We start from the raw sequence: 461,373 nt of genomic DNA, 5'->3' as shown, positions 1-461,373 counted from the left end.
TGCAGCTCCAAGGGTTTTGATTTTAGATGAGCCAACTTTTGGCCAAGATCGAAAAACGTGGATGCAAATTATAAAGCTGATTGCAAGTCTTAGGGCAGACGGCGTTAGTGTTATTGTTGTTACTCACGATAAAGAGCTAGTAGACGCTCTTGGCGCGCGTTTGGTTGAACTTTTGCCAGTTAGCAATGCTAAGAATAGTGATTCTGGAGATTTATCAGATTTACAAGAATCGCAAGTAAAAGAAGCTTTAGAATCATCGCAAAGCTTGTCTTCTACAACTAATTCAACGAATATTTCTCGAATAAAAGTTAGCGCTGTAAATAAGCGTGATGAGAAAGAAAGAGTTGCAAGTTGCTCGCCATTTTTGGCATCACTAAATCCTGTTTACCGCATGCTTGGAGCTTTTATGCTTTCCATTCCTTTGCTGTTTACTCTTGATTGGCTTTCTTCGACTATTGCACTTGTTTTAGAGTTTATAATTTTATGGATTGTTGGAATGAATCCTTGGCGCGTTGTTAAGCTTTCTTGGCCTGTTTGGGTTGGTGCGCCTGGATCTGCTCTAGCAGTGTGGTTATACGGTAAATCTGGCGGAGCAACATTGTTTGATTGGGGAATTATTCACGTAAGCGAGCACTCAACAACTCTTGCAATTGCAACGTTTATTCGTATTTTAGCGATTGGTGTTCCTGCAATTGTTACTGTTATTGGTATTGATGCTACAGATTTAGCAGATGCTTTTAGTCAAGTTATGCACTTGCCAGATAAGTTTGTTTATGGTGGATTAGCGGGAATGAGGCTTTTTAGCGTTTTGCAAGACGATTGGGCAGCTCTTACTGCTTCTAGAAGATCTCGCGGTCTTGGAGACGATAGTAAGATTCGCGCATTTATGCCTCAAGCTTTTGCGCTTCTTGTTCTTTCGATTCGTAGGTCTAGTACTTTGGCAACAGCAATGCAAGCGCGCGGTTTTGGAGGAGAAAATCCAAGATCTCATGCACGCATAAGTTACGTAAATAAGCGCGATTATGTGTTTATGGTTGTGTGCTTAATTATTCCTGCAATTGCATTAATCGCAGCTGTTTACTACGGTACGTTTGCGCTTCTTGGCGGAAATTAATTTTTGTGGAAGTTAATTAACGCAAAACGTGGGCTTAATGGGATTCGAACCCACGACCTTCTGCTCCGGAGGCAGACGCTCTATCCACTGAGCTACAAGCCCGCAACTTGTGAAAGTATACACGTTGCTAGGGATTGAGATTGTTTTATATAAGCTTAGACATGCGTTTTATGTGCTTACGGCGTTTTGCCTGGAATTGCGCCGATTTAAGTGTTGATATTTTTACGTGTTTTGTGTGATTTTTTGCTAATTTTATCTTTTTGTTTGCATTTGTACTTTTATAGTGTTAGCATCGAACACAACACAAACGCATATCGTAAATTTTACGGTGTTAGGTTTGTGATTGACCACATAGGCATTTAGCTTTGCAGCTAAAGTATTTAAGGAGGCGGCTATCATGCGTAACATGAATGCTCAAGCTCGCGATACTTTTGATGCTGCTCGTATGTGGTGGTGGCAGACTTCTCTTTGGCGTAGTTTACTCTAAAGTTTTAGAAGCTGCTTGTTTAGGCTTATAAAAGACCTCTAGGGTAAACCTAGGGGTCTTTTTTATATCCTAAAACGCAAGAATCCATTTGGATTTAATCCAAATCGAAAATAATCTAAACAATCTAAACAATCTAAAACCAATAACAATTTACAAACTAACAACAATTTAAACCAAAATTGTTGAAAACAAACAACGTAAAAATTTACGTAAAGGAGAAAATCATGAATCAAGAGTCAACTAACGTAGAAGCTACCAACACAGAGCAAGCATCTGCACAGTCCGAAATTAATCAAGCAGCTACTTTGCTAAAAGGCGTAAATGTTAAAAAGCACGCTTTAGATATTACGTCTTTAGTCTTGGTTGCTGTTCTTTTTGCAGCAGGATGCATTCTTGACTTTACAGTTGCAAAGTCGCTTTCGATTGGAAACATTCAGCCAGAGTTTGTTATTGCATCGTTCTGCTTGTCTATTTTGCTTGTTCGACCAAATGTTATTCAAGGTGCGATTATTGGCGCATTAGCTGCTACTTTGATTCAATTTAACACTTCGATTCCTGGTCTTGAATACGCTTGCGATATTCCAGCAGCAATTATTATGACGTTAGCGCTTATGGGATATCTAAAAGCTTTCCCTAAGGATGCTGCTAGAAAGTTCAGCGTGTTCCCGTTTATATCTACGTTTGTTGCAACTGTTATTTCTGGAATGATTTTTGCAACAATCGCATCCTTATTTATTCTTCACTCTCCAAACACGATTCTTGTTATGCTTCCAATTATTTTGGGAACTGCTGTGTTTAATGCTGTTGTTGTGGAAGTTCTTTACACTCCAATTCGACTCGTTTTGCACAAGTAAGCACAAATAAATCGCCATTGAAAAGAGAAATAAATTAACTTGAATCAACGTAAGCAAATATAAACAAACGTAAATGAATGTAAGTAAACGTAAATAAATATAAAAAGTCGATAATTAAAACTTGGTTATCGCAACATAAAGGAGAAGATTATGAATCAGGGAATTAACGAACATGCAGGTAGCATGATCAATGCTGTAAGTGTTAAAAAGCACGCTTTAGATGTTACGTCTTTAGTGCTGGTTGCTGTTCTTTTTGCAGCAGGATGTATTCTTGACTTTACAGTTTCAAAAGCACTTTCAATTGGAAACATTAAACCAAACTTCTTAATCGCATCGTTCTGTCTTGCGATTTTGCTGGTTCGTCCAAATGTTATTCAAGGTGCGATTATTGGTGCTTTGGCTGCTACTTTAATGCAATTTAACGCATCTATTCCTGGTCTTAATTATGTTTGCGATATTCCAGCAGCAATTGTTATGACTTTGATGATTATGGCTTATGTTCACGTTTTCCCTAAGGATGCTGCTAGAAAGTTCAGTATTTTCCCACTTATAGCAACTTTTATAACTACAGTTGTTTCTGGTTTAATATTTGCCTCTACTGCATCTTTCTTTGTTCTTCATTCTCCTAAGACGATTCTTGTTATGCTTCCAATCATTTTTGGAACTGCTGTGTTTAATGCTGTTGTTGTTGAAGTTCTTTACACTCCAATTCGACTCGTTTTGCACAAGTAGCGCAGTTTGTGTTTGCAATATGTACTACGCAATATGTGTTAGGAATGTTTGGTAAATTATATAATCGTTAGATAATAATCAATAATTAGTAATCGATTTATTGGTTTTAAGAGTTAGGAATTATTGTGCCTTTGCTTGAGTTAAAAGATGTGTCTTTTAAGTATGTGAATCGGAATAAAGATGATTCTTTAGACTCTTCAAAGGCACAAGATTCCACTTTTGCGCTAAAAGATGTGAGTCTTAGCATAGAGTCTGGCGAATTCGTTGGTATTATTGGCCCTTCTGGGTCTGGAAAAACAACGCTTGCTTCGCTTTTTTCTGGCGCGATTCCGCATCATTATTCTGGCGAACTCTTAGGAAGTGTTAAGATTGCTGGTCAAGACACTAAAAATCTTGCTTTAACTAACATTGCTTGCTTAATTGGATCTGTTATTCAAGATATTGATGCGCAAATGGTTGCTGCAAATGTGGAAGATGAGATTCTTTTTGGCTTAGAAAATTTTGGTGTTGCGCATAGCGAAATACCAGGTCGAATAGATGAAGCTTTGCAAATTGTTGGAATTAGTGACTTGCGTAACCGCGATTTAGACACTCTTTCTGGAGGTCAAAAGCAGAAAGTTGCGATTGCTGCTATTCTTGCGCTAAAGCCTAAAGTTATGGTGTTAGATGAGCCTACGTGCGCTTTAGACCCTGTTTCTTCTAAAATGATTTTTTCGATTCTTAAAGATTTGAACAAGAATTTTGGAATAACGGTTGTTGTAATTGAGCAAAAAGTGGCACTTTTAAGCGAGTATTGCAAGCGTTTAGTTGTGCTTTCTAATGGCACTTTGTCGCTTGATTTGCCTGTTAGCAAAGCGCTAAAAAACATGGATTTGCTTTATTCTATTGGAATAAATTATCCGCGCACTACGCATTTGGTTAATGATTTGCAGCGTGAGAATGTTTGCTCTAAAAGCGATTTGCCTGTGTCTGTAGAAGATACAGTAAATACTATTGTTAATACGATTAATAGTAGAAAATCTTTGACTTCTAATAGTAATTCTCATGGTGATTCTCATGGTGAATTTGATAATAGCGAATGCGATTCAAACACATCGGCGGTTGCTGGCGATTTTTCCAACGAATCGCAAGTATCCGAACAATCTTCTGCACAATCTTCCGCGCAAAATCAATCAAAAAACACTTCTCCATGTCTTTCGCTTAAAAACGTTAGTTTTTCGTACCCAAGTGGCGTTAGTGCGCTAAAAAATGTGTCTTTTGAAGCTTATGCTGGAGAACTGGTAACTCTTGTTGGAAGAAATGGCGCTGGAAAAACAACCGTTACTAAGCTAATCAATGGTTTGCTTAAGGCGAGCGGCGGCAATATTTTTATTGATGGCAAAGACACTAGCAATATGAAGATTAGTCAGATTGCGCATTATGTTTCTACGCTTTTCCAAAATCCAGATCGTCAGCTTTGCAAAGATACTGTTTTAGAAGAAGTAGCGTTTAGTTGCATTCTTTTAGGTGAGTCGGTTAAAGATGCTAATGATCATGCTATGCAAGTTATTGAAAAGCTAAATCTAGACCCTAAAGCAAGCCCATTTATGCTTTCTAGAGGCCAGCGTCAAATGGTTGCTTTGGCTGCAACTGTTGTAACTAAACCTAAGATTCTTGTTTTAGACGAGCCAACGTGTGGCTTAGACTACATGGAATGCTTGCGTATTATGCAAGTTGTAGAAGACCTTAGAGACCACGGTTGCTGTGTGATAATGGTTTGCCACGATATGGAAGTGGTTCTTGACTTTGCAACGCGCTTAATCGTAGTAAACGATGGAAAAATTCTAGAAGACGGAAGCATAAGTTGCGTTTTTGAAAACAATGCGATTTGCAAAGAAGCTGCATTATGCGCTCCACTTTTGTGTGCTGTATCTCAAGGCTTAGTCGAAAATGGTTTTGACGCTTGTAAGGGCTTGTATAAAAGGGATATGTTGGTTAATGCTCTTAAAAAGAGTTGCAATTTGTAAAGCAAGGTGTAATTATGCAAACTAAAATCTTAACGTATAATGAAGGCTCAACTTTTCTTCACAAAGCAAATCCTATTGCAAAACTCATATTAGCTATAAGCGTTGTTGTATCGGCTTTTATAGCTCAACAATTTAGCATTCTTGTATTTATTGCAGTTCTTATTCTTGCTGGCATGGCTATGGCTGGGATTCTTAAAGCGCTGTTTCCTCTTGTGCGCGCAATGCTTATTCTTGGCGTTGTAATGTTCTTTTTGCAAACAGTTATTGCTCAAGGTGGAAACTACATGTTCTTATGGTTTAGCACAAAGGGAATTTCTGTTGCATTGCGAGCATCTTTAAGACTTTTTTGCTTTGCATTGCCTCTTGTAAGCGTGCTTAGCATTACAAAGCTAAACGATTTAGCTAATGCTGTTGTTCAATACTTACACATTCCATATTGCTATGCTTTTACAATCACTACAGCTGTGCGATTTGTTCCTATTTTTGCGTACGAGATGTCTCAAATTACAGAAGCTCAAATGGCAAGAGGAGTGGAGTTCGATACTAAGAATCCTTTTAAAAAGATTAAGCTTATGATGCCTTTGATTGTGCCTCTTTTAGTTTTGTCTGTTCGTAAAGCAGATAGCTGTGCGCTGGCAGCAGAAGAGCGAGGATTCTATTTGCGAACGCGTAAGTCTTCTTTTAGAAAGTATCCTTTTGGTTGGCGTGGATTTGTTCTTATTATTGTGTCTGCATTAATGATTGCTTTGCCAATACTTGTGTCTATATTTGCTCCACAAATAATCTAAAATAGTCTAAACTAATCTAGAATCAATTAAAAAATTCTAGAATTTAGGCGATTTTAATGACTAATATTAAGTTTTGGCTTAAAGGTGCAAGACTTTATACTCTTCCAATTGGAATCGTGCCAGTTGTTATGGCAATTTCGATTTTTGCAAGGTATTTATTTAGCGGTCAAATACTTGTAAAGACTTACAATGTTGAAAATTTTGCTTTGCAAGCGTTTTTGTGTTTGTGTGTTGCTGTTTTTATGCAAATTTCAGTAAACTATGCAAACGATTATTGTGACGGTTTGCGCGGATTAGATAATCAAAGGTCTAAGCGAGATGTAAGCGCAGAAAACAAAGCGTTGTGCGATGTGTCTTGGAGGCTTGCAGACGCTGGTATTAAGCCAAAATCAGTGTTGTATGCTGCTTGCATATCTGCTCTAATATCGTGTGTTTTTGGATTAGTTATTACTATTAGAAGCGGAATTTGGATGTTTATTCCTCTTGGATTAATTTGCGTTATAGCAGCTTGGTTTTATGCAGGAGGATTGCATCCTTACGGATATAGGGGTTGGGGAGAATTTAGTGCGTTTTTGTTCTTTGGGCCAGTAGCGTTTTTAGGAACATTGTGTGCTCTTTTTTATGCAAGTGGTTTTTCTAAAGACTCAATAACTGCAGCAAGCATTGAGCAAATTGTTTTTTGCGTATTATTATCTTTTATTCCAGGCGGATTTTCTGCTTGCCTTATGATGATTAATAATTTAAGAGATATAGAAAGCGATACGCAACATAAAAAGATTACTGCAATGGCTTTGCTTGGCAAATACAAGGGCAGTGTTGTATTTACTTGTGTTGCTGTTTTAGTGGCTATTTTACAATTTGCATACGTGCTCTTATATGTGTTCGATTCTCGATTTATAGGTGTATTTTTAAGTATTAATAATCCAAATAAAACTGTTTTCGCATTAAGCAATATCTTATTTAATAAAGGTGTGTTTATTGTTTCTTGCATTCTGTTACTATTGGTTATTTGCATGTTTATTAAAAAAGCGTGCTCGCTAATATACGCAGTTATTAATGGGAATTATGCTAGTGCTTTTCCGTTGTGCGTACAGTTAGCAATGCTCGGTGCTTTGACTTTTGTATTGTCGTTATTTGCATGTGCTTTACCGCATTAAAAAGCGGTTTAGAGCGTATTTTTATACACGCATGCGAGTAAAATCATTGGCAACGCGCACAGTGTGCTTTTAGTGTTTGTGCATAAAACTTGCATGATGCTAGCCTAAAAAATAAACGCAAAGATGGCGAGTATGAGTATTAAGTGTGCGAATGTATGTGTTAGTTAATGCATAGCGCTGTTGCCTTGTGTTTTGGTAAGGAAATGAGGTTAGAATGTCGGCTGAAAACAGCGATGAAGAGATGGGGAAGGCGTCTGTTGTGCTTACGGATGATGAATTGCGTAATGCATATGAATCGTCGAATGGCGTAGAAAGCAATAATAAAAATAGTGAGCAAAAAGAAAACGGCGTTAAAACTGTTGTTGTTGCAGAAGATGAAGCAGTAAACCGTATGGATCTTGTAGCAATGCTGGAAGATAACGGATATAAGGTTGTTGGTCAAGCTGCTAATGGGCAAGAGGCTATTGATCTTACTCGTGAAAATCGTCCAGACGTTGTTTGCATGGATGTTAAAATGCCTGGCGTGGATGGAATTCAAGCAGCTGCTACTATTTGCGATGAAAATATTGCGCCTGTTGTTATGCTAACAGCTTTTTCGCAAACAGATCTTGTTAAGCGCGCTACTGGCGCTGGAGCAATGGCGTATGTTACAAAGCCTTACGAAGAGTCAAAGCTTTTGCCAGCTCTAGAAGTTGCAATGGGCAGATTTAGCGAGATTAACGATTTGCTTGATAGTGTTGAGCGCACAGAAAACAAGCTTCAAGATGCTCAAGATCAGCTTCGTAAAGCAGAAGAAAAGCTTAAGAAAGCAGAAGATACTCTCGAAGAGCGCAAGCTTGTAGATAGAGCAAAAGGCTTGCTTATGGATAAAGCTGGCTTCTCGGAGCAGGGTGCTTTCCGTTGGATTCAAAAAACTTCTATGGATCAGCGTATTCCAAAGAAGCGTCTTGCGTTGGCTATTATCGCTAAGTATGGCGAAGAAAAGCCATCTGACGAAGCGTAGTAAAGTCAAAATAATTTTGGTAATCGCGGTTTCTTGCGCGAGCTATGCATAAATAATTTCAAAAGTTTATTTTACAAAAACGCAGGTGGGTGTTAAGTGAATACCAGCATCGTTGCAAACGAGGATTCTTTGAATAATGAGGATTATAAGGGAACGTTGTTGGTGGTAGATGGCCACTCACTTGCGTTTCGTGCTTTTTACGCAATATCGGCAGATAATTTTTCCACAAAATCTGGTTTTGCAACTAATGCAATATGGGGTTTTGCTACTATGCTTTCGCAAGTCATAGAAAAAGAGAAACCAGATAAGCTTGCGGTTGCTTTCGACGTTAAAGGTGGAACTTTTAGAAACAAGCTTTTGCCGCAATATAAGGGTACTCGTGAAGCTGCTCCAGAAGAACTTATAGCTCAGCTGCCCGTTATTCAAAAAATGCTTAGTGCGTTAGGTGTTAAGTACATTACAAAGCAGGGCTACGAAGGCGACGATATTATTGCTACTTTGGCAACTATGGGCGCTAATGCTGGGTATAAAACGCTTGTGCTCTCTGGAGATCGCGATGCTTTTCAGCTAATTAATAACACTATTAACGTGCTGTACCCAGGCAGGCATTTTAAGGATCTAAAGCAAATGGATCCTAATGCGATTGTTGAAAAATACAATGTTACGCCTAGTCAGTATTCAGATTTAGCAGCATTGCGTGGAGAAACGTCTGATAATATTCCAGGAGTTCCAGGAGTTGGAGATGGTTATGCTGCTAAGTGGATTAATCAATTTGGCAGCCTAGAAGGCATTATTGAAAACGCAAGTAAAATCACAGGTAAAAAAGGCGAGTCTTTACGAGAAAGCATTGATCAGATTCGATTAAACAAAAAAGTTAATACTCTTGTTAAAGATTTAGACCTTGGAGTTAGCGTTAACGATCTTGATTTTGGCAATGTAAACGCTGCGTCTGTTGGAGAGCTGTTTGAAAGTCTTGAGTTTGGTACGCGTACTAGAAGAAAGATTCTAAAAGAATTTACTCGCGGAACCAAAGAGCTTTTAGATGAGAATATTAAAACAATGATTTCTGCTGGAAGCGCGCATGCAGAAAATGGTGGTTCTACGGAATCAAATGATTCAGATGATATAGAAGACGTTAAAACTCTGTTAGATAAAATAGACGTGCATAATATTAATTCCGAGTCTGATGCAGATAATTGGATTAGTATTGCAAAATCTTGTGTTGCGGATTCTTGCGACTTTTCCGACTCGTATATAAATAGCGCAAATCTTATAAGAAACGACTTAGAATGCGCAAAAACAATAAAAGAGCATAAAGAATTAGTAGTGTTTGCTGTAGAAGAAAAAAACAACACTAATCAGTTTGGTATTTTTGCAAAAGCATTAATAATCCTAGCTGGTAACGACGCTGCAATTGTGTATGCAAATGTTCTTAAATCCAATAGCGCAATAGCTTATAAACTAAGAGATTTTATAAAAAAGCATGAGTCTTCAGTAGTTTTGCATGATTATAAAAAGCATATTGCTCTTTTAAAGTCTTTAAAAATTGTAGAAGATAATTACTCTTTTAGCCCGCTAGTCGATACTCGCTTAGCATCTTACTTAGTTGATCCAGATTTTAAGAACGAAAATCTTTGCGATATGGCTGAGCATGTTTTGAATATTCATATAGGCTCTTCGCAGTTAAACGATGAACCGACGCAAGGCAAACTTGATTTTGATATTGATAGCAGCCAAGATTCTAAAGAGCAAGATTCTAAAGAGCAAGATTCGCAAAGTCAAGATAACAAAGAATTAGAAAAAAGCATGCTAGAAACAGCTCTGGTTATACGTTTGCTTTCTAAACAATATGCGAAAGAGTTAGATGAGCGCAAGCAAACTGGCTTAATGGTAGACGTTGAAATGCCTGTTTCTAGAGTTTTAAGGAAGATGGAAGATACGGGCGCTGCTGTAGATATGCTACGACTTACGTCTATGAGAGATAATTTTGCAAGCGAAGCTAACTTTGCTCAAAAAATGGCGCTAGACGTTGCGGCTAAGCCAATAAATTTGCAAAGTCCTAAGCAAATTCAGAAATTACTTTTTGAAGACATGGGTCTAAAGCCTACTCGTAGAACAAAAAGTGGCTCGTATACTACTAATGCCGAGGCTTTACAAGAGTTGTATTCAAAAATTGATCCAGATGAAAAGCCAAGTCAATTTTTAGGCGCTTTGCTTAAGTATCGTGAAACTAATAAGTTAAAGCAAATCGTTCAAAGCCTTATTGATGCTGCAAGATATAAAGATGGTAGGATTCACACGACTTTTGAGCAAACGATTGCTGCTACTGGCCGACTAAGTTCTTCGGATCCAAACTTGCAAAACATTCCTAATAGAAATGCTGCAGGAAGAGAGATTAGAGCGGCGTTTGTTCCAGGAAGTGGCTATGAGCAGCTTATGAGTTGTGATTATTCGCAAGTGGAACTTAGAATTATGGCTCATGCTTCTGCAGATAAAACGCTTATTGATGCTTTCCAGTCTGGAGTTGATTTTCATAAGTTTGTAGCGAGCTTAGTTTATAGGATTCCAGTAGAGCAAGTTAGCGCAGATCAGCGTAGTCATGTTAAAGCAATGAGCTACGGGTTAGCGTACGGACTTAGCACATACGGTCTTGCAAAGCAACTAGGCATTAGTCCTGCGGCTGCCGAGATGCTTAAAGAAAAGTATTTCAATACTTTTGGTGCAGTACACGACTATTTGGAGTCTTTAGTAGATAAAGCTAGAAAGCTTGGATACACTCAAACAATGTTTGGTAGAAGAAGATATTTCCCAAAGTTAAATTCTACGAACAGAGCATCTAGAGAAGCTGCAGAACGAGCTGCTCTAAACGCTCCTATTCAAGGAAGCGCTGCAGACATTATGAAGCTTGCAATGATTAGAGTAGATGATGATTTGCGAAAAGCTAATGTTAAGAGTCGCGTGATTTTGCAAATCCACGATGAACTTGTTCTTGAGATTGCTCATGGTGAGTCGGATGTTGTAGAAAACATTGTTAAAAATGCTATGGAACATACTGTTGAGCTTTCTGTTCCGCTTAGTGTTTCTACTGGAGTTGGTGCTGATTGGCAGCTTGCTGCGCATTGATGTGTTTGCGAGAATTATTGTAAAGACCACTGTAGGCTTGTTGTAAAGGATAGGAATAATGGCAACTTTAGGTGAGATTGTTAATGTTTTAGAAGACTTATATCCTTTAAGTCTTGCTGAGTCTTGGGATAACCCAGGATTAATCGTTGGGAATCCTTCGCATAAAGTTAATAAAATTATTTGCTTATCGGATCCAACTTTAGAAGCTGTTGAAGAATCGTGCAAAATGGGAGCGGATTTGATTGTTTCGCACCATCCTTTGTTTTTTAAGTCGGTTCACGAAGTTTCTGGTTTTTCTGTTCGCGGAAAAATAGTTCAAACTCTTATTGAAAATCGTTGTGGATTATGGGTTGGTCACACTAATGCGGACGCGGCTTTTAGGGGAGTGGCGCATGCTGCAGCTAATGCTTTTGGTCTTAAGGATTTGCATCCTCTTGTTCCAGTAAGCAATAATGATACTTCTCTTGGTCTTGGCAGAGTTGGATTGCTTGAGCAAAAAATTACGCTTAAAGAGTTTGCTACGCGCGTTTTTAACGCTTTACCTGCTACTAAGCTAGGCGTTCAAGTGTGCGGAGATGTTGATGCAATGGTTAGTAAAATAGCTGTTCTTCCAGGTTCGGGCGATTCCTTATTCGATGAAGTTCGCGCTTGCGGAGCAGATGTGTATGTAACAAGTGATTTAAGGCATCATCCTGCAACGGACGCGTATGAGCAAGCTATTTATGAATCGCAACTAACGCACTCTAATATTATTAAGCCTATGCTTATAAACACTCCTCATAGCGCTATTGAGTCTTTGTGGTTTAAGTATGCTGTTAAAGATATTCACGATTCTATATATAAGAATTTTGGTGAATCATTAGACGTTTCTTGGATTGGTAGAGCTTTTGACCCTTGGAATTACGTGATTAACTAGCGTGATTAGATACGTGATTAGTGTTTGCGAATACGAAACAAAAAAGTCTTGCTGATTTCTCAACAAGACTTTATTTTGTGTCCGGAGCGGGACTTGAACCCGCACGCCTGTACAAATAGGCACTAGCACCTCAAGCTAGCGCGTCTACCATTCCGCCACCCGGACGGGTGTTTTAGACAACAGATAGAACTATAACATTTTTTTCAACTCTTTGCTTCGGCGTGTTGCAAATTAATTGATTTTTGTAATAATTTCTTTAATTTCGCTAGCATTTTGCGCGTTAATTGGATGATTTGGGTCAAAATCCACTACTGCAACTGGAATATTTTGCACTTTTCCGCTTAAATCCACTATAGAATGTTGCGGATTTTGGCTGTTGTTATGTTGCGGATAATCTAATCTTGTAAAAGATCCTCTAGATTCATGCCTTGCTAATGATGCTTGCAAAACTGCTTTTGCAAATGTAATCAAGTTTTTCAATTCCAAAATAGCTGTTAGTTCTTGATTAAAAACAAGATTTTTAGAATGCAAAATAAGCATATTGGCTTTTGGAATAATAAGCGTATCTATTTTTTGCAAAGCTTCTTTAATGCTCTTTTCGCTGCATCTTACTGCAATAGCTGTTTCCATAATCTCTTCTAGAGCATCTAAAAGCATGTATGGATTTTGCTCATCTTTTGCATCGTTCTCGCTTTGCATAAGAGCGAGTATTTTTTGGATTCGCTTTTTAGCTAATTCGTCTATTTTTTGGATTTTGTTTTGCAAATTATTTTGATTTTTAGTCTCTTCTTGATTTTGCAAGTTTTTTGCAATAGATTTTCCTGCGATTTTTCCAAATAAGCAAGCGTCAAGAAGCGAGTTTCCGCCAAGGCGATTAGCGCCATGCACTCCAGAGCAAGCGCATTCTCCAGCAGCGTATAATCCCGTTATACTTTGTTTTTTCCCTCTATCTAACTTATAGACTTGGCTGTTAAGAGTGATTGGTAGTCCGCCCATTGTGTAGTGTGCAGTAGGCTTAATAGGTACAAGATCTTTTGAAGGATCTAAATGCGCATATTTTTCAATCGTCTCAACAACTTGCGGAAGAGCCTCCAACATATGCTCTTTTTCTATATGAGTCATGTCTAGCCAAACGCAATCTTTTTTATCAACGTTGCTAGTTGTGTCTTCTACGCCTCGAGCAGCATCAACTTCTGCTATAATCGCCCTGCTAACTACGTCTCTTGGTGCTAAATCCGCGTGCGTATTATCGTAGTTTTTCATAAAAGCTTCGTTTTTGCAATTCCTAAGCACTCCGCCTTCTCCGCGCGCAGCTTCCGAAAGTAATATTCCAGTGTGTGCTAATCCAGTTGGGTGGAATTGTATAAACTCTATGTCTTCTAATTGCAATCCAGCATTTAGCGCTAAAGCCATTCCGTCTCCAGTTAAATCCCAGGAGTTAGAAGTTGTTGCAAATAGTCTGCCAGCGCCTCCAGTTGCAATAAGAACATTGTTTGCGCTTATTTTTTCTACGTTTCCTGTTTTTTCGTTTAGCGCTATAACTCCTTCTACGCTGTTTGTTTCGCTATTTATTGCAATGTCTGTAACGTAAATTTCTTCGCTAATTTCAATGTTTTCTTCTAAGCATTTTTGCCACAAGCTGTATAGAATTTGGTGGCCGATTCTATCTGCAGCGTACGCAGCTCGCCTAACTGGCTGTTTTCCAAAGTTTGCAGTATGGCCTCCAAAGAATCTTTGATTAATGTGACCGTCTTTTGTTCTAGAAAAAGCAACTCCAAAGTGCTCAAGTTCAATAACTGTGTCTCTAGCTTCTTTTGCCAGCATTTTTGCTGCGTCTTGATCGCTTAGCCAGTCGCCTCCGTGAACAGTGTCGTAATAGTGCCATTGCCAGCAATCTTTTTCTACGTTTCCTAATGATGCTGCAATTCCGCCTTCGGCAGAGCCTGTATGAGATCTTAACGCTTGAAGTTTGCAAATCACTAATATTTTAGGCTGTTTTCCGTGCGTTTTTAGCGTTTGGTACTCTTTAGACTTTACTAAGCCTAATGCGGCTGAAAGTCCTGCGGCTCCAGCTCCAATAATTAAAACGTTGTAAAACGAGTTATTTATTTTTATTTGCTCGCTTTTTTCTTGACTTTTTGCGTTTGATTCGCTTTGCTCAAAGTTTGGTTGCATAACACTTATTTTCTCATATTTTTCGCATTTTATTTAAGACTTTAAGACTTTTATTTAAGACTTTAAGACTTAAGTCTTTTTTCGATTTATGCTAAAAACGCCATTTTGACTTTTGATTAATCCATCTAGCTCAAGAATCGCAAGCTCTCCTGATATTTGCGATATTGAAAAATCGTCATTTGTTTCTGATTTTGCAATAACTTCATGAATATTGTCTATATTTGCACATACTTTGTTGTGCTTGCACTTGTGAATCGCTTTTAATATAAGCTTTTGTAAATCATTGCAAGTGTCTGGAATGCTTTCGTTGTTACTTAGTGAATGTGGTAAATAATGATGTGAATTAGGGTAGATGTCTTCTATATCTCGGTGTGAGCATATCATCATAGCTTTTCCGTCATGAATAAGCATGTTGCATCCAGCATTATTTGGCAAAGTTACATCTCCAGGAACTGCATACAATTCTCGGTTTAGTTCCAATGCCCAATTTGCTGTGTTTAACGCTCCCGACCTTAATCTAGCTTGAGAAACTATGACTTTGCTTGCAAGTGCTGCAATAAGGCGGTTTCTTAACAAGAATCTGCGTGCTTCTGGAATAGTTTCTGGGCAAAGTTCGCTTATGCATGCGCCTCCGCTTGCAAGTATTGCGTTAAAAAGTTGAGCATTGCTGCTTGGTCCCATATTGTTTAGTCCTCCAGCAAAAACGACTATTGTTTTGCCTACAGGGCTTGCGTTTATTGCATGGCAATCCAATGCATCTAGTGTTCCCCAATGTGCTGCAGCGTCAATTCCGTAAGCTCCGCCAGAAACAATTGTGTGCCCTTTTTTAGCGCACGATTTTGCGAAAGTAAAGCTAAGCTCGTACCCGTAGTCATTGCATCCTCTAGATCCAACGATTGCAAGTGGTTGTTTGCATTGAATAAGAGCGTTTGGGTCTCCAATTCCCCATAAGCAAAGTGGGGGAGCGACCTTGCATTTTGTTGCTAAATCTTGTAATTGTTTAGGCCAATACTTGCTTTTTGGAGATATAATCCATTGCGATCCACTTGAGCTAAACCATTTTTTGAGTTTGTTTGCATCCCAAAAAGGTAGTTTTTTCATTCGTAGGCACCATTTTTTAACAGATTTATGCAATACAGCAAAATTATTTACTTCGTTTTTATTGTTTGCACTTTTACCGCCCCAAATTTTAAGACCTTCCAAAAAGCATTTTTCTAAAACTTTGATTTGTGGGTGATTTTTTATAATGTTTGTAAGCACATTGTCTAAATCGTTTGTGCTTGAATCGGTGTTGCCTTCTTGCTGTTTATTTTCGCTAGAATCTTTTTGATGACTATTTGCTGTAAAGTCAAGCTCTAATTGTTTATTGCTTATTTTGCTTGCGTTTTTAGTGATTGATTCGCAAATAGAATATAGCGCATCTACAATGCTTGCAGCATTAACAGTTCCTATAGTAAGCGTGTACATTATTGCGTCTGCTCCATCTACACAAAACGTTAGTATTGCTCGCGCTAAAGTATCGTCATTTATTGCATAAATATCACTTGTTTGCGTTGTCAAACTGTTTGTGCTGTTTGCATTATTTACATCATTTGTGTTAATCATATTCTTGTCCTTAAGCTAATTGCTTGAGCCATATCGGTTAAATCTGGGCAAGTGTGACCACAAAGATCTGCCAAAGTCCAAGCAAGTCTAAGTGCTCTATCTGCGCCGCGTAAACTCAACTTGTGGTTTTCAAGAGACTTATTTATAAGCTCAATCGCTTTTTGAGATGTGTATTTTCTAAGCCACGTTCCAGAAGCTTGAGCGTTGCAACTCCAACCAAGTTTCTTAAAACGATCTTGTGCAACAAGTCTTGCGTTCTTTACGTTTTCACGCATCATTGCGCTAGTCAAAATCTTTTCCGACATTTGACTTGATCCGTTTTCCAACATGGCTTTTCTGGTTATGATTTTTTCTACTGGCGGAACATCCATTTGAATATCAATCCTGTCTAAAATTGGGCCAGAAAGTCTAGAAAAATAGCGTATGCGTTCCTTCTCTTTGCAAGTGCATCGCTCTCCGTTTCCGTACGCATATCCGCATGGGCACGGGTTTGCTGCTATAACGAGTTGGAATTTAGCAGGATACAGCGTTGTTCCTTTAGATCTAGAAACAGCAATATGCCCAGATTCCAATGGTTCTCTAAGTGTTTGCAAAACTCGTGGCGAAAATTCTGGAGCTTCGTCCATAAATAAAACTCCACAATGCGCGCGAGTTATGATTCCAGGCTTGGCTAAACCTGCGCCGCCTCCTATAAGAGATGCTGCAGAAGAAGTGTGATGAGGTGCTTCAAAAGGCGGAACGTCCGTTATTCCGTAGTAGGGAAGTGTTCCGCAAAGCGACCTAATAGATGCCACTTCTAGCTGCTCTCGCTCGTTAAGAGGGCACATTATGCTCGGCATTCTAGAAGCTAGCATTGTTTTTCCAGACCCAGGAGGGCCTATCATCATAACATGGTGTCCTCCAGCTGCCGCCACTTGCAAAGCCCACTTTGTGTGCTCTTGGCCTAATACTTCCGACATATCACCAATTTCGTTTAATGGTTTATCGTTATTTACAGGCTCAACGCTATCTGCCATATTTTTGCTCGAGTATTTAATGCCGTTACTATTAGAATTGTGCAAATCGCCAGCTTTTTCTCTTTCTTCTACTCTAATGTGGTCGTACGTGTTAATCGCATTTAGTGCGCGTTCTCTGTTCTTTTCGGCAATCGGCCTAGCTTCGTCTTCTAATTTTCCATTTAGCTCGTCTACTAAATCCAAAATATGCTTAATACCAATTGCTTCAATCCCATTTACTAGCTTTGCTTCTTCAAGATTTCCGTATGGAATAATCATTTTTGTAATATTTTTCTGCTTAGCGTATAGTGCGATTGGCAGCATTCCTTGAATTGGTAAAACGGATCCGTCTAAATTAAGCTCGCCTAAAATAATAGTGTTTTCTAGCTCGCTAAGTGGAATAATTCCTCTGGCGCTTAGTATGCTTGCTGCGATTGCAAGGTCGTAAGATGCTCCACTTTTTGGCATAGAAGCAGGAGAAAGATTTACTGTTAGCCTTGTGTCTGGCCATTCGCATCGCAAAGACATGTATGCCGATTTAACTCGTTCTCTTGCTTCGCTTAAAGAAGTATCGGGAAGGCCAATAATTGAGAATCCAGGCAGGCCGCTAGATATAAATGCTTGCAATTGTATTGTAAAGGCCTTTAACCCAAGTAGTCCTACAGATAATGCGTTTCCAATAATCATTAGAATGCTCCTAAAATGTGGTGTATTTGAATGTTTTTGTTTTTGGAAATAAGTATTGATACAACGTCGAATCGTATTCTTCTATGCTTAAACATTTTGTGATTTTCTAGCCAATTAAATGCAGCTTTATGCGTTTTTATGCGTTTTTCTTCTGTTACTGCTTCTAGAGGAGTGCCAAAACGTATGCTTCTACGCGTTTTTACTTCAATAAATACGATTATTCCTTCTGTGTTCATCATTACAACATCAAGTTCTCCAAAACGGCTATGCCAATTTCTATCTAGCAAAATCCAATTTTTAAGCATTAGTTTTAGTGACGTGTATTCTTCGCCAAGGCTGCCTATTGTTTTATTTGGTATTGAAAAGTCGCATAGTTGTTCTTCGACTTTTGCTACGCGGCTTAGCAGCTCTTCTTGTTGTATATCTTCTTGTTGTATATCTAATATCATGTCTTCTTCGTTTATCATGATGCAATTTCATCAAGCTCAAAATCTTTTTTCTAGCTTTTTAGAGCAATGTGGTTAAAGGCTATACTTCGGCGTGTTGCCTTTAATCTAGGGAAAAATCATACTGTTTAATAAAGGATTTTTTTATTTTCTAAAAAAGCTTGCATTATGCAAAAGTTTAATCTTTTTTAAGAATCGCCTTATGTATTGATGAAAACTATATAAATATATGCAATACTTGAATTATGCAAATTAGACCAGGTTCTATGTATCCGCTTGGAGCTACCTACGATGGCGCGGGCGTAAACTTCGCATTGTTTTCCGAAGTAGCAAAGCATGTTGAGTTGTGCTTGTTTGATGAGCAAGACAACGAAACGCGCATCGATATGACTGAGCAGAATTCTTACGTTTGGCATACTTACATATCTGGAATACAGCCAGGCCAAAGATACGGCTATAGAGTTCACGGTCCGTATGATCCAAATCATGGATTGTGGTGTAATCCAAACAAGTTGCTTTTAGACCCATATGCTAAAGCGATTGAGGGCAATATTGACGGCGACGAGAGCCTGTTTTCTTATTGGTTTGCAAATCCAGATGATTTAGCAGCAATGAACACTTTGGATTCTGCAGATCACACTATGAAAGCTGCTGTTATAAACCCATATTTTGATTGGGGGAACGACCAGCACCCAATGATTCCGTATCACGATAGCGTGATTTACGAAGCTCATGTTAGAGGAATGACGAATCTAAATCGTAATGTTCCTCCAGAAATACGCGGAACGTATGCTGGATTAGCTCATCCAAGCGTAATATCTTACTTAAAAAAGCTTGGAATTACTGCCATTGAGCTTATGCCTATTCATCAATTTGTAAACGATTCTTTCTTGCAAAATAAAGGCTTAAGCAACTATTGGGGATATAACACGATTGGCTTCTTTGCTCCTCAAAACTCGTATTCAAGCTCTGGTCAGCGCGGTGAGCAAGTAAACGAGTTTAAGGCAATGGTTAAGGCATATCATGCTGCAGGAATGGAAGTTATTCTAGACGTTGTTTACAATCACACTGCAGAAGGAAACGATAGAGGTCCAACCTTAAGCTTTAGGGGAATTGACAATCGTGCTTACTATCGCTTAGTAGACAACGATCAGCGTCATTATTTTGACACTACTGGCACAGGAAACTCGCTTCTTATGCGATCTCCTAAAGCCTTGCGATTAATCACAGATAGCTTGCGATATTGGGTAACCGAAATGCATGTAGACGGATTTAGATTCGACTTAGCTGCAACGCTTGCTCGTCAATTCCAAGAAGTAGATAAGCTCTCTGCATTCTTCGACATTATTGAGCAAGACCCTATTATCTCTAGCGTAAAGCTTATTGCAGAGCCTTGGGATATTGGTGTTGGCGGATACCAAGTTGGCGGATTCCCTCCAAGCTGGTCCGAGTGGAATGGCCGCTACCGCGATTGTGTACGCGATTTTTGGCGCTCGCAGCCTTCGACTTTGCCTGAGTTTGCAAGCCGACTTATGGGAAGCTCCGATTTATATGAGCAAAATGGTCGTAAGCCTGTAGCTTCCGTAAACTTTATTACTGCTCACGATGGTTTTACTATGAACGATTTGGTGAGCTACAACGAAAAGCATAATGAAGCAAATAAGGAAGGCAATAACGACGGTGCTAACGACAATCGTTCGTGGAATTGCGGGGTAGAAGGCCCTACAAATATTCACGATGTTAACGAACTTCGTCAGCGTCAAATGCGAAATCTTTTCTCCACTTTGTTAATGAGCCAGGGCATTCCTATGATTTGCGCTGGAGACGAGATTATGCGTACTCAAAATGGAAACAACAACGCATATTGCCAAGATAATGCTATTTCTTGGATTAATTGGGACTTTGATTCCACTCAAAAAGGTATGTTTGACTTTGTTTCTAAGCTTATTCATTTAAGGTTGGATCACCCTGTTTTGCATAGGCGTAGGTTCTTTATTGGTCGTATGCCTTCGGATGATGCTTCAGAGATTCCGCAAGTAGAGTGGTTTGATCACACAGGTTCCGTAATGGATATGGAAGCTTGGAGTAATACTCATGCGCTTTCGGTGATGATTTATTTGAACGGTTCAGATATTCCAGAAACCGATTGGTACGGAAGTAGAATGGTCGATAATGACTTTATTCTTATTTTCAACGCGCATTACGAGCCTATAACTTTCACTTTGCCAGATAAGCGTTATGGCGAAAAGTGGACTCTTGTTGTAGACACTCATAATCCAAAAGGTCCGCAATTGCATTACGAATCTGGTTTTAATATTGTTGCTCAATCTAGAAGTTTCCTTCTTCTTATGAGTGAGAAGCAAGAATAATAAGCAAGAAATAAGCAATTAAATTGATTGTGACCTATGGCTTTGCTGATTTTAGCTGGTTGTAGGTCACATTTTTAATATCTTGATTTAATACTTTGATTTAATATCTTGATTTAATGCATTATTTAAGATTTGACTTAAGACCTTAAACGGTCGCTTTGCATAGCTGCGACTTGTCTTGAAAACACTATTATCCACCCTAAAAATAGTAAACAAGACAAAGCTTCTACATTTGTTAAAGTGTTATTACCATGAACCCATTGGTTTCCAACCCAAGCAGTAAGAATAACAGCTAAATCCGAAGCAACGTAGAATGTTTTAGAAAGCCTAGGAGCAAGCCATGGAAGGCATATAAGCATTGTGCAAATAAGACCAGTAACGCCTCTAGCGCATAAATCGTGTATAACTGGGTGAGGAGTGTAGCGGAACGTTCCAATCCCAATAAACGCTATTCCTCCAAGAATTAGCAAAGCTGCCATAATAGTTGTTCGAGTTTTAAAATGCTTTGTAGTGTTAGTGCCCTTATTTTGCAAGATTTCGTGCTGTGTTGCAACAAACTCGGTTATAGCAAAGTAGCTTGTAATAATAATGCATATTCCAGCTAGAATTAGCGTTGCATTAAACATGCTTGCTGCAAACGTTGTTCTGTCTCCTAGTTGAGAGAAGTTATTGTTGTACCAATACGGGTCGTCGGAAGTTAATCCAGCAGTTGCAGCTCCAGAAATCACAAATAGTGGAAGAAGTGAAGCAACGGTTTTTGCTTCTAAAAGTTCTGCTTGTACAAGAGTTGCATATCCAACAATTCCGCTTAATGCGCAACAAAGAACAGGAAGATAATTGTTTACGGCACTTCTTCCAATAATGCTGTTGATTATAGAAAGAAGAGCAAAAGACATAAGTAGCATTGTTGCGCCATAAATCGTAGAAAGAGCGATTATTTCAAAAGCGTGTTTTGCAATTTGCAACCAATTCTTTTTAAGTATTCCTTTGTGCGTTCTTAAATATCCGACTACAAAAGTGCACATGCTGCAAGCGGCCACCACTCCAGATGCCATTGTAAACAAGCGTTGTGTAACTTGCCATATTGCTGGCATTGTGTTTATGTATATAGACATTACAATCATGCCAAATAATGCGCACGCTAGAAAAGCGATTAATCCAGCTGCTTCTGCACGTTGAAAACGCCCCATATGAACCTCTAAAATCCGTTTCCTATTTTTCAATGCTTGTTCTATTCTATCGCGCGTGTTGCAAATTTGCGTTTGTCTGCAATGTGCGCTATTGTATTTGATTGTGCTTGGAGCTGGTAATCAGCTAGAAAGCATCGGGGTGTAGCGCAGTTTGGTAGCGCGCCTGCTTTGGGAGCAGGATGTCGCAGGTTCGAATCCTGTCACCCCGACTTTTTTATATCTGCTTGTTTTTTGAACATCTACTATACAAAAAAGCACTCTATGTGTATTCTTGTATAGGTGAGTTTTTGGTGCATTATTTGTGTTAGATTCTTACACTGTGATTATAAATATTTGACTCGGGAGCCGTTTTGGCTGAGAGGAAGCGAAAGCTTCGACCGATTGAACGTGTGCTAAGTAATGTTAGCAACGGATGTCGCTCTTTTCCCGTGCCCAAATCTTTCAATATTGAAGAAAGGCACTTATTATGACTAATGTTTCAATGGAACATTCTAATCGCTGGCGTATTCTTGATATCGTCATAGCTGCTATTATCGCTGTTGCATCTGGCGTATTATTCTGGGCTTGGGATATTGTGTGCGCAGCTCCTACTAATCTTTTTGCAAGCTTATTGCCTGGTGCTGAAGGTTTATCTAATGGTTTTTGGCTTTTTGCTGGACCTTTAGCTGCAATAATCGTGCGTAAGCCTGGTGCTGCATTGTTTGCCGAAACGCTTGCTGCTTTTGTGGAACTTATGTTAGGAAATCAATGGGGTGTTGGCGGATCGTTAATCGTCGGTATTATTCAAGGCGTTGGCGCTGAACTTGCATTCATTTTCTTTATGTACAAAACATGGAATCTGCTTTCCACTGCAATATCTGGATCGTTAGCAGGCGTAGCTTGCTTTATCTACAATTGGGTTAGTGGCGGTCAAGGCTGGAGCGCTCAATATATTGTTGCAAATCTCATTACTTCTATTATTTCTGGTCTTATTGTTGCAGGCGTTGTAGTGTGGTTTGTTCAAAAGGCATTAGCTGCAACGGGTGTGCTTGATCGTTTTGAATCAGGCCGTCCTCAAGCATTAGTGTGAGTTATATCTAAGTACTAATTGCAACTTGTAAACTATCGTGTTTAATGCGCAAAATGCAAAAACACGGTAGTTTACTCGTATGATGCTTATATTTCGTATTTGTTTTACTTTATATTTTTTGAAATTGTGTTATGCAATTTTTATATTTTAGATTTTGCTATGCAATGAAAATTTTGCTATGCAATGAAAGTTTGTTTGTATGCAATTTGTGAATAAGACTGAATGGACTCCAGCGAGCGTAGTTGCTAAAGACTGGGGTTGGAGACACGCTACTCGCAAAGATTTTGTGTTGAGGAATGTAAATATTGATATTAAGCCTGGTGAGCATGTGTTGCTTTTAGGCGCTTCTGGCGCTGGGAAAAGCACATTTATGGCTGGTTTAGCAGGTGTTTTAGGTGACGAAACAGAAGGTATGGAAGAAGGTAGCCTTCTAGTCGGTGGTGTTCATGCTAGAGATGCTCGCGGAAAAGTTGGACTTGTTATGCAAGACCCAGATTCTCAAATCATTCTTGAAAGAGTAGGCGACGATGTAGCTTTTGGAAGTGAGAATCTTGGAGTTAACAGCGAAGAGACTTGGAATCGCGTAAAGCTTTCAATAAAAGCTGTTGGCTTAGACAATATTACTCAAGGAAGTCAGGGTCTTAGACGCTCAACACAATCTTTATCGGGAGGTCAAAGGCAACGTCTTGCTTTAGCAGGAGTGCTTGCAATGCATCCTGGATTGCTTCTTTTAGATGAGCCTACAGCTAATCTAGATCCTAAAGGTGTTCAGCAAGTTCATGATGCTGTAGCGAATATTCTTAAAAAAACAGGCTCTACAATGATTGTAGTTGAACATCATATTGACGTGTGGCTGGATTTGATTGATAGAGTTATTGTTATTGGAAAAGATGAAAATAATAATGATTCAAATGTAGGATGCGTTATTGCAGACGGTAAGCCTGAGGATGTTTTTGAAAAGTATGGCGATATGCTTGCAAAAGGTGGTGCTTGGGTTCCAGGAAGAACAGTTAAATCTTTTGCTCCTAAACATTGCTATGACGAGATCAAAGACGAAATAAAAGACGAGATCAAAGATACGGAAGAATCTGTTGCGCTCTATACGAATGATTGCTCTTTTGGAAGAACTCTGACACTATCGGAACATGTTAATGTAGCTTTTCGTTTTGGCGAAGTAACGGCTTTAATGGGACCTAATGGTGCTGGTAAAACCACATTAGCGTTAACGCTTGCAGGCTTATTAAAGCCGATTGCTGGCAGCGTGTGCATGATGGAAAAGTATGTGCCAAAACGACGTAAAAATGATCTTTTTACTTGGAAAAGTCAAGAATTACTAGGGCGAGTTGGCATGGTGTTTCAGGAGCCAGAACATCAATTCATAACATCGTCTGTAAGAGACGAAGTTGCTGTAGGGCCTAAAAAGCAAGGAAAAAGCGAAAAGGAATCTTACGATATTGCCGATAGCATGCTTGAACGTATGGATTTGAAGCGTTTTGCTCTTGCTAATCCTTATACATTATCTGGAGGAGAAAAACGTAGACTTTCTGTAGCTACGCTTTTAGCTGCTGCTCCACGCGTTGTTATTATGGATGAGCCTACTTTTGGACAAGATTTTAAAACTTGGACAGCAATGGTGAAACTTATTGCGCAAATACGCGATAGTGGCTCAGCGGTGATTGTTGTTACTCACGATGATGAGCTTGTAAAGTCTTTAGATGCCAGAGTAATAAGAGTTGAGTCACGAAAAATCGCAGGATCCGCTCATAACTATAGTGAAGGGAATGAGTAGAAGTGAATAAAACTAGTAGTGTAGAAGAATCGTCTAGTATTCAAGTTAAAGACTTTGAAAATTTATTAAAAGTTTCGCATATTGATGTAACTGCATCTTCTAAACGTTTAGAAAGTGAACGACTAGTTTCGCCTTCTTGGTTTATTCGTAGGCTCAATCCAATAAGCCGTTTTATTGGAGCGCTGCTACTTTGCTTACCTATGTTTGTTACATTAGATATTGTTTCAGCTTCTATTGCATTCGGTTTAGATATACTGTTATTTGCAATTGCTGGAGTAACTCCTTGGTATGTTTTACGCCATACTTGGCCAGTTTGGATTGCTGCTTCGGGTAGTTTTATATCGGTTCTTTTATATGGTCAAAGTTCTGGAGATGATATATTTAAGTTTGGCTGGATGCATATAAGCCAAGGATCATTGTATTTGGCAATTTGTACGTTTGTTCGTGTTGCATCTGTAGCAGTTCCAGGCGTTATATTAGCCATTGGATTAGATCCAACTGATTTAGCAGACGGATTAGTGCAGATTTTGCATTTTTCTCCACGATTTGTGTACGGAGCATTAGCTGGATTGAGAATGTTTAGTCTATTGCAAAATGATTGGCGTGCTTTTGGTTTAGCTCGAAGGTCTCGTGGTATATCGGATGGTAAAGCGTTGCAGCGTATGCTTTCGCAATCTTTTGGTTTGCTCGTGTTATCTATTCGCAGAGGCACTAAACTTGCTACAGCTATGGAAGCTAGGGCTTTTGGAAGTAATATTAAACGTGTTCCAGCACGAAAATCGAAGTTAACAGCATACGATTGGATATTTTATGCAATTTGCATTGCTGTTCCTACTATTGCTTTATATGCTTCAATACAAACAGGATATTGGCATAATGCGTTTATTCATATGTAAAGCATTGTGAAAATTACAATGCGTACATATTTATAGATAGTATTCATAATATGAGCGGAATAATGAATTCTTATAATCATGATGATGTTTGGCAAGCTCCATCATGCAATACTCCTTTGAATGCAACAGTGAATATTCCTGGAAGCAAATCATTATCTAATCGATACTTGATTTTGGCAGCTCTTGGTAAAAAGCCAGTTGTTCTAAAGGGATTGCTGAGATCAAGAGATACGGAACTTATGATTAACGCGCTAAGCGTATTTGGAGTTAAATGCGATTCGCTAAGCCGCGACGGCACAGCAGTTTGTGTTATTCCGCCCAAAAATGGCGTTTTTAGCGTAGATGATAATGCGGTTGTTAATTGTGGCTTGGCTGGAACAGTTATGCGTTTTGTAACAGCTTTAGCGCTGTTTGCAAATAATTGTGTGAAATTTGATGGAGATGAGCAAGCGTATGCTCGTCCAATGAAGCCTGTTCTAGATGGATTGGAACAGCTAGGCGCAAAAATCGTATATCACGGAAAAGTCGGATTCTTACCATTTAGCGTTATTCCGCCCAAAAATCTTGAATCATATGGTGTAAATAGTGCGCAAAATTCTTGCAATAATCGCGTTATTCGCATTGACTCTTCTTCATCGTCTCAATTTATATCTGCGCTTCTGCTAATTGCATCTCGAATTCCAGGAGGATTACAAATCGAGCATATTGGAAGCAAATTGCCTAGTATGCCTCATATTCAAATGACAATGGAAGATGTGCGCAAAGCTGGCGGAGTAGTAGATATGCCAGAAAGCGGAGTATGGCGTATTAAAGAGCATGATTTGACTTTGCCAGATGAAGTTGTTGTAGAGCCAGATCTTTCTAATGCAGCGCCTTTTATTGGAGCAGCGTTGATTGCTGGCGGATGCGTTAAAATCCCTAATTGGCCGCTTAAAACAACTCAGCCTGGGGGATTGTTGCCTGGGATTCTAGAGCAAATGGGCGCAGAAATTGTTTTTGAGCATTCGGCTGCGGATTCTTCAACATTGTGCGTAACTGGTAGTGGCAAAATTCACGCAATTAAGTCGCTTGATTTGGCTGCTGCTGGCGAGGTTGCGCCGAGTATTGCTGCGATTCTTGCGCTTGCAGATGGTGTAAGCGAGTTGCACGGTATTGCGCATTTAAGAGGCCACGAAACGAATCGCTTGAGTGCAATAGTTACGGAACTAAATCGCGTTGGAATAGGCGCTGATGAGCTAGATGATGGAATTCGTATTATTCCTAGCAAAAATATGCATGGGGAAGTGATGGAGACTTATGCGGATCACAGAATGGCAACTTTTGCATCAATGTTAGGTCTTCGTATATCTAATATAAGAGTAAAAAATATTGCCACTACGCGCAAAACAATCCCTGATTTTCCTGGTATGTGGAATAAGATGCTTGAATAGTGAGCTTAAATAGTGAGACTAAATAGTGAGCTTAAATAACAAATAATCCCGAGTTTTTTTAACTCGGGATTATTTATGTGTTACGTTTTTACGTTACGTTGTTTTACACTACGATTTAGCGCTCAAACTTGTTGCCGTAAGAATCGACTCCAGCTTCTGCGATTTGTGCAGACTTTCGAGCGATTGCCAACTCTTCGTTAGTTGGGATTACAGCAATAATCACAGAGCTATCTGGAGTGGAAATAATGCGTGGCTCCTTAGAACGAACCAAGTTCTTCTCTTTATCGAGCTTAACGCCGAATGGAGCAAGCTTTTCGCATACGCGAGCGCGAACAATCTCGTCGTTTTCGCCAACGCCAGCGGTGAATGTGATTACGTCCACGCCGCCCATTTGAGCTGTGTAGTTGCCAATGTAGCCAACAATGCGGTGAACGTACACGCCAAGAGCAAGCTTAGCGTCTTCGTCGCCCTCTGCGATGAGCTTATGAATATCGCGCAAATCGCCGTGGCCAGTCATGCCCATCATGCCAGAACGCTTGTTAAAGAGCGTATCAAGCTCGTCTACGTTCATGTGAGCGTTGCGAATAAGGTGGAAGACTACAGCTGGGTCAATATCTCCAGTGCGGCCGCCCATCATCAAACCTTCGAGAGGCGTTAAGCCCATAGAAGTTTCAACTGGCTTGCCAGAAATCTGAGCGGAAGCAGAAGCGCCATTACCAATGTGCAAAACAATCTGCTTCAAGCCTTCTGCAGGCTTTCCAACAACGCTTGGAACTACAGAGCCAATGTACTCGTGGGAAGTGCCGTGAGCGCCATAGCGACGAATGTGGTACTGGTTTGCAATATCTTTGTTCAATGCGTAAGTCGCAGCAACCTGTGGCAAATCGTGGAAGAACGAAGAGTCAAACACCATAATCTGTGGAACATCTGGCAAAAGTTCAGTCATAACTTCAGCGCCAACAGCCTCAGGGCCGTTGTGAAGTGGAGCCAAAACAGCCAAATCCTTCACCTTATTAATGGTCTTTTTGTTTACTAATGCAGGCTTAGGGAATGTTAAGCCACCCTGAACAACGCGGTGTCCAACAGCTACGATTCCAGACTTGGAAAGATTTGGACCATACTCCTCGAAGAAGCCGAGTACGCGCTTTAAGCCTTGCTCGTGATCGTGCACTGGCTCGTCAAACTCATGCTTTTCGCCATTGAATACGTGCTTGTAGTGTCCGTCAACTGGTTCGCCAATTTTTTCTACGATACCAGACGCAATACCTTCGCCGCTTTCCAAATCGACGAGCTGGTACTTAATAGAACTAGAACCAGAATTGATAACAAGAACGGTTTTTGCCATGAGGGCATCCTCCATAAAGTGTTGATAAGGCTAGTAAATTGCCATGTTTAAGTTTACATGCAAGTTCCTACAATGAGTGCTTTTGTATTTACTTATTATTACATTTGCAAATCATTGTAAGAACTTGCAATTATTAAATTATTGCTTGATATTATTGCTTGCGATTATTAGAACTGCGCTTCCAATGCTGTAAGAGCAACAGTGTTGATAATATCTTGAACCAATGCTCCTCTAGACAAGTCGTTAACAGGCTTGTTTAAGCCTTGCAGGATTGGTCCAACAGCTAAAGCGCCGCTGGAGCGCTGAACGGCCTTGTATCCAATGTTTCCAGCGCATAAGTCTGGGAACACAAACACATTTACGTGGCCCGCTACATCATTGCCTTTAGCTTTGGACGCAGCAACAGTTTCCGACCATGCAGCGTCAAACTGAATAGATCCAACAACTTTCAAATCTGGGTCTTTTTCTTTTACAATCTTTGTTGCTTCTTCTACAAGATCAACGTCTGGGCCTTTTCCAGATCCAAGAGTGGAGTAAGATAGCATTCCAACCTTAGGATCTAAGCCAAAAGCTTTAGCAGTTTGTGCGGATTGAAGAGCAATGTCAGCCAATTGTTCAGCGTCTGGGTTCAGATTAATAGCACAATCAGCAAATACTGCTACATGATCCTTAAAGCACATAATGAATGCGCCAGAAACAAGCTTAGATCCAGGCTTAGTTTTAATAACTTGAAGAGCAGGGCGCACAGTATTTGCTGTTGAGTTAACAGAGCCAGAAACAAGTCCGTCTGCTAATCCAAGTACTACTAGCATTGTGCCAAAATAGCTTGCGTCTTTAAGCTGTTCTCTAGCTTGCTCTTCGGTCATGCCTTTCTTTGCGCGCAATTCGCAAAGCTTGCTAATCATTTTGCTAAGAATCTCTTCGTCGCTCATAGATTGGAAGCTTGCTTTGCTAAGAGACTTTAATCCAAGCTCTTGTGCTCTTGCAAGAATAGATTCGCGTTCTCCAACAATAACGAGGTTTACAATGTCCCGCTCTAGCAAGTAATCGGCTGCTTTTAGAATGCGATCTTCTTCGCCTTCTGGAAGTACTATTGTTTTCTTATTTGCTTTAGCTTTTCCAAGCAAGCTGTATTGGAAGGCATATGGGGTAGTAGGAGCGGCAAATGGCTGCTGCAAAGCGTTGATGATTTCTTCATCTGCAACATAATCGTTGAATTTATCTGATTCTGATTCGCTTATAGAAGGCAAAGTCCAAAGTGGAGTGCCATTATTGCTTTGAGTATAGTCTTCTTTTAGTTCTTTTGCTAAGTCTTCTTTGCAATCAGTTACAAACACACCGAATACTTTTGTGTATTCTTTGCTGACGCTTGCGCATTGCGCTTCGATTGTTTGCAAGATTTGCTTGCTATCTCTGCCTTCTGCGCAAATGCTTAGGAACACAGGAGAAGCTAAATCAGCTGCCACACTTGCATCGAATCGGAATAAATCTGGATCAAATACAGAAGTAGAATCACTTGCTACAATAACGCATCCTTGAGCGTTTGTTGCGCTAATCAGCTCGTTGTAATGAGCTACAATGTCTCCTCTTAGTGTGTCTTTGTTTTTACGAACTGCGCATGGGCATGCTGCGATTACTTGTTCCAGCGTTGGTTTTGTGTTGCTTGCAGCTATCAATTCGCTTGTAAACGCGTCATCATGCTTTGCGGATGGTCTAAAAACAGTTGTTGAATAATGATTAGAGAGAGCTTTTGCAACTCCTAGTGCTACAACATTGCGACTTTGCGCGCAATCTGCGCTAATAATAGTTACGTTAACTAACGACACGACTTTTCTCCTTTGATGCGTCTGTGTTTATTCTATTTTGCGTTGCATTTTATTTTGCTTTGCATTTTCGTTTTTGCTATTCTTCGTGTTTCAACGTTGAAAATTGCATGTCGAACGAAGAATCCTTAGCTATTTTAAGACTATTTGCAAAACAACAAGCGGAAATTTTGATTTTTATGTGTTTTATTATTAATTTTTTTGTGCGACTAATTTTTTAGGGAGCCAACCTTTCGATTGACTCCCTAAAAATCAGCTAAGCAATTTTAGCGTTGATAGCTTAAAACTACTCGTTATCGCCAGCGGTTGCAGCGGTAGCGGTGACAGCGCCTGGCTTGTCGGTTTTAACGCCTGGCCATACCCAATCGGTGTAGTCTGGGTGATCAAGACCCTTGTCGACTGCATACTGGAAGGCTTCGAGGCGGAAGTCCTCGAGCTTCTTGATTTCGTCGGCATACTTAGCGGCGTCAACCATGCGCAATGCTTCAGCAGTAAGCTCGTAACGATCCATGTCGTTCACGCGAACCATATCGTATGGCGTGGTGGTGGAGCCCTGCTCCTTGTAGCCATGAACGTTGAAGTTGTCGTGGTTTGGACGATCGTAAATCAAGCCGCGAACGTCATGTGCATAGGAGTGATAAGCGAAGAGGACTGGCTTGTCTGCAGTGAAGAGATCAGTGAACTCTTCGTCAGTCAAAGCTTCGTTGTTTTCCTTGGCGGACTGCAACTTGAGCAAGTCAACAACGTTAACAACCTTGAACTTAACGCCAAGCTTGTTCAACTTGTCGGCAGCGGCCATCAATTCCTGCTGTGGAACATCGCCAACACCAGCAAGAACAACCTGAACTTCGTCATTGTTCTTAGCGTTGGAAGCCCACTTCCACTCAGCAGCACCCTTCTCGAGCTCTTCACGAGCTTCGTCGAGAGTCAACCAAGTAGCAGCTGGCTGCTTACCAGCGAAGATGGCGTTAATCATGTTGGTGGACTTGTAAGCCTTCTCTGCAACAGCAAGCAACATGTTGGAATCCACTGGGAAGTAGATGCCGATTACGTGATCGTTGTTGAAGGTCTTGTTCAAGAGCACGGAGGTTACGCCTGGATCCTGGTGCGAGAAGCCGTTGTGATCCTGACGCCATACGTGGGAGGATACAAGCAAGTTCACAGAGGAGATTGGCTTACGCCATGGGATCTCGCGAACTGTAGCCTCAAGCCACTTTGCGTGCTGGTTCAACATGGAGTCAATAACGTGTACGAAGGACTCGTAAGAGCTCCAAATGCCGTGACGACCAGTGAGCAAGTAGCCCTCGAGGAAGCCTTCCATCTGGTGCTCGGAAAGCTGCTCGGTAACCTGGCCGGTAACAGCCATGTGCTCGTCAACTAAGCCAGAAAGGTAGCCTGCGTCCCACTGCTTGTTGGTTACTTCGTAAGCAGCCTGCAAACGGTTGGAAGCGGTCTCATCTGGGCCGAAGATACGGAAGGAATCTGGGTTGTTCTTGATGATGTCACGAGTGTAAACACCAAGACGACGGGTAGCTTCGAGCTGACCCCAGCCGTGACCGAATTCCTTAACTTCCTTGACTTCGTAATCCTCAAGCTTTGGAAGCTTAAGATCTTCGCGAATACGACCACCATTGGCGTTTGGATTTTCGCCAATACGGAGTTCGCCCTTTGGCATGAAGGAAAGAACGTCTTCCTTAACAGCACCCTTTTCGTCGAAGAGCTCTTCAGGCTTGTAGGACTTCATCCAGTTCTTCAAAACCTCGAAGTGAGCTTCGGTATCGCGAGCGGAAGCCAGTGGAACTTGGTGTGCACGCCAAGAACCTTCGGTCTTCTTGCCGTCGATGAACTTCGGGCAAGTCCAACCCTTTGGAGTGCGGAAGATAATCATTGGGTAGTAAGGGCGAGTTACATCGTTAGTCTGAGCCTCGGCCTTAATATCGCAAATCTCATCGAAGATGGTTTCAAACATATCGGCAAAGCGACGGTGAATGGAAAGGTGATCCTCATCATCGAAGCCAGCAACGAACTCATATGGTTCGTAACCCATGCCGTGGAAGAACTCGTGAAGCTCTTCGTCGGAAATACGGGAAAGAATGGTTGGGTTAGCAATCTTGTAGCCGTTCAAATGCAAGATTGGAAGCACAATACCATCGGTACGTGGGTTCACAAGCTTGTTGGACTGCCAACCAGTAGCCAAAGGACCAGTTTCAGCTTCGCCATCACCAACGATTGCTGGAACGAACAAGCTTGGGTTGTTCATAACAGCGCCATAAGCGTGGGAGAGAGCGTAACCAAGCTCGCCACCTTCGTGGATGGAGCCTGGGGTCTCTGGAGCGAAGTGAGAAGGAATACCGCCTGGGTAAGAGAACTGGCGGAAGAACTTCTGCAAACCAGCTTCGTCCTTGGTGATCTTTGGATAGTACTCAGTGTAGGTACCGTCAAGATAAGACTGAGCAGTACCAGCTGGGCCGCCGTGGCCTGGACCCATGATAATCACGGTGTTCTGCTGGTGATCAGCAATAAAGCGGTTGATGTGTCCAATAAGGAAGTTAAGGCCTGGAGTTGTACCCCAGTGGCCGACTAGACGATGCTTAACATCTTCGCGAGTGAATGGCTCCTTCATTAGAGGATTGCTGCGAAGATAAATCTGACCGATAGCGAGGTAATTAGCAACGCGCCAATACTTGTCTACGCCTTCGATGGCCGCCTCGGAAACTGGAGCGTTAAGCTTCTTCCAAGGGGTGCCAATAACAGGACTCGTCATGTGTACTCCTGTACTCAAGCACTTTTCAGTGCGATTTTAATCATTACCATTTGGTTATAGAGGCCAAAAAACAAATGTATTCGCCTCTTTTTCCATCTTTTTCAGTATAGTAACAGCTTTTGACTTTTGTGCGTTTGATTAGTTACTACGTGCGAATTTGTTGAAAAAATGTGTTAAAGTGTTAACAAAAATCACCTTAAAAGTATCAATTATGTTATGTTTGATGTTCACTTTCTTGTTATGTCAAGGTTGTTTATTTTTACAATTTTTATAATTTGTTAAGTTACGGCGTTTCGCACAACGCAACGTCTAAAAGCGCCATTAGTATAAATTGAATCACCTATAAATGTGTTTCTTATATATAAGGAGAATCATGGCAAACGGTCCGGTACTTGTAGTTGACTTCGGTGCCCAATATGCCCAGCTAATCGCTAGAAGAGTGAGGGAAGCAAACGTTTATTCGGAGCTTGTTCCACACTCCATGCCAGTAGAGGAGATGCTGGCAAAAGATCCAAAAGCCATAATTCTTTCTGGCGGACCTGCCTCTGTTTATGAGCCAGGAGCGCCAAAAATTGACACAAAGATTTTTGAAGCAGGCGTTCCAGTGCTTGGAATTTGCTACGGATTCCAAGTTATGGCTCACGAGCTTGGCGGCGTTGTAGACAAAGCTGCATTGGGTGAATATGGAAAAACGCATGCAACTGTTGATGAAGCAGAAGGATTGCTTGCAAATTCTCCATTAGAGCAAAACACTTGGATGAGCCACGGAGTGGCAGTTAAGAGTGCGCCAGAAGGATTTGAGGTGCTTGCGCACACTCAAGGCGCTCCAGTTGCAGCTATGCAAGATAAAAGTCGCAAGCTTTACGGAGTGCAATGGCATCCAGAAGTCAAGCATACGCCTTTAGGCCAAAAGCTTATTTCTACATTCTTGCATGAATGTGCAGGATTGGAAAATGATTGGAATCCTTCGAGCATTATAGAAGATCAGGTTGCAAAGATTCGCGCCGAAGTTGGAGATGCACAAGTTATTTGCGGACTTTCTGGAGGAGTTGATTCCGCTGTTGCTGCGGCTCTTGTGCACAAAGCAATCGGAGATCAGCTTACTTGCGTTTTTGTTGATCATGGTCTTCTTCGTAAAGGCGAAGTCGAACAAGTTAAGCATGATTTCGTTGAGGCAACTGGAATCAAGCTTATTGCAGTAGATGCAGACGATGACTTTTTAGATGCGCTTAAAGGTGTGAGTGAGCCAGAGCGTAAGCGCAAGATTATTGGAGAAAAGTTTATTCGCACATTTGAAAAAGCTCAGCGTCAAGTTATTGAAGAAGCTGATAAAACTGGAGCAGAAGTTAAGTTCCTTGTACAAGGCACGCTTTACCCAGATGTTGTTGAGTCTGGCGGCGGAGACGGTGCTGCAAATATTAAGTCGCATCACAATGTTGGTGGCTTACCAAAGGACTTAAAGTTTAAGCTTATTGAGCCTTTGCGCACGCTGTTTAAGGATGAGGTTCGCGCAATTGGTACGGAGCTTGGACTTCCAGATGCTATTGTGTGGCGTCAGCCGTTCCCAGGTCCTGGTTTGGGAATTCGCATTGTTGGCGAGATTACTCGCGAGCGTTTAGCTGTGCTTAGAGAGGCAGACGCTATTGCGCGCGAAGAGCTTTCTGCAGCTGGATTAGATCGCGATATTTGGCAATGCCCAGTTGTTCTTTTGGCAGATGTTCACTCTGTTGGAGTTCAAGGAGACGAGCGCACATACGGTTCTCCGATTGTGCTTCGACCAGTAAGCTCTGAGGATGCTATGACCGCTGATTGGTCGCGAGTTCCTTACGATGTATTGGCAAAGATTTCTACTCGAATCACAAACGAATGCCGTCAGATTAATCGCGTTGTGTTAGACGTTACATCTAAACCACCAGCAACAATCGAGTGGGAATAATCGCAAAATTTTCTGAAATGGCTTAATTACAAGCTATAAAGAGAATGAAAAATGGCTACTGGTACTCAAATGGTACTGGAAGTAAAAAAGAATAAACTAAATAATAGTTCCAAGTGGTTTAGATTTGAACAAAAAATTAGACCGTAGTCTTTAGGCTGCGGTCTTTTTGCGTACATATTATGAGGATTAATTTATTTAGAAATCTCCAATGGCTACTTTCAAATGTAACAAATAACATAAACCAGATTGCAAAAGTAACCAATACAACGGGAGTAATTTATAAGAAAGATATTGATTATATTAGAGAAAAAATAGAAAAATTATCAAAAGAAATATGGCAGATTCATTCCATACTTCTTAATAGATCAAAAGAAAGATCTAGTGATTAGTACAGCAATTACAAAAATACATCCTATAAAATCAACTCTAAATTTGGCAATAGACTATACAACTAAAAGTGAAAAAATTGATTAAAAAATTTTGGTATCTTCATTCAAATGCTACCCATCTACTGCCCAAATTCAATTTATGAAAACACGAGAGGATAATGATACTAAAGTTGCAGTTTTGTCTGGAAATCTAGTACAATATTTTATTTTATGAAAGTTTAATTTCATAAAAGCTTATTTATTATTTTTTAAAGGATGAAAATGGACTTTGTAATAGTCCTATCATAAAAAAGACTAGTAATTAAACTAAGGTTTAGTAGAGATACAACACTTTTTAAATGAAATAAAGATTTTATCTGATATAATAATATGTAATAACTTGAGGTTAATGTTTGATAAAAATGATGGAAAATAATGAAAATAAAAAGAATTTATTCAGAACAACCAGAAGTTGAAATTTGGGAGAATTTATTAAAATATACTTACCCAGAAAATATAAAAAAATATTTCAGTAAAAATCATAATAGCCAGCCATCAGATGATTTAATAAATATAATCTCTGGATCTTTATCACAAGCTTATGAATATTTTAGTCTTTCAAGAAAGTCTAGTTTACAAGTTTCTCCTTTATTAATATATTATGGTTCTACTAATCTGATTCATGGAACTCTGTGTCTAGTATATGGTAAATTATTAAAAATTACAAATCATGGAATGAAGTTAAGAAAACTTTCAGGAATAGATAAAATTGGAGACGTAACATTAAATATCAATGATAATAAAACTGGTGGATTATCAATATTTATAAATGAGTATAATCCTTATAAACAAGAATTCTCATCTAATATCGAATGGTCTTTTGAAGAAATTGCTGGTTCGATTGTTGAGTTATCAAATGACTTTTCAGATCTTTATGGACAAGAGAATATTCATGCGATACCAATAAAAGAAATTATATTAGATAATGAAGTTCAGTATAGAGTTAATCTAGATATTTTTAATGAGACACAAGTAACGACCCTATTAAAATCAATTCCAGACTTTAGTAAAAGTTATTTTCCTTTCGAAAAAAATAGAAATAATGAATTGATTATTAGAAAGAAAATTCATGGTCAGAAGCTACATGAAGTAACAACCATGGGAGAAAGTTTTTTCTTGCTGGTTATACGAAAGATGGTAAACAAATTTCTTTTCCATATTTTTCATTATTCTTAATGTTGTTATTTATGCTGGGAATGTTATGTAGATATAACCCAGAATTTTGGAATCCATTTGTAGAAAGAGATAATAGTGGAGAAAGAAATTTTGTAGAGAAGCTTATTAGAGTATCTAGACGACAGCTTCCAAATTTAATGCTAGATTTATTAACAGGTGAAAAAAATATGTATAACATGCACTTCGACTTAAATGAGGACAAGTGTAAAAATTTAAGTGAAGAAGATATAAGAGAACTAATTGAAGCGGAATTAAATTTGAGGAGGTTACATTGATGAGTACTTATCTAGAATATATGTTTAAACTATGTCAAGATATTACAAGTCTAAATCTCTCTAAAGATCTTCAAGAACAAATTTCAAAAATGAAGGAGACTGGGGAATATTTTTCGAATCAATCTTTGCTTCTCCAAGGGATACGAAATGAATCTGATTTTTATATTGTATTAATAATGAATGAATTAAGTAAACAAACTGATTCGAAAGATAATTTTCTACGATCTGTTACCCCGTTAAATCAAAAAGAGCTTGAAATATTCAAACAGTTACATAATGTTATGAAATACTTTTATGAGCAAAGTTTAAAATCGATAGGAAATTTACCTGAAAACTTAAAAGTAGCACTAAGTCCAACATCTAAATACAACTTTAAACTTCCATACTCGACTGATTTAGATGTTTCGACCATCATAGACACAGAAATTTTTAAGGACGTCTTCAATTATTGGAAGAGAAGTAATCTTAGACGAATTTATGAGAAAGAAATAATTAAATATGAATCTCTATTAAATGAGATAGGGGTTGAGCAAATAATCCAATTATTATATGCAGTAGGTAACGATATTGATAAATCTGGATATAAAAATGTCCCTAACAGTTTAAAAGATTTACGAGGTTATAATGAACCATATTCTCAGCGAGATAGCAGAGGGGTGTTGAGGTTTTTCTATCTTTTATATTCTATTAAAACTATAATCGATATTAGCACGGACTTTTTAGCTATGGCATTTAAAGGGATAAAGATTGGAGTAGTAGGGGAAGAAAATGTTATCTCTATTAAATCTAATTTTTCTAATATGCTTAGAGAAGGAAGGGAATTTATTATTTACCCAGGTTTGAAGAAAGATCCTGCTGTGAGTAATTTAGTTGTAATTGAGGAAAATTTATATAATAAAAAAGAATTTGGTTATTGTACAGCGGTTCGACATAGTTATATGAATGAAAATGGATCAACTCTAGAGTGTAAAATTAGTGTGATTGATGAAGAAATGAATCCCTATAATTATATAGAATCATTGTATGATAGACAAATATGGTAGGTAAGAAAGAATTTATACTATGACATTTGATTGAAGAAAAACTTGGAAGCTACTTGAGAAAAAGAGTGTGGAAAGAAGATGTAGGATTAGCGTAGGAATTACCTTATTTAATTTGCAAAGCTATGTAGTATTAAAGTTGTAAGTACGGATGTTATATAAGAATTTTTGAAAATCTTAATTGTTATATTGGGGATTTGGTTAGTTATTTAAATATAAGGATTTTAAGATTTTTACTAAAGAAACAGATTTTAAACATAGGAGGAAATTTATGATTATAGCAATTGGAGGAGGAGAAGTATATCAAAATCAAACGTACGATATAGATAAATTTATTGTTGAGTCATCAAATAAAGAAAACCCGCATTTTTTATTTATTCCTACAGCGAGTAAAGATGCTGATGCTTATATAGAAACCATAAGTAATTTATATGAGAGCTTGGGATGTAAAACTGATACATTGTATTTATCTAACGCAAAAGTAAACAAGGAAGAGGTTAATCAAAAGATAGAAAATGCAGACATAATTTATGTTGGTGGTGGAAATACTGCTTATATGATGCAAGTTTGGAGAAAATATTCTGTAGATAAGGCACTAATTAAAGCTTATAAAAGCGGAAAGATACTCTCAGGCTTAAGTGCAGGCTCTATATGTTGGTTTATTGCAGGTCATAGTGATAGTGAATTTATAGAAGATGTAGAAAACCCAAAACATAAATGGGTTAAAGGCTTAGGCATTATTCCTTATTTACATTGTCCTCATTATGATGAGCCAGAAAGAGTAGGTTTTGATGAATTCTATTCTGGACAGATAGCAGATGCTATAGCAATAGAGAATCAAGTAGCAGTTATTTGGGATAATTACGAGATCAATGTTATTAAATCTAACCATAATAAGAACGCATATAAACTTTCTTGGAGTGATAAAGGTTTGAGTAAAGAAGTTTTATTTTAAAAAAATTCTCCGATACTGGGACTGAGACGGGACTAAAAATTTGAAAACGTCCTATAATTAGATGGATTTAGTGAGATTAGAAAAAATAGAACATAGTATTTTGAATGGTTTGGGATATATCGTACGTTTGGAAAAGAAGAATGGGAATAGATGAGCCTAATATAGTCCTAATATAGTCCTATATATAAGGAGTGAAGTAAGAACAAAGCAAAGCCGCAATTCTTGCAGAAAGGAACAACGATGATCCACGGCATAGAAGTATTTACGAGCTTCAATAAAAAGGCGCTTGTAAAGTTAAAGTTTGTGTTGGCAAGAGTTGCGGCTATAACATCTTGTGCTGCTACTATTTTGGCGGGAGCAGTAGTCGCAAGCAGCCCAGCGATTGCAAGTGCTGGCGTAAAATCATCTCAAAAAATTACAGAAAAAGGCGTAATCGTAACAGCATTCCAGCAAAATTGGAAAAGCATAGCCAAGGAATGCAAAAAAACGTACGGCCCAGAGGGCGTAAAATACGTGCAAGTTTCACCTCCGCAAGATCATATTAAGGGCGATCAATGGTGGACAAGTTATCAACCTGTAAGCTATAAGCTAAATTCAAAACTCGGCACAGAAGACGAGTTTAAAAAGATGATTACAACTTGCAAAGCTTCGGGTGTTGGAATTATTGCAGATGCAGTAATAAACCACACAACTGGTTTTGCAAACAAAGACACACTTGGCGTTGGTGGAAGCAAATATGATGCTGCAAATCAATCGTTCCCAGATGCAGGGTACACAAAAGATGATTTTCACAAGTCAACAGAAGATATAAACACGTATAGAAAAGCAGAAATCGTTTGGACGCATCGACTTGTTGGTCTGTTGGATTTAGACACTTCTAATCCTCATGTGCAAAAAACTTTGGGAGAGTACTTTACGCATATGCTAAAGCTTGGAGTTGCTGGGTTTAGAGTTGATGCAGCAAAACACATGTCTCCGCAAGATGTAAAAGGCATAAAAGCTGCGGCTGCAGAGGCTGCTGGCACAACGCAAGATAAGATTTGGTGGATGCAAGAAACAATAGGGTTCCCAGAGCAAGACCCTAGAATTCAGCCAGACCAGTATCTGCAAACTGGTGAAGTGAACGAATTTGAGTACTCCTATAGGCTTAGAAACTATTTTTATGGGTCTATTGAGAATCTTAAACATATTACAGATAAGCTGATTCCAAGCAAAAAAGCTGCGATTTTCGTTACGAATTGGGATACTGAGCGAGATAATGCAAGCAGAGTTTTGACGTATAAAGATGGCAAAAAATATGAGCTTGCAAACGCGTTTATGTTGGCATACCCGTACGGAACTCCAAATGTGTTTTCGGGTTATGAGTTTACAAAACGAGATGAGGGAGCGCCTGGATCTACGCAGACTTCGATTCCTGACGTGAGTTGTGCAAAGGATTCTAAGTGGCAATGCACGCAAAGGCTAACTTCGATTCGCGGAATGATTGGGTTCTACAACGCCGTTAGGGGCACTAAGGTTGCTAATTGGCAAGATGATGACGATAATAACGTTGCGTTTAGCCGAGGAAACAAGGGTTTTCTTGCGATTAACAACACGGAAAAGCCTCAAAAAGTGAGTTATAAAACCGACTTGCCAGATGGCGAATATTGCAATGTTTATGAGTCTAAATATTGCAATAAAACTGTGAGCGTTAGTGGCGGCAAAGTAGAGACCACTATTGATGCGGAATCTGCTGTTGCTCTTCATGTTAATGCTGTAAAAAGCCTTGGAAACGCTAGAGTTAGAAACGTTACAATATTTATTTGCGTGTTTTCTGTGTCAATTTGTGCGTTTGTTGTTAATAGAAGATTTGTTGAAAAATCGAAGAAGCTTGCTAAAGGCAATAGTGATGGTGTTAAAACAGGTGAGACTGAAGGTAAGTGATTCTGGAATAAATCTTTAGGTGAGCTTTAGTTGAGCTTTAAGTGATTCTGAAATAAATCAATATTCTAAAACAGGTTGACTCTGTTAAAACGTTTATTTATAATGATTATTCTGGCTTTATGCCAGTATTTAAATGATAGTTTGATAAATCAAAAGGGGTCGATCGGTTTCGACGGTGATCTGTTCGCCGCGGGGAAGCGTGCCGAGAATGCGAAAGTCCACTCGTAAACGTCCTTTCGCAAAAGAATAAGTGCTAAATCTAATCGCACTGAGTTCGCTCTCGCTGCCTGAGCTTCGCGCCAGAATTAACCAGTGAGCAGCTGCTCCGTTTACCCACTCACGTCTTCGGAGTGGTGCTAAACGTCATTAGAAGACTTGCTTGAATTGCCGAGCTGCAGGGTAGTTCAGGGACTTTTACTGTAGATATGCTCGCCATGAATTGTCTGCGATAACATGGGGGCAGAAAAACTGCCGAATGGCCAGCAGACTACGCACGTAGAAGACCGAGGGTACGGTTTCCGGACCGGGGTTCAATTCCCCGCGACTCCACAAACGCAATAACGCCACTGCTCAAACAGTGGCGTTTTTTTTGTTGTTGTTCTATTGTTTAACATATCATGAATTGCTGTAAAGTCGCGCAAAATGCGTTAACTAGCTTCGTTTTTTGCGGACTTTTCCGCTAGCTTCGTCTTTTCTGTTGGCTTCACTCTTTCCGTTAGTATTGGTTTTTCCACCAGTCTTGGATTTTTCACCAGTTTTGGATTTTTTGCTGGCTGCAGCTTTTTCGCCAGTCATAGTGTTTGTGCTGGTTTTAGCTTTTTTACCAGTCTTATCTACGTTTGCGTTAGTTGCAGTGTTTTTGCTGGCTGCATTAGTGCTGCTAGAGCCAGTCGTAGTGTTTGTGTTGTTTGCAGTGTTTGCACTGTTTGTACTCGTGTTTTGAGTCGTGTTTTGTTGTTTTACTGCTTCTAGGTTATGTTGACAGTTTTGGCGTTTAATCTCGTTCTTCTCGTATTCGCATAATTGTTTTCCTAGGCTTCTAGCTATCATGCGTGCTCGAGTTTTAATATTATTATCCGACATGTTTTTGAACTCGTTTAGCATGCTGATTTTACGCATGACCATGTTTTCAGCGTCTATGAGTTCTTTACAATGATTATTAACCGCGTGAGCTTGATTTTGTGCTTCTAGTTTTTCTTTTTCTGCTTGCTTGCATTTTTTAAGATGCGCGTCTCTTAGACGGCGTATAGCGTTTTCAACGCTTCTACTTCTTGTGTTCGCGCGCCCCTCGGCAATTACAGGGTTTTTCGCGTAATAGTCGTGGATGATTTTATGTGATAGTTCAGTATCGCATGCGTTGTTAGTGTCAACGCCTCTTCTAGCGTCAACCCATGGTAGTTCACTGCGCGCTCTGGCGGCTAAGTCTTGTGTAGCGTAGTTTTTTAACGCTTCGCAAACAGCGTATACTACGCGTAGTTGGGAGCGGTTAAATGTTTTGTATAGTTCGATTGGGCTGAAGATAATATTGTTTTCGCTTACTTCGTCTTGTGTTAGGTAGCATATGTTAAATAGTTCTAGGCATACTGGCCCGTTTTTCCATGCTTGGAATGAGTTGGGGAATAATTGTATGCTTGTTGTGGATAAGTATTGTGCTTGACAGTAGTATGTGAGTAGTTCTAGTCTTTCGTGGCTCATTTTTCCGTAATTGTGTAGTATTGCGTATGCTACGCGTTTGATTGTAGACATTTTAGTATTCCTTTCACCGTTGAAAAGATATGACTATTGGTGGGGTAATGGTTTTTATTTTGCGAAAACGTTACCATACGAGTTGCGTATGGTACAAACTGGCGGCGTGTCGCGAATCGACTTGCATGGGCGTTTTGACTGAACTTGAAATTGCATAACGCATTTCAAGCTCATTCAAAGCGTGATTTGGCTCAAATGTAAAGTCCAGTGGACTTTACATGCGGCGAAGACGTTCGCGCGCTGTAACGCGAGAACGACATGACCTGCCTGAGCGCTTAGGCCTCGCAAGCGACGCGACACACCCGAAAATCCTTTTCTTAAAAAAACCTGGGAAAATTCTTCAAAAACCTTGAAATGCGTATTTTTACGGTTTAAGTGTTGTTTATCATCAAATTTTACGGCAATAGTGGCCTTAATTGTGGATTAGTTTGTGTATAACATCATTTTTTTCGGTTTGGCATGTGTGGCTGAGGCTTGACTTTTTCAAACGGGGGGGGGGTATGTTAATAGCAACATCACACGGTGGATAACCGTTGGTGGAAATGCGCGAACGCGTGTTTTAGATTTTCCCCGATCTATCGCGGGTTTTCTGCGATGTGAATGGGGGAGAAGAAGAAAGGAAATAAAATGATGAATAAGAAGGCTATCGCCGCTTTCGCTGCTGGCGCAACTTTGCTTGCCGGCTTCGCAATGGCAACCCCAGCATTCGCTGCTGTTCCACGTACTGTCAGTACTGATGAAGCTAAGGATGATTCGTTTGCTCTTAAGACTTTGAAGGCAGCTTTGAAGAAGGCTTATGATGATGCTGATACTGCCGAAAATGAAAAGACGAACGCCAAGGCTGCTGCAACTATTGTAGATGAAAATGGTGATCTTTTGAACAAGGCTGACTACAAGCTCAATGATAAAGGTGAGGTTGTCAAGAAGGCTGATGATTCTAAAGATGATGCAGCTACTAAGGCAAATACCTATCGTGAAAAGCTTGCCACATACAAGGCTGCACTTGAGGCTGTAAAGACTGCTGAGGATGCTGTAAACGCTGCAACTCCAAAAGTTGAGCCTTCTAAGGATGCAAAGCGTGTTGCTCTTGCTAAGTTGGATGAAGCTAAGGAAAACTTGGGTAAGGCTCAGGAAGCTAAGGATAAGGCTTTTGCTGAGGCTGATGCTGCTTTCAACGCTAAGCATGAGGCTGAGAATAACTTAAAGGCTGCTCAGCGTGCTCTTAAGGATTACCAGGATGAGAATGCTAAGGATAAGGGTTCTCGTGCTTACAATGCTGAAGTTGAGAGCTTGAAGAAGGTAATCAATGAGGCTAAGGAAGCTTTGGCTGCTGCAAAGACCAAGTTTGCTGATGCAGATAAGGCTTTCAATGAGGCTGCTACTAAGTTCAATAAGGCTTTGAGCGAATATGCTGGTGCTTACAAGAATGCTCAGGCTTCTAAGGCTGATGTTTCTACGTATCCAACTCCAGCTTCTTTGGCTCCTCTTTCTACTGACTACAAGTATGGCACCAACTTTGTTCCATCTACAACAGTTCAGCCAGGTAAGCCAGGTGCTGCAAAGCCAGGCAAGCCAGGTCAGGATGCTGGCCAGGCTGGCGCTAATGCTGCTGCTGGTGCTAAGACCACTGTGGTTGAGAAGAAGAAGGATGGCGGTAAGAAGTTGCCTGGTACTGGTGTTGGCGTAACTTTGACCGCTTTGGCTGCCACCATGCTTGCTGGCATGGGTGCTGCTGTTCGCAAGGCTCGTCACTAAGCATTGCGCGCGCACTTATGCTAAGTGTGTGAGTGCGCGCTTATGCTCTTTTAGAGTTTGCACTTAACGACTGGTGTGGTGTTTTGTAGGGAAATGCCACACTGGTTTTGCTCTTGATTCTTGCACTTTTGTTTTAATTCTGGTTTGCTATTATTTTCTTTTCTTCCCAGAGTTAGGGCGTCTGCTGCGGGGTTTTGAGTGTTGAGTGTGTTGCTTTCGGTTTTGTTTGCTACTAGGGGCATTTAAAATCGAAAGCTTTTTTGTTTTTCACTTTTTGTTTTTTACTTTTGGTCTATAACCCTCACTTTTTGTCTAAACTGTTTTTTGGTCTATAGCTAACCACTGTTTTTTGTAGCGTTTTTGTTATTTTGTATTATTATTTGTTGTTTTTTCTTGAACAAGAGTATAGTGTTACTAAATTTGTAGAATAAGCTATTGGATTTGTGTAGTTTGTAGTGAATTATTTAAGTTTGATAGTGATTTGCGAGTAGTTATGCATTTGCAGAAGCTTGCATTATGATTTGCGATTTTACAAGAGCTTTAAGGGAGAGTTGGTTGCTGTGAAGTCAATTTTTAGTAAGAATAATATTTTTATTCGTATGAGATCTATTAGTCCAGCATTGCGATGGTCTTTGGTTGGCTTCTGTTTTTCTATGCTTGGCAATCAAGCGTATGAAGGCTCGGTTTTGCCTTCGATTATTATTGTGGGCTTGCCGGCTTGGGTGATTGGTTTTCGTAAGACTTTTATGACGGTTGCCGATTTTCTTTCGCCATGCTCTGGTTGGATTGTTGATAAGCTTGGCGGTTTTCGCGCTCTTGCAATGACTGAAGGCGTAGAAGGCGTGCTTAGTTTACTACCGCTTCTTATGCTTGGCTCTCCTGCGTGGAAGTGGTCGCTGGTGGCTCTTTCTTGCGCATTGCTGATTACTGGTCAAGTGATTGATATTGCTAGCGAAGTTTTCGAGGTTGATGCTGCAGGCGGCGATGACAGCATGATTGTAAACTACAGCGGCATTGTGAGCGTTTTGGCAAGTATTACAGGAACCTTGCTCGGCTCTCCGCTTGGTTCGTGGATTGCAAGCTGGTCGATTCCTGCTGTTTTGATTTTCTCGTCCGTCACTTCTTTTGCGGCTTGTGCTACGCGATTTATTATGAAACAAGACATTGCGCAAGCATCTAACGAAGTAGAGGGAGAGTTGCAAGAAGTAGAGAATGAATCGCAAGCGATTAGTGAAGAAGGAGAAGTATCGCAAGTATCGCAAGAAAATGACGTTGACAACAAATCCACAGTTAAGCAATCTGCGAATCCATTACTAAAGAGTAAAATCATGCTTCTTGCTGGATCTCTTTTGGTTGCTTTTATTCCTGCATGCTCTGTCTCTTATATTCTTCTAGGTCTTGGTAAGCAATATGGCTCTCAATCTTTAACAATATTGTATATTTTCACTGGTGTAGGAAACGTGCTTGCATCCGTTTTGTATGCGCACTCGTCTCAAAAACTCGGTTTAAGAAAAGTTGCAATTTTAGGCATTATTGTGAGCTTAGCTGCTTATTGCTTTATGTTTACTAATCTTTTGCCAATAATGTGCTTTGCATTCTTACTTGAAGCGATTGGCGGAATGCTATTAGTAGAGCCGATTATTGTTGCGCGTCAGATTCTGTTTAAGGGAAGTGCTCTCGCTAAGTTTTCTGGTTGGGCGCGCCTTGCGTTTGCGATTGGTGCTACTACTGGTTCTTGGATTGGATTTGCATTCTCGTCTACGTTCCAATGGCAGCTTTTGCCTATACTCGCGCTGATTTTCACAGCAGGATTGCTTGTTGTTTTGCCTCAATTACCAAATACTAGCTATGCTGCGCTCGAATGATTATTTGTAATATTTAATATTCAATATAGTTGTGACTTTAATCATATAGTAGTTTTTATCTATAATACTTGAATTTCCGCATGGGGGGGGGGTATCATCTGCTTTGTTAACAAGCTCTTTTACAATATGTGAATTTATGCATATAGAGCGAGTGGAAGAGAAAATCTATCAGTGAGGATTGCTAATGGTTAAGAAAACGCAAACTGCTAAAAATGCTTTACATGTGTCTAAGAATTACGCGTATTTGAAGCCGAGTGTACTTCGTTCAATGGCGAATGATATAAGTGGAACTCGTTTAGAAGCATGTAAGTCGTATGCTGTTTCGCGTTTACCGAAGATTGCTGTGACTGCAACGTTAGCAAGCTTGCTTGCTTGTGGTGCTGGTTTGCCAACTCATCAAGCTTGGGCTAATGGTTTTAATCTTCCTGATGGTAGCTATAGGTATGCGAATCGCGATTCTTCTACAAAGGCGCAGAGGTATGTGGATATTAAACTAGTGCCATGCGATGATAAACAAAACGATAATAAGGAGACGGCAGACAGAAAAACTTACGGACAATATTATAAGGTTGAATACCAGTTTAATTCTAATGGCGATTGGTGGGGTGGTAGACCATTCTGGTGGGCGAGCGTGCCTAAGGACGTCACAATTGTAGACGATAGCATTACTTTGTACAAACATGAACAGTTGACTGGTGGTTTGTCTTCTCAACAGACAGGTGCAACATATACAAAGGATTCTTGGAATCAGTCCGCAAGCCGTTTCTGGTTTGATAATAATAAAGCGCAAGGTGCTGAATTTAAGAGTAACTGGGAAAGAATGACCGGTGAAGCTGGCGGTTATGACGAATCTGGTGATACTCTCGATACTTCTAAGAAGTATAAGGAAGCTACTAGCGCTTTGATTATTAACTGGGAGAGTAGAGGTAATAGAAAGTCTAAGATTAGCTTCGTTATTAAACTGAACGATAAAAAGACACCTTTGAAGTTTGCTGGTGGCGTGTATCAGGTACTGGGTAACTGGCATTACACCGTTGGCAAGGTTGAGCTTGCACCGACTTTGCCAGATTATTCCAAGGAATTAGAGCTTAATTATCCTCAGGCTACAGAAATTGCTACATTTGGACAGCCAACAAAGTCTGAGCGAGATAAAATACTCAGCAAGCTATGGGATGCTAATAAGAGTAATACCGATGTGCTGAACAAGCTTAAAGGTATGGAACAGACTCAAACTGAAGAGGCTTTCAAAAAGGCTGTAACTATTAATGCTGATGGCAGTGCAAAGGTAACGTATAAAGATAACTCTACGGATACTATTTCTAAGGAGAATCTGACTAAGCGCTATATTCCTTTTGCTGATAAGGTGAAAATTAACTATCCTACCAATTTAACTCCTGTTAAAAATACTTCTCAATTAAGCAAGGAAGAGAAACAAGCTGTAAAGGATGCTATTCTAGCAGCTAATACTGGTAAGCATATTAAAGATTTGACTGTTGATGCTAATGGCAATGCGACTATTACTTTCACTGATAAGATTGGTACTCCTTCAACTAAAAAGCTTGAAGGCAAGTATCTTGTAAAGAAGCAGCGTTCGCTTGCGGATAAGTTTACGCCATACTATCCAGTTCCAATGGCTGTTGGAAATCCAGCTCAATTGACTCAAGGTGAGCAAACAGAACTTGTGAATAAAGTTTATGAAGCGAATAAAACTAAAGCTGACTTCATGAATGCTATTGGTAACCCTAGTAGTGCTGCTGATGCTAAAACTAAAAACATTATTACTGTTGATACTCAAGGCAACGTGACTATCACTTATACTGATAAGTCTACTGATAAGCTCGATGGCAGCAAGATGGTGTATCAAGCGAAGAAGCTTAATGAGACCACTTACATTACGCTTCCAGCTCGTACAGCAGTTGATAATGCTAAGAGTTTAAAAGATGAAGACCAGAAGAAAGTTAGACAAGCTATATTAGAAGCCAATAGTGGTCTTAAAAGCAAGTTAAAAGATAATAATGAAAGCGCTATCACATTTGATGATAATACGCATACTATGACTGTTAAGTTTAATGACGGTTCAACGTCTACTTTCGACTATTCTGAGTTGGTGTATACAAAGGGTAATCCAGAAAAGCCAACGATGCAAAACGCTAGCAGGAATGGTTACAAATATAATATCACTAAGATTGCTGTTAAAGATAAAAGTAAGCTTACTCCAGATGATTGGCATAAGTTTGTTCGCAAGTTCGTACAAGATAACTGGGAAGCTAATCAAGGACAAACCGCAATAACTGATGAATTTATTAATGGCACTAGCGGTTTATTAGATAAGCTGAATGCTACTGGCGATAATAAGGGTAATGGTATGCAACTTTACAACTATAAAGATAAGTGGCATACCAAGAGTGATTCAAATCTAACGTTATCCAATGGAAATTTTGGTCAGAATGGTATTGTTTCAATATATCAAGGTAGTTCTATAGAGATTAAGAAGAATGGCAACTTTGGTCAGGAAACTGCTTTTATGCTTTCTGCAGATGATTGCTTCGTTTCAGATTCTGCCGCTCCTAAGCCTGAAGAACTTAAGAATGAAGCTAATGATCTTATTGACAAGATTCTTAAGAAAAATGGCTTGAATGATCAAGAGATTAAGAAGTTTAAGGAAGATCATAAGAACGATATCAACAATATTGCTAAGCCAGGAGATGTAGACAATATTATTAAGTCTGCTGATGAGCATGGTAAAGATGAGAAGAAAAAGAAAGATGCTCAGAAGCAGATTGAGAATGCTACTAGTAGCTTAGATGAGAAAACTAAGCAAGAACTGAAGAACAAGCTTAAGGGTAAGACTGATCCTGATGAGATTAACCGCATAGTTAATGAAGCTAAAAATAAGAAGTCTGATGAGGATCAGAAGCAGAAGAATGATCAGCAGACTAAGGAAGAAGAGCAGCAAAAGCAGGCTGTTCAAACTCAACAAGCTACTGATAATAGTACTGTCGACAAAAAGCAGCAGCAAGCTACTCAAGAGGAGAATACTTCTAATCAGCAAGCTGAAAAAGACAAGAAGGATGCTGAGCTTGAGAAGAAAAAGCAGGCTGCTATTGATGAAATTCGCAATGGTGAAGATTATAAAAATCTTACGCCTGGTGATAAGAAGCAGTTTATTGAGAATATTCAGAATGCAGCTGATGAGAATGATATAAATACTATAAAGCAACAGGCTGCGGAAAAGGCTACTCAGAATCAGAATGCTGCTGATAACAGTAATAAAGAAGGTCTTGATAAGGCTAAGACTGATGCTAAGAAGAAGATTGGTGAGTTGACTAATCTCAACGCACGAGATAAGCAGAAGTATCAGGGTGACATTGATAGCGCTAAAGATCTTGATAGTGTTGAAACCATATTAGATAATGCCAATACCGCTGATGCTAAAGCTGCTGCTAAGAAGAAGATTGCTGAGCTGAAGCAGAAAGGTGATCTTACTGAAGATGAAGCTAATGGTTTAATCGGTCGCATTGACAGTGCTAAAGATCTGCGAGAAGTTGAGGGTATTCTTGAGGAAGCCGAGCTAAAGAAAGCTAAGAAGGATGCTAAATCTGAAGTAGATAATCTCACCAATCTTAACAAAGCTCAAAAGGAAGCGCTTAAAGCAGAGATTGATGATATTGAAACTGACCCGACCAATGAGAATATGAAGACTGTTGATCAGGCTAAGACTGCTATCACTGATGTTGTTACCAAGGCTAAAGAGCTTAACAAAAAGATGGGAGATCTTAAGGCTCTTGTTGATTTGGTCAAGAAGCAGGAAGAAGACCTTAAAAAGTCTGAGAAGTACAATGATACATCTAAGAAGACTGCTTTTGACAGTGCGTTAAAGGCTGCGGAAGATCTTGTTAAGACTGATTCTGCTGATAATAAGACTGCTGATGAAGTTGACAAGATTAGTAAAGCTCTTGAAAAAGCTGTTAATGATCTCGGTGGTAATACTGTTGACAAGTCAAAGCTTCAGGATGAAATCGAGATAGCTTATGAATGGCAAGGCAAGAATAAGCAGGGCCAGGATGATTCTTCTAAGAAGAAGAATCCAAAGTATGAGAATGCTTCTAATGATAAGAAGAATGATTTTGATACTGCTCTGTCTAATGCAAAGAGAGTTTATGACCAAAAAGATGCTTCACAGCAGTCTATTAATGATGCTAAAGATAATTTAAGCAAAGCGATTGATGCTCTTGATGGTCATGATAAGTCTCAATTGGTAGCAAAACTCACAGAAGCAAAAGGTAAGAAGAATGATGCTTCTTATAATAATGCTTCTAAGGAGAAGCAAGATGCTCTTGACAATGCTATAACCTCTGCAGAAGGTATCGTAGAGAAAGCTGGTGCAACAGCAGGTGATATTACTAACGCTATCACTGCTCTTACAAATGCTGTTACTGGTTTGGACGGTCAGGATACCTCTGCTTTGCAGAAGGCTGTTAATTATGCCAATATTAATAAGTCTAAAGTAGCTTATAAGAACGCCGATAAAGATAAGCGAGATAATTTTGATAAGGCTTTGCAAGCTGCTCAAAACATCTTGAATAATCCTCAGGGCAAGACTAAGGAAGCAATCAACGATGCTAAGACTAAGCTTGAAACTGCTTCTAGAGCTCTTAATGGAACTGTAGATACTTCTAAGTTGCAAGCTGAAGTTAACAAAGCTAATTCTTTGAAGAAGTCCGTACAGTATACGAATGCTGTTCAGGATAAGAAGTCTGCGTTTGGTGCAGCTCTGCAGCAGGCTGAGTCTGCTCTTGCTGATGCGAATAATGCTCAATCAATGAAGACTCCTGATCAGAAGCAGACTGCTGTTGATACTGCGCTTCAACATCTTCAAACCGCAGCAGCTGCATTGAATGGTGTTGATATTGCTGATTTGCAAGCTGAGATTGCTCTTGAGAATAGGGTGAAAGAGTCTGTAAAGTATGTGTATGATACTGCTGAAAAGCAGCAAAAATATAATAAGGCTTTGCAAGATGCGAAGGAGCTTGTTTCTAAACTGGCTGGATCTGGTGACGAGAGTAAAGATCTTGCTGGTAAGTCTCAATCAGAGCGTCAGGCTCTTGTTGATTCTTCGTTAAAGAATCTGAAGAATGCTAAAGATGCTTTGAATGGTGTTAATAAGACGGTATTGCAAGCTGAAGTTGATGATGATTCTCGCTTTAGCAAGTCGTTAGAATACTCGCTTGGTGAGCCTAATGATTTGGATGTGTATAAGAAGGCGTTGGCGGAAGCTAATCGTGTGCTTGCGGATCCTAATGCTACCCAGGCTCAAGTTGATTCTGCGTTGAAGGATCTTCAGGCTGCGAAGAACAGTATTGCGAATAAGTATAGCGGCTCTGGTACTGGTTCTGAATCTGGTGTTGGTGTGAATGATAATGCGCCTACTACTGCAGATAAGGGCGAGTTGAATATTCAGATTCAGAATGCTGAGTCTGATTCACAGACTGGTAACGTTGGTTCTAATAATGCCGATAATGCTGGCGCAAACTCTGGTAACGCTTCTAGCAACAACGCTGATAACACTTCTAATGGCACAAATTCTATTGATGTGAATGCTTCTGTTGAGAATAACCAGGCTGTTAAGCAGGCAGATGTTCAAGTTTCTAAGGCTCAGGCGACTGTGAATACTGCTTTGGCGGAAGCTAAGCGTGTGCTTGCGGATCCTAATGCAACTCAGGCTCAGGTTGATGCTGCTGTTCGCAACCTTTCTATGGCTCGTAAAGCTTTGGCTGATGCTAAGTCTAATGCTGCCAAGGTTCGTGCTTCTGTGCGTTCTAAGGTTTTGAAGAGTGGTCGTGCTGATCAACTTAGTAATACTGGTAGTAATGTGTCTGTGTTTGGCTTGCTTGCTGCAACTATTAGTGCTGCTGGTGCTGCGCTTTTAGGCAGCAGGCGTCGCGGTGCTTATCGTCACAGCAATAAGTAGAATACTTGCTAGCTGGTCTGGGTATTGCAGATCGGCTAGCTTTAGAGCCTCTTAATGTTGGCTTAAATGCATTCAGTATGTTTGCTCAGTATTAAATAATAGAATAATTAAATTAATTAAAAACGTGCCTCACTTTGCATTTTTCTTTACTTTGCGAAGTGAGGCATTTTGTCATTTTATTTGCGATTAAATGGGAACTTGTAGATGTTTACTATATCTTAAGTTATATTAATCATAAACACTTATTGAAGCCTTTATTTACTGAGTTGCTAAGTCATTTAATTATTGAATTATTGAATAACTAAAACCTAACGATTTGCATATATATGCATACATGTGTATAATATGTAAAAATAGAAAATCTTGCGAGTATGAATACAAATAAAAGAGTATAAAATATTCTGCACAAACTAAATTACAGGAGACTCTCATGCACAAGATTCTTCAAAAGTGGAATAGCATTGACCTTATTCTTCGTATTGTTATTGGTCTTTTTCTAGGCGCTGCACTTGGTCTTTTTGTGCCATCTCACGTTTACGTGCTAGATCTTATGGGAAAGCTGTTTGTGAGCGCACTTAAATCCGTTGCGCCGATTTTGGTATTTTGCCTTGTGATTGGCGCGCTTGCAAAAGCAAAAAGTGTTGGAAACATGAAGCTTGTAATCGTGTTGTATGCGCTCTCTACGTTTATTGCAAGCCTTATAGCTGTTTGCGCAGCTATGATTTTCCCTGTTGACTTCACTTTTGCGCATGTTGAAGCAGCATCTTCGCCATCTCCTCAAGGAATCGGCGAAGTTCTTAATTCTCTTGTGTTAAATATTGTTGTAAACCCTGTAGATGCTCTTGCAAAGGGAAACTTTATTGGTATTTTATTCTGGGCAATCGCATTTGGCGTAGCACTTCGCTTGGCTGAGCCTTCCACTAAAGCATTCTTTGACAACGTTTCTTCTGCTATTGGAAAAATTGTTCACTGGATTATTAACGCAGCACCTTTTGGCATTATGGGTCTTGTTTATACAACAGTTTCAAGCAATGGTCTTCGTATTTTTAGTGAATACGGTTCCGTTATTGCCTTGTTAGTATGCACTATGGCTGTTGTTGCTTTGATTGTAAATCCTATTTTGGTTTTTGTTCTTACTGGCAAGAATCCGTATCCTCTTGTATTGCGTACGTTGCGCGATTCGGGAGTTACAGCGTTCTTTATGCGTTCTTCTGCTGCAAATATTCCTGTAAACATGAATTTGTGCGAAAAACTCGGTTTTAATAAAGACAATTACTCTGTTTCTATACCACTTGGATCAACCATTAATATGAGTGGTGCTGCTATAACGATTTCGATTATGGCTTTGTGCGCTGCTCACACGCTTGGGATTTACGTTGATATTCCAACAGCTGTGATTTTGTCTGCGCTTTCTGCAGTTAGCGCTGCAGGTGCATCTGGTGTAGCTGGTGGCTCGCTTTTGCTTATACCTCTTGCGTGCTCGTCGTTTGGTATTTCAAACGATATTGCTATGCAAGTAGTTGCTATTGGCCTTATTATTGGCGTGATTCAAGATTCGTGCGAAACTGCGCTTAACTCTTCCACAGATGTTCTCTTTACGGCAGTTGGCGAATATCGCATGTGGCAGCGTGCAGGTCTTAAGTTTAAGATGGGCAAAGACCACGAGCCAGTGCAACTTAAAAAGTAGCTGTTGTTAAGTATTATTATTAGTGCGCGTTCTTCCGTTTTTACGTTTTAGATCGCGCACTTTTGCTATATTTTGCGAGGTGTTATTGTAAATGAATTTAACAGACGTGCAAATAAAAGAGTATAAAAAATATAATAGCAAAGATATTTTAAAACTATATGATTCTGTTGGTTGGTCTTCGTATACAGATGATTTACCCGCCTTAGAAAATGGCTTTAATAATTCGCTCAAGGTTTTAGCTGCCTATAAAAATGATGAGCTAGTTGGAATTGCTAGAGCTGTTGGTGACGGATATACGGTTGTTCTTATTCAAGATATTCTTGTTTTGCCAGAGTATCAAAGGCAGGGAATAGGCTCTGCTTTGTTAAATGCGATTGTGGATTTTTATCCTAATGTTCGTCAAATTCAATTAACCACGGATTGTACTGAAAAAACTATTGCTTTTTATAAATCTGCTGGTTTTATTGAGTTATCAGAAATCGAGTGCTGCGGTTTTATAAAAGACAGAGCATAATAGCGTATTAGGCTTTAGGGAAGTGGTAGGTTGTGTTTGCGGGAATGCTGCGGTTTATCCACGCGTTTGCTGCGATTGTACTTCCGCTGCCGATTGTGGTTTCTCCGCCTAAGATTGTTGCGTTTGCGTAAATTACAACATTATTTCCAATATTTGGATGCCGCTTTCCGTCTTTTACAGGATTTCCATTCTCGTCTAGCGCAAAACTTTTTGCACCCAGAGTTACGCCTTGGTAAAGCTTAACATGCTCGCCAATCACAGTTGTTTCGCCAATTACAATGCCAGTTCCGTGATCAATGCAAAAATATGCGCCAATTTTTGCTCCTGGATGAATGTCGATTCCAGTTTTTCTGTGTGCATATTCGCTCATAAGTCTAGGAATTAGCGGTACGTTAAGTTCGTAGAGTGCGTGAGCTGTGCGGTGAATAAGCATTGCATAAAAACCAGGGTATGCGAGCGTTACTTCTACTTTGCTTGTGCAAGCAGGATCGCCTTCATACATGGCTTGAATATCTGTTAAAAGTAACTTTTTAATTGTAGGAAGAGTATTTATAAATTTATTGCAAGTTTCTCGAATTTTAATTGTGTTGCTTGTGTAGCATTGAAGTTCGTGAAATATAATGCGTTCTATAGTGTCTAATGCGTTTGAAGTAACAGTATTCAAACTAGCGTTGAGTTGCGTAGTCTCGTTGCTTTCATTGCGCACATGCAACTCAGGCAAAAGTAGAGCCTGAGTCGCATGTATGAGCGCAATAATATTTCGGTAATTAGGTATGAATGTAGCTTGCCTTATGTCTGAATCGTTAATTGAGTTTAGTTGATTTATAAGGTCAAGGCGATCACTCATACATTTCTCCCGTTATTTTTATTATTTTCCTTTATTCTACAGTTTTGATCATTATCTAATAATGTTATTTATTATCCATATATTATTTAATCAAAACTTGCGTATTTACAGTAGCGCTCCTAAATGTAGTTAGTCTTCAAATAATGCGGTAGACAAGTATCGATCTCCTGAATCGGGAAGTATTGCAACGATGGTTTTGCCAGCGTTTTCTTCTCTTTTTGCTTCTTGGATTGCTGCCCAGATTGCAGCTCCAGAAGAAATACCCACTAGCACACCTTCTTTTTTGCTTATAAGCTTGCCGCTTTCGATTGCGTCTTCATTTGTTACGTGAACAATGCGATTATAAATGTTTTGGTTAAGCACATCTGGCACGAATCCTGCGCCGATTCCTTGAATCTTGTGCGCTCCTGGCTTGCCGCCTGCGAGCACAGGGGAGTCGGCTGGTTCTACTGCGATTACTTCCAGATTCGGATTTTGTTCCTTTAAATATGTGCCAGTACCTGTGATTGTGCCGCCTGTTCCAACGCCAGCAATGAGCATATCCACGTTTCCATCAGTGTCTTGCCAAATTTCTGGACCTGTTGTTTTGTAGTGTGCGTGCACATTTGCTTGATTGGTAAACTGTCCTGGAGTCCACGCGTTTGGCGTGTTTTCAACGATTTCCTTTGCTTTGGCAATTGCGCCTTTCATTCCATCTTTAGCTGGTGTGAGCACGAGCTCGGCGCCGTATGCTTTCATAAGTTTTCGGCGTTCAATAGACATGCTTTCTGGCATTACAATAATGCTTTTGTATCCTTTTGTCTGCGCAATCATTGAAAGACCAATGCCAGTATTTCCAGAAGTTGGCTCAACGATTACTGAGCCTGGTTTAAGCGTGCCTTCGGCTTCTGCTTCTTCAATCATCTGCTTTGCAATTCGGTCTTTTACGGAGCCTGCTGGGTTAAAGTATTCGAGTTTTACAAGGATTTTTGCTGCTAGATTGTACTCTTTTTCAATGTGTGTAAGCTCCATAAGTGGAGTGTTTCCTACGAGTTCTTGCACGGACTTGTAAATATTAGACATAATATTTCCCCTTACTTGTTTGTTTTGTTTAATTTGTTTCTGTTTTGTTTTTAATTTTTAAAAAACAATTTTTATTAATAAAGTGATTATTTATTAGTTGTTTCTAAAGATGCCATTATTCGTTTAATATTTATTCGTTTTAACATTAACACGTATTAAATTGTTATTTTTTAACGTTATATTCGATTTTTGGCATAAAAAAAGAAACAGCGCGCTGTTTCTTGAATCGTAATTTGCTGTGTTTTAACGTAGATGCTTTTAACACAGGCTAGATGATGCATACTTAGTGCTTGCAAACATCATTTCGATTAAGAAATGCGCAACAGCATACGTTACAACAACAATTTGTCATCATATTTGTATGATACATGTGCACTCCTTTACTCGTCGAAATGGTGATAAGTGAAGACTATAGCGAATGGATTTGTGTTTGTCAAATTTGATTTGCGTCTGCTGATACTAATGTTTATTAACAAATGCTAATTTTAAGAAACTACGCGATTTGTGCATTTGCTTTCTTTGCTGCTTCATTTGATAGTCGGTAGTTTTATTGTTCGTAATAGTCGTTCACAAATTCTTCAACAGATAGGAACGTATTTTCATAACCCAACTTTTCGCACAGCTTCACAACATCTGGCTTATCTAGTTGTGCGCTAGAAAGTATGTTATCTTGCATAAATGCGTCTCGCGTAGTGCCGTCAAAAAGAACCTTGCCATTGGAAAGCACAACAACTCGATTAAATACTCTAGCCACAAAATTCATATCGTGAAGAACAGCTATAACAGTTTTTCCTTGCAAAACAAGGTGTTTAATAATTGATTCAATACAATTTTTGCCGCGATCGTCTTGGGCGATTGTAGGCTCGTCTAAAATAACAACTTGCGTATCCATTGCTAAAATCGACGCAATAGAAACCATTTTCCTTTCGCAAAGACTTAAATCGTAAGGATTTACCTCGCTTTTATCTAAAAGTCCTACGAGTTTTAGACTTTCTTTTGCTTGAATCAGTGCTTGACTCTTATCAATTCCAATTTTTAAAAGTCCAAACATTACTTCGCGTATAACAGTTGATTCAAAAATTTGGTCATCTGGATTCTGGAATACAAATCCAATATCTTTAGCAAGAGAGGGAACAGTACATTCTGCAATATCTTTACCATTTAATAAAACGCTTCCAGATTTTGGAGTAAGAAGTCCTCTAAGGATTTTAAGTAAAGTTGTTTTTCCAGTGCCATTTTGACCAACAATAGCGCATGCTCCAGTAGCAAAAGACAAATTCAGATTATTGAATATTTGTGATGTTGGAGTATGAGAAAAAGACACATTTCGTATTTCAATAGTAGGAGTCATTGTAAGCGATTCCCTTCGTGCGAGCTTAAAATTTGTGACGTTTGCTCAAGAGTTATTGGATACAAGCCATTATTGTTTTTTAATGAAAGTTTTTTGCAAATTTGAGTATAAACAGGAGGATTTACGCCATATTCTTCCAAGTCTTCGCGAGAAAAGATTTTTTGCGGAGTATCAAAATCAATAAGTTTTCCTTCGCTTAAAAGCATTACGCGGTCGCTATATTGCGCGATTTTTTCCATTTTGTGCTCAACCATAATAATAGTTTGACCCTGATTTTTTAAGGATTCTACCGACTTAAAAACCTCTTCAGAACCTTTAGGATCAAGCTGCGAAGTTGGCTCGTCTAAAATTATTACTTCTGGTTGCATAACTAAAATAGCGGCAATAGACATTCGTTGCATTTGGCCGCCAGATAAATCGTATGGAGAGCAATCTTTAAGATGCGCAATGTTAAGCATCTCCATGATTTTCTCTACGCGATTTTGCATCTCGTTTTGCTCAATGCCAAGATTTTCAAGCCCAAACGCAATTTCTTCGTACACAGTAAGCTTCGAGCCTGTAATTTGATTAAAAGGATTTTGAAAAACCAGTCCAACTTTTTTGCAAAGACTGTCTATTGGAGTAGTTTTTGCGTTAAGACCGTCTACCTCTACTTTGCCGCCGTACGCTCCGTGGTAAAGATTAGGAACAAGACCTAAAATAGCTTGAGATAATGTTGATTTTCCAGCTCCATTAGCACCTATTATTCCAATAAATTCGCCTTTATGAATATCGCAAGAAATGTCATTAAGTGCAAGAGTTTTACTATACGGGTAGCGATATTTTAAGTGCTCTATATGAATAGCTGCCATGCTATATATCCTAAATTATTAAGTAACGCATAAATAATAGATGCGATTATTACGATTAAACAAGCGCATAAAAATAACGTATTGTATTTACTAGGCTTAAACGGTTTTATGAATGTTTTTTGATTATTGCACGAAAATCCGCGAACTTCTAAAGCTATAGTTCTTTCTTTAGAACTCATAAACGAAGACATTATAATCGGGGATATTAGAGGCAAAAAAGCTTTGAAACGCGTTATTGGGGAACCTTTTGTTTTCAATCCTCTGCTTCTTTGTGCATCAACTATAGTCGAAGTTTGCTGTGTTATTTGAGGAATGATTTGAAATAGCGAGACAAAAACATAGCCCATTTTAGGTGGTAAACCAGCTTGTATCATCTCTTGCATCATATTAGAAGGTTTAGTTGTAAGCGTTAAAACACAAAATGCAAACGAAATATTTAATATATTTAGCACAATCTTCATTGCTACTTCAAAACCTTCCTTGCGAGCAATCAAAGGTCCTAGTTTGAATAAAATCGTGTAGTTTCCCGATCTAAAAAAAGTTTGAACTATAAAAATAGTTACAATAATAAAACCAGTAACTTGTATTACGATTTTTATTTTTGCTAGGACCCTTGATGTTGCAAGTAATATTAGGCTCAAAATAATAAAGATAGCAAAAGAAGTATAGCCTCCAAGCAAACTCGGTGTGCTTGGAGCGCATATTACGTATGCAAGCTTGGTTTTTGCAGATAGTCCGTTTAGAAACGAATGCTTATCTTCAAATAGGCTGATGCTTTTCATAGTATCTCGTCTTATTGTGCTTATAAAAACTTGTAGAACTTAGAGTTTATGTGATTTATTTGCTTGCGATAAACGTTTATTTATCAAGATCTTCGTCATCGGATTGATAAATAGCTATTAAACTCTTAGGAAGAACTTTATAAATTCCAGCTGCAAGGAACAAAACAACAATCTTGTCTGGTATATCTACAACAAGCTCATCTACGAATGATGCAAAGAAGCCTTTGGATCCCATTGCTGCAAAAACAGCGTCACCCCAAACGTTTCCAGTGGTTCCGCCCCAATAAATCATGTTTAGAGGTGTAGAAATGATTATTGCGATTGCTGCAACAATAAGACTTGTTATAAGAATGTGATACCACTTGCTCATATATTTTAATCGTGCAGCGATTCCAACGCTTACTCCAATTGCTGCAGCTGTAATGCTATAGACTGTAGAAATTGGATCAATTGTTAAGCCGTAAACAATATTAGTTAAAAATCCAGCAATTCCGCCTACAACTGGTCCTGCTAAGCAAGCTGAAATGCAAGTGCCTAGTGTGCCAAGCCAAAGTGGTAGTTTTAGCATGCTTGCAAATAGTTTTGCAACATAATTTATGCCGATTGCGGCTGGTATTAGTACGAGTGAAGCGGTAGTTAATTTAACGCTCCAAATAGTTTTTAGTTTCTTTACCATTTTTGAACTTCCTATCAGTTAAGGAATAAATTCAAGTTCATTATACGCTTTGAGAAATGTTATTAAAGTAGTTGAAAATTAATGTGTTATAAATTGTTATATTGTTTATTTTGTGTTATTTTGTTCTTTGTTATTTGTTTTTGTATTAAGTCTTTATTGAAAATAGTCACATTTAAGATACTTTGCTAGCAGAATCAAAGTGGTTCAAAATCAAAGTTGTTATTATTTCGTTATTTGACTATTTCACTATTCCAAATTTAACTATTCACAAATCTTACTATTCCAAATAATGATTATTTATGATAAAAAAATATAAGAGCCTTTTATGACTTTTATAAAGATGTTGTTATAAAAATATTGGCGATTATAAGAGGGAGATGACGATGAATGTAAAACATAGTAGCGTGTTTACAAATCCCGAAGTTTTAGAAAGACTTAATAAATTAGAAAAATCTCCCCAAATGCAAGGGAAACTAAATGAGTTAAAAGAAGGCATAAAAAATAACGCTTTTGACCCAATGCGTTTGATTCCATTAATACCAGTAGTGCTAATTATTGGTGCTGTTGGCAATTATCTTCCTTCGTTTGACTACTCTACTTATAAATATCCTTTACTCATAATAGTTGCCTTTGTTGTTTGCTTTGCTGGCAAGTTTTTTGTAACAAATAAGGTTGATGTAAATACTCTATATGCGAATAATGTTTTAACGCCGATTTTAAATGAGATTCTGCCTGGAACGGTATTAGAAAATTCTGAAGGAATTGACAACAGTATTTTTAATAATCTTCTGCCAATATCTAGTAGGTATTATTCAAACAAACACATAATTTTTGGCGATGAATCTAAAACTGAATTTTCAAATATGCAAGCAATGCACTTTTCTAGAACTGAAAGTGGAAAAACTGTCAAAAAAACTGATTTTATTGGTCAAGTCTTATTAATAAACGCAAAAACCAATATAAATGGTCACATTAGAATCGTTCCCGTTACTGGAAAGAACTTTATGGGGCAAAAACTAAATGGATACTATGGTAAAAAAACAAAAGAGGAGAGTGAAGTTCAAACAGAATCCATTGAGTTTAATAACTCGTATTCAATCTTTTCTACAGACGATTTTTATACAAAGCTTGTATTAGATCCAAGTTTTATAGAAGCATTGAATAATTTGCAAAAAAGAATGAGAGTTTGCATATATCTAGATAGTGAGCATATTATTGCAGCTTTTGACTCTGGTCGGTACATATTAGGAAATCCTGGAAAATCTGGAATAGAAGACCTATCTTTAACAAGAGAATATGCAAGATTTAGGGATGTTTTGGCTGAGTATTACGAAATAATCAGCGTAATTAGAGAGAAATTGCAAAATTAGAAGCTATAAAATTGAAAAAGTAGAGATTGCACACTAGTGAATTGCAAAAACAGAGATAATTAAGACTAGAAAAAGGCTAAAAATAAAGGAGACATTATGGATTATGAAACTATTTTAATAGTTATTGCAGCAGTGCTTGTAGTGGCTATTGGCTGGTTTATTGGTACGTTAAATAGACTAAGAAAATATAGAGTGATTATAGAAGAGTCGCAAAAAAACGTTGACATTGCGCTCGCTAAAAGGTACGACACTATTTGCCAAATGCTTAAAGTTGCGCAGTCGTTTGCAAAGTACGAAAAAACAACATTAGTGGATTTAGTGAGTTTAAGAGAAGGATTAAACTCTGCGGATTCTAGCGAAGCAATGAAAAATCAGAATCATGCAATAGGGAAGATTTTTGCTTTGGCAGAAGCTTACCCAGAATTAAAGTCTTCTGAGCAGTTTTTGAATTTGCAAGAAGAAGTGAACGACGAAAACGAGCAGCTGGCTGCAGCAAAAAGAATCGTAAATAGTAACATTAGTACTCTTAATCAAAATATTGTTACTTTCCCAGTTTCGCTTATTGCAAAATTAAGCGGAATAAAGCAGATGGCTTTTCTTGATGAAGATGATTTAAGCAATAAGAAGAATATCGATAGCATACTGGGCTAGTGAAGATGTTTAGCTAGCGAAAATGTTTAGCCAGACGGTATATCTAATGTAGCCAATCGCCCGCGAATTTGCAGCGATTGGCTATTTTTTATAATCTTTGAGTACTAATGCGTGTATTTGTATATAGGATTGAGTGCTTGTAGGATGGAGCTGATTGTATGAAGGAGCTGATTGTATGGCAGAATATGATTTACCGATTTTAGAGTATGATTCCGATAAAAGTGCAGTTTTAATGCCAAATCACGATAATATTTCCGTTCAGCTTCCATCTAAAGCGGTTTTTGCTTTCTTAGGCGATGAAATCGATCAGTATGCTTTAAGCAGGAAAGCTACGATTGTAGCAAATTTTGAATCTGCAACTAAAGTATATCCAATATATGTTTTGGAAGAGAAAGTAGAGAAAAAAGTAAGAGAAAATACAAACAGCGAAGTAGAAGAAGAAACGCAAAAAATCTGCTTAGTGCAGGCTCCAGTTGGTGCTCCTGCCGCTGTTCAGATCTTAGACTGGCTGATTTCTTACGGTGTTAGCGAAGTTGTTAGTGCTGGTTCTTGCGGATCGCTAGTTGATTATGCGGAAAACGTTTTTCTGGTTCCGTATAAAGCTTTAAGGGATGAGGGGACTTCTTATCATTATTTGCCTCCAAGTCGTTATGTTGATGTTTCAGAGCGTTCGAGACGTGCTATTTTACAAACCTTGCAAGCGCACAATTTGCCTTATCATGAAGTTAAAACGTGGACTACTGATGGGTTTTTCCGTGAGACTAAGACGAAAGTTGCTAGTCGTAAGCAGGAGGGATGCGCGGTTGTTGAGATGGAGTGTTCTGCTTTAGCGGCTTGTGCACAAATGCGTGGGATTGTTTGGGGTGAGATTCTTTACACTGCAGATACTTTGCACGATGTTGAAAATTATGATGAGCGCAATTGGGGTGGAGACTCTAAAGCGTATGCTCTTGAGCTTTGTATTGAAGCAGCGTTGCGCATTTGACACGTTTACACTGATATTACATACGGAATCAGCATTTTAATTTGATTTTTTTTTTTAACTCTATGCTTATTATTTCTAGCAAGCATTACGTATAAATGCGTTTAAGTATTACGTTAATGGTTAATAATCGTGATAAGTATGATAGTGTAGCTTTCAATGCTTTGTAGCGAGTGAATAAGCAAATCGCTTATGAAAATGCTGCTTGCGAAAATGATATTAGAGAAGAGATAGTAGAAATAGTAGAAATAGAAGAGATATATAAAGGAAGTGAGAGGTAGCGAGAATGAGTAAAACTGACAATGTGGCAAATCAGCAATCATCGGCAAATAAGAAATCATCCGCACTGCATCCCGACGTAAAAAATTACGTAAAACTATTTTTCAAAGAAAACAAACTTGTAGCTTTTCTTTCGATGATAGTTTTTATTGCCTTGTCTATGATTTACACTGCTATTTCTTGGATTTTGCAAATTATTTTCGACTATATGTCTGGCAAAGGAGACTTCTCTCTAACTACTATTTTGCTGCTTGTCGCTTCCTTTATGCTGGTAATCTCACTGATTTTTGCGTTGAAGCGCAGCGCGTATCCTCGCTTTCTTGAAAAAGCAATGAATCAGTATAAAGAGTCTGTTATTAAGAAGCTTTTAAAAAAGAGTTATAGTGATTTTTCGCTTGCAAATTCCGGCATGTATCTTTCTGTACTTACTAATGATTGCGAGCGTATTCAAGAAAAGTATTTGAAGAAGATTTTTGATTTTGTTCAAGACGTTCTTATGCTTGTAAGCTCGCTAGCTCTTATGATTTACTACAGTCCGCTGCTCACTGTTATTGCTCTTGTTATTTCTGTGCTTCCAATGGCGTGCTCGATTCTTACAGCTAACGAAATCGCCACTAGAGAGGAGCAGGTTTCTAAGTCGAATGAGTCTTATACGGCACTGACGAAGGATGTTTTGAACGGAGTTTCTGTTATTAAGAGTTTTAAGGCGGAGCAGGAGGTTATTGATCGATACAAAAATCAGTCGATGGAGCTTGAGCATACGAAGAATCTTCGCGAGAAAACAATGACTACCGTTTCTGCTCTTGGCACAATTTCAAGTCTTGGAACTCAGCTTGGAGTGATGCTTGTTGGCGCTTGGATGGTTAACGCTCACGTTGGCGTTATTACTGCTGGAATGGTTTTAGCTTTTACTAATTTGATGAATGGCGTACTTCAGCCTATTTCTAGTCTTCCGCAAATGCTTGGCGAGATGAAGGGCGCCAAGAAGCTTATTAGCAAGATGGCTGATTATATGAGTAACGCTAAGGAAGATTCTGGCGAGATTATTGACGATTCTATTAAAAACGTTGTTTTGCGAGATGTTTCGTATTCTTATGATGCGGATCATAAAGTCTTGAAAAATGTAAGTCTTAGTTTGCAAGCTGGAAAATCTTACGCGATAGTGGGGCCTTCTGGCGCTGGTAAAAGTAGTTTGATTAATCTGCTTATGGGCTACTACAAGGATTATAAGGGTAGCGTGCAGCTGAATAATCACGAACTTAGCAATGTGAGCAAGAGTTCGCTTTACGATAAGACGACTCTTATGCAGCAGTCTGTGTTTATGTTTGATGCTTCGATTTTAGATAATATTACGCTGTTTAAGCCGTTCCCGGACGCAGAGGTAGATCGCGTGATTCACTTGGCTGGTTTGAATGATTTGATTGCTGCTAAAGGCAAGGATTATCAGTGCGGTGAGAATGGTAGTCATCTTTCTGGCGGCGAAAAGCAGCGTATTGCTATTGCGCGAAGCTTGCTTAAAAAGTCCGAGATCCTGCTGGTTGATGAGGCAACGAGTGCGCTAGATAACGAGACGAGCGCGAACGTAACGCAGTCTATTTTGGATTTGCAAGGAATTCTTCGACTTGTTATAACTCACCGCTTGGATGCTAATTCGCTTAAACAATATGATGAGATTCTTGTGATGAAAAGTGGCGAGCTTATTGAGCGCGGAAGCTTTGAGGGCCTTATGAATCAGAAAGCTTACTTCTACTCGCTTTATACTGTGTCTATGTGAGGATGTTGTCTGGCTTGTTGAAATGTGCTGAGCAATTTTAAGCTCGGTAAAAATATTAACGCAGTACGCTTTCTGCAATAGTAGCCAATCGCCCGCGAATTTGCATTGATTGGCTACTTTGCGGGTGGCTGTATGTTAGGTTCGCCTACTTGGCGCGGTGAAGAAAATTGCCGTAAATGGCAAAAATCTTCACCAGCGTTTATTAGATGTGTATTGTTTGTGACTTTCAGCTAACTGCTAAATAAACTGAGATATTACAATGCCTGCAGTCATAAGTGGAATGTTGAAGATAAGGAATGTTGGAATGCAAGTATCCCAAATGTGACTGTGTTGACCATCTGCATTTAAGCCAGAAGTAGGACCAAGCGTTGTATCGGAAGCAGGGGAGCCTGCGTCACCAAGAGCTGCAGCGGAAGACATAAGAAGAATTGTTGCAGGAGTGCTAAAACCAATGCTTTGGCAAAGCGGCACGAACAAAACTGCAAGAATAGGAACCGTGCCAAACGATGTGCCGATGCCCATAGTAACAAGCAAGCCAATAATCGTAATAACGAATGCAGCGATTAGCTTGTTTTGACCCATACAAGCAACGCCAAGGTGTACAAGCTCATTAACTCCGCCCGTAGCTTGAATCACGTTAGCGTAGCCGCCAGCAATGAGCATAATAAATGCAATAAGACCCATAAGCTTAACGCCGCCCATAAGCTGCTTGTCGATGTCTTTCCACTTTATTGCGCCAAAAATAATCATGGTTGCAAGACCTGCAAGAGAAGAAAGTGAAAGATCCTTACTAATAACTTGCACTACTACAACAACAATAATCGCAAGAATAGTTACGTAGTGTGCTTTAGTAAGCGGGCCAACAACAGCGTCCGCAGCGCGAGTATCTGCTTCGGTTGTTTTATATTCGCGAGGCTTTCTGTATAGAACAAAAACTGCAAACAGTAAAGCTGCAAGCATTGCAGCACCCAAATACCAGTTCACAGCGCTAACGTCTGAAACGCTAACTTTCATACCATTTTTAGAAAGATTAGTTGCAATAACTGTTTGGAAAATTAAGCCAAAGCCAAATGGAATAGCAATGTACGGCACTTCTAGTCCGAACGCAGTACAGCATGCGGCAGCGCGGCGATCTAGCTTAAGCTTGTTCATAATGGAAAGAATTGGTGGAATAAGAATAGGAATGTAAGCAATGTGAACAGGCACAATATTTTGAGACATACACGCAATAATTGTTAGAACTGCAAGAAGAATGAATTTGTTAGTGCCAATAATTTTGCTAATTTTTTTAGAAATGATTTGAGCTAGGCCAGTTGCTGTAATTGCCTCTGCAAAAGTACCAAGAAGAATGTAGGCGAGCGCAGTTTGCGCGTTTGTGGAAAAACCATCGCAAAGCAGCGCCATAATAGTGTGGCTGCCATCTCCAAAAAGAGGGAGATGGCCAGCAATGCCACCTGCAACGCATGCAACAATCATTGCGAGTAAAACATTGAGTTTAGCGAGACTTAACGCGCATAACACTACAACCGATACAATTACTGGGTTGCATAGAATGTTTAAAATTTGCATACTCTTTCACCTCTTTTTAAAGTTATCTTCATTTTGATGTTTGTAATAATATGTTTTTTTAATTTTGATGATTTTTAAATTTTAATATTTAAAGACAATATCATAAAGACGTACGTAATATTTTTATTGGCGGAATAAAAATATTACGTATGCTTGAAATTTACATGATTAAATCAAAAATGTGAGATTTTGTTATATATAGCGTGTTTTTAGAGCTAAAATATAGACAAATGAACAAAATGTTCAAAAATAAGTTAGTATTTGTTCACCTTGAAGAGTACTATGAAGGTGTTCGCAAGGAATTAACAAAATAATTAATTCCTTGTTTTACACAATTTTGTTGCAATAACGCAATATAAGTGGCTGCAAAAATCGAGTTTAAGCAGCATCAAATTGAAGATTGAGTCGAAAATCAAAAATAAAAAATCAATAAAAATTAAAAATTGAAACAAAATTAAAAATTGAAAAATATTAGTTAAACACAAAGGAGGAATGCATAGCAATTTCGATAGCAACATTAAAAATGTATACCATTTAAAAATGTATGACATCGCTACTTTGCAGCAAACAAATTATGCAAGAGGAACAAACGCTTATAGAAGCGAAAGAATTAGGATTAAAAAGATTTACAAGAACTCCATTCTGGGATGTGTCATTAAAAGTTGAGCCTCATCAAATCGTTGCAATCTCGGGAGAACATGGCTCTGGAAAGTCTGCTCTACTACTAGCATTGTCTGGCTATATGAAGTTTACGAATGGAACGTTAAAAATCGCAGATTTAAGCCTTCCAGCAGATACAAAAGAATCACGTCAATACGTTGGGCTGGGACTGTTCAATGGAATCAATGAATTCTACAACACTCAAACAATAGAAGAAGCGCTTATGAGCGAGCTAAAACTTGCTAGCGCATCGCCGCTTTTCCGCGAACAATACAAGAATAATGTTAAAAATCGCGAAGCACTGCATCAATACGCGTATAACGTTCTAGCGTATTGGAAAGTGTTATCTCCTAGAGAAACTGCTATTGGTGATTTAACTCCATGTGAGCGCATGAGATTAGGGATTGCGCTTGCGCTACTAAAAAAGCCGTGGATTCTTTTTGTAGACGGCGTAGAAACTGAGCTTACAAGTGAGCAAAGTGAATGCTTGCTTGCAGACATTCGCGCATACGTTAGCAAAAACTACTGCTCCTGCCTTGTTGGAGTTTTGCAAAGCGAGTTAGAAAAGCAAGCGGATCAATTATTAAGGCTAAATCGCGTAAGTTACAGCGAAGATTATGAGCTTAACAAAAATGGAGATGGTAAGAATGCGCGTTAATACTATTGTTCTTGCGTTTCGTGAATTAAATAATGCTATAAAAGGTAAAGCTCGAAAGCTTGTTATTGGAACAGTAGCCTTAATACCACTTTTATATGGGTCTTTGTATTTATGGGCATTTACTAATCCATACAAAACTCTAGATACGGTTCCAGTTGCAGTTGTTGTGGAAGATAGCGGTGCAATTATAAATGGCAAAATGCGTAACATTGGAAACGAGATTAAAACTCGCTTGAAGAGTCAAAAAGATGGAAGTGAAGGTTTCCAGTGGAACTTTGTAGATAGCGCTAAAGCAAACAAAGGTCTTAAAAATGGCGATTATTTTATGGTAGCAACTATTCCATCGTCTTTTAGCAAGTGCATTGCTTCTGCTGAATATGATAGTCCAACTAAAGCAAAGCTACACGTAAAATACGATCAAGCTAGTAACATGCTTGCTTCTCAAATAGGAAAAACAGCGTTTCACACTTTAAGGAGCGAAATTAGCGAAGCGATTGCACAAGAATATTGGGAGAATATGTTTAAAAAAGTAAACTCTGCTTCTGATTCTTTTAATGCTGCTGTGAGCGGTTCTGGCGATTTAAGCGCGGGAATACAATCGCTTAATGGTGGAGTAGATAAGCTTGCTGATGGATCGAGCAAGCTTACTCAATCTTTGCAAAAACTACAAAACGGATTGGGAGAGCTTCAAAAAGGAGCGCAATCGCTTAAAAATGCAAATGCGCAAAGCAAAGATGGAGCGCAAACATTAGCGCAAAAAACTAACGATTTGGCAAATGGCGCAAATCAGCTAAATAGTGGAGCACAAACGTTATATAACGCTACAGACGAACTATATAATGGTGCGCAAAAGCTTTCGGATTCTAGTGCTCAACTTGAAGAGCGTGTTAAAGCAGGAAACGAGGCTACAAAAAATCAGCTTGCTCAATTGCTTGTTGAAGCGCAAAATCCGCTTGTAACTAAAGAGATTGTGTTAGAAAAATTGCAAGGTCTTGCAGGAGGCTTAAGTGAAAATTCTAAGCTCTTAGAGACGAATCTTTCGGCATTGAGCCAAGGTGCTGGAGCACTTTCTTCTGGGAGCTTGAAGATAAAAGCTGGAGTTGACGCCGTTTCTAAAGGAATATCAAGCGTTCACAATGGCTCGTCGCAGCTTTCCGCTGGAGCAAATAAGCTGGCGGAAGGTCTTAATAAAGTAAGCAATGGCAGTGAAAAGCTCAATAATGGTATTAATTCTGCTGCACTTGGGTCTGCAAAAATAGTAGATGGCTCGAGCAAGCTTAATTCTGGAGTTAAAAATCTTTCTGAAAATACGCCAAAGCTTGCTGAAGGAGCTAAAAAGTTGCATGAAGGCCTTAAAAGCGCACAAAGCTCTAGCAAAATCAACAATATTAAGCAAAAAAGTAAGATGATGAGTGCTCCAGTTGCGCTTAAAGAGCATAATTATTCGCATGTTGAAAACTACGGAACTGGCTTTGCGCCTTACTTTATTTCGATAGGCCTTTGGGTTGGCGCGCTTATGGCAACTTTTGTTTTAAGGGTTATGGATAGGCGAGCAATACTTAATGGCATGAATCCGCTTAAAAGTGCGCTTATTAGTTTTACGCCGTTTGTGATTATGGGCGTTGTGCAAGCTGTAATTCTTATGGGCGTTGTTCACGGAGCGTTGAAGTTGCAAATCGACAATGTTGCTGCATTCTACGCGCTGGGGATTATAGCGTCAATAGTCTTTATGGCCATAATGCAAATGATTATGGCAGTGTTTAAGATTCCAGGAAGAATTGTTGCGATTGTGCTGCTTATGCTGCAAATCACTAGCTCTGCAGGAACATTCCCGGTGCAAATGACGCCATCGTTCTTTAGAGCGGTTCACCCATACTTGCCTATGACGTACTCGATTATGGGGTTGCGTCAAGCAATGTCTGGAAAGAACAGTGGTGAAATAGTCTCTGGCGTTGGAATGCTTGTGCTTTTCGGCGTTATTGCGATTGCTATAACAAGCATTGCCTTCCGCATGAAGCGTACTGTAAAAATGTTTGATTTGCATCCTGTAATTACATTGGATGCATGAGAATACGACAATGAGTAGGGAGTAATTACTGTGATTGCTGAAGTTACTGAAGTTACCATAATATAAAAATTGCAACCGAGTGCTGCTCAAATTTGTACCCAAGTTAAGTATGACTACTTATGATATTGTTCATACTAGCGTAGTTGTTCAGCTGGGTGTACGAGCAGTGCTCGGTTGTGCATAACTATACGACTATATGTGAACCGTATATGACGTAACTTGTATGGCTAACGCAACTATGCGCAATTATATTAAGCTACCTAAGGGCTTATATGAGTTACAGAGGGAAAGGACATGTCAATGACTGCACGATTTACCGACGAATTAAAAAATGAGAATATCGAAACATGGGATGCTGCTATTCATCATCGTTTTGTTAACGAGTTAGTTGAGGGCACTATTCATGATGCTGTATTAGCTGGATATTTAATTCAAGACTACCGATTTTTAGATAGTTTCTTGGCTTTGCTTGGTGCTGCAGTTACGACAGCAGACACACTTGATTCTCGTCTCGTGTTTTCGAAATATATTGGTGAGGTAGCTGGAGATGAGAATACGTATTTTGTGGATGCGTTTAACGAATTTAATACTCCTGAATCTTTCCGCAATAAAATTCCAGACACTGAAGCAACTCGCGAATTTAAAAAGATGTTTTTAGACGCGGCTCACAGTGGACATTATGCTGCCGTGCTAGCCGTGTTAAACGTTACGGAATGGATATATCTTACGTGGGCATCAAACGCTGAAGGTAAGCGTCCTGAACGCAAGGTTCATTACCAGTGGATCGACCTGCATGATTATGAAGGATTCCACAAGTTTGTAGGGTTCTTGCGTGATGAGTTGGATCGTATTGGTCCTAAGGATGCTGATATTGCTCGAGAATATTTTGCGCGTGCAGTAAAGCTGGAGCGCATGTTCTTCGATAATTCGTATGAAACTCCTGCGGCAATCTAACGAACAGCATTCTAACGAATGGACGGAAATCTAACGGACGGAAATCTAACGAAGTAAGCAAGCTGTGAGAATAAAAATAGACCCTACAAGATTTGTAGGGTCTACCTTTAAGAAGATGAGAAATTTTCGTTAATAATTGAAAATCTCACTGTTAACTATATATTAGAAAGTAGATGCGTAAACTTCGGCAATAGCATCTTCGCTCATATTTATGTACGAATTCTTCAAAAGTCGCTGCTGCTCTTTAACAACGCTTGCAGCCCAGCTTTGAATCATATCCTCGGTCATTCCATACTCGTGAAGCTTGTGCTTAGTTAAAATCGTGTTAAGAACTTCGTCAAGCTTATTTAATACATCTGCTTTTTTGCATTCAAGAATATTTGCAATAAAGTCAAAAAGCTTAGAAAGCTCAGTGTTTTCGGCGCTAGTACTGTTTTCTGCATCATGCTTAGCATAGTAGCGCAAAACGCTTGTAAGAAGAGCAGCATTTGTTTCGCCATGAGCCACGTGGAAAGTGCCGCCAAGTGGATAAGCCATAGCGTGCACGCAACCGCAGCCAGCGTTACCAAAAGCAATGCCAGCGTAAAGACTTGCAGAAACCAAGTCGCTTACAACTTGACTTTTTGCGCTGCTGCCTTCTTTAACAACTCGCATATAGCTTTGCAAAATAAGTCCGCAAGCCTTGTAACTAAACATTTTTGTAAGCTCTGTTGCAATAGGGGAGAGCACAGACTCAATCGAATGAGTAAGAGCGTCAATAGAGCTGGTTGCAAAAACGTAATCTGGAAGGCTCTTTAATAATTCTGGAATAAGAACTGCGTCTGTAGCGTAGCAAGCATCGTTTGCCAAACCCTTTTTAGTGTTGCGTTTTGTAAGAGAGAACACGGCAACGTTGGTAACTTCGGATCCAGTGCCGCAAGTAGTTGGAACAAGAATAAGATCCGCGCCTTTTTGCGCAGGAATCTTGCCATCAATCAAGTCTTCGAGTGGGCTTGTTTGCTTTAACGCGCAAACTTTAGAAATATCCAAAACGGTGCCGCCGCCAATGCCAATCACGCGCTTTGGGGTAGTGTGAATATCGCGAACAATTGCATCAACCATTTCGTCGCTTGGCTCGCCCTTGCCGTAGTTCTCTTGGAAAATCACATTGCAATCAAGGTTCAAGCTGCCAAAATAAGGCTCCCAAATGTATTTGTTTGTAATAACCAAATCGTCTTTGCCAAGCTTAAATTCTTGCGCAAAATCGCGCGTATTTTCAAATTTGTGAATAGTTGGCTTAATAGATAGCTGCTTCATACTAGACTCCTTTGTTTTAATTTGTACGTCTTACGCTAATATGCGCGTTTTGGTTCGCGATTTGTGCGCGGATGATTAAAAAACCAAGCAACCGCTCCATTATAGAACAAATTGCTTGGTTTAATAAACGCGATTTAAGCTAATTAGCAGAAACTTAATTAGCAGAGATTAATCAGAAACTAATCATCCCTTCAACAAAGCAGTGTAAGCTGCCATCGTAATGTAATTGTATGGCTGGTTGAAGTGAGGCATAAAGAAGATATCGCACAAAGCAAGCTCTTTAATCGTAACTTTCTTTTGAATAGCAAGCGAGAACAGGTGGATTGCTGCAGACATATCGTAGTTAGACGCCAGTTGGCATCCAACAATCACCTTGGTGTCTTTCTTATAAACAATGCGAATCTTCACCTTTGGATTCTCAACTTCCATAAACGCAGGCTTTTGAGTATCCTCAAAATCAACGTAATCAACATCCATGCCCTCTTTTTGAGCTGCCGTTAAGCTTAAACCAGTGCAAACAAGCTTGTAATCGTAGATCATCATTGCGCTGGAGCCTTGCACGCCCTCAGTTTCTACAGGAGTTCCGCAAACGTTGTGGCCTGCAATCAAGCCGCTTCGAACGGCATTAGTGGCGAGAGCAATGTAGTTTACGCGGCTTCGAGCGTTGTCGTAGATTGTAGCGCAATCGCCAATAGCGTACACGTCTGGGTCGGAAGTTTGCTGCTTTTTATCAACTAGGAAAGCGCCATTTTCGTATTGCTTCAAATGATCTTTTCCAAGAGCAACATTTGGGTGGAATCCAATAGCGCAAATCACCATGTCGGCATCGTAAGTGCCCTTGCTTGTTTTAACAGCCTTAACTTCAGTATCTCCAACAATCTCTTCAACAGCTTGACCAAGCTCAAACTTAATGCCCTTATCTTCCATAATTCTCTTCAAATTATCGGAAAACTCTGGGTCAAAGTAGCCGTTAAGAATATGGTCTTCCATATCAATAAGAGTCACGTTTTTATTCAAACGCTTAAAAGCTTCCGCAAGCTCCACGCCAATGTAGCCGCCGCCAAGAACCACAACATTATGGAAATTGCGCTCTTGAAGTTTAGCAATAACAGTTTGTGCATTCTGGAAAAGCTTTACCATTTGCACGTTTTCCAAGTCAATGCCTTTAATGCGCGGCTTGTTTGGAAGGCTGCCAGTAGCTAGAACGAGTTTATCGTAAGAATCGTGAATAACAGTGCCGTCTTTAAGCTCTACAGTAACTTCTTTCTTTGCATAATCAATGTCGAGAACTTTGCTTTCCAGATTTACTTTTGCGCCTTTTTTAACGAAATCTTCTGGCTTCTGGTAGAAAAGGCCATCGCTGCTTTGAATCTGCTTGCCAATCCACAAAGCCATACCGCAGCCAAGGAAGGAAATGTTGCTATTTTGATCGTAGATTGTAAGATCGTTTCCTGGGTAGCTCAAAATGGTGTTAGCGCAGGCAGTGCCAGCATGATTTGCGCCAATTTGAATAATCTTGGTCATCGGTAATCTCTTTTCGTCATTGATTTTTTATTTATGTGTATTTATATGGTTTATTTATATTGTTTTATATGCGCGCTGTTAACAACATTGTTCGTTAAGCACGCGCCAGTAGACAATCATATTACACTAAGACGAGTCTTGCTAATTTTGAGTCTAGGTGTGTTGTTTTTGATTATTGTATAAGTTGTAATTACAATTTAAACTTTGCTATGAAAGTGAAGTAAGTAATAGAATCATGAATGTTTTATACAAGTACATTCGTGTATATACAGTTTTTGCAATGCATTTTTATAAAGTTTTATAAAGTTTTATAAGTAAGAGTTGTATGAGGGGGTATTTTAATGCGTATTTTGATTACTGGTTTTACGCCGTTTGATAATGAGTCTATAAATCCTTCGTGGGAGATTGCGCAATCAGTGCATGCGCCTGAGGGTGTGGAACTTGTTCGTTTGCAGATAAATGTGGAGTTAATAAAGAAACGATCAGATATTACGAGCGAAAAAATTTATTACAAGAACCTCACCGAACGGAAGCTGGTTATCGGATATATTCATATGATGACGTTAAGCGTGTTGGGTTTATTAAACGAATACAGGAATTTGGTTTCTCTTTAAGCGAGATTTATAAATTACTTGGTGTTGTAGATAAAGATGAAGTTCGTTGTCAAGATATGTTCGAATTTGTTTCTAAAAAACAAAAGGAAGTGCAAAAACAAATAGAGGATTTAAAACGAATTGAAACTATGTTAGACGACTTAAAACAACGATGTCCAGATGAAAAGAAATTACATTCGTGTCCAATAATAGAAACATTAACATGAGAGATTAATTAACGAAAGGAGCTTTTTTATGAATAAATTTAAGGTAAACATTTCAGGAATGACTTGTACGGGTTGTGAAAAACACGTAGAATCAGCACTTGAAAAGATAGGTGCTAAAAATATTGAGTCTAGTTATCGTCGTGGTGAAGCAGTATTTGAACTGCCCGATGATATTGAGGTTGAAAGTGCAATAAAGGCGATTGATGAAGCAAATTACCAAGCCGGAGAAATTGAAGAAGTATCATCACTAGAAAACGTGGCGTTAATTAATGAAGACAATTATGACCTTCTTATTATTGGTTCTGGTGCTGCTGCCTTTTCTTCGGCAATTAAAGCTATAGAATACGGTGCAAAAGTTGGAATGATTGAGCGTGGAACGGTTGGGGGAACCTGTGTGAATATTGGCTGTGTTCCGTCAAAAACTCTTCTTAGGGCAGGGGAAATCAATCATTTATCAAAAGACAATCCGTTTATAGGTTTACAAACATCCGCTGGAGAAGTGGATTTAGCTAGTTTAATCACGCAAAAGGATAAATTGGTGAGCGAACTTCGGAATCAAAAATATATGGATTTAATTGATGAATATAATTTTGATTTAATTAAAGGTGAAGCAAAATTCGTTGATGCTAGTACTGTTGAGGTCAATGGGACAAAGTTATCTGCAAAACGCTTTTTAATTGCAACAGGTGCATCGCCTTCGTTGCCCCAAATTTCAGGACTTGAAAAAATGGACTATTTAACTAGTACAACACTTCTTGAGTTAAAGAAAATACCAAAACGATTAACTGTAATTGGTTCAGGATACATTGGAATGGAGCTTGGACAACTATTTCATCATTTAGGTTCAGAAATAACGCTTATGCAAAGAAGTGAGCGACTTTTAAAGGAGTATGATCCTGAGATTTCAGAGTCAGTTGAAAAAGCGTTAATTGAACAGGGTATAAACCTTGTCAAAGGGGCAACTTTTGAGCGTGTTGAACAAAGTGGAGAGATAAAAAGGGTTTACGTAACAGTAAATGGCAGTAGAGAAGTCATTGAATCAGATCAGTTACTTGTTGCCACTGGAAGAAAACCAAATACGGATTCTTTAAATTTAAGTGCAGCAGGTGTTGAAACTGGAAAAAATAATGAAATCCTGATCAATGATTTTGGTCAAACAAGTAATGAAAAGATTTATGCAGCAGGAGATGTGACTTTAGGACCACAATTTGTATATGTAGCAGCCTATGAAGGTGGAATTATTACTGATAATGCTATTGGTGGATTAAACAAAAAAATAGATTTATCGGTAGTTCCTGCTGTTACGTTTACGAATCCGACGGTTGCAACGGTTGGTTTAACAGAAGAACAAGCAAAAGAGAAAGGGTATGATGTGAAGACATCTGTATTACCTTTAGATGCTGTTCCAAGAGCAATTGTAAACCGTGAAACAACCGGTGTATTTAAACTAGTAGCAGATGCAGAAACACTAAAAGTATTAGGGGTTCATATTGTATCTGAAAATGCAGGAGATGTCATCTATGCAGCATCATTAGCTGTTAAATTTGGCTTAACGATAGAAGATTTAACAGAAACCCTAGCACCATATTTAACAATGGCTGAAGGGCTAAAATTAGTTGCACTTACGTTCGATAAAGATATTTCGAAATTATCTTGTTGTGCAGGCTAAGGGAACTTTTTTACAACTCCCTATTCAAGTGAACCAGCTAATGCTTTAAGGGATTTTCTAAGTGCATTTGTGGTCACAAAAATAATTTAACACTGATGATTTCGACATCAAATCTATAATTGATACCTTAACACCGCAGAGTAATAAAGGATGAATAATATGTCAGACTTATTATCCCTACCAGACATTAAAACAATAGAACCGCCACAAGAAAATGAAACCGATATGATGTTTAAAGTTGAAGCAGTCGGACCACCTGAACGTTGTCCTGAATGTGGTTTTGACAAGTTGTACAAACACAGTTCAAGAAATCAACTAATTATGGATTTGCCCATTCGTTTAAAGCGAGTGGGCTTACATTTGAACCGTAGACGATACAAGTGTCGTGAATGCGGATCTACCTTCTGGGAACGCCTAATATCTGTAGATGAAAAGCGTAGTATGACCGAAAGGCTTTTAAAGTCCATTCAAGAGCAATCCATGTCTAAGACCTTTGTAGAAGTCGCAGAAAGCGTTGGTGTTGACGAGAAAACCATTAGGAACGTTTTTAAGGACTATGTGGCACTCAAAGAACGTGAATACCAGTTTGAAACTCCTAAGTGGCTTGGGATAGACGAGATACATATTATCCGTAGACCTCGGCTTGTATTGACTAATATTGAACGCAGGACTATTTATGACATCAAGCCTAACCGTAACAAGGAAACAGTCATCCAACGTCTTTCAGAAATCAGTGACAGGACTTACATTGAGTACGTAACAATGGATATGTGGAAGCCCTACAAAGACGCAGTGAACACTATCCTTCCACAAGCTAAAGTTGTCGTAGATAAGTTTCATGTAGTTAGAATGGCTAATCAAGCCTTAGATAACGTCAGAAAGTCTTTGAAAGCCCATATGGGCCAAAAAGAAAGACGTACCCTTATGCGTGAAAGGTTTATCCTTCTAAAGCGTAAACACGATCTAAATGAACGTGAATCATTCCTCTTAGATACTTGGTTAGGTAATCTTCCTGCTTTAAAAGAAGCCTATGAACTCAAAGAAGAGTTTTACTGGATATGGGATACTCCTGATCCAGATGAAGGTCATCTTCGTTATAGTCAATGGAGACACCGTTGTATGTCCAGCAACTCTAAAGACGCATATAAAGACCTCGTGAGAGCCGTAGACAAAAATATTCAACTACTTTGATAAAAGGCTCACTAATGCTTATACGGAGTCAATTAACAGCATTATTAGGCAGGTAGAGCGAATGGGTAGAGGTTACTCGTTTGATGCCTTACGAGCCAAAATCCTTTTCAATGAGAAGCTCCATAAAAAGCGTAAGCCACGATTTAATTCAAGTGCTTTCAATAAAGCTATGTTATACGATACTTTCAATTGGTATGAAGTGAATGATCACGACATTACAGACAACTTAGGTGTCGATTTTTCCACACTTATTAAGAATTTGGAGAAGGGTGATTTATAAGCCCTTTTCCACCATAAAATCCGAATACCCGTTTTATGCAAGTACATTCGTGTATATATAGTTTTTGCAATGTATTTTGATAAAGTTTGATAAAGTTTTATAAAGTTTGATAAGTGAGAGTTGTATGAGGGGGTATTTTAATGCGTATTTTGATTACTGGTTTTACGCCGTTTGATAATGAGTCTATAAATCCTTCGTGGGAGATTGCGCAATCAGTGCATGCGCCTGAAGGTGTGGAACTTGTTCGTTTGCAGATTCCTACGGAATTTAACAAGGGTGCGCAAAAAGTTATTGAGAAAATAGAGGAAGTTCACCCTAATGCTGTGCTTTCGCTAGGGCAATTTGGCGGTTCTGCTTGTTTTAACGTTGAATATGTTGGCATTAACTGTAGAGCTGCGCGCATACCAGATAATAGTGGATATAAGCCTTGGTATGAGTCTGTTGTGCAGGATGGTGATGTGGCTTATAAAGCGACTTTGCCAGTTGTGAACATAGTTGACGCTTTAAATAAAGCGAAATTGCCTGCGGCTGTGTCTTTTTCTGCGGGTGCATACGTATGCAATGACGTGCTTTACAGTGTTTGTAATTATTGCCAGACTAAAAAATTGCCAATTAAGAGCGGTTTTATTCACGTTCCGTATTTGCCTGAGCAGGTTCTCAATAAGCCGAGCACGAGTTCTATGAGTTTAGCTGATATGCTTCGAGGCATTGAAATTGCACTGCGAGTGATTGCAGATGATTGCAAGTGATTGCAGATAAATCGCCAGCAAATCGTTAATTTGTAAGTAATTGCTAATAAATAGTATGAAGTATTTATTGTCTATACTTGCTCAAGCACGTGCCTATTTACCAGGATCTTGCTGGCCTTCGTTAGACCTGTTTGGATCTGGCTGAGAAACAGTAGGCTTTTCGGTAATAGGCTTCTTTTGATCAGCTTCTTGCCTTGCTAAATCTTTGCGCATATCGGTCGTAGTTTTGCTTGCGTTATCAATGTCTTCGCAAATCTTCATAACCCATTTTCTTAAATCTGTTGCATACGTTGGAATAAGTTCATTAACCCACATTACAGATGTGTAGCTTCTTCCAGCAGTTCCCGTCAAAATGCTAATATCGTCGCCTTTACGCTGACTATTGCTTATAAGTACGTCGAATTTTCGTTCTTCAATAAGCTTTTGGAATTCATCTATATTAGCCTTGTCTACTTCGTCGCCTTGCGCTACTTGCTGAGCATATGCTTTAGGTGCAGAATCGCTAATGCCCATATCAGACATAAGCCAGAAAAGAACAGGATTTATTGAAGCGTACTTAAACTTTTTGTGACTTTTAGCAAAGTTTGCAAGATATTCGTCAAGCTTATTTTCTTGCGATTTAACTGCGTCAAGTCTTTTAGCAAAAACCTTCTTTTTTGAAGGAAGGACTTTAGAAAAAGCGTTGCAAATGCTAGAAGCCATCTCGTTTCTAGCATCTTTTGAGAACCAAAGATAAGGATTGTCGCCATTTAGCGCGCCGACTGTAGAAGCTGCGTTTACAATCTCGCTGCTTTTAGACGTATGCTTTGCAACCCAACTATCGTAGCCAGCGCCATTTGACACAACAACTTGCGCAGAATACAGCTTTTGCAAATCTTTACTAGACGGCTTAAAAGTAGACATGTCTGTATCTGGATTGCTGATTATAGATTGCACTTCAACATCATTTCCGCCGATTTCTCTAGCTAAACTTGCCCAAGATTCAAGAGTGGAAACAACCTTAATTTGCTTAACCTCTTTTTTGGGTTGCGTTGGAGTTTTAGAAGATTGCGAGCTTTCACCGCACCCAGCTATGCCAAGCAACATTGATGGAACAATTATGCACGCTAAAACAGCTTTGCATATTTTCTTTGCGCGAGTTAAATGAAAAATATTTTCGCACATCTTTGCGCCCCTTCCGTCAGTGTTATTAGCATTAGCACTTGTTAAAACTCGTTCTAGTTTGCTGCAAGGCTTGTCTGTTGCAAGGCTTGTTTTTCAAAGGCTCGCAGTAGCTTGCTTATGCAATATAAATACCATTCTATTATAATATTCAGTTATTAACAGTTGTGTCGCGATGCTTTGTGTCGCGCACTTCGATACCTCACGATAGCCTATCCATACGAATATCCTACGCGTACGAATTGTGTTAGAAGATTTGTAAGTTGAACATAAGAATTAACATGCGAGTTGGGAGTGAATCATGGTTGTTGTGTTAGATGGAAAAGCGCTAGCTGCAAGTATTAAAAGCGACTTAAAAAATAGAGTAGAAAAGCTTAAAGAAAAAGGCATTAATCCAGGGCTTGGAACGCTTTTAGTTGGAAGCGACCCTGGCTCTCTGAAGTATGTTGCTGGAAAACACAAGGATTGCGAAGAAGTGGGGATTCGCTCAATCCGCTGCGATTTGCCAGAAGACGCTAGCGAAGACGAAATTCTTAAAGCCGTAAATCAGCTTAATAATGACCCTTCTTGCACAGGTTTTATTGTGCAATTGCCTTTGCCAAAGGGAGTTGATTCCCAAAAAATTATTGAGGCAGTAGACCCTGCAAAAGATTGCGATGGAATGCATCCATATAATTTGGGCGAGCTGGTTATGCATATTTCGGGAGATATTGTTACGACTCTTCCATGCACGCCGCGAGGAATTTTGGCGCTTTTAGATGCTTATAACATTGATCTTGAAGGCAAAAATGTGTGCGTACTTGGACGAGGAATCACGGTTGGCCGAACAATCGGGCTCCTTCTTACGCGCAGGGGAGTAGACGCAACTGTAACATTGTGCCACACTCGCACTCGTGATTTGCACGATATTATGATGCGCTCCGACGTTATTATTGCAGCAATGGGCAGCGCGGGATTTGTAAAGCCGTGTGATGTTAAGCCTGGAGCCGTGTTGGTTGACGTTGGTGTTTCGCGCGTTTTTGATGAAGAAGTGGGAAGGTATCGCGTAAAAGGCGATGTTGATGTTGCTTGTAGAGAAGTCGCAGGAGCGTATTCACCAAATCCTGGTGGAGTGGGACCAATGACTCGCGCAATGCTATTGGCTAATGTTGTTGATATGGCTGAGCGAGCAGCGAGTGGCAAGTAAGTTGCAAGTAGTAAATATCAAACACTGCGACACGCCCGAAGTAAAACGGCGATTTTGGCTATGCCTATATATAACATTGACAGAGCGCGTGCATAGTGCGCGTGCATAAATCATAATTTAATATCGAGTAATATCCACCCCAAGAAGAAACCACTAATAAGTAATGGCAGAGAATAATAACGAAGTCGCCAAGGTTGCGATTAATGATATTGGCACCGAAGAAGACTTCATCAAGGCAGTCGATTCAACCATCAAGAATTTTGATGATGGTGATTTAGTTGAAGGTACCGTCGTAAAGATTGATCACGACGAAGTATTATTGGATATCGGCTACAAAACTGAAGGTGTAATCCCTTCCCGTGAACTTTCCATCAAGAAAGACGTTGATCCAGATGATGTTGTTGAAGTTGGCGACACCATCGAAGCCCTTGTTGTAACTAAGGAAGACAAGGAAGGACGTCTTATTCTCTCCAAGAAGCGTGCACAGTACGAGCGTGCTTGGGGTGATATTGAGAAAATCAAGGATGCAGACGGCATTGTTGAAGGTACCGTTATTGAGGCTGTTAAGGGCGGCTTGATTGTAGACATCGGTTTGCGCGGCTTCTTGCCAGCTTCCCTCGTTGAAATGCGTCGCGTTCGCGATCTTTCCCCATACATTGGTCAGAAGATTAAGGCTAAGATTCTTGAGCTCGATAAGAACCGCAACAATGTTGTGCTTTCTCGTCGTCAGTTCCTCGAGGAAACCCAGTCCGAAGTTCGCGAGACCTTCCTCTCGCAGCTTAAGAAGGGTCAGATTCGCGAAGGCGTTGTGTCTTCTATCGTAAACTTCGGCGCGTTTGTTGACCTCGGCGGTGTTGACGGCCTCATTCACGTTTCCGAGCTTTCCTGGAAGCACATCGATCACCCATCTGAGGTTGTTAAGGTTGGCGATAAGGTTACCGTTGAGGTTCTCGACGTTGATCTCGATCGCGAACGCATCTCCCTCTCCCTTAAGGCAACTCAGGAAGATCCATGGCAGCGCTTCGCTCGCACCCATGTTCCTGGACAGGTTGTTAAGGGCAAGGTTACCAAGATTGTTCAGTTCGGTGTGTTCATCTCCGTTGAAGACGGCATCGAAGGCTTGGTTCACATTTCCGAGCTTGCTAACCGTCATGTAGAGAACCCAGAAACTGTTGTTAAGGGTGGCGAAGAAGTATTCGTTAAGGTTATTGACGTAGACCTCGATCGTCGCAGGATCTCGCTCTCCTTGAAGCAGGCTAACGAGGCTGTTGATCCAAATTCTGAAGATTTCGATCCAGCTCTCTACGGCATGCCAGCTGAGTATGACGAAGAAGGAAACTACAAGTACCCAGAAGGCTTCGATCCAAACACCAACGAGTGGATTGCTGGTTACGAGCAGCAGCGCGAAGAGTGGGAAGCACAGTATGCAGCAGCTCACGAATTGTGGGAGCAGCACAAGGTGTTCGCCGCTAAGGAACTCGCAGCTGCAGCAGAATCCGCAGCCGCTGATGGCCAGAGCGAAGAAGCTGAAGAAAAGAAGCCAGCTAAGGAAGAAAAGAAGGAAGAAGTTGCTTCCAACTATTCTTCTGAGGCTGCTAACGAAGGTGCTTTAGCTGATTCCGATCAGCTCGCAGCTTTGCGCGAACAGCTTTTGAGCGAAAAGAAGTAGTTTCTACTTTCTACTAGAAGCTTGTAAATAAAAACTAAGATGCCCTCGGTGAGTAATCATCGGGGGCATCTTGCGTATTGTTGTTCATAATGTTTTACGAGTATCTTGATTATGTTTGACGTCTATTTTGAGTACATTTGACAAGTATTTTATAACTCAAGTTTTGTAATTAAATATAGGTACAATCAATTTTCTTTTAAGAATCGTGATTATATGATGTAAAACGTCAATCATATTTACTAATCGTATTTACTAAAAGGATGGTGAAAATATGAGCACTTTAGAAAACAATCAGAAAAATCCTCAGTTCCCTTCGTATGATGGTAATAATGAGGAAAACGCTAAAGGAACTTTAGAAAGCTCGCGCAGTAAAATTGTTGCAGGTTTGCTAGCGATTTTCTTAGGATTTTTAGGTATTCACAATTTTTATCTTGGTTTTAAAGGAAAGGCGATTGCGCAGCTGCTTATTTCTGTTCTTTCTTTTGGTTTCCTGTTGATTATTACGGGAATATGGGCATTGGTTGAGGGTATTTTGATTCTTTGCTCAAAGCCTGGAAGTAAGTGGCACAAAGATGCTGATGGTGCTGAGTTAAAAGACTAAAAATAAATATTTAGTATTAAGATTTATAAGTAATTTTACAAATAAAAGATGCGTTTTAGAATTCAATTTCCAAAACGCATCTTTTATTTTTTATGCCTAAAACATTAGAACAAATGAATAATATAGCAAATACACTTATTCTTTAATATTGCATATTTTTTAATTTCATTAATGCTGCAGAGATAGCTATTAATAGAATCATTAAAGCATAAGGAATAGTTGTGTTGATTCCAGTTTTTTGCATCATTCCTCTATTCTTTGCTAAAGCATTGCCAGATTTACTATAATGCTTATCATTATTTTCATTATCAATGCTGCTATTATCCACATTGTAATTATCATGTTTTGCTTTTGAAGAGTAATTATAATTCGTTCTGGAATTGTCTGTATTGGAATAATCCTTTCTGTAATTTTGAGAATATTCTTTATCTGTGCTAAATGTACTGCTGTTCTGTTTATTGTTATTCTTATTTGGAATTATATTTGGACTAATATTCTTATTTATCTCCTTTTCAGATTGTGTTGTTTCAGAATCTTTGCTGATTTGTATATCAGTATGTGATTGATCGTTAGATAGAGGATCTGTTTGAGTACTAGAATTTTTAGTTTCACTTACAACATTTAAGGTTATAGTCGTTTCAAATGATAATTCTGTGTTTGAACGATCTTGATTTTTATTTGCAGACGCAATACGAATTTTTGCAGTAAGTTTATCTCCAACTTTTGCTGTTTTAGGCACTTCAATTTTCAAAGGAATATATGTAGTTTTATTCGCTTCGATTGTTACAGAATCGCTTGATGCAGTAAAATCACTTGTGTTTATAGACGTAACTTTAATATTTTCATATTTAGTACTCGTAGGATTTACCACAGGAAGACTTATCTCTTTGGTGGATAGATTGATTTTAGTTGTAGAACCTAAGGTTATGTTAGGACGTATACTTAACCATTCAGCAGAAATTCTCGTATACATTATGTCATTATTATCGCCCTCATATAGAAGACCATAGCCGCCTCCTGCTTTTTGACTTAAAGCTTGAATAGTGGAGTAAGCCATTGCGCCATTCTTGAATCCCTTTTCTTCTGTCCAATTTTCTCCATCATTGTATGAGACACGTATCAAACCATTTGCTCTTCCAGAACCAGAAGAAGATGAATATAAGAGGATTCTCGCTGCATCAGAACCAATTGGAGCATCTGGGAATGCTCTTGTTATTTGAGCGTTATTACCTGGATCTGGCAGTGTCTCATCTTTGTATGCTTTACCATACGTTTCTCCGCCATCATTAGAAAGAGCAATGATTCTATGATTATTTGCACCACCTTCATGCGGTCTAGAGTTTAACATAATTCTTCCATCAGAAAGCTCTACAACCTTATTTTCATCCATATGGCTTTGTTCTTTACCTAGTCCAACTGGATTTCCAGCTTTCCAAGTTACTCCATGGTCATCAGAGTATACAGATACGGCTTGCCACTTCTCATTGTTTCTTTGCACACTTCCATTGGAACTGTTTACTATTGCGTATTGTTGTATTAAACGACCTTTATATTTTCCGTATTTTAGTTGAATGCCATGTCCAGAAGTAGCAAATCTAGCTCGTTCATTTTTTGGATATTTAGTTATGTCTTTAGTTATAACTTTTGGTTCGCTCCAAGTTAAACCGTTATCTTTTGAGCAAGTAACAGCAGCATCTAAAATATGTCTATCACTTTGATTAGTGCTAGCTGTAGAATCCCATACTCCACCATCGTATGATTTGACGAAGAATAAGAAAATATTGCCTGTTTCTTGGTCTACAACATATGAAGGGTCAGAGAATCCATATTTATTTGGGTTTTCTTTTCCTTTTGCTACAATTTGTATTTTTTCAAAAGTTTTTCCACCATCTTTAGATATTCTTTGAACAATAGAATTTGGATTAGGAGCATCATATGCACTATTTGGTCGATAATCCCAAGCTGTAAGAATCCAACCATTGTTAGCTTCAGCTATTGCAGGTATTCTATAATAAGGTTTTCCAGTTAGTCCTTCTACAGTTTGACCTATTGTTGCTAATCTAATAGGATCTCCGTCTTTTCTAGGCCTTGGAACTGGATTAATATTTGTAACTTTGTCTCCAATTAATTTTGGAGTAGATATAACTTCATTACCATTTGCATCTTTGCTAATTTTCCAATCGGTTGATGGAGTGAAACCTTTTTCTTTAATATCAGAATCCTCTGTTATATGGAATCCTTGCGTGCATGATACAGTTTTTCCTGGTTGTAGATTTCTCCACCTACAGTTACCGTTATTCCCTTCAACAGCCACAGCAGTGAGATTACTGTTAGTTGGCCAAACAGTCACATTGTGATTAGTATTATTTGTGTAAGTCAGCTTATATCTTAGCGTATCCCCAACTCGAACATCATTTTTTAAATCATCCGTACGTGTAATCGTAAATGTTACTGGTTCAGTTTGTTCATGGGGGGGGGGTAGTTGCTGATGCTACACCTATGCTAAGTGACACAATTGTTGCAGATGTAAGAATTGCTGAGAAAATATTTTTGCAAACTTTATGCGCTGTTCCAATCATTATATTCCTTTCTTCATTGAAGGCGTATAAGTAATTACCTATAAATTACATCTTTGTCTTTATAGTTTGCGAGAACAATTACCTCGTATCTGTAGATTCTAAATCATTCATATGACATGTGACGTATGTTGAATTTTATGATAAAAAGAAGAAATTATATTGATTAAGTGAATATAAGCGAAAATATTTCGAAAATAATAATTAGTACTTATATAACGATGGTTATGTAAAATCAAATATGCATATGTCGATTAAATATGTTGTGTTGTAATACGGATAGTAGCTTGTATAAAGGATTTTTATGAAGAATATTGAAATTAAAAAATTAGATTATTTAGAAGCCAAAGATAATATGAATATAATTTTAGATTTATATCTAAAAGCATTCCCTAAAGAACTGGATCGTATAGATAATGTTCGTGAGCGCATATTAGATAGTTTGAAAGATAACAATAGTGCGCTTTTACTTGTTGCTACAATGAATAATCGTATTATCGGTGTTTTATATGGCATAGAATTATTACAAGATAATTGGTATGCGAATCAAATTAAGCCATTTTTATCAGAAAATTATGATTGGTACAATCAAAGCTTAGAGCTAAATGAGTTGTTTGTAGATCCTGAGTTTCAGCATATAGGCGTTGGCAGTGCGCTTATGAAGAAAGTCGAAAATCTTAAATTATATAAAACAATAATTTTATCTACAGAAAAAGATAATAATGTTGTTGCTTTAGATTTTTATAATAAGCTTGGATACAGTTTATTAACCGATAATTGGAAATCTTATTACGGGTCTATTTACTGCGTGCTATATAAGAAGTTTTAGTTGTGTCAATTAAAACTTACGTTATTGTGAGAAATGTATCGTTTATAATCAAAATATGACAATGATGCGTATTGCTGTAACGGGCGGAATTGCGGCTGGAAAATCTACAGTAGTAAACCATTTGCGTTCGCTTGGCGCGTTTGTTATAGATTACGATGTTTTAGCGCGTAAATGAGGCTGCTAACGAAGGTGCTTTAGCTGATTCCGATCAGCTCGCAGCTTTGCGCGAACAGTTTTTGAGCGAAAAGAAGTAGTTTTCTACTAAAAGCTTATAAACAAGATGCCCTCGGTGAGTAATCATCGGGGCATCTTTTAATATCTTTAGTAATAACGCTTTGATTTATTAATTTTTTATTATATAGTTTTTAAGAAAATAAATTTCTTACGAGAGAAAGTGTAATTATTGTGAGTGATTTGGATAATCAAACTGGAGATTACTCAGGCTCTGACAATCAGACTCAGTACGGACAGCCACAGTACAATGATCAGTCTCAGCAGTACAACCAGGCTCAGCCACAATATAACGACCAATCCCAGTATGGTGCTCAGCCTCAGTACAATGCTCAGCCACAGTATGGTCAGCCTCAGTATGGCCAGAATTCGTATTCTCAGCCTCAGCATGGTCAGTACTCTCAGTCTGCTCCTCAGTACAATCAAGCGTCTTCCTACTCTAACTATGGGTCTAATAATTATTCATCAAACACATACAGAAGCTCTCGTAACAAGATTGCTGCAGGCCTGTTAGCGATTTTCTTGGGCGCTTTGGGTGTGCACAATTTCTATCTTGGTTTTAAAGGCAAGGCTATTGCCCAGCTTCTTATTTCTATTCTTTCTTTCGGCTTGCTGGCTTTTGTTTCTGGAATTTGGGCATTTATTGAAGGAATTTGCATTCTTTGCTCTCAGCCTGGTTCTAAGTGGCATAAGGATGCCGATGGTGCTGAACTTCAAGACTAATTTTACAATTACTATTTAGCATATAATGCCCCGGTAATTAGTTACTGGGGCATTAATTATAATCAAAATATGACAATGATGCGGATTGCGGTAACGGGCGGAATCGCGGCTGGAAAATCTACTGTAGTAAACCATTTACGTTCGCTTGGCGCGTTTGTTATAGATTACGACGTTTTAGCGCGTAAAGTAGTGGAACCAGGAAGCGTAGTCTTGCGGAAAATCGTAGGCATTTTTGGAGAAGATGCCGTTTTGAATGATGGCTCTTTGAATCGCGAGTTTATTGCGGAGCATATTTTTGGTGATGATGTAAATCATAAGCAAGCATTAAGCAGGATTGAGTCGCTTATTCATCCTGCTATTTATGATTTAGCGAAGACTTTAGAAGGTGAGTATATAAGCGAGTATGAGAGCAAGCATGATAGTCAGCTCAAAGAAAACCGTTGCAAAGTCGGCGCTTTGAGCTCGATTATTGTGCACGATATTCCGCTTCTCGCGCAAGTAATTGACAGCATTCCATTTAGTTTTGACCATATTATTACAGTTGAAGCGCCTAAAGATGTTCGCATTGCGCGAATGATAATCGAGCGCAAAATGAGTCAGAATCAGGCGCAGCAGCGCATAAATAATCAAGTTGAAGAGATTGAGCGCAAAAAAATCGCGGATTTTGTGGTTGATTCTACAAAGCCTATGGAAGTTATGCTTAAAAGCGTTGATTCAAAAATTAAAACGTGGATGGGTGAGGATTAGTAAGGAGCATTAGAGACCCAAAGGAAAAGTCGCCAGCAACCGCGCGATTGTTGGGTTTTAGTAAAATAAATAAAATGCTCTTGATGCTCTTGGAGAAAAATAATGTCGAATAAAATTCAGCGCACAAACAAGCCTTTTGTTGTAAAAGCGCCATACAAGCCTTCGGGCGACCAGCCGCAAGCAATCGAAGAGTTAGCAAATCGCATTGAAAACGGCGAAAACGACGTTGTTTTAATGGGCGCAACTGGCACTGGTAAAACTGCTACAACCGCTTGGCTGATTGAGCGTTTGCAAAGGCCTACACTTATTATTGAGCCGAATAAAACTTTGGCAGCTCAGCTTTGCGCGGAGTTTCGCGAGCTTATGCCAGATAATGCTGTGAGCTATTTTGTGTCTTACTACGATTACTATCAGCCAGAAGCGTACATTCCGCAAACAGACACGTATATTGAAAAAGACTCGAATATTAACGACGATGTTGAGCGTCTTCGTCACGCAGCTACAGCGAATTTGCTTACGCGTAGGGATTGTGTTGTTGTAGCTACTGTTTCGTGCATTTATGGACTCGGTACCCCAGAGGAGTATGCCGAGCGAATGCTTATGCTGAGTGTTGGCCAGCAACTTGAGCGAGACGATTTATTACGTCAATTTGTTAGTATGCAATACAAGCGTAACGACATTGCGTTTACGCGCGGAACTTTTAGAGTGCGCGGAGATACGGTTGAGATTATTCCAGTTTACGGAGAATTAGCTGTGCGAATTGAGTTTTTTGGTGACGAAATCGACAGAATTACAATGTTGCATCCGCTTACTGGGGAAGTGATTCGCCAAGAGAGTAGCGTTCATATTTTCCCAGCGTCTCACTATATTGCAGGTCCGGAGCGCATGGAGCGTGCGCTTGAGGCGATTGAGAAAGAGCGTGACGAACGCGTTGCGCAGCTTAAAAAGCAAAATAAATTGCTGGAAGCTCAGCGTTTGGAAATGCGAACTACGTACGATTTAGAGATGCTTCGCCAAGTGGGTGTGTGCACAGGAGTGGAGAATTATTCGAGGCATTTTGACGGTCGCGCGGCAGGTACGCCTCCGCATACGCTTCTTGACTTTTTCCCAGACGACTTTTTGCTTGTTTTAGATGAGTCGCATGTAACCGTGCCACAAATCGGAGCTATGTATGAGGGAGATGCTTCGCGCAAAAGAACGCTTGTAGAGCATGGCTTTAGGCTGCCATCGGCAATGGATAATCGCCCGTTAAAGTGGAACGAATTTTTGGAGCATGTTGGTCAAACTGTGTATCTTTCTGCAACGCCTGGAGACTATGAGCTTGGGCTTTCGGATGGCGTAGTTGAGCAGATTATTCGCCCAACTGGCTTGCTGGACCCTAAGATTGAGGTTCGACCTGTGGAAGGGCAGGTTGACGATTTGCTTGCGGAAATCAAGGCGCGTGTGGCAAAAGATGAGCGCGTGCTTGTTACTACGCTTACAAAGAAAATGGCGGAAGACTTAACTGATTACTTTTTGGAGCTTGGTATTAAAGTTGAGTACTTGCATTCGGATGTTGATACTTTGCGCAGAGTGGAGCTTTTGCGCGAGCTTCGCGAAGGCAAAATTGATGTGATTGTTGGCATTAATTTGCTTCGTGAGGGCCTGGATTTGCCAGAAGTTTCGCTTGTTGCGATTTTGGATGCAGATAAGGAAGGCTTCTTAAGATCTTACCGTTCGCTTATTCAGACGATTGGCCGCGCTGCTCGTAACGTTTCGGGAACTGTGCTTATGTATGCAGATAGCGTTACGGATGCTATGAGCAAGGCGATTAGCGAGACGGAGAGGCGTCGCGAAAAGCAAATCGCGTATAACAAGGCGCATGGAATTGACCCTAAGCCTTTGCGAAAGAAGATTAGTGACGTTAACGACATGCTTGCTAAAGAGGATGTTGATACTCAAACTTTGCTAGCAGGCGGTTACAGGAATGCTAATAAGGCTGGGAATTCGCATTATGGAGTGCCAAAAGAGCCAAATCTTGGGCAGCAAAGTAAAGAAAAGCGTATGGCGAATATATCCGCCTTGCCGCAAAGCGATATTATGTCTTTGATTAAGAATTTGAGCGAGCAAATGCATGTTGCTGCAGAACAGTTGCAGTTTGAGCTTGCTGCTCGTTTGCGCGACGAGATACGCGATCTTAAAAAAGAGTTGCGTCAAATGGATGCGGCTAATAAGTGAGCGTAATGAGTGAGCTTGTAAGTTATCTTGTAAGTTAGCGTTGATAATAAATAAGCTAATGTATGCGTCAAATATTGAGTATTCTAGTTAGATGTGGTGAGTGCTGGATTTGAATATGTTAATAAAAGATTATTTATTGTCTATGATTCACGCGATGTCTTTGCATTGATAGAGAATCAGCCATGGAATATTCTAAATTTTGTTAATGTGAAAAAATAAATTTATTTTATTTTTTTGAAAAAATACTTGACAAAAGGATTGAGAGAGAGCATGCTCAGACAGACAGACAGACAGACAGACAGACAGACAGACAGACAGCGTGATTTTGTCTTTTTTGTAACATAATTTTTTACAATTTTCACCACTCTATACACTATTTATTTTGAATTCGCACATAATTTTTGGCCTATAAACCTATATTTGCGCTATATAAATTTTTGAATTTAATAAAAAATTATTATTACTATAATCATTAATTTGGTTGGGAATAAAATGAATAATAAAATAATAAATAAAGTTATTAGTTTAATAGTTGCTTTTATAACTGCGATTGGACTTTTTGCAGGGGTTGTGAATGCACAAGCTGATAGCAAAACAACTACAGAAGTTAAGAAATATCCGCTTTCACTTGATATGGATATTGTTTTAAAATCTGGAGATGGTTACATACATCCAGGTGCTAAAAATCAAGTCGCCAAGAACATTGAAAATATGTGGGAAAATCTTCCGATAACTGTCGAAGATGAAAATGGAAATAAAATTGATGTCAAGAAAGAGCTGCAATCTAACTTTCAGCGTTTTGTTGGCAATTTTGCGATAGGACAAAAATTAACAATAACGATTGATACTAATAGCATTCTTGACGGTTATAATCTTTCTTATAATGCGGATCATGAATATATTTCTCAAGCAAGCGGTTATTCTAAATTCACAGTCAAATATCACCTCGACAAAGATAATGACCCTATGGTTGTTAGAATTTCGTTTGGAAAAATGAATGTGAAATTCGATCCTAAGGGCGGAAATATTGGCAGTGAGTCGGGCACAATCATAAAAACTGTAAAAAAAGATAATACGGTTGATTTCCCAGCTAACCCAACAAAAAAAGATTTGGAATTTGGGGGATGGTATACCGAGCTTCCTGATATTGAAGCTTACCGACAGCGTAACATTGTAGGCAAACGCTACTATTGGGATAATAATTCGCTATTTTCGGATTGTAACCGTGATTGGCAGACATACAATGATACTACTTTAGACCCATTATATGATGGTGTATTTTTACTTCGCGCACAATGGAATGCAAGATATACATTTAATGCTAATGGCGGCACCTTTAGTGATGGTACAGCCAAGAAAAGTGAAGCAGTACAGCAAGGCAAGAATATTAATATATTGCCTGCGCCTACGCGCGAAGATTATCAGTTCTTAAACTGGGCGGATGCTGCTGGTAACACTTACAATCCAGGTGATACTTATACTTTGAATGCTAATACCGTGTTTACTGCCGAGTGGAAGCAGATTCGCAATACAGTTACTTTCAAGAACGGCGATAAGACTCAAACGGTAAAGGTGGAAACTGGTAAGGCTATTGATACGGATGCCTTGACTGGCCAGTCTATGCCTAAGAATCCAACGAAGGATGGTTATACTTTCAAAGAGTGGAATACAAGCTCGGATGGTAAAGGTAAAGCATTTACTGGCACAACGACTGTTGATAGTGATTTGACTGTGTATGCCATCTTTACGAAGAATACAGGCAGCGATGATGGTGGCGATAATGACGACAACAATGACAGCGGAAGTGTTGAACCAGATTCAAGCGATAATCCTGAATTGAATGTTGGAGGCGGCAGCGTAAATAACAATAGAACGTTAGACGGTGCTGCGAACGGCTCGGCAGATGGTGCTGCAAATGGTGCAGCTGCCAATGGCTCGTCAAACGGTCTCGCAAACAGAAGCGGTTCTGCTAAGTCGCGGACTGCTGGCACGCGCTCTTCTGGAGTGCTGCCAAATAGTGGTGCGGATGCCTCTGGAGTAACTCTTGCATCCTTCGTCTCTATTGTGTTTGGTTTATTTGTGGCTTCTTGCGCTGTCATAAATCTCAATAGTGCTAAGCATTTGCGCTAGTTTGCATTATTGTGTAAGTCATAAATAAATTAAGGCGGGCACTGGTTAAACGGTGCTCGCCTTGTTCTTTTAGATTGCCTTATTGTTTCTTGCGCTTTGTTGTTTGCGTTTGCAATTCCTATTCAGTTATATTACTTTAGTTGGTCTGAATTATATACAATGTAATGATAATATGTTGAATATAAACGAATATTTGCGTATAGTAAAAGAAGATGGAGGTATTGTTGTGACTACTACGAATTTAAATATCAGAACAGATAAGGGAATTAAGGAACAAGCTGATAAGATTTTTTCAGAACTCGGTCTCAATATGACAACAGCAATTAACATGTTTTTGCGAACAACTATTCGTGAGAACGGGATTCCATTTTCTCTTAAATTAGAGGTTCCAAATGATACAACGATTGCTGCTATTGAGGAGGGTAGACGAATTGCATCTGATCCTAGTGTAAAGGGTTATAGGAATATGGAAGATCTTAAGGCGGCTCTTGATTTATGAAATACGAAGTAAAATTCACGAATCAATTCAAAAAAGATCTTAAATTAGCTAAGAAACAAAATAAAAATACGGATAATCTTTCAGAAGTAATTAATGTTTTAGCCAATGGTGGCGTGCAGAAGCTAAATATTGCGATCATTCTCTGACTGGAAAATATAGCGGAACAAGAGAATGTCATATTGAACCAGATTGGCTTTTAGTATATGAAATTAAGAATGAAGTTCTTGTTTTGATGTTATATAGGCTTGGTACGCATTCAGAATTGTTTAAGAAATAAAATAACACATTTTTAAATCTACAGCTTTTTTATTGATAAAAGGTTTAATGTGCAAGCGTAAGTGCGATGTTTCATAGTTTTCCTTGCGAATTGGTGGGATATTAGTACGACGATTGGCGAGTTTTTGTTCCGACGATTGGCGAGATATTGATATGACGATTGGCTATGTTTAGAAATGTGGTTGTAAGTGCTAAACGTTAAAAGGTTTAATTAGTGGCGGCTCATCAATGCGATGGACTCTAAAGGTGATGTGTTGCTTATGATTATGGCCTCTCTTGCATGGCAGGAATCGGAGTAGCTTTCAAAGAATGTTAAGATGTGTATTCAGTTCAGATATCAGAACTGCGAGATTCATGTCAATCACAACTGGTTCTTGGGATACACCAAAGATGAGAACGGACACCTTGCAGCAATACATGGTGTTTTTGTCATTTATAGAAAATTTATATGGTGGAATTATGCCAGGATTGAATTTATCAACCAAATAGTTTATAGCGTAATAAGTTTAGGTGTGTTTTAGACATAGAGGATAACGATGAAGACATTTGATATGATTAAAGAATTATGTAATAAAAAAATATAAGCGTTTCGGAACTTGCCAGACGGATAGGGCAGACTTCGCAGAACTTTGGTAAGAAACTGAAACGAGATACAGTTACTCTTGAGGAGTTGAAACAGATAGATGATGTTATGAAGGTTACCTTTGAGCAATCATTTATCTTCCCGGGTGGAGAAATGATAAAAACAAGTAATGAGTGAGAGAAATCATGGCATACGAAAAGAAAAGTATTAGAGCAATAATAGATGATGTAAATAGTAGAAGATTCTATCTTCCTGCTATTCAAAGAAAATATGTGTGGGGAGATTCACAGATCACAAGATTAATGGATTCTATCATGCTTGGATATCCTATTGGAACTTTTCTTTTTTGGAAAGTTAAGAAAACTATTGTGAACCAAAAAGAGTATTCAATGTATGAATTTATAAAAGATTACCATGAGCGAGATATGTGTAAGAATCCGGCTGCACCGCAGCCGTTCCCGTTTGGTAGTGGAGATGAAACGATCTGGGCTGTTTTGGATGGCCAGCAGAGATTGACTTCTCTATACATAGCTTTGCAAGGAAGTATGAGCAGAAAACTTCCAAACAAAAGATGGAAGAATGATGATGCATTTCCGAAGAAAGAACTGTACTTTGATTTGCACAGTGAAAAAACTGATGATGAGGACATTTCTTACGATTTCAGATTTTTAACAGCAGAAGAAGCCGCAAAGAATAAGGACAATAAGATATGGTATTTAGTAAAAGATATTCTTAAGTATTCAGCTGAAGATTTATTAACAGAAGTTATCATTCCAAATGGCTGGGCAACAGATAAAGTTGCAACAAAGAACATTTCGCTTTTACATACAAGACTTGTTACTGATGAAATTATCAACTACTTTGAGGTAGAAAAAGATTCGATTGACAGCGTATTAGATATTTTCGTTAGAGTAAATTCTGGTGGAACCGTTCTTTCAAAGAGTGACTTGTTATTCTCTACTATTGTTTCTCATTGGGATAAGGCAAGGGATGAAATTGATAAGTTGCTTTCTGAAATAAATAAGAAAGGCGAAGGATTCAAATTCTCTAATGACTTTATAATGCGAACTTGTTTGTATCTTTTAGATATGTCCGTAGCATTAAAAGTAGAAACATTCAAAAAAGACAGTGTATTAAAAATAAAACAAAACTGGGCTGCAATCCGAAAAGCCATCAAGGATACAGTTGATTTGTTAAATGAGTTCGGATTTAATTCAGAAAACATGATTTCTTATGTGGCTGTTTCTCCTATGGTTTACTACAGATACAAAGGTGGTGATTTCGATTCAAGCAGTAAAGCTGAATTAAGAAAATATATTGTAATCGCACAGGTAAGACAGATTTTTGGCACCGCATCAAATTCTGCACTGACAAGCATAAGAGAGGCATTGAAGGCTGCGCCATCTAATTCATTTAGTATGAAAACTCTAAATGGGATTAGATTCACAGGTGACAGAACTCTTAGATATACTGCGGATGAGATTGATTCAATGTTTGATACATACGAGATTGGAGCCTATACATTTATGTTGTTATCTCTTCTGTATCCAAATTTGAAATATAGTCAGAAGGGATTCCACCAAGACCATATGCATCCGTATACGGGATTTGAAGAAAGCAAAATTGATGGTTTGATATTGCCGGACGGAACAGTGATTGATGATGATACTAAAGAAGATTGGCGTAGAAGAAGGAACACATTAGCAAACCTTCAGTTGCTCGAAGGCAGAGAGAATGAATCTAAGAATGCCACACCACTCGTTGATTGGTTGAAGATTACTGAAAATAGTGAAAATGCTAAGTACCTTCCAGGAAATATTTCTTATGAACTTTCAAATTTTGAAGAGTTTATGGAGAAACGTCAGGAATTGATGAGCAATGCATTAAAGGATATTCTTTTATAGTATTTTCCTATACAAGCAATAAGGCTACCCAACACTTGTGTCGGCTCGACATACCGATTTTCAGGGGGATGACTGTTCTATGATTGCCCTATACAGCAGGTGGATTATAGGTTACTCGTTGAACAATCAATCCACGTGGAGAGTGTCGTATTAATGTTGAGGGGTTAAAGCTGGGTGTGCATTCCGTAACGTTCAAAATTACGCTACTTCTTTCGCTACTTAGTTCGTTTCAATTCTCGCTCAAAAAATCGTGTATTAGTTGTTTGTGTCGTTAACAATATTTTCTATATTTCTGCCTGAGTAGAAGATACGGATAACAGTAACTGTAGTTTTATTTTCGTCTACTTGGTAAAAAACTGTGTAGTTATCTATGGGAACTCTGTGTATTCCTTTAGAACACCACGGCTCCCACTTAACAAGTGTATATCGCATAGGCATAGTCTCAAGAGAACGTATAGCATGCTTAATGCGGTTGACTTGTTTTTCAGCTATTCTTAGAACTTATAATGTAAAACGAATGTATTCGTATAGCTCTGTAAGATCAAGGAACGCTTGTGGAGAATAAATGATTCTGTATGATTTGCTCATACTCCGTATTCTTTAGCGAAGAATTGGTCTACTTCATCTGCACTGTATTGTTTGCCAGTTGAAATAGAGTCGATGCCTTTTTGTAATTCTTTATCCAACTCGGCTCTTGTTAAGCTGCCTAAAGCAGTAGGCTTATTAGTTGGCAAGCGGAGTTCAAATGGCATGCCTTTTTGTAAAACAATCTGGCTGTAAAGCATTTGGATTGCTGAAGATGGTGTTATTCCAAGTTGGTTCAAGATGTTTTCAGCGTTTTCTTTAAGATTTGTGTCGATTCTTGCATATACAGCGTTCGTGTTTGTCATTGTGTTCGCGTCCTTTCTGACCTTATTTTACAAAATTCTTGCAAGCATATGCAAGCGAATGAAAGCAAAAGTTTAACTACTATTCAGATTATAGATTCCCGTTGTTGGTTTAGGTATTTTTTGTTGGATGGAAATTAGGCGTATTGGTAAACCTGAAGGAGTGTGAAGATGGCTGCAAAATATTAAGATGTGCAAGAATTGCTAGAAAAAGCTGATTTTAATGCTAGCTTGAGTTTGCTTTAGTGAGGACGATTGGAAAGCGCGGTGTGTGAAATACATGTCGTCAAGTCATAAAGGCCAAAATATTTAGTGTGTGCAGCAATTCTTTTGTTGCGTGTATTTTCATGTTTTATGCGAGCGCTACTTAATGCGTAATGCGTATCAATGCGTATAATCGTATAATAATGTGATAAAAAACACCAAAATATGTATAATAATGTGATTAAATGCATTAAATTATGTATAATAATGTGATACACGATAAAAGATAACGCAAAATATAACAGAATAACCGCAGAATTGTTGCAACATAATAACGTAGCAGAACAATCACGCGTAAAAACAGCAACGCACTAATACGGCTGCAATATCTAATAGCGTAATGCAAGATGAAAGGTGAGTAATCATGAAAAGGCTGATTATGAGCAAACTTTTAGCATGGAAGAACTCGCCGTATCGTAAACCATTGATATTAAAAGGCGTGCGTCAAGTTGGTAAAACTTGGATACTAAAAGAATTTGGTAAGCTTTACTACAAAAATATTGCTTATTTTAACTTCGATGAAAACAAAGAATATAAGCAATTCTTTGAAACCACTAAAAATGTGGAGCGAATTTTACAAAACCTCACGCTTGCAAGCGGCCAAAAAATCGAACCAGAAAACACGCTGATCATATTTGACGAGGTTCAAGACTGCCCAGAAGTAATAAACTCTATGAAATATTTTTGCGAAAACGCTCCGCAATATCATGTTGCTTGCGCTGGATCATTACTTGGAATAACGCTTGCAAAACCATCTTCATTCCCAGTTGGAAAAGTTAATTTTATGCAAATAACCCCAATGAATTTCACAGAGTTTTTACTTGCTAATGGAGATGAAAATCTAGCGAAGTATATTGAACAAATCGATAAAATAGAGCCGATTCCAGACGCATTTTTTAATCCTCTATACGAGAAATTAAAAATGTATTATGTTACAGGGGGAATGCCTGAGTCAGTTTTAATGTGGGCTAAAGCGCGAGATGTAAACGCAATGCAAGAAACATTGTTTGAAATTATAACAGCTTATGAACGAGATTTTGCGAAACATCCTAATGTTAGTGAGTTTCCTAAAATATCAATGATTTGGAATTCTATTCCATCTCAACTGGCGCGTGAAAACAAAAAATTCTTGTATAAAGTTGTTAAAAATGGTGCTCGGGCAAGAGAATATGAAGACGCTTTGCAATGGTTGGTGTCGGCACAATTGGTGTATAAAATCTATAGAAATACTGCGCCGAATTTACCTATTGCTGCTTATGATGATCTATCTGCTTTTAAGATTTATCTGGCAGATGTTGGTTTGTTAAGGCGATTAGCACAACTTGCTCCTACTGCATTTGCGGAAGGCAATAGGCTGTTTACTGAGTTTAAGGGTGCTTTAACAGAAAATTATGTTTTGCAGGCGTTACTTACTCAATTTGAAGTTATGCCTAGATACTGGTCTCAAACGAATCCGCCTTATGAAGTGGATTTTCTTATTCAACGAGAAAATGATATTTTCCCTGTTGAGGTTAAATCTGAAGCAAATATTAACAGTAGAAGTTTGAAAAAGTTTAAAGAACTATTCCCTAATCAAACGAAATTACGTATACGATTCTCGCTGAATAATCTAAAACTAGACGATGATATGTTGAATATTCCGTTATTTATGGCTGATTACACGGATAAGCTTATAGAACTTGCGCTGAAAGATTGCACTGAAAGAAAATGATTGATAAGTTAGCGTGACTAATCGCAAGTTAAGAGTGATTAATAAGTGAGCGCAGCTAGTCGCATGTTAGTCGCGGGTTGATTGTGGGTTAGTCGCAAGTTAGTCATGTTTAATCGTAGTAAATAAATAGTTGCGAGTTTTGCGCATAGGTCACAATTTGCTGGTACACTATTACTCGGAAAGTGGGTATTTTCCCATTTAAAAATAAACAAAGGAAACAGGCAGGCATTATGAGAAAAGCCAAAATTGTTGATACTATTGGACCAGCTACCGAATCGTTAGAGGGCATTACCAAGCTTGTTGAAGCTGGCATGGATGTTGCTCGCTTAAACCGTTCGCATGGCACTCCTGAAGATCATTTGCGCGTTTACAACAATGTGCGCGAAGCTTCAAAGACTACTGGTCGTAATGTTGCTGCTCTTGTTGATTTGCAGGGTCCAAAGATTCGTTGTGGTTGGTTCAAGAAGAACGCTGACGGCGAAGATAAGGTTTATTTGGAAGAGGGCCAAGAGTTCGTTATTACTACAGACGATATTGAGGGTGATGAGCATCGCACTTCCACAACCTTCAAGGGTTTGCCAGGAGATTGCCACGCAGGCGATCCAATTTTGATTGATGATGGCAAGGTTCGTCTTGAAGTTACCAAGGTAGAAGGCAACGACGTACACACTAAGGTTGTTGTTGCTGGCCCAGTTTCTAGCCACAAGGGCATTAACCTTCCAGGCGTTGCCGTTTCTCTTCCAGCATTGACTGAAAAGGATGAGTCTGATCTTCGTTGGGCTATTCGCACTGGTGCAGACATTATTGCTATGTCGTTCGTGCGTTTTGCTACCGATATTGATCGCGCTCACGAAATCATGGACGAAGAAGGCCGTCGCATTCCAATCGTTGCAAAGATTGAGAAGCCGCAGGCTGTTGCAAACTTGGAAGAGATTGTTAAGACCTTCGACGGCATTATGGTTGCTCGTGGAGATATGGCAGTGGAGATGCCACTTGAGCAGGTTCCACTCGTTACCAAGCGCTGCATTGAGCTTTCTCGCCAATACGCAAAGCCAGTAATCGTTGCTACCGAAGTTCTTGGATCAATGGTTAACTCTCCAGTTCCAACTCGTGCAGAGGCTTCTGATTGCGCTAACGCTGTTCTTGACGGTGCCGATGCAACTATGACCTCTAACGAGACCGCAGTCGGCAAGTATCCAGCAGTTACCGTTCAGACCATGTCTCGTATTTCTCAATACGCTACTGAAAATGGTTATGATCGCATTCCATCTGTGGAGCTTGACATGTCTAGCACGGGTGCAGTTTCTTCTGCAGCTGTAGACTTGGCAGACAAGCTTAACGCTAAGGCAATTGTTGCTTACACGCAAACTGGTCGTACCGTTCATCGTATTTCTCGCGAGCGCCCAGCTGCTCCAATCTATGGCTTGACCAACAATGAGCACACTTATCACTGGTTGGCTTTGAGCTGGGGCACTGAAGGCTTCTTGATTAACGAGGACTACCACGATATGAACCGTCACGATCTTATGATCTTCACCGACAAGGTTCTTCGTGAAGCTGGCAAGGTTGAAGACGGCGACAAGATTGTTGTTTTGAGCACTGCTCAGGGTGAGCGCCAAGCTGGTCGTACAGACTCCATTTACGTTCACACCGTTGGTGCTTGCGATTAATCGCTAGTTGATTGCTAGTTAATCGTTAGTTTTCTAAACGCGCATCCTTTTGGGTGCGCGTTTTTGTTTAGTGCGAATCTTGTGATTTCTTACGTTACGATTTAAGTTCGAAGTTGTCGATTCCCGCGTTTGTTTACCATTTGAGCCAAAAAGGGAACAAACGCAGGAATGAAAAACGCTACGAGAATTAGGTGTGTCGTTTGGTGTGTTGTTTGTGTGTTGTGCAAAATCGCATGAGAGAGAGGATAACAAAAACGCCGCTTAGAATGTAAGCGGCGTTGTGCACGTGCCCCCGGTGAGACTCGAACTCACACTGCACAGATTTTGAGGCTGTTTCCTCTACCAATTGGGATACAGGGGCATCTTAAATTATCCGCGTTTTAACGCGACTTGATGACTATACCACATTTTGCAGAGTAATCAAATATACCGCGTGTTGCGTGTAAGAAAGCTAGTTGCGTGCGCGCGGAAAAATCGCCAGCAACCGCGCGCCGAAAACCCAAAGTAAAATAAAAATAAATAAATATAAATCAAAACAGAAATATTAATTTGCAAATTCTTTAATACTGGGTGTGTTGATGTAAGAATTTTGGTATAATTGCAACTTGCGCCTCTGTAGCTCAATGGATAGAGCAACGGCCTTCTAATCCGTTGGTTGCGCGTTCGAATCGCGTCGGGGGCACTTTGCTTTGCTCTTGTGTTATGTGAAAAATGTTTGTCACGTATTATGCAAAATAAGGAGCACTTGTGGAAAATCATAGTGTAATGGAAAATGCTAGTGTAGCAGCATCAATAATTCTGGCAGCAGGTGATGGGACGCGCATGCGTTCAACAACGCCGAAAGTGTTGCACGAGTTCGCTGGAAAAACGTTCTTAAATCGCGTAATGGACGCAATGGCAGGCGTAAACCCAGGGGAGCTTGCTGTTGTAGTGCATGCTCAAGCTCAACGAGTATCAGAAGCTGCACAAAGTTACAACAACGCTGTTCGGATTATAAATCAAGACGATAAGCCTGGAACGGGTAGAGCTGTGCAATGCGCAATGCGAGATCTTAATGAAGCTTCAAAACAAGAATGCGGTAATGCGCTTAAAGGGGCTGTGTTAATCGCAGCAAGCGATATGCCACTTTTAGACACGCAAACATTGCAATCATTAATCGATTTTCACAATAATCAAGGAAACGCGGCAACTGTTTTAACCGCTGTTTTAGACGACGCCACTGGCTACGGGCGAATTGTGCGCGGAAAAAATGGCGATGTTCTGCGAATTGTAGAACACAAAGATGCCAATGCAGGAGAGCTTGCGATTAAGGAAGTTAATACGTCTGTGTACGTGTTCGATGCGGAAGTGCTTACAGACGCAATATCCAACCTTAACTCCAAGAACGCTCAAGGCGAGTTTTACTTAACGGATGCGCTAGAGCACGCTCGCACAATGGGACGAGTTGGAGCAATGGCGGCAGCAGATTCGTTGAGTGTAGAAGGCGTGAATACGCGCGTTCAGTTAGCTGCGCTTGCAAAAGCATACAACAAGCGCGTTTGCGAAAAGTGGATGCTTGAAGGCGTAACGATTCTAGACCCAGAAAACACGTGGATTGAAGACGATGTTGTTTTGCAAGAAGATGTTACGGTTCTTCCAGGGTGCTTCTTGCAAGGTCACACGATTGTTAAAAGCGGTGCGGTTGTAGGACCGTACACTACGCTTATTGATGCGCAAGTAGACGAAGATGCGGTTGTGGAGCGCTCGCGTGTGCAAGAATCGCATATTTGCCGCGCTGCAAACATTGGTCCGTGGACGTACTTGCGACCAGGTAATGTGCTTGGCGAGGAGAGTAAAGCTGGCGCGTTTGTGGAGATGAAGAAAGCGCATATTGGAAACGGCACTAAGGTTCCGCATTTGAGCTATATGGGCGACGCTGATTTGGGAGAGCACACGAATATTGGCGGTGGCACGATTACAGCAAACTACGATGGCGTGCATAAAAACCATACGACTATTGGCTCTAACGCGCATGTTGGTGCAGGAAACCTGTTTGTAGCTCCAGTTACTGTTGGAGATGGAGTTACAACGGGTGCAGGCTCTGTTGTGCGTCACGATGTTCTAGCGGATTCCATGGTGTATTCGGAAAATACGCAGCACGTTGTAGAAGGCTGGAAGCCAGCTTGGGAGCGAAATTAGACGATTCGTTGGTTGACGGTAAGTACGGTAAGTTAGGAGAAACATATGGCGGCTTTAGAAAGCTCTGTTAACGCGATTAGGATTGCTGCGGCTGCAGCCGATAGGTTAAAAGCCACTAATTGCCAAGCTTTTGACGTTAGCAATCTGCTTGGAATTACAGACGCCATGCTGATTGTTTCTGCATCTAACGAGCGTCAAGTCTTAGCTGTTAGTGAAGAAATCGAAAAAGACTTGTACTTAAAAGACAACAAACGCAAGCCAATATCTAGAGAAGGCTTAGAACTAGCACAGTGGGTTTTGCTTGATTTTGGCGACTTTGTGATTCATATTATGCACGAGGAAGCGCGCGAGTTTTATCGCCTTGAGCGTTTGTGGAATGATTGCCCTGTAATTGATTTGCAACTTCCAGAGCATAGCGAGAGCGATGCGGATGGCAATGATGGCGATGATTCAGATGATGGCGATTATGTCGATGATGCGCAAAATGGCGATAATCAAGAGTCTGAAAGGTAGCGCAAGATAATGGTGGATTTTGTTGAAAGCGCAACGCAAATTGCGCATAATGTCAATAAAAACAGCGCTCACGAGGGCATTGCGCGTTCCGTAATGCTTGTTCGTCATGGTCAGACGCCTTATAATGCACAATTTAGACTTCAAGGCATGATTGATATTGCTTTAGATGAGTCGGGGATAGACCAGGTGACTCGCTCTGGCAAGGCTTTGCGAGTGCTTTTTGGAGCTTCCGACTTAGAAGACCCAAAGAATCCAAATAGCCAGGAGCACGTGCGCATTACTCCAGAAGAAGCCGATGCTAGTTTTGTTGCCATTGTTTCGCCTCTTATTCGCGCACAACAGACGGCTCACGCTTTTGCAGATAAGATTGGGCTTAATGTGCATGTTGAAGATGGCGTGCGCGAGCGATTTTTTGGCGAGTGGGAAGGTCTTAATCGCCAGCAAATTAGCGAAAGATGGCCAGAAGATTTTAATGCTTGGGTAAAAGGCGAAGGCGGCGAGCTTAATCACGGTGCAGAAACCAAGCAAGAAGTTGGCGAGCGCGCTGCGAAAGCTGTAGAAGATTGGGCGCGCAAAACTGGCTCAGACCGCGATTTACTAGTGTTCTCGCACGGATCTTGCCTTTCTCAAACTGTTCATAAGCTTCTTGGATTAGACAAGGTAGATCCTTCTTATAAGACGATTGGCGGAATGGGAAACGGCCGTTGGGCGAGATTAATTCCAAGCCTTAATGCGGATGGCTCAATTCATTGGCGTTTGGATGCTTACGATCAAGGTCCTGCAGCCGACCCTACAAGCCAGCGTCTTATTCGCATTTGGGGAGCTGCTTAAGCGGCATAATTTCTCTTTTTTGCCGCTTATATTCCTAAAACTACCGTTTAGCGGTTTTGTAAAGACAGATTATTTACAGTGCCGTATAGTCAAAATTACAAAACAGAAAGCTAGCAAAAGCTAGCAAACTCTAACGGTAGTATACGGAAGGGAGGCTTGATGAAAGTAACGATTGCTATTGTGTCGCCAGAAGAAGAGCAGCGCGCTCAATTGTCAGTTCACAATATTGACGATAATCTTAAACGCATTATAGCCAATTTGCAAAGCATTGATTCTAAAGATGCAAAATCAAGCAATACTGAAAATAATACTGAGATTGCCGAAAATAATACTGCGAATGCGGCAAATAGCAATAATAATTCATTCATATATGGTTATATTAATGATTCGATTATTGTTATGCACGAGCCAGATGTGATTATGATTTGCGTAGAAAATTCGCGCGTAATTATTCACAGCGATAAAGGCGAGTGCGTTTCTTACAAGCGCCTAATGGATTTCGACAATCCGCAATTCGCGTCGTTTGTGCGCATATCTAAATCCGCAATCGTGAACTTAAATCGCATTGTTCGAGTTGATCCAGGATTCGGCGGAAGTATGAGCGTAAAAATGGACGATGGAAGCGTTGAGTGGATTAGTCGCAGATGCTTAGCAGGATTCAAAAAGCGCTTAGGAATGTAGTTTTAAGCGTAGTCGAATATAAAACTATCAAAATTTTTAATACTAATTTTTTAATACTTAAAAAGGAAACGATTATTATGGAAAAGCAAGTTACAACAATAGGCAAAACAATGGTAAAAAACATTGTTAAAGGCATTGGCATAGCGTGCACTATTTTTACTGCAATTAGTTTTGTGTCAAGCTTGTTAGCAAATACCGCAGTTGGAAACAGAATTGCATCTTATGCTGTAGCGTCGTTTGTTATTGGCATAGGATATGGAGTATTCGCTATTTTTTGGTCGAATGAACGCATGTCAAATCTCGCAAAATTCGTTTTTGCACTAGTGCCGCCAATTGCTATTCAATTTATTGTGTCTGTGATTGTTGGATGGATTTCATTCAAAGATGAGCCAGCTGTGATTTGCGGATGGATTGCGTTCACTGTTATTTTCCCGATTGCAATTGCTGCAATAATTTATTACTTCGAGAAGAAGAAAGCGGAAGAAATGAACGCTAGATTGCGCGAATTGCGTAAAGAAAACAAGTAAATTAGTGACAATTAAATAATTTAAGTAAAAATTTAAGTAAATAAAATAATCAAATAGAAATTGAGTGGTGTTCATCTTCGCCTTTGAAGAAGAACGCCACTCGCTATTCTAAAACGCATCATAGAATGGTCATAATTTATTCGGCGTTTGTTAGATTTTTGCAAAAAATTAGTATTTTGACTAATCTTTAGCAGTTCACTAATCGGCTAATTGACTAATCTTTAGCAATCGTCTTTCCAGCATTAGCTCCAGAAGTCAAATCCTGAATTTCATTAATCTCCATAACAGGAACAGCAGCAGGCTTCTTTGTGCCTTTTTCTTCTGCAACGCGCACTTGCTCATTGTAAATCGCGTCATCTGTGTGAAGTGTAACTGTTCCGCGGAAGCGATAGCCCTTCTTTTCTGCCAAATTTGCAACTGCAACAACAAGCTGGCTGCCGTCTTGCAAGTTCTTAAAATGCTGACCTGCAGTGCGCTCGTGGTAAGCAAGGTGATTATCGTCTAGAACAAACATCGACATCTTTGGGCCAAGATCAAGCTCGCCATCTTTGCTAATCGTTGCAATCCAAGCCAAATTGTTTTCAATAAAAGTCTTCATATCTTCACTAAGAGTTGCCATGTTGAGTCCTTTCTTCAACTGATTATTGTGCAATCGCGCAATCATATGATTATGATTCAATCACTTTTAAGATTACGCGCAATCGTGCATATAAAGGCTTAAAAATCGATGAGTTTTTGTAAAAATGCGTAAACTTGTGACATAAATCACTAATTGCACAAAGTGCGCGCTATATTCCTCGCGGCTGTTAGTAGCCGCTCGGCTGATTTGGCATGTAAAGTCCACTGGACTTTACATTTGAGCCAAATCACGCTTTGACTGAGCTTGAAATGCGTTATGCAATTTCAAGCTCAGTCAAAGCGCCTCTCGCTTAAAGCGTAGCGCGAAGGCAGGTCGGAGCGACTACAAAGTCATGTGTTGTAAATCATGAATCGTAAATATTAAGGCAATAGCGTGCTATCAAGTGCTGATTTCGCAATAAAGTAGTAAATTTTCCGAAGGAACGCCAATGGGTTGTACTTTTCTTGTTTTTGTGGCTATTCTATAAAGTTTATAAGGCAATTTAGCTAACTTAAAGAAAAATTTAATGCTATAGACTTGTTGTTTGCAATAATGAGGGGAGTGACATGAGTGAAATAAATAGCGCGGTTCAACCAAGGCAGAATAATCGAATTAACGTAAACATCGCGCGAATCATGTTGCTCTTATGTGCCGCGATTTGGGGCGGAAGCTACGTCTCGTCTAAATACGCTCTAGAGGTATTCCCACCGCAATGGCTTATGGGAGTTCGCATGCTTGGAGCGTGCATAATAATGGGCGTAGTCTTCTTTAAGACGATTCGCAAAAATTTTACTAAAAAGCTAATAATTCCTTCTCTTTTAACGGGCGTTACGTACTACGCATCTTTAGTTACGCAAACAGAAGGATTAAGGTGGATTGATCCAGGCAGAAGCGCTTTTCTTACAGCAGCCTACTGCGTTATAGCGCCATTTTCCGCGTGGATGATTATTAGAAAAAAGCCAACGCTTTTAGGAATTATTGCTGCTTTAACATGCGTTGTTGGCGTTGGATTCGTTGCATTAAAGCCAGGCTCTCTTGTTCTTACGCTTTCTCACGGAGATATTTTAACTCTTATTTGTGCTGCTGTTTTTGCGTTTAACTTAACATACTTAGCGTATTACTCTAGGCAGTACAATCCCGTTGCTTTAACATTCGGCCAGTTTAGTGTTTCTGGAGTTCTATTTTTGTTTGGAGCTGCAATAAGCGAGCCTTTGCCTAACTTTAGTGCAGAAGATAATTGGATTACGTTTACAAACATGTTCTATCTTATAGTGATAGTAACTGTTGTTGCTCAAGTTATTCAAAACTACACGTTGATTTATCTTTCTACAGCTAATGCTTCTGTGATTATGTGCACAGAATGCTTGTTTACATTGCTATTTTCTAGCATTCTTTACAATGAGCGCGTAACAAATATGGCTTTTGTTGGATTCGCTTTGATTTTTGTTGCGATTTTGCTTGCAAGTTTGGCAGAGCATATTGAGCTAATGCGCGCGAGGAAAAAGCAAGGTTCTTATAAATCTAAAGCAAAAGTGGCATCTGTGCCAGCATCTACAATCTAAGTAGTACTCAATTTGAACACTAATTAGTGAATATTTTTGGCGATTACTAATTGGTGCATATTGCTTAGTGAATAGTGGTAGATAACGATTTTTAAGGTGTGCTTGTGAAGAACTTCTTTAAGGGAATATCATTTACGCAAGTTCTAGCTGGCTCTCTTGCAGCTGTGACGGCGTTTTTGCTTTCGTCAAAAATTGGTATTGCGGGGTCTGTTATTGGCGTTGCAATAGGTTCGATTGTCTCTGCTGTAGCATCTCAACTTTATCAAAATGTTATTCACGCGTCTTCAAAAAAGATACAGTCTTCTTCTGCGTTAAAGTCAGGTTCAAGCCGCTATGAAGAAGATGACACTAAAGTGGTAAATAATGCGCGTTTTATTGCATTAGAGGATGATATGCCTAAAGAATACGAAGTTTACAATAATATGATTGATTCGAGCAAAGAAAAGCAAGCTAGAAGAGTTGTTGCAATGGCTTCTAATGCAAATAATGCAAATTTTGCTGGCGATTCTTCACGCGATGTCGATTCTTCAAGCTCGCAAAACGCAAAATCGGGGGAATCGCAAGCACTTAATGCCGAAAGCACGAGTGTTATGGAATTGTCTTCCTTAAGAAAACTAAAAGAAGAAGATAATGCGCTTTCGGAAGGAGACGAAGACTCGATTCTTACTCTTAACGACGCTAAACGCGAATTAGGAGGCAGAAGTGATTACGCAAATAGTGAAGCTAAGTATAAGAAGCTTACGATTGTTATTGCTATTTTGAGCGCGCTCGCGGCTGTTCTTCTTACTGCTGGCATTGTGTTGCTGTTTACTCAAGGAAAGGGTACAGATAATTTAGTGCCTTCTGGCCAGAATACCGAGCAGAATAATGGCCAGAATCCAAATAATCAAATGCGGCAAAATGGCCAAAATAATGGCGTTCAAAATCAAGATAAGAACTCTAAAGATGTGCAAAAAGACTCTCAAGATGCGCAAGATGAGAAAGATAGTAAAGACAGCAAAGATAGTAAAGACGGCAAAGACGGCAAGGAAGGCAAAGATTCTTCGAGCAAGAATCCTAGCGAAAAGCAAGATAAAAAGACTCACGAAAGGTCTTCCTCTTCTTCTTTAGATTCAAATGGGTCTAAGGCAGATTCTGGCGATCAAAGCTCTGAGGATTCTGGCGTTTCTGGAGCGGATTCTGGCGCGCGCGGGTCTAAAGGCGATTCCTCGGTTTCTGGCGATTCTTCGCCGTCTTCGCCTTCGACTTCGACTAACGGCTCGGGTGGTGGATCTTCTGCGCAACAAGGCGAATCTGGCTCGCAGCAATCTGGCAGTTGAGAATAGGCGGCGTGAGTAGTCGGCAGCGAATAGGAATAGCGCTAAAAACCGCTGCATACGACACGCCGAGTTTGGTTGGTAGCAAAATCTGTTGTATTCTATCAAAGGTTCGTTTGAGCTATACAACTAAAACGGGGCTATGGCGCAGCTGGTAGCGCATCTCCATGGCATGGAGGGGGTCGGGGGTTCGAATCCCCCTAGCTCCACAATTTGAAACGTCACTTTTAATCGGAGTGGCGTTTTTGTTATATTTCGATACGTATCTTATATACTTGTAAGTCCTAGTGCATGTAAATCATATTTTGCACAATCATTCTAAACTGAAAACTTAACTTAAAACTTAGAGGAGAAATTCCGCATGGTAAAGCGCGCGTGGAAAGTGGCATGCAAAATAGCCAATAATGAGCGTACGTCTGGGTTGATTATGCTCGGATTCGCTTTAGCTGGATTAATGCTTGCAAATTTGCCATTTACGTCTGCGATTTTTGAAGCTGTTTCCCACACGCAAATCGGAATTCCATACACCAACATTCACATGTCGATTAGCCACTGGGTTCAAGACGGCGTGCTAACTATTTTCTTCCTTACAGTTGGTTTAGACTTAAAACACGAGCTTATTGCAGGATCTCTTAGAGACCCGCGCGCTGCAGCAATGCCAATGATTTGCGCGGTTGGCGGCATGATTGTTCCGCCGATTCTTTTTGTTGGAACTGTTACAATATTCTCGGAGTTGCACGCTGGTCAAGAGATTATGCGACTTACTTCTGGAGCGCTTCCGTCTTTAGATATGGTTCGCTCTGGTTGGGCTATTCCTACAGCAACAGATATAGCGTTCTCGCTAGCGGTTCTTGCTCTTTTTGCTAAAACGCTTCCTAAAGCATTGCGCGCATTTTTAATGACTTTGGCTACAGTCGACGATCTTCTTGGAATTGCATTAATCGCATTATTCTTCTCTTCGCTTAACGCGTGGTATTGGTTTGTAGGCGTTGTTTTATGCGGATTAGTGTGGACTATGCTTGTGCGATTAAAGCGCGTTCCATGGCCTGTTGTGGCGCTTGTTGGCTTGCTTGCGTGGGTTATGATGTATCAAGCTGGCGTTCACCCTACTCTTGCAGGCGTAATGGTTGGTTTGCTAACTCCTGCGCATCTTGTTCACGGCGAAAAGTCGCTTAGAGCTGAAAGGTATCGTCAAAAAATTCAGCCTTTGTCTTCTTTGTTTGCGCTTCCAGTTTTTGCACTTTTTGCAACTGGAGTTCATTTTGAAACTTTGACTTGGCAGCTATTCTTGTCTCCAATATTAATTGCGATTACGATTGCGCTAGTTGTTGGAAAGCCTCTTGGAATTATGATTACTGCTTGGATTGCTAAGAAAGTTATGGGCTTGCGCGTTCCAGACGATTTGCGCGTTCGCGATCTTTTTCCTACAGCATGCGCGTGCGGAATTGGTTTTACTGTGTCTTTGTTAATAGCTTCGCTTTCTTATAGCGACGCGGATCTTTCGGGCGAGGCACGATTCGGCGTACTAGTGGCGTCTATTATTGCGGCTGCTGTTTCTGGATTCTTGCTTGCAAAGCAATCGAATCATATGGAAGAAGAATTAGACGATATTGAAGAGTGATTAATGGCAATTAAAAGTGATTAAGAGTGACTTTAATGCGTTTTTTAATCGCGATTATAAGATGACTAGAAAGTGACTAGAAAGTTTTAGAAGGTGACTTATGGTTTCTAATAATAATTTAGGTAATTTAGATAATTCTGGTAAATCTGATAATCCAGATAATTCTTGCGATTCGCGCGCGCAAAGCGAACAGAACTCACCTTGGAAAGACACTTATTACAGCGGTGCCGTAATGATGCGCGGGCCAATGATTCCTAAGGAAAGCACAACGGAAACGCTGTTGCAACACGATTTGCCTAATAGCGATTCGCATGATAATCATGCGTGGCAAGGCCTTGACCCTTGGCGAGTTCTTAGAATACAAGCCGAATTTATTGATGGTTTCGACGCTTTAGCAAAACTTGGATTAGCTGTTAGCGTGTTTGGTTCTGCTCGCATAAAGCCAGACGAGCCAGAATACAATAGCGCTCGCATAATGGGCAAAGAGCTTGTAAAACGCGGTTTTGCGGTGATTACGGGAGGCGGGCCTGGAATTATGGAAGCAGCAAATCGCGGAGCGGCAGAAGCTGGCGGAACAAGCGTGGGGCTAGGAATCGAATTGCCTCACGAGCAGGGCTTAAACAAATGGGTAAATCTTGGAATGCAATTCCGCTACTTTTTTGTTCGCAAAACAATGTTCCTAAAGTATTCTTCGGGAATTATTGTGTGCCCAGGCGGTTTTGGCACAATGGACGAGCTTTTTGAGTCGCTTACGCTTGTTCAAACGCATAAGGTTTCTAAAATTCCTGTTGTTCTTTTTGGCAGCGAATATTGGAAAGGCCTTATGAATTGGATTGAAACTACGGTTAAAGAAAGAGGACTTATATCGTCTTTTGACCCTAGTTTGCTTGCGATTACAGACGATCCTCTAGAAGCTGTGCGAATTGCTAGCGGAGATAAGTTTATTAATTAGTTTTGGCTAGTTTTGGCTAATTTTCCTTCATTTTTCGCTCATTTATAAGCGTTGTAAGCTGCCAAATCTCTTCTCCAACGTCGATTCCGCGTGGGCATTGCCTAGAGCATGCGCGCACGGATTGGCACGCGCTTATGCCGTCGCTAGAATCCGCCAACTCTAATCTTCGATTAGTGGCGTTATCTCTAGAATCGTTAATAAATCGCGCAGCATTTATAAGCGCTGCAGGTCCAATAAACGCTTCTCCGCCTGCATAGACTGGGCAAATTCCTTCGCACACGCCGCACATTATGCAATTGCTTAAAAGCTCAAACTTTGCAAGCTGCTCTGGGTGTTGCAAAAACTCAATAATCGCAAGCTTTCCGCTGCTGTTTCTTGTTTGAACATTTTGCGCTTGCAAGTATGGCTCAAGTCTTTTAAGCTGCGCAATCATTGGGGAAAGATCGCAAATAAGGTCTCTTTGAACAGCAAAGCCAGAAAGTGGCGCAATCTCAATAATGCCAAAGCTTCCATTTTGGATTAGTGAAGATATTTCTTTAGATTGTGACTGCAGATTGTGATTTTCGGCGACTGATGTTGTGGTTGCTTGCGACTTTAGGCTACCAGTTTTTCTAAAACCGCTTGATCGAACGCCTTGAGTTTGCGTATTTTGCCTAGCGTTTTGAGCGATTGTAGCTGTGCAAAGTAAAGTTGGCATGCCGTTTACGTTTGCAGCATCCGATCCGCAAACGCCGTGACCGCAAGAGTATCTAAATGCCAAAGTGGGGTCTAGTGTGCGCTTAATTTTAAGCAAGCAGTCTAAAATCGTGTCGTTTTTGCGCGCGCGAATCGTATAATCTTGAAGCCAATGTTTTCCGCTTAATGGTTTAGCTTGTAAATCGCCAGAATTTTGCGTCTGAAATGGGCTACTTTTGCGCTTTTTTGCAAAAGGGCTTTCTCGGTGCCTTCTAACTAAACCAGGGGAGTTAGTGGAGGAGGTTTGTGTTGAGTTAGTGGTTGGGGCAGTGCTTGAGTCGCCAGCAACCGCTGAATCACCAGTAACAGCGGAATCGCAAGAACCGTCATCTGGCGTAAAACGAGATATGCGAAAAGTCACAAAAGCTTCATCTTGTAAAGTGCAATCTTGATTAATGGGATGCACAAAGTTGCGTCTAAAATCGTCAACCATTTGCGCATACCTCCAATTCATACAATTCTAGTTTGCCATAATACTTGCACAGAAATACTTGAGCGAAAATGCAGAAGTAGAAATACTTGCACAAAATCACAGAAGTAGCAAAAATGTTGGCTGCGCCTAACGTTAGGCTTAAATTATGACAGATGCTTTGTTTTTGCTGGATACAAATAAAGACGATGCGCCCGTTCTTGCAAATGGGATTGAAGAGGGCTGGACTCTTAGCTTGCCTCAACACGTTAAAAGGCACGCAATAAGCGCAATGCGACTTTCTGATGGCGATTCGCTAGACCTTTCGGACGGCAAAGGAGTGCGAATTCACGCAACGATTACAGACAGCGAAAACGGCTTAGTTAAAGTAGATTCGTTTATAAAAGAGCCAGCGCCAACAACCAGATTAGCGTTAATTCAGGCGCTTGCAAAAACGGGTCACGACGAGCAAGCAATAGATATGGCTACGCAAATCGGAGTAGACGAAGTAATTCCTTGGTGCGCAAATAGGTCAATCTCAAAATGGAAGCCAGGGCGCACAGATAAGCGTTGGAATCAGGTGCTTGAGGCTGCTACGGAGCAATCGCGCAGAGCGTGGATGCCGCAGCTTTTAGAGCCAGTTACAAGTAAACAGATTCTAGCGATTTGTAGGCGTGCATGCGTTTATGGAAGTCTTGTAGTTGTTTTGCATCAAGATGCAACGGATTCTTTTAGTCAAATCGAAAACTATGTAAACGACTTAACAGAAAAATGCTTAAAAGACGGCAAAACGCGCACTGTTTACGTAATTGTAGGGCCAGAAGGTGGAATTAGCGAAGAAGAAGTGCAAAGTTTTATAGATGCTGGAGCTAAAAGTTGCGTTTTAGGAAGCAATATTTTACGAGCGTCTACAGCAGGGCCAGTATGCTTATCATTGCTTTCTAGAGCGCTTGGCAGGTACGAATAGTAAGCAATTTTGCAATTAATTCTTGCAAGCTTTGTGCGTGTTTTGTGTAAAATGGTAAATGGTATTTTGCAATAAGAATTGTAATAAGAATTGCGATAAGAATTATTGAAAAGTGGGCAAAATAATGGATAAAGCATGCAATACATACATAACTGACAAAGATTGCATTTTTTGCAAGATAATTGATGGGCAAATCCCAAGCAGCAAAGTGTATGAAGACGATGCAGTAGTGGCTTTTAACGATATTAATCCGCAAGCCAAGGTGCATGTTTTGATTGTTCCGCGCAATCATTACAAGAATGTTGCTGAGCTTGCGCAAAATGATTGTGATGTTTTGGCTCATATTGCATGCGTTGCGCAAAAAATTGCAAACGACTTTTATAATGGCGATTATCGCCTTGTTTTCAACACTGGTTTGGGAGCTGGTCAAACCGTGTTCCATGTTCACGCTCATGTTTTAACAGGCGAAAAACTTGAAGAAGGTAGTTTATAAATCGTGGCAAATAGTACAACGCGTATTGTTCAAATTCCAAGCGAATTAAGCCCAGTCGCTGTTTTGGGAGCAGCAGATTCAAACTTAAGAGAGTTGGAGAAGGCTTTTCCAAGCGTAGATATTTCCGTTCACGCGGATTGTGTGAAAATCGTATCTAGAAGCGCAAGAAGTGAAGAAGACGCTTGCAAAGCTGAACACGCGTTGCGCAAAATAGTTGATTGCGCTTACGATGCTCCTGTTGATTCATATGCTGTAAAACGCATGTTAGAAAGAGATGTGCTTAAAGGTAGCGAGCATAATGTGCGAATCGATAGGATTGGGCACAATGGCGGAGTTTTTGGCGGATTAAAGTCTTTTGGTGCTGGAGCTGGAGATGGTGCTGGCTTTGGTGCTGGCTTTGGTGCTGGTGCAATGGAAAGCGATTTTGCTCGAGATTCTGCCGATTTAATGCCATCTAGTGAAGATGCTAAAAGGCGCGCAATGAGCCGGAAAGCGCGAATGGCTAAAGGCGTTATAACTTTTGCAGGCGGAAATCCTGTTCGCGCAAAAACCGCGGGTCAAACGGCTTATGTGCAAGCAATGGAATCAAATACCGTAACGTTTGGTATTGGGCCTGCTGGTACTGGAAAAACGTATTTAGCGGTTGCTAAAGCGGTTAGAGCTTTAGAAGATGGTCGCGTGCGAAGAATAGTGTTGACGCGCCCTGCTGTAGAAGCTGGTGAAAATCTTGGATTCTTGCCAGGAACTCTAAACGACAAAGTAGACCCATATTTAAGGCCGCTTTACGATGCGCTTTCCGACATGTTGGGCGCTCCGCAACTTAAGAGGTATATGGACGAAAACGTTGTGGAAGTGGCTCCGCTTGCATACATGAGAGGGCGCACGCTTAATGACGCTTTTGTTATTTTAGACGAAGCGCAAAATGCTACTGTTCAGCAGCTTAAGATGTTTTTGACGCGTCTTGGATTTAACACAACAATGGTGATTACAGGAGATAGAACGCAAGTCGATTTAGCGGTTCCAAAATCTGGATTAGCTTCGATTGAGAACGTGCTAAAAGGCGTTAAAAGTATTGCGTTTGTTCACTTAAATGCGCAAGACGTTGTTAGGGCCGAGCTTGTTGGGCGAATCGTAGAAGCGTACGAAGCGTGGGAAAAGCGCGAGGCTGATTTTAGGCGCGAGAAGAATGGTTCAAAGCGCGAGGCTGGGGATGCGCGTGGAAAGTCGCAAGAAACCGCGCAATCGCAAAATCTTGAATCGCAAAATCTTGAGAGGAATATCAAGTAATCATGAGTGTTGAAGTGATGAACGAAACCGTTTGGCAAATCGACCCAAAAATATTCTCCGACCTTGGAATGTGGGTTTTGCAACAAATGCGAGTAAGCGTTCAATCCGATTTGTCGATTACTTTTGTGGACCCCGAGCCAATTGCTAGTCTTCACGAAAAGTGGATGAACTTAGAAGGCCCTACAGACGTTATGAGCTTTCCAATGGACGAGCTGACTCCTGGAAGTGACGACAAAGTGAGTGAAGGAATGCTTGGAGACCTTGTGATTTGCCCGTGGGTGGCGGCTCAACAGGCAGCAGCGGCAGGGCATAGCACAATGGAAGAGATGCTATTGCTTACGATTCACGGAATGGTGCATTTGCTTGGCTACGACCACACTACGCCTCAAGAAGAAAAGCAAATGTTTGGCTTGCAAAGGCAGCTTTTGCTAACGTTCTTTGCGGCTAGATCTGGTGAGCTTTACGACGCAACTTTGCCATCGGGCGCAGTAAATGAGCTGGAAGAATACGAGAAAAATCATGCTAAATAACATTACAATTCCGCCGATTCCCGATTTGCCTGCGCATATGTGGGCTTGCTTGGGTGTGATTGCAATAGTCGCAGTTTTGCTTGTGTGGCTTTCGCTTGCAATGGCGGCGGCGGAAGGGGCTGTGCCAAGAGTTACAAGGTCTAGTCTTAATAATCTTATGATTGAAGAACAAACGAACGATAACGAAAGTCAAGTCGTTCGCTTGAGGAAGCTTGCTAGAATTCGCAGAGCAAAGAGGCTTATAGCAGATAGGTACGCAACGAGCGGAGCGTGCGCGTTTGTGCGAATCGTGTGTAATGTGCTGGACGGCGTGGCTTTTGCTGCAATCGCGGCAGCTCTTGGTGCGTCTTTTTGGCTAACGCTATTAATCGGACTAATAGTGGCAATGATTGTTGCAATTGTTTCTATTCTTGTGCGGCCAAGGTCTGTGGGCGCGGCTCAGCCAGTGTTTAAGCTAATGCGCTTGTCTAGAATAGTTTCGATTGCTGTTTTTGTGAATCCGTTTGCAAAAATCGCAAGCCGTGGAGATTCGCAAAGTCAAAGCCAAAATCATAAGAAAAATGCTGCTCTTTCCGACGACGAAGAGTTGGAGAATATTCAATTAGATCAAGCTAAAGCGAGTATTGACAGGCTTGTAGAGGCAAATGATTTTGACCCAGAAGTTTCGGAGATGATGCGCAATGTGCTTACGCTTTCCGACACGTTAACGCGCGAAATCATGGTTCCTCGAACCGATATGATTTGCGTTAAAAACGACGAAACACTGGAAAATTTCCTAAAATTATGCTCAAGATCTGGATTTTCTCGCGTGCCTATAATTGGCGAGTCGGTTGACGATTTGGAAGGAATCGCGTATTTAAAGGATGCTGTGCGCGCAACCGTGTTTAATCCTGCGGCATCTGAGCGCGCGGTTTCTACGATTGGCCGAAGCCCAATGCTTGTTCCAGAATCCAAGCCAGTGGATGATTTGTTCCACGAAATGCAACGAATCCGCCAGCACGTTGCCGTTGTTGTAGACGAATATGGCGGAATTGCAGGGCTCGTGACGATTGAAGACGCGATTGAGCAAATTGTTGGAGAGCTAGAAGATGAGCACGACCGCACTCAGCATGCGGATCCGCAAGAGGTGAGTAAGGGTGTGTGGAAAATGCCTGCGCGCACGCCGATTGCCGATTTGGAAGATATTTTTGAAGTGCATATAGACGAAGACGATGTGGACACTGTGTTTGGGTTGCTTACTAAGTTGCTTGGAAACGTGCCGATTGTTGGGTCGAGTGCTGTGACTCGCGGCCTTAAGCTAACTGCGGTTGATTCTGCTGGGCGGCGCAAGAAAGTCTCCACGATTCTTGTTGAGCGAGATATTCAGGGTCTTAAAGATATTCAGGGTCTTAAAGAAGAAGACGATAGCGCTGGAAAGAGTGACAGCAGGAGCGAGGGCAAGAATAATGCCAAGAATGGCGATAAAGATAGTGGCAAAGACAGCAAATCGTTGCAAGATGATAGCAATAAATAGTGTTGAATTATGAATGATATGAAAGATGTTGATGATATGAGTGGCGATATGGACGAAATGGACGACGAAATGAATGACGAAATGTTTGCTAATTTAGATCCTTCTCTAAAAGCGAGCGTAGAAGTGCCTGATTTTAACGGCTATAAATCGGGATTTGTTGCTGTAGTAGGCAGACCAAACGTTGGAAAATCAACGCTTATGAACGCGCTAATCGGAACGCAAATCGCAATTGCGTCTTCTCGCCCAGAAACAACGCGCAAGGCGATTCGCGGAATCTTAACAACTCCAAACGCGCAAATGGTGTTAGTTGATACGCCAGGAATTCACAGGCCGCGCACTTTGCTAGGCCAGCGATTGAATGACATTGTAGACGAGTCGCTTGCAGATGTTGATGCTATTGCTTTCTTGCTTCCAGCAGATCAAGAGATTGGGCCTGGAGATCGCAGAATTCTAAGCCGACTTCGCTCCGACTTTGCTAAAAAAGATGCGGCTGGAAACTGGGCGTGGAAGGTTCCGCTTATTGGAATCGTAACAAAAATTGATACGCTAAGCCGAGATGAGTTGGTGTCTCATTTGATCGAGATTCAACAGTTTGCTGATTTTACGGATATTGTGCCAGTTAGCGCTTTGGAACGCGACAATGTTGACGAAGTTAAGAAGGTTTTGATTGACAATCTTCCAGAAGGTCCGAAGATGTATCCAGACGATCAGCTCAGCGAGGAGAGTCCTTCTAGCATGATTGCGGAGCTGATTCGTGGGGCTTTTCTTGAGGAGCTTGATGACGAGTTGCCACATTCGCTGGCGGTTGTTGTAGATAGCATTGTGCGCCCAGTAGATGGGGACTATGTGCAATATAGCGATAATAAAGCGCATGTGATTGTGTCGGTGTATGTTGAGCGCGATTCGCAAAAGCCGATTATTATTGGGCGCGGTGCGGAGCATCTTGTGCGCGTTAAGAAGCGTTTGCGTATTGCGGTGAATCGTATTACGGGCGCTAAAGCTGTGCTCGATTTGCACGTAAAGGTTGCAAAGGGGTGGCAGAGCGACCCTAAGAAGCTTGAGCGCTTGGGTTTCTAATTCGTCGCGCCCGAGAATGTAGCCCTCATTAGTGTGTTGAGCTACAAAGTGCGGAGTTGTTTGACGGATTTTGTACGTGATTTAGGTCGAATTTGGTACAAAATGCGCGGGCGCGACGACCTGCCTTCGAGCTTAGAGCGTAGCGCGAGAAGGCAATTTGGAGCGCTGAGCAGCTCAAGGCAGAAGCACTGCTTCTGCGCTGCAAAGCGCTTTGACTGAGCTTGAAATTGCATAATGCATTTCAAGCTCAGTCAAAGCGTGATTTGGCTCAAATGTAAAGTCCAGTGGACTTTACATGCCAAATCAGCCGAGCGGCTACTAATAGCCGCGAGGAATAGCGCGCTGTAACGCGCGAGCGATTTGACGGGTTTTGTTGTTGATAGATACAAAACCCGCGGCAGACGAGTCGCTATAAGACCAGTCAACCGCGGTTTTTGTTTTCTTTAGTTTTGATTACGCACGACGATGGCGAGCAAAGTAAGTGCCGCCTCCGATTGCTGCGATTCCTGCAACAACAGCCGCTATAGCTGCAACAACCTTAAACGTAGTGCTGTTGGATGCGCTTTGTGCTGCGTTTTGTGCGCCGCCAGAAGCTTGAGCGTTCTTAGATTCGCTCTTAGATTCGCTCTTAGATTCGCTTTTTGCAGAATCCTTTGCATCGTTCTTTGCATTATCCTGCTTAGACTCGTTCTTAGCAGCAGAATCCTTAGCAGCATCTTGTGCTTTAGCAAGATCCTTGGCTGCAGCTTTAGCGCCAGCGGCTGCAAGCGCTGCTGCGATGCGGTTAGCGTGCGCAGCTCCTGCAACATTATTCGCCGCAACGCCATTAGCGTTCTGAGCATTAGTTCCGTTTGCACTCTGCGATTGTGCAGCTGGAATAGCAGCGTTGAATCCAAGTTGCTCGTTTCCGAACAAGTTGTTTGCGTATCCTGCAAGATACTGGTTGTAGTAGTTGGAGTTGCTACTAGAAGCATCACTACTGGAGCTGGAGTCAGAATCAGAATCAGAACCAGAACCAGAACCAGGCGTTGTGTCGCTATCTCCGCTTGGAGCAGGAGCAGGAGATGGAGCGGGCGGTGTTGGCACTGGCAAAGGAGCTGGAGCAGGGGCTTGTGGAATTGGCACATCGTTTAGATTTTTAGCAGACAATTTCAGTGCTTCAACCGACTCATCAAGCGTAGCTACATACTGTAGCAGTTCATTTTGCATTCGAGTGAATTTCCCAGCTACAGCAGCATACATAGTGGTGTATTGTTGCTTAGCAGCTGGTGGCAACTTATCAATTGCAGCATCAAACGCGCTCTTAGACGCATCAGCCTTTTGCTTAACTTCATTAAACTTAGACTGTGCAGCAGCAAGAGTTTGTTTTGCTTGCTCAACCTTAGTTTGAGCTTCTGCAACAGTCTTTTTAGCTGCAACAACCTTGTCTATAGCAGTCTTAACAGCGTTAGCAGCTTGAGCTAATTCAGTAGCCTTTGCAGATGCTGTTTGCTTAGCTGTGTCAAGAGCACTTTTAGATTGATTCTGCTTTTGGGTTGCCTCGTTAAGCTTACCTTGAGCAGCGGTAATCTTAGTCTGAGCATCTTTAGACTTTTGAGTTTCAGACTCTATTGTTGCATCGAATCCAGCAATCTTAGTACCAAGATCTTCAACCTTCTTCTGCGCAGCTGCAAGTGCTTCATTCGCACTATTCTTGGCGGCTTCTGCAGCTTGAACCGCCTGCTGTGCAGCAGTCACCTTGCTTTGAGCAGTATTAACGGCAGTAGTAAAATCGCCATCAATCTTGGCTTTCTTAGCATCAGCATCCTTGCGAGCTTGCTTAGCATCAGCATCCTTCTGTTGTGCAGTAGTTTGAAGATTTTGTAACTCATTTTTAAGTCCATTAAGAGCGGTTGTAAGCTCTTGAATCTTTGCTTGCTTTTGTGTATCAGAAAGCTGCTGAGCTTCTCGAGCAGCAGTCTCTGCTGCAGTGGCGTCTTTATCAGCTTTTGTATAAGCTTCTTGCAATTTAGCAGCATGAGTTGCAGCCTCGGTCGCAGCTTTTTGATCTTGAGTTGCCTTAGTTGTAGCAGCAGTAACACCGTTTTCAGCAGTGTCTATAGCATTTAACAAACCTTCGTAAGCTTTACGCTTATTATCTGCTTCCTTCTTATTGGCTTCGGCTGAGCTAACAGCACTGTTGGCATTTGCTAACTCCGCATTCAAGCCAGGAAGAGTCTCATCTGCATAAGCTATGTACTTTATTGCATTTTGATAATCTGCTTTAGCTTTTTCCTTATTATTCCAGTTACCGTTTTCTCCGCCAGCCTCTTCATACTTCTTCTTGAAGTCTTCGGCCTTCTGTTTTCCATTAGTGACTAAATTAACGTTATCTTGTGCTTTTTGCGCATCCTTTTTAAGAGGTACAAGATCTTGGTCTTGTAGGCCATTAGTCTCACCATCGGGAGTCATGTTAAAGTTGTACTGAACTTTGCGAAGCTCGTACTTTGCTTCAAACATTTTGTAATTTGCGCTATTTGCTTTAGCGTTAAGCGTTTTGAGTGCATCTGCGTTAGTCGGCTCTAAAACTGTACTGCTTGTAACTCCAAGGCTAGTCTTATATGCGTTAAGCAGAGATTTGAACTCGTCTACACTAATAGAAGACTCGCTGCTTCCGTGCCACACGGCAACATCTTGCGAGTTTTTGCCTGTTTTTGTAAGATACAAGTCGCTTTCGGCAAATCCGCCAGCACTAATGTTCTTATTAGCAAAATTAGTGTAATGTCCAACAGACTCTATGAATATGCCTTGCAAATTTTCAGTAGTGTCACTCGATTCAAACAGTTGAACATTGTGATTCTGCATAAAGTCACCCAAGTCGTAGCGATGCTCTTTTAGAATCTTTTGACCTTCTGCTGTAAGCTTGTGCTCAATCTTCTCGTCTGTTGGTTCGTTATTAGAGTCCATTTTATAAGTTACGAATTTGCCTTCATTTACAGCCTTATCGTAACGAGTCTTTTCAATCGTATACCAGCCATGCAAAGCGTTAAACTTCTTGTCAGCTTTACTTGTATCGCTTGAGCTGCATGTTCCCATTCCAGAATTTGTGATTTTGCATTCGCCATAATCAAAATGCGTGTGCGTTGCATCATCGTTTCCGTCATAATTACCCCACGCAAGATTCTCTGTAGAATTATATGGATGAGTGTCCATTGAGTGGTGATTTCCGTATATTTCGTGATTAATTGCGTGATTTCTGTTTGCGCCAGAATAGAAGGAGTTTACAATAGCTTCTGCAATCAAGCTAAGGCGCACATTAACTTTGCCTAAAGTGCCAGCTCCTGAGTCTTTGTTTGCTTTGCTGTCTTCTTCGCGAAGCTTGTTAAGTGCTTCGTAATATGTTGCTGCCTCTTCCATGTTTTGCAACGAATCAGCGCCACCAACGCGGTGCAACTTTACTAAGTCCTTATACCACATTGGTGCTTCAATAACTCTGTCTACAACGGTTTTTGTTGTATTTCCTTCAGTCACTTGCTTTGTGATTTCAACTCTTTCACCGTTTAAAATCTTCTTAGCCTGCTGCGCATCTTCAAGAAGATTCTTGTTTCCACTTTCTCCAGAGTTTTGAGTAATCACATAGTCAAGGAATCCATTAAAGCCCTTCTCAACATTTGCGTCTAGTTTGTTTGTGTAGGCATCTGTGTAGGCTTTATCTGCTGTTGATGCTGATTTTTTTGCGTTCTTTATTGCTAGTTGAGCTGCATCAACCTTCTTATGAACTTCGTTGCTGGATAGGCTGTTTTCTGCTTCTTTAACCTTAGATTTAGCAGTTTCAATGCCTGCTTGAGCATCTTGCGCTTTTTTAGCTTTTGTTTCTGATTCAGTTTTGGCTTGCTCTGCTTTCTTCTTAGCTTCATTTGCCTTTTGGCGAGCCTGTGTTGCATCCTGCTGCGCGACCGCTGTAGTTGTGTTATTCTTAGCGTTTTCAAGCTCTTTAGACTTTGCATCTACTGCAGCTTGCTTCTCGTCTGCCAGCTTTTGCGCGTTAGACGCTTCGCTTTCTTTTTCTTTAGCTGTTTTATCTAATTCTTTATATTGATCTTCAGCATCTTTTTTGGTTTGCTCATCCTGAGTTAGCTGTTGATCCGCATTAGTCTTTGCTTGTGTCTTATCTTTTAATTCTTGAGTTTTAGTAGTTAAGTCTTTATTCTTTGCTGTAACGTCACCTTCTGCAGTTGTTTTATCTTGCTCAGCCTGAGTCTTATCTTTTTCGGCCTGTGCTTTAGCGTCTTCTGCAGCTTGCTTCTCGGCTTGCGCTTTATTTAGAGTTTGAGTCTTTTCTTCAACATCTTTGTTGGCTTTTTCTAGTTCGCCTTGCTTGGTAACAACGTCTTTATCTGCATTATCCTTGTCTGTTTGTGCCTGCTTTTCTTTATTGATAGCGTCAGTGTACTCATCATTTGCTTTTTTAGCATCTTTGCCAGCTTGATCAGCATCAGCTTGAGCTGCTCCAACAGCATTGTTTGCGTCTTTTACAGTTTTTTCTGCATTATCTGCCTGCGTGTCTGCGTCTTCAAGTGCTTGCTTAGCGCTAGCATTTGCTTTCTTTTGCTCATCGGTGAAGTGAGTGTCGTCAATCTTATCGACTGTTGGATTCTGCTGAGGCGCTCCGCCTTGGCCGCTCTGGCCGCCCTGATTACCTTGGTTGCCAGCAGATCCTCCTTGTCCAGCAGCTGGCTGAACAACAGGCTGTGGCTGTGTTGGTGTTGATGGTGTAGTTTCTTGCGCGTTTGCAACGCCAGTCATTGCGAATAATGCAAGGGAACTTGCGCCTAAAGATATAGCGGCTGCGATTTTAGCGTTCATAATTAGCCTCTCCTCTTATATGAATTTGCAGTTTTATGCTCTGCAAGAATCGGTGAATACCGCAATGTTTTGCAATTAAATCTTTCGCCAACATTGCGATTTTCTCTTCAGCATTGCTTCTTAAAGAGCATTATAATCTGTTACGGGGGGGGGGGTATCAAGTTTTCAACGCGATTTTATCAAATACCTATGGATTAAATTTGTGCGAGTGACGTTCTCTGTTTGCTGTTGCGAGATGGCTGGATTCGTTATATATGTCTCGGAGGTGAGACATATATAACGTTTTTTGCCCTAATTTCGTTAGATTTGCATCATTGATGAGACATTTGTAACACTTTTTGGATGATTTTCGTTACATTTGTCTCATCAATGAGGCATTTGTAACGTTTTTCGGCTTAAATTCGTTAGATTTGCATTATCGGTGAGGCATTTGTAACATTCGTTGTAAGTCAATCCAGTCTAGTCTCATACTTACCAACTAGCCTTTAACCACATTGATTAAAATATATTGCACATTCATTGCTTATCTCATAATCTCATGTTTATGAAAAACCCTAATACTAAAAGCTTGCTCGAAAAAGCTGAATTTGAGCATCGCTGTTTTCATCCAACCAGTAATTCGCAAAGGCAGTTTGCGTATAGGTGCACTAAGGTAGGAACACTTGTGAGAGTATTCCCAGGTCTTTACGCAAGAACAGAATATTGGCAGAATTTATATACAGCTGAGCAAATTCGACATATAGCGTTTTCTTTGATCGATATTCATCCAGACTGGAAATTTACAGGGGTTACTGCTGCTGCGCTAATCGGATACGATGTTGTGAATGATTATAATCACATAACATATGATTATAAAACCGATTATAAAAGTGATAAAAATCACGACCGCGCAAAAAAGTTGCAGTCTAATTTAACTCCAATCTACGTTCGTACTGTAACCAGAAAGTCCGCAAATGATAATCCGCTGTTGCGTAGAATTAATGCAACAGGAAGAGAGATGGATTGTACAAGTGATGATGTTCGAATTGTGCGTGAAAGCGAAGGAAGTGTCGGTCGTTTCGATATGCTTCCACATTTAAGTGACAAAGTAGACTACGAAGTTCGAAAACATATTGTTGATAAAAGCACAATGCTTTTTGATGTTGCAAATAGCATGGATTTTAGATCGGCATTGTCGATTTTTGATTCTGCTGCTCGAGATAATGTTGATTTTGCTAAAGTCATTGCTATTTGTGAAAGTCGATATTCGACTTCGTATATTAATAATGGGAAAAATGTTGCTGCTTCAACAACCTCTGATTTATTGGAAAGCGCATTTTTTGGAAATGGTTTTGAATCCAGGGTAGATAAGTTTCTCTCACTTAGGCGTCTTTGCTATTTTGCAAGTAGATTAAGTGAAAACGGTGGGGAATCGTTTGCGCGAGGAACGATGATTTCGCTCGGATTTATGGTGCCACAATTACAGCACGAGTTTATATTGCCGCGCTCAGGTGGTAAGTATAGGTGTGATTTTTTGTGGCGGCTTTCTGATGATAAGTTAATTGTTGGAGAATTTGATGGTCGTTCAAAGTATTACGTTGATTCGGATAATCCTAGTCATACTAACGTCGATTTTAATTCGTCATGCGATAATAGAATGTTGCGTAAATCGTACGACACGAATGTTATTAATCGCAATATTGATAGGCAGGCGGAGCGTGAAGTGTTGCTTATGAAGGAGTGTGGAGTAAGCAGGATTGTGCGTTTTACCATTGCGGATATTATTAATCCTAAAAGGGTTGAGAGTAAGTTGATTGATGCAGGCGTTCCTCGGATTATTAAGATGCTGTGATTTATGCGAGCGATGGTGGATTTGTGTGGGCTTTGGGGTGTTAGATTTGTATCATCAATGAGACATTTGTAACGTTTTGGGCTGGATTTTGTTAGATTTGCATCATTGATGAGACATTTGTAACACTTTTTGGATGATTTTCGTTACATTTGTCTCGCGAGTGAGGCATTTGTAACGTTTTTCGGCTTAAATTCGTTAGATTTGCATTATCGGTGAGGCATTTGTAACACTAGGGTATAAGTAGATACTAAAAAACCGCGGTAGACGAGTAGGTATAAGACTAGCCTTCCGCGGTTTTGGGCGATTCGCGCGTTACGCTTTAATCAGCGCTACTTCTTGCGAATCGTGTACATTTGCGTGTTGAGCAATGCAGAATACTTCTTAATAACGCGAGGGCGAATAATCTTCATAGAAGCCGTCATTAAGCCGTTTTCTTGAGTAAACTCTTCTGGCAAAATAATGAACTTTCGCACAGATTCCGCGCGAGATACGCCCTCATTTGCAAGATCCACAAACTTCTGAACTTCCGCACGCACAACCGCGTTATTTGCGGCATCTTCCATGCTCATAGTCTCGTCCAAGCCCTTGGATTTAAGCCAATTGCGCAAAATCTCCTCGTCTAAAGTAACAAGAGAAGATATAAATGGCCTCTTATCTCCAAGAACAAGAGCTTGAGATACAAGCTCGCAACGCTTAATCACTTCTTCAATAGGGCCAGGAGCCACATTCTTGCCGCCAGCGGTAATGATCAAGTCCTTCTTGCGACCAGTAATGTAAAGCATGCCGTCATCGTCAATTCTGCCCAAATCGCCAGTAGCATACCATCCGTCTTCTGTAAACGAAGTTTCGGTCGCCTCTTCGTTCTTGTGATATCTCTTAAACACGCAAGTGCCCTTAATTTGAACTTCGCCATCTTTAGCAATTCGCAAAGTGAAAGCTGGGAAAGCAATGCCAACGGAGCCTTCGTGGAATGGAACGCCAATAGGTGTGAACGCGCATGGGGCAGTGGTTTCCGTAAGACCGTAGCCCTCGTAAACTGGCACGCCTGCGCCGCGGAAGAACGCTAGCAGCTCTGGGTCAAGCGGCGCACCGCCAGCAACAATCCAGCGCGCGCGTCCACCAAGCGCTTGGCGAATCGGGCGGTAAACCAGTGGATCGTAAGCAGCGCGGCGAGCCTTTGTTAGCGCCTTAGCGTCTCCAGAATCCTGTACTTCCTTCATGTATTGCTGAGCTGTAACAACAGCACCCTGGAAAGCAAGTCCCTTAGCGCCGTGACCTGCCTTTTGCGAAGCCGCGTTATACACTTTTTCGAGCACACGCGGAACAACAATCATAACGGTTGGCTTTGCAACTTGAAGATCGGATATAAGCGTTGTAATGCCTTGCGCAATGTAGATTCTAAGCGTGCTAGCAACAACAATATAGTTGATTGCGCGCGCAAACGAATGTGCTTGAGGCAAGAACAACAGCACAGATCCATCAGGCTCGCTAAGCAAGTCTGGCAAATAAATCGGCAAGTTTAATGCCGTTGTGCAATAATGCTCATGCGTCATTTCCACGCCTTTTGGCGCAGCCGTAGAGCCAGAAGTGTACACGATTGAGCACAAGTCGGTTTTTTTAACCGAGTCAATGCGCTCGTCTAGCTCTTCATCGCTAACAGCGTATCCAAAAGCCTGAAGTTCCGCCAATCCGCCAGTTTCTATGCAAATAATGCGCTCAAGGCTTGGGCATTCTTCGATTGCGCCGTCTGCCTTTTCCTTCATGTCGGTTGTTCCAACAATCAAAAAGCGCGAATCGGAGTTGTTTACAATGTTGCGAATTTGCTCGGCAGAATCAGTGTCGTAAATCGTAGCAAGCACGCCTCCGCATGCCATAACTGCAGCGTCAGCAATATCCCACTCGTAGGATGTTTTGCACATTAACGCAACAGCATCGCCCTTGCGCAAACCGTAGTGCATTAAGCCTTTTGCGGCATCTCGCACTTCTTTAAGGAACTGATTTGCTGTTTTTGTAACCCATTCGTCGTTTTCTTTGTACGTGTAAAGCGGATCGTCTCCCATTCGAGCGGCCCTATCTGCATACAAGTCGTAGATGCTTGTGCCTTCATCTAGCGGAGCGCTTCCCTCGGTTTTTGTAGTCAACAAGCCAGTTTGTGGGTCTAAGAACGTTGTTGTTGGCATTTCTGCGCCCCACTCTTCTACGCGAGGCAGACGCGATTTTTGCGCAAGTAGCGTGTTTGCTGCTTCTTGTTTTTCTTCGACTTGCGGGTAGTCTTGGCTTCCCGAGCGATCGTCGCTAACTGGATGCGCGAAGTTGCTGCCGATTTGCAAGGCCTTGCGGGCAAGGTTGAAAGCTTGCTTCTGGAGTGTGTTTAGCACGGACACGTCTGCTCCTTAATTGCGCTAATCTTGAGTCATAAATTTGTGTTGCAACATGTAATTTGTGTTGCAACTCGGGTCACAAAATCAGCTTGTTTTTAATCGCACAATTTAATGCGCGCTTACTTCTTTTATATATGATAATAGCTTGTGTAGCTCAAGTCACTTTTTGCCTTGATATTGCCTTGATTTTGTGTTGATATTTTTGGGATAAGCGCATGTCTAAGTGTTTTTGTAGACTAGACAAGTTGCTTTGGCGAGGGAATAACACTGCGATTGCGCTTGCGATTGTTGTGTAAGTTCCGTTATCGACTGGGCTGATGCCAACTTATGGTGGTTTTCGGCGCGTCGGTGCGCCTGAAGCTGGATTTAAATAAGATTATCCGCATAATCCAGACCATAAGGAGACCGATATGGCTACAAAGATTACACTTGAAGGCAATGTGCGCAATGAATTCGGTAAGGGCGTTGCTCGCCGTTTGCGTGTTGCCAATTTGATTCCAGCAAGCATTTACGCTGGCGGTGCTGAACCTGTGCACGTTACTCTTCCAATGAGGGAGACCACTCTTTCGCTTCGTCACGCAAACGCTTTGTTTACCATTAAGTTTGGCAAGGAATCGCGAATCGCAGTTGTTAAGGATGTTCAGCGCAACCCTGTTAAGCGCATTGTTGAGCACATTGACTTCTACGAAGTTAAGGCTGGCGAGAAGATTGACGTTGAGGTGCCAGTGTTTGTTGAAGGCACTCCAAAGGGTGCTGCTGTTGCATTCGTAGACGTTCAGGAGCTTAAGGTTCGTGCAGACGTTGCCAACTTGCCAGAGCGCTTGGTTGTTAACGTTGACGGCTTAACCGATGGCACCAAGGTGTTTGCTAAAGATGTTAAGCTTCCTGAGGGCGTTGTGCTCGACATGGATGGCGAAGAGTCTGTTGTTAGCGTCACCGTTCCAGAAGATGCTGCTACAGAAGAGCCAGCTGCTCCTGCTGCTGATGCTGCTGCTCCTGCTGCTGCAGAAGCTCCTGCTGCCGAGTAAGGTTTTGCTTAGGAATTTTTCTTAAAAGTTTCTAAGCTTTTCTAAGCTTTATAAGCCGCGCAAGTCAAGATTTTATTGACTTGCGCGGTTTTTGTTATTTTTGCACACAAAACTGTAGTGCGTTTGTACCGAATTTCCGTGTTTTTAATACAAACGCACTACATAACTCCGCGCTTTGTACCATATTTGACTTAAATCACGTACAAAAAGCGGAAAAGCAGGTCGTGTCGTTCGCGCGGTCTAAGCGCGCGAACGTCTTCGCCGCGCAGAAGCAGTGCTTCTGCCTTAAGCGGCTCAGCGAATCGAAGTGCATTCGCGCGCTACGCTCTAAGCGCTCATGCAAGTCGATTCGAGCAAAAACCCTTGAAACAAAAATACTTATGGGGGGGGGGGTATCCGTGCTATCTGATAAAATACAAAGGTTAAGTATTACGAGTTGGGAGTTTCAGTGGATAAAGCAAAAGACGTTGCTAGCAAGGTTAATTCGAGCAGCAAGCAAATTAAGCATAAAAGCGCTAAAAATAAAGGCGCTAGTAGCTTAAAGAATGTTTCTTCGCAGAATGCGAATAATGCTTCTGGTCGCATCGGCGTTGCTGCTGTAGCTTTAGCATCTACGCTGTCTATGTTGCTTCCTGGTGCAACTGCTTTAGCTAAGACTCCTCTTAACGCTGATTCTTTTGACTCGTCTTATGTAAAGAGTGCTGCTAAGACTTCTGGCAAGGGTGCTGGCAAGGGCAATGGCGACCCAAACGGCTTATATAACAATGGTTTGCTTAACACAGGTGCTACTTCTGAGCGCGCTATGCGTCAGATGGTTGGTTCTGCTAAAGAATATTTAGTTAAGCATGCTGATTCTAATGCTAGTGCGGAAGGCGTTGATAATCAGGAAGCGGCTGCTGGCGATTCTTCTGTGGGCGTTAAGGATTCTGGCGAACGTTCTGGGGCTGGTTCTGAGGCTAGTAATGATGCTGCTTCTGAGACTGGCAATGGCGATAATGATGTCGATGGTGATGGCGCGGTTGCTAGTACCAATAGTAGCGATGATGTTAGCGTGGAATCCAGCAGCAAGCAAATCAAGCCTACAACTGAAGATCAGTCTGCTACTAAAGATGGTTCTAAGGTTGCAACTGACGATGCTACTAAGAGTGAGACTAAGGATGCTACTAAGGGTGAGCAAAATAATTCAGATTTAGCAAAGCCAAAGAGTAAAGCTGTTGAGAAAGAGCAGCCTGCAGAAGCAAAACCAGCTGAGACTACTGCTTCGAATGCAGAGCCAGCAGATGCAGAGCCTGCCAAGACTGAGCCTTCAAAAACAGAAGTTGTGAATCCAACGCCTGCAGCGAAGACAGCTGATGCATCGAAGTCAGAACCTGCAAATTCTGAGCCTGCTGCAAAGACGAGTTCGGCAACAAAGGCGGCTTCGGAAATAAAGACGAATTCTTCTGCCAAGACTGAGCCAGATCAAAAGTCAGCGAAGCCTGCAAGCGCAGAAAACTCGCAGTCTGGAAGTGAACAGAATGCAAGTGCACAGAAGGCAAGCTCCGAAGAGACAAATCCTGAAAACACAGAAAACACAAATCCTGTTGCAAAGGTAGAGAACGATTCCACTAAGCCAAAAGTTCGTAATCGTAGAGATGTTAATCAAAGTGCCAAAGATTCCAACAAGGGGAGTAGTGTAACTGCTGAAGGTGCAGATGCAGGTGCATCAAGCACAGATAGAAGCGGTGAAGGCGCGAATGGCTCTAATAATAATTCGAATGCCAACAGTCAGGTAATTACGCCGAATACTGGTAACCAAGAGGCTGGCAGCACAGAGAAGGCCAACGAGCAGGTACAAACTGACAAAAAGCCAAGAGCCACGTACAATTTGCAAATTCGCTATACGATTGGCGGCGCTCCAAATAAGCAGCTTGTGCAGCCATATGAGCTTACGATTGACGAAAATCAGCTAAATAATCTTAGTCAACCTGAAAATTATGTGTATGTTAAGCTTCCAAAGTCTGCAGGATATAACCCAGCTGTATATCATAGTGGCAATTACCAGTACTACATTGAAAAAAGTAAAGGCAAGTATGTTATTGATGATGGCATGAATGCGGATGCTGATCGCTACTTGCGTCTAAACAAAGATCTTATTAAAGAATACGCTGTAAAGAAAAGGCAGGTTGTTGGAGGTAACAACAGCGACCAAACTTCGCAGAATTCATCGTCTTCGCAAGCATCAGCAGAAGATGGAATTCAGTATTATGGCGAGTTGAACATAAACTATGCTCCTAAAACAGCTAAATATTACATTCGCCACATGCTGCAAGATGCTGACGATAGAAATACATTCAACGAAGATAAAAATGTATCAGGCGTTAAGACCATTACGGTAGGTGGCAAGCAAATTCACGTTACCGAAGTTACTGGCACAGTCGGCTCTAATGTAAGCGCTGTTTCTGTGTATATTCCAGGCTACGAGCCAGAGCACAATTTGATTAGCTCGCCACTTTCGGATTCCGAAGACGAAAAAGACAAGCTTGTTTTGAACCTTCGCTACTACCGTAAGGCTTACGACGTTACTTACGATTCTGCTGGCGGCACAGATATTACTGCTCAAAAAGTGTATTATGATCAGAAAATAATAACAGGTACGGACCCAACTAAGCGCGGCTACACGTTTAAGGGTTGGCAGATTGTTGACCCTGCTTCTGGGGATTCTGCTGCAGGCACGACTTCTGAATCATCTTCTACTGGCTCCGCGAGTACAAAAACAGTTGATTTTGATAAATTCAAGATGCCAGATCACGATGTGAAGCTTCGTGCAGTTTGGGTGGCGAACAATACTACTAGCTACCGCGTGAATGTGTGGGTGCAGAAAGCGGATTTGGTAGACAAAGAGAATCCGGATTCGCGTGCAAACTACGACTTTGTTGGTCTTGTTGAGCGCAAAAACGTTAAGACTGGCAGCAGCGTTGTTCTTAATAGCATGAACGATGCTGGCGTTGCTAAGGATACTAGTAAATTAAACGGCACTGATAAAGATAATCCTATTTCGGACTCTGAGCTTGGCTTAACTAAAGAAGAGTTGCAAGGCAAAAATTCTGACCACAAAGATGGCTTAATTGCAAAGTTCAACTGGATGAACGATACGCCTGTAACAAGCTTGGATGGGTACAATACTGATAATCCTGATGATCCGAGCAATTATACTGTATCTGGCAGCAAAAGAGTTTATAAAGATAAATTCACGCGCTACTTCTATGTGAATAAAAAGCTTACTAAAAGATACACAAAAGATCCTAATAATACAAGCACTAAGCTTTCTGCTAACGACTTAGATAATACTTTTGACTTAGTCTACGATCGCAAAGAGTACGAGCTTATTTTTGCTGCTCCTAAGAACAGTAATAATGGTATGGGCGGCAATAATGCTGTTATAAATAAAAAGAACAGCAAAGGTGAGATAATTAGCTACTGCTACGCTGGCGGCGGTGATTGTTCAGATAAATTAGACAATAAGTCTACTTACACGTATGGTAATAGTTTTAATAAAGTAACTAACAAAGTTGATCATAATGGTTACCGTGTAAAGGTTCGTTACGGTCAGAGTCTTACTGATTTTTGGCCTAATTCAGATGAAGTAGACTTTATGGATGATGGTAACACTTCTTCATTAGGTTTTGTGATTGGTGGAAATGCTGATAGAGGTACTTATGGTACATATCGTGATACTCCTCCATTCCGTTTAACGAAAGAAGAATTTGTTGATCCAAAATTCCATTGGATGTATGGCAAGGGCACAGCTCCGCAGATTAGTGACGACCCTGCAGATAAAAATGCGTCAAAGTATACTGTAAAAGATGATCAGCGCCTACTTATTCTTGATTCCTATGATAATTCTAAACAACTTCAAGCTGCTCCTATACAGGTAATCATTAAAAAACAGAGCATTGCATCTGCAAAAAATGGCGATACTGGCAAAAATATTAAGTATGAGCTTTCTACAGATTCCTATAGTAAGGATGATACTAACAATAATGATTATGTGTTTCCTCCGTCTTCTATTGCAGGCTTTGAGTCAAAAATAACTAATCTTAAACCTGCAAACAGTAATCGTGAAGATGGTGTTAAGATTGGGGAAGGTCTCGATGCTGATGGCTTCTATGAAAAAGTACGTGAGCTTTATGAAGAAGTAACAGGTGAAGATGCTCCATACGATGCTCCAGAAGAAGGAGGTGATGGCGATTTTCCTGCCCCTGATTATACTTCTGGCGAAGACGATGAGGATGGAGGACTTGCTCTTAAAAAGTTAAATGATGAGATTGCTAGAAGACTTAAAACTGATCCAGAATATAAGAAATATTACGAGTTTAAAAAGAAATATCATCTTGAGTTCCGTCGCTACTTCGCTGGCATTGAAAAAAAGCTTAATTTTGGTGATGAGGTTAAGTGTAGAGAATTTGAAACTTATAATATAGTAACTCTCGAGTACAACCGCCAGAAGTACGCTGTGCAGTTTTATAATGCGGACGGCAAGGCTATAACAAAAGATAATGTCGCTGCTAAAGAAAAACTGCCGTTCGAGTATAGCTTGACTAAGCGCGGCAAAAAAGATTTGACGGGCGAAGACAAAGATCTATACGGAAAAGATACGTCTTACGATGCTTCTGTAACTAAAGACGGTGGTACCAACACCGCAACTCAGTTAGATGGCAAGTACACTTTTACGCTTAACGGTACTAAGTACTCCATCGTTCGCCCTGCTGATTTGCCAAAAGACTACGTTTTTAAAGGCTGGGCTGTTGATCAAGCTGGTATTCATCTTATAAATGGCACGATAAACGACAATAGTGAAGGTGCTGAAGGCGGCAGCGAATCTGGGAGCAAAGATAAAGGCGAAGTTAAAGATTATACAATGCCAGTTAACGGCATTAAGCTTTACGCTGCGTGGGGTAAGCCAAAAGGTGTTAAGCACACTGTAACGCTTGATTACAATATGCCGCAAATTGACGATCAAGGAAACGTAATTACAGATAGTGATGTAACAGAACAGTTTACAGTCAAGCACCGCACTGAAGTTAATGAGCAGGATCTTAAGGTACCAACGCGCAAGGGCTACGACTTCTACGGCTGGGAGCTTGCTAAAAAGGGCGATGAAGAATTAAATGTTCACACTCCGTACGCTTTTAGTAACCAAGTAGTAGAAGATATAACGCTTAAAGCTGTGTGGATTGAAGATACGCGCTACAACGGCACTTTTAATCACATATTCTTAAAGCCTGGGTACACGATTAAGCAGTATAAGACTCTACTGATGCCGTAGCCAAGGCCGCGATGGTAGATCACGTTTCTACTCAAACGGTTTCTGGCTTGCGCGAGCATTTGCGCTACAATGCGGAAGCAGTCTACAGTGACGAAACGCACTTCCCAGATAAGCATTTCACTAGCTTTGAAGCTTCGAAGTACGAGGAACAGAATACTGGCGAGTTTATTTACCAAACGTACAATACGCGCAAGTATAAGGTTCGCTATGTAACTATTGGTGAGGATGGCAAAGAAAAGGATCTTCTTCCTGAAAGCGAAGTCAGCTCTGTAAATAGAAAGTACGACGTAGCATTCTACAAGCCGATTGAAGGCTTTAAGCCTAGAGAATTGCAGCAGACTATTACGTATGCTACCAATGATGACGGCAAGCAGATTGGGGATATTCCTCCTTACAAGTTTATATATGACGACGTTCGCGTGCTTAAGCGCCAGGATGATGCTCAAGCACGCCCAGATCACTACACGCGCTACGTGTTCAAAGTGGCCGATGGTCAGTCGAATATGGGCAGCATTGTTGGATACGATAGTAGGCCTGCTGGAGAAGGCGGTTTAGTCTACGATGTTATTGGCGGAACGAAGGCCTACCAAATGCCTTTGCCTCAAGATCCAGCAGTTGCAAAGCAAGGCTATGAGTTTGAAAAATGGACTTCTGAGATTTATATAGATGATGGACATGGTGGGAAAACAGTTACTGGTGGTTTCGACCGTCTGCCAATTCTTTCTGAGTCTCAACCTAATCCGAAGGTTGTTTACACTGTTCACTTCAAGCTAAAAGCTCCTGTTGCTGCAGCTCCGCAAGTGCTTACGCCAAATGAGAAGATTAGTACTGAAAGTGGCGAGTCTGCTAAGAAGCTCATAACCAATGCTAATGAGTATCCAGATGGTGCTACGTTCAGCTTTGCTGACGGCGCAACATTCGACAACACTCCAGGCTTGCACAAGATTAAGGTGCAAGTGCATCTTGATGGAAATACTTCTGAAACTGAAGTGCTATACCGCGTGCTTCCAGATTTGGTGTACGAAAGCGAGTGGGATAAGTTTAAGACTAGCGACTACGGCAAGAGTCATGTAGATAAAAACGAATATGTTAAAGTCACTTTTACTGGTGATTCAACGCAGGGTAGAATTCTTGGCCATGATGGCGAGACTAGCGCTAGTAAACCTTCGCTTTTTGCATATGTGTATAAGGGTAAGAAGGATATTTCTGTTCGCGTGCCGCAAGCTTTCGGCAAAGATTACAGCGACCAGCATTATCACTACGTGTTTAAGGGTTGGACTATTGGCACTGAAACCGACCCTGCAAATATAACTAATTACGATGTTAAGTCTGAAGATCGCTACAAAACAGACACGTTTAATAATGATGTTACTTACACTGCTGTTTATAAGAAGATTGAATACTTCTCTAGTTCGTCTGACGGTGGTGAAGTTCCTAAGGATGCTGTAGTTGCAATCTTCAAGCCTGCTCCAGGGCGATTGTGGAATGACGGCACAAGCGGCCCTAAAGTGTTCTACGTAAAGAAGGGCACGGATATTTCCCAAATTCCTTACAGTTCTACCGACCCTACTAATGCTTTGGAGAGGCTTAAAGAAAACCTAACCAATGCTACTGGCATTTGGAAACGAAGTAGCATGCTTAATGACGGTAAGAAAGTTACTGAAGTTAAAGATGTTGCTAAAACTGATGATAAATGGAAAGACGGCTGGAAAGTCAATGAATCATTCCAAGAGTTCGTGGCAGATCAAAAAGCTTGGACAGAGCCAGATGTTAAGAAAGACTACTTTGTTGCTGTTCAAGGAGACGCTTCAACTCTTCCAAAGCTTAAAGATTATGTAATTAATCTTAAAGCTCTTTGTGATGAAGCTAAAATTGATGCTAATAATGTAGCAGACGTAAAAGTCGAATACGATTTGCCACAAGAAGAGCAAGAGAAATTTAAGCAGAAGATGCTTGATAAGCCTGCTACGTACACTGTGCCTCTAAAGATTACAGTCAATTACAAGGACGGCGTGGAACCTAAACCGTATAAGAGCGTTGGCTTACTTAAAGTAATACATAAGCTTATGTACCCAGAAAGCTTGCCGAAGCTTGCAAATGGAGAAATTGACACTAATTCTCCAGAAGCGAAGCAGGTATTGAATAATAATAATTTTGCTAAAGTGAACTTTATTAATGCAAGCCCTGACACAAGTGCACCAGAAGGCAAAGGAAGCTTTGGCGAAAAGGATCGCACGTTGTATTACGCGCTTAAAAATTCTGCTACTGGAGTAAAAGCGCCGCAGGTTACTGGCAAGGATTACGACGCAAATGGATACCATTACGTGTTCAAAGGCTGGAGAAAGCTCGACCATTTTGTTGATCCTGCTGCGAATAGCACTGTGCATACGCGTGCAAGGCGTAGCTTGCCTGATTATTCATCAATTCCTTTAACAACTTTATTTGTAAATCAGCCAACATCTGCAACAAGCGTTAATGTGTCAGATACAAAGAAGGATCTTCTAACAGACGAGCAGATTCGTAATGAAAGGCATGATGAGAATACAACGTATCAAGCAGAGTACGATAAAATACCGAACGTAATCGACGCTTCACAGCAAGACGAGATTCCAGACGGTTACGTTGCAACCATCTTTATGCCAGGATATGGAAGAAAGTGGTCTGATGGTTCACATAGGCCAAAGATTATGTATATTCGACATGGCAAAGATAGGGAAGCAAATATTAAGTTTGCGCAAGAAGTTGCTAATCGTATGAGTAAAGACCTTTCTGGTTTTACTAATTGGCAAATTTATGATGCTAAGAATAATAAGTCAAGTATTTTCCTAAGTGATAGTTGGAATATATCTACTCCTAGAATACTTGTTGCGGAACAAACTGGTACTTCAGATATAAAGATTCCAGAAACAGTTATTGGCGTGGGTGAGAGTATTGCAAACGTTAATAAGCTAGTGCATAACACTGACCCTAAAGTGAGTGTATCTATAGATAGTAGCTCTACGGTTGATGTTTCAAAGCCTGGAATTTCAACAATTATGGTGAATGTAACTAAGCCTACTGATGAAATTGATAATAGTGGTAAACCAAAAACTGTTACGACTAAGTTGCCTGTGCGCGTGTACGTTTTGCCTAAAGTTATTGCAGATAACGATTTGCCAGCTGAAGGCACTGCTGCAGCCAAGTTTGTAGAAAAGAACTACACGAAGGTGACGTATGTAGCTGGTGATGGCGGAAGTTTGCAAAAATCGCCTCTTGAGAATGCTGGAGACAAGCCAGTTTCAGTATATTGGGTGCGAAACGACGCTAATGGTTTCCAAATGCCAATTCCAGACGTGCTTGCAGATAATGGCTACGTGTTTAAGAATTGGACTGTTAATAAGAGTGATGTTACAGACAATAATTATGCTACAGCAGAGGAACGCGAAGCTTTGGCTCGTTTGGCTAAGATTGACGGAATGCACGATGTTGCAAAGCAGATTAGTGATTCGCGTAACTTTACGCTTGCTTATTTGCAAAATCTGCTGAACGAAGCGCGAAAGAGTCGTGCGAATCAAGAAGCTTACAATGTCTACAATGCTAAGCGCGAAGAATTAGCTCAGGTTGCTGAAAGAAAGGGTAATACTTATCTAGCTCAACAAATTCGCGATTCTCATGATTCCTTGCAAGATATTAAGTATAAGCTTGCAGAAACTGGCATTGATGTTGACGAAGTCATTGAGCAACTTCATGAAAAGGATTTGCTTGTAAAAATTGCTAAAGAAGCTGAAAAGGAATGGCTTGCTAAGCAAATTTCCAATTCCAAGCGTTCTTCAATAGAATCGCTGAAGAATTTGATGCGAGAAGCTGGAATAGACTTGACATTTGCTAATTATGAGGAAACGAATAAGAGTAATGTCAGTGATGAACAGCGAGAATTGCTTGCCGAGATTGCTGATGAAGCAGATAAGCCATTTGTTGCAAAGATAATTCGCAGCTCCAAGAAGTCTAGCTTGGAAGTTTTGAAGCAGCTTTTGCGCAATGCTGGTGTGGATTTGTATGCTGTTCCTGCCTCTGAGCCAAAGAAAGAAATCACTATTACTGCAAACTTTGAGCTTATGAAGCCTATGAGGTTTGAGTTTAGAAGTTCTGCGATTTCGGGTATTCCTGCAACGTTTACGCTTGCAAACTTAACGGAGAATTCGAGTGGGAATACGACTGTTAAAGTAGATAATACTAACTTTACAATAAACAATTTCATTTCGGATGGTGGCTCTAATGGCCTTCTTCCTTCTTGCACAGGCACTACTTGCAAGATTTCTGGCACGCCTAAGATTGTGGATGGCAAGCCTAAAGTGGAAGTTAAGTTTACAACTGTTGACCAGTATGGGCGTCGTGCGGAGATTGTTGTGTATATTGACGTAGTGGATTCAGCAAAGCCTGAACCAACGCCTGATCCAACTCCAACGCCAACGCCTGAGCCTGATTATTCAACGGTTCCTTCGGATTATGTTGTGCCAGCGTATGAGCCAGAGCCTGAGGCTGCTCCTGTTCCTGTTGTGCCTTTGCAAGATAAGCAAAAGACGGGAGTTAAGGGCGATTTGCTTCCTCAAACGGGTGTTGATGCTTCGCAATCTGCGTTAATCGCAAGCTTGTTAGCGTCTGTTGGTTTTGCTAGCTTCGCTGCTAAACATAGGCGAAAGCGCGAAGATGGTAAGAATAACTAAGCGAGTCGAGGGTAGTGACTAGAATGGCGAAGGTTTCGGTTCACGCTTAGCTATTGGGGCTTTGCGACCCGAGTCGCCCGAATTCCATAGGAGACATTATGAAGCAGGGTATTCATCCCGACTATCACGCAGTGCAGGTTACCTGCTCCTGCGGAGACACTTTCGTAACTCGTTCCACCGCTAATGGCGATCATATGACGGTTGACGTGTGCTCAAAGTGCCACCCATTCTATACCGGCAAGCAGAAGATTCTCGACACTGGCGGCCGCGTGGCTCGCTTCGAGAAGCGCTACGGTAAGAAGACTAAGTAGATTTTTAATCGCCAGCCCTGCTTTCGTGTAACTTCGCGGAATCGGGGCTGGCGTTTTATGTGCTAAACGTGCACGTGTTCATGTGTCTTATTTAATACTTAATACTTAACTTAATATTTAACTTAATATTTAATATTTTCGATTCAAAATCCGCGTTATGCGCGACTATAAAGGAACAAAATGGCCGAGTCAATAGATGAGCAATTCCCAGCAGCGGTTACAGCTCTAAACGAATACCGCGATATTGAAAATCGCATGGGGCAGCCAGAAGTAGCGTCTAATCCAGACGCAATCCGCAAGCTCGGTCGTAGGCATGCAGAACTTGGGTCAATCGTAAGCGCGTACTTAAATTACAAGCAGCTTTGCGAAGACTACGAAGTAGCTAGCGAGATGGCAAGCGAAGACGAAGACTTAGCAAAAGAAGCAAAACATTTAGAAGAGCAGATTCCAGCAGCAAAAGAAAAGCTTCGCACAGCGCTGATTCCTAGGGATCCAGACGATGCGCGAGACATGATTATGGAAATCAAAGCTGGTACGGGCGGCGAAGAAGCGGCTCTGTTTGCTGGCGATTTATTGCGCATGTACATGCGTTACGCGGAAAAGCGCGGCTGGACTACCGTAATCCAAAGCGAAAACGCGACGGAGCTTGGCGGCGTAAAAGACGTGCAGCTTGCGATTCGCGCAAAAGGCACGCCTGCTCCAGAAGACGGCGTGTGGGCAAGTATGAAGTACGAGGGCGGCGTGCATCGCGTGCAGCGAATCCCAGTAACTGAATCGCAAGGGCGTATTCAAACTTCCGCGGCTGGCGTAATCGTGTTCCCAGAAGCAGACGAAGACGATGACGAAATCGAAATCGATCCAAAAGATCTTAAAATCGATATTTTCATGAGCTCTGGTCCTGGCGGACAGTCTGTTAACACTACGTATTCCGCGGTTCGCATGACGCATATTCCAACTGGAATTGTTGTTAGCATGCAAGATGAAAAGTCGCAGATTCAAAACCGTGCTGCGGCCTTGCGCGTGCTAAAGTCGCGCTTGCTTGCTATGAAGCACGAGCAGGAGGCTGCGGAGGCGGCGGATATGCGCCACTCGCAGGTGCGTTCGTTGGATCGCTCCGAGCGAATCCGCACGTACAACTTCCCAGAAAACCGTATTGTGGACCATCGCACAAACTACAAGGCATACAATCTTGACCAGGTGCTTAATGGCGACTTGCAGCCTGTTATAGACAGCGATATTCAGGCGGATGAAGCCGATCGCTTAGCTAAAGCCAAGTAAGTCAAATCTAAGTAGGCGAAGCTGAGTAAGGCAAACTAAGCAAGACGAGTATCCCAAAACACGCTAAGTAAGTAAAGTAAAATTATCAAGCGGTTCTTAAAATGCAGGAAATTTTGCACATTTTGCGCGCATCTGCCGAAAAACTTGAAGATGCAGGTGTAGAGTCGGCGGAATATGACGCACGTTTACTGCTGGCTCACGCCTGTGGCGTAAGTTTAGCAGACTTAAACAAGGCGCTAATACTTGGCGATTTTAAGGATTTTTTGCCTGATTACGCTAGCAAATATAGCGATTTTATATCTAGACGTGCCTCGCGCGAGCCATTGCAACACATTATTGGATTCGCCACTTTTCGCTACATAGACCTAATAGTAGGTAAAGGTGTTTTTGTGCCGCGGCCCGAGACAGAAGTGGTAGTTCAAGAGGGATTAGATTGGATTCGCGCAAATAATCTAAAAAATCCTATTGTTTTAGACTTGTGCGCAGGGTCGGGAGCGATTGGATTATCGGTAGCAAGCGAAGTTGCAAACGCGCAAGTGTGGGCTGTGGAAAAGTCGCCCAAAGCTTTTGAATATTTGCAAAAAAACTACCGCAAAATCGCGGAAAAATATGATATTTCAAACAGATATCACGCAATATTAGGCGATGCTACAAACGCTAATCTTGCAGAAGCAGCTGCGATTAAAGAGAAAGTAGATGTAGTAATCACAAATCCGCCGTATGTGCCAGAAAGCCAGCCAGTAGAGCAGATTGAAGCTCGCGACTACGATCCAAAAATGGCGCTATATGGGGGGTCTAAAGACGGATTGCTAATACCGCAAAAAATTGTAAAAGCGAGTTTTGCATATTTGCGTATGGGTGGAATAATGATTATGGAACACGATATTACGCAAGGAAAAGCGCTTGCAGATTATGCAAAAAACATAGGATTTAGCAGTGCAAAAGTCAAAAACGACTTAACAAACAGAGCAAGATTTGTAGTATGCAAAAAAGGGGCTAAAAATGAGTAAAATTTGCACGATTAACGAAGAATCATTGCAACTTGCAGCGCAAATAATCAACGCTGGCGGCGTAATCGTAGTGCCAACAGACACAGTTTACGGAGTAGCATGCGATCCATTTAACGAGGATGCAGTAGCGAAAATCTATCAACTAAAGCGCAGACCGCGCACGAAGGCGCTGCAAATTTTAATGAGCAGTGTAAGTGACTTAGAAAAACTTGGGCTTTACTTGCCAAGCCCACTAGACGTGCTTGCGGAAAAATTCCTGCCAGGAGGATATTCGCCAATCGCGCGCGCAAAAAAAGATTCGGTAGCTACAAGGCTTGCTACGCTTTGTAAAGCAGACGAGAACAATGAGCAACGTGAAGCAACTCAAGGCGTGCGCGTGCCAGATTGCCCAGAGCTAATGAAAATTTTGCGTGTTACGGGGCCATTGGCGGCATCTAGCGCGAATCGCAGTGGAAACGAGAGTGCAGACAGCGTAGAAGAAGCGTTTGCGGCTTTTGGAGACGAAATTCCGCTGTACTTAAACGCTGGGCCAACACGCTCGCACGTAGCGAGCACGGTAGTTGGCGCCGATTCAAGCAGCAAAGACGGAATTGTGATTTTGCGCGAAGGCGTAATAAGCGAAGAACAGATAAGAGCAGAAAGTCGCAAGAAATGAGGGTATACCTGTTTATAGCAGCAATCGCAGGCGGTGCAACGTGGCTAATAATGCCGCTTGTACGTCATCTTGCGATTCGCATAGGAGCAGTTGGAAAAGTGCGCGCTCGCGACGTGCACACAATACCTACGCCCCGTATGGGTGGAGTTGGAATGCTATTCGGCTTTGCTGTGTCAATGGCATTTGCAAGCTCCATGCCTTTTATTTCGGGGCTTTTTGCAGGAACACACCAGCCGTGGGTGGTTTTGGCTGGAGCTGTACTCATATGCCTTTTGGGTGTTTGCGACGATATTTGGGACTTAGATTGGATGCTAAAACTTGCAGGCCAATTGCTAATAGCTGTTTTTGTAGCGTGGGGCGGATTGCAAATCGTAGCGTTGCCGCTCGGGTCGCTAGTCACAGCGTCTCCAAGTCTTTCAATCGCAATAACCGCAATACTAATCGTGGCTTCAATTAATGCAGTCAACTTTGTAGACGGACTAGATGGGCTGGCTTCTGGAATTGTGGCAATTGGCGGAATCGCATTTGCAACATACTCTTATATTCTTGCGCGCACGTCTCCAAGCTACGCTTCAATGGCAACTCTTATAGACGTTGCAATGGTTGGAATGTGCGTAGGGTTTATTTTGCACAATTGGCATCCTGCAAAGCTTTTTATGGGCGATTCTGGCTCCATGCTAATCGGGTATTTAATAACTTGCGCGTCTATTATAATGACAGGCCACTTAGATCCATCTGCAGTGCACACGAGCATCTATTTGCCAGTGTTTATGCCGATTTTGCTTCCGATTTTAGTGCTGTTTTTGCCAGTTCTAGACATGTGTTTAGCAATATGCAGAAGGCTTGCAAAAGGGCAGTCGCCAATGCATCCAGACAGAATGCATTTGCATCACAGAATGTTGCGTATTGGGCATTCTGTGCAAGGAGCGGTGCTTATTTTGTGGGGATGGGCGGCGCTCATATCTTTTGGCTCAATAATGATTCTGTTCTTTAAAGCAGTTTATGTGCTTGTTGGCATGATTATTGCGGCGGCGTTGCTTACAATTCTTACAATGATGCCATATTTGCGCAGGCGGCTGCCAGAGCTACGAAATTCGTAAAAAGTGGAGTAGTGTTTGAATTGATGCTAATCGCAGTACCCGTCGCATTAGTCGTAGATAGCCGTAGATAGTCGTATATAGTCGTATATAGTCGTATATAGTCGCAGATAATAGCGCTGTAGTAGATTTGGCGCAAAATGGCCACTAAATATTGTGTATGAAACGCGACTTTTGCAAACGTCATAGCAAAAACGTATAGTAACCCTATGGTTACAACTGATATAAACATGCAATCTGCGTATACTCCTGTTCCTCCAATTTTCGAAAAGCTCGGCCTCGCGTACGACGATGTGCTTCTGCTTCCAAACGAAACCGATGTAATTCCATCCGAAGTAGATACGACTACTCGTCTAACTCGCGAAATCACTATGAAAGTTCCTGCAATTTCTGCAGCAATGGACACAGTAACTGAGTCGGATATGGCTATTGCAATGGCTAGAAATGGCGGAATTGGCGTACTTCACCGCAATCTTTCCATTGATGATCAAGCTGCGCAAGTAGATATTGTTAAGCGCAGTGAGTCTGGCATGATTACTGACCCTCTTACTGTTCACCCAGATGCAACGCTCGCCGATTTAGATAAATTGTGCGGGCGCTTCCATATTTCGGGCTTGCCAGTAGTAGATGGCGAAAATCGTTTAGTTGGCATTATTACCAATCGCGATATGCGTTTTATTGCTTCCGAGGATTACGATCGCTTGAAAGTCAAAGACGTTATGACTCGCGAAAACCTTGTAACTGGTCCATCTAATATTTCTAAAGAAGATGCGCATCGCTTGCTTGCGGAAAACAAGGTTGAAAAGTTGCCGCTGGTTGACGCTGATGGCAAGCTTACAGGTTTGATTACTGTTAAGGACTTTGTTAAGACTGAGCAGTACCCAGATGCTACTAAAGACGACCAGGGTAGACTTCGTGTGGCTGCTGGAATTGGTTTCCTTGGGGATGCTTGGCAACGTGCGTGCGCTCTTATGGAAGCTGGCGTAGACGTTCTTGTTGTTGATACAGCAAACGGCGAAGCTCGCTTGGCACTAGACATGATTCGCAGAATTAAGGCAGATAAGGCTTTTAACGGCGTGCAAATTATTGGCGGAAATATTGCTACTCGCCAAGGTGCGCAGGCGATGATTGACGCTGGAGTTGACGCTGTAAAGGTTGGCGTTGGCCCAGGCTCTATTTGCACTACGCGCGTGGTTGCTGGCGTTGGTGTGCCTCAGCTTACCGCTGTTTATGACGCTGCTCAAGCTTGCAAGGCTGCTGGAATTCCATGCATTGCTGATGGTGGTATTCACTATTCTGGAGATATTGCTAAGGCTTTGGTTGCAGGCGCAAATACCGTTATGCTCGGCGGCACTTTGGCTGGATGTGAGGAAGCTCCAGGCGAGAAGGTTTTGCTTCACGGCAAGCAATACAAGCTTTATCGTGGCATGGGTTCGCTTGGTGCAATGGCGCCTCGCGGTAAGAAGTCTTATTCTAAGGATCGTTACTTCCAGGCAGATGTTACTAGCTCCGATAAGGTGGTTCCAGAAGGCGTGGAAGGCGAAGTGCCATACCGCGGTCCACTTAACGCTGTGCTTTACCAGCTTCTCGGCGGTTTGCATCAATCAATGTTCTACGTTGGCGCTCACAATATTGAGGAGCTTCAAGAGCGCGGTCGCTTTATTCGCATTACGGATGCAGGCCTTAGGGAATCGCATCCTCACGATATTGTGATGACTGCAGAAGCGCCAAACTACAGCGGTTTCCACAACTAAGTCGCAAGTTGTGTGCGAGTTGCGCGGATAAATCGCGTATAAGTCGCAAGTAATTTTGCATTAAACGGCGAAGAGTTAGCTAAGTCTTATTTGCTACTTTCTAACTTTTCGTCGTTTTTTGTTTTGACAATTCGTATAAAATTATTGTATAGTTAGTGGGATATCCCACTAAAAATGAGGTGTTTTGTGGAAGTAGTGAAAGATTATGACGTTCGTCTTGATAGCAAAAAGCGTGTAACTCTGCGCGGAGCTAAATATCCCTATTACAATGTTAAAGAATGTGATAACGGTTGTATTTTATTAGAGCCTCGTGAGCTTACTGTTCCAAAGAGTATCTCTTCTAAAACTCTTAAAAGCATGGATGAAGCAATTCGCAATTTTAAGATTGGCAAAGTCTCTGAACCAGTTGATCTTTCTGACTTCTAGGAGTAACTAAATGAACTTCAATATTAGAATGGGTATTCCAGAGATGTCTAATATGTGGGAGAGATTGCGGAAAGAGTTTCTAGAAGGCAGTATAAGTAAAAAAGATCTTTCTCTTTATAAAAAATGGGGAAAATCTATGAAACTTTTATCTGAAAATCCAAGGCATCCAGGATTGCATACTCATGATATTGAAGAATTGACAAATAGATATGGTGTTAGAGTCTGGCAATCCTACTTGGAGAATAAAACAAGTAGTGCAATGAGAATGTATTGGGTTTATGGTCCTGATCATATGTCAATAACTATTATCGGTTTAGAGCCTCACCCTGAAGATAAGAAAAATGGAGCATATTCTAGAATTTCACTTTCTGATATGCCAGAGATGTGATTTTATCTGTTAGTAGTCTGAGGGAAGATGTAGGCTGATGGGTTCAAAAAAATATTAGGAAAGGAACGAAAATGGCAGAAGCTAAGGAAGATCTTACGTTTACGCCGGAAGAATCGCGCTTAATTTGGATTGATTGCGAGATGACTGGTCTCGATATTTTCCACGACGAATTATGCGAAGTGTCTGTAGTTCCAACTGACTTTAATTTGAAAGTTCTAGACGATGGCATTGATTTAGTGATTAAGCCAAGCGATGCTGCTGTGAGTCATATGAACGATTTTGTGCGCAATATGCACACTTCTTCTGGACTCGTTGACGAGTGGAATAAAAACGGTTTGCCTCTAGAAGAAGCACAAAAGCAGGTTGTTGAGTACGTAAAGCGCTTTTTGCCAGAGCACGGGAAAGCACATCTTGCTGGAAACTCCGTCGGCTCAGATAAAAAGTTCCTCGACCGCTACATGCCAGATTTAATGGCAAATTTGCATTACCGCGTAATCGACGTAAGCACGTTGAAGGAGATTTCGCGCAGACTTTACCCAGATGTTTACCGCAATAAGCCAGCAAAACACGGAGGTCATCGTGCGCTCGCGGATATTATTGAGTCGATTGACGAGTTGCGCTACTACCGCGATATGATGTTCGTTACAGCTCCAGGACCAAGCGAATCCCAGGCAAAAGCGGGAGCACAACACGTTGAAAGCACGAGTTTGCTTCGCGACTACGAGCGCCGAGGCGAAGCTCTAGAAGATGTAAATTCCGCAGAAAAGCGTGATTATTAAACCAAGCGTGATTATCAAACGCATTAAACGTAAATGCGCAAATAGCGCAAATAAAAGGTGCTGCCAATGAAGCAATCGGAAGCGTTAGAAATAATAAACGCAGGCGCAAGCGTGTTCTTAACAGGCGCTCCTGGGTCGGGAAAAACGTATGTTCTGAATCGTGCTGTGCGCTCAATGCGCGAAAACGGTTTAAGCGTTGCTGTAACGGCTTCAACGGGCATTGCAGCAACGCATTTGAACGGCCAAACCATTCACTCGTGGAGTGGAACAGGCGTTGCAAACGCGCTTACCGATTCGCTTCTTAAAACCATTAGAGCTCGGCGAGGAAAGCGCATAAAAGCCACAGACGTGCTTGTGTTGGATGAAGTTTCCATGATTCACGCTTGGCTTTTCGACATGGTTGACGAAGTATGCCGTAAAGTGCGCAAAAATCCTGCTCCATTTGGCGGCCTCCAAGTGGTGGTTTCTGGCGACTTCTTCCAGCTGCCGCCTGTTAGCACGTCTATGCGAAATCGCGATGTATTCGAGCCAAGCCCCGAGTTTATTGCGTCGCGAGAAAAGTATGCTGCTGCTGGCAAAAATCCCGAAGGCTATATTACGGAATCGTTTGCGTGGGATTCTCTAAAGCCTGTTGTGTGCTATTTAACAGAGCAACACAGGCAAGATGATGGAAAGCTTCTTAGCGTTTTAACGGATATTCGAAGTGGTATTGTTAGTAATGAAGATAAGCAAGTTCTTGCTAGTCGACTTGGCGAATATCCTCAAGATAGCGAAGTTTCGGTTCATCTTTTTCCAACAAACGCGCAAGCGGACGGCTTAAATAATGTGCAACTTGCGTCGATTGATGCTGAGCCTCACGAATTTGTAGCAACGCAAGCTGGACCTAAAAATCTTGTAGAGCGCTTAAAAAAGAACATGCTTGCGCCTGAGCGTCTTGTATTAAAGGCTGGTGCTGCTGTAATGGCTTTGCGAAATGACCAAGATAAGCAATATGTGAACGGTTCTGTTGGACGCGTATTGCGATTTGCGCCTGAATCCAAAGGTGGCTGGCCAATTGTTGAGTTTGAAAACGGCAATATTGTTACTCTTAAGCCTGCTGCTTGGGAGATGACGGATGGCGAAACGGTTCTTGCTAGCGTAAATCAAGTGCCACTTAGATGCGCGTGGGGAATTACGATTCATAAGTCGCAAGGAATGACGCTTGATAGTGCTGTTATGGATTTGCGCCGTACTTTTGCGCCTGGAATGGGCTATGTTGCGCTTTCGCGCGTGGAAAATTTGAGTGGGCTTTATTTAGAGGGCATTAATGACCGCGCGTTTAGCGTTTGCGCGGATGCTGTGATTCTTGATGGCTCTTTGCGTGAAGCTTCCAAACGAGCTAGTGAGATTCTTGCAAATGATGGCGCTTGCGCGTTTACAAATAATGCAAATAGCGCAAATGGCGATTCTGCCGATCAGCAAGAGTTTGATATTTTCGCAAGTACTAGCAACGATGAGTTTGGATTCAATGACGAGTTTTAGTTGAAAATTACGTATTGTGAGTTTGTTTAGTAGTGTAAACAAGTGTTTATGTCCTCATGCGCAAATAGATTGGAACGCATGGGTTCTAATGTACTTCGTATGTCTAAGCTGTTCCTTCGTACGCTGCGCGAAGATCCAGCAGACGCGGACGTTAATTCCGCAAAACTTATGCAGCGCGCAGGCTACATTCGTAAATCTGCTCCAGGCGTGTGGACGTGGTTGCCACTTGGTCTAAAGGTACTTAACAAAGTTCAAGCGATTATTCGCGAAGAAATCAACGGTATTGGCGCTCAAGAAGTTCACTTCCCAGCGCTTCTTCCACGCGAGCCATACGAGGCTACAAACCGTTGGGAAGAGTACGGCGACAACATCTTCCGCCTTAAAGATCGCCATGAGGCTGACTATCTTCTTGCTCCAACGCACGAAGAAGTCTTTACTCTTCTTGTAAAAGATATGTATTCTTCGTACAAGGATTTGCCAGTTACTTTGTATCAGATTCAAACGAAGTATCGCGACGAATTCCGTCCGCGCGCAGGTCTTATTCGTGGACGCGAGTTTATTATGCAAGACGCTTACTCGTTCTCGATTGACGAAGATGGTTTGAAGTCTGCTTATGTTGAAGAGCGCGCTGCCTACGCTCGAATTTTTGACCGTTTAGGCATTAAATATGTGATTGTTCACGCTGTTTCTGGCCCTATGGGTGGATCGGATTCCGAGGAATTCTTGGCTCCAATGGCAATTGGCGAAGATACTTTTGCTCTTGCTCCTTCTGGAAAAGCTTGGAACGTTGAGGCTTTGACCACTCCAGAAATGCAAGATGTTGACTGCTCGGCAACTCCTGAAATGGAGGCTCTTGATACTCCAGATGCTAAGACGATTGAGGCTTTGGTTAAGGTTTCCAACGATTTGCATCCGCGTAAAGATGGTCGCGAATGGCAAGCCTCCGACACTTTGAAGAACTTGATTATTGCTGTTAAGCACCCGGCTGATGCTGAGGGTGGTGAGCACGAGGAACCATGGCGCGAAATCGTAGCTATTGGTGTTCCAGGAGATCGCCAAGTAGATATGAAGCGTCTTGAAGCTCAATTTGCTCCTGCAGAAATCGAAGAAGCAACCGAGGATGACTTAAAGTCTCATCCTGAGTTTGTAAAGGGCTATATTGGCTTTAGTGTATTAGGTCCTCAAGCTCGCAAAGATGGTAGCAAGGTTGCTTGCCCTGTTCGATACTTGATGGATGCTCACGTTGCAAAGGGAAGCGCCTGGATTACAGGAGCAGATGAAGACGGCAAGCACATTTACAATGCTGTTTACGGCCGCGATTTTGAAGCGGACGGCGTTGTTGAGGCAGCTCAAGTGCGCGATGGCGATATGAGCCCAGACGGTTCTGGTCCATTGAGCTTTGAGCGCGGTGTGGAAATCGGACAGGTGTTCCAGCTTGGCTTAAAGTATTCTAAGGCTTTGGGCTTAAGCGTTCTTAACGAAAACGGCAAAGCTGTGCCAGTTTGGATGGGCTGCTACGGTATCGGCGTTAGCCGCGTGATTGCGTGCCTTGCAGAAACACATCACGATGAAGCTGGCCTTGCATGGCCTATGGCGATTGCTCCAGCTCAAGTTCACGTTGTTGCTACTGGCAAAGATCAAGTTGCTTTCGACGCTGCCGAGAAGGTTGTTGAAGAGCTTAGCAAGCAGGGAATCGAAGTAATCTTCGACGATCGTCCAAAGGTTTCTCCAGGCGTAAAGTTTAAGGACGCGGAGCTTGTTGGTGTGCCTTTGATTGCTGTAGCTGGCCGAGATACTGTGAACAATGGCACGATTGAAATCCGTGATCGCAACGGTTCAAATGTTGAAGCAGTCCCAGTTGACGAGGCTGCTGCTCGAATCGTTGAGCGCGTCAGTGAGCTCTTAGCTTAATTCATTGTCTTAAAAATTTGCTATCTGCTTTTACGAAAAACGTGGGTGTATCTTTGTATATCCCACGTTTTTTTGTATGTGTTTTATGTACAAAAGTAGATTTTCATATGATTATGTTATTGTGTCCGCGAGCGTATCTAAAACTTACATTGTATATTGTGAAAGTGCCAGTTTTGTAAGAATTACAATTAAGAAAAACTTTTTTCGCATTATATTTTTCTTAAATACTGCAAGTATGGAAAACTTCATGATTGAGTTCGGTATTAGTATGCTTGATTACATTATTTTTTACAGTTATAAGAGTTGTACAAGCATAGAATGTAAACTGTTGAAGATGAAGTAATGTAGCTATATCAGTTTTCCATACGAAAGTAGTTATATTATAATGTTATACCCAGATTGAAAGGATGAAAATAATGAAATGCAGTAATTGTGGTGCAGAATGTTATGGTACGGTATGCAAGCAATGTGGAATGAATTTCGAAACTCATAAAATAGAGTTACTTCCTACTGCGGCACAAACGAACTCTGCTACCCCCCCCCCTAAGTCTTATACGCAAAATTATGCATCTTCAGCTTATCCAGGCAATGTAGCAGCTTATAAGAAGCGCAAAAAACCGATTTATCGAAGATGGTGGTTTTATTTACTTGTAATTGCAGCTGTCATTTCAATTGGTAATATTGCTATGCATAGAGATAAAACTATTAATTGGGATGAGATGGTTTTGAGTGCTCAGTTGCCCAAGCCTCCTTCTGATAAAGGTGAAGTTATTAGCAATTCTGCAGATCGGCTTGATGTTAAGATTAAAAACATTTCTGCTAAACAATATAACGATTATACTGTAGATTGTAAGAAGAAAAAGGGTTTTACAGTTGATGCGGAATCTGATTCCTCAGGATATAAAGCCTACAATAATAAGGGTTATGAATTAGATTTGAACTATTATGAGTCGAGTAAAGAATTGAGTATTAGTCTTAATAAGCCGATGGAAATGTCGCCTATTGTATGGCCTTCTAGCAAAGCTGCTAGTCAATTGCCTGTTCCAAAGTCTACTATTGGTAATTTCACTTCAGACAGTGACAATAATCTGAATGTGTATGTTGGTAATACAAGTAGAGAAGATTACAATAATTACGTTAAGGCTTGCACTGATAGAGGCTTCAAGGTTGGATACGACAATTCAAAGAACAGGTATTCTGCTAAGAATGATGCAGGGTGGCATCTTTCGCTATCCTATGAGGGGAATAGCGTAATGAATATAAGTCTTTCAGCTCCAGATAATAATTCTGGTAGTAATGATAATAAGAAGTCAATTAATTCAAAAGATTCATCAAATAGCGCAGAATCTAATTCTGCTAAACCGCAGCAAAATGATGCCAAGTCTGCTAATGGTTTGCGTAGTGATTTTAAGGCAGCTATGGATAGCTATGAATCAACTATGAATGAGTATGTTGAATTCATGAAAAAGTATAAAGCTAATCCAAGTGATGCTGAACTTATCTCGGAATACGCGGATTATATGCAGAAATATGCTGATACGGCGAATAAATTCCAAAGTTGGGAGAGCAATAATCTCAATAATGCAGAGTTGTCATATTATCTTGCTGTTCAAGCTAGAGTCACAAAGAAACTAGCTGAAGTAGCATAAATAGTATCCGTGTTTCTCATTGCTGTTTTGTAATAAGAAATAGTAGAAATTAGTTACCACTGTGTTTTAGTTTCTACTATTTCTTAACTATAAATTTAATTTGTATAGATAGAGAAATCTTACATATTAGAAATAAATATTAAAATTTTGAATAGGGGTGGTATATATGAAAAAGTTCAAAATTCCACAGATTGTTAATTTTATTTTTATCTTGATTGGTTTATTAGGTTTTCTGTTGCCATATGCAACTTCTACTACTAAACAAAAACAATTTTTACTTAGTAATCCTAATGTAATTGCCATTAGTGAATTGAATATGAAAAATAGAGATATGATCGATTTGTCTATGATAAAATATTTTCGGTTTTATTTGTATGTAGTAAATAATCCCGAAAAATTGATCTTTACGAACACTGATGTAACTGATGTAATTGTTAATTTAGTTCTTCTTAGTATACTGGCTGTTTCTATACTTTTTATTGTCTTATTTACTCTATTTAATAAGCCTATTGGTAATATTGTTTTTGCATTCATTATGCTTGGCGATTCGCTTATTATGAATTACGACATAGTAAGTCGTGGTGTTATTCCTTCAGAAAGTTACACATATGGAATTACTTACTATCTTTACGTCATACTTGCGATAGCAATTATCATTTGTTCAATAGCTAATATTGTTGTAAATAAAATAGATAAAAAGAAAGTTATAAATAGATATTAAATTTGTGAAACTTACCGCCAGGAATACTACTATTCTTGGCGGCAAGTTTGCTATGATTATCAACAAAATTTTTCCAAATATGGTATACTAAAGCCTAATGTTTAATGCTATTAAAACTTTCTAAAAATCATTGGCGCCTCCTTCAATATCGTTGTATTCTTCTTCATCTAAGTGGCCTCCAAAATCATTTATCTCTTCATTTTCTTGAGAATTTTCTTGAGAATTAGAAGAATTTGATTTAGAAGACATTGGATTTTTCATTGCAAAGTTTTGATTTCGACTATCTCCATTTTCGCTATAGTCTGTGTTTTTAGAATCTACGTTTGCAACGTTTCTGTTTCTAGCATACGAAGTCTTAGTAAATTCACTGATTCCGCGATTTAGGTCGTGTCCGATTGATGTTGCTTCTAGAACCACTCGCGATCGGTCTTCTCCATCTTTGTGCCAAGATTCCGTATTTAAATTTCCGCAAACTACGATTGCATCTCCCTTATGCACGCTTTTTAACACGTTTGATGCTAGCGACTTGTACGCTTTTACAGTCATCCATGTTGTTGGACGCTCCTTCCATGCTTTTTCTTCGTTATGATAGTAAGAAGATGTGCTTCCAATTCTTAGTGAGCATGCGGGCGAGTTTTCATTTCGACTAAAGTTTACAGGGTCGCTTCCAACGTATCCGCTGATTGTTAATGTTGCTTGTTGCTGTGCCATATTTTTCAACCTTTCAAGAGTTTGGACTGCGACTAATTTAAGTCTCGAAGTTCATCGCGCAAAACCGTGTTGATTATCGTGGCTTTTGGCAAATTCGCCGCAGTAGAATCAACTATGAATTATGGAAAATAGTTGTGCAATATATTTTTATAAATGTGGTTAAAGCCTATGTTTTATTCACATTGATTAAAAAGTCTTGACAAAATATGCGAAAGCTAGTATGGAAAACCAGATAGTTGAGTAGCACAGATGTTAAATAGCGCATATAGTTAACTTAATACAAAAAAGCCTGCTTACGCATTAAACGTTTGCAGGCTTTTTGTTTATATTATTTGTTTATATTATTTGCGACTTACAAAATGTTGCGATTTACCAAATGTGTACGCGCTTAGCAGGGTCGAGCCACATCTCGTCGCCTTCTTTAACGTCGAATGCGTTGTAGAACAAGTCAACGTTGCGCGCAATGCCGTTAGTGCGGCACTCTGCAGGGGAGTGTGGGTCGATTTGAAGGTATTGCTCCGCAATCTCGTTACGAGACTTTGAACGCCACACAAGCGCGTAGCTTAAGAAGAATCGTTGCAAAGCAGTGAAGCCATCTACCTTAGGAGCGTTAAGCAAAGTTTCGCGAATTGCATCGTCACTTCCGTCAATCTCTTGACCATTGCTCTTTTGCAAAGCAAAAGCGTACGCTTTAAGCGCAATAGTTACGCCGCTTAAATCGCCAATATTTTCGCCGATTGTTAAAGCGCCATTTACGTGAGGCATTGCATTGCGCTCTTCTTTGCTCTTTAAGTGAGAATACTTAACAATAAGCTGCGTTGGCGTAAAAGCATTGTATTGCTCAATAAGCGCTTTAGTGCGCTCAGTGAAGTTGGTTTTGTCTTCTTCAGTCCACCAATTGTTAAGCACGCCGTCGCCATCGTATTCGCAACCTTGATCGTCAAAACCGTGGCCGATTTCGTGGCCAATTACTGCACCAATAGCGCCGTAATTTGCTGCGTCTGGAGCGCTTGGGCTAAAGAATGGCGGTTGCAAAATCGCAGCTGGGAACACGATTACGTTAAGCAGTGGATCGTAGTAAGCGTTTACGGTTTGCGGAGTCATCTGCCACTCTTCGCGATCCACAGGTTCTCCAGCTTTTGCAGTATACCTACCAAACACAAATCGAGAAACTTCGCGCATATTCTCAATTAAGCCAGCGTCTTCCTTAATATTTAGAGCAGAGTAGTCAATCCAATGGTTTGTATAACCAATATTTGGCTCAAACTTGCTAAGCTTTTCCAAAGCCTTTGCCTTAGTTTCCTCGCCAAGCCAGCTGCTGTTAGAAATCGATACGCGGTATGCGTTAATAAGATTGCTAACTAAGCCTTCCATGTACTTTTTAGAAGACTCAGGGAAGTGCAAGCGCACATATTCGCGGCCAACTTCTTCGCCGCAAGCATCGTCAACAACTCCGATTGCGCGCTTCCAGCGGTCGCGTGGCTTGGTGGCGCCAGAAAGCACTTTGCCGTAGAAGTCGAATCGCGCTTGTGCAAAGTCCTCGCTTAACATGCTTGCCCAGCACAAAATCACGTGCACGCGTGCCCAAAGCTTTAGATCTTCTAAGTCGGCTTCTTGCCAAATCTTATTCAATCCTTCTATAAAGCTTGGCTCGTGAACTACTACTTTGCTAAAAGCTTTACGAAAATCTATTGGCTGATTCTTTGCTTCTTCCGAGTTATCGTAAGATTTTTGAGCAGCATCTAAGAAGGCGTCAAGATTTAACGCTTCAAGCGTTTTTGCCAAATCCGCATAATCGTAAGGATTATAAGTTTTTTGAGAATCGCGTGTTGCTACATTATCCCAATGGTTGCTTGCGATTTGTGTTTCAACCTTCAAGAAACGTTCCGATTGCTCGCTTGTAGTAGTGGCATCTCCGTAACCAGCTAATCGCAGCAACTTTGCTACCATTTTTACGTATTCAGCGCGAATCGGAGCGTAATTATCTTCGCGATAGTATGCTTCGTCTGGCAAGCCCAATCCAGCCTGCTCAATGTGCATAATATTCGTCTTAGGGTCTTTAGGGTCTCCGCATACGCCAAAAGCAAACATTGCATTTGGACCGCCGTATGGAGTAAGAGAAGCAATAGTGCGAACTAAGTCTTCTTTGCTGCTGGCTGCATCAACAGCGTCTAAATCGCTCTTAATTGGCGTAATTCCAGCTTTTTCAATAGATGCAGTATCTAAATAGTTACGGTATAAGATTCGCGACTTTTTGGCTGGGCAATCTTCGCTTTCTAAAATATCTCGAATTTGCGTTTCTGCATCTTCTGCAAGCTTGTAGAAAGCACCAAACATTGGTTTGTCTTCTGGAAGAGTGTAAGTGTCAATCCAAGGACCGTTTACGTAGCGGAATAAATCGTCTTGTGGTCGAATAACCGAAGAGAAGGAAGCTGGGTCAAAATTTACAGCAGAAATTTCCTTCTGCGATTCCTCATTATTGTTATTATTTTCATTGTTATTAGGCATGTGCCTAGATTACAAGTATTAAGCGACATCATTAGCTAGTATTTTTCGCCATATTTTGTGCTATTTTCGTGCCTGCGCGTTAGTCTTAAATCATGATTGAACTTAAAACTCCATCCGAGATTGAAGCTATGAAGCCTGCGGGTCGCTTCGTTGGTAGTATTCTTAAAGATTTACAAGCAATGACAAAAGTTGGAACAAATCTTCTTGAGATTGATGACTTTGTTCGCCAACGCATTATGAGCCGTAAAGGTGCATCTTCTTGCTATGTTGATTACGCTCCTGATTTTGGAACTGGTCCTTTTGCGCACTACATTTGCACTTCTGTAAACGATGCTGTTCTTCATGGTGTTCCTTTTGATTACAACCTTAAAGACGGCGATTTGCTAACGCTTGACTTAGCGATTAACGTTGACGGATGGGTTGGAGATTCTGCTATTAGCTTTGTTGTTGGAAAGCATGCAGATCCAGAAGATTTGCGCTTGATTAAGTGCACGGAGGAAGCGCTGGAAGCTGGCATTAACATGGCTCAGCCTGGCAACCGTCTTGGGGATATTTCTGCAGCTGTTGGATGCGTTGCTCACGAGTATGGTTACAGCGTAAATCTTGAGTTTGGCGGCCACGGAGTTGGCCATATTATGCATGGCGATCCGCAGGTTCCTAACGATGGCACAGCGCATCACGGCTACAAGCTTCGCCCAGGCTTGGTTATTGCGATTGAGCCATGGTTCTTAAAGACTACTGACGAGATTTATCAAGATCCAAAAGACGGTTGGACTCTTCGATCTGCTGACGGTTCGCGCGGTGCTCATAGCGAGCATACGATTGCAATTACAGAGAATGGTCCAGAGATTTTGACTGTTCGCTAAACTTTTAATAGTAATTGTGTAAAGCGTTAAATAGCGTTAAATAGTAATTGCGTAAAACGAACATAATAAAACATAAAGAGGTACTTTAAGTAAATGGCGGAATTTGATTTTGCTCAAGCGCTAAATGATGTTGAAGCAAAGTATTCTTCGATTTCTAAAGCAATAGATATTGATTCGCTTAAGTCTACGATTGCAGATTTAGAAAAGCAAGCTGCAGAGCCTGGACTTTGGGATGATTCTGAGCATGCTCAGCAAGTTACAAGTAAGCTCTCTGCAGCTCAGTCTCAATTAAAGCGTTTGCAAGCTGTTGAGCAGAGCATTGAAGATACTAAAACTTTGATTGAGCTTGGGCAAGAAGAAGGCGATGCCGATTCTATGAGCGAGGCTCAAGAGGAGCTTGGCTCTATTGCGCACGAGCTTGACGATATGGAAGTGCAGACTCTTCTTGACGGCGAATACGACGCTCGTGCAGCTGTAGTTACTATTAGATCGGGCGCTGGCGGCGTGGATGCTGCTGATTTTGCGCAAATGCTTCTTAGAATGTACTTGCGCTGGGCAGAGCGAAATGGCTACAAAACTAAGATGATGGACACGTCTTATGCGGAAGAAGCTGGTATTAAATCTGCGACTTTCCAAGTGGATGCTCCATACGCGTATGGTCGTCTTTCTGTAGAAGGCGGCACTCACAGAATGGTTCGTATATCTCCATTCGATAATCAAGGCAGGCGTCAAACTGGCTTTAGTGCCGTGGAAGTAATCCCACTTGTTGAAGCTACGGATCATATTGATATTCCAGATTCAGACATTCGCGTAGATACTTTCCAAGCGTCTGGTCCTGGCGGACAAGGCGTAAATACTACGTATTCTGCTGTTCGTATTACCCATTTGCCTACTGGTTTGGTTGTTTCTATGCAAGATGAGCGCAGCCAGATTCAGAACCGTGCCGCTGCAATGGCAGTTTTGCAATCGCGTTTGCTTGTGTTAAAGCATGCGGAAGAAGCAGCGAAAAAGAAGGAGCTTGCTGGAGATATTAAGGCAAGTTGGGGAGACCAAATGCGCTCCTACGTTCTTCACCCGTACCAGATGGTAAAGGATTTGCGCACAGGCTACGAAACTTCGCAAACTCAAGCTGTTTTTGACGGAGATATTGACGGTTTCATTGAAGCTGGCATTCGATGGAGGCACGAGCAGCGAGTTGCTGCAAAGCGCGGATAATTGCGTCTAGGTTGTTTTGACTTAGCGTAAAGCGCCTAAAATCAAAAACAATCTATAAGATAGTAAAAAGTAAAGAATATCGTTCAATAGTTCGTAAAGGAAAATGCAGATATGTCTCTGATTTCGCTAGAACATGTGTCGAAGATTTATCCTAAGGGCACGCGTCCTGCTTTGGACGATATTTCTTTAGACGTTGATCGCGGCGACTTTGTGTTTCTTGTGGGTGCTTCTGGGTCTGGTAAGACAACGCTTTTGAGTTTGCTTTTGCGAGAAGAAGAAGCCACAAAAGGCGAGATTCACGTTGCTGGCAATGACTTGAGGCGACTGGTAAATCGCCAGGTTCCGCAGTATAGAAGGTCGCTCGGCTTTATTTTTCAGGATTATAAGCTGCTTAATAATAAAACTGTGTATCAAAATGTGGCTTTTGCACTAGAGGTTATTGGCACGAGCCGCTCTACGATTAAGTCGCTTGTTCCGCGAGTTTTGGAAACAGTTGGTTTAACTGGCAAGGAGAATAATTATCCGCACGAGCTTTCGGGTGGTGAAGCTCAGCGAGTTGCCATTGCGCGCGCGTACGTTAATCATCCGCAAATTCTTCTTGCAGACGAGCCTACTGGAAACTTGGATCCTACAACTTCGCTTGGAATTATGGAAGTTTTGGACGCCATTAATCGCACGGGTACTACGATTGTTATGGCTACGCACAATGAGGAAATTGTTAACTCTATGCGAAAGCGCGTTGTGGAGCTTCATTCTGGTCATATTGTGCGAGATGAGCGCGAGGGTTCTTACGATTCTGCGCTTTACTTCCCAGACGCAGATGTTGAGCAAAAGTCGAAAGCTCAACAAGCTGTAGAAGGAGACTCCATTAGTGCTGCTGTTGCTGATTCTAAGGGCGATTCTAAGAGCGGTTCAAATGGCGGTTCAAATGGCGGTTCAAATGGCGGTTCAAATGGCGAATCTAGCTCAAATGCTAATAGTCAATCGTCTATAAATGCAAATGGTTTTGATGAGTCGCAAGAAAATTATCGTTTTATGTCTAAACGTGCAAAGCGTGCAGTTCAAGCAAAAAAGGCAATGGATGCTGTTGCTCAAACTTTGCAAAATGGGTCCGAAAATAATGAGGGCATTGCTCGTCTTGCGCAATCTGTTCATTCTGGCAGAACGGGTAGATATGGCGAGGTTTTTCAGCCTTTAGAAACAACTATGACTTGGGGGCGTGGGCTTTCGATTCCGCCTGCTCCTCCTGCAAAAAAGTCAGAAGATAAGGGTGATGCCAGTAGCGTTGATGGGTCGAATGAAACAAGCTCTAATAGCAAAGCTAGCGATAGTAAAGCGAATAAAACAGAAGTAAATAAAACAGAAGCGAATAAAAGCGAAGCGAATAAAACAGAAGTGAATAATAGCGAAAATCTTAAGAACGAAGGAGACGAGTAATGCGATTGCGATTCATATTCTCCGAAACGTGGATTAGTTTACGCAGAAACGTTTCTATGATTATTTCGGTAATGCTCGTTACCTTCATATCGTTCTTGTTTATAGGCGCATCTGTTCTTATGCAAGCACAAATCACAAAAGCTAAGGGCGATTGGTACGACAAAGTAGAAGTGGTTGCGTGGCTTTGCCCAGATGGCACGAGTCAGGCAGCGTCTTGCGCTTCTGGAAAAGCTCCAACAAAGAGCGAAATCGTAAAGTTAGAAAACATTATTAACCAAGAACTTGGCTCAGACGTTTCAAACATAACTTACGTTAGCAGAAGTGAGTTTTATAAAAACACTTTTCTTAAGCAATATCCTAATGGCTTATATCAAGGCCGCACTTTAACGGCTGCAGATATGCAAGATTCCTTGCGACTAAAGCTTACAAATCCAACAAAATATCAAGTTGTTTCCGAGGTTCTTTCTGGTCGTGAAGGCGTAGAAGAAGTTGTGGATCAAAGGCAGATTTTTGACCCCGTGTTTAGTGTTTTGAATCACGCAACAGCTGTGACTATTGTGCTTGCTGCAGTTATGGTTGTTGTAGCGATTATGCTTACAGGCACTACGATTCGCATGTCTGCGGCTTCTAGAAAGCAAGAGACGGAGATTATGCGACTTGTTGGTGCTTCTAATTGGACTATTCGCATGCCGTTTATTTTAGAGGGAGCGTTTGCCTCTCTTATAGGCTCTTTGCTATCGGGTTGCGCGCTAAGTGTTGTTGTTAAAGTGTTTATTACGGATTGGCTCGCACAAAACGTTCGTTGGATGCCGTTTGTTAATCAAGCAACTGTTTGGATGACTGTTCCAGCGTTGGTTATTGGAGCTGTTTTGCTTTCAATAATCGCCTCTGCGTTTGCTTTGAGACGATATTTGCAAGCGTAAATTGTCTTAAATATAAATATAAGTGATATAAAACTTAAGATTGGTTTGAAACGCTTACGGTTAATAAGATTTTTAATGTATAATTCGCATTAGTGCTTGTAAAGGTTGAAAGGAAAGCAAGTTGGGTAGAAAGTTTGAAAGCAAAGGATGCTATTTTTACTATTCTAAACGCGTTGTTACTAGCGTGATTGCGCTAGGCGTTCTTATGCTTTCTGCATTTACTATTCTACTTGCGTATACTCCTTTGCGTGCGAATGCTGTAACAATGCAAGATTACAACAGAAAAGTGCAAAGTAATGCGGCTCTTAGAAAGCAATTGGCTGGAGTTAGTAAGCAGCTTGCAGATAAGATTTTAGAGCTTAATGATATTAACGAGCATCAAATTCCAAACCAGATTCGAGCAGCTCAACAGGCTCAAGATCAAGCGCAACAAGCAATGAGTCTTGTTGAATCAACAAATCAACGTTTGCAATCTGCTCAAAAAGATAAGCGTGATTTGGAAGAAAAGATTAAAAAAACTGGCGAAGATTTTGACGACGCAAAGGCTGCTGTGGCTCAGCTTGCGCGAAAAAGTTTCCACGGTTCAAACGCTTCTAATGTAATGGCTATGGTAACCAATTCAACAACTACCGAGCAATTTGTTGGAAAACTTCAATCGGAAGCTGCTGTTGTTCGTAGTGAGGCGAATGCTGCTAACGATGCTGCTGTTACTTTGAACAACTCAATGAATAGGCGTCAGCGTTTGGCTGCTATAGAAGATGAGATTCAAAAATTAAAGCAAAAAGCTCAAGACCAGGCACAAAGCGCGCAAGCTGCAGCAAAAGCTGCTGTAGATAAGCAGCGTTCTTTGCAAAATTTGCGAGACCAGGGAAGTGTTCTTAGAAAGCAGTTGGAAAGTCAAAAGAACAGTCTTACGTCTCGTACTGCTCGTGAGGCTGCAGAAATCGTTGCGTTAAAGTCTCAAATCGACGCTCAAGCTAGGGCTTTGGCTGCGTCTGCTGCAGCTCGCATGAATCCAAATGCTAATCGCCAACAAATGCGTGGTGGTGGCTGGAGTGCGCCTTATTTGCCTGCGTTGCCTCTTTCTAATGGTGCTGCAAGTGGTATGAATTACTCAGTTCCTGGCAATTGCCCTGCTGGTTCTGGTAATTGCTACGGACATAATACTGGTAATACTGCTGGAGGTTCTGCATACCCTGCTCGCCAGTGCACGCTTTGGGCATATTTGCGTAGGTCGCAGCTTGGTTTGCCTGTTGGATCATTTATGGGAAACGGCGCAGAGTGGGCAAATTCTGGGCGCAGACTCGGTTATCTTGTAAATCGCACTCCACACGTTGGTGCCGTTATGGTGTTTTCTAGAGGTGCTGCTGGTTCCGACCCTACGTACGGCCATGTTGCTGTTGTTGAGCGTGTAAATTCCGATGGCTCCGTGCTTATATCCGAAGGCGGTGTTGGGTTTGCAACTTTCCCGTCTTATAGGACTATCAGCAATGCTGGAAACTATGAGTACGTTCACTATTAATTTTTAATTTTTATGATTTGATTTAGGTATGACTCGATTTAGGTTGGTGTAGTTTGGATAAGAAACCTGGTTCAGATGGTACTTTAACTGTTGCGAGGAATAAGAAAGCTAATCACGACTATGCGATTGAAGATTGCTACGAAGCAGGTATTGCGCTTACTGGAACCGAAGTTAAGTCTTTACGAGAAGGTCGAGCTTCTTTAGCTGAAGCGTTTGTAAATATTGATAGACGTGGTGAGATTTGGCTAGAAGGTGCAAATATTCCAGAGTATCTAAATGGAACGTGGAATAATCATGCTCCTAAGCGCAAGCGCAAGTTACTTCTTCATGCTGTTCAAATTGCTAAGCTTTCTAGGCAGATTGAAGCTAAAGGTTATACGATTGTGCCTTTGAGGATTTATTTTAAGGGCAGCTACGCTAAAGTTGAGATTGCTTTGGCGCGAGGCAAAAAAGAGTACGATAAGCGACAAGCGTTGCGCGAGGAACAAGATAAGCGCGAGGCTTTGCGCGCTATGCGATACAAGAATATGCAATCTAGGTGATTTGCTGTATTGCGCGACAACCTGCCTTTTCGCTTAGAGCGTAGCGCGAAAAGGTAATTCGGAGCGCTGAGCTTGCTTAAGGTTGAAAGCACACTGTGCTTTCAACGCAAGCGAGGACGTTAGCGCGCTTAGACCGCGCTAACGATACGTTTCATCCGCTGCGAAAAATCTCGAATCTCTACATCGCTTAGTGTAATCGTACAATTTTGTAGTGTGTCTATAAACGACACGCCGTATATTATTCATTTTTACGAATAATATACGGTTTTGTGATTTTATAATTCGTTATTTTTTGCTGATTTTTAGCATATGCATGTATGGCAATTTATGAATATTCAGTTTTTGTATTTTAATAATCGCAATTTAGTAGCGATATCGTGTATAGTTATGCATATCACTGTAAATTATAAGTTATTTATTCTTTAAGACTGAAGGATTGAACAGGAGAAGAAAATGCTTAAGTCAAATAAGATTTTTATGTTCGCTAAGCCAATTGCTGCAATTGCAACGCTTGCATTGATTGGATGCACATGCGCATGCGGACCTGCTGATTCTAAAGCAGCAGATCCAGATGTGGCACGCAGCTACGATGTAAGCAAAGTTCAAAAAGACGAAGAGATTGCAAAGCTTGTTCCAGAAAGCGTTGCAAAAACTGGCGAACTAACTGTTGGCGTAAATGTTAGCTATGCTCCTGCAGAATTCTTTGCTGCCGATGGCAAAACCCCAGTCGGCTACGAAATCGACTTTTCTAAAGCGCTAGCAAAGTTGATGGGCTTAAAGGCCAAGATTATGCATGCTCAGTTTGATTCCATTATTCCAGCAATCGGAAGCAAGTATAACGTTGGAATCTCTGGCTTTACAGTCAACGCTGAACGTATGAAGTCCGTTGATTTTGTAACGTACGCAAACGCTGGTTTATCTTTTGAAGTTCGTAAAGGCAATCCGACTAAGGTGGATCCAAAGAATCTTTGCGGTAAAAAAGTTACATTAGAAACTGGCACTGTTGGCGAGCCAATCATGGAAGAAGCCAAAAAGCAATGCAAGGCGAATAACAATAAGCCGCTAGAAATCTTAAGCTTTAAGGATCAAACAGATGCCACTACAGCTTTGCTTTCTGGCCGCGCAGATGTTATGTATGCCGATACTCCTGTTGCTGGATACGCTGCAATAAAGAATAGCGGAAAGCTAGAGATTCTAGAAAGCAGCAACGACGCTGAGCCAATGGGTGCAGCCGTTAAGAAGGGCGATGCTAAAATGCTAAAGCTTATTAAGGCTGCAATCGATAAGCTTATGAAGAATGGTGTTTACAAAGACATTCTAAAGAAGTGGGGCGTTGAAAACGTTGCCATTAAGGAATCGCAAGTAAACCCAGAAGTATGATCTTAAAGTTGGCGTGCGTTTACAGTTACTGCATAAGTAAAATCGCACGCCAATTTTTGTATTTAATCTATAGTGATTGCTAGTTAGTAATTTGCATATGTTGCAACCAAAAGCCTTTATGGAGAAAGTATGTTTAACAGTTTAAATAAAAAGCCTTTGCAAAATTCGCAAGGGAACGAGCGCATTTTGCCAGTTAAAAATCCTGGACCAATCGTAGCTGGCATAATCGTAGCTATAATCGCATGCTCGCTGCTTTATTCTATAGTCACAAATCCGCGATTTGAGTGGGATGTTGTTGGAATTTATCTTATAAGCAATAACGTTCTTGCTGGTATTGGTTGGACTTTGTTGTTGACTTTGCTTTCTATGGTTATTGCGATTGTTTTGGCTGTTTGTTTGGCTATGATGCGTAAGAGTGTTAATCCTGTTTTGCGTGGTGTTAGCTGGTTCTTTATTTGGTTTTTCCGTGGTACGCCTGTTTATACGCAGCTTGTTTTTTGGGGTATGTTTGCGGTTCTTGTTCCTAAGTTGAGTTTGGGTATTCCGTTTACGTCTGTTGAGTTTTTCTCGATTGATTCTAATGTTGTTATGACTTCTTTGAATGCTGCTGTTATTGGTTTGTCTCTTAATGAGGCTGCGTATTTGTCGGAGATTGTTCGTGCTGGCTTGGAGGCTGTGGATGCTGGTCAGGTTGAGGCTGCTCAGGCTTTGGGTATGGGTAGGTCTTTGACTATGCGTAGGGTTGTTTTGCCTCAGGCTATGCGTATTATTGTTCCGCCTTTGGGTAATGAGACTATTGGTATGCTTAAGACTACGTCTTTGGTTTTGGCTGTTCCTTTTACTTTGGAGCTTCAGTTTGCTACTAATGCTGTTGCTAATCGTATTTATAAGCCGATTCCTCTTCTTATTGTTGCTAGTGTTTGGTATTTGGTGATTACGTCTGTTTTGATGGTTTTGCAGGTTATGTTAGAAAAGCATTTTGGCAAAGGATTCGAAGCAAAAGACATTGTAAACAATAAGCAAATCAACTCGAATGCTGCAAAGCGTGGAGATAAGGCCATTAAAGCTGCTAGCGATGCAGTAAATGGTCGCAATAATGCAACAATGCTTGGATTTAACGCATAGTTGTATTGATTGCATAATGCAAGCATAAATAAGTGCATTATAAATGATAAAATTCCATTAGTTTTTATTAGATTTGAGGAAAAATGACTGATATTTTAACGGTTGATACACAAAGCCAAAATGTTACTAAAAGTGATACTCCAGCAGTAGTCATAGAGGATTTACACAAGTCCTTTGGCAATTTGCAAGTTCTTAAGGGCATTAATATGACTGTTAAGCCAGGAAGTGTAACAGTTATACTCGGTCCTTCGGGAAGCGGAAAGTCAACTTTGCTGCGATTAGTGAACCAGCTTGAAACAATCACATCTGGAAAAATTACGATTTATGGCGAGCGCATTGGCGTAAAAACTGTTGTTCGTAAGTGTAAAGAGGTTTTGCAAGCGTTAAACGATAAAGAGATTGCAGCGCAGCGCGCAAAGCTTGGAATGGTGTTCCAGCGTTTTAATTTGTTCCCGCATATGACGGCTATTGAAAACGTTATGGAAGCTCCAGTTCACGTTTTGCACATGGACAAAATTGCAGCGCACGATTTAGCGGTTAAAGAGCTTGAGCGCGTTGGAATGGCAGACCGCGTAGATCATTATCCTTCTCAACTTTCGGGCGGTCAGCAGCAGCGAGTGGCTATTGCTCGCGCGCTTGCTATGAAGCCAGAAATTATGCTTTTTGATGAGCCTACGTCTGCGTTGGATCCAGAGCTTGTTGGAGAAGTGCTTAATGTTATGCGCGACTTGGCAAACGATGGTATGACAATGATTGTTGTAACTCACGAGATTGGTTTTGCTCGAGAAGTTGCAGATCAAGTTGTGTTTATGGACGGCGGAAAAGTTGTTGAATGTGGAACGTCTGGGATTATTGATAATCCTCAAACTGAAAGGTTCAAGGATTTTCTGCACAACGTTTTGTAAGCATAACATATAAATGTAAATACGTAAAAATTAAAGTATTTTGTGTAAAATTATGAATAATTTATGGCTGTGGTGTTTGCTGCAGCCTTTTTATTTTGATTAGTATTATTATTCAAACAATTTTACGCAAAGAATATTTTGCGTAGTGTTTGGCGTGTTTGTGTAATAACAAACATAGTGTAAAGTTGTTCATTGTTTGAATATTCCATCCAATTTATTCGGAGATTAGTATGAGTGATGCATGTTCTTCATGCGAATCAAACTCGCATAGTAAGAACGGCGTTCGTGTATCTCGTTGGCTAAGATTTGTTGCTGCGTTTACGTCGCTATCTTTACTAGGATTTTCTAGTGCTTGTGGAACAAGCGATGCTGTTGGGCCAGATCCTCTTTTAGCTCGCAGCTACGACGTTAATCGTATTAAAAAAGATAAAAGTATTGCTGCAATGCTGCCAAAAAAGCTTGTTGAAAGTGGCGAGCTTGTAATGGGCACTAATGTTGGATATGCGCCAGCAGGATTTTATGCTAGAGATGGAAAAACGGTTGTAGGCTACGAAATTGACTTAAACAAAGCGTTAGCAAAATTAATGGGGTTAAAGCTTCGCATTGTTCACGCGCCATTTGACGCGATTTTGCCATCTGTTGGAAGCAAATTTGATATTGGTGTTTCGGGATTTACAGTTAGCAAAGAGCGAGAAAAGTCGGTTGATTTTGTAACGTACGCGGATGCTGGCTTGCTTTTTGTTGTTAGAAAAGGCAATCCAACAAATGTGAATCTTAATGACTTATGCGGTAAAAAAGTTTCTGTGCAAGTTGGAACAACAAGCGAAACTCAAATGTATGACGCAAGAGATGTTTGTAAGTTAAGTCGCAAAGCGCCATTAGACGTTCTTGCTTTTAGAGAGCAAACGGATGCTACGACTGCAGTAGTTGCAGGCCGCGCAGACGTTATGTATGCAGACACTCCTGTTTCTAGTTTTGCGATTGAGCAAACGGACGGGCAGCTAGAGCCATTGGGTAAAAGCCGCGATAAAGCTCTTATGGGCATTATTGCTCAAAAAGGAGATACTCAGCTTGTAGAAGCAATAAAAGCTGGTATTGAAAAGCTAATACAAACGGGCGCGTATCAAGAAATAATGAAGGCGTGGGGTGTTGAAGACGTTATGATTAAGCACCCAGAAGTAAATCCAAAAGTGTGATTCCTGTGTGATTTGCCTTGCTAAATGCGTTATATGAATGCTTTATATGATTGATTTAGCTGTTTAATATTCGCTAGTAGAAACTTTGTATGCTTAGAGTAGGATTAAAAACATGAGTGCTAAAAATAACAACAACGAGCGTATTTTGCCAGTCAAAAAACCTGGACATATTATATCTGGCATTATTGTTGCGATTCTAGCGTGTGCTCTTGTGTATTCAATTGCTACAAATCCGCGATTTGAGTGGGCAATCGTTTGGAAGTACATTTTTAACGAGAATGTTCTTGCTGGTATTGGTTGGACTTTGTTGTTGACTTTGCTTTCTATGGTTATTGCGATTGTTTTGGCTGTTTGTTTGGCTATGATGCGTAAGAGTGTTAATCCTGTTCTTCGAGCCGTGAGTTGGTTCTTTATTTGGTTTTTCCGTGGTACGCCTGTTTATACGCAGCTTGTTTTTTGGGGTATGTTTGCGGTTCTTGTTCCTAAGTTGAGTTTGGGTGTTCCGTTTACGTCTGTTGAGTTTTTCTCGATTGATTCTAATGTTGTTATGACTTCTTTGAATGCTGCTGTTATTGGTTTGTCTCTTAATGAGGCTGCGTATTTGTCGGAGATTGTTCGTGCTGGCTTGGAGGCTGTGGATGCTGGTCAGGTTGAGGCTGCTCAGGCTTTGGGTATGGGTAGGTCTTTGACTATGCGTAGGGTTGTTTTGCCTCAGGCTATGCGTATTATTGTTCCGCCTTTGGGTAATGAGACTATTGGTATGCTTAAGACTACGTCTTTGGTTTTGGCTGTTCCTTTTACTTTGGAGCTTCAGTTTGCTACTAATGCTGTTGCTAATCGTATTTATAAGCCGATTCCGCTTCTTATTGTTGCTAGTGTTTGGTATTTGGTGATTACGTCTGTTTTGATGGTTTTGCAGGTTATGTTAGAAAAGCATTTTGGCAAAGGATTCGAAGCAAAAGCAGATAGCATTCATAGCAATAGATAGCAGTAATTGCAAAACATAACTGCAAAACATAATTGCAAAACGAGTAGAAACACACACGTTTTATAACGTACAATAGAAAATTATGTGTGGAATTGTTGGATACGCAGGTTTTGGCACAGTTTGCGCAAAGCCTTTAGAAGTTTGCTTAAACGGATTAGAACGCTTAGAGTACAGAGGCTATGATTCGTCTGGTGTAGCTCTTGCTGCTCCAGGAATGGATTCTATATGCGTGCGCAAAAAAGCTGGTCGCTTAGCTGTTTTAAGAAAAGATATAGACGAAAATCCAATGCCAGAAGCGAGCGTTGCAATAGGCCACACGCGTTGGGCTACAAATGGCGCTCCATGCGACTTAAACGCGCATCCTCACGTTAGTGCAGACGGAAAAATCGCCCTTATTCACAACGGTATTATTGAAAACGCTATTAGTCTTAAAGAACAAATGCAAAAAGAAGGCATAGAGTTTTCGTCTCAAACAGATACGGAAGTTGCAGCAAAAGCGCTTGGAAAAATCGCGAATCAAATAATTGAAGAAACTGGTAAGCCAGATCTTTTTGAAGCAATAAGACGAGTTGCAAAAATTCTTAAAGGAGCTTTTACTTTACTTGCTGTAGACGTTAGACAGCCTAATATTGTTGCTGCTGTTCGCCACGATTCGCCGCTTGTAGTAGGTGTTTCAAATAACGAGTATTTTCTAGGCTCCGACGTTGCTGCTTTTGTTCAATACACAGATAAAGTTCTTGAAGTTGGTCAAGATCAAGCTGTTTTAATCGGAGATATAGAAGGAAACAAAAAAGCACAGCTTCGTCTTACAGATTTTGACGGAAACGAGATTGAAAACCCTAGTTACTTTACAGTAGACTGGGATGCTTCTGCAGTAGAAAAAGGCGGATGGGATTCCTTTATGGATAAGGAAATCCACGAAGATCCGCATGCTGTAGCCGATACTTTGCGCGGGCGATTCGACGCAAAAGGGAACATTATTCTTGACGAAGTTAGGATTAGTCAAGATATTTTGCGATCAATCGACAAAATAATAGTTGTGGCTTGTGGAACAGCAAGCTACGCTGGATTAGTTGCAAAATATGCGATTGAACATTGGGTACGCGTGCCAGTAGAAGTGGAGTTGGCTCACGAATTTAGGTACAGAGACCCGATTTTAACACATAGAACGCTTGTTGTTGCAATATCTCAATCTGGCGAAACAATGGACACGCTAATGGCGTTAAGGCATGCGCGTGAGCAGGGTAGCCGCGTGCTTGCAATATGCAACACTCAAGGCTCGAGTATTCCTCGAGAATCGGATGCTGTACTTTACACGCATGCAGGCCCAGAAATCGCAGTTGCTTCCACAAAAGCCTTCGTTGCGCAAATCGTAGCAGCATACATGCTTGGTCTTTATTTGGCTCAAGTCAAAGGAACAATGTATAGAGATGAGATTCAGCAAATCGTGTCTCAGCTTAAAGAAATGCCAGATAAAATTCAAAACGTTTTAGATACGCAAACGGACTCGATTATGCAAGCTGCAAAGCGAACGATGGACGCAAAATCGTTCTTGTTCCTTGGCAGGCACGTTGGCTACCCAGTAGCGCTAGAAGGCGCATTAAAGCTAAAAGAGATTGCGTACACGTTTACAGAAGGCTTTGCTGCAGGAGAGTTAAAGCACGGTCCGATTGCTCTTGTAGATAAGGGCGAGCCGGTTGTTGTGATTGTGCCATCTTCTAGGGGCAGAGACGTTTTACACGCTAAAGTAATCTCGGGAATCGAAGAAGTTAAGGCTCGCGGAGCGTTTACGATTGCGGTTGCAGAAGACGGTGATCCAGATGCTGAGCGTTACGCAGATATTGTGTTTTGGCGCCCTAAGTGCCCAACATTGCTAAGCCCTCTTGTAGATGTTGTAGCATTGCAACTTTTTGCTATGAATATGGCAAAGCTTAAAGGCTACGACGTTGATAAGCCTAGGAATCTTGCAAAATCCGTAACTGTGGAATAGCAATACAATGAGTGTTATGAGTGCAAGAAGACCGCACAAAAATCGCAAGCAGGATTTTGGTTGTTTTGTTATGCGTAATGTAAAACGTAATATAAACCGTAATATAAACTTCGATTTGACTCGTTATATAAAGCGTGTAATTTCTGCGATTATATGCGTTTTTGTTGTTGTTTTTTGTGCGTCATGCGGATCTGTTGATTCTAGAACAAAAATCACGGTGTGGTCTTGGGAGCCAAGCATGAAGCGGATTGCTGCAGATTTTGAGAAGCAAAATCCAGATATTCGCGTTAGTGTTAAAGACACAAGTGGGTATAGCAATCTTAATAGCGCTATTCAAGATGGCTATGGCATGCCAGATGTTGCTCAGCTTGAGTACTATGCTTTGCCACAATACGCTGTTAGCGGTCAGCTTTTAGACATTACAGATAGGGTACAGGGAACTCAAACATTTTACACGCAAGGATCATGGTCTTCTGTGCAATTAGGAGGCCGAATATACGGTTTGCCAATGGATTCAGGGCCTTTAGCGTGGTTTTATAATCAAGATGTGTTTAGCCAAGCAGGCGTGGATGCTACGCAAATTCACACTTGGAAAGACTACATTCACGCAGCAAGAAAGCTAAAAAATATTGGTGTTTATATTGCTGCGGATTCTGGAGATGCTAGCTTTTACAACGCTATGATTTGGCTTTCTGGCGGGCATCCGTTTATAACTTCGCACGACGGAAAAACCGTTACTGTTCGCTTAAGCAAAGATAAAGGAACAGAAGACTTTACAAAATTTTGGCAATTAATGATTGACGAAGACTTAGTGGACACAAGGCTTACAACGTGGACTCCAGCTTGGAAGAGCGCTGTTGGTTCTGGAAATGTTGCTTCCGTTTTTGCTGGAGCATGGATGACTTCGCTTTTAATGCACGATATTCCAGGTGGAGCAGGGCTGTGGCGTGTTGCAAGAGTTCCAACAATGGATGGCAAAAATCATAATGCGCAAATGGGCGGATCTGCGCTAAGTGTATTGCAATCTAGCAGGAAGCCAGAAGCTGCAATGCGTTTTGTTGATTTTGTTTGCCATAATCAACAAGGCATTAAAGAACGCGTTAGTGCAGGAGCATTTCCGGCAGATGTTGTAACTCTTAGAGATAGCGCATTTTTGAATAAGACTACTGTTTTGGATTCTAGAGGAATTAAAGTGCCATACTTTGGCGGGCAGCGCTTTAATCGCGTCTTTGCAGATGCGGCACAACATGTGTATACGGGGTACAAGTATTTGCCATTTGAAGTATATTCGCGTAGTGATTTTCGCTCCACAGTTGGCTTGGCTTATGATTGGAATCGAAAGTCAAAAGCGCGATTAAATACTAAAGCTATGATTGATGCTGGAATTAAGCAAGATGACGGAAAAGATTTTGTTCTTCCAGACGACCCTGGCCCTAAGATTCGACTTAAAGATGGAATCGCGCTTTGGAAAAAAGACTTAAAAGAATACGGGTATAATCAAGGTTTTGTTGTGCGATAATTATTCGCTAAGACTATTCGCTAAGACTTATGCGCTTTAGGTTTGTAGCCCAAAGGAAAAGTCGCTAGCAGCCGATTGTTCGTCTATAAATCTCGTACATTCCTTTAAAAATCAAATTTGGATCGTAGTAATCTATTGCTGTAACATCTTTTTCAAAAAGTCGCCCCAAGCCGCCTGTAGCAACAACCTTAAAAGGCTCATTTATCTCTATTTTGAATTGATCAATTGTGCGCTCAATTCCACCTAAGAAGCTGTAGTAGAGGCCAGCTTGCATAGCAGGACGAGTTGATTTTGCAAGAACGGATTTAGGGCGAGAAATCTCAACTTCTGGAAGCTGAGCAGTATTATCCCATAGAGCTGCCGCAGCCGAGCTGATTCCCGTGCAAATAAGTCCGCAAGTAATTGCTCCGCTTTTATCAACGTAGTTATAAGTGGTAGCTGTGCCAAAATCAATTACCAATGCTGGGCCGCCGTATTCGTAAAACGCGCCAACACAATCCGCTAAGCAATCTGCGCCCAAAGAGCGAGGCTCGTCAATCCTAATATTTACGCCAGTTTTTACTCCAGGACCTACAATCATAGGGTCGATTTGCAAAAACTTAACAATGCTTGCGCGGAACGAGTGCATAACTTTTGGAACAACCGAAGCAACAATAACATCTTCAACATCGTTTACGCTAAAACCGCTTAAATTAAGGAATTGCGTAATCATAATGCCGTATTCGTCGGAAGTGTGATTTGCTTTTGTAGTCATTCTATATGTGCCAACAATCTTGCCGTTATCTAAGAATCCAAGCACAATATTCGTGTTGCCAATGTCTACTGCTAAAAGCATATTCGCCTCCAGTGTGTTTGTTGCGGTTGCCAAACTTAAGTATGCGCATCTTTAGAGCAATACTACATTAATGCTAAGTCCGTTGTGTGCAATTTGATTGTTTGCGCTTGCTGCTTTAGGAAATCACATAAAAGTGTGGCGGTGTAGCACAGTAGGTGATAAAGTCAAAAACAATGGCAGCGAGGCTAGAAAGGAAATGTAAATGATAAATCGTCAAGCAATATTGCATAAGCCACTTTCACAATATGCGTATTCGACGGCAGAATATTGCTTAACAATTCGCTTGCGTGCAGCAAAGAATAATCTTTGTTCATGCGTTTTGCACTACGGAAATCGCGTTGATTTAACTCCGTTAGACAAGTTTTTCACGCTGAAAATGGAAAAGATTGCAAGCGACGATTACTTTGACTACTATGAAGCGAATATAAGCAGCGATTTAGATAGAGTTTGTTATTACTTTGAGATGCAAGATGCGGATGAGCGCTTGTATTTGTACGCCGATACTATTGCAACTGATTTTCCAGAAGATCGTACAGAAGTCTACCAGTTCCCATTTATTCGCCGCGAAGAGATTAGCGACGTTCCGCGTTGGCTTAAAGAGGCTGTTGTTTACAATATTTTCCCAGATAGTTTTGCAGATTCTAAGCGTGGCATAAGTTGCATTGCAAAAGATTATTTTGATGAGAAAACTGGCCAAACTTTACACACTCGTTTGGGTGGAACAATTAGAGGCATAATCGAAAATCTTGATTATATTGAGGATTTGGGCTTTAATTGCTTGTATTTAAATCCTATTTTTAAGGCTGCAGAGTACCATCGTTACGATCTTCTTGACTATTACCATGTTTGTCCTAATTTGGGAACCGACGACGATTTTAGGGAGCTTGTTAGCGAGGTTCATAATCGCGGCATGCACATAATTATTGACGGCGTTTTTAATCATTCTAGTTGGTATTTCTTTGCGTTTGACGATGTTGTTAAGAATGGTGAAAATTCGCAATACAAGGATTGGTTCTATGGATTAAAGTTCCCTGTTAAGCGCCCCGAAGATGGCGAGCGTCCAAACTACACGTGTTTTGCGTATGAGCGTAAAATGCCAAAGCTTAATACTTCTAATCCAAAAGTTCGCGACTATTTTATGGACGTTTGCCGCTATTGGCTTGAAGATTTTGATGTTGACGGTTGGCGTTTGGATGTTGCTAATGAGGTTGATAAAGACTTTTGGCGTGCCTTCCGCTCTGTTGCTAAAAAGACTAAAAAAGATAGTGTGCTAATTGCGGAGATTTGGGAGAATTCTGAGCGTTGGCTCCAAGGAGATATGTTTGACTCCACTATGAACTACGAATTCCGCAAAGTTTGCCGCGATTTCTTTGCTTTTGGTAAGATTAATGCGCGCGAGTTTAATAGTCGATTTGTGGATATGCTTTTAAGATACCCATTCCCGATTGTTCAAGGTCAATTGAATTTGCTTGATAGTCATGACGTTAGTCGCTTTAGGAGCTTGTGTGCACAAAATTCCGCGGATTCTGGCGATTCTTGCGAGCAAGATAAGCGATTCCGCTTGGCTGAGCTTTGTTTGCTTACATCTGTTGGAACTCCAAGCGTATTCTACGGGGACGAGCTTGGCGTAGTTGGTTTTGAAGAGTGTGATTATCGCGCCGCTATGCCTTGGGCAAATCCTGTAAAGGATAATCGTGACTTATTCCGCGAACTTATAAAATTGCGTAGAAACAACGATTGCTTTATTCATGGCAATTTTAGAGTTCTTGACTATGATGAGCGCGGAAAATTTGTGTTTGCGCGCTCAACTGACTCTAAGCGCGTTGTTGTGGCTTTAAATGCGTTCAATGAATCTAATGATTCGTTCAGTGTTTTACCTGATTGTGAGCCGATTATTAGCTATAATTATGATGCTCAAAATCACTCTCTTGGAGCTTTTGGATACGCGATTTTTGAAGCAAAATAGCGATTTTTACTAGCGATTTTTGCTGGCGATTTAATCAATAAAAATGGCACTTAATCAAGTGATTTAAGTGCCATTTTTATTTACAAGCTTAAGATATTTGCAAATCAAACTACAAATCTAAGAAAAGCTGGTGTATTCTAGTGTCTTCGTCAAGCTCTGGGTGGAAAGCTGTTCCGATTTGATTTCCCTGGCGAGCAGCTACAACGTTGCCATCTACTGTTGCAAGAGTCTCGGCATTTGGGCCGACTTGCGCAATATAAGGCGCGCGAATAAACGTCATTGGAACAGCTCCAAGATTTCCAAACTCAGATTCGCAATGGAAGCTTCCAAGCTGGCGGCCGTAAGCGTTGCGCTTAACAGTAACGTCTAGAGTGCCAAATCCACTAACTTCGTTACCTTCCACGTTTTTTGCAAGTAAAATCAATCCTGCACAAGTGCCAAGAACAGGCATTCCGCTTGCAATTTTCTCGCGCAAAGGCTCAAGCATATTTTGCTCTTTAAGAAGCTTAGTTTGCACAGTGCTTTCGCCGCCAGGCAAAACAAGGCGGTCAAAAGATTGCTCCAAATCTCGCGCTTGACGAAGCTCAATAACGCGCGCGCCAAGCTTTTCTAGCATTAAACGATGCTCAAGAAAAGCTCCTTGAACAGCTAAAACTGCTACAGTGTGCGCGCAATTATTTGTATTGATAGGTGAGTTTGCCAAAATAATTCGCCTCAATCACTCGTCTCAATTACTCGCCGCGGTTAGCCATTAAAAGCTTGATTTCTTGCTCGTTAATGCCAACCATAGCTTCGCCCAAATTCTCGGAAAGCTTAGCAATCATCTTGGCATCTTTGTAATTAGTAACAGCCTTAACGATTGCAGCAGCGCGCTTTGCTGGGTCTCCAGACTTAAAGATGCCAGAGCCAACAAACACGCCTTCTGCACCAAGCTGCATCATTAAAGCAGCGTCTGCAGGGGTAGCAACACCGCCAGCTGCAAAGTTTACAACAGGAAGCTTGCCGTTTTGTGCAACGTACTTTACAAGATCGAAAGGCACGCGCAATGTCTTGGCTTCCTCAAAAAGCTCATCCTCACGCATGCTTGTAAGCTTACGGATTGCGGAATTCATCATGCGCATGTGGCGCACTGCCTGAATCACGTCTCCAGTTCCAGGCTCGCCCTTAGTGCGAATCATGGAAGCACCTTCGTTAATCCTTCGCAAAGCTTCGCCCAAATCCTTAGCTCCGCAAACAAATGGAACTGCAAAATCACGCTTGTTAATGTGGTACACGTCGTCTGCAGGGCTAAGCACTTCGCTTTCGTCAATATAGTCAATCTCAATAGCCTCAAGTACTTGCGCTTCTACAAAGTGACCAATACGGCATTTTGCCATAACAGGAATAGACACAGCCTCTTGGATTCCGTGAATCATAGCGGGGTCGCTCATTCTAGAAACGCCACCAGCCGCGCGAATATCGGCAGGAATGCGTTCCAACGCCATTACAGCGCAAGCTCCAGAATCTTCAGCAATTCGTGCCTGCTCTGGAGTAGTAACGTCCATAATCACGCCGCCCTTAAGCATTTGTGCAAGCTGGCGATTTAGAGCAGTGCGGTCTTGGCTGCCGTTATTTTGCGGATCTGAGGATTCGTTTACTGTTACTGTAGTATTCAAGTTTTCTGCCATTATTCCTCGCTTTTTATTGGCTTTTTATTGGCGCATTTTGCATGCATGCTGTGTGTAACATCTTTATGCGTCTGTTATACATTTTTTGCAAATATGCAAGCTATCGTATTGTTTTTTGCGCACGTTTGCAAGTTTACGTCTGATGGCATTTAACCACATTCATAGGATATGTGATTAGAATAACGTCAAATTTTTATAGAATCGTGTTAAATTTTTTACACAATGATGTCAAATTTTTGTAAAAACGTATAAATATCAATTACTTATTAATGATTTATAACCAAGTTTTTAGACTCGCTCTAGTTTTGATTGACTTGCTAGCAAGCTACGATTGTATACGCCGTTGACTTTGTGTTGCAAGTGTTGCAATTAGACAAAGCGACGAGCTTAAAACAGAGTAAAAATAAATTAAATATAAATAATGTATCTAATTCAATCCAGAAAGGTTTGTTGAATGGATAACAAAGAACCCAAAGATGGCGCATACTCTAAAGATGCGACCAATAAATTCTATGGGCAAGAAAACGCGCAAGAGCGCCAAGAATCGCAAGCTGGCTTTAGTACAGATGCTTCGCTTAACGCTGCGTCTAAAAGTGCGTATAAAACCAATAAGCGTGGTTTGGGAAAATTCTGGCTTGTTTCTGTAGCAATCGTAGTAATCGCAATATTTAGCGCGATTGTTGCAACGCTTACAGGTCCACAAAAAAATCCTGCAAGTCAAACATCTTCTGCGCAAGTTTCAAATAAAACTGTGTCAATAGGATTAAAACTTGCTCCTACAAATCTTGATATTCGTAATCAATCTGGCTCGTCATTGGAGCAATTGTTAATTGGAAACGTGTATGAAGGTCTTGTAGCTAGAAATACTAAAAATCAGGTTGTTCCATCCCTTGCAAAAAGTTGGGAAATAAGCAAAGACGGCTTAAAGTACACTTTCCACATGCGTAAAGACGTTGTTTTTTCTAATGGGAATAAGCTTACTGCAAAAGATGCTGAGTGGTCTTTTAACGAGCTTGTTGCTAAGAAGTATCGCGGATCAAACATGGTTGGAAAAGTTGAATCCGCTAAAGCTAAAGATGATTACACGTTTGAAATCAAGCTTAAAGAGCCAAACGCAAAACTTTTGTGGGCATTGTGCTCTAGAGCTGGCTTAGTCTTCGATAAGCTTGCGAATTATGATGCTAAAACTCAAGCAGTTGGATCTGGTCCATATTTGGTAGAAAAGTTTGTGCCAAACGACCGCGTTGTGTTAAAAGCAAATCCGCGCTACAAGGGCGTTAATAAGGCAAAAACTCAAAAAGTTGTTGTTCGCTATTTTGTAGACGATGTTGCTGCTGTAAATGCGCTTTCTTCGGGATCTGTTCAAGCTTTGGCGCCTATTTCTGGCCAGCTTGCTAAGCCTTTTAAGGCGGATTCAAAACGCTATGTTGTTAAAGCTGGAAACACTACCGATAAATTTGTGCTTGCTATGAATATGAATGGTGAGCGCACTAAAGATAAGCGTGTGCGTCAAGCGATTCGCTATGCGATTGACCATAAGCAAATTATTGCTTCGCGCGGAGGTACGGATGCTTTGCTTGGCGGACCAATTCCTTCTTTGGACCCAGGATATGAGGATTTAACTAAGATTTACGCGCATAATGTTAAGCGCGCTAAGTCGTTAATGAAGGAAGCTGGTTTTAGCGAGTCGAATCCTTTGCATCTTTCGCTTACTTACCCGAATATTTATGGAACGCAACTTGGTGAGCAATTGATGTCTCAATTAAAGCAAATTGGCATTGATCTAAAAGTAAACGTTGTTGAATTTACTACTTGGCTTCACGACGTTTATACAAATAAAAACTACGATTTGTCTATGGTAGATCACAATGAAAGCCATGATTTTGGCCAGTGGGCAGATCCTAAGTATTACTACGGTTACAACAATAAGCAGGTTCAGGATTTGTATGCTAAGGCAATGCTTTGCGCGAATATTAAGGAGTCTAATAAGCTTCTTGCTAAAGCTGCGCGAATCGTTAGCCAGGATGCTCCTGCAGATTGGTTGCTTAATTACAAAGTTGTTACAGCTAAGGTAAAGAACCTTGAAGGCATGCCTTTTGACATTAATCAGGTTCTTTTGCCGCTATACAACTTGCGACTTAAGTGATTTGGTCTAAATTTCCCGATTTTGTTGCTCAAAACCGCAAAATCACATACAAAAGCGCGCGAAGGCAACTCGGAGCGCTGAGCTTGCTCAAAGTTGAAAACACGATGTGCTTTTAACGCAAGTAAAGCGCTTTGACTGAGCTTGAAATTGCATAGCGCATTTCAAGCTCCTTCAAAGCGTGATTTGGCTTAAGGCATAAAGTCCAGTGGACTTTATGCGCCAAATCAGCCGAACGGCTACTAATAGCCGTGAGGAATAGCGCGCTGTAACGCGCGAACGATTTGACGGGTTTTGTACGTAAAATAGGCAAAATCACGTACAAAAAGCGGAAATTCTCGGGAACATTAAATTAAGTAAGGGGTTTGTATGAAGCGCATGATTCTTCGACGCATCGCGTTGTTCTTTGTAGCGCTGCTATTTATTTCTGCAATCGTATTTCTTGCTCTTAGAGTTTTGCCTGGAGACGTTGCTCAAGTTATGGCTGGCTTAAATGCGCCAGATGGAAAAGTTGAGCAATTAAGACGCGATTTAGGATTAAACAAGCCCCTTTTCATTCAATATTTAGAGTGGATTTTTGGTGTTTTTAGGGGCGACTTCGGCACATCAATGCTCACTGGTCGCTCCGTTGCGTCCACTATTGCTATGCGTGCTAGCATAACTTTTCCGCTTATTTTTCTAGGGCTTTTAATTGCGCTCGCAATTGGTATTCCGCTTGGATGTTTGCAAGTTTTGCATTCTGGCAAGTCTTTGCAAGGCTTTTTAAGATTTTGTGCGATTGCAGGCGGCTCTGTTCCTGCTCTTTGGGGTGGAATGATTTTAATCATGATTTTTGGAAGGGGTATTGGCTTAGTTGGGATTTTTCCTACTCAAGGTTTTCCAACAGACGGTTGGCGCGATTTTTCTAGCGCATTTTTGTCGTTGATTCTTCCATCGCTAACAGTTGGCATTATTGTTGGATCTGGCTTTATGCGTTACGCTGCAGCATCATTAGAGCAGATTTCTAATAGCGACATTGCTTTGCAAGCTATGGCTTGTGGAATGACTAAAAAGCAAATGATTTGGCGAGTTGGCTTGCGATTAGCGTTGCCGCAGCTTGTGTCTGTAATCGGCTTGACTTTTGCGCATATGATTATGGGCGTAATGGTTATTGAAAATCTGTTTTCGCTTCCTGGAATGGGTATGGGTCTTGTGCGTGATGTTGGTTTGCGAGATCTTATATCTGTTCAAGGCAATCTTTTTATGCTTTCTGCATTGTTCTTGCTTGTTGGGTTTGCGATTGACGTGTTGCATCGTTTGCTGGATTCAAGGCTTAGCCAAGATTCGAGTAGTGAATGATTCGAGTTGTGATTCAAGTGGGGAGTGATTCAAGCAATGATTAAGTTTTTAAGACGCATTTGGCGCGGAATTATTGGAAAATTCGTGTGTATTGTTTTGTGCTTGTGGATTTTTGTAGCTGCGCTTTCTTTTGTGTGGACGCCTTATTCTCTTCTAGAAACAAACGGGTACCAGGTATGGCAAAAGCCTTCTCTAAAGCATTGGCTTGGCACTGATGGAACGGGTGCAGATATGCTTAGCTGGCTTATGGCTGGTTCTAGAGTAGAGATTTTGCTTGTTATTTCAACAATTGCGATTGCAAGCGTTGTTGGGTTTATTGTTTTAAGCTTTACGATTTGCCGTGTTCAAAAAATTCGTTCCCTAAGCATTATGGCAGTAGACGCTTTAATTTCCATTCCAACGGTTTTGATTGCGCTTATGCTTGCTGTGCCTCTTGGAGCATCTGTTCTTATAATCATGCTTGCATGCGGATTTGGCTACGGCTTAAATCTTGCTCGTATTTTGCGACCAAGTGCTGTTCTTGTTCTTAAATCCAATTATGTTGATTGCGCGATTTCTAATGGTGCTAGCAGAAGTTACGTTCTTTTAAAGCATGTTTTTCCTAATATTTTGCCAATTGCTTCCGTTCAGCTTTCGCTTTCTGCAGGAACTGTTATTTTAGCGGAAAGCGGATTGACTTATCTAGGTGTTGGTGTTCCTTCGGGAGTGCCGAGCTGGGGTCGTGTTCTTTCTACTTCGGTTACTTTGATTCACGTTTATCCGCTTGCGGCTCTATGGCCTGGTCTTGTTGTTACATTAACAGTTTTGGCTCTTAATCTTTTTGGCGACGTTTTAAGAAGTGCTACAAATCCAGCAAATAGGGAGTCTAAGAATGAGTCTTGATATAAAAGGATTATCGCTTAGCATTGGATCTTCGCGCATTTTAAGTGATGTTTCGCTTAATGTTAAAGATGGCGAGCGCGTTGGACTAGTTGGATCTTCTGGCTCTGGCAAATCAATGCTTTTAAGAGCTGCGATTGGCCTAGTTCCGTCTAATTGCAAAATCACTGGCTCTTGCCGCGTTGGCAATACTCAAACTGTTGGCGCTAACGATTCTGCGCTTGCGCGCATTCGTGGCAAGTATGTTGGAGTTGTTTTTCAGCAAGCGGATCGCGCGCTTAACCCTGTTATGAGTGTTAGCGAGCAAATCTCGTTACCTCTTAGGATTCATTACAATTTAGAAGAAGACGATATTCAAAATCGCGTTAAAGTCATGCTTGAAAAAGTTGGTTTAGGCACAAATATTTTGAATAAGCGCACTTTTGAGCTTTCGGGCGGGCAAATGCAGCGAGTTGGAATTGCTACAGCGCTTATAACTTGCCCTAAGCTAATTCTTGCAGACGAGCCGACTACTGCTCTTGATTCTGTTACGCAAAAAGATGTTGTGAATATGCTCACTTCTTTAGTTGATAATATGGGCGCTTCAATGCTTTTTGTTACTCACGATTTTTCTGTTCTTTCTTACGCTGCTACGCGTTGCTATGTTTTGGATTCTGGGCGATTAGTCGATAGTGCGCGTGTTGGTGAATTGCTAGAAAATCCTAAGGTTCACTCTACTAAGCAGCTTGTTTTTGCAGCGCGCGCTTTAAGTCTTAGTAAGAATGATTTAAGTCTTAGTAATAAAAATGATCTAAGTCTTGATGATAAGAATGATTTAAGTCTTAGTAATAGGAATGATTCTTCTAAAGATGATTGCATTTTTAAAGCTAAAAACGTTCATGTTGTTTTAGGAAGCTCAAAAACACGCGTTGAAGCATTAAAAGGCGTTGACTTTAATCTTAAAGTTGGCGAATCTTTAGCACTAATTGGCGGATCTGGAAGTGGTAAAACAACTTTGATTCGCTCTTTGCTTGGATTGCAAGAAATACGCCAGGGGAGTATAGAATACTGCGGAAAGCTAGTCGAAACCGTTGAAAATGCTAGAAAATCAAGTTTAAAAGATTCTGCTTACGTAAATATGAGAAGACAATGTTCGCTTGTGTTTCAGCATCCTTTTGCAGCTTTAGACCCGCGTTGGACAGTTAGAAAAAGCGTTGCTGAGCCGCTTGAAATATGGCGTAAAAACATGAGTTCTGATTCAAATACTGTTGATTCAAATACTGTTGATTCACATGTTATTGATTCTAAAGTAGATGATGTTTTGAATTTAGTTGGATTAGATCCTAGTGTTTTTGGCAAAAGATACCCTTGCCAGCTTTCTGGCGGGCAAGCTCAATGCGTTGCGATTGCGCGCGCGCTAATCAATAATCCTAGAGTTTTGGTTGCAGATGAGCCAATGAGCGCAATCGATGTTGCTGAGCGCACAAGAATCTTAGATGCTTTTAATGTGATTCGCGCAAATCGCCCTAATATGGCGTGCATATTCGTTAGCCACGATCTTGGTATGATTCAGCATTTAGCTTCTAGCGTTGTTGTTCTAAAAGATGGCGTTGTTGTTGAATCTGGGCATGTAAGTCAAATTTTGACTAATCCAAAACATAGCTACACTCGCGAACTTATTGATGCTGCTACTTTGTAAGTCTGTATTGGTAAGTCTTGAAAGTTTGTAAGTAATAAGATTTGTAAGTCAATAAAAAATATTTTTAAATTCGTGTTTATGTGTGTTTGGCAAGAATAGCGTCTAATATTGTTAGTAATCGTTATTTGCGCATATTTACGCATACATTTTGCGCATGAATATAAGTTAGGATGGAATAAAATGAGCGAAAATCAAAATAATCAGCCAACACCTCGTCCAGAAAGCTTTGAGCTTGACCACACTAAAGTTAAAGCTCCATACGTTCGCTATATTGACACTCAAAAAGGCCCTAATGGAGATGTTATTTCTAACTACGATATTCGCTTAACTCAGCCTAATCAAGAGGCTATTCCTACGGGCGCTTTGCATACGATTGAGCACACGATTGCTGTTCTTTTGCGTCAGCGCATTGAAGGCTACATTGATTGCTCTCCATTTGGTTGCCGCACAGGATTCCACCTTTTAACTTGGGGAACTCATAGCACGGAAGATGTTGCGCTCGCGTTGAAGGAATCGCTTGAATTTATTGCGTATAAAGCTACTTGGGAAGATGTTCCAGCTACAACTATTGAGTCTTGCGGAAACTACCGCGATCATAGCTTATTTGGAGCGCGTCAATGGTGCAAAGATATTTTAGATAAAGGCATTAGCTCCGATCCTTTTGAGCGTAAGATTGTGTGACTTGTTGCGCTCGCTTGTGTAATACTGTAAAATCGCCATATTCTAAGCATAGGGGGGTGTATGTGTGAAATAAGATTGAGGAAAGCAACTCTTAGCGATCTAAAAGATATTGAAAATATTTATGAGAGAGCAAGAGTATTTATGGCAAATAATGGCAATCCTCATCAATGGGGAGATCGTTTTCCTCTAACATCTAGTGTTATAGAAGATATTCGTTTGAACCGTTTTAATCTTCTTGTAGACACGGACCCAGACTTTGGAGAAGAGCGCATTTTGGCACAATTTGCACTGTGCGAAGGGACTGATGAAGTCTACGCAAAGATTGACGGAGCGTGGCTAGATGACGTTTTGCCATACGTTACAATCCATAGACTTGCATCTTCGGGAGTCAAGCCAAAAATGGCAAGAGAGTGTTTAAAATGGGCCAAGAGTAACTACTCTAATGTTAGAATCGACACTCATCCCAACAACTTGATTATGCAAAAAGTTATTTTGCGAGAAGGCTTTAGCAAGTGTGGTCTTGTTGTAATTCCAGATCGCGCGCATAGCGCAACTAGAATCGCGTATCAATGGTTGCGCTCGCATAATCATGTAATACGGTATTAGAAGTATTAGCAGTATTGAAATGTAAGTCAAAAATACTTGCATATATAGTAGATATAAAAGTAAACGTAAAAGTAAAACTAAAAGTAAAGGCGCAAGATATGTGTAAAAATTCGAGTATACAAGCGATTTTGCAAGAAAACTATGCTCGCGCCTTAAGCACATACCCGGGGCAGGTAATCGTTGATTTAAAAGCGCTAAGAGATAATATGCGAACTCTTGTTGAGCGCGTTTCTAAAGATTTGAAGCCTGGGCAAAAGTCGCCAGCAGTTATGGGAGTTGTTAAAGCAGACGCTTATGGTCACGGGCTTATTCCTAGTGCGCTCGCAGCTCTTGCTGGAGGAGCAACTTGGCTTGGCACAGCTCAACCTTACGAGGCTTTACGGCTTCGTAAATGTGGAATTGACTCAAGCAGATGCCGTATTCTTACGTGGCTTACTAGCGCTCCAACGTCTCTTTTTGCTGATTTAATAAACGCAGATATTGATATTTCTGTTGGCTCGCTGGATTCAATTGACGCTGTTGCGCTCGCTGCTAAATCGGTTGGAGCTACCGCTCGCGTACACGTTAAGGTAGATACAGGATTTGGTAGAAACGGTTTTACGCCTGCTGGCTTTAGTGATGCTTTAGAAAAGCTTAGTGAATATTCTAGCCAGGGAATAATCGAAGTTATTGGGCAATGGAGTCACTTGGCTGTTGCTGATTGCCCAGACGTTCCAGAGTTTGTTGCATCTACAGATAGGCAAATTGAGCAATTCCACGATTTTACTCGAAGAATGCGCGAAGCTGGGTTGGAGCCTAAAATCCGACATTTGGCTAATACGGCTGCAACTCTTAACAGGCCAGAGATACGATTTGAGCTTGTTCGCCCAGGAATTGGATTGTATGGATACGAGCCAGATCCTGTTATGGGAGCGCCTCAAGCTTACGACTTGCATCCAGCTATGACTTTACAAGCGCAACTGGGAACAGTTAAATCTGTAGAAGCAGGGCATGGAATTTCGTACGGGCGCACGTATTTAACGCCAGACAATACAAGCACAGCAATCGTTCCACTCGGCTATGCGGATGGCATTTTGCGCGCGTCTAGCGGATTCGATATGCAAGGCTCTCGTCATGTTAATAAGCCTGGAGGCCCTGTGCGCGTGGAAACCAAGAGCGGCGCTAGGATTTTGCATGTTTCGGGGCGAGTTTGCATGGATCAGTTTATTGTTGACTTAAAAGGCAGTGCTAAAGATCTTGGAGTTAAAGAAGGAGATACGGTCAGGCTTTTTGGGCCAGGAAGAGGTCTTGAATATGCGGAGCCAACGGCAGACGATTGGGCGGCGGCTGCAGGAACAATAAGCTACGAGATTATGACGGGTATTGGCCCTAGAGTTCCTAGATTGTATAAGAATGCTTACGAAGTTTTGCCTGAAAAAGACATAAAAATGTTGGATGAAAAAAGCTTAATCTAAATTTTTACGGTTTTAGCGACTCATTGAGTTAGCGACTTTACGCTTTTAGATTTACGCTTTTAGATTTGCTTCTTGCAATTAGTGGAGGAGGTTTTTAATGTGTAACGATGTGATTGCTTCCGATAACGAAGTTGTTGGCGAATACAGCTTGCACGATACTGAGCGCTGGGCTAGCGAGCCTCACCACACGCGCGCTCGCACACCGTTTGAGCGAGACAGAGCCAGAATAATCCACTCTTCAGCGCTTAGAAGACTTGGCGCTAAAAGTCAAGTGCTTGTAGCTGGCTCCGACGATTTTGCTCGCACACGTTTAACGCACACGTTGGAAGTTGCGCAAATTGGTCGCCAGATTGCTGCAATGCTTGGAGCAGATCCAGATGTTGTAGATTGCGCTTGCTTAGCTCACGACTTAGGTCATCCGCCTTTTGGTCATAATGGCGAGCGCGCGCTTGCTCAAATCGCAAACAATATTGGTGGTTTTGAAGGAAATGCTCAAACTCTTAGACTTTTAACGCGTTTAGAGCCTAAAGTTTTTAGAGAAAATGGCGCTAGTGCAGGCGTAAATCTTACGCGCGCAAGCTTAGATGCTGCTGTTAAATATCCTTGGGGTTTTGATGAAGCAAAAGCGCACGATAAAGGCGAGCGTGACTTAAAATTCTGCGTTTACCCAGACGATAGGGAAGTTTTTGATTGGCTAAAGTCTGGCTCTCCGCGCGAATCGAAGCCTATAGAATGCCAAATTATGGATCTTTCCGACGATATTGCGTACAGTGTTCACGATATTGAAGACGCGATTGTGACTGGAGCTTTTAACACGGAGCTTGTTTGGGATTCAAGTGTTGCAGATCAAGTTGTTCAAGAAGCTCATAATTGGTACGGCAGCCAGTGGGCTGCAGATAGTCTTTTGGTGGCTTTTAAGCGTTTGCGCGCTCTTAACATGTTCCCTGATTCTTTTGACGGCTCTAGAAGGTCTCTCGCTCACTTAAAGAATATTACTAGTGCTTTAATCGGCAGGTTTGCAAGTTCTGTTGAGAAAGCAACTAGAGAAAAATATGGGAACGGCGCTTTAATTCGCTACCGCGCAAATGTTGTGATTCCTCCAGAAACATCTTACGAGATAATCGTTCTTAAAAGTTTGGCTGTGCATTTTATAATCCAGCCTAGGGAGCGCGAGTTTTATAAGCGTGAGCAAAAGATTCTAACGGATTTGGTTGAAGTTTTTATGAGCAAGTCTCCGCGAGCGCACGATGCTATGGAATCTGTGTTTATAAGCGATTGGAATAAGTGCTCTAGCGAAGACGAACGTTTAAGAGTTGCGATTGATCAAGTTGCAAGTCTTACAGATGGATCGGCTACAGCTCTTCATGCTGCTTTGTGCTAAATCAACGCTTTTACGCTTTTATGAATAGAGTGTCTATAGCCTTCGGCTTGCGATAAGCTAGAGATTATGGCTGGAATGATTGTAAAAGAAGACGTTGAGCGTGTGCGCGCTGCTGCAGATTTGTACGATATTGTATCTGCAACTGTTACGCTTAAGCCTTCTGGAACGGGTACTTTTGTGGGGCTTTGCCCGTTTCACGATGAAAAAACGCCTAGTTTTAGCGTTCGTCCAAGCTTAGGTGTCTGGCATTGCTTTGGTTGCGGTGCTGGCGGAGATGTTTTTAAGTATGTTGAGCAAAAAGAAAACATTGATTTTCGCGAGGCAGTAGAGTTGCTAGCGGACCGCTTCCACGTTGAAGTTCATTATGACAAATCGCAAGATGCTAAAGATAATTCTCATGCTGGCTCCAAGCGCGCTCGTCTTATAGAAGCAAACGAGGAAGCTCAACGTTTCTTTGCGTCTCAAATCAACTCTAAAGAAGCGGCTCCAGCGCGTAGTTTGCTTGCAGGGCGCAATTTTACTCAAGCGCAATGCGAGCGTTTTGGTTGCGGATACGCGCCTAACGGATGGGATAATCTTGTTCGCTATTTGTCTAATAAGGGTTTTACTCGTCAAGAATTATTGGATGCAGGATTGGCACGCCAAGGTCAGCGCGGAATTTACGATTACTTCCGCGGCCGATTAACGTGGCCTATTCGAGATTCTACGGGACGCACTTTGGGTTTTGGCGCTAGAAAGCTTTACGACGACGATTCTATTAGCGCAAAGTACATTAATACTCCAGACACTGTGTTGTACCGAAAAACGCAAGTTCTTTACGGAATTGACATTGCTAAGTCGAATATTGTTAAAAAGCGCCAAGTTGTGATTGTGGAAGGCTATACGGATGTTATGGCTTGCCATTTAGCTGGTGTAGATACTGCTGTTGCAACTTGCGGAACGGCTTTTGGCGCGGAGCACGCGAAGATTATTCGTCGTCTTATTGCAGACGATTCTTTGGGAGCGATTCAGCTTGTTGGCCCTGTAAAAGTAGATGGTCAAAAAGTTAGTTCGCGTATTGTTTTTACTTTTGATGGAGACGCGGCAGGTCAAAAAGCTGCTCTGCATGCTTTTGGCTTAGATTCAGCGTTTTTAACACAGACTTTTGTTGCTGTTGCAGATAACAATTTAGACCCTTGCGATTTGCGTATTCAGCGCGGCGACGATGCTGTTCGCTCTTTGATTGCGCGCGCTAATCCTCTTTACGATTTTGTAATCGACACTGTTATTCGTAAGTTTGACACGTCTTTTACTACAGGGCAGATGGGTGCTGTTAAGGCGGTTGCTCCTCTTGTTGCGCAAATTCGAGACAGGTCTTTGCTTGACTTGTACACTAGAAAAGCTGTTAGAAATATTGGTGTTGATTTAGACGTTATGCGTAGGGAAGTGGAGTCTAATAGAAGGCGATTGCACGTTGTAGACGATGACGCTTATTCTAAAGGCTATTCTTCTAGCGTTTATGCGGATTCTCGCGCATTTGATCAGCGTTCTCAAAGCATGAATGAAGCTGCTGTAAAAACAGCCATGCTTAGAAGTGCGTACAAGAATCAAAGCTATTACAAGGTTGACGATTCCGTGTTTATGTGCGAACAGCAGTTTATGGCTGTTCTTATGCAATCTCCTCTAGCATTTAGCGGCCAACTTTTTGCGCATCTTACTTTGAATAATTTTATTACGCCAGTTTTTAGAACGCTTTTCCAAGCATTTGTTGCTTCTGGAGGCTTGCCTGGCGCAAATATTAGCCAAGGTCTTTGGTTGCACACTATTACTAAGGCTGCAGGCCCTATGTTAGAAGGCGTTATTAACGAGCTTTCCGTAATGCTTCTTCCATTGTCTTTAAGCAAGGGCTTAAGTAGCGCTTCTTCGCTTAACTCGTCGGCTGCTTACGATTATAGTGGCGAAGGCACTAAAGGCGGGCCATCCAGTCTTTTGCGCGTTCCTAGCGAAGAAGAACAAAAGTATGCAAACGAGTTGCTTATTAAGCTTTTAGACGTTGGTTTTATGCGAAAAATCGGAGCTATTAAGCTTAGAATGAGTAAGTTAGAAGATGGGAGTGAAAAGCTTAATCTTTTAGGTCAGATTACTAGATTAGAATCTGCTCGAAAAGATCTTCAATCACAAATTCTATAAGATTTATCAATTACTTGTTTTGTCTTTATATACAGAGATACGTTATTTATGTATAAATGTGTAGTTGTGTAAGAAAGAAGTGTAGAAACAATGTTTTTATTACCTGAGCAGCAGTTGAGTCGCTGTACAAGAGTTATGCAACAACGCTTATATCCGTATATAAATACTGTTTTATCGCATTGTAAAATTCGAGCATATGAGATTGCTGGAGAACCTATTTCTTCTAGCGAATTCTTTTCTAAGCTAAAAAGAAACGATATTGCGTTTCGCTCATTTAATGCTCCATGTGTTTGGGGAACAACTTGGGGCACAACGTGGTTTGAAGTTACAGGGTCGATTGATTTTTCAAAGGTAAAAGGGCGCAAAGTTGAGCTAAATGTTGATTTAGGTTGGATTAGCAATCTTTTTCCTGGTTTTCAAGCCGAAGGATTAGTGTATAACGTTGACGGAAGAGTTATAAAAGCTGTAAACCCTTGTAATCATTGGGTTCCATTGATTGATGAGCATAATAATCGTTCTATTAGTATTGATGAAAATGGTAATTTTACTTTATATTTGGAAGCTGCAGACAATCCATTTGTTGAAGGATCTACTCCATTTTCTCCTACTGATTTAGGAGAGCGTGCTACTGGAAAAACTGAATGCCAATATATGTTGAAGTATATTGACGTTACCGTTTTTAATCGCAATATTTTTGATTATTATATGGATCTTGAGACTGTAAGTTCTTTGATGCGCGAATTAAATGATGATAATCCGCGTTATTGGAAACTGGCTAAAGCTTTACAGCGATCCTTAAACGCGTATGATGAGCATGATTTTTCTACTGTTCAAAATGCTCATAAAGCGTTGCATGATGTATTAAGTAGCCCTGCTGCAGCAAGCTCTATAAAGCATACGGCTGTTGGTCATGCTCATATTGATTCTGCTTGGCAATGGCCTGTGCGCGAAACGCACAGAAAGGTTGCGCGCACTGTATCTAACGTTTTAGCTCTTATGGATGAGGACCCTGATTTTACTTATGCTATGAGTTCTGCTCAACAATACGAGTGGCTAGAAAACGAGCATCCTGATTTGTTTGAGCGTATGAAAAATAGGATTAAGGAAGGACGTTTTATACCCGTTGGCGGTATGTGGGTTGAGTCTGATGTAATGATGCCATGTGGTGAATCTTTAATTCGCCAAATGATTTTTGGCAAGCGCTATTTTAAGGAGCATCTTGGTGTGGATCCGCATGGCATTTGGCTTCCAGACAGTTTTGGCTATACTGGAGCATTGCCTCAAATCGCTCGCCGCGCTGGATTTGATTGGTTTTTAACTCAAAAGCTTTCCTGGAACGATACCACTAAATTCCCGCATCATTCTTTCCTTTGGGAAGGAATAGACGGTTCTAGGATTTTGGCTCATTTTCCTCCATCTAATACTTATGCTTCGTCTGTTAGCATGCATGAGTTAGTTTATTCTCAACGCAATTTTTTGGATAAAGATTTATCTGATCACGCAATATTGCTATACGGTTTTGGCGATGGCGGTGGCGGGCCTACTCGCGAAATGACTGCTCGTATTAGGCGCGATCGTAATCTAGAGGGTGCTCCTAGAGTTGATTTCGGCACTCCTGATGAGTTGTTTGAAAAAATACGAAAAGATATTGTTGACGATTCAAATGGTGATACACCAGTGTTTAAGGGTGAGCTTTATCTAGAGTTGCATAGAAAAACTCTTACTTCTCAGCAAGATATGAAGCGCTATTGCCGCATGGAGGAATCATTGTTGCGCGTAGCTGAATATCTTGTTGTTTTAGTTCGAGTTTATGCGCCAGAATACCGTTTTAATAACAATGAGCTTACTAGAATTTGGAAGACTTTATTATTGAACCAGTTCCACGATATTCTTCCAGGCTCTGCTATTGCATGGGTTCATAGGCAAGCTAGAGAAGAATATGCTAGAGATATTTCTTGTTTACGTAAGATTATTTCAGATATTGCTAATGCGATTGTAAAAGCTAACAGCACTAATAGCACTATTGGCAGTATTGGCACTAACAGCGCGATTAATATGCGTGAAAATGTAAAGTTATTGACTTATACAGGTAAAAATGATGTTGCTTGGAATTTGTATCGATGCAATGAAAGCAGTAAAAATAGTAAAACAACTGTAAAACACAAAAATGATGGTGGAATAATTCTTAATAATAGTGTTTTAAGTGTGACTATTGAACGCGATGGCACAGTGTCTTCTGTTAAAGATATTAAATTTAATCGCGAGCTAATTCCATCTGGTTATCGCATGGCGCAATACGAGATACTAAAAGATGAGCCATCTCAGTGGGATGCGTGGGATGTTGAGCGAGATGCATTTATGAGGAATCGTAAGATTGATGATTCTTCAATTGTTTGTGTTAAAGAACTTTTATCGGGCGGTGTGTCTGTTGAAATCTTGGCATGTAAAAAAGATATAAAGATTAAAACAAATATAATTTTAGAGCCATGTGTTAAACGACTTGATTTCCGTGCGCAAGTTGATTGGAAAGCTAAAGAGCAATTTTTGAAAGTAGATATGCCAACATCTATATGTTCAAATAATGCGCAATATGAGTGTCAATATGGTTTAGTTGGACGTCCAATAGTAAAAAATACTCGTAGTGACGATGCAAAATTTGAATCATGCACGCATAGGTTTGTTCGCATAGAAGATTCCTCGTATGCTGTTGCTGTTGCGAATTCGTCTACTTATGGCGCTGATGCTTCTCCTATTGGCGATTATTCTTCATCTTATGGAACTATGCTCAGATTATCTTTGCTTTCTGCGCCTCTTTACCCAGATCCAAATACGGATCAAGGTAAGCATGAATTTACTTGGTCATTTATTGCTGATGCAAATATGGACTCAGTTTTAAGTGCGGCTAATCTTTTGAATTCGCCAATCATTGATAAGCTTCCAGATGTAGATCCGCTGTTTACGATTCATAGAAACTCAGGCCTAATTGCATTAGATTGGGTTAAGCTAGCTGACGATTGTTCTGGAGACATAATCTTGCGTATTTACGAGCCATGTGGTGGCTGCGCAAGTGGGCAAATAAAACTCAACAAAATCTTGCGTGCGGCCTCAATCGAAGAAGTAGATCTTATGGAAATGCCATTGTTGCACGGTATGCCTATAGCTTTGCACAAGAATAATGATGAGTTAAATATAGAATTACGTCCTTTTCAGCTATGCTCATTGCGTATTCACGTTGCATCTGAAACTACAGTTTCTATTAATTGATAGGATGTTGAGAGTTTATGGAAAATAAAGGAATTTATTCTAAAAAGAAAATAATAATAGATACAGATTGTGGTTCGGATGATGCTATGGCAATTGCCATGGCTTTAAATGATCCTAGATATGAGATATTAATGTTTTGCACTGTATCAGGAAACGTGTGCATGGAACAAGCGACTATTAATACGCTTACTACTATCGAGCATGCTGGTTCGTATGAGCCACCTGTATATAAAGGAAGCAGAAGCATGCTCTTACGCGATTTGTCTTATGCTCATGAAACTCATGGTAGAGATGGAATGGGTGATATTGGTCTAGTGCCTCATCGTTTGAAAGAAAGTAATGGTAATGCTGTTTTGAAAATGATTGAAACTTTGAGAAACAGTGAAGATGGTGAAATAGACATTATTGCATTAGGGCCATTAACTAACATTGCTCTAGCTATTAAGGTTGATTATGAAGCGATGAAAAAAGTTGGTCGCATAGTTGTTATGGGATCTGCTGGTTTAGGACGTGGAAATGTTTCTCCTGTAGCAGAATTCAATATTTGGCAAGATGCAGAAGCCGCAAAGATATTAGTTGACTCTGGTCTTAAAAATATTATGTTTGTTGGATGGGACGCATGCTTGGGAGAATGTATGCTGAATCCACAAGAAATTGCTAATATTCGCAAAAGTGGAGAACTTGGTAAGTTTGTAATTGATTGTAATAGGGAATTAATGGAAATGAATATTAGCCGTTTTGGAGATGCTTATCTAGATATGGCTGATCCATCTGCCGTTGCCGCTGCGTTATATCCCGAATGTATAAGCGAGTGCACAAAATATTATTGCCAAGTTGATGCAACTCCTGGACCAAGTTATGGCTCAGTTCTTGTTGATGCTAATTTCTTCTCTGGTAAAACTCCGAATGTTGAAATATGTAGTAGGCTTAATCCCGAAAAATATAAAAATTACATTTATCGTACTTTGCATGTTGTAGATTAGCAAAATTTGTTTTTACCAACATGCTTTCTATATTGAAATAATATTTAAATACGACCGAGGTTTGTTTATGGCTATTCACAAACTCGGTCGTATTTATATTTAATGCGTATAAATTAATGCATATATTTTCAGTATAAATATACTTTAGTTGCCGAAGTCAATGTCTCCAAGCTTTTCAATAAGCTTCATGTTTTCGCTATAATCCACTGGGCAAGCTATAACGTCAACACCGCTTTCTTGAGCCAAAGCCTCTTTAAGCATGTTGTATAAGTCTTCTGGCTTTTGTACAACGTGGCCTCTTGCGCCAAAGCTTTCCGCCAATTTTGGAACATTTGGATTAGTAAAATCAACGTATTCGTGTTCTCCAGCGTGCAAGTCCATCTTCCACTTAATCAAACCGTACGCGTTATCTTCCCAAACCAAAACCACCATTCTAGAACCAACGCGAACAGCGGTTTCAATCTCTTGAACGTTCATCATAAAGCTGCCGTCGCCCATAACAGCAAGAACAGGCTTTGTGTTGATTTTTCCACTATTATCTTTAATGAACGATGCTCCAACAGCTCCAGGCAAAGTCCAAGCCATTGTAGAAAGACTGTTGTCTATAATGCACGTATTTGGATGCATTGTTGGGTAAAGCCTTGCCATCCACATTTTTAGTGCGCCCGTATCTACAAGAACCTTAGTTCCTTCTGCAACAGCACGACGAGTATCGTAAACAACGCGCTGAGGCTTCATAGGAATGCTGTTATCGTTTTCAAACGAACGCAACTCGTCTGTAATCATTTGACGAATCTTTGGGTGAGTTACGTCAAAAGTAACGTTTCTATCTTTAAGCACACTTGTAAGCGCTTTAAGCGTTTGAGCAATATCTGCCATAATGTTTAGTGCAGTAGGGTAGTGAGCGTCTGTGTCTTCAACAAATGTGTTTATGTGAATAATCGTCTTGTCAATATTTGGATTAATCTTCTTAGGGTCAAATTGCTGAATTGAGAATCCTACAGCAATAATCAAATCTGCTGTGTCGAAAGCAAAATTCTCATAATCTCTATGCATAAATCCAACTACGCCAAGAGCGTTCGGATGATTATCTGGGAACACGCCTTTGCCTTCAAACGTTGTTGCAACTGGAACATTAAGCTGTTCTGCAAAATCTAGAAGCTGTTCTTGAGCGTGGCTTCTTGCAACGCCGTTTCCTGCAAGAATAATCGGCCTTTTTGCTTGGCTAATTATTTTAGCAGCTTCGTAAATTGTGTCTGGAGCTGGAAGAATATGCAACGGCTTTGGAAGCGGAAGTGGCTTTGCATCTTCTGGCACGCTCATTTCGCTAATATCTTCTGGAATAACAAGGCATGTTGCTCCTGGGCGCTTTCTTTGAGCGATTGAGAAAGCTTTGCGAACCATTTCTGGAGCTGTGCTTGGAGCAAGCATCATAGAAGACCATTGAGTGATTGGTTGGAATAGTGCTACTAAATCAATGATTTGGTGAGATTCCTTGTAAAGTCTAGAAACGTTTCCTTGAGCGCATATTGCAACAAGCGGAGTTGTGCTTGCATTTGCTTGAGCTACAGGAAGCGTAAGATTTAGTGCTCCAGGCCCCAGCGTTGCCAAGCATACGCCTGGCTTTCCAGTAATATGTGCATAAGTTGCGGCCATAAAGCCTGCGCCTTGCTCGTGGCGAGTAAGCACAAAGCGTATGTTTCCATTTCGCTCAATTGCCTCTAAAAGCGGAATATTTTCTTCTCCTGGGATTCCAAAAACAACCTCAACGCCTTCGTTTACAAGGCATTCTACGATTAAGTCTGCTGTGTTTCTTTTATGGCTTGCTGTTTTTTGAGCTTGCGATTCTTGATTTGTCATAATTGCGTTTCTCGCTTTGTGCTTAATGTGCTTGTTAGCCTTACGACTTCTTTTCCATTTATAATATAAGACTCTAAGACATGTGCATTTTGCGCGTGTCACAAAAATGGGCGGATTTTTACATATTCGCTTTGTGGCAAAACTAAAGCGCTTTTAGCACCCTGTGCTTTGTTATTTCAACGATTTTGTCGGGAATTTTTGCCTCTTTGGATTGGGTTTCTTATACAATTGAAAGAGTCGTTTATTTTAGTTGCGGAGGAATGATGAGGCGTTGGCTTCTGAATTTGGTCAAATGTGAGACCATCCTTATTGTGGCCGCCGTTTTAGCTGTTATTTCTTGTTTTTTCGTTCCGCCTGATGCGCAATATTTTAGTTACATTCACGTAAACACTATTTCTCAACTTGTTTGCTTAATGATGGTTGTTTGCGGATTCCAACGAATAGGCGTTTTTAGAAGCATTGGCGCGAATCTTCTTAGAAGAGTTAGGACTGAGCGAGGATTAGTTCTTGTTCTTATGTCTCTAACGTTTTTCTCGGCAATGCTTATTACTAACGATGTTGCTCTTGTGACTTTTGTTCCTTTTGCGATTTCTGTTTTAATGATGGCGAATGCCGAAAAGCACGCGATTCTTATTGTTACTTTAATGACGATTGGTGCAAACGTTGGAAGCATGCTAACTCCTATTGGCAATGCGCACAATTTGTATCTTAAAGCGCTTACTGGAATGTCTACTGGCGACTTTCTTTCCATTATGGCTCCGTACACGCTTACTGCTGCGATTCTTATGATTGCGTTTGCGTTTGTGTTCTTTAGTTCTAGAAAAGTCGATCAGTTTGAAGGATTGCACGGAGACGACATTGAGCAAGGTGTTTTAGCTCCGCATTCTAAATCACCTAAGCCAGACGAGATTCGCGTTATGGGCTACGGTGTTGGCTTTACTCAATGGCGAGTTGTTGTTTACAGCCTTTTGTTTATTTTGTGCTTGTGTGGAGTAGCTGGCTGGATTCCAGACTGGATTATGGTTTTGGCAGTTGTTATTGCCTTTATTATTTGCGATTCGCATGTGTTCCGCGCTTTGGATTGGGCTTTGCCTCTTACGTTTATAATGTTCTTCATTTTTATTGGAAACATGCGCAGGGTTCCTGGATTTACCGAGATTGCACAAATGTGGGTTGGCTCTCACCCTATGGAAGTTTCGGTTGTTTCTAGTCAAATGATTAGTAACGTTCCAACAACTATTTTGCTTTCTGGATTCTGCGACCAATGGAAGATGCTTATTATTGGCACTAATCTTGGCGGCATGGGAACGCTTATTGCGTCTATGGCATCTTTGATTTCGTACAAGAGTATTACGCATAAGTATCCTCATAATAAGGGTCGCTATTTGCTTATGTACACAATTGTGAATCTTCTTTTCTTAGCTGTTTTGATTGGTTTGGCCTGGATTATTGAGTAGCGCTTTTTGCGTGATTTTTGCATTGTGGGCGTGTCTTTTGGCGTGTCTTCTGACAGAATTATTGTGATTATTTTCACATATTTTTAGGTTGTTGCTTAATAAAAGACTATTAATTTTCGTATCATATACGATTTTGTTATATTATTTTCTGTTAAATAGTGATTATACGTAATAATTTTCATTTTATTCAAGATATGCCTAAAAGTCACCATAAATTGAATATAACATTATAACAAATTTATGTCTTGGCTTATCTATTATTATGACTTTTGAATTAAATAAATTCGAGCATTCTGGTTTGACTTATTTGACTTAGTTAATTACACTATCTCTCTTGTAATTTTCGTTTCATGCCAAAATGCGCCTAAAAATGTTAACATACAAAATAAGGAGAGAACTGTGAACGGTATTCTTTCTATACTGCTCGATGTTTTCCGTCAACCAGCTGTAATAGTTGCGATGATTTCTTTGATTGGACTTGCAGTTCAAGGCAAAAGTATTTCCAACATTGTACAAGGTTCAATTCGTACAATGGTTGGGTTTTTGGTTTTGGCTGCAGGCTCTGGCGTTGTAACTCAAGCGCTTGATCCATTTGGAAGCATGTTCCAATATGCTTTCCACGTTCAAGGTGTAGTTCCAAACAATGAGGCAATTATTGGAACCGTTCTTTTAAAGTACGGCTCAGAATCTGCTCTCATCTTCTTCTTTGGAATGACTGTAAACATTATTCTTTCTCTAACATCTCGTTTCAAATTCATTTATCTAACTGGTCACGTTGCTTTCTACATGGCTAGTATGATTGCAGTAATCTTCAATGTTGCAGGTTTTAATACTTTAACTCTTATTGTTATTGGTTCTCTTGCACAAGGCTTATTGATTACGATTTCTCCAGCGTTGGTGCAATCGTTTATGCGTAAAGCTTCCGCCAAAGATGACGTAGCTCTTGGTCACCCTGCTAGCAGTGGTGTTCTTATTGGAACTTTAGTTGCAAAGCTTACGCGCTCTAAAAAGCATCCGTCTAAGTCTACCGAAGATATTAAGTTCCCGTCTGCTCTTGGATTCTTAAAAGATACAACTGTTTTGATTGCGCTTTCAATGGCAGTTATTTACGTTGTGGTTGCTCTTTTTGCAGGCCCTGAGTTTATTGAGACTAAGCTTTCTGGCGGCCAGAACTTTATTGTGTTCGTTATTCTTAAAGCAGCAATGTTCTCTGCAGGCGTTTTTGTTATTCTTGCAGGCGTTCAAGTTGTTTTAGACGAAATTGTTCCAGCATTTAAGGGAATATCCGAAAAATTGGTTAAAAATGCTAAGCCAGCATTGGATGCTCCTATGACATTCGGTTTTGCTCCAAACGCCGTTCTTATTGGATTCCTTGCAAGCTTTGCAGGTGGAATTGTTGGAATGGTCATTATGGCCTTGGCTGGCACAACGGTTGTTATTCCAGGAATTGTTGCGCACTTTATGGCAGGTGGCGTTACGGGAGTGTTTAGCAATGGTCAAGCGGGTAGAAGAGGATGCGTTATAGGCGGTTTTGTTAATGGCCTTGTTATTACATTCTTGCCTTTGCTTCTTTTGCCTGTTTTGGGAAATCTTGGCTCTGCAAACTCAACCTATTCCGACGCTGACTATGGTGTAGCAGGAGTAATATTTGGCTACTCAAATGTTGCTGGAGGAAGGATTCTGCTTATTGTTGCAATCGCTATTCTATACGTTCTTTTCTATGCGTCGTCAATAATATTGACTCGTTTAGAAAACAAAAAAGTTAAATCGCTAGCAACAAACAATTCTGCTTCTAGCGCGTCGGATTACATATTGGACTAATAAACTGATACTATTAGTTCTATATGTATTCAAAAGCATTTTTGTAAGAATTGTCGTAGAATCATAAGGCTTAAGAATCGTAGGATTTTAGGCAATTCTTACAATTGTTTTTCTAATCATTCTGTTTGGAGAGTGAATTGTGACTGAAGGTGTGCCTAAATATGTAGCAGTGCGCGATAATCTTAGAAAGCGCATTGATTTAATGAAGCCGCAGGAGCAGCTCCCTCCAGAATTAGAATTATGCAAACAATACAACGTTAGTCGAATAACACTTAGGCATGCAGTAGATAGTTTGATACTAGAAGGCTTGCTTGTTAGAATCCAAGGAAAAGGAACTTTTAGAGCAAAGAATATTGTTCATAGTTCTAATCGAGAAGTTATATCAGATCAAATTCAAGGATTCTATCAAAATTATTCCGAAAACAATACAAACGTGCGAATTAAGGTTATTCAAAACAGCATTGTTAAAGACGAGTCGGCTGCGCATAAGCTTGGTTTAGACGAATCAGAAGATTTGATTTGCATAAAACGACTAAAATACGTTGATAACGTTTTATCAAGTTATATTGTTGTTTATCTTTCGGCATCTAGATTCCCTAAGGTTTTGAATATCGATTTTTCTAAGCAATCAATAGTGAATTTCTTGGAAAGTGATTATGCTGTAAAGCTTTACGAAAATGATTTATTAATTCGCGTTGAACAGTTATGCGACGATATGTCTGAATTCTTACATGTTGAGCCAAAAACTCCAGCGCTTACTGTTGAGTCGATTGTTAAAGATTCTTTTGGCTCTATAATCGCCTTTGGCGTTGGTATACATACGCCTAATTATGGAGATATTCAGTTTAAGATGCACGTTAGCTCGTGAGTTTTTGTGCTATTTTCTTTCTTTAGAATACAAAAATCCCCGTTGCCAAATGAAATCAATGGTAGCGGGGATTTTTCAAACTCTAATCAATTCGCAATATGCGATTATTAAAGAGCGTTGATTGCTACAGCAAGACCAGACTTGCGGTTTGCAGCCTGATTCTTGTGAATCACGCCACGGCCTGCAGCCTTATCGAGCTTCTGAGAAGCTACTGCAAAAGCGGCCTGTGCGGCAGCCTTGTCACCAGCGGAAATGGCTTCGCGAGTAGCGCGGATAGCAGTCTTCAAAGCAGACTTCACTGCCACGTTACGCTTGTGTGCCTTTTCATTGGTGAGCACGCGCTTTTTCTGCGACTTAATGTTTGCCACTATTACTCCAAACGACGTTTACTATACTAAGGACATACAGTGTGCAAGCATAGCATGGTTTATGGATAAGTGTTTCTAGAGTAGTCAAGTGTTTCTAGGGTAGTCAAGTTGCTAACATTAGTTGTTGCAATACTTTTCGCATATTTGATTGCTCGTATAGTCTTAAAAGGAGATATTTGCTTTGATTACACCGCATAACCAGCCAGGATTTACGGATCAATCGCTGATACGCAACTTCTGCATTATTGCGCATATAGATCACGGCAAGTCTACCGTAGCAGATCGCATTTTGCAGCTTTCGGGAATTGTGCCAGAGCGCGAGATGCGAGACCGATTTTTGGACCGCATGGATATTGAGCAAGAGCGCGGAATCACTATTAAATCGCAAGCTGTTCGAGTTCCGTGGACTTTTGACGGCAAAGAGTACTCGCTTGGAATGATTGATACTCCAGGTCACGTTGATTTTACTTACGAAGTTTCGCGTGCGCTTGCAGCTTGCGAAGGTGCAGTTTTGCTTGTGGATGCAACGCAAGGTATTGAAGCGCAGACGCTTTCTAACCTTTATATGGCAATCGAACACGATTTAACGATTATTCCTGTATTAAACAAAATCGATTTGCCTAGTGCGGAGCCAGATAAGCATGCAGAAGAGATTGCTGGCTTAATTGGATGCAAGCCTAGCGATGTTTTGCGCGTTTCTGGCAAAACTGGCGAAGGTGTAAAAGATCTTCTCGACCAAATCGTGCTGGAAGTGCCAGCTCCTAGTGGAAATCCTAATGGTGCTGCTCGCGCGCTTATTTTTGACTCCGTCTACGATTCGTATCGCGGAATTGTTACATATATTCGTATGGTTGATGGCGAGCTTAAATCGCGTGAAAAGCTTCACATGATGGGCATTGGCATGACGCACGATCCTATTGAAATCGGCGTTATTAGCCCAGATATGACTCCAACAAAGGCGCTTGGAGCGGGAGAAGTCGGCTACGTAATTACAGGCGCAAAAGACGTTAGCCAATCTAAAGTTGGCGACACAATTACTAGTGCTGCGCACCCTGCGGCTAAGCCGTTGGAGGGCTACAGAGACCCTAAGCCTATGGTTTACGCAGGTCTTTTCCCAATCGATAACGCGCAATTCCCAGAGCTTAGAGACGCGCTAGATAAGCTAAAACTTAACGATGCTGCTCTTATTTACGAGCCAGAAACGTCTGTTGCATTGGGCTTTGGTTTCCGTTGCGGATTCTTAGGCCTTTTGCACATGGAGATTGTTTCCGAGCGTTTAAGCCGCGAGTTTGGCTTGGATCTTATTTCAACTGCTCCAAACGTAACTTACGACGTTACAAGCGAAGACGGTACCGAGCATCATGTGACTAATCCTAGCGAGTTTCCAGAAGGCAAAATCAAGCGCATTATTGAGCCAATGGTTGCTGCCGACATTATTGCTCCAAAAGATTTTATTGGTGCGATTATGGATTTGTGCCAAGATCATCGCGGAGAAATGGGCACAATGGAATACATTAGTGCCGACCGCGTGGAAATGCACTACAGGATTCCTCTTGCGGAAATTGTTTTTGACTTCTTCGATCAGCTTAAAAGCCGCACAAAGGGCTACGCTTCTCTTGACTACCACGAAGATGGAGAGCAAGCTGCAGATCTTGTTAAGGTAGATATTCTTATTCAAGGAGATAAGGTCGACGCTTTTAGTGCGATTGTTCACCGAGATAAGGCTTATTCTTACGGCGTTATGATGACTAAGAAGCTTCGCGGGCTTATTCCTCGCCAGCAGTTTGAGATTCCAATTCAGGCTGCGATTGGCTCGCGTATTATTGCGCGCGAAACGATTAGTGCGCTTAGAAAAGACGTGCTCGCTAAGTGCTACGGCGGCGATATTACGCGTAAGCGCAAGCTTCTAGAAAAACAGAAGGCTGGTAAGAAGCGCATGAAGATGCTTGGGCACGTTGAAGTTCCGCAAGAAGCGTTTGTTGCAGCTTTAGCTACAGACGATAGCGCAAACGATAGAGACACTAAAGATAAGATTCGCGCTGCGCAAAAATCCGAAGGCTGAGGCTTATATTGAATTTTGAATCGAACAATACTAGTGAAGATTCGCGTTCAATCATGCCTTTTGAAGTGTACGTGCATGTGCCATTTTGCTTGCGTCGATGCGGTTACTGCGATTTTAACACGTATACAGCTCGAGATTTGGGAGAAGGCGCAAGTCGAAGTGGGTACGCGGATGTTGCGATTCGCGAGATGCGTCTTGTAAAAAAGTGGCAAGAATTTCACGGGATTTTCGAGCCTAAAGCGCAATCTGTTTTCTTTGGTGGCGGCACTCCGACTGTTCTTAAAGCGCAAGATTTAGTGCGAATTTTGCGCGAAATCAGCGAATTGTGGGGCATTATGCCTGGTGCAGAAGTCACTACGGAAGCAAACCCAGACACTGCAGACGAGCATTATGTTGAAGAGCTTGCAAAAGGCGGATTTACGCGAATATCTTTTGGAATGCAATCGGCTGTGCCGCATGTGCTAAAAACGCTTGACCGCACGCATACGCCAGAAAACGTAGAGCGCGGAGTTAAGGCGGCGAACGCTTGTGGCTTGCGTTCGAGTGTTGATTTGATTTATGGCGCGCCAGGGGAGAGCATAGATGATTGGCGAAAGTCTGTAGAAATTGCTTTGAGCCTGGGTGTTAATCACGTTTCCGCGTATGCGCTAACGGTGGAGCCGCACACAAAAATGGGTCGCCAAATTGCTGCTGGCACAATTCAAGCGCCAGATGACGATGATGAAGCAGCAAAATACGAGTTGGCAGATAGTCTTTTTAGTTCTGCTGGCCTAGAGTGGTATGAGATTTCTAACTGGGCGCGCCCTGGTTTTGAGTCTCGTCACAATCTTGGATATTGGAAGAACATTGATTGGGCTGGAATTGGCCCTGGAGCGCATTCGCATTACAATTCGGCGAGCGGTCTTAGCAAGCAAAGCATGGATGATTGTGCTGTTTTGGCGGATTCAAGCAAGTTTTACAATCTTAGATCTTGGGATATTTTGCATCCAAAACACTGGGCGCAGGCGATTAATGTAGGAAACGTGCCCTGGCAAAACTACGAGTGTATAAACAGTGAGGACGCGTTAATAGAAGAAGTAATGCTTGGGTTGCGCATTAGGGAAGGGCTTAGTATTGATGAATTGTGCGCAAAGATGCGTAAAGCCAATTGCGAATTTGACGATTCGTATTTGCAAAAAGTGCTAATCGAAGTGTGTAAAGAAGATTTGGCGGTGTTGAACGAAAATCGTATTATTGCCACTCAAAAAGGTCGTTTATTAAACGATTTATTAATCGAAAAAATTGTTGACGCGTGCCAAAATGGCTTAGTTATGCGCTAAAATGATTCGTATTGTGTGAAAATTCAATGTAGAAAGGAATCAATCATGGCAAACCGCAAGGAGCGTAGAGCAAAAGCCAGGCAGAGTCGTAGGGGAATCCCATCTCAATACGATCAAACAAATGGTCGCGGTCGCGGTGGAATGATTGACGAGTACAATTTGCAAGAACATTCAAGAAGACTTCAAGAAAATGGCGTTGATGGATGGAAGCCATCTTCTAGCGTTACGCAAAGCCAGAGTAAGATGGAGCGCAATATTAAGCGCGCTCAGGCTGGAGACGATACGTGGAATGCTGTTCGCAAGGTTATTGGCGTGTGCTCTTGGGCTGTGCTTTTGCTTTCTGCGTTTGCGTTCTTGGTAATTATGTGGCTGCCGAGCCAACCAATGGTGCTTGTTGTAACGATTGCTGTGTTGTTTGCTTTGGGCGTGTTTGGGCTGTTCTTTAGTTTTAGTAACGCTAAGCAAAATCCGCGCCTAGACGAGCACGGCACTGCGATTTAAGTGTATTTAGGTCGATTTAGGTGTGTTTATAAATAAATAAAACTGTTTTTAATAAATTAAGGCGGGCACTTTGGTAACGCAATGTGCTCGCCTTATTTGTTTTTATTTCGATTTGCTATTTCTTAAAAATCTATTCGTTAAATACGTCTGAGTGTGTTCCTGTTCGAGAAAGTACAAGCACTACGTCATCGTTATCTATGCGATATATAAGCAGCCAGTCTGGCTTTACATGGCATTCTCGAAATCCTAAATAGTTTCCTGTAAGTGCGTGGTCGCAGTATCTTTCAGCAAGCTTTTCTTGTTGTGCAATCATTCGCACTACACTATCTAAGAGTCTTATATCGTATCCTCGTTTTTTGATTCTTTTAAGATCTCTTTTGAATGAATTTAATAATACGACTTTTAGGCTCATTTTAGTGCGTCCTCCAATGCTTCGGTAACATTGTCGTAGCGCTTGTACTCTTCTGGATGCGCTTTCATGTAGTCATATTCCTTAAACGCGGCGATTGTTTCTTTATTGTATTTTGGCTGTTTTAAGTCGAATGGGAGCCCTTCTACCATAAGCGATTTGTGTAAGAACATGTTGATTGCATCGCTTAGAGTTATGCCGAAGCTGGCGAATAGTTCTTCTGCTTGTGCTTTAACTTCTTTTGTAACTCGCACGTTAATGCTTGCGGTTTTTGCTGAGGACTTTGCTGGTGTTGCTGTTTCGGTTGCGCTGATTGCCATAATATGCTCCTTGATTTTATACTTATAATTTTTGCTTCTATAAGTGCGTTAGTTTTTTGACTCGTTAATTTTGTTTGTTTTTGATTTGTTTTTCTAGCTTTTCTAGTTTCGCTAGTTTTTCTAGTTTTTGATATTCAGCTATCAACTTTTATTACATTTTACAATGTATTGCAATGTTTTACAATATGCTATAAACGTTTTACAATATATTACGATTGTATTACATTTACTGCCTGCTGCTCTTGTTACAAGATACGCTTTCTTGCAATGTGTGCGCTTATTTAAGTAGCAAGTCCGTAAGGTTAATCGCCTTAATGCCGTCGTAAGAGTTATAGTGTCAAAATTTGTAAAAATTCAAAGTTTTTGAATCTCACGTCAAAAACTTTTAGACGTCTGGGTTAAAATCTTTTTGTGAAGCATAAGCAAGTTTCTGTTTTTATGTGTCTTTGTGCGCTAGTCGTTTGACTAAGCATTTGCATTAGTTGTGATTAATCGCAAGTTAATCGCAGAGCATAAATCTCATAAATAAATTAAGGCGGGCACTTTGGTAACGCAATGTGCTCGCCTCAATTTTTATGTGTTTTATTTCGTGCGCTATGCTTATAGATTATTTTTTGCTTTTTGCAATAAGCGATGTTAATAGCGTTGTTAGCGCGATTGTTGTAATTATAGCCGTTATTGAAAGTGCGAGAGAATTGTCTACGCCTGTTCTTGGCAGTGTATTTTGCATGGCAGTGCCAAGTTTATCTACAACGCCTCTTTTATTTGAATTGGCCGAATCGTTAGTTTGATTTGAATTAGTTGATTCTAGCGATTTTGATTTATTGTCGCGCCTGTTTTGAGCATTAACATTGTTCGATTGATTGCCACTGCTTTTATGATTACTTTCATCTTCTGAGCCATTATCTAAGTCGAGAATTGAACCGCTTTCAGAGTTGTTATTTGGATCCTGTGGATCTTGCGTATCTTGCGTATCCTGCGGATCTTCTGAATCCTCTGGATTTTTGGGATTATCTGGATCTTGAGGATCCTGCGGATTGGAATCCTTAGTGTAAACTGCATACACTTTAATATCGTATATCACATTTGTTGTGCTTAAGAATTTAGCGCCAGTTCCGTCTGCTTTTGTATTCCACTCCTTAAACGTGTAACCCACTTTAGTAGGATTTGCCGGCATAGACTGATTCTCTAAAGAATCGTTTTCAATATTCTTTCCAGCTTCTACTTCAACAGTCGCAATAGTTTTTTCTCCGTTTTTAAATGTTACTTTTCTATGCGCAGAATCTTCTACAGGAATAAACTTCCACGTTCCAACTAAAGTAATGTTTTTATTTACATTTTCAATAGTCGTAACAGGCTCGCCTTGTCCATCAATCTTCCACCCAGCCATTTCGTCAAAAACCCAAGTGCCAGTCATCCTAGTGCCGTCGCCAACTATTTCTGGATCAGGTTCAAACATCTCATTAGTTGTTTTGTGCAAAGTAGAGTTATCGATAGTGATTGACTTTCCTTTATAAACATCAATCGACTTTAAGGCATATTGCTTACCAATATACTCAGGCAACGTTTGGTTAGGGGTACCACTTTCAAACTTAAAATGAATCTTGTACGGAGCTTCTACAGGAATTTTTACGTCTTCGTCGCCAAATTTAACGTTAAAAGGTATAAGCTTGTTCGAGTCGTATGCTCCAAGATTTCTATATACGTAATTGATTTTTCCAGATAGCTCACCTTGCGCTGATCCTTCGATTTTGTAGTGTTTTCCAGCTTGTGCATCGGTGTTAAACCATATTGGAATAAACTTAATATTTATCTCGTCAACTAAATTGTTAATCCTACGTTTAATCTCATCATACGAGTAGGCGTAAGGCTTCATCAGCTGATTGCCTTTGTACCAGTCTTTTAGGTACGCGGTTGCTGTAATAGTATGACCTTCTTCTTTTACATCTTTGAGCGCAAAATCACCAAAATCACCTAAAAGCGTTGTTGGGTCGTTTCTCACTCCGCCATATTTCTTTGGGTAGTGTTTTGATGGGTCGTCAGGAAGTTCTCTACTAGGCGATAACGATATTTCTTTAGGCAACTTAAACGTGAGTTTGATTGATACGTTTAAGTTCGATACGTACACTCTTGAAACATCATTAATCTTTGTTTTTAACCATTTTTCAACATTTTCTAAAGAGGTTTTGAATGGATTGCTGCTAATCTTAGAGCTTATTTCAAGACCATCTCTAGTTATAAGAGGAGAGCTGTAATCTTCGTACGTAACTTTTTGAGCAGTTCCCGATAAAACGAATTTGCCAATTGATGTAATGTTTTCGTTTTTATTGTTTTTTATTAAATCATTGCTGTAAATAAGCTGATTATAATTTTGCTTATCTGCATCAAGAGGATTGCTTATTGTAGATTCACCGCCAAGAAGTGGAATGTTCAGCTCGTGAGTAATATATGTGAATCCGAATCCAGGCACCCAGCTTCCGCTGTTTTTATCTTTTTCGTACAAATCTAAAATACCTGTACCAGTGATGTTTCTATTTTGAACTTGTTCAAGTGAGCTTTTTGTAAACGAAAAATGAGCAGTTAGATTTACGGTTTTGGAATCACGAGAATTATATAATGTTTCCCACGTATTTTCCGCTAAATTAACAATAAGCTTGATTGTATTTTTATGACGAGTAGAAATTTTTGCGCTCGCTAATGCAACTAGTGAAGAGTTATTCTCAACTTTGAAGTCTTTTTTCCATTCAATAGGTTCAGGCAAAGATAGCGAGTAGCTAAAATCAAGCTTAGCTTTTTTGTCTTTACAAGATTCCATTTGTTGCTTAGTTGCTTTAAGAACCTCGTTGAATGGAATATTTAGCGTAAGAGTTCCTGAATAATTAGTAGCATCGCTGCTTTTTGCGTCTACAGCATTGCCCGACGCATTGGTTGCACTGATTTTCAGAGAGGCGTATTTTCCAACTTCTAATAGTGGGCTATTAACGTTTGATCCACCGTAAAATGGCGCAGGAATGTCTTGATTGTTTTGAATATTGTTATTAGTGTTTGCAAACGACGCCCTGGAAAATGTTGTTAATGAAGATACGAACAGCCCCCCCCCCCCAAGGTGAAAATTAGGAAGGAGGTTAGAAATTTTCGTTTCAAAAATAAAATAGCATGCCCGTGTTTCATTGATTGACTTCTCTCCATATAGATGTGCCCAACTACAATACGAGCCAATAGTTTATCATCTCAGCGTTTATTTATGCAATAGTTTATAAGTTCTTTATTCTTATATGCCTTGTGTTGTATGCCTTGCAATGATTGATATTCTATTAAAAAATGTATTGGGTGGCCAAATGGATGAAACAATAGCTTGGGGAGATAAAAGTACAAAATCTAGCAAAGGCTGATTATACGGATAAACTTATAGAACTTGTGCTGAAAGATTGTGCTGAAAGAGAATGATTGAGAAGTTTGTTGTGATTAATCGCAAGTTAATCGCAGAACATAAATCTCATAAATAAACTAAGGCGGGCACTTGTAACGCAATGTGCTCGCCTTATTTGTTTTACGCGCATTTATCTATGCAAATCCTACAAAATGACCATGCAAATCCTCGTCAAATCATGCAAAATAAATTTTTTTGATTGTAAAGTCTCAAGTTGTAAAACTTGCTAATCGATTAATAAATTTTCTTTCATTAACATTTAGTCGCATAAATTATTTCAAATGATTATAATAATATGTCATATATTTTTTATTGAAAATCAGTAATTTTCATAAAATTTTCTAAGATTTTTGAAGATAATAAACAGATTATTCACAGTGTTTTATAAGGGTAAATAATATAGGCTACGTGATTGTACTTGCTGTGTGGCTTATACGATTTTGTGGCTTATACGATTTTGTATGATTTGTGCGGCTTGTACTTAGTACTGATATTAATGATTGAATAACTACGATTTAACTACAAGTGTTCGATGAGGATGGTAGTCAATGACATTTATTTCTCGCGCAATACGCTACGTTTTGAGAAAAAGAGTAAAAACAGCAATAGTGTTTGTAATATTAGCATTGATTTCAACGCTTTTGCTGGCATCTTCTGCAGTTGCGATTGCTGCAGAAAAAGAGGGCAAAAAGGTAGAAGAACAAGCAGAATCTAGTTTTGTTTTAGCAAATAATCCGCAAGTAAATCCTGGAACTCCAAGGGGAGCAGGAACTGTTAAGCCAAGTGATGTTAAAAAAATCGCGTCACTTAAAAACGTTGATTCGTATGTTTTACGTCAAAATGTTACTGCCGATTTAGTTGACGCAAAAGCAGCTAGAATCAAAGGTGTTCAAGACTACGATGCGCGTAGAGAAAAGCAATTCGGCAACGCTGTAAACCTAGAAGGAACAAACTCTTCTAAGGGCTTAAATGCGTTCAAAACAAAGTCAATTCACATGGTTAAAGGTAGAGCTTTGCAAGAATCAGATGAGCATGCTTCCTTAATCCACGAAGATTTAGCAAAACTAAATGGCTTAAAATTAGGGGATTCATTAACGCTCAAAGCAAACCCGTTTGACGCCGATAATCTTAACCACTCTACTGAGCAAGTAAAAACACGCATAGTTGGAATTTACGGCGGAGCTAATAATCGCCCAGTTGCAACGCGTGCAGAATTAACTGCAAATACTGTGTATACAGATTTGAAAACAACAAGAGAGCTTTACAAATATAAGCCTGGAAAAGAGATATATCAGGACGCAAGTTTTAAGGTTAAAAAAGGAGCGGACGCAGACTCTGTGATTGAAGAAGCGTCTAAGCTTCCGATTGATTTGCAAAGCTATCAGATTACTCGAGATGACCAGTTTGTTCAAGGTATGATTGGCGCAGCAAAAGGCGTAAAATCCATGATGAATATAACTGTTGTTGCAGTAAGCACGTTTGCTGTTGTGGCTCTTGGATTGGTTCTTATTCTTTGGATTAATGAGCGTAGAAAAGAAATTGGCGTTCTGACTTCTATTGGCATTAGCAAAGTTTCCCTTGTTTTGCAGCAGCTTTTTGAGCTTGTGTTGCTTGCGATTCCAGCTATTGCAATAGGTTATGGTTTTGCTAGCGCAATATCTCCTTGGTTTAGCGATTGCGCATTAGGTTCGGTAAAAAATTCCGCCGCGCAGCAGCTTAGCTCAATGGGTCAAGCTGGAGGAAACTTGGAATCAAGCATGGCCACTAGAACCTTAGATAAGATTGCTGTTCAAGTTAGCTCCGATTGCTTAATTCAATCGTCATTAATGGTTCTAATGATTATTATTGTTGCGGTTGCGTTGTCTTATCTTCCTATTTTGCGAAAGTCTCCTAGAGATTTGCTTGGAATGCAAAAGTAGTTGGCATGCAAAAGTAGGTGTAAAATGACTCAAATTATAAAAAGATCTTGGCTAGCTATAGTTAGAAAACCAAGACGTAGTGCTATTTTAGCTTTGATTATTACGGTTGTTCTTAGCGCGCTTATTTGCCAAGCGAGTGTTATTGCTTGCGTAAAAAATCTAGAGGATCAAATAACTTCAAACATTGGTTTAGGATTTAGTGTTTACGCAAAAACGCAAGGGCAGACTTTGCCAGAGTCTGATTCTGCTGGCGATTCTGCTGGCGATTCTGCTGGCGATTCTGCTGGCGATTCTGCTGGCGATTCTGCTGGCGATTCAGCCAGTGACTCCGTCAGTGATTCTTCTAAACAATCGCAGCAAGATATTCCTCAAGATTTGCAAAAAAACGAGGGAATTCCCGAAAGTCTTATTGCAAAGTTTAAAAAGATTAGTGGAATAAAAACCATTGCAGAAGAAAAAGATGTTTTAGCAAATCCTGTTAACGCTAAAATCGTAGCGCCAATAAATGGTCCGCGTTTAGACAATGATGAAATGTTCTCGCTTGTTTCAATAACGGGAACAACTAAATCACAGTTAGCGCAGGGATTCCAAGAAGGATTATATAAGCTTGATGAAGGCAATCATATTGATTCTTCGGTTGCTGGCGATTTTAAGCGCGCAAAATCTGCAATAATTCACAAGAGCTTTGCTAAACAAAATAATCTTAAACTTGGATCTGTTTTAACTCTAAAACAAGGCAGCAAAAGCGTTAATCTTAAGGTTGTTGGCATTTTTTCTGGCAAGATGCAAACAAAAGGTGCGCTTCCTTCCGATTCTTCCGAAAATCGCGTAATAACTGATTTAGAATCCGCTTTTTACTTGTTTGGAAGTAAAAATCGCAGTTCTATAAAGTGCGTTATGCAAAATTCAAATAATCTAGAAAAAGCTTTAAAAGAAGCCAATAAAATCGCTAAAGACTATGGCAACGGCATGCTTTCTGTAGAAAATAATGCGCAAAGATTTGCCTACGTTCTTCAATCCGTAAAAACAGTTAAGCAATTAGTAACAATGATTTTAATGTGTCTTGCATTAGTCGGAATCATAGTGCTTGGCTTAGTTCTTGTTTTTTGGGTTCGAGGAAGGATTCACGAAGTTGGCGTTCTAATGGCAATTGGTGTAGAAAAACGTGTTATAGCTTTGCAAATGATTATAGAAGTTTTTATAATATCCGCATTTTGCTCGCTGGCGTCTACTGCGATTAGTGCTGCAATATCGTCTAGTGTTGGATCAGTGCTATTGGAAAATGTTGCAAATGGTGCAATTACATACTCGCCAAATCAGTCTTTGCTAACTGGCCAAACAGCGTTTTCTATTCTTTTAGGATTCGCTATAGCGTTTGCGTCTCTATGCATTGCATTTGTGCCAATAATGCTTAAAAAGCCGCGTTCTATACTCAGCTCAATTAGTTAGAGGAGATTAAAGTGGCGTATTTTTATGCACATAACGCTTGCGATTAGTGAGCAGAACAAGTGAATATGCCGAAGTAAGCATAAAAATAATAAGTAGATTTATAACACAGATTTATAAAAAATATAGATTCATAAAATATAGAGACTAATAGAATATTGGAGTTTATTATGACAACTTTATTAAAACTAAACAACGTTGATTACTCTTATGGAGCGACTCATATTGCGGTTCTTAAAAATGTTAATGCAGATTTTGAAGCTGGGAAAATCTATAGCATAACGGGGCCATCGGGAGCTGGAAAATCCACCATGTTATCTCTTCTAGCTGGTTTAGACTCGCCAACAAGTGGAGCAGTATTGTTTAACGGTCAAGATATTTCCAAGAATGGCGGTTATGCTAATCATCGTAAGAATAATGTTTCCTTAGTTTTTCAGAGTTTTAATCTAATCGACTATTTGACTCCTGTAGAAAACTTGCGTCTTGTTAGCCCAAAGGCGGATTCTACGATTCTTAAAGAGCTGGGTCTTAGTGAAGACGAGTCCACTAGAAATATAACAAAGCTTTCTGGAGGCCAGCAGCAGCGCGTAGCTATTGCGCGAGCGCTTGTATCTTCTGCGCCTGTTATTCTTGCCGATGAGCCAACAGGTAGCTTGGATCCAAACACAACTAAAGAAGTTATAGCAATCTTAAAAGATGCAGCTCATAAACGCGGAAAATGCGTGATTGTTGTAACGCATTCTAGCGATGTTGCGGCTGCTGCAGACGTAAAATATGTTCTTAAAAATAAGCAGCTAATAAAAAAGCAATAAAACATTAATAAAACACTAATTATTAGCCATTTTTCCGTGCTTATGCGTAAAGTAAAACTTGCGTATAAACTTTGCGCATAAGCCGCGTATTTACGCATATACGGGAGGTTGTTGTGGCAGATATTTTAGATTCAAAACCTGTTGTGGCGGTTGTTATGGGCTCTTCTAGCGATTGGGAAACAATGTGCCATGCATGCGAAATCTTAGAAAGATTTAGAGTGCCGTATATGAAGCAAGTTATTTCTGCACATCGCACTCCAGAACTTATGGCAGATTTTGCGCATAGTGCTAGAAAAAACGGTTTTCGCGTGATTATTGCTGGTGCTGGTGGAGCTGCACACTTGCCAGGTATGATTGCTGCTCAAACAACGCTTCCAGTTGTTGGTGTTCCTGTAAAATCCCATGCTCTTTCGGGCTGGGATTCTTTGCTTTCTATAGTGCAAATGCCTGGCGGAATTCCAGTTGCAACAACCGCTGTTGGCAATTCTGGCGCTACAAACGCGGGCTTGCTTGCTGTAAGCATGCTTAGCACAACAGATAGTCGCCTAGAAAAAGAACTTGAAGAATACCGCAAAGAATTAAAAAAGAAGGTTGAGGAATCTAATGCCGAGCTTATGTGAAGCAACTAATGGTGCTGTAAAGTGCTTAATGCCAGGGGCAACTATTGGAATTATAGGCGGCGGTCAGCTTGGTCGCATGATGGCGATTGCTGCTAGAAGAATGGGCTTTAGAATCGGCGTTTTAGACCCAGCGCATAATTGCCCAGTGTTCCAAGTTGCGGATTTTCAAGTTGAAGCAGAATACGACGATTTAGAAGCCTTAAAAAAGCTTGCTAAAAGTTGCGATGTGCTTACGTACGAATTTGAAAACGTAAACGCAGATGCTTTAGATAGTGTGCGCGATTTAGTTGCTGTTCCTCAGGGAACCGACTTATTGCGAGTTACGCAAGACCGTGTTTTTGAAAAAAGCTTTATTAACAATCACGGTATTGAAACTGCTAAATGGTGTGAAGTCAACAATTTAGACGATTTAGATAAAGCAATCGAAGAAATCGGGCTTCCTGCAATTCTTAAAACGCGCAGAGGTGGTTACGATGGCCACGGTCAAGACGTTTTGCGCACTCAAGAAGACGTTGATAATGTTCGTAATCGCTTAGAAAATGGCCAAGAGATGCCGCCTTCTATTCTCGAAGGTTTTGTTGACTTTGCTTTTGAAGCATCAATTCTTGTTTCGGGAAATGGAAGCGAATTTGTGACTTATCCGCTTGTAAAAAACGTGCATCACAATAGCATTTTGCACATGACTTTGGCTCCTGCAAATGTTGATACTAAGATTCAAGAAGATGCGCATAGCTTAGCGCTTAGGTTGGCTCAAGGCTTTAAGCTTGCTGGAACGCTTGGAATAGAGCTGTTTATTACTAAAGATAATCGCGTAGTAGTAAATGAGCTTGCGCCGCGCCCGCATAATTCGGGTCATTACACGATTGAAGCTTGCGATATGGATCAGTTTGAAGCTCATGTTAGAGGCATTGTTGGATGGCCTCTAAAAGAGCCTAAGCTGCTTTCTGCAGCCGTAATGGTTAATGTTTTAGGCCAGCATGTTGCGCCTACTCGCGCTCTTATTGCGGAGCATCCAGAATGGCATGTTCACGATTACGGCAAGGCGGAGATTCGTAAGAATCGCAAAATGGGTCATATTACTGTTCTTTGCAATAATCCTGTTGAGGAAGCCAATATGTTAGACTCTACAGGTTGTTGGGATGACGAGCTTGATTAAAAGTTTTTTGCGGCGAAAGGTTAAATAATGGTTGGTGAGCCAATACGTAGAAACACTAAGCAAAAGGAAACAGTTCTTGAGCATTTAAGAGCTTCGCGTAATTTTGTTTCTGCTCAAAATTTACATCGCGCGCTTGTGGAAGATGGCGAAATCATTGGGCTTGCAACCGTTTATCGCCAGCTTAATACGCTTGCACAAAGCGGAGATGTTGATACTGTGCGTTTTAATGGTCAGCAGCTTTTTAGGATTTGTGACGAAAACACGCATCATCATCATCTTGTGTGCGAAAAGTGCGGCAAAACTGTAGATATAGAGCCTCCAGACGATGAAGGTTGGATTCATAAGATTGCTGAATCTCATGGATACACGGTTATAGACCACACTTTGGAAGTGTTTGGGCTGTGCAAAGATTGCAATAGTGAGAAACTAGAGCACTAAGTTAGAGCGCATAAAACACAGCGCATAAAACAAAAGAACGAGGAACAAATCCAACATTGGGATGTTCCTCGTTCTTGTAAGTCTACGCTTAAAGGTTCAACCTACTCAGTAACAGCCTTCTTAAGCAAAGAACCAGCAGAGATTCTAACACCGTAAGATGCAGGAATCTTAATGGTTTCGCCAGTACGTGGGTTGCGGCCAGTACGCTCTGCGCGCTTTACGCGCTCAGCGGAGAACAGACCAGTGAGCTTCAATCCTTCGCCAGACTGCAAAGCCTCAACGAACACATCCTGGAATGCGTTGACAGCGGCCTCGGCCTGTGCCTTGGTAAGGTTGGACTTCTGAGCGATCTTCGAAACGAGATCAGACTTGTTGTATGCCATACAAGCATCCTTTGTGTTAGGGGCCTTCTCTTCCAAAGACCACTTTCATTCATAGATATTAGTACATTTTCCCTACAAATGCGCGGTTTTTCAGCGTTTTATTAAGATTTTTTTACGATTTTTTACTTTTTTTAGTGAATAAAGTGTATAAAAACCGCAAAAATGCCTTATATAGGCGTATTTATGCGGTTTTTAACTAAATATATTCTTTTTTTAACTCGTTAAATTTACACTAATTTGTTATTAGATTAATCCCTTATTGCTAAGACTTTTCATTGCAAAAGCGCCGATTGGTATTCGTAACCAATAGAACATAAGACGGTAAAGAAGAGTTGCAGATAATGCGATTGTTGGAGGAACGCCAACTGAAGTGAATGCAAAAGTCAAAGATGCTTCAACAGCTCCCAATCCGCCAGGCGTTGGAACAGCAGATCCAGCAGTGTTTGCTACTAAGAACAGAAGGACTGTTTCCCAAGGGTTTGCGTAGTATCCAAATGCCAAAAGAGCAATCCAATATCCTAGTCCTGTTGCAAAAACAAGAATCAAACCGCCCAAAGTGCCGTTAAAAAGCTGTTTTGGTTTAGTTACAAGTTCTTTTATCTGTTTGCCATAATCGGAAAGAATAGGAAGATATTTTTTGCGTATAAATTTGCGAATAGGAGTAATCGCCATAAACGCGCATAGGATTATAGTAACAATTCCTATTACTGTAATAAGCATATGCGTAGGAATCATTCCAGATAGAAGGTTTTTACCAGTAAAAATTCCAACGCTAAATATAACAAGAGCGGTTACTAGCGATTGCAAAAGCCATACTGCGCTTGTAATCGCTGTTGCTTGAGACGTTGAACTACCATTTTTCTTTATAAGTTGCATGTTTACAAACGCAGGCCCTACTCCAGCTGGCATAGACACGGCAGTAAAGCCCGAAGCTGCTTGAGATGTAAATAAAACACCAGCATTTGGCTTTGAATCATCCATAAAAGACCCGAGTGTAATAGAAGACCCAACCCAAGCAAGCATGCTGCACGCAAAGCAAGCAAAGACCATCACGCTATCTGCTTTTTTAAGCGCAAAAATAAATTCTTGCGGATGCCATTGAGTAGCAATAGCCGAAATTGCAGCAATAATGAGGATTAAGCTAACAAAGAATCGAATATTAAAGCGCGCTAAGCGTACAGTGTCGTAGTCTTCTTCGTTGTTAAGAGCGCAAACTTTTTTACTAATCTCATTTTTAAGATCTTCAAAAAGTTTTTTATTGCAAGAAGAAAGTGACCTTGCAGATGCTGGAACAGCTGCTTTTTGAATAAATGGAAGTATTTGCGCAACCTTATATGCGCCCCAAACGTTTATTGCTGACTCAACAGCAGTTTTTGCATCAATGCAAGACGCGATTATTGTTAAAAGTTGAACTTTATCTAAAGCAATATTAGTTGAATCACTAGCAACATCGCCATTTTGCCAACCTGCAATTAGGGGAGTTCCATCTTCTAGTCGCGCAAGCGATTCGGGGCCTATTCTTCTGTGCGTAATACCTCTAGAGTTTGCAATATCAAGATATTGCATAAGTCTTTGAGCATCTTTAGCTGTAAGTGTGTTTAGATTGCAAGGAACAAGAACATTACTAGTATGAAATACCATTATTGATGATTTTTCTAGATCTGTTACCCCATACACGTTTGCTGTTGCAAGATGCAAGTTTCTAAGAGCAAGTAGCATAGAAAGATGGTGGTGTATTGAGTGTCTTGCAGAGCGGTCTCGTCTAACTGGAATGTCAATTAGCTTAACCCATTGCCATAGCTGATTTAGATACCCAGGCAAATGCACTTGATTATCTAATACAGATATAACGTATCTTGTTCCGTGAATATCAATCGCATCGTATAGCCTTGAATTTTCAATCAAATCGTCGTCAAGACTAGACTTAAGAACTCCACTATGGTCGGTTGTTAGTGTTCTTCTATTAAGCTGAACAAGATGCGTAATGCCAATGTTTTCTAGTGCTTCAACAATATCTTTGCCCCACGCTCCTTTGCTTTGTGTTCCCTTAATAAACCGAATTAGTGTTCCAAAAGAGCGCCCAATGCACCAAGATGTTAATGCGCCTGCTAGCGAATGCCAAGAAGTTACGATTAATATTGGAGAAGCAATTAGCAGCGCTTGCCAAGAGAGTTTTACGATTTTGTTATCTCTTCTAGGTCCGCTAACAGTTAGAAAAGCAACCAAAACCGCGTACATGTCTGGCAATAATTCTGTGCCATGACTATTGGAAATCGAATTAAGAGATGCGAATATCGAAGGATTGTTTAGCGTTGTAAGAATGTAGGAAATGTACCATACAAGCGGATACGTTAAAAGCAAAGTTATTGTTGAAAGCGCTGTATTAATCCATTTTTTCGAATCGATCATTGATACGATTACGCCAGCAACAATTGCGATTGTAAGCGCTTGCTGAAAAAGAGAAGACGGCAGTCCTTTTACAATCCACTCAATAATCTTCCCAGCATTTTTTGCATCGTGCTCTACGCCTGCTGTTGTTCCCGAAAAACACGTTGCAAATAACACTACTGCTGTAGCTACGCCAGCAGATACGATTGAGTAAATCAAGTCTGCCCAATTGCGAACTAGCTTAGGCTCAACGTCGTTAATAACTAAATCATCTTTTACTTGCGATTGCATAGTACACCGTTTATTTATTAATAGTTATTAATGTTTAATAAGTTATTGAACAAAATAGTTATTGAATAAAATCCACCAAACGTGATGCAATTCCAGTATAAGATTCTGGAGTAAGATTTTTTAGCCTATTTGCAGTCTGAGCATCGAAGTTTCTAGAAGATATAAAATCTTCAACATCTTGTCTAGAAATACTATGACCACGCATAAGCTCTTTAACTTGCTCGTACGGTTTTTCCATTCCTTCTACGCCAGCAATTTCTTGAGCGCGCATAGCAGTTTGGATTGGCTCTCCAAGAACTTCCCAATTGCTATTAAGCTCTTCGCTCATCATTTGCGTGTTTGGATGAATCGACTTTAAGCCGCCAAGAAGATTGTTCAAAGCAAGAAGAGCGTAGCCAAATGCGGAGCCAACGTTTCTTTGAGTAGTGGAATCTGTTAAATCGCGCTGCCATCGGCTTTCGGTAAGCGTTGCACGAAGTGTGTCGAAAAGTGCGCAAGAAATCTCTAGATTTGCTTCCGCGTTTTCAAATCGAATAGGGTTAACTTTGTGAGGCATTGTGGAAGACCCAGTAGCACCTTTAACAGGAACTTGCACAAAAACGCCGCGAGAAATGTACATCCACACGTCTACAGCAAGATTGTGAAGAATGTGATTAATGTGACTTACAGTGCTATAAAGTTCCGCTTGCCAATCGTGGCTTTCGATTTGCGTTGTAAGAGGATTAAAGCAAAGCCCCATTCTGTTTTCTACGAATTCTTTAGAAACGCTAAGCCAATCAACATTAGGGAAAGCAGCAAGATGAGCACCAAAAGTTCCGGTAGCACCATTTATCTTTCCAAGATACTCTTGGGAGTTAAGGTGTTTTAGCTGGCGATTTAGCCTATAAACAAACACAGCAAGTTCTTTGCCTAAAGTTGTAGGAGTTGCAGGCTGGCCGTGAGTGAGCGATAGCATTGGCATATCTCTATACTCTTGCGCTTTTTGAGTCAAGTAATCAACAATAGCTTGCAAATTTGGCATATACACGTTTTCAACAGCGTTTTTTACGCAACGAGCTATAGAAAGATTGTTTATATCTTCGCTTGTGCAAGCAAAATGAACCAATGTTTTAAGATTGCTAAGCTGGGTTTTATGCCCTAATACTTGCTCTGCTTTGTCTAACTCGTCGTCAATATAGTATTCAACAGCTTTAACGTCGTGATGCGTAACAGCTTCGTGAGCAGCAAGGCGTTTTATGCCTTCTGCTCCAAAGTTTTCTGGGATTGCGCGCAAATAATCGCATTCCTCGTCTGTTAAAGGCTTTACGCCATCTACAATCGTCTTAAAACCGTTTCCTTTATAACCGTTTGCTAGAAGAATCATCCATTCAACTTCTACACGCATGCGCTCGCGATTTAATGCTGGTTCGCTTAAATATTCTACAAGGCTTGCGGTTTGGTTGTGGTATCTTCCATCTAGAGGAGTTAAAGCAATAGCAGGGCAAATATCAGTAAGCTTCATACCTTAAAGGTTACAGCATGGCATGAAACTACTAACTTTTGAGCGTTGCTATTTTACTTTTGTGCTAGTGCTGCATAACTCCTTGCCATAACGTTGTTTCTTCTAATTTTCCGCTTAATATCTTATTAAAATGCGATTCTTGAGTTCTAATTTCTTTAGACGCAAGTTGGTGAGCATCCGCATATGCTGCTTGATGATAGTTCAAATCGTGCGTGAGTGTTCCTTCTTCTGGCACATTTTTTACTAATATTCCGTCTTTTTCAAAAATATTTTTTGGTCTGCGATTTATGTTGCCAATCTTATTACGATTTTGTTTAGAGACATTTTCCTCATCTTCTTTTTTTCTTTTATTTCTATTAACGCTTTTACTTGCAACTGCGTGAATCGTAACCCAATTATTTCTGCTCGGATTACTTGCTCCGTCTAATGTTGGAACAAGTTCATCTTCCATTTCTATGCTCGTAACCCAAGTTTTGCTTGGAATTGCGTGATTTGCTATTGGAGACCCAGCAGTTACAACGTGTTTTATGTTGTATTGTTTTGAATAGTCGCTAGCAATTCCTGCAGCTACAATTCCGCCTTGAGAATGTCCAAGAAGAACAACGCTATCGTTTGGTTTAATGCCGCTTTTCTTCATTGCTTCTACAACCATTCTTGTGCTGTCTGCGTTCATTCTTACGCTTCTAGAACTACTCATAACCTCTGCATTTTGAGGCCATCCAAAAGGAGACTTTGGCTTACCGTCTGTTCCAGGTATTGTAACAAGCCAAGACGTGCTACCGTCTTTTTGCCTAAAACGTTGAATTGCGATTGTTGCAGCATCTGGATTCGTTTTTGGCGGGTGCACAGAAAGATTGCCACTAGAAAGGTTGTTAAGATTTTCAAGCGCTTGACCAATATTATTTCCTTTATAGAGAAATATTTTAGATTGAGCGTTTTTAGGCAAAACTAATTTTGTTACTTTAAGATTGTTCCCTTGGTTCGCATCGTTGATTTTTGAGCTAAACATGCTTAATGCGCTTGCAAAAGTAGAAACTGGTGCTTTTGAATGTTTTACATCGTTCTTTTCTTGAATGCTAGAAAAAAGACGGATAGGGATTCCAGTTACGGGGTTTATTAGAAAATGTTTAGAAAAGCCTCTAATAAATCCTTGCTGAATAGGAGATGTTGCGTGGCTCCACTTAGAAAAGTTTTTCATGCCACTTTTCTGAGTCATGTCTAAAATCGCGCTGAATCCTACGCTTGCAAAGAATGGTACTGCAGTAATAGGGAAGATGGTAGTTCCAATCGAAACAAGGTTATCTAAGGTTTCTCTATTTTTGTATTCTGCTTGAGAATATAAGTTATTTGCTCTGACTATTAGAGTTGCTAATTCACTAAGATTGTTAGACATTGATTCGCATTGGCTTGACTTTATTCTGCATTCGTTAGAATCAGGCAAGTTTTGCAAAGTAGATTGGTAAAAATCTTTGTTAAAACAGTTGTTTTGGTTTTGTACAAGAGCTGCTTTTTGGCTTTCGATTTGCATTGCGGTTTGCATCCAACAAGCACTTAGCGAATGAAAATCGTTTGATAGTTCGCTAAGTCGTGCAGCTTTTGTTCTATACGCGTTAGAATCAGCAACGCTAAGAGGTTCGCCGCCAGTTATTGTGGATTTTACTCTCCAAGGCATTATTTACCTCCATAGTTAAGCATCGATCTAAAAGTAGAATTAGCGTTAAAAAAATCACAGTCAACAAAACTAGTGTTAACGCAGCTTATTTGGCATGCTTGTCTAGCAGTTTTAGCCATCTCTTCGTTAAACGCGTTTGCGGCTCTTCCGTGCCAGTCTTTAAGAGTGTTGGAGTGTGCTTCGCTAAGCACGCTGTTAGAGCATTGTTCTGTTCTTTCTAACAGCCATTGGTAGTTGTTAAATATGTGCATACAAACATTACACACAATGTTTTTCAAATAGTCACGAAAATTCTTGCAATGTGGTTAAAGGCTATAAGCCTTGAAATATAAGGCTTTTGTGTTTTTGATTTATTTTTTATTTTGATTTTATTTTTATCGCAATCTACCAAGGCTTATTACTGGAATCTTCTTTTTTAGAAGACTTAGTTTTTTCATTCTTGTTTGATTCGTCTTTAGTGGAATCATCGCTATTTTGATCTGATTGATTTTGCGAATTTTGGCTAGAATCGCTTTGATTATTTTGCTTTAGCAAGTCTTGAATCTTACTTTTTTGAGAATTGCTTAAGCTTGATTTATTAGATTTTTCTTGCGCTTTGTTAAGCATATTTTTGCGATTATTTTGGCTTGTTTGCGCATTAGAATCCGTATCTTTTTTATCTTGGTTAAGCTGGTTTTGCAAGCTTTTAGTAAGCTCTTTAGATATTATTGCGTTATGATTAATGCTCTTTAATAAGTGTGGCATTAAAATTGTGTAAGGCGATTTTGCTTCGTTAAATTGGTCATCAACTTGCTTTTGAGAAACAACCAACGTTTCTTTATCTGCATCAACCTTCTTCGATGCTTTTATGTTGTTTATAAGACTTTTTGTAGCAGCATTATACGTTGATTCTGCTTTAAGATTAGTTGCAATTAAATAGATTGAGACCATGCATAGAAATATAACAATAGAAGATATTGCAATAATAGAAAATCTTAGGAACGACTTAGGTGTGATTTTGCTAATCATATAAGCTTCCTCGACTTTGTAATCCAGCATGCCAATTCCCAAAGAATTAATACACTTGCAAGAATAGCAAACGGCCAAACGATTGGCTCAGGCCTAAGCCTTGGTTTAACAGTGTTGTTTTGTCTCCATTGCTTAGAAAGAATTTGCTTTGCTTCTATGCCAATAGAATGGTCTTTACTAGAATCAATATATTTTCCGCTAAGCTCGTCTGCAATATTCTTAAGATTTTTTGAATCCATTTTAGATATTCCAGGCTTTTTTGTAGAAGGGTCAATAACCCATTTTTCAGACTGTTTTATAGAAGAATCAGTTACATTAATATCGTCTAAATTATCTAACTTAGTGCTTTTATTTGGTATTTTTCCGCCATTTTTAGAGCCAACACCAATTACGTAAGCATGCTTTATGTAGCCGCGCAAAGATGAGAATGTTCTGCGCTTTCTGCTAGTGGTTTCTTCGCCATCGCTAATCAAATACAAAACAGTAACATCTTGCGGATGAGCGTCGTGAATCGCTTTAGTGGCAAGAAGAGTTTTATCTAAAGGCGCGTCTAAGCTCGTTCCATTTGAAACTCCAATAGGCTCTGTGTTAATAGTGTTAACCCAATTTTCAATGGCATTTGCGTCTGGAGTTAGAGGAACGTCAACACTAGAAGATGCTCCAAATCTGATTGCGCTAAAGCTTGCGTTTGCGTAATTATTCGTTACTTGCTTTATTATTTGCTTTGCGCTGTTAAACCTAGTAGTGAGATTGTTGTTTAAGTCTTTAGAATCATTAACGTTCATAGAACCAGTAACATCTAAAACAAATATTACGTTTGTAGCGTTAAGAGAGCGTTGAAAAGTGCTTTTCATAATGCATGGGCATAATGCGCAAATCGCAAGCAAAACGCATATTAAAACTCTGCGAACACGCATATAAACAGTTTCATCTGTGCTATAAGAGTTGCGTTTTAGAGGGAAAATCTCGAATAGTGCTAAAACAGCAAGAATTGCAATTAAGATTAACGAAATCCAACTAAAATATATTCTCATCGTTTTATCCTTCTTGCAAAAATAAGCCAAAGAGACACAAAAATAACCGCCAAAATTGTTGCAATACTAGGGTCATCGCTTAAAGCTGATTGAGATGAATCATTTGGAACACTTGTATGCTGTTGCTCGATTTTACGAACCAAAGCCATTACAGAATCAGCGTTATGTTGCGTTAAGAAAATGCCTCCGTTTTGAGTAATTAGATCACGCATTTGCCTAGTGGTTGCCTCGTTTTCGCTTTGAGCAGACCCAGAATACAATCCGTCAACTTGAATATTCGCTTGTTTTGTTAAATCCAAAGCTGCTTTAAGCGAATAAGACGGCTTTCCAGAAACAACATTGTCTGTTGCTAAAACAATAGAAGCACTACGATTAAGGCGATTATGAGGCTTTTTAGAATTGTTAGAAGAGCCGTAAACAACTCCAGGAATCATTGCAGCACAACTAACAAGACCATCTCCGATTAAAGACGTTGCTTCTTTTCGATTTTGAGTTCCATCAAGCCATGTAGAAATTTGCTGATACTGCTTTTGTTGCATATTGTCGATTTTGTCTTGAGTTTGAACTCCATCCAAGAGTTTAGAAGCGTATTGCAATTGCTTTTTAACAAGCGAATAATCGTCTGTTAGTGGAAAAACAGTTCTAGACGTTGAGTTAAAAATACTCAAGCCAATGCGCTCGCCTTGAAAATGCTCAACAAATTTTAAGTAAGCGTTAATAACTTCTAAATCGTAGGGAAGAGTGGAGCCAGAAACGTCTAAACAAAGCACAATATCTCTAGAACTCGATTGCTCGTTTGCGTCTAAAACTCTAGAAGGCCTAGAGCTTAGAATTAGCGTGCATAAAAGAGCAAGAGAAAGCATTAACGCGCATATTCTTCGCAAAATATTCCATAATCGCCATCTTCTTGAGCATATGCTTCCTTTAAGGTCTTCGTCTAAAGAAAAAGACGTTAAAAAGCTTGTTTCTAGTATTTTGGAAGATTTAATTTTGTAGTTTTTAGAATTACGTTTTTTAATCTCACTTATTGCAAACGCTGATATTGCAACGATTACGCTTATTAAAACGCCAAAAACAAAGATTAGCGGCCATTTTAATCGCATTGAAAATAGTGTTGAAGCAAATATTTTGCTCATTTCTAAATTAGGTATTGCCAAATTATGCATTGCAAAATTATGTATTGCAAAAGTGCATGTGCTTAAAGTGGAGAATGTCATTTTTTATTCTCCTTTGGCTTATTTTCCTTTGTTTTCCAACTTTCAAGAAGAATAAGAACCCATCTTGCGCCTTGATCAACATCCGTATTTTTAGCTTGATTATTATATTTAGTATCTGCAAATTCAGGAGGGTATAGTGCTGCAATCGTTTGACGCAATAAGTCTGCTCCATGCGTGTTCTTCCAAGAGTTTCTAAACGAACTTATGTCTGAAAGGGTATGTGATTTAATGTTTTCGCCACTGATTATTGAAACGTATTGTCTTGCAATTTGAGCTAATTTTGCAAAAGCTTGATCTTTTTTAATTTTGTTTTGGTTGTATTCAGCTACAACTTGCTCGATTTTTTTACGCCATTCTTGCTTATTTGCATTTAGAATATGAGCAGCATTTTTTACATCTTTTTTAGCATTAACTTTAGGATTGATTTTGCATATAGCAAAGTAGAGCATTGCGCTTGCTAAAAGTGCCACTATTATGCTTAAACCAATAAAAGCAAGTAGCATTGTTTCGTCGTTTAGAACCTTTTGAACATTAAGAATACTCACTGATTACACCAACCCAAACTACTCTAAGAGTAAATCTTGATTCTTCTTAACATTAAAAACGCTATTTTGCAAAGTTGCGTTGCAAATAAATTTAGCTAAAGAATGGAATATTTGGCTGCTGGAAGATCCTCGTATAAGGCAAGCCTTATAAGTGTTTAAGCAATCGTGCAAAGCGTTGTTTACAAATGCTCTATGTGCTTTTACCTCTTTAGCGCATGAATCATCTATTAAAAACGCTGGTATTTTGCGCATAGTTGTTCCATCAACTATTGGAATATTTTTAGACGCGCTAAATGGGTTTACAGGATTTATTGTTACAACTATTAAAGAATGTAAACTTGCGATTTTTTGTAAATCATTAAAATGTTTTTGCAAAATAGCGTATTCGTCCGTAATTATTACGATTAAACTATGTTTTTGCGTAATCGAATTAGCAAAATCAATAATTGCATTTGTGTTTCTAGTCTTTTTGCGTGCATTGCATAGTGAAATATCTAAGCTACGTTCAAAATCAGGAAGATTCCTGCAAGATGGGATTCTTAAAATATTATCTCCATCAAATAAAGCGCAATTAAGCGAATCGTTGCGTTTTAAGCTTAAAGACGCAAAAAAGCATGCTGTGTTAGAAGCAGTCTCATATAAGTACTCATTGCTTTTAGATGCGCAAGAAGCATTCATATTTACGCTAGAATCCACAAGAATCCAAGTTTTAGAAGAAGATTCGCGCTGCCTGGAAGAAACCATCGGCTCGCCAACTCTTGCGCTGGCTTTCCAATTAATCATTCTGGCTTCGTCTCCAGGCTGCCACGCGTGAACGTCTACTAAGTCGCCATTGCCAAATTTTTGACTAGAAGGATGTTCTCCTTCGAAAATGCTTAAAGATTTTTTTGCAAGTGGTAAATTTAGGCGATTGTCCAACACTTCGATTTTTCTTCTAACTTTTTTAGACGAATCGGAGCATAGCAAACTTCTTTTAGCATTATTAGCAAAAAAAGTTGGATGAGAATAAGCGTTAAGCAGTTTTGCAAAAATCATGGTGCAGGAACCGTCTTCACTATTGCATCAATAACTTGATCGCTAGTAATCGAATCCGCTAAAGCTTCAAAAGTCAAAAGAATTCTGTGTCTAAGAACTTCGTGAGCAAACTTTTTAACATCTTCTGGAATAACGTAATCTCTTCCAGAAAGCAAAGCTTGAGCTTGACCAATGCGGATCAAAGCAATAGAAGCTCTAGGGCTTGCTCCCATTCTAACTAGCGAAGAAATAGTTTTAAGAGGATGACTTCCTTGGCCTCTAGAAGTTGCAACAATATCTACAGCATAGTTCATAACAGCTTCCGAAACATGCACTCGCTTAGCAGCTGCGCGCAAAAAAGTAACATCTTGCAAACTTATTTTTTGACTATTAAGCGTTTGAGGATTAAAAACGTCACTTCCTCTGTTTGTTAGAAGCTCTAGCATACTTACTTCTTCGCTAGGCGAAGGATAAGTCATAACTGCTTTAAGCATAAAACGATCCATTTGAGCTTCTGGAAGATTAAATGTGCCTTCTTCTTCAATAGGATTTTGCGTAGCAATAACCATAAAAGGCTGAGGCAGATTAATGCGTTCCCCGCCTATTGTTGTTGCGCCTTCGGCCATTGCTTCTAGCATAGCGGATTGTGTTTTTGCGTTAGAACGATTGATTTCGTCTAAAAGAATCACGTTTGCGTGAATAGGGCCGATTTGTGTGGTAAATCTTTGAGAAGCAAAGTCAAAAACTTGTGTTCCAACTAAGTCTGCTGGCATTAAATCAGGAGTGCATTGAATTCGCTTAAAACTTCCAGACATAGCTGTTGCAAGAGTCTGCGCAGCAGTTGTTTTTGCAAGTCCTGGAACTGATTCAATAAGAATGTGGCCCCCAGCAATAAGCGTCAAAATAAGTGATTCTCTAAGTGAATCTTGGCCTACAAGCGTTTGCGTGAATCTGGAGCGAAGAATGGCAGCTATTTGCTGTGCTTTTTTAATGCTTTCGTTAGACACGCCTGCAGATATTGGCTGATTTACTTCGTCTATTGTGCTAGAAGCAACACCATTAGAAGCAGGTATGCGCGGTTGAGGTGGAAGAGAGAAAACACCAGTATTTTCGCTATTATTTTGACTATTTGGTTGTGGAGGGAATAATGCCATGCGTTTTATTTTAACCGATATGCGCTACCTTAGATGTTTTTAGTTTCTATTTTTGGCAAGTCTTTACTCGTTTTTCTATAAACTCCAGCTTGCTATGTGCTTTAGATTTCTATAAACTCCAGTCAATTGGTGTTGCGCCTAGAGATATTAATGCTTGATTTGCTCTAGAAAATGGCTTTGATCCAAAAAATCCTCTTGAAGCAGAAAGTGGGCTTGGATGAGGGGATTGAATAATTATTGCATTTGTAAGAAGAGGTGCTAGGCTTTGAGCGTTTCTGCCCCAAAGAATAGCCACAAGTGGAAGTGGTTTGCCATTAGCATCTTTACGATTATTTAATGCTGTTATTGCAGCATCTGTGATTTGTTCCCAGCCTTTTCCTTGATGACTATTAGCTTTTCCAGCTTCTACGCTAAGGCATCTGTTCAAAAGCATTACGCCTTGCTTAGTCCAAGGTGTTAAATCGCCATTTTTAGGCATTAGAACGTTTAAGTCGCTAACTAATTCTTTGTAAATATTAGTCAGACTTTTAGGCAACGGTTTAACACGAGCATCTACACAAAAACTAAGACCAACGGGGTGGCCTGGAGTAGGGTATGGGTCTTGGCCAACAATAAGAACTTTTATTTGATTAAATGGAATAGTAAAAGCTCTAAGAATATTATGACTTTCTGGCAAAAATCGCCTTCCGCATGCCATCTCTTCGCGCAAGAAGTCTCCCATTTTGTGGATTTGCGGTTCAACTGGCTCAAGAGCATTTGCCCAATCTGGGTCTATTAGTTCGTGCAAAGATTTTCTATTCTTAATATTCATGATTATCAACTCTAAAACAAGGGCGATAAATCCAAAATCAAATATAAAAATAAATAAATTTTTTACGCTTTGTGCGCGGCATTCGCTAATATGGATTCATATTGTTTAGATAGTTTTTAGAAGGGATGCAATTATGGCGCATAAGCAGAACGTGTCGTTTACGCCAGATGCTTTTGATAATCCACCAGAAGGCCCTGTTGGTGTTCATCGCGGAAATCGCGCTTGGTATGCTGTATTGCTCCCATATGTAGTAGTCATAGCTGTAGCTGTTATTTTAGGCGTTTTTGCGTGGGCTATTATGTCTGGAGAAATCAACAATATTCGTTTGCCTTGGAGTGCAAATCAGTCAACAACTGCTAAGTCTTCTAACGTTAAGAGCGGTAAGATTGATGAGCACAAGAGCAAGTCTGATAATGCTAATGACGATTCAGACGAAGATAGAGATCCAGTAAAAGAAGATAAGTCAAACAAAACAGATAAAAATGATAATAGCTCTAAGGATTCTAAAGACAATAATGCAAGCGACTCAAATTCTTCTGAACAACCTATTAACAAGACTGTTCCAGTAAGAGTTGTTAACGCAACAAAGATTCAGGGTCATGCGGCTCAAGAAGCAGCAAAGCTTAAGCAAGCAGGCTATGCAAGCGTAGAAGCTGCAAATCCTTCTGGAAACGTTCCTGCTGATTCCGTTGTTTGGTATAAGGGAGACGAGAATCGATCTGCTGCTGAAGATATTGCTAAGACGCTTGGAATTAGCAATGTTGAGCCTGCAAATCAAATAGCAACCACTATTGTTGTTGTTTTGTGCAAGTAAATGTGCAATTAGATTGCATATGTGCGAGTGCATTAAATAAGTGACGCAACAAGTGATGTAATAAATTTGATTAATAAATAAATACTTAAATAGTCAATTGAAAAACTACAATAAGTGGCTTTTTGATTGGCTATTTTTGATTTTATACTATAGATTTTTTCTATAGATTTTTGATTATAGTTGGCACTCGGGCATGTAGAGTGCTAATCTTCATTTAGCACTCAGTTTAACGGTTTAGTCAACAGCTGACGGTTGATTAGCTAAAAGAAGCATGAGTGAGTGTCCATAGTTAATTTATGTGGAGGAATAATGGCAAAGATTATTGCCTATGAAGAGGATGCCCGCCAGGGTATGCTTGCTGGTCTTGATAAGCTTGCAAATACAGTAAAGGTCACTCTTGGACCAAAGGGTCGTAACGTAGTTCTAGATAAGTCTTACGGCGCTCCAACAATCACTAATGATGGCGTTTCAATCGCTAAAGAGATTGACCTTGAAGACCCATACGAGCGTATTGGTGCTGAATTAGTTAAGGAAGTTGCTAAGAAGACTGATGACGTTGCAGGCGACGGCACTACAACCGCTACTGTTTTGGCTCAGTCTTTGGTGCACGAAGGCTTAAAGAACGTTGTTGCTGGTAGCAATCCAATTGCTCTTCGCCGCGGCATTGAAAAAGCTTCCGAAGCAATTGTTAAGGAATTGCTTGCGTCTGCTAAAGATGTTGAAACAAAGGATCAAATCGCTGCTACTGCTACGATTTCTGCTGCCGACCCAGAAGTTGGCGAAAAGATTGCAGAAGCTCTAGATAAGGTTGGTCAAGACGGCGTTGTTACTGTTGAAGACAACAACAAGTTTGGTCTTGATTTGGACTTTACAGAAGGCATGCGCTTTGATAAGGGTTACATTTCTCCTTACTTTGTAACTAACGCAGAAGATCAGACTGCTGTTTTGGAAGATCCATACATTTTGCTCACTTCTGGCAAGGTTTCTAGCCAGCAAGACATTGTTCATGTTGCAGAACTTGTTATGAAGTCTGGTAAGCCATTGCTTATTATTGCGGAAGATGTTGATGGCGAAGCTTTGCCAACTCTTGTTCTTAACAAGATTCGTGGCACTTTCAACACTGTAGCTGTTAAGGCTCCAGGCTTTGGCGATCGTCGCAAGGCAATGTTGCAAGATATGGCAATTTTGACTGGCGCTCAGGTTGTTTCTGACGACCTTGGCTTAAAGCTTGATTCTATCGATGCATCTGTGTTTGGTCATGCATCTAAGGTGATTGTTTCTAAGGATGAAACAACTATTGTTTCTGGTGCTGGCTCTAAGGAAGACGTTGAGGCTCGTGTTGCTCAGATTCGCGGCGAAATCGAAAATACCGATTCCGATTACGATCGCGAAAAGCTTCAGGAGCGTCTTGCAAAGCTTGCTGGTGGAGTTGCCGTTATTAAGGTTGGCGCTGCTACAGAAGTAGAAGCCAAGGAGCGCAAGCATCGCATTGAAGATGCAGTGCGTAACGCTAAGGCTGCAATCGAAGAGGGCTTGCTCCCAGGTGGTGGCGTTGCTCTTGTTCAAGCTGCTGCAAAGGTTGAGAAGTCTGCCGAAGTCGCAAATCTTAAGGGCGAAGAAGCTACTGGCGCTGCAATCGTGTTCCGCGCTGTAGAAGCTCCAATCAAGCAGATTGCTCAAAATAGCGGTGTTTCTGGAGATGTTGTTCTTAACAAGGTTCGCGAGCTTCCAGAAGGCCAAGGCTTTAACGCTGCAACCAACGCTTACGAAGATTTGATGGCTGCTGGCGTTACCGACCCAGTTAAGGTAACTCGTTCTGCTCTACAGAATGCTGCTTCTATTGCTGGTTTGTTCTTAACAACCGAAGCTGTTGTTGCAAATAAGCCAGAAAAGCCAGCTGCAGCTCCTGCAGGCGGCGCAGAGATGGGCTACTAAATTAAATTAACTCTTTGATTGAGTCTGTTTAGTTATCAATACATGAGCGGTAAAGTTTTGACTTTGCCGCTCATGTTTGTTTTTGTTTTTGTTTTTGTGATTTGTGACTTTTGTTTAGTTCATTGCAAACAAGGAAGTTGCTTGTGCTTCTGTATCCATGTAAATGTTAGAAACATTTTGCATTGCTAATTGAATTGCCTCTAGAGATTGCTCCATTTGTTGGTGTGCTGCACGCCATTGCCCAGCTGTTGTTGCAAACTGAGTTGCAGCAGGGCCAGTCCACACGCTTTGTAATTGCTGTAGATTTGCGTACATTCCATTTGTTGCATCTCGAATCGCATTAATCGAAGATCCGACTGCTGCGGCAGATTGCTGAATTTGCTCTGAGTCTACTCTAAATTGTGACATTTTTTACTCCTTAATGTTTGTAAATGTATGCGTTTTTCTATGTTTTTTTTTATTTCCGTGTTCTCTAATGCTTGTATAGAATGTGCTTGTACAGAAAGATGCGTCTAAAACTCAATTTTGCTATTGTTTCTTGTAATCTAAAAACACGGTATTATGAATATATGCCATTAAGCGATTATGACAAAGATTTTTTTACTAATGTGGTTAAAGGCTTATGCGCACTTATAATGCTTGCGTTTTTAAGCCAAATTGCTTTATTTGCAAGCATTGCTTTTGCGGAAGATGAATCAAAAAATGGTGATCTAGCAAATAAAAGTTCTAATAATTATGGCATTGTTGCTACTGATTCAATTACAGATACGGAAAATCTTCTAGGGGATTCCGTTGCAAAAGTTTCCGATATGATTGCTAGCACAAAAAAGCAAACAGGCGTATCTGTGCGCCTTCTTTACTTAGCTAATTTTAGCGGCAGCAAAGACCCATCAAAGTGGGCTAGCGATTTATTGACAAGCACGAATCCAGCTCCAAACACTGTTCTTTTAGCAATTGCTACTCATGATGGAAGGCTTGTTGTTGCAGTTTCGCCTAATTCCGATGAATGGCTTAAAAGAAAAACAACGGTTGACTTATTGTCGGATGCAGCTTACAGGCCATTAGTTAACGCGCAAGGTGCTGACTGGGCTAAGTCTGCGATTTTGCTTATGAAGCAGATTTCTAGAGCTAAAAAAACAGCGGTTACGCCTTCAACAAGTATTATTGCAACTATTGTTATGATTGTTGTGATTGCAGCATTGTTTGTAATTGTTGCGATTGTACTTTATAGAAGAAATTATGTGCTAAAGCAAGTTAAACTAGGATTTAGAAAAGCTAAGCGTAGGCACGCATCGCATAAATAAAATTATTTTTTCCAGGAAACACTCAGGAAACATTCAGCTTTATAAGTGATGCTAAACAGTATGGGTAAGAATGTAGAAGCATCTATTGTTGTGGTCGATGACGAACCTTCAATTCGTGAACTTTTGGTTGCATCGTTGCACTTTGCTGGATTTGACGTAGAAACCGCTGCCTCTGGATCGGAAGCAATCGAGGTTATAGAGCGCGTTCATCCAGATCTTATTGTTATGGACGTTATGCTACCAGATATTGATGGGTTTACTGTTACAAGGCGAATCCGCCAAAATGGTGTGGTAGTGCCAGTGCTGTTTCTTACAGCTAGAGATGATACTCAAGATAAGATTATGGGTTTAACAGTTGGTGGAGATGACTACGTTACAAAACCTTTTAGCCTAGAAGAAGTAGTTGCTAGAATTCGTGCGATTTTGCGCAGAACTCAAGAGCCAGAAGAAGACACCCCTGTTGTGCGCGTTGCAGATTTAGAGATTAATGAGGACTCGCACGATGTTTCTAGAGCTGGAGTTCCAATCGAGCTAAGTCCTACGGAATACAAGCTTTTGCATTACTTAATGGATAACGAAGGCAGAGTGTTGTCTAAAAGCCAGATTCTTAATCACGTTTGGCAATACGATTGGGGTGGAGACGCAGCAATCGTTGAATCCTATATTTCTTATCTTAGAAAGAAAATCGACGGTATTGAGATTAAGAATGACGATGGCTCTATAGAGAAAGTTGTTCCACTTATTGAAACTAAGCGTGGAATTGGTTACATGATTCGCGTACCAAAGGCGGGTCAAGCCTGATTATGAATAGTGGCAAGTCTGCGGAAGTCGCTATTTATAATCCAGAAGTTGCTAATGCAAATGCGGATTATAAAAGCAAAAACAATAATCCTAATAAAAAGCATAAAGCAGCAAAATGGATACGTAAACATCTAGATGCAATACCGTTAAGCACTCGATTAGTGGCATGTACGCTTGTAGTTTTAACTATTGCAGCATTTTGCATATCATTGTCGATTAGGCAATTAGTTGGAAGCTATTTGCTAGATAAAACCGATGCTCAGTTGGCAGATCAAGCCCAGCTTATTTACGACAATATTGATTTGCTTAGAAAAAAGGATTCAAAAGATCCAACTGTTGGTCCAAATGACTATTTCTTGCAAATTCGAGACACTAATAACAAAATTATTACAACGCCTTTGGTTCCTCCGCTTAAAGGAGACGTTGTTTCTATGCCAACGCTGCCAGAAGATGGAGAAATCAACAGCGTTGTTATAAAAAGAAAGCCGTTTACATCTCCTGCTGTTGTTCATGGCGACCTTAAAAGCGTTGATGAAGCAACTGCAAAGGTTGCTCAGTCGCCGTGGCGCGTACTAGTTCTTACATGGGGTAATCGCAGTGGTTACAACTCCGAAATGCGCGTTAGAGGTTACGTTTATATAGCGCTTTCTCTAAGCGACCAAATGGATACTCTAAATACTCTTACGCGCTATTGTTTAATGGTTAGTATAACTGTTATTTTGCTTGGTGCAGTTTTGTCTGCTTTGATTATTCAATCAACTCTTGTTCCGCTAAAAAGAATAGAAAAAACAGCTTCTAAAATTGCTTCTGGAGATTTAAGCAGACGAGTTCCATCTGCTCCAGAAAACACGGAAGTTGGGTCTTTGGCAGCAAGCTTAAATTCAATGCTTTCTAGAATTGAGCAAGGCTTTAACGATCAAGAAGCAATGACAGAAAAAATGAAACGTTTTGTTTCGGATGCAAGTCACGAGCTTAGAACGCCACTAGCTGCGATTCACGGTTATGCAGAATTGTATTACATGTGGAGAGGCGTTGCTGGTCAGCAAGATAAGGCTGATGATTCAATTGCTCACATTAAGGCTTCTAGCGAAAGAATGACGGAGCTTGTTGAAGATTTGCTTTCGCTAGCGCGATTTGATGAGGGGCGAGGAATCAATGTTTCTCAAACTGTTAATGTAACTCCAATTCTTAAAGATGCTGCTAATGATTTGCGCGCGCTTGATCAAGTTAGAGTTGTGCAGCAAGGAACATTGTATTTAGCAGACGACTTAAAGCTAATGGATTGCTCTAAGCCTACAAATTGTAATCTTGATAGAAAGTTTATTTTTACTCCGGGCTCGCTTCCTAACGTTACTATAAAAGGCGATGGAGCAAGGTTGCGTCAAGTTCTTACTAATATTGTTGGCAACATTCATCGTTATACTCCAAGTGATTCTCCTGTAGAAATCGGAATGGGAATTTTTAAAGCTTCGATTACTCCAGAAGCTTTGCAAAAAATGAGCTCTGTTTCTAAGTCTCTTAAGGACTTTTTGGAAGCTGCAGAAGTTAGCCAATCAACAGGTGCTGGCAGTTCTTATGTTGTTATAAGGGTTGTTGATCACGGCCCTGGAGTTCCAGAAGAATCGCTGCCTCATATTTTTGAGCGTTTCTATATTGCTGATCCTTCTAGAGCTAGAGAAAAAGGCGGTACAGGCTTAGGCATGTCTATTGCACAATCTGTTGTTAAAGCTCATCGCGGTTTGATTTGCGCAACAACGTCTTGTGCGTATAGAACTAGCCAAGATGATTTTGCTACAGATATTTCTGCAGACATAACAATGAATGGAGATGAATCTTTGGATTCTAAGCCTCACGGTTTAACTCTTACAGTTGTGTTGCCAAAAGTTATTATTGACGATAATAGTGATAATAACGATAATAACGATAATAACGATAATGCGAGCAAAGAAAGTAATGTAGATAAATCGAATAAAATGCTTACAAGTGGCTCTATTAGTGATGTTGAAAACAAGAAGATTGCTTAGATTATTTAGGTTGTTCTAGATTCATGCGCTACAATTAAAAAAGTGTGAATCTGTAGAGTTATATGGATGTAGTAGAATTGATGATTCGCATAAAGTTTAGTGAATTTGAGTGAGGTGTGTTATGCCCAACGGGCGTGTTCGTTGGTATGATTCCCAAAAGGGATATGGCTTTATAGTAGATGAAGATGGCAAGGATGTATTTTTGCCTTCTTCTGCGTTGCCATCGTCAATAAAGGAATTGCGTAAAGGTATGCGTGTGGAATTTTCTGTTATAGAAGGGCGCAAAGGCCCGCAAGCAATGGGACTTACACTCGTAGCTTCTGCTCCTTCGCTTGTAAAAGCTACAAGGCCAAAAGCAGAAGATATGGCTGCAATCGTAGAAGACCTTATTAAGCTTTTGGACTCTGCTGGCAACGGCTTGCGCAGACGCCATTATCCATCTAGTGCAGAATCTAAAAAGCTTGCTCATTTGTTGCGTGCTGTAGCAGATAATTTTGACGTACAAGATTAATAGTTAACAGGATTTTTTATGGAAGATGAAGTAATAAATCCGCAGGAGCTTGCTTATGAAGTTGCTGTGGAAACTTCGGAGCGCAAAAACGCTGTAGGCGATTTTGTAGGCAAAACGAATCTTGGTAGTAATGTTACTGATTTCCGTTTTGCTTGCACTATGCTTGGCTATGAAGGCTGGCAATGGTCGGTAACGCTGTATCATGATGAAGATGCTGGTCGTTGGACTGTTAACGAGTCTAGTCTTGCTCCAACTGAAGATTCGTTACTTCCTCCTCCTTGGGTTCCTTGGAAAGATAGACTTAGGCCTACGGATCTTTCGGTTATGGATTCAATCGGCACTGCAGAAGATGACTCCAGGCTTGAAGATGGAGTTAAGCTTGATGGTATTCAAGAAAATAATGCATCTGAAGATGGTTCGCAATGCGCTAAAGATAGTGAAAACACTAATAACGATGCAAATAGCGAAAATAGCGAAAATAGCGCGGATAGTTCAGATAGTTCAGATAGTTCAGATAGTTCGGATAGCAAAAGCGCATATAATACAGATAGCGCAAGTGCAGAAGATGATGAAAATCTTGAAAATGGGGAGTCAAAAGAAGATTTTGAAGATGCTGTTGAAACTTTCCGCTTAACTCGAAAAAGAGTTATGACTGCTCAGGCTATAGCTCAAACTGCAAAAAGATGGTATGCGGGTCAACATGGGCCAAAGTCGCTTTCTACTAATATTGCAGATGGAAAAGCTTGCTCGTCATGTGGATTTATGATTCCTCTTGCGGGAAGTCTTGGAAACATGTTTGGAGTTTGCGCAAATATGTGGAGCCCAGACGATGGGCGAGTAGTTGCGCTTGATCATGGATGCGGAGAACATTCCGAAATAGCGCCTCCTGAGCCATCGCAGCTTTGGGTTCAATCAGAGCCTGCTTATGACGATTATCACATTGAGATTGTTCCTCAAACGCCTAGAGAAGAACGTGCAGATGTTGAGCTTATAGAAGAAGCGATTGAAGATAGCAAAGAAAATCGCAAGTCAAGGCGTAAGCGCGTTTTGGATGAAAATAATCAAGATAGTAAAGAGCATGATGACGATGGTTTGCGCAATGAGGGTGAAGATATTGCAAATAATAATAGTGGTTTGCAATATGAAGATGTTGCAGAATCAAAAAGCAGTGCACAAATCGTAGATAATGCAGAATCTGAAGATAATTTTGACTCAAATAATAATCCGCAACCAAACGATTAGTCCCACGGATTCTATAGAGAGCATTGCTCTAGAGTCATGGCAACTCGTTACCATGGAACAAGGATAAAAACGGAAGGCAATTATGTTTGAACGGTTTACTGACCGCGCTCGGCGTGTTATTGTGCTAGCGCAAGAAGAAGCGCGCGCTCTTCAGCATAACTACATTGGTACGGAGCATATTCTTTTAGGCCTTATTAGAGAAGGCGAAGGAATAGCAGCGAAAGCTTTGAGCGCAAAAGGCGTAGATTTAGACGGTACTCGCAAACAAGTAAAAGAGATGATTGGCACGGGCACTGTTTCGCCTAATGGCCACATACCTTTTACTCCGCATGCTAAGCAGGTGCTTGAGCTTAGTTTGCGTGAAGCTTTGCAACTTGGTCATAGTTATATTGGTACTGAGCATATTCTTTTAGGCCTTATTAGAGAAGGCGAAGGCGTTGGAACGCAAGTGCTTATTAAAATGGAGGTTGATTTAGGAGATCTTCGTAGCACGGCAATGGATTTGATTCGTGGCAATTCTGGCATTCCAGCAGACAGTCAAGGTGCCGATCTTGCAAATGCTGGTGGAGTTCAAGATAAACGCAATCAGTCTGGTTCTGCTCTTTTAGATCAGTTTGGAAGAAATCTTACTAACGAAGCTCAACAAGGCAAGCTTGACCCTGTTATTGGACGCTCTAAAGAAATTGAGCGTGTTATGGTTGTGCTTTCTCGTAGAACAAAGAATAATCCTGTTCTTATTGGCGAGCCAGGCGTTGGTAAAACAGCTGTTGTAGAAGGTCTTGCACAAAAGATTGTTGCTGGAGATGTTCCAGAAACTTTAAAGGGTAAGCAAGTTTATTCTCTTGATCTTGGCTCAATGGTTGCAGGCTCTCGTTACCGTGGCGATTTTGAAGAGCGCTTAAAGAAGGTGCTTAAAGAGATTAAGACTCGCGGAGATATTGTTCTATTTATTGACGAGATTCACACTATTGTTGGCGCGGGTGCTGCTGATGGCGCTTTGGGCGCTTCAGATATGCTTAAGCCTATGCTTGCGCGCGGCGAGATGCAAACGATTGGCGCTACAACTACAGATGAATATAGAAAGTATATTGAAAAGGATGCGGCTTTGGAACGCAGATTCCAGCCAATTCAGGTTCAAGAGCCTTCTATTGCAGAGACAATTGAAATTCTAAAGGGCTTGCGCGCGCGTTACGAGAATCATCATCATGTAACCATTACGGATGGTGCTTTGCAATCTGCAGCAGAAATGTCTGCTCGATACATTCAAGATCGCAATTTGCCAGATAAGGCGATTGACTTGATTGACGAAGCTGGTGCTCGATTGCGAATTAAGCGCTTAACAGAGCCTTCAGAGCTTAAAGAACTTGATTCTAAGATTTCTAAGCTTTCCGATAAAAAAGACGAAGCTATTAAGAATCAAGATTTTGAAAAAGCTGCCGACTTGCGAGATGAGCAAGAGAAGCTTGAAGAAGATCGTAAGATTAAAGAGCAAGCTTGGCGCGAAGGCGAATCCAATGTGAATATGGTTGTAGACGAAGATGTGATTGCATCTGTTGTTTCTAATACAACTGGTATTCCTGTTGTTAAGCTCACGCAAGCAGAGTCTAAAAAGCTGCTTGGCATGGAAGCAGAACTGCATAAGCGCATTATTGGTCAAGATGAGGCTGTTTGTGCGCTTTCTCGCTCGATTCGTCGTGCTCGAGTGGGCTTGAAGGATCCAAAGCGTCCTGCTGGCTCGTTTATTTTTGCTGGCCCTACTGGTGTTGGTAAAACTGAGCTTGCTAAGACTTTGGCTCAGTTCTTGTTTGACGACGACGATGCGCTTATTCGCGTAGATATGTCGGAGTTTGCAGAAAAGTATGCAGCTTCGCGTCTTTTTGGTGCTCCTCCAGGCTATGTTGGCTACGAGGAAGGTGGCGAGCTTACGGAGAAGGTTCGTAGAAAGCCATTCTCTGTGGTTTTGTTCGACGAGATTGAGAAGGCGCATCCAGATATTTTCAACACGTTGTTGCAAGTTTTGGATGATGGCCACTTAACAGATGGTCAAGGCCGAAAAGTTGATTTTAAGAACACTATTATTATCTTGACTACGAATCTTGGTACTCGAGATATTGCTAAGGCAGCAAACACAGGATTTAGCCTTGGTAATAACGCGGATGCTTCTTATCAGCGTATGAAGGATCAAGTTAATTCCGAGCTTAAGCGTCAATTCCGCCCAGAGTTCCTTAACCGTTTAGACGATACTATTGTGTTCCGTCAGCTTACTGAGCCAGAGGTTCGTCAAATTGTTGACTTAGATGTTAAGCGTTTGAACGACCGCTTGTTTGAGCGTCATATGGCTTTGGAGCTTACAGATGAAGCTAAGAATCTTCTTGCGCAGAAGGGCTTTGACCCGCTTCTTGGAGCAAGGCCATTGCGTAGAGTTATTCAGCGAGACATCGAGGATGCTATTAGCGAGAAGATTCTGCTTGGCGATTTAACAGACGGCGAGTGCGTTGAGGTGGATGCCGAAGGCGAAGGGTTGCTTGGAGAATTTATTTTCCGCGGTAAGAAGTTTGATTCCGCATGCAGCGACTCTAAGTCGGCAGAATCCACTGATTCCAGCGATTCTTCTGAATCAACTGAGTCAGCTAAATTAGCTGACTCTGATTCCGCTTCTAAAGTCGAATCGGAGTCTTAGTTGTACAATTAAGATTTCTATTAAAATCTCTTAATAAACTTAATCTCCGTTAATATGCAAGCTACAGCACGCAAATTAACGGAGATTTTTTTGATTTGCGTCTTTCTTAAGTGTTTTTAGCATTTCTAAAATTTGCTTAGGATTAGTTTCTGGCAAATAGGAGCTTGTAACAGCTAGCGATATTTGCGCGAGCTTTGCAGAGTCCAAATAGCATATGTACACAGGACTATTGGTTGGTTGGAACTTTTTCTTAAAGAAGTACAACGACTTAAATCCGTATGCTGGTTCCAAAATGTCGGACATCATCTCTAGAGCATGAACAATAATCTCGTTGGACTCATGGTGATTTACGTCATTTTGTGCATGTTCTACGCCATCATTATCATTATTTCCTATATCGTCCTTGTTATTAACAGTGTTCGCTTCATTTTGCAAAGAAGTTGAAGTACTAGAATCGTTTGAGTCGCAAATATCTGTTATTCCAGCAAGAGGAGCAGCAGAAAGACTCATAAATTCCACAGCAGATTCTGGATTCTCAAGTCCTTCATCTCTTAAGCGTTCCGCCATTCTTGCAATAAGCAATTCCATAATTCCATTAGGACTATCCGTACGGTGCCTCATAAAATCAAGAGTCCACCCTATTACGCGATTGTTGCTATAAGTAGGCATCCAGCTCGTAACGCCAAGAACCTTGCCGTTATTGTCAATTGCATACAAAATTTTTACTCGAGGATCGTGCAATTCTTCTAATCCGCCAAGAGTAAACTTCATCTCTGGAAGAGATTTAAGCTCTGCCCACTCTTCCGAAATCTCAATAATCTGTTGTTGAATTTCCCACGGAGCATCGTTGTATGTGCTAAGAACATCTGTTATTCCATCGCGTTTTGCTTTGTTTATAGCGGTACGAATATCTTGCCACTTTTTGCCACGAGTTTGCCACTCTTTAGGGTAAACAAGCATATCGCTTCCAACTTTAATAGACATAAAACCAAGAGATTCTAGGTTTTTGCGGTCTTCCTCATGCACAGCATAGAAAGCTGGAGACCAAGAGTTTTGCTCGCAAAGTTGAATAAACGCTTTCAAATCATTCTTATATTCTGTTTTATCTCCAAAAGGCCCTGTTAATGTTAAAGCAATTCCATACTTAAGCCTATATGCTATTGCGGAGCGTTCCGTGTTGGAGAACCAATAGTGATTGTCTGGCCAAGTAGTCATAAAGCTCATTGTGTCTCCGCCAAAATGAACTAATTGACTTGCTTTTTTACGATCTTCTTCGTTAATAGTAACTTTGTTCTTAAACCACATAAGGCAAACAACAAAAAGAACAATCCAAAGAAGAACTCCAACGCATTGAGTAATAGCAGAAGCAAGTGGAGTTAATGGCATAAGCATTGCGTTAGATCTTGTTCCAAATCCCATAGGCATCCAACGTCCTGGAAGGTCACGGAGTAAATGATGCAAGTCTGCTGCAGGCTTAAACTCATTAGGAGCAATTAATCCAAAGCAAACATATCCTATTCCAGTAGAAAATAGTGCAAGAACAATTGCAACTAAGCCAATTCTGCGTTCAAACTTATCGCTATGATTTGGAAAATGCTTTATGTTTATAAACAATAGTATTGCGATTAATAGTGGAGGCAGAGCAGTGAGCATAAACGCTATAGAAGTTGCATTATTCTTGTGGAAAATCATAGCTTGCTTAGCTGCGATTAATGGCAAAATCGCAAAATACATAGTTGCATAAACTGCAGTAAGTCCATTAATTGTTATAGCTGCATAAGCTGCAAGCCTTCTTCCGCGTAAAAGCCCCCAAGCTATAATCATTAAAGTAACAATAGGCAAAAGAATACGAATCCAAAGACCGCCAATTGTTGCGTGTTGCAATCCAGAATGAAGCAAACAGCTGCTAGAACTATAATTCGATATGCATCTTGCAAGCCAAGGTTTTGTGCCCATTTGTGGAGACATAAACAAGCCAAGAGTTGTTAGTATTCCAGCGTGAGATCTTGAAGACAATGCAAGAACAGGGCCTAACGCCATAATAAGTTGCGCTATTGAAAAAAGACGCCTAATTTCGTAGTCTGTTCCATGCCACCAGCTTGCGCTTTTAGCAGTATTAGTTTTGTTGTTCTTGTTCATTGCATTGCCAATAATATGGCCACAAATCGCTGCAAAAATCGTGCAATAATCCCCAGGATTTCCACTATAAAGAAGCATTGCAGACGTTATTGAATAGCCCAAAACAAGCATTCGTCTACGCCACAAGATTGATTCGCATGTTGCTGCAGACATAAACGCGCCAACAAAAAGAGTAAAAGGCGAAAGTCTAATTGGTATTCTAGTAATCCAATGCATATTGCGAATAATCGCAGAAAGATTGCCAACTAGTGTTAGTCCTAGCAAAGTTCCAATAAGCGTGCTAGATACAGAAACAAAAAGCAAACGCATTTTTCCAATTCTTGTTTCTGCTAATCCGATTAAAACCAAAGAAAGAATAGCGTTAACAGCTAAAGACGGAAAACTGTTTACAAGGAAAAGCGAGTGGAACAGTTTAAGCAAAAGTTGAGGAACGTTTCTATGACCAAAAAGGAATGGGGAGCCAATTTTTGGCTTATGGTACGAGAAAAACTGTGCAAGAGTAGCGTTTGTACCGTAAGTGTAAATGTGCATTACGGTACGGAAAATCCAATGTAAAAGGTTTATAAGCAAAAATACAAGAGTGATTTTTACTGCAAGAACTCGCTGAGACAGCCAGATTTTAACATCATTACTTAGTATAGATAAATGATGTTTTGCTGTTGACTTGTGATTTTTTGATAAAAAGTTTGGCATGTTTATCGCCTCACCTTCTGATTAACAACCACTTGAATATTACTATAAGAGCTTAAATCTGGATTATGCTTTGCTATTCCAGCGTCTTTACAAAGATGATCAATAGCAACCTTTAATCCGCTTTGAACCGTATGCCAATCGTGGCCTGAGCCTTTAGAAATCATTGTTATAACGCTTATTCCAGCTTTGTGTGCTGCCACAGCAATAGTGGATTGGTTTATTTGTGATTTTGGATCCCATGCTCCTGCTATTGAATAATAATTTTGATTTAATGGAGCGTTTTTTCTCATTATGTTTGCTGGAATATGTTTTTCGTATTCCTTGCGATTCCCGTTAAAATAGCGGTTTATTGTTTCGTTTTTATTCTTGTAAGTTGGCTCTAATTCTCCGCCAGCAGAATACATGTTTCCAAATAACTTTGGATATGCTGGAACTATTTGAGTTGCGCAAGTTCCACCTTGAGAAAATCCTCCCATAAGCCAAAGTGCTGGATTTGTGCTTGCAGGAAGATTTTTGCGAATCCAGCTAACAACATCTTTAGTTAGGTACGTTTGAGCATTCCCATAAACCTTTGTGTTTGCGCAAAGTGAATTGTGCGTTGAAGTGCCATTTTGGTCTGGGGAAACAACAATCGGAGCTAAACCATTGTGTTTTTTAGCGTAAGCATCTAAAGTGTTCACTATTTCGCTTGCAGCAAATAGTCTATTAGGGCTTCCTGGCTGTCCAGAAAGAAGAACCATTACAGGAAGTTTTGGAGCAAATTTTGTTAGCGCAGCTGGAGGAAGATACACATTTGCGATTCTAGCGCGGAAGTTTGATTGCGTTGCAGGAATTCTAACAGAGCGGCTAATGCCTTTGGATGGCATTTTAGGCAGTTTTTTCTGATCTGCTAGTAAGTTCCAATCTTTAATCTCCATAATGGCATTGTGTTTATTATGCTCTTCTAGCTTTGGGTAATTTCCTAATCCAAAAACAGATCCAATAGTCGTGTATTCTCCGTAAATCATATTTACGCGAATCATTGTTGCTAAAACAAATAAGATAATCGAAAAAATAGCGAAAGCTCTTCTGCATCCTTTAGAAATTATTGCAGCACTTAGAGCAAAGCCTACGGCAGCAAATCCCCCTGCAATCGAACAAATCACAAGCCATCCAAGACTTACGCCAAACACAAGAAAAACGTCGGATATTAGCCAAGTTATGAATCCAAAAATAATGGCAAATAAAAATGCTGAGCCTAATTGAGTTAAGAGTTTTGAAAAATACTTAGACTTTTTAGGTTTTGTAATTAAAAGAACAGCTAAGCATAATCCAGATATTGCAAATATGCTTATAGGTAGAATGCCTTGCATTAAGTTAATTGTGGCAATAAATTGCTTCATTCTTACTGTTCCTTAAAACCTCGCTAGATTGAAGATAACAAACACAACCATTGCAAATATAGTATATAATCCTTAAAATTTTCTATATTTTGTCATCTATTATAATGATAAATGCTATAGAACATATTACAATACATCAAAAGTATGAATATGCATAGTTTTATACGGTTGTTTTGTATGACGATAGCGATACTTAAGATATATGTGTAAACGGATGCGTACACATACATGCGTTAAGAACGTAATAAACGTAATATGCATTAAACATTAGGCGTAAATCAGAAGGGTGCAAAATTGCCATTAAGCAATTCTCTTACAATTTTTAAGCAATTTGAGCGTTTTAAGATTAGGTTTGCTCGTTGGACGTACTCCGTTATGTTTGTTGCTTTTTGCGCAATAATGGTTATGATTGTGCAGTTTTCTGTACAGCGTTCTGGCCGAGTAGAAATGACTTCATCACTTTCGGCAAGTGCTTGGAACATAATCTCAAAAATGTGGCTTAAGCTTAATTTTGTTTTTGTGCTTAATCTTCTTATTCTTGCGTTAATTTACGGTATTTTGCTAATAATCATAAATCGTTTTTGGATTACGTCTGCTATTTTGATTAGCGCATCTATAATTGTTTCTGTTATTGAATATATGAAAGTGAATGTTCGATACGAAACTATTCTTCCAGCTGACTTAAACTTTTTAAAAAGTAATACTGGAAATATCGCATCTTTTCTTCCAGACAACGCAAATGCTGTTATTTTTAGCTCTATTGTTGCTGTTCTAATAACTTGGGTTATTGCGCTTTTATTGCATGTTCTAGATGTTAATCATGGAAAAATTGTTATTATTTCAAATTTAAGAACTTCGATTTTGGTTCGTGTTGTAACTTTAATAGCATTATTAGCGACTTTTGGATGGTATATTTGCACAGTTGGAACTGTTGATTCTAGCGCAAACAATTTTGCTAAGTTTATGGGAGACACGCCATCAATGTGGGACTCCGTTTACGACGCTCAAAGAAACGGCGCATTAGTGGCATTTTTAAGGCAAGTAAACCCAAAGGTTATGGATAAGCCTGCGGATTACAATGAGCGAACTATGAGCGCTTTGCTAGAAAAATACAATAATGAAGCAAAGAAAATAAACGCTTCTAGAAAGTCAAAAATCTCCGATAATACTGTTGTTTATGTGCTTTCGGAATCATTCTCTAATCCAATAAGAGTTCCTGGATTGCAACTAAATAAGAATCCAATGCCATTTATAAGCTCTTTGAAAGAGAAAACGGATAGTGGATTAATGCTTTCTTCTGGCTACGGCGGAGGAACTGCAAACCTTGAATACATGTCTCTTACGGGATTGAGCATGGTGAACTTTAACTCATCTCTTACAAGCCCGTATCAGCAACTTGTTCCAAATTCTTCTTGGACTCCTACGATTAACAGGTATTGGGGGAGTGAATCTAATTCCATAGCATTCCACCCGTATGAGCCGAGTATGTACTTGCGCTCAACAAACTATAAGAAGTTTGGTTTTAGTAAGTTCTACTCGCTAGAAGCTCCTAATGTTATTGCGCACAAAAATATGCTTGATAAATCGCCTTATGTTTGCGACGAGTCTGCGTATAAAAGTGCGTTTGAAAAAATCGCCTCTAGTAAAAATAATCAATTTGTGCAAATAGTCACAATGCAAAATCATATGCCATTTAGGAATTGGTATAAGAACAATGATTTTAAGGCTAGTTCAAAGCCTGGCTCGCCAAAGCTTGGAAGCTCGGAAATATCTTCGATTGAAACATATGCTAAGGGAGTGAGTTACACAGATAAAGCAACTCAATCATTCTTAAATGACTTGGATTCTATAGATAAGCCAGTGACTGTTGTATTCTATGGAGATCATCTTCCTGGAATATATAGTACTGCCAGCGATGATGAGAATAATTCTCTTGATTTACATCTAACTGATTACTTTATTTGGTCAAATAAAAAAGCTAGAGAAAATAATAAAGCTCCAAACAAAATTAGGGACTATTATTCTTCTCCAAACTTCTTTATATCGCAAGTGGCGTCTCACACAAATTCTAAAGTTTCGCCATATATTGCATTCCTAACACGATTGCACGAAAAGATTAGTGCAATGGAGCCTCCTGTAGTAAATAAGATTCAGGGGTGGGATAGAATTCCGCAAGGCCAGCCAATTTACTTGAATCCAAGCGGAAAGCCAATGATTGCTAGTAGTATGAACAAAGAAACTAAACAATTATTGAATGATTACCGTTTGATTCAATACGATATTACAGCTGGAAAGCATTATCTTAAAAACACAAACTTTCTTGGTTTTTAATTTTTCAATGCTTTAAGTGCTTTAGTTGCAATGTCGTGCCTATAAAACATGTTAGAAAGATTAAGATTGTCTAATATGCTATAGGCCTTTGATTGAGCATCTTTAACATCTTTGCCATTTACTTGCAAAAGTGCCACTCTTCCAGAAGACGTTACAAGATTATTGTTTTCGTCTAATTTAACACCAGAATAGTAAACATTTTGATCTGCACTATTAAGAGTGATTTGTGGCAGAGGTGTTCCTGTAACAAGCTTTCCAGGGTAGCCTTTGCTTGCTAACACAACGCCAAGAGTTACGCCATTTTTAGCCCAAGTAAATGTTGGTTCTTTGCCATGCAAAATGTTAAAAATAGCTTCGCCAAAGTCGCTAGTAAGTCTTGGAAGAACAACCTCTGTTTCTGGGTCTCCAAAGCGAGCGTTAAATTCTATTACTTTTGCGCCTTGCTCTGTGTTAATCAATCCAGCGTACAAAACTCCTGTAAAAGGCATGCCTTCGCTTGCAAGAGCTTGCAAAGTTGGGCGTACGATTTTATCAATCGCTTGTTTTACAACTCCATCGCTAATTTGTGGAACAGGGCTATAAGCTCCCATGCCGCCAGTGTTTGGGCCAGTATCGCCATCATGAGCGCGCTTGTGATCTTGAGAAATTGGCATAACCCAAAAATCTGTTCCGTTAGCAAAGCTCATTAATGAGAATTCTTCGCCTTCTAAAAACTCTTCTATAACTACTTTTGCTCCAGCTTTGCCAAAACGATGGTCTACAAAAATATCGTCTAAAGCTGCGAGCGCCTCATCAACGCTAGTGGCAACTGTTACGCCTTTTCCAGCAGCCAAGCCGTCTGCTTTAATAACAATAGGAGCGCCTTGATTTTTAACGTACTCAATCGCTGGTTCTATCTCACTAAATGTTTGGTAGGCGGCTGTTGGAATATTATGCCTTTGCATAAGTTGCTTTGCAAAATCCTTAGATCCTTCAATTTGAGCAGCCGCTTTGTTTGGGCCAAATGCTGGGATTCCATTAGCTTCAAAATCGTCAACAATGCCATTCATAAGAGGCACTTCGGGGCCAATAAAAGCAAAGTCGTAGTTGTTGTTCTTAACAAATTCGATTAAAGCGTTGTGATCCGATTCGCTAATTTTTTCAATTTTGATTCCGCTTTTAATCATGCCTGGGTTTCCAGGAGCAACTGTGACTTCGCTAACGCTTTTACTCGCTAAAAATGCAACTGCGATTGCGTGTTCTCGTGCGCCTGAGCCTACAACTAAAACTTTCATCTTTAATCCTTTATTACTTTAAGATTTTGTGAATTATAACAACTCAACTGCAACGTTTTCGCGTTTAATCATTTTGCCAATAACATACGCTTGTTCATTATTGTTTTTAAGGATTTGCATAGCTTCATCGGCTTTATTTGCATTAATTGCTAATATCATTCCGATTCCCATGTTAAAAACGTTGAACATTTCTGAGTGGTCTACTTTACCCGACTTTTCAATAAGGTTGAAAATTGCAGGAACTTGCCACTTTTTTGTGTCGATTTGTGCTGCAAGATTATTTGCAAACATTCTTGGAATGTTTTCTATAAATCCGCCGCCTGTAATATGAGCTACGCCTTTAATAAGATGATTAGCAAAAAGCGGTTTTAATGCTTTAACGTAGATTTTTGTAGGCTCTAAAAGAACTTCGCCAATAGATTTGCCACACAATTCTTCTGGTTTACTATTTACGTTGTAATTAGCTACATCAAAAAGTGCTTTTCTAACAAGTGAGAATCCGTTTGAGTGCACTCCCGAAGATGCAAGACCTATAAGAACGTCTCCAGGCGTGATTTTAGAGCCGTCAACAATGTTTTCTCTTTCTGCAACTCCTACAGCAAATCCCGCAAGATCGTACTCGTCTTCGTTGTACATTCCAGGCATTTCTGCAGTCTCTCCGCCAATTAAGCCAGATTCTGCCTGAATGCATCCGTCTGCAACGCCAGAAACCACTTGCTCGAGTATTTCTGGATTGTTTTTTCCGCAAGCAATGTAATCAAGGAAGAACAGAGGCTGTGCGCCTTGAGCTGCAATATCATTTACGCACATAGCAACACAATCAATGCCAATCGTATTATGCTTTTGCATCATTTGCGCAATCATAAGCTTTGTGCCAACTCCATCTGTTCCAGAAATTAGCACTGGGTCTTTGTATCCAAGGCTTGCTAAATCAAATAGGCCGCCAAAACCGCCAATTCCGCCCATAACGCCTGGTCTTTTTGTGCGATTTACGTGGGATTTTATTCTTCGCACAACCTCGTAGCCAGCTTCTACGCTAACGCCAGCTTGTTCATATGCGTTTGGCATTTAAGAATCCTTTCGTGTTTGTTTTAAGTGTTTAGTCGAAGTTTAGTCGTAGTTTAATCGCAGTTTTTAGTCGCAAAATTGTATTTACTATTCTTTTTAATATTCTCTAAAACTTCCTTGTCTTCTTTAGAAAGCGAAGCTAAGAATTCATCTCGATAGTCATCTAAAGCAGTAGGGTAGTCGCCATTAAAATACGCTACGCATAATCCTCCGTACGGAGCAGGCTTATTTAACCCAATAGACTCAACAAGACCGTCTAAAGATAAGAATGCTAAAGAGTCAGCGCCAATATATTCGCGAATTTGCTCAACAGAATGTTTAGCTGCAATAAGCTCTTTAGTAGTTTGAATATCGATTCCGTAGAAGCACGGGTATTTAAGAGGAGGCGAAGAGATTCGCATATGAACCTCTTTAGCGCCCGCTTCTCTAAGAAGACGAACAATCCTCTTAGACGTGGTTCCGCGAACGATTGAATCGTCAATAACAATTACGCGCTTTCCCTTAACAACACCTCTAACGGCCGAAAGCTTCATGCGAACGCCTTGTTCTCTAAGCTCTTGCGTTGGCTGAATAAAAGTGCGCGCAACGTATTGATTTTTAATCAAACCCATCTCGTTAGGGATTCCGCTTGTTTCGGCATATCCTGCAGCTGCAGAAAGCGAAGAATTAGGCACACCAATCACCATATCTGCGTCTACAGGAGACTCTTTAGCTAAGCGTGCTCCCATGCGCTTTCGCGCAGAATGAACATTAATTCCGTAAATATTAGAATCCGGGCGAGCAAAATAGATAAACTCCATTGAGCAAACAGCGTGCTGAATATTTTTTGCATAACGCTCAATCTTGTATCCATCGTTATTAATAACGATTATTTCGCCAGGCTCAATGTCTCTAATAAACTCCGCGCTAACAATATCTAAAGCGCAAGTTTCCGATGCAAGAACGTAAGCACCATTACTCATTCTTCCTAGACTAAGCGGCCTAAAACCATTAGGATCCGTTGCTCCAATAAGCGCGTCTTCTGTAAGAAGCAAGTATGCAAAACCGCCATGAACAGTTAACAGCGCATCTTTAAGCTTATCCATAAATGAAGTTTTGTTTGACCTTTTAATAAGATGCATCAAAACTTCTGTATCGGAGTTAGAGTGGAAAATCGCTCCGCAATCTTCTAGCTTATTTCTAAGAGTTGTGCAATTAGTAAGATTGCCATTATGCCCTAAAGCAACATCTCCATCGTGGAAAGAAAACAGAAAAGGTTGAATGTTCTCAACACTTCCAGATCCAGCAGTAGCGTAGCGAACGTGGCCAATCGCGCTGTTTCCAGTAAGATGCTTCATAATGTCTTCGTTTGCAAAAACTTTAGTTAAAAGACCTAAGTTTCTGTATCCTTTAAGATGACCATTATCGTTGGCAACTATTCCAGCACCTTCTTGTCCTCTATGTTGCAATGCGTGCAAGCCAAAGTAGGTAAGTCTTGCGGCATCGGAATGACCCCACACTCCAAAAACGCCACATTCTTCGTGAACTCCTTCAAGCTCAGCAGACATTCGCACCCCCTATATTTTCAAAATCGCAATAAATATTTTGATTAGAATAATTAAACACACAATCCCAAATCATGACGTAAAGTATTCAACTCCAGCGCTAAAAATGTTTTGTGTTCTAAAATCAGGAATATTTACGTACAAACCGTTACCGCTGCGCTCGCAATGACCCATTTTTCCGAATACTCTTCCATCTGGGCTAGTGATTCCTTCTACAGCCATAAGCGAACCGTTTGGATTTACTTTAAGGTTCATGCTTGGAACGCCATTGCTATCAACATATTGCGTTGCAATTTGGCTGTTTTGTATAAGAGTATCCATAACTTTTGGTAATGCTACGAATCGTCCCTCGCCATGAGATATTGCAACACTATGAACATCGCCAACTTTGCAATTTGAAAGCCAAGGAGAAAGATTAGATGCAACGCGAGTTCTAACAATCTTGCTTTGATGCCTTCCAAGAGTGTTAAACGTTAAAGTTGGGCATTCTGCATCAATTGGAACAATATCTCCAAATGGAACAAGACCTAGCTTAATAAGAGCCTGGAAGCCGTTGCAAATACCAAGCATTAAGCCATCGCGATTGTTTAGTAAATCGCGAACAGAGTCGCTAACGGCAGGGTTTCTAAAGAATGCCGTTATAAACTTGGCAGAACCGTCTGGCTCATCGCCTCCAGAGAATCCGCCAGGAATCATAACAATTTGGCTTTTATTAATCTCTTTAACAAGCTCTTTTGCGGATTCTACAACATCATCAGAGCTTAAATTATTGATTATAAGCGTTTTGCATTCTGCTCCAGCTTTTTCAAACGCTGCTTGAGTGTCGTATTCGCAATTGTTTCCAGGGAAAACTGGAATGATTACGCGTGGCTTACTCAATGGCGTTCTTCTATTAGATTTCATATGATTTCTAACAGGCTTGCGATTAGTGGAATTTATTTCGCGAACTGCGCTTCCTTTACCTCGATATGGGAAAATGCCCTCTAGTGGACTTTCCCAATCTTCCTGTAAGTCATCTAAACTAATGATTTCGTTGCAAGCATAAAGCTTAAATTCATTGCACGTTTGTCCAATAACTTCAACGTTTACAAGATCCTCGCTAAACTTGCTTGAAAAATCGTCAACGTTAAAATCTTCATCCACTTCTACAAAGAAAGTTCCATATCTAGACTTAAACAAGTCGTCTGTTTTAACAGAGTCGTTAAGCTTTAATCCAATATGGTTGCCCAAAGTCATCTTAAACAAGCTTTCCGCACTAGCTCCAAAACCTGGAGTGCTAATCGCTAGCGCGCGCTTGCTTGAAGTAAGATTTTCAACAATCCTAATCGCCTCTAAGAAGCTTTGAGCGTTAGGCGTAATGCCGTCTTCTTTATACGTAGGTAGTATTCTTAGGATTTTGCTATTGGTTTTTTTGAATTCTGGAGAAACAACATTTCGCGCGTCTCCTGTAGAAACAGCAAACGATATAAGAGTTGGAGGAACGTCAAGATTTTCAAAGCTTCCGCTCATAGAGTCTTTACCGCCGATCGCGCCAACGCCAAAATCAATTTGCGCGCTTAAAGCGCCAAGAACTGCTGCAGTAGGCTTTCCCCATCTTTCAGGCACATTTTGCGGTTTGCCAAAATATTCTTGAAGGCTTAAATAAGCGTTTTCGATTGTAAAACCGCTTGCTACAAGTTTTGCTAAAGATTCTACAACCGATATGTACGCTCCCGTAAATTGGTTCTTTTCCATAATGTATGGGTTAAATCCCCAAGACATTGCAGAAGCGGTGTTTGTTTCGCCAAATACTGGGAATTTTGCGACCATTGCTTGTGCTGGAGTGAGCTGACGGCGGCCACCAAATGGCATAAGAACGGTTGCGGCTCCAATAGTGGAGTCAAACATTTCGCTAAGGCCTTTGTTTGAGCACACGTTTATGTTAGAAACAAGATTTTTAATGCGCTCAGCTAAAGACTTGCCAGAGTAAACTCCACTTTCGTCTTGCCACTTTGTAGCATATTTTTTGCCATTTTCAACGTGAATATCTTGTGTTTTTGGAGCGCCATTAGAAGCTAGGAATTCGCGGCTTAGATCAACAATTGTTTTTCCTCGCCAAGTCATTTTCATTCGAGCTTCTTTTGTAACTGTAGCTACAATTTGCGCTTCCAAATTTTCTTGACGCGCGTAGCTCAAAAATTCGTCTGCATCGCTTGCAGAAACATCAACTGCCATTCGCTCTTGAGATTCAGAAATCGCAAGCTCCGTGCCATCAAGGCCTTCGTATTTTTTAGACACCTTGTCTAAGTTAATAATCAAGCCATCTGCGATTTCTCCAGTCGCAACGCTTACGCCACCAGCGCCAAAATCGTTGCAACGCTTAATAAGGCGGCATGCGTCTTTGCGTCTAAAAAGTCTTTGCAACTTGCGTTCAATAGGTGCATTTCCTTTTTGAACTTCTGCTCCGCACTCTTCAATGCTGTCTGCGTCTTGCGCTTTAGAAGCACCAGTTGCTCCGCCAATTCCGTCTCTTCCAGTTCTGCCGCCTAGAAGAATAATCACATCTCCTGGCTCAGGTGTTTCTCTTCTAACGTGGTCTGCTGGGGTAGCTGCTACAACCGCGCCAACTTCCATTCGTTTTGCAACATATCCTGGGTGGTAAATCTCGTGTACTTCGCCTGTTGCTAATCCAATTTGATTTCCGTAAGACGAGTAGCCTGCAGCTGCAGAAGTTACGATTTTTCGTTGAGATAGTTTTCCTTCTAAAGTTTCGCTAATAGGTGTTCTAGGGTCGGCTGCTCCAGTTACGCGCATTGCTTGATATACGTAGGAGCGTCCCGAAAGAGGATCTCGAATGCATCCGCCAATGCAAGTTGCAGCACCGCCAAAAGGTTCTATTTCTGTAGGATGATTATGCGTTTCGTTTTTGAACAAAAACAGCCAGTCTTCATCGTGCCCATTAACGTCAACTTTTACTTTTACTGTGCACGCGTTAATTTCTTCGGATTCGTCTAAGTTTTTAAGCTTTCCTGTATGCTTCAAATATTTTGCGCCAATAGTGGCCATGTCCATAAGACAAATCGGCTTATTTGTTCGCTTAAGCTCTTCTCGTAGTTTAAGATAACGATTAAATGCATCTTTTACTTGCTCGTCATCTATTTGAACGTTTTCAAAATGCGTTCCAAAAGTAGTATGGCGGCAATGGTCGGACCAATACGTGTCTATTACTTTTATTTCTGTAATAGTTGGATTGCGATTTTCGCTTCTAAAATAGTCTTGGCAGAATTTAGCATCAGCCAAGTCCATTGCTAGTGCGCGATCTTCAATGAATTTTTGCAAGCCGTTGGAATCTAAATCGTTAAAACCATCTAATACTTCTACGTTTGCTGGAACAATTGCCTCACTTTTAAGCGTATCAACACTATCTAGCGATGCTTCGCGAGCTTCTACTGGATTAATAACGTAGTGTTTAATTGAGTCAAGTTCTTCTTTAGACAAATTGCCGTTAAAAGCAAGAATTTGAGCAGTTCTAACTTTGGGGCATTCTCCCTGGCTAATCATTTGTACGCATTCGCTTGCGGATTGCGCGCGCTGATCAAACTGGCCAGGAAGGAACTCTATAGCAAAAACATGTTCATTTGTGCTAATAGGCAAGTAGTCGTAAGTGTTGTCTACTGTAGGCTCGCTAAAAACCGTTTTAACAGCAGTGTTAAAAAGATCTTTAGATATTCCTTCTACATCATACCTGTTTATTATGCGCGTTGATTTTAGAGAATCAATACCAAGAATCTCTTTAAGCTCGTGATTAAGATGTTGGGCTTTTATATCGAAACCAGATCGTTTTTCAACATAAACGCGAAATACCACGGTGAACCTGCCTTGCAATTGTAGTTTTGGCTATTTGTGTTTGGCTATCTTTTATTTGTTTTATTTTATTTGTTTAAGAACGCGCGTGGCTCGCACCTAAAAGATGCGAGCCACATTAAAATCATTGTTCAGCACAATCGTTTGGATTAACTTCGTCGAAGTTTACTCCTTCGCTTTGCGCAAGAGATTTAAGCCTCGAGAATATTTCTTCGTAGGCTGGAATTATGTCTCCTAAATCGCGTCTGAACAAGTCTTTATCTAAATGACTTACTTCGGAGCTTGTATTGCGCTTATCCCAAAGTCGGCACGTATCTGGCGTTATCTCGTCTGCAAGAAGAATATTTCCTTGCGCATCAACGCCTTCTTCAATCTTAAAGTCAACGAGTTGAACGTCGATTTTGTTGAAAATATCCAAAAGTGCATTGTTTACAGCGTGAGCTTGCTTTGTAATTTCTGCCATTTCGCTTTCACTAGCAAGACCCAAAGCCACAACGCCTTCTGGGTTAATAAAAGGATCACCAAGATCGTCTGATTTTACGCAAAACTCCAAAAGAGGCTTTTTTAGGGCAGTTCCTTCTTTAACTGCATATCGTTTTGCAAAAGAACCAGCAGCCGTGTTTCGCATTATTATTTCTAGAGGAAACATCTTCATGCGCTTTACAAGTTGCTCGGTATTCGAGATTCTGCCAAGAAAATGGCTTTTAACTCCACGAGCTTTGAGAAGATTAAACAGTAGAGAAGTGATTTGATTATTTAAGCTGCCTTTTCCAGCAATTTGAGCCTTTTTAAGGCCATTGCCAGCTGTAGCTTGATTCATGTATTGAACCCACAGAACATTATCGTTACTTGTGGCATACAATTTCTTTGCTTTGCCTTCATACAACTTGTCAAGTTTTTCCATTGACGTGCCTCTCTCGTTGTATCCATGGCTGAGTGTTGCAAACCATCATTATTTGAAGGTTTATTCAACCGCCAGCATGATTAGACTAACAATTGTTACCTACATTTTGTTTGGATTATTTTTTGATTTTTTGTTTAATAAAACCAGTGAAAACCTTGACTTTTCAACGTTTTACGATGGCAGTTCTATTGTGCGTATTTTGCTTGCAATGCGTGTCGCACAAGATTTTGCATCATTTATGCTGTTCGATACTGTCAAAATAACACCCATTCGTCTTGAGCCGTGAACTTCTGGTTTTCCAAAAATTCGTATATCGCATCTTGTGCAATCTTCTTCATCTAATGCTTGCGCAAGATTTGTAAATCCTACAGCTCCGTTTCCTTGCACAACAAGTGCGTGGCTTAATGCAACTTCGTTATCTTTTAAGCAAAGAGCAGTATGCTTTTGTGTGATTGGAACACCTAAAATGGCTAAAACATGCAAAGCAAACTCGCTGTAGTATTGCGAAATCATTGTTACCATGCCAGTGTCGTGCGGTCTAGGGGATAGTTCGTTAAAAAGCAAGTCGCCGTTTTTAAGAACAAAGAGTTCAACTCCGTAAATGCCCCAACCAGTTTCCCCATTCTCTTTTGCTATTTTGCTTAAACCTTCTACGGCTTTTTTTGCAATATTTTGAGCGGATTCTCTAACATTTTCCGATATGTTTGCTGGTTGCCATGATTGCCTGTAGTCGCCGTTTTCTTGGCATTGTGCAATAGGTTCGCATGTTATTATTCCAGCGCTTGAGCACACTGTTAAAACCGTTAATTCGTAGTCTAAAGGCGCTAATGCTTCCACTATTACGCGAGATATATCTTCATTATTTTCATTATCTTCACTCTGCAAGTTTTGCGTTTTATGCTTAGATCTTCTTCCATTTTGTGCTTCTATCCAAGCATCTTCAAGATTTTTAGGATCTTTTACAATAGATTGACCATGACCAGAAGAACTCATAATTGGTTTCACTACGCACGGATACCCTACGATTTTTGCTCCTTCTTCTAACTCTTTGTAGCTTGAAGCAAAACAATATGGTGTAGTAGGCAAACCAATTTTTTCGTGGGCGATTTTTCGCAAAGCTTCGCGATCCATTGCAATCGAAGTGATACTAGAGCTTGGAACGACTTGAATTTTTTTGTTTTTAACAACGTCTTTTAATACTTCGGTTGATATTGCTTCAACTTCTGGGATTATTATGTTTGGGTTTATGTTGTTTATTAGTTCTTGCAATTTTTTAGAATCGCTCATGTCTAAAACGCGATTTTCTTGCGCAACTTGCATTGCTGGAGCATTCGCATAACTATCTGCAGCAAATACTTTAATACCAAGTCTTATAAGCTCTATAGTGATTTCTTTTCCAAGCTCTCCAGACCCTAGAAGAAGAGCTTTTGTTGTGTATGACGTTGAATTTAGAATGCCAAAAGTGTGATTATTTTCAACGCTTTTCCAATGTTCTGCTTGCTCATTGAGCATGCTAGTTGCATTTGATTTTTGCAAAAAACTCATAGTCTTATTGTGTCATTAAGTAACGTCGTATTTTGTGCGACGCGCCGAAAATCGCAAGGGTAGCGCAAACGAGAAAAATCGTGTATAGTATTCCTCTGTTGTGCGATTCCCGAAGGGTTTCGCGCTGTAATGGTGGCTATAGCTCAGTCGGTAGAGCATCTGATTGTGGTTCAGAAGGTCGCGCGTTCAAGCCGCGTTAGCCACCCCACTTAATCGGCTGTTTTTCGGCCGATTTTTTTTTACTCTGTATGGCTTTCTGTTTTGTCTTGTTTTTGTGTTCAAACACGTTTATTTTGTTAGCATGCTTTGGAGTAGAATAAGTAAAGCTATTAATTTGATAATATTGATTGAATAATTTTAAATAATTCGGTTGGTGTTTGTACTTAATGTGAATGATTGCTGGCGATTAGCTTGCTAGTTGTTAGCGGTTTTTGTACGCGCATTTTATGGAGGAGCGATTTATATGCCAAACAATGGTGGTAAGCAGTCTAAAGCGCAGACTAATGAGCCATTTTGGGAGTCTGCTCTGCTTTTTGTTCCGCGTGTTATTGGCAAAGCAGTTCGCTCGCTTTTTGGAGTTGGGCAATACGATGAGGCATACCGTAGAGATGGATTGTGCTTTGTAATACTTATTCTTGCTGTTCTTTTTTGCGCATCTGAATGGTTTAGAGTTAGCGGATTCTTAGGTGTTGCGTTGCACTCTTTATCTTCCGCGGTTTTTGGAATTATGAGCGTTGTTTTGCCAGTGTGGCTTAGTGCGGTTGCTATTAGGCTTATGCGAAATAGTGGTGCTAAATCTGGAAATCCTCGTGTTATAGGTGGTTTTGTTCTTCTTCTATGGTCAATTTGCTCAATTTTAGACATTTTGATTGCAAGCAAAAATCAAGAATTTAATATAGATGATTTGCAAAAATCTGGCGGATTATTAGGATTCTTCTTAGGTTCTCCTTTGGCCTGGGGATTATCTAGGATTTTTGCTCTTACAATTTTTGTTATTATTGCAATTTTTGCTATTTTAATGATTCTTAAATTACATGTTGAAGATGTGACTCAATTTGTTTCATCTATTTTCTCTAAAAAGTCAAAGAATAATCAAGACTTAGAGAATACAGATGATGAAAATTCGAGTAATAGCAGCGATAATCTTGAGTTCGTAGAAGGCGTTCCAACTCATGATTCTAGTGAATCGGAAAAATCGCGTAAAGATTTGCACAATTCAATAATCTCTAAGATTTTTAATTCTATGTTCGGCTCTAAAAAGAAGGATAGCAATAGCGAACTTTTAGATGCGTATGCTGGAGATGATGCTTTTCTTAGCGCTTCTTCTAAGCCAAGTCAAGATGGCGACTCTATTGAAGACTATGGCTCTAAATCGGACCCGCAAGAAGATCAGAATCAAAGTAATCATCCGCGTGTTGTTGGTTCTAATGGTGTTTCTAATGGCACTCATGGCGCTAATTCTTTGCCGTCTTCTGGTCAAATGTATATTGACGAATTTCCAAAAGCGCCAATTAGTGGCGAATCGCAATATAGCAATGATCCATGGAGTAAAATGCCTGGTCAACAGTTGGATCAATATAGGTCATCGCAAGAAAATGATGAAAATAGTGCGAGCAACGCCAATAATGAAAACGATTCTAACGATTCTTCAAGTGAGTACAGCGAAGAGCCGTACAGATTGCCAGATTTGAACATTCTTGTTCACGGAAAACCGCACGCAACTAGAACTCCTGCAAACGATCGCGTAATTCGTGCGCTAACTTCTACGTTTGAACAGTTTGAAGTGGATGCAAAAGTTATTGGCTTTTTAAGGGGTCCTTCTGTTACTCAATACGAAGTTGAGCTGGGGCCTGGAGTAAAAGTTGAAAAAGTCACAAATCTTCAAAAAAATATTGCATACGCTGTAGCAAGCACAGATGTGCGTATTTTGTCTCCAATTCCAGGCAAGTCTGCGATTGGTATAGAGATTCCAAACGTAGATCGAGAGATTGTAAACCTTGGAGATGTTTTAAGGTCAGATAAAGCTCGCCAGGATTCAAATCCTATGCTCACTGGAGTTGGTAAAGACGTTGAGGGTCATTTTGTAACTGCTGCTCTAGATAAAATGCCGCATCTTCTTGTTGCTGGTGCTACTGGCTCTGGAAAGTCAAGCTTTATAAACTCTATGCTAACTTCGATTATTATGCGTGCTACTCCAGAGCAGGTTCGCATGATTTTGGTAGATCCAAAGCGAGTAGAGCTTTCTGCATATGCTGGGATTCCGCATTTGCTAACTCCGATTATTACAGACCCTAAGAAGGCAGCTCAAGCTCTTGAATGGGTTGTTAAAGAGATGGACTCGCGCTATGACGACTTGCAATTCTTTGGTTTCCGTCATGTTAAAGACTTTAACAAGGCCGTGCGCGAAGGCAAGGTTCATGCTCCAAAAGGCTCTGAGCGAAAAGTTGCTCCATACCCGTATTTGCTTGTTGTTGTAGACGAGATGGCTGATTTGATGATGGTTGCAAAAAACGACGTTGAAAGTTCTATTCAGCGCATTACTCAGCTTGCTCGTGCTGCAGGTGTGCATTTGGTTCTTGCAACTCAGCGCCCGTCTGTTGATGTTGTAACTGGCTTAATTAAGGCGAATATTCCATCTCGTTTGGCTTTTGCTACGTCTTCTGCTACGGATTCGCGCGTTATTTTAGACACTGTTGGCGCGGAAACTTTGATTGGTCAAGGAGATGCGTTGTTCCTTCCAATGGGTGCTGCTAAGCCTCAGCGAGTTCAGGGCTCTTGGGTTAGTGAATCAGAAATTCGCAAAGCTGTAGAATATGTTAGAACTCAGCGAAAGCCTAGATATAGGGAAGACATTGAGCAAATGGCTGCAAAAGCAGACGAACAGGCTCAAATTCAAGCTAAAACAACAGATATTGGCGACGATATGGATGAGCTTCTTCAAGCTGCCGAGCTTGTTGTTGGTGCGCAATTTGGATCTACGTCTATGCTTCAACGAAAACTTCGTGTTGGATTCTCTAAGGCAGGCAGACTTATGGATTTGCTTGAATCGCGTGGCGTTGTTGGGCCTTCGGAAGGATCTAAAGCGCGTGAGGTTCTTGTTCAACCGCAAGATTTGCCTAAAGTATTAGCTTTTATTAAAGGCGAGTCTGATTCTTTGAATTAAGCATAATTAAGCATAATTAAGCATAATTAAGCACTTTGAATTAAGTATTGTTAAAGCATTGCTAAAGGATAGTTGTTAATTAAGTTTTGCGTTTGCTATACCATATTTGTGTAGCGGTTATGGAGGTATTAACGATGTTGCAAAATGGTAAGTCTAAGTTGCTAGAAGGTTGGAATTGTGCTCCAAACATTGTGACTTACATAAGAATAGCTCTTTCTGTTGTATTCATCGTTTTGTATCTTATCTCTGGGCCTTGGGGCTATGCTTCTACTTCGGTTCGCTGGGCTGCGTTTGCAATGTTTATAATCGCAGCTTCAACAGATAAATTAGACGGTTGGATGGCTAGAAAATATAATCAAGTTACAGAGCTTGGAAAACTCTTAGATCCTATTGCCGATAAGCTTTTAATACTTTCTGCTCTTATTATTGCTTCTGCTTTTGGTGAACTTTATTGGTGGATTACTCTACTGTTTGTTCTTAGAGAAATAGGCATTACTGTTCTGCGTTTTTACGTTATAGATAAAGGTGGAAAAGTTATTGCAGCATCTTGGGCAGGAAAGTATAAGACACTTTCTCAATCTGTTGGAATTTCAATGTTGCTTGCGCCTATTGTTCCAATGTTTTGCGCTTATAATGTTTCTGTTTGGGTTGTGTGCTACTACTCACTTTGCTACGGTTTTATAGGCATTGCTCTTGGCTTTGCGCTTTATTCTGGATTCCTTTACGTGCGCGGTGCATTTAAGCGATAGTAAAATGTGTGACGATTTGGCAAGTACTTCTACGGATTCTTCTACGGATGTTTTCGCAAGTAAGATTCTCGATTTTTGTGTGAATAATTCTTTGCATATTTCTTGTGCAGAATCTTTAACAGGAGGGCTTCTTGCGGATTCATTTGTAAACATTCCTGGCGCTTCAAAGGTTTTTCTTGGATCGGCTGTTACTTACGATATTCGCGAAAAATCTAAGATTCTTGGCGTGGATTGCGATTTGCTTAAAACTTGCGGTGCTGTAGAGCCTAGTGTTGCAAAGCAAATGGCGTTTGGTTGCGCAAGATTGTATAGTGGCGCAAAGTGGCAATACGATTGCATGGATTCTAGTAAAGATGTTGATAGCGCAGATTTTCCTGTTATTGGATTGTCTACTACTGGCGTTGCAGGTCCTGGACCCGATGGCTTAAAGCCACAAGGATTGGCTTACGTTGGAATTTTTATTCCAAATGTTGCTTCAAAGCGCTGTTCTTCGCTCGATTTTGATTTAGTTTCGCTAAAAATTAACAATATTAAAGATCGTGTTTTTGATTGTGAATGTGGCAAAATAAGCAATCTTTCATTAAGTAGATGTTCTACTTATTCAGTTGACCACGGTTTTACGCTTTGCGCTCAACTAAATATTTCTGGAGATAGAAAAGACGTTCGTATTGGTGTTGTTAGCGCGCTAATTAGGATTTTCTATGCCCTTATTTTTGAAGATTGGATTTTTTATGCGCGAACGTGAATTTTGGGAGCTTCTTGAAGAAGTTTTTGGCAGAGAATTTGGTAGGAGTATTGCTAAAGACCAAGAGTTGCAAAAACTTGATGGTATGAGCGCGCGCGAGGCGATTGATGCTGGCGTGGAACCTAGAATTGTTTGGAATGTTTTATGCGATCATATGAATATTCCAGATAATAAAAGGTGGGGCAAAGATCATAATGCTCCGCCGCTTCCTGCAAAATAGGGGTTATTTTATTTTTTAATTTGATTGCGTGTATGCGTTTTTGTTGGAATTTCAAGCCAACACGCATATCGAACAAATGTTCGTTTGTGGTGTATAATATTTAATTGTTGGTCTTCTTGCAGCGTGTAAGTGCCTATTGGTTATTGGAAGATAGCCTTTAACCACATTGCTCTAAAACGCTTGCACGGGCATCATGTATTGAGTATGGTCATCAATACATCGGCATGCGAAAGGAGTAATAATATGGCACAACAAGCAAAAAAGGGTGCTGTGGATCGTCTTATTGATGCCGACAAGGCAGATCCACGTAGAAAAGCAGCGCTAGAGATGGCTCTTGCAAATGTTGAAAAACAATATGGCAAGGGTTCTGCAATGCGATTAGGAGATAAGCCACTGCAAGATGTTGAGGTTATTCCTACTGGTTCTTTAGCTCTAGACATGGCTTTGGGAATTGGTGGTGTTCCTCGTGGGCGTATTGTAGAGGTTTATGGTCCAGAATCTTCTGGTAAAACAACGTTAGCTTTGCACATTGTTGCTAATGCTCAAAAGAATGGCGGAGTTGCAGCGTTTATTGATGCTGAGCATGCGTTAGATCCAGTTTATGCGCGTAAATTAGGTGTAGATACAGATTCTCTTATTGTTTCTCAGCCAGATAATGGCGAGCAAGCTTTAGAGATTGCAGATATGCTTATTCGATCTGGTGCTTTAGATGTTATAGTTGTTGATTCTGTAGCAGCGCTTGTTCCAAAAGCCGAAATTGACGGAGATATGGGAGATAGTCATGTTGGTTTGCAAGCTCGCTTAATGAGTCAGGCTTTAAGAAAGATGACAGGAGCTTTGTCTCAAGCTGGAACAACCGCAATCTTTATTAATCAGCTTAGAGAAAAAATCGGTGTGTTCTTTGGTAATCCAGAAACAACTACAGGTGGTAAAGCTCTTAAATTCTATTCGTCTGTTCGAATGGATATTAGGCGTGTTTCTACTATTAAAAACGGAGAAGAAGCTGTTGGAAATCGAACTAAAGTAAAGATTGTTAAGAATAAAATGGCTCCTCCTTTCAAAACAGCTGAATTTGATGTTCTTTATGGAGAGGGAATATCTACTGAAGGCTCTGTAATTGATATGGCTGTACAGTGTGACGTTATTAAAAAGTCTGGTTCTTGGTTTACGTATGAGGGTGAACAGCTTGGTCAAGGTAGAGAAAACGTGCGTCAATTCCTTAAGGATAATCCTGCTATTACGGAAGAAATTAGCGATAAAGTAAAAGTTGCTTTTGGACTAATGAAGCCAGAAGATCAATTTGTTGAAGTAGAAGATGAAGACGATAGCGAAAAAGCAAAGTCGAATTCTAATGCAGAAAATAATTCAGATGCTTCTAGTAAAGATCCCAAGAATAAATAGTGATAGATGAGAAGACTGATAGATGATTAGTGTTGAGAGTTTTCTTCGCAATCATAAGCCCGTAGATGCTTCTGTTTTTAACAAAAATGATGTTAAGAACAAGAATGTGTGTGCAGAAGATGATTGTAGTTTAGAAGCTGTTAATTCACATTATTCAGAGAATAGTGTTGAAATAGGTGATTGCGAAGAAAACTCATGCCATTCGTCTTATAGATTGCAAAAGTATAACTCTTTTAATAATAAAGCTGTTAAAAAAGTAGACTCTAAAAAAGCATGCGACTTTGATAGTTGCAAAGAGTGTGCTTTAAGAATGTTAGATTATGCTTCAAGATCTTCAAACGACTTAAAAAATAGGCTTATAGATAAGGGTTATAGAGAGAATATTGTTGAATCTGTAATAATTCGTTTAGAAGATTTGCATTTGATTGACGATGAGCAATATGCTCAATCTGTTATACGCTCATGCATAAGTAGAACATTAGGAGAGCGCGCAACTCGCATGGAGTTGCAAAAAAAGGGAGTTGCTTCTGCAATAATAACCTCATCTTTGCAAGATGCTAGAGAAAACGGTGTTTTTGAACAAAGCGCATGGAGTTTAGGCAAAAAGGTAGCACAGCGAACAAAAAATCTAGAACCAGATGTTAGAAGGCGAAGATTCTTCTCTGCAGGAGCTAGAAAAGGTCACGATTTAAGCACGTTAAACGAAGTATATTATGCTCTGTTTAAGTCTTAAACTATTAGGACTTAGCAGATTTTGTTAGCACACTTAAGAACGTAATCTGGCATATCTTCAACGTTAATAACATCGTTGAATCTAGCTGTTTTATTCTTAAGTTCGCTAAGCATTTTAGGAGCGTTTGTAGAAGTTTTTCTTTCTAGCAAATCCATGCAAGCAAAATCATCTAATCCTTCAACATTTAAGCCTAAAGATTCGCAAACAACTCTAGGGAACTTATACGGGCTTGCAGTGCTTAAAAGAACGCGAGGAACACTGGAATCATGAGGAATATGGCTCATAACGAAGTATCCGCAAGCAGTATGTGGATCAATAACATAATTATGCTTATTCCAGCATTCTTTTATGGAATCGCGAATTTGATCCTCATTTGCCCATCCGCATCCAAAAAGTTCTCGAATTTTAGAAAGCACGTCTTCTGGTACTTCAAAAGCGCCCCATTGTTGCAAATCGCTCATAAGCATTTGCAAAAGTCGCGTATCTTTATTGCACATGTAATAAAGCATGCGTTCCAAATTAGAAGAAACAAGAATATCCATAGAAGGCGCAACTGTTTGATGGAAAGGTCGAATCTTGTTATATGTTCCGCTAACCAAAAAGTCAAACAAAACATTATTGCTATTGCTTGCAACAATCAAGTGCTTTATAGGAAGACCAAGCATTTTTGCATAATATCCAGCAAGAATATTGCCAAAATTGCCACTTGGAACGCAAAATTCCACTTCGTCTCCAAGCTTTATAGATCCGCGTTCAACAAGCTTAGAATAAGCGTAGAAGTAGTAAACAACTTGAGGAATAAGTCTGCCTATATTAATCGAATTAGCAGAAGAAAGCAAAGCATTATTGTTATTCTTAATCGATTCATTGATTGAATCGTTAGTAAAAATTTGCTTAACGCTGCTTTGAGTGTCGTCAAAATTACCTCTAACAGCGCAAACTTTTACGTTGTTTCCGCTTTGAGTTGTCATTTGCAATTCTTGAACTTTACTTACTTTACCTTCTGGGTAAAATGTAACCATAGAAGTGCCTTCAACGTTTGCAAAACCAGCTAATGCAGCTTTGCCAGTATCTCCCGAAGTAGCAGTAAGAATCATAACGTTTTGGCTAGAGTCAGAAGCATTTTTTGAGTGTCTAATAAATTGTGGCAAAATTTGCAAAGCAACATCTTTAAAAGCGCAAGTAGGACCGTGGAAAAGCTCTAAAACAAAATCATTGTTAGTGCCAAGCTGCTTTAATGGAGTAATCTCGCAATCTTCCCATTGATCTCCATAAGCATTTTCAACGCACTCATTAAGCTCGTTAGAAGTAAAATCTGGAAGGAGGATTTGAAGAACATCTTTAGCAATTTGCTTATAAGATTTTCCAACAAGATTAGAAATATTGTAGCGAGTTTCACCAAGGCAATCCGTAACAAACAGGCCACCGTCTTCGGCTATGCCCCTACGAATAGCTTGTTTCGACGTATAGGTTTTAGAGTTAGACCTAGTGCTATGAAACATAACTGTATTCGTAGTGTTTTCTGCCATGATTCCTCCATTTGTGTCAATTGTTATACATAATACCCGAAGCGTTGGAGCCTAAGCACTGCTATTGCTAATATGTTCAATATGATTAATCTCAATACAAAGTTTGACGAAACGCATAATAGTGAGCAAGTCAATAGTTCTAAAGAGCATGGGGACTCTACAGATTCTATTGTTTTTTCTAGAGCAGATGATGCGCGAATTGCACAAAGAGAATTTGCTAAAGCTAATGCCACTTTTAAGAACAAGCTTTTAATCGCTATTGCTGATTCTCTTGAAAATAATGCAGACTTTATTGAAAAAGCAAATAAGCAAGATTTAGAAAAAGCTCAAAAAAATGGTATGGACGCTGGAAAACTAGACAGACTTGTGTTTAACAAAGAAAGAATAGTTAAATCAGCTCAAAGTGTTAGAAAAATAGCGCAATTACAAGATCCTGTTGGCCAAATTGTTAGAGGGTACACGCTGGAAAATGGTATTAGACTTTCTCAAGTAAGAGTGCCAATCGGCGTAATGGGAATGATTTACGAAGCTAGACCAAATGTAACTGTTGACGTTGCATCTTTGTGCGTAAAATCTTCAAATGCTGTAATTTTAAGAGGCGGAAGCGCAGCCGAATGCACAAATCGTGCAACTGTTAGCGTGTTAAAGCAAGTCTTAAAAGATTTTGGTGTAAGTGAAAATCTTATAGAATCTGTTGATGATTTAGGTAGAAGCGGTGCAACATCAATGATGCACGCACATGGTCATATTGATGTTCTTGTTCCTAGAGGAAGCGCAAATCTAATCGCGGCAGTTGTTAAAGAATCAACAGTTCCAGTCATAGAAACTGGCGCTGGAAACGTTCACATTTATGTAGATAAAACAGCAAACTTTAGTCAAGCAATTCCGATTATTATAAACGCAAAAACTCAACGAGTCGGAGTTTGTAATGCTGCAGAAAAATTACTTGTAGATCGAAGCATTGCTAAAGATTTTCTTCCAAAAGTTGCAAGTGAATTAGCGAATCGTAATGTTTTAATTCATGCTGATGAAGAATCATACAATATCTTATCATCCGCAAATATAAGTGGTATTAAATTAGAGCATGCAAATAATGAAGATTGGTCTACAGAATACTTGTCTTTGCAAATCGGAGTAAAAGTTGTAGATGGTGTTAAAGATGCCATTAATCATATTTCAAAATATTCAACGGGTCACACGGAAACGATTATTGCGCAAGACTACTTAACGATTAACGAGTTTGTTTCGTCAATAGACAGTGCGGTTGTTATGGTAAATGCTTCAACAAGGTTTACAGACGGCGGCGAATTTGGTTTTGGAGCCGAGCTTGGAATTTCCACTCAAAAGCTGCATGCAAGAGGGCCAATGGGCTTAGTAGAGATGACAACTACAAAGTGGATTGGCTACGGTCAAGGACAAATAAGGGCTTAAGAGTAAGGTTAAGAATATGCCTGATACATCACAATCACAATCGTCTAAAATTGCTAAAAATCAATCAAACGAGGATTTAAGACTATCTATAAGCCTATCTAATGGTGTAAGTGCTTCTAATGTGCTTGATGCTTTAGATGTTGCAGCAGAAAGATTGTCTATTGTTCGTTACGTGTTTTTAGTTCAAATAGAAGATGGGATTGCGTCTGCAAGTCAAAGGTCTTCTCTTGAATATGCTGACGCTGTTTTAATGGGTTGGCCAGATAGAGATAATCGAGATGTTGTTACGCCAGAAAACAGCGAAATAATAGATGAAGTTAATAAGAATTTGCAAAAAATGGAAAGCAATATAGCTGAATTTAGTAAGCTTGAGCGCGCTAGCCTTGTAGACAATATGAGTGAAGTTCTTGTAGAGATTACGGAGTGCGTTGCAAACATTCGAGGCGTTTTCCAACCCGATTTTGCTCTTCCAACGTTTGAAGAAATTAAGCGCGTTGTTCAAGATGAGTGGAATGAAGAAATGGGAAACATTAATCCAGACAAAGCAAATGTTGCTTCCAGCGTAATTGATGAAGCGAAAGCAGATGATGCTGCAGATGCGTCTAATGCAAATAACGCGCACAATGTACGCAATGCATCTAGGATGAATTAAATGAGTGATTCATCTACAGAACGCAGAATGTCGGATTTGTTCCAAGGTTCTTTTGACCAAAGTCAAGCTAGCGTGCCAGTTTCGGCAAATTCTTCTAGGCTTAAGCATTCTGCAAGAGGAAATGTTCATCAACACCCGCGCATAGGGATTATGGGTGGCACTTTTGATCCGATTCACAATGGCCACTTGGTAGCAGCTTCCGAAGTTGCGTGGGTTTATGATTTAGACGAAGTTATTTTTGTTCCTACTGGAAAGCCTGTTTTTAAGCTAGACAAAAAAGTCACAAATGCAGAAGACAGATATTTGATGACTGTAATCGCAACGGCTTCAAACCCAAAATTTACAGTTTCTAGAGTAGATATTGATAGGCCTGGTGTTACTTACACAATCGACACGCTTCGTGATATTCGCGCGCAACACCCAGACGCGGAGCTTTTCTTTATTACTGGAGCAGACGCTATTGCAGAGATTATGCAATGGAAAAATGCTAGAGAATTATGGAGTTTAGCTAGATTTGTTGCTGTAACGCGTCCAGGCTATGCAAGTCCAGAAAAGTTTACACAAATTGAAGCTCGTTCCGCGTCTTACGATTCGTGTGACGATATGGTTAATTGCCATAGTCATCGTTTTCCAGTTGACATATTGGAGATTCCAGCGTTGGCAATTTCTTCAACAGATGTTCGCAAGCGTGCAGAGCATGGGGAGCCAGTTTGGTATTTGGTTCCAGACGGCGTTGTTCAATACATAGTTAAACACGGTTTATATATACGCGATTTGTAATGATTTGTAATGTTTTTGTAAGGATTTGCAACTGTTTGCAAGCATTTGTTATGTATGAAACGGCTTAATGGTTATAGTCTGCGCAAATAGATAGTATTGAACTCAGTCCGATTTTTGTGGACTGTTAGCGAACTAGCGTTTGGAGATATGGTGAGCATCGTCCTTGAAGGAAAGCCAGATAAAAACCTTGTTCTCGTAACTGGTCGCGCGCATCCTAAGCTTGCTAAAGATGTTGCGAATCAGCTTGGTATAGATGTATTGGAAACAACAGCATACGATTTTGCTAATGGCGAGATGTATGTTCGTTACACTCAGTCTGTGCGAGGAACAGACGTGTTTGTGTTGCAAAGTCATAGTGACCCTGTTAATAAGTCCATTATGGAACAGTTGATTATGATCGATGCATTAAAGCGCGCGTCTGCTCGTTCTATTACCGCTGTGTGCCCGTTGCTTGGATATTCTAGACAAGATAAAAAGCATCGCGGTCGTGAGCCTATTTCTTGCCGTTTGATGTTTGATTTACTTAAAACTGCAGGCGCAGATCGCATTATGAGCGTTGATTTGCATGCTGCGCAATCGCAAGGATTCTTTGATGGTCCTGTAGATCATTTGATTGCTATGCCAGTTTTGGTGGACTATGTAAGGGATCGCTTTAGCGAAGATTTAGGCAATGTTACCGTTGTTTCGCCAGATGCAGGACGAATCCGTGTTGCGGAGCAGTGGGCGCAAAGATTGGGCGGAGGTCCATTGGCTTTTGTTCATAAGACTAGAGATATTACGCGTCCAAATCAAGCTGTTGCAAACCGTGTAGTTGGTGATGTTGCTGGTCGCGATTGCGTTATGGTAGACGATTTAATCGATACTGCTGGAACAATCGCAGGTGCTTGCAATGTTCTTAAAGACGCTGGAGCAAAGTCTGTAACTGTTGTTGCAACGCACGGCGTTCTTTCTGGTCCTGCAGTTGAGCGTTTGAAGAATTGTGGCGCTAGAGAAGTTGTGTTAACAGATACTGTTCCAATCCCACAAGAAAAGCGTTGGGATGGGTTGACGGTTCTTTCGATTGCTCCACTTTTGGCAAGCGCGATTAAAGCTGTGTTTGAAGATGGGTCTGTTGCAAAGCTGTTTGACACGTACCCAGAACATCACGGAAAAGGGTTTTTGTTTGCATAAATTTGCATAAATCCTATTTCGCCACGCCAAGCTTGACGATTTTGATTGTTGTGGCATAATAGTGACTTGGCGGTTTTTTCCGCCGTTCCCTCATGGTGTAATGGCAGCACACGGGTCTTTGGAACCCTTTGTCTTGGTTCGAATCCAGGTGAGGGAGCTAGAATTAGCGCCGCTTAGTTTTAAGCGGCGTTTTTGTTAACGCGGTGATGAGTTTAGAAGTGATTTGTGTTTGAATACTCGTGTTTGAGTGCTGTGTTTGAATACTCGTGTTTGAATCAAAGAAAGGCTTAATATGTTGGAATCTTTAAGAAGTGGATTCAAACGTGTTATTTTGCCAATTGCAAAGCTTCTTGTTAAATTTGGATGTAGTGCTAACAGTGTTACGATTTTTGGCACCATTGCGCTTGTTGCAACTTCTGTTTTTATTTCTATAAGCGGTCAGCTTTTGATTGGCACTATTTTGCTTACGATTTTTGTTCTTGCAGACGCTTTGGATGGTTCTGTTGCTGCTTTAACAAACAAGAATGGTGGCACTAAATTTGGCGCATTTTTAGATTCAACTCTAGATAGAATTGCGGATTGGTCGCTTTTTGCGTGTGTTTGCATTTGTTTATATCGCGCAAATAATCTAAACATTTGCTTATATTTGCCATTTTGTGTGAATAATTTTTTGCGATATTGCGGATTAGTGTGCTCGCTAGTATCTATGATGTTTGCTTTTGTAACATCGTATGCTAGAGCAAGAGGCGAGTCTGTTGGAGTAGATGCTAAAAAAGGGTTGATTACTCGCGCAGACAGAGTGGCCATAATTCTAGTTTCAATGGGACTAAGCGGATTAACAGGTTGGCTATTGTGGCTTTGCTTAGCAATGATTATTCTTTGCGTTGGTGGAGCTATAACTGTTTTTCAACGCATTTTTGAAGTTAAAAATTTGCTTAAATAAACTTGTTTTGGCAATTTGTCGCTAAAGCGCATTAAAATCATCACGTTTACGTAACCGTACACTTTTTAGGAGTATCATGTCAGGTCATTCCAAGTGGGCGACCACAAAGCACAAGAAGGCCGCTATCGACGCAAAGCGCGGCAAGCTTTTCGCCAAGCTTATTAAGAATATTGAAATCGCAGCTCGTCTTGGTGGTGGAGACCCAGATGGTAACCCAACTTTGTACGATGCAATCGTTAAAGCTAAGAAAGCTTCTATGCCAGCAGACAACATTAAGCGCGCTGTTAAGCGTGGATCTGGCGAAGAAGCAGGCGGCGCAAACTACGAAGAGATTGTTTACGAAGGTTATGCACCAGCAGGCGTTGGCTTGATTATTGAGTGCCTTACCGATAATCGCAATCGCGCTGCAGCAGATGTTCGCTCCACTCTTACAAAGGGCAATGGTTCTTTGGCCACAAGCGGTTCTGTGAGCTTTAATTTTGAGCGCAAGGGATTGATTGAAGTTCCTAGCGAAGGTGTTGACTATAGCAAGCTTTTTGATATTGCTGCAGAAGCAGGCGCTGAAGACGTTGCAGACGATGGAGACGTGTATTCCGTATACACGGATTCTAGTGATTTGGTAACTGTTCGTAAGGCTTTGCAAGATGCTGGTTTTGACTACGATTCTGCAGAAATCGTTATGCATCCAAATAACGAGGTTGAGTTGAGCTTTGAAGATGCTCAAAAGGTGTCTCGCTTGATTGACAATCTCGATGATTTGGACGATGTTCAAAATATTTATAGCAACTGGACTGCTTCGGATGAAGTTATGGCTCAGCTTGAGGAAGCAGAATAGTTTCCAATGATGATTTTGGGCGTTGACCCCGGGCTTACTCGCTGCGGGGTCGGCGTGATTGAAGCCGGCGTTTCTCGTCGGCTTTCTTTTATTCACGTCGATGTTTTAAGAAGCAATCCAAAAACTTCTCAAGATTTACGACTTCTTGAGATTTACAATGGGCTGGTTGAAAAAATCGAAAGGTTTTCGCCAGATGTTGTTTCGATTGAGCGCGTGTTTGCTCAAGAAAATCGAAATACTGTGCTTGGAACTGCTCAAGTTGCAGGAATCGCTATGCTTGTTGCAGCTCAAAGGGGTATTCCTGTTGCTTTACACACTCCTACAGAGGTTAAACTTGCTGTTGCTGGCAATGGCAGTGCTGGCAAGCAACAAGTAGAGCGCATGGTTGCGCGTCTTTTGAATCTTAATGTTTTACCAACTCCTGCAGATGCTGCGGATGCTTTAGCTCAAGCTATTTGTCATGCTCTTAGGCCTGCGGGCGCGTTGCAAGGCGGAGAGCGAGAGCAGCATTTAACAGATGCTCAAAGAAAGTGGGCTGAGTCTTTGCGTGCGGCGCGCGGATCGAGTTCTGTCGGGCGAGGTATGTAGGATATTTATAGAACAGATGTTCTATAGGTTGTAGGGATTTATTTTGAAAGGTGAGCGCTGATGATTGGTATGCTTAATGGCGTAGTGGAATCTATCGATTCTCGTTGTGCGCTTGTCTGTGTTGGTGGCGTTGGTTACGAGTTATATATGCCTTCGTCAGATTTATCATCTTTGCGCGAAGGTCAAGAAGTTAGAGTTTATACGTCTTTGCAAGTTAGTCAAGATGCTATTACGCTTTATGGTTTTACAAGTATGGCTGCAAAGCGTATTTTTCTTCAAATTCAACAAAAAGTTAGTGGAGTAGGGCCTAAAGTCGCTCTTTCTTTGCTTTCAACATTAAGCGTAGATCGTTTGATTAAAGCTATTGCGGATTCAGATGTTTCTGCGCTCTCTTCCGCTCCTGGGCTGGGTAAAAAGGGCGCACAAAAAATTATCCTCGAGCTTAAAGGCTCTATTGACGTGGCTCTATTAGAACAAGATAGCGTAGATAAAAATGTAAACAAGAATATAAGCGATTTTATTGATTCTTCTATGCAAAAAGTTGTTGTTGGATTGATGTCTTTAGGCTGGAAGCAGTTTGATGCTCAAAAAGCAGTGGAAAGCGTTTGTAAACAAGAGCATATTTCTTTGCCAATTAGTGATGAAAATATGCCAACAGTTCTGCGCATGGCTTTGTCTTCGCTGGATAGAGGCAGGTGACAATTATGAGTTTTGGCGAGAAAATCAACAGCGAGAAGATAAACAACGTTCAATCTGTTAATACTGGCGTATCAGAAGATTCATTAAGAATGGTATCTTCTAGCGCTATAGAAAACGAGCAAATTAGTGATGAGGAGTTACGTCCTCATGCTCTGGATGGTTTTATTGGTCAGCCTTTATTAAAAGCGCAATTGCAACTTTTTTTGGATGCTGCAAGATTGCGTAATGTTCCTCCAGATCATATGCTTCTTGCGGGTCCTCCTGGTCTTGGAAAAACAACGTTGGCAATGATTGTTGCTAACGAATTAGGTGTTTCTATTCGAGTTACTTCTGGGCCTGCTATTCAACATGCTGGAGATTTAGCATCGATTTTAAGCTCTCTAGATACAGGCGAAGTGCTGTTTATTGATGAGATTCATCGACTTCCTCGTGCTGCAGAAGAGTTGCTTTATATTGCTATGGAAGATTTTCGAGTAGACGTTATGGTTGGTAAAGGCCCTGGAGCATCTTCCATACCGCTTACTTTGCCTCATTTTACTGTAGTTGGTGCAACTACTAGAGAAGGAATGCTTCCTTCTCCGCTTAGAGCGCGTTTTGGTTTTACTGCTCACTTGGATTTTTATCCTCACGAAGAGCTAGAGAAGCTTATTGAGCGTTCTTCCGCACTTTTAGGCGTAAATCTTGCAGACCAAGCGGCAAAAGAGCTTGCTTTGCGTTCTAGGGGAACTCCTAGGATTGCAAATCGACTTTTGAGGCGTGTTAGAGATTGGGCAGTAGTCCATAATCTTAAAGAAGTAAATCGCGAGTCTGTAATCGAGGCTTTATCTTTGTATCAAATAGATACTCAAGGTCTTGATCGCTTGGATATTGCTGTTCTAAAAGCTATTGTGGTTCAATTTAATGGTGGTCCTGTAGGGCTTAATAACCTGGCTGCAATGGTTGGAGAAGAGTCGGAGACTGTGGAAACAGTTTGTGAACCATATTTGGTTCGAGAAGGCTTTCTTGTTAGAACGCCTAAAGGCAGAGTTGCAACTGAAAAAGCTTGGCAGCATTTAGGTCTTAAAGCCCCCGATAATGTCAGATAGATACCCTAAAATAGTTGATTTGGGCGGTGTTTTACCGTCTTAGGGTTGGATAACTTAAGGAGTTTATTGTGCCCCAATTCTTTAGCCAGTATGGCATGCTTATTGTTCTTGTAATTGCCATGGTTGGTATCATGTGGTTCCAATCTCGTAGCATGAAAAAGCGTCAAACTGAATTGCGTTCTTTCCATGATTCGTTAAAGCCTGGTGTTGAGGTTATAACAATTGGTGGAATTATTGGTAAGGTTGTTAGCGTTGATGCAGATCACGAAGAAATTGTTTTAGATTCAGAAGGTAGTCTGCTTCGCGTATCTTTCCGTGCTGTTAACAGGGTTTACGTTCGCGTAGATTTTAATAGCTACGATAAAGAAGATAGTGCAGAAGGCGCTAATAATAATGCGGATAGTGCAGAAGATAACGAATCGCAGGAATCGCAAGAATCCAATGAATCTAACGAGGTTCAAGAATCTAGCGAATCTAATGAAAATAAAGAAAACTAGAATAGAACGCTAGGATTATGACAACAACTGATATTACGGTAAAGCCTCTAAAGAATGTTAGTAGTGAAGATGCTAATTATTTAGCATCTCTTGTTCGCACAATTCCAGGATTCCCTAATCCAAAGATTGTTTTTCGCGATTTTCTACCAGTATTTGCAGATGCTCGTGGTATGAACATTCTTATTGAGTCACTTGTTGATTCTTTGCCAGTTTCTAAAGATTCTTTTGATTTAGTTGCAGGTCTTGAAGCTCGTGGATTCTTATTTGGCCCAGTATTAGCTGCACGCTTAAATAAGGGTTTTGTTGCCGTAAGAAAAGCAGGGAAGTTGCCGCCAGAAGTTATTAGCGAATCGTATTCTCTTGAATATGGAGAAGCTAAAATCGAGATTGAAAAAGACTCGATTAAACCTGGCCAGCGTGTTCTTATTGTTGATGATTTGATTGCAACAGGAGGAACCGCAAAAGCTGCTGCAAGGCTTGTTGAAAGATCCGAAGGTGTTGTTGCTGGATTCTGCTTTGTAATGGAGCTAACGGGCATTAACGGAATGAGCGACTTGCAATCCTATAAGTGCTCTAGCTTAATGAAAATGCCGGCTTAAACACAGCAAATAATAGTTTTAGGAAAAGCGTTAAATACATAGATAATCCAAAATAATCCAAGTCTAAACTTTAAGAACGTAGGGGAGAAACAATTTTGAAAAAACTAAAATCTTCTCTTATTAGCGTTTTGAAGGGTTTAGCTATTCCAGCAATAGCTATTTTTGTTTTTGCTCTTATTGTTGGGTTGTTTATGTCTTTAACGCTTTTAGTAATTTCGATTGAAGAAGGAACTGGTAATCTTTCTGATTCATCAATGTCTTTAACATGGGCCGTACTTCTTTTTGCACAAGGCGTTGGTCTTGGTTTTGACGATTTTGTTCTTACTATTATTCCTCTTGGATTAACAATTCTTTTAGTTTCATCTCTTGCAATTGCAATGAGAAAGCTAAAAGGCGGTCAATTAGCCAATTCAATAGGATTATTTGTTTGGGTTTTTGCAAATTATGTAATATCCCAAAATACTAATATTGAGTTGTTGGATTCTTTGCCAATAATATTGCTAAAAAGTGTTTGTGTGTATATTTTGGCTATGATGATTGCTGTTTTTCCATATTCTTCTACGTTTGCACAAATAAAACAAAAGTTGGCAAAGCATTTTTCTGAGCGAATAATTAAATGCGCAAAAATCTGTTTTTATTGCTCTGTAAATGTTTTAGTTATTTACGCAATTGTTGCACTTTTAACAATCATCTTTTGGTGTGTAGTTGGTTCAAGCAACGTTGAGATTGCATTTTCTAAGCTAGGAATGCAAATCGGTTCTAGGATTTTAACATCTATTGCCTGTTTAGTGTGGTTGCCGAATATTGCACTATGGGCATTATCTTGGATTTCTGGAGCAGGATTCAACATTGGAGATATTGCAAGCTTTAGTATTTTTTCTGTTAGCAAAAAATCGTTACCACCTATTCCACTTTTTGCAATATTCCCAGATGCTATAAATGATTCATTCTATAGAACAGCTTCGGTTAGTATATTGTTTGTTTTGTGCGCTATTTTGGCATCGTTTATAATTTTGTACTCAAAGTTGTGCAACCTTAGAATCATATTTGATAACAATAAAGTAGACTGGAAGAAAACAGCTTTTGCATTTGTTCAATCTGCAATAGTTCTAGTAGCGTCTTGCATGGCAATAATACTTGTTATGAGTGTATTGCTTCTATTTGCAAATGGTAGTTTGGGAAGATTTAGATTAGCACATGTTGGAGTTAATGTAAGTAGAAGTCTTCGATCTTTAGGCCATTTAACAATATACGGTTTTGGCTTTGCTTGGCTTGTTATTCTTTTTGTTTGCGCAATAATAGTTGGTATTCGACTTTTAAGCAATAAAATTTTATCCGAAAATCAACCTTTGCTTGAGAGCAAAACTGAAACTAGTAATCTTGAGTCAACTAGAACAGTCAGCTCAAAAGCTAATAAAAAATAAATCCTCATCCAACACAAGGAGGAAGACCGGTGCAACAGATACATGAGCAAGAACAAAATGCAGATGTGCTGATAACCACAGGTAAAAGGTCAATAAAGCGAGTACTGGTTTCAGTATTTTGCAAAGAAGGACTAGAAACGCTTGCAGATGCTTTTAGAAAGTGTGGAACTCAAGTTGTTTCAACTGGTTCAACTGCTTCAAAGCTTCAAGAATTGGGTGTAAGCGTTACGCAAGTGTCGGATGTAACAGGATTCCCAGAAAGTTTAGATGGTAGAGTTAAAACACTCGATCCACATATTCACGCTGGAATCTTAGCAGATATGAGCAATTCGGATCACGTAAAGCAGCTTAAAGATTTGAATATTGAGCCATTTGATGCTGTAGTTGTAAACTTGTATCCTTTTGTGAACACAGTTATGAGCGGCGCTAAAAACGACGCCATTATTGAAAAAATCGATATTGGTGGACCTTCAATGATTCGAGCAGCTGCTAAAAATCATAAGTCTGTAGCTGTTATTACAGATCCTGCAGATTACAAATTGCTTGCTAATCGAATTGCTTCTGGCGAAGGCTTTAGTTTGCAAGAGCGCGAATACTTAGCGCATAAAGCATTCGAGCATACAGCCGCTTACGATGCTGCAATATGCCAATGGACTAATAGTGCTTGGCCAATGCCACAGAGCATGATAGAAAACACAGAAAACAGCGATGATTCGCTTGATAAAACAAGCAAAGATTCGTTACTTCCATGTGACTATACGCGAACATGGACTCTTGAACGTAAGCTTAGGTACGGAGAGAATCCACATCAATATGCGGGGCTTTATCTTGATCCGTTGCATAATGGCGGTTTAGCTCAAGCTGAGCTTCTTGGCGGAAAGCCAATGAGTTACAACAATTATGTTGATGCGGATGCAGCATGGCGTGCAGTTTGGGATTTTGCTCCGCAAATTGCTGTTGCTGTTTGCAAACACAATAATCCTTGCGGCTTAGCAATAGGTGCAACAGCTGCAGAGGCTCATGCGAAGGCTCACGCTTGCGATCCTGTAAGCGCATACGGTGGAGTGATTGCTTGCAATTCAACTGTTACTCTAGAAATGGCACAAAGTGTGCGTCCAATTTTTACAGAAGTAATTATTGCTCCAGACTACGAGCCTGAGGCTTTGGAATTATTGCGCACTAAGAAGAAGAATTTGCGAATACTAAAGGTTGCAAATCCTCCTGTTTTAGGTTTGCAAGTGCATCCTATTGACGGCGGAGCGTTGGTGCAAAGTGCAGATAAGATTGATGATTTTGGAGATAATCCACAAAATTGGACTCTTGTTTCTGGAAATCCAGCGAACGAAGAAACCTTAAAAGACTTAGAGTTTGCGTGGCGTTCTCTTAGATGCGTAAAGTCTAATGCCATTTTGCTTGCGCATGATTTAGCAACTGTTGGAATTGGAATGGGTCAAGTTAATCGTGTAGATTCTTGCCATCTTGCAGTTGAAAGAGCTAATACTTTGGCAGATGGCGTTGAACGTGCTAAAGGCTCTGTTGCAGCATCCGACGCATTCTTCCCGTTTGCTGATGGTCCGCAAATCTTAATAGAAGCAGGTGTAAGCGCAATAGTTCAACCTGGAGGATCTATTAGAGATGAGGAAGTGTTTGAAGCTGCGCGCGCGACTGGCGTAACAATGTACACTACTGGAACGAGGCACTTCTTCCACTAAAAATCAATCGCTATTTGCAAATTAGTATTTCTGTAAATAGCTGATTAGTCAGTTAGATTAACTCGATTAATCGTATTAACGTAAAGCCTTGGATTGTGTTTAATATACTTTCCAAGGCTTTTTATGTATTATACAAGTATGACAATTAGCCAGAAGAATCAAGATAGCGAATTAAAATTTGATCATAAAGATGAATTAATGCAAGATGCGAATAGTAATGCGAATAGCAACTCAAGCAATCATATCTACGTTTCGGAAGTAAAAGAAGGTAAGCCATACGCGCAATGGATTGTAGCAATAATCGTATGCGTGTGCGCTGTATTAGCTTTTATAGGAAAAATAATGGCTGCTACAGTTATTATTTCTGCAACAGCCATCATTCTTGGAATAATACGCTTAATTTTTTCTCAACGAAGCCCTTGGAAAGTTAGATCCATTGCTTTTGACTCTTTTATAAGCATTGCACTAGGACTTGGTTTGCTAATAACGTATTTTTCTATTTTTGTTTTTATGTAACCTATTTTGTTTTAACTATTTGTCTTCGTTATAGAATGGGTTAACTTCTTTATTTTCGCTATTTTCTGATTCTTCGCTAGATACTGAAGTGTTTTTGGAAGAATCATCCGAGCTTAAATCGCCAGCATTATTGGATTCTTTAACACTGTTTGAGTCTTTTGAAGAAGAACGAACAAGCTTGCTAATAAGCATAACGAATCCAACAAGAGCTGCTGCAAAAACAGGAGCAATCCAAAATACCCAAAGTTGGCTTAATGGTGCAGTAGCTAATTTCTTAGACTGTGCAAGAATGGCAATACCTGTAGAGCGAGCAGGATTAAGACCCGATCCAGTAATTTGGTATGTAATAAAAGCTCCAACCGAGTATGCAATACCCATGTGTGCTGCATAAGTGCATTTAGCACTACCATCTTCGCGCGTATACGTCATTGCTGTTGCAACAATAATAAGAACAGCAATAATCTCAACTATTAATGCGGAGATAACGCCAAAAGAAGCATTAACGCTTTTTAGTTGATTTGCAGAGATAGAAGCGCTTTCAAAACCGTTTACAACAGGAGCAAACCATGTTTTTTCTGGAACCATTTTAGTTTGAGGAAGAATAAAAACAGTTATTGAAGCAGCAACGAGTGCGCCAAGAACTTGCGCAATAATGTATAAAATTCCAGAGATATAAGAGGTTCTTCCAGTAAGCATAGAAGCGATTGTTACTGCTGGATTAACGTGGCCTCCAGAAACCTTAGCTGCTATACTGATTGCTGCTGCGTAAGCTAAGCCTGTTCCTGCAGCAATCAAAAGAACGTTCACGCCGTACATTGCTGTTACAACAGAAGAGAACGTGTAAATAGTAAATATTGCAAAAACGCTTGCAATAAATTCAGCAAAAATCCTAAAAATAAGAGGTGCAGGAGCAGATGCTTTTTGCTCATCATTTGAACATTTATTTTGCAAAGTGTTGTTCATAACAATTCCTTACGTTAATGTGTACGTGTTGTGTTGTTTTTATGTTGTTTTGTTATTAGCAACACAACCAAACGTTTGCTATAGTATCACGGCTATGCCATACGCTAACATAGAAAAACGTGGCAATTTGCTGTGAGTATTAAAAAATGATTAAAAATTATTAATAAATACGCAAAAATGGCCATAAATAAAACATCAATAATATTAAATTAATACAATAGGTCACGTTGGGAGAACGATGCCAAACGCATATTCCCGCGCCAATCAGGCGCATTCAAATGACAAAAATGCCGTTCGACTGCAAAAGCTACTTGCTGAAGCGGGATTTGGTTCAAGACGCAAATGTGAGGAGATTATTCTCGATGGGCGTGTTGAAGTGGATGATGAGCTTGTAACAACACTCGGAACTCGAGTAGATCCAAGTAAGCAAAAAATTCGCGTAGACGGATCCAGAGTAAAGTTCAATCACAAGCTTGTAACGCTTGCGCTTAATAAGCCAAAGCGAGTTTTGAGCGCAATGGATGATCCAAAAGGTCGCTTTACTTTAAGAGATATTGTTGGAGACAAATACGAGCGAATTTTCCACATGGGTCGCTTGGACTACGATTCGGAAGGTCTTATTTTAATGACCAACGATGGCGAGTTAAGCCAGCATGTTATGCACCCAAAGTACGAAGTTGAAAAAACGTATATTGCAACTGTTGAAGGCAAAATCAACGGAATGGTTTGCCGCAGGCTAGTTTCGCAAGGCGTAAATCTGGAAGACGGCTGGATTAAGCTAGACAGATGCGCAATAATCGATCAGAATCACGATGCAACAATCGTAAAAGTTGTTTTGCATTCTGGTAAGAATCGAATTGTGCGTAGGATTTTTGGAGCTGTTGGCTTTCCTGTAAAGCGTCTTGTTCGTACGCAAATCGGCCCTATTAAGTTGGGTGACTTAAAAGCTGGGTCTTATCGCGTGCTTTCGCAAGTAGAAGTTCGCTCGCTTTCTAAGGAGGTTGGCCTGTGATTTGTGTAGCAATTGATGGACCAGCAGGAGTTGGTAAGTCTTCTACTTCTCGCGCTTTAGCACAATACTACGGTTTTGCGTATTTAGATACGGGTGCAATGTATAGAGCTGCAGCATGGTGGTGCTTAAAGCAAGGAATTGATTTAAGCAAGCAACTTGAGTTGGATGAAGAAGGAAATCCAACAAATTCTGCAGATGCGGAACGCTTTAATCAAATTGTTGAAGCTGTTGGAGCATTGTTTACGGAAGATCATGCTGAATTTAGCGTTGATCCAAAAAATCCTGTAGTCGTAATTGATAGTGAAGATATTAGCGAAGAATTGCGTTCCAGCGAAGTTTCTTCGCGCGTGTCTACTGTTTCTTCGATTCCTGCAGTTCGACGCATGCTTATTGCTGCTCAACGCGCGTATATTGCTTCAGAGTCTGCTGAGGATTCTTTCTCTGGCGGAGAAGGAATCGTTGCAGAAGGCCGCGATATTACTACTGTTGTGGCTCCTAATGCGCAAGTTCGAGTGCTTCTTACTGCACGCGAGGATGTGCGTCAAGCTCGCAGAAATAAGCAAGATATTGCGCAAGAAAATTCGCAAAATAACGAATCTGAAAATATTGAATCTAAGAATAACGAATCTTTAGAAGAAGACGATATTCGCGCTCGTGATGCTAAAGATTCTAAAGTTACTCATTTTCTTCAAGCTGCAGACGGTGTTACAACTCTAGATAATTCTGATTTGACTTTTGAGCAGACTCTTGACGCTCTTGTAGAGATGGTTGACGATGCAATTGAGCAAGATGAGTACGACCGTTATGCTGCAAATCTTGAAGGCTACAATCTTGACGATGAAGACCGTGCGCTTCTTAGCGGAGATTTAGCAAGCGAAAGTGAAGCGAAAGATACAAAAGCTGTTGGAGTAATTGCCGTTATTGGCCGACCAAACGTTGGAAAATCAACGCTTGTAAACCGTATCTTGGGTCACAGAGTTGCTGTTGTAGAAGATACTCCAGGCGTTACTAGAGATCGCGTAAGCTACGATGCTGAGTGGGCTGGAAACAACTTTAAGCTTGTTGACACTGGCGGCTGGGAAGCAGATGTTGAAGGTATTGATTCTTCGATTGCTCAGCAAGCGCAAGTAGCAGTGCGTTTAAGCGATGCTGTGATTTTCCTAGTAGACGGTCAAGTTGGTTTAACAGCTACCGACGAGCGTATTGTTTCAATGCTTCGCGCTGCAGGTAAGCCTATTACTTTGGCAGTTAACAAGGTTGACGACGCTAGAAGCGAGTATTTAACGGCAGAGTTTTGGAAGCTTGGAATGGGCGAGCCTTATGGAATTTCTGCAATGCACGGCAGAGGCGTTGGAGATTTGCTTGACGCAGCTCTTGCATCTTTAAAGAAAGCGAATAAGACTTCTGGATTCTTAACTCCAGAAGGTTTGCGCAGAGTTGCTTTAGTTGGTCGTCCAAACGTTGGTAAGTCTTCGCTTTTGAACCATTTGGCTCACGAAGAGCGTTCTGTTGTAAATGATTTGGCTGGAACTACTCGAGACCCTGTTGATGAGGTTGTGCGCGTAGACGGTGAGGATTGGCTGTTTATTGATACTGCTGGTATTAAGCGCAGACAGCACAAGCTTACGGGTGCCGAATATTATTCTTCACTTCGTACGCAAGCTGCGATTGAGCGTTCGGAACTTGCTTTGATTCTTTTTGACTCTTCGCAGCCAATTGCGGAGCAAGATCTAAAGGTTATGAGTCAGGCTGTAGACGCGGGTCGCGCAATCGTACTTGTGTTTAACAAGTGGGATTTGATGGACGAATTTTCCAGACAGCGCATGGAACGCTTGTGGAAAACTGAGTTTGAGCGAGTTACTTGGGCTGAGCGAGTTAATCTTTCTGCAAAGACAGGATGGCATACGAATCGTCTTGCACGCGCTATGCGAACAGCTTTAGACAGCTGGGATAAGCGCATTCCTACAGGCAAGCTTAATGCCTTCTTAGGCCGTATTCAGTCTGCTCATCCGCATCCTTTGCGAGGTGGAAAGCAAGCGCGAATCTTGTTTGCAACGCAAGCTTCTACGCGCCCTCCGCGTTTTGTAATATTTGCAACTGGATTCTTAGAGCACGGCTACCGTCGCTTTATTGAGCGTTCTCTTAGAGAAGAATTTGGATTCGAGGGAACTCCTATTCAAATCTCCGTAAAAGTACGAGATAAAAAGAAGCGCAAGTAAAATCGCAGGTTAATCATAAATAAATCGCAAATAAATCTGCGATTAAAGTTGCGATTAAAGCGTAAGTAAAGTAGGAGCGGAATATGGCTGGATTAGGCGAGTTAGCTCTTGATTTGCATCATGCTAGCGAAGATGAGATTTTTCAAGCATTTGTTGATTGGGTTAAAACTAACAAGCATGTAGATTTGTGGCCGCATCAAGAAGAATCCGTTATGGATTTGCTTGCAGGAGACCACGTAATATTAAATACTCCAACAGGTTCTGGAAAATCTCTAGTAGCGCTCGGCATGCATTTTGCGGCACTCGCAACTGGCAGACGCTCCTACTACACTGCGCCAATCAAAGCGCTTGTATCCGAAAAATTCTTCGATTTAGTTGCGATTTTTGGGCGAGACAACGTAGGCATGATTACTGGCGACTCGCATATTAACGCGGACGCTCCAATAATCTGCTGCACAGCGGAAATCTTAGCAAATCAAGCCTTAAGAGAAGGCGTAAACGCAAAAGTTGATTGCGTTGCAATGGACGAATTCCACTACTATGGAGACCCAGAGCGAGGATGGGCTTGGCAAGTGCCGCTACTTACTCTTGCAAACACGCAATTTTTGCTTATGAGCGCAACTCTTGGAGACGTAACGGATATTGCGGAACGCTTAGAAAAATCAACAAATCGTAGTGTTGATATTATTGCAGACGCTCCAAGGCCAATCCCACTCGAATACGAGTACACAGATAAGCCGCTTGCAACAACTGTAGAACTCTTATTTAACAAGGGTTTAACGCCAATCTACGTAGTTCATTTTTCGCAAGACGCAGCTCTAGAAACAGCTCAAGCGCTTGCAAGCACGGGGGTTTCTAGCAAAGATCAGCGAGACAAAATTGCTCAAGCGATTAAAGGTACTAAATTTACTACAGGCTTCGGCAAAATTTTGCAAAGGCTACTGCGCACTGGCGTTGGCGTACATCATGCTGGCATGCTTCCACGCTACCGCAGGCTTGTTGAACAGCTAGCTCAGCAAGGATTGCTGCCCGTTATTTGTGGCACAGACACTCTTGGCGTTGGTATTAACGTGCCAATTCACTCTGTTGTGCTTACAGCTCTTACAAAATTTGACGGGAACCGTAGTCGAAAGCTTCGCGCTCGCGAGTTTCATCAAATTGCAGGTCGTGCAGGCAGAATGGGGTTTGATACAGAGGGCTTAGTAGTTGCAGAGGCTCCAGAGTTTGAGATTGAAAACGCGCGCGCTGTTGCAAAAGCTGGCAATGATCCTAAAAAGCTTAAAAAAATTAAGCGTAAGAAGGCTCCAGAAGGATTTGTAGTTTGGGGCGAGCCAACGTTTACTAAGCTTATTGAAAGCGCTCCAGAAACTTTGAATCCGCACATGGTTGTAACGCATTCAATGATTTTGAACGAAGTTACGCAAGGCGGAGACGCTAGAGCACGCGTTGAAAAACTTATTGAAGATAGTGCGCAAAAGCCGCAAGATAAAGAGAAATTGCTCGAGCGTTGCAACGATATTTTCCAAACTTTGCTTGACACTCAAGTTATTGAATGTAGAGAGCTTTCGGACGGTTCTTGCGATTATGATCTTGATGTTGCTATGCCAGAAGGTTTTGCGCTAGATCAGCCACTCTCGCCGTTCTTGCTTGCTGCTTTGGAACTTCTTGACCCAGAATCTCAAAGCTACGCGCTTGACGTAATTTCTATGGTTGAATCAACTTTAGATGATCCTAAGCCTGTTCTTCGCGCGCAAGAGCGTAAAGCTCGCGATGCTGCAATGGCTGGCATGAAAGATGATGGCATTGATTACGAGGAGCGCATGGAACGCTTGGCGGAAGTTAGCTACCCTAAGCCTCTTGAAGATTTGCTAGCTCCTGCTTTTGCGCAATATCGCAAAGATGTTCCGTGGGCAAATGACTACTGGATTAAGCCTAAATCTGTGCTTCGAGACATGGTTGAAATCGCCTCTGATTTTACTGGCTATATTTCGCGCTATGGCATTGCTAGAAGTGAGGGAACGCTTCTTCGTTACCTTTCGGACGCTTATCGTTCGCTTGCTCGTACTGTGCCAGAAGACATGCTTAACGAAGAATTGCGCGATATTATTTCGTGGCTTCGACTTGTTGTGCGCTCTATTGATTCGAGTTTGGTTGACGAGTGGGAGAGTGCTGGAGGGTCGGACGCTGAAGCTAGTGCAGTAACTACGGCTGCGCCTGGAACTTCTGAGTCTGTTGTTGCGGATCGAAGAGGACTTATTGTGTTGATTAGAAATGCAATGTTCCGCCGCGTGCAACTTATGGATTTGGAAGATGCGGATGCTTTGGGAGAGCTTGACAAAGCTTGGGGTTACGGCGTTCATGAGTGGAATGATGTGCTTGACGACTATTACGACGAACATGAGTATGTTGGTATCGATGCCAAAGCTCGTGGCGGAGACTTGTTTATTTTGGATGATTCTCTAGAAAAAAATGAGCATTCGTGGAAAGTTCGGCAGATTATTGACGATTCGGACGGAGACCATAATTGGGCTATTACTGGAATTGTTGATTTGGATTCCACACAAGATACAGGCGAAGTTGTGTTCTTTGACTACAGCGTGTCGCACGTTTAGTGTTGTTTTACTTAAGTTTTATTTGCGTTTTGCTTATATTTTACTTATGTTTTATGCAAAATCTAAAATATAGTCGAACGTTTGTTCTATGGATTGAGTATACTTAGATTATGGTTCAGGATTTATTTACAGCAAGTAGTGCGCCTAGCGATGTAACACGTCCATTGGCTGTGCGTATGCGACCTAGCGTTATCGAAGACGTTCTTGGGCAGACTCATGCGCTAAAAGATGGTTCGCCTTTGCGCAGGCTTGCAAATCCTCAATCTAAAGGTTCTCTTACATCTCCAAGTTCTGTTGTGTTGTTTGGGCCTCCAGGTGTTGGTAAAACTACGCTTGCTTATATTGTGGCTCAACAGTCTGGTCGCGTGTTTGAAGAGCTTTCTGCTGTAACTTCTGGAGTTAAAGATGTTCGAGCGGTGTTAGATCGCGCGCATGAGCGTTTAGTTAGTAAAGGTCAAGAAACAGTCCTGTTTATTGACGAAGTTCATCGTTTTTCTAAATCACAGCAAGATGCTTTGCTTCCAAGCGTAGAAAATCGCGATGTAACTTTTATCGGTGCTACTACCGAAAATCCAAGCTTTTCAATTATTAAGCCACTACTTAGCAGATCAGTAGTTGTTAAACTTGAGTCTCTTAGTGTAGAAGATTTGCGCACGCTTATAGAACGCGCAATTTCAAGCGAAAATGGTCTTAATAATCAGCTTAAGATTGATGACGATGCAATAGATTCAATTATTCGTTTAAGCGGGGGAGACGCTCGCAAAACTCTTACGATTTTAGAGGCGGCTGCAGGAGCAGTAACAGGAGATGTTGCTTTGCAGCATGGCAAAAAGAAGCCTGTTATTACTGCCGATATTGTTTCTAACGTAATGGATACTACTACAGTTCGTTACGACAAAGATGGAGACGACCACTACGATGTGATTTCTGCTTTTATTAAGTCAATGCGTGGAAGTGATGTTGACGCTTCTTTGCATTATTTAGCGCGAATGCTTAGAGCTGGGGAAGATCCGCGTTTTATTGCAAGGCGAATTATGATTGCTGCTGCCGAAGAAGTTGGTATGGCGGCTCCGCAAATTTTGCAAGTAACTGTTGCTGCAGCTCAAGCGGTTGCTTTAATTGGCATGCCAGAAGCGCGGATTATTCTTTCGGAAGCTGTGATTGCTGTAGCAACTGCTCCAAAATCAAACGCAAGTTACAATGCGATTAATAAGGCTTTGCAAGATGTTGATGCTGGAAATATTGGTCAAGTGCCTCTTCATTTGCGTAACGCTCCGACTGCTTTGATGAAAAGTTGGGGAAATCACGAAGGCTACAAGTACGCTCACGACTACCCAGGAGCTGTAGCATCTCAACAATATATGCCAGATGAGCTAGTTGGCCGCGAATATTATCACCCAAATAATCGCGGCTACGAGCACGAGATTTCGCAACGTTTATCTCAAATCCGCAATATTCTCCACAATCCCGATGACAATAAATAAAGTCGATAATTAAAAGGCTCCTTAGAATTTTAAGAAGCCTTTTAATGCAGTATTACTATTTTTTTAAGAGAGAGTTTTACTCACGAACAAGCATAATGTGGTCAATATCTTCGCGATTTGAAACGCGGAACAGCACAAAGCGGTTGCCAATTACTTGCACGACTTCTGCACCAAGATGTTCTGCAAGTTCCTGCGCAGCTTCTTTAGCACTTAAGCCAGAGCCATCTTGCACAGCGCACTTCATAAGCTCGTGAGATTGCATTGTTTCGTCTGCTTGCTTAACAGCAGCATCGCTAATATCGTTTTTTCCAACGTAAAGCAATGGGCTTAAAGTGTTAGCGAGCGCGCGCAATTGCTTAATTTGCTTTTTAGTTAATGCCATTATTTTCCTTCCAAATCGCGTTCAACATGCATAAAACGTTAAAACGCCAATTTTCAAAACATTAAAACGTCAAAACGCTATATTGTTAAACGCAATTATCAACAACCAACTATCGACTATTGATTATCTACTTGTAACGCTTAAATTTTCAATGCTTATCGGATTATACATTAACCGTAAGAATCCGCGTTCAACACGTTCAATGAGTTCAATATACAAATATTCCAATTATCAGTTATATAAATATTCCAGCAAAAATTATTCCGCACACAATAGCTAATGTAACGCTTAAAAGCGCAAAGTCTTTTATGCGAATTTTCTCTGTATGTAAGTGCGTGCGCTTTGCTCCAGGAACGTAGCATCTGGAATCTAGCGCAAGTCCCAGTGTGTTTGCGTGCCGAATCACACTTGCAAATCCTGGAACTATAAGAGATGTTATTGCTTGCAATCGCTTTTTTATAGACCCGTCTTTTATGTTTCCGCCTCTTGCAATTTGAGCTAAAGCAACAGATTCTGCTTCTTTTGCAAGAGTTGGCAAAAATCGTAAAGCAAGGCTCATAATAAGAGCAATTTCTTGACTTGGCAATCCTACGCTTTTAAGAGGCGAAATAATAGACGCGCATGCTTCAGTCAATCGCGTTTGGCTTATGGTTAGTACAATTATTGACCCGATTAGTATAACAAGCGAAAATCTTGAAGCGAAAAGTATTGCAAACTTTATTCCATCGTCTGTTATTAATATCGGTCCGATTCTAAAAAGTCCTCTTCCAGAATGCACAACTAGAAGATTAAACAATCCAGAAAATACGAATATTGCAATAAACATGTGCAATGACAAGAATAATTTTATAGGCGATATTCTAGCGAGAAATATTAGAGCAAGCGTTGATAGTGCAAGGATTCCAAGTTGGTAGAAGTTTGTAATGCTAAACGCGCTAAACATAAGAATTAAGCATGATATTAGTATGATTCGCGTATTAAATAAGCTTAGCAATGACTTGTTTTTGTTCTTGTTTTCGCTACCATTCTCGCTAGTATTTTCAAGCTTTTCGTCTTGTGCTTGTTCTTGCGCTTGCTTCTTTTCGCGCGAATCAAGTGTAACTATGCGCGCTCCAAGTGATTTTGCTTCACTAAAATCATGCGTAATAACAATAATTGTTACGCCTTTATTGTGTAAATCGCTTAAAATTTTTAATACGATTTTTGCATACTCAAAATCTAATCCTGCTGTAGGCTCGTCTAAAACCAAGATTTTTGGATTGCAAGCCAAAATTCCCGCGATTGCTGCTAGTCGTTGCTGGCCTCCAGAAAGTTCGAATGGGGATTTTTGCGCTAAATGTTCAATATGCAATGATTTTAGTGCGCTCAATACTCTGGAACGCAATTCGCATCCCTCTAATCCAAAGTTTTTTGGACCGTATGCTACGTCTTCAAAAACAGTTTGCGCAAAAAGTTGCTGTTCTGGCAATTGCATAACGTAACCAATGTTTTTGCGAATTTCACGCATTTGTGATTTGCTTGTTTTCTCGCTAATTTTTATTCCGTTTACACAAATAGATCCAGAATCGTATTTAATAAGTGCGCATATTGCTTTTGCGAGCGTGGATTTTCCACACCCGTTTTTTCCCATTATTGCAACGATTTCGCCTGCTTTTACGCTTAGAGAATAGTCTCTTATTATTGGATTTTGACTATTTGCATAGCTCACACTTAAATTAGATATTTCAATTGCTGCATTCTTGTTTGTTTTATTCGAATCACGTTTATTTTTGCTTTCTGCATTCGAATTTTCTGCATTTGATTTTTCTACATTTTCCGTCATGCTTTTTGATCCAATAACAGCTGGCGATTTTTCCGCGTAGAATTCTTCTAATTCCAATAAACTTACATCACGCAATTTTCCGTTTTCTAGCATTAATATTCGATCCGCATTTTTGCATTCGCTAATCTTATGCGTTACTTGCACGATTGTTGTGCCGCTCGCTTGCAACTTGTCAAAAAGCTTATTTACGTCTGCTTTTGCGCAAGAATCAAGCATGCTTGTAGGCTCGTCTAATACAAGAAGTTTTGATTGTGTAGCAATCGACGACGCAATAGCAACGCGCTGCTGCTGACCTCCACTCATATTGCTCGGGTCGCTAAAACGGTGATTTTCCATGTTTACAGCGCGTAAAGCATTGCTTATATTTTTCTTCATAAATTCTTTAGAGGCGCACAAGTTTTCAAGCCCAAAAGCAACATCGTCTTCTACAACTGTTGTAACGATTTGGTCTTCTGGGCTTTGAAACAATGCTCCAATAGATTCTCGTGCTTTTTGGTACGCTTTTGAATCAACATTGTTCGCTTCAAAAACTTTTATTCCGCATAGCGTAACAATTCCAGAATCTGGGGAAGAAAGTCCTGCAATAATTTTAGCTAGCGTGGACTTTCCACTACCATTTTTGCCAATTATTGCGATTCTTTGACCATATGCTATTTCAAGATCTATTCCGTCTAGAATCCAAGTTTTTCCGCCATCATAGCTAAAGCGAACTTTTTGCAAAGAAACAGCATTATCTTTTTTAGCACAATAATCCGTATTGCTTTTTTCGTCTTTGCAACTTGTTTTATCACTTGCTTTATCTTGAATAACTTTATTGCTTTGCATAATCAGCTTGCTTTTTACTTAATTTGGCTAATGCTATTTTGGCTAATGCTATTTTGGCTAATGCTATTTGTTTGCTACTTATTGTAGTTAAGAAGTTTTGAAACAGGCTTATAAATAAGCATAGTTACTACGCAATGAATCGCAAGCTTAATCACATTAAACGGTAGTAGAGCTGGAACTATAAGAGCAGCAACTTGCTCAACACTAATATGAGCATAAAGCGGCGTAATAATAAGATTTCCGACTATTGCAAGAGCAATCGCAACTACAGAGCCAACCACAAGCGAAATAATAGCGCCTTCTTTGGTTCTAATTTTTTTGTAGACGATTGCAGCGCTAACAGAAGCGCCCATTGAAACCAATATTGCCATTATTGCGCCAAACGGATTAGTGAAGAAGTGCGGAGCAAATCCTAGTACGCTTACGATTGCAGCGGCGAATGGTCCGTATGCAAATCCTGCAATCAAACACACAATTCCCGAAGGATCGTATTTAAGATAGTTTACGTCTGGAATAAGTGGAAATTCTATAAAGCTTACAGCAATAGAGAGCGCAACGAATAGCGCGTATTTAGCAATTTTTTCGCTTGACCAATAGTTTTTGCCAGAGTAAGTTGCGTGATTATTTGCTGTATGATTGCTTGTTTTATGATTATTTTCGCGTGAAATGCTCATTAGAGCCTCCGTTTCTTTCATCCGGACTTTAACCGTTGGCTTCGGATTCTAACCGAATCAGCAGCACAATGCCGCTCGCGGGCTTCGAGACAGTTCACTAATTCAAGAATTACCTCGTTACCGCCAGTAAGGATTTTCACCTTCCCTGAAACTACTCTTTATTTTTATCTTATGCTAAGAACATTTATTGCTAAGCGCTAAGAACATTTAGCGGTTTGATTAACTTTTGACTTGTAACGCTTTTTGATGGCAATGCTAAGTGTAAGATTAAGAGCATGAGTGAAATTACGAATACTTCTGTTAATACTATAGACAAGCTTGCGATTGTTGTTGTTACTTATAAGCGCCAGGAGCTTCTTGCAAATTTGTTCAAATCGTTTGAGTGTTTGAATCAATGCCCGTGGCGAATTGTTGTTGTAGACAACGAAAGTAGCGAAAAAACGCACAAAATGGTGGATGATTTAAGCGATATTCTTTCGCGCAGGTGGGGTGCTTCTAGTGCGGATGATTCTGGCGATTCAAACCGCGTTGTTTACGCGCCTCAAAGCAGCAATCTTGGGGGAGCTGGCGGTTTTAGTGCTGGCGTTAAAAAAGCGTATGAGCTTGGCGCACAATGGTTTTGGGTTATGGACGATGATGTTGAAACTGTTCCAGAATCTATTGAGCGTCTTTGCAAGTGGACTAAAAGCCACGATGTGATTCAAGGCAGCCGATTGGACTACGACGGTGGCGATTTTTATTGGCAATATAACTTTATTGTTTCTCTTGGAATCCCTAATCCAATCGCGCCAGCAGCATTTGGCTCGTCTGGCTACCGCGTTATGAACACAATGTGCTTTGAAGGTGGATTGTTTAAGCGCAATATTGTAGAGAAAATCGGACTTCCAGATTCGCGCTACTTTATTTATTGGGATGACACTACTTATGGCTATCTTGCTAGCAAAGTTACGAATCCGATTGTTGTAAATGACATTATTCTTCGCAGAACTCGTAATATTCCTAATTGGGATATTGCTGGTGTTCGCCAACTAAATTCCACTTCCGACATGAATCGTTACCATATTATGAGAAACCGTGGTTTTATGGCGCGCTACTTTATGATTCACGGCGATTTTAGGCCATTTATGTTTGCTCTCGGAACTGCTTTGACTGCTGCAAAAGAGCTTATTAGGCTTGTTGCTGTAGATCGTGAGCATATTTTAAGTGGCGTTAAAAAGCTTTTTACTGGTTGGATTGCAAGCAGAAAAATTTTGCATGATTCTAATTGGAAGCCAATGCCTCCGTTAAAATAGTCTACAAATCATTAAGACTTAAAACATAAACTAGAAGCCACCTAGCGTTTACTAAGTGGCTTCTAGTTTTTTATTTTATCTCTTTTTTCAGTGGGAGAGGTCGATTACCATTCGACCGCGAATCTTACCGCTGAGCATCTCGTCGAAGATGTCGTTAATGTCTTCCATCTTGCGCATATGGCATTTTGGAACAACCTTGCCTTCAGCACCAAACTGGAATGCTTCTTCCAAATCTTTACGAGTTCCAACAAGGGATCCAACCAAGCGGATTCCGTCGAGAACAAGGCGAGGGATGCTGAGTTCCATATCTTCTGGTGGAAGACCAACAGCTGCAACAGTGCCGCCTGCTCGTACAGAGTCAACTGCACAGTTAAAAGCAGCCTTGCTTACAGCGGTTACAACAGCGCCATGAGCGCCGCCTACCTTCTTCATAGCAAATTCAGGAACATTTTCCTTAAGTGGGTTCACGCACAAATCTGCGCCATATTCCTTAGCAAATTCAAGCTGAGCATCGTTAACATCTACTGCGATTACGTGCGCACCAAATACGTTCTTTGCATATTGCAACGCAAGATTACCAAGACCGCCAAGGCCAAAGAGAATCAGCCATTCGCCTGGGTGTACGCCCGACTCCTTAATAGCCTTGTAGGTTGTAACGCCAGCGCAAGTGATAGAGCTTGCAGGAGCTGGATCCAAGCCTTCTGGAACCTTTACAGCGTAGTCAGCTGCAACAATGCACTCTTGAGACATGCCACCATCGGCAGTGTATCCTGCGTTCAAAACGCTGCGGCAAAGTGTTTCTCTGCCAGTAGTGCAATATTCGCAATGACCGCAACCCTTAAAGAACCACGCTACAGATGCACGGTCGCCTGGCTTTAATGTTGTAACACCAGGGCCAACTTCCTTAACAATACCAATGCCTTCGTGGCCAAGAACAACGCCAGTTTTATCGCCAAAATCTTGGTTCTTAACGTGAAGATCGGTGTGGCATACGCCGCAGCATTCCATATCGAGCAACGCTTCGCCAAATTCCAATGGGCGGAGTTCCTTCTCTACAACCTGTGCCTTCTTATCTTTGGTTGCAACAATAGACTTCATAGAAACCTCCTTGTTCTATGCTTCATTTAGAAAACATTGCTTTTTCGGTTTTCTTTTCTTTTACCTGTTTGGTAAAAGCTATTTTTTATTCTACATTATTTTTACGATTTTTCATGATAAAAATCACATTTTAAGAAAATTTTTTATAAAAATTTATGGCTTAATGATAATAATTATCGTATTCAATATTTTTCTTATTGTTTTCTTATCTTTTTCTTCTGTTCAACACTCCGTAAAATCGCCTGAATACAGCAGAAAATCACTATACATTTTTTATTTTTGATTATAACTTGCATTAAACAATAAATCAGGCTACTATGGCATCTTGTTTGCGGATATAGCTTAGTTGGTAAAGCGCAACCTTGCCAAGGTTGAGACCGCGGGTTCGAGTCCCGCTGTCCGCTCCATTTGATTTCTCAGTAGATATGTCCTCATATCTACTGAGATTTTTTATTTTCTATTACATGTCTCAGCACGTATGCCAGCTTTCGGTGTTATAGGCAGCCAAAAGGGTATAGGCCAAAACTGTGTAAAGCTAAGCTGATGAATATTCTGAAAATAGAATTAGTCAGCTTAGCTTTGGACTATAAAGCAATTCTTTTTATTCAATGTGTATAACTTTTGTTAGATAATCCTTGATTTTTCGGTGAAAATTCAAGCGTTATGAATGTTTTATCCACATATTAAATTAACTCTTTTATTTTTTGCAATAAGCTGTATGCTTTACTTAAACATTAGAAAATAATGTGAAAACAAAATTAACAAATAAGGAATTAAAAAATAAATGACTTGACAAAATTTTAGGAAAGAAGGAGAGAATGAGAAATTTTTCTAACACTCTGTTATACGCAAACGACGATGATAATGAGACATTTTGGGAGGTTATTAATAGTAACTTCCCAGATCAAGTAGATCCGTCGCGGTTCCAGACTAAAGATAGAAGACCTTTTCCAGTTTATGAAGGTTTAATACCAGTTGGGTCTTCTCGCTCAATGGCAAGTTATCACGTATCATCGTGTTTCAATAATACGCATGGTAAAAAGATGTACCTATATCTTGCAATGCAAATATGCAAAGTAGCGTGCATAGTAGGTGATATTTCTCACGGCAGGCCAATATCGCCAGAGATGAAAAGAGCATTAACAAAAGAGTGTATATACAAACTCGAGAATATGTGGTACTTGATTAATGAATGCTACAAAGATAAGCATAATGAGGCAGAAGTTTCTAAGCTAAGAAGTAATCCAACAATACCGAAGATGATAAACGGAATACTGGTTTCTCCATCACAATTAGAGGCAGTCGTTTTGCTTCATATTGGAGATACAGAATATTGGACATCTTTAACACTTAGATTCATAATGGGAAAATGGGTTTGCACGTTAGCAGATATAGGTTAGGTTTTACCTAATCGTAGTTTGCATAATATGAATTTTAAGTAGTTATTGATTTAATTAAGTATGTACATGCATAAACATGTTGGATTATGTAGCTTATTTGCGTAACGCCCCTAGAATATAATTTGCATTTGCTGTTTTACTCAAGGGGTTTTCTAAATCGTTATTTGTTAAATTGTTATTTTGTAAAAAACGCTAATTTTCTGTGCATATTTTTGTATCTTCATAGTTTTGTGTTGGCATGCTTATACCGTACAATTAAGAATATGCTGCGAGAATTTTCTGTAGAAGACATTCACCCAACTAACGATGGTGACACAATTTATTCATTGCTTGCCAATAGGGCAATGCGAGACCCGCAAGGTGTGATTGCACAATGGCAAGATGACAATACTCGTCAATGGCACGATGTTAGCGCATCACAGATGCTATCCAAAGTTCGTTCTACTGCAAGAGGCTTAATCGCTCTTGGCGTTAAGCAAGGAGACAAAATCGTTATTTACTCTCCAACTTGTTATGAATGGGGTGTTGTGGACTTTGCGTGCGCTTGTATTGGTGCTGTTAGCATACCTATTTACGAAACTGACTCCGCTCTTCAAGCTGCAGATATTATTTCGGAAGTAAAGCCTGTTATCGCTTTTGCAGGAGACGACGAGCATGCGCAATGCTTGGAAAGAGTTCGTCAAGACAATAAGCGAATTTCATTAAAAACGGTTTTTAACTTTAAGGCCAATGGTATTGATGCTGTTATTGATTTTGGAAAATCAATAAGCGACGATGAGCTAAATAATGCTATTAATCAAATAAAAGCAGATGATTTAGCAACTATTGTTTACACTTCTGGCTCTACTGGCAAGCCAAAGGGAGCAATGCTTACTAATAGAAACTTTACGCACATTGTTTACGCAGCATACGATGTTCTAAACGACATGTTGTATAAGCCAAGTAGAATACTTCTATTCCTTCCTCTTGCACATTGCTTTGCAAGGTATATTCAATATGTTGCAGTTGGAGCGAATGGCGTTATTGGATATGTTCCAAACGCTAAACATTTGTTGGCAGATTTGCGTAGTTTTAAGCCTACGTATTTGCTTGGCGTTCCTCGAGTGTTTGAAAAAGTTTATAACGCAGCATCTCAAAAAGCTGGAGCTGGAATCCGCGGTAGAATCTTTGCTAAGGCTGTTCAGCATTTTGTTGAGTGGTCTAAAGACGAAGTCGAAGGAAAATTGCATTCTATTTATGCAAAATTGCAGCACGATTTTTATATGAAGACTGTTGGTTCTTCTATAAGATCTGCACTTGGTCCTAATTTAGCGTGGCTAGCTTGTGGTGGTGCTCCAATAAATGCAGAGCTCGCTCACTTCTTTAATGGATTAGATGGAATAACTTTTATTCAAGGTTATGGAATGACGGAAACAGCTGCTCCATGTGTTGTTAACTTTGAGCATGCTAATCAAGTTGGTTCTGTTGGAAAGCCTGGTCCTGGAATCACAATTCGCATTGCAAATGATGGCGAAGTTCTTGTAAAAGGTCCTAATGTTTTTGTTGGATATTACGGAAAGCCAGAGCTTACTGCAGGAGTTATTGACCAAGATGGATGGCTTCATTCTGGCGATTTAGGCGAGATTGATGATGAGGGCTTCTTAACAATTACTGGCAGAAAAAAAGACATTATTATCACTGCTGGTGGAAAGAACATAAGTCCTGCTCCTCTTGAAACCATTATTGCAAAGTGTCCTATTGTTTCGCATGCAGTGGTTGTTGGAGATGGAAAGCCATTTGTTTCTGCTCTTATTGAGCTTGAGCCAGATATGGTTCGTTCTTGGCTTAATAATCAAGGAATGGATGAGACTATTCCAATGAAAGATATTGCACAAAATGATGCAATCCGATCTGTTGTTCAGCAATTTATTGATCAAGCTAATAGCACAGTTTCTAGAGCGGAGTCTATTCGTAAATTTGTTATTTTAGACGAAGAATTCTCTCAAGATGCTGGTACGTTAACGCCAAGCATGAAGGTTGTGCGTCCAAAGGTTTTGAAGAAATATAGCGATATTATTGAAACGCAGCTTTATGCTCCAAAACCTAATAGTAGGCCACTTCCTGCAACGGTTAAGATTTTAGATAAAACAACCGAGACTGTTAAGCAGGCTCAAGAAACTGTTAAGCAAGCTCAAGAGGTTGTTACTCCTAAAGTTAAGCAAGCTATTGATCAAGCTGCAACGCATCTGAAGCGTTTTGGAGAAGATTTGCCTTTGCAGTCCGATTCTAAGGAATCTTATTCAAATAATGAAGATGGAGTAAACCAAACCGTTAGTGAATAAGATTATAAAATAAAATACTAATAGGCTAATTAACAATTGCAAATATAGATTTATAGCTGGTATTACGATAAAGCTTGTATAATTATGGATTGCGATTTTAATTAGCCTTTTGTTTTAAGGAGTGCCGTGACTATTAGACAAATCCGCGTTGTTCCAGACCCTGTTCTTAGAACGCCTTGTGATGAAATTCGCGAGATTACGCCATCTGTTAGAAGTCTTGTAGAAGATTTATTAGAAACTGTAAATGACCCAGGTCGTGCAGGTCTTAGCGCAAATCAAATTGGTGTTAATCTTAGAGCATTTTCTTATAATATTGATGGAACAATAGGCTATATTCTAAATCCTGTTATAGAAGAACTTAGTGGCGAGCAATACGGAGATGAGGGCTGCTTATCGGTTCCAGGATTGTGGTACAAGACCCGCAGAGCTGATTATGCTAGAGCAAGAGGGATAGATCTAGACGGTAAAACTGTTGTTTTAGAAGGTAAAGGCTTAATGGCTCGCATGATTCAACATGAATGTGATCATCTTGATGGTCATGTGTATATTGATCGTTTAGAAAAAGATGTTAGAAAGCAAGCTTTACGCCAATTGCGCAATAGTTCTTCTAAGTAGCTAATTTAATAAATTATCGCGATTTTTTATAGAGATTGATTACAAAGTTAGTATAAAGCTTCTGTTATAATTTGGATTTGCGTGTTCGCTTTGAGCATGAGTGTTGTCGCGTTATACGATTGCTCGTTTTTTATTGTCTATCAGAATGCGCATATACGCGCCATGTACGCGTCCGTTCGTGTCGGTCGGCTTGGATTTAGTATATGCTAGCCAAGTTGCATGCGAACAGACATGGCCAGGCAAGAACCGACAAGAAAGGTATATAGATATGGCACAGATTACCATGAGCGAAATGCTGAAGGCTGGTTTGCACTTCGGTCACCAAACTCGTCGCTGGAATCCAAAGATGAAGCAGTTCATTCTTACTCAGCGCAATGGTATTCATATCATCAATTTGTTCAAGTCGCTCGACATGATCGACAAGGCTTATGACTTTATTAAGCAGACTGTTGCTCACAATGGCACTGTTTTGTTTGTGGGTACTAAGAAGCAGGCTCAAGAAGCTGTGCAAAATCAGGCTACTCGCGTAAACATGCCTTACGTAAGTGAGCGCTGGCTCGGCGGTATGTTGACTAACTTCCAAACTGTTTCTACTCGCGTAAAGCGTTTGAAGGAACTCGAGGAAATGGACTTTACCGACGTTCGTGGATCTGGTTTAACCAAGAAGGAACTTTTGCTTCTTGAGCGCGAAAAGGATAAGCTTTCCAAGCAGCTCGGCGGTATTCGCAATATGAACCGTACTCCTTCTGCAATGTTTGTTGTAGACATTAACAAGGAAGCTTTGGCTGTTGAAGAAGCACACAAGCTCGGTATTCCAGTTGTGGCAATCGTTGACACCAACACCGATCCAGAATCCGTTGAGTATCCAATTCCAGCAAACGACGATGCAATTCGTGGCGTAGAGCTTCTTACAAGCTTGATGGCCGATGCTGTTGCAGAAGGTTTGCTTGATCACGCTGGCAAGGGTGCAAAGGCTGAAGATGCCAATGCTCAGCCAATGGCAGCATGGGAAAAGGAACTGCTCACTAAGGAATCTGAACAGTCCGACAATGAAGCCAAGGCTGAATAAGCCTGTTGGCAGTTAATGAGGAGAACAAAATGGCAGCAATTACTGCAGCGTTGATTAAGCAGGTGCGCGAAGAAACTGGCGCAGGCATGATGGACGTTAAGAAGGCTCTTACTGAAGCCGAAGGCGATGTAGCTCGCGCTAAGGAAATCATCCGCGCTAAGGGCATTCAGGCCGCTGGCAAGCGTGAAGGTCGCAAGGCTCAAGAAGGAACCGTTGCTTCTAAGGTTGTTAAGACTGCAGAAGGCGAAACTGGTTATGCAGTTGAGTTGAATTCCGAAACTGACTTTGTTGCTAAGACACCAAAGTTTGTTGAATTCTCCGAAACTGTGTTGAACAATGCTATTGAAGCCAATGCTTCTAATGCAGAAGAGCTTCTTGCCGCTAAGGCTGGAGATGCTACTGTTAAGGAAGAAGTTGAAGAAGCAGCAGCATTGTTTGGCGAGCATGTTAAGGTTGGCCAGATTGCCAAGGTTAACGGTCCTCACGTTGAGGTTTACGCTCACAAGAAGTCCGTTGAATTGCCTCCAAGCATTGTTTCTATGATTGCTACCGACGAAGCAGGCGCTAAGGTTGCTCACGAAGCTGCTTTGCAAATTTCCGCTATGGGTGCTCAGTGGCTCCGCCGCGAAGATGTTCCAGCAGATGTGTTGGAGTCCGAGCGTCGCGTTGCTACCGAAAAGTCCTTGGCAGAAGGCAAGCCAGAAAAAATCGTTCCAAAGATTGTTGAAGGCCGTTTGAACGCCTTCTTCAAGGAAACTGTTCTTCTTGAGCAAGCTTATGTTAAGGATCCTTCCAAGACTATTGGCGACTTGTTCAAGGAAGTTGGCGGCTCTGCTTTAGCTTTCGCTCGTGTTGAGGTTGGCAAAGGCTCTGCTGAATAGTTTTTGCTAAGTTTCAAATAATTTTCTTTTACTGAAAACTATTTGAAATGTAAAAATGGACTTGCGTGTTTAACGCGTGAGTCCATTTTTGTTTGCAACATATTGTTTGAGCAGATAAACTATTAATCAGAATGCATACAGGGAGGCTGCGTTAAATGGACAACACTTTTGAATTGTCCGCTGCAAAGATGCGCGAACACGGTATGAGCGAAGTTGCTATTAGCCAATTTGAACGTCTTTATAAAGTGTGGAATGAAGATAAAACTGGCGGATTTATTCGCGAAAACGCAGTAGAGCCTATTAAGACTGTGCCAAATTTTCATGAGATTTATGAAACAATTGATCATAATAAAGCTGTTAACGCATTCTCAAAAACGGCATTTATTAAGCTAAATGGTGGTCTTGGAACATCAATGGGCTTGTCTTGCGCAAAGTCTTTATTGCCAGTTAGAAGGCATAAAGCTCGTCAAATGAGATTTATTGACATTATAATTGGTCAAGTTCTTACAGCGCGTCAACGTTTAGGCGTTGATTTGCCTTTGATTTTTATGAACTCTTTCCGCACGTCTAAAGATACTTTGCAAGTATTAAAGCGTACAAAAAAGTTTTCTCAAGAAAATATTCCTGTTGAAATTATTCAGCATCAAGAGCCAAAGCTTTTAGAGGAAACGGGTGAGCCTGTTTCTTGTTCTAAAGATAGTAGTTTAGAATGGTGTCCTCCGGGTCACGGTGACATTTTTTCAACTATTTGGGAATCTGGATTGTTGGATATTCTAAAGAAAAATGGCATTAAGTACTTGTTCATTTCTAACTCCGACAATTTAGGTGCGAGACCGTCTAGGACTCTTGCTCAGCATTTTGAAAATACTGGTGCATCAATCATGATTGAGGTTGCTAAGCGTACTCAAGCAGACCGTAAAGGTGGTCATATTGTTAGAAGTCTTGAAACTGGCAGAATGATGCTTCGTGAAATGACTCAAGTTGCTGCAGAAGATAGAAGAAGTGCGCAAAGTATTAATAAACATCCTTATTTTAATACTAACAATATTTGGATTCGTGTTGATGCTTTGCAAAAGATTCTTAAAAAATATAAAGGTGTTCTCCCTCTTCCAGTTATTTGCAATCACAAGACTGTTGACCCAACTGATGATTCAAGCGAAAAAGTGATTCAGCTTGAAACTGCTATGGGTTCCGCTGTTTCGCTTTTTGACGATGCGATTTGTGTTGAGGTTGATAGAATGCGATTTTTGCCTGTAAAGACTACTAACGATTTGTTTATAATGCGTTCAGATCGCTTCCATCTTACAGATTCTTACGAGATGGAAGATGGCAATTACATATTTCCAAATGTGGATTTAGATCCACGATTCTACAAAACTATTGATGATTTTAACGAAAGATTCCCGTATTCTGTTCCAGCTTTGGCTGCTGCAAAATCCGTTACAATCCGAGGCGATTGGACTTTTGGAAGCCAAGTTTCTATGTTTGCGGATGCTATTTTAGAAGATACAGGGGAGCCAAGTTACGTTCCAAATGGCGAATTTGTGGGTCCGAAGGGCATTGAGCCAGACGAGTGGGTATAGTCACAAAATAAATTCATTCGGGCGTGTCGTGTGGAAAATGGCCTTATTTCAACGTTTTTATAGTGTTGATTAATGGCTTTTTAAGAAAATTGATGACTTTTTTTGAAAATGTCCACACGTATGGCAAAACACCATTAAAATAGTTAAGGTGTGTGTTGAGAATTTAGCATTTTTCGCATGTTTTTAACACAAGATGAAACTACAAAAGAAACGATACGTGAGGACAAATGGCAGAAGGAAGTAACGGAAGACGTCGTTTTTCCGATAAGTGGGGTAAACACGAGCTTGATGTGCTGGCTGTGTTGTCTTCCGCATTTCCACAATGGCTGACTTCGCGTCAGATTGCGCAACGAGTTAAGGCTTATGCCGATTCTTATGGAGAGCTTGCAGATCAAGCTGCAAAGGCTGCGTTTGCAAAGCAATTCCAAAGAGATCGTGCAAAGCTTGCAGCTATGGGTATTGCGATTGAATCTCGTCAGCCTGAATATTCTTCAAAGTCAGAAGGCCAAGATTTTGCATCTTACAGGCTGCAACTTGGTGACGAACCTCGCGTGCGTATTCGTTTTGAACAAGAAGAGCTTCCTGTTCTTGCGGCTGCTAATTATTTAGCTCGTTCTATGTCGATTTCTTCTTCTGAATCGCGCAAAGTAGATCAGCAACATTCTTCTGCATCTCGTACTGCTCCTAGAGTTCCTCAAACACCTATTCCTGGTTTGGGCTTAGATTCGATTGCCCCTGGTCTTGGAACTCAAACAATTCCAGACGCATTGGTTAAGGTTATTGATTCTAGAAGATTTGCAGCAACTGTTGACGTTGATGGTGAACATTTGAACGTTGCATACACTGATTCCGACGATTTAGCAATGTTTGTTCTTGAGCACCCAGGTTCTTGCGTTGTAAGTCCTCAAGAAGCTGTGGACGCTTTCCATAGAAGACTTAATGCTGCTACGCAATTCGTTGAATGCGACGAGAATTACGCTGATCAAAGCGTTGATTCTGCACGTTCTAATGCGGAAGATAATCAAGCCCTTTCGGAAAACGAGCCAGACAAGTCTCGTCAAAAAAAGACGTCTTTCCAAACTGGAAGCGAAGTAGATCGCAGACTTCGACTAATGCTCTTCCTTTCTGCTCATCTTGGAGAAGAATTCCCACTAAATGAGCTTGCTGTAAGATTTATTGGCAAACCTAAGAATGATGATGAGCTTCGTAGATTTGTTGCGATTTTGCATAAAGACATTAATACGCTTACTACTGTTTCCGACGATGGCGAGATGGCAGGTAGCCAATTCTTCGATATTGATTGGTCTCTTTTAGAAGCCGAAGGTATTGTTTCCGCAACTAATTCGCTTGGTCTTGAGCGTTTAGCTGGAGTTTCTCAACAATATATGAGTATGCTTACGGCCTCTATCAACTACCTTGCGCATTCTCCTCTTTTGCCTGCTGAACAAAGAGATCAAGCCAAAGCGCTTTACATGCGTTTGCGTAGGCATGTTAGCCCAGGGGAGACTCCTTGGCTTAGCCTTACTGGTTACGAGGTAGAGCCTAGAAATTGTTCTGTTGTTCGCAGCGCTATTAGTGCTAATGCATTAATCGACATGGAGTACACAGATGGCGCTGGTAGAACACGCAGAAAGATTGTTGCTCCTTCTAAGATTTTTGTTGATGAAGGCGTTTACTACGTTGCTGTTTGGACAGATGTTGAGGCTCAAACTCCACAAGATAAGCGTACTTTTGTTGCAAAAGACACTTCGATTAATAAAGCAAACGGTTTGCCGAGAATTTGGCAGGTTTTGCGCGTTGCAAGAATTGAGCGTGCAGAAGTTATTAAGCCTATTTGCCCTGTAGAAATTCCAGATGTTCCAGTTAGCGAACTTAGAAAATGGAGTTTTGACAATGGTACTCAAACATGCTTTATTACAGATGAGCCAGATTTGAACTTCTTAAAGAGTCTTTCTGGAGCTACAATCGAGCCTTGTGGAACTGGCGTTAAGGTTCATTTAACGGTTTCTTCCGACTCTTGGTTTGTTGCATTTTGCATTGCTCACGCTCGTCATATTAAAGCTGTTTCTCCAGAAACTTTGCGCACTATGATTATTGCTCGAGCACAGCGAGAATTAAGCGTTAATAATAGCGATTGCCAAAACTTGGAGAATTAAAATGCCATGGTGGATTTGGCTTTTATTAACTCTTTTTATGCTATGCATGATTGGCGCAGGGCTTGCGTACGCGCTTAAATGCGCGTATAAGATTTTAACGAATTGCACGAGTTTTTATACTAAGGCTTATTCTTGTTTTGAAAAGTTGCAAAACAGTGAAGATTCGTTGAAAAAGGATTCATATCCATTTTTTACGCGTCCGATTTTCGATGCTGCGCAACGTGTAGAAGAGGCTAGAATTAGAGTTTTAAAGCGCAGAGAAAAAGTAGGAGATTCTCATAGAATTGTTTGGCAACATTGGAATAACTTGTCTTTGCGCAAAGAAGATATTGACAATCCAATTTTTAATGAATCTAAAGAAACTAAAGGAAACTAAAGAATAGTTTATGACTACGCTCCCATTATCTCCGTCTCAAAGATTTAGTGCGTTTCGCAAGACTTTGCAACATTCTAAATCAATGGCTGCTAAATTTGAAAGTTCCTTAAGCTTTGATTTGGATGATTTTCAACTTGAGGCAATTGATGCTCTAGAAAATGGAGATAACGTTCTTGTTGCTGCTCCTACAGGTGCTGGTAAAACTGTTGTAGCAGATTTTGCTGTTTTTTTGGGCGTTAATCGCGGTGTTAAAACCTTCTATACAACTCCAATCAAGGCTCTTAGTAACCAAAAATATCATGATTTTTGTGAAGTTTATGGATCTAATAAAGTTGGTCTTTTAACAGGAGACACGTCTGTTAACAGTGAAGCAGATATTGTTGTTATGACAACAGAAGTCTTACGCAATATGCTTTATGAACGTTCAATAACACTTAATTCTCTTGGATTTGTTGTTTTAGACGAGGTGCATTATTTAGCAGATAAATTCCGAGGAGCAGTTTGGGAAGAAGTTATTATTCATCTTCCGCAAAGTGTTAAAATTATTGGACTTTCGGCAACTGTTTCTAATGTTGAAGATTTTAGCGCATGGATTTCTTCTGTTCGCGGAAACACTCATTTAATCGTAGATGAGCATAGGCCTGTTCCTCTTGAACGTCATGTCATTATTCAAAAAGATGGTCAAACAGAGCCAGAGCTTCTTAATCTTTACGATACAGACAAAAATGGTAATGCAACGAATCGTGTAAATCTTGCTTTAACTAGAAAGTTAAGCCAGTGGGAAAATGCTGCTTTGCGCAAAAAATCTTCTTATTTAAGTAAAGATAAGAGATTCTCTAAAGGGCGATTTTCTAAAAGAAAATCGCGCGATCGCTCTAGTGATTTACAAAAAAATTCCAAGTCGTCTTTAACTGTTCGTCATACTCCTAAAAGATGGGCTGTTATTGACGAGCTTGATTATCTTAATATGCTTCCTGGGATTTACTTTATTTTCTCACGTTCTGGTTGCGATCAAGCTGTTCAGCAATGCTTAAACGCTGGTCTAGCTCTTACAAGCGATGAAGAGATGTACGAGATTCGTAGAATTGTTGATTCAATGATCTCGCAAAATAAACTTTCTAAAAGTGACTTAAAAGCGCTTAGATTTGAACGCTTTAGATATGCTCTTGAGCAAGGATTTGCGGCTCATCACGCAGGTATGATTGCGATTTTTAGGCATATTGTTGAAACTCTTTTTGAGCGTGGTCTTATTAAGATTATTTTTGCCACAGAAACACTTGCTTTAGGCTTAAATATGCCAGCTAGGAGTGTTGTTGTAGAAAAGCTAGTTAAGTATGATGGTACAGGTCATGTTCCTCTTACGCCTGGCGAGTTTACTCAACTTACTGGCCGAGCTGGAAGACGCGGAATTGACGATATTGGTCATGCTGTTTTAATAGACAATCCTGATTTTGACCCAGCTAAAGCGGCTTCTCTTTCTAGTAAGCGTGTTTATCCTCTTCACTCTAGCTTTGTTCCAACTTTTAACATGGCTGTTAATCTTCTTAATAATAGCGATGCAAAAACAGCTCGAGTAACGCTTAGTAGCTCATTTGCTCAATGGGAAGCGAACGCTTCGGCAGCGCGCCTTTTGAGTCGTATTGAAGAACTTCAAGAGGCGATTAGTGGCTATGAGCAAGCTTTCCATTGTTCTAATGGCGATTTTGCTGAGTTTATGACTCTTAGAATGCGCCTTAAAGACGCTCAACATGATCAGCGTAGAAAACTTAAGCATACTCTGTTTTCCAGCGATTTAGAGCGTTCAAATGCATTCAAAGAGTTAGATAACAAAATTGCTAGCTTGCGCATTCAAGAAAGAAACCATCCTTGTGCAAATTGTCCAGATATTCAAAACCATTTACATTGGGGATATTATTGGGCTAGAGAAACAAAAGAGCTAAATCAAGTTAAAGAACGTTATAATTCTAGAACTGGTTCTGTTGCAAGATGTTTTGACAATATTTGTAATGTTTTATGTAGTTTGGATTACTTAAAACAAACAGGTAATACGTTTGTTTTAAGTAATAAGGGTCAGCTTCTTAGACGACTTTATAACGAGCTTGATGTTGTTTTTGCGCAAGCCATTTGCGAAGGTATTTTTAACGATTTAACTCCTATTGAGCTGTTGAGTTGTGTATCTTCTTTGGTTTATGAGTCTAGAGGGCCAGTGGGATCAGAGCCAAGAAGATATCCTGGTGGATTAGACGGCGCTGTATTCAATACTGTTTCTAGATTAAAAGAATTGTTTATGCGCATAAGCAATATGTGCTTAAACAATCATCTTGATGCGTTGAAATCGCTAGATTTTGGCGCAGTAGACCTTATATACGATTGGGCACAAGGCGCTGACTTGCTTGATATTTTGCAAAATACGGATATTACGGGTGGAGATTTTGTGCGCTTTGCCAAAAGACTTATAGACTTGCTTAATCAGCTTGCTGTTCTTAGCGATTATTTAAGAATTTTGCCTAATGTAGACGATTCTTTAGCACACAAAGCATATGAAGCAGTTCAAATAATTAATCGTGGGGTAGTAGCCTATTGTGATGTTTAATCTTTATAGTCCGTGCAATTCGCTAGCTTTATAATGGAAACTAAAAGGAGAATATAATATGGCAGAACGCAGTTTACGTGGTATGAGCATTGGTGCAAAGTCGCTAGAATCCGACGATAATGTTGATTTTGCAGCTCGTAATGATGTTACATATGTTTGTCCTAAAGGGCATAGGACTATTCTCCCTCTTGCTCAAGGTGCAGAAGTTCCAGAAGAATGGGAATGCCGTTGCGGTGCTTTAGCGCATAAAGAAGGCGACGCAGATAGGCCAGATGATGATTTTAATAAGCCAACTCGAACTCATTGGGATATGCTTTTAGAGCGTAGAAGCGAAGAAGAGCTAAAAGCTTTGCTTGATAAACGCTTGAAAATGCATCATGAAGGTTGGATTCCTGATTACGAGTAGTCTTTGATGTGTAGTTTTACTTTAATTTTGTGATTAATCACTAATATTAATTATTTAATTTAGGATTTTAGGGAAAACTCCATGAAAGTTGTTTTGCTTGATTTAGATGGCACTTTGACTCAATCTCATATGGGAATTATTGCGTGTGCTAAAAGAGCTATGAGCGATTTAGGCATGCAAATTCCAGACGATGAAGAGATGATGCGCTTTGTAGGACCGTCTATTCTTGAATCTTTTCAACGAAATGGCATGCCAGAAGATTTGCAATTAGAAGGCGTAAAGTTGTATCGAAAGTATTATTCCGAAGTTGCAACTTTTACAGATCCGAAAAATCCTAGTGGTAGTAAAATCACTGGAAGTCTTTTGAATAAGGTTTACGAAGGTATTCCAGAACAATTAAAGAGACTACGTGAATCTGGATATTATCTTGCTACAGCATCTTGCAAGCCAGAATATCAAGTTAAGCCTATTTGTGATTATTTTGGTTTAACAGATTTGATTGATGGAATTTACGGCGCGAGTGCCGATATGTCTAGAATTAAAAAAGACCAAGTTATTCGCTATGTTTTGAAAAATATTGGTTTTGACTATTCGCTAGACAAGGCATTAATGGTTGGCGACCGATGGACGGACGCAGATGGTGCTTTAGCATGCTACATTGATTGTCTTGGTTGCGCTTGGGGCTACGCAGAGCCTGGTGAGCTTAAAAAGCACGGTGCTTATAGGATTATTGACAATGTTTGTGATTTGAGCATTGCTATTGATGAATATTTTGATAATACTTTGCGCAAATGATATTTCTATATAAAAATAATTCTATATAAGTATCCGATAATGTACGTTATGTCAGATTTGTTATAAATCACGAATAAAACACACTACATAAGAATTAGAGTCAGCACACCACTTTCATTTTTTATTATTCATTATTTTTTTATTCTTAATATTTCGATATTTTCAATATGATATAAATTTTATGATTTAAGATTCTTTAGTTTTAAGATTCTTTAGATAAATCAGCTCGTACTTGCTTAACAATGCATCCAACTGCGATTGCAAAAACAGCTGAGCCGCCCTCAAGCATGCTAAACATATTTTCTTGATTATTGTTACATTCCATAACAGATTGACCATCGCAAATTATTGTCATGCGCTCAAGATGATTAACACTATAACAATTCAAAAAAACTATAGCTTTTGTAACGTTTGTAAGATTTACGCCAGCGTCTAAAAGTCGCTTAGCAACCGCCATAATAGAAATATCCTTAAAAGAATATAAACGCCTGGATCCAGACCCGTGAGAAGGATTAATAGAAGGCTCAATAATGTTTTTTCTAGCCCAATAATCAAGTTGCCTATAGGTTATTCCAGCAATCTTCATTGCAACGCTTCCGCGATATCCTACGGACTCTTCTCCGTAGCTAGAAAAAGCAAACAACTCCCCCTGCACTGGCTGATTATTAGATTCGTAGAAATCCGCCAGTGCATTTTTGCTAGAAGAGTTTTTTAACACCATTATTGTTTATTATGTTTATTGTGTTTATCGCTATCGTTTACTAACAGCACTTTGCGTAAAGAACATTAAGCGATATTTGCCAATCATAATCTCATCGCCATTATTAAGAACTGCTTCATCAACTCGATTACGATTAACATAGGTTCCGTTTAAGCTGCCAGCATCTGCAATGCTAAAAACGTTTCCATTCCTTCTAAACACTGCATGCGCTCTAGAAACAGTAGAATCGTCAAGCATAATATCTGCTCTAGAGTCACGCCCAACCGATACAACATCTTCGTCTAGCAAATAACGAGACCCAGAAACTGCCCCACGTGTAGAAATAAGCAAAGCGGTGCCTGGCAGTAGTTTTGCTATTGTGTCTAAATCATCCTGTTTGAGTGGGCGGTCTGCGTTCGAGTTTATTGGAATAGTTATTGCTGGCATGCCAATAATGGTTGTTTCGCCAGCTGTAGGAATAGGTTCAGTCATAATTGCTATTTTACCTTCTTATTCGACTGGTTTTGCATATTGATACTGTTTTGGTTCGCGTGTTGAACGAATCTCAACCTCTTCAGGCGTTGAAACGTATACGGAAGCGCCAAATTTAACTTTTAATCTAGATCCAACTCCCCCTGCAATATTTACGGCGTTTTGCAAATTTTGCGCATCGCCAATAGCCTTAACTATGTAAGGAGGATTTATCTCGATTCCATCGCACAGCAATCCATGCTTAGTGTCGGAAATATAAGTAGAAGTAACAATGCGAATATCGTTAATAGACATAACTTCCACGCCAGCGTTGCGAAGCTCTTCTATAAGCTGAAACATAGTTGCAGCATCTACGCGCTCTTTTTCTCCAGCTGTAATATGAATAATTACACCTTTTCCAATTGCTGGAAGGCGACCAGAAATCAAGCCGCTTGTTTGCGAATTTTGCTTAGCAATTCTAGCAGCTTCTTCTTGCTTATTCACAGATGCTTTTAGAGAATTAAGCTGACTTGTTAATTCAAACTTTCGTTGTTCAAGATTTTGTATTTGAGAATTAGTTTCTGTAATCAATCGCGTAAGCTCATCTTCGCTCATAGTTTGGTACACAAGAGCACTTCGATTTACTTGAATCATATATGCAAAGCTAAGAAGAGCGCAAAGAAGCATAACAAGTAAGCCTGTTAAAATGCGCGTTCTAGTAACATGACCTTGCAAAGATGGCTTATTTTTGCGCTTAACGATTGGGAAGGAACCCGTTTGCGTGCGGTCACTTTCTCGATCTTTAGCATGCTGGCGATGAAGCCGTTTAACAATATTGTCTACATTTTTATCAATATTATTATCGCTTAATTCATTGTTTTTTACGCTGTTTTTTGAAGTATTCGCAAGTGGATGTTTCATATTATCCCCTGAATCTATCCCCTAAATATAAAACGACGAATTGCAGAAACGTTAGAGAAGATTCGTATTCCTAAAACAACAATAACAGCCGTTTGCAATTGTGCACCAACTCCAAGCTGGTTGCCAAGCAAGACTAAAAGCGTTGCAGCAATAACATTTGAGAAGAACGAAATAACAAACACTTTGTCGGAAAAGCTGCGCTCAAAATAAGCTCTAGCAGCGCCAAGAAGAGCATCTAGTGCAGCAAGCACCATGATTGGCAAATACGGTTGAATAACCACTGGAATATCTGGATGCACAACAATGCCAATAAGTGCTCCTAAAATCAATCCAAGAATAGCTGTCATAACCTATTTCCTATCTTTCCTATCTTCTACTAGTCAACTCTTTTGCAAAATTGACTTCTCCCGTTCCAGCTGCCGACAACTTTAAGTTATTAGTAGCTGAAACTTGTGGATTAATACCAGCATTTGTAAGAGAAGTAAACCATTCAGAATGCTTTTGAGAATTTAACTTTTCAATAAGGCTAGAGCTGTCTCCTATTGCCTCAATCGTATACGGGCTTTGAGTTTGATTAACTCCAACAAGAATCGTGGATCCTGCAGTACGAATCGATGTTTGAGAACCAATCCTGTATCCGTTAATTGATATTGCTTCTGCTCCAGCATCCCAAAGAATAGAAACAAAGATTTGAATATCTCGATCGCTAACAACCTTGATTCTAGCACCTTTAGACATTTCTCTAGGAAGAGAGCCATTAGAAACATCGTTACTTGCAGAAATAGGATTTGCAATAGTTAAAACAACACCAGGGCCATATACAGCGTGAGTGCCATTAGTCATGTTGTCGGATTTATCAACTTGATTTTCGTACGGAGTGTTAATTCTTTTAGACTCTTTGTCTACACTAGCGCGAAGCTTTGCAACTTCTTTAACAAGATTATCGAATCTGCTTGCGTGAGTCGTAAGCTCGTTCGCTAAAGATACGCGTATAGCTTTACGCGAATCAGCGTGTAGTTTACGTACGAATTGACTACCAACAGTACCAACAGCAATGCAAATTAAAAAAACAATTATTCTTGTAATCCAAAGACTAATCTTGCTAACATTTTGCTTATTTAGTCTAGAATCCATAAAAAGCGGATCAACTGGCCTGTTGCTTAAATCATCTATTAGTCTAAGAGAATAATCTTCAAGCCTACGATGCCTATCTCGATGCGATGAAAAAGTATACGATGAATTTGTAACGTGATGAGCGCCTAAATTAAACACGGATTTAGAAAATACTGCTCTGCGCTTAGAAAACAAAACAACAGTTGGAGCAGGAAAAGACTCTGGAGCTTTGCCACTAGAGGCATAATCTCCGCTTTGATTTAGATTAGAAGTCTTTTCCACCATGATTCATCCGTTGTTATTGATTAGTTTTCAAAAATCGTAAGAATTATTTAGCCTTTTTTATTAGTAGCTTATAAGCTTGTATACAGTACAATATTCCCGCAAACCAATAAAGCGTTATTCCCCAAATCGCACATGCAATTGCAGCAGCATATAGAATAAGCACTGGCTCTGTTGCAATCGCGAAAACAATCATAAATAGAACAATAGTTACCATTAGCAATGCTGTTCCAGTTTTGCCCATAAAATTAACAGGCAAAGGGCCATAGTCGTATTGTGCAAGAATCACAATTAAAATTGCCATTATTGCGTCTCGCAAAACAACTAAAGCTAATGCCCACCAAGGTATAATCTTTGCAAATGCTAAAGCTAGTGTGCTGCAAACTATAAGAAGCCTATCTGCAATAGGGTCTAGAATCTGACCTAATTTGCTAACCTGATTAAAAGTTCTTGCAATATAACCGTCAATACAATCAGAAAGTGCAGCAATTGCAAGAACAATTAAAGCAGGCCACATTTTGTGTTGCGCAATTAAAACAGCAAGATAAGGTATTGAGCATATTCTTAAAAAGCTAATAACATTAGGCACAGTAAGAACTCGATTAAGCGCTTCAGGACTATATTCCTGACTATAAACGAATTTGACCATACCTAATTTCCTTAAAACTTTCTAAAAATAAAATTTCAATACTAATATTATTGCGAATAATAAAATATTGGGGCACTTTTATGCCCCAATATTTCTACGCACGCCAAGCTTCTTGAGCAATATTACGAATAGAATCAATTGCTTGAGCTGGGCTACTTGCTCCGTAAACTGCAGAGCCAGCAACAAGAACATCTGCTCCAGCTTGTGCAACAGTTGCAGCAGTAGATGGGCTAACTCCGCCGTCAACCTGAATATGCGTGCTTAGTCCGCGGCGCGTAATCTCATCGCGTAAACGGCGAACCTTGTTCATTTGATTGCTTAAGAACTTTTGACCACCAAAACCAGGCTCTACAGTCATAATAAGAACCATGTCGAACTCGTCTAAAATATCGAAAATAGGCTCAACTGGCTCAGCTGGGCGAACTGCAAAGCAAGCTTTGCAACCCATATCTCTAAGCTGGCGCGCAAGACGCACAGGAGCGTGAGTTGCACCCATGTGGAAGCTAACAGAATCAGCCCCGAGCTTAGCGTATTCTGGTGCCCAACGGTCTGGGTCTTCAATCATCAAATGAACATCTACAGGAAGATTAGTAACTTCGCAAATGCGCTTTACAATCGGCTCCCCCAAAGTCAAATTCGGTACAAAATGATGATCCATAACATCAACGTGAACAAGATCAGCATTGGAAATTGCTATAAGATCTCTTTCAAGATTGCAAAAATCTGCAGAAAGAATGCTAGGTGCTATTTGTATATTCATGTGTTCCATTCTAAGAAAAGCAAGCGACTAGAAAAACAAAATCTAACTAAAACTAACTAAAGCTAACTATTTAACTTAGATTCCTCTTTGGCTTCTCTTTTAGAAACCATTTTTGTTTTGGATTGAAGTTCGCGCTCACGTTCGTATGCAGTAATGTCGATTAAACGGTTCACAAGATTTGCTCGCGATTTTTTACTATTTTGCAAAATAACAAAAACAATAATCGAAGCAATAAAAATAACAATCGATACCCAAACGTTAATTCTTACTCCAAGGAAAGTGTGTGAAAAATCAATGCGTAAAGCTTCAATCCACATTCTTCCAGCCGTATACCACATTACGTAAAGAACAAACTCAGAACCAGACTTAAGCTTGCTTTTAAGCGCTTTACTAAAGCATATAAGCAAAGCAGCACCTGCAAAATTCCAAAGCATCTCGTACAAAAACGTTGGGTGAAAAAGTGTGCCTTCTGGGCATGTAAGACCGTCGTAGCATCTTTCAGCGTGACCAATTGCATTTGATGCCGAATAATTAAGTTTTAATCCCCATGGAAGTGTTGTAGGAGCGCCATAAAGTTCTTGATTAAACCAATTGCCTAAACGCCCTATTCCTTGAGCTACAAGCAATGCAGGAGCTGCACAATCAGCAAGTAGGCTTATAGGATATTTTCTGTACGCGCAAAATGCACTAGCAGCCAAAGATCCAAGTATTACTCCACCCCAGATTCCAAGTCCACCATTCCAAATCCTAAAAATTTCTAGAAAATCGCCATTTGCTCCAAAAAACTTCTCTGGAGTTGTAATAACGTGATATAGACGCGCGCCAACAATTCCCATAGGAAGGCTTACAAGAGCTATATCTAGAATTTGGTTAAAATCTCCGCCTTCTCGCTTCCATCTTCGATTTGCAATCCAAATTGCAACTAGCGCTCCAGCAAGAATCGAAAGAGCATAAAATCTTAATGTAATAGGTCCGAATGTAATTTGAGAAATACTTGGACTAGGAATAGCACAAATCGTCATATTCTTTACTTTCCTTTATTTTCTTTTACTTTCAACAAAACATAAGGACTTTTGTTAAAACGTTTAATTGGTAAATTCTAATTGGTAAAAACTAATATTAGAATCCAACAGCTTTGATTAATGCCATTAAAACTGGCGCACACAGCAAGATTGAGTCCACTCTATCTAAAACTCCGCCATGACCTTTAAGCAAATGACCCATGTCTTTAATGCCAATATCTCGTTTAAGCATAGATGCGCACAAATCACCAAAAGTTCCAACAATTCCAAACAAAATGCCCATAACAGCAGGCATCCACCAGAATTTAATCCAAGATGTTCCATAGAATCCAGCAACAATCGCGTAAGCTCCGATTAGTGCAAGAAGCATAGATCCTATAAGTCCTTCAACAGACTTTTTTGGAGATATTCGTGGAGAAAGCTTATGTTTACCTAACCATGCTCCAGCAAAAAGACCACCCGTATCGCTTAAAGCAGGTAAAAATATGAGTAGCATTGCGTGCGCTACAGCTTGTTTAGAATCAGCTATAGATAAAATAATGCAAGAAGCAAGAAGAGGAATGTACAACACTACAAACAACGAAACAGCTGTATTAGTAAAAGTATTAGCTTTTAAGCTTTTAGAAGTTGCACGCTGTAGTTTCTTTTCTACAGCACGCATAGTTCTTTTAGATACAGTGCTATTTAGAGTTGCAAAAATAACAGTTAAAATAAGCGAGGCAGTTATTCCACTTGCCATTGCAACTGCATGCCACTTTGCGTAGAAGGTTGAAAAAATCGTAATAACCGAGCAAATAGACAATACAGCAAAAGGAATCCTAAACCCCGCTGTAGCAAAGTCAACGTGCAATTCCCACAATGCAAGAAGCATAAAAACAGTTAAAAGAACAACAAAAGCATCTATACTTACAAGAAGACATGCCACAATTACAGCAATCAGCAGCACTGCAGTTGCAATAGCTTGTGGCATGTTCCTGCCAGTTCGCTTGTTTATATCTGTTAAAGCTTCATAAGCATCGTTTGTAGCATTTGAATCCAAAGAATCAAACCTCCATGATTTCCTTCTGCTTGCCTTCTAGCAAAGCGTCTAAGGAATCGGTAACTTGCTTAGTTACTTTATCTAGTTCTTTTTGCAAGCGATCGCCTTCATCTTCGCCAATCTCGCCATCTTTAACAGACTTATCAATGCTTTCTTTAGTCTTGCGACGAATATTTCTAACAGCAACCTTGCCTTCTTCTGCCTTGGTCTTAGCAAGCTTTACGTATTCCTTACGTCTGTCTTCAGTAAGCTCTGGCATTGTAACGCGAATAACATTGCCATCTCTGTTAGGGCTAACACCCAAATCTGAATCGCGAATAGCTTTTTCAACAGCATTTGCTTGCGATGCGTCAAAAGGAGTAACAGAAAGAGTTCTTGGCTCTGGAACGCCAATAGAAGCTACAGCCTTAATAGGAGTTGGAGCACCATAATAGTCAACCATAATGCCATTAAGAAGAGCAGGATTAGCTCGACCAGTCCTAATGCCCATAAAGTTTTCTTTTGTAGCTTCAACAGACTTGTTCATTTGTTCAAGAGCCTGATCAATAATAGCTGGCATGTGTTCTCCTTTATTGGTATTAGTTGTGCCAATTAAAATTTTATTTATAAATTTTATGCTTGTTAAATTTTACGTTATTAAGTTATTGCCTAATTTGCATGTTTGATTTATTGATGAGTTATTTATTGGTGATTATTCACTAATATTTCATCTATTAAGCAAATGTAGGCTCATCGTTAGAAACCAAAGTTCCAATTTGATCTCCGACTAATGCACGAGTAACGTTTCCTTCTCCTTCTAGACCAAATACACGAATCTTTTGGCTGTTGTCTCTAGCCATAGAAAGCGCAGAAGCGTCCATAACTGCAAGACCATCAACAAGCGCGCGATGGTAATTAAGAGTGAGGAATTTCTTAGCATTAGGATCTTTGCGAGGATCTGCACTATAAACTCCGTCAACTCCATTCTTGCCCATTAAAACTTCATCGCAATGAATCTCTAAAGAACGCTGAATAGAAACGGTATCGGTTGAAAAATAAGGCATTCCAGCGCCTGCACCAAAAATTACAACTCGGCCTTTTTCTAAGTGTCGAATTGCTTTAAGTGGAATATAAGGCTCAGCAACTTGACCCATTGTTATAGCAGTTTGAACGCGAGTTGCCTGCCCTGCTTGCTCAAGAAAATCTTGCAAAGCTAAGCAATTCATAACAGTTCCAAGCATACCCATGTAATCGCCGCGACTACGATCGATGCCAGCTTGTTGAAGCTCTGCACCGCGGAAGAAGTTTCCGCCGCCAACAACTATTGCAACTTGCACGCCTTCATGCACTGCTTTTACAATCTCGCCAGCAATTCTACGAATAACATGAGTATCTATACCAACGGCGCCACCGCCAAATGCTTCTCCCGAGAGCTTTAACAAAACTCTACGAGACTTGCTTTCCCCCGCTTGTGCGATAGTCATAAAACTTTCCTCCAGTCATAACGGCGAACGCAAGCATATCTTTGTTATAATATCTTTCAATAACGACACAGCAAAACACGATTTTTAACATGATTGTGGCGATTTTGTGCCGATTTTTATTTTAAGCATGTTTTGTAACGTTTTAAGCATGTTTTAGTCGTGTTTTAGTAAATACTAAATAGAGTTTTGTTCAAACGCATAAAACAAACGAATAAAAATAGCGCAACAGGCGGAATCAAACCCATTGCGCTATCAATACATGAATTAATCTAAAAATTAAGATTAATCATGTTTTTTATTATTTTTATCTTGGTTAGTATTTTGACTATCATCTAGATTCTCATCACCTGTTTCTAAATGATGCTCATCGTAGCCTTGCAAGTAACGCGTACGACGCCAATGGTGAATAGAAGCATTTATACCGCGGTGATGCACGTGGTACTTTCTAGGAGTTCCACCATGTGGCAGCTCTTTAACTTCCTTAGCAACAGCAATCTGATTCACGTTAGAAGGATCCATAATTGCGATTGGCGCAACAGGTTCTGGCTCAGTCGGAGCTGCCGTTCTGCTACTAAGCTTTGATGGGAGCCATTCAGCAAACCAAGAAAGAGCCCAACAAATCAAGAAGTACACAATTGCAGCAACAGTCAAAGTTTGCAAAATATTAAAGTACATTGATCCAAGTCGTCTAGATTCTTGGAGCAAATCAGTGTACATAATTATGGAACCTAATGCAGTATCTTTTAACACAACAACAAGCTGAGTTACAGCTGCTGGAAGCATAGCGAATATAGCTTGCGGCATTTCGATTTGTGTTAAAGATTGATATTGAGAAAGTCCAAGAGCTAAAGATGCTTCGCGCTGACCGTTAGGAAGATTTCCAACGCCAGATCGAACTAACTCTGCAACAACAGAACCGTTGTACAAAATCAAAGACAACACAACAGCCCAATAAGACGCTCCACTTATTCCAGCAAACGCAAATCCTCGCCAAAGGAAGATCATAAGCAAAAGCACTGGTACTGCTCGGCAAAACTCAACAACAACTGCAGAAATGCTACGAAGAATCAAGCTAGGCAATAGTCTTAAAAGACCAAACAAGAGTCCAAAAACTATTGATCCTGCAACAGCAAGAAGCGAAGCTTTAAGAGTCATCCACAATCCTGGAAGATAAAAATCGCTCCAAGCTTCCGATTCTACAGCTGGATTCCACAATGCCCACGAAAGCTGATTTTCGCCTTCTGGAGGATTGCTAAGTCTTAAAAGCAAAGCAATAACAATAAGCGCAAACACAACGCACGCAACAATATTTGCAATGCGAATCTTCTTTAGAGCCTTAGGCCCAGGCGCATCAAATAACAGAGATTTTTCTTGTTCTTTTGCCATTTTTATCACCTTCTAACCGCAAGCTTATTAGACAAATAAGTTGTAAGAATACCAATTGGAATAATCAACACAATGTATCCGCACGCAAAAATCAAAAAGATTGGAACAATCAAATCTGCATGCCTCTCAATCATCTCGCTCATAAGAGTAGATGTTTCAGTTGCAACAGATGCAGCAGCAGCAACAGTGGAATTTTTAAGCAACGCAATAAAAGTGTTTCCAAGAGGTGCTACAGATCCGCAAAATGTTTGAGGCAAAATCACATTAAAAGCCGATTGGAAGAAGTTAAGCCCAAGCGCTCTACATGCTTCTGCCTGACCCAAAGGTACTGTATTTAAGCCAGATCTTAAAGATTCGCAAACAAATGCTGCAGTGTAGAAACTCAAGCCAGCAATTGCAAGCCAGAAGAAGTTTACGCTAAAAACAGTGGAAAAACCGAGCTTTAGCTGTGCGTACACGCCAAGAACCATAAAAACCATGATTATAGTTAGAGGCATATTCTTAAAGAACTCAACATATGCGCTTGCAATAATGCGAAGCGAATGAATTGGACAAATCCTCATCATAACTAAAATCACACCAAGAATCGTGGAAAAAAGCACGCTCCATAATGTGATTTCAATATTTACCAAGAATGCTCCTGGAATATTGTACGAGGTAAATAATTGCACAAAGTCTTGCATTTTACTCCTCCCCCTCATTTGGTACTGGCGGATTATACTTTGCGTTTGGCTTAAAACCAGTTCCGCGCATGTTATCGTCTAAAGCTCTTTTCCATGAACCATTTTTAATCATGTCTTTAAGAGCAGCATTAATGCGCTTAGCTAGCTTAGTGTTTCCTTTTTTAATGCCAATTCCGTAGTGTTCTTCAGTAAATGGCTTACTAACAAGCTTTAGTCTGCCGCGCGATGCTGTAGCAAGGCCAGCAAGAATAATATCGTCTGTTGTAACAGCGTCTACGATTCCAGAGAATAATGCTGTTGCACACTCCGCATAACCAGGCTGTTGCATAAGTTGAACTTTTGAAGAGTACTTCTCTTTAATAACTATTGCAGACGTAGAACCAGTTACCGAGCATAAACGCTTTCCATCTAAATCGTCTGGGCCACTTACTTTATGCTCGTCTTTGCGAACCAATAAATCTTGACCAGCAATAAAATATGGTCCTGCAAAAGAAACAGTGTTTTTTCTGGCATCTGTTATGGAATATGTTGCAACAATCATATCCACATCACCATTTTGAAGCATTGCTTCGCGCTGTTTTGAAGGCGATTCCTTCCAAACAATCCTATCTTCGGAGTAACCCAACTTTTTGGCAACATACTTTGCAACGTCTACATCAAAGCCAACGTAGGTTCCAGACTTTTTGAAACCAAGACCAGGCTGATCAAACTTAATACCAATGCGTATTACGTTACTGCGATTATCGCTACTGCAAGCGCTAAGCGGGAAAACGCAGCACAATACGCAAATCATAGATAAAATTGCGCGATATGTATGCCTTAATCCCAGTTTGCAGCGCTTACACTTAAGAGCAATATTGTGTAAATATTTCATAACTACCTCTTAAAGACTTAAAAATCGATATTAATGATTTCAATTAAGAATCAAATTAATGAGTCAAAATCTTTGAAAGGAAGTCTTTTGCTCTGTCTGTCTTTGGATTCTCAAAGAACTCTTCTGGCGTATTTTGCTCAAGAATTCTGCCATCTGCCATAAACACGATTTTGTCTGCGGCTTTACGCGCAAAGCCCATCTCGTGAGTAACGCAAATCATGGTCATTCCTTCTTTTGCAAGCTCAACCATAACATCAAGAACTTCGTTAACCATTTCTGGATCAAGTGCAGATGTAGGCTCATCAAAAAGCATAACCTTTGGGTGCATTGCAAGCGCGCGAGCAATTGCCACTCGCTGCTGCTGACCGCCAGAAAGCTGAGAAGGCATCTTGTTTGCTTGATTATCTACGCCAACTCTAGCAAGAAGATCCATTGCTAAACTTTCTGCTTCTTGCTGTTCCATATGGCGAACCTTAATAGGAGCAAGCGTAACGTTTTCTAGAATCGTCTTGTTTGCAAAAAGATTAAAGGACTGGAACACCATTCCTACTTCTGCACGCAATGCGGCAAGTTCTTTTCCTTCTTGAGGAAGAGGCTTACCATCAATGCGAATATCTCCAGAGTCGATTGTTTCAAGACGATTAATCGTCCTGCACATTGTTGACTTGCCAGAACCAGAAGGTCCAATAATAACAAGCACTTCGCCTTTATTAACCGTTAAGTTAATATCTTTCAAAACGTGAAGCTTGCCATAATGTTTTTCAACATGGCTAAGTTCCACCAATGGCTGTGCTACTTTTTTTGTGTTGTTTAATTTAGTATCCATAAAAAGGATTCTAATGTTCTTGTGTTACATGCGTTTATCGTAATAGTTACTTTTAACCACCTATAAAGTTACGAAAAACATTAAAAATGATACAAAAATGTTAATTTTACTTAAAAAAATGCCGTTAAGCCTTGATTTTTGGTTTAGTTAACCAAACGACTTAACGGCATATGCGAATATTAATTCTTGTTTAACGCTTGCGACTATTCGTCTTCTTCTGGATCGTAGTCAACGCCAGTTTCTGCACGCTGTTCGGCAGAGATTGGAGCAGGAGCACCAGTTAGAGGATCACGGCCGCCGCCAGCCTTAGGGAATGCGATTACGTCGCGAATCGAACTTGCTCCTGCAAGAATTGCAGCAGTACGATCCCAGCCCAAAGCAATACCAGCGTGAGGTGGAGCACCATACTTAAACGCTTCAAGCAAGAAGCCAAACTTTTCGTCTGCTTCCGCTTTATCGATTCCAAGAACGTTAAGAACGCGATCTTGAATATCGTCGCGGTGAATACGAACGGAACCGCCGCCCATCTCGTTACCGTTGCAAACAATGTCGTAAGAATCGCTCATTGCATGCTCTGGGTCTTTATCGAACTTGTCAATCCAATCAGCAGATGGCATTGTAAATGGATGATGCATAGAAGTCCACTTGGAGTGGCCGACTGCAACATCGTCATCGTCTGGATCATCCGTGCGCTTAAACAGTGGGAAGTCAACAACCCAAGTAAAAGCAAACTCGTCTGGGTGAAGTAATCCTGCGCGGCTAGCAAGCTCTACGCGGACAGCACCGAGCAAAAGCTGAGAAGATTCGCGGCTGCCTGCTGCAAAGAACACAGCATCGCCATCTTGCGCACCAACAGCTTCCTTAAGTCCTGCACGCTCTTCTTCGCTAAGATTCTTAGCAACAGGACCTTTAAGCTCGCCATCTTCACCAAAGACTACATAAGCCAAGCCCTTAGCTCCGCGCTGCTTAGCCCAATCCTGCCATGCGTCAAACTGACGACGAGGTGTATCTGCACCGCCCTTAAAGAGCACAGCGCCAACATAAGGAGCTTGGAACACACGGAATGGAGTGTTCTTAAAGAAGTCAGTCAACTCAATAAGTGGGTTTCCAAAACGCAAATCTGGCTTATCGGAACCGTACTTATCCATTGCTTCTTGCCAAGTAATTCGAGGCAAAGGAAGAGTGATTTCGTGGCCTGCTTCCTTCCAAATAGCAGCGATAACGCGCTCTGCCATAGCCATAACATCTTCTTGGCTTGCAAAGCTCATTTCCATATCGAGCTGAGTGAACTCAGGCTGACGATCTGCGCGGAAGTCTTCATCGCGGTAGCAGCGAGCAAGCTGATAGTAGCGTTCAACACCAGAAACCATAAGCAACTGCTTTAAGAGCTGAGGAGACTGTGGAAGAGCGTACCAAGAGCCTGGAACCAAGCGCGCTGGAACAACAAAGTCGCGAGCGCCTTCTGGGGTGGACTTAATAAACGTTGGTGTTTCTACCTCTGTAAAGTCCATATCTTCCAAAGCGTGGCGAGCAGCTTTAGCCATATTAGAGCGAAGCTTCAAATTGCGTTGCATTGATGGGCGGCGCAAATCAAGATAGCGGTACTTCAAACGTACGTCTTCGCTAGGAAGCTTGTTTTCGGACTCGTTTTCCAAAGCGGTAGAAACTTGGAATGGTAACGCATCGGACTTAGCGAGAATCGTTACTTTATTTGCAACGATTTCGATTTTTCCTGTTGCTAAATGGTCATTTTCATTGCCATCTGGACGCAAGCGAACTTCGCCAGTAACTTGCACAACAAACTCGCTTCGCAATGGTCGCGCAGTTTCTTCATCGTAAATAACAACTTGTACTAAGCCAGTGTTGTCTCGAACGTCTACAAAGGCAACGCCACCGTGGTCGCGGCGGCGATCAACCCAACCAGCAATGGTTACGTTTTGTCCAACTAATGTCTCAGTCACTTCAACGGCATGGTGTGTGCGATACGCCGTCTGGCTCATAAGTCCACTTCCTTGTTTTAATAATTTTGTTAATTTTTGTTTTGACTTTAATAGTTTACCGCATGAATCGCGCTTTCAAATATTAAAATCTTAAAAAGCAAATCGCAAATCGCAAATCTTAAAAAGCAAATCGCAATTATTGAGCGCAAGAAACAGTTTGATGTGCATATGCATCATCTGGCTGCCAAGACGTAACGTCTGCGCAAACTTGCTCTCCTGTAATAATGTTTTTTACTTCATCATGACTAGATTCAGAATCTGTGCTATCTGCTGGGAACCAAACGTATGGAATACCCAACTTATCTGCATACTTGATTTGTTTACCAAGCTTTGCAGCACTTGGAGATACGTCTGTTGCAATTCCTCTAGAGCGAAGCTTTTGAGCAATCTGATTACAAGCTGGCCTATCTTCCTCATTCCAAACTGCAACCATTACTGCAGCAGGAGAAACGCGTGAAACTGTAGCTCCAGCTGTGTGAAGCATGTAAGAAAGCAAGCGCGAAAGTCCTATAGAAAGACCTACGCCTGGATACTTTTTGTTTCCTTGAGAAACAAGATTGTCGTATCTTCCGCCAGAGCAGATTGACCCTAGGGATTCAGCGCCTTCTAGGAACGTCTCGTAAACTGAGCCAGTGTAATAATCCAAGCCGCGTGCAATCTTCAAATCTGCAACAACAGATCCTGGACGAATTTTTGATGCATCGTCTACAATCATCGCAAGCGTTTCTACGCCTTCAATCGCTAAAGCGTAAGATTCATTGCTAGAATCCCTAGAAATATTGTGTTTATCGCATAAATCGTTGAATTTAGTCTTTAACTCTTCGCCACTATTTGCGCTAAGCTCTGCCAGCTCTAAGCATGCTGCAGCTTGAGAATCCGTAGCTGCGCATTCTTTTACAAGAAGATTTGCAACTTCTTTTGCGCCAATCTTATCTAGCTTATCGATTTCTCGAAGAACACCTTCAATATCGCTTAAGCCAATTCCTCTATAAAAACCTTCGGAAAGCTTGCGATTATTCGCGTGAACAGTGGCTTTTGGCAATCCAAACTTGCGCAAACGCTCCAAAGCTTCGACCATAACAAGCGGAAGCTCCACTTCGTAGTGAGATGGCAAGTCGCCATTCCCTACAACGTCAATATCTGCTTGAACAAACTCGCGGAAACGTCCTTCTTGTGGACGCTCTCCACGCCAAACTTTTTGCATTTGCCAACGCTTAAATGGGAATGCTAAATCGCCAGTGTGTTCAACAACATACCTACTAAGAGGAACTGTTAAATCAAAGTGCAATCCAATGCGATTTTCAACTGGTGTGTCGCTTTCGTGCCCCACTTCTTGCAATCTAGATAAAAGATATATTTCTTTACTAGTTTCGCCTTTTTTCAACAAGCTTGAACCCTGCTCAACAGCACGAGTTTCAATGCCTATAAAACCATTTAATTCAAAGACTTCCCGCAATGTGTCCATAACACGCTGCTCAACAGCGCGCTCACTTGGAAGCCACTCGGGAAAACCAGATATTGATGAGCCTTGTACCATGTCCACTATAATAGGTTATGTTACGGAAAAATCATGGCTTACCGTCATACTTATTCGTAACACTATTACCGTGCATATGCTCTAAGGAGTCGTCCCGTGACCGAACAGACTAAACCTATAGAAACTACTAAACAAGCTACCCCAAAGCCGCATGCTCCTTCGCCTGCAAGCTTAGCAAATAAAGCTCGCGTTGTTGCTGCCGTTCCTGCTATTTCTTATAGCGAAGAAGACGTTAAAACCGCAAAAACCTTTGGGCGCGTTGATGAAAATGGAAATGTGTATGTTCGAGAAGCTGGTGGAGAACGCGAAGTAGGGCAATACTCTACTGGCACTCCAGAAGACGCTTTGACTTTCTACGTACACCGTTATCTTGACTTAAAAATCAAGCTTAATCTTTTTGAAAAAAGACTTGAATCTTCTAACGTAAGGCCAAAGGAAATTGACGAGACCTTAGCTACTTTAGATGCGGAGCTTAAGGAGCCATCTGTTGTTGGAGATCTTGCCGCTTTAAGCGCGCGACACGCCGAGCTAAAAACTAAAGCTGCATCTAAAAAAGATGAACTCGCTAAAGCTCGCAAAGAGGAGCTAGAGAAGGCTCTTAAAGATCGCACAGCCATTGTTGAACAGGCAGAAGCGCTTATTGCACAAATGGGCGAGTCTACAAATTGGCGCTCGCTTTCCGATAAGCTTCGTTCGCTGTTCGATAAGTGGCAGCAGCATCAGCGCACTACGATTCACTTAAACAAGGCGGATGCGGATGCTCTTTGGCAGCGTTTTTCCAAGGCTCGCTCTGCGTTCTCTCAAGCTCGCTCTGCTTGGGTTAAAGAGCGAGACAATGAGCGCAATAGTGCTAAAGAGATTAAAGAAGCAATCATAAAAGAAGCAGAAAGCCTAAAGGATTCTACTCAATGGCGTGAAACTTCAATGAAGTTTAATGCTTTGATGGATCGCTGGAAGAAGGCTGGAAATGCTGGTCGTCAACACGACGACGAATTGTGGACTAAGTTCCGCGAAGCTGCAGATGCTTTCTACCATGCTCGTCAAGAAGATAGAGAAAAGATGAGTGCTGGCGAAAAAGAAAATCTTAGCAAGAAGGAAGCATTACTAGTTAAAGCAGAAGCTCTTGTTCCTGTTAAAGACGAAGAAGCCGCTAAAGATGCTCGCAAAGCATTGTCTGAGATTCAAGAAGAATGGGACAAGATTGGCTTTGTTCCACGCGAAGATATGCGCAGAATTGAATCTCGCTTGAACGATGTAGACAAGAAGATTAAGGCTGTTGAAGACGCTGCTTGGAAGGATGCAGACCCAGAAGCAGATGCTCGCAAATCTAGTTTTGCTGCTCAATTAAAGGCTCAACTCGAAGAGCTTGAGTCTAAGATTGCAAGCGAAAAAGATGCAAAGCGTAAAGCTAAGCTACAAGCAGAAAAAGCAACTAAAGAACAGTGGCTTAACGCTATTAAGTAGTTTGGCTTATAAAGCAAAGCATTAATCAAAGCATATTGCAAAAATAAGGCTGCTTGACGAAAAGTCAAGTGGCCTCATTTTTTATCGATTAATCGATTAATGATTTTGCAAGACTAACAAATGTATTCGCTAATTGAGTGTTTGCTAGTTTGCCATCTTTTGTAAGAACAGCAGGTCTGCCCGATTCTCCAATTTCTCTAATACTTGTGTCTAACGGAATTTGAGCAAGAAGAGGAACACTCTTACCAAGAGCTTTGCAAAGCTGATCGCTCACGCGCTTTCCGCCTCCCGAACCAAAGATTTCTAAGCGTGCTCCATTATTATCGAACCAACTCATATTTTCTACAACACCGCGCACATTAACTGGAATTTGCAAAGCCATAAGCCCCGCTCTAACAGCAACATCCGAAGCGCTAGGTTGAGGTGTTGTAACAACAACAAGCTCCACATTCGGCAATGATTGTGCAACAGCTAAAGCCATATCTCCTGTTCCAGGAGCCAAATCTAAAAGAAGCACGTCTGGATCTGCCCACCAAACATCGCATAGAAATTGCTCAAGAGAACGTTGCAAACGAGGTCCTCGCCACAAAATCGCGCGATCTGTTCCAGCAAACATTCCAATAGAAATCAGCTTAACTCCCCAAGCTTCAACTGGCATAAGCATGCCGTTCAGATTAGTCGGTTGAGTTGTAACTCCAAACATGCGTGGCAATGAAAAACCATAAACATCTGCATCTATTGCTGCTGTTTTGTAGCCAAGAGATGCAAAAGTGGCAGCCAAATTAGCTGTTATAGAAGACTTTCCAACTCCGCCTTTTCCAGATGCAATAGCAAAAATCCTTGTTTTAACGCCATTTTTATTGAACGGATTTTCTTTACGCTCCTCTTTTAAATCCGAAACAAGCTTTGCAAGCTTATCTTTGCTCATAGCGCTTACGTTTACTGTTGGAATAAACGTTGCATTTGGGTACTTTGCTACAACTGATTGAACTCTTTGCGTAATAACTTGAGCTAATGGGCAGTCTGGAACAGTAAGCTCAATATCTATAGAAACGCTATAAGTTGGATTATGATTATTTGATTCGCATGATTTTTCGCTTACGCGAACGCCCGTAACCATGTTTAATTCGGTAACAGAACGCCCTAATTCTGGATCAATCACACTACCTAATAAGTCGTAAATACGCGTTTCTAATTCAACAAGATTATCACTCATGTTTTTACAATTCACTTTGCGAATCAAGTGTAATATCGTTTTTTAGTGCAGATTCAACACTACCTGTTTTAAGTAAAATCTTAAATTGATTCTCGTTCAACATTGGTATGCCAAGTTCTTCTGCTTTAGCTTCTTTAGATCCAGCATTTGCTCCAACAATCACACAATACGTTTTTTTACTAACAGAAGATGCAGCTTTTCCGCCTCTAGATACAATAGCTTCTTTAGCAGAATCTCGTGTGAAATCTTCTAAAGACCCTGTAACAACAACAGTTTTGCCACTAAGCGTTTGCTCAAGATTATTGGATTGTGCAGAATCGTTTCCAACAACTCCAGCTTCTTTCCATTTTCTTAAAACTTCACTACGCCAATCGTTAGAATCTTTTGATTTTTCAAACCAATCAAAAACAGCTTGAGCAATTTCTGGACCAACGCCATCAATTTGAGTTAAATCCTCAATAGTCGCATTTGCAATATTTTCAATTGAGCCAAATCTTGCAGCTATAAGGCGAGCTGTTGGCGGCCCAAGCCTGCGAATAGAAAGTGCCACTAGCACACGCCAAAGAGGCGCAGACTTACCTTTTTGAGCTATTTCTTCTAGCATTGCTCTTGTTGTTTCGCTAGGACGAGTGTATTCTGGCGCTTCAACTGTTTTAAGAACATTATTTACGCGAATTTTCTTTTCAACTAGCTTTGTTACATACGCATCTATAGGAACTTCAAACAGTGGGTAGTTTGGATTAAAAGATTCGTTAGACTCATCACTACTAAAGTCGTTAGAATTACTAGAGTCGTTATAATCATTAGAATCATCATTCAACTTTCTTCTAGTAGCTTCTAAAGGCCTAGTCCAAAAAGCTGAGACTTGCCTCCATAATCCACTTCCGCCAATCTTTTTAGATCGTTTTTTGAGTTTTCCGTCTTTTCCTACTTCTTCCCATTCTTCAACAAGCGGAATCTCCTTCCAAACTTTAACATTTCTTAAATCGTTAGCACTAAGGTTAAAAATATCAGCTTCGCTAGTAAGAACAGGAGCTTGAGGAGCAGGAAGATCGCAATTCGACTCTGGTAGAATCGGCGGATTAGAAGATCCACGCTCAACAACTATTTTGCTTATGCTTTTATCTTCAATATAAACTTTTGACGTTATTGGCCTAGAATCTTCTGGATTAGTTAGTGCAAGAGCAGATGCTTCTCCAAGGTTTTCAATATCAAAAGCTTGTCTTGAAGCCAAGTTGATTATGCGCTCAGTAAGCTGAGCTGGGCAATTTTCTACATTAGGGCAGCGAATGTCTTTGTCGCCTTCTTTTGTAGGAGCAAGCTTTGTTCCGCAAGATGGGCAATACTCTGGCATAATGAATTTTTTCAATTCATTTTCTCTGCCATCTCTATATTTGAGCACAGGTCCAACTAATTCTGGAATAACATCTCCAGCTTTGCGAACAACAACAGTATCTCCAATAAGTACGCCTTTATGCTCAACTTCGTATGGATTGTGCAAAGTTGTACGAGATATTGTGGAGCCTGCAACAGTTACTGGCTCTAAAACAGCTACTGGAGTTACTCTTCCTGTTCTTCCAACTTGAACAACAATATCTTTTAAGCGCGTATTAACTTCTTCTGGCGGATACTTGTACGCAATTGCCCAACGCGGCGCTCTAGAAGTTGCACCAAGCTTTTTTTGCAATGCGCGATCGTCTACTTTTACTACAATTCCATCTAGAGCATGAATAATAGTGTTTCTATGCTCGCCATAGTAGTCAATCATGTCTTCTATTTGTTCAAAAGACGTAACCTTGCGCGTATATGGAGAAACAGGAATACCCCATTTTTTGTACAATTCGTAAGCGTCCGATTGGTTGAAGGATGTTTGAGCATGAGCATTAGATTCACCACCGCTTTGCGCTAAGTCCTTCCACTTTAGATTTCCTAATCCGTGTGCTATAAAACTCAAGCGTCTTGTAGATGTAATTCTAGGATCCTTTTGTCTTAAAGATCCTGCAGCCGCATTTCTTGGATTTGCAAAAGCAGGCTTTCCTAAATCTTCTTGCTCAATGTTTAGCTTTCTAAAATCCGCCCACTTCATAAATACTTCGCCGCGGATTTCCACAAATTCTGGAATATCGTCTGGATTTTCACCATGCAATTGCGTAGGAATTTCTTCGATTGTTCTTACGTTTAGCGATATGTCTTCTCCAGTAACACCGTCTCCTCGGGTTAGCCCTTGTTCCAAAGTTCCATTTCGATAAATAAGATTTAGCGCAAGTCCATCGATTTTTACTTCGCATGTCATTGGCAGCGGCTTATTTTCGGGCCATTGCAAGTCTCGAATAATGCTGTTATACCAGGATTTTAATTCATCAATCGAAAAAACATCATCCAAGCTCATCATTCTTGAAGGATGACGAACTGGCGCAAAATCGTTAGAAAAAGTTCCGCCAACTCTATGCGTTGGCGATTGAGGCGTGTCTAGAATCGGAAAAGTAGACTCAAGCGCGCTTAAAAATCGCATTCTTGCATCGTAAGCTGCGTCGGAGCTTGTTGGAGAATCGTCAACATAGTATGCGATTTGATCTGCTTGCGCCCATGCAGCCAATTTTGCCCATAATCTTGCGCCTTGTTCTGTTGTTAAAAGCGAAGGATCAAGCTTAGCTAATTGCATTGCGCCCGAATCTGATGGCTCTAGCTTAGCAATCCAATTGTCAAAATCTGCGATTGAACTAAAAGTGTTAGACTCACTTAAATCACTTGTTACATCATGTGATTGCTTTGCGCTTTGAATCGTTGATGCAAATTTGCCATTAACGCTTGGCTCATTATTATTTTGCATATTTTCAGCATTATTAACACTATCTAGATCATCAAAAAGTGACAATTGAGCACCGATTGAATGTTGCATTGAATCACCATTAGATGCAGCCATGAGTCTTCCCTTCAAAGCGTTTATTCTATTTTATAGCTTATTTAACAAGAATTTATTAAGCGTTAAGAGATCGCAAAAATTGCATTTGAACAATACTTTCAGAAGAATCGTTTCTAAAAAGCATTCTAGATCTAGCAACAGAAAGAGTTCGCGCAATAACAAACATACCCTCATTAACAGTGACTTTTGCAGCTTCGTCAATAATCTCATACGCATTAACATCTGGCCAATTCACAACATTATTTATTTCTAGCATTTCTTTTGCTTGATGCAAGCTTTTAGGAACAGAAATGCATTGAGATTCAACTCTACTTAAGAGTTCTGCAAGCTCTACTTCTAGAGATTCATTTTTTTCGCTAAACAAGTCATCTGCAACCATATATGCAGCAACAGCTAGAGGGAAGTTATCTTGCATCCACTCTGCATATGCTAGCCTGTAGTAAATAAACGCAGCGTCTTCTCTATCAAAACAGACTTGTAAAGCGTTTAAGCATACTGCTTCTACAGAAGGCCAATCTTCTTGACGAGATAATTGCGAAGCTAGCTTTAAGTGAGATATAACATATGTTGGAGCGTAAGAAACCATTGTATTTAGATGTTTTAGCGCCTCTTTACTTCTTCCAAGCTGGCCGAGTAAATCCGCAATCTCCATATGCGCGTAGAAAAGTCCGTCTGATATAAGCCTCATTTGCTCGTTTTGCGTTGCAAACATGCGATTATAAACAACGCGCTCAGCATACGAGTTAAAGTATCTTGGAACAACGTCTCCAGAAGCAAACATATCGTCAAAATGCTTTATATTGTTTTCATACTCTTCGATTGCACTGTCTAAGTCTCCACTCATAAATTGTTCGTGAGCACGCACTCGCATATTGTAAATATCTTTTGAAGCGCTAAACGATATTTCTGGTATTTCTTTTTCGTCTATTAACGCGCTTATTACATGGTTTGCTTGATTATTTAGCTCTGGATCGTTAATGCTTTCAACAATACCCATTGCCATACGAGCTTTTTCTGCATTCGTCATAATTGCTTTAGACGCTATGTGATTAAAATCAGCAACCGCTTGTTGTAAAACGTCTTCGCGCTGGATTGAAAGGCCTTTTGCATCTTGAGTCGCTAACAATTCTTGCGACTTTGCGTCAAAAATTATGTCGGAAAACTCTGGTTCTTCTTGAGCACCATGCGGCGCAAAGCAGCTGTCTCTTAAGTCAAACGTTGGCTCAATTTGGCTTAATGCGCCGTTTTCGTCGACTTGCAAAGTTGCATTAAACTTTTTATAGGTTTCAAGAGGATTATTTAATCCGTATGCGCGTATGTGTTTTAAGAACGACTTTCTAGTAAAAGTAACAGTTAGCAAAGGTATAATCGAAGGCGATTTGCTAAAAGCTGCTATTGGGTCTTCGTTTTTTGCGCTATTATTGCTATCGCTATTATCACTACGATTAGTGTTACTACTGTTATCACTGTTGTTTGCGCTTGCATCTTCAAGGTTTTCTACAACGCTTTCAACAAAATTATCTGAAGCACTATCCGAGCTACTATCTGCGTTCGATCCTAAATTAGCAAATCCATTGCTAACGTCTCCATGAATATCTCCATCTTTTGGATCGCCTTTTGCTCTTGAAGCATTTTTATTCATGTGATTAATCGCATTAATCGTTTGGCTTAAAATTTTATTCATTGCAACGTCTTGTGCTGCAACCATTTCCTCTAAGCCGATTGAATCCAATCGTATTGAAACGTTTTGCACTTCTTCGCTAGCTCCAAAAGCAATAGTAGCCAATATTAATCCAATACGAAGATTGTAGTTAGTTGTCATTTTGGATCTATTTTGTTCGCTTATTGGAACAAAATCTTTTTTAGCAGAATCGTATGTTAAAGCAGGCATCATTGAATTGCCTGTTGCCATAAATGCTAATGCAACATTTCCACTATCTAAATTAGATCTAAAATCAGCATCGAACCTAAAAGGCAAATAAAGACTTCTGATTAGTTCAGAAAGTCTTTGCCTGTACGACCATTCACAATTAGAAGATCCGTTAGCTTTATAAATATACAAATCATTAGATTTTCTTGCACGATTAAGCAAATGCAATAATGGCCTAATATTGTTGTCTTGCAACGGATTGCCAAAAGAATTCATGTCAATTTCGCCACTTGCGCAAAAAGCTGGATCGTTTATAAAAGCCATATCCATTGCGCAAACTTGATTATAAGTTGCGTTATTTTCTGTTAAATCACCGCCATTAGAGCAGTTTTCTTCTAAGCAATTGCTAATAGACTGGAATCTATTTATTGCTCCTTCTATACGCAAAGCTTTTAACGCGGATTTTGCTTCCAAAGAATCATCCCAAACTAAAAAGTTTGCGTCTGAACATTTAGATTTTTGCAAGTGCAATCTTTCAGCGGCGTGTTCAGCCTCTAATGCCCCAGCATCCTCTAATGCTCCAGCGTCTGCCATTAAGTACGTAAAATATTTCTCCATTGCAGAAACGCGTAAACCAGCTCTTTCTGCTGTGTTTGCATCGCAAACGCTTCTCCTAATAGCGCTCAAAGGTGCTTCTTTTGTAAGATGCCTAAATATGTTTCCAGACCCAAATCCACTAAAAGCTAACAACATATCTGGCACAAAGAATGATGCAAAATAGGATATAGCGATTGCGTCAAAATAACTAAGATTGCAACGCAAATTATTAGGCAAATCTACACGCGTTTCTTCTAGCGTATAAGTTTCTTTTTTAGTATTTGCTTTGCGAATCCAAGACGACACCCATTGAATTCCGTCATCTTTAGAAGTCTGAACAACAACATCTCCCTTAATAACAACTAAATCATTATTTGACTTATTCTTAAAACAACTTTTTTTGATATGGCTTGCGCTATGGCTCGCTTTATGGCTTTCTCGAGTAGTTTTTTTATCAATGCAACCGTAGAATCTATGTGAGTTAGAAAGAGTCATAGAGTTTTGCTCAACAAAAGACAATTCGGGTATATTTTCCGTTGTATCTTCAATTGTTACAGTGTGCCCTTCGTAAACTCTGCCTTCTAAATCAGCAACAGCAACTTGGTAAAAACGTTTGCAATCTTTGCTAAACAATCCAATTGAAATACCTTGTTTTTTGCCATAAATCTTAATCCAGCCCAGTTTTGTTGAGCTAGGCATAAAAGGAAAATCGTTAAAAATATGTTTTTTTGAAAATAGCTTAACAGGAATTGAGTTTTTGCTTTCCCAAAGCGTATCGATTGTACGTAGCGCAATCTGCATGCTTCTATCTGCGTCATAATTGCAATTTTTTGCATCATGGCAGATTGAATCAGCGTTATTGCTAGATTGCACTTGGTTTTGCATAATCCCCATTCTTTCTTATTGCACAACTTTAACGTAAGACAATAAAATTCTACACAATTGATTTATACGCATCTTATTGATTCTTACTGAACATTCTAAGTATAGCGAACATTCTAAATATAAATGATTGTTGAATCGCAAGCATGCAATCAAATTTTATCGAAAATCTTACTAAGATTCTGCTAAATCATGTTAAATATGCAAATAATATAATCGCAACTATTTTTTATGCAAATTCGCGCAAGTTCCATAAATAATCGTGCATAATCCTTCCATAATCTTGTCTACTGGAGAAGCAGCTCGCCAATTTAAGTACAGTGAGCGGTAGGGCTTTGGACTATTAAACTCGCGAATTGTTAAACCAGCTGGCTGAACAATAGGAGGGAGAGTTGCAAGACGTGGCAGCAATGTTACATCTTTGCTTCCAACAACCATGTATCGTAAGGTTTCCAAAGATGTTGCACAAAATTCGGACTGTTTTGCTCCAACCTTTTGACAAACATCAATCATACTTCGTCTCATACAATGTCCATCTTCCAAAAGAAGTATTTTTTGACTAGATAATTGAGACAAGTCGATTGGAGATTTTTGGTTTCCCAATTGCGAATTTGTTGACGCTGCTAAAACAAAATCTTCATCAAAAATGTGATTAACCTTTATTGACGATTCGTCTAACTTTTCGCTCAATATTTCTGCATCGATTTGACCATTATTTAGCAATTCGATTAAAGTTGCAGACTTTTCTTCAACAAAACGAATAGTAAAATTCGGCTTAATCTTACGCAAAACAGGTATTATTCTAGGCAAAAGATATGGGCATAATGTTGGGAAAATGCCCAAAACTATTGTAGAAGACCAAGGATCTTCTAGGCGCCTTGCTGCTTGATAAATGTTAGAAACATCCGAATGAATACGCTTTGCATAATACACTACTTCTCTTCCTGCAGGAGTTAGAATCTGCTTTCCAGGAGTTCGCTCAATAAGACAAACTCCAAGCGTGTCTTCTAGCTTTTTAATCTGCGTAGATAAAGTTGGCTGAGAAACGTGCATGCGCTCGGCAGCTTTTGTAAAGCTTTCTTCTTTTGCAAAAGCAATTAAGTATTCAAGCGATTTAATGTTCAAGTATTTATCTTTCTATGCGTTTATAGGCGTGCTATATGCGTATTCTACGCGCGTTCTATGAATGTTCCAGGCATGATTTTAATTATGTGGGTCTCTAATTAAATAGTCGAAAGCGCTAAGAGCTGCATTTGCGCCAGACCCGTATGCTGTAACAATCTGCTTATAAGGCTCATCCGAGCAATCGCCAGCAGCAAAAATGCCAGGAATACTCGTGCATCCTTTTCTATCTGTTACTATTTCTGCCCGATTGTTTAAGCTTAGTTTATTTGCCACCCACTTTGTATTTGGCATTAAACCAATTTGAACAAACACTCCGTCTGTGTGCAAAATTTTCTCACGATTTTCCGCATTATTCTCATTGCGATCCATATAATGCACTGCGCTAACTTTTTTGTTATCTCCTTCTATTTTGCTAAGAGATGCACTTGTTATTACATTCGTATTAGAAAGAGAATGCAAAGTGTTTAGCAATATTTGATCCGCTTTAAGAGAATCCATAAACTCTATAACAGTAACGTGATTTGCAATTCCTGCTAAGTCTATTGCAGCTTCGACTCCAGAATTTCCTCCACCAACAACTACAACATTCTTGTTCTTAAACAAAGGGCCATCGCAATGCGGGCAGAACGACACTCCCCTGTTTCTGTATTCATCTTCTCCAGGAACGCCAAGTGTTCTCCACGTAGCGCCTGTTGCAATAATCACCGCTTTAGCTTTTAGACTTCCGCCAGATTTAGTGTTAATCGTGTGTAATCCGTAAGGTTCTTATGCAACGTCTAAAGACGTAGCCCAATCGGGAGTAAATACGTCAATATTGTATTGAGCAATGTGGTTTGTTAAATCGTTAGCAAGTTTTGCGCCTGTTGTGTGCGTTTGAGAAATGTGGTTTTCAATGCTTTCTGTTTCAACAACCTGACCGCCTCTGTGGTCCATAATCATTGCTGTTTTAAGACCTTTTCTAGCTGTGTAAATCGCAGCAGCGCTCGCAGCAGGACCTCCGCCTACAATAAGAACGTCGTATGGGTTTTTAGCGTTCATTTTTTGCGCTAGTGAAGAATCGCTAGCCTCCGTAGAATCGCTAGCCTCCGTAGAATCGCTAGAATCGCTCGAATCGCTAGAATCCCCATTTTCTTCTTGTCTTAAAAGCATCGCAACTAATTCGTCTATAGATGACCTTCCAGAAGAAATCATCTTTCCGTTTTCAAAAACAGCAGGAACACTCATTACGCCAAGAGCATCTACCTCGTCTTTGAAAGCGCTTCCTTCTACAGCAATATGCTTTACTTTTGGATTGATAATCGAAATTGTATTAAGTGACTGAACAACCTCTGGGCAATTAATGCAAGTAACAGACATGTATGTAGTAATATCATGACTTCCAAGTTGCAAAATTGCTTTGCGCTGGTCTTCGCTTATTTTGGGAGCATAACCACTTACTTGTAAAATAGCCAAAACTAAAGAGCTAAACTCGTGACCAAGTGGCAAACCTGCAAAACTTACAGAAACGTTATTTTGCGGATTAGTAATTGAAAAACTTGGGATTCGCTTCGTGCTACTTTTATCATCTTTTATAACAGTGATTTTGTTGCTTTGATTTGCTACTTCTTGCAAAAGCTCAATAACTTTTTGAGAATTTTCACTGCTATCAACGTACGCAACAAGATTAATCGGATTAACCATTTTTTCTAACAATCCAGCAAGTTGAGTAGTTAAATTTGAATCTAATAAAGTCATTATTTTCACTTTCTGTAGCAATCAAAGCAACGTGTAAATTGTGTTAAAATCAGTCGATAAAATCAGCAGTTAAAATAAGAAATAAAATCAACTGTTAAAATCAGATTTTCCCAACTAAGTCAATAGATGGAGCAAGTGTTTCTTCTCCCTGCTCCCACTTTGCTGGGCATACTTCTCCTGGATGGGCTGCAATAAATTGAGCAGCTTTAACTTTGCGAAGCATCTCGTCGGCGTTTCTGCCGATTCCATCTGCTGTCATCTCATAGAATTGAATATTGCCTTGAGGATCCACCAAAAAAGTTGCGCGATGAGCTAAACCAGATTCCTCATTTAGCGCATTAAAGTTTCTAGAAAGCGCGCCATTTGGGTCTCCAAGCATTGTGTATTGAACTTTTGCAATAGCTTTAGAATCATCGTGCCAAGCTTTGTGAACAAAGTGTGTGTCTGTTGAAACAGAATAAACTTCTACACCTAACTTTTGAAGCTCTTCATAGTGGTTTGCAAGATCTTCAAGCTCTGTTGGGCACACGAATGAAAAGTCTGCTGGATAGAAGAAGAAAATAGCCCATTTTCCAAGAACGTCATTGTCGCTTACTTCTACAAAATTGCCATTCTTGTATCCATTTACCTTAAATGGAAGAATATGCGTACCAATAAGGCTCATAATAACTCCAATCTTTACTTGTTTGCTAAAATCTTTTATTGCTTTTGCAATATTTTTAGTTAAACGTGTTAAATAGTTTGCTTAGGAATCTAGATTTAACCGTATTTTTATAATAGATTATTTATATTAATAATCCTATATATATAGATAATCTCTATAGACTTACACATGTTATATCAATAATGGCGTTGAAAACTAACTTGACTTTACAAAATTCTGGAATATTAAGTTTGTTAGCAAAAACAAAACAAAACTATCAAAAATGGGATTATGAGCCAAAAGCTAACTTACTAATTCTATTTTAAGAACGTTCATCATCTTAGCTTTACGCACTTTTAGCCTATAAACAAGAATTGCGCACTCAAAATTGAATCAAGCGCGCAATTCTATTAATCATTAATAAGATAATAATAGGATTTTAATGATTTACCTTATATCTTGATGGAATGGGTTAAAAACAACACTACAACGCTGGAAACTCTTAACATCAACATATCCAGTAGATGCCATAGTGCGTCTTAAAGCACCAATAAGGTTAGTCTTTCCATCTGCCATATGACTTGGTCCAAACAAGATATTCTCAAGAGGAGCAACAGTTCCAACATTCGTGCGCATACCGCGCGGCAAAGAAGGATGACGAGCTTCTGCTCCCCAATGCATTCCGCGTCCTGGAGCCTCAGTTGCACGCGCTAAAGGAGTTCCAAGCATTACTGCATCTGCTCCCATAGCAAGCGCCTTAATAAAGTTTCCAGACGTCCCCATTCCGCCATCTGCAATAATTTGAACGTATCGTCCGCCAGACTCGTCCATATAATCTCTGCGAGCTTCTGCAACGTCTGCAATAGCAGTTGCCATAGGCGCTTGAACTCCGAGCGTATTCATTGTTGCAGAAACTGCTCCACCGCCAAAACCAACAAGGATTCCAGCAGCACCAGTTCGCATAAGATGCAATGCGGAAGTGTAGTCTGCACAACCTCCAACAATAACTGGAACGTCTAAATCGTAAATAAACTTCTTTAAGTCAAGAGGCTCATGGTCTTTAGAAACGTGTTCTGCACTAACAGCAGTTCCGCGAATAACAAATAAATCAACGCCTGCTTCTAGAACAGTAGAATAAAATTCTTGAGTGCGTTGCGGAGAAAGAGCACCTGCAACCGTAACACCTGCATCGCGAATTGTGTGCAAGCGCTTAACAATAAGTTCTGGCTTGATTGGCTCCGAATAAATCTCCTGTATGCGCTTAGTTGCAACTTCGTCTTTAAGCTCTGAGATTTCTTTAAGAAGTGGTTCTGGATTCTCGTAACGAGTCCACAATCCTTCCAAATCTAGCACGCCCAACGCTCCCATTTGGCCCATTGCAATAGCCGTATCTGGGCTTGTAACAGAATCCATTGGCGCAGCAATCACTGGTACGTCAAAACTATAAGCGTCGACTTGCCATGATGTAGATACAGCCTTTGGGTCGCGAGAACGACGAGAAGGAAGTATAGCAATATCGTCTAGTGAGTAAGCAACTCGGGCTTTTTTGCCCAAACCTATTTCGATTTCTTGAGACATACTTATAAGGCTAGTTGCTTATCATGACTAATCAACATGCCATAGAATTGTTTAGATTTATTGAGAGTGCAAAAACTCATAAATAGTTTTAGCTTTTAACAAACCTATTCCAGGAACTTTTTGCAACTCTTCTATGCTTGCTTCTTTTAGATTTTTAACACTACCAAATGCGCAAAGCAAACGTTTTTTATAAGATTCGCCAATTCCAGGAATTGAGTCAATAGATGAATACAACATTGCCTTTGCACGTTTTTTCCTATGATAAGCAATCGCAAAGCGATGAGATTCATCTCTAGCTCTTTGAAGCAAATACAATCCTTCGGAGCTTCTTTTTAGAATAATTGGGTATTGACTATTAGGTAACCAAACTTCTTCTAATTTTTTAGACAATCCACATACTGTTATGTCTTTAACATTGCAATCAATCATTGCTTTTTGAGCTGCTTTTGCTTGCTCAATACCACCATCAACAATTACAAGATTAGGCTTGTACGCAAATTTTTTAGAGTACGATTGTGGAGGATTTTCTACGCTATCATCATCCACATCGCTATTACTTTCATCTTTATGCTTAAAACGTCTAGAAATAGTTTCATATAATGCGCTTAAATCGTCTAGTTGGCCAATGCCATTAGGTCCTTTTATAGAAAATCTTCTATATTCACTAGGTTTAGCAATTCCATCTTCAAAAACAACCATTGATGCAACTTGATATCTTCCATCAGCCGAGTTTGAAATATCATAGCATTCAATTCGCAATGGAGCTTCACTCATTGAAAGAGCTGCAGCAACTTGATTCATAGCATTAGTTCTAGATTCTAAAGTAGAAATCCTACTTGTTTTCATCTGTTTTAGAGACTGCTCAGCGTTCAAGTTTGCTTGATCCATAAGCGAGCGCTTATCTCCACGTTCTGCAACTTTAATAGTTACTTTTGAACCTCTTAAACCACTAAGCCAGCTTTCAAGATTTTCTTTTTGAGAGTTATCTAATTCAATAGGAACAATAATCTCCCTAGGAATCGGGCAAATAGGGTCAAGCAAATCCCCTCTTCCAGTTGTTTCTTGGCGCTTTTTGCGTTCTTTTGTTTCTTTAGCTCTATACGACGAATTTATATTTTGGCCACTAGAATAGTCGATTTGTAACGCATTCCTGGATTGCTCTATTTTTAAAGAGTTTTCATATTGCAAATCATTATTTGATTCATATTCAGAATAAACTCGTATAAGCAAATTTGCGATTATATCTGCATCACTAATGTCTTCGCTTCTTTCGACTTGCCAATTTTTTTCTCCGCGAATCAGTCCTTCTCTAACAAAAAACGCGTGAACGCATGCATCAATCGAATCTGCACTAAATCCAAAAACATCAGCTTCTACTTGATCGTTAAAAACAACAGAATTTTGTTGAATAACAGTTCTAAAAATGTTGATTTTGTCTCTTATTTTTGCAGCATTTTCAAAATCTAAATTATCGCTTAACTCCTTCATTTTTCTAGTTAAATCGTTAATGTAGGAATCTCCAATAGCGCCAGTTAAAATGCCAACTAATTGTTCAACATTGTTTCTATGCGTTTTTTTGTCTACTTTTTGAACGCAAGGTGCGGAGCATTTTCCAATAGACGCAAGAAGACAAGGTCTTCCTGTTTTTTGTGCTTTATTAAAAACAGACTGTCTGCATGTTCTAACTGGAAAAGTTTTTAGCAAAGAATCCAAACTGTGTTTTAATTGCCAAACTTTTGCATACGGTCCAAAATATTGCGTTGACTTTGAGTTTCGATTTCTAGTAATCCAAACTCTTGGAAAATCATCGTTTACCGATACAGCAATATATGGGTATGTTTTATCATCTTTAAAAACAATGTTGAATTTTGGATTAAACTCTTTAATCCAAGTATATTCAAGAGTTAAAGCCTCAAGCTCTGTGTTTACAACAGTCCATTCTAAGCTTCTAGCTGTTAATACCATTGATTGCGTTCTAGGATGAAGCTGATTTAATGGCTGAAAATAATTCGATAGCCTGTTTCTTAAACTTTTTGCTTTTCCAACGTATATTACTTTTCCACGCTCATCTCTCCACTTGTATACTCCAGGCTGATTTGGAATATCGGAAGTTTTTGGCCTAAATAAATCACGACTATCTCCTAAAAGAGGAGCACCAAAGTCATTTTTAGATGAATTTTCAAAGTAGTTAGCATTACTTTCATCATATTTAGATTGGTGAGTTTTCTTCCACTCTCCCCTACTAGTTTCTATATTTTCTCTAGTTTCTCTATCTTCTCTAATATTTGATTCTTTAGAATTTAGAATATTCATTATCTCACCTCCTTTCATAAAATTATTCATAAAATTATTCATAAAATTTTACTTATAACTTCTGATTTTGTTACTCTTTGAGCATTGACTTTAAGAATTTACCCGTCCAGCTATATTGCACTTTTGCAACATCTTCTGGAGTGCCAGTTGCTACGATTTCGCCGCCTTTATCTCCTCCTTCTGGGCCTAAATCTATAATCCAATCTGCGCATTTTACAACATCAAGATTGTGCTCAATAACTATTACACTATTGCCTTTATCTACTAAAGATTGAAGAACACTTAAAAGCTTACGAACATCTTCAAAATGCAAGCCCGTAGTAGGTTCATCTAAAATATAAACGGTTTTTCCAGTAGAACGCTTTTGTAGTTCTGTAGCAAGCTTTACTCTTTGCGACTCTCCGCCAGAAAGTGTTGGCGCGCTTTGACCAAGCCGAATATAGCCTAATCCAACTTTAACCAATGTGTCTAAATATCTAGAAATAGACGGATATGCTTTAAAGAACACAGCAGCTTGCGATATTGGCATATCTAGCACGTCTGAAATAGTTTTACCATTGTACTTTACTTCTAGAGTGTCTCGATTATATCTTTTTCCGTGGCATTCTTCGCATTGCACGTATACGTCTGGCAAAAAATTCATCTCGATTTTAAGCGTTCCGTCTCCGCTACAAGCCTCGCATCTTCCGCCTTTTACGTTAAACGAGAATCTTCCAGGGCCGTACCCTCTAACTTTTGCTTCTGGAGTTTGAGCAAAAAGCGAACGGATCTTATCCCAAACTCCAGTATATGTAGCAGGATTTGATCTTGGTGTTCTACCAATAGGATTTTGATCTACGTGAACAACCTTATCGCAATTGTCTACTCCATCAACGCGCTTATGCAATCCTGGAACAATGCGAGCGCCGTTTAGCTTATCTGCTAAAACTGGGTAAAGTATTGAGTTTATTAAGCTTGACTTTCCAGATCCAGAAACTCCTGTTATGCAAGTAAATACGCCTAAAGGTATTTCTACATCTATGTTTTTAAGATTGTGTTCTTTTGCACCAACAATAGTTAACATACGACTTTTGTTGATTTTGCGACGCTTTTTAGGAACATCTATTGTTCGTCTTTTTGCAATATAGTCTCCTGTAATTGATCGCTTTGCCTCTGTTATGTGTCTTGCAGGGCCGCAATATACAACTTCTCCACCGTTTTCTCCAGCTTCTGGACCAATGTCTACAAGCCAGTCTGACTTTCGTATTGTATCTTCGTCGTGTTCTACAACTATAAGCGTATTTCCAAGATCTCTAAGATTATGCAACGTTGATATAAGCTTTTCGTTATCTCTTTGATGAAGACCAATAGACGGTTCGTCAAGAACGTACATAACTCCAACTAGTCCAGACCCTATTTGCGTTGCAAGTCTTATTCTTTGCGCTTCTCCGCCAGAAAGAGTTTTTGCTGCTCTAGAAAGAGTTAAGTAGTTTAAGCCAACGTCATTTAAGAATCCTAGTCTTGCTTTGATTTCTTTTACAATCTCTTTAGCAATTATCTTTTTTGAGCCTTCTAGATTTAACGAATTAATCCATTCAAGACTTTTTTCAATAGGCATATCGCATACGTCTGCGATTGAGCACGAGCCAACTTTAATAGACAAGACTTCTGGATTGAGTCTTTTTCCTTTGCATGTTAAGCATGGCACTTCTCGCATGTATGACTCGTAGTATTGACGCATTTGATCTGAGTCTGTTTCGTCATGCTTACGCATAAGAGTACGCACTACGCCCTCAAATCCTGTTGAATACTCTCTCTGCCTACCCCATCGATTTTTATACGATACTTTTACTTCAAAATCATGGCCATAGAGTATTGAATCTTGCACATCTTTTGGAAGATTTTCCCACGGCGTATCCATACTAAAGCCAAGCTCTATGCTTAAGCCTTTTAACACGTGCTTGTAGTATTCTCCAGCTGCTTTATTCAATGCCCAAGGTTCTATAGCACCTTCGTTAAGTGATTTTTCTGTATTTGGAACAACAAGAGCAGGGTCAATCTCTAGATTGTAACCTATTCCAGAGCAATCATGGCATGCTCCATACGGAGCGTTGAATGAGAACGTTCTTGGCTCTATCTCTAATAGATTAAATTGATGACTATTAGGGCACGCCATATTTTCGGAAAAACTTTGACGCCTGTTTTTAGAAGAAGCATCTTCGTCTACAAAATCCGCAACAACAATACCTTTAGAAAGCTTTAATGCTGTTTCTATAGAATCTGTAAGACGTGTACGTATACCATCTTTTATAACTAATCTATCTACAATAACTTCGATTGTGTGTTTCTTTTGCTTTTCTAAAACAATATCTTCGGAAAGCTCTCGCATTTGCCCATCTACAAGCGCTCTAGAATAGCCGTCTGACCTAAGAAGAGTAATAGTATCTTTAAACTCACCTTTTCTGCCGTTAACAATAGGAGCCAGTAATTGCAACCTTGTTTTTTGCGGCAAAGAAAGCAATGCGTTAGCTATTTGTTGAGGGGTTTGCGCACTAACGATTTCGCCACATTTAGGGCAATGTGGAACACCTACGCGAGCAAAAAGAAGCCTTAAATAGTCATAAATCTCCGTAATTGTGCCAACAGTAGAACGAGGATTGCGATTAGTAGTTTTTTGGTCAATAGACACTGCTGGGCTTAAGCCTTCAATAAAATCTACGTCTGGCTTATCCATTCTTCCAAGGAATTGCCTTGCATACGCGCTTAAGGATTCCACATAACGCCTTTGACCTTCTGCAAAAAGAGTGTCAAAAGCAAGAGAAGATTTACCAGAACCAGATAGTCCAGTAAAAACAATCATCCTATTTCTAGGCAATTGTAAATTAACGTTCTTTAGATTATGCTCTCTTGCACCTTGAACAGTTATTTTTAAGTCGGAAGGAACATCACTTAAGTCGTATACTAAATTACCATTATTTTTTATAATTGGCGCAGAATCAATAAACGATTGAAGTACATTGTTTTTTTGACGACTATTTCCATATTTAGCATTCATGTTTGTAGCATTCATATTTGCATCTTTTATTGAAAGTGACTGCTTACTTTGTAAAGAATCCAAGTGTTTTTGCATTCTACCTCCTTAAGATGCTTTAGCGTATATGAATCAAAATTGCAAAACTAAATCTTGATTACGTACCTGTTTTGTAATATCATTCATTATAGAACACATGTTCGAAATATGTTGCTTACTGCGTGTTGCTAATCCTATGCAAGCCTAACGGTATAATCGGGAGTTTGGTTAACATATTTCAATTAATATTTTAATTACGATTTTACAAGAATAAAACTTAAGGGGTGGGTAAAAAATGGCCATTGACGCACAAGGACTTACTATACAAATTGGTGCGCGCACGCTATTAAACCCAACAGATTTTCATGTTACAAAAGGCGACAAAATAGGCTTAGTCGGAAGGAATGGCGCTGGAAAAACAACACTTACGCGCGTAATTACTGCAGAAACACTTCCAGCTGGCGGAAGCGTAAAAGTAAGCGGCTCTTTAGGGTACCTTCCACAAGACACACATGCAGCAGATCCAGAGCAAAGCGCGCTAGATAGGATTATGAGCGCTCGCGATATTTCGTCAATCGTATCTCGTATACGAAAAGCAGAAAAAGACATGACGAATCCAGATCCAGATATTATGACAAAAGCAATGAATCGCTACGATAAAGCGATTAATGATTTTGAAAAAGCTGGTGGGTACGCTGTTCAATCGGAAGCAATATCAATGGCAAACAGCCTTGGACTCCCCCAAGAAGTTATGAAACAAGCTCTTGGAACACTTTCTGGCGGCCAACGCAGACGAATCGAACTCGCGCGAATACTTTTCTCCAATGCCGATACGCTGATTTTAGACGAACCTACAAACCACTTAGACGCAGATTCCATAGTATGGTTGCGCAATTACTTAAAACGTTTTGAAGGTGGATTCCTTGTTATATCACACTCAACAGAGTTACTAGACGAAGTTGTTAATAAAGTTTGGCATTTAGATGCACAACTTGCGCAAATAGACATGTATTCAATGGGCTGGAAAGCATACTTGCATCAACGCGTTGTAGACGAAGAGAGAAGACGAAGAGAGCGCGAAGTTGCAGAAAAGAAGGCGGAGCGACTTATGAAGCAAGGAATCCGACTTCACGCAAAAGCAACTAAAGCGGTAGCAGCTCAAAACATGATGCGTAGAGCTGAACGCTTATTGAGTGAAACAAGCGAAGCTCAAAAACAAGAAAAAGTAGCAGACATTCGATTCCCAGAGCCTGCTCCTTGCGGCAGAACTCCTATTATGGCTAAAGATATTTCAAAAGCTTACGGATCGAACATTGTATTTGCTGGCATAAATTTGGCTATAGATAAAGGCTCGAGAGTTGTTATTTTGGGATACAATGGCGCTGGAAAAACTACCACTTTGCGCATTCTTGCTGGCGAAGAAAGCGCAGACACTGGCGTTGTTGAATATGGACACGGATGCAAAATAGGCTATTTTGCGCAAGAGCACGATACTTTAGACTTAGATGCAACTGTTTTAGAAAATCTTCAACACGTTGCGCCAGAATTAAACGACACTCAAGCAAGATCAATGCTTGGAAGCTTCCTGTTTTCGGGAGATGACGCAATGAAACCTGCTAAAGTGCTTTCTGGCGGAGAAAAAACTCGCCTAGCATTGGCAACTCTTGTAACTTCTAAAGCAAACGTTCTTTTGCTTGATGAGCCTACTAATAACTTAGACCCAGCTTCTCGCGAAGAAATTCTTAAAGCAATTTCTAAATACGAAGGCGCAATTGTGTTGGTTACTCACGACGAAGGAGCGGTTCTTGCGCTAAACCCAGAAAGAGTTCTTCTTATGCCAGACGGTGACGAAGACTTGTGGAGCGACGACTATCTTGATTTGGTAGCAGAAGAATAGGATTTTAGATTTCTATGAAAAAAACAGCTAATTTTGCAAATTGCGCGCTACACAACATTTTTCGCGTTCTTCGCGCGCCTTTAGCAATCTTGCTGTTAATAGCATTGTTTGAATGCACTGTTGGGAATATTCCATTTTGGAATAGTGTTACTGGCAGCACGGATAGCATGTTTGCTCACAATATTACTGGCCCTGGAATTAAAAGACTTTCTTCTGGAGGACTTTTAATTACAGACCCTTCGGAATCTTATTTAGAAGTTAATTCCGACGGATCTTCGCCGTACATTCAGCTTAAGCCTTCACTAATTACGCCTAAAAAAATTGGCAAAAGTCCCATTAAAACAGACGTGCATGTACGCATTGATGTTAATAAAATCGCTGGAAAGTCTTTAAGCACAAACCCTAGAGCTATTAGTTTTGCTATGCTTCCTGTTCCAGATCAAGCCGTTGGAGTTAAAAGCACGCTTCGATTATGGATACAGCACCCTAAAGGAGACGTTGTAGACGTTGAGGACGCAAAAGCAAATGTTAGAGCACCTTTTAGTTGGAATTGGGGTCGCGTTCTTTTTCTTATAGTCGTTTCAATTTTGATTGCATTGTGGAATCCTTGGTCTAAATTGTGGAAAATAAAACTTAATACAAAAAGTTTTAATCAAAGACTTTTACTAGTTTTATCTTGGACTCCATTTATTGCTATAGCTGTTGTTGCAATTGTTTGGAATGTTTTTAACGCTATTCCAATGCATTTTGACGTTGCTGGAAACTACACGTACGATTTTGATCAATACGCGCACACAGCAGACGCTCTTATTAAAGGAAAAACTTATCTTGATTTGCCTGTTCCTAAGCAAATGCAAAATCTTACTAATCCGTACGATCCAATTGCAAGAAACAAGCTTCTTTCTAATTTAGTGCACAATATTTATTGGGATCACGCATATTACAACGGCCATTGGTACTCGTATTTTGGCGTAATTCCAGCTGTTTTATTCTTTATGCCTTATAGACTTATATCGAGTTTGTGGATTAATGGCGGAAGTATGCTTCCAACAGCAATCGCAACTCTTATATGCCTAGTGGGATTCTTAATTTCGGGCTCTCTTCTAGTGATTAGACTTATTGAGCGAATAAACAAACGAGCGTCTCTTGCTTGCGTGTCTATTTGCTTAGCATTGTTCTTTATTACATCTAACACTGTTTACTTGTGGTTTAGAACATCATTCTATAGTGTTCCGATGGCAGCTTCGCTATTCTTTACATCTTTAGGATTATGGTTTTATCTTGGCGCTTCTAAAAATGGCATTGCAAAAGATGAAAATCAAGCACAAGAATCCAACGAATCTTGCAATTCTATTCACCAAATATCCGCTAAGCACATTGCTTTAGGTTCTTTGTTTATATCTCTAAATCTAGGGTGCAGACCAACATTTATAATCGCATTTTTGTTTGCAATACCGCTTTTTTACAACAATATTTACTTCTATTTTAAGCATTTAATTTCTAGCAAGAAAATTATAAAAGAAGACTTAAAGCAAATAATAAAGCTAGTTTTAAGCGTGATTGTGCCGTTTGTAATAGTTGCAATACCAATAGGATTGTATAACGCTTTAAGATTTGGGTCGCCATTTAACTTTGGTAACGAATATCAAATTACTATTACAGACATGACTACAATGCGTCTTCCTGTGCAAAACATTATTCCTTCAATTTTAAGTTATTTAGCTTTGCCATTACGCTTTACACCAGCTTTCCCTTGGATTTCGATTAATCCTATTGCTTTCAATAGATGGCAATACGCAGAGCCAATGATTGGCGGAATGTTTACCCTTGCTCCATTGGCATTTATTGGCGTTATTTGTTCTTTGTTAATGACTAAAAAAATGAGCAAATTTGCGTCAAGACTTACTATATGTGCTTTGATTCTTGCAATGATTGTTGTTGTTTTCAACAGCTTAAAAGCAGGAATTGGATGGCGTTATATTGCTGACTTTGGATGGGTGTTCTCACTAAGCGCAATAATCGGAATTACTGTTTTTCTAGAAAAATACGCAAACGTAGAAGATTGCACAACTTTGCGCTCGAAAGTTATGTGTTACACAATACGAATTGTAGTTTTAGCAATGCTATTTTTCTCTATTGCAATCGCTTTCTTAGGTTGGTTTGTTCCAGGAAGAGAAGATTCAGTTTTGCGATTCAATCCAGGGCTTTGGCACTACGTTAGATGTTGGTTTACGCTAATCTAGTCTAAAGCTTAAGAACACGAGTCTTTTAGATTTCTTTCTAGATTACTTCTTAAAGTTCTTACTAGATTTTTACATCTCTTCTAACATTTTGTGAACAGTATTCAGCAATAAAGTAACGCCATTTTCAAATTGATCTTCTTTAGGAAGTAAAGACAATGCTAAGTATCCATTAGTTGGCATGTCAAAATAATATCCAGGTTGAGAAACCAGCTTGTAGTCTTTAATCAAGCGCAAAGCTAATAAATCATCATCTATACAAGAAGGAACGCGCAACAAAATATTCCATCCGCCTTCTGCGCGCAATGCACTAACGCAACAATTTGGGTAGTTTGCAAGCATTTTTCTAAGCGTTTTAAGATTAGAGCGTACTCGACTTTGAACAATCGCAGTTTGCTCTTTAGCGCATTGCAATAATTCTGGAATTCTTTCTGATACAGTTGCGCCAATTGGAAGAAAATCATCCGCAATAACGTCAAGTCGTTTCATTGCTTCTTGCACATCTTGACTTGGTCCCGAAACCTCAATCCACCCAACTTTTGCGTGCGGAGCTGCAAGCATTTTTGAAAATCCATCTAAAGCAAAAACAAGTGTTGATTGTTCTCCTGCAAGTCTTGAATTTTTGGCAAATGGTTCTAAAGAGTAATCGTAGAAAACTTCATCTGCAATAATCGCAACATTATTTTTATTGCACAAACTCAACAATTGCGCTCTTTCTTCTGGCTTAACATAAGAGCCTGTTGGATTATTTGGGTTTATTAAAACAAGAGCACGAATACGATTATTTGCGTTTTGCAAAAGTTCTTTAACTCTTGGAACATCAATAGTCCAAGAACCATCGTAAACAAGCGGATATGGTATAGATTTTACGCCTTGCAGTCTTGCAATAGATTCAATAAGAGGATACCCAGGAGTTGGAGCTAAAACTGAGTCACCGCAATCGCACATTAGCATCATAAGCCATGCGTATGCTTGAGAAGTAGACGATAATACGTATAGATTATTTGGATTAAGAGCTTTTAACGAATTACTTTTTTGATCTACGGTATTTTGACTTGTAACATCTTGATCTGCGCGATTATCTCTAGCATTTATAAAGTCAGCAAGAATGCGTCTAACTTCGATTGGCCCTCTAGGATCTGCTGTATATTTTGCGCTTAAACATTTTGGAGCAAGACCATGCACTGTTGGGTTTGAATCGTTAAGTTTTGTGAGTTTAATACCTTTAGACATAGCAACGCGTTGAGCCAGAATAATTGGATTTGGCTCGCTTACATCAACTCTAGAAGAAAATCGCACTCGACTACACTAGCGCATTGCATAACCAAATATAAAAAATGCGCCGAACGCATAAGCATCCAGCGCAAATAAAGTAAATAAAACAAATAAAATATTAAAAAACTTACTTGTTTCTTTGTTGCATTGCATAGTAAGCTGCGCCAATAATACCAGCTTCGTTATGCAAAGATGCAACAACAATAGGAGTCTTAATATCGATATGCGGCAAGAACTTCTCGCTCACACGGCTAACGCCACCGCCAACAACAAACAAGTCTGGATTAAAGTACTTTTCCATTAATCCGTAATACTTAGTTAAGCGCTTAGCCCACTTTTTATAGCCCATATCCAACTTTTCGCGAACAGAAGAAGCAGCATACTTTTCTGCATCTCCCTTTCCTTTTTCTAGCTGAATATGACCAAGCTCTGTGTTTGGAATAAGAACGCCATTGTAAATCAAAGCAGTTCCAATTCCAGTGCCTAATGTTGTTGCAATAACTAAGCCATCTTTATCTTTTGCAGCACCAAAATGCTGTTCTGCAAGACCCGCAGCGTCGGCATCGTTAACAACTGTAACAGGACGACCGCAAGCTTCGCTAAACACTTCTGTAACATCCACACCAATCCAAGATTGATCAAGATTTGCCATAAACTCAAGCTTCTTGCCTGGCTTAATAGGCGCTGGGAAAGCAATACCAACAGGAACATCTTCAGGCACATCAAAATGCTCGAGCTGCTGACGAACAATATCTGCAACAGCTTGAGGTGTGGAAACCGCTGGAGTTAGAATCTTATAACGAGGTTCCGCAAACTCACCTTTTTCCAAATTTACTGGTGCAGCTTTAATGCCAGAACCACCAATATCTACGCCAAACGCTTGTGCAGTGTCAATCATCGCTAACACTCCCCTCTGAATGTGGACAACGGGATATCACGTTTATTCTACAATATTGTTAAAGCGACACGCTTATATAGCAGCATTTATCAAAGCATTTATCAACTACATAATGGCTTTTATAAACACAAGTAAAATACTACTTTAAGCAATACTACTTTAGGTAATTAAGCAATACTACTTTAAGTAGTTTTGAAGCTCTTTGTTTATTAAACCATTTGAAGCAATAACGTCGTTTTCGCGTCTCCAGTGGATTGAGTCACCATTCCATTGTCGAACATGACCTTGAGCTTCTTTAACAACAACAGCACCAGCGGAAACGCCTGGAATATCCCACTCGTGAAGATGCGGCTCAAAATAAGCGTCGTAAGTGCCATCAGCAACCTTGCATAAATCGAGAGAAGCAGGGCCAATGCGCTTAATATCTGCTGGACATTCTTCCTCAAGCGAAGAAACAACATCCAATGCTCTTTTAGATTCGCCTGGAATATAAGACATTCCGTAGCAAACAACAGAACCGTGCAATGTTGATGTAGTAGAAGGCGTGATTTTCTCTCGCTTTTCTCCATTAGGAGTTTTGCGAATACGAATAGCACCCTGACCTTTAGCTGCTAGATAGGTAAGCCCTAAAGCTGGAGCATGAACAACTCCAAGAACAGGCCTTGCGGAGCCTTGATCATTAAACTCAAAAAGCGAAACAGTTAAAGTCCACTCTGCCATATCTCGATTAAAGTTAATAGCACCGTCAATATTTCCAACGCACCAAAAACGATCACCAATATTGCAATTTTCTGGACGATTACGCCAAAATCCCTGGAAAGTATTTATGTACGTAAGACGATTTTCAATAAATCGTACGAGCTTATCTCCAAAACCAGAATCTGCTTGATTCGGATCCCCCAAAACCATCATGCTTGCCATATCTCTAGGATTTAATTGGTCTTGATACGCATGCTTACCAACATCTTCCAAAATTCTAGCGACTTCAAGAGCAACATCGCGTAAATTCATACTTGCCATACTTTACTCACCTCTTTAATTTCCCCACATCTTATTACGTTTTTATCTATTTCAAAAATCTTGCAACTATCCATAAAATCTGCAACTATTTTACTCAACTAATCAAATTAAACCAAACTTCCACACGCAAAATTCCAATAAAATCAATAAACTTTCACATTTAATACAAGTTCTATAAAAAGTCTTACAATGCAAAACGCATAATAAAACAAATTCTTAAATTTCTTAAACCAGCCTTAGAATTAATTAATAAACCTAACATCTCTCTTAGAAGATTATAACATGACTTATAACATGACTAAAGTATCAGACTTAAAAACACAGAACTTAATTAATATTCATTCAAATAATCCTTCAAATAATCCTTCACTAAAAAAACCAGGACTTCTTGTTTTAGATGTAGACGCCACTCTTATTGAAGAAGAAGTTATAGATTTATTAGGAGACATTGCTGGAGTTGGCTGCGATTTGGCATACATAACGTCTAGAGCAATGCAAGGAAAAATGGACTTTAATACGTCGCTAAAACTAAGAGTTTCTATGCTTAAAGGACTTGACTATTCTTGCGTTAAACAAGTTGCGCAAAATATTCATGTAACAAATGGAGCTAAAAAGCTAATTAGCACATTGCACTCTTTTGGATGGAAAGTTGGAGCTGTTAGTGGCGGATTCAAGCAAGTTTTAGACGATTTTTTACCAAAACTAAACATAGACTTTTGGGTTGCAAACAATCTAGAAGTCGTAGATTCTAAACTAAGTGGAAAGGTTATTGATCCAATAGTAAATCGTCAATATAAAGCAAAAGCATTGACTAATTGGGCGAGCAAGAACAATATTGATATTGCTCAAAGCGTTGCTATTGGAGACGGCGCTAACGATATAGACATGATTAAAACAGCAGGATTAGGCGTAGCATTTTGCGCAAAACAGTTATTAAAAAGTCAAGCTAAAGCAAGCATAGATACGCGAGACCTAAGCCTAGTTTTAGATTTACTAAGCTAACATTTAATCCAAATAGAATTAATCCAAGTAAGATTAGCCCAAGTAAGATTAGCCCAAGTAAGATTAGCCCAAGTAAGATTAATCCAAGTAGTATTAGCTCAAGTAAGATTCACTACTTAAGTGCGCTCCTCTTGCCCAATCTGCAGCATTCATAGCTTTTTTACCTTGCGCTTTAACTTCTAAAAGCTCAATAGCTCCACTTGCACATCCAACCCAAACATTGTGCTTTTTTGCAAGAATCTGCCCAGGTTTAAGCTCGTTTAGATTATGCAATGCAATATCTTCATCTTTTGCTAATGCGCAAGAAAGAACGTGCAAAGTAATTGTTTGCAAATCACTAGAATCAACATGAAGATTGCACCAAGCTCCAGGATTTGGCGTGCAAGCACGAATCTGCCTATCGATTGCAAACGCTGGAATATCAAAACGAATATGAGCATCTTCAACAGTGATTTTTTGAGCGATTTGGCAAGGCGTAGAGTCTTGCTCAACAGGAATAATTTGACCAGATTCCATACCAACAAGAGCAGAGCAAAGAAGATTTGCACCATCATTGCTTAATCGAGTGAGCAAATCACCAGCTGTTTCATGAGCTCCAATCTCGGTAGTCATTTGTGCAAGAATCGGACCTTCATCCATTCCGCGCGTAATCTTAAAAACTGTTGCACCTGTAATATCATCTCCAGCCCATATTGCGCGCTGAACAGGAGCAGCACCTCGCCATTGCGGAAGAAGCGAAAAATGCAAGTTATACCATCCTAGAGGAAGAGCATCCAAAACAGATTGCTTAAGAATCTTTCCGTACGCAACAACGGCCGCAAGCCTTGCGCCAGTAGCTTTTAGAGCACTCACACACTCTTGCTCATTGCTAGGATTAACCTCTAAAACAGGAATTCCAAGCTCAATCGCAGCTTTTTTAACAGCACTAGGAACAAGCTTTCTACCTCTGCCAGTCGGAGCATCTGGACGAGTAAGAACAGCTCGCACATCAAAATGTTCTTTATCTTCAGCTAGCGCGCGCAAAGGAGCAACAGCAACATCTGGAGTTCCAGCAAATAAAATAGGCAATACCATAAGTCAACTCCTTAAAATACTAAGAATCCTTAAAATCCTAAATCCTAGCAAAATGCATCTTTTAGCTTGCTAAAGAATCCCTTTTTATTGCCCACTGGCTCTGCAATAGCATGTTGCTTTACTTCGCTAACTTTTTCATCGTGCAAGTTTGCAAACTTTTCAATCAAACTACGCTCTTCTTCGCTAAGCTTTGTTGGAATATTAACAAGAACGTGAACAATAAGATTTCCTCTATCTTTGCTTCCAAAAGCAGTAACACCCAAATCGTAAAGAGGAATCGTGTCTTCGTTTTGCGTTCCAGCAGGAATTTCAACACTCTTTTTGCCATCAAAAGTATCAATATCTACTTTGTGACCAAGCACAGCCCAGCTCATTGGAACGTCAATCCAGCAATGTAAATCGTTTAAGTCTCTAGTAAATTGCTCGTCTTTACGAATGCGAACGTCAACATACAAATCGCCAGCAGGACCGCCACATTCGCCTATTGCTCCTTGAGACGCAAGTCGCAAGCGAGAATTGTCTTTAATTCCAGCAGGAATCGTGATTCCAACTTCTCTAGAAGTGCGAACGCGACCATGACCGTGGCAATTTGGGCAAACATTTTTAATAATCGTTCCGTGACCTTCGCAAGCGCGGCAAGGTTCCGAAGACATCATTTGACCAAACATTGTACGAGTAACTCGCTGCACAAAACCAGCACCCTTACAATCTGGGCAAGTTATAGGGTCTGATTTATCTGCAGAGCCCTTTCCAGCACAATCTTGGCAAAGACCGAAAGTTGAAACATGAACCTTAGCGTTTCCACCAAAAACAACAGTTTTAAGATCAACCTTAACTTCCGTTAATGAATCTTCACCACGATTAACGCGCGGAATAGGAGATCCAGCATTAGCACCAAAAGACCCAGAGAAGAACTGGTTTAGAATATCTCCCATATCCATATTCATATTTGCGTACGCGCCAGCGCCAGCACCAGCTCCTGATGCCGATAGATTATTTGGATCTACGCCCATATCTACCATTTTGCGTTTTTCTGGATTAGACAAAACGTCGTATGCAGCGTTAACTTCCTTGAACTTGTCTTCAAACTCAGGTCCTGCAATATCTGGATGATACTTACGACTTAACTTTCTATAAGCTTTGCGAATCTCATCGTCGCTAGCGTTAGAATCAACACCTAAAATCTTGTAATAGTCAGTCACTTAACTCCCCTTTTATGTTCTAAAATTATTTTTGCATAAGGCACAGCCAGCTAATATTTATGAATTTTCAGATATAAACGTATTAAGATATTTTGCTACAGCTTTAACAGCCGTCATTGTTGCAGCATAATCCATGTGCGTAGGTCCGATTGAGCCAATAAACGCCGAATCGGAATCTGAATTGTATCCGTAAGCGCTTGTTACAACAGAAGCATTTAAAAGACCAGGCGTGTGAGTTTCCGAGCCTATTGCAACGCTAACGCCACTTGCGCAATCATTTGCCTCCTCACTTAGCGAAGTCATTAAACGCATAATAACAGCTTGCTCTTCTAAAGCGTCAAAAAGAGACGCAAAATCGCCAATATTTTGTCTATGCGCAAGTTGAGAAGCTCCAGCCATATACAAATCGTGAGAATGCTCGCCATTATGCATATCTTCTAATGCGTTAGCAAGTTGACTAATAACTTGCAAAGCAGACGCTAAATCCTTACGATTTGCAAGCAAATAAACACGTTTTGAAGCATCTAAAAGAGAGGCTCCAACGCAGCTCTCATTAACCATATTAACTAAATGCAATAAGTCGTCTGGATTTATGTTAGAGGCTTGAATAATGTGTTGCGCAACTCCTCCAGCGTCTGTAATAACAACAACTAGAAGAGTTGAAGACGATACTTGAACAATCTCAATTCTTTTTACTTTTGACTTCGACAATGCAGGAGACGCAACGAGTGCGACTTGACCAGTTATGCTTGCAAGAAGTCGCGCTGAGCGTTGTAGAGTGTCTTGTAAACTAACAGATCCACTTAAAAACGTGCGAATCCCTCGTCTTTGCGCATTAGAAAGCGGGATTAGCGCCGCCATTCCGTCAACGAAATATCTGTATCCTTTTTCTGTAGGAATTCTTCCAGCAGAAGTATGTGGCTGAATCAAGTAGCCTTCTTCTTCTAGAAGAGACATATCGTTGCGAATCGTTGCAGAACTAACGCCTAATTTGTGATTTTTAGCTAAAGATGCAGACCCAACAGGCTCATGCGAACGAATATAATCTTCAACAACCGCACGCAATATCATCATGCGTCGTGATTGCATTGATTCTCCTTTATTAAAACATCAAACTCTGTTAAATAGCGCTAATAATTTTTATAAATAGCACTAATCGTTTATTAATTCACTGCTAACTATTATATATGCCAAAATAATATGTGATAACAATATGTGATTAAGTATTATTAAGTATTTTTTAGTAAATCACTTTTACAGAATAACAACTAACTATAAATATAAACTTTTGTTAACTTTTGACACACTTTGTTAAAAATTCGTCTGATATAAAAGATAGGATTAAAGGGCAATGTGAGGGTAATGGCCAGCGTAAGCTGTGCGCAAAAACCCGAATTATTGGAAGGAAAGTAGATCACATGACCGATTTCAACTGGTCTGCATTAGACGAGCGCGCCGTAAAGATGGCGAAGGTTCTCTCGGCTGATGCTGTTGAGCGAGCAGGACACGGACATCCTGGCTCCCCTGTTTCATTGGCACCAATTGCGTACACCTTGTACCAGCACTTCATTAAGCACGATCCTGCTGACCCAAAGTGGGCTGGCCGCGATCGTTTTATTCTTTCTGGCGGTCACGCTTCGCTTACGCAATACGTGCAATTGTTCTTCTCTGGTTACGGCTTAACTCTTGACGATCTTAAGTATTTCCGTGGCGGTGCAGACACGCGTACTCCTGGTCATCCAGAATATGGCTTAACTCCAGGCATCGAAATGACTACTGGCCCACTCGGTCAGGGTCTTGCTTCTGCTGTTGGTTTCGCTTATGGCCAGCGCTTTGAGCGCGGTCTTCTTGACCCAGAAGCTCCAGCTGGAACTTCACCATTCGATCACAAAGTGTGGGTTATTTGCGGTGAAGGCGACGTTGAGGAAGGCGTTTCTTCTGAAGCTGCTTCCTTGGCTGGAAACCAAAAGCTTGGCAATTTGACTGTAATCTTCGATGCAAACCACATTCAGATTGAAGGCGATACTAAGCTCACCTTCTCTGAAGATATTCTTGCTCGTTACCGTGCATACGGTTGGTACACCGACGAAGTTAGCTTCATTCAGCCAGACGGTTCCTACAAGGAAGACGTTCAGGCTTTGGCTGCAGCTATCGAAAAGGCTCAGGAAGTTACCGATAAGCCTCACTTCATTAAGGTTAATACTTTGATTGCTTGGCCAACCCCAGGCAAGACCAACAACGAAGCTTCTCACGGCTCTAAGCTTGGTGAAGAAGCCGTTAAGGGCTTGAAGGAACTTTGCGGTTTCGATCCAGAAGTTTCGTTCCCAATCGACGAAGAAGCTTTGGCTCATGCTCGCAAGGTTGCCGAGCGCGGTTTGGCTGCTCACAAGGCTTGGGATGAAGCTCTTGCAAAGTGGGCTTCTGCCAACCCAGATAAGGCTGCTCTTTACGATCGTCTTAAGGCCGGCAAGCTTCCAGAAGGCTTCGACAAGGCTATTGACGACTTGGTTGCTGGCTTCGAAGTCGGTTCCAAGGTTGCTACCCGTAAAGCTTCTGGCGCAGTTCTTAACGCAATTGCTGCTGTTATGCCAGAACTTTGGGGCGGTTCCGCTGATTTGGGCGGCTCCAACAACACCAACATTAAGGGTGCTGACTCCTTCGGCCCATCCGAGGATGCAACTCGCACTTGGCCAAACGTTTCCGAGTACGGCCGTCAGCTTCACTTTGGTGTGCGTGAGTTTGCAATGGGTGCTATTACCAACGGTATTTTGCTTGGTTCTAACACTCGACCATTCAACGGCACATTCTTCCAGTTCTCTGACTACGAGCGCCCAGCAGTTCGCTTGGCTGCTTTGATGGAGATTCCAAACCTCTACGTTTGGACTCACGATTCCGTAGCTTTGGGCGAAGATGGTCCAACTCACCAGCCAATCGAACACTTGGCTGCTTTCCGCGCTATTCCTCAGCTTGAGGTTGTACGCCCTGCAGATGAGTACGAGACTGCTGAAGCTTACCGCTACTTCTTCGAGAAGAAGAACAACTACCCAACCGCTATGATTTTGACACGTCAAGGCGTACCAACCCTCGCAGAAACTGCTGAGAAGGCTCGCGAAGGCGTAAAGCACGGCGGTTATGTGTTGGTTGACTGCGAAGGCACTCCAGACGTAATCATCATGGCTACTGGTTCTGAAGTTCAGTGGGCTGTTGCTGGCGCCAAGACTTTGGCAGCAGAAGGCATTAAGGCTCGCGTTCTTTCTATGCCATCTCTCGAGTGGTTCGAAGAGCAAGACGAAGAGTACAAGGAAGCAATCCTTCCAAAGTCCGTCAAGGCTCGCGTTTCCATCGAAGCTGGTTTGGCATTGCCTTGGTACAAGTATCTTGGCGATTGCGGCAAGGCTGTTTCTATCGAACAGTACGGCTTGCAGGGTGACGGCGGTCAGAACATGATCGACTTGGGCATTACTGCTGAGCACGTAGTAGAGGCTGCTAAGGCTTCTATCGAAGAAGCACGCGCTTAAGATAGAAATTAAGCAAAATAAAAAACTTGATGTGTCAAAATAAAATTGATTCATCACAAAACTCGAAGTGCTAATTTAGCAACTTCACTGGAAACAGCAAAGGCGTGTTGATGTTAAGCTACAGTTGGTTTAGCATCAACCGCTGTTTCCTGTAAAACGCCAACACTACCAACGTGTTCCAACTGGTGGAACACAGTGTTAAGGAGATAACATGACTGAAGCAACGCAGCGCACTAGCGATTCCGGCGTTTCTATTTGGTTGGACGATTTGTCCCGTACCCGCATTGAGTCTGGTTCTTTGCAGGATTTGATCGCTAACAAGAATGTTGTTGGTGTTACTACCAACCCATCTATCTTCCAGAAGGCTTTGAGCCAGGTTGGTCCATACGACGCACAGCTTAAGGAACTCGGCAAGGTTGACGTTGAAACCGCTATCCGTGAGTTGACCACCACCGATGTTCGTAACGCAACTGATATCTTCCGCGAGATCGCTGAAAAGACCGACTTCGTTGACGGCCGCGTCTCCATCGAAGTTGACCCACGTTTGGCTCACGATACTGCCAACACTGAAAAGCAGGCTGAAGAGCTTTGGGCAAAGGTTGATCGTCCAAACGTTATGATCAAGATTCCTGCAACTTTGGAAGGTCTTCCAGCTATCACCGCTACCCTTGCTAAGGGTATCTCCGTGAACGTGACCTTGATCTTCTCCCTCGAGCGTTACGAGCAGGTTATCGACGCCTTCATCGAAGGTATCGCTCAGGCAGCTGCTAACGGCCACGACTTGAAGCACATTGGTTCCGTAGCTTCCTTCTTCGTTTCCCGCGTTGATACCGCTGTTGATAAGCTCCTCGAAGCTAACGGCTCCGAAGAAGCTAAGGCTCTTGAAGGCAAGGCTGCTGTTGCTAACGCTCGCTTGGCTTACGAACTCTTCGAGAAGAAGTTCGCTGCCGACCCACGTTGGGCTGAACTTGAGGCCAAGGGTGCAAAGAAGCAGCGTCCACTTTGGGCTTCTACCGGTACCAAGAACGCGGCTTACTCCGATTGCAAGTACGTTGATGAGTTGGTTGCTGAGCATGTTGTTAACACCATGCCAGAGAAGACTTTGAACGCTCTTGCTGATCACGGCAACGGTGCTGCTTCCATTAAGGGCACTTACGAAGAGAGCCACGCTGTTATGAACAAGCTTGCTGAACTTGGCATCAACATCAAGGATGTTACCGACAAGCTTGAGGCCGACGGTGTTGCCGCCTTCATCAAGTCTTGGGATTCCGTGATTGCTGACGTACAGTCTGGCATCGATCGCGTAAACGCCTGATTTGATTAATCAGTAATAGCTAAACATAAACCGCACATGTGTGAACTAATCCACTTGCATGTGCGGTTTTGTTTTGCGTTTTTATCAATCGCAATAAAAAAGCTACCCAGTGTTATTTTCTAAGCTAAGTAATTGAGAAAGACAGACAGTGTAGTGCTGTCTCTTTTCACGTAGAATTTTTTAATCGGCAGAAATATATATGATGGATAGGTATGTGTTCCTGCCTATTTTTATGCAATTTTTCAAAACAATAAAAAGAACATTATTAGATTAATAAGGAGGATCTATGAAAAATACGAAAAAATGCCCAAAGTGTGGGGGAAGTGAAATTATATTTGTGCCTGGATCTGCTGGGGCTTATGGGACTGGAAATAATGTTATGACTGGCCATACAATTATGTCGGCAGTACCTGTTGATAGGTATATTTGCACTGCCTGTGGTTTTAGCGAGGAGTGGATTGACCTTGATAATATGGATAAATTAAAAAAGAAATATGATGAGATTTAAATGAGAGTTACTTTTATATGTGACTGGGATAGATGATTAATAAACCAAATGTGCCAATTTGCTTTGTAAAGCTTTATTTCAGCTGCCTTTCTCACACTCATCAATCATTCGGTTAAATTCAGATCTTGATGAACCAACCTTAGCTGAAGCAACATCAAGAAAAATATCTGCAACAAACCAAGTCATGTGAGAAGCAGCAAGACGAGTAAGACCAGACACCTGAACAGCAAGGCTATCCAGCTGTTTTTTACGATTTGTGCTCACACGAGCATAAACCCCAACCGCATAATCCTTAATTACACGCTGAGGATGGATGACTATCACATCTTTATTCAATTCATTCATATTATCCATAGCCATCTCTCCTTATTATTAGACTAACGAAACTTAGATTTCTTCTCCATGATAATTAGCCTAAAACTTATTTTCCCACTTCACAGGGTGGGCGCAAAGTGGCGAATCGACTTGCATGGGCGCTTTGACAGAGCTTGAAATTGCATAACGCATTTCAAGCTCCTTCAAAGCGTGATTTGGCTCAAATGTAAAGTCCAGTGGACTTTACATGCCAAATCAGCCGAGCGGCTGCTAATAGCCGCGAGGAATAACATAATTCGCGAATGCACTTCGATTCGCTGAGCTTGCTCAAAGTTGAAAGCACAGTGTGCTTTCAACGCAAGCGAAGTACGTTAACATCCTGTGCACTCAACCCTAGAGCGTAGACATGTTCCCTCATACAGAAAAATCGCACTCAAAAATCTCGCAAAGCCAGCTTACAGCCATCGTATACTAAACTTTTAACGATAGCCCTCGCTAAGCCCTGCTACACAAGGGCAAAAATGCACCCACCTAATCAGCCCTAGACATCAATACGACACTCTCAACGTATCAAAACTACCCTGATGATAACCATGCATCAAGAAAAGATCCTTAACGTTCGTTGCAGGAAAGAAGCTGACAAGGGGAATGTCGTATGATGATAAAAGTCTAAGGCACTACAAACTGGGATTTGGATTTTAATTAAAATTGTATGATTTTATTAGCTATATCTTCTACAAATCGCTTATCGTGTTCCACAAATATGAGTGTAGGCTTTGCTTCTTTTATAATTTCCTCAATCTGTATTCTTGATATTACATCTATATAATTCAGTGGTTCGTCCCAAACAAATATATGAGCTGGCTTTGAGAAACTTACAGCAATTAAAACTTTCTTTTTTTGTCCATCACTATAATTCTTCATATCCATTTCAAATAATTCTCTTGAAAAATCTAATTTTCTTAGAATTGTTTTACACAATGTTTCATCAACATCTTGCTTGTGAATATATTCATTTAGGCTACCTGTTAAATTAGATGTGTCTTGAGGAATATACGAGATTTTTAAATTACCTGCTAATTTTATCTCACCTGTATACTCGTGATTTATACCTAATAAAATTTTAATCAAGGTTGATTTTCCGCTACCATTACCCCCATATATAGCCACTATGTCGCCTTGCTTTATCTCAAAACTTACATTACTTAGGATCTGTCTTTCTCCATAGTATGCTGATAAATTGCTAACCGATATTAGGGGATTTTTGTGATGATGTAGCGGATGCAGTAATAGGCTTTCCTTTATTTCGATATCTTTTAGTAAACTCTGTTTTTCTTCTATTGCCTTGTTTTGTCTATTCTCCAAATTCTTAGATTTTTTCATCATCTTGGCTGATTGATGACCTATATGTCCTTTGTCTGGTTTTACACCTGATACTTTCACACCATTTTTAGTATTTTCAATTTTATCAGACCAAATTTGACTTTGTCTTGCAGCCTCTTTTAATCGTTTAATATCTTTTCTTAATCTCTCATTTTGACTAATTTCAAATTGGTCTTTCATCACTTTGTTTTCATACCATGATGTAAAATTTCCCGATTGGACATCAATAGAATTCCTGTTAATAGAAATAACATGATTGATACAACCATCTAAAAAATCTCTATCATGAGAAATGAGCAAAAATCCTTTTTTACTTTTCAGATATTCACTTACAATTTTTCTTCCGTTCATATCTAAATGGTTTGTTGGTTCATCAATAAGTAAAAAGCCATCTCCTCTTGTAAACAAAATAGCTAAAAGGATTTTTGTTTGTTCTCCTTTAGAAAGCGTTTCAAACTCTCTGTAAACAAGGTTCTCATCTACATTTAGCAAACTGAGTTCTCTAAATAATTTCCATTCTTCCTCATCTGATATTAGTTCTTTATATAACTCAATTCCTAATTTTGAAGTATCGCTTATATTTGGTGGAAATTTAATAAATTCAACATCCTTGCTTATTTTACCTTGATAAGTTTCTTGATTTAAAAGTAACTTAAATAGAGTTGATTTACCGATTCCATTTCTTCCTATCAATCCCGTTTTCCAGTTTGTATCAAAGGAAAACGATACATTTTTAAATATGGGTTTTACATATCCATAATATGAGAAAGTGAGGTTTTCAATTTTAATTACTGACATAAAACGCCTCCCTAAACTTATCATTTACCGCCCTGGGTGCAAAGTGGGTGCACCTTTTAACGATAGGAAAAGCTATCGTTAAAAGGTTTGCCATTTATTAACAAATCCCAAATGCTTCAAATCCACTAACGGATATTTATCAATTATCTTTGATAACTTACTAGAAAATTCCTTGTAATGTTCGTTTTCAGCTAATACTTTAAGATTAAGAATACTAGCAAAAATAGTATTATTCAATACACCTTTCTTTAAATACTCTTTATATAATTTTGGTGTCTTGGTTAATTTTGAACCATATAATCTACCGTAGTGAGCACAAATATTTCTAACATAAGCTAAATTTTCAATCCATGACTCTAAATAAACGTAATCAACGCCAAATGTTGTTGAAATTGCTTTTTTATCATCATTCTTCATATTCTTATACATTTTAGAAAGAGTACCAAAACTTGCTACTTCAATAGCAGCATATAAAGGAATCTCCCCTCCCTCATAATTATCCTTAAAATTACGTATAAAAGGCGATTTCCTATTCCTATTAATTTCTCTTTCTAACTCATCTAAAGTATTCTTCTGATAATTATTTTTCGCATAGTTATTAAGATTCTTATAACCAAAATTCCCATATTTTAATGAAAAGTAATTAGTGATTACAGCCCTTAAATAAACTTCTATATGTTCTATCAACGAAAATAAAATATGACGAAACTCCATATCAAATAGATATAACTCGACTATATTCTCAAAAGTAGTACCTTCTATGTATCTACCATCTTCTTTTAGAGTTATACTATATGCTTTAATGAGGCGATAGTAAGAAACCCTATTAAGTACATCTTTAGCATAACTTGTATCTTTTATCTCTAATCCCAAAGACACTAAATTTTCTATTTGCTTATCAATGCTTATAGAAGGTTGATAGGATTTCTTCATATTTCTCTCCTCAAAAATCAAAAGACCCGACTTGGTCCGCATTGTTAAGAGGCGCGTCGGGTACTGTTATCTACATATGCTACACCAATGAGAGTATTTTATTAAATCTTTCAAACTAACACAAATTTTTCTTTCTAACAAGATTATTTAGTCTTACACTCAACTTCATGAACATAAACAAATATAGAACGAAAACACAAACTATCACAGAGTACTAAATATTTTGCCCTTTATGATTTGACGACATGTATTTCACGCACCTCGCTTTCCAATCATTTTCACTAACGCAAGCAAACGCATCCGTCACAGCCTGCAAACCTAAACTTTCAACATATTTACAAGCAATACTAAAACTATTATCAATGCTGATCTCTTCATTTACTAGCAAACTATACTTCTCATAAACAGAAGGAACAGCAGAGCCAATATCATCAAATAAAAAAGGATTCATATCACTTAAAAATGAAGTCAATTCTTCACTTTTATTTTCTTTCCAATAATGATTTAACGCGTAATAAATCATAGAAAACAATTCAAACTTATTCACAACTATTCCTCCCACGGATCATTATTTAATCCTGTCCTATCATGCCCTAATCAGTTTTTCACTATGCTACTTCAATCTTCATATTCAACAAATTGAGTTTTCAAAAAATATAGTTAATGAATGCCTTAATTATAATTCCCAAAAAAGCGCGTCATTTGTTCGTCAATGCGCCTAATCCCCGTCCTACAAATAACACCTAAACCAACATACTGTATAAAACACAAAATTTGTAAGTAATAAGAATATGACTTTTACCTACTTACAACAGTATTAAATATGTATATGATTGCAACATCTATGTTCATATCAGATTTAAGCGTTTTCTTCTATCATTTTGAGTGATGTGCCATCTTCTGTTTTCCAATCAACTTTACCATTGGTAGTCATACCTAAAACAAATGAAGCTGCATATGAAGGACTCTTAAACAGATAATTCCTAGTCAACACACCATCTTTTATCTCATTATTTTGCTTACAACGCTCTCTAAGTTCTTTGATTACATCTGGTATAGATCCAGAATCCGTCTCTTCTATCTGACTACCAGCCAAAACAACAAAACCTTCATTAGTTCTTTTGCAATACGCTTCAATATTTCTTTGAGACCTCTTGATTTTCCTAGAAAGACCTAAGATTAATTCATCATCATGCTCTTCAACTACAGATTCCGGTGTTTTCACTAACGGCACAAAAATCCTATATCCTAATACGCCAAGCATTATCTTAAACTGCTCAACGTAAATCTCTAATTCAGCTTCCTTTTCTTCAGTTACATTACCAGGATTAGGATCATTTCCATTTTGAACCTTATAACGATTTGTATCGATTGCTAAATTAGTAAACTTATTTTCAAGATAGCTTATTTCAGTTGGACCCCAAGAATTACCGCTAGTTGTAAACATAACAGCTTCATTAAAATAAAAGTCATCTTTCAAATGTTCAGCGACTCTGAACAAAACACCTTCGCCATTCTTCCTAATACCAGCCTGTCCAATATAAACCGCATCTTCATCAAAATTGTTCTTACCGAATAAAAAATAAACACCACTCTGTTTTAACTGTTCCCTATCTTTGCATTTATCTAAATAAATTCTAGGAATTTTATATGCTAAACCGCTCCAGCCAGACATCGTGCATTTAATCCTGCCCGTAACATCGCCATCCATCAAAAATATATTTAAATTCTTGCTGCTATTCATAATCTATCTCACCATCTACAGATTTATGCTTATTATACTTAAAGAGTAGGGATTTTAACAACAGCTAAATCACATCTAGAATCTCGAGAACCCAGCCTAAAGCCGCCACGCATTAAACCTTTTAACGATAACTCTCGCTAAGCCCTGCTACACAAGGGCAAAAATGCACCCACCTAATCAGCCTTTGACATCAACACAACACTCTCGACGTGAGATTGTTAGGCTATTTTCAGAAATTGGTCTAACCCTTTAGTTTTTCCTGTATTACTACGGTTATCACTGCTTTGCTTTTTCAGTTATTTCAATTCTCGATTAGGTAATTTTCCAGTTCTCAAAGCGACAGTAACAAACTCAACCTCTTGCAAGCACTTCTCACAAAGTTCATAACCTTCATTGAAGTTCACTCTTGACCTAAATGTGCTAGCAATGAATTCGCACGGTGAGGTAATCCTTTCAACTACACCGCACCGTTCGCACTCAGCATACACATTCCCATCCTTAATCGGAATAAACATTCCATGGTCTTTCTCATTTCCCATGACACTAACATCTTCGAAATCATCAAATTTTACATAGAGCATATATAGTCCTCCTTTATTGGTATGTCTATATACGCTCTAATTCCAACTTATATCAAGTTTTATTGTCAGCCACTCTACCTGTATTTATATCTATCAGAATTTTGCAAGCAAAACCTATTTTTTAGCACTCGCATAAAAACGTCTGGGAAAACGTCCCCCTCCCCCCTAGACTTTTCCCCATGTTAAAGAAAGCATCACTATACGTAACTATTCTCATAACATGGTTACTACTATTCTTGATCTTTACACCATTCGCTATTAGAGAATACGTTTTTTCTGGAACAAGAAACACTACGCTAGATATTCTCATAGCATTAAACGCAATCTTCATAATCTACTTCTGGCTAAATGGCACTAAAGATATCATCTACGTACTATGGTTCTACCTGCATAAGAAATCCATTACACAATACGTTCAAAAAGTCTCTTGCATGCCAATACCAGCAAACAAGCGTATCGTAATGCTCTACTGTACTTGCAACGATTTCGAAGGTGACTCACTCACTCAATGCTTAAAACAAAAGTACGCCGGATCAGTCAAAACAGTCATCCTTGATGATTCTAGTGACCCTAATTACAAAAACAAGGTAGACGAATATGCTAAAGAACATAATGTAGAAGTAGTACGCCGCGAAAATAGAAAAGGATTCAAAGCAGGAAATCTCAACAACTATTTACACGGACGAACTGACTACGATTACTTTGTTATTCTCGACAGTGATGAAATCATTCCTTCAGATTTTATTATTCGATGCTTACAATACTTCCAATACTTTAAAAACGCTGGAATCGTACAATGCAATCACGTAGCAACACGTAACATTAACCGCTTTATGCACCTACTACACATTGGAGTGAACAGCCACTGGCCTGTGTACCAAACAATGAAACATCACTATGGTTTCATGTCTCTATTAGGACATGGTGCAATGGTAAGCCGCGAATGCTACGAAGCAGTAGATGGATTACCAGAAGTTGTTGCTGAAGACTTATGCTTATCAATTGAAGCACGCAGTAAAGGATACTATGTTGCTTTCGCACCGAACATAACATGCGAGGAACAATATCCGATTGACTATCTAGCTTTTAAGAAACGACATAGTAAATGGACTCAAGGTAATTTCGAGTTCATGAAATGCTACACTAAACGCATTTTCACATCTAAAATGCGATGGTTTGAAAAACTAGATATTTTCCTGTTCACCTACAACCTGCCATTAACATCACTTTTCACATGCTATGTAGCAATGAATATCATATTCTTCCCAGCGCTGCACTACGATTTACACTATCCAGCATGGCTACTTGTACCAACCGTAATATTCTTCATGGCACCAATGCTAAACGACGTATTCTTCTGGCTTGGTAAAGTATCGCTCAAACATTTACTACTCTACATGCTTTTTACTTTCTGCTTGTACGGTTCAATGCTTTACGTGTCAATGAAATCATCATTCCTAGCACTTACAGGAAGAAAAGCCATATTTGTTGTTACACCAAAAACAACGCAACATATTACATTAGCTGAATCATTACGAATGAACATTCAAGAAATAATATTCTCAATAGTTCTTATCACTCTCTCATGCGCGTTCAAAGGCGGAATACTACCAGTCATACTCATAGTAGCACCAACACTTTTCAGCATATATTTAACAATGTACTCGAACTCTAAAAAACCTATCGATACACCACATCATGCTAGAAACAAGTACAAAACAAGAAGACCACTCGCACACGCATACCGGTGATATAAACCCACAAAAAATAACAGGCATTACAGAAAATGGTAAAAAGGCGAAATTAAGGCAACAACTCTACACACAGAAAGCAACAGTTTCAGAGTTCAGAAGGAAAAGTTTCATTGTATCCAAGAGTTAAGAAACTAGAACCAACCTTCACAAGGTGGGTGCAGGGTGGGTGCACTTTTTAACGTTAACATCCTGTGCACTCGACCCTAGAGCGTAGACATCTTCCCTCATACAGCCAAAACACGCTCAAAAACCACGCCAAGCCAGCCTAAAGCAGCCACTCATTAAACCTTTTAACGATAGCCCTCGCAAACACCTGCTATACAAGGGCAAACTTGCACCCACCTAATTAGCCCTAGACATCAATACGACACTCTCAACGTAGATTGAGATAACTCCGAGTATAGCTACACTTTTTTGAGTGCACACTATGGATATTGTGTGCACTTTTTAACGATAGGAAAAGCTATCGTTAAAAAGTTTAAGATTGGCTTGATAGCGCGTTACATTACAATTCTTCCAGTTGTTTAGTCTGGTCTCTTCTCACGTAGATAACCGCGAGTATTTGAACTTCTTTTCTACTATCATCAACACAAAAATAAACGTAATAATTTTTTACGCGTATTCTTCTAAAACCAAGTTCACACCACGGCTGCTCACTAATTAACTTCACACGATAAGGCATCGTCTGCAAAGACATCATTTCCGACTTCAACAGCTCGAGCATTCTTTTAGCCACTATCGGTGCTTGTAACTCCGTGGCGATATATTCTCGAATAAGTGCAAGATGCTCTTTCGCCTGACGAGTGACTTTTATCTTATACTCATCCATTAAAGACCTCGTTCAAGATCTTCAAAAACATCATCTATCGGATAACTATCACCACGAACCGCCTGATCATAACCTTTAGCCATCAACGCGTTAAACGTTTTCTCATCCATATCATCTTGTGCTGGAAGAGACTTTGGAATAGTAAGCGAAAACGGAATACCCTTATTAAGAATGATTTGACGATAAAACATGTCAATAGCCGTAGCCCTAGGAACTCCAATCGTTTCCAGAATCTGCTCCGCCTGCTGCTTAATATTTTCTTGTATTCTCACATTCACATTCGCTGTCTTAGTAACTGCCATATAAACCAACCTCCATACGCATATAATAAATTATTGTGTCGCATATTGCAACACAATTTATATGAATAAGATCCCTCAGCTGCCATACATGTTTTTCGTGTTCGTGTTACCTTCGCATTGCCTTTGTATTACCGCTTTTTATAGCACAGTCAAGTGCCATGATGCCGGAGATAACTCCATCTATTCTATAGGTTGATTTTTGAACATAAGAATAGACTAAAGAAAATTCAATAGTCTGGATTTTATAACATCTCCACATGAGATTGAGTGGTCTAGTTTCATTACGTGTTGGATACAATGAAACCTTAGCTTTGAACTCTGAAACTTTTTCAGGCATCAAAAAAGACGGTATTACTACCGCCTTAATTATTTACACATAGCGCTTTTAGATCTAGATTTCTATTTCATAGAAACCTGATCCTTGCTAAGCTCTACAAACTGGGATTTGTTGTAGTTATCTCCCATTTTCTTTAATTCCATATGTAATACACAAGCAAATACTATCTCAATAATACATGCCGCAACAGCAACCGTTGTGCCGTTTAATGCACATCCTAAAATCAAGGAAATCATCGGAATGGAAATTGCAGCAACTGTATATCCCTTTGATTTGTACAGCCATGAATACGGCAGTAAATGTGCGCCAAAGACCATTGCATACACCATAATCATCTTTTCCGGAACCGCACTAAACACCCACATAACGATTAATAAATAAATCATTTGATTTAGGGTGAAAATGAAGCCTAATTGTCCAAGTGGATTTTGTTTTGAAAAGATATCCACCTTTATAAGGTTACCAATGAGCCAAGCCAGCGGTAATAATGGGCATGAACAGCAAAATACCAATAAATTTTTCATATCCACATTGATATCTAAAATTGACACAAGTACTATCAGAAGCCATATAATCACCGATGCCATGATAAATGGCAATCCTTTTTTCTGCTTTATGATGATATCATTCCTCAATTCATCTAAGCTCATTGATTTCTCCTTCAAATGCTAATTTATACAATCTGATATTCAACGTCGTGGCAGTGTAAAGGCACTACGGTGATCAATCCAAAACATAAGTGTTTCAAGTATCAAGGTTTGAGACTCCGCTTTAGCCTTCTGATTTTCTTCTTCCTCTCCACCGAATTCAATGATCATTGCTCCGGCATCAACGCGTATTCTGCGCCTTTCGAGACTCAGATAAGCGTAATTGTATCATGATCTATGTTTTCATAATTTATGTAAGAGAGTACATCTTCGAACTGCTCTAATGGTATCCTGGCTAATGTTTTCGGCTGATTGTTCTGTCCGAACATAAACAGAAATAATGTTTATGTAACGATCTCTTGCCATAATAGCGGGATTCATTAATATCTTTCATCTGAAATTATATGCTCTATTCCACTATGGATTGAGAGAACTCCAAGTATAACTACACGTTTTTGAGTGCACACTATGGATATTGGGTGCACTTTTTAACGATAGAAAAAGCTATCGTTAAAAGGTTTAAGATTGGCTTGATAGCTTGATTTTTGAGCATAAAAATAGCCTAGAGAGGATTACCCCTAGGCTGACTTTTGTAACATTTCAAACGCTCACAATCTTTTGGCTTTTACGATGCCCTTTCAATATCCACACTAATCTCTGATTTAAAAGTTATACTGAACCTGTCCTCGTAAACTTTTATTTTCTTGATGTACTTTCTTACCAGCTTCTCGTCATACTCACTAATATCGTGACGCTCACTTTTCAGAAAATCTTCCATTTCTCTGATTCGTCTTTTAGCATCTTCTTGACCTGCTTTTTCTATAAGAAGCTGCTGTTTCTTACCTTTCAGCTCATCAATCTCGTTGGCAGTTTTCGTGTAGTCTTTTTTAGCTTTAAGCAAGGTTAATAGTATCGCTTGTTTATCCGCGATTTTTTTATCAACCGTTTCAAGCTCACTTAAGTTGTTTCCCGCGATAATTTCTCTAATATTGTTATTCAACGTATCCAATACTTCACCAGGTACGGTGAGTATTTTGTTTATGGCTTTCACTGTAGCAGACTGCAGTTCTTCCTCTTTTACTGTCGGAGCATCGCAAGCACTAGGACCATTTTCCCATCTGGTACAACAACGCCAAACAACAGAATGCACTCCTCGGTTGTTCCAAGCAATTCTTCTGTAAACATCCCCGCATTTAGAACAAACACATAAACTGGATAAAGCGTACTTACTGGAATAAACTCTCTTTTTTTTATTCTCCTCACCACTAAACATGTTGGCTCGTCTTACCATTTCTTCTTGGACTTTAAAGAAAATATCTCTTGGAATAATAGACGCGTGGCTATCTTTTACATAATACTGTGGTTCTGTTCCATCATTTTTTATACGAACATGGTTAATAAAATCTGTCGTCTTTTTAGTTTAAGAAATTATAAAAAAGCAAAGTACGCTTGACAAAAAAAGCAAAGCGAGCTATACATTATATGTAAAGTTAACTTGCTGTTGAAGGAGGAAAATGAAAAATACAATTTTTCGATTAAGAAAACAGCATAAAATAACTCAAGAAGAATTGGCAAATGAAGTTGGAGTTACAAGGCAGACCATAACTTCCATTGAAACTGGAAAATATATAGCATCACTGCCGTTGGCTTTTAGAATTGCTAAGTTTTTTGATACAAGTATTGAAGAAATATTTAGCATAGAGGAGGACGATTAATATGAACAAATTAGAAAAATATAAAAAAGAAATAGGATTTAGAATTACTATTTTAGTCTTATTATGTATGGTTGCCTTACTCGCAGTTATTATTGGAAATTTTTACTTAAAATATAAATTTCCATTAAAAGAAGATGTGACAGATTATGTAGTAGTATTTTTTATTGGACTTGAACTTGTATCTGTATTCTACATGTCAATGCTTGGTAGAGCATATAGAAATAGAGATATATTGGAGAAGATGTATACTAAAGAAACAGATGAGAGAATGATATTAATAAGGATGAAGTCAGGATCAAATATAATACCTATATTCTCAATGGTTATTGTAATAGTTTCTTTAGCTGTAGCATATGTAAGTTATGAAGCCTTTTTAGCGTTAATAATAGTTGCATTTGTACAAATAATATTTTCTAAATTATTAAAAGTATATTGGTCAAAAAAGATTTAAAAATATCATATTAAAGGTATTAGACGATAGACAGTTAAAACTCTATCGTCTTTTTTTATACTCAAAATTAGGAGGTAAAAATGGTAAGGATAAGAAGCCACACTTAAAACAATTTAATATATAAGACATTTAGCGATTGAAATATAAGTTCAGTCGCTTTTTTAATTGAAATTTATAGATTAAGGAGAAGAAATTAATGGATAGATAAATGATAATTTAGCTGCCTAATCTTCGATTGTCGCTTGCCCGTTCATGAGCATAGGTAAAAGCCAATCACGGAGAGCTATCAAAGCTCTATTTTCGCGTTGATTAGACGATATAGTCGTATAAGCAGGCATAGCAATTCTATTAAACACCTTAAGTTCAATCTCATTTGGAATATAAATGGGTCGATTATTAACTAGTGGTTTATCACAAGAAAGTACAGCATCACCACTAATGAAAAATGGGTATTATACATTGAGATCTTTAGCTGTTCCGACTTGAATGGTAGATTTCTTCTCTTCACTGATAATGTCACCAAGCTTTCCGTTTGACTCTCTACGAAAGAATTCGTCACACAACTTCGCCAGTAACGAAAGGTGGGTTATTCACAATCTAGTAAAAGATTTGAATTAAGCCAGCTGGCAACGCCATTATTGTTGTTGGAATCACAAACCTCGTCCGCAATCGCAAGCAACCGAGGATTACTATTCGATACCGCTACACCGTATCCCCCTGCGCGGAACATGTCTATATCTATAATATCGTCTCCAAAAACGACTGTGCGGCTCGGCTTCACACCCAAACGATTGCAAATAACGTTCAAAGCATGCCCCTTGTTTGCAAGAGGATTCGTAAGCATCCACAAAACATCTTCGCTAATGTGTAGCGAAAAATCGGTTGGAAGAATGCTCTGAAGTTTTTCCTTCTCACTCTCTCGAGGAACAATAATAATCTTGTCTGCAATGCCACTTGGAACATTAGAAAAATCGGTAATAACAAAATCCTGCTCGTTCCAAAGCATACGAACATCAAAGTTAGTGTAACGAACATCGTTCATAACAATGCCAATGCGAAGCGTAGGAATCTCATTAAGCAAGCGCAAACACACACTACAAGCATGTTGAGAATCAAATCCAAAACGCGTAAGAGTATCAAGGCTTCTTTGCGAAGTAAGCTCACCTATCGTGCTGTGAGCACAGTCAAAATCAATAAGAGCACCATTAAGGTACGCGCAAACTTGAGCATTCAAATCGTGAATAAAATCAAAAGCACTTCCAACAGGTCGAGCAGTAATAATCGCAAGCGGAATTCCACATTCACTCAAACGCTTAGAAGCGCTAACAGTTTCTTGGCTTAAATATCTGCTTTCAAAAGCATTAGCATCATGAAGCATAGTGCCATCAAGATCTGCTACCACAAGAGAAGGAGAAAAATGAAGCATAACAATAACCTAATGTATTTTAATTAGTCTAACATCTTCTAACATCTTAAAAAGCATAGCAAAATATACGCCTGCTCTGCTTATAAAACAAAAGCGCGCAATCTTTCGACTACGCGCTTAAAAGAATACTTAGATAAGTGAGAACTTAGTCATAAGATTCAAGGCAACAATAACAGCCACCCAAATCAAAGCTATAATAACAGTCCAACGATTCAAGTTCTTTTCTGCAACACCAGAGCTACCAGCGTTCTTCGTTAAACCGCCGCCGAACATATCGGAAAGGCCGCCGCCCTTGCCCTTGTGCATCAAAATCAACAATGTTAACAAAATGCTGGTGAGCACAAGCAACACTTGCAAAACAATTTTCACAGCGGACACAAGTAACCTCCTGTTTTTGGTACTCTGTAAAGCATAGTAAAAGCCATTGACCTATGCGCTAAATATATGTTGAATCAGAACTAAATAAGTGCTAAATCATTCACTAAATAAGCACTAAAATCATTCGCGATTTTTATAAGACGCGAGTTTAACAATAGAAGCAAGCTCTTCAACTTCTAAAGACGCTCCTCCAATAAGGAATCCATCCACATCTGGCTCACTAATTAAGCTTGACGCATTAGAAGACGTTACAGATCCGCCATAAAGAATACGCACAGAATTTGCAACATTATCGTCAAAAGTGCGTCGCAAATCGTCCCTAATCGCAAAAGCTGCCTCTTGAGCAGATTGAGCTGTAGCAACCATGCCAGTTCCAATAGCCCAAACTGGTTCGTACGCAATAATCAAACGTGCTGCCTGCTTAGAGTCTAAGTCGCGAGTAACGTCGTGAACTTGACCAACCGCAAAATCAAGCTCTATACCTTGCTTGCGCTCCTCGAAGCTTTCGCCAACGCATAAAATTGGTTGCATTCCAGCTGCAAGAACAGCGCGCACTTGGTCAACAATATTCGCATCGTCTTCTGGATGATACTTTCTACGCTCGGAATGGCCTACAATCACCATTGAGCAGCCAAGACTTGCAAGCATATCTGCAGAAACGTCTCCAGTAAACGCGCCTTGAGTTGTAACGGAAACAGCTTGTGCTCCGTAAAGAATAGGAATATTACTGGATTCAACTAAAACTTGTACGCTTCTTAAGGATGTAAACGACGGCATAAGCGCAATATCGCATTTTTTGCAATCAAAGTGAGAATCGCAAAGCATCCACCAGAATTTTTGAATAAAATGAGTGGCTTCAAGGTGATTGAAATTCATTTTCCAATTACCTGCAACTAGCGGTTTTCTTTTACAAACCATAATCACCCTTAAGAATTGTTATAAAGATAAAATTAACATTATGCCGACCTCGATTTACAAAATGAATTCATAAAATCGAAGCCGGCACAATATCTTAAATTTATTTACTCAAGCACGCTCAAGCCTGGAAGAGTCTTACCTTCCAAGAACTCGAGAGAAGCGCCGCCACCAGTGGAGATGTGCGAGAAGCCATCTTCCGCAAATCCAAGGTTACGAACTGCAGAAGCGGAATCACCACCGCCAACAATAGTGAAAGTACCGTTCTTAGTGGCGTCAACCAAGCCCTGAGCCACAGCACGAGTACCAGCAGCAAACTCTGGAACCTCAAACACGCCCATTGGTCCATTCCACACAACAGTCTTGGAATCAACAATCTTATCGTGGAACAGCTTTTGAGAATCAGGGCCAATATCTAAGCCCATCTTATCTGCAGGAATAGCATCCGCTGGAACAACTTCTGGAGCAACTGGAGTGTCGCCTGCTGGGAAGCCAGCGTTAACAACAATATCGGTTGGAAGAACAAGCTCAACGCCATTCTTCTTAGCAGTTTCGATATATCCCTTAACCTTCTCGAGTTGATCTTCCTCAAGCAAAGAAGTACCGACTTCGTGACCCAAAGCCTTAAGGAAGGTGAACACCATACCGCCGCCAATAACAAGGCGATCAGCCTTAGAAAGCAAGTTTTCAATAACGCCGAGCTTATCGGAAACCTTAGATCCACCAAGAACAACAGTCAAAGGACGCTCTGGATTTTCAGTTGCACGAGAAAGTGCCTTAACTTCCTTCTCAACAAGCAAGCCAGCAGCAGCTGGAAGATCCGCAGCAACATCGTAATTTGAACCCTGGGCGCGGTGAACAACGCCGAAGCCGTCGGAAACAAAAACCTCTCCAAGAGACGCAATCTTCTTAGCATATTCAGCGCGTTCAGCAGCATCCTTGCTTGTTTCTGCAGCGTTAAAGCGCACGTTTTCAAGCAAAACAACGTCGCCATTGTTCATTGCAGCAACCTTAGCTTGAGCATCTTCGCCGTAAGTATCTGCAGCCAAAGCAACATTTACACCAAGAAGTTCACCTAAGCGAGCTGCCACTGGAGCCAAAGAAAGCTCTGGAACAACTTGACCCTTTGGACGGCCAAGATGAGCCATTAAAATAACCTTGGCGCCCTGCTCGCGCAAAGCTTTAATCGTTGGCAAAGCAGCCTTGATTCGACCGTCGTCTGTGATAGTCGTGCCCTTAAGAGGAACATTAAAATCGGCACGAACGAGTACGCGCTTGCCGCTCAAATCTCCCAAATCTTTAAGTGTCTTCATTGGTATCCTTTCCAAACCATGATTCAACCAATCATGATGGCGAATTTAACAAGAAAAAAGACGAAAGCAAAGCTAAACCGTCTATAAATTCCACAAATGATTATACCGCATATGCGCAACAAGCGCGCACAAAATCAACAGAAAGATGTACATAAAAATCAACAGCAAAAATCACGCGATACAAAAATGCCGCATACTTTGTGTATACGGCATTTAATCAAAGTTAGTAGCTACAAAAGTTAATTCTAGAATCAACTCACATTCTAGATTTTTCAACTTTAGCGCAAAGTTGCAAAAGTCGACGAATACGTCCAGCAACAGCATCTTTTGTGATTGGAGGATCTGCCAAATGACCAAGCTCTTCCAAGCTTGCATCACTGTGCTTAAGTCGCAACTTGCCTGCCATCAAAAGATTTTCTGGAATATCGTCTCCAAGAACGTCGAAAGCGTGACGAACCTTTTCGCAAGCTTCTGCAGCAGCCTTAGCACTTCTGCGCATATTTGCATCGTCGAAGTTTGCTAAACGATTAGCTTTTCCTCTTGCTTCTCCATCAGAACGCTTGCCAGTCCATTCTCTAGAAGACCTTGGAGCGCCAATCAAATTAAGCATACGCTCAATTGCGTCTGAATCACGCAAAGTAACGCGCTCGGAGCTTTTAACTTTACGAGCCTTTGCGCTTACACCCAAACGTGCAGCCATAGCTTGTAGAGCTGTTGCAGCTTCGTGAGTTGGGCAAACAATCTCTAGATAGCTAGCTTTTCCAGGATCCGATATAGCACCGTGAGCTATAAACGCTCCCCTCCACGCGGCTTTAATTTGTGCAATGCTTCCGCTAACAATTTCTGGAGCTAAGCCTGCAACAATGTGCATACGTCGATCCAGAAGACCAGATTGCAATGCTAAAGCTGCGGCTCCTCGATCAACAAGAACCTCGTAACGAGTAACAACACCCGTAGGCGTTTGACGAGAAGCTTGAGAAATCTTAGCCTCCCGCTGGAAATAAGTCTCAAGAACGTCTACGAGCCATTGTGCTGCATTTTGCGAATCAAACTGTGCTCTAATTACAGCTTGATTATTAACTGGCCTTAAACCTCCAGCAAAACGCATCATCGCTGCAGCTTGAGCCATAATAACCGCTGGTTGGTCACTATTATTTGCGACGAGTTCGTTCTTTACGTCGTCAAGAAGAGCCAAGGGAAACCTCCTATTTTGTTCTTCTTAAAGTATGCGTTGGGATTCTTGCAAGATGCCATTGCACGATGCTAAAAACATCTACATGCTCGGCTTTCTGTAGTACCCAATGACTTGGACATTTTACCTTTTAATATTGCTTTTTATATTACATAACACCGTAGGAGAAAATACATTATTAGTTAAATCATGCTCTAGATCTCATCTCTCTAGCAGACACTGTAACTTGTAATCCTCTAGATTTTAATCGTTTTGCAAGCTCTATGCTAATAGCTACAGACCTATGCTGGCCTCCTGTGCATCCAATTGCAATAGTTACATAGTGCTTATCTTCTTTTGCAAAACCATCGATTGCTGTAAGAAGAGCTTTCTCGTAGGAATCTAAGAATTCCATTGCGGCTGGGTTTTTAAGAACATAATCGCTAACAGCTTTATCTTTGCCAGTTAAATCTCTAAGTTCTGGAACCCAAAATGGATTTGGCAAAAATCGCATATCTGCCACAAAATCGGCATCCATAGGCATTCCATACTTAAATCCAAAACTAAAAATGTGAACAGATACAGTAGAAGATCCTTTTCCAAGCAAGCCTTCGTAAAGCTTAGTTGAAAGTTGATGAATACTAAGAGTAGAAGTATCGATAATAATATCCGCGCAATCCTTAAGATGACTTAAAAGCTCGCGCTCTTCTAAAATTCCATCAATAAGTCTCCCGCCGCGTTGCAAAGGATGCGGCCTGCGCACAGACTCATATCGCTTAATAAGCACAGAATCGGAAGCGTCTAAAAATAGTATTCGAGTTTTTACGCCCAAATCATCTATGTGACCTAAAACAGCAAAAAGATCGTCAAAATATCCACGCGATCTTACATCAATAACTGCTGCAAGCTTATGCACTTTAGACCCAGAAGACGTCATCATGTCTACAAGCGGGATAAGAAGCTTTGGAGGGAGATTATCAATAACATACCAGCCCATGTCTTCCAAAGCATTTGCAGCATGCGATCTTCCAGCGCCACTCATGCCCGTAATAAGCATTACTTCAAAATCGCTTGAAACATGCGCATCTTGGCTACTTAAAGAAGCATTATTTGATTGCAACTTAAAAACGGAATTATGAGATTGCATTTCTAGATTATTCTCATCGCTCATAATGCCTCCTGCAATGCTTTTTCCATGCGACTTCTTATGTAATCGTAATCTGTAGCCTTGATGGATTTATGTTTGATTATACAAGAATCATCGCTTGAATCATCACTTGAATCATCACTCGAATGCCTATACTCAAAAGTCATAAGTTTTACTTGATCTAATGCCTGATATAAAAGCATTTCTTCTCCACCAATACCAATTCCGTATTTTCTCCAAACTTTAAGCATCTGGCTTGGTCGAGGACTGTAAACAACGTCTAGCAAAGCTCCTAAATGTTTTATTGACTTTTCCTTGCAATATTCACACAAAGCGAGCGCTAATCCGTCTGCTACATGAGCTGGAACAGTGCTTATAACAATATCTGCGTTTGCAATTGCTTCAATTGCATCCAACGAAGAAATAGATTCTAGAATGTGAGATTTATCACATTCTTCTATATCTTGTAAATCGTCAATTTGTAAATCGCGCGGTTGTAAAGGCTCAATCGCAGGAAACTCTATACCGTAAACAGGCTTGTAATCGCGCTTATTTTTAAGATACAAGTTAGACGGCGCTATTCTTCTGCTATTTGGAAAATCCGAGTTATATTTATCTACTAAATCATTAAACCTGCTAACGCTTTTAACAGTTTTTCCATCGCTTTGCAACCTTGCAACAACACTAACTTTGCTCAATTTTGAGCCTTGCGCAATTTCTATTAAAGCTGCCATTGCAGAAGACGCTGTGTTTCCGCTGCCAATAATAACCGCACTTTTAGCGTTTAATATTTTAGATTTTAGAGCGCGCACTAACGCCATTACAATCCCATTTACGTCTGTGTTACAAAGCTCAATCGACTCAGGGTTTTCTATGCATGGCTTTTTACTAAACACAGCAGTATTTGCAACTCCAAGCGTTTTTGCCCAATAGTCGCAAGCTATACCTAGGCTCATAATCGTTTTTTTAAGTGGCATTGTAAGGCTTAAGCCTTTCCAAGAATCGTCAAGATTTGCAATAAAATCTTTTAAGTCTTCCTCGCTAACTTTTTCTTTACCATAATGCCAATTATTTAAGCCCAATGCCTTGTAGGCAGCATTGTGTAGGACTGGAGATAGAGAGTGCGATATAGGATTGCCCAAAACCGCACAATTGTAGCATTTTTCAACCATTTTAACCTCTTTTTTTATAAGTCTTTATTTGTGAGCCTCTATTAACAATAGTTTATGCGATTTTACAAATCCTTAGGATCTACACTAAATTTTAATTCGCCACTTTTCCGCATTGCAAAATGCTTTGCGCATTCTTTTTTCAAACGATTAACTAATTCATCTCTATATTCTAATGGCACTCTTACAACTGCTTTAACTCTATCGTTTAATTCTTCAAATCGTTGAGAATTTTGCTCGCGCAATGTTGAAGGAGGCTTCATTGGAACAATTCCAAGTAAAGGTGGAAGATATTCAGGTTCGCTCGAATCGCCAGAAACCACAGAGTTACTATTTTTAGTTTCGACTTTTAACATTGGAAGATTGCTAGAACTATCTAAATTGCCATTTTTGCTTGCGACTTTTGCAATGTCTTCACTAATGTCTTCACACGCATAATCGCACATTGCACCAATCGCATTAAGCGTATCTACAACAGCTTGCCTAAACCCCCATATTCTTGCAACGCAAACAGAAGGAGGCAAAAGCGCATCTTCTCTTTCTTTAAGCTCTTGTTTAGAAAGAATCGAAGAATCCCACTCCTCTAACGATTTAGCGAGAACATCATAAGTTTCTCCCAAAATAAGCACGCTTCCGTCTCTGCTTTTTGGAGCACACATAGAAGCCGCTTTCATCCACGCGTTCAAAGTGTCGATTCGAGCATCTAATCCCGTGCTGTAAAGACTCGTCCACGCGTCTAAAATCGCAACAAGACCATATTCCCCGCAAGAATCTTTAGAATCGCTTAAAACACGCGGCTGCGATCCAAGCGCGCTAATAACAATCATCGGCTTTTGCTCAACCCACTCAACAACACCGCTTTTTTGTTTTGCAGAAGAAACAATAATTGGAACATCCTTAAAAAACTTAAACACTTCTTTAGCTGTAAAATTAACGCCTATATGAACAGCTTCAATTGCTCCAGAATTACTAGAACAATTCGAGCATTTCCAACCTATTGCAACACTTCCACACCACGCGCATTTAGGAGCAGAACCGTCTAAGGGCAAGTCAAGCGGACCAGTGCAACGTTTGCAACGAGCAATACAATGGCACTTTTTACACGCAGCTTTTTGAATAGCGCTATCTTGGCAAGTGGCAAGCAAAACAGGCATTTTAGCGTCTAAAGTTTGTCTAATCGAAGTTAGCGCAGTGTACGGTATTCTAGAACCTACACTCGGGTCATTTATTTTAGTCAAATTATTTGAATTTAAAAGACGAACCCAAGGACTTGCATTTTGAACAACAGACTTAAAAGGCGTAACTTCTACTAAATGGCCACTAACCAAAGGAGCTAATTTTTTGTTTTCAACTTCGCTTTGACTAATAACGCTTCTTGCAAAAGACATTGAAACAAATACGCCATTATGATTTTTTGCGCGCAATCGCATAACGCCTCTAGCTTGTGCGTAAGGCATCATGCCGTCTGCATACTGATATGCGCTATCTTCTACAATCACAAAAAGCGCTTGCGACTCAACTGGCGCATACATTGCAGACCTTGTTCCTAAAACGCACGGAACAATGCCCTTTTCTATGGCTCTCCACGCTCTATACCTATCTGCTGGAGAATCATAAGCGCAAAGACGAGCAACATCTCCACTTAAAGCGCCATTAGAATTTTGTGACTTTTTATAAGGCTTAAGGCCGTAAACCATAAGCGAGCGCATAACATCGCTCACTTCTCGAATCGTAGGCAAAACAACAGCAACTTGACGACCAGCGCTTATAGCATTTGCAATAATCCACGCTAAATCTTGCGCCCATCTAAACGCTCCTGGCAAAGCATCTACAAGAAAAGCTTTGTAATTATTCGTTGTACTTAACGTAAAGTCATCTTTAGAATGCAAATAATAAGGTTTTTGAACGTTTTCTAGCGCTTGTTTTAACAAGTCCGCGTTTTTGTAAGACGCAAACATGCGAGCATCGGTTGTTTTTATAAGATTTTCCGATTCGCTATATTGATTCTGTTGCCAGTCATCTTTTGATTTTAAGCTTTTGCGAAAATCGATGGTCCATTTTTGCCTTTTAGACATGTGAATATCGTCTAAAAAATTCTCTTTATCTACGCCAGCGATTCTTTTGGGCAAAGCGAGCCGAATAATATTCGCTCTAGTTCCACCATAAGCTTCTGCAATTGACGAAATATCTTGCATAAAAGATTTAGATGCAACTTTTTCGCTAGAAATAATTTTTTCAATAAACTTTAGGGAAGATTTTGGCGTTTCGCTTGAATCGCTTCTGCTCCATATGATTCCGTTAACTCGTCTTGCGCCGAATTTTACGCGAACCATAACCCCTGGCTTTGCGTCTTCATCTTGCGATTGGCTAACAATGTAGTCGAAAGTTTTTCCAAGATGAGGTGCTTGAACGTCTAAAACAACATGCGCAATCGCACAGTTACTCGCTTGGATTGGTGTTGAACCACCCTTTTTGCGCCTGTGCGATTTTTTCGCTAAACCTTCTAAAGAAGGCTGCAACGAAGACTGTTCAAGCATTAATAATCCTTATAAAATTAATCCTTATAAAACTTCAAATCATTTTTTTAATGATTTTACCTCATTTTTAATCTGTTCAACACGATTCAACTTTTCCCAAGGAAACTCAACATCACTTCTGCCAAAATGACCATAAGCAGAAGTCTTAGAGTAAATTGGTATAAGCAAATCAAGCTCGTCTATAATCGCAGCTGGTCTCAAATCAAAGACTTTGCGAACTATTGCAGAAATATCCGAACGCGTAATTCCGTTGGCTTCTGTTCCAAAAGTTTCTACATTTACGCTAACAGGCTCCGCAATACCAATTGCGTACGCGACTTGCACTTCTACTTTATGAGCCAAACCTGCAGCAACAAGATTCTTAGCAACCCAACGTGCAGCGTATGCCGCAGAACGATCTACCTTACTAGGGTCTTTTCCAGAAAAAGCTCCGCCACCATGATGAGCGGCTCCACCATAAGTGTCTACAATAATCTTTCTGCCAGTCAATCCAGAGTCTGCAGCAGGACCGCCTAAAACAAACGACCCTGTAGGATTTACAAGCATTCTATAATCGCTATAATCAACGCGATTTTCTAAGACTTTACTAAGAACAGGCTCTACAACGTTTTTAACAAGCTGTTCTCTAAGCCAATCAACGCTTACATTAGGGCTATGTTGAGTGGAAATCAAAACAGTATCTAAGCGAATAGGCTCTAACTTTTCGTTATACTCGATTGTTACTTGTGTTTTTCCGTCTGGTCGAAGATTTGGCACAATTCCAGACTTTCTAACATAAGATAAGCGTTGAGCAAGACGATGAGCAAGATAGATTGGAAGAGGCATATAAGTGTCTGTTTCGTCGCTAGCATAACCAAACATAACGCCCTGGTCGCCTGCTCCTTGATTTTTGTAGCGTTCTTCTTTAGACGCAAGATTTTCGGATTCTAAATCTAATCTAGAAACACCTTGATTTATCTCCGCGCTTTGCTCAGTTAGCGAAACCATTACTCCACAAGAATCAGCGTCTAAGCCAACCGAAGAACTGTTGTATCCAACTTCGCGCACAACTTTTCTTACGATTCCAGGAATATCTGTGTAAACTTCTCCCCTAACTTCGCCAAAAACAACAAATTGGCCTACGCAAGCGCAAACTTCAACAGCAACATGCGCATGGGGATCTTGACGAAGCATGTCGTCTAAAATTGCATCTGCAATCTGATCGCAAAGCTTATCTGGATGACCTTCCGTAACAGATTCTGCAGAAATAAGTTTAGACTCTTTCATAATTCCCCTTTATAACTTTATAACTTTATAAATCAAGCTAACTCTCTAATCAAGCTAACTCTATAAATCGCGCATTAAAACAATCGCAGCCGCATACCCACACGCGATTGTAAGCGCAAGGATAATACGGCTGCAATTAAACGAAAAAGAAAACTCAGTTTCCTTCGTTCACATCGTCTTCACCAAGATTCTCTACTAGCAAACCCTTATTAATCTCGCGGAATGCAATAGAAAGAGGCTTTTCTTGGTTCTTATACTCAACAAGAGGACCAACGTTTTGCAACAATCCCTCGTTAAGCTGTGTGAAATAAGAATTAATCTGCCGTGCTCGTTTTGCGGCAAACAAGGCAAGCGCATACTTGGAATCCGCATGCTGCATTAAATCATCAATAGGCGGATTTGCAAGTCCCGTAGGTGTTGGCTTAGTGCCCAATGCCATAATGTTCTCCATATTCTATGGTGCCACAATAGTTTCCAAATAAACAATTGTAAGCTATTGCAAGGATATTCAAAACACTAATCAAAATTAAACTAAAGTGATCTAAACTAATCTAAACTAATCTAAACTAAAACTAATCAAGATTAATCTAAATCGTATTCTTTAGCGATTATATTCCAAAGCTCGTCCGCAGCGCGATTAGCATCGTCATTAACAATCACAAAATCAAACTCACTAGACGCAGCAATTTCCACTTTTGCTGTTTGCAAACGCTTAGCTTGTTGCTCAGGAGTTTCTGTACCTCTACCAATAAGCCTACGCTTAAGCTCTTCAAAACTAGGAGGAGCAATAAACACGTACACAACTTCCAAACCAAGTCTAGAAGCCTCTTGCTTTACTCTTCTAGCTCCTTGAAGATCAATCTCTAGAAGCGTTGGAACGTTTTGAGCAAGATGATCCAAAACTGGTTTAAGAAGAGTACCATAGTGAGCCATTCCGTGAACAAGAGCCGTCTCTAAAAATTCGCCGTTCTTTTGCCTTCTAGCAAACTCTTCTTCGTCAATAAACCAATAATGAATGCCATTAAACTCGTCGTAGCGAGGCTTTCTTGTAGTCGCAGAAACAGAAAGCCAAATATTAGGGTGTTTTTCGCGCAATACCCCCTCAACAGTGCCCTTACCAGCAGCAGTAGGACCAGTAAGAACAATCAATCGCCTTTTAATGGATTGCGTACTTTGTGTATTGTCTAAACTAACCATATTTGACTCTCTTAAATCATTTTTATGAATCCATTAAAGCTTGACGAATATCCCAAGCTATTCGTTCAGTTGCATTAGATAATGCACCAATATCTGGACCGTGCGAAGCAATAGACCTAGAAACAGTTACTAAAACATTTCCGTGAGTTCCAGCAAAAACCGTTTTCAAATCGTTAGCTTCCGCACCCTGCCAGCCGTAGCCTGGAGAAAGAATAGGGCCAGTAAAACTCGTTAAATCGATTCCACCGCCATTCATCCAATCTCCAATAGTGGCTCCAACAATTAAGCCAACAGAACCCATGCCCTTTGTATTGTTGTTAAAAGTTTGAGCAGTTTGAGCAATACCATGAGCAACAGTTGTACCACGGTATGAACCAGTTTGACGAATTGCTGTTTGCAAACTAGCGCCTTCGCGATTAGACGTTAGCGAAGCAATAAACACACCCTTGCCATTATTAAGAGCCTCATTAATCAACCCACCCATTGACCTAGCTCCGTAATATGGAAGAAGAGTAATTGCATCTGTAAGAAGAGGAGCATCTGGCTTAAAATAAGCGTCTGCAAGAGCGGAGATTGTTGTAGACAAACCACCATGACCACAATCAACAATAGTGATTACATCCATTTGCCTTGCAGCATACAGCACTCGTTCGAGCGCCGCGAAACCCTTAGACCCGTAGCGCTCGAACATGCTTGACTGGAATTTTACGGCAGCAGCTCTGCCGTTCATGGCTTGAAGCATACGCATGGAGAACAATTCTGCTCCTTGAGCGTCCATATTGTATCCCCAATTAAGCAGCATTTTGCGGTGCGGATCTATACCAACGCATAATGGCCCATATTTTGCCATAGCGTTTTTTAGACGCAATCCAAAATCGGATCTTTGCGCGCGCAATTCCTGCTCTCGTATGCTTTCGGTCATGTATTAAGCCCGACTTTCTTCGTTTTCTGCCTTCTCGATTGCAAACAGTTGCTTTGCATGCTCCTGAATGCTCATCACTTGGTAATCGTTGTTCTTAACGGCTTCTATAGCCATAAGAACTGGTGCAAACTCCGTAATTGTTGTGAATTGCGGAAGGTCTGCTGCAACAGCAGCTGCACGAATAGCATAACCATCCGTACGCGACCCTCTTGAATTCGGCGTGTTCAACACCATATCAATCTTACCATTCTCAATCAGCTCAACCACGTTTTTGCCGATTCTTTCGCGCGAAGGCACGTCATTTCGTACATCCTTCGCCGTGTCGCCTTGGCTTGAGAGCTTGTCAACAATAACGGAATCAATGCCGTAGCGTCTAAGAACAGATGCCGTACCTTCTGTAGCCCAAATCGTAAATCCAAGTTCTACTAAGCGCACTGCAAGAAGAGGCAATTGGCGTTTATCTGCATCGCTTACAGACACAAACACGTTGCCACTTGTAGGCAAACCGCCCTTGTATGCTGCAAGCTGACTCTTAGCAAAAGCATGTGGGAAGTCGCGGTCGAAGCCCATAACTTCTCCAGTAGAACGCATTTCTGGACCAAGCAAAATATCAACTGTTCTACCAACAGGCGTGCGGAAACGCTTAAAAGGCAAGACGGAAGCCTTAATAGCAACCTGCTGGCCTGGGTGAATATCTCCGCCATCTCCCTTTGGAAGAAGAAGACCGCGCTTTCGCTGCTGTTCGATTGTTTCTCCAGACATAATTCGAGCAGCAGCTTTAGCAAGAGCAACACCCGTAGCTTTAGAAGCAAACGGAACAGTTCTAGACGCTCTCGGATTTGCCTCAATCACGTACAAAGTGTTTGCCATAAAAGCGTATTGAACGTTAATAAGACCACGAACCGAGCATCCGCGAGCAATCGAAAGCGTGCCCTCCCTAAGGCGGCGAATTTGATCGTCGGAAAGCGTGCTTGGAGGAAGAGTGCAAGCAGCATCGCCAGAGTGCACACCAGCCTCTTCAACATGCTCCATAATTCCGCCAATATAAAGCTCGTTTCCGTCGTAAAGCGCGTCAACGTCAATCTCAATAGCATCTTGGAGGAACTTATCAATCAAAAGAGGCGAAGGCAAGCGACCAGAAACAACAGTGTCTGCTCTAGCTTCTTGCAAAGCGCGATCTACGTATTTTGCAAGCTGAGCATCGTCGTAAACGATTTCCATGCCACGACCACCAAGCACGTAGCTTGGTCGTACAAGAACCGGGTATCCGATTGCGTGAGCTGCATCTTTAGCTTCTTCAAGACTTAAAGCAGTGCCGTAGCGCGGAGCATTCATGCCTTCTTGGCGAAGAACCTCGCCGAAAAGCTCGCGATTTTCCGCCAAATCAATGGCCTCAGGAGTCGTTCCCAAAATCGGAACACCTGCAGCTTTAAGGCGAGCTGCAAGCGAAAGCGGAGTTTGACCACCAAGCTGAACAATCACGCCTTTAACCGGTCCAAGCTTCTTTTCTGCTTGATAAATCTCAAGCACGTCTTCGAAGGTAAGCGGCTCAAAGTAAAGACGATCCGACATATCGTAGTCTGTAGAAACTGTTTCAGGATTGCAATTAACCATGATTGTGTCGTAATCCTTACCCAGCTCTTGCACAGCGTGAACGCAAGTGTAGTCAAACTCAATACCCTGGCCGATTCTATTTGGACCAGATCCAAGAATAATCACAGCTTCGCGATTGCGCGGCTTAAGCTCGCTTTCTTGAGCGTAGCAAGAATAGTAGTAAGGTGTTACAGCGTCGAACTCGGCAGCGCAAGTGTCAACCGTTTTGTAAACAGGATGCAATCCATAGGCCCATCGAAGCTCTCTAACCATGTTTTCGCCTTCGTCGCCAAGATTACGCAAATGCGCAATTTGAACATCCGAAAGGCCTGCAAGCTTAGCGCTCTTTAACACTTTTGGCGTCAAGTTTTCTGCTTCACGAACCTCTAGCGCTGTTTTGTTAATTAACGAAAGGTGCTCAACAAACCATGGGTCGATTTTTGTTGCGTCAAAAATCTGCTCTGGAGTTGCTCCGCCCCAAAGCGCGCGCTGAATTTGCAAGTAGCGGTGCTCTGTTGGCGTGTGCATTTCTTCAAGAAGTCTATTAACTTCTTCTTTGCTCGGGCGCTCTCCGTCCCAGTTAAAGCATGCGTGGCGCTTATCGATTGAGCGCATTGCTTTTCCTAGGGACTCCTGGAAGTTTCCAGCCAAAGCCATTGCTTCGCCAACCGACTTCATAGAAGTAGTAAGCGTAGTGTCTGCTCCAGGGAACTTTTCGAAAGCAAAACGTGGAATCTTAGTTACAACATAGTCAATCGTTGGCTCAAAGCTTGCAGGCGTTGAACGCGTAATATCGTTTTGAATTTCGTCCAAAGTGTAGCCGAGCGCAAGTTTTGTGGCGATTTTTGCGATTGGGAAGCCAGTTGCTTTAGATGCGAGCGCAGAAGAACGCGAAACTCTCGGATTCATTTCGATTACGATTATGCGACCAGTCTTAGGGTTGATTGCGAATTGAATATTGCAACCGCCTGTATCAACGCCTACGCCTCGAATAATCGCAATGCCAATATCGCGCATCTTTTGATACTCGCGATCCGTTAGCGTAAAGCATGGAGCAACAGTAATCGAGTCTCCCGTGTGAACGCCTACAGGATCAACGTTTTCGATTGGGCACACAACAACAACGTTGTCTTTAGAATCTCGCATAAGCTCCAGCTCAAATTCCTTCCAGCCTTCAATGCCTTCTTCAATAAGCACTTCGTCTGTTGGAGAATAGTGGATGCCAGCTCCCGCAATACGGTGTAATTCTTCTTGATTGTGAGCAATTCCAGATCCTAAGCCGCCCATTGTAAAGCTTGGGCGTACCACTACTGGGTATCCAAGCGTTTCAACAATCTTGTCTACTTCTTCAATTGAGTGAGCAATAAAGGATTTTGCGCTTTCTGCTCCAGCTTTTTCTACGACTTTCTTAAAAAGCTCACGATCTTCACCGCGATCAATTGCTTCCAAAGATGCGCCAATAAGCTCCACATTGTACTTTTTTAGGATTCCTGCACGCCCCAAGTCCATTGCAGCATTAAGCGCAGTTTGGCCGCCTAGCGTTGGAAGAAGCGCGTCTGGCTTCTCTTTAGCAATAATGCGCTCCAAAATCGCCGTGTCTATTGGCTCAATGTATGTTGCATCTGCAAGCTCTGGATCCGTCATAATCGTAGCAGGATTAGAGTTTACAAGGATTACGCGGATTCCTTCTTCGTGAAGCACTCGGCAAGCTTGCGTTCCCGAATAGTCAAATTCTGCAGCCTGACCAATTACGATTGGGCCAGAACCAATCACCATTACAGACTTAATATCATCGCGTTTTGGCATTATAAATTCCTTTTATCTCTTTATACCTACTATTTTTCGCTCTTATTCTTGTGATTTTGCATAAGTTCTACAAAGCGATCAAACAAGTATGATGCGTCGTGAGGTCCTGCGGCTGCTTCTGGGTGATATTGCACAGAAAAAGCTGGAATATCAAGGCATTGCAAGCCTTCTACAACATTGTCGTTAAGATCTACATGAGACACTATTACGCGACCAAAATGGCCATTTTCGTAAGGAGACTGAACAGTCTTGCCAATAGGAGCATCTACAGCAAATCCGTGATTATGAGCCGTAACTTCTACTTTTCCGGTAGTCACGTCTTTTACAGGCTGATTTATGCCACGATGACCAAACTTAAGCTTGTATGTTCCAAAGCCGAGCGCGCGACCAAGCAATTGGTTTCCAAAGCATATTCCAAAGAATGGGTATCCTGCGTCTAACACGTTACGCAATAATTCCACTTCGCGATTTGCTTGAGCAGGGTCTCCAGGGCCATTCGAGAAGAACACGCCATCTGCGTTAAGCGCTTGAAGCGACTCAAAGCTTATTGAGGAGCTTACAACGTGCACACGGCATCCACGCTGCGCCAAACGGTGAGGAGTCATGGCTTTTATTCCAAAGTCAACAGCTACAACAGTGTAAAGAGGCTCTTTGCCTTCATAATCCCCGCAAGGCTCAATCGTATAAGCTTCTTGTGTGCTAACTTCGTCTGTTAGTCGCAAACCTTGCATTTGAGGAGTTTCTTTAATCTCATTTACAAAAGATGAGACTGTGCGAATTGCTCCAGTAGTTTTATCTATAAGAGCATCATTAGAAAAAATGCCAGCACGCATAACGCCAACTGAGCGTAAATGTCGTACCAGCATTCTTGTATCAATACCACTGATTCCTACAATACCTTGTTTTTCTAAATCATCTTCCAAGGAACCAGTGGCTCTCCAATTGCTAACATTTGGACTTGGAGCTTTTACCACATATCCTGCAACCCATATTTTTGACGACTCTGGGTCTTCGCCGTTTATTCCCGTGTTTCCTATGTGTGGGAACGTTTGAACAACTATTTGTTGATCATAACTTGGATCAGTAAGTGTTTCTTGGTAACCAGTCATTCCTGTAGAGAACACGATTTCAGCGCGTGTAGAACCTTTTGCGCCAAATGGTTTACCAACGTAAACTTGCCCGTCTTCCAATACTAATACTGCATCATCAGTGCCGAATCCGGCGAAGGTGTCGTTATAGCCCACCTTAACCCCCTTATGGCTTTAGGTTATTCGTGGTAAGTCTACTCATATTGGCGGACGGCGACGCGCCGATGCGCTCCGACCTGCTTTCGCACTCAAAGCGTAGCATGCGAAAGCAATTCGGAGCGCCGAGCTTGCTCAAGGTTGAAAGCATGGGGTGCTTTCAACGCAAGCGAGGTCTGCCTTCGTCTCGATTGACGAAGGCAGTGCAGATTCGCGTGAAACATTTCGCAAGATTTCGACTTTTCCTTTACACGCAAGTAAAGAAACTGTCAAAATACACGATATTTGTAGCCAAATAGGAAAGCAATTACAGAAAATTTATTCAGCAGCTTCCGCAGAAGCATCTTCACCAGATTCCCCAGATTCACCATTAAACTTAGCCAAGCAAGCGTCTTTATCGGAAACAATTGCGCTTAAAAGACCATGAATAAAGGTGATTGCTTCATCATCACTATATGTTTTAGAAAGAGCAATTGCCTCGTCAATCGCAACTTTATCTGGCACTTCGTCGTTTAGAAGAATCTCCCAAACAGCAATGCGCAAAATATTGCGGTCAATAACCGCCATTCTTCCAACTTTCCATCCTGTTGAATAGCGATTTAAGGTTTTATCAATCCTATTTCTGCGCTCTCCTACTCCGCGAATAATATCAACAGCATAATCTGGAAGAGGAGTTTGCGCGCCTGGCTCTTTCAAACGTTCGTCGAGTAAAGAAAGAATATTCTGACTTTTCTCGTCTGCCTCATAAAGAGTGTTCAATGCCCTCTTTCGAGCAGTGGAGCGTGCCATATTAGCGTCCTTTTTATAAGTTTTTACTAGTTTTCGCGACCAAGGTAAGAGCCGTCACGAGTATCGACCTTAACCTTTTCGCCTTCGCCAACAAAGAGTGGAACCTGAATTTCAGCACCAGTCTCAACTGTTGCAGGCTTAGTGCCAGCGTTAGAACGGTTGCCTTGCAAGCCTGGCTCAGTGTGAGTAATCGTCAAAATTACAGACGCTGGAAGCTCTACGCTCAAAGGAGTGCCATCATGGAAGCTAACAATGCAATCAGTTCCTTCAAGAAGATACTTGCTTTGCTCTCCAACCAAATCCTTAGGAATGTACACCTGGTCGTAGGTTGTCATATCCATAAACACAAAGTTATCGCCGTCTTCGTAAGAGTATTGCAAAGTACGGTTATCAACGGTCTCGAACTCCATCTTCATGCCGGCGTTAAAAGTCTTATCGACAATCTTGCCCGAGAGCACGTTCTTAATGGTGGTACGAACGAAAGCAGGACCTTTGCCTGGCTTTACGTGCTGGAACTTAACAACAGTCCAAAGCTGACCTTCAAGGTTCAAAACCGATCCATTTTTAATATCATTGGTAGTCTGTGCCACGAGTTATCCGTTTCTTTCGCTAATAAAGCTGCAATGCGTGCAGCTAAGAAATAAACCTTGCTTATTATGCCACAAAGCGTCAACTAATTAAAATAACAACTAAAATAACAACCGCATTTAACGCAATTATTCGTTACTCTGATCGTTTTGTTCCAAAGACTCTGAGTTTTGACTACGACCCATTGGAATATAGCCACCTTGATCATCCTTAGGATGTGGAGCATCAAAAGGATACCCATTGCCATCTCTACTTAAAAATCTATCGCTCACTTTTTTAATTCTATCTTCGTACTGGCTTATAACAGCTTTTATTTTTTGATAAGCCTGCTTTAATTCTTGATAATTATTGGTGCTTTTAGCAAGAGCATTCCCAGCATCATTAATAGCATCTTCTAGGCTTTTAGAAGCATCAGCTAAAATAGGCAAATTTTTCGCTTTTTCTACAAGCTCTCTAGCTTTTTTAACAAGATTTAACAATTGATCTCCAAAAGCAGTTCTGCTAGTTTTTAGTAAATTCTTTGCATGCGTTTTAACAGAATCAGCATCTTTACGCAAAGAATCCAATTTGTCTGAAAGCTTATTTTCAACTCTTGTAGAATCGTAAGAATCCGCGCCAAGTGGGCATGCTGGAATATCATCGTTTAAGTCATCATTAGCGTAGCTTAGAGAAGATTCAAAATCATCTGCAGCGTCTTTAGCTGCATCAAAATCTTCATCAAAATCAGCAGCTTTTATATTAGAAGCATCTTTAACATCTTGACTTGATACAATTTTTTTAAGCTCTTCTTTAGCATTGATTACTTTTTTGCGCAATTGAACGCAATTTTTAGAAGGCTCACTTGCTTTTAGATTAGTCTTAGAGTTATTAGCAAATAATACAAACCCTAATCCAGCAACGACTCCGATTGATATAAGAGATACACAAACAATAACAGCAATAGCCTTTTTATCGCTTAACAAGGAGTTGTTTGAATCATCATTAGAAGATCCAAAAATATTTTCTTGCTCATACTCATCTTGATTATTAAAGGAAGCGATATCATCCAAATCTTCTGATTCTTGGTACTTATTATTGCTGTTTTCCATATTATGAGATTAATACAATCTTTTGATATTTTTACTCACATATAAAAGCATCATTATAAAACACTAATTTATAATTATTTTTACAAAAAAAGAACATAAACTAACATATTATCTTTACTTTATTCATAAAGACTGATATATTTAACATGTTCTAACAAGAACGAACATACGCATGATTTAACCGAGAAGAGAAACCATGAGAAAAAATATATTCGCATCTTGCTTATCTTTAGTAATAATTTTCTCACTAATACCAACTCAAGCCATTGCTCGCGAAAAATTAAACACTGGGCTAACGCAGTATAACGAATCTGTTGCATCTAATCCAAAAAACACAGAAAATACACCAAACATTTGGCACGAAGCAAAATATCAGGGTTTATTTGACCCAACTCCTACTGGACTAAAGTGGAAGTTGGACGAATCAACTAACACTCTTGAAATATCAAAAATTAGCGGGACAGATTTTGCATCTAACTCAATTGAAAAAATAATTTCCTCTAATAAAAACAACCAAGATGGCGTAAATTTTGATACAGCTAAAGTCAAAGTCATAAATATTGTTCAATCAGGCGATCAAACTGAAAATGCTGGAAAAATTCAACTCGGTAACGGTGCTAGCAATCTGTTTTCAAACTTTGCAAATCTAGAAACAATAAACAATTTGGATTTATTTGACACTTCTAATGTAGAAGATATGTCTGGAATGTTTTCTTCAACTCCTAAGCTAAAAAACATTAATGGAACTAAAGACTGGGATACAAGCCGCGTAACAGATATGAGCAGCCTGTTTGAAGATAGCGGAATAATCAGCATAAATCCAATATCTAACTGGGACGTTAGCAACGTTGAAAACATGCAGCTAATGTTTAGAAACACAAAAAATTTGCGCACAGTTCACGGATTAGACGAAAAGTGGAACACTAACAACGTTACAGACATGACTAGCATGTTTGAAGGCAGCGCAATCGAATCTGCAGACGGCATTAGAAACTTTAAAACGCGCAATGTTCATCATATGAACAACATGTTCTACCAAGCAAAGAATCTTTCAAACGTTAAGGGAATTACTTGGGACAACACCTACTGCGATGAAGCAACTGGAATGTTTGAAGAAAGCGGATTAACAACTAGCGAAGGCTTAGAAGTGTTTACAAACAACAATCTAGCTTCAATGGGAAGAATGTTTATGAACGCCAACAAGCTAGAAGACATTAAAGCGCTTGAAAACTGGGATATTAGCAATACTAACGACATTGGAAAAATGTTTACTGGAACAACCTCACTTAAAGAAGCCAACCTTGGAAAATGGAAAACTTCTTATGTTTCAAACATTGTTGGTCTTTTTGACAACAGTGGCGTTAAAAAGATAACTGGCTTAGAAAATTGGAATACAAAAAATGTTTGGAATATGGGAAAAGCATTTTCAAACACTACTAATTTAACACAAATACCAGGAATCGAAAATTGGAACACTTCTAGCGCAACAGACATGAACGATATGTTTGCAAACTCTTCTGTAACGTCTCTAGATATTTCTAAGTGGGATTTAACACAAGCTCTTAATATTCAAACCGGTTCATTAAACCAAGGTGTTAAAAACATGTTTGGCGGCAGCAAAATCGTTGATATTACCATTCCATCTGGCGTTAATCTCGAACAAACAAATCTTTCGGCACTTAATGACATTTGGAAAGAAGCAAGCACACAAAATGGAAATCTTCTTATTAAAGAAGGTGGATTCTCAAATAGTGCAAAAGATTTAATAGAAAATAACGCAAAACAAAGCAAAGAAAGCGGCTCTAGAAGATTCTTACGCGGATACTTTATGGCTACAATAAAACACGGCGATGCTAATATTAATTGCTTAGTTAATACGAATGGAAAACATAATTTTGTTGATGCAATTGTTAACTGTAAAGATTCAAATAATAAAATAACTGACTTCCGAAATCTAGGTATAGAAAAAGCAAACGCAACTTTATCTACAATTCTAGGCTTAAAAGACGAAGTGATTACAGATTGGAATAATGGGAACTCTGCTTTTAATACAGATTTAAGCAATCTTGATTTAAGTAAAGATTTTAATTTGACTGTTAAAACTAAAAGCATTCAAAAGGAAACTTCAAACGTTGTTGAGCCTAGTAGATCTGAATCTTCGGACCATGATTCTGATTCTGATTACAGTTTGAACAAATTATTATTCATTCCTTTTAATAAAGATGATTACAATTATAGTAGTTATAATCAAACCAGTGTTGATGCGAAAACATATACTGCAGAACAACAAAAGGTTGCAGAACCTAAAACTGCAGAATCTGCTAAATCGCAACAAGAAAATCAAGATACTTCTTACAAAGCAGAAATCGCCAACAAAACTGTAACAAATAAGAATCAAACCGAACAAAGCAGCAACTCAATCAGCAATAACGCTGATTACAAAGATTTGCAAAACGATTATTCTAAAGAAAACAACTCTAAAGATAATGATTCAAGTAAAAGCGTAAACAAAAAGAAGGACGCACTAACAAATAACAGCTATATTGCGAAAGCAGCCTCTTCAACCAATAATACGCATGTATTAGCTATTGCTATATTAGTTGTATTTGTTGTTGCAATTACTGGAATTGCAACCTTTACTCTAAAGAAAAACTAAAACATTTGCAATAATTTTCCGCAAAATGTTGTTCTACACAACATGTTTACAACATTTTGCGGAAAACTTTAAGATATTTTATTAAAACGCCATATATCAAGCGCCATATTGAATAAGATATTTAGCAGCGCGATCTGCTAACTGCTGATTCATTACAGGCTCGCCGTTTGAATTACTAATATTCTTGGCTGCATCGAAGATTTCGCGCACGTTTGCAATTGGAAGCACTGGGAATCCAAACTCTTGCTCTACTGCTTTTACTGCAGAAAGATCACTGTCTTTTGTGCGCTCCATTCTATCTACTGCCAAAATCAAGCCAACAACTTGCACATTTGCTTCTGCTTTAAGCTTTGGCAAAGTTTCGCGAACTGCAGTTCCAGCAGTCATAACGTCGTCAACTAGCAACACATTCATGCCGTCTTTTAGCGGCTTTCCAACCATCATTCCGCCGTCGCCGTGGTCTTTTCGCTCTTTTCTATCAAAAGTAAAACCAACTGGCATATTGTAATTATTTGTTAAAGCCATAGACGTAGAAACTGCCAGCGGAATGCCTTTATAAGCAGGACCAAAAACTGTGTCAATATTGTTAGAAAGAATACCATCTTTGATTGCTGCAACAATTCTTTGAGCGTAATAATCGCCAAGAGAAGCGATTTTCATGCCGTCGTCAAAAGCACCAGCGTTAATAAAGTAAGGCGATTGGCGACCAGACTTAAGCGTAAAATCACCAAATTTAAGTGCGCCTGAATCAAGCAAAAACTTTGTAAAATCCTCGTGTAATTGTGCCATAATTAACTCTCCTTGTTAAATCTGTCTTAAATAATCTGTCTTAAATAATCTGTCTTAAATAATCTGTCTTAAATAAATTGTTTTACTGTATTAAATTTCATCGCCAAGTTTTGCCTTCTTTAAGCAAAGATGCAAGCTTTGGTCGAGAATCAAGCAAATCGTCAAGCTCACGCGCAATGCGAATCGGAGCAGTTGGGTCCACAAGAGCGGCCGCCCCAACTTCTACAGCATTAGCGCCAGCATACAAGTATTCCAAAGCTTTCTCTCCAGAATCAATGCCACCAATACCAATGATTGGAATATCTGGCATAGCTTGACGCACTCGCCACACAAATCCAAGACCAATCGGGAAGATTGCAGGACCAGAAACACCGCCCGTACGGTTTGCAATAATCGGCTCGCCTGTGCGAATGTCAATTCTCAATCCAACTAAAGTATTAATCATGCTTAAAGCATCTGCGCCAGCGTCAACAGCAGCTTTGCAAATCGAAACAATATCTGTAACATTTGGCGTCATTTTTACAATCATCGGCTTATCTGTCATTGCGCGAAGTCGCTTAATTAAACGATGCAATGCAACTGGGTCTGTGCCAACACTCATTCCGCCATGAGTTACATTTGGGCAGCTAACGTTAATCTCTAGCATATCTGCCGCGGAATCCGCAAGCTTTTCAACAACTTGCGCATAATCTTCGTCACTGTGGCCTGCAACATTTGTGATTACAAGCGCTCCAAGCTTTTTTAACTTTGGAAGCTCGTCTACTAAATAGTGATCAACTCCAGGATTTTGCAAACCAACAGCATTCACCATTCCAGAAGGCGATTCTGCAGTGCGCGGAGAAGGATTACCCTCCCAAGGAACTGGGGAAACACCTTTTGTACAAATTGCTCCAAGTTGGCTAACGTCATAAAAGTGCGCGCAAGCTGCAAGTTGGAACGTTCCAGACGCTGTTCCAACCATGTTTTTCCACTCAACTCCCGCAACTTTAGTTGAGTGCTTCCAAACGTGGCTAGTGTCAAAACCAAGATTTTGCGCATTATTTTGCGCGTTTTCTAAAGCATTATTTGTTTCATTGCTCATGTTCTTTCCTTTACTCCCAGCCTAATCTTTCAGCGTCAAACACTGGTCCTTCGTTACAAACTTTAAGTCTGCCTTCTAAAGTATCTACAACGCAAGCAACACAAGTTCCATAGCCGCATCCCATTCTTGCTTCTAGGCTTAGCTGACATTTAACATTACGCTCATGTGCCCAATGAGCTACAGCTTTCATCATTGGCATAGGTCCGCAAGAAAGAATAACAATAGGCAAATCGCCATTAAAATCAAAATAATTTTCTTGCTCTAGCTCATTAAGCAAAGTAATAACAGTTCCTTGCGCGTTGCTAATGCTATAAACATCATCAACGTATTCCTTCATAAACGAGTCAGCAAAATGATTATCGCGATACCCGAGCACTGCACTCACTTTGCAATCCTTGTTTTTTGAAATCGCTTGAGCAGCACAAATCAAAGGAGGAACGCCCAATCCTCCGCTTACAAGAACATAGTGCGCTGGCTTAGAAATATCAAAGCCCAATCCTAATGGCCCTAAAGCATCTACAGTGTCACCTGCTTTAAGCTGTGCAAATTCGGCAGTGCCCTTACCAATAACAGCAAAAATAAGACTAAAAGTGTCTCCATCAACGCTTGCAACACCAAATGGCCTAGGAAGCATAGTTGTAGAATCTGGAGAATATAAGTTAACAAATTGCGCAGGAGTGGCCGTTTTAGCAATAGCATCATCGCGCAAAACTAAGCGATACACACCTTCGTCAAGCTTTTGATTATCAAGAACTTCTATTGGGCGCCTTCCTAAAAGACGGCTATATTTTGGCTTACTAGAATCTGAACCCGAATAGTCTAAAGAGCTTTCGCGAATAGTAAATATAAAGCCTCTAGAAGATTTTCGAGTTTGAATAAACATGCCATCACTCATGTATTTGCCCTATCTTGTTTAATGTGTAACTGTTTAGTTTTTAGTTATATATAATTTGCGATTTACAACTTGCGATTTATAATTTGAAACTTATAACTTACGATTTGTAGCTTGCTATTAGCTATAAATTATATTCGCTTATGTTTATCTATATTCACTTATAAATAGATTCACTTATAAATCGCCTGCCTTAAATCATCTCGCATATTAATAGCAGCACAAGCAGAAGAATGTGCAACAATATCTAGAATGTCATCTAAAGAAATTGAAGATTCGTGCTTTTTATAAGATTCACTGTTTTTCCAAGCACCAATAATTCCGCGCGAAGAGTTTACTATAGCGCCACTACCATTTTCATCAAACATTCCAGCAACATCTTGTGCCGTTCCGCCTTGTGCTCCGTAGCCTGGAACAAGAAAGAAAGTATGCGGCATAAACTCACGCAACCGCTTGCCTTCTTGCGGATGAGTTGCTCCAACAACCGCTCCAACTCTAGAATATCCGTGATTTCCAATGTTTGATTCGCCCCAATTTTCAATCAAGCTTGCCATATGCTCGTAAACTGGTCTGCCATCTTCAACAACAAGCTCTTGCAACTCTTTGCTAGAAGGATTAGACGTGCGCAAAAGCACAAAAATGCTCTTATTGCGCGAAATTGCTTCGTTTACAAAAGGCTTAACGCCATCAGACCCCATATACGGGTTTACAGTAAGCGAATCCTCGTGCCAAACATCCTTTGTGCTAGAACTTTTAAGAAGATTAATCAAAGACTCGTCAAAGTCGTAAGATTCATCGCTAAAATACGAATCAAGATTAGCAAATCCTCGCAAATGCGCAGCATACTGGCCTGCCGTAGAACCAATATCTCCTCGTTTTGCATCTCCAATAACAACTAAGCCTTTGGATTTAGCATAATCGCAAGTCATTGTGTAAGTGTCAATTCCAGCAGGGCCAAGCGCCTCATACATTGCAATTTGCGGCTTAACAGCTGGAACAATATCGCAAATCGCATCAATAATTGCACGATTAAACTCAAAATAAGCAGCACCAAGCAAAGTTGACAAAGCTTCTTCACTCTCTACTTCTTGCAAAACTTCATTTGCTAAGCCGCTTAAAATTTGCGCAGGCAAAATACCAGGCTTTGGGTCTAAGCCAACAACAGTAGGATTTTGCTTTGATGCAATCGCTTCTACTAACTCGTCCATTTTGCTCCCATTTTTACTATTTTTTACGACTTATGAATGCGACTTACTAAACTTACTAAACTTATTAAATACGCGACTACATTCTAGAAAACGCAATTTGCGATCCAATAATAGTTGCCACTGGCCTGCCCTTTAATTGCCAACCGTCAAATGGCGTATTTCTAGCTTTTGAATGGAATGAGTTTGAATCCACACTCCACTTTTCGTTCATATTAATCAACACTAAATCAACGTTTTCTGGGTGCTCCGTGTTGCTTAATCGCAATGTACGCCTAATCGCGCATTTAGAAGACACGTTTAGCAAAGCCGAAACATCCGTAGGTCTGCGGCTCATTAGTTGCATTGGATTAACAGACATTAGTTCAATTAAGTGCTTATCATCCGTGTAGCCTGCATCCACAAGCACTTTTCTACAAACCGCGTACGCGCATTCTAAGCCAATAATGCCATTAGGCGCACTCGCAAAGTCGCCAGCTTTATCTGCAACTGTGTGCGGAGCGTGATCAGTCGCAATCATGTCTATAGTTCCATCTGCGATTGCACCAAGAGTGGCCTGTCTATCTGCTTTAGACCTAAGTGGCGGATTCATTTTTGCGTTAACGCCATACTTAAGCACATCTTCATCGCAAAGAGCAAGATAATGCGGAGCTGTTTCACAAGTAATAGGCAAACCTTCCTTCTTAGCTTTGCGAATCGCTTCAAAAGCAGCTGCAGTACTCACATGCTGGAAGTGCACATGAACGCCACTAACTCGCGCAGCATCAATGTCGCGCTTAACAATCGCAAGCTCCGTAGAAGCAGGAATTCCGCCAACGCCTAAAATCTTAGCAACTGGGCCTTCGTTTACTGAGCCAGAATTGTGATGCTCACAATGTTCAAGAAGAGGCAATCCTGTTTCTTTAGCGATTTTTAGAACGTCTTGCAAAATCGAATCTGTAACTGCAGCACCATCGTCACTGATTGCAACTACAGGATGCTTCTTCATTGGAGACGTTTTTTGACTATCTTCGATTCCAGGAACATACTTTTTCCACAAATTAACGTTGCTAGGATCAACGCCACTTCTTCCGCCCGATGCGCAAACGCTTAAATCGTAGCGAACTGGCAATTTTACGCCATATATGCAACCGTATCTTTGCAAGTAGTCAATCACATTTTCAACATCGAAAGGAGCATCATTCCAAGGCTCGCCGTCCACCGCTGGAATCGTGTTTGGCATAATCAAAACTTGCGTATATCCGCCTGCAGCAGCAGCATTGCCGCCAGTCATCATCGTTTCTTTATCTGTTTGACCAGGATCTCTAAAATGCACGTGCGGGTCTGCAAAACCAGGAGCAACAATCCAATCACTTGCATCAATTTCTCCGCATATTCTGGCATTTGGCTCAATTAAAGCATCTTGCCGCACACCTTCTACAATTAAATCGATGCGCTCGCTAGTATCCCAAACTGCAATATTTTGCAAAGTTAAGGTTCGTGAGTTATTCATATTGCTCCTAGTTTGCTCAAGGTTTTAAGTTATTAGATTATTTTAGATTACTTTATATTTCAATTGCGTTAATCGCGATTATTTGCGCGTTTTAGTGCGCTCAATCTACTTATGCTTCTTCGTCGCAATACAAGCATCGATACACGTTTGCGTCAGAATCGTCCTTATAGAACTTTTTGACTAATGATAATTCACTATTTGTTATGCAACGAATATTAGGACATTTAAGATCTTTAGGAGCATTTTTGTCTTCTTTATGAACACGAGGATTAGCGAGCGAAATTCCATTAGCATCGTAAGCTTGCGATTCGTCTTTAGGCACATTCACAAAATCTGTTGGCTCATAGCCCAAAAGCTTATCTCCAAGAACAGAGCTTTCAAGAGCCATTCGCATAAGCATACCGTTTTTAACTTGCTCAAAGTATGCTGCACGAGGGTCCGCGTCAACATCAACCGCAATCTCGTTAATCCTAGGAAGTGGGTGAAGAACAGCCGTATTAGGCTTTGCTTTTTGCAATTTTTCTTCCGTCAAAATGTAAGTATCTCTAAGTCGCAAGTATTGATCCCTGTCTGTAAAACGCTCTTCTTGCACACGAGTCATATAAAGAACGTCTAAACTTCCAATAACTTCCATCAAATCGCGAGTTTCCTCGTAAGAGCACGATTCAGTTGCGTTTATGCGATCAATAACATATTGCGGAGTTTTAAGCTCATCTGGACTAATCAGCACAAAATGAACGTTTCCAAAGCGGCATAAAGTTTCAATAAGCGAGTGAACTGTGCGGCCGTATGTTAAGTCTCCGCAAAGCCCAACTGTTAAATTATTCAGCCTTCCAAATCGTGCAAGAATTGTTGCTAAATCTGCAAGAGTTTGAGTAGGATGCATGTGGCCACCGTCTCCTGCATTAATTACTGGCGTGCTAACAGCTTGCGTTGCTACAAAAGCGGCGCCTTCCTTAGGGTGACGCATTGCTACAACATCTACATAGTTTGACACCACTTTTAACGTGTCGCTAACTGTTTCGCCTTTACTCGCGCTAGAAAGTTGAGCGCCTGCAAAGCCAATCACCTTGCCACCTAAGCGAAGCATTGCTGTTTCAAAGCTTAATCGCGTGCGCGTGCTCGGCTCATAAAAAAGAGTGGCCAACACTCTGCCATCGCAAGTGTGGGCCACTTCTTTTCTGTGCGAATCAATGTATCGCGCTTTATCTAAAAGCATTCGTATTTGTGCCGTAGAAATATCGTCTAAAGTAACAACACTTTTGCCTGCTAACGATTGAGCAATTGCGCAACGAGAAAAAACTTGATTGGAAGAATCAGAAAATGCGTTCGTCATAATAAAACCGCTTACCTTTCGCTAGTTGGCAAACGGCCGCGATTGTGCGCGACCTAAGTAATATTACTGATTAGCTTTGACGAAACCCATACTCGGAGTGGCGTATATTTGTTACCACAAAATGCAGAAATAAGATGCAAAAAATTATAAATCAAATTAAAAATCGATCTGACTTAATACTGATTTCTGATTACGCCTAGAATAAGTAACCTTTAATACATAAACGACGCGTTCTTCTAAATCGGCTCTATAATAAACAAAAAAATTCCCCACAGCAATACGTCGAACACCAAGAGAATTCCACGGTTCATATTTAACAACTACAGCAAATTCAGGTAAGAATGATAATTTCTCAATGTTAGATTTTATAAGACGAATAATCCTAAGAGCCGTTTTCGAAGAAATATTAGATGCAATATAATTCTTTATTTCTTTCAAATCATTTTCCGCATCTTGAGTTAGAAAAACACTAAAAGGACGCATATCAATCCTTTTCTAACTCATTGAATACTGATTCATACGAACGCACTAAACCAGCAACCGATTGCTTGTAACTATTCATAAGTTTTGCAGCAAAATCAGTAGAGAATAATTCGTCATCTTCTTCTAAATTTTCACTACTGACTGTCTGCTTTATACGTGAAGAAACATCAGAATAAAAAACTGAAGACTTAGCTCTTTCTTTTACATCAATGCTTATCATTGAATTTTTCATTAAAAATCACCTCCCATCCCAAGAAATTATAACATGCACACATGTATGAAAAATATAACAATAAATTCGAAGCTACAAAATATGACTAGATTGCAACTGTAAACTTAGCGACAGTAGAAGAGACGAGACATAACTTCGCGGCATTGACGCATAACAGCCATTAAATCGTTTTCAAAAACGCGACCTTGGTTTGGATCATAGCCAAGATAAGTGGCGATTCCACCCAAAGAATAAGAGTCTGTTGGAATAACATCCGCGCGCTCAAGAGAGCCAGACCACAAGAAGTTCGCATTTCGCACTGCAGAACACATATGCCAGCAGCGCTCTAGCACATTTGCATCTTCATCTTCAATCAAATGCAATTCTTTAAGCGCTTTCAACGCTTGCATTGTGCCAACCACTCGCAAAGACTCGTATTTTCCAGCGTATTGCAATTGCAAAAGCTGAACAGTCCACTCAACATCGCTTAAACCGCCGCGACCAAGCTTCAAATGCCTGTCTCTACTAACACCTCTTGGCAAGCGTTCTGCTTCCATACGCGCTTTAAGCTTACGAATTTCCGCTAATTGCGATTCACTAAGAGGCTCTGACGAATAGCGCAAGTCGTTTACTACTCCGCTTAGCAAAGCATCCGCTAAATCTTTAGAACCTGCAGCAAAGCGCGCGCGCAAAAGTGCTTGATTTTCCCATGTACTAGCCCACTTTTGGTAATAATGCCCGCACGATTCTAGCGAACGCACAAGCGGGCCATCTTTGCCTTCTGGTCGCAAATCTAAATCGACCATGATTTTTGGCTCTAAAGTAAGAGGACCTTGTAAAATACTTCGCAATATGTCTACAGTAGTTTGCGCAAAACGGTGAGCAAGATTAGCGCCAGAATCATCGCTAGAATCGCAACCGCAACTATCTTGTGTAGGCTTATAAACAACCATAATATCTGCATCCGAGCAGAAGTTAACTTCCCTACCGCCGTAACGCCCGAGGGCAATAATAGCAATCGAAGCTTTGCTTTTATCTAGGCACATTTTGCGAGACGCATCTTTCATAGCCCATTGCAAAGCAGCATCAAGCACAGCGTCAAACACGTCACTCATTGCTTGCATAGAAGTATCATCGTCAATAAGCCCACACATCCAAGCAAGAGCTACTCGCTCAATTTCTTGCCTTCTTAAAGCGCGCAAAAATTGTGCAAAATCCGCAATACTGCTTGAATATCTTGCCACCATTGCGCGCGTTTGCATATCTAAGCTTTCTCTGTCTCTTGGCGCAAGCACCGAGTCGTCTCCAAGCCAAGTTATTGACTGTATAGACTTCATCATTGCATCGCCTAAATAGCGCGAATCAGACAAAACGTGGCAAAGCCGTTGAGCTGCGCTAGGAGAATCACGCAAAAATCCTAAGTACGTGTTTTTTCCGCCAAAGCGTTCGGAAAGTCGCCTAAAAGCAAGCAAACCCATGTCGGGATTTTGACCTTCTCCAAGCCATTTCAACACTGCTGGAAGCAAAATTCTGTGAATTTTAGCAGCACGCGAAAGCCCCTCGCTTAGAGCTTCAACATGCATTTGTGCAGCTCTAGCATCCGCAAATCCGATTGACGCAAAGCGAGCACGCGCAGCCTCAGCAGACAGCACAATAGGATCTGCATCCGTTTGCGCGTTAATCGGAAGCATTGGACGGTAATAAATATCTTTATGCAAGTGTCTAATTTCTCGTCGCGCTTTGTCGAATCGCGCAACAAGCTCTTCTGGCTTAAGTCTAACAGCTCTAGCAAGACGCCTAATTTGCTCGTTACTGTTAAGATCTTCTACACTAATACTTCTTGCGCGATCTAACCCACCATTTCCTTGCGCGCCTAAGTCTGGGAATAAATGCGTACGTTGCATATTCCACATTTGCTGGCGATGCTCGAGCACGCGCTCAAAACGGTAGTGTTCTGCCAAAATCGCAGCTTGCGATCTAGAAACGTAACCTCCAGCAGATAGTGCATTAAGCGCGCCTAAAGTATCTCTAACTCGCAAAGACGTGTCTTCACTTCCGTGCACAAGTTGCAACATTTGCACAGTAAACTCAACATCGCGCAATCCGCCGCGACCAAGCTTCATATCTAAATCTCTATGAGACGCAGGAATCAAAGACTCTACTCGCTGTCTCATATGTTGGCAATCTGCAACAAAATGCTCACGACCAGACGCTTTCCAAACAAGCGAATCTGCCATTTGTCTATAATCTTTACCAAGCTGCGCATCTCCTGCAGCTGGCCTCGACTTTAGTAATGCTTGAAACTCCCAACTACTTGCCCACTTTTCGTAGTATTCTCTATGCGATTCCAAACGCCTAACAAGCGGACCATCTTTGCCTTCTGGCCTTAGCGCGGTATCAATTTGCCACAATGGCGGCTCCGCACAGCCAACAACAACCGATTGACACACTTCTTGCAAAACAAGCGCAATAGAAGAGCCAACTCGCAAAGCTTCATCTTGTTTAACGCCATTAGTTGGTTCTACTACATATATTAAGTCAATGTCTGAAACGTAGTTTATTTCTTGCGCTCCCAATTTTCCCATTGCTATTATTGCAAACCTGCAGCAACAAGATCCAGAAACTTGCCCGCGCGCAATCGCAAGAGCCGCCTCTAAAGCAGCATCCGCAGCATCCGAAAGTTTACAGCTTATATCTGGCTGCAATTCTACAGGATCTGCGCTCGCCAAATCGTATGCCATAATCGCAGCAATATGCTGGCGATATCTCGCTCTAAGCGCACCAACAGCTTGTGCAAAACCCATGGAGCTTATTGGAACAGTGCACGAATCGCAATTCTTATCGTCATCTTTTTCTTCATTTACTACTGTTGCACTGTATGATTGAACAGCTTCTAGTAAATCCGAAACACGCTCTTCTAAAGTCATATGTAGCAAATGATTTGGGTCATTTGCGGCAGCGCTTATTAAGTCTTCGCGTGTTCGCATTAGCATTGCAAACGCTTTAGAAGCTCCAAGAACTTGCATTAAAGACGAAAGCGGACTTGTTATTAGTGAATTATTCGAGTTCTCGGCAATATTTTCAACAACTTTTTGACGCGATTTGTATATGTCGTTAAACGCTAAAATTGCGTAATCTGGATCTTCTACTCTATTTATGCTTTCTAAGATTTTGAGCACATTAATTGAATTATTCTCACAATTTTTGCAAATATCTTCTATAGTTTTACGAGCAGATTCTGGGCGCGCAAACCCTGCCTTAACTAGGCTTCTATACGATAAGTTGCTTTCTTGAGCAAAACCTAAGTTGCTTTTTGAACCATTTTGCAAATTAGCTTTTGATTCCACGTTCAAAATCGCGCTAAAGCCATTGCTTAGATCTCCAGCATTACTTGTTTGATTGCTCATAACGCCACTGTACATTGTGGTGTCGTACAACAATATTTTGCACGGCACCACAAGTACGATTTGCGCAATCTACACGATTTTAGTAAAAAGTGGCTTAACGTTTGACCAAATGCTTCTAGTAACGCCAGGACGATTCATTGTGTACAAGTGTATTCCGTCTACACCTTCCGCAACTAAATCGTTAATCTGTTGAGACGCAAATATGCTTCCAGCGTCTTGCAAAACTTCTGGGTTACTTCCCCATCGCTCAATCATTGCTAAAACTGGCTCACTCATTTTAGAAGAGCACATTTTTGTCATTCGCTTAACTTGATTTGCGTTTACAACTGGCATAACTCCAGCTTCAATCGGAACGTTAATGCCAGCTTTTCTAGCTAAATCCCTAAAATGCAAAAAGTCATCGTTATTGTAAAAAAGTTGCGAAATCAAGTAAGTTACTCCAGCATCCACTTTTCGCTTTAGATTATCGATGTCTTCTTGCAAAGTAGCAGCTTCTGGATGTTTTTCTGGGTAGCATGCACCCAAAATAGGCAAATCTGGTCGCTTTGAGCGAATATACGATACTAAATCGCTTGCGTGATTAAACACTCCAGCAGCATTCTGACTTTCAATAACGTCTCCGCGCAAAGCTAAAACACCACTAACGCCTGCCTTATCAAACATGTCTAAAGCTTCGTCAACATCGTCATAATCCAAGTATCTTGCTGTTAAGTGAGCAACAGTCTTAATACCATACTCCGATCGAATAGTGTTTGCGATCCTAGCAGTAGCAGTTCGATCCGAAGATTTTCCCGTTCCGTAAGTTACAGATATAAAATCTGGATCTAAACCCCTTAAGCCGTCTAAAGTGTCGTAAATCGTGCCTATTGGAGATGTTCTTTTAGGTGGAAACACCTCTAAAGAAAACTTTGGTTTGTACGTCATTTTAGACCGCCACCCAATTCGCTTCTAACTTTTTTAGCTGCCGAAACAAGATTTTGCAAGCTAACCCACGTTTCTGCATTGCCTCGAGTTTTTAAGCCACAATCTGGATTAATCCAAAGTTTGTTAGCTGGCATTTTGTGCAAAATCTCGTGAATCCTGTTAACAATCTCCTCTTCGCTAGGAACGCGAGGAGAGTGAATGTCGTAAACTCCAGGGCCCGCTTCTGTTTCAAAGTTCGCGTTATGAATAGCGTCCAAAACAACTAAATCTCCGCGCGAAGCTTCAAACGATATAACGTCCGCATCCATTGCATCAATGTCTCGAATAATGTCGTTAAACTCCGAGTAGCACATATGCGTGTGGATTTGCGTAGTAGCATCTACAGCAGAGTGCACAAGACGGAAAGATGCAATTGCCCAATCCAAATACTTCTTATGCCAATCAGAACGCCTAAGCGGAAGCTTTTCACGCAAAGCTGCCTCATCGATTTGAATTACGCGAATTCCAGCACGCTCCAAGTCCAAAACTTCGTCTCTAATAGCAAGAGCTAGCTGCTGCGTTTGTTCTTCGTGCGTAATATCTTCTCGAGGCCAAGACCAGTTAAGAATCGTAACAGGCCCCGTTAGCATGCCTTTCATAACATGATTTGTGCGGCTTTGAGCATACGCACTCCACTCTACTGTGATTGGCTGCGCTCTAGAAACGTCGCTCCAAACGATTGGAGGCTTTACGCATCGAGTTCCATAAGACTGCACCCAAGCGTTTTTTGTAAACTTAAATCCGTGCAAATGCTGGCCAAAGTATTCAACCATGTCGTTTCGCTCAAATTCGCCATGCACAAGAACGTCTAAGCCAATGCGCTCCTGGTGTTCTATGCACTCGTCTATTTGCTTGGCAATAAACGCGTTGTATTCTTCCTTGCTAATTTCGCCTTTTCTAAAAAGCGCTCGAATTGACCTTATTTCTTTTGTTTGAGGGAAGGATCCGATAGTTGTTGTAGGTAAATCAGGCAATCCTAATGCTTCTTTTTGTAATTTTTGACGCTCCGCGCGAGATGGCTTTCGCTCAAAATCTTCTGGCTTAAGGCTTGCGATTCGCGCTTTAACGTTTTCGTCTACTTTTACTCTAGACCCGTCAAATAATGCCTGATTTTGCGCTAATTCCTCGCTATTTTTAAGCTCATCATCATTCAAAACGCAAAGCTTAGCAATTTCGCTTACTTCCTTCAACTTTTCTACAGCAAACGCAAAATGCTTTAATACATCTTCGCCAAGCTCTTCTCCATCCGTGCTAAATGGAACATGCAAAAGCGAGCATGCAGTAGAAACAGCTATGCGATTAGTAACATTTTTTTGCAAAGCGTCTAGCAAGCCAAGACTTTGTGCGTAGTCATTTTTCCAAATGTTTCTGCCGTTTACAACTCCTGCAAAAATAGTTGTTTTCTCGTTTACTCCATATTTTTGCAAAGCTTCAAGGTTTTCTTCTTTGCCTTCTACAAAATCTAAGCCAATTGCATCGAACGCTAAATCGTTTAGCGTTTTGTACGAGTCTAAAATATTGCCAAAATACGTGTTAAGCAAAATTTTAACGTTTTCATCATTCGCAGCGCTTTCAAGTCTGCTTTCAAGAATCGGCTCATATAAATCGCTAAAGATCTTTAAATCGCCATCTTCTTTATCTAAGCACAAGTATGGTTCATCAAATTGCAACCATTTTGCTCCAAGACTTGCAAATCGTTTTACAATACTGCAATATGCGTTTGCTAAGGCTTCAATCGTCTCTTTGTTTGCTTCTAATTCTTGAGCTTGTGGCGTACGAGCAAGCTTTAAGAATGTGTATGGGCCAATCAGAACTGGCTTTGTTTCAATTCCTAGCGCGTTTGCTTCATTAAACTCGTCGAATGGTTTTGTGCCAACTAAACGCAACTCTTGCGGATTTTCTACTTCTGGAACAATGTAGTGGTAGTTGGTTGTAAACCACTTCTTCATTGGAAGCGCTGTTACATCTCCTCTATCCCCTTGATATCCACGCGCGATTGCAAAAAGCGTATCTTCTGCATTTTCAAACTCTAGATTTTTGTACCGTTCTGGCACTGCACCAAGCAGGATTGCTGTGTCTAGCATTTGATCGTAGTAGCTAAAATCGTTGCTTGGTATGAGTTCTATTCCAGATTCTGCTTGAATTTTCCAATGCTTTTTGCGCAAATCTTTTGCAACTTGTCTTACTTCTTCTAGAGTTGCGTCTTTTTTCCAATAGCGTTCAATAACTTTCTTAAGCTCGCGATTTGCGCCGATTCGTGGGAATCCCTGTACAGATGTAAGAACAGTATGCATATATCCTCCAAATAATTAACAACCTGATTCAGCCTAGCAAACATTTGGCCAAATGAGGTCATTACCTATTTGGGGGTGTCGTTATAACTTAAACTTATATGCATATTTGTGCATATATTTATTCAGATATTTGTGCAAATTTATGCAAATTTTATAAGAATTTTATTCGTATTTACTACTCAAAATCCTTTGGACTTATAATGCCCAAAGCTTTTGCTCCGCGAAGTCCGCAAGTTGCAAAAGGAGTTTCGGAAACTAGCACAACAATCGAAGCGTTAGAAAGCCCAAGTCGCATTGTTCCTAAAACGTCTGGGTCAGAATCTGGGGAGGAAAGCCATTGCGCAGCCATCGACATTGTTGGCTCATGGCCTATAATCATTGTTATTTTAGATTCACTCCTAATCGCGCAAAGCTCATCCATTACAGATTGCATTCCGCCATCATATAAGCTTTTTCTTGATGCAACTATTGGCGAATCTCCAAACTTTTTAAGCATTTTGTGCATTGTTTGCTCTGTGCGATTTGCGCTTGAACAAACAATATAATCTGGAACAAGCTTTAAAGATTTCAAGCCTTTTGCCATGATTTTTGCTTGTTTTATGCCTTTATCGCTAAGGTCCCTTCCCCAATCGTCTCCCATTGTTGGCGGCACCGCTTTTGCGTGGCGCATTAGTAGAAGCACATATTTTGCATGCTTTACTTTTTTAACGATTTTTTTGATTGACGCCGCCATTTTAATCTCCTACTTCTAAAATTAAGCCTTATTAGGCTCTGGATTTGAGTTAGGCAATTGTGCGATTTGTAAATCTAAATCTCTAAGAACTTTTCTAAGCTTTCTATCGGATATATCTCTAAGAGACAAGTCTTCTAGCTGTTCTGCACGCTCTTCTGGGGTTAAGTCATCAATATCGCTAACAGTATCTTTTGTAGCACGCTCGCGCTTTTTCAACGCATTAAAGCCTTGTGCCATTGCGCGCGAAATAACCAAAAAACCAGTATGACCTATCATCGCGTGATCTGGTCTAACTGCTAAATCTTGAGCTTTCCAAGTTCTTTCTAACGTTTCTTGAATCTCTGGCTCCGTCCAAACTCCCGAAGCTCGCAAACTTTGTGCCATTCTAGACATTTGCGTTGTTGTTGTTACGTACGCAACTAATACGCCACCTGGAGCAATAACTCTATAAGCTTGTTCAAGCCTGTTCCAAGGGTCAAGCATATCTAGCATAATGCGATCAAAATAACCTTCTGGAAGAGACTTTGCTACTGTGTCAAAATCTCCAGTTAAAAGATTCCACCATTTTGGTTTTTCGCCATAGTAAATCGTTGCATTTAGTTGCGCGATTCTAGCAAAATCAGGCCTAAGCTCTATTGTTGTAAGCTCACCACTTTCGCCAACAGCGTCTAAAAGACTTAAGCTCATTGCTCCAGAGCCTGCTCCCGACTCTAAAACGCGCATTCCAGAGCGAATATCTCCTAAAGAAATCACTTGTGCAATATCTTTTGGATACATGATTTGAGCGCCTCTTGGCATAGATAAAACGTAATCCGCTAATCGCGGACGCATAACTACATAATCCCATCCGCCTATTGCGCGCGCAGCCATCCAAGGCTTGTTTGATTCTTTAGATGCGTCAACTGGCTTATTACTGCGCTCAAAATCACGTTTTGTGCTAACTGTTGTTACTACAACGCCTTGAGTTTTGCCAATAACATCGTCGTGCAAAATAATGCCGTGTTCGGTTTGTGTAACTCCGCCTTTAACAAGCTGTGCTGTGATTCGCTTGCCTTTTCTATCGGTGAATTGGATTTTTTCACCAACTTGCAAAACTCCTCTACGCGCATAGCTTTCGTACACAAAACACCTCGCTTATTTTTAGAACGACTTTTACTATTATAAGCTAACGGTTGTAAGTGGCATTGCTGAATCGATTGCAAAATCTGGAGCAGATGGACGAATGCCTGCTTCCACCAAATTCACGCCAAGCATTGCCACCATTGCTCCGTTATCTGTGCAAAGCTTCAATTCTGGCAAACGAACTTCGATTCCATGCTCTTCGCCTTGCTCTAAAAGATGCTCTCTAAGTTGCGAGTTTGCGGAGAATCCGCCACCAATCAACAAAGTTTTTGAACCGTATTGCTCGCAACCCATCATAGCTTTGCGAGAAAGAACATCTGCAACAGAGTTTGCTAAAGATGCACAAACGTCGTCTACTGGTATTTCTAAGCCTTGTACTTGGCGAGCTTCTACCCAACGCGCAACAGCTGTTTTTACTCCCGAAAAACTAAAGTCGTAAGGATGCTCTTTGCCAGAACGACCTTGCGTAAGTCCTTGCGGAACTTTCAACGTATTTGGATCCCCAAGGCGCCCATGCCTATCAATATGCGGACCTCCTGGATAAGGGAATCCTAGCAATCTAGCTACTTTATCAAAGCACTCGCCAGCTGCATCGTCTAATGTTGTTCCAACAACGTCTATGCTGCGCGCAATATCGTTCACGTGAAGAAGTGAAGTGTGTCCGCCAGAAACAATTAAAGCAAGAACGTCTTTAGGCACATCGCCAAATTGCAATTGCGTTACTGCAATGTGTCCAATAACGTGGTTTATTCCATAAATCGGCTTTTTTGCTGCACTTGCTAGTGCTTTAGCGCCAGAAACACCAACAGCTAAGCATCCCGCTAATCCAGGTCCTGCGCTTACTGCTATAGCGTCAATATCACTTAAATCCATATTTGCATCTGCTAACGCTTTTGATACCACTGGCACAAATGCTTCTGCATGCGCGCGCGATGCGATTTCTGGTATAACACCGCCGTAGCGTGCGTGCTCTTGCATTGAGGATGCTACAACGTTGGAAACTAATGTTCTTCCTTTAACGATTGCGGCGGCTGTTTCGTCGCAAGTTGATTCAATGCCTAAAACTATTGGCTCGCTTGTTTTATTCATTGTTTCACTCATTGTTTTCCTCACTTTTAGCACTGTTATAAGCTTCGCTAGGTTCTTCTAAGCTTTTTGAGCTTTCTAAATTTTCTAAGTCTTCTAAGTCTTCTATTTGTGCGCACATTGTATATGCATCTATTCCTTCTGGCATATAGTATCTTTTTCTTAATCCCATTTTTGTAAAACCGAATTTTTCATACAGTTTTAACGCTGGATTGTTATTTACTTTAACTTCTAAAAGCATTCGTTTTGCGCCTATTGATTTTGCATTTTCAATCATAGTTTTTAGAAGATTGCTTGCGATTCCTCGCTTTTGATACTCTTTTGCAACGCCTATTGTCATTATTTGAGCGTCGTCGCCATCAAACCAAAATCCTGCATACCCAGCTACCGTATTTGTGTTTAGATCAACATCTGCATAATACGCGCGCATTGGTGCTTGTAGCTCTTGCAAAATCATGTTCTTGTTCCAACATCCTTGCCCAAATAAGTCTGCTTCGATTTTTGCAATTTGAGAAACTATTGCCTCATATTTTGCACAATCAGTTTTCTCTATAGCTCTGCTTTTACTATTTGATGCACAAGCTGGATATTTTGAGCAAGTTATGTCTACGATCATATGCGTACTTCGCTTAAACCTTATTTTTCCGCTACTTCTGCCACTTTTGTAGCAGCACCAGACCCTAAAACGTGCTTCAACGGGTTTGGAACCGATACGTCTGGTCTTCTTAAATAAAGCGGTTCAATAACGTCTTTTTGGCTTGCGCACATCTTAAATATTTCTAATCCTTTTACGCCTAAATCAAGAGCGCTCGCTTCGGTAATTAAGCATATATTCTCGATTTTCTTCCAATCTTCAGCGTATTTTTTAGCACCATGACCTGCAACGCAAACGCAATAATCGCAAATATTATTTGATTCAAAATATTGATTTACTCTATCAACAATATTTGCAGGATAATCAATATCCATTTCTATTACTGCGCAACCACTATCGTCGTATAAACTCATATAAACTTGGCGTCTTCTAGCGTCATTTAACGAAAGAACATACGTGTGTTTAGCTACGCAAGATTCATTATTTTCGACTATTTCACTATTAGAGATAACGCCATTTTTAAGCGATTCTTCAAAAGCTCCAGAACGAATCATTAAGCTTTGAGGCAGCAAACTGTTGAATCCTAGAATCTTTGCGTTATTCGCAAAAGCAATCGCCTTAGCTGCAACTAGTCCAGCTCGTAAACCTGTAAAAGGAGCAGGACCTACTCCAACTACAATCTCGTCTATTTGATTAAGCTCTAGTCCAGCATTTTTTACCGCAAGATCAATGTTTACTTGCAATCTTTCAACATGAGTGCGAGAATCCGTTTCCACTATTGGATTATGCCCCACAACTCCAACTGTTGAACCGTACGACGTGTCTATAATCAGCGTATTGCTCATTTTCATTCCTTAAATTGACTAACCAATTTAGCTTACTCTTAATCAAGAATTTTTAAGCGATCGCACCAATCTCCTCCGACTGGAACAAGCGTTACAACACGATTCCCTTCGCTTGTAAACTCATTTGACTTTTCTTTATCAATTGGCCTATCAATATGAACTTCAAGACGAACATTTGCAAGAACGCCTGCCATTTGCTCTCCCCATTCCATAAGCACAACAGTTCCGTCTCCTGGCTCTTCCAAAGCTTCGTCTAATCCAAGCGATTCAAGCTCATCTAAAAGCCTAGAAACAGTGTCTTGCCCTGGAGCGTAATCTTTTCCACCAAGCCTGTACGCATCTACGTGAATAAGATTTGCTGCTTTTCCGTTAGAAAACGTGCCTTTAAGCTCTCTAGCAATAGTAAAAGTTGGCGAAACTATTGGCTCTTTTATTCCCAATCCTTTGCCAAATCCTTTAGCAAACGTTGTTTTTCCAGCACCAAGAGGACCAGAAAGCAAAATAACATCTGTTTCATGCACTATTTTTGCAATTGACTCGCCAAGATCTTGCATACACGAATCACTTGGAATTACAAGCTTTTTAATATTATGATTTTCCAAAATCGCACACTTTCGACTTAATTTAATTTAACGACCACGCAAAGCAATCATGCTAATGCATTTTTCTAAAGCGTAATCAGCATCACTCGCTCCACCTTTGCATTGCTCATCTGCCCATGCTAAACACATAAAACACTTACGAATCCCATTCTCACTCCATCCGCCTAAATCTCTCATAGCCATTTTTAACGCCCACGGATTCACTTTTGCTTGCGCGTTAGAAATTTCTCCGTTTTTAACTGCTATAGCTTTTGTAATTATGCGCATTTTTACAGCCAAAGCTCCAATCAACGCTATAGGGTCAACGCCTTGTAAAATCGCTCTTCTTGACGCAAGAATAGCTTGACCCGCGTTTCCTTGTGCAGCTTTATCTGCTACAAAAAATCCAGTTACTTGCGGATCAGATATTAAGTATTGGTCAACTATTTTTAGCGTGATTGGGTTATCTTCAAAATCAAAACAAAGTTGAGAACAAAGAGATGCTAACTGGTCTGTTTTCCCACCTAAAACCTCTACGATTCGCGCAGCGGCTGCAGGCTCTACTTTGCGATTTTGTCTTTCAAAAAGACTTAGCACAAAATTCAATCTTGCATCGTCTTTTTTAAGATCTGGAACAGTTATTTTGTTTGCTCCAGCTTTTTCTAGCTTTGTAACTATTGACTTTCCTTTAACACCACCTTCGTGTCGTGCAATAACCCAGCAATCGTTTTCATTAGTTTTTGATTTAGATTTACTAGCACAAAACTCTATTATTGCTTCAACTAAATCTTCATTAGCTTGTTCCAGATTATTAATAACAACAATTGTTCCGCTAGAAAAAAGTGATGGACCTGTAGCAGTTATAAAAGCATATTTATCTGCAATCAAAGCGTCTAAATTTACAACATCTGCATCTGGGCAGGAGTCTAATATGCGCGTTTTTAAGTCGCGAGCGTTCAAATCGTTCAAATACGCATCTCCACCAACTACAATCGTAAGTGGCGCAAAGTTTTTTAACGTTTGCATACGTACCCCTTAATGCTAATGTTTTACAAGTTAGCTAATCAAATCTACCATTAATTCGATTATTTTTAGCTATTTAACACATCTAATAATTGTACAAACTATACAAAACTTAAGATGATTTACTATAAATTGACTATAAAAATTGCTCAAAATCATCACTTGCACAAAAATCATTCAAAAAGTTCAACCGAATCATCTACAAGATGCTTAAAACGATTTGATTTTGCTTGAGCGTAAATCTTAAACGCATTATAAAACTCTTTATTTTTAAGATACTTATTAATAAAAAATACACACAAAAATACGCTAAATTCAACAAACCACGCAAGCCACGCGCCTAATGGCCCAGAAACCCATGGAATAACTCCGATTTGTAAATCTCCAAGATTCCAAGCACAATTTGCCATAATGTTTGTTCCAATAGAAGAAATATTAGCGAAAAATAGCGCAATCGAGTAATTCCAGCACGAGCAAACAAGCGACAAAAGCCCAAAAATCGTTGCAAAATCAACAAAAGGAGCAACAATCAAGTTCGCTATAATAGATATAAAAGAAACTTGAGGTTGCATTAATATTTGCACAGGAAGTGTAAAACATTGAGCACACAATGTAATACTTAATGCGCTTGCAATACTAGACGGTATATATCTTAAAAAGATTCTTCTTAAAGGCATTCCACAAACAATTATTCCAAAAGTAGCGCACACAGAAAGAGCAAACGCATAATCCCACGCAAACTTAGGGCAAACAAATAAAACACCTATAACAGTTAAGCTTAATGCGCTAGCCGATTGATACGCTCTAGAAAGTAAAAATGCGATTGAACAAATAATGCCCATTATAAGTGCGCGTAAAACTGAAGCAGATGGGTAAACAATAAGTGCTAAAGAAACATTTCCCAGTATTTCAAAAAGCGCACACAGCCATTTTGGAACAAGAAAATATAAGCAAACTTTACGAATCATTGCTGCAACAAGCAAAAAGTGGCCTCCAGAAACTGCCATTAAATGCATTATTCCCGAAATCTTAAATCTTTGCTTCATTGTATTCGCATACGAGCTGTCAATTTGACTACTTTTGTCTTCATCGTCATTGCTTAAATGCTCTTGACCTAAAAGCCCTACAGTAAGGCCAGGAACAAGCATTTGACCCTGCTCACTCAAATTGCCTGTAATTTTGTAAAATTCTTTATAAAGACTGTTTAGAGCGCTTGTTAAAAACCCAGATTTTTCAATCACTTTTAAGGAATTGACTTGATTTTTGCTAGATTTATCTTCATTACTAAACTTATATTTATCTTTTTTACAAGCTTTAGGAATTTGAATTTCTACATTATTTGCTCCAAATTTTGAGATACCAATCTTTGCAAAACTGCTAATCGTATAGCCGTAATTAATTGCTTTACAATCTGGATTAAAAGCGTAAAGTTTTGCGCTTGCAAAACTCACATGTTTTTGCACAACATGATTTTTATCTTCTATTTCAACACTTTTAACACTTACATTAGCTACACAATCTCCTCTAAAAGAAGGAGATGTTCTTAAAGGAGACGTTATTTTCATAGCCACTTTAACGCTTTTAGAATCGAGCCTTTTATTACCATCATAGCTTTGAGCACTTCTAGCACTTTCGCTTTTAATAACAGAAAAAACAGGATCTAGCTCTTCTAAGCATTGCGTAATCGAACAAATCATAAATGAAGCTAAAAATGCGCACATAATCGCATAAAAAGTTTGCTTGTATTTGATTATTTCTAAGCGTCTCAAAAATGTAATTTTAAACATGCCATTAGCAAATACGCAATAAAAACATGCAACAACAAACGCAAAAGTGGCAAATATTGTATACGCTAAAACTTGATTACTTTTGCATATAAATCTTGCATACAAGCATCCAAACCACATTGCAAAAGCAATTGGAACAAGTCTAAAATCCTTGTTTCCATTTTCAAAATTCCAATAAAATTCTTCCATTTTACGCCTTAAAGAACAAAGTTATAAAACAAACATATAGATAAACGATTCTTAACCAACACAAATCATCGATTTAATCTTTGCAAAAGTTTTCGGACCAATTCCATTGACTTGCATAAGATCTTCTACACGATTAAAAACGCGAACTTTTTTACGCATATCTAATATTCTTTGAGCCATTTTTGGCCCTATGCCTTTTATTGCTTGCAATTCTTCCGATACAGCACTGTTTATATTTATGCATTCACTTTTATTTTGAATATTTTTGCTTCTATTTTGACTATATTCACTCTTATTTTTTTCAATCAAATCTTGATTTTTGCTAACACTTTCAACGCTTTCTTCATCTTTTTTTAACTCACTTTTATAATTAGCGCTCACTTTTGATTTATTATTTGATTCGTCTTTTATTCCATCTTTTGATTTATCATTTGATTCGTCTTTACCATCATTTTTACCGTCGCCTTTAGCATCTGACTTATTGTAAAAATCAACTTGCTTATTAGAATGGTCTTTTGATTTTGCGCTAGCGTTATATGCATAAACCTTGCTATAAGTTGCATATTGACTTATTAACATTGTTAAACTACAAGATAAACAAACAACTAGAATCAGCATTATTGCTAAAACATGAGCAGGCTTTATAGCCAATCTAACATGATTCTTCACTCTTGCTTCGTTGCGCTTATTAAAATCATCAACTTTTAATGAAGAACTATTAGCATTAGCAGCAAGGTCTTTCAAAGCGAGCGCACGTTCTTTAGTTTCGCTATCTAAAACGCAAGTTTTATAGTCTAAAATATTCAAATCATCTTTTGTGTGCTGTAAATTTTTAGCTTCTCTATAAGAATCACTAATATCACTGATTTCTTCACTAACATAATTGTTCAAGCCACTAATCGCATCAAGCCTTTCCAAAACATTACGACTCGTTTTATGCACCTTTAATCACCTCCTTTTGTTATTCATAATCATTCATAAAAAAGATGCTTACCTCCACTATTAAATGAAGATAAGCATCTTTCAAGTAAAATTAACCAATGTGGTTAAAGGCTATTTTGCCTAGAAAACATTGATTTTTCAGCTTTCGTCTGGCACAATAGACACAATCTTTGGAGCCTTCACAATCACTTTGCGCGGAGCTTTACCACCCAAGCGATCAGCAACAGCTTCCAACGCAAGCTTTTCAAGCTCTTCGGCCTCAATATTCGGGTCAACTTCGAGCTTTGCGCGAACTTTGCCCTTAATTTGCACAACAGCTGTAACGGTATCCTCACCAACATAGCGAGAATCTGCAACAGGCCAATTTGCGTGAGCAATCGACTTAGTATGCCCAAGCTTGCTCCACATTTCTTCGCAAATATGCGGAGCAATCGGAGAAAGCATAAGAACAAGCGGCTCAACTGCTGCGCGAGGCACGCTATGCAAAGACGTTAAGTGGTTATTTAACACAATCAGCTTAGCGATTGCAGTGTTTGGTCGCATTGCTTCCATCTCTACAGTCACTTGCGCAATCGTGTTATTAACAAGCTTTAGTGTCTTTTCGTCGAGTGCATCTTCTGTTACTACGCAAGCGCCTGTTTCTTCGTTTACTACGTTACGCCACAAGCGCTGCAAGAATCGCATGCCTCCAACAACGTTACGCGTATTCCATGGGCGAGATTCAGAAAGAGGACCCATGCTCATCTCGTACAAACGGAACGTGTCTGCACCGTAATTTTCGTACATGTAGTCTGGCGTCACAATATTCTTTAGGCTCTTGCCCATTTTGCCAAACTCGCGATTCACGCTCTCGCCGTGCCACGTAAATGTTGGCTCTCCAGCGCCGTTATTAGCGCCTTCTTCAACCTCATCGGCTGGCACGTACTGTCCACGCTCATCCGTGTAAGCGTAAGCTTGAATCATGCCCTGGTTAAATAGGCGATGGAACGGCTCAGCAGAATCCACGTAGCCCAAGTCATAAAGCGCTTTATGCCAGAATCTCGAGTAAAGCAAGTGCAAAACTGCGTGCTCTACGCCACCAACGTAAAGGTCAACGCCGCCAGAAACATGCTCTTTGCCTGGACGGTTCGTACCCATCCAATAGTCATATTCGTCGCTGTCAACCATGTGCTCTGCGTCATTCGGATCCAAGTAGCGCATGTAGTACCAGCATGAACCAGCCCAGTTTGGCATAGTGTTTGTATCTCGATAGTAGGTTTTTACACCGTCACCAAAATCAAGCTGAACTTTAACCCAATCGTCGTTTCTGCTTAATGGCGCTTCTGGCTCCGAGTTTGCGTCGTTCGGAGCATAAGTCTTTGGTTGATAGTCTGGAACATCTGGCAAAGCAATCGGAAGCTCACTATCTGGAACTAAGTAAGCAACACCGTCCTCGTCATAAACGATTGGGAAAGGCTCTCCCCAGTAGCGCTGCCTAGAGAACAGCCAATCGCGAAGTCTGTAAGAAACTCTGCCAACGCCTACGCCTGCTGATTCAAGCCAAGTCGTCACTTTTTTAATAGCTTCATCTACGCGCAAACCGTTAATAGACAAGGCGTCGCCAAGCTTATGAGTATGCTCCACAGAAGAATTGATAACAATTCCGTCATGAGAAACAAATGGAGCTTTGCCATCATAATCTTCTAACTTTTCGTCAGAATCAGGCAAAGGCTTAACCGTATAAATTACTGGCAAGCCGAAAGCTTTAGCAAAATCATAATCGCGCTGATCGCCGCCTGGAACTGCCATAATTGCGCCCGTTCCATAACCCATAAGAACATAATCTGCAACAAACAGTGGAAGTTTTGCACCAGTTACAGGATTAATCGCGTAAAGACCAGTAAACAAGCCTGTTTTAGCCCCAGCATCTTCCGTGCGATCTTTAGCAGTCTTCGCGCGAGCTTGAGCCTGATACTCTGCCAAACCTTCCTTAAGATTTGCGTAGCCGCCCTTCCAACTTTCTGGAACACTAGCTTCCCACGCTTCTGGAATATGCTCAAGAATTGGATGATCTACAGAAACAACAGCAAAAGTAGTGCCAAAAAGCGTGTCTGGACGAGTTGTGTACACTTCCAAATCGCGAGTTTCGCCGTCCGAACATGGCACTTCAAAATGCACGGATGCACCGTGAGATTCGCCAATCCAGTTTCGCTGCATAAGCTTAACTTTTTCTGGCCAATCAATAGTGTTCAAATCTTCAACCAAACGATGCGCATAAGCTGTAATTCGCATAGACCATTGACGAAGATTGCGCTGGAACACTGGGAAGTTTCCACGCTCAGATTTACCTTCTGCAGTAACTTCCTCGTTTGCAAGCACAGTTCCCAATCCTGGGCACCAATTTACAGGAGATTTAGAAATGTAAGCAATACGGAAGTCATTCAAAACGTCTGCTTGTTCTACTTTGCTAAGCTCTTCCCACTTTTTGCCTGCAAAACCAGGAATTTCGCGCTTTGCGCTCTTAAACTCATCAACAAGCTCACAAATTGGACGAGCAGAACCCTTTCCTCCATCTTTTCTTACAAAATCAGGGTTATACCAAGCGTCGTAGAGCTTTGAGAAAATCCATTGTGTCCAACGAACGTAGTTTGTATCAATAGTTGCAAAAGATCTACGATCATCAAAACTCAATCCCATACGATGCAACTGCCTGCGCATATTTGCAATATTTGCCTCGGTAGTAATGCGAGGATGCTGACCAGTTTGCACAGCGTACTGTTCTGCAGGAAGTCCAAAAGCGTCGTAGCCCATAGCATGCAAAACGTTCTCGCCCTTCATACGGTGATATCGGCTTACAACGTCTGTTGCTAAATATCCAAGAGGATGCCCAACGTGCAAGCCCTTTCCAGAAGGATACGGGAACATGTCCATTGCAAAGAAAGAAGGGCGGCCTTCAGCATTCCTGCCTTCGCCATCCCTTAAATTACCCTTAACATTAGCAGCCCAGAATATGCCCTGCTCATCCCAGGTTTTTTGCCAGCGCTGCTCAATATCTTGTGCGAGTTGCGCATTATAACGAAAAGCTGGCTCAGCGATTGTAGCTTTATTGTCAGCTGTTGCATATTGTTGATCGTTGTCTTCCATAAACAAGCACTATAGCGACTCATATCGTCAATTTGCAACACTTTTTACAACTTTTAAGCATATTTTATTGTGTTTTTTGAAAGTTTTAATGCACAATTCACAAAATACTATTATTTAGCGTTTTTTATAAAAATCATTACTACAATTGTTTTAAGAGTTTAACATAAGAATTTACTAGAAATAATATGATTTAACGAGGTTAGTTATGAAGGTATCAAAGAACACGCTTTTATTAATCGCATGCCTTGTATGGGGATTTGCTGGATTTAACATTCTTAAGATTGGTGTTAATGCATACTCAAACTTTTTATCTCCTATTAACTTCACTTTATCTTTAGCTGTTTTTGTAATATTCCAAGTGTTTATTTTTGGAAAACTTGTTAAAAAGCATGTGTCTAGAATCAACGCTTACAAAGAAAACAAGCAATTTTTCCTTAAATTCTTTGACGTTAAATCTTTTATAATCATGGCTTTTATGATGACTTTTGGAATTGTTCTTCGTGCAACAAATATAGCTCCAGAACGCTTTATTGCCGTGTTTTATACGGGATTAGGCTCTGCATTAGCCTTAGCAGGATTGCTTTTTGGATATCATTTTGCTAAAACTGCATGTCCGCGTTACAAAAACACTCATACTATGCAATAGCGCTTACAAACACTTGTAACAACATCAACATTACTAAGGAATATTTGACTATCACTCTACGTAAGGAAGTTACTATGAACCATGTTATGAAACGTTATATTAATACGTCTTTGTTGTATGCTGTCCTCGCCATGATTGGCGGCGTCTTTTATCGCGAATTTACAAAATTTAATGCTTTCCATGCAAAAACTGTGCTTGCTGTAGTTCATACACACTACTTTATGCTTGGCATGGTTGTTTTTCTGTTACTCATACTATTTGAGAAAAACTTCAGTTTTAGTAACGAAAAAACTACAAGAATCCTAATAACTTATCATATTGGACTCAACCTAACAGCAGTAATGATGATTACTCGTGGAATTGCACAAGTAATGCGTCTACATCTCAGTCCATCTATAGATTTTTCCATAACTGGTTTAGCAGGAATAGGACACATCCTACTTGGCGTAAGTATTGTACTAATCTTATTGCAAATTAAACGCAGCATCGCTCATTGTGCTAATACTTCATTAGAATAGTGATGATAGGAATAATTTAGTTTATTCATAAAATATTTATTAAGTGTGTAACTATAAGCCGCATACGCTACTACATAAGAAGGTTGCTATGAGTAATAACGTGTATAAAAAGAGCAGATCATACGCACCAGAACGATTCTTTGAATGCGAAGGTCGTGGACTTAATTGGCTTCGAGAAGCTTACGACTATGGCGGGCCTAAAGTAGCTAAAGTTTTTGATTGGGGAAAAGACTACTTAAACATTGAACGCATTGAAACTACAAGCCCTACTCCTTTAGCATCGTTTGAATTTGGAGCATCTTTGGCACACATGCACGATTTCGGTGCGAAATATTTTGGGGAGCCACCTGCAGATTATGATGGCACATGCTATTTTGGTCCATTAAGCGACCCTGTAAAAATGGATTGTGGCAATTGGAACAATGTTATTGACTATTTGGCAGAAGGAAGACTTTTGCCAATGGTAAATCTTGGTATTTCTAGAGGAAGTCTCACAAAAAGCGATTTAGATCTTACAAATAAAGTTATTGACGCTCTGCCTGATTTGCTTGGAAAAGCCGCTGAAGATAAGCCAGCTCGCGTTCATGGAGACTTGTGGAGCGGAAACGTACTTTGGACTAAAAGTGAAGACGGAGAGCACACAGAAGCTGTTTTAATTGACCCTGCAGCTCACGGCGGACACCGCGAAGAAGATTTATCAATGCTTCACTTATTTGGAATCAGCTATTTTAAGCAGATTCTAGACGGCTACCAGTCTGTTCATCCGCTAAAATCTGGTTTTGAAAATCGCATGACAATTTGGCAACTCTACCCTATTGCTGGTCATTGTGTTTTCTTTGGCGGAGGCTACGTTAGCGAATATCGAGATATATGCTTGGATTTGCTTAATCGCTAAATTTGCATTAGATAATTTAATAGAAACTAACACATAAGTAAGCTAACAGATAAATAAGTACAAAACTAAAATTTACGAAAGGTTTTAACTATGATTCGCACTCATAAGCATATTTTGCGCAAAACTATTGCTGTTATAGCAGCTAGCACAATGCTTCTTGCGATTTGCGCATGCGGATCGAGCAATGCAAAAAACGCATCGCCTAGCGCAAAGCCTCAAGTGAATCACGGCAACGTTATAGTTTTTACGCCTTCTGATGGTCTAAATTTAAGTAGAAAAACTCCATTAAGTACATGGGATAATCTTGTTCCAGAAATAGTAAAATCGTTAAAAAAGCAAGGATTTTCCAGCAACTCAATCGCAACTAAGTCTTCTAACAGCTTGTACAATCAAAGTCAAGATATTCAAGATTATGTTGTAAACACTATTACGTCACTAAATTCTAAAAACAGCGCTAAAAATACTAAAAGTAAAAGCGCAAAAACAAATATTAAGAATCTTCAAGATAGCGCAAAAAAGCAGCTTTCAAAAACGACTATTGTTGTTGCTCCTTGGACTAATAAAAACGGACACAACAATTATGGAGATTATGTAACTCAACCAGATTCAAATAGTGATCAATTAAATGACGATGATTTAAAGAATCAACAAGAAGCAGAAAATAGACTTTCTAACGCTTTAGAGCTTGCTAAAAAAGCTGGAATGCATGTTGTTATGCTTTCTAGACTAAGTAAGGGATTTAAGCCAGACATTCTATTTGATCTTTCTTCTGCACAAAGAATTGGAGAGGTTCAAGCCTATACTCTTGTACAAAAATTGGCTCTAAATCAAGCATCTAAAGATAATCCAAAAAGTGTGGAAGTGCTTTTGCCTTGCCATAATCAAAAGCAAAATATTCATTTTCATGTTGGAATAAACAAACGCACAATAAACTCCGAAGATTCTTTGTATAAAACTCCAGAGTTTGATGACGAATTTTCCAAACTTGCATTTGAAGGAATCTGGAAAGTTCTAAAGCCATATTTTGAATCTGGACTAATGTTTTCTCCTTCTGGAAAGCTTAACAAGAATTCCACTGCAAACGATTGGAAAAACGTTGCTATAGATGCGGATAATTCCGATTCTGTTAAAGCAGAACTTGAATTTAGACTTATTGAAAAAAATAGTTCTAAATCAACTCCAACAAAACACGTAGATGGAATTATTGCGTTAGAAGATCAAGTTGCTATGCAAACAGAAAGCGCTTTAGAAGAGCTTGGATATAAGGGCAGCTCTGCAGACATTAATCCTTCGTTTACTCTTCCAGACATTATTGGAAACTTTATTGGAAAACGTAATTTAAGCAAAAAGCGCGTACCTTTGCCATCTAATGTAAAAAATAATAAGCTCAAAAAACAAAAAGTAAACGAAAAAAGTAACAAAAATAAAAACACACAAGACAGCAATCAAAGTAGCATCCAAGATAGTCAAAGTGAATATGCAAACACTATTGTAAACGATTCAAAATGGCCTGTTATTACAGGCTACGGAGCATACAAAGACGCTTTACCTAATCTTGTAAACGGAAAGCAATGGATGACTTCTATAGAAAACATCCAAAAGATTTCTAGCGATGTTGCAAAACAGTGTAACTCGTTAAACACTACTGGAAAGATTACGCAACTAGAAGACGTGACCATTTTTGTAAACAATAGTGATTCGCAAAAAGGTGTACCAGTTGCAAATGAAGATATTCTTGCAATCAGTGCAACTAATCTTAAAGCGCTTTTAATAGACCCAGGCTATGTGACTCTTGCAGACGCAGGGCTTTAATCGCTTTACTCCATTGCATTACACTAACGCCTTACACTAGGCAGCTTAAGCTTATGCACTAGCTTGCACACTATTAGTAGAGATTAATTCGATTATCTTTTGACTCTTGGAGCATAAATCTTATTTTCAATAAGATCTTTATAACGCTCTAAAACAACGCTTCTTTTTGCTTTAAGGCTTGGAGTAACCAATCCATTTTCTTGCGTAAACGCGTCTGGAACAATCTCAAACTTTCTAATCGATTGTGCTCTAGAAACCTTAGAATTTGCTTTTACAACACTTTGCTCAATTTCGGACCTTACAATTGAATTTTTTCGAGCTTCATCCAGCGAGCGCACTGGTCCTGCCCCTCTAGATATAAGCCACGAGTTTACTTCTGCCAAATCAAGCGCAATAATTGCCGATATAAACGGCTTTCTGTCTCCTACAACAACGCATTGAGAAACGATTGGGCAAGTCATAACAGAAGCTTCTAGAATACTTGGAGAAACGTTTTTACCGCCAGCAGTTATTATTAAATCCTTTTTACGGCCTGTAATCCTAACAAATCCATCTGGTTCTAGCGTGCCAAAATCTCCCGTGTGCAGCCAACCATTTACTATTTGCTTTTCTGTTATTTCTGGATGATTATGGTATCCAACGCATACTGCAGGGCTTTTAATGCAAAGCTCACCTTCATTATCTATTGCAACAGACACGCCTTTAACTGGAATACCTACTGTTCCAATTCTGTATCCCTTTGTAGGGTTTACCATTGATGGCGCGCATGTTTCTGTCATTCCGTAGCCTTCCAGGATTGGAAGCCCAATTCCATTAAAGAAGTGAGATATAGACGTGTCTAAAGGAGCACCGCCAGAAACACCGTATTCAACGCATCCTCCAAAAACTTGCAAAATCGACTTATATACAGTGTTTTTAAAGAATTCATGACTTATTGCAATCAATGGCGAAACCATTGCACCATTTTGCTGCGCCTTTGACCATTGTTTAGCAACTTTTACGCTTAACGCAAATATAACGCCTTTTAATCCTCTGCCTGCTTTTTGAGAAGCCGCATTGTAGATTTTTTCAAATATTCTAGGAACACCAAGCACGAATGTTGGCCTAAAGCTTTTGAAGTCACTAAGTATTGTTTTTAGATTACTAGATAATCCAAGCGTAACGTTTCCAGTAAAGCAAAAGAATTGCATATATCGTGCAAAAACGTGTGCTAGAGGAAGGAACAGCAAAAGTCGTGGATTACCATTCTTACTTTTTAACGCTATATCTGGCATAGAAACTATTCCAGACTTTGCTATAAAAACAAAGTTTCCGTGCGAAAGCTCAATGCCTTTTGGCTCTCCAGTAGATCCAGAAGTATAAACAATTGTTGCTAAATCTTTACCTCTAACAGCTTTTTCTCTCTCGTAAAATTCTGCATCCGTAACGGTTTTTCCGTATTCAATAAACGTGTCGATTGCGTTTGAACTCAATACGAATATTTCTTCAAGACATTTACACGACTTTTTTGCAATCAATACATTATCTCTAATTGCTTCGTCTTCAACAAAAATCATGCTCACATTGGAATCGTTAACAATGTTTTCTATTTGACTCACAGAGCTTGTTTCGTAGATTGGAACAGTTAAAGCTCCAATAGACATTATTGCCATATCTAGCAAAGTCCACTGCCAAGAAGTATGAGCAATTATAGATATTGAATCCCCTGGCATAACACCGTGTGCTATAAACCCTTTTGCAACAGATATAACTAAATCTCTAAACTCTTTAGCACTGTAGGATTCCCATTTTCCATTTTCGCCAAGATACTCAATTAAGGATCCGTTTGCATTGCGCTCTACGCGATTTTCAAGAAGCGAAAAAACATTTGCGTCGTAATCAATCTTCTCATTAAGATTGCGAGAATACTTTTGCATAGCCGCTCCTTAAATTGCGCATATTATTTAAGCAATGATTCTCAATATTTTACTCAAGAATCTATACACACTATACGATACGTATTTTACTAGTTTTCTTTTAAGTCTTCTTTTGGCTTTAACACTATTTTTTGTTTTTGAACCATCTGTTTTGGGTTTGCGTATGTTCTGTTTCTTCGTTTTAATCCCCATTGAACGCAAAGATTATCGCAATGATCCGACCCAACTGTTACATATGCAAAATTCTGACCCTTTTTAACAATTGACCCAACAGGTAAATCCGTATATGCAGGCTCAAATGTAGATGTTAAAACACCATGACTTATTGTTACAACGGACTTTCCAGCAACCAGCCCCGCAAAGGCGATTATTCCATCTTGTGGCGCTCGCAACTCATCACCTTCTTTAGCTTGCAAATCAACACCTCTGTGGCCTGCAAGCCAAGGCTTACTTGGAGCATCAAAATCCTTAATAATATTTGCTTCTTTTACTGGATATATCATCCTAGACTTGCAATATTCGTTATCATAATCCTCACTCATACTTGTAGCTAAAACACGCTTTTTAGAATTATTTTTACAAGTATTCGCATATTGCTTATACGCATCTTGCTGATTAGCTTGAATGTACTCATATTCAATGCTTTTGCTAATACTCGTATTTTCTATAACACGAATTAGTGTAATAAATGCAATCAAAGCAAAAAACGCTATTATGTATACAAAAATTATCTTATGTTTCAAAACATATTTTTTTATTCGATTAATTTTTTCGATGATTTTTTGCATCATTTTTTTATAAATGACTTTCATCTTAAATATTTTCCACATATTTTCTCTCCTTTGAATTTCACACTAAAAGTGGCGTATTTTAAGGGTTTTTGCTAATTTCATTTACGTTCTTAAAAGTTTTTCATACGATTCTTTTTTAGTAAAGATTTTTTAAGCAATGTGGTTAAAGGCTATAAAACCTTGATATTTCAACATTTAACAATTTTCGACACGCCCAAATAGGCATATATTTGCATATTGCCAAATTCCGTGTAATATAAATGTCTTGTGCACGGCACAAAGCCAAGCGCAGAAGATATTCCTGCGTAGCTCAGTTGGCAGAGCGTTCGACTGTTAATCGAATGGTCGCTGGTTCAAGCCCAGCCGCAGGAGCAAAATAAACCACCAGTCATGCTGGTGGTTTTTTGTTTTAGAAAAATTTTAGTCCATCAAAGCTAAGTCAGACTCTCAAAAACCTATAAGTTGCAATGCGTTAACGTACTTGCTTTGGCGTAAACTGTAAAGGTCGTTTGCATAAAGCAAATCTTGGCAAATATTGATAAACAGAGGATAAATATGTTAGAAAACATCTCCAAAGTCATGAATAATGGCAATAAAAAGAAGATGATAGTTCTTATAACTGGCGTTGTAGTACTTGCGCTAGTTCTTTGCATAGGCGCAATATGCTGGAGCGTTCAGATAATGCTCGCGTAAAAGAGGCTCGTAAAGCTTGCGAAGTTCAAGTTGCGCAAGTAACTAAAGCAAACAAATCTTGGAACAAACTTATTAAAAATTCTCTACTTGTGTCTTTTGCTAAAGAAGATTCCGAAAACGGCAAACTACTAAATAAGCTTATGAAGTTGCGCATTCCAGAAACAGTTGTGTGCAACGCAAATTCACCAGAAGCTTTAGGTGCGCAAAATGCTCAAGCTATTGCAGCAGCGCAATGGTATTCCGATAACGCTCAACGAATTCGCAGCATCACTTCTATTATGATTGATAAAGCTGCAGGCGACGAGTCTACTCAAGAAGACAAAAAGAAGGAAGAAGAAAGCCAAAAGCAATTGCAAGAGCTTACTGCTCCTGTTATTAGAAAAGCACCTAGAGTACAACGCAGACCAAGACTTACCATCCCTAACATTCCTCCAGATCCTGTAGAAACAGCAAAGAAAAAAGCTCAAGAAGATGCTGCTGCAAAAGAAGCAATTAGAGAAGCAGAAAAGAAGAAGGCTGAAGCTGCAAAGAAGGCAGCTGAAAAGAGAGCAGCTGAAAAGAGAAAAGAAGAATTAGAGCAAATGAGAAAAGAGATTAGAGAAGCTGAAAAGAAGGCTGCAGAAAAGAAGGCAGAAGAAGAGAAAAAGAAGAAGGAAGAGGAAGAGAAAAAGAAGAAGCAGGAAACTCCTCCTCCAACACCTCATACGCCTCCAACTCCTCCTGCGCCACCAACTCCTAATCCACAAGTTCCTACACCTGGAGCAACAGGAAATAGTGGCGGCGGTGGAAATACTAGCGGCAGCACTACTGGTGGCACTGTCAGCGGTGCTAATGGTGGAGGCACAGGCACAACACCTCCACCAGCTAATGGCAACGAAAACAAATAATAACCTCTGTTAATCAATAAAAAATGCGCTCAGCAAATTACTGAGCGCATTTTTATACTCTAATCACTTTGTTAAATCAACTTGATCTAACGGAATAACCTTAGTGTGATACTTAATCTTGTATCCAACATAAAGCACAATAAACAGCGGAACAGACATATAAGTTATGCCAATCGCTTGCCAATTAAGCGTGTGGAACGATTCAAGATCTTGACCAACAATAACCAAAATGCACAATACAAGAGCCACAATAGGGCCGAATGGGTACCACTTAGCTTTATAAACAAGATCGTCCAAAGACTTTCCTTGAGCAATATACGCCTTGCGGAACCTATAGTGCGCAGCTGCGATTCCTGCCCAGGCAATGAATCCAGTCAAACCACTTGCAGCAACTAAGAACATGTAAATTTGCGTTCCAAAAATACTCATCAAGAATGTTAAAAGAGCTACAACAAACGTTGCAACCAAAGATTGCATTGGAACACCTCTTCTATCTACGTTTCCAAACATCTTTGGAGCGTGATTATCTTTTGCAAGAGCGTAAAGCATTCTAGTAGAAGCGTACATTCCAGAGTTTGCTGCCGAAATAACAGATGTAAGTACAACAGCGTTCATAATTGTTGCTGCAACTGCCAATCCTGCGCGCTGGAACACAAGAGTGAATGGGCTTATAGAAATATCGCTAGCTTCCGATCCAAGCAAACTTGGGCTTGTGTATGGAATAATGCATGCGATTACAAAGATTGCAAGAATGTAGAACAAAACAATACGCCAGAACACTTGCTTTACAGCCTTTGGAATGCTCTTATCTGGTGTTGCAGATTCTCCTGCTGTAATACCAATAAGCTCTGTTCCCTGGAAAGAGAAGCCTGCAATAGCAAACGCGCCTAAAACAGCTGGGATTCCGCCAGCAAATGGAGCATTCTTATGCGTAAAGTTGCTTAACAATGGCGCTTTTCCGCCTAAAATTCCAACAATCGTAAGCAGACCAATAGCAAGGAATATAATAACGGTTACAACTTTAATAATCGAAAGCCAATACTCAGTTTCTCCAAAGCACTTAACAGTAAGAACATTAATCAAAAGAATAATAACAAGAACTGTTAGCGAAAATACCCATATTGGAACCTTAGGAAGCCAATATTGCAAAACGATTGCTGCAGTGCTTATATCTACAGCAACTGTGATTGCCCAGTTAAACCAGTAATTCCAGCCCATTGCAAATCCTAAAGCTGGATCAATAAACTTTCCAGAATAAGATGCAAAAGATCCACTAATTGGCATATAAGTTGCCATCTCGCCAAGAGATGTCATAAGAAAATAAACCATAATGCCGATTGCAGCATACGCTAAAAGCGCTCCCCCTGGGCCTGCCATGTGGATTGTTGCACCGCTAGCTACAAATAAGCCCGTTCCAATGCTTCCACCCAAAGCAATCATGGAAATGTGGCGTGTTTTTAGACCGCGATGAACGGTTTGAGATTCTGTAGTTGATGAACTGTTGTTACTCATTGTTTCCTCCTTTTGACAATATTCAAACAGAGGCAAACAGGCAACAATATGCATGTCGATAGCACTCCGCAGCAAATTGCCAAAATTGCTGCGACAGTCCTTGGCCTATTGAGCCAAGTCCCAGCTTGTAAGCTAGAAAGAATAACCTACAAACTTCGGCGCTCTCCCCTTTTGCAAATCACTTAACGCCTCTTTCTGGCTAATGATTGCTACTCTTGTTGAGCGCGACCTCTGGTCGATGTGTTTTATTATTAAGATAGGCAAAGACAAACTCTAGACACTAACCGATATTTATTCAGATTAGACTAGATTTTCTAGTTATTTTGATTATTTTTTTCTGTATTTTTTATGGCTTTATCGGAAATTTTACGACTATATGCATTATGTCTGCGATATTTATTTATTTTTATTGGCGATTTGCGATTCATTGCGCCAAAAAGCGTTAAATCAAACTTTACAGACATTAATCGCATAGCAACTACCAGCACAACAATAAGAGTATCTAAAATCATCTCTGTAATAACGTCAAAACACCCTGCTCGTTGTGCTTTTACAACAAATACCGTCAAAACACACCCAACTGCAGCAGGAAGTGCATACCAATGCTTATCTCGAACAATTACAGGAACTTGATTCAAAACCATATCTCGAATTAATCCACCACCAAGCGCCGTTGCCATGCCCAAAAACACAGACGCCATTCCAGACATGTGAAAATCCAGCCCTTTAGCAGTGCCATTTACAGCAAAAAGACCCAATGCTAAAGCGTCCAGAGTTAACATAAGCCACTTCCACTCATCAATTTCTAGATGAGCAAAAGCAACAATAACACCAGAAGCTAGACCCGTAAAAACAAATCCCCTATCCGCAATTCCTACAGGAGGCAAAGCGCCAAGCAAAACGTCTCTAACAATTCCACCACCCAATGCTGTAAGCCAAGACGTTGTAATTATTGCAAAAATATCGTAGTTCTTGCGAATAGCCCACATTCCGCCAACCATTCCACAACAACCCGCAGCTATGTATTCAACAACAAGGAAGAAAACGTTGTCCCCTAATGCCCCTTCCACAATACTTCCTTTCCATGCGCTAAACACTCAAAACAAAATCTAAGCAACAATTAACCTATATCTAACCAAGCATACAATTAGCGCGCCACTTGTTATAAACATAAAATGTTATAAACATAAAATGACGCGCTAAATAAAATATACTAACGTTTTTTACGACTATTTTTGAACGATTTTAATTCTTAACTAGTCGCACACCTTCCACATCCAGTTGTGAGTGTCTTCAACATCTCCAAGCTGAATTCCAAGAAGCTCATCGCGAAGCTCTTGCGTAAGGGCTCCAACGCCACCATCTGCAACCTTAAGATCGAATTCATCCGACTTAAATCTGCCGATTGGAGTAATGATTGCAGCAGTTCCACAAGCAAGAACTTCCGTAACTTCTCCAGAACGAATGTCGTCAAGCAAGCCTTTAAGAGGAATCATTGTTTCAACAACATCATGACCCTTCTCTTTTGCAAGTTGAATAATAGAACGGCGAGTAACACCTGGAAGAATGCTGCCAGTCAAAGATGGAGTTTCCAAATGGCCATCCTTGTGGAGCGCAAACATGTTCATGCCGCCAAGCTCTTCCAAATAAGTCTTAGTTGCAGCATCCACAAAGCAAACCTGCTCACATCCGTGCTCAATGCCCTTATATTCACCAAGCAAAGAAGCAGCATAATTTCCGCCACACTTAGCAAAACCAGTTCCACCAGGACCAGTACGGAACCATTGATCTTCTACCCAAATGCTAACAGGCTTTAAGCCACCCTTAAAGTATGGGCCAGAAGGAGAAGCAATTACGCAATACTCAACCTCGTGAGCTTCGCGAACACCAAGGAAAGGCTCGGAAGCAAACATAAATGGTCGCATATAAAGCGTGTATTCGCGCCTGCTTGGAACCCAATCTTTATCTCGCTTAACTAAAGCTGCAACCGACCCAATAAAATCGTCAATAGAAAGATCTGGCAAATACAAACGCTTAGCAGAATTTTGGAATCGCGCAGCATTAATATCTGGGCGGAAAAGCCAAACAGAACCATCGGAACGCTTATAAGCCTTCAATCCTTCAAAGCATTCTTGCGCGTAATGAAGAACAGATGCGCCTGGATCCATCTTTAACGGACCATAAGGCTCAACACGCCTATCGGACCAGCCTTCTCCCTTGGTCCAAGACATATGAACCATATTGTCGGAGAAAATCTGACCAAATGCTGGCTTATCAATAAGTTCGTTGCGCTTAGCGCTAGAAACTGGGTTGTCGTTAGGCAAAACGGTAAAGTTGCCAGCTAATTTGTTTAACAGAGCAGGATCGCTATGATCGTAAGAACCGTAGGCATCCTTAAACTCTGGAGCGACTTCTAAATCGGCCATTATGTCTCTTTTCCTATTTGCAATTACTGTATTTGTGATTGCTTTATAATTAATGCATTGCAATTGCTTTTAATGCAATTAATGGTATAGATTAGTACGATTCTCAATTAACGCAAGCCCGTATACAAATATTTTTTATAGAAAAACAAGCATTTAGGCTAAAGATTTACGATTTGCAACAAAGAATTAACATAATATACGAAAAAAATAAATTCGCAGCGTAAGATTTGTGCCTCTGGTGGGACTCGAACCCACAAGCCCGTAAGGGCGTCAGATTTTAAGTCTGATGCGTATGCCAATTCCGCCACGGAGGCAACAGTCATTAATTATGCCATATAAAACAATTAAAAACAACTCAGCGTGTGGCGAGTGTTCTACGACCCAAATCTAGAGTGATTCCATCCAGCAAGCCGTGCTCACTTGCAACAAAAGTTTCCAAGACGCCACCATGGTCTTGATAAGCCTCTTTAGCAAGACGCTCAAGAACGCGACTTAGCACAACTGCACCTCCGCCAACAACATCAACTCTTCCAGGATGAATCGTTGCATACGTGCGGCGCCTCTCCCTAGACATATGCAAGAACCTATCGTTAACCGTATATGCCTGATCTAACGCGATTTTTACTCCATCAACAGCCTTATGGTCATAATGCTTTAAGCCAATCGCAAGAGCCGCCATAGTTGTAACAGTACCAGAAACACCAATAATCGTGCGCGCTTTACCAGCATCAACATGCTTTAACGCTTCATCTATATTCTTGTCAATATCTTTAATTGCACAAGATATCTCTTCTTCGGTAGGCGGATCCGTATGCAAATGACGCTCAGTCATGCGCACAGAACCAATGTTCATAGAATATGCCGAATCAACCTTATCTTCAGCAATATTTACACCATCTCCGCCTAAAACAAGCTCTGTGGAGCCTCCGCCTAAATCAATAACAAGATAAGGCGCTTGCAAGTCTTTTCTAGAAACAACACTTGTTGCTCCCAAAAAACTCAAAGCAGCCTCTTCAGTTCCACTAATCACCTCTGGATGCACTCCAAGTTCTTCAAACATCATTTGTTCAAACACATCTCTGTTTAGAGCATCCCTTGTTGCAGAAGTTGCAACAAAACGAATAGCATCCACCTTATGCTCGCTAAGAACCTTAGCAAACTCTTTAGCAGCTTCTTTTACACGCTCTAATGCATCGGGCGCAAACATATGCGTTTCGTCAATTCCCTGCCCCAAGCGTACAACCCTAAGCATTCTAGGAACAACATCTTTCATGCCATTTTCATCAACTCTAGCAATTTTTAGACGAATCGAATTAGTTCCACAATCGATTGCAGCAACACAAACAGACTTGTTAGATACGCCTTCTCGATTAACTTTTTTACAACCAAGATTGAGCGATTCTTCATCTTCATTTTGAGCATAGTCATTATCTTCCCAAGGAGTAGTGCATTTGCAAACTTTTGGACTAAACTCACTTGCGATTTTGTCTAAAACAATATCTCCAATAGGATTAACGCCTCTGCCCATAACAAGACTTTGAGCTAGCAAAGCATGCAAGCATTTAACACGAACTGGCATTCCGCCTGCACTCATGTTTTTAATATGCTCTTCGCTATCGTTTAATCTATTAGCTAACTCTTTGCGAAACTCTAAATACGCTTTATGCGCATATTCGTATTTTTTAGCAACTTCTTCGTTAGTGTTTAACAAATCATTGCATTCCTTCATAAAGCCTTGTGCTTCTAGGTGCGAAGCAGCTTTAACAGCCTCTGGACTTGTTAAATAGCATGTTGTAGGAAAAGGCGTTCCGTCTTCTAAGCATGGACGCGTAATAACAGCAAGTGGCCTACCGCAAACACATCTAGCGCCAACAGCAACCATGCCCCTTGGAAATCTTCCTAATTGACGCTTTACAATGTTTTTGTCTGCTTTATTTGCAGGATTCTCTAGTAGCGAACTCACTAATAACTTTGCGTTTAGGCCCATGTTACACTCCATATGCATTGCGCATCTTAAAATCGTATATAACTCTTATTGTTAAATTCTATCTAGTTTTAATTTTATCTACTTTTATTACCATTATTACTATGTTTTTTGTTTGTTGACTTTTCATTATTACTTTTAGATTTATTAGACTTGCTTGTGCTATTGGAGTGATTATTTTGTTTGCCACTTTGCTTAGTGGTATTAATCTTAGAAGACTTGCTACTTTCATCATTTTCTTTAGCTTTAAAGCTCATATCGTCTGGCTTATCTGCCTTGTGAAGCGCGTAAAACAAGTCACTATACCACGGCAACGCTTTTCTATCTTCGTACAAAGAATCATCCTTATTAAACGATTCTGGAACAGAACCCGTAATCGCCTCTGGATGCTCTACTCTAACAGCCTGCTCCCCTGGAAATATAAACCCCAATCTTTCCCTTGCTTGAGCTGCAACATACGCCTTGTCTTTCCAACGCTCTACATCGTTATTAAGAGCTTGCTTTTTATCTTTCAAAGCAGACTCATCCCTTTGCAAAGCGTGCAATTCTGCCAAACTTAAAGCATAGTTACGAATTGTTGATATAAGACCAATACAGCAAAGAAATACAACAACTATCATGGAAACAAATACGATTGAACCAGAAAACAGCTTCTTTTTTTGAGGCTGATTTGATTCGTCAACTGTATTTGCAATCATGCGGCGATTTCTTAAAATCATACTTCTAAATTACTTTGAATATTCGACGTGACGCACACGCGCTTATAAGATTGCGGCCAACAGCACAAGGCCACTGACCGCAATCAACTCTTAGCTTTATATTAAGCTTATTATTTAGCTTTAGTCTTTATAGTTTTGACTTTAGATTACTCCATTTGAGCTTTGCTCAAAATCATATCTGCAGAATGTTGCAATTTTTGCAACTCTTCTTGAGTCAAATCAAGCTGGCATTGCTTAACAATTCCTTCTCTACCAACAATTGCTGGATAAGAAAGATAAGAATGGTATTCTTCGCGATAGTTAGAAACAGGCATTTGCTCTTTAGAATCCGAAAGAACTGCATCCACTAAACGAACTGCAGCAGCAGCAATACCGTAGTTTGTGTATTTCTTTCCGTAGAACACTGTAAATCCGCCTTCGCGAGTTTCCTCATCAATAGCGTCTAAATCCATGTTCTTTTCTTTAATAAGCTCTGTTATAGGCTGCTCAAAGACTTTAACTGTGGACCACGCAACAAATTGCGAATCACCATGCTCTCCTAAGCTATATCCCTTAACAGCCTTTGGATGCACGCCAAAGAACTTGCCTACTGCACGATGCAAGCGCGCAGAATCAAGCAAAGTGCCAGTTCCAATAATCTTTTCGTAAGGAAGACCAGTAGCTTCCTTGTAAAGCTGGCAAATAGCGTCGCAAGGATTAGTTATGTCGATTAAAACACCGTGGAATCCAGAAGCCTTAATCTTTGCACCAACTTCTGCAACTTCCTTACGATTATATTTAAGCTCTGCAAAACGATCTGGATGAGGAACGTCCAAAAGCTTTATGTGACCCAAGGCGCTTACGATTACTTCTACGTCTTTTAATGCTTCATAATCATTAACAGTAATATTAACGTTAAAAGGCACATTATCCATTGAATCTTCAAAATCCAATGCGTCGGCATTCACCTTTGCCTCGTTTGTATCATAAAGGTACAAATCATCAGCGTGACCGCCAACAACAAGTTGATGCGCTACTGCTGCACCAACGTTTCCCATGCCTATAACTGCGACTTTTCTCATATGAAACATCTCCTTCCGTTTTTAGTTTTCCATAAAAAATAGCACTATTTTGATGAGAATGAAAGTAATTTTAGAAAAATTTATATATTTTTTCAAAAAATCGCTAAAATATACGAAAAACGGCCAATCGCATGAATGCGACTGGCCGAATTATGCTACAGTCTAGATCTTAAACAAGACTTACGTAGAACTTATAAAAGCTCTAGCATATTACTTCATATACTTCTTGCAAGCCTTGAATGCGCTGTAACCAGCATACTGAGCGGTAGAACCAAGCTCTTCCTCAATCTCAAGCAAGCGGTTGTACTTAGCAATACGCTCGCCACGAGCAGGAGCACCAGTCTTGATTTGGCCAGTGTTCTTAGCAACAGCAAGATCAGAAATGGTGGTATCTGGGGTTTCGCCAGAACGGTGGGAAACCATAGAAGTGAAGCCATTCTTGGTTGCAAGCTCAATAGCGTCGAGAGTCTCAGTAACGGAACCAATCTGATTCAACTTTACGAGCAAGGAGTTAGCTGCTCCAAGCTCAATGCCCTTAGCCAAACGCTTTGGATTAGTAACGAGCAAGTCGTCACCAACGAACTGCAAACGATCGCCAAGACGCTTGGTGATTGCTGCCCAATCATCCCAGCCTTCTTCCTGGAATGGATCTTCGATAGAAACGATTGGATACTCGTTAATGAGCTTCTCGTAGTAATCAAGCATGTAAGCAGATTCACGCTCTTCGCCGTCGAAACGATACTTGCCAGTTTCCTTGTTGTAGAACTCAGAAGAAGCAACGTCGAGGGAAATACCAATCTGCTTGCCTGGCTCGTAACCAGCAGCTTCGATTGCATCCATAATGTACTTCAAAGAATCTTCGTTGGACTTCATCTTTGGAGCGAAGCCACCTTCGTCGCCAAGACCAGTTGCCAAGCCTTCCTTCTTCAAAACGTTCTTTAAGGTGTGATAAACCTCAACGCCAGCGCGCAAAGCGTCGCTATAAGTAGCAAAACCGTATGGAGAAATCATGTATTCCTGAATATCGGTTGCAAAATCAGCGTGAGCACCACCGTTCATAATGTTCATGTTTGGAACTGGAAGAATGTGGCCATTTGTACCGCCAATGTAGCGATACAAAGGAAGCTCAGCAGACTCAGCAGCAGCATAAAGAGCAGCAAGAGAAACGCCAAGAATAGCGTTTGCTCCAAGCTTGCCCTTGTTTGGAGTGCCATCAAGCTCGATCATTGTTTCATCAAGAGCGCGCTGATCAGAGGCATCCATGCCAATAACCTTTGGAGCGATTACTTCGTTAACAGCCTTAACTGCTTCCAAAGTACCCTTGCCTTGGTAGCGAGACTTATCGCCATCGCGACGCTCCCAAGCTTCTGCCTCACCAGTTGAAGCACCAGAAGGAACTAAACCAATTCCTTGAGCGCCATCTTCGGTCTCCAAATAAACCTGAACAGTAGGATTTCCACGAGAATCCAAAATTTCGCGTGCATATACGCTTTCAATAGCTGCCACAACTACTCCTTATTTATCTGTTGGTTGTGTAACATATTTAAGATTAATGCGTTTTATGGACGTTATTTAATAACGTAAGTCGTTAAGCATACAAGCCTATATAATCTAAGCTTTTGTTAATTTGTCCACACCTTTGTACAATAATAACAAACTGGCACGGGGTGCAATTATTTGCTTGATTGTAATTGCTGAGATTATACCCGTCGAACCTGATATAGCTAGTACTATCGAAGGGAATGTCGAATGGTTAGCCATTGTAAGAGCATGCTAAAAAATGCATCTTCTTCACTACGTTTATGTGTGCCATGGCTTTCTACACTTGTCATACTTATTGGATGGTTTTTAGCTACACTTGGGCCTAAAGAGACTAGGCACATTCCATCACCTGCAGAAGTAATTAACGCTTTTCAAGAATTAAACTCAGAAGGTTTAATTTGGCCTTCGTTGGGAATTAGTTTTGCAAGAGTTATTGCAGGATTATGTTTAGGAATGATAATTGCAGTTCCAGCAGGAGTTATTTCGGGTAGCACAAAGCTGGGCGACATTATTATTAACAAGCCTGGCCACATGCTACGGTCTGTTCCTTTTACTGCACTAGCACCTTTGCTTATTATTTTATTAGGCATTGGTGAGACTATGAAAATAGCTCTTATTGCTATAGGCGTATTTGGAACGTTCTACGTAAATATGAGGGATGGAGTTCGTAATATTGATCCCAAACTCTTGGAATTAGCTCGCGCATACAAAGTAAATAGCAAAACAGTATTTTTCACAATTCTTCTTCGAGGAGCGCTACCTAACTTTATGACTGCTTTGCGCTTTGCAATATCAGTGTCTTGGGTGGCATTGGTAACGTGTGAAACAGTCAACGCTTCAAAAGGAATTGGATATGTTCTTGCAAGATCACAAGAATTTTACAGACCAGATCAAATGCTGCTATGCATAGTTTTATACGCGATTGCAGGTCTACTTTCTGAAGGAATTGCAACACTTTTAGAAAAAATTTGCATGCCTGAGCGACGTTCATCCATCGTTAAACTCAAACAAAACTAAGAATATTAGCAAAATAATTAGGAGAATAAAATGGCTAAATTCGCATTATCTACAACAAGCAAGCGAGCATTAGCAGCTTTCTGCGCGCTTTGCACAGCAATCACCCTAGCATCATGCGGAAGCTCGAACAGCAAAACACAAGCATCATCCGCAAAATCTTCCACAAATACTACTAAGCAAGTAAAAGAAGATACTGGAACTTTAAGAGTAGCATATTTGACTTCTGCAAATTATTTAACAACTCTTTCAAATAACACAAAGATGGCAGATAAGATCTTTGGTAAGGCAAAGGTTACATTTAGCGGGCCATATGTTCCTCCAGAAGCAAACACTGCAGTAACTTCTGGAAACGCAGACGTAACAACCACAGGATCTGGCCATTTTATTCATTTTATCTCCAAAGGCCAGCCATGGGTTGCTTATGCTATTAACTATTACAATGGAAACGCTCAAGGAATCGTAGCAGCACCAAATAGCGGAATCAAATCGCTTAAAGACTTATACGGAAAGAAGATTGGAATTATTGCTAAAGGTGGAAGTGGAGATTATATAATTCACAAAGCTTTTGAAAAAGCAGGACTTGACCCATCTAAAGTTCAAGAAGTAGAGATGAGTCCAAAGAACTTCCATGCAGCATTCACAACTGGTCAAGTTGATGCATTAGCAACCTTCGATCAGAACTTTGCTGCAGCTCTTGCAACTCCAGGATCAAAACTTCTAGTCACTGCAAAAGATTATGGAAATATTAACTTCGGAATCCAAGTTGCATCTGCTGAATTTGCTAAAAAGCACCCACAGCTATTAAAGAAAATGTATCGTGCTTTAGTAGAAGAAGGTAAAAGAGTTAAGAAGAAGCATTCGATTATTCTTGATATGTATAAGAAGTTTGGTGCATCCGATGAAACAATGAAAGAATTAGCTAAGTTTGACATTCCGCAAATTCGACCAATGAATGCAGAAACTATGAAAATGCTTAAACAACAAGCTAAGGAATATGTTAAATACGGATTCATTAAAGAAGTTCCTGATTTCTCTAAAGCTGTAATCGACTGCAGCAAGTAAACGATTACTAATTGTAATTAGAGTACGACTTTAGAATACGACTATGTTTAATAGCATTTTTCATAAGCGTAGCAATGTAGAAGTTTCCAAAGAATCTACTTGCAAATCAAATATTAACGATAGCGATTACTGCGTTAGTATAGAGAATCTGGGCATTTCTTTCGCAAGTGCAAAAGATAAAAATACAGAAAACAATTTTGCAAATAATTCTTCTTTTGTATTGAAAAACATTACGATGAGAATTAAAAAGGGCGAATTTGTTTCACTTATTGGTAGATCGGGATGCGGAAAAACTACGCTTTTGAAAATAATTTCAGGACTTCTTACTCCTAGCGAAGGCAGCATTCACGCAACAAGCCGTCAGGCTATTGGTTTTCAAGATGCACGCCTAATACCGTGGCTTTCTGTAAACAAAAATGTTGTTTTTGGCATGGAAGGAAGCAAGCAAGATCTTAAGAATATTGCGCAATTAGCGCTTTGCCAAATGCGCCTTGTTGGTTACGATAATAAGTGGCCTTCTGAGCTTTCTGGAGGCCAACAGCAACGCGTATCTTTAGCAAGAGCTTTAGTTAGAAGTCCTGAATTATTGTTGCTTGACGAGCCTTTTGGAGCTTTGGATGCTCTTACGCGTTTCGATATGCAAGATTTGCTTAATAATCTTCAAGCTAAATATGGCTGGACTACACTTATGGTTACGCATGATATTGCGGAAGCTGTAAGACTTTCTAACCGCATTCTTATGATAAAAGATGGCAAGATTTATAAGCAATGGAACATTGATCGCGAGCATCTTGACGCTCAAAATCGCCCTGTAAATCATAGTGAAATAGAAGATGAGCTTAGAGAAGCTTTGCAATAAGTAACTCGAAAATAATGTGAATAAAGGCGACTGCAAAAATAGCGGCCGCCTTTATTTATAAACAACGCAATAATTTACTTTACCAAGCTAAATCTTCAAGAAGTTGACGCACCCAATCAAGTATTTCGCGCTCACTCATTGCGCTAGTTCCAAGTGAAGATTCAAAAGGCGATTGAATAATAAGCGTATGAGTAAGCGGACGATACTTAACTCCGCGGTAAATCCTTTGCAAACGCATCCACAACGATTCTTTTGGATCTAAACCAATAACACGAACCGATTTACCTTGAGAGCTAATTTGCGTAATACCAAGATCACGAGCCTTAAAACGCAAGCGAGCAACATCGCACAATATGCTAAACGCTTCAGGCGGCTCACCAAAACGATCAAGCAACTCATCTCGCAACTCTTGCAAATCCTTATTATTGTTAGCAGAAGCAAGCTTACGGTACGCTTCCAAACGAAGCTTGTCGGAATCAATATAATCAACTGGAATCGAAGCTTCAACAGGCAAATCAATAGACGTGGAAACAGTTTCTTTATGCTCTGGCTCTTTGTATTTTTCAACAGCTTCACAAACCATTCGCACGTATAAATCAAATCCAACGCCTTCAATGTGGCCACTTTGCGCATTGCCAAGCAAGTTTCCAGTGCCTCTAAGCTCCAAATCCTTCATAGCAACATCGAATCCAGATCCAAGAGCAGTATATTGAGCAATTGTTGCAAGGCGATCATGCGCTTGTTGAGTCATAGGCTTAGTAGGATCGTACAAAAAGTATGCGTACGCTCTCTCACGACCTCTGCCAACGCGCCCGCGCAATTGGTGAAGCTGGCTTAAGCCGAATCTGTCTGCATGATCCACAATAAGCGTATTAGCGTTAGAAATATCTAATCCCGTTTCAATAATCGTAGTGCAAACAAGAACGTCAATATCTCTATGCCAAAAATCACGAATAATAGTGTCAAGCTGCTTCTCACCCATTTTTCCGTGCGCAATCGCAACTCTAGCATCTGGAACAAGTTTTTGAATATTAGTCGCGACCTTACTAATATCTTCTACTCGATTGTGCACATAAAATACTTGGCCACCTCTAAGCAACTCTCGCTTAACGCAAGCTGCCACTTGCGCGTCTTCGTAAGCTCCAACATAAGTCAAGACTGGCAAACGGTCTTCTGGAGGCGTAGCAAGAGTAGACATTTCGCGAATACCCGTAACAGCCATTTCAAGTGTTCGAGGAATTGGCGTTGCAGAAAGACTAAGAACGTCTACGTTTGTGCGCAAAGCTTTCAAAGTCTCCTTGTGCTCAACGCCAAAACGCTGCTCTTCGTCTATAATCACCAAACCTAAATCCTTGAATTTTATGTTTGGATTCAAAAGCTTATGCGTGCCAATAACAACATCAACTTCGCCTGATTCAAGGCCTTGAATAGTATTGTTAACCTCTTTTTCGCTTTGGAATCTACTCATTGCAGCAACAGTTACGGGGAATCCAGAAAAACGATTAGTAAAAGTCTCGTAATGTTGTTGAACTAAAAGAGTTGTTGGCGCTAGAACAACCACTTGCTTTCCGTCTTGAACTGCCTTAAAAGCAGCGCGCACAGCAATCTCGGTTTTACCAAAACCAACGTCTCCACAAATCAGCCTATCCATTGGAATTGGCTTTTGCATATCTTGCTTAACTTCGTCAATAGTCGTAAGCTGATCTGGAGTTTCTTGGTATGGAAAATCATCCTCAAGTTCTTTTTGCCAAGGAGTGTCTGCGCTAAAAGCAAATCCGCTGCTAGATGCTCGTGCAGAATAAAGTTTAATCAAGTCTTGCGCAACTTCTTGAACAGCTTTTCTCGCTTTTTCTTTTGTAGCAGCCCAGTCTGCACCTCCAAGCTTATTTAGCTTTGGAATCTCTGCACCAATATATTTGCTAACCAAATCAAGCTGATCTGTTGGAATAAAAAGCTTATCTGCAGGAGCATTGCGTTTACTTGGAGCATACTCAATTTCCAAATATTCGCGCGTAGCTTCTCCGTTTGAAGTTTTTACATTCCTCTGCCTCATGCCTATAAATTTGCCAATTCCGTGCTGTTCGTGAACAACAAAATCTCCTGGCTTAAGGTCTAGAAGGTCGATTTCTTTTTTTCTACGCTTTGGCGACTTAAAACCACTTGCAGAAGAAGACTTTCCTGTTAAATCTCTTTCGCTAAGAATTGCAATTTTACTTTGCGTATCTATAAAACCGTCAACTATTTTCGATTGAACTGCCGAAAAATCAAATACGCCACTTGCGCGTACAGCTCGCGCAAGTCTTGATAAAATTCCACTTGAAGCAGCGCTAATATAAACCTTGTATCCGTTAGAAATAAGACCAGATATTCCGTTAGAAATCTTCTCACTATCTCCTCTAAATTCTTGAGGAGATTTAATGCACAAGTCTAAATAGTTATTTTTTACGACTTTATTTTCGTTTTCTTCTTTAGAATCAACGGTTGCTTGCGATTTACTCGTTGAATCCATTGCAAAACTGTTTAAGTTAATTACTTGATGATTGTTGTTTTCAAGATTTTCTAAAACGCTGCCAAAATCAAGAAAACTCGCTTTATCGAATGTTATTGGAGCGCCAGCACCCTTACCAGACGCAGCAACATGCCAACTTGCAGCCAAAAACTCGTTTGCTGTTTTAACTAAATCGTTAGCTGCGCGCTTGCATTTTTCTAAGTCGGAAACCAAAATTATTGCGTTTTTATCAAGCAAATTTTCCACTGGTTCCATGTTGTCAACTAATGCTGGAATCAAAGACTCCATACCCTCTACAGGTATTGCATTTGCGATTGATTCAAGCATATCTTGAGCATTTGGAATTTTACCAATCAAAGACTTCGCTCGTTTTTGAATATCTTTTGTAAGTTGCAACTCTCGGCAAGGTGTAGCCCAAACACTATTAATATTCTTCCCATAAGTGCGCTGATCAGATGCATGGAATTGTTTGATTGCGTCAATCTCATCTCCAAAAAACTCAATACGCACAGGATGATCCATTGTTGGAGGAAAAACGTCTATAATTCCGCCTCGAACAGCAAATTCAGCGCGATTCATAACAAGTTCCACGCGATTATACGAGTTTTCAACAAGTCGTTTTGTAGCAAGCTCAATAGAAATCTCATTGCCACATTCAAAAACAAGCGGCTCTACATTGCAAAGACCCTTAACAACTGGCTGAATAAGGGATCGAACTGGCATAACAAGAACGCGAATTGGGCTAAACATGGCACTTTTGCCGCTTTTGCTGCTTTTGCCGCTTTTGCTATCTTCCCCACTTTGCGGATGCTTTAATCGCCTAAAAACAGCCATTCTGCTTGCTACAGTATCTGCTCTAGGAGAAAGACGCTCGTGCGGAAGAGTTTCCCAAGCTTCAAGATTAGCAATATCTTTAGGGTTCCCATTATAAAAATCGCGTATTGATTCAAGTGATTCTAAAGCATCTCTACCAGATGGAACTACTAAAACAACAGGCTTTTTAGTAGCCATTGCAGCAGCTACAGCAGATCTAGCTCCACTTGGACAATACACATTAAGAGGATTAGAAAAATCTTCTTCAAGCAAAGCTAAAGACTTAAACGAATCATTTTTCTTACAAATATCTTTAAGTATGCTTTCAAAAGAAGCATCAGAAATATTAAAATCTTTAGAATCTAGCATTTTGTTAGCAAAAGAATCATACTTATCTGCCATTAAAATGCTCCTGAGTGGCTGCAAGCCCGCGGAAAATCACACTTTCTACAGCATCTGCGCCATCTGCCAAAAAATTAGGAAGTTCAGATTTTTGCGCACCAGCAAATCCGCCCAAAACCCAATTAACAGTATTATCGTGAGCATGAGCACCACGCTGAGCATGCCCAACACCCATTCTTACGCGCGCATATTGCGGAGTTCCAAGACTGCGATCAATAGAACGAATACCGTTATGACCTCCAGCAGAACCTCCAGCTTTTACTTTAATGCGCCCAAAATCCAAATCCATATCGTCGTGAACAATCACAATATGATCCGTCTCAATTTGATAATAAGAACTTATAGAAGATATTGCAGCTCCAGAATCGTTCATAAAAGTAAGCGGCTTAGCAAGGAAGAACTTTGCAAGCTTACCGTCTAAATTCATAACTCCCTTGCCAAGTTTAGACAAGCCTTTATGGTCAAAAAAAGATATTGACCACCGCTCAGCAAGCAAATCCGCAACCATAAATCCCATATTATGACGAGTACCTTCGTACTTAGATCCAGGATTGCCAAGGCCAGCAATAAGCCAAAAATCCGAAGCCATAATTCACGCCCAATCTTATAAACTCAACAACAAAACGGGCGTACCGATTGAAGTTGGATTATACAACTACCCGATACGCCATCATATACTGTACTTTATTTTAGCAAGACTCAAGTCATTGCGTAAACTACTTCAAAAATTCGTCCGTAGTTAATTCTTTTGCTTGAGGAGTTTTATATGTTACTTTGCCTTTAGAATCCGTATACGCACCTTCCTTACTTAGGAAGTCGAAGTATTCTTGAGCACCCTTAACATCATTTGTGCCGAACACAAACTTGCCGCTTTTTATGTCTGCACGATTACCCCAATATTGCCCGTCAACAATCATCTTCATGCTTCGCTTAACGAATTTCACATCAAGATTAGCTTCAGGAGCTTCTTTTACTAAAATGTTCGCAGCTTCGTCTGGATGATTGTAAGCGTATTCATAACCGCGCTTAACGGCTTTAACAAAAGCGCGAACAAGCTTCGGATTGCGCTTAACTGTGTTTGCGTTAGTAATAACACCAATCGTATCTGGCTGACCAGGAACTCCATAATCTGCTGTCTTAAAGCAACGCAACTTTGGACCATACATTTCCGCCTGCACACCTTCCCAAGTACCATAAAAACCACCAAAATCAGCTTTTCCAGATTCAAGCGTACGGAACGTAGAAGTACCAACAGTAACCTTATCGAACTTACCTTTGCCACCATCGTGCTGAATCATTCTACGAATCACAGCATCACCTTCTGCAGATCCAAAGGTTGCAAAAGTTTTACCATCAAAGTCTTTAGGAGAATGAATTTTAGTATTTTTATAAAGAGAGCACCAAATTGCGCTAGGCTTTTGCTGAACTTGCAAAACTTCCTTCAATTTAGTGCCTTTTGTACTGAAATCTGCAAGACTAGTAATATTACTTAAAGCAAAATCCGCAGCACCCGAGTCAACAGCATGCTCGGCACCAGTTTGAGACACAGCCAAAATATTCACGTGTAAACCAGCTTGCTTAAACCATCCCATATTCTTTGCCACGTATATGCCAATATGATTAGTATCAGGTATCCACGAAAGCATAAACGAAACGTTTTGAAGACCAGATTTACTATTCTGCTTACTATTGTTTGATCCGCACGCGCACAAAGACAGAATACAGCATGAGCTTATAAAAACTGCTATTGCACGCATAATATTTTTATTAGATTTCAAACAAAAAGCTCGCACATTACGCCATAATTCGCATATCATGAATTCCCTAGCTTTCTTATAAATAACCGCTTTCTGGGAATGTGACACGAACTTGGCAGAAAACGGTATCAAGGGCCTAGCCCGCGCCGTTCAATGCCCCCAAAATTAGAACTTTTGGTTTGCCACGCATTGACTCACGAAACGACTAAATTATGCACTAATCGAAAGACAAATACGCATAAAATACACGCTTGCGAACTACATACTAGCTATGTGATATTTTCATACAAGAAAGTTTGTAAAATTTTACGTTGTTTGATTGGGGCAGCAGTCAAGCAGCTACAACAAGCATTATGGCTTGTGTACTGAAAGGAACGATATTCCATGACGCGCGCGCGCTGGAAAACACTACTGCACAATTATCTGCCAACAATAATTTCTACTATTACACTACTAATTTTTTGGCAACTTTCTTGCGAATTCTATAAAATTCCAGAAAATTCTATTCCAACTCCTACAGATATTGCTAAAGCAACTTGTGAAGTGTGGCCACAATTATGGCCTGCAACCCTTGCAACTATTGAAGAAACAGTTATTGGTTTTAGTCTTGCCATTGTGTGCGGCATTTTACTGGGCGTACTTTTTCACGTATGCAAGCTGGTTCACGCAGCTTTGTTCCCACTTCTTTGTGCTGCACAAACGTTACCACTTATTTCGATTGCCCCGATATTTCTTATATGGTTCGGTTTCGAAATGTCTGGAAAAATTGTTATCGTAGCTATTTTTAGCATGTTCCCTATTGCTGTTCAAACAATTAGAGGTCTTGATGCAGTTCCAAGTTTTTATAGCGATGTAGCTCTCACATGCGGAGCGGGACGAGTTTGGACGCTTTGGCACGTAAAATTAAGGATTGCAGCTCGACAAATTTTTGGTGGAATTCGCATTAGCACAGCCTACGTTTTTGGCGCAGCTACTACTGCAGAATATCTTGGCGCTCGTCAAGGATTAGGTATTTGGCTGCAAGCTGCATATAATTCTTTCCGCACTCCGCTTATTTTTTCTGCAACATTCGTAATTATTGCGTTTACAGCAATATTGATGGGCGTAGTTAATATAAGCGAACGATTATTGCTAGGTCCTGTAGAAGACGACGAAGACCCAGATAATCAAATGTAAAAACGCATAAAGCCAACACATAAAATAATGCCGAACATAATCTAAACTATGCTCGGCATTATTTTTTATTAATCTAAAGCTGCTTTTAGGCGCTTCTTTGACTTTTGCTTTTACTTTCCAGAGTCTTCTTTAATAGCATCGTTAATCGCATCGCTTAACTCTTTTTGAGCTTTGCCATACGCTTGCCAATCTCCAGATTTCATTGCAACATCCGAATCCTTTAGCGCTTGAGCTGCTCGCTTAAGAGCCATTTTTGCTTTTGCACTAAAATCAGCGTCTGCCTTAGCATTAGCATTGGCATTTTTATTGCCATTTTCGCTATTCTTAGTCGAATCTTTTTGCTTAGGATTAGAAGCAATATTGTTTACGCCAGAATTATTGGAAGCATCGCCAGCGTTTGCGCCAGAGTTTCCTCCAAATACTTGGTTTAATGCTTCATCCAAAGTGTCTGCAAATCCAACTTGATCTCCAAAAGCAACCAATACTTTCTTAAGCAATGGGTAGCTAGTAGATCCGCTAGATTGTACATAAACAGGCTCTACGTAAACCAATCCACCGCCAAGTGGCAATGTAAGCAAATTTCCACGCTTAACTTTAGTTGATCCAGATTCAAGCAAATTCAACTCTTTAGAAACATTTGCATTAGCATTAAAGTTGTTTTGAGCTTGACCAGGTCCTGGAACATTGGAAACTTTAGGTAACTCTTGAAGCATTAGTTTGCCATAATTTTCGCTTACTTTTCCAGCAACATTTCCAGCATCTGAATTTACAGACAAGAATCCAGTTAGGATCTCTCGAGTAGATCTTCCAGCAGGAATGTATGTAGAAACAAGCGAAAATACTGGCTTGTTCGCTCCTCTAGTTTGCAAAGTCAAATAATATGGAGGTTGCAAAATATCTTCTCTCTGAAGACTTTGAGATTCTGTAGGATCTACTGGAGTCTGCCAGAAGTCTTCTCCCGAGAAGAACTGGCTTGCGCTGTCAACATGATACTTTGCAAGCAAATGCCTTTGTACTTTGAACAAGCTTTCTGGGTATCTAATATGACTCATCAAATCGCCAGAAATCTTAGAAATATCGTGATAATGCCCTGGGAATATTGATCTCCAAGCTTTAATCACAGGGTCTTTTTTATCCCACACATACAAGTCAACAGAACCATCGTACGCATCAACAGTAGCTTTAACTGAATTGCGAATATAGTTTGCTCGCTGATTAGTCAAGCCTTTAATTGAACGAGATGTTGTTGTTGTAGAATCTTGAGTCACCTGCCCAAAATCAGTCATTTGCGAATATGGGTAAGAGTCGGACGTTGTATATCCGTCAACAATCCACTTAACTCGTCCGTCAACAACTGCTGGGTAAACGCGCCCATCTAATGTCAAGTATGGAGCTACTTTAGAAACACGAGTCTTAGGATCGCGATCATACAAAATCTGAGAATTTGCAGTAACTCTATCCGAGAATAAGATTTGATCTGATTCAAAACGAATAGCGTGTAGCAGCTTAGAGAAGAAGTTACCTACACTTGGTCCACCATTTCCCTTAAACGTTGTTAAAGCACCATTTGAGCCAGTTGGATAATCAAATTCCCAAGGAGCAGAGCCTTTTGGAGAACCAACAATCGAATACTTTGGAGCATTTGGTGAGAAGTAGATACGCGGCTCATACTTCTTTAACTTTGTAAGCTTTCCTTGAGTTGGAATTCCATACTCCATAAATTGCGGCTGACCATCTGCAGTAACCTTATTTCCATAAGCTGCAACAACGCCATACCCGTGCGTATAAACAGTGTGGTCATTAACCCAATTTCGATTATCGTTTCCAGCTAGATCAAGCTCGCGCGCAGCAATAACCGTGTCTTGACTCACGCCATCAATGTCGTACTTATCTACAGAAAGAGTATCTGCAAAAGTATAGTATTGCTTAGATTGCTGCAATTGACGGAATGTTGGAGAAGTGACTTGAGGGTCTAAAAGCCTGATTTGTGCAGTAGACTCCGCTTCTTTTGCTAGCGCTCCCGACTTTCCTTCCGAAGTAGCGTTATACGATTCTTTTTTAACATTATTTAAGCCATACGCAAACTTAGTTGCATCAATATTTCGCTGAATATAAGTGGCTTCTAATTCTTGTGCATTTGGCGCTACCTTAAAACGTTGCAAAAGAGCAGGCCAAGCAAAAGACAACACCATAGCACACACAACTAAAGACGCAACAGCTACAGCAGGCGTGCGCCAAGCCTTAACAGCTACAACAAAACGCGTGCCAATTTTTACGTTTCCATTAAGAGCGTGAGACTTTAGCAACCACGCTGTTATAACAATTCCAACAATTAGTGTTATTACAGCCATTGCAATGCTGGAAGGAACACCAGCATTCATATCTGTGTAAGATCCGCCAGTAATCTTAGAACCATCCAAATTTACAATCGCAAACACATCTAATATTTGCAAAACGGACCAGAAAATAATAACGAGCATAAACCACGCAGAAATTTGACGCCTTGCGCTTTTGGTTATGCTAAAAATGCCCTTTCCATCTACAGGAAGCGTAATTCTTACAGCTCCCATCAAAGCGTTTGTTATAACGCTAAATAGCAAAGAAACAGCAAGAAGAACAATAAACGCTCTTGTAAAAAGTCGCAAGCCTGGCAAAGCAAACACGTAAAAACCGTTATCAAATCCAAATTGCGGATCTTTAATACCAAATGATTGGTAGTTAAACATAAGCAAAATTTGCACCCAATGATTGTAGAATTGCATTCCAAACACAGCGCCTACAATCAAAGACACAACTCCTGCAACATGCATTGCAAGCTTAGAACTTATTCCCTTTTTAGTGTCTAAAATATTGCCTTTTTCTTTAACATATACGCCATCGTCGCTTCCAGGGCGTTTTTTAATCGCAATATATGCAGACAAATACCCAAACGCAGCCATAAGCAGAGCGTATAAAGCCCAAACGCCGATTTTAGCGGCTAGTTGAATCCAGATTACGCTCTCAAATCCAAGTTGCGCATACCACATGCAATCTGTAATAAAAGTAGAAAAACCAAAAATAATTGAGCATATAAACGCTATTGCTACTACTATTGCAACAATAATCCAACGCCATTTTCTTGATTTTCCAACAAACTTATTTACATCAAAATCTATTCTCATATAGCGATTATTCTCCTTACTATTTGAGCTTTTATTATCGCTTTTATTGCTTTTACTATCTTTACTATCTTCGCTAGCATCGCTAGTATCGCTATTTTTGGGCGAGTCGCCTTCGTTTTCTAGTTTTTTCTTAGCTTCTAATATATCGCTAAAGAGGTCACCAAGGTCATCATCGTCACTATAATAGTCTGCCAAATCTTTTATTTTTTTTGCAAACTTTGAAGAAGTCTTATCTTTGTTTTCACTATTAGACTCATCTTTAGAAGCATCTTTAGACTCATCTTTAGCAACAACATTTGCATTGCTATTATCTTCATCAATGCTTTCTATAACTACATCTTGATCGTTGGAATCATCCGCAGAAGCATCGTAAGAACTATCGGCAAAATCATTATTTTGATTGCTCTTTTTCTTTCCATCGCTTGAATAATCGGAACGCTTATGCACTTTAGTGTTTTTAGGTTTTTTAGCCATATAAGCGCCAAAAACAGCCCATGCAACGCCAATGAGTATTTCTATAATGACTTTCAACATAAGGTTAATAATACTATACTAACTATTCCCAATCTACGTGTTGTGTTTGTTGTGTAATCAAAAATAATTACAAAAAAGCGCGCTCGCAAAAGCAGCGAACGCGCCTAAATCGATTAAATTAAATCATATTGAAGCATTTATGCTAAGCAACATCTGGATCGTCTTTAGCGATTGTTCCAGTAAGCTTTCCAATTGCTTTCATAATGTGGTACACAACCAACACAACAACAGTGCCGATTGCAATACCGTTGAACTGAATTCCAGAAATAGCAAATTGGAAGTTGGCAATGCCAATAATCATAACGATTGCAGCAATCATAATGTTAACTGGCTTATCGAAGTTCACTTTGTTCTCTACCCAAATGCGAACGCCGATCATGCCAATCATGCCGTAAAGCAAAGTGGTTACACCGCCCAAAACGCCTGCTGGAATGGAGTTTACAATTGCACCAAACTTTGGGCAAAGGCTTAATACGAATGCAAAGAATGCAGCGCACCAATAAGCGGCAGTAGAATACACTTTTGTTGCAGCCATAACGCCAATGTTTTCGCCATAGGTTGTAGTACCACAACCGCCAAAGCAACCAGCGATTGCAGTGCCTAAGCCGTCTGCAAACAAAGCTGTACCAATCTTGGAATCGTAGTCACGGCCAGTCATCTGAGCTACAGACTTAACGTGACCAACGTTTTCTGCAATAAGAACCAGCACAACTGGCAAGAACATAAGCAAAACAGAGAAGTCAACTTGCGGAGTGTGGAACTTAGGGAAGCCAATCCAAGCTGCTTGCTCAATCTTACTAAAGTCAACTTGACCCTGGAAGCATGCATAAGCGTAGCCAACAAGAACACCAAGCAAAATGTTCAATCGTCCAAGAAGACCGCGGAAAATTACTGCAATAAGCATAACTGCAACCAAAGTTACCAAGGCAGTGTCTGGAGCCTTTTGGAAGTTACCCCAAACAGCTGGACCTAAGTTAAAGCCAATAATTGCAACGATTGCACCGTTAACAACAGGAGGCATAATAACGTCAATCCACTTTGCTCCTGCAAAATGCACAAGCACACCGATTAGCGCAAGAAGAATACCTGTGCACATAATGCCAAAGCTTGCTACAGCAATACCCTTATGCGCAGCAGTTACAGCCATAACAGGTGCTATAAGACCAAAAGAGCTTCCTAAATAACTAGGAAGCTTATTTGCGTTAATCAACAAGAACAGTGCTGTAGAAAGAGCCGTGAACATTAAAGTAGTAGACGGATCAAAGCCTGTAAGAATTGGCACTAAGAATGTTGCGCCAAACATAGCAATAACATGCTGAGCACCAATACCAGCAGTACGAGTCCAAGTTAAACGCTCATCTGGCTCTACTACTTCTCCTGGCTTCAAAGTTTTTCCGTCACCATGAAGCTGCCATGTAAACAACGATTTCATCGTTTTCTCCTTGTGTAAAACAAGTTCGTATGTAAGTTTGTGATTGAAAAACAACCACCAAAACAAGCGCCAGCTTAAAAAAAAAAAAACAAGCACTACTCAAGCGCAGGTTTGGCAGATTTTGCAGAGGCTATACCAACCGCCGCCCCCTAGCCAAGTGGTCATTCTAATGTACTAATCACAAAGTGTCGAGACAATTTGAAAAATAATAAATTTATAAATTTGTTTTGTTGAAATATCAAGGAAAATCGGTGTGTCGAAAACGCATCAAACACCACTAATTATTACTCATAAAAGTTTATAAACATAAACTTTTGCTTATGTATTAGATTCGCTTATTACAATCTTAATTTTGCAAAACATTTTGAATGTAATCTTTTAATACAATTGCATGATTTATACGCGGATCTTTCGCTCCATATAAAAACGTTACTTTTTTACTTTTTCTACATATATCTACGATTTGGTTTACACAATCTTTATTCTCATCTAACTCTTCAATATAACGATTAGAAAATTCTTTAAAGCGCTCAGGCTTATGGCTAAACCATTTTCGCAAATCACTTGATGGAGCAATATCTTTACACCACAAATCAAGATTTGCCTTTTCTTTACTTATTCCTCTAGGCCACAATCTATCTACTAATACTCGCAAGCCATCATCTTCATCAGATGATTCATAAATGCGTTTAATTTGAATATTAATATTGCACATAATTACCTCTTTAACTACATATAATGATTACACAATTATGATTTTTTTCAACAAGATTTAATTAATCACAATGTAAATGGAACTAATACAAAACTACGATAGATTTTTATCGAATATGTTTTATTATGTGATTTTTATATAGGCGTGTCGCTTGCCATTACAACAAAACGCTAGAAAATGTGTAAATATTTTTGATTTTTTGTTCGTTTTTGTCCGATTATGAGAGAATAATTGGCTAAATGGTTAATTTCTTTGATACATGGAAAAAGAAAATCTGCACAACAAACATGGCTTTTATAGCTGTGCTTACACTTTTAGCTTCCTTAATCGGCAGCTGGCTCAAGCAGTTCCCAGGCCTAAGCCTTTTGGGAGCTCTTATTATTGCGTTGCTTATTGGTATGGCTCTGCAGCTGCCTTTGCACGTATACAAGTTGAACAATGATTCTAGACGAGCAGGCGTTAAAGCATCTGCTGGCCTAATCGCAAATAAGCTACTTCGACTAGGCATTATTTTGCTTGGCTTTAAGCTAAATTTGCACGTTCTATTTACTCAAGGATTAAAGTGCCTACCAATTGCAGCCGTTCTAGTTGCTGTTATGGTATGCATTACATACAACATTGCAAAATTCCTTAAGGTTAGCCCACAACTTGCAATGCTAACCGCAGGAGGCACAAGCATTTGCGGAGCTGCAGCTGTTATGGGTCTTTCGGGATCTATGCCAGTGCTTCCACAAGATGAGGACGAAAAAGAACAAAACGAGGTTATGGCTGTTGCAACAGTTGCAATAATGGGCACAATCTACGCTTTGGCAGAAATCTTTATTCTTCCTCACTTTGGAATGACTAAGCAGCAGCTTGGAATTGCATCTGGCGCATCGCTCCACGAAATCGCACACGCTGTTGCAGCGGGCGGAGCTTTTGGAAGCATTGACGTTGCAACAATCATGAAGCTTACTCGAGTTCTTATGCTTGTTCCTACATCAATCTTTATTGCAATTTGGTGGAACGCTCGTCATAGCCAAGTAGAAGATAACGGAAAGCGCAAAATCAACTTCCCATGGTTTATGCTTGGATTTATTGCAGCATCTGTTATTGGTACGTACGTGCCTTTTGTTTCGTCCTACGCATCACTACTTGTAGACGCAGGATACGTCTTCCTTGGAATGGCTATGGCTGCTCTTGGAATCAACGTAAACTTTAGAGTTATATTTAAGCAAGGAAAAGCAGCATTCTTAGCAAGCTTCCTGGCATCTATTGTTTTAGTTGCGTTAGCTTGTTGCGCAAGTATTTTGTTCTTCTAATAAACAAGAGAAGATAAAACAAACGCAGTTAAAACAAACAAAAAATCAGGGGATTCCATTTTGAAATCTCCTGATTTTTTATATTTCTTACTTACGTAAATGCTTCACATAACTCTAAAACAGATTATTCAATATATACTGCTGTTCCGTCTGGAATATTCGTATAGAACCAATTAGCATCTGGAACACTTAATCGCACACATCCGTGCGATGCAGGGACCCCAAGTTTTTGCGCTTCTTCTACAATATAATCGCCAAAATTAGCACGAGTTGGAACAGAGTGGAACAAATACTTTGCTCCTATAAAACCAACCCAATAGTCTCCACCCATTCCTTCTGTTCTATTGTAAAAATGGTATCCCCTATGCCCTATTCTAAAATCGCCTTTAGGTGTGGAGTTATTCATTCCAGAGCTAACAATCATTGTATAAACAAGATTATTATTCGCATAAATATAAACACGTTGTTTTTTAAGGTCTACATTTATTTGCAAATGATTTGCATCTATTCCAGAAAGATTTGGATATTGACCGCCTGTAGAAATCTTCCATAAGTTAGAAAAATCAATTGCATTCGCATTTTGATTTTGTGCATTAGAACTATCATTAGACTTATCTTTGGACTTATCGTTATGCTCTAATGGCGTCTTTTTTGCTTTCGACTTTGCGCCAAAATTATCGCCTTTTTTACTTTTTACATTACTTAAAGCGGAATCAAGCTTGTTTGACTTAAAATATTGTGCTTTAAGATTTACAAAAATACGCTTATTCGCTTCTTGAACAACATGCGATACTTGGAATCCAACAAAACTAAAGAAGACCAAAACAATTAGAAAAGCGAGCGCACGCTTGTAGAAAATTTTGCGATTTTTTGGAGATTTTAAGCTAATAACATATTTCACAAATCGCGAAATAAGCGACTTTAACATGCTTTTAAAAGCATAAAATATATTCATACAATCTCCATAAGTAAACAAAATAAAAGGCGCCACTTCGATACTACACTATAGTGCCTAAGCAGCGCCAAATTACACGTTATTTGATTATTTATATGATTATTGTCTAACTAATCACACATTAAACTTAAATTCAACAATATCTCCATCTTGCATAACATAATCGCGGCCTTCAAGACGAAGCTTTCCTTCTTCCTTGATTTTTGCCATAGAGCCTTGAGCCTCAACAAAATCATTGTAAGAAACAACTTCTGCTTTAATAAATCCACGCTCAAAATCTGTGTGAATAACGCCTGCAGCTTGCGGAGCAGTCCAACCTTTATGAATTTGCCATGCGTGAACTTCTTTAACGCCAGCAGTCAAATAGGTTTGAAGCCCTAAAATATCAAAGCCAACGCGCGCAAGCTGATCCAATCCAGATTCTTGTAATCCTGCATCTGCAAGCATTTCTCTAGCATCTTCTTCATCAAGCTCAGTAAGCTCCGACTCAAATTGCGCGTTAAGGAAAATCGCCTTTGCAGGAGCTACAGATGCCGCTAGCTTAGACTTCAAAGAATCATCCGAAAGCTCCGAATCGTCAACGTTAAACACGTAAATAAAAGGCTTAGCGGTAAGCAAGTGCAAATCGTAAACGTCGTCTTTATTAATCAACTTCTCATTATGAGCCTGATCAATCGTCTTTCCAGATTCAAGAATCTCTTTAGCTTTGTTCACTGCGCCAACGTATTCTTGAGTAACTTTTTTGCCGCGTAAATCTTTTTCTAACTTTGGCAAAGCATTCTCGATTGTTTGCAAATCCGCAAGAATAAGTTCCGTGTTGATTGTGTCAATGTCGTCTGCAGGATCTACCTTGCCATTAACGTGCACAATGTCATCATCGTTAAACGCGCGAACAACTTCACAAATAGCATCCGCTTCGCGAATATTAGCAAGGAACTTGTTTCCCAAGCCTTCGCCTTCGCTTGCACCCTTAACGATTCCTGCAATATCAACAAATGTAACGGTTGCTGGAACGATTTTCTCGGTTTTAACAAGCTTTGCTAAAACAGGCAAACGTTTGTCTGGCAAAGGAACAATACCAGTATTTGGCTCGATTGTTGCAAACGGATAATTTTCCGCTAAAACGTTGTTTCGTGTTAGCGCATTAAACATAGTTGATTTACCAACGTTAGGCAAACCTACGATTCCAATAGTTAAAGACATATTACCTACTTTAGACCAGCTAGCGGAAGTGACTACACTACTATACTCGTACTGTTTTATTTTTGTTGAATTGCGTCAACAGCGCTAATAACATCTCCCCTAAAACCACACGATTCTAGCTTTGCAACACCTCGAATCGTAGTTCCACCAGGAGAGCATACTGCGTCCTTCATAGCCCCTGGGTGAACGCGAGTATCCATATACAACGCGCCTACTCCCTCAATCATCTTTGCAGCCAAGCGATATGCACAATCTCTCTTTAGACCATACTTTACGCCAGCATCTGCTAAAGCTTCCATGTACATAGCAGTAAAAGCTGGAGCGCAACTAGAAACACACATTGCAATATTCATGTGCTCGCTATCTACTCGTTCAACTAAAGATATAGGCTCAAAAATCGCGTTAAAAGCTTCTAGTTGACTATCTGTTAGCGTATTTTCACTTTCTGCTAGAGTGACTCCTTGGCAAACTGCGATTGGCGTATTTGGAATAATGCATTGCACGTTAGCATCTTTGCCAAGTAGATTCTGGTAACGCTTAAGAGTCCAGCCTGCTGCAACGGAAATAATTGCGATTTTTCTTTCTACAATAGTTTTTGCAATAGGTTGCAAAACTTCTTCTATTTGATTTGGTTTTACAGCCAAAATTAAAACATTGCTAGAATCGCAAACTTCACACGCGCTTTTTAACGCTTTTACGCCAAATTTGCTTGCATTATTAGCAAGTTTTTCAAAGTGCGCCGCGCTTGCAACCATATCTTTGCCTTGTAAAACATTAGCGCGAATCAAGCCTTGCGCAATCGCTTGAGCCATGTTTCCAAAGCCAATAAATCCAACGGTTCCAATTGAGTTAGAACTCATTAACAAATCCCCTTAATAAATAAACACTAAAATAAACACTAACTTTTTATTAAGTATCTAATCATTTGTATATATAACTTGTATATCTAATCATTTGTTAGGTACTTTAATCAAAAGTTACTTATCACTTATATCACTTATATATAGACTCTAAATCTCCACGATTCCTTGCTTCTTCCAACAAATGACGGAACACAAAGTCGCCATGAACTCCATCGTGCTCAAACTCGTTAGTTGTCCAATAATGAGAGTTAGAAATATGAGACAAAGTGTCTAGCTGAAGACCAGAATCAACATACAAGTCGTCGAAGTAAACCGCTGCTTGCAAAGGAACTTCGTTATTTGCAAGCTGATCTAAATCGTAAATCTTGCCAAATTGCATATCGTTCATCATGCAATCAACTGCTGGCAAGAATGGTTGCAAAGCTTTTTGCTGATCAAACATCCACGGAAACACAGCTTCTCCAGTAAACAAAAGCGGACGCGCGCTACCAGAAAACTCTGGCATTGTTTCCCTAACCTGCTGAGCTGCCCACAAAATCGGGTGCTCTAATTCACCATCAGCATAAATAAATTCTTGCAGCGGCCAATATAGCGGACTAGAAGATGTTGCATCCATAACACCATAAAGAAACTCATCACTTAAATAGCCATCTGCTGTTCCACCACCATGCTTAAACGCCTTAAGAGAGCCATCTCCATCCGAAAAAGCGGAGTCAATCAGCCAATGAACCCTTTCAAAGCTTGGCTTCATGCCAAAAGACGAACCAAGAGTCTGGAATCGCTCAACCGTTAACTTTTCGCCATTAGGTAAGAAAACATCTCCTTGAGAAATCCTATCTGCAATAGCTGCAGCGCGCGCAACATCTTGCGGATAACGCTCGTAGAATTGCTCAGTTTTTCTAGCCATACGTGGGAATGTGTGCTCGTAAACTTCACGCGCACTAGCTGGAACATGAGGAATACCGCCCGTTGTAAAGCTTGCAAGTAAGCCCTGTGGGAAAAGAGACAAATACGTAAGCGTTAAGAATCCACCATAACTTTGACCCAAAGAAACCCACGGCTTTGCATTGAATTCAGTTAAGCGCAAATGCTCAAAATCGCGAATAATGGAATCTGCTAAGAATCGCTTTAAGTACCATGCTTGCCTCTCTACACTCACGCCGTCGTCTGCCATGCGCTTAATCGTAGAAGCATCTACCCTAGAAGAGCGCCCAACACCACGCTGGTCTGGAAGAACAACACGAAAATGCTTAATTGCCTCTTGAATCCAACCATCGCTAGACGGCGAAAGCGGACGAGGGCACTGGCCGCCTGGACCTCCTTGCAAAAACACTAGCAAAGGCAAATCGTCATGCACATGTTCTGGAGCGCAAATAACTCTGCAAAATAGGCGAATCGTCTCCCCTTTAATAGAATCGCCTGGAGTATTTTGCTCCCAGTCTAAAGGAACATCGATTGCGCGCTCTTCTACATACAATCCTGGTACGTAATACTTTGTTAGCAGTGCCATTGTAAACATTCCTTTCTGCACTCGCATGCAACATTGCAACAACAAATCACATACGCAAACTCGCACTCTTATATAAATCATACTAAAGTTCGATTGTTCTATAAAGTACCGTGTACTAGCCTAGTAGGTATGAAAATATCTCACACGTTTAACAAAGCCATACAACGCTTACGCACTGAGCTTACGCTAAACGATATATTGTGGGGCATTATTCCACTTATTCTTTTTACACTTTCAAACAATCGGTATACTATTATAAGCAATGTTGACGGATTCTTGACGCAAAGTTCGCTAATTACAACCTTGCTTATAAATATTGTTGTTGCATCATTACTTTCAGTACGAAGAATATGGCCCGAACACACAGCTGTTATTTTTATTGTTGCATGCATTTTGCAAGTAATATTTGGCCCTACTCAACTTCTTGCTGATTTCTTTGGCTTTGTGCTACTTGTTAATGCTATTGCACGCGGAAATCCAGAGCATTCAAAAGCTTTTGTTATTGCAGCTTACGTAACAACCGTATTATCTTGCGCAGTAATATCGTGGAATATTGTAATGGGGCCAATATATGGCAACAATCATTCAAAAGCTAGTTATTCTTGCAGCGTAAAAAATATAAATAGTAGTAACATAAAAAATTGCGTTTCAATTATACTTGATTTTGCAATTCCTACTATAATTTTTGCGATTATTATTACTACAATTACGGTTATTATTGGCTACTGGCAGCGCACTCACGTGCACACTATTCAACTTTTACAAGAGAACAATAACGCTATTCGCGCGTACCGAAAAAAAGCTCAGCATATTGCTGTTACTGCAGAGCGCGCTAGAATCGCTAGGGATATGCACGATATTGTTGCTCACACGCTTTCTATTATTATTGTTCAAGCAGACGGTGGTCGCTATGCAGCAACACAAGATATTTCTCTTGCTAAAAAAACAATGCATATTATTAAAAACGAATCAGAGCGCGCCGTTCACGACATGCGTCGACTGCTAGAAGCTTTAACAGACGCTCCATCCGCTCAATTGGATTTCAATCACATACCTTCGCTTATTGAGCAAGCAAAAATCGCATCTCCTAAAAATATTTTTTGGCACACTGTTGATGGCATAAATTCTTCTAATAAACTCAACAAAGATGCACAAACCGTTGCATACCGCGTTGTTCAGGAGTCTCTTACTAATATTCGAAAGCACGCAGGAAATGGCATCAAAATAGACATTCACGAAGAATGGAACGAACAAGGATTAACACTAAAAATCACAAACGAAGTACACAAGCTTGAAGTTAACCAAACGCAAAATAGCAATGCGCAACATAAAAATGGTTATGGTTTGATTGGCATGAAAGAACGCATTGAAAATCTTCATGGAACACTTGATTATGGAATACAAAACGATGGAACATTTAGTATTGCTGCTTTTATTCCATACTCTTACAGCACAGACCAATCAAACACTACTGCTTCTGTATTAAACAGTATTCCTAACGCTACTTATAAAAACGCAAAAGCTAATAATCCATTATCAGTGCAAGAAAAACCAGCAAATACAAGCGATAAAACCTCATCAAAAGTTTTGCCAGAAGCAAATGATTCACAAAATAGGATTGAAAAAGTATCGCAATGGTTTGAACAACATTGGCTTATTGGAGATGTTATTTATGCATCGCCTTGGACTGTTCTAATGCTTTTTATACCAACTTACGATTTTATTGTTGGAAATGTAATGCATTCACAATATTCCAGCTCACTTTTAGTACAAATACTTTATATAGTATTTACTCTTACAACCATGGTGCCATTCATGTTTCGCAGAAAAGCTCCAACTATGTGCGCAATTATTGCAGCAGTATTTTCTGCAATACAGCTTATATGCTTACCTAATATTTTATTCGCTAATTTCTTTATACCAGCCATTGTCTATGCGGCTGTGCTCTATGGCAAAAAGCACGCATGGCAATGGGTTAGCGCAGTAGTACTCGCCGAATCTGCTATTTTTGCTGTAAAAATTGGTGTTGCATCAAGAAATATTCCGCAAAATGAAACTCCAATACGATTTTTTACTTCTAATGCGTACACAACTAATTTTTATGACATTATGCAAATGGCGTCCGTAGGATTAGTTTTTGGTTTTATAGTTGCGTTAATTTGTTTTACTGCTATTACATTTGCTTATTACCGCAGAAACGATGATAATAATTTGCTGATTCTAAAAGCGCGCAGAACAGAATTAAAACAAGAACAAAAACAGCTAGAAGTACTTGCAGCAAACGCAGAACGGCAGCGCATTAGCGCAAATATTCAGCAAAAAGTTGCTGTTACATTGCATAAAGTAATTGATGCTGCAAATAGTAGAATCAATATGCTAAATGAATACGAAAAATCAAATAGCAATGCAGAAAAGCTAAAGTCATCACAACAAGAGCAATCACAGGAACAAGAACAAATTGAAGCAATTAGTAAGGCTTTTAAAAACATTGGAGATGAAGGTCGCTCAGCACTTAGGTACATGCGAAAACTACTTGGAATTTTGCGAGAAACAGGCTCAAGTGTTAATTCATCAAATAATAGTGCAAATGTAGCTGAGATTGCGGTTCGCCCTGCTGCCCCACTAGATGAACAAATTCAACACAGACTTGCAAACAAACACGAATAAATTGATAGTATGGAAAACATGGAAAATATGGAAAACAATGGAGTAATTCGAGTCGCAATCGCAGACGATCAAGAGCTTGTGCGCGCAGGATTTGCTATGGTAATCAACTCGCAAAAAGATATGCAAGTTGTTGCGCAAGCAGCGAATGGAAATGAAATTGTAGAAGTTGCGTCAAAGGAAAATCCAGACGTTATTTTGATGGACGTGCGCATGCCTAACATGGACGGTTTGGAAGCTACGCGCAAAATCTTGCAAGAAGATGCTAATAGCAATACGCGCATTATTATTTTAACTACTTTTGATTTAGACGAATACGTTATGGCTGCGATTCATACGGGCGCATCGGGATTTTTGCTTAAAGACACAGAGCCAGAAACATTGCTTAATTCAATACGAACTGTGTATCAAGGAAACGCAATTATTGCTCCAACTGCTACAAAGCGTTTGATTGAGTCGATGATCTCTAAGCCTAACGATGAAGAAAAATCAAAAGAAGAGATTGCGACTAAAAACGAGCAAAGCGCAAACACGTACGATTCTTGCTTAAATGACTTAACAGATCGCGAGCGCGAAGTTCTTGTAGAGATTGCTCACGGACTGTCTAACCAAGAGATTGCTAATAAACTGTTTATTAGCTTGCCAACAGTTAAAACGCATGTTGCGCATATTTTGGGAAAAATCAATGCAAGAGACAGAGTCCAAGCTGTTGTGTTTGCTTACGAGAACAGTCTTGTTTAACTATTTTTATAAAAATAAAAAACAATGCGAATGTTCTTATAAATAATAAATCTTTTCTATAAAAATAATGCGGCTGCAAATTAATCAATTCTTAATTGAACGATTAAAATTGCAACCGCATTTTGTTTTGCGTTTCTAGCGATTAGTCCTCCGCGAGCGCAACTACTGGCGAAGACTTTACTGCTCTACGAGCTGGAAGAACGCTGGAAAGAAGCGCTGCAAGTAAAGCGATTAGAGCAAGAACCGCGTAAATAGTCCAATCAATTACAAACGGAACTTTGCCAATTGCGCTAAACACCATGTAGGATCCAATCCATCCAAACGCTGTTCCAACAATCAAGCCAGAAACAGTGCTTGTTAGGGAAATCAACGTTGCTTCCAACGCAAGAGATCTTCTAACCTGTCCTCTTGTCATGCCGATTGCGCGCAAAGTTGCAGATTCTTTGGTTCGCTCAATAACCGACAAGCTTAATGTGTTTGCAACGCCTATTAAAGCAATCACAACAGCTACTGCTATTAAGCCAACAAGCAACATCATCATTATGTCGATAGCACTCTCCCACTGCGCTCGTTGGAACACGCTTCCACCAGCCATAACCTCCGCATAGCTAGATGTAATATTTCTAATATTTTTAACAATATCTACAAGATTAGCTTTGCTAGAGTCTACCGAAATAAGCAGAATATGCGTTGTAGGCTTAAGGTAGTTATTGAAGTAAGATTTGCTAACAAAAGCAGTATTCCTTGAATATATATTAACATTTCTATACTTCTTAAACTGAACTTGCTTTACAGTAATGCTCTTATCGTTATTACTCGAGTCTGTATTCATGCCAGTAAATGGCGTAATATTATTACTGTCTGTTTCATCAGAACTGTACTTTTCTACGTAAGCTTGCAGATTAAGGTTTCCTTTTTTAAGCTCAAAAGGCTCTCCGCCTTCTCCATTAAACTTAGGCAAAAGCACAGAATCTTTGTTTATATTAACGCCATCAAGGTCAGTGTGCATTACATTTTTAAGTTGATCTGTATTATCAACTCCAGCTGCCATAGCATACTCAGTTTCGCCCTTAGCGTTCTTAAAAGTCATAGGAACTGCAGGAAGCAACTCAGTATGCTTTATTCCACTAATCTTTGAAATATCGGCAGCTAAAGATTCATCAACATTCTTGCCTTGAATAATAATGTCAACACTGTAATGGTCATCAACAACACCTTTAAGAGTTGCTTTACCACATATTGCGCCAGTTACTACCGTTGAAACAAGCGTTACGCCAATAAGCAAAGCCGTTCCAGTTGCCGCAACTCTTCTAGGGTTTCTTTGCACGTTTGCGTTAGCAACTTTAGATGCAGGACCACAAAGTGCCATGATTGCGCCAGTTGCCTTCATAGCAAACGGCATCCAGAATATGGATGTCATAACAATACCAATAAAAACAAGCGCGCAACCAAACATTGCTCCAAGCAAAGTCATCCAAGAGTCAGAACCAGCAGTAGGAGACCTCCTCGCAATCATGCTTGCTAAAGAAGTAGCACTTAAAGCCGTAGCTAAAATGCCTACAACAATAAACACAACACCAAAAACAGCGCGAATAATGCTTGCACGCTTATCTTTAATCAAATCCATTGGTCGTAGCGCTTCCATAGGCGTTACTTTTGTAGCCGACCTCGCAGCACCCATAGATGCAAGAACTGTTACAATCGTGCCAATTGCTATTGGCCACACAACCGCTGGAAGCGAAACAATCAAAGGAATCTTAGATAACGGTCCAGAATTAATATTCACGTTACTAATTGCGCCCATAAATCCGATTGCACAAAGCACGCCAACAGCCGCAGAAATAACTCCAAGTATTGCAGCTTCAAGCAAAACTGCTGCATAAAGCTGGTGCGATTGTGCACCAATTACGCGCAAAAGTGCAAGAGTGCGTCTGCGTTGAGCAACCAAAACTTGGAATGTGTTTGCTATAACAAGCGAAGAAATAAGCAACGCTAGAATACCAAAAGATAGCAAAAACATAGTCACAAAATTAGTGCCGTTAGACACATTTCGAACAGCTCTTACGCCAACTTCATGCCTAGACATAAGAGAGAATCTCGAAGGAAGCAAAGAGTTAATCTTAGGAGATAAATCGTTTATTTTAGATTCATCAATACTCATGTACACTTTGCTTTGCACAACTTCATTGTCAAAATTCTTAAGATTGTTGAGTTTTGCACAAAAATCATTCGTTACGCCACCAAGATACGTGCCGCGATTTGAAAATGGTATTTGAGAATGCTCTCCATCGTCTACAAGACCAACCACACGAACATCGTACGATTTTTCTTTATCTCCGCCAGTGTCATCTACTTTAACCAAAGTTATAGTATCGCCAATATTTGCATGTATTGATTTAGCAATACTTTTAATAAGAGTGATTTCACCTATTTTTTGCGGTTCTCTACCTTCTGTTGATTTATACACAGGAAGATTTCCATACAAACCATTAGACCAAGCAATACTCGTAACTGATTTATCACCTTTTTCCACTCTTACAAGAGCAGTCGCATCATCACTACGAATGCCATTAACACCAGGCATCTTCGATATTTCGTCTAAATGAAGGTCTTTATAATGAATTTTACTACTCGGAGAACTGTTAGGATTACTAAATGAGATTGCATAATTTGCGCTACCGAATTCATTTGTTGCGTTACGAACCATCAAGTCATCAACGCTGTTTGCAAAAAGCAAAGTAGCGCTCATAAACATGCTGCCTATAAGAATTGCAATTCCAGAGGCGATTAACATGCGCACGCTTTTACGCATAAGTTTTAGTGCGATTTTCCACATTCTAACTTCACCCCTTTTATTGCAATTGAGCAGGCTGATTATTAACGCCAGCCTCGCTGCGTTCCATAAGCATCTTGCTCATTCCTTCTGCAGTAGGATTTTGCACGTCTTCAACGATTTGACCATCTGCAAACACGATTGCTCGATCCGCGTAAGAGGCTGCAACAGCGTCGTGAGTAACCATAATCACAGTTTGACCAAGTTCCGTTACAGACTTCTTCAAAAAATGCAAAACTTCCAAGCTGGAAGCAGAATCGAGATTGCCAGTAGGCTCGTCTGCAAAAACTACGGAAGGCTTAGAGATTAAAGCTCGAGCAATTGCAACGCGTTGGCGCTGACCACCAGAAAGCTCAGCAGGCCTATGCTTTAAGCGATCTTGCAAGCCAAGAGTATTAATCAAAGTATTAAACCATTGCTTATCTGGCTTTTTGCCTGCCAAAGTAAGAGGCATAAGAATATTTTGCTCAGCGCTAAACATTGGAAGAAGATTAAAACTTTGGAAAATAAACCCAACCATTTCGCGGCGCATAAGCGTAAGCTGATTATCGCTCATACCTGTAATATCTAGGCCATCTACCAAAACTTTTCCAGAATTAACGCTGTCAAGACCAGCCAAAGAATGCATTAAAGTTGACTTTCCAGAACCAGAAGGGCCCATAATCGCCGTAAACTTGCCGCGCTCAAAACTAACGCTAACATCTCGCAAAGCGTGAACAATGCCTGCACCCTTGCCAAAATCTTTAACAACATGCAAAGCTGCAACCGCAGTCTCGCCAATCAAACCTTCTTGAGCTGAATAATTCATTTGCGTAAAACGCGTATCTTGACTATTTTCAACACTCATTTTGCACCTCACATACTTCTGTGATTACCTTACAATTACAATTTACTTGATTAAAAATGCATTCTCTATAGTGCGTAAGGCTGATATTTTCATTGGAATAATAAGGATTTTGATATTAAATTTTGATACAAAATGCTCTTATATAAAATCGTCATACTTTAGTATGAGAAGTTTGCATAAGATTGTTAATGCTAGCTACAAGCTCAAATTTGCATTTCACGCGATTAGT

General features: G+C 40.3%; 347 protein-coding genes, 11 tRNA genes, 1 other RNA gene, 7 pseudogenes and 3 riboswitches (1 of these 369 only partly in view). Of the genes and pseudogenes, 198 read left to right on the top strand and 168 right to left on the bottom strand.

The features are described 5' to 3' along the window. A protein-coding gene (locus NYP69_RS02855; RefSeq protein ID WP_473410564.1) for an ATP-binding cassette domain-containing protein crosses the window boundary here: on the top strand, positions 1-1,114 show its 3' portion. It extends 1,532 nt beyond the left edge of the window; only the last 1,114 of its 2,646 coding nucleotides appear in the window; the start codon falls outside the window, past its left edge; its stop codon occupies positions 1,112-1,114. Between the two features lie 29 nt (positions 1,115-1,143). Here the strand turns inward: NYP69_RS02855 and NYP69_RS02850 are convergent. Beyond that, positions 1,144-1,216 (bottom strand) — tRNA-Arg (locus NYP69_RS02850). A gap of 609 nt (positions 1,217-1,825) precedes the next feature. Here NYP69_RS02850 and NYP69_RS02845 point away from each other — a divergent pair. The 8 genes from NYP69_RS02845 to NYP69_RS02810 all read left to right on the top strand — a co-directional run bounded on the left by NYP69_RS02845 (position 1,826) and on the right by NYP69_RS02810 (position 12,180). Then, positions 1,826-2,455, top strand: a complete 630-nt coding sequence (locus NYP69_RS02845; RefSeq protein ID WP_115757230.1) for a tryptophan transporter — start codon at positions 1,826-1,828, stop codon at positions 2,453-2,455. Positions 2,456-2,605: 150 nt separating this feature from the next. Then, positions 2,606-3,187 (top strand): tryptophan transporter, encoded by a 582-nt coding sequence (locus NYP69_RS02840; protein ID WP_115757228.1) that lies wholly within the window; start codon positions 2,606-2,608, stop codon positions 3,185-3,187. A gap of 125 nt (positions 3,188-3,312) precedes the next feature. Next, the gene (locus NYP69_RS02835; protein WP_473410563.1) at positions 3,313-5,193 is read left to right on the top strand and encodes an ABC transporter ATP-binding protein; all 1,881 of its coding nucleotides are present in this window, start codon (positions 3,313-3,315) and stop codon (positions 5,191-5,193) included. 14 nt (positions 5,194-5,207) lie between these two features. Beyond that, complete coding sequence (locus NYP69_RS02830; RefSeq protein ID WP_116286013.1) at positions 5,208-5,981, top strand: energy-coupling factor transporter transmembrane component T family protein; 774 nt, start codon at positions 5,208-5,210, stop codon at positions 5,979-5,981. Positions 5,982-6,037: 56 nt separating this feature from the next. Further along, the gene (gene menA, locus NYP69_RS02825) at positions 6,038-7,138 is read left to right on the top strand and encodes a 1,4-dihydroxy-2-naphthoate octaprenyltransferase (protein WP_473410562.1); all 1,101 of its coding nucleotides are present in this window, start codon (positions 6,038-6,040) and stop codon (positions 7,136-7,138) included. A gap of 214 nt (positions 7,139-7,352) precedes the next feature. Next, positions 7,353-8,141 (top strand): ANTAR domain-containing response regulator, encoded by a 789-nt coding sequence (locus NYP69_RS02820; RefSeq protein ID WP_016799039.1) that lies wholly within the window; start codon positions 7,353-7,355, stop codon positions 8,139-8,141. Positions 8,142-8,237: 96 nt separating this feature from the next. Further along, the gene (gene polA, locus NYP69_RS02815) at positions 8,238-11,264 is read left to right on the top strand and encodes a DNA polymerase I (RefSeq protein ID WP_473410561.1); all 3,027 of its coding nucleotides are present in this window, start codon (positions 8,238-8,240) and stop codon (positions 11,262-11,264) included. A 58-nt stretch (positions 11,265-11,322) separates the two neighbouring features. After that, positions 11,323-12,180, top strand: coding sequence for a Nif3-like dinuclear metal center hexameric protein (locus tag NYP69_RS02810; protein WP_473410560.1), 858 nt, complete (start codon positions 11,323-11,325; stop codon positions 12,178-12,180). A gap of 78 nt (positions 12,181-12,258) precedes the next feature. Here the strand turns inward: NYP69_RS02810 and NYP69_RS02805 are convergent. The 5 genes from NYP69_RS02805 to NYP69_RS02785 form a co-directional block, all read right to left on the bottom strand. Beyond that, positions 12,259-12,345, bottom strand: a tRNA-Leu gene (locus NYP69_RS02805). 66 nt (positions 12,346-12,411) lie between these two features. Continuing rightward, entirely contained in the window at positions 12,412-14,355 is a 1,944-nt protein-coding gene (locus NYP69_RS02800) for an FAD-binding protein (RefSeq protein WP_473410559.1), read from the bottom strand. A 69-nt stretch (positions 14,356-14,424) separates the two neighbouring features. Further along, the gene (locus NYP69_RS02795; RefSeq protein WP_473410558.1) at positions 14,425-15,960 is read right to left on the bottom strand and encodes a DNA-processing protein DprA; all 1,536 of its coding nucleotides are present in this window, start codon (positions 15,958-15,960) and stop codon (positions 14,425-14,427) included. After that, positions 15,957-17,642: a YifB family Mg chelatase-like AAA ATPase gene (locus NYP69_RS02790; RefSeq protein WP_473410557.1), complete on the bottom strand. Its 1,686-nt coding sequence runs from the start codon at positions 17,640-17,642 to the stop codon at positions 15,957-15,959. The genes NYP69_RS02795 and NYP69_RS02790 overlap by 4 nt, the downstream gene beginning before the upstream one ends. After that, positions 17,642-18,109 (bottom strand): YraN family protein, encoded by a 468-nt coding sequence (locus tag NYP69_RS02785; RefSeq protein WP_016831858.1) that lies wholly within the window; start codon positions 18,107-18,109, stop codon positions 17,642-17,644. The genes NYP69_RS02790 and NYP69_RS02785 overlap by 1 nt, the downstream gene beginning before the upstream one ends. Positions 18,110-18,333: 224 nt before the next feature. Here NYP69_RS02785 and glgX point away from each other — a divergent pair, with 224 nt between their 5' ends. Then, entirely contained in the window at positions 18,334-20,457 is a 2,124-nt protein-coding gene (gene glgX / locus NYP69_RS02780) for a glycogen debranching protein GlgX (protein ID WP_016831856.1), read from the top strand. 137 nt (positions 20,458-20,594) lie between these two features. Here the strand turns inward: glgX and NYP69_RS02775 are convergent, their stop codons facing one another. Then, positions 20,595-21,647: an ABC transporter permease gene (locus NYP69_RS02775; protein WP_422112972.1), complete on the bottom strand. Its 1,053-nt coding sequence runs from the start codon at positions 21,645-21,647 to the stop codon at positions 20,595-20,597. 135 nt (positions 21,648-21,782) lie between these two features. Between NYP69_RS02775 and NYP69_RS02770 the strand changes: the two genes are divergently transcribed. The 5 genes from NYP69_RS02770 to aroA all read left to right on the top strand — a co-directional run bounded on the left by NYP69_RS02770 (position 21,783) and on the right by aroA (position 26,831). Beyond that, positions 21,783-21,856 (top strand) — tRNA-Pro (locus NYP69_RS02770). A 257-nt stretch (positions 21,857-22,113) separates the two neighbouring features. After that, positions 22,114-22,716, top strand: a complete 603-nt coding sequence (locus NYP69_RS02765; protein ID WP_016635674.1) for an ECF transporter S component — start codon at positions 22,114-22,116, stop codon at positions 22,714-22,716. A gap of 199 nt (positions 22,717-22,915) precedes the next feature. After that, positions 22,916-24,505 carry an ABC transporter ATP-binding protein gene (locus NYP69_RS02760; protein WP_116438550.1) on the top strand — a complete coding sequence of 530 codons (1,590 nt, stop codon included), beginning with the start codon at positions 22,916-22,918 and terminating at the stop codon, positions 24,503-24,505. 2 nt (positions 24,506-24,507) lie between these two features. Then, the gene (locus NYP69_RS02755; RefSeq protein ID WP_473410556.1) at positions 24,508-25,401 is read left to right on the top strand and encodes an energy-coupling factor transporter transmembrane component T family protein; all 894 of its coding nucleotides are present in this window, start codon (positions 24,508-24,510) and stop codon (positions 25,399-25,401) included. A gap of 62 nt (positions 25,402-25,463) precedes the next feature. Next, positions 25,464-26,831 (top strand): 3-phosphoshikimate 1-carboxyvinyltransferase, encoded by a 1,368-nt coding sequence (aroA, locus tag NYP69_RS02750; protein WP_473410555.1) that lies wholly within the window; start codon positions 25,464-25,466, stop codon positions 26,829-26,831. Positions 26,832-26,946: 115 nt separating this feature from the next. Here aroA and NYP69_RS02745 read toward each other — a convergent pair whose 3' ends face one another. From NYP69_RS02745 to NYP69_RS02735, 3 genes are all read right to left on the bottom strand, one after another. Then, a complete protein-coding gene (locus NYP69_RS02745) occupies positions 26,947-28,176 on the bottom strand; it encodes an acetate/propionate family kinase (protein ID WP_004574964.1) in 1,230 nt (409 codons plus the stop codon). A 167-nt stretch (positions 28,177-28,343) separates the two neighbouring features. Continuing rightward, complete coding sequence (pta, locus tag NYP69_RS02740; protein ID WP_473410554.1) at positions 28,344-30,002, bottom strand: phosphate acetyltransferase; 1,659 nt, start codon at positions 30,000-30,002, stop codon at positions 28,344-28,346. A gap of 283 nt (positions 30,003-30,285) precedes the next feature. Continuing rightward, positions 30,286-32,763 (bottom strand): phosphoketolase, encoded by a 2,478-nt coding sequence (locus NYP69_RS02735; RefSeq protein WP_004112522.1) that lies wholly within the window; start codon positions 32,761-32,763, stop codon positions 30,286-30,288. Between the two features lie 373 nt (positions 32,764-33,136). Here NYP69_RS02735 and guaA point away from each other — a divergent pair, with 373 nt between their 5' ends. The 8 genes from guaA to ssrA all read left to right on the top strand — a co-directional run bounded on the left by guaA (position 33,137) and on the right by ssrA (position 41,048). After that, positions 33,137-34,699: a glutamine-hydrolyzing GMP synthase gene (gene guaA, locus NYP69_RS02730; protein ID WP_473410552.1), complete on the top strand. Its 1,563-nt coding sequence runs from the start codon at positions 33,137-33,139 to the stop codon at positions 34,697-34,699. Positions 34,700-34,878: 179 nt separating this feature from the next. Next, positions 34,879-35,088 carry a plasmid mobilization relaxosome protein MobC gene (gene mobC, locus NYP69_RS02725; RefSeq protein WP_032842998.1) on the top strand — a complete coding sequence of 70 codons (210 nt, stop codon included), beginning with the start codon at positions 34,879-34,881 and terminating at the stop codon, positions 35,086-35,088. A gap of 414 nt (positions 35,089-35,502) precedes the next feature. After that, complete coding sequence (locus NYP69_RS02720) at positions 35,503-36,303, top strand: YaaC family protein (protein ID WP_473412914.1); 801 nt, start codon at positions 35,503-35,505, stop codon at positions 36,301-36,303. Then, positions 36,273-36,578, top strand: a complete 306-nt coding sequence (locus tag NYP69_RS02715) for a YaaC family protein (protein ID WP_473413076.1) — start codon at positions 36,273-36,275, stop codon at positions 36,576-36,578. Before NYP69_RS02720 ends, NYP69_RS02715 begins: the two co-directional genes overlap by 31 nt. Then, the gene (locus NYP69_RS02710) at positions 36,578-37,621 is read left to right on the top strand and encodes a hypothetical protein (RefSeq protein WP_004132508.1); all 1,044 of its coding nucleotides are present in this window, start codon (positions 36,578-36,580) and stop codon (positions 37,619-37,621) included. Before NYP69_RS02715 ends, NYP69_RS02710 begins: the two co-directional genes overlap by 1 nt. Before the next feature lie 268 nt (positions 37,622-37,889). Continuing rightward, on the top strand, positions 37,890-38,573 hold the full coding sequence (locus NYP69_RS02705; protein ID WP_004132507.1) for a Type 1 glutamine amidotransferase-like domain-containing protein: 684 nt from the start codon (positions 37,890-37,892) through the stop codon (positions 38,571-38,573). Between the two features lie 240 nt (positions 38,574-38,813). Then, positions 38,814-40,496, top strand: a complete 1,683-nt coding sequence (locus tag NYP69_RS02700; protein WP_004132506.1) for an alpha-amylase — start codon at positions 38,814-38,816, stop codon at positions 40,494-40,496. Between the two features lie 155 nt (positions 40,497-40,651). Next, positions 40,652-41,048: a transfer-messenger RNA gene (gene ssrA / locus NYP69_RS02695) on the top strand. A 99-nt stretch (positions 41,049-41,147) separates the two neighbouring features. On the opposite strand, the gene NYP69_RS02690 is transcribed toward ssrA, so the two are convergent. Then, complete coding sequence (locus tag NYP69_RS02690) at positions 41,148-42,242, bottom strand: Panacea domain-containing protein (RefSeq protein ID WP_473410551.1); 1,095 nt, start codon at positions 42,240-42,242, stop codon at positions 41,148-41,150. Positions 42,243-42,869: 627 nt separating this feature from the next. On the opposite strand from NYP69_RS02690, the gene NYP69_RS02685 reads away from it, so the two are divergent. The 5 genes from NYP69_RS02685 (at position 42,870) to NYP69_RS02665 (ending at position 54,034) form a co-directional block, all read left to right on the top strand. Beyond that, complete coding sequence (locus NYP69_RS02685) at positions 42,870-43,997, top strand: hypothetical protein (protein WP_473412913.1); 1,128 nt, start codon at positions 42,870-42,872, stop codon at positions 43,995-43,997. 560 nt (positions 43,998-44,557) lie between these two features. After that, positions 44,558-45,862, top strand: coding sequence for an MFS transporter (locus NYP69_RS02680; protein WP_032816638.1), 1,305 nt, complete (start codon positions 44,558-44,560; stop codon positions 45,860-45,862). Between the two features lie 184 nt (positions 45,863-46,046). After that, positions 46,047-51,833, top strand: coding sequence for a MiiA motif-containing surface protein (locus NYP69_RS02675; protein ID WP_473412912.1), 5,787 nt, complete (start codon positions 46,047-46,049; stop codon positions 51,831-51,833). 430 nt (positions 51,834-52,263) lie between these two features. Beyond that, entirely contained in the window at positions 52,264-53,520 is a 1,257-nt protein-coding gene (sstT, locus tag NYP69_RS02670) for a serine/threonine transporter SstT (RefSeq protein WP_016636153.1), read from the top strand. A 91-nt stretch (positions 53,521-53,611) separates the two neighbouring features. After that, a complete protein-coding gene (locus NYP69_RS02665) occupies positions 53,612-54,034 on the top strand; it encodes a GNAT family N-acetyltransferase (protein WP_016636152.1) in 423 nt (140 codons plus the stop codon). 7 nt (positions 54,035-54,041) lie between these two features. Here the strand turns inward: NYP69_RS02665 and epsC are convergent, their stop codons facing one another. The 6 genes from epsC to NYP69_RS02635 all read right to left on the bottom strand — a co-directional run bounded on the left by epsC (position 54,042) and on the right by NYP69_RS02635 (position 59,603). Beyond that, complete coding sequence (gene epsC / locus NYP69_RS02660; RefSeq protein ID WP_016636151.1) at positions 54,042-54,881, bottom strand: serine O-acetyltransferase EpsC; 840 nt, start codon at positions 54,879-54,881, stop codon at positions 54,042-54,044. A 129-nt stretch (positions 54,882-55,010) separates the two neighbouring features. Next, positions 55,011-55,943, bottom strand: coding sequence for a cysteine synthase A (gene cysK / locus NYP69_RS02655; RefSeq protein WP_119529448.1), 933 nt, complete (start codon positions 55,941-55,943; stop codon positions 55,011-55,013). Positions 55,944-56,490: 547 nt separating this feature from the next. Then, on the bottom strand, positions 56,491-57,294 hold the full coding sequence (locus NYP69_RS02650) for an energy-coupling factor ABC transporter ATP-binding protein (protein ID WP_119529449.1): 804 nt from the start codon (positions 57,292-57,294) through the stop codon (positions 56,491-56,493). After that, positions 57,291-58,145 (bottom strand): energy-coupling factor ABC transporter ATP-binding protein, encoded by an 855-nt coding sequence (locus NYP69_RS02645; RefSeq protein ID WP_119529450.1) that lies wholly within the window; start codon positions 58,143-58,145, stop codon positions 57,291-57,293. The genes NYP69_RS02650 and NYP69_RS02645 overlap by 4 nt, the downstream gene beginning before the upstream one ends. Next, complete coding sequence (locus NYP69_RS02640) at positions 58,127-58,927, bottom strand: energy-coupling factor transporter transmembrane component T family protein (RefSeq protein ID WP_119529451.1); 801 nt, start codon at positions 58,925-58,927, stop codon at positions 58,127-58,129. The genes NYP69_RS02645 and NYP69_RS02640 overlap by 19 nt, the downstream gene beginning before the upstream one ends. Before the next feature lie 76 nt (positions 58,928-59,003). After that, positions 59,004-59,603 carry an ECF transporter S component gene (locus tag NYP69_RS02635; protein WP_119529452.1) on the bottom strand — a complete coding sequence of 200 codons (600 nt, stop codon included), beginning with the start codon at positions 59,601-59,603 and terminating at the stop codon, positions 59,004-59,006. A 383-nt stretch (positions 59,604-59,986) separates the two neighbouring features. On the opposite strand from NYP69_RS02635, the gene NYP69_RS02630 reads away from it, so the two are divergent. The 4 genes from NYP69_RS02630 (at position 59,987) to NYP69_RS02615 (ending at position 64,659) form a co-directional block, all read left to right on the top strand. Further along, on the top strand, positions 59,987-60,973 hold the full coding sequence (locus tag NYP69_RS02630; protein ID WP_422112982.1) for a DUF3137 domain-containing protein: 987 nt from the start codon (positions 59,987-59,989) through the stop codon (positions 60,971-60,973). Between the two features lie 96 nt (positions 60,974-61,069). Continuing rightward, entirely contained in the window at positions 61,070-61,624 is a 555-nt protein-coding gene (locus NYP69_RS02625; RefSeq protein ID WP_422112983.1) for a LemA family protein, read from the top strand. A 175-nt stretch (positions 61,625-61,799) separates the two neighbouring features. Next, positions 61,800-62,609: a nucleoside phosphorylase gene (locus tag NYP69_RS02620; protein WP_020973404.1), complete on the top strand. Its 810-nt coding sequence runs from the start codon at positions 61,800-61,802 to the stop codon at positions 62,607-62,609. A gap of 283 nt (positions 62,610-62,892) precedes the next feature. Next, positions 62,893-64,659: an ABC transporter ATP-binding protein gene (locus tag NYP69_RS02615; protein ID WP_422112984.1), complete on the top strand. Its 1,767-nt coding sequence runs from the start codon at positions 62,893-62,895 to the stop codon at positions 64,657-64,659. A 237-nt stretch (positions 64,660-64,896) separates the two neighbouring features. Here NYP69_RS02615 and NYP69_RS02610 read toward each other — a convergent pair whose 3' ends face one another. Further along, positions 64,897-66,228 carry a Na+/H+ antiporter NhaC family protein gene (locus NYP69_RS02610; RefSeq protein WP_422112985.1) on the bottom strand — a complete coding sequence of 444 codons (1,332 nt, stop codon included), beginning with the start codon at positions 66,226-66,228 and terminating at the stop codon, positions 64,897-64,899. Between the two features lie 574 nt (positions 66,229-66,802). Between NYP69_RS02610 and NYP69_RS02605 the strand changes: the two genes are divergently transcribed. The 3 genes from NYP69_RS02605 (at position 66,803) to NYP69_RS02595 (ending at position 70,568) form a co-directional block, all read left to right on the top strand. Then, positions 66,803-67,546: an ATP-binding cassette domain-containing protein gene (locus NYP69_RS02605; protein ID WP_422112986.1), complete on the top strand. Its 744-nt coding sequence runs from the start codon at positions 66,803-66,805 to the stop codon at positions 67,544-67,546. Continuing rightward, the gene (locus tag NYP69_RS02600) at positions 67,536-69,614 is read left to right on the top strand and encodes a YhgE/Pip domain-containing protein (RefSeq protein ID WP_473413075.1); all 2,079 of its coding nucleotides are present in this window, start codon (positions 67,536-67,538) and stop codon (positions 69,612-69,614) included. The genes NYP69_RS02605 and NYP69_RS02600 overlap by 11 nt, the downstream gene beginning before the upstream one ends. Positions 69,615-69,914: 300 nt before the next feature. Next, positions 69,915-70,568, top strand: a complete 654-nt coding sequence (locus NYP69_RS02595; protein WP_004130167.1) for a TenA family protein — start codon at positions 69,915-69,917, stop codon at positions 70,566-70,568. Between the two features lie 162 nt (positions 70,569-70,730). On the opposite strand, the gene NYP69_RS02590 is transcribed toward NYP69_RS02595, so the two are convergent. Beyond that, entirely contained in the window at positions 70,731-71,864 is a 1,134-nt protein-coding gene (locus NYP69_RS02590) for a 4-hydroxybutyrate dehydrogenase (protein ID WP_018638210.1), read from the bottom strand. Positions 71,865-72,047: 183 nt separating this feature from the next. After that, entirely contained in the window at positions 72,048-73,388 is a 1,341-nt protein-coding gene (nox, locus tag NYP69_RS02585; protein ID WP_115761819.1) for a H2O-forming NADH oxidase, read from the bottom strand. Between the two features lie 341 nt (positions 73,389-73,729). Between nox and NYP69_RS02580 the strand changes: the two are divergent. From NYP69_RS02580 to NYP69_RS02560, 5 genes and pseudogenes are all read left to right on the top strand, one after another. After that, a pseudogene (locus tag NYP69_RS02580) lies at positions 73,730-73,864 on the top strand (pyroglutamyl-peptidase I family protein); the annotation flags it as partial. Positions 73,865-73,869: 5 nt separating this feature from the next. Then, the gene (gene merR, locus NYP69_RS02575; RefSeq protein ID WP_115761820.1) at positions 73,870-74,208 is read left to right on the top strand and encodes an Hg(II)-responsive transcriptional regulator; all 339 of its coding nucleotides are present in this window, start codon (positions 73,870-73,872) and stop codon (positions 74,206-74,208) included. 28 nt (positions 74,209-74,236) lie between these two features. Further along, complete coding sequence (gene merA, locus NYP69_RS02570; protein WP_001031938.1) at positions 74,237-75,877, top strand: mercury(II) reductase; 1,641 nt, start codon at positions 74,237-74,239, stop codon at positions 75,875-75,877. A 150-nt stretch (positions 75,878-76,027) separates the two neighbouring features. Further along, positions 76,028-77,348: pseudogene (locus tag NYP69_RS02565) on the top strand (ISL3 family transposase). A 140-nt stretch (positions 77,349-77,488) separates the two neighbouring features. Then, positions 77,489-78,097, top strand: coding sequence for a pyroglutamyl-peptidase I (locus NYP69_RS02560; RefSeq protein WP_115761821.1), 609 nt, complete (start codon positions 77,489-77,491; stop codon positions 78,095-78,097). A 93-nt stretch (positions 78,098-78,190) separates the two neighbouring features. Here NYP69_RS02560 and NYP69_RS02555 read toward each other — a convergent pair whose 3' ends face one another. Further along, on the bottom strand, positions 78,191-79,261 hold the full coding sequence (locus tag NYP69_RS02555) for a metal ABC transporter solute-binding protein, Zn/Mn family (protein ID WP_473412911.1): 1,071 nt from the start codon (positions 79,259-79,261) through the stop codon (positions 78,191-78,193). Positions 79,262-79,559: 298 nt separating this feature from the next. On the opposite strand from NYP69_RS02555, the gene NYP69_RS02550 reads away from it, so the two are divergent. The 3 genes from NYP69_RS02550 to NYP69_RS02540 all read left to right on the top strand — a co-directional run bounded on the left by NYP69_RS02550 (position 79,560) and on the right by NYP69_RS02540 (position 82,714). After that, positions 79,560-80,444, top strand: coding sequence for a bifunctional methylenetetrahydrofolate dehydrogenase/methenyltetrahydrofolate cyclohydrolase (locus NYP69_RS02550; protein ID WP_004130520.1), 885 nt, complete (start codon positions 79,560-79,562; stop codon positions 80,442-80,444). 163 nt (positions 80,445-80,607) lie between these two features. Further along, a complete protein-coding gene (rpsA, locus tag NYP69_RS02545; protein WP_004130522.1) occupies positions 80,608-82,113 on the top strand; it encodes a 30S ribosomal protein S1 in 1,506 nt (501 codons plus the stop codon). Between the two features lie 271 nt (positions 82,114-82,384). Further along, positions 82,385-82,714: a TM2 domain-containing protein gene (locus tag NYP69_RS02540; protein WP_004130524.1), complete on the top strand. Its 330-nt coding sequence runs from the start codon at positions 82,385-82,387 to the stop codon at positions 82,712-82,714. A 142-nt stretch (positions 82,715-82,856) separates the two neighbouring features. Here the strand turns inward: NYP69_RS02540 and NYP69_RS02535 are convergent, their stop codons facing one another. Next, positions 82,857-85,064 (bottom strand): sialidase family protein, encoded by a 2,208-nt coding sequence (locus NYP69_RS02535; protein WP_004132912.1) that lies wholly within the window; start codon positions 85,062-85,064, stop codon positions 82,857-82,859. 530 nt (positions 85,065-85,594) lie between these two features. Between NYP69_RS02535 and NYP69_RS02530 the strand changes: the two genes are divergently transcribed. From NYP69_RS02530 to NYP69_RS02485, 10 genes and pseudogenes are all read left to right on the top strand, one after another. Next, positions 85,595-86,119, top strand: coding sequence for a GNAT family N-acetyltransferase (locus NYP69_RS02530; protein WP_004132908.1), 525 nt, complete (start codon positions 85,595-85,597; stop codon positions 86,117-86,119). Between the two features lie 55 nt (positions 86,120-86,174). Beyond that, positions 86,175-86,291 (top strand): annotated as a pseudogene (locus tag NYP69_RS02525) (dephospho-CoA kinase); the annotation flags it as partial. A 233-nt stretch (positions 86,292-86,524) separates the two neighbouring features. Further along, positions 86,525-87,073, top strand: coding sequence for a TM2 domain-containing protein (locus tag NYP69_RS02520; RefSeq protein ID WP_004132906.1), 549 nt, complete (start codon positions 86,525-86,527; stop codon positions 87,071-87,073). A 69-nt stretch (positions 87,074-87,142) separates the two neighbouring features. Next, entirely contained in the window at positions 87,143-87,820 is a 678-nt protein-coding gene (coaE, locus tag NYP69_RS02515; protein WP_004132905.1) for a dephospho-CoA kinase, read from the top strand. 102 nt (positions 87,821-87,922) lie between these two features. Continuing rightward, positions 87,923-90,037 carry an excinuclease ABC subunit UvrB gene (gene uvrB / locus NYP69_RS02510; RefSeq protein WP_473410543.1) on the top strand — a complete coding sequence of 705 codons (2,115 nt, stop codon included), beginning with the start codon at positions 87,923-87,925 and terminating at the stop codon, positions 90,035-90,037. 492 nt (positions 90,038-90,529) lie between these two features. Beyond that, positions 90,530-92,167: an InlB B-repeat-containing protein gene (locus tag NYP69_RS02505; RefSeq protein ID WP_004130538.1), complete on the top strand. Its 1,638-nt coding sequence runs from the start codon at positions 90,530-90,532 to the stop codon at positions 92,165-92,167. Positions 92,168-92,339: 172 nt separating this feature from the next. Continuing rightward, entirely contained in the window at positions 92,340-92,666 is a 327-nt protein-coding gene (locus NYP69_RS02500) for a type II toxin-antitoxin system RelB/DinJ family antitoxin (protein WP_004130540.1), read from the top strand. After that, a pseudogene (locus tag NYP69_RS02495) lies at positions 92,663-92,943 on the top strand (type II toxin-antitoxin system YafQ family toxin). Before NYP69_RS02500 ends, NYP69_RS02495 begins: the two are co-directional and overlap by 4 nt. Before the next feature lie 579 nt (positions 92,944-93,522). Further along, the gene (locus NYP69_RS02490) at positions 93,523-93,702 is read left to right on the top strand and encodes a helix-turn-helix domain-containing protein (protein ID WP_430886666.1); all 180 of its coding nucleotides are present in this window, start codon (positions 93,523-93,525) and stop codon (positions 93,700-93,702) included. Positions 93,703-93,710: 8 nt separating this feature from the next. Further along, on the top strand, positions 93,711-95,429 hold the full coding sequence (locus NYP69_RS02485; protein WP_060785520.1) for a DUF262 domain-containing protein: 1,719 nt from the start codon (positions 93,711-93,713) through the stop codon (positions 95,427-95,429). Between the two features lie 255 nt (positions 95,430-95,684). On the opposite strand, the pseudogene NYP69_RS02480 reads toward NYP69_RS02485, so the two are convergent. Then, positions 95,685-96,017: pseudogene (locus NYP69_RS02480) on the bottom strand (type II toxin-antitoxin system RelE/ParE family toxin). Then, complete coding sequence (locus NYP69_RS02475) at positions 96,014-96,319, bottom strand: type II toxin-antitoxin system RelB/DinJ family antitoxin (RefSeq protein WP_004132937.1); 306 nt, start codon at positions 96,317-96,319, stop codon at positions 96,014-96,016. The pseudogene NYP69_RS02480 and the gene NYP69_RS02475 overlap by 4 nt, the downstream one beginning before the upstream one ends. Positions 96,320-96,944: 625 nt before the next feature. Here NYP69_RS02475 and NYP69_RS02470 point away from each other — a divergent pair. Further along, complete coding sequence (locus NYP69_RS02470) at positions 96,945-98,291, top strand: ATP-binding protein (RefSeq protein WP_473410541.1); 1,347 nt, start codon at positions 96,945-96,947, stop codon at positions 98,289-98,291. Positions 98,292-98,521: 230 nt separating this feature from the next. Next, entirely contained in the window at positions 98,522-99,961 is a 1,440-nt protein-coding gene (gene pyk / locus NYP69_RS02465) for a pyruvate kinase (protein ID WP_032839776.1), read from the top strand. Between the two features lie 287 nt (positions 99,962-100,248). Here the strand turns inward: pyk and NYP69_RS02460 are convergent. Then, positions 100,249-100,322, bottom strand: a tRNA-Leu gene (locus NYP69_RS02460). 248 nt (positions 100,323-100,570) lie between these two features. On the opposite strand from NYP69_RS02460, the gene NYP69_RS02455 reads away from it, so the two are divergent. From NYP69_RS02455 to NYP69_RS02430, 6 genes are all read left to right on the top strand, one after another. Further along, positions 100,571-100,643: transfer RNA gene (locus NYP69_RS02455), tRNA-Arg, on the top strand. Positions 100,644-100,726: 83 nt separating this feature from the next. Next, the gene (gene glmU / locus NYP69_RS02450; RefSeq protein WP_473410774.1) at positions 100,727-102,139 is read left to right on the top strand and encodes a bifunctional UDP-N-acetylglucosamine diphosphorylase/glucosamine-1-phosphate N-acetyltransferase GlmU; all 1,413 of its coding nucleotides are present in this window, start codon (positions 100,727-100,729) and stop codon (positions 102,137-102,139) included. A 45-nt stretch (positions 102,140-102,184) separates the two neighbouring features. Next, positions 102,185-102,652 carry a ribosome silencing factor gene (gene rsfS / locus NYP69_RS02445; protein WP_473410540.1) on the top strand — a complete coding sequence of 156 codons (468 nt, stop codon included), beginning with the start codon at positions 102,185-102,187 and terminating at the stop codon, positions 102,650-102,652. Between the two features lie 9 nt (positions 102,653-102,661). Next, positions 102,662-103,483, top strand: a complete 822-nt coding sequence (locus NYP69_RS02440; RefSeq protein ID WP_473410539.1) for a histidine phosphatase family protein — start codon at positions 102,662-102,664, stop codon at positions 103,481-103,483. Between the two features lie 159 nt (positions 103,484-103,642). Next, positions 103,643-104,164, top strand: a complete 522-nt coding sequence (locus NYP69_RS02435) for a LytTR family DNA-binding domain-containing protein (protein WP_473410538.1) — start codon at positions 103,643-103,645, stop codon at positions 104,162-104,164. Positions 104,165-104,241: 77 nt separating this feature from the next. Beyond that, positions 104,242-104,691 (top strand): DUF3021 family protein, encoded by a 450-nt coding sequence (locus NYP69_RS02430; RefSeq protein WP_004130563.1) that lies wholly within the window; start codon positions 104,242-104,244, stop codon positions 104,689-104,691. A 214-nt stretch (positions 104,692-104,905) separates the two neighbouring features. On the opposite strand, the gene NYP69_RS02425 is transcribed toward NYP69_RS02430, so the two are convergent. Next, positions 104,906-105,310: a pyridoxamine 5'-phosphate oxidase family protein gene (locus NYP69_RS02425; RefSeq protein WP_004132948.1), complete on the bottom strand. Its 405-nt coding sequence runs from the start codon at positions 105,308-105,310 to the stop codon at positions 104,906-104,908. A gap of 566 nt (positions 105,311-105,876) precedes the next feature. Here NYP69_RS02425 and NYP69_RS02420 point away from each other — a divergent pair. The 5 genes from NYP69_RS02420 (at position 105,877) to NYP69_RS02400 (ending at position 110,761) form a co-directional block, all read left to right on the top strand. After that, positions 105,877-106,872, top strand: coding sequence for a DMT family transporter (locus NYP69_RS02420; RefSeq protein WP_101889613.1), 996 nt, complete (start codon positions 105,877-105,879; stop codon positions 106,870-106,872). Positions 106,873-106,976: 104 nt separating this feature from the next. After that, a complete protein-coding gene (locus NYP69_RS02415; RefSeq protein WP_473410536.1) occupies positions 106,977-108,191 on the top strand; it encodes a hypothetical protein in 1,215 nt (404 codons plus the stop codon). Between the two features lie 133 nt (positions 108,192-108,324). Continuing rightward, positions 108,325-108,397, top strand: a tRNA-Ala gene (locus NYP69_RS02410). 152 nt (positions 108,398-108,549) lie between these two features. Further along, positions 108,550-109,809, top strand: coding sequence for a Na+/H+ antiporter NhaA (locus NYP69_RS02405; protein WP_473410535.1), 1,260 nt, complete (start codon positions 108,550-108,552; stop codon positions 109,807-109,809). 100 nt (positions 109,810-109,909) lie between these two features. After that, positions 109,910-110,761: an LOG family protein gene (locus tag NYP69_RS02400; RefSeq protein ID WP_415697564.1), complete on the top strand. Its 852-nt coding sequence runs from the start codon at positions 109,910-109,912 to the stop codon at positions 110,759-110,761. A 16-nt stretch (positions 110,762-110,777) separates the two neighbouring features. Here the strand turns inward: NYP69_RS02400 and NYP69_RS02395 are convergent, their stop codons facing one another. After that, positions 110,778-111,929 carry a succinate dehydrogenase/fumarate reductase iron-sulfur subunit gene (locus NYP69_RS02395; RefSeq protein ID WP_415697591.1) on the bottom strand — a complete coding sequence of 384 codons (1,152 nt, stop codon included), beginning with the start codon at positions 111,927-111,929 and terminating at the stop codon, positions 110,778-110,780. A gap of 145 nt (positions 111,930-112,074) precedes the next feature. On the opposite strand from NYP69_RS02395, the gene NYP69_RS02390 reads away from it, so the two are divergent. The 6 genes from NYP69_RS02390 to era all read left to right on the top strand — a co-directional run bounded on the left by NYP69_RS02390 (position 112,075) and on the right by era (position 117,772). Beyond that, positions 112,075-112,872, top strand: coding sequence for a 16S rRNA (uracil(1498)-N(3))-methyltransferase (locus NYP69_RS02390; RefSeq protein WP_016635850.1), 798 nt, complete (start codon positions 112,075-112,077; stop codon positions 112,870-112,872). 124 nt (positions 112,873-112,996) lie between these two features. Next, positions 112,997-113,365 carry a histidine triad nucleotide-binding protein gene (locus tag NYP69_RS02385; RefSeq protein WP_004130581.1) on the top strand — a complete coding sequence of 123 codons (369 nt, stop codon included), beginning with the start codon at positions 112,997-112,999 and terminating at the stop codon, positions 113,363-113,365. A 3-nt stretch (positions 113,366-113,368) separates the two neighbouring features. Beyond that, positions 113,369-114,652: a PhoH family protein gene (locus tag NYP69_RS02380; protein ID WP_415697565.1), complete on the top strand. Its 1,284-nt coding sequence runs from the start codon at positions 113,369-113,371 to the stop codon at positions 114,650-114,652. Between the two features lie 2 nt (positions 114,653-114,654). Then, the gene (gene ybeY / locus NYP69_RS02375) at positions 114,655-115,182 is read left to right on the top strand and encodes an rRNA maturation RNase YbeY (RefSeq protein ID WP_473410534.1); all 528 of its coding nucleotides are present in this window, start codon (positions 114,655-114,657) and stop codon (positions 115,180-115,182) included. Then, positions 115,172-116,695, top strand: coding sequence for a hemolysin family protein (locus NYP69_RS02370; protein WP_415697592.1), 1,524 nt, complete (start codon positions 115,172-115,174; stop codon positions 116,693-116,695). The genes ybeY and NYP69_RS02370 overlap by 11 nt, the downstream gene beginning before the upstream one ends. Before the next feature lie 9 nt (positions 116,696-116,704). After that, positions 116,705-117,772 (top strand): GTPase Era, encoded by a 1,068-nt coding sequence (gene era, locus NYP69_RS02365; protein WP_473412910.1) that lies wholly within the window; start codon positions 116,705-116,707, stop codon positions 117,770-117,772. 453 nt (positions 117,773-118,225) lie between these two features. Here the strand turns inward: era and NYP69_RS02360 are convergent, their stop codons facing one another. Beyond that, on the bottom strand, positions 118,226-122,617 hold the full coding sequence (locus tag NYP69_RS02360) for an RNA polymerase sigma factor (RefSeq protein WP_473412909.1): 4,392 nt from the start codon (positions 122,615-122,617) through the stop codon (positions 118,226-118,228). 544 nt (positions 122,618-123,161) lie between these two features. On the opposite strand from NYP69_RS02360, the gene NYP69_RS02355 reads away from it, so the two are divergent. Further along, positions 123,162-124,448 (top strand): hypothetical protein, encoded by a 1,287-nt coding sequence (locus NYP69_RS02355; RefSeq protein ID WP_032813057.1) that lies wholly within the window; start codon positions 123,162-123,164, stop codon positions 124,446-124,448. A 329-nt stretch (positions 124,449-124,777) separates the two neighbouring features. Here the strand turns inward: NYP69_RS02355 and NYP69_RS02350 are convergent, their stop codons facing one another. Continuing rightward, positions 124,778-126,832, bottom strand: coding sequence for an AMP-dependent synthetase/ligase (locus tag NYP69_RS02350; RefSeq protein ID WP_473412908.1), 2,055 nt, complete (start codon positions 126,830-126,832; stop codon positions 124,778-124,780). Positions 126,833-127,239: 407 nt separating this feature from the next. Here NYP69_RS02350 and NYP69_RS02345 point away from each other — a divergent pair, with 407 nt between their 5' ends. The 15 genes and pseudogenes from NYP69_RS02345 (at position 127,240) to NYP69_RS02275 (ending at position 151,368) form a co-directional block, all read left to right on the top strand. Beyond that, entirely contained in the window at positions 127,240-127,857 is a 618-nt protein-coding gene (locus NYP69_RS02345; protein WP_128814061.1) for a 50S ribosomal protein L25/general stress protein Ctc, read from the top strand. A 448-nt stretch (positions 127,858-128,305) separates the two neighbouring features. After that, positions 128,306-137,868: pseudogene (locus NYP69_RS02340) on the top strand (InlB B-repeat-containing protein). A 98-nt stretch (positions 137,869-137,966) separates the two neighbouring features. Then, entirely contained in the window at positions 137,967-138,179 is a 213-nt protein-coding gene (gene rpmE / locus NYP69_RS02335; RefSeq protein WP_004114884.1) for a 50S ribosomal protein L31, read from the top strand. Between the two features lie 180 nt (positions 138,180-138,359). Then, positions 138,360-139,457: a peptide chain release factor 1 gene (prfA, locus tag NYP69_RS02330; RefSeq protein ID WP_473412906.1), complete on the top strand. Its 1,098-nt coding sequence runs from the start codon at positions 138,360-138,362 to the stop codon at positions 139,455-139,457. A 101-nt stretch (positions 139,458-139,558) separates the two neighbouring features. Further along, positions 139,559-140,467 carry a peptide chain release factor N(5)-glutamine methyltransferase gene (prmC, locus tag NYP69_RS02325; RefSeq protein ID WP_473412905.1) on the top strand — a complete coding sequence of 303 codons (909 nt, stop codon included), beginning with the start codon at positions 139,559-139,561 and terminating at the stop codon, positions 140,465-140,467. After that, positions 140,460-141,122, top strand: coding sequence for an L-threonylcarbamoyladenylate synthase (locus NYP69_RS02320; RefSeq protein WP_473412904.1), 663 nt, complete (start codon positions 140,460-140,462; stop codon positions 141,120-141,122). Before prmC ends, NYP69_RS02320 begins: the two co-directional genes overlap by 8 nt. Then, complete coding sequence (locus NYP69_RS02315; RefSeq protein WP_473412903.1) at positions 141,119-142,222, top strand: MraY family glycosyltransferase; 1,104 nt, start codon at positions 141,119-141,121, stop codon at positions 142,220-142,222. The genes NYP69_RS02320 and NYP69_RS02315 overlap by 4 nt, the downstream gene beginning before the upstream one ends. 206 nt (positions 142,223-142,428) lie before the next feature. Further along, complete coding sequence (guaB, locus tag NYP69_RS02310) at positions 142,429-143,973, top strand: IMP dehydrogenase (protein ID WP_473412902.1); 1,545 nt, start codon at positions 142,429-142,431, stop codon at positions 143,971-143,973. A gap of 186 nt (positions 143,974-144,159) precedes the next feature. Beyond that, the gene (locus NYP69_RS02305) at positions 144,160-144,399 is read left to right on the top strand and encodes a hypothetical protein (RefSeq protein ID WP_060787230.1); all 240 of its coding nucleotides are present in this window, start codon (positions 144,160-144,162) and stop codon (positions 144,397-144,399) included. Between the two features lie 10 nt (positions 144,400-144,409). Then, positions 144,410-144,787 (top strand): hypothetical protein, encoded by a 378-nt coding sequence (locus tag NYP69_RS02300; RefSeq protein WP_004127435.1) that lies wholly within the window; start codon positions 144,410-144,412, stop codon positions 144,785-144,787. A 71-nt stretch (positions 144,788-144,858) separates the two neighbouring features. Beyond that, positions 144,859-145,566 carry an oligoribonuclease gene (orn, locus tag NYP69_RS02295; protein WP_004130613.1) on the top strand — a complete coding sequence of 236 codons (708 nt, stop codon included), beginning with the start codon at positions 144,859-144,861 and terminating at the stop codon, positions 145,564-145,566. A 66-nt stretch (positions 145,567-145,632) separates the two neighbouring features. Then, complete coding sequence (locus NYP69_RS02290; RefSeq protein WP_004130615.1) at positions 145,633-147,087, top strand: PIF1 family DEAD/DEAH box helicase; 1,455 nt, start codon at positions 145,633-145,635, stop codon at positions 147,085-147,087. Positions 147,088-147,165: 78 nt separating this feature from the next. After that, a complete protein-coding gene (locus NYP69_RS02285) occupies positions 147,166-148,998 on the top strand; it encodes a proline--tRNA ligase (protein WP_004130622.1) in 1,833 nt (610 codons plus the stop codon). A gap of 686 nt (positions 148,999-149,684) precedes the next feature. Continuing rightward, positions 149,685-150,647, top strand: a complete 963-nt coding sequence (locus tag NYP69_RS02280) for a DUF6591 domain-containing protein (RefSeq protein ID WP_018623803.1) — start codon at positions 149,685-149,687, stop codon at positions 150,645-150,647. Between the two features lie 166 nt (positions 150,648-150,813). Next, on the top strand, positions 150,814-151,368 hold the full coding sequence (locus tag NYP69_RS02275) for a hypothetical protein (RefSeq protein WP_004130626.1): 555 nt from the start codon (positions 150,814-150,816) through the stop codon (positions 151,366-151,368). A 120-nt stretch (positions 151,369-151,488) separates the two neighbouring features. Here the strand turns inward: NYP69_RS02275 and NYP69_RS02270 are convergent, their stop codons facing one another. Both NYP69_RS02270 and NYP69_RS02265 read right to left on the bottom strand, forming a co-directional pair. After that, positions 151,489-152,079, bottom strand: a complete 591-nt coding sequence (locus tag NYP69_RS02270; protein WP_004130628.1) for a single-stranded DNA-binding protein — start codon at positions 152,077-152,079, stop codon at positions 151,489-151,491. Between the two features lie 369 nt (positions 152,080-152,448). Then, positions 152,449-154,587, bottom strand: a complete 2,139-nt coding sequence (locus tag NYP69_RS02265) for a M13 family metallopeptidase (protein ID WP_473410531.1) — start codon at positions 154,585-154,587, stop codon at positions 152,449-152,451. Positions 154,588-154,679: 92 nt separating this feature from the next. Here NYP69_RS02265 and map point away from each other — a divergent pair, with 92 nt between their 5' ends. The 13 genes from map to NYP69_RS02200 all read left to right on the top strand — a co-directional run bounded on the left by map (position 154,680) and on the right by NYP69_RS02200 (position 170,195). Then, positions 154,680-155,453, top strand: a complete 774-nt coding sequence (gene map / locus NYP69_RS02260; RefSeq protein ID WP_473412901.1) for a type I methionyl aminopeptidase — start codon at positions 154,680-154,682, stop codon at positions 155,451-155,453. A gap of 93 nt (positions 155,454-155,546) precedes the next feature. After that, on the top strand, positions 155,547-156,668 hold the full coding sequence (prfB, locus tag NYP69_RS02255) for a peptide chain release factor 2 (protein ID WP_473410530.1): 1,122 nt from the start codon (positions 155,547-155,549) through the stop codon (positions 156,666-156,668). A 111-nt stretch (positions 156,669-156,779) separates the two neighbouring features. Then, positions 156,780-158,105, top strand: coding sequence for a cell division ATP-binding protein FtsE (gene ftsE / locus NYP69_RS02250; protein WP_473412900.1), 1,326 nt, complete (start codon positions 156,780-156,782; stop codon positions 158,103-158,105). Beyond that, complete coding sequence (gene ftsX, locus NYP69_RS02245; RefSeq protein WP_004130639.1) at positions 158,105-159,028, top strand: permease-like cell division protein FtsX; 924 nt, start codon at positions 158,105-158,107, stop codon at positions 159,026-159,028. The genes ftsE and ftsX overlap by 1 nt, the downstream gene beginning before the upstream one ends. A 205-nt stretch (positions 159,029-159,233) precedes the next feature. Continuing rightward, positions 159,234-160,550 (top strand): CHAP domain-containing protein, encoded by a 1,317-nt coding sequence (locus tag NYP69_RS02240; protein ID WP_223293473.1) that lies wholly within the window; start codon positions 159,234-159,236, stop codon positions 160,548-160,550. 53 nt (positions 160,551-160,603) lie between these two features. Then, on the top strand, positions 160,604-161,092 hold the full coding sequence (gene smpB, locus NYP69_RS02235) for an SsrA-binding protein SmpB (RefSeq protein WP_004130644.1): 489 nt from the start codon (positions 160,604-160,606) through the stop codon (positions 161,090-161,092). A gap of 453 nt (positions 161,093-161,545) precedes the next feature. Next, positions 161,546-162,472, top strand: a complete 927-nt coding sequence (locus NYP69_RS02230; RefSeq protein WP_116689603.1) for an ABC transporter substrate-binding protein — start codon at positions 161,546-161,548, stop codon at positions 162,470-162,472. 129 nt (positions 162,473-162,601) lie between these two features. After that, positions 162,602-163,597 carry an amino acid ABC transporter permease gene (locus NYP69_RS02225; protein ID WP_275883736.1) on the top strand — a complete coding sequence of 332 codons (996 nt, stop codon included), beginning with the start codon at positions 162,602-162,604 and terminating at the stop codon, positions 163,595-163,597. A gap of 83 nt (positions 163,598-163,680) precedes the next feature. Continuing rightward, entirely contained in the window at positions 163,681-164,502 is an 822-nt protein-coding gene (locus NYP69_RS02220) for an amino acid ABC transporter ATP-binding protein (protein WP_016635664.1), read from the top strand. 230 nt (positions 164,503-164,732) lie between these two features. Then, positions 164,733-165,698 (top strand): ABC transporter substrate-binding protein, encoded by a 966-nt coding sequence (locus NYP69_RS02215; RefSeq protein WP_473412899.1) that lies wholly within the window; start codon positions 164,733-164,735, stop codon positions 165,696-165,698. 112 nt (positions 165,699-165,810) lie between these two features. After that, positions 165,811-166,686, top strand: coding sequence for an amino acid ABC transporter permease (locus tag NYP69_RS02210; RefSeq protein ID WP_473412898.1), 876 nt, complete (start codon positions 165,811-165,813; stop codon positions 166,684-166,686). A gap of 82 nt (positions 166,687-166,768) precedes the next feature. After that, a complete protein-coding gene (glmS, locus tag NYP69_RS02205; protein WP_473412897.1) occupies positions 166,769-168,676 on the top strand; it encodes a glutamine--fructose-6-phosphate transaminase (isomerizing) in 1,908 nt (635 codons plus the stop codon). Positions 168,677-168,692: 16 nt separating this feature from the next. Further along, the gene (locus NYP69_RS02200) at positions 168,693-170,195 is read left to right on the top strand and encodes an ABC transporter substrate-binding protein (protein WP_473413074.1); all 1,503 of its coding nucleotides are present in this window, start codon (positions 168,693-168,695) and stop codon (positions 170,193-170,195) included. Positions 170,196-170,259: 64 nt separating this feature from the next. Here NYP69_RS02200 and NYP69_RS02195 read toward each other — a convergent pair whose 3' ends face one another. After that, positions 170,260-171,030 carry a type III pantothenate kinase gene (locus tag NYP69_RS02195; RefSeq protein WP_473412896.1) on the bottom strand — a complete coding sequence of 257 codons (771 nt, stop codon included), beginning with the start codon at positions 171,028-171,030 and terminating at the stop codon, positions 170,260-170,262. 202 nt (positions 171,031-171,232) lie between these two features. Here NYP69_RS02195 and NYP69_RS02190 point away from each other — a divergent pair, with 202 nt between their 5' ends. Next, positions 171,233-172,996, top strand: coding sequence for a glycoside hydrolase family 13 protein (locus NYP69_RS02190; protein ID WP_473412895.1), 1,764 nt, complete (start codon positions 171,233-171,235; stop codon positions 172,994-172,996). Between the two features lie 109 nt (positions 172,997-173,105). Here NYP69_RS02190 and pdxT read toward each other — a convergent pair whose 3' ends face one another. Together pdxT and pdxS are read right to left on the bottom strand one after the other, a co-directional pair. Beyond that, positions 173,106-173,699 (bottom strand): pyridoxal 5'-phosphate synthase glutaminase subunit PdxT, encoded by a 594-nt coding sequence (gene pdxT / locus NYP69_RS02185; protein WP_473412894.1) that lies wholly within the window; start codon positions 173,697-173,699, stop codon positions 173,106-173,108. A 28-nt stretch (positions 173,700-173,727) separates the two neighbouring features. After that, positions 173,728-174,663, bottom strand: a complete 936-nt coding sequence (pdxS, locus tag NYP69_RS02180; protein ID WP_004113518.1) for a pyridoxal 5'-phosphate synthase lyase subunit PdxS — start codon at positions 174,661-174,663, stop codon at positions 173,728-173,730. Between the two features lie 454 nt (positions 174,664-175,117). Between pdxS and NYP69_RS02175 the strand changes: the two genes are divergently transcribed. From NYP69_RS02175 to NYP69_RS02125, 11 genes are all read left to right on the top strand, one after another. Then, on the top strand, positions 175,118-176,809 hold the full coding sequence (locus tag NYP69_RS02175; protein WP_473412893.1) for an ABC transporter substrate-binding protein: 1,692 nt from the start codon (positions 175,118-175,120) through the stop codon (positions 176,807-176,809). A gap of 366 nt (positions 176,810-177,175) precedes the next feature. Next, the gene (locus NYP69_RS02170; RefSeq protein ID WP_473412892.1) at positions 177,176-178,144 is read left to right on the top strand and encodes an ABC transporter permease; all 969 of its coding nucleotides are present in this window, start codon (positions 177,176-177,178) and stop codon (positions 178,142-178,144) included. A 36-nt stretch (positions 178,145-178,180) separates the two neighbouring features. Continuing rightward, on the top strand, positions 178,181-179,026 hold the full coding sequence (locus NYP69_RS02165) for an ABC transporter permease (protein WP_473412891.1): 846 nt from the start codon (positions 178,181-178,183) through the stop codon (positions 179,024-179,026). Next, positions 179,016-180,701, top strand: a complete 1,686-nt coding sequence (locus NYP69_RS02160; protein WP_473412890.1) for an ABC transporter ATP-binding protein — start codon at positions 179,016-179,018, stop codon at positions 180,699-180,701. Before NYP69_RS02165 ends, NYP69_RS02160 begins: the two co-directional genes overlap by 11 nt. Before the next feature lie 180 nt (positions 180,702-180,881). Next, positions 180,882-181,382 (top strand): S-ribosylhomocysteine lyase, encoded by a 501-nt coding sequence (locus NYP69_RS02155; protein WP_016808551.1) that lies wholly within the window; start codon positions 180,882-180,884, stop codon positions 181,380-181,382. 60 nt (positions 181,383-181,442) lie between these two features. After that, on the top strand, positions 181,443-181,988 hold the full coding sequence (locus NYP69_RS02150) for an N-acetyltransferase (RefSeq protein WP_473412889.1): 546 nt from the start codon (positions 181,443-181,445) through the stop codon (positions 181,986-181,988). 98 nt (positions 181,989-182,086) lie between these two features. Further along, a complete protein-coding gene (alr, locus tag NYP69_RS02145) occupies positions 182,087-183,442 on the top strand; it encodes an alanine racemase (RefSeq protein WP_422111260.1) in 1,356 nt (451 codons plus the stop codon). A gap of 97 nt (positions 183,443-183,539) precedes the next feature. Next, on the top strand, positions 183,540-184,823 hold the full coding sequence (locus NYP69_RS02140; protein WP_473412887.1) for a deoxyguanosinetriphosphate triphosphohydrolase: 1,284 nt from the start codon (positions 183,540-183,542) through the stop codon (positions 184,821-184,823). 66 nt (positions 184,824-184,889) lie between these two features. Continuing rightward, positions 184,890-186,992: a DNA primase gene (gene dnaG, locus NYP69_RS02135; protein WP_473412886.1), complete on the top strand. Its 2,103-nt coding sequence runs from the start codon at positions 184,890-184,892 to the stop codon at positions 186,990-186,992. A gap of 90 nt (positions 186,993-187,082) precedes the next feature. Further along, complete coding sequence (locus NYP69_RS02130) at positions 187,083-190,256, top strand: alpha-mannosidase (RefSeq protein WP_473412885.1); 3,174 nt, start codon at positions 187,083-187,085, stop codon at positions 190,254-190,256. Between the two features lie 17 nt (positions 190,257-190,273). After that, a complete protein-coding gene (locus NYP69_RS02125; RefSeq protein WP_421778990.1) occupies positions 190,274-191,239 on the top strand; it encodes a nucleoside hydrolase in 966 nt (321 codons plus the stop codon). Between the two features lie 144 nt (positions 191,240-191,383). On the opposite strand, the gene NYP69_RS02120 is transcribed toward NYP69_RS02125, so the two are convergent. Then, positions 191,384-193,099, bottom strand: coding sequence for an acetolactate synthase large subunit (locus NYP69_RS02120; RefSeq protein ID WP_016635564.1), 1,716 nt, complete (start codon positions 193,097-193,099; stop codon positions 191,384-191,386). 263 nt (positions 193,100-193,362) lie between these two features. Here NYP69_RS02120 and NYP69_RS02115 point away from each other — a divergent pair, with 263 nt between their 5' ends. The 3 genes from NYP69_RS02115 (at position 193,363) to NYP69_RS02105 (ending at position 197,245) form a co-directional block, all read left to right on the top strand. After that, on the top strand, positions 193,363-194,556 hold the full coding sequence (locus tag NYP69_RS02115) for an SLC13 family permease (protein ID WP_032817949.1): 1,194 nt from the start codon (positions 193,363-193,365) through the stop codon (positions 194,554-194,556). Positions 194,557-194,955: 399 nt separating this feature from the next. After that, a complete protein-coding gene (locus tag NYP69_RS02110; protein WP_473412884.1) occupies positions 194,956-196,377 on the top strand; it encodes a PTS ascorbate transporter subunit IIC in 1,422 nt (473 codons plus the stop codon). A 139-nt stretch (positions 196,378-196,516) separates the two neighbouring features. Next, complete coding sequence (locus tag NYP69_RS02105) at positions 196,517-197,245, top strand: GntR family transcriptional regulator (RefSeq protein WP_020757372.1); 729 nt, start codon at positions 196,517-196,519, stop codon at positions 197,243-197,245. A gap of 107 nt (positions 197,246-197,352) precedes the next feature. Here the strand turns inward: NYP69_RS02105 and rpsT are convergent, their stop codons facing one another. Continuing rightward, a complete protein-coding gene (rpsT, locus tag NYP69_RS02100) occupies positions 197,353-197,613 on the bottom strand; it encodes a 30S ribosomal protein S20 (RefSeq protein WP_004130697.1) in 261 nt (86 codons plus the stop codon). 181 nt (positions 197,614-197,794) lie between these two features. On the opposite strand from rpsT, the gene lepA reads away from it, so the two are divergent. From lepA to NYP69_RS02085, 3 genes are read left to right on the top strand one after another with little or no spacing between them, the layout of a single operon-like run. Continuing rightward, positions 197,795-199,675, top strand: coding sequence for a translation elongation factor 4 (gene lepA, locus NYP69_RS02095; RefSeq protein WP_020758421.1), 1,881 nt, complete (start codon positions 197,795-197,797; stop codon positions 199,673-199,675). Positions 199,676-199,728: 53 nt separating this feature from the next. Then, complete coding sequence (gene hemW, locus NYP69_RS02090; protein WP_473413073.1) at positions 199,729-200,994, top strand: radical SAM family heme chaperone HemW; 1,266 nt, start codon at positions 199,729-199,731, stop codon at positions 200,992-200,994. A gap of 45 nt (positions 200,995-201,039) precedes the next feature. Further along, the gene (locus tag NYP69_RS02085) at positions 201,040-201,495 is read left to right on the top strand and encodes a tripartite tricarboxylate transporter TctB family protein (RefSeq protein WP_115793901.1); all 456 of its coding nucleotides are present in this window, start codon (positions 201,040-201,042) and stop codon (positions 201,493-201,495) included. A 130-nt stretch (positions 201,496-201,625) separates the two neighbouring features. Here NYP69_RS02085 and NYP69_RS02080 read toward each other — a convergent pair whose 3' ends face one another. The 3 genes from NYP69_RS02080 to NYP69_RS02070 all read right to left on the bottom strand — a co-directional run bounded on the left by NYP69_RS02080 (position 201,626) and on the right by NYP69_RS02070 (position 205,039). Then, positions 201,626-201,907 carry a type II toxin-antitoxin system YafQ family toxin gene (locus tag NYP69_RS02080; RefSeq protein ID WP_473412883.1) on the bottom strand — a complete coding sequence of 94 codons (282 nt, stop codon included), beginning with the start codon at positions 201,905-201,907 and terminating at the stop codon, positions 201,626-201,628. Further along, positions 201,904-202,224: a type II toxin-antitoxin system RelB/DinJ family antitoxin gene (locus NYP69_RS02075; RefSeq protein WP_473412882.1), complete on the bottom strand. Its 321-nt coding sequence runs from the start codon at positions 202,222-202,224 to the stop codon at positions 201,904-201,906. The genes NYP69_RS02080 and NYP69_RS02075 overlap by 4 nt, the downstream gene beginning before the upstream one ends. Before the next feature lie 607 nt (positions 202,225-202,831). Beyond that, positions 202,832-205,039: an InlB B-repeat-containing protein gene (locus NYP69_RS02070; protein ID WP_473412881.1), complete on the bottom strand. Its 2,208-nt coding sequence runs from the start codon at positions 205,037-205,039 to the stop codon at positions 202,832-202,834. Positions 205,040-206,202: 1,163 nt separating this feature from the next. On the opposite strand from NYP69_RS02070, the gene NYP69_RS02065 reads away from it, so the two are divergent. The 6 genes from NYP69_RS02065 to NYP69_RS02040 all read left to right on the top strand — a co-directional run bounded on the left by NYP69_RS02065 (position 206,203) and on the right by NYP69_RS02040 (position 212,045). Continuing rightward, positions 206,203-207,573: an ABC transporter permease gene (locus NYP69_RS02065; protein WP_004133232.1), complete on the top strand. Its 1,371-nt coding sequence runs from the start codon at positions 206,203-206,205 to the stop codon at positions 207,571-207,573. Positions 207,574-207,597: 24 nt separating this feature from the next. Beyond that, positions 207,598-209,022 (top strand): ABC transporter permease, encoded by a 1,425-nt coding sequence (locus NYP69_RS02060; RefSeq protein WP_473412880.1) that lies wholly within the window; start codon positions 207,598-207,600, stop codon positions 209,020-209,022. 167 nt (positions 209,023-209,189) lie between these two features. Beyond that, on the top strand, positions 209,190-209,831 hold the full coding sequence (locus tag NYP69_RS02055) for an ABC transporter ATP-binding protein (protein WP_004133228.1): 642 nt from the start codon (positions 209,190-209,192) through the stop codon (positions 209,829-209,831). Between the two features lie 155 nt (positions 209,832-209,986). Then, positions 209,987-210,451, top strand: coding sequence for a 5-(carboxyamino)imidazole ribonucleotide mutase (gene purE / locus NYP69_RS02050; protein WP_396230290.1), 465 nt, complete (start codon positions 209,987-209,989; stop codon positions 210,449-210,451). Then, positions 210,435-211,607 carry a 5-(carboxyamino)imidazole ribonucleotide synthase gene (gene purK / locus NYP69_RS02045; RefSeq protein WP_004133225.1) on the top strand — a complete coding sequence of 391 codons (1,173 nt, stop codon included), beginning with the start codon at positions 210,435-210,437 and terminating at the stop codon, positions 211,605-211,607. Before purE ends, purK begins: the two co-directional genes overlap by 17 nt. Before the next feature lie 27 nt (positions 211,608-211,634). Next, positions 211,635-212,045 carry a Fur family transcriptional regulator gene (locus NYP69_RS02040; RefSeq protein WP_004130708.1) on the top strand — a complete coding sequence of 137 codons (411 nt, stop codon included), beginning with the start codon at positions 211,635-211,637 and terminating at the stop codon, positions 212,043-212,045. A gap of 101 nt (positions 212,046-212,146) precedes the next feature. On the opposite strand, the gene NYP69_RS02035 is transcribed toward NYP69_RS02040, so the two are convergent. The 11 genes from NYP69_RS02035 to NYP69_RS01985 form a co-directional block, all read right to left on the bottom strand. Then, a complete protein-coding gene (locus NYP69_RS02035; RefSeq protein ID WP_004112617.1) occupies positions 212,147-212,428 on the bottom strand; it encodes an HU family DNA-binding protein in 282 nt (93 codons plus the stop codon). A gap of 243 nt (positions 212,429-212,671) precedes the next feature. Then, positions 212,672-215,107, bottom strand: a complete 2,436-nt coding sequence (locus tag NYP69_RS02030) for a lysylphosphatidylglycerol synthase transmembrane domain-containing protein (RefSeq protein ID WP_004133224.1) — start codon at positions 215,105-215,107, stop codon at positions 212,672-212,674. A 58-nt stretch (positions 215,108-215,165) separates the two neighbouring features. After that, entirely contained in the window at positions 215,166-216,608 is a 1,443-nt protein-coding gene (gene purB, locus NYP69_RS02025; RefSeq protein WP_473410520.1) for an adenylosuccinate lyase, read from the bottom strand. A 64-nt stretch (positions 216,609-216,672) separates the two neighbouring features. After that, a complete protein-coding gene (locus NYP69_RS02020) occupies positions 216,673-218,280 on the bottom strand; it encodes a PGAP1-like alpha/beta domain-containing protein (protein WP_473410519.1) in 1,608 nt (535 codons plus the stop codon). A 384-nt stretch (positions 218,281-218,664) separates the two neighbouring features. Continuing rightward, the gene (locus NYP69_RS02015) at positions 218,665-219,318 is read right to left on the bottom strand and encodes a DUF6466 family protein (RefSeq protein WP_018639164.1); all 654 of its coding nucleotides are present in this window, start codon (positions 219,316-219,318) and stop codon (positions 218,665-218,667) included. Further along, positions 219,285-220,322: a vWA domain-containing protein gene (locus NYP69_RS02010; RefSeq protein WP_473410518.1), complete on the bottom strand. Its 1,038-nt coding sequence runs from the start codon at positions 220,320-220,322 to the stop codon at positions 219,285-219,287. Before NYP69_RS02010 ends, NYP69_RS02015 begins: the two co-directional genes overlap by 34 nt. Beyond that, a complete protein-coding gene (locus NYP69_RS02005) occupies positions 220,319-221,458 on the bottom strand; it encodes a vWA domain-containing protein (RefSeq protein WP_415695207.1) in 1,140 nt (379 codons plus the stop codon). Before NYP69_RS02005 ends, NYP69_RS02010 begins: the two co-directional genes overlap by 4 nt. Before the next feature lie 77 nt (positions 221,459-221,535). Beyond that, complete coding sequence (locus NYP69_RS02000) at positions 221,536-222,084, bottom strand: hypothetical protein (protein ID WP_102705052.1); 549 nt, start codon at positions 222,082-222,084, stop codon at positions 221,536-221,538. 18 nt (positions 222,085-222,102) lie between these two features. Beyond that, a complete protein-coding gene (locus NYP69_RS01995; protein WP_102705053.1) occupies positions 222,103-223,119 on the bottom strand; it encodes a DUF58 domain-containing protein in 1,017 nt (338 codons plus the stop codon). Then, on the bottom strand, positions 223,116-224,252 hold the full coding sequence (locus NYP69_RS01990) for an AAA family ATPase (protein WP_180946727.1): 1,137 nt from the start codon (positions 224,250-224,252) through the stop codon (positions 223,116-223,118). The genes NYP69_RS01995 and NYP69_RS01990 overlap by 4 nt, the downstream gene beginning before the upstream one ends. A gap of 109 nt (positions 224,253-224,361) precedes the next feature. Beyond that, on the bottom strand, positions 224,362-225,063 hold the full coding sequence (locus tag NYP69_RS01985) for a uracil-DNA glycosylase (RefSeq protein ID WP_101896584.1): 702 nt from the start codon (positions 225,061-225,063) through the stop codon (positions 224,362-224,364). A gap of 133 nt (positions 225,064-225,196) precedes the next feature. On the opposite strand from NYP69_RS01985, the gene NYP69_RS01980 reads away from it, so the two are divergent. Together NYP69_RS01980 and groL are read left to right on the top strand one after the other, a co-directional pair. Further along, positions 225,197-225,877, top strand: coding sequence for a LytR C-terminal domain-containing protein (locus tag NYP69_RS01980; RefSeq protein WP_004133213.1), 681 nt, complete (start codon positions 225,197-225,199; stop codon positions 225,875-225,877). A gap of 309 nt (positions 225,878-226,186) precedes the next feature. Further along, positions 226,187-227,812, top strand: a complete 1,626-nt coding sequence (groL, locus tag NYP69_RS01975; protein WP_004133211.1) for a chaperonin GroEL — start codon at positions 226,187-226,189, stop codon at positions 227,810-227,812. 114 nt (positions 227,813-227,926) lie between these two features. Here the strand turns inward: groL and NYP69_RS01970 are convergent, their stop codons facing one another. Next, positions 227,927-228,220 (bottom strand): WXG100 family type VII secretion target, encoded by a 294-nt coding sequence (locus NYP69_RS01970; RefSeq protein WP_004130730.1) that lies wholly within the window; start codon positions 228,218-228,220, stop codon positions 227,927-227,929. A 161-nt stretch (positions 228,221-228,381) separates the two neighbouring features. Here NYP69_RS01970 and NYP69_RS01965 point away from each other — a divergent pair, with 161 nt between their 5' ends. From NYP69_RS01965 to NYP69_RS01940, 6 genes are all read left to right on the top strand, one after another. Next, entirely contained in the window at positions 228,382-229,116 is a 735-nt protein-coding gene (locus tag NYP69_RS01965) for a TPM domain-containing protein (RefSeq protein WP_032812836.1), read from the top strand. A gap of 60 nt (positions 229,117-229,176) precedes the next feature. Further along, positions 229,177-229,917 (top strand): response regulator transcription factor, encoded by a 741-nt coding sequence (locus NYP69_RS01960; RefSeq protein WP_004130734.1) that lies wholly within the window; start codon positions 229,177-229,179, stop codon positions 229,915-229,917. A gap of 2 nt (positions 229,918-229,919) precedes the next feature. Beyond that, positions 229,920-231,941, top strand: coding sequence for a sensor histidine kinase (locus tag NYP69_RS01955; protein ID WP_115793911.1), 2,022 nt, complete (start codon positions 229,920-229,922; stop codon positions 231,939-231,941). Positions 231,942-232,062: 121 nt separating this feature from the next. After that, positions 232,063-232,452: a cold-shock protein gene (locus tag NYP69_RS01950; RefSeq protein WP_115793912.1), complete on the top strand. Its 390-nt coding sequence runs from the start codon at positions 232,063-232,065 to the stop codon at positions 232,450-232,452. A gap of 18 nt (positions 232,453-232,470) precedes the next feature. Continuing rightward, a complete protein-coding gene (locus NYP69_RS01945) occupies positions 232,471-233,694 on the top strand; it encodes a DUF3027 domain-containing protein (protein ID WP_473412879.1) in 1,224 nt (407 codons plus the stop codon). A gap of 82 nt (positions 233,695-233,776) precedes the next feature. After that, a complete protein-coding gene (locus NYP69_RS01940; protein ID WP_004130742.1) occupies positions 233,777-236,374 on the top strand; it encodes an ATP-dependent Clp protease ATP-binding subunit in 2,598 nt (865 codons plus the stop codon). 75 nt (positions 236,375-236,449) lie between these two features. Here the strand turns inward: NYP69_RS01940 and NYP69_RS01935 are convergent, their stop codons facing one another. Further along, entirely contained in the window at positions 236,450-239,206 is a 2,757-nt protein-coding gene (locus NYP69_RS01935) for a bifunctional lysylphosphatidylglycerol flippase/synthetase MprF (protein ID WP_174191339.1), read from the bottom strand. A 2-nt stretch (positions 239,207-239,208) separates the two neighbouring features. Next, entirely contained in the window at positions 239,209-240,588 is a 1,380-nt protein-coding gene (locus NYP69_RS01930) for an alpha/beta hydrolase (RefSeq protein WP_473410516.1), read from the bottom strand. A 294-nt stretch (positions 240,589-240,882) separates the two neighbouring features. Here NYP69_RS01930 and NYP69_RS01925 point away from each other — a divergent pair, with 294 nt between their 5' ends. Then, positions 240,883-242,919 (top strand): LTA synthase family protein, encoded by a 2,037-nt coding sequence (locus tag NYP69_RS01925; RefSeq protein ID WP_473412878.1) that lies wholly within the window; start codon positions 240,883-240,885, stop codon positions 242,917-242,919. Here the strand turns inward: NYP69_RS01925 and purD are convergent. The 6 genes from purD to purT form a co-directional block, all read right to left on the bottom strand. Further along, positions 242,916-244,193 carry a phosphoribosylamine--glycine ligase gene (gene purD, locus NYP69_RS01920; RefSeq protein WP_473410514.1) on the bottom strand — a complete coding sequence of 426 codons (1,278 nt, stop codon included), beginning with the start codon at positions 244,191-244,193 and terminating at the stop codon, positions 242,916-242,918. The two genes, NYP69_RS01925 and purD, sit on opposite strands and share 4 nt — an antisense overlap. A 33-nt stretch (positions 244,194-244,226) precedes the next feature. Continuing rightward, entirely contained in the window at positions 244,227-245,261 is a 1,035-nt protein-coding gene (gene purM, locus NYP69_RS01915; RefSeq protein WP_415695164.1) for a phosphoribosylformylglycinamidine cyclo-ligase, read from the bottom strand. Between the two features lie 53 nt (positions 245,262-245,314). Then, positions 245,315-246,808 (bottom strand): amidophosphoribosyltransferase, encoded by a 1,494-nt coding sequence (purF, locus tag NYP69_RS01910; protein ID WP_116689576.1) that lies wholly within the window; start codon positions 246,806-246,808, stop codon positions 245,315-245,317. A 69-nt stretch (positions 246,809-246,877) separates the two neighbouring features. Beyond that, entirely contained in the window at positions 246,878-250,651 is a 3,774-nt protein-coding gene (locus tag NYP69_RS01905; protein ID WP_473412877.1) for a phosphoribosylformylglycinamidine synthase, read from the bottom strand. Between the two features lie 121 nt (positions 250,652-250,772). Continuing rightward, positions 250,773-251,552: a phosphoribosylaminoimidazolesuccinocarboxamide synthase gene (purC, locus tag NYP69_RS01900; protein WP_004130757.1), complete on the bottom strand. Its 780-nt coding sequence runs from the start codon at positions 251,550-251,552 to the stop codon at positions 250,773-250,775. A gap of 171 nt (positions 251,553-251,723) precedes the next feature. Then, a complete protein-coding gene (purT, locus tag NYP69_RS01895; RefSeq protein ID WP_346284274.1) occupies positions 251,724-253,097 on the bottom strand; it encodes a formate-dependent phosphoribosylglycinamide formyltransferase in 1,374 nt (457 codons plus the stop codon). A 132-nt stretch (positions 253,098-253,229) separates the two neighbouring features. On the opposite strand from purT, the gene NYP69_RS01890 reads away from it, so the two are divergent. The 7 genes from NYP69_RS01890 to NYP69_RS01860 all read left to right on the top strand — a co-directional run bounded on the left by NYP69_RS01890 (position 253,230) and on the right by NYP69_RS01860 (position 260,108). Continuing rightward, positions 253,230-253,305: transfer RNA gene (locus tag NYP69_RS01890), tRNA-His, on the top strand. A gap of 255 nt (positions 253,306-253,560) precedes the next feature. Next, positions 253,561-256,260 carry a DNA translocase FtsK gene (locus tag NYP69_RS01885; RefSeq protein ID WP_473410512.1) on the top strand — a complete coding sequence of 900 codons (2,700 nt, stop codon included), beginning with the start codon at positions 253,561-253,563 and terminating at the stop codon, positions 256,258-256,260. A gap of 134 nt (positions 256,261-256,394) precedes the next feature. Beyond that, positions 256,395-257,009, top strand: coding sequence for a CDP-diacylglycerol--glycerol-3-phosphate 3-phosphatidyltransferase (gene pgsA, locus NYP69_RS01880; RefSeq protein ID WP_004130762.1), 615 nt, complete (start codon positions 256,395-256,397; stop codon positions 257,007-257,009). 4 nt (positions 257,010-257,013) lie between these two features. Next, entirely contained in the window at positions 257,014-257,754 is a 741-nt protein-coding gene (locus NYP69_RS01875; RefSeq protein ID WP_004130764.1) for a CinA family protein, read from the top strand. Beyond that, positions 257,741-257,974, top strand: a complete 234-nt coding sequence (locus tag NYP69_RS01870) for a DUF3046 domain-containing protein (protein ID WP_004130765.1) — start codon at positions 257,741-257,743, stop codon at positions 257,972-257,974. The genes NYP69_RS01875 and NYP69_RS01870 overlap by 14 nt, the downstream gene beginning before the upstream one ends. A gap of 243 nt (positions 257,975-258,217) precedes the next feature. Next, complete coding sequence (gene recA, locus NYP69_RS01865) at positions 258,218-259,375, top strand: recombinase RecA (protein WP_004130767.1); 1,158 nt, start codon at positions 258,218-258,220, stop codon at positions 259,373-259,375. Positions 259,376-259,397: 22 nt separating this feature from the next. Further along, positions 259,398-260,108: a regulatory protein RecX gene (locus NYP69_RS01860; protein ID WP_004130769.1), complete on the top strand. Its 711-nt coding sequence runs from the start codon at positions 259,398-259,400 to the stop codon at positions 260,106-260,108. Between the two features lie 11 nt (positions 260,109-260,119). On the opposite strand, the gene thrC is transcribed toward NYP69_RS01860, so the two are convergent. Further along, positions 260,120-261,637, bottom strand: a complete 1,518-nt coding sequence (gene thrC, locus NYP69_RS01855) for a threonine synthase (protein ID WP_004130771.1) — start codon at positions 261,635-261,637, stop codon at positions 260,120-260,122. A gap of 72 nt (positions 261,638-261,709) precedes the next feature. Here thrC and NYP69_RS01850 point away from each other — a divergent pair, with 72 nt between their 5' ends. The 15 genes from NYP69_RS01850 (at position 261,710) to NYP69_RS01780 (ending at position 274,568) form a co-directional block, all read left to right on the top strand. Then, positions 261,710-263,068 carry a glutamate-5-semialdehyde dehydrogenase gene (locus NYP69_RS01850; RefSeq protein ID WP_080573935.1) on the top strand — a complete coding sequence of 453 codons (1,359 nt, stop codon included), beginning with the start codon at positions 261,710-261,712 and terminating at the stop codon, positions 263,066-263,068. A 16-nt stretch (positions 263,069-263,084) separates the two neighbouring features. Beyond that, positions 263,085-263,720 carry a hypothetical protein gene (locus NYP69_RS01845; RefSeq protein ID WP_004130776.1) on the top strand — a complete coding sequence of 212 codons (636 nt, stop codon included), beginning with the start codon at positions 263,085-263,087 and terminating at the stop codon, positions 263,718-263,720. Continuing rightward, the gene (gene nadD, locus NYP69_RS01840; RefSeq protein WP_004130778.1) at positions 263,721-264,500 is read left to right on the top strand and encodes a nicotinate-nucleotide adenylyltransferase; all 780 of its coding nucleotides are present in this window, start codon (positions 263,721-263,723) and stop codon (positions 264,498-264,500) included. It abuts the gene before it with no gap. 147 nt (positions 264,501-264,647) lie between these two features. Continuing rightward, entirely contained in the window at positions 264,648-265,670 is a 1,023-nt protein-coding gene (locus NYP69_RS01835) for a ribose-phosphate diphosphokinase (RefSeq protein WP_018639222.1), read from the top strand. An 86-nt stretch (positions 265,671-265,756) separates the two neighbouring features. Continuing rightward, a tRNA-Gln gene (locus tag NYP69_RS01830) sits at positions 265,757-265,827 on the top strand. 135 nt (positions 265,828-265,962) lie between these two features. Beyond that, the gene (locus NYP69_RS01825; protein ID WP_004130782.1) at positions 265,963-266,613 is read left to right on the top strand and encodes a CDP-alcohol phosphatidyltransferase family protein; all 651 of its coding nucleotides are present in this window, start codon (positions 265,963-265,965) and stop codon (positions 266,611-266,613) included. A gap of 76 nt (positions 266,614-266,689) precedes the next feature. Next, positions 266,690-267,448: a YebC/PmpR family DNA-binding transcriptional regulator gene (locus tag NYP69_RS01820; RefSeq protein ID WP_004113651.1), complete on the top strand. Its 759-nt coding sequence runs from the start codon at positions 266,690-266,692 to the stop codon at positions 267,446-267,448. A 6-nt stretch (positions 267,449-267,454) separates the two neighbouring features. Further along, entirely contained in the window at positions 267,455-268,036 is a 582-nt protein-coding gene (gene ruvC / locus NYP69_RS01815) for a crossover junction endodeoxyribonuclease RuvC (RefSeq protein ID WP_116689569.1), read from the top strand. Positions 268,037-268,096: 60 nt separating this feature from the next. Further along, on the top strand, positions 268,097-268,735 hold the full coding sequence (gene ruvA / locus NYP69_RS01810) for a Holliday junction branch migration protein RuvA (RefSeq protein ID WP_346284276.1): 639 nt from the start codon (positions 268,097-268,099) through the stop codon (positions 268,733-268,735). A gap of 5 nt (positions 268,736-268,740) precedes the next feature. Beyond that, positions 268,741-269,820 (top strand): Holliday junction branch migration DNA helicase RuvB, encoded by a 1,080-nt coding sequence (gene ruvB, locus NYP69_RS01805; protein WP_101889287.1) that lies wholly within the window; start codon positions 268,741-268,743, stop codon positions 269,818-269,820. 68 nt (positions 269,821-269,888) lie between these two features. Further along, complete coding sequence (gene yajC / locus NYP69_RS01800) at positions 269,889-270,317, top strand: preprotein translocase subunit YajC (protein ID WP_032840177.1); 429 nt, start codon at positions 269,889-269,891, stop codon at positions 270,315-270,317. A gap of 17 nt (positions 270,318-270,334) precedes the next feature. Then, positions 270,335-270,916 (top strand): adenine phosphoribosyltransferase, encoded by a 582-nt coding sequence (locus tag NYP69_RS01795; protein ID WP_004130797.1) that lies wholly within the window; start codon positions 270,335-270,337, stop codon positions 270,914-270,916. Between the two features lie 95 nt (positions 270,917-271,011). Continuing rightward, positions 271,012-272,340: a cell division protein PerM gene (locus NYP69_RS01790; protein WP_473410510.1), complete on the top strand. Its 1,329-nt coding sequence runs from the start codon at positions 271,012-271,014 to the stop codon at positions 272,338-272,340. Positions 272,341-272,369: 29 nt separating this feature from the next. Next, on the top strand, positions 272,370-274,052 hold the full coding sequence (purH, locus tag NYP69_RS01785; RefSeq protein ID WP_415697288.1) for a bifunctional phosphoribosylaminoimidazolecarboxamide formyltransferase/IMP cyclohydrolase: 1,683 nt from the start codon (positions 272,370-272,372) through the stop codon (positions 274,050-274,052). A 198-nt stretch (positions 274,053-274,250) separates the two neighbouring features. Then, positions 274,251-274,568, top strand: a complete 318-nt coding sequence (locus tag NYP69_RS01780) for a DUF3017 domain-containing protein (RefSeq protein ID WP_373271631.1) — start codon at positions 274,251-274,253, stop codon at positions 274,566-274,568. 15 nt (positions 274,569-274,583) lie between these two features. Here the strand turns inward: NYP69_RS01780 and NYP69_RS01775 are convergent, their stop codons facing one another. Then, positions 274,584-275,531: an MIP/aquaporin family protein gene (locus NYP69_RS01775; protein ID WP_004133166.1), complete on the bottom strand. Its 948-nt coding sequence runs from the start codon at positions 275,529-275,531 to the stop codon at positions 274,584-274,586. Between the two features lie 238 nt (positions 275,532-275,769). Here NYP69_RS01775 and NYP69_RS01770 point away from each other — a divergent pair, with 238 nt between their 5' ends. The 4 genes from NYP69_RS01770 to NYP69_RS01755 all read left to right on the top strand — a co-directional run bounded on the left by NYP69_RS01770 (position 275,770) and on the right by NYP69_RS01755 (position 282,858). Next, a complete protein-coding gene (locus NYP69_RS01770) occupies positions 275,770-276,543 on the top strand; it encodes a pseudouridine synthase (RefSeq protein ID WP_004133164.1) in 774 nt (257 codons plus the stop codon). After that, the gene (gene der / locus NYP69_RS01765; protein ID WP_473410508.1) at positions 276,540-278,762 is read left to right on the top strand and encodes a bifunctional cytidylate kinase/GTPase Der; all 2,223 of its coding nucleotides are present in this window, start codon (positions 276,540-276,542) and stop codon (positions 278,760-278,762) included. The genes NYP69_RS01770 and der overlap by 4 nt, the downstream gene beginning before the upstream one ends. An 83-nt stretch (positions 278,763-278,845) precedes the next feature. Beyond that, positions 278,846-281,374, top strand: coding sequence for a DEAD/DEAH box helicase (locus tag NYP69_RS01760; RefSeq protein WP_473410507.1), 2,529 nt, complete (start codon positions 278,846-278,848; stop codon positions 281,372-281,374). Positions 281,375-281,484: 110 nt separating this feature from the next. Next, the gene (locus NYP69_RS01755) at positions 281,485-282,858 is read left to right on the top strand and encodes a replication-associated recombination protein A (RefSeq protein ID WP_115761888.1); all 1,374 of its coding nucleotides are present in this window, start codon (positions 281,485-281,487) and stop codon (positions 282,856-282,858) included. Positions 282,859-282,934: 76 nt separating this feature from the next. Here NYP69_RS01755 and NYP69_RS01750 read toward each other — a convergent pair whose 3' ends face one another. The 3 genes from NYP69_RS01750 to NYP69_RS01740 form a co-directional block, all read right to left on the bottom strand. Further along, complete coding sequence (locus NYP69_RS01750; RefSeq protein ID WP_004117809.1) at positions 282,935-283,240, bottom strand: YhbY family RNA-binding protein; 306 nt, start codon at positions 283,238-283,240, stop codon at positions 282,935-282,937. A gap of 235 nt (positions 283,241-283,475) precedes the next feature. Beyond that, the gene (locus NYP69_RS01745; RefSeq protein WP_473410506.1) at positions 283,476-285,887 is read right to left on the bottom strand and encodes an energy-coupling factor transporter ATPase; all 2,412 of its coding nucleotides are present in this window, start codon (positions 285,885-285,887) and stop codon (positions 283,476-283,478) included. Between the two features lie 74 nt (positions 285,888-285,961). Continuing rightward, positions 285,962-286,561, bottom strand: coding sequence for an ECF transporter S component (locus NYP69_RS01740; RefSeq protein ID WP_473410505.1), 600 nt, complete (start codon positions 286,559-286,561; stop codon positions 285,962-285,964). A 5-nt stretch (positions 286,562-286,566) separates the two neighbouring features. Beyond that, a riboswitch (FMN riboswitch) is annotated at positions 286,567-286,718 on the bottom strand. A 118-nt stretch (positions 286,719-286,836) separates the two neighbouring features. On the opposite strand from NYP69_RS01740, the gene NYP69_RS01735 reads away from it, so the two are divergent. Then, complete coding sequence (locus NYP69_RS01735) at positions 286,837-287,853, top strand: glycosyltransferase (protein WP_473410504.1); 1,017 nt, start codon at positions 286,837-286,839, stop codon at positions 287,851-287,853. A gap of 87 nt (positions 287,854-287,940) precedes the next feature. Here the strand turns inward: NYP69_RS01735 and adhP are convergent, their stop codons facing one another. Further along, on the bottom strand, positions 287,941-288,951 hold the full coding sequence (adhP, locus tag NYP69_RS01730) for an alcohol dehydrogenase AdhP (RefSeq protein WP_004133156.1): 1,011 nt from the start codon (positions 288,949-288,951) through the stop codon (positions 287,941-287,943). A gap of 331 nt (positions 288,952-289,282) precedes the next feature. Between adhP and NYP69_RS01725 the strand changes: the two genes are divergently transcribed. From NYP69_RS01725 to NYP69_RS01670, 12 genes are all read left to right on the top strand, one after another. Next, positions 289,283-289,358, top strand: a tRNA-Gly gene (locus NYP69_RS01725). A gap of 411 nt (positions 289,359-289,769) precedes the next feature. Continuing rightward, positions 289,770-290,351, top strand: a complete 582-nt coding sequence (locus NYP69_RS01720) for a hypothetical protein (protein ID WP_004130824.1) — start codon at positions 289,770-289,772, stop codon at positions 290,349-290,351. A gap of 263 nt (positions 290,352-290,614) precedes the next feature. Beyond that, on the top strand, positions 290,615-292,672 hold the full coding sequence (locus tag NYP69_RS01715; protein WP_004130827.1) for an AMP-dependent synthetase/ligase: 2,058 nt from the start codon (positions 290,615-290,617) through the stop codon (positions 292,670-292,672). A 126-nt stretch (positions 292,673-292,798) separates the two neighbouring features. Next, positions 292,799-293,287, top strand: coding sequence for a peptide deformylase (locus tag NYP69_RS01710; protein ID WP_004130828.1), 489 nt, complete (start codon positions 292,799-292,801; stop codon positions 293,285-293,287). 268 nt (positions 293,288-293,555) lie between these two features. Beyond that, the gene (gene rpsB / locus NYP69_RS01705) at positions 293,556-294,356 is read left to right on the top strand and encodes a 30S ribosomal protein S2 (RefSeq protein WP_004130830.1); all 801 of its coding nucleotides are present in this window, start codon (positions 293,556-293,558) and stop codon (positions 294,354-294,356) included. Between the two features lie 29 nt (positions 294,357-294,385). Further along, the gene (gene tsf / locus NYP69_RS01700; RefSeq protein WP_004130831.1) at positions 294,386-295,237 is read left to right on the top strand and encodes a translation elongation factor Ts; all 852 of its coding nucleotides are present in this window, start codon (positions 294,386-294,388) and stop codon (positions 295,235-295,237) included. A gap of 155 nt (positions 295,238-295,392) precedes the next feature. Further along, entirely contained in the window at positions 295,393-296,820 is a 1,428-nt protein-coding gene (locus NYP69_RS01695; RefSeq protein ID WP_004130833.1) for a UTP--glucose-1-phosphate uridylyltransferase, read from the top strand. 227 nt (positions 296,821-297,047) lie between these two features. After that, positions 297,048-298,976, top strand: coding sequence for a helix-turn-helix transcriptional regulator (locus tag NYP69_RS01690; RefSeq protein WP_018639278.1), 1,929 nt, complete (start codon positions 297,048-297,050; stop codon positions 298,974-298,976). A 1-nt stretch (position 298,977) separates the two neighbouring features. Next, positions 298,978-299,352, top strand: a complete 375-nt coding sequence (locus NYP69_RS01685) for a hypothetical protein (protein WP_004133149.1) — start codon at positions 298,978-298,980, stop codon at positions 299,350-299,352. A 10-nt stretch (positions 299,353-299,362) separates the two neighbouring features. Further along, positions 299,363-301,945, top strand: a complete 2,583-nt coding sequence (locus NYP69_RS01680; RefSeq protein WP_473412876.1) for a DEAD/DEAH box helicase — start codon at positions 299,363-299,365, stop codon at positions 301,943-301,945. A 58-nt stretch (positions 301,946-302,003) separates the two neighbouring features. Further along, positions 302,004-302,351 (top strand): RNA polymerase-binding protein RbpA, encoded by a 348-nt coding sequence (locus NYP69_RS01675; RefSeq protein ID WP_004130843.1) that lies wholly within the window; start codon positions 302,004-302,006, stop codon positions 302,349-302,351. A gap of 81 nt (positions 302,352-302,432) precedes the next feature. Then, the gene (locus NYP69_RS01670) at positions 302,433-303,146 is read left to right on the top strand and encodes an HAD hydrolase-like protein (RefSeq protein ID WP_473412875.1); all 714 of its coding nucleotides are present in this window, start codon (positions 302,433-302,435) and stop codon (positions 303,144-303,146) included. A 202-nt stretch (positions 303,147-303,348) separates the two neighbouring features. Here NYP69_RS01670 and NYP69_RS01665 read toward each other — a convergent pair whose 3' ends face one another. The 17 genes from NYP69_RS01665 to hisS all read right to left on the bottom strand — a co-directional run bounded on the left by NYP69_RS01665 (position 303,349) and on the right by hisS (position 318,872). Continuing rightward, positions 303,349-303,867 carry a MerR family transcriptional regulator gene (locus tag NYP69_RS01665; protein ID WP_060785982.1) on the bottom strand — a complete coding sequence of 173 codons (519 nt, stop codon included), beginning with the start codon at positions 303,865-303,867 and terminating at the stop codon, positions 303,349-303,351. A gap of 30 nt (positions 303,868-303,897) precedes the next feature. Further along, positions 303,898-304,338, bottom strand: coding sequence for an FHA domain-containing protein (locus NYP69_RS01660; protein WP_016635312.1), 441 nt, complete (start codon positions 304,336-304,338; stop codon positions 303,898-303,900). A gap of 18 nt (positions 304,339-304,356) precedes the next feature. Then, entirely contained in the window at positions 304,357-305,238 is an 882-nt protein-coding gene (locus NYP69_RS01655; RefSeq protein WP_081090848.1) for a DUF881 domain-containing protein, read from the bottom strand. A gap of 14 nt (positions 305,239-305,252) precedes the next feature. Then, complete coding sequence (locus NYP69_RS01650) at positions 305,253-305,585, bottom strand: small basic family protein (protein WP_004130859.1); 333 nt, start codon at positions 305,583-305,585, stop codon at positions 305,253-305,255. A gap of 19 nt (positions 305,586-305,604) precedes the next feature. Continuing rightward, positions 305,605-306,636 (bottom strand): DUF881 domain-containing protein, encoded by a 1,032-nt coding sequence (locus tag NYP69_RS01645; protein WP_060785981.1) that lies wholly within the window; start codon positions 306,634-306,636, stop codon positions 305,605-305,607. A 43-nt stretch (positions 306,637-306,679) separates the two neighbouring features. Beyond that, the gene (locus NYP69_RS01640) at positions 306,680-307,282 is read right to left on the bottom strand and encodes a CDP-alcohol phosphatidyltransferase family protein (RefSeq protein ID WP_060785980.1); all 603 of its coding nucleotides are present in this window, start codon (positions 307,280-307,282) and stop codon (positions 306,680-306,682) included. Positions 307,283-307,376: 94 nt separating this feature from the next. After that, positions 307,377-308,042: a ribulose-phosphate 3-epimerase gene (gene rpe, locus NYP69_RS01635; protein ID WP_004130865.1), complete on the bottom strand. Its 666-nt coding sequence runs from the start codon at positions 308,040-308,042 to the stop codon at positions 307,377-307,379. Positions 308,043-308,104: 62 nt separating this feature from the next. Beyond that, complete coding sequence (gene lgt / locus NYP69_RS01630; protein WP_060785979.1) at positions 308,105-309,064, bottom strand: prolipoprotein diacylglyceryl transferase; 960 nt, start codon at positions 309,062-309,064, stop codon at positions 308,105-308,107. Positions 309,065-309,161: 97 nt separating this feature from the next. Beyond that, the gene (locus NYP69_RS01625) at positions 309,162-310,103 is read right to left on the bottom strand and encodes a phosphatidate cytidylyltransferase (protein ID WP_473412874.1); all 942 of its coding nucleotides are present in this window, start codon (positions 310,101-310,103) and stop codon (positions 309,162-309,164) included. Positions 310,104-310,107: 4 nt separating this feature from the next. Next, entirely contained in the window at positions 310,108-310,662 is a 555-nt protein-coding gene (gene frr / locus NYP69_RS01620; RefSeq protein ID WP_016635318.1) for a ribosome recycling factor, read from the bottom strand. A 154-nt stretch (positions 310,663-310,816) separates the two neighbouring features. Beyond that, complete coding sequence (pyrH, locus tag NYP69_RS01615) at positions 310,817-311,566, bottom strand: UMP kinase (RefSeq protein WP_004130872.1); 750 nt, start codon at positions 311,564-311,566, stop codon at positions 310,817-310,819. Positions 311,567-311,848: 282 nt separating this feature from the next. Then, entirely contained in the window at positions 311,849-312,952 is a 1,104-nt protein-coding gene (locus NYP69_RS01610; RefSeq protein WP_473412873.1) for an amino acid ABC transporter permease, read from the bottom strand. A gap of 5 nt (positions 312,953-312,957) precedes the next feature. Next, the gene (locus NYP69_RS01605) at positions 312,958-313,635 is read right to left on the bottom strand and encodes an ABC transporter permease subunit (protein ID WP_004130876.1); all 678 of its coding nucleotides are present in this window, start codon (positions 313,633-313,635) and stop codon (positions 312,958-312,960) included. A 1-nt stretch (position 313,636) separates the two neighbouring features. Next, entirely contained in the window at positions 313,637-314,509 is an 873-nt protein-coding gene (locus tag NYP69_RS01600) for a glutamate ABC transporter substrate-binding protein (protein WP_004130879.1), read from the bottom strand. Between the two features lie 55 nt (positions 314,510-314,564). Continuing rightward, positions 314,565-315,335, bottom strand: coding sequence for an amino acid ABC transporter ATP-binding protein (locus NYP69_RS01595; RefSeq protein ID WP_004137994.1), 771 nt, complete (start codon positions 315,333-315,335; stop codon positions 314,565-314,567). Positions 315,336-315,538: 203 nt separating this feature from the next. Then, positions 315,539-317,335: an aspartate--tRNA ligase gene (gene aspS / locus NYP69_RS01590; RefSeq protein ID WP_004130884.1), complete on the bottom strand. Its 1,797-nt coding sequence runs from the start codon at positions 317,333-317,335 to the stop codon at positions 315,539-315,541. 136 nt (positions 317,336-317,471) lie between these two features. Further along, positions 317,472-318,872 carry a histidine--tRNA ligase gene (hisS, locus tag NYP69_RS01585; protein ID WP_004133130.1) on the bottom strand — a complete coding sequence of 467 codons (1,401 nt, stop codon included), beginning with the start codon at positions 318,870-318,872 and terminating at the stop codon, positions 317,472-317,474. 96 nt (positions 318,873-318,968) lie between these two features. Here hisS and NYP69_RS01580 point away from each other — a divergent pair, with 96 nt between their 5' ends. Further along, positions 318,969-320,336 carry a DUF349 domain-containing protein gene (locus NYP69_RS01580; RefSeq protein WP_018615795.1) on the top strand — a complete coding sequence of 456 codons (1,368 nt, stop codon included), beginning with the start codon at positions 318,969-318,971 and terminating at the stop codon, positions 320,334-320,336. Between the two features lie 88 nt (positions 320,337-320,424). On the opposite strand, the gene NYP69_RS01575 is transcribed toward NYP69_RS01580, so the two are convergent. The 9 genes and pseudogenes from NYP69_RS01575 to uvrA form a co-directional block, all read right to left on the bottom strand. Next, positions 320,425-321,552 (bottom strand): Mrp/NBP35 family ATP-binding protein, encoded by a 1,128-nt coding sequence (locus NYP69_RS01575; RefSeq protein ID WP_473412872.1) that lies wholly within the window; start codon positions 321,550-321,552, stop codon positions 320,425-320,427. 4 nt (positions 321,553-321,556) lie between these two features. After that, complete coding sequence (gene ligA, locus NYP69_RS01570; protein ID WP_473412871.1) at positions 321,557-324,475, bottom strand: NAD-dependent DNA ligase LigA; 2,919 nt, start codon at positions 324,473-324,475, stop codon at positions 321,557-321,559. A 55-nt stretch (positions 324,476-324,530) separates the two neighbouring features. Next, entirely contained in the window at positions 324,531-327,827 is a 3,297-nt protein-coding gene (locus tag NYP69_RS01565; protein ID WP_473412870.1) for a tetratricopeptide repeat protein, read from the bottom strand. A 219-nt stretch (positions 327,828-328,046) separates the two neighbouring features. Further along, positions 328,047-328,949 carry a LysR substrate-binding domain-containing protein gene (locus NYP69_RS01560; protein ID WP_473412869.1) on the bottom strand — a complete coding sequence of 301 codons (903 nt, stop codon included), beginning with the start codon at positions 328,947-328,949 and terminating at the stop codon, positions 328,047-328,049. Positions 328,950-329,027: 78 nt separating this feature from the next. Further along, positions 329,028-330,683 (bottom strand): annotated as a pseudogene (gene ahpF, locus NYP69_RS01555) (alkyl hydroperoxide reductase subunit F). 100 nt (positions 330,684-330,783) lie between these two features. After that, positions 330,784-331,347 carry an alkyl hydroperoxide reductase subunit C gene (gene ahpC / locus NYP69_RS01550; RefSeq protein ID WP_004130901.1) on the bottom strand — a complete coding sequence of 188 codons (564 nt, stop codon included), beginning with the start codon at positions 331,345-331,347 and terminating at the stop codon, positions 330,784-330,786. Between the two features lie 426 nt (positions 331,348-331,773). Further along, positions 331,774-332,904, bottom strand: a complete 1,131-nt coding sequence (locus NYP69_RS01545) for a GuaB3 family IMP dehydrogenase-related protein (protein WP_004130903.1) — start codon at positions 332,902-332,904, stop codon at positions 331,774-331,776. Positions 332,905-332,961: 57 nt separating this feature from the next. Then, on the bottom strand, positions 332,962-335,217 hold the full coding sequence (uvrC, locus tag NYP69_RS01540; protein ID WP_473410500.1) for an excinuclease ABC subunit UvrC: 2,256 nt from the start codon (positions 335,215-335,217) through the stop codon (positions 332,962-332,964). A 70-nt stretch (positions 335,218-335,287) separates the two neighbouring features. Continuing rightward, entirely contained in the window at positions 335,288-338,266 is a 2,979-nt protein-coding gene (gene uvrA, locus NYP69_RS01535) for an excinuclease ABC subunit UvrA (RefSeq protein ID WP_415691559.1), read from the bottom strand. Between the two features lie 295 nt (positions 338,267-338,561). Between uvrA and NYP69_RS01530 the strand changes: the two genes are divergently transcribed. Beyond that, the gene (locus NYP69_RS01530; protein ID WP_004130910.1) at positions 338,562-340,163 is read left to right on the top strand and encodes an ABC-F family ATP-binding cassette domain-containing protein; all 1,602 of its coding nucleotides are present in this window, start codon (positions 338,562-338,564) and stop codon (positions 340,161-340,163) included. A 14-nt stretch (positions 340,164-340,177) separates the two neighbouring features. Further along, complete coding sequence (locus tag NYP69_RS01525; protein WP_004130912.1) at positions 340,178-342,406, top strand: hypothetical protein; 2,229 nt, start codon at positions 340,178-340,180, stop codon at positions 342,404-342,406. Between the two features lie 69 nt (positions 342,407-342,475). Here NYP69_RS01525 and NYP69_RS01520 read toward each other — a convergent pair whose 3' ends face one another. The 3 genes from NYP69_RS01520 to NYP69_RS01510 form a co-directional block, all read right to left on the bottom strand. Continuing rightward, positions 342,476-343,702, bottom strand: coding sequence for a pyridoxal phosphate-dependent aminotransferase (locus tag NYP69_RS01520; protein ID WP_004130914.1), 1,227 nt, complete (start codon positions 343,700-343,702; stop codon positions 342,476-342,478). Between the two features lie 103 nt (positions 343,703-343,805). Then, a complete protein-coding gene (ppgK, locus tag NYP69_RS01515; RefSeq protein WP_004130916.1) occupies positions 343,806-344,576 on the bottom strand; it encodes a polyphosphate--glucose phosphotransferase in 771 nt (256 codons plus the stop codon). A gap of 177 nt (positions 344,577-344,753) precedes the next feature. Then, positions 344,754-345,596 carry an inositol monophosphatase family protein gene (locus NYP69_RS01510; protein ID WP_004130917.1) on the bottom strand — a complete coding sequence of 281 codons (843 nt, stop codon included), beginning with the start codon at positions 345,594-345,596 and terminating at the stop codon, positions 344,754-344,756. A gap of 294 nt (positions 345,597-345,890) precedes the next feature. Here NYP69_RS01510 and serB point away from each other — a divergent pair, with 294 nt between their 5' ends. Continuing rightward, the gene (serB, locus tag NYP69_RS01505) at positions 345,891-346,598 is read left to right on the top strand and encodes a phosphoserine phosphatase SerB (RefSeq protein ID WP_032835943.1); all 708 of its coding nucleotides are present in this window, start codon (positions 345,891-345,893) and stop codon (positions 346,596-346,598) included. On the opposite strand, the gene NYP69_RS01500 is transcribed toward serB, so the two are convergent. The 4 genes from NYP69_RS01500 to hrcA are packed head-to-tail and all read right to left on the bottom strand — an operon-like array spanning position 346,595 to position 349,948. Beyond that, positions 346,595-346,681: a pentapeptide repeat-containing protein gene (locus NYP69_RS01500; RefSeq protein ID WP_413436094.1), complete on the bottom strand. Its 87-nt coding sequence runs from the start codon at positions 346,679-346,681 to the stop codon at positions 346,595-346,597. The two genes, serB and NYP69_RS01500, sit on opposite strands and share 4 nt — an antisense overlap. 10 nt (positions 346,682-346,691) lie before the next feature. Then, positions 346,692-347,672, bottom strand: coding sequence for a methionyl-tRNA formyltransferase (fmt, locus tag NYP69_RS01495; protein ID WP_020758961.1), 981 nt, complete (start codon positions 347,670-347,672; stop codon positions 346,692-346,694). 44 nt (positions 347,673-347,716) lie between these two features. Then, the gene (locus tag NYP69_RS01490) at positions 347,717-348,874 is read right to left on the bottom strand and encodes a DnaJ C-terminal domain-containing protein (RefSeq protein WP_020758960.1); all 1,158 of its coding nucleotides are present in this window, start codon (positions 348,872-348,874) and stop codon (positions 347,717-347,719) included. 57 nt (positions 348,875-348,931) lie between these two features. Further along, the gene (gene hrcA, locus NYP69_RS01485; protein ID WP_018615761.1) at positions 348,932-349,948 is read right to left on the bottom strand and encodes a heat-inducible transcriptional repressor HrcA; all 1,017 of its coding nucleotides are present in this window, start codon (positions 349,946-349,948) and stop codon (positions 348,932-348,934) included. A gap of 344 nt (positions 349,949-350,292) precedes the next feature. Here hrcA and tkt point away from each other — a divergent pair, with 344 nt between their 5' ends. The 3 genes from tkt (at position 350,293) to NYP69_RS01470 (ending at position 354,215) form a co-directional block, all read left to right on the top strand. Further along, positions 350,293-352,392, top strand: coding sequence for a transketolase (gene tkt, locus NYP69_RS01480; protein ID WP_248901206.1), 2,100 nt, complete (start codon positions 350,293-350,295; stop codon positions 352,390-352,392). Positions 352,393-352,603: 211 nt separating this feature from the next. Then, on the top strand, positions 352,604-353,707 hold the full coding sequence (gene tal / locus NYP69_RS01475; protein ID WP_004117904.1) for a transaldolase: 1,104 nt from the start codon (positions 352,604-352,606) through the stop codon (positions 353,705-353,707). A 286-nt stretch (positions 353,708-353,993) separates the two neighbouring features. Continuing rightward, positions 353,994-354,215 (top strand): hypothetical protein, encoded by a 222-nt coding sequence (locus NYP69_RS01470; protein ID WP_004111696.1) that lies wholly within the window; start codon positions 353,994-353,996, stop codon positions 354,213-354,215. Between the two features lie 78 nt (positions 354,216-354,293). Here NYP69_RS01470 and NYP69_RS01465 read toward each other — a convergent pair whose 3' ends face one another. The 6 genes from NYP69_RS01465 to NYP69_RS01440 all read right to left on the bottom strand — a co-directional run bounded on the left by NYP69_RS01465 (position 354,294) and on the right by NYP69_RS01440 (position 359,969). After that, positions 354,294-354,569 (bottom strand): recombinase family protein, encoded by a 276-nt coding sequence (locus NYP69_RS01465; protein ID WP_004133097.1) that lies wholly within the window; start codon positions 354,567-354,569, stop codon positions 354,294-354,296. A gap of 663 nt (positions 354,570-355,232) precedes the next feature. Continuing rightward, positions 355,233-356,711: an Lsa family ABC-F type ribosomal protection protein gene (locus NYP69_RS01460; protein WP_115761907.1), complete on the bottom strand. Its 1,479-nt coding sequence runs from the start codon at positions 356,709-356,711 to the stop codon at positions 355,233-355,235. A 78-nt stretch (positions 356,712-356,789) separates the two neighbouring features. Next, positions 356,790-357,644, bottom strand: coding sequence for an Abi family protein (locus NYP69_RS01455; RefSeq protein WP_004133094.1), 855 nt, complete (start codon positions 357,642-357,644; stop codon positions 356,790-356,792). A gap of 214 nt (positions 357,645-357,858) precedes the next feature. Further along, complete coding sequence (locus NYP69_RS01450; RefSeq protein WP_050543344.1) at positions 357,859-358,206, bottom strand: hypothetical protein; 348 nt, start codon at positions 358,204-358,206, stop codon at positions 357,859-357,861. A 297-nt stretch (positions 358,207-358,503) separates the two neighbouring features. Then, positions 358,504-359,388 carry a GIY-YIG nuclease family protein gene (locus tag NYP69_RS01445; RefSeq protein ID WP_004133093.1) on the bottom strand — a complete coding sequence of 295 codons (885 nt, stop codon included), beginning with the start codon at positions 359,386-359,388 and terminating at the stop codon, positions 358,504-358,506. Between the two features lie 296 nt (positions 359,389-359,684). Next, entirely contained in the window at positions 359,685-359,969 is a 285-nt protein-coding gene (locus NYP69_RS01440; RefSeq protein ID WP_004114737.1) for a hypothetical protein, read from the bottom strand. A 431-nt stretch (positions 359,970-360,400) separates the two neighbouring features. On the opposite strand from NYP69_RS01440, the gene NYP69_RS01435 reads away from it, so the two are divergent. Beyond that, a complete protein-coding gene (locus NYP69_RS01435) occupies positions 360,401-361,720 on the top strand; it encodes a glycosyltransferase family 2 protein (protein WP_004113331.1) in 1,320 nt (439 codons plus the stop codon). Between the two features lie 508 nt (positions 361,721-362,228). Here NYP69_RS01435 and NYP69_RS01430 read toward each other — a convergent pair. From NYP69_RS01430 to NYP69_RS01415, 4 genes are all read right to left on the bottom strand, one after another. Continuing rightward, positions 362,229-362,552, bottom strand: coding sequence for a type II toxin-antitoxin system RelE/ParE family toxin (locus NYP69_RS01430; protein WP_004133090.1), 324 nt, complete (start codon positions 362,550-362,552; stop codon positions 362,229-362,231). Next, positions 362,552-362,854 (bottom strand): type II toxin-antitoxin system RelB/DinJ family antitoxin, encoded by a 303-nt coding sequence (locus tag NYP69_RS01425; RefSeq protein WP_004133089.1) that lies wholly within the window; start codon positions 362,852-362,854, stop codon positions 362,552-362,554. Before NYP69_RS01425 ends, NYP69_RS01430 begins: the two co-directional genes overlap by 1 nt. A 399-nt stretch (positions 362,855-363,253) precedes the next feature. After that, the gene (locus tag NYP69_RS01420) at positions 363,254-363,841 is read right to left on the bottom strand and encodes a DUF7010 family protein (protein WP_004133087.1); all 588 of its coding nucleotides are present in this window, start codon (positions 363,839-363,841) and stop codon (positions 363,254-363,256) included. A 622-nt stretch (positions 363,842-364,463) separates the two neighbouring features. Next, positions 364,464-365,111 (bottom strand): recombinase zinc ribbon domain-containing protein, encoded by a 648-nt coding sequence (locus NYP69_RS01415; protein ID WP_116285819.1) that lies wholly within the window; start codon positions 365,109-365,111, stop codon positions 364,464-364,466. Positions 365,112-365,352: 241 nt separating this feature from the next. Between NYP69_RS01415 and NYP69_RS01410 the strand changes: the two genes are divergently transcribed. Both NYP69_RS01410 and NYP69_RS01405 read left to right on the top strand, forming a co-directional pair. Beyond that, positions 365,353-365,553, top strand: a complete 201-nt coding sequence (locus tag NYP69_RS01410; RefSeq protein WP_018615718.1) for a helix-turn-helix transcriptional regulator — start codon at positions 365,353-365,355, stop codon at positions 365,551-365,553. Position 365,554: 1 nt separating this feature from the next. Further along, the gene (locus tag NYP69_RS01405) at positions 365,555-366,004 is read left to right on the top strand and encodes a hypothetical protein (protein ID WP_116285818.1); all 450 of its coding nucleotides are present in this window, start codon (positions 365,555-365,557) and stop codon (positions 366,002-366,004) included. 586 nt (positions 366,005-366,590) lie between these two features. Here the strand turns inward: NYP69_RS01405 and NYP69_RS01400 are convergent. The 17 genes from NYP69_RS01400 to NYP69_RS01320 all read right to left on the bottom strand — a co-directional run bounded on the left by NYP69_RS01400 (position 366,591) and on the right by NYP69_RS01320 (position 386,553). After that, positions 366,591-367,430 (bottom strand): HAD hydrolase family protein, encoded by an 840-nt coding sequence (locus NYP69_RS01400; RefSeq protein ID WP_116285817.1) that lies wholly within the window; start codon positions 367,428-367,430, stop codon positions 366,591-366,593. 129 nt (positions 367,431-367,559) lie between these two features. Continuing rightward, positions 367,560-367,808 carry a preprotein translocase subunit SecG gene (gene secG, locus NYP69_RS01395; protein WP_004115170.1) on the bottom strand — a complete coding sequence of 83 codons (249 nt, stop codon included), beginning with the start codon at positions 367,806-367,808 and terminating at the stop codon, positions 367,560-367,562. A gap of 120 nt (positions 367,809-367,928) precedes the next feature. After that, entirely contained in the window at positions 367,929-368,726 is a 798-nt protein-coding gene (gene tpiA / locus NYP69_RS01390; RefSeq protein WP_116285816.1) for a triose-phosphate isomerase, read from the bottom strand. A 104-nt stretch (positions 368,727-368,830) separates the two neighbouring features. After that, complete coding sequence (locus NYP69_RS01385) at positions 368,831-370,036, bottom strand: phosphoglycerate kinase (protein WP_473410499.1); 1,206 nt, start codon at positions 370,034-370,036, stop codon at positions 368,831-368,833. A gap of 256 nt (positions 370,037-370,292) precedes the next feature. Continuing rightward, positions 370,293-371,231 carry a DNA-binding protein WhiA gene (gene whiA / locus NYP69_RS01380; RefSeq protein ID WP_004130980.1) on the bottom strand — a complete coding sequence of 313 codons (939 nt, stop codon included), beginning with the start codon at positions 371,229-371,231 and terminating at the stop codon, positions 370,293-370,295. 184 nt (positions 371,232-371,415) lie between these two features. Next, positions 371,416-372,264: an RNase adapter RapZ gene (rapZ, locus tag NYP69_RS01375; RefSeq protein WP_080649803.1), complete on the bottom strand. Its 849-nt coding sequence runs from the start codon at positions 372,262-372,264 to the stop codon at positions 371,416-371,418. A 110-nt stretch (positions 372,265-372,374) separates the two neighbouring features. Then, complete coding sequence (locus NYP69_RS01370; protein WP_473410498.1) at positions 372,375-373,526, bottom strand: shikimate dehydrogenase family protein; 1,152 nt, start codon at positions 373,524-373,526, stop codon at positions 372,375-372,377. 62 nt (positions 373,527-373,588) lie between these two features. Continuing rightward, complete coding sequence (locus tag NYP69_RS01365) at positions 373,589-376,060, bottom strand: primosomal protein N' family DNA-binding protein (RefSeq protein WP_473410497.1); 2,472 nt, start codon at positions 376,058-376,060, stop codon at positions 373,589-373,591. Between the two features lie 39 nt (positions 376,061-376,099). Beyond that, a complete protein-coding gene (metK, locus tag NYP69_RS01360; protein ID WP_115761913.1) occupies positions 376,100-377,326 on the bottom strand; it encodes a methionine adenosyltransferase in 1,227 nt (408 codons plus the stop codon). Positions 377,327-377,480: 154 nt separating this feature from the next. Continuing rightward, positions 377,481-377,765 (bottom strand): DNA-directed RNA polymerase subunit omega, encoded by a 285-nt coding sequence (gene rpoZ / locus NYP69_RS01355; RefSeq protein WP_004130985.1) that lies wholly within the window; start codon positions 377,763-377,765, stop codon positions 377,481-377,483. A gap of 143 nt (positions 377,766-377,908) precedes the next feature. After that, complete coding sequence (gmk, locus tag NYP69_RS01350) at positions 377,909-378,523, bottom strand: guanylate kinase (RefSeq protein WP_016635440.1); 615 nt, start codon at positions 378,521-378,523, stop codon at positions 377,909-377,911. Positions 378,524-378,545: 22 nt separating this feature from the next. Beyond that, positions 378,546-379,445 carry an orotidine-5'-phosphate decarboxylase gene (pyrF, locus tag NYP69_RS01345; protein ID WP_101889319.1) on the bottom strand — a complete coding sequence of 300 codons (900 nt, stop codon included), beginning with the start codon at positions 379,443-379,445 and terminating at the stop codon, positions 378,546-378,548. A gap of 3 nt (positions 379,446-379,448) precedes the next feature. Continuing rightward, positions 379,449-382,844 (bottom strand): carbamoyl-phosphate synthase large subunit, encoded by a 3,396-nt coding sequence (carB, locus tag NYP69_RS01340; RefSeq protein ID WP_473410495.1) that lies wholly within the window; start codon positions 382,842-382,844, stop codon positions 379,449-379,451. A 29-nt stretch (positions 382,845-382,873) separates the two neighbouring features. Further along, a complete protein-coding gene (carA, locus tag NYP69_RS01335) occupies positions 382,874-384,088 on the bottom strand; it encodes a glutamine-hydrolyzing carbamoyl-phosphate synthase small subunit (RefSeq protein ID WP_004133062.1) in 1,215 nt (404 codons plus the stop codon). A 318-nt stretch (positions 384,089-384,406) separates the two neighbouring features. Beyond that, positions 384,407-384,877 (bottom strand): transcription antitermination factor NusB, encoded by a 471-nt coding sequence (gene nusB / locus NYP69_RS01330; RefSeq protein ID WP_004133060.1) that lies wholly within the window; start codon positions 384,875-384,877, stop codon positions 384,407-384,409. 26 nt (positions 384,878-384,903) lie between these two features. Beyond that, positions 384,904-385,467, bottom strand: a complete 564-nt coding sequence (efp, locus tag NYP69_RS01325; protein WP_004133058.1) for an elongation factor P — start codon at positions 385,465-385,467, stop codon at positions 384,904-384,906. Positions 385,468-385,593: 126 nt separating this feature from the next. Next, on the bottom strand, positions 385,594-386,553 hold the full coding sequence (locus NYP69_RS01320) for a hypothetical protein (protein WP_102704558.1): 960 nt from the start codon (positions 386,551-386,553) through the stop codon (positions 385,594-385,596). 196 nt (positions 386,554-386,749) lie between these two features. On the opposite strand from NYP69_RS01320, the gene NYP69_RS01315 reads away from it, so the two are divergent. Next, positions 386,750-389,209: a BspA family leucine-rich repeat surface protein gene (locus tag NYP69_RS01315; RefSeq protein ID WP_473410494.1), complete on the top strand. Its 2,460-nt coding sequence runs from the start codon at positions 386,750-386,752 to the stop codon at positions 389,207-389,209. A 96-nt stretch (positions 389,210-389,305) separates the two neighbouring features. Here the strand turns inward: NYP69_RS01315 and pyrE are convergent, their stop codons facing one another. The 21 genes from pyrE to leuS all read right to left on the bottom strand — a co-directional run bounded on the left by pyrE (position 389,306) and on the right by leuS (position 415,388). Then, positions 389,306-389,998 carry an orotate phosphoribosyltransferase gene (gene pyrE / locus NYP69_RS01310; protein WP_060785950.1) on the bottom strand — a complete coding sequence of 231 codons (693 nt, stop codon included), beginning with the start codon at positions 389,996-389,998 and terminating at the stop codon, positions 389,306-389,308. A 97-nt stretch (positions 389,999-390,095) separates the two neighbouring features. Next, the gene (locus NYP69_RS01305; protein ID WP_016635432.1) at positions 390,096-391,079 is read right to left on the bottom strand and encodes a dihydroorotate dehydrogenase; all 984 of its coding nucleotides are present in this window, start codon (positions 391,077-391,079) and stop codon (positions 390,096-390,098) included. Between the two features lie 10 nt (positions 391,080-391,089). Then, positions 391,090-391,974 carry a dihydroorotate dehydrogenase electron transfer subunit gene (locus tag NYP69_RS01300; RefSeq protein WP_101896561.1) on the bottom strand — a complete coding sequence of 295 codons (885 nt, stop codon included), beginning with the start codon at positions 391,972-391,974 and terminating at the stop codon, positions 391,090-391,092. A gap of 170 nt (positions 391,975-392,144) precedes the next feature. Continuing rightward, a complete protein-coding gene (gene pyrF / locus NYP69_RS01295) occupies positions 392,145-393,179 on the bottom strand; it encodes an orotidine-5'-phosphate decarboxylase (RefSeq protein WP_101896560.1) in 1,035 nt (344 codons plus the stop codon). 76 nt (positions 393,180-393,255) lie between these two features. After that, positions 393,256-394,668: a dihydroorotase gene (locus NYP69_RS01290; RefSeq protein ID WP_018615672.1), complete on the bottom strand. Its 1,413-nt coding sequence runs from the start codon at positions 394,666-394,668 to the stop codon at positions 393,256-393,258. A 109-nt stretch (positions 394,669-394,777) separates the two neighbouring features. Continuing rightward, the gene (pyrB, locus tag NYP69_RS01285; RefSeq protein WP_004133044.1) at positions 394,778-396,004 is read right to left on the bottom strand and encodes an aspartate carbamoyltransferase; all 1,227 of its coding nucleotides are present in this window, start codon (positions 396,002-396,004) and stop codon (positions 394,778-394,780) included. Between the two features lie 156 nt (positions 396,005-396,160). Further along, entirely contained in the window at positions 396,161-396,487 is a 327-nt protein-coding gene (locus NYP69_RS01280) for a type II toxin-antitoxin system RelE/ParE family toxin (RefSeq protein WP_473410493.1), read from the bottom strand. A 1-nt stretch (position 396,488) separates the two neighbouring features. Further along, complete coding sequence (locus NYP69_RS01275) at positions 396,489-396,719, bottom strand: hypothetical protein (RefSeq protein ID WP_473410492.1); 231 nt, start codon at positions 396,717-396,719, stop codon at positions 396,489-396,491. 104 nt (positions 396,720-396,823) lie between these two features. Continuing rightward, complete coding sequence (locus tag NYP69_RS01270; protein ID WP_473412868.1) at positions 396,824-400,120, bottom strand: bifunctional [glutamine synthetase] adenylyltransferase/[glutamine synthetase]-adenylyl-L-tyrosine phosphorylase; 3,297 nt, start codon at positions 400,118-400,120, stop codon at positions 396,824-396,826. Between the two features lie 54 nt (positions 400,121-400,174). Then, on the bottom strand, positions 400,175-401,029 hold the full coding sequence (gene metF / locus NYP69_RS01265) for a methylenetetrahydrofolate reductase [NAD(P)H] (RefSeq protein WP_004133041.1): 855 nt from the start codon (positions 401,027-401,029) through the stop codon (positions 400,175-400,177). After that, positions 401,026-403,362, bottom strand: a complete 2,337-nt coding sequence (gene metE / locus NYP69_RS01260; protein ID WP_473412867.1) for a 5-methyltetrahydropteroyltriglutamate--homocysteine S-methyltransferase — start codon at positions 403,360-403,362, stop codon at positions 401,026-401,028. The genes metF and metE overlap by 4 nt, the downstream gene beginning before the upstream one ends. A 175-nt stretch (positions 403,363-403,537) precedes the next feature. Then, on the bottom strand, positions 403,538-404,095 hold the full coding sequence (locus NYP69_RS01255) for a SixA phosphatase family protein (RefSeq protein ID WP_004133039.1): 558 nt from the start codon (positions 404,093-404,095) through the stop codon (positions 403,538-403,540). Between the two features lie 21 nt (positions 404,096-404,116). Continuing rightward, positions 404,117-405,217, bottom strand: a complete 1,101-nt coding sequence (locus tag NYP69_RS01250) for a tRNA (adenine-N1)-methyltransferase (RefSeq protein WP_116285803.1) — start codon at positions 405,215-405,217, stop codon at positions 404,117-404,119. 36 nt (positions 405,218-405,253) lie between these two features. Further along, positions 405,254-406,318 (bottom strand): tRNA (adenosine(37)-N6)-threonylcarbamoyltransferase complex transferase subunit TsaD, encoded by a 1,065-nt coding sequence (gene tsaD / locus NYP69_RS01245; protein WP_473412866.1) that lies wholly within the window; start codon positions 406,316-406,318, stop codon positions 405,254-405,256. Continuing rightward, positions 406,311-406,919: a ribosomal protein S18-alanine N-acetyltransferase gene (rimI, locus tag NYP69_RS01240; protein WP_473412865.1), complete on the bottom strand. Its 609-nt coding sequence runs from the start codon at positions 406,917-406,919 to the stop codon at positions 406,311-406,313. Before rimI ends, tsaD begins: the two co-directional genes overlap by 8 nt. Positions 406,920-406,939: 20 nt before the next feature. Further along, positions 406,940-407,743, bottom strand: coding sequence for a tRNA (adenosine(37)-N6)-threonylcarbamoyltransferase complex dimerization subunit type 1 TsaB (gene tsaB, locus NYP69_RS01235; RefSeq protein ID WP_473412864.1), 804 nt, complete (start codon positions 407,741-407,743; stop codon positions 406,940-406,942). A 38-nt stretch (positions 407,744-407,781) separates the two neighbouring features. Beyond that, complete coding sequence (gene tsaE / locus NYP69_RS01230) at positions 407,782-408,345, bottom strand: tRNA (adenosine(37)-N6)-threonylcarbamoyltransferase complex ATPase subunit type 1 TsaE (RefSeq protein WP_032815161.1); 564 nt, start codon at positions 408,343-408,345, stop codon at positions 407,782-407,784. Between the two features lie 27 nt (positions 408,346-408,372). Next, the gene (gene holA / locus NYP69_RS01225) at positions 408,373-409,350 is read right to left on the bottom strand and encodes a DNA polymerase III subunit delta (RefSeq protein ID WP_473412863.1); all 978 of its coding nucleotides are present in this window, start codon (positions 409,348-409,350) and stop codon (positions 408,373-408,375) included. A 170-nt stretch (positions 409,351-409,520) separates the two neighbouring features. Continuing rightward, on the bottom strand, positions 409,521-411,323 hold the full coding sequence (locus NYP69_RS01220; protein WP_464402229.1) for a ComEC/Rec2 family competence protein: 1,803 nt from the start codon (positions 411,321-411,323) through the stop codon (positions 409,521-409,523). Positions 411,324-411,374: 51 nt separating this feature from the next. After that, the gene (locus tag NYP69_RS01215; RefSeq protein WP_422111753.1) at positions 411,375-412,265 is read right to left on the bottom strand and encodes a ComEA family DNA-binding protein; all 891 of its coding nucleotides are present in this window, start codon (positions 412,263-412,265) and stop codon (positions 411,375-411,377) included. A 138-nt stretch (positions 412,266-412,403) separates the two neighbouring features. Continuing rightward, positions 412,404-415,388, bottom strand: coding sequence for a leucine--tRNA ligase (gene leuS / locus NYP69_RS01210; RefSeq protein WP_473412862.1), 2,985 nt, complete (start codon positions 415,386-415,388; stop codon positions 412,404-412,406). Positions 415,389-415,593: 205 nt separating this feature from the next. Between leuS and NYP69_RS01205 the strand changes: the two genes are divergently transcribed. The 4 genes from NYP69_RS01205 to NYP69_RS01190 all read left to right on the top strand — a co-directional run bounded on the left by NYP69_RS01205 (position 415,594) and on the right by NYP69_RS01190 (position 419,259). Beyond that, positions 415,594-416,034: a hypothetical protein gene (locus tag NYP69_RS01205; RefSeq protein ID WP_016784939.1), complete on the top strand. Its 441-nt coding sequence runs from the start codon at positions 415,594-415,596 to the stop codon at positions 416,032-416,034. A gap of 74 nt (positions 416,035-416,108) precedes the next feature. Continuing rightward, positions 416,109-416,552 (top strand): DUF2871 domain-containing protein, encoded by a 444-nt coding sequence (locus NYP69_RS01200; RefSeq protein WP_080649342.1) that lies wholly within the window; start codon positions 416,109-416,111, stop codon positions 416,550-416,552. Between the two features lie 88 nt (positions 416,553-416,640). Then, complete coding sequence (locus NYP69_RS01195) at positions 416,641-417,447, top strand: fructosamine kinase family protein (RefSeq protein WP_016784935.1); 807 nt, start codon at positions 416,641-416,643, stop codon at positions 417,445-417,447. Positions 417,448-417,537: 90 nt separating this feature from the next. Next, the gene (locus tag NYP69_RS01190) at positions 417,538-419,259 is read left to right on the top strand and encodes a type 1 periplasmic-binding domain-containing protein (RefSeq protein ID WP_473412861.1); all 1,722 of its coding nucleotides are present in this window, start codon (positions 417,538-417,540) and stop codon (positions 419,257-419,259) included. A gap of 92 nt (positions 419,260-419,351) precedes the next feature. Here the strand turns inward: NYP69_RS01190 and NYP69_RS01185 are convergent, their stop codons facing one another. Together NYP69_RS01185 and NYP69_RS01180 are read right to left on the bottom strand one after the other, a co-directional pair. Next, a complete protein-coding gene (locus NYP69_RS01185) occupies positions 419,352-421,175 on the bottom strand; it encodes an AMP-dependent synthetase/ligase (protein WP_473412860.1) in 1,824 nt (607 codons plus the stop codon). Between the two features lie 89 nt (positions 421,176-421,264). After that, positions 421,265-422,005 (bottom strand): peptidoglycan DD-metalloendopeptidase family protein, encoded by a 741-nt coding sequence (locus NYP69_RS01180; protein WP_473412859.1) that lies wholly within the window; start codon positions 422,003-422,005, stop codon positions 421,265-421,267. 260 nt (positions 422,006-422,265) lie between these two features. On the opposite strand from NYP69_RS01180, the gene NYP69_RS01175 reads away from it, so the two are divergent. From NYP69_RS01175 to NYP69_RS01165, 3 genes are all read left to right on the top strand, one after another. Continuing rightward, positions 422,266-422,338: transfer RNA gene (locus tag NYP69_RS01175), tRNA-Asn, on the top strand. Positions 422,339-422,521: 183 nt separating this feature from the next. Further along, a complete protein-coding gene (locus tag NYP69_RS01170) occupies positions 422,522-422,659 on the top strand; it encodes a hypothetical protein (protein ID WP_473412858.1) in 138 nt (45 codons plus the stop codon). Then, positions 422,629-423,546 carry a hypothetical protein gene (locus NYP69_RS01165; RefSeq protein ID WP_473412857.1) on the top strand — a complete coding sequence of 306 codons (918 nt, stop codon included), beginning with the start codon at positions 422,629-422,631 and terminating at the stop codon, positions 423,544-423,546. Before NYP69_RS01170 ends, NYP69_RS01165 begins: the two co-directional genes overlap by 31 nt. Positions 423,547-423,609: 63 nt before the next feature. On the opposite strand, the gene NYP69_RS01160 is transcribed toward NYP69_RS01165, so the two are convergent. The 8 genes from NYP69_RS01160 to eno all read right to left on the bottom strand — a co-directional run bounded on the left by NYP69_RS01160 (position 423,610) and on the right by eno (position 432,754). Further along, positions 423,610-425,058, bottom strand: coding sequence for an amino acid permease (locus NYP69_RS01160; protein WP_422111748.1), 1,449 nt, complete (start codon positions 425,056-425,058; stop codon positions 423,610-423,612). A 51-nt stretch (positions 425,059-425,109) separates the two neighbouring features. After that, a riboswitch (Lysine riboswitch) is annotated at positions 425,110-425,301 on the bottom strand. A 71-nt stretch (positions 425,302-425,372) separates the two neighbouring features. Beyond that, positions 425,373-426,128, bottom strand: a complete 756-nt coding sequence (locus NYP69_RS01155; protein ID WP_119529303.1) for a trimeric intracellular cation channel family protein — start codon at positions 426,126-426,128, stop codon at positions 425,373-425,375. A gap of 186 nt (positions 426,129-426,314) precedes the next feature. Further along, positions 426,315-427,484: a branched-chain amino acid aminotransferase gene (locus tag NYP69_RS01150; RefSeq protein WP_016784924.1), complete on the bottom strand. Its 1,170-nt coding sequence runs from the start codon at positions 427,482-427,484 to the stop codon at positions 426,315-426,317. A 230-nt stretch (positions 427,485-427,714) separates the two neighbouring features. Continuing rightward, positions 427,715-427,798, bottom strand: a tRNA-Leu gene (locus NYP69_RS01145). Positions 427,799-427,839: 41 nt separating this feature from the next. After that, positions 427,840-429,471 carry a DUF501 domain-containing protein gene (locus NYP69_RS01140; protein WP_162862676.1) on the bottom strand — a complete coding sequence of 544 codons (1,632 nt, stop codon included), beginning with the start codon at positions 429,469-429,471 and terminating at the stop codon, positions 427,840-427,842. 74 nt (positions 429,472-429,545) lie between these two features. After that, a complete protein-coding gene (locus NYP69_RS01135; protein ID WP_473412856.1) occupies positions 429,546-430,187 on the bottom strand; it encodes an FtsB family cell division protein in 642 nt (213 codons plus the stop codon). A 146-nt stretch (positions 430,188-430,333) separates the two neighbouring features. Next, positions 430,334-431,248 carry an L-lactate dehydrogenase gene (locus NYP69_RS01130; RefSeq protein WP_032815159.1) on the bottom strand — a complete coding sequence of 305 codons (915 nt, stop codon included), beginning with the start codon at positions 431,246-431,248 and terminating at the stop codon, positions 430,334-430,336. A gap of 210 nt (positions 431,249-431,458) precedes the next feature. Next, positions 431,459-432,754 carry a phosphopyruvate hydratase gene (gene eno, locus NYP69_RS01125; RefSeq protein ID WP_004111823.1) on the bottom strand — a complete coding sequence of 432 codons (1,296 nt, stop codon included), beginning with the start codon at positions 432,752-432,754 and terminating at the stop codon, positions 431,459-431,461. A 147-nt stretch (positions 432,755-432,901) separates the two neighbouring features. Continuing rightward, a riboswitch (TPP riboswitch) is annotated at positions 432,902-433,008 on the top strand. Between the two features lie 10 nt (positions 433,009-433,018). Between eno and NYP69_RS01120 the strand changes: the two genes are divergently transcribed. From NYP69_RS01120 to NYP69_RS01110, 3 genes are read left to right on the top strand one after another with little or no spacing between them, the layout of a single operon-like run. Further along, positions 433,019-433,807 (top strand): ABC transporter permease, encoded by a 789-nt coding sequence (locus NYP69_RS01120; protein WP_473410481.1) that lies wholly within the window; start codon positions 433,019-433,021, stop codon positions 433,805-433,807. A gap of 30 nt (positions 433,808-433,837) precedes the next feature. Beyond that, positions 433,838-434,869, top strand: a complete 1,032-nt coding sequence (locus tag NYP69_RS01115) for an ABC transporter substrate-binding protein (protein WP_032812797.1) — start codon at positions 433,838-433,840, stop codon at positions 434,867-434,869. Between the two features lie 43 nt (positions 434,870-434,912). Next, positions 434,913-435,728: an ABC transporter ATP-binding protein gene (locus NYP69_RS01110; RefSeq protein WP_473412855.1), complete on the top strand. Its 816-nt coding sequence runs from the start codon at positions 434,913-434,915 to the stop codon at positions 435,726-435,728. Positions 435,729-435,807: 79 nt separating this feature from the next. Here NYP69_RS01110 and mfd read toward each other — a convergent pair whose 3' ends face one another. The 3 genes from mfd to NYP69_RS01095 form a co-directional block, all read right to left on the bottom strand. Continuing rightward, positions 435,808-439,452, bottom strand: coding sequence for a transcription-repair coupling factor (gene mfd, locus NYP69_RS01105; protein WP_473412854.1), 3,645 nt, complete (start codon positions 439,450-439,452; stop codon positions 435,808-435,810). Continuing rightward, positions 439,442-440,041, bottom strand: a complete 600-nt coding sequence (pth, locus tag NYP69_RS01100) for an aminoacyl-tRNA hydrolase (RefSeq protein WP_473412853.1) — start codon at positions 440,039-440,041, stop codon at positions 439,442-439,444. Before pth ends, mfd begins: the two co-directional genes overlap by 11 nt. 127 nt (positions 440,042-440,168) lie before the next feature. Next, positions 440,169-441,209, bottom strand: coding sequence for an ABC transporter substrate-binding protein (locus NYP69_RS01095; RefSeq protein WP_421782305.1), 1,041 nt, complete (start codon positions 441,207-441,209; stop codon positions 440,169-440,171). A gap of 384 nt (positions 441,210-441,593) precedes the next feature. On the opposite strand from NYP69_RS01095, the gene NYP69_RS01090 reads away from it, so the two are divergent. Then, the gene (locus NYP69_RS01090; protein WP_473412852.1) at positions 441,594-442,385 is read left to right on the top strand and encodes an ABC transporter permease; all 792 of its coding nucleotides are present in this window, start codon (positions 441,594-441,596) and stop codon (positions 442,383-442,385) included. 110 nt (positions 442,386-442,495) lie between these two features. On the opposite strand, the gene NYP69_RS01085 is transcribed toward NYP69_RS01090, so the two are convergent. The 3 genes from NYP69_RS01085 to NYP69_RS01075 all read right to left on the bottom strand — a co-directional run bounded on the left by NYP69_RS01085 (position 442,496) and on the right by NYP69_RS01075 (position 448,227). Further along, entirely contained in the window at positions 442,496-446,080 is a 3,585-nt protein-coding gene (locus NYP69_RS01085) for a UPF0182 family membrane protein (protein ID WP_016635395.1), read from the bottom strand. 142 nt (positions 446,081-446,222) lie between these two features. Next, positions 446,223-447,512 carry a uracil-xanthine permease family protein gene (locus NYP69_RS01080; RefSeq protein ID WP_032817041.1) on the bottom strand — a complete coding sequence of 430 codons (1,290 nt, stop codon included), beginning with the start codon at positions 447,510-447,512 and terminating at the stop codon, positions 446,223-446,225. A 346-nt stretch (positions 447,513-447,858) separates the two neighbouring features. Then, positions 447,859-448,227, bottom strand: a complete 369-nt coding sequence (locus NYP69_RS01075) for a DUF488 domain-containing protein (protein ID WP_016635393.1) — start codon at positions 448,225-448,227, stop codon at positions 447,859-447,861. Positions 448,228-448,466: 239 nt separating this feature from the next. Between NYP69_RS01075 and NYP69_RS01070 the strand changes: the two genes are divergently transcribed. Beyond that, positions 448,467-449,528 (top strand): YeiH family protein, encoded by a 1,062-nt coding sequence (locus NYP69_RS01070; RefSeq protein ID WP_473412851.1) that lies wholly within the window; start codon positions 448,467-448,469, stop codon positions 449,526-449,528. 124 nt (positions 449,529-449,652) lie between these two features. Here the strand turns inward: NYP69_RS01070 and NYP69_RS01065 are convergent, their stop codons facing one another. The 4 genes from NYP69_RS01065 to NYP69_RS01050 form a co-directional block, all read right to left on the bottom strand. Further along, positions 449,653-450,483, bottom strand: a complete 831-nt coding sequence (locus tag NYP69_RS01065; protein ID WP_473412850.1) for a L,D-transpeptidase — start codon at positions 450,481-450,483, stop codon at positions 449,653-449,655. A 114-nt stretch (positions 450,484-450,597) separates the two neighbouring features. Further along, on the bottom strand, positions 450,598-451,686 hold the full coding sequence (gene ychF / locus NYP69_RS01060) for a redox-regulated ATPase YchF (RefSeq protein ID WP_004132823.1): 1,089 nt from the start codon (positions 451,684-451,686) through the stop codon (positions 450,598-450,600). A 56-nt stretch (positions 451,687-451,742) separates the two neighbouring features. After that, positions 451,743-452,546, bottom strand: coding sequence for a pyrroline-5-carboxylate reductase (gene proC, locus NYP69_RS01055; protein ID WP_102704638.1), 804 nt, complete (start codon positions 452,544-452,546; stop codon positions 451,743-451,745). Positions 452,547-452,679: 133 nt separating this feature from the next. Continuing rightward, entirely contained in the window at positions 452,680-454,059 is a 1,380-nt protein-coding gene (locus tag NYP69_RS01050; protein WP_180963154.1) for an alpha/beta fold hydrolase, read from the bottom strand. Between the two features lie 129 nt (positions 454,060-454,188). On the opposite strand from NYP69_RS01050, the gene NYP69_RS01045 reads away from it, so the two are divergent. Together NYP69_RS01045 and NYP69_RS01040 are read left to right on the top strand one after the other, a co-directional pair. Beyond that, positions 454,189-456,726 carry a sensor histidine kinase gene (locus tag NYP69_RS01045; protein WP_473412849.1) on the top strand — a complete coding sequence of 846 codons (2,538 nt, stop codon included), beginning with the start codon at positions 454,189-454,191 and terminating at the stop codon, positions 456,724-456,726. 18 nt (positions 456,727-456,744) lie between these two features. After that, a complete protein-coding gene (locus NYP69_RS01040) occupies positions 456,745-457,464 on the top strand; it encodes a response regulator (protein ID WP_116285777.1) in 720 nt (239 codons plus the stop codon). Between the two features lie 142 nt (positions 457,465-457,606). Here the strand turns inward: NYP69_RS01040 and NYP69_RS01035 are convergent, their stop codons facing one another. Together NYP69_RS01035 and NYP69_RS01030 are read right to left on the bottom strand one after the other, a co-directional pair. Next, entirely contained in the window at positions 457,607-460,300 is a 2,694-nt protein-coding gene (locus NYP69_RS01035) for an ABC transporter permease (protein WP_116285776.1), read from the bottom strand. Positions 460,301-460,316: 16 nt separating this feature from the next. After that, positions 460,317-461,144 (bottom strand): ABC transporter ATP-binding protein, encoded by an 828-nt coding sequence (locus NYP69_RS01030; protein ID WP_004132833.1) that lies wholly within the window; start codon positions 461,142-461,144, stop codon positions 460,317-460,319. Positions 461,145-461,373: the final 229 nt, after the last annotated feature.

The organism is Gardnerella sp. c17Ua_118 (genome assembly GCF_055804255.1).
Note: the sequence above shows the minus strand (reverse complement) of the source record. Positions and strands in the feature narration are given on the sequence as shown.

What these genes read in the sequence shown, in the direction of transcription:
- NYP69_RS02845 (WP_115757230.1), top strand. Translation starts at nt 1,826, where the DNA reads ATGAATCAAGAGTCAACTAACGTAGAAGCTACCAACACAGAGCAAGCA.
- NYP69_RS02840 (WP_115757228.1), top strand. Translation starts at nt 2,606, where the DNA reads ATGAATCAGGGAATTAACGAACATGCAGGTAGCATGATCAATGCTGTA.
- NYP69_RS02830 (WP_116286013.1), top strand. Translation starts at nt 5,208, where the DNA reads ATGCAAACTAAAATCTTAACGTATAATGAAGGCTCAACTTTTCTTCAC.
- menA (WP_473410562.1), top strand. Translation starts at nt 6,038, where the DNA reads ATGACTAATATTAAGTTTTGGCTTAAAGGTGCAAGACTTTATACTCTT.
- NYP69_RS02820 (WP_016799039.1), top strand. Translation starts at nt 7,353, where the DNA reads ATGTCGGCTGAAAACAGCGATGAAGAGATGGGGAAGGCGTCTGTTGTG.
- NYP69_RS02810 (WP_473410560.1), top strand. Translation starts at nt 11,323, where the DNA reads ATGGCAACTTTAGGTGAGATTGTTAATGTTTTAGAAGACTTATATCCT.
- NYP69_RS02800 (WP_473410559.1), bottom strand. Translation starts at nt 14,355, where the DNA reads ATGCAACCAAACTTTGAGCAAAGCGAATCAAACGCAAAAAGTCAAGAA.
- NYP69_RS02795 (WP_473410558.1), bottom strand. Translation starts at nt 15,960, where the DNA reads ATGATTAACACAAATGATGTAAATAATGCAAACAGCACAAACAGTTTG.
- NYP69_RS02790 (WP_473410557.1), bottom strand. Translation starts at nt 17,642, where the DNA reads ATGATTATTGGAAACGCATTATCTGTAGGACTACTTGGGTTAAAGGCC.
- NYP69_RS02785 (WP_016831858.1), bottom strand. Translation starts at nt 18,109, where the DNA reads ATGATAAACGAAGAAGACATGATATTAGATATACAACAAGAAGATATA.
- glgX (WP_016831856.1), top strand. Translation starts at nt 18,334, where the DNA reads ATGCAAATTAGACCAGGTTCTATGTATCCGCTTGGAGCTACCTACGAT.
- NYP69_RS02775 (WP_422112972.1), bottom strand. Translation starts at nt 21,647, where the DNA reads ATGGGGCGTTTTCAACGTGCAGAAGCAGCTGGATTAATCGCTTTTCTA.
- NYP69_RS02765 (WP_016635674.1), top strand. Translation starts at nt 22,114, where the DNA reads ATGACTAATGTTTCAATGGAACATTCTAATCGCTGGCGTATTCTTGAT.
- NYP69_RS02760 (WP_116438550.1), top strand. Translation starts at nt 22,916, where the DNA reads ATGCAATTTGTGAATAAGACTGAATGGACTCCAGCGAGCGTAGTTGCT.
- aroA (WP_473410555.1), top strand. Translation starts at nt 25,464, where the DNA reads ATGAATTCTTATAATCATGATGATGTTTGGCAAGCTCCATCATGCAAT.
- NYP69_RS02745 (WP_004574964.1), bottom strand. Translation starts at nt 28,176, where the DNA reads ATGGCAAAAACCGTTCTTGTTATCAATTCTGGTTCTAGTTCTATTAAG.
- NYP69_RS02735 (WP_004112522.1), bottom strand. Translation starts at nt 32,763, where the DNA reads ATGACGAGTCCTGTTATTGGCACCCCTTGGAAGAAGCTTAACGCTCCA.
- guaA (WP_473410552.1), top strand. Translation starts at nt 33,137, where the DNA reads ATGGCAAACGGTCCGGTACTTGTAGTTGACTTCGGTGCCCAATATGCC.
- mobC (WP_032842998.1), top strand. Translation starts at nt 34,879, where the DNA reads ATGAGGATTAATTTATTTAGAAATCTCCAATGGCTACTTTCAAATGTA.
- NYP69_RS02720 (WP_473412914.1), top strand. Translation starts at nt 35,503, where the DNA reads ATGAAAATAAAAAGAATTTATTCAGAACAACCAGAAGTTGAAATTTGG.
- NYP69_RS02710 (WP_004132508.1), top strand. Translation starts at nt 36,578, where the DNA reads ATGAGTACTTATCTAGAATATATGTTTAAACTATGTCAAGATATTACA.
- NYP69_RS02705 (WP_004132507.1), top strand. Translation starts at nt 37,890, where the DNA reads ATGATTATAGCAATTGGAGGAGGAGAAGTATATCAAAATCAAACGTAC.
- NYP69_RS02700 (WP_004132506.1), top strand. Translation starts at nt 38,814, where the DNA reads ATGATCCACGGCATAGAAGTATTTACGAGCTTCAATAAAAAGGCGCTT.
- NYP69_RS02690 (WP_473410551.1), bottom strand. Translation starts at nt 42,242, where the DNA reads ATGTCTACAATCAAACGCGTAGCATACGCAATACTACACAATTACGGA.
- NYP69_RS02685 (WP_473412913.1), top strand. Translation starts at nt 42,870, where the DNA reads ATGATGAATAAGAAGGCTATCGCCGCTTTCGCTGCTGGCGCAACTTTG.
- NYP69_RS02675 (WP_473412912.1), top strand. Translation starts at nt 46,047, where the DNA reads ATGGTTAAGAAAACGCAAACTGCTAAAAATGCTTTACATGTGTCTAAG.
- sstT (WP_016636153.1), top strand. Translation starts at nt 52,264, where the DNA reads ATGCACAAGATTCTTCAAAAGTGGAATAGCATTGACCTTATTCTTCGT.
- NYP69_RS02665 (WP_016636152.1), top strand. Translation starts at nt 53,612, where the DNA reads ATGAATTTAACAGACGTGCAAATAAAAGAGTATAAAAAATATAATAGC.
- epsC (WP_016636151.1), bottom strand. Translation starts at nt 54,881, where the DNA reads ATGAGTGATCGCCTTGACCTTATAAATCAACTAAACTCAATTAACGAT.
- cysK (WP_119529448.1), bottom strand. Translation starts at nt 55,943, where the DNA reads ATGTCTAATATTTACAAGTCCGTGCAAGAACTCGTAGGAAACACTCCA.
- NYP69_RS02650 (WP_119529449.1), bottom strand. Translation starts at nt 57,294, where the DNA reads ATGACTCCTACTATTGAAATACGAAATGTGTCTTTTTCTCATACTCCA.
- NYP69_RS02645 (WP_119529450.1), bottom strand. Translation starts at nt 58,145, where the DNA reads ATGGCAGCTATTCATATAGAGCACTTAAAATATCGCTACCCGTATAGT.
- NYP69_RS02640 (WP_119529451.1), bottom strand. Translation starts at nt 58,927, where the DNA reads ATGAAAAGCATCAGCCTATTTGAAGATAAGCATTCGTTTCTAAACGGA.
- NYP69_RS02635 (WP_119529452.1), bottom strand. Translation starts at nt 59,603, where the DNA reads ATGGTAAAGAAACTAAAAACTATTTGGAGCGTTAAATTAACTACCGCT.
- NYP69_RS02630 (WP_422112982.1), top strand. Translation starts at nt 59,987, where the DNA reads ATGAATGTAAAACATAGTAGCGTGTTTACAAATCCCGAAGTTTTAGAA.
- NYP69_RS02625 (WP_422112983.1), top strand. Translation starts at nt 61,070, where the DNA reads ATGGATTATGAAACTATTTTAATAGTTATTGCAGCAGTGCTTGTAGTG.
- NYP69_RS02620 (WP_020973404.1), top strand. Translation starts at nt 61,800, where the DNA reads ATGGCAGAATATGATTTACCGATTTTAGAGTATGATTCCGATAAAAGT.
- NYP69_RS02615 (WP_422112984.1), top strand. Translation starts at nt 62,893, where the DNA reads ATGAGTAAAACTGACAATGTGGCAAATCAGCAATCATCGGCAAATAAG.
- NYP69_RS02610 (WP_422112985.1), bottom strand. Translation starts at nt 66,228, where the DNA reads ATGCAAATTTTAAACATTCTATGCAACCCAGTAATTGTATCGGTTGTA.
- NYP69_RS02605 (WP_422112986.1), top strand. Translation starts at nt 66,803, where the DNA reads ATGCAAGAGGAACAAACGCTTATAGAAGCGAAAGAATTAGGATTAAAA.
- NYP69_RS02600 (WP_473413075.1), top strand. Translation starts at nt 67,536, where the DNA reads ATGCGCGTTAATACTATTGTTCTTGCGTTTCGTGAATTAAATAATGCT.
- NYP69_RS02595 (WP_004130167.1), top strand. Translation starts at nt 69,915, where the DNA reads ATGACTGCACGATTTACCGACGAATTAAAAAATGAGAATATCGAAACA.
- NYP69_RS02590 (WP_018638210.1), bottom strand. Translation starts at nt 71,864, where the DNA reads ATGAAGCAGCTATCTATTAAGCCAACTATTCACAAATTTGAAAATACG.
- nox (WP_115761819.1), bottom strand. Translation starts at nt 73,388, where the DNA reads ATGACCAAGATTATTCAAATTGGCGCAAATCATGCTGGCACTGCCTGC.
- merA (WP_001031938.1), top strand. Translation starts at nt 74,237, where the DNA reads ATGAATAAATTTAAGGTAAACATTTCAGGAATGACTTGTACGGGTTGT.
- NYP69_RS02560 (WP_115761821.1), top strand. Translation starts at nt 77,489, where the DNA reads ATGCGTATTTTGATTACTGGTTTTACGCCGTTTGATAATGAGTCTATA.
- NYP69_RS02555 (WP_473412911.1), bottom strand. Translation starts at nt 79,261, where the DNA reads ATGTGCGAAAATATTTTTCATTTAACTCGCGCAAAGAAAATATGCAAA.
- NYP69_RS02550 (WP_004130520.1), top strand. Translation starts at nt 79,560, where the DNA reads ATGGTTGTTGTGTTAGATGGAAAAGCGCTAGCTGCAAGTATTAAAAGC.
- rpsA (WP_004130522.1), top strand. Translation starts at nt 80,608, where the DNA reads ATGGCAGAGAATAATAACGAAGTCGCCAAGGTTGCGATTAATGATATT.
- NYP69_RS02540 (WP_004130524.1), top strand. Translation starts at nt 82,385, where the DNA reads ATGAGCACTTTAGAAAACAATCAGAAAAATCCTCAGTTCCCTTCGTAT.
- NYP69_RS02530 (WP_004132908.1), top strand. Translation starts at nt 85,595, where the DNA reads ATGAAGAATATTGAAATTAAAAAATTAGATTATTTAGAAGCCAAAGAT.
- coaE (WP_004132905.1), top strand. Translation starts at nt 87,143, where the DNA reads ATGACAATGATGCGGATTGCGGTAACGGGCGGAATCGCGGCTGGAAAA.
- uvrB (WP_473410543.1), top strand. Translation starts at nt 87,923, where the DNA reads ATGTCGAATAAAATTCAGCGCACAAACAAGCCTTTTGTTGTAAAAGCG.
- NYP69_RS02505 (WP_004130538.1), top strand. Translation starts at nt 90,530, where the DNA reads ATGAATAATAAAATAATAAATAAAGTTATTAGTTTAATAGTTGCTTTT.
- NYP69_RS02500 (WP_004130540.1), top strand. Translation starts at nt 92,340, where the DNA reads ATGTTGAATATAAACGAATATTTGCGTATAGTAAAAGAAGATGGAGGT.
- NYP69_RS02485 (WP_060785520.1), top strand. Translation starts at nt 93,711, where the DNA reads ATGGCATACGAAAAGAAAAGTATTAGAGCAATAATAGATGATGTAAAT.
- NYP69_RS02475 (WP_004132937.1), bottom strand. Translation starts at nt 96,319, where the DNA reads ATGACAAACACGAACGCTGTATATGCAAGAATCGACACAAATCTTAAA.
- NYP69_RS02470 (WP_473410541.1), top strand. Translation starts at nt 96,945, where the DNA reads ATGAAAAGGCTGATTATGAGCAAACTTTTAGCATGGAAGAACTCGCCG.
- pyk (WP_032839776.1), top strand. Translation starts at nt 98,522, where the DNA reads ATGAGAAAAGCCAAAATTGTTGATACTATTGGACCAGCTACCGAATCG.
- glmU (WP_473410774.1), top strand. Translation starts at nt 100,727, where the DNA reads ATGGAAAATGCTAGTGTAGCAGCATCAATAATTCTGGCAGCAGGTGAT.
- rsfS (WP_473410540.1), top strand. Translation starts at nt 102,185, where the DNA reads ATGGCGGCTTTAGAAAGCTCTGTTAACGCGATTAGGATTGCTGCGGCT.
- NYP69_RS02440 (WP_473410539.1), top strand. Translation starts at nt 102,662, where the DNA reads ATGGTGGATTTTGTTGAAAGCGCAACGCAAATTGCGCATAATGTCAAT.
- NYP69_RS02435 (WP_473410538.1), top strand. Translation starts at nt 103,643, where the DNA reads ATGAAAGTAACGATTGCTATTGTGTCGCCAGAAGAAGAGCAGCGCGCT.
- NYP69_RS02430 (WP_004130563.1), top strand. Translation starts at nt 104,242, where the DNA reads ATGGAAAAGCAAGTTACAACAATAGGCAAAACAATGGTAAAAAACATT.
- NYP69_RS02425 (WP_004132948.1), bottom strand. Translation starts at nt 105,310, where the DNA reads ATGGCAACTCTTAGTGAAGATATGAAGACTTTTATTGAAAACAATTTG.
- NYP69_RS02420 (WP_101889613.1), top strand. Translation starts at nt 105,877, where the DNA reads ATGAGTGAAATAAATAGCGCGGTTCAACCAAGGCAGAATAATCGAATT.
- NYP69_RS02405 (WP_473410535.1), top strand. Translation starts at nt 108,550, where the DNA reads ATGGTAAAGCGCGCGTGGAAAGTGGCATGCAAAATAGCCAATAATGAG.
- NYP69_RS02400 (WP_415697564.1), top strand. Translation starts at nt 109,910, where the DNA reads ATGGTTTCTAATAATAATTTAGGTAATTTAGATAATTCTGGTAAATCT.
- NYP69_RS02395 (WP_415697591.1), bottom strand. Translation starts at nt 111,929, where the DNA reads ATGGTTGACGATTTTAGACGCAACTTTGTGCATCCCATTAATCAAGAT.
- NYP69_RS02390 (WP_016635850.1), top strand. Translation starts at nt 112,075, where the DNA reads ATGACAGATGCTTTGTTTTTGCTGGATACAAATAAAGACGATGCGCCC.
- NYP69_RS02385 (WP_004130581.1), top strand. Translation starts at nt 112,997, where the DNA reads ATGGATAAAGCATGCAATACATACATAACTGACAAAGATTGCATTTTT.
- ybeY (WP_473410534.1), top strand. Translation starts at nt 114,655, where the DNA reads ATGAGTGTTGAAGTGATGAACGAAACCGTTTGGCAAATCGACCCAAAA.
- NYP69_RS02370 (WP_415697592.1), top strand. Translation starts at nt 115,172, where the DNA reads ATGCTAAATAACATTACAATTCCGCCGATTCCCGATTTGCCTGCGCAT.
- era (WP_473412910.1), top strand. Translation starts at nt 116,705, where the DNA reads ATGAATGATATGAAAGATGTTGATGATATGAGTGGCGATATGGACGAA.
- NYP69_RS02360 (WP_473412909.1), bottom strand. Translation starts at nt 122,617, where the DNA reads ATGAACGCTAAAATCGCAGCCGCTATATCTTTAGGCGCAAGTTCCCTT.
- NYP69_RS02355 (WP_032813057.1), top strand. Translation starts at nt 123,162, where the DNA reads ATGAAAAACCCTAATACTAAAAGCTTGCTCGAAAAAGCTGAATTTGAG.
- NYP69_RS02345 (WP_128814061.1), top strand. Translation starts at nt 127,240, where the DNA reads ATGGCTACAAAGATTACACTTGAAGGCAATGTGCGCAATGAATTCGGT.
- rpmE (WP_004114884.1), top strand. Translation starts at nt 137,967, where the DNA reads ATGAAGCAGGGTATTCATCCCGACTATCACGCAGTGCAGGTTACCTGC.
- prfA (WP_473412906.1), top strand. Translation starts at nt 138,360, where the DNA reads ATGGCCGAGTCAATAGATGAGCAATTCCCAGCAGCGGTTACAGCTCTA.
- prmC (WP_473412905.1), top strand. Translation starts at nt 139,559, where the DNA reads ATGCAGGAAATTTTGCACATTTTGCGCGCATCTGCCGAAAAACTTGAA.
- NYP69_RS02320 (WP_473412904.1), top strand. Translation starts at nt 140,460, where the DNA reads ATGAGTAAAATTTGCACGATTAACGAAGAATCATTGCAACTTGCAGCG.
- NYP69_RS02315 (WP_473412903.1), top strand. Translation starts at nt 141,119, where the DNA reads ATGAGGGTATACCTGTTTATAGCAGCAATCGCAGGCGGTGCAACGTGG.
- guaB (WP_473412902.1), top strand. Translation starts at nt 142,429, where the DNA reads ATGGTTACAACTGATATAAACATGCAATCTGCGTATACTCCTGTTCCT.
- NYP69_RS02300 (WP_004127435.1), top strand. Translation starts at nt 144,410, where the DNA reads ATGAACTTCAATATTAGAATGGGTATTCCAGAGATGTCTAATATGTGG.
- orn (WP_004130613.1), top strand. Translation starts at nt 144,859, where the DNA reads ATGGCAGAAGCTAAGGAAGATCTTACGTTTACGCCGGAAGAATCGCGC.
- NYP69_RS02290 (WP_004130615.1), top strand. Translation starts at nt 145,633, where the DNA reads ATGAAGCAATCGGAAGCGTTAGAAATAATAAACGCAGGCGCAAGCGTG.
- NYP69_RS02285 (WP_004130622.1), top strand. Translation starts at nt 147,166, where the DNA reads ATGGGTTCTAATGTACTTCGTATGTCTAAGCTGTTCCTTCGTACGCTG.
- NYP69_RS02280 (WP_018623803.1), top strand. Translation starts at nt 149,685, where the DNA reads ATGCATAGAGATAAAACTATTAATTGGGATGAGATGGTTTTGAGTGCT.
- NYP69_RS02275 (WP_004130626.1), top strand. Translation starts at nt 150,814, where the DNA reads ATGAAAAAGTTCAAAATTCCACAGATTGTTAATTTTATTTTTATCTTG.
- NYP69_RS02270 (WP_004130628.1), bottom strand. Translation starts at nt 152,079, where the DNA reads ATGGCACAGCAACAAGCAACATTAACAATCAGCGGATACGTTGGAAGC.
- NYP69_RS02265 (WP_473410531.1), bottom strand. Translation starts at nt 154,587, where the DNA reads ATGCCTAATAACAATGAAAATAATAACAATAATGAGGAATCGCAGAAG.
- map (WP_473412901.1), top strand. Translation starts at nt 154,680, where the DNA reads ATGATTGAACTTAAAACTCCATCCGAGATTGAAGCTATGAAGCCTGCG.
- prfB (WP_473410530.1), top strand. Translation starts at nt 155,547, where the DNA reads ATGGCGGAATTTGATTTTGCTCAAGCGCTAAATGATGTTGAAGCAAAG.
- ftsE (WP_473412900.1), top strand. Translation starts at nt 156,780, where the DNA reads ATGTCTCTGATTTCGCTAGAACATGTGTCGAAGATTTATCCTAAGGGC.
- ftsX (WP_004130639.1), top strand. Translation starts at nt 158,105, where the DNA reads ATGCGATTGCGATTCATATTCTCCGAAACGTGGATTAGTTTACGCAGA.
- NYP69_RS02240 (WP_223293473.1), top strand. Translation starts at nt 159,234, where the DNA reads ATGCTTTCTGCATTTACTATTCTACTTGCGTATACTCCTTTGCGTGCG.
- NYP69_RS02230 (WP_116689603.1), top strand. Translation starts at nt 161,546, where the DNA reads ATGCTTAAGTCAAATAAGATTTTTATGTTCGCTAAGCCAATTGCTGCA.
- NYP69_RS02225 (WP_275883736.1), top strand. Translation starts at nt 162,602, where the DNA reads ATGTTTAACAGTTTAAATAAAAAGCCTTTGCAAAATTCGCAAGGGAAC.
- NYP69_RS02220 (WP_016635664.1), top strand. Translation starts at nt 163,681, where the DNA reads ATGACTGATATTTTAACGGTTGATACACAAAGCCAAAATGTTACTAAA.
- NYP69_RS02215 (WP_473412899.1), top strand. Translation starts at nt 164,733, where the DNA reads ATGAGTGATGCATGTTCTTCATGCGAATCAAACTCGCATAGTAAGAAC.
- NYP69_RS02210 (WP_473412898.1), top strand. Translation starts at nt 165,811, where the DNA reads ATGAGTGCTAAAAATAACAACAACGAGCGTATTTTGCCAGTCAAAAAA.
- glmS (WP_473412897.1), top strand. Translation starts at nt 166,769, where the DNA reads ATGTGTGGAATTGTTGGATACGCAGGTTTTGGCACAGTTTGCGCAAAG.
- NYP69_RS02200 (WP_473413074.1), top strand. Translation starts at nt 168,693, where the DNA reads ATGAGTGCAAGAAGACCGCACAAAAATCGCAAGCAGGATTTTGGTTGT.
- NYP69_RS02195 (WP_473412896.1), bottom strand. Translation starts at nt 171,030, where the DNA reads ATGCTTTTAGCAGTAGACATTGGCAACACGAATATTGTGCTTGGATTC.
- NYP69_RS02190 (WP_473412895.1), top strand. Translation starts at nt 171,233, where the DNA reads ATGATAAATCGTCAAGCAATATTGCATAAGCCACTTTCACAATATGCG.
- pdxS (WP_004113518.1), bottom strand. Translation starts at nt 174,663, where the DNA reads ATGGCAGAAAACTTGAATACTACAGTAACAGTAAACGAATCCTCAGAT.
- NYP69_RS02175 (WP_473412893.1), top strand. Translation starts at nt 175,118, where the DNA reads ATGGATAACAAAGAACCCAAAGATGGCGCATACTCTAAAGATGCGACC.
- NYP69_RS02170 (WP_473412892.1), top strand. Translation starts at nt 177,176, where the DNA reads ATGAAGCGCATGATTCTTCGACGCATCGCGTTGTTCTTTGTAGCGCTG.
- NYP69_RS02165 (WP_473412891.1), top strand. Translation starts at nt 178,181, where the DNA reads ATGATTAAGTTTTTAAGACGCATTTGGCGCGGAATTATTGGAAAATTC.
- NYP69_RS02160 (WP_473412890.1), top strand. Translation starts at nt 179,016, where the DNA reads ATGAGTCTTGATATAAAAGGATTATCGCTTAGCATTGGATCTTCGCGC.
- NYP69_RS02155 (WP_016808551.1), top strand. Translation starts at nt 180,882, where the DNA reads ATGAGCGAAAATCAAAATAATCAGCCAACACCTCGTCCAGAAAGCTTT.
- NYP69_RS02150 (WP_473412889.1), top strand. Translation starts at nt 181,443, where the DNA reads ATGTGTGAAATAAGATTGAGGAAAGCAACTCTTAGCGATCTAAAAGAT.
- alr (WP_422111260.1), top strand. Translation starts at nt 182,087, where the DNA reads ATGTGTAAAAATTCGAGTATACAAGCGATTTTGCAAGAAAACTATGCT.
- NYP69_RS02140 (WP_473412887.1), top strand. Translation starts at nt 183,540, where the DNA reads ATGTGTAACGATGTGATTGCTTCCGATAACGAAGTTGTTGGCGAATAC.
- dnaG (WP_473412886.1), top strand. Translation starts at nt 184,890, where the DNA reads ATGGCTGGAATGATTGTAAAAGAAGACGTTGAGCGTGTGCGCGCTGCT.
- NYP69_RS02130 (WP_473412885.1), top strand. Translation starts at nt 187,083, where the DNA reads ATGTTTTTATTACCTGAGCAGCAGTTGAGTCGCTGTACAAGAGTTATG.
- NYP69_RS02125 (WP_421778990.1), top strand. Translation starts at nt 190,274, where the DNA reads ATGGAAAATAAAGGAATTTATTCTAAAAAGAAAATAATAATAGATACA.
- NYP69_RS02120 (WP_016635564.1), bottom strand. Translation starts at nt 193,099, where the DNA reads ATGACAAATCAAGAATCGCAAGCTCAAAAAACAGCAAGCCATAAAAGA.
- NYP69_RS02115 (WP_032817949.1), top strand. Translation starts at nt 193,363, where the DNA reads ATGAGGCGTTGGCTTCTGAATTTGGTCAAATGTGAGACCATCCTTATT.
- hemW (WP_473413073.1), top strand. Translation starts at nt 199,729, where the DNA reads ATGCCTTTTGAAGTGTACGTGCATGTGCCATTTTGCTTGCGTCGATGC.
- NYP69_RS02085 (WP_115793901.1), top strand. Translation starts at nt 201,040, where the DNA reads ATGGCAAACCGCAAGGAGCGTAGAGCAAAAGCCAGGCAGAGTCGTAGG.
- NYP69_RS02080 (WP_473412883.1), bottom strand. Translation starts at nt 201,907, where the DNA reads ATGAGCCTAAAAGTCGTATTATTAAATTCATTCAAAAGAGATCTTAAA.
- NYP69_RS02075 (WP_473412882.1), bottom strand. Translation starts at nt 202,224, where the DNA reads ATGGCAATCAGCGCAACCGAAACAGCAACACCAGCAAAGTCCTCAGCA.
- NYP69_RS02070 (WP_473412881.1), bottom strand. Translation starts at nt 205,039, where the DNA reads ATGGAATCTTGTAAAGACAAAAAAGCTAAGCTTGATTTTAGCTACTCG.
- NYP69_RS02065 (WP_004133232.1), top strand. Translation starts at nt 206,203, where the DNA reads ATGACATTTATTTCTCGCGCAATACGCTACGTTTTGAGAAAAAGAGTA.
- NYP69_RS02060 (WP_473412880.1), top strand. Translation starts at nt 207,598, where the DNA reads ATGACTCAAATTATAAAAAGATCTTGGCTAGCTATAGTTAGAAAACCA.
- NYP69_RS02055 (WP_004133228.1), top strand. Translation starts at nt 209,190, where the DNA reads ATGACAACTTTATTAAAACTAAACAACGTTGATTACTCTTATGGAGCG.
- purE (WP_396230290.1), top strand. Translation starts at nt 209,987, where the DNA reads ATGGGCTCTTCTAGCGATTGGGAAACAATGTGCCATGCATGCGAAATC.
- purK (WP_004133225.1), top strand. Translation starts at nt 210,435, where the DNA reads ATGCCGAGCTTATGTGAAGCAACTAATGGTGCTGTAAAGTGCTTAATG.
- NYP69_RS02040 (WP_004130708.1), top strand. Translation starts at nt 211,635, where the DNA reads ATGGTTGGTGAGCCAATACGTAGAAACACTAAGCAAAAGGAAACAGTT.
- NYP69_RS02035 (WP_004112617.1), bottom strand. Translation starts at nt 212,428, where the DNA reads ATGGCATACAACAAGTCTGATCTCGTTTCGAAGATCGCTCAGAAGTCC.
- NYP69_RS02030 (WP_004133224.1), bottom strand. Translation starts at nt 215,107, where the DNA reads ATGCAATCGCAAGTAAAAGATGATTTAGTTATTAACGACGTTGAGCCT.
- purB (WP_473410520.1), bottom strand. Translation starts at nt 216,608, where the DNA reads ATGAAGCTTACTGATATTTGCCCTGCTATTGCTTTAACTCCTCTAGAT.
- NYP69_RS02020 (WP_473410519.1), bottom strand. Translation starts at nt 218,280, where the DNA reads ATGCCTTGGAGAGTAAAATCCACAATAACTGGCGGCGAACCTCTTAGC.
- NYP69_RS02015 (WP_018639164.1), bottom strand. Translation starts at nt 219,318, where the DNA reads ATGCTGGATTACAAAGTCGAGGAAGCTTATATGATTAGCAAAATCACA.
- NYP69_RS02010 (WP_473410518.1), bottom strand. Translation starts at nt 220,322, where the DNA reads ATGAGAATATATTTTAGTTGGATTTCGTTAATCTTAATTGCAATTCTT.
- NYP69_RS02005 (WP_415695207.1), bottom strand. Translation starts at nt 221,458, where the DNA reads ATGAGCAAAATATTTGCTTCAACACTATTTTCAATGCGATTAAAATGG.
- NYP69_RS01995 (WP_102705053.1), bottom strand. Translation starts at nt 223,119, where the DNA reads ATGATTTTTGCAAAACTGCTTAACGCTTATTCTCATCCAACTTTTTTT.
- NYP69_RS01990 (WP_180946727.1), bottom strand. Translation starts at nt 224,252, where the DNA reads ATGGCATTATTCCCTCCACAACCAAATAGTCAAAATAATAGCGAAAAT.
- NYP69_RS01985 (WP_101896584.1), bottom strand. Translation starts at nt 225,063, where the DNA reads ATGAATATTAAGAATAGAAAATCTTTGCACGAACTAATAGACCCAGAT.
- NYP69_RS01980 (WP_004133213.1), top strand. Translation starts at nt 225,197, where the DNA reads ATGGCGCATAAGCAGAACGTGTCGTTTACGCCAGATGCTTTTGATAAT.
- groL (WP_004133211.1), top strand. Translation starts at nt 226,187, where the DNA reads ATGGCAAAGATTATTGCCTATGAAGAGGATGCCCGCCAGGGTATGCTT.
- NYP69_RS01970 (WP_004130730.1), bottom strand. Translation starts at nt 228,220, where the DNA reads ATGTCACAATTTAGAGTAGACTCAGAGCAAATTCAGCAATCTGCCGCA.
- NYP69_RS01965 (WP_032812836.1), top strand. Translation starts at nt 228,382, where the DNA reads ATGCCATTAAGCGATTATGACAAAGATTTTTTTACTAATGTGGTTAAA.
- NYP69_RS01960 (WP_004130734.1), top strand. Translation starts at nt 229,177, where the DNA reads ATGGGTAAGAATGTAGAAGCATCTATTGTTGTGGTCGATGACGAACCT.
- NYP69_RS01955 (WP_115793911.1), top strand. Translation starts at nt 229,920, where the DNA reads ATGAATAGTGGCAAGTCTGCGGAAGTCGCTATTTATAATCCAGAAGTT.
- NYP69_RS01950 (WP_115793912.1), top strand. Translation starts at nt 232,063, where the DNA reads ATGCCCAACGGGCGTGTTCGTTGGTATGATTCCCAAAAGGGATATGGC.
- NYP69_RS01945 (WP_473412879.1), top strand. Translation starts at nt 232,471, where the DNA reads ATGGAAGATGAAGTAATAAATCCGCAGGAGCTTGCTTATGAAGTTGCT.
- NYP69_RS01940 (WP_004130742.1), top strand. Translation starts at nt 233,777, where the DNA reads ATGTTTGAACGGTTTACTGACCGCGCTCGGCGTGTTATTGTGCTAGCG.
- NYP69_RS01935 (WP_174191339.1), bottom strand. Translation starts at nt 239,206, where the DNA reads ATGCCAAACTTTTTATCAAAAAATCACAAGTCAACAGCAAAACATCAT.
- NYP69_RS01930 (WP_473410516.1), bottom strand. Translation starts at nt 240,588, where the DNA reads ATGAAGCAATTTATTGCCACAATTAACTTAATGCAAGGCATTCTACCT.
- purD (WP_473410514.1), bottom strand. Translation starts at nt 244,193, where the DNA reads ATGAAAGTTTTAGTTGTAGGCTCAGGCGCACGAGAACACGCAATCGCA.
- purM (WP_415695164.1), bottom strand. Translation starts at nt 245,261, where the DNA reads ATGCCAAACGCATATGAACAAGCTGGCGTTAGCGTAGAAGCTGGCTAC.
- purF (WP_116689576.1), bottom strand. Translation starts at nt 246,808, where the DNA reads ATGTCTGCTGAGCTTGAAGGAGTTCACGAAGAATGTGGCGTTTTTGGA.
- purC (WP_004130757.1), bottom strand. Translation starts at nt 251,552, where the DNA reads ATGGAAAAACTTGACAAGTTGTATGAAGGCAAAGCAAAGAAATTGTAT.
- purT (WP_346284274.1), bottom strand. Translation starts at nt 253,097, where the DNA reads ATGAGTTTTTTGCAAAAATCAAATGCAACTAGCATGCTCAATGAGCAA.
- NYP69_RS01885 (WP_473410512.1), top strand. Translation starts at nt 253,561, where the DNA reads ATGCCAAACAATGGTGGTAAGCAGTCTAAAGCGCAGACTAATGAGCCA.
- pgsA (WP_004130762.1), top strand. Translation starts at nt 256,395, where the DNA reads ATGTTGCAAAATGGTAAGTCTAAGTTGCTAGAAGGTTGGAATTGTGCT.
- NYP69_RS01875 (WP_004130764.1), top strand. Translation starts at nt 257,014, where the DNA reads ATGTGTGACGATTTGGCAAGTACTTCTACGGATTCTTCTACGGATGTT.
- NYP69_RS01870 (WP_004130765.1), top strand. Translation starts at nt 257,741, where the DNA reads ATGCGCGAACGTGAATTTTGGGAGCTTCTTGAAGAAGTTTTTGGCAGA.
- recA (WP_004130767.1), top strand. Translation starts at nt 258,218, where the DNA reads ATGGCACAACAAGCAAAAAAGGGTGCTGTGGATCGTCTTATTGATGCC.
- NYP69_RS01860 (WP_004130769.1), top strand. Translation starts at nt 259,398, where the DNA reads ATGATTAGTGTTGAGAGTTTTCTTCGCAATCATAAGCCCGTAGATGCT.
- thrC (WP_004130771.1), bottom strand. Translation starts at nt 261,637, where the DNA reads ATGGCAGAAAACACTACGAATACAGTTATGTTTCATAGCACTAGGTCT.
- NYP69_RS01850 (WP_080573935.1), top strand. Translation starts at nt 261,710, where the DNA reads ATGTTCAATATGATTAATCTCAATACAAAGTTTGACGAAACGCATAAT.
- NYP69_RS01845 (WP_004130776.1), top strand. Translation starts at nt 263,085, where the DNA reads ATGCCTGATACATCACAATCACAATCGTCTAAAATTGCTAAAAATCAA.
- nadD (WP_004130778.1), top strand. Translation starts at nt 263,721, where the DNA reads ATGAGTGATTCATCTACAGAACGCAGAATGTCGGATTTGTTCCAAGGT.
- NYP69_RS01835 (WP_018639222.1), top strand. Translation starts at nt 264,648, where the DNA reads ATGGTGAGCATCGTCCTTGAAGGAAAGCCAGATAAAAACCTTGTTCTC.
- NYP69_RS01825 (WP_004130782.1), top strand. Translation starts at nt 265,963, where the DNA reads ATGTTGGAATCTTTAAGAAGTGGATTCAAACGTGTTATTTTGCCAATT.
- NYP69_RS01820 (WP_004113651.1), top strand. Translation starts at nt 266,690, where the DNA reads ATGTCAGGTCATTCCAAGTGGGCGACCACAAAGCACAAGAAGGCCGCT.
- ruvC (WP_116689569.1), top strand. Translation starts at nt 267,455, where the DNA reads ATGATGATTTTGGGCGTTGACCCCGGGCTTACTCGCTGCGGGGTCGGC.
- ruvA (WP_346284276.1), top strand. Translation starts at nt 268,097, where the DNA reads ATGATTGGTATGCTTAATGGCGTAGTGGAATCTATCGATTCTCGTTGT.
- ruvB (WP_101889287.1), top strand. Translation starts at nt 268,741, where the DNA reads ATGAGTTTTGGCGAGAAAATCAACAGCGAGAAGATAAACAACGTTCAA.
- NYP69_RS01795 (WP_004130797.1), top strand. Translation starts at nt 270,335, where the DNA reads ATGACAACAACTGATATTACGGTAAAGCCTCTAAAGAATGTTAGTAGT.
- NYP69_RS01780 (WP_373271631.1), top strand. Translation starts at nt 274,251, where the DNA reads ATGCAAGATGCGAATAGTAATGCGAATAGCAACTCAAGCAATCATATC.
- NYP69_RS01775 (WP_004133166.1), bottom strand. Translation starts at nt 275,531, where the DNA reads ATGAACAACACTTTGCAAAATAAATGTTCAAATGATGAGCAAAAAGCA.
- NYP69_RS01770 (WP_004133164.1), top strand. Translation starts at nt 275,770, where the DNA reads ATGCCAAACGCATATTCCCGCGCCAATCAGGCGCATTCAAATGACAAA.
- NYP69_RS01760 (WP_473410507.1), top strand. Translation starts at nt 278,846, where the DNA reads ATGGCTGGATTAGGCGAGTTAGCTCTTGATTTGCATCATGCTAGCGAA.
- NYP69_RS01755 (WP_115761888.1), top strand. Translation starts at nt 281,485, where the DNA reads ATGGTTCAGGATTTATTTACAGCAAGTAGTGCGCCTAGCGATGTAACA.
- NYP69_RS01750 (WP_004117809.1), bottom strand. Translation starts at nt 283,240, where the DNA reads ATGGCATTAACTAAAAAGCAAATTAAGCAATTGCGCGCGCTCGCTAAC.
- NYP69_RS01745 (WP_473410506.1), bottom strand. Translation starts at nt 285,887, where the DNA reads ATGCAAAGCAATAAAGTTATTCAAGATAAAGCAAGTGATAAAACAAGT.
- NYP69_RS01740 (WP_473410505.1), bottom strand. Translation starts at nt 286,561, where the DNA reads ATGAGCATTTCACGCGAAAATAATCATAAAACAAGCAATCATACAGCA.
- NYP69_RS01735 (WP_473410504.1), top strand. Translation starts at nt 286,837, where the DNA reads ATGAGTGAAATTACGAATACTTCTGTTAATACTATAGACAAGCTTGCG.
- adhP (WP_004133156.1), bottom strand. Translation starts at nt 288,951, where the DNA reads ATGAAGTCTATTGTTGCAACCAAAGATAAGAAGGCACAGGTTGTAGAG.
- NYP69_RS01720 (WP_004130824.1), top strand. Translation starts at nt 289,770, where the DNA reads ATGAGAAATTTTTCTAACACTCTGTTATACGCAAACGACGATGATAAT.
- NYP69_RS01715 (WP_004130827.1), top strand. Translation starts at nt 290,615, where the DNA reads ATGCTGCGAGAATTTTCTGTAGAAGACATTCACCCAACTAACGATGGT.
- rpsB (WP_004130830.1), top strand. Translation starts at nt 293,556, where the DNA reads ATGGCACAGATTACCATGAGCGAAATGCTGAAGGCTGGTTTGCACTTC.
- tsf (WP_004130831.1), top strand. Translation starts at nt 294,386, where the DNA reads ATGGCAGCAATTACTGCAGCGTTGATTAAGCAGGTGCGCGAAGAAACT.
- NYP69_RS01695 (WP_004130833.1), top strand. Translation starts at nt 295,393, where the DNA reads ATGGACAACACTTTTGAATTGTCCGCTGCAAAGATGCGCGAACACGGT.
- NYP69_RS01690 (WP_018639278.1), top strand. Translation starts at nt 297,048, where the DNA reads ATGGCAGAAGGAAGTAACGGAAGACGTCGTTTTTCCGATAAGTGGGGT.
- NYP69_RS01685 (WP_004133149.1), top strand. Translation starts at nt 298,978, where the DNA reads ATGCCATGGTGGATTTGGCTTTTATTAACTCTTTTTATGCTATGCATG.
- NYP69_RS01680 (WP_473412876.1), top strand. Translation starts at nt 299,363, where the DNA reads ATGACTACGCTCCCATTATCTCCGTCTCAAAGATTTAGTGCGTTTCGC.
- NYP69_RS01675 (WP_004130843.1), top strand. Translation starts at nt 302,004, where the DNA reads ATGGCAGAACGCAGTTTACGTGGTATGAGCATTGGTGCAAAGTCGCTA.
- NYP69_RS01670 (WP_473412875.1), top strand. Translation starts at nt 302,433, where the DNA reads ATGAAAGTTGTTTTGCTTGATTTAGATGGCACTTTGACTCAATCTCAT.
- NYP69_RS01665 (WP_060785982.1), bottom strand. Translation starts at nt 303,867, where the DNA reads ATGGTGTTAAAAAACTCTTCTAGCAAAAATGCACTGGCGGATTTCTAC.
- NYP69_RS01660 (WP_016635312.1), bottom strand. Translation starts at nt 304,338, where the DNA reads ATGACTGAACCTATTCCTACAGCTGGCGAAACAACCATTATTGGCATG.
- NYP69_RS01655 (WP_081090848.1), bottom strand. Translation starts at nt 305,238, where the DNA reads ATGAAACATCCACTTGCGAATACTTCAAAAAACAGCGTAAAAAACAAT.
- NYP69_RS01650 (WP_004130859.1), bottom strand. Translation starts at nt 305,585, where the DNA reads ATGACAGCTATTCTTGGATTGATTTTAGGAGCACTTATTGGCATTGTT.
- NYP69_RS01645 (WP_060785981.1), bottom strand. Translation starts at nt 306,636, where the DNA reads ATGGTGGAAAAGACTTCTAATCTAAATCAAAGCGGAGATTATGCCTCT.
- NYP69_RS01640 (WP_060785980.1), bottom strand. Translation starts at nt 307,282, where the DNA reads ATGGTCAAATTCGTTTATAGTCAGGAATATAGTCCTGAAGCGCTTAAT.
- rpe (WP_004130865.1), bottom strand. Translation starts at nt 308,042, where the DNA reads ATGAATATACAAATAGCACCTAGCATTCTTTCTGCAGATTTTTGCAAT.
- lgt (WP_060785979.1), bottom strand. Translation starts at nt 309,064, where the DNA reads ATGACGATTTGTGCTATTCCTAGTCCAAGTATTTCTCAAATTACATTC.
- frr (WP_016635318.1), bottom strand. Translation starts at nt 310,662, where the DNA reads ATGCCAGCTATTATTGATCAGGCTCTTGAACAAATGAACAAGTCTGTT.
- pyrH (WP_004130872.1), bottom strand. Translation starts at nt 311,566, where the DNA reads ATGACTATCGCACAAGCGGGGGAAAGCAAGTCTCGTAGAGTTTTGTTA.
- NYP69_RS01610 (WP_473412873.1), bottom strand. Translation starts at nt 312,952, where the DNA reads ATGGCAAAAGAACAAGAAAAATCTCTGTTATTTGATGCGCCTGGGCCT.
- NYP69_RS01605 (WP_004130876.1), bottom strand. Translation starts at nt 313,635, where the DNA reads ATGCAAGACTTTGTGCAATTATTTACCTCGTACAATATTCCAGGAGCA.
- NYP69_RS01600 (WP_004130879.1), bottom strand. Translation starts at nt 314,509, where the DNA reads ATGAAATATTTACACAATATTGCTCTTAAGTGTAAGCGCTGCAAACTG.
- NYP69_RS01595 (WP_004137994.1), bottom strand. Translation starts at nt 315,335, where the DNA reads ATGGATACTAAATTAAACAACACAAAAAAAGTAGCACAGCCATTGGTG.
- aspS (WP_004130884.1), bottom strand. Translation starts at nt 317,335, where the DNA reads ATGAGCCAGACGGCGTATCGCACACACCATGCCGTTGAAGTGACTGAG.
- hisS (WP_004133130.1), bottom strand. Translation starts at nt 318,872, where the DNA reads ATGGTACAAGGCTCATCAATATCTGGTTTTCCCGAGTGGCTTCCAAGT.
- NYP69_RS01575 (WP_473412872.1), bottom strand. Translation starts at nt 321,552, where the DNA reads ATGAGTGATAATCTTGTTGAATTAGAAACGCGTATTTACGACTTATTA.
- ligA (WP_473412871.1), bottom strand. Translation starts at nt 324,475, where the DNA reads ATGGCTGCATCTAATGGTGATTCAATGCAACATTCAATCGGTGCTCAA.
- NYP69_RS01565 (WP_473412870.1), bottom strand. Translation starts at nt 327,827, where the DNA reads ATGCAAAACCAAGTGCAATCTAGCAATAACGCTGATTCAATCTGCCAT.
- ahpC (WP_004130901.1), bottom strand. Translation starts at nt 331,347, where the DNA reads ATGAGCCTTATTGGTACGCATATTCTTCCATTTAAGGTAAATGGATAC.
- NYP69_RS01545 (WP_004130903.1), bottom strand. Translation starts at nt 332,904, where the DNA reads ATGTCTCAAGAAATCGAAATAGGTTTGGGCAAAAAAGCCCGAGTTGCT.
- uvrC (WP_473410500.1), bottom strand. Translation starts at nt 335,217, where the DNA reads ATGAATATTCTAAATTCTAAAGAATCAAATATTAGAGAAGATAGAGAA.
- uvrA (WP_415691559.1), bottom strand. Translation starts at nt 338,266, where the DNA reads ATGAATGCTACAAACATGAATGCTAAATATGGAAATAGTCGTCAAAAA.
- NYP69_RS01530 (WP_004130910.1), top strand. Translation starts at nt 338,562, where the DNA reads ATGGCCATTGACGCACAAGGACTTACTATACAAATTGGTGCGCGCACG.
- NYP69_RS01525 (WP_004130912.1), top strand. Translation starts at nt 340,178, where the DNA reads ATGAAAAAAACAGCTAATTTTGCAAATTGCGCGCTACACAACATTTTT.
- ppgK (WP_004130916.1), bottom strand. Translation starts at nt 344,576, where the DNA reads ATGATTGACACTGCACAAGCGTTTGGCGTAGATATTGGTGGTTCTGGC.
- NYP69_RS01510 (WP_004130917.1), bottom strand. Translation starts at nt 345,596, where the DNA reads ATGGCAAGTATGAATTTACGCGATGTTGCTCTTGAAGTCGCTAGAATT.
- serB (WP_032835943.1), top strand. Translation starts at nt 345,891, where the DNA reads ATGACTAAAGTATCAGACTTAAAAACACAGAACTTAATTAATATTCAT.
- fmt (WP_020758961.1), bottom strand. Translation starts at nt 347,672, where the DNA reads ATGGTATTGCCTATTTTATTTGCTGGAACTCCAGATGTTGCTGTTGCT.
- hrcA (WP_018615761.1), bottom strand. Translation starts at nt 349,948, where the DNA reads ATGATGATATTGCGTGCGGTTGTTGAAGATTATATTCGTTCGCATGAG.
- tkt (WP_248901206.1), top strand. Translation starts at nt 350,293, where the DNA reads ATGACCGATTTCAACTGGTCTGCATTAGACGAGCGCGCCGTAAAGATG.
- tal (WP_004117904.1), top strand. Translation starts at nt 352,604, where the DNA reads ATGACTGAAGCAACGCAGCGCACTAGCGATTCCGGCGTTTCTATTTGG.
- NYP69_RS01470 (WP_004111696.1), top strand. Translation starts at nt 353,994, where the DNA reads ATGAAAAATACGAAAAAATGCCCAAAGTGTGGGGGAAGTGAAATTATA.
- NYP69_RS01465 (WP_004133097.1), bottom strand. Translation starts at nt 354,569, where the DNA reads ATGGATAATATGAATGAATTGAATAAAGATGTGATAGTCATCCATCCT.
- NYP69_RS01460 (WP_115761907.1), bottom strand. Translation starts at nt 356,711, where the DNA reads ATGTCAGTAATTAAAATTGAAAACCTCACTTTCTCATATTATGGATAT.
- NYP69_RS01455 (WP_004133094.1), bottom strand. Translation starts at nt 357,644, where the DNA reads ATGAAGAAATCCTATCAACCTTCTATAAGCATTGATAAGCAAATAGAA.
- NYP69_RS01445 (WP_004133093.1), bottom strand. Translation starts at nt 359,388, where the DNA reads ATGAATAGCAGCAAGAATTTAAATATATTTTTGATGGATGGCGATGTT.
- NYP69_RS01440 (WP_004114737.1), bottom strand. Translation starts at nt 359,969, where the DNA reads ATGCTCTATGTAAAATTTGATGATTTCGAAGATGTTAGTGTCATGGGA.
- NYP69_RS01435 (WP_004113331.1), top strand. Translation starts at nt 360,401, where the DNA reads ATGCCAATACCAGCAAACAAGCGTATCGTAATGCTCTACTGTACTTGC.
- NYP69_RS01430 (WP_004133090.1), bottom strand. Translation starts at nt 362,552, where the DNA reads ATGGATGAGTATAAGATAAAAGTCACTCGTCAGGCGAAAGAGCATCTT.
- NYP69_RS01425 (WP_004133089.1), bottom strand. Translation starts at nt 362,854, where the DNA reads ATGGCAGTTACTAAGACAGCGAATGTGAATGTGAGAATACAAGAAAAT.
- NYP69_RS01420 (WP_004133087.1), bottom strand. Translation starts at nt 363,841, where the DNA reads ATGAGCTTAGATGAATTGAGGAATGATATCATCATAAAGCAGAAAAAA.
- NYP69_RS01415 (WP_116285819.1), bottom strand. Translation starts at nt 365,111, where the DNA reads ATGTTTAGTGGTGAGGAGAATAAAAAAAAGAGAGTTTATTCCAGTAAG.
- NYP69_RS01410 (WP_018615718.1), top strand. Translation starts at nt 365,353, where the DNA reads ATGAAAAATACAATTTTTCGATTAAGAAAACAGCATAAAATAACTCAA.
- NYP69_RS01405 (WP_116285818.1), top strand. Translation starts at nt 365,555, where the DNA reads ATGAACAAATTAGAAAAATATAAAAAAGAAATAGGATTTAGAATTACT.
- NYP69_RS01400 (WP_116285817.1), bottom strand. Translation starts at nt 367,430, where the DNA reads ATGCTTCATTTTTCTCCTTCTCTTGTGGTAGCAGATCTTGATGGCACT.
- tpiA (WP_116285816.1), bottom strand. Translation starts at nt 368,726, where the DNA reads ATGGTTTGTAAAAGAAAACCGCTAGTTGCAGGTAATTGGAAAATGAAT.
- NYP69_RS01385 (WP_473410499.1), bottom strand. Translation starts at nt 370,036, where the DNA reads ATGAAGACACTTAAAGATTTGGGAGATTTGAGCGGCAAGCGCGTACTC.
- rapZ (WP_080649803.1), bottom strand. Translation starts at nt 372,264, where the DNA reads ATGCTTATTACGGGCATGAGTGGCGCTGGAAGATCGCATGCTGCAAAT.
- NYP69_RS01370 (WP_473410498.1), bottom strand. Translation starts at nt 373,526, where the DNA reads ATGGTTGAAAAATGCTACAATTGTGCGGTTTTGGGCAATCCTATATCG.
- NYP69_RS01365 (WP_473410497.1), bottom strand. Translation starts at nt 376,060, where the DNA reads ATGCTTGAACAGTCTTCGTTGCAGCCTTCTTTAGAAGGTTTAGCGAAA.
- metK (WP_115761913.1), bottom strand. Translation starts at nt 377,326, where the DNA reads ATGAAAGAGTCTAAACTTATTTCTGCAGAATCTGTTACGGAAGGTCAT.
- rpoZ (WP_004130985.1), bottom strand. Translation starts at nt 377,765, where the DNA reads ATGGCATTGGGCACTAAGCCAACACCTACGGGACTTGCAAATCCGCCT.
- gmk (WP_016635440.1), bottom strand. Translation starts at nt 378,523, where the DNA reads ATGGTTAGTTTAGACAATACACAAAGTACGCAATCCATTAAAAGGCGA.
- pyrF (WP_101889319.1), bottom strand. Translation starts at nt 379,445, where the DNA reads ATGACCGAAAGCATACGAGAGCAGGAATTGCGCGCGCAAAGATCCGAT.
- carB (WP_473410495.1), bottom strand. Translation starts at nt 382,844, where the DNA reads ATGCCAAAACGCGATGATATTAAGTCTGTAATGGTGATTGGTTCTGGC.
- nusB (WP_004133060.1), bottom strand. Translation starts at nt 384,877, where the DNA reads ATGGCACGCTCCACTGCTCGAAAGAGGGCATTGAACACTCTTTATGAG.
- NYP69_RS01320 (WP_102704558.1), bottom strand. Translation starts at nt 386,553, where the DNA reads ATGGAAAACAGCAATAATAAGTACCAAGAATCAGAAGATTTGGATGAT.
- NYP69_RS01315 (WP_473410494.1), top strand. Translation starts at nt 386,750, where the DNA reads ATGAGAAAAAATATATTCGCATCTTGCTTATCTTTAGTAATAATTTTC.
- pyrE (WP_060785950.1), bottom strand. Translation starts at nt 389,998, where the DNA reads ATGGCACAATTACACGAGGATTTTACAAAGTTTTTGCTTGATTCAGGC.
- NYP69_RS01305 (WP_016635432.1), bottom strand. Translation starts at nt 391,079, where the DNA reads ATGAGCAATGAAACAAATAATGCTTTAGAAAACGCGCAAAATAATGCG.
- NYP69_RS01300 (WP_101896561.1), bottom strand. Translation starts at nt 391,974, where the DNA reads ATGAGTGATGGCATGTTTATTCAAACTCGAAAATCTTCTAGAGGCTTT.
- pyrF (WP_101896560.1), bottom strand. Translation starts at nt 393,179, where the DNA reads ATGGACGAGTTAGTAGAAGCGATTGCATCAAAGCAAAATCCTACTGTT.
- NYP69_RS01290 (WP_018615672.1), bottom strand. Translation starts at nt 394,668, where the DNA reads ATGAATAACTCACGAACCTTAACTTTGCAAAATATTGCAGTTTGGGAT.
- pyrB (WP_004133044.1), bottom strand. Translation starts at nt 396,004, where the DNA reads ATGACGAACGCATTTTCTGATTCTTCCAATCAAGTTTTTTCTCGTTGC.
- NYP69_RS01280 (WP_473410493.1), bottom strand. Translation starts at nt 396,487, where the DNA reads ATGCGTCCTTTTAGTGTTTTTCTAACTCAAGATGCGGAAAATGATTTG.
- NYP69_RS01275 (WP_473410492.1), bottom strand. Translation starts at nt 396,719, where the DNA reads ATGAAAAATTCAATGATAAGCATTGATGTAAAAGAAAGAGCTAAGTCT.
- NYP69_RS01270 (WP_473412868.1), bottom strand. Translation starts at nt 400,120, where the DNA reads ATGTACAGTGGCGTTATGAGCAATCAAACAAGTAATGCTGGAGATCTA.
- metF (WP_004133041.1), bottom strand. Translation starts at nt 401,029, where the DNA reads ATGACGTACAAACCAAAGTTTTCTTTAGAGGTGTTTCCACCTAAAAGA.
- metE (WP_473412867.1), bottom strand. Translation starts at nt 403,362, where the DNA reads ATGCATACTGTTCTTACATCTGTACAGGGATTCCCACGAATCGGCGCA.
- NYP69_RS01255 (WP_004133039.1), bottom strand. Translation starts at nt 404,095, where the DNA reads ATGGCGGCGTCAATCAAAAAAATCGTTAAAAAAGTAAAGCATGCAAAA.
- tsaD (WP_473412866.1), bottom strand. Translation starts at nt 406,318, where the DNA reads ATGAGTGAAACAATGAATAAAACAAGCGAGCCAATAGTTTTAGGCATT.
- rimI (WP_473412865.1), bottom strand. Translation starts at nt 406,919, where the DNA reads ATGATCGTAGACATAACTTGCTCAAAATATCCAGCTTGTGCATCAAAT.
- tsaB (WP_473412864.1), bottom strand. Translation starts at nt 407,743, where the DNA reads ATGAGCAATACGCTGATTATAGACACGTCGTACGGTTCAACAGTTGGA.
- holA (WP_473412863.1), bottom strand. Translation starts at nt 409,350, where the DNA reads ATGCAAACGTTAAAAAACTTTGCGCCACTTACGATTGTAGTTGGTGGA.
- NYP69_RS01220 (WP_464402229.1), bottom strand. Translation starts at nt 411,323, where the DNA reads ATGGAAGAATTTTATTGGAATTTTGAAAATGGAAACAAGGATTTTAGA.
- leuS (WP_473412862.1), bottom strand. Translation starts at nt 415,388, where the DNA reads ATGGAAGACAACGATCAACAATATGCAACAGCTGACAATAAAGCTACA.
- NYP69_RS01205 (WP_016784939.1), top strand. Translation starts at nt 415,594, where the DNA reads ATGAAGGTATCAAAGAACACGCTTTTATTAATCGCATGCCTTGTATGG.
- NYP69_RS01200 (WP_080649342.1), top strand. Translation starts at nt 416,109, where the DNA reads ATGAACCATGTTATGAAACGTTATATTAATACGTCTTTGTTGTATGCT.
- NYP69_RS01195 (WP_016784935.1), top strand. Translation starts at nt 416,641, where the DNA reads ATGAGTAATAACGTGTATAAAAAGAGCAGATCATACGCACCAGAACGA.
- NYP69_RS01190 (WP_473412861.1), top strand. Translation starts at nt 417,538, where the DNA reads ATGATTCGCACTCATAAGCATATTTTGCGCAAAACTATTGCTGTTATA.
- NYP69_RS01185 (WP_473412860.1), bottom strand. Translation starts at nt 421,175, where the DNA reads ATGCAAAAGTATTCTCGCAATCTTAATGAGAAGATTGATTACGACGCA.
- NYP69_RS01180 (WP_473412859.1), bottom strand. Translation starts at nt 422,005, where the DNA reads ATGTGGAAAATATTTAAGATGAAAGTCATTTATAAAAAAATGATGCAA.
- NYP69_RS01170 (WP_473412858.1), top strand. Translation starts at nt 422,522, where the DNA reads ATGTTAGAAAACATCTCCAAAGTCATGAATAATGGCAATAAAAAGAAG.
- NYP69_RS01165 (WP_473412857.1), top strand. Translation starts at nt 422,629, where the DNA reads ATGCTGGAGCGTTCAGATAATGCTCGCGTAAAAGAGGCTCGTAAAGCT.
- NYP69_RS01160 (WP_422111748.1), bottom strand. Translation starts at nt 425,058, where the DNA reads ATGAGTAACAACAGTTCATCAACTACAGAATCTCAAACCGTTCATCGC.
- NYP69_RS01150 (WP_016784924.1), bottom strand. Translation starts at nt 427,484, where the DNA reads ATGGCCGATTTAGAAGTCGCTCCAGAGTTTAAGGATGCCTACGGTTCT.
- NYP69_RS01140 (WP_162862676.1), bottom strand. Translation starts at nt 429,471, where the DNA reads ATGGGCCTAAACGCAAAGTTATTAGTGAGTTCGCTACTAGAGAATCCT.
- NYP69_RS01135 (WP_473412856.1), bottom strand. Translation starts at nt 430,187, where the DNA reads ATGATTTTAAGAAATCGCCGCATGATTGCAAATACAGTTGACGAATCA.
- NYP69_RS01130 (WP_032815159.1), bottom strand. Translation starts at nt 431,248, where the DNA reads ATGAGAAAAGTCGCAGTTATAGGCATGGGAAACGTTGGTGCAGCAGTA.
- NYP69_RS01120 (WP_473410481.1), top strand. Translation starts at nt 433,019, where the DNA reads ATGCTAAAAAATGCATCTTCTTCACTACGTTTATGTGTGCCATGGCTT.
- NYP69_RS01115 (WP_032812797.1), top strand. Translation starts at nt 433,838, where the DNA reads ATGGCTAAATTCGCATTATCTACAACAAGCAAGCGAGCATTAGCAGCT.
- NYP69_RS01110 (WP_473412855.1), top strand. Translation starts at nt 434,913, where the DNA reads ATGTTTAATAGCATTTTTCATAAGCGTAGCAATGTAGAAGTTTCCAAA.
- mfd (WP_473412854.1), bottom strand. Translation starts at nt 439,452, where the DNA reads ATGGCAGATAAGTATGATTCTTTTGCTAACAAAATGCTAGATTCTAAA.
- pth (WP_473412853.1), bottom strand. Translation starts at nt 440,041, where the DNA reads ATGGCTTCGGATTTTTGGCTTATTGCTGGCCTTGGCAATCCTGGATCT.
- NYP69_RS01095 (WP_421782305.1), bottom strand. Translation starts at nt 441,209, where the DNA reads ATGCGTGCAATAGCAGTTTTTATAAGCTCATGCTGTATTCTGTCTTTG.
- NYP69_RS01090 (WP_473412852.1), top strand. Translation starts at nt 441,594, where the DNA reads ATGACGCGCGCGCGCTGGAAAACACTACTGCACAATTATCTGCCAACA.
- NYP69_RS01085 (WP_016635395.1), bottom strand. Translation starts at nt 446,080, where the DNA reads ATGTTGAAAGTCATTATAGAAATACTCATTGGCGTTGCATGGGCTGTT.
- NYP69_RS01080 (WP_032817041.1), bottom strand. Translation starts at nt 447,512, where the DNA reads ATGAAATCGTTGTTTACATGGCAGCTTCATGGTGACGGAAAAACTTTG.
- NYP69_RS01075 (WP_016635393.1), bottom strand. Translation starts at nt 448,227, where the DNA reads ATGTGCAATATTAATATTCAAATTAAACGCATTTATGAATCATCTGAT.
- NYP69_RS01070 (WP_473412851.1), top strand. Translation starts at nt 448,467, where the DNA reads ATGGTTAATTTCTTTGATACATGGAAAAAGAAAATCTGCACAACAAAC.
- NYP69_RS01065 (WP_473412850.1), bottom strand. Translation starts at nt 450,483, where the DNA reads ATGAATATATTTTATGCTTTTAAAAGCATGTTAAAGTCGCTTATTTCG.
- ychF (WP_004132823.1), bottom strand. Translation starts at nt 451,686, where the DNA reads ATGTCTTTAACTATTGGAATCGTAGGTTTGCCTAACGTTGGTAAATCA.
- proC (WP_102704638.1), bottom strand. Translation starts at nt 452,546, where the DNA reads ATGAGTTCTAACTCAATTGGAACCGTTGGATTTATTGGCTTTGGAAAC.
- NYP69_RS01050 (WP_180963154.1), bottom strand. Translation starts at nt 454,059, where the DNA reads ATGGCACTGCTAACAAAGTATTACGTACCAGGATTGTATGTAGAAGAG.
- NYP69_RS01045 (WP_473412849.1), top strand. Translation starts at nt 454,189, where the DNA reads ATGAAAATATCTCACACGTTTAACAAAGCCATACAACGCTTACGCACT.
- NYP69_RS01040 (WP_116285777.1), top strand. Translation starts at nt 456,745, where the DNA reads ATGGAAAATATGGAAAACAATGGAGTAATTCGAGTCGCAATCGCAGAC.
- NYP69_RS01035 (WP_116285776.1), bottom strand. Translation starts at nt 460,300, where the DNA reads ATGTGGAAAATCGCACTAAAACTTATGCGTAAAAGCGTGCGCATGTTA.
- NYP69_RS01030 (WP_004132833.1), bottom strand. Translation starts at nt 461,144, where the DNA reads ATGAGTGTTGAAAATAGTCAAGATACGCGTTTTACGCAAATGAATTAT.